Origin of the sequence: Spiroplasma chrysopicola DF-1 (genome assembly GCF_000400935.1) — a bacterium.
GTDB lineage: Bacteria > Bacillota_I > Bacilli_A > Mycoplasmatales > Mycoplasmataceae > Spiroplasma > Spiroplasma chrysopicola.
This window is the reverse complement of record NC_021280.1, coordinates 403,700-865,072: the sequence shown is the minus strand read 5'-3', so window position 1 is coordinate 865,072 and position 461,373 is coordinate 403,700. Positions and strand designations below refer to the sequence as shown.

General features: G+C 28.2%; 421 protein-coding genes, 20 tRNA genes, 3 rRNA genes, 1 other RNA gene, 3 pseudogenes and 2 riboswitches (2 of these 450 only partly in view). Of the genes and pseudogenes, 322 read left to right on the top strand and 126 right to left on the bottom strand.

What is annotated here, in order from left to right:
• Positions 1–431, bottom strand: partial view of a DUF1295 domain-containing protein gene (locus tag SCHRY_RS04035; protein WP_016339188.1) — the beginning only. The gene continues 439 nt to the left of window position 1, outside the view; the window shows 431 of its 870 coding nt (coding positions 1–431); the start codon lies at positions 429–431; the stop codon falls past the left edge of the window.
• Positions 432–686: 255 nt separating this feature from the next.
• Here SCHRY_RS04035 and SCHRY_RS04030 point away from each other — a divergent pair, with 255 nt between their 5' ends.
• From SCHRY_RS04030 to SCHRY_RS03990, 9 genes are all read left to right on the top strand, one after another.
• A complete protein-coding gene (locus SCHRY_RS04030; protein ID WP_016339187.1) occupies positions 687–1,172 on the top strand; it encodes an LSm family protein in 486 nt (161 codons plus the stop codon).
• Between the two features lie 15 nt (positions 1,173–1,187).
• Entirely contained in the window at positions 1,188–2,612 is a 1,425-nt protein-coding gene (gene nusA, locus SCHRY_RS04025) for a transcription termination factor NusA (RefSeq protein ID WP_016339186.1), read from the top strand.
• Between the two features lie 20 nt (positions 2,613–2,632).
• Positions 2,633–2,908, top strand: a complete 276-nt coding sequence (gene rnpM, locus SCHRY_RS04020; protein WP_016339185.1) for an RNase P modulator RnpM — start codon at positions 2,633–2,635, stop codon at positions 2,906–2,908.
• Complete coding sequence (locus SCHRY_RS04015; RefSeq protein WP_016339184.1) at positions 2,909–3,208, top strand: L7Ae/L30e/S12e/Gadd45 family ribosomal protein; 300 nt, start codon at positions 2,909–2,911, stop codon at positions 3,206–3,208.
• A 30-nt stretch (positions 3,209–3,238) separates the two neighbouring features.
• A complete protein-coding gene (gene infB / locus SCHRY_RS04010; RefSeq protein ID WP_016339183.1) occupies positions 3,239–5,110 on the top strand; it encodes a translation initiation factor IF-2 in 1,872 nt (623 codons plus the stop codon).
• 126 nt (positions 5,111–5,236) lie between these two features.
• Positions 5,237–5,551 (top strand): PadR family transcriptional regulator, encoded by a 315-nt coding sequence (locus tag SCHRY_RS04005; RefSeq protein ID WP_016339182.1) that lies wholly within the window; start codon positions 5,237–5,239, stop codon positions 5,549–5,551.
• Between the two features lie 46 nt (positions 5,552–5,597).
• Positions 5,598–6,335 carry an ABC transporter ATP-binding protein gene (locus SCHRY_RS04000; protein ID WP_016339181.1) on the top strand — a complete coding sequence of 246 codons (738 nt, stop codon included), beginning with the start codon at positions 5,598–5,600 and terminating at the stop codon, positions 6,333–6,335.
• Positions 6,328–7,206: an ABC transporter permease gene (locus SCHRY_RS03995; RefSeq protein WP_016339180.1), complete on the top strand. Its 879-nt coding sequence runs from the start codon at positions 6,328–6,330 to the stop codon at positions 7,204–7,206. The genes SCHRY_RS04000 and SCHRY_RS03995 overlap by 8 nt, the downstream gene beginning before the upstream one ends.
• Positions 7,194–8,045: an ABC transporter permease gene (locus SCHRY_RS03990; RefSeq protein ID WP_016339179.1), complete on the top strand. Its 852-nt coding sequence runs from the start codon at positions 7,194–7,196 to the stop codon at positions 8,043–8,045. Before SCHRY_RS03995 ends, SCHRY_RS03990 begins: the two co-directional genes overlap by 13 nt.
• Before the next feature lie 10 nt (positions 8,046–8,055).
• On the opposite strand, the gene SCHRY_RS05350 is transcribed toward SCHRY_RS03990, so the two are convergent.
• Both SCHRY_RS05350 and SCHRY_RS03980 read right to left on the bottom strand, forming a co-directional pair.
• Entirely contained in the window at positions 8,056–8,487 is a 432-nt protein-coding gene (locus SCHRY_RS05350) for an IS3 family transposase (protein ID WP_236607985.1), read from the bottom strand.
• 204 nt (positions 8,488–8,691) lie between these two features.
• Positions 8,692–9,534 (bottom strand): MurR/RpiR family transcriptional regulator, encoded by an 843-nt coding sequence (locus SCHRY_RS03980; RefSeq protein WP_016339178.1) that lies wholly within the window; start codon positions 9,532–9,534, stop codon positions 8,692–8,694.
• A gap of 227 nt (positions 9,535–9,761) precedes the next feature.
• Between SCHRY_RS03980 and SCHRY_RS03975 the strand changes: the two genes are divergently transcribed.
• Together SCHRY_RS03975 and SCHRY_RS03970 are read left to right on the top strand one after the other, a co-directional pair.
• Positions 9,762–10,007: a hypothetical protein gene (locus SCHRY_RS03975; RefSeq protein ID WP_016339177.1), complete on the top strand. Its 246-nt coding sequence runs from the start codon at positions 9,762–9,764 to the stop codon at positions 10,005–10,007.
• 45 nt (positions 10,008–10,052) lie between these two features.
• Positions 10,053–12,152, top strand: coding sequence for a PTS transporter subunit EIIC (locus SCHRY_RS03970; RefSeq protein ID WP_016339176.1), 2,100 nt, complete (start codon positions 10,053–10,055; stop codon positions 12,150–12,152).
• Between the two features lie 43 nt (positions 12,153–12,195).
• Here SCHRY_RS03970 and SCHRY_RS03965 read toward each other — a convergent pair whose 3' ends face one another.
• Positions 12,196–13,371, bottom strand: coding sequence for an IS3 family transposase (locus SCHRY_RS03965; protein ID WP_016338826.1), 1,176 nt, complete (start codon positions 13,369–13,371; stop codon positions 12,196–12,198).
• A gap of 214 nt (positions 13,372–13,585) precedes the next feature.
• Between SCHRY_RS03965 and rlmN the strand changes: the two genes are divergently transcribed.
• The 6 genes from rlmN (at position 13,586) to SCHRY_RS03935 (ending at position 18,613) form a co-directional block, all read left to right on the top strand.
• Positions 13,586–14,623, top strand: coding sequence for a 23S rRNA (adenine(2503)-C(2))-methyltransferase RlmN (gene rlmN / locus SCHRY_RS03960; RefSeq protein WP_016339175.1), 1,038 nt, complete (start codon positions 13,586–13,588; stop codon positions 14,621–14,623).
• A complete protein-coding gene (locus SCHRY_RS03955) occupies positions 14,623–15,384 on the top strand; it encodes a PP2C family protein-serine/threonine phosphatase (RefSeq protein WP_016339174.1) in 762 nt (253 codons plus the stop codon). Before rlmN ends, SCHRY_RS03955 begins: the two co-directional genes overlap by 1 nt.
• Positions 15,385–15,447: 63 nt before the next feature.
• Positions 15,448–16,452 (top strand): serine/threonine-protein kinase, encoded by a 1,005-nt coding sequence (locus SCHRY_RS03950; protein WP_016339173.1) that lies wholly within the window; start codon positions 15,448–15,450, stop codon positions 16,450–16,452.
• A gap of 1 nt (position 16,453) precedes the next feature.
• Positions 16,454–17,338, top strand: coding sequence for a ribosome small subunit-dependent GTPase A (gene rsgA / locus SCHRY_RS03945; protein WP_016339172.1), 885 nt, complete (start codon positions 16,454–16,456; stop codon positions 17,336–17,338).
• A 2-nt stretch (positions 17,339–17,340) separates the two neighbouring features.
• Positions 17,341–18,018, top strand: coding sequence for a ribulose-phosphate 3-epimerase (gene rpe, locus SCHRY_RS03940; protein ID WP_016339171.1), 678 nt, complete (start codon positions 17,341–17,343; stop codon positions 18,016–18,018).
• Positions 18,005–18,613 (top strand): thiamine diphosphokinase, encoded by a 609-nt coding sequence (locus tag SCHRY_RS03935; RefSeq protein ID WP_016339170.1) that lies wholly within the window; start codon positions 18,005–18,007, stop codon positions 18,611–18,613. The genes rpe and SCHRY_RS03935 overlap by 14 nt, the downstream gene beginning before the upstream one ends.
• 55 nt (positions 18,614–18,668) lie before the next feature.
• On the opposite strand, the gene SCHRY_RS03930 is transcribed toward SCHRY_RS03935, so the two are convergent.
• A tRNA-Leu gene (locus SCHRY_RS03930) sits at positions 18,669–18,753 on the bottom strand.
• Between the two features lie 100 nt (positions 18,754–18,853).
• Positions 18,854–19,051 carry a 50S ribosomal protein L28 gene (gene rpmB, locus SCHRY_RS03925; protein ID WP_016339169.1) on the bottom strand — a complete coding sequence of 66 codons (198 nt, stop codon included), beginning with the start codon at positions 19,049–19,051 and terminating at the stop codon, positions 18,854–18,856.
• Positions 19,052–19,209: 158 nt separating this feature from the next.
• Between rpmB and SCHRY_RS03920 the strand changes: the two genes are divergently transcribed.
• From SCHRY_RS03920 to nagB, 15 genes are all read left to right on the top strand, one after another.
• Positions 19,210–19,596 carry a DNA-3-methyladenine glycosylase gene (locus SCHRY_RS03920; RefSeq protein ID WP_016339168.1) on the top strand — a complete coding sequence of 129 codons (387 nt, stop codon included), beginning with the start codon at positions 19,210–19,212 and terminating at the stop codon, positions 19,594–19,596.
• Between the two features lie 293 nt (positions 19,597–19,889).
• Positions 19,890–20,219: an Asp23/Gls24 family envelope stress response protein gene (locus SCHRY_RS03915; protein ID WP_016339167.1), complete on the top strand. Its 330-nt coding sequence runs from the start codon at positions 19,890–19,892 to the stop codon at positions 20,217–20,219.
• Between the two features lie 126 nt (positions 20,220–20,345).
• Positions 20,346–21,965: a DAK2 domain-containing protein gene (locus tag SCHRY_RS03910; RefSeq protein ID WP_016339166.1), complete on the top strand. Its 1,620-nt coding sequence runs from the start codon at positions 20,346–20,348 to the stop codon at positions 21,963–21,965.
• Positions 21,966–22,052: 87 nt separating this feature from the next.
• Positions 22,053–22,128, top strand: a tRNA-Cys gene (locus SCHRY_RS03905).
• 27 nt (positions 22,129–22,155) lie between these two features.
• A tRNA-Arg gene (locus tag SCHRY_RS03900) sits at positions 22,156–22,232 on the top strand.
• Between the two features lie 12 nt (positions 22,233–22,244).
• Positions 22,245–22,321 (top strand) — tRNA-Pro (locus SCHRY_RS03895).
• Between the two features lie 18 nt (positions 22,322–22,339).
• Positions 22,340–22,415 (top strand) — tRNA-Ala (locus SCHRY_RS03890).
• Positions 22,416–22,459: 44 nt separating this feature from the next.
• A tRNA-Met gene (locus tag SCHRY_RS03885) sits at positions 22,460–22,536 on the top strand.
• Positions 22,537–22,539: 3 nt separating this feature from the next.
• Positions 22,540–22,616, top strand: a tRNA-Ile gene (locus tag SCHRY_RS03880).
• 36 nt (positions 22,617–22,652) lie between these two features.
• Positions 22,653–22,745, top strand: a tRNA-Ser gene (locus SCHRY_RS03875).
• 62 nt (positions 22,746–22,807) lie between these two features.
• Positions 22,808–22,883: transfer RNA gene (locus SCHRY_RS03870), tRNA-Met, on the top strand.
• A gap of 3 nt (positions 22,884–22,886) precedes the next feature.
• Positions 22,887–22,962, top strand: a tRNA-Asp gene (locus SCHRY_RS03865).
• Between the two features lie 5 nt (positions 22,963–22,967).
• A tRNA-Phe gene (locus SCHRY_RS03860) sits at positions 22,968–23,043 on the top strand.
• 97 nt (positions 23,044–23,140) lie between these two features.
• A complete protein-coding gene (locus tag SCHRY_RS03855; protein WP_016339165.1) occupies positions 23,141–23,854 on the top strand; it encodes a hypothetical protein in 714 nt (237 codons plus the stop codon).
• Positions 23,855–23,917: 63 nt separating this feature from the next.
• The gene (gene nagB / locus SCHRY_RS03850) at positions 23,918–24,649 is read left to right on the top strand and encodes a glucosamine-6-phosphate deaminase (RefSeq protein WP_016339164.1); all 732 of its coding nucleotides are present in this window, start codon (positions 23,918–23,920) and stop codon (positions 24,647–24,649) included.
• 63 nt (positions 24,650–24,712) lie between these two features.
• Here nagB and rpsD read toward each other — a convergent pair whose 3' ends face one another.
• Positions 24,713–25,327 carry a 30S ribosomal protein S4 gene (rpsD, locus tag SCHRY_RS03845; RefSeq protein ID WP_016339163.1) on the bottom strand — a complete coding sequence of 205 codons (615 nt, stop codon included), beginning with the start codon at positions 25,325–25,327 and terminating at the stop codon, positions 24,713–24,715.
• 284 nt (positions 25,328–25,611) lie between these two features.
• Here rpsD and SCHRY_RS03840 point away from each other — a divergent pair, with 284 nt between their 5' ends.
• From SCHRY_RS03840 to SCHRY_RS03820, 5 genes are read left to right on the top strand one after another with little or no spacing between them, the layout of a single operon-like run.
• Complete coding sequence (locus SCHRY_RS03840) at positions 25,612–27,360, top strand: septation ring formation regulator EzrA (RefSeq protein WP_016339162.1); 1,749 nt, start codon at positions 25,612–25,614, stop codon at positions 27,358–27,360.
• A gap of 6 nt (positions 27,361–27,366) precedes the next feature.
• Positions 27,367–28,563 carry a tRNA uracil 4-sulfurtransferase ThiI gene (gene thiI, locus SCHRY_RS03835; protein WP_016339161.1) on the top strand — a complete coding sequence of 399 codons (1,197 nt, stop codon included), beginning with the start codon at positions 27,367–27,369 and terminating at the stop codon, positions 28,561–28,563.
• A complete protein-coding gene (locus SCHRY_RS03830; protein ID WP_016339160.1) occupies positions 28,550–28,885 on the top strand; it encodes a hypothetical protein in 336 nt (111 codons plus the stop codon). Before thiI ends, SCHRY_RS03830 begins: the two co-directional genes overlap by 14 nt.
• 60 nt (positions 28,886–28,945) lie before the next feature.
• Complete coding sequence (locus tag SCHRY_RS03825; protein WP_016339159.1) at positions 28,946–31,993, top strand: DNA polymerase III subunit alpha; 3,048 nt, start codon at positions 28,946–28,948, stop codon at positions 31,991–31,993.
• Positions 31,993–32,664 carry a copper homeostasis protein CutC gene (locus SCHRY_RS03820; RefSeq protein ID WP_016339158.1) on the top strand — a complete coding sequence of 224 codons (672 nt, stop codon included), beginning with the start codon at positions 31,993–31,995 and terminating at the stop codon, positions 32,662–32,664. Before SCHRY_RS03825 ends, SCHRY_RS03820 begins: the two co-directional genes overlap by 1 nt.
• 4 nt (positions 32,665–32,668) lie before the next feature.
• On the opposite strand, the gene SCHRY_RS03815 is transcribed toward SCHRY_RS03820, so the two are convergent.
• Positions 32,669–33,400: an SDR family oxidoreductase gene (locus SCHRY_RS03815; protein WP_016339157.1), complete on the bottom strand. Its 732-nt coding sequence runs from the start codon at positions 33,398–33,400 to the stop codon at positions 32,669–32,671.
• Positions 33,401–33,595: 195 nt separating this feature from the next.
• Between SCHRY_RS03815 and SCHRY_RS03810 the strand changes: the two genes are divergently transcribed.
• Positions 33,596–34,570 (top strand): phosphotransacetylase, encoded by a 975-nt coding sequence (locus SCHRY_RS03810; RefSeq protein WP_016339156.1) that lies wholly within the window; start codon positions 33,596–33,598, stop codon positions 34,568–34,570.
• Positions 34,571–34,601: 31 nt separating this feature from the next.
• A complete protein-coding gene (locus SCHRY_RS03805; protein ID WP_041611887.1) occupies positions 34,602–35,792 on the top strand; it encodes an acetate kinase in 1,191 nt (396 codons plus the stop codon).
• Positions 35,793–35,812: 20 nt separating this feature from the next.
• Here the strand turns inward: SCHRY_RS03805 and SCHRY_RS03800 are convergent, their stop codons facing one another.
• Positions 35,813–36,367, bottom strand: a complete 555-nt coding sequence (locus SCHRY_RS03800) for a hypothetical protein (protein WP_016339154.1) — start codon at positions 36,365–36,367, stop codon at positions 35,813–35,815.
• 199 nt (positions 36,368–36,566) lie between these two features.
• Here SCHRY_RS03800 and SCHRY_RS03795 point away from each other — a divergent pair, with 199 nt between their 5' ends.
• Positions 36,567–37,466 (top strand): hypothetical protein, encoded by a 900-nt coding sequence (locus tag SCHRY_RS03795; protein WP_236607984.1) that lies wholly within the window; start codon positions 36,567–36,569, stop codon positions 37,464–37,466.
• A 16-nt stretch (positions 37,467–37,482) separates the two neighbouring features.
• Here SCHRY_RS03795 and trpS read toward each other — a convergent pair whose 3' ends face one another.
• The gene (gene trpS, locus SCHRY_RS03790) at positions 37,483–38,508 is read right to left on the bottom strand and encodes a tryptophan--tRNA ligase (protein WP_016339152.1); all 1,026 of its coding nucleotides are present in this window, start codon (positions 38,506–38,508) and stop codon (positions 37,483–37,485) included.
• Between the two features lie 206 nt (positions 38,509–38,714).
• On the opposite strand from trpS, the gene SCHRY_RS03785 reads away from it, so the two are divergent.
• The 11 genes and pseudogenes from SCHRY_RS03785 (at position 38,715) to eno (ending at position 50,927) form a co-directional block, all read left to right on the top strand.
• Positions 38,715–39,257, top strand: a complete 543-nt coding sequence (locus SCHRY_RS03785) for a hypothetical protein (protein WP_016339151.1) — start codon at positions 38,715–38,717, stop codon at positions 39,255–39,257.
• 30 nt (positions 39,258–39,287) lie between these two features.
• A complete protein-coding gene (locus SCHRY_RS03780) occupies positions 39,288–40,850 on the top strand; it encodes a PTS system protein (protein ID WP_016339150.1) in 1,563 nt (520 codons plus the stop codon).
• Positions 40,851–41,177: 327 nt separating this feature from the next.
• Complete coding sequence (locus SCHRY_RS05480; RefSeq protein ID WP_016339148.1) at positions 41,178–43,469, top strand: hypothetical protein; 2,292 nt, start codon at positions 41,178–41,180, stop codon at positions 43,467–43,469.
• Between the two features lie 249 nt (positions 43,470–43,718).
• Positions 43,719–44,630 (top strand): annotated as a pseudogene (locus tag SCHRY_RS03770) (Mbov_0399 family ICE element protein); the annotation flags it as partial.
• Positions 44,631–44,786: 156 nt separating this feature from the next.
• The gene (locus SCHRY_RS05630; protein ID WP_269077126.1) at positions 44,787–44,912 is read left to right on the top strand and encodes a hypothetical protein; all 126 of its coding nucleotides are present in this window, start codon (positions 44,787–44,789) and stop codon (positions 44,910–44,912) included.
• Between the two features lie 177 nt (positions 44,913–45,089).
• Complete coding sequence (locus SCHRY_RS05595) at positions 45,090–45,266, top strand: hypothetical protein (protein ID WP_236607983.1); 177 nt, start codon at positions 45,090–45,092, stop codon at positions 45,264–45,266.
• 65 nt (positions 45,267–45,331) lie between these two features.
• Positions 45,332–45,796 (top strand): UPF0236 family transposase-like protein, encoded by a 465-nt coding sequence (locus tag SCHRY_RS05590; RefSeq protein WP_016339146.1) that lies wholly within the window; start codon positions 45,332–45,334, stop codon positions 45,794–45,796.
• The gene (locus SCHRY_RS05585; RefSeq protein ID WP_016339145.1) at positions 45,774–46,019 is read left to right on the top strand and encodes a hypothetical protein; all 246 of its coding nucleotides are present in this window, start codon (positions 45,774–45,776) and stop codon (positions 46,017–46,019) included. The genes SCHRY_RS05590 and SCHRY_RS05585 overlap by 23 nt, the downstream gene beginning before the upstream one ends.
• Before the next feature lie 34 nt (positions 46,020–46,053).
• Positions 46,054–46,284, top strand: coding sequence for a hypothetical protein (locus SCHRY_RS05580; protein WP_016339144.1), 231 nt, complete (start codon positions 46,054–46,056; stop codon positions 46,282–46,284).
• A gap of 428 nt (positions 46,285–46,712) precedes the next feature.
• Complete coding sequence (gene mgtA / locus SCHRY_RS03760; RefSeq protein ID WP_016339143.1) at positions 46,713–49,415, top strand: magnesium-translocating P-type ATPase; 2,703 nt, start codon at positions 46,713–46,715, stop codon at positions 49,413–49,415.
• 135 nt (positions 49,416–49,550) lie between these two features.
• Positions 49,551–50,927 carry a phosphopyruvate hydratase gene (eno, locus tag SCHRY_RS03755; protein ID WP_016339142.1) on the top strand — a complete coding sequence of 459 codons (1,377 nt, stop codon included), beginning with the start codon at positions 49,551–49,553 and terminating at the stop codon, positions 50,925–50,927.
• A gap of 69 nt (positions 50,928–50,996) precedes the next feature.
• On the opposite strand, the gene SCHRY_RS03750 is transcribed toward eno, so the two are convergent.
• Together SCHRY_RS03750 and SCHRY_RS03745 are read right to left on the bottom strand one after the other, a co-directional pair.
• A complete protein-coding gene (locus tag SCHRY_RS03750) occupies positions 50,997–52,172 on the bottom strand; it encodes an IS3 family transposase (protein ID WP_016338826.1) in 1,176 nt (391 codons plus the stop codon).
• A gap of 101 nt (positions 52,173–52,273) precedes the next feature.
• Positions 52,274–53,014, bottom strand: coding sequence for an MIP/aquaporin family protein (locus SCHRY_RS03745; RefSeq protein WP_016339141.1), 741 nt, complete (start codon positions 53,012–53,014; stop codon positions 52,274–52,276).
• A 160-nt stretch (positions 53,015–53,174) separates the two neighbouring features.
• Between SCHRY_RS03745 and hpt the strand changes: the two genes are divergently transcribed.
• From hpt to SCHRY_RS03685, 12 genes are all read left to right on the top strand, one after another.
• On the top strand, positions 53,175–53,756 hold the full coding sequence (hpt, locus tag SCHRY_RS03740; protein WP_016339140.1) for a hypoxanthine phosphoribosyltransferase: 582 nt from the start codon (positions 53,175–53,177) through the stop codon (positions 53,754–53,756).
• A gap of 22 nt (positions 53,757–53,778) precedes the next feature.
• Positions 53,779–54,429 (top strand): ECF transporter S component, encoded by a 651-nt coding sequence (locus SCHRY_RS03735; protein ID WP_016339139.1) that lies wholly within the window; start codon positions 53,779–53,781, stop codon positions 54,427–54,429.
• Positions 54,430–54,481: 52 nt separating this feature from the next.
• Complete coding sequence (locus SCHRY_RS03730; protein WP_016339138.1) at positions 54,482–54,838, top strand: hypothetical protein; 357 nt, start codon at positions 54,482–54,484, stop codon at positions 54,836–54,838.
• A gap of 15 nt (positions 54,839–54,853) precedes the next feature.
• Positions 54,854–55,543 (top strand): SGNH/GDSL hydrolase family protein, encoded by a 690-nt coding sequence (locus SCHRY_RS03725; RefSeq protein WP_016339137.1) that lies wholly within the window; start codon positions 54,854–54,856, stop codon positions 55,541–55,543.
• Between the two features lie 13 nt (positions 55,544–55,556).
• The gene (coaE, locus tag SCHRY_RS03720) at positions 55,557–56,129 is read left to right on the top strand and encodes a dephospho-CoA kinase (protein ID WP_016339136.1); all 573 of its coding nucleotides are present in this window, start codon (positions 55,557–55,559) and stop codon (positions 56,127–56,129) included.
• A gap of 3 nt (positions 56,130–56,132) precedes the next feature.
• On the top strand, positions 56,133–56,849 hold the full coding sequence (locus SCHRY_RS03715) for an RsmE family RNA methyltransferase (RefSeq protein WP_016339135.1): 717 nt from the start codon (positions 56,133–56,135) through the stop codon (positions 56,847–56,849).
• A 15-nt stretch (positions 56,850–56,864) separates the two neighbouring features.
• A complete protein-coding gene (locus tag SCHRY_RS03710) occupies positions 56,865–57,443 on the top strand; it encodes a hypothetical protein (protein WP_016339134.1) in 579 nt (192 codons plus the stop codon).
• A gap of 30 nt (positions 57,444–57,473) precedes the next feature.
• Positions 57,474–58,469: a Gfo/Idh/MocA family protein gene (locus tag SCHRY_RS03705; RefSeq protein WP_016339133.1), complete on the top strand. Its 996-nt coding sequence runs from the start codon at positions 57,474–57,476 to the stop codon at positions 58,467–58,469.
• Positions 58,456–59,118 (top strand): deoxyribose-phosphate aldolase, encoded by a 663-nt coding sequence (deoC, locus tag SCHRY_RS03700; protein ID WP_016339132.1) that lies wholly within the window; start codon positions 58,456–58,458, stop codon positions 59,116–59,118. Before SCHRY_RS03705 ends, deoC begins: the two co-directional genes overlap by 14 nt.
• Before the next feature lie 15 nt (positions 59,119–59,133).
• Entirely contained in the window at positions 59,134–59,970 is an 837-nt protein-coding gene (locus tag SCHRY_RS03695; RefSeq protein ID WP_016339131.1) for an aldose epimerase family protein, read from the top strand.
• 198 nt (positions 59,971–60,168) lie between these two features.
• Complete coding sequence (locus SCHRY_RS03690; protein ID WP_016339130.1) at positions 60,169–60,441, top strand: HU family DNA-binding protein; 273 nt, start codon at positions 60,169–60,171, stop codon at positions 60,439–60,441.
• Positions 60,442–60,470: 29 nt separating this feature from the next.
• Complete coding sequence (locus tag SCHRY_RS03685) at positions 60,471–61,034, top strand: DnaD family protein (protein ID WP_016339129.1); 564 nt, start codon at positions 60,471–60,473, stop codon at positions 61,032–61,034.
• Here SCHRY_RS03685 and SCHRY_RS03680 read toward each other — a convergent pair.
• Entirely contained in the window at positions 61,020–61,550 is a 531-nt protein-coding gene (locus tag SCHRY_RS03680; RefSeq protein WP_016339128.1) for a Holliday junction resolvase RecU, read from the bottom strand. The two genes, SCHRY_RS03685 and SCHRY_RS03680, sit on opposite strands and share 15 nt — an antisense overlap.
• A 44-nt stretch (positions 61,551–61,594) precedes the next feature.
• Between SCHRY_RS03680 and SCHRY_RS03675 the strand changes: the two genes are divergently transcribed.
• The 18 genes from SCHRY_RS03675 (at position 61,595) to ribA (ending at position 82,576) form a co-directional block, all read left to right on the top strand.
• Positions 61,595–61,921 (top strand): DivIVA domain-containing protein, encoded by a 327-nt coding sequence (locus tag SCHRY_RS03675; RefSeq protein ID WP_016339127.1) that lies wholly within the window; start codon positions 61,595–61,597, stop codon positions 61,919–61,921.
• A 39-nt stretch (positions 61,922–61,960) separates the two neighbouring features.
• Entirely contained in the window at positions 61,961–62,803 is an 843-nt protein-coding gene (locus SCHRY_RS03670) for a Pr6Pr family membrane protein (RefSeq protein WP_016339126.1), read from the top strand.
• Between the two features lie 92 nt (positions 62,804–62,895).
• An RNA gene (gene rnpB / locus SCHRY_RS05340) (RNase P RNA component class B) lies at positions 62,896–63,266 on the top strand.
• A 92-nt stretch (positions 63,267–63,358) separates the two neighbouring features.
• On the top strand, positions 63,359–64,228 hold the full coding sequence (locus tag SCHRY_RS03665; RefSeq protein WP_016339125.1) for an ECF transporter S component: 870 nt from the start codon (positions 63,359–63,361) through the stop codon (positions 64,226–64,228).
• Between the two features lie 374 nt (positions 64,229–64,602).
• Positions 64,603–66,732 (top strand): hypothetical protein, encoded by a 2,130-nt coding sequence (locus tag SCHRY_RS03660; RefSeq protein ID WP_016339124.1) that lies wholly within the window; start codon positions 64,603–64,605, stop codon positions 66,730–66,732.
• Positions 66,733–66,754: 22 nt separating this feature from the next.
• Complete coding sequence (locus SCHRY_RS03655) at positions 66,755–67,270, top strand: hypothetical protein (RefSeq protein WP_016339123.1); 516 nt, start codon at positions 66,755–66,757, stop codon at positions 67,268–67,270.
• A gap of 314 nt (positions 67,271–67,584) precedes the next feature.
• Positions 67,585–69,654 carry a ligand-binding sensor domain-containing protein gene (locus SCHRY_RS03650; protein WP_016339122.1) on the top strand — a complete coding sequence of 690 codons (2,070 nt, stop codon included), beginning with the start codon at positions 67,585–67,587 and terminating at the stop codon, positions 69,652–69,654.
• Positions 69,655–70,000: 346 nt separating this feature from the next.
• Positions 70,001–70,282, top strand: a complete 282-nt coding sequence (locus SCHRY_RS05475) for a hypothetical protein (RefSeq protein ID WP_016339121.1) — start codon at positions 70,001–70,003, stop codon at positions 70,280–70,282.
• A 21-nt stretch (positions 70,283–70,303) separates the two neighbouring features.
• Positions 70,304–70,693 carry a hypothetical protein gene (locus SCHRY_RS05470; protein WP_016339120.1) on the top strand — a complete coding sequence of 130 codons (390 nt, stop codon included), beginning with the start codon at positions 70,304–70,306 and terminating at the stop codon, positions 70,691–70,693.
• Positions 70,694–70,785: 92 nt separating this feature from the next.
• Complete coding sequence (locus tag SCHRY_RS03635; RefSeq protein ID WP_016339119.1) at positions 70,786–71,727, top strand: alpha/beta fold hydrolase; 942 nt, start codon at positions 70,786–70,788, stop codon at positions 71,725–71,727.
• 228 nt (positions 71,728–71,955) lie between these two features.
• A complete protein-coding gene (locus SCHRY_RS03630) occupies positions 71,956–74,076 on the top strand; it encodes a hypothetical protein (RefSeq protein ID WP_016339117.1) in 2,121 nt (706 codons plus the stop codon).
• A gap of 303 nt (positions 74,077–74,379) precedes the next feature.
• Positions 74,380–74,580: a hypothetical protein gene (locus SCHRY_RS03625; RefSeq protein WP_016339116.1), complete on the top strand. Its 201-nt coding sequence runs from the start codon at positions 74,380–74,382 to the stop codon at positions 74,578–74,580.
• Positions 74,581–74,589: 9 nt separating this feature from the next.
• Positions 74,590–75,426, top strand: coding sequence for a MurR/RpiR family transcriptional regulator (locus SCHRY_RS03620; RefSeq protein ID WP_016339115.1), 837 nt, complete (start codon positions 74,590–74,592; stop codon positions 75,424–75,426).
• A gap of 110 nt (positions 75,427–75,536) precedes the next feature.
• Positions 75,537–77,258, top strand: a complete 1,722-nt coding sequence (locus SCHRY_RS03615; protein ID WP_016339114.1) for a PTS transporter subunit EIIC — start codon at positions 75,537–75,539, stop codon at positions 77,256–77,258.
• Between the two features lie 22 nt (positions 77,259–77,280).
• The gene (gene murQ / locus SCHRY_RS03610) at positions 77,281–78,186 is read left to right on the top strand and encodes an N-acetylmuramic acid 6-phosphate etherase (RefSeq protein ID WP_016339113.1); all 906 of its coding nucleotides are present in this window, start codon (positions 77,281–77,283) and stop codon (positions 78,184–78,186) included.
• A 59-nt stretch (positions 78,187–78,245) separates the two neighbouring features.
• On the top strand, positions 78,246–79,286 hold the full coding sequence (locus SCHRY_RS03605) for a MupG family TIM beta-alpha barrel fold protein (protein ID WP_016339112.1): 1,041 nt from the start codon (positions 78,246–78,248) through the stop codon (positions 79,284–79,286).
• 110 nt (positions 79,287–79,396) lie between these two features.
• The gene (locus SCHRY_RS03600; protein ID WP_016339111.1) at positions 79,397–81,931 is read left to right on the top strand and encodes a vitamin B12-dependent ribonucleotide reductase; all 2,535 of its coding nucleotides are present in this window, start codon (positions 79,397–79,399) and stop codon (positions 81,929–81,931) included.
• Positions 81,932–81,985: 54 nt separating this feature from the next.
• Positions 81,986–82,576 (top strand): GTP cyclohydrolase II, encoded by a 591-nt coding sequence (ribA, locus tag SCHRY_RS03595; protein WP_016339110.1) that lies wholly within the window; start codon positions 81,986–81,988, stop codon positions 82,574–82,576.
• Between the two features lie 13 nt (positions 82,577–82,589).
• On the opposite strand, the gene SCHRY_RS03590 is transcribed toward ribA, so the two are convergent.
• A complete protein-coding gene (locus SCHRY_RS03590; RefSeq protein ID WP_016339109.1) occupies positions 82,590–83,210 on the bottom strand; it encodes a hypothetical protein in 621 nt (206 codons plus the stop codon).
• A gap of 12 nt (positions 83,211–83,222) precedes the next feature.
• On the bottom strand, positions 83,223–83,705 hold the full coding sequence (locus SCHRY_RS03585) for a hypothetical protein (RefSeq protein ID WP_016339108.1): 483 nt from the start codon (positions 83,703–83,705) through the stop codon (positions 83,223–83,225).
• A 151-nt stretch (positions 83,706–83,856) separates the two neighbouring features.
• A riboswitch (cobalamin riboswitch) is annotated at positions 83,857–84,042 on the bottom strand.
• A 140-nt stretch (positions 84,043–84,182) separates the two neighbouring features.
• On the opposite strand from SCHRY_RS03585, the gene SCHRY_RS03580 reads away from it, so the two are divergent.
• From SCHRY_RS03580 to SCHRY_RS03555, 6 genes are all read left to right on the top strand, one after another.
• The gene (locus SCHRY_RS03580; RefSeq protein ID WP_016339107.1) at positions 84,183–85,028 is read left to right on the top strand and encodes a Cof-type HAD-IIB family hydrolase; all 846 of its coding nucleotides are present in this window, start codon (positions 84,183–84,185) and stop codon (positions 85,026–85,028) included.
• 114 nt (positions 85,029–85,142) lie between these two features.
• Positions 85,143–85,826: a hypothetical protein gene (locus SCHRY_RS03575; protein WP_016339106.1), complete on the top strand. Its 684-nt coding sequence runs from the start codon at positions 85,143–85,145 to the stop codon at positions 85,824–85,826.
• Positions 85,827–85,845: 19 nt separating this feature from the next.
• On the top strand, positions 85,846–86,493 hold the full coding sequence (locus SCHRY_RS03570) for an MBL fold metallo-hydrolase (protein ID WP_016339105.1): 648 nt from the start codon (positions 85,846–85,848) through the stop codon (positions 86,491–86,493).
• 29 nt (positions 86,494–86,522) lie between these two features.
• The gene (locus SCHRY_RS03565) at positions 86,523–87,692 is read left to right on the top strand and encodes a hypothetical protein (protein WP_016339104.1); all 1,170 of its coding nucleotides are present in this window, start codon (positions 86,523–86,525) and stop codon (positions 87,690–87,692) included.
• A 75-nt stretch (positions 87,693–87,767) separates the two neighbouring features.
• Positions 87,768–88,703 carry an RluA family pseudouridine synthase gene (locus SCHRY_RS03560; protein ID WP_016339103.1) on the top strand — a complete coding sequence of 312 codons (936 nt, stop codon included), beginning with the start codon at positions 87,768–87,770 and terminating at the stop codon, positions 88,701–88,703.
• A 26-nt stretch (positions 88,704–88,729) separates the two neighbouring features.
• On the top strand, positions 88,730–90,589 hold the full coding sequence (locus SCHRY_RS03555) for a hypothetical protein (RefSeq protein WP_016339102.1): 1,860 nt from the start codon (positions 88,730–88,732) through the stop codon (positions 90,587–90,589).
• A gap of 31 nt (positions 90,590–90,620) precedes the next feature.
• Here the strand turns inward: SCHRY_RS03555 and SCHRY_RS03550 are convergent, their stop codons facing one another.
• Positions 90,621–91,607: an NAD(P)/FAD-dependent oxidoreductase gene (locus SCHRY_RS03550; RefSeq protein ID WP_016339101.1), complete on the bottom strand. Its 987-nt coding sequence runs from the start codon at positions 91,605–91,607 to the stop codon at positions 90,621–90,623.
• Between the two features lie 109 nt (positions 91,608–91,716).
• On the opposite strand from SCHRY_RS03550, the gene tsaE reads away from it, so the two are divergent.
• The 14 genes from tsaE (at position 91,717) to lepA (ending at position 105,775) form a co-directional block, all read left to right on the top strand.
• Positions 91,717–92,184, top strand: coding sequence for a tRNA (adenosine(37)-N6)-threonylcarbamoyltransferase complex ATPase subunit type 1 TsaE (tsaE, locus tag SCHRY_RS03545; protein WP_016339100.1), 468 nt, complete (start codon positions 91,717–91,719; stop codon positions 92,182–92,184).
• The gene (tsaB, locus tag SCHRY_RS03540; RefSeq protein WP_016339099.1) at positions 92,177–92,767 is read left to right on the top strand and encodes a tRNA (adenosine(37)-N6)-threonylcarbamoyltransferase complex dimerization subunit type 1 TsaB; all 591 of its coding nucleotides are present in this window, start codon (positions 92,177–92,179) and stop codon (positions 92,765–92,767) included. Before tsaE ends, tsaB begins: the two co-directional genes overlap by 8 nt.
• The gene (locus SCHRY_RS03535; RefSeq protein WP_016339098.1) at positions 92,751–93,179 is read left to right on the top strand and encodes a GNAT family N-acetyltransferase; all 429 of its coding nucleotides are present in this window, start codon (positions 92,751–92,753) and stop codon (positions 93,177–93,179) included. The genes tsaB and SCHRY_RS03535 overlap by 17 nt, the downstream gene beginning before the upstream one ends.
• A 43-nt stretch (positions 93,180–93,222) precedes the next feature.
• Positions 93,223–93,939, top strand: a complete 717-nt coding sequence (locus SCHRY_RS03530) for a YebC/PmpR family DNA-binding transcriptional regulator (protein ID WP_016339097.1) — start codon at positions 93,223–93,225, stop codon at positions 93,937–93,939.
• 105 nt (positions 93,940–94,044) lie between these two features.
• The gene (locus SCHRY_RS03525; RefSeq protein ID WP_016339096.1) at positions 94,045–94,647 is read left to right on the top strand and encodes an FMN-dependent NADH-azoreductase; all 603 of its coding nucleotides are present in this window, start codon (positions 94,045–94,047) and stop codon (positions 94,645–94,647) included.
• Between the two features lie 91 nt (positions 94,648–94,738).
• On the top strand, positions 94,739–95,797 hold the full coding sequence (locus SCHRY_RS03520; RefSeq protein ID WP_016339095.1) for an alanine racemase: 1,059 nt from the start codon (positions 94,739–94,741) through the stop codon (positions 95,795–95,797).
• 281 nt (positions 95,798–96,078) lie between these two features.
• Positions 96,079–97,965, top strand: a complete 1,887-nt coding sequence (locus SCHRY_RS03515; protein ID WP_016339094.1) for a spiralin repeat-containing protein — start codon at positions 96,079–96,081, stop codon at positions 97,963–97,965.
• A gap of 249 nt (positions 97,966–98,214) precedes the next feature.
• The gene (locus SCHRY_RS03510) at positions 98,215–98,832 is read left to right on the top strand and encodes a hypothetical protein (protein ID WP_016339093.1); all 618 of its coding nucleotides are present in this window, start codon (positions 98,215–98,217) and stop codon (positions 98,830–98,832) included.
• Between the two features lie 232 nt (positions 98,833–99,064).
• Complete coding sequence (locus SCHRY_RS03505) at positions 99,065–101,086, top strand: DUF2779 domain-containing protein (RefSeq protein WP_016339092.1); 2,022 nt, start codon at positions 99,065–99,067, stop codon at positions 101,084–101,086.
• Between the two features lies 1 nt (position 101,087).
• On the top strand, positions 101,088–102,050 hold the full coding sequence (gene fmt, locus SCHRY_RS03500; RefSeq protein WP_016339091.1) for a methionyl-tRNA formyltransferase: 963 nt from the start codon (positions 101,088–101,090) through the stop codon (positions 102,048–102,050).
• Between the two features lie 15 nt (positions 102,051–102,065).
• On the top strand, positions 102,066–102,635 hold the full coding sequence (locus tag SCHRY_RS03495; protein WP_016339090.1) for an ECF transporter S component family protein: 570 nt from the start codon (positions 102,066–102,068) through the stop codon (positions 102,633–102,635).
• A gap of 24 nt (positions 102,636–102,659) precedes the next feature.
• Positions 102,660–103,469 (top strand): purine-nucleoside phosphorylase, encoded by an 810-nt coding sequence (locus tag SCHRY_RS03490; RefSeq protein WP_016339089.1) that lies wholly within the window; start codon positions 102,660–102,662, stop codon positions 103,467–103,469.
• 54 nt (positions 103,470–103,523) lie between these two features.
• Positions 103,524–103,829, top strand: a complete 306-nt coding sequence (locus SCHRY_RS03485) for a rhodanese-like domain-containing protein (protein WP_016339088.1) — start codon at positions 103,524–103,526, stop codon at positions 103,827–103,829.
• A 143-nt stretch (positions 103,830–103,972) separates the two neighbouring features.
• Positions 103,973–105,775, top strand: coding sequence for a translation elongation factor 4 (gene lepA, locus SCHRY_RS03480; protein WP_016339087.1), 1,803 nt, complete (start codon positions 103,973–103,975; stop codon positions 105,773–105,775).
• A 33-nt stretch (positions 105,776–105,808) separates the two neighbouring features.
• Here the strand turns inward: lepA and SCHRY_RS03475 are convergent, their stop codons facing one another.
• The 3 genes from SCHRY_RS03475 to SCHRY_RS03465 all read right to left on the bottom strand — a co-directional run bounded on the left by SCHRY_RS03475 (position 105,809) and on the right by SCHRY_RS03465 (position 110,130).
• Positions 105,809–107,821, bottom strand: coding sequence for a DUF262 domain-containing protein (locus tag SCHRY_RS03475; RefSeq protein ID WP_016339086.1), 2,013 nt, complete (start codon positions 107,819–107,821; stop codon positions 105,809–105,811).
• 76 nt (positions 107,822–107,897) lie between these two features.
• Positions 107,898–108,917 carry an IS30 family transposase gene (locus SCHRY_RS05290; protein ID WP_016339085.1) on the bottom strand — a complete coding sequence of 340 codons (1,020 nt, stop codon included), beginning with the start codon at positions 108,915–108,917 and terminating at the stop codon, positions 107,898–107,900.
• A 145-nt stretch (positions 108,918–109,062) separates the two neighbouring features.
• On the bottom strand, positions 109,063–110,130 hold the full coding sequence (locus SCHRY_RS03465) for an IS481 family transposase (RefSeq protein ID WP_016338484.1): 1,068 nt from the start codon (positions 110,128–110,130) through the stop codon (positions 109,063–109,065).
• Between the two features lie 191 nt (positions 110,131–110,321).
• Here SCHRY_RS03465 and SCHRY_RS03460 point away from each other — a divergent pair, with 191 nt between their 5' ends.
• Genes SCHRY_RS03460 through SCHRY_RS03450 form a run of 3 tightly spaced genes read left to right on the top strand, consistent with a single transcriptional unit; the run spans position 110,322 to position 113,908 of the window.
• Complete coding sequence (locus tag SCHRY_RS03460; protein ID WP_016339084.1) at positions 110,322–111,449, top strand: hypothetical protein; 1,128 nt, start codon at positions 110,322–110,324, stop codon at positions 111,447–111,449.
• The gene (locus SCHRY_RS03455) at positions 111,449–113,161 is read left to right on the top strand and encodes a hypothetical protein (RefSeq protein ID WP_016339083.1); all 1,713 of its coding nucleotides are present in this window, start codon (positions 111,449–111,451) and stop codon (positions 113,159–113,161) included. The genes SCHRY_RS03460 and SCHRY_RS03455 overlap by 1 nt, the downstream gene beginning before the upstream one ends.
• Before the next feature lie 15 nt (positions 113,162–113,176).
• Positions 113,177–113,908: an ABC transporter ATP-binding protein gene (locus SCHRY_RS03450; protein ID WP_016339082.1), complete on the top strand. Its 732-nt coding sequence runs from the start codon at positions 113,177–113,179 to the stop codon at positions 113,906–113,908.
• Positions 113,909–113,970: 62 nt separating this feature from the next.
• Here SCHRY_RS03450 and SCHRY_RS03445 read toward each other — a convergent pair whose 3' ends face one another.
• Entirely contained in the window at positions 113,971–114,765 is a 795-nt protein-coding gene (locus tag SCHRY_RS03445) for a TMEM164 family acyltransferase (RefSeq protein WP_016339081.1), read from the bottom strand.
• Between the two features lie 417 nt (positions 114,766–115,182).
• Between SCHRY_RS03445 and SCHRY_RS03440 the strand changes: the two genes are divergently transcribed.
• The 21 genes and pseudogenes from SCHRY_RS03440 to pheT all read left to right on the top strand — a co-directional run bounded on the left by SCHRY_RS03440 (position 115,183) and on the right by pheT (position 144,174).
• Positions 115,183–115,752 carry a hypothetical protein gene (locus tag SCHRY_RS03440; RefSeq protein ID WP_016339080.1) on the top strand — a complete coding sequence of 190 codons (570 nt, stop codon included), beginning with the start codon at positions 115,183–115,185 and terminating at the stop codon, positions 115,750–115,752.
• Positions 115,753–116,054: 302 nt separating this feature from the next.
• Positions 116,055–117,170 (top strand): hypothetical protein, encoded by a 1,116-nt coding sequence (locus SCHRY_RS03435; protein WP_016339079.1) that lies wholly within the window; start codon positions 116,055–116,057, stop codon positions 117,168–117,170.
• 192 nt (positions 117,171–117,362) lie between these two features.
• On the top strand, positions 117,363–118,475 hold the full coding sequence (locus SCHRY_RS03430) for a hypothetical protein (RefSeq protein WP_016339078.1): 1,113 nt from the start codon (positions 117,363–117,365) through the stop codon (positions 118,473–118,475).
• Positions 118,476–118,852: 377 nt separating this feature from the next.
• Positions 118,853–119,758 (top strand): ABC transporter ATP-binding protein, encoded by a 906-nt coding sequence (locus SCHRY_RS03425; RefSeq protein WP_016339077.1) that lies wholly within the window; start codon positions 118,853–118,855, stop codon positions 119,756–119,758.
• Complete coding sequence (locus tag SCHRY_RS03420) at positions 119,751–120,620, top strand: ABC transporter permease subunit (protein ID WP_016339076.1); 870 nt, start codon at positions 119,751–119,753, stop codon at positions 120,618–120,620. The genes SCHRY_RS03425 and SCHRY_RS03420 overlap by 8 nt, the downstream gene beginning before the upstream one ends.
• A gap of 89 nt (positions 120,621–120,709) precedes the next feature.
• The gene (locus SCHRY_RS03415) at positions 120,710–121,336 is read left to right on the top strand and encodes an N-6 DNA methylase (RefSeq protein WP_016339075.1); all 627 of its coding nucleotides are present in this window, start codon (positions 120,710–120,712) and stop codon (positions 121,334–121,336) included.
• A gap of 1 nt (position 121,337) precedes the next feature.
• Entirely contained in the window at positions 121,338–122,066 is a 729-nt protein-coding gene (locus SCHRY_RS03410; protein ID WP_016339074.1) for an EcoRI family type II restriction endonuclease, read from the top strand.
• Positions 122,067–122,882: 816 nt separating this feature from the next.
• Positions 122,883–123,131: a glycine radical domain-containing protein gene (locus SCHRY_RS03405; protein WP_016339073.1), complete on the top strand. Its 249-nt coding sequence runs from the start codon at positions 122,883–122,885 to the stop codon at positions 123,129–123,131.
• 41 nt (positions 123,132–123,172) lie between these two features.
• Positions 123,173–123,922 (top strand): pyruvate formate-lyase-activating protein, encoded by a 750-nt coding sequence (pflA, locus tag SCHRY_RS03400; protein ID WP_016339072.1) that lies wholly within the window; start codon positions 123,173–123,175, stop codon positions 123,920–123,922.
• Between the two features lie 24 nt (positions 123,923–123,946).
• The gene (adhE, locus tag SCHRY_RS03395; RefSeq protein WP_016339071.1) at positions 123,947–126,583 is read left to right on the top strand and encodes a bifunctional acetaldehyde-CoA/alcohol dehydrogenase; all 2,637 of its coding nucleotides are present in this window, start codon (positions 123,947–123,949) and stop codon (positions 126,581–126,583) included.
• Positions 126,584–126,601: 18 nt separating this feature from the next.
• Positions 126,602–128,632: pseudogene (pflB, locus tag SCHRY_RS03390) on the top strand (formate C-acetyltransferase); the annotation flags it as partial.
• A 152-nt stretch (positions 128,633–128,784) separates the two neighbouring features.
• The gene (locus SCHRY_RS03385; protein ID WP_016339069.1) at positions 128,785–129,960 is read left to right on the top strand and encodes an IS3 family transposase; all 1,176 of its coding nucleotides are present in this window, start codon (positions 128,785–128,787) and stop codon (positions 129,958–129,960) included.
• A 210-nt stretch (positions 129,961–130,170) separates the two neighbouring features.
• Positions 130,171–130,884 (top strand): hypothetical protein, encoded by a 714-nt coding sequence (locus SCHRY_RS03380; RefSeq protein ID WP_016339068.1) that lies wholly within the window; start codon positions 130,171–130,173, stop codon positions 130,882–130,884.
• Positions 130,885–130,957: 73 nt separating this feature from the next.
• Entirely contained in the window at positions 130,958–132,241 is a 1,284-nt protein-coding gene (locus tag SCHRY_RS03375; RefSeq protein WP_016339067.1) for a lipoprotein, read from the top strand.
• Positions 132,242–132,510: 269 nt separating this feature from the next.
• A complete protein-coding gene (locus tag SCHRY_RS03370) occupies positions 132,511–133,860 on the top strand; it encodes a hypothetical protein (RefSeq protein ID WP_041611881.1) in 1,350 nt (449 codons plus the stop codon).
• A gap of 47 nt (positions 133,861–133,907) precedes the next feature.
• On the top strand, positions 133,908–134,597 hold the full coding sequence (locus SCHRY_RS03365) for a M48 family metallopeptidase (protein WP_016339065.1): 690 nt from the start codon (positions 133,908–133,910) through the stop codon (positions 134,595–134,597).
• Positions 134,598–134,653: 56 nt separating this feature from the next.
• Positions 134,654–135,571 carry a hypothetical protein gene (locus tag SCHRY_RS03360; RefSeq protein ID WP_016339064.1) on the top strand — a complete coding sequence of 306 codons (918 nt, stop codon included), beginning with the start codon at positions 134,654–134,656 and terminating at the stop codon, positions 135,569–135,571.
• A 123-nt stretch (positions 135,572–135,694) separates the two neighbouring features.
• The gene (locus SCHRY_RS03355; protein ID WP_016339063.1) at positions 135,695–137,212 is read left to right on the top strand and encodes a bifunctional ADP-dependent NAD(P)H-hydrate dehydratase/NAD(P)H-hydrate epimerase; all 1,518 of its coding nucleotides are present in this window, start codon (positions 135,695–135,697) and stop codon (positions 137,210–137,212) included.
• A 15-nt stretch (positions 137,213–137,227) separates the two neighbouring features.
• Complete coding sequence (locus tag SCHRY_RS03350; protein WP_016339062.1) at positions 137,228–140,434, top strand: ABC transporter permease; 3,207 nt, start codon at positions 137,228–137,230, stop codon at positions 140,432–140,434.
• Positions 140,435–140,733: 299 nt separating this feature from the next.
• Positions 140,734–141,771 carry a phenylalanine--tRNA ligase subunit alpha gene (gene pheS, locus SCHRY_RS03345; protein WP_016339061.1) on the top strand — a complete coding sequence of 346 codons (1,038 nt, stop codon included), beginning with the start codon at positions 140,734–140,736 and terminating at the stop codon, positions 141,769–141,771.
• Positions 141,772–141,780: 9 nt separating this feature from the next.
• A complete protein-coding gene (gene pheT / locus SCHRY_RS03340) occupies positions 141,781–144,174 on the top strand; it encodes a phenylalanine--tRNA ligase subunit beta (protein ID WP_016339060.1) in 2,394 nt (797 codons plus the stop codon).
• Positions 144,175–144,203: 29 nt separating this feature from the next.
• On the opposite strand, the gene SCHRY_RS03335 is transcribed toward pheT, so the two are convergent.
• On the bottom strand, positions 144,204–145,025 hold the full coding sequence (locus SCHRY_RS03335; RefSeq protein ID WP_016339059.1) for a MurR/RpiR family transcriptional regulator: 822 nt from the start codon (positions 145,023–145,025) through the stop codon (positions 144,204–144,206).
• Positions 145,026–145,152: 127 nt separating this feature from the next.
• On the opposite strand from SCHRY_RS03335, the gene SCHRY_RS03330 reads away from it, so the two are divergent.
• From SCHRY_RS03330 to SCHRY_RS03265, 14 genes are all read left to right on the top strand, one after another.
• Positions 145,153–145,671: a YceD family protein gene (locus SCHRY_RS03330; RefSeq protein ID WP_016339058.1), complete on the top strand. Its 519-nt coding sequence runs from the start codon at positions 145,153–145,155 to the stop codon at positions 145,669–145,671.
• A gap of 1 nt (position 145,672) precedes the next feature.
• Entirely contained in the window at positions 145,673–145,849 is a 177-nt protein-coding gene (rpmF, locus tag SCHRY_RS03325; RefSeq protein WP_016339057.1) for a 50S ribosomal protein L32, read from the top strand.
• Between the two features lie 130 nt (positions 145,850–145,979).
• Positions 145,980–146,411, top strand: coding sequence for a division/cell wall cluster transcriptional repressor MraZ (gene mraZ / locus SCHRY_RS03320; RefSeq protein WP_016339056.1), 432 nt, complete (start codon positions 145,980–145,982; stop codon positions 146,409–146,411).
• A 6-nt stretch (positions 146,412–146,417) separates the two neighbouring features.
• Positions 146,418–147,356 (top strand): 16S rRNA (cytosine(1402)-N(4))-methyltransferase RsmH, encoded by a 939-nt coding sequence (rsmH, locus tag SCHRY_RS03315; protein ID WP_083932349.1) that lies wholly within the window; start codon positions 146,418–146,420, stop codon positions 147,354–147,356.
• Positions 147,357–147,386: 30 nt separating this feature from the next.
• Positions 147,387–148,706, top strand: coding sequence for a cell division protein FtsA (locus tag SCHRY_RS03310; protein WP_016339054.1), 1,320 nt, complete (start codon positions 147,387–147,389; stop codon positions 148,704–148,706).
• Between the two features lie 48 nt (positions 148,707–148,754).
• Positions 148,755–149,978, top strand: a complete 1,224-nt coding sequence (ftsZ, locus tag SCHRY_RS03305; protein ID WP_016339053.1) for a cell division protein FtsZ — start codon at positions 148,755–148,757, stop codon at positions 149,976–149,978.
• 6 nt (positions 149,979–149,984) lie between these two features.
• Positions 149,985–150,413 (top strand): cell division protein SepF, encoded by a 429-nt coding sequence (locus SCHRY_RS03300; RefSeq protein ID WP_016339052.1) that lies wholly within the window; start codon positions 149,985–149,987, stop codon positions 150,411–150,413.
• Positions 150,414–151,163: a hypothetical protein gene (locus SCHRY_RS03295; RefSeq protein ID WP_016339051.1), complete on the top strand. Its 750-nt coding sequence runs from the start codon at positions 150,414–150,416 to the stop codon at positions 151,161–151,163.
• 8 nt (positions 151,164–151,171) lie between these two features.
• Complete coding sequence (locus SCHRY_RS03290; RefSeq protein ID WP_016339050.1) at positions 151,172–151,573, top strand: hypothetical protein; 402 nt, start codon at positions 151,172–151,174, stop codon at positions 151,571–151,573.
• A 230-nt stretch (positions 151,574–151,803) separates the two neighbouring features.
• Positions 151,804–154,509, top strand: coding sequence for an isoleucine--tRNA ligase (gene ileS / locus SCHRY_RS03285; RefSeq protein WP_016339049.1), 2,706 nt, complete (start codon positions 151,804–151,806; stop codon positions 154,507–154,509).
• 43 nt (positions 154,510–154,552) lie between these two features.
• Positions 154,553–155,128, top strand: coding sequence for a signal peptidase II (gene lspA, locus SCHRY_RS03280; protein ID WP_016339048.1), 576 nt, complete (start codon positions 154,553–154,555; stop codon positions 155,126–155,128).
• Positions 155,128–156,042: an RluA family pseudouridine synthase gene (locus SCHRY_RS03275; RefSeq protein ID WP_016339047.1), complete on the top strand. Its 915-nt coding sequence runs from the start codon at positions 155,128–155,130 to the stop codon at positions 156,040–156,042. The genes lspA and SCHRY_RS03275 overlap by 1 nt, the downstream gene beginning before the upstream one ends.
• Before the next feature lie 8 nt (positions 156,043–156,050).
• Positions 156,051–157,421 carry a rhomboid family intramembrane serine protease gene (locus tag SCHRY_RS03270; protein WP_016339046.1) on the top strand — a complete coding sequence of 457 codons (1,371 nt, stop codon included), beginning with the start codon at positions 156,051–156,053 and terminating at the stop codon, positions 157,419–157,421.
• Positions 157,421–157,909: a deoxycytidylate deaminase gene (locus SCHRY_RS03265; RefSeq protein ID WP_016339045.1), complete on the top strand. Its 489-nt coding sequence runs from the start codon at positions 157,421–157,423 to the stop codon at positions 157,907–157,909. The genes SCHRY_RS03270 and SCHRY_RS03265 overlap by 1 nt, the downstream gene beginning before the upstream one ends.
• 10 nt (positions 157,910–157,919) lie before the next feature.
• On the opposite strand, the gene rnhC is transcribed toward SCHRY_RS03265, so the two are convergent.
• A complete protein-coding gene (rnhC, locus tag SCHRY_RS03260; RefSeq protein WP_016339044.1) occupies positions 157,920–158,804 on the bottom strand; it encodes a ribonuclease HIII in 885 nt (294 codons plus the stop codon).
• 145 nt (positions 158,805–158,949) lie between these two features.
• Between rnhC and SCHRY_RS03255 the strand changes: the two genes are divergently transcribed.
• The 17 genes from SCHRY_RS03255 to SCHRY_RS03175 all read left to right on the top strand — a co-directional run bounded on the left by SCHRY_RS03255 (position 158,950) and on the right by SCHRY_RS03175 (position 177,981).
• On the top strand, positions 158,950–159,297 hold the full coding sequence (locus tag SCHRY_RS03255; RefSeq protein WP_016339043.1) for a holo-ACP synthase: 348 nt from the start codon (positions 158,950–158,952) through the stop codon (positions 159,295–159,297).
• A gap of 60 nt (positions 159,298–159,357) precedes the next feature.
• Positions 159,358–160,272 carry a hypothetical protein gene (locus SCHRY_RS03250; protein ID WP_016339042.1) on the top strand — a complete coding sequence of 305 codons (915 nt, stop codon included), beginning with the start codon at positions 159,358–159,360 and terminating at the stop codon, positions 160,270–160,272.
• 271 nt (positions 160,273–160,543) lie between these two features.
• Complete coding sequence (gene rpsB / locus SCHRY_RS03245) at positions 160,544–161,662, top strand: 30S ribosomal protein S2 (RefSeq protein WP_016339041.1); 1,119 nt, start codon at positions 160,544–160,546, stop codon at positions 161,660–161,662.
• Between the two features lie 19 nt (positions 161,663–161,681).
• The gene (tsf, locus tag SCHRY_RS03240) at positions 161,682–162,572 is read left to right on the top strand and encodes a translation elongation factor Ts (RefSeq protein WP_016339040.1); all 891 of its coding nucleotides are present in this window, start codon (positions 161,682–161,684) and stop codon (positions 162,570–162,572) included.
• A gap of 20 nt (positions 162,573–162,592) precedes the next feature.
• Positions 162,593–163,207: a hypothetical protein gene (locus SCHRY_RS03235; protein ID WP_016339039.1), complete on the top strand. Its 615-nt coding sequence runs from the start codon at positions 162,593–162,595 to the stop codon at positions 163,205–163,207.
• Between the two features lie 176 nt (positions 163,208–163,383).
• Entirely contained in the window at positions 163,384–164,364 is a 981-nt protein-coding gene (pfkA, locus tag SCHRY_RS03230; RefSeq protein ID WP_016339038.1) for a 6-phosphofructokinase, read from the top strand.
• 53 nt (positions 164,365–164,417) lie between these two features.
• Positions 164,418–165,854, top strand: a complete 1,437-nt coding sequence (gene pyk / locus SCHRY_RS03225; RefSeq protein ID WP_016339037.1) for a pyruvate kinase — start codon at positions 164,418–164,420, stop codon at positions 165,852–165,854.
• Between the two features lie 238 nt (positions 165,855–166,092).
• Positions 166,093–168,012 carry a threonine--tRNA ligase gene (gene thrS / locus SCHRY_RS03220; protein WP_016339036.1) on the top strand — a complete coding sequence of 640 codons (1,920 nt, stop codon included), beginning with the start codon at positions 166,093–166,095 and terminating at the stop codon, positions 168,010–168,012.
• Positions 168,013–168,048: 36 nt separating this feature from the next.
• The gene (locus tag SCHRY_RS03215) at positions 168,049–168,912 is read left to right on the top strand and encodes an oxidoreductase (protein WP_016339035.1); all 864 of its coding nucleotides are present in this window, start codon (positions 168,049–168,051) and stop codon (positions 168,910–168,912) included.
• Positions 168,913–168,916: 4 nt separating this feature from the next.
• Positions 168,917–169,285: a hypothetical protein gene (locus tag SCHRY_RS03210; RefSeq protein WP_016339034.1), complete on the top strand. Its 369-nt coding sequence runs from the start codon at positions 168,917–168,919 to the stop codon at positions 169,283–169,285.
• A 130-nt stretch (positions 169,286–169,415) separates the two neighbouring features.
• A complete protein-coding gene (locus SCHRY_RS03205; RefSeq protein ID WP_016339033.1) occupies positions 169,416–170,207 on the top strand; it encodes a TMEM164 family acyltransferase in 792 nt (263 codons plus the stop codon).
• A 149-nt stretch (positions 170,208–170,356) separates the two neighbouring features.
• On the top strand, positions 170,357–171,517 hold the full coding sequence (locus SCHRY_RS03200) for an SIS domain-containing protein (RefSeq protein ID WP_016339032.1): 1,161 nt from the start codon (positions 170,357–170,359) through the stop codon (positions 171,515–171,517).
• A gap of 220 nt (positions 171,518–171,737) precedes the next feature.
• Complete coding sequence (locus tag SCHRY_RS03195) at positions 171,738–173,594, top strand: PTS transporter subunit EIIC (RefSeq protein ID WP_016339031.1); 1,857 nt, start codon at positions 171,738–171,740, stop codon at positions 173,592–173,594.
• An 18-nt stretch (positions 173,595–173,612) separates the two neighbouring features.
• A complete protein-coding gene (locus SCHRY_RS03190; RefSeq protein WP_016339030.1) occupies positions 173,613–173,873 on the top strand; it encodes a hypothetical protein in 261 nt (86 codons plus the stop codon).
• Between the two features lie 94 nt (positions 173,874–173,967).
• Entirely contained in the window at positions 173,968–174,720 is a 753-nt protein-coding gene (locus SCHRY_RS03185; RefSeq protein ID WP_016339029.1) for a DeoR/GlpR family DNA-binding transcription regulator, read from the top strand.
• Positions 174,721–174,731: 11 nt separating this feature from the next.
• Complete coding sequence (gene nagA / locus SCHRY_RS03180; protein ID WP_201763773.1) at positions 174,732–175,880, top strand: N-acetylglucosamine-6-phosphate deacetylase; 1,149 nt, start codon at positions 174,732–174,734, stop codon at positions 175,878–175,880.
• 199 nt (positions 175,881–176,079) lie between these two features.
• Positions 176,080–177,981: an ABC transporter ATP-binding protein gene (locus SCHRY_RS03175; protein ID WP_016339027.1), complete on the top strand. Its 1,902-nt coding sequence runs from the start codon at positions 176,080–176,082 to the stop codon at positions 177,979–177,981.
• A gap of 340 nt (positions 177,982–178,321) precedes the next feature.
• Here the strand turns inward: SCHRY_RS03175 and SCHRY_RS05285 are convergent, their stop codons facing one another.
• Positions 178,322–178,528 (bottom strand): hypothetical protein, encoded by a 207-nt coding sequence (locus tag SCHRY_RS05285; RefSeq protein ID WP_016339026.1) that lies wholly within the window; start codon positions 178,526–178,528, stop codon positions 178,322–178,324.
• A gap of 229 nt (positions 178,529–178,757) precedes the next feature.
• On the opposite strand from SCHRY_RS05285, the gene SCHRY_RS05420 reads away from it, so the two are divergent.
• From SCHRY_RS05420 to SCHRY_RS03160, 4 genes are all read left to right on the top strand, one after another.
• Positions 178,758–178,931 carry a hypothetical protein gene (locus tag SCHRY_RS05420; RefSeq protein WP_169336072.1) on the top strand — a complete coding sequence of 58 codons (174 nt, stop codon included), beginning with the start codon at positions 178,758–178,760 and terminating at the stop codon, positions 178,929–178,931.
• A 143-nt stretch (positions 178,932–179,074) separates the two neighbouring features.
• Positions 179,075–179,896, top strand: a complete 822-nt coding sequence (locus SCHRY_RS05465; protein WP_016339025.1) for a hypothetical protein — start codon at positions 179,075–179,077, stop codon at positions 179,894–179,896.
• Positions 179,856–181,151, top strand: coding sequence for a ligand-binding sensor domain-containing protein (locus SCHRY_RS05275; protein WP_016339024.1), 1,296 nt, complete (start codon positions 179,856–179,858; stop codon positions 181,149–181,151). Before SCHRY_RS05465 ends, SCHRY_RS05275 begins: the two co-directional genes overlap by 41 nt.
• Positions 181,152–181,972: 821 nt before the next feature.
• On the top strand, positions 181,973–182,641 hold the full coding sequence (locus SCHRY_RS03160) for a lipoprotein (RefSeq protein WP_016339023.1): 669 nt from the start codon (positions 181,973–181,975) through the stop codon (positions 182,639–182,641).
• Positions 182,642–182,785: 144 nt separating this feature from the next.
• Here SCHRY_RS03160 and SCHRY_RS03155 read toward each other — a convergent pair whose 3' ends face one another.
• The 3 genes from SCHRY_RS03155 to SCHRY_RS05270 form a co-directional block, all read right to left on the bottom strand.
• Entirely contained in the window at positions 182,786–183,001 is a 216-nt protein-coding gene (locus SCHRY_RS03155) for a hypothetical protein (protein ID WP_016339022.1), read from the bottom strand.
• Positions 183,002–183,064: 63 nt separating this feature from the next.
• Positions 183,065–183,571 (bottom strand): IS30 family transposase, encoded by a 507-nt coding sequence (locus SCHRY_RS05460; protein ID WP_201763779.1) that lies wholly within the window; start codon positions 183,569–183,571, stop codon positions 183,065–183,067.
• Entirely contained in the window at positions 183,572–184,051 is a 480-nt protein-coding gene (locus SCHRY_RS05270) for a helix-turn-helix domain-containing protein (RefSeq protein WP_051090937.1), read from the bottom strand.
• 321 nt (positions 184,052–184,372) lie between these two features.
• Between SCHRY_RS05270 and infC the strand changes: the two genes are divergently transcribed.
• From infC to SCHRY_RS03110, 8 genes are all read left to right on the top strand, one after another.
• Positions 184,373–184,903: a translation initiation factor IF-3 gene (infC, locus tag SCHRY_RS03140; protein ID WP_016339021.1), complete on the top strand. Its 531-nt coding sequence runs from the start codon at positions 184,373–184,375 to the stop codon at positions 184,901–184,903.
• A 42-nt stretch (positions 184,904–184,945) separates the two neighbouring features.
• Entirely contained in the window at positions 184,946–185,140 is a 195-nt protein-coding gene (gene rpmI / locus SCHRY_RS03135; RefSeq protein ID WP_016339020.1) for a 50S ribosomal protein L35, read from the top strand.
• Positions 185,141–185,164: 24 nt separating this feature from the next.
• Positions 185,165–185,524 (top strand): 50S ribosomal protein L20, encoded by a 360-nt coding sequence (rplT, locus tag SCHRY_RS03130; protein ID WP_016339019.1) that lies wholly within the window; start codon positions 185,165–185,167, stop codon positions 185,522–185,524.
• Between the two features lie 193 nt (positions 185,525–185,717).
• On the top strand, positions 185,718–186,014 hold the full coding sequence (locus tag SCHRY_RS03125; protein ID WP_016339018.1) for a hypothetical protein: 297 nt from the start codon (positions 185,718–185,720) through the stop codon (positions 186,012–186,014).
• Between the two features lie 112 nt (positions 186,015–186,126).
• A complete protein-coding gene (uvrC, locus tag SCHRY_RS03120; protein WP_016339017.1) occupies positions 186,127–187,896 on the top strand; it encodes an excinuclease ABC subunit UvrC in 1,770 nt (589 codons plus the stop codon).
• 104 nt (positions 187,897–188,000) lie between these two features.
• Positions 188,001–188,750 carry a DeoR/GlpR family DNA-binding transcription regulator gene (locus SCHRY_RS03115; protein WP_016339016.1) on the top strand — a complete coding sequence of 250 codons (750 nt, stop codon included), beginning with the start codon at positions 188,001–188,003 and terminating at the stop codon, positions 188,748–188,750.
• 87 nt (positions 188,751–188,837) lie between these two features.
• Entirely contained in the window at positions 188,838–188,960 is a 123-nt protein-coding gene (locus SCHRY_RS05625; RefSeq protein WP_016339015.1) for a hypothetical protein, read from the top strand.
• 128 nt (positions 188,961–189,088) lie between these two features.
• The gene (locus SCHRY_RS03110; RefSeq protein ID WP_016339014.1) at positions 189,089–189,868 is read left to right on the top strand and encodes a MurR/RpiR family transcriptional regulator; all 780 of its coding nucleotides are present in this window, start codon (positions 189,089–189,091) and stop codon (positions 189,866–189,868) included.
• A 29-nt stretch (positions 189,869–189,897) separates the two neighbouring features.
• Here the strand turns inward: SCHRY_RS03110 and SCHRY_RS03105 are convergent, their stop codons facing one another.
• Positions 189,898–190,536, bottom strand: a complete 639-nt coding sequence (locus tag SCHRY_RS03105) for a lipoprotein (protein WP_016339013.1) — start codon at positions 190,534–190,536, stop codon at positions 189,898–189,900.
• A gap of 504 nt (positions 190,537–191,040) precedes the next feature.
• On the opposite strand from SCHRY_RS03105, the gene SCHRY_RS03100 reads away from it, so the two are divergent.
• From SCHRY_RS03100 to SCHRY_RS03050, 11 genes are all read left to right on the top strand, one after another.
• Entirely contained in the window at positions 191,041–191,796 is a 756-nt protein-coding gene (locus tag SCHRY_RS03100) for a hypothetical protein (protein ID WP_016339012.1), read from the top strand.
• A gap of 175 nt (positions 191,797–191,971) precedes the next feature.
• Positions 191,972–193,303, top strand: a complete 1,332-nt coding sequence (locus tag SCHRY_RS03095; RefSeq protein ID WP_016339011.1) for a hemolysin family protein — start codon at positions 191,972–191,974, stop codon at positions 193,301–193,303.
• A gap of 225 nt (positions 193,304–193,528) precedes the next feature.
• Positions 193,529–195,598 (top strand): hypothetical protein, encoded by a 2,070-nt coding sequence (locus SCHRY_RS05455; protein WP_016339010.1) that lies wholly within the window; start codon positions 193,529–193,531, stop codon positions 195,596–195,598.
• 271 nt (positions 195,599–195,869) lie between these two features.
• Positions 195,870–197,831: an ABC transporter ATP-binding protein gene (locus SCHRY_RS03085; protein ID WP_016339009.1), complete on the top strand. Its 1,962-nt coding sequence runs from the start codon at positions 195,870–195,872 to the stop codon at positions 197,829–197,831.
• 78 nt (positions 197,832–197,909) lie between these two features.
• The gene (gene mgtA, locus SCHRY_RS03080; RefSeq protein WP_016339008.1) at positions 197,910–200,624 is read left to right on the top strand and encodes a magnesium-translocating P-type ATPase; all 2,715 of its coding nucleotides are present in this window, start codon (positions 197,910–197,912) and stop codon (positions 200,622–200,624) included.
• A gap of 80 nt (positions 200,625–200,704) precedes the next feature.
• A complete protein-coding gene (locus SCHRY_RS03075; RefSeq protein ID WP_016339007.1) occupies positions 200,705–202,762 on the top strand; it encodes a cysteine peptidase family C39 domain-containing protein in 2,058 nt (685 codons plus the stop codon).
• Positions 202,749–203,135 (top strand): hypothetical protein, encoded by a 387-nt coding sequence (locus SCHRY_RS03070; RefSeq protein WP_016339006.1) that lies wholly within the window; start codon positions 202,749–202,751, stop codon positions 203,133–203,135. Before SCHRY_RS03075 ends, SCHRY_RS03070 begins: the two co-directional genes overlap by 14 nt.
• Before the next feature lie 17 nt (positions 203,136–203,152).
• Positions 203,153–203,629 carry an rRNA maturation RNase YbeY gene (gene ybeY / locus SCHRY_RS03065; protein WP_016339005.1) on the top strand — a complete coding sequence of 159 codons (477 nt, stop codon included), beginning with the start codon at positions 203,153–203,155 and terminating at the stop codon, positions 203,627–203,629.
• A gap of 21 nt (positions 203,630–203,650) precedes the next feature.
• Positions 203,651–204,082 carry a diacylglycerol kinase family protein gene (locus SCHRY_RS03060; protein WP_016339004.1) on the top strand — a complete coding sequence of 144 codons (432 nt, stop codon included), beginning with the start codon at positions 203,651–203,653 and terminating at the stop codon, positions 204,080–204,082.
• A gap of 10 nt (positions 204,083–204,092) precedes the next feature.
• Positions 204,093–204,488, top strand: coding sequence for a cytidine deaminase (gene cdd / locus SCHRY_RS03055; RefSeq protein ID WP_016339003.1), 396 nt, complete (start codon positions 204,093–204,095; stop codon positions 204,486–204,488).
• Entirely contained in the window at positions 204,488–205,588 is a 1,101-nt protein-coding gene (locus SCHRY_RS03050; protein ID WP_016339002.1) for an alpha/beta hydrolase, read from the top strand. Before cdd ends, SCHRY_RS03050 begins: the two co-directional genes overlap by 1 nt.
• Here SCHRY_RS03050 and SCHRY_RS03045 read toward each other — a convergent pair.
• Positions 205,585–206,451, bottom strand: coding sequence for a hypothetical protein (locus SCHRY_RS03045; protein ID WP_016339001.1), 867 nt, complete (start codon positions 206,449–206,451; stop codon positions 205,585–205,587). The genes SCHRY_RS03050 and SCHRY_RS03045 overlap by 4 nt on opposite strands.
• 126 nt (positions 206,452–206,577) lie before the next feature.
• Between SCHRY_RS03045 and rbfA the strand changes: the two genes are divergently transcribed.
• Both rbfA and SCHRY_RS05660 read left to right on the top strand, forming a co-directional pair.
• Positions 206,578–206,919, top strand: coding sequence for a 30S ribosome-binding factor RbfA (gene rbfA, locus SCHRY_RS03040; RefSeq protein WP_016339000.1), 342 nt, complete (start codon positions 206,578–206,580; stop codon positions 206,917–206,919).
• A 436-nt stretch (positions 206,920–207,355) separates the two neighbouring features.
• Entirely contained in the window at positions 207,356–207,526 is a 171-nt protein-coding gene (locus tag SCHRY_RS05660; RefSeq protein WP_236607982.1) for an IS3 family transposase, read from the top strand.
• Between the two features lie 14 nt (positions 207,527–207,540).
• Here SCHRY_RS05660 and SCHRY_RS03030 read toward each other — a convergent pair whose 3' ends face one another.
• A complete protein-coding gene (locus SCHRY_RS03030; protein ID WP_016338999.1) occupies positions 207,541–208,404 on the bottom strand; it encodes a bifunctional 5,10-methylenetetrahydrofolate dehydrogenase/5,10-methenyltetrahydrofolate cyclohydrolase in 864 nt (287 codons plus the stop codon).
• A 115-nt stretch (positions 208,405–208,519) separates the two neighbouring features.
• Between SCHRY_RS03030 and SCHRY_RS03025 the strand changes: the two genes are divergently transcribed.
• The 18 genes from SCHRY_RS03025 (at position 208,520) to SCHRY_RS02935 (ending at position 223,492) form a co-directional block, all read left to right on the top strand.
• Positions 208,520–210,124 carry a formate--tetrahydrofolate ligase gene (locus tag SCHRY_RS03025; protein WP_016338998.1) on the top strand — a complete coding sequence of 535 codons (1,605 nt, stop codon included), beginning with the start codon at positions 208,520–208,522 and terminating at the stop codon, positions 210,122–210,124.
• Between the two features lie 13 nt (positions 210,125–210,137).
• Positions 210,138–211,484 carry a hypothetical protein gene (locus SCHRY_RS03020; protein WP_016338997.1) on the top strand — a complete coding sequence of 449 codons (1,347 nt, stop codon included), beginning with the start codon at positions 210,138–210,140 and terminating at the stop codon, positions 211,482–211,484.
• A 77-nt stretch (positions 211,485–211,561) separates the two neighbouring features.
• Positions 211,562–212,026, top strand: a complete 465-nt coding sequence (locus SCHRY_RS03015) for a hypothetical protein (RefSeq protein WP_016338996.1) — start codon at positions 211,562–211,564, stop codon at positions 212,024–212,026.
• Positions 212,027–212,116: 90 nt separating this feature from the next.
• Positions 212,117–213,268, top strand: coding sequence for a bifunctional phosphopantothenoylcysteine decarboxylase/phosphopantothenate--cysteine ligase CoaBC (gene coaBC / locus SCHRY_RS03010; protein ID WP_016338995.1), 1,152 nt, complete (start codon positions 212,117–212,119; stop codon positions 213,266–213,268).
• Positions 213,269–213,283: 15 nt separating this feature from the next.
• Positions 213,284–214,054, top strand: coding sequence for a type III pantothenate kinase (locus SCHRY_RS03005; RefSeq protein WP_016338994.1), 771 nt, complete (start codon positions 213,284–213,286; stop codon positions 214,052–214,054).
• Between the two features lie 537 nt (positions 214,055–214,591).
• The gene (gene truB, locus SCHRY_RS03000; protein ID WP_016338993.1) at positions 214,592–215,512 is read left to right on the top strand and encodes a tRNA pseudouridine(55) synthase TruB; all 921 of its coding nucleotides are present in this window, start codon (positions 214,592–214,594) and stop codon (positions 215,510–215,512) included.
• Positions 215,513–215,514: 2 nt separating this feature from the next.
• Positions 215,515–216,399 (top strand): riboflavin kinase, encoded by an 885-nt coding sequence (locus tag SCHRY_RS02995; RefSeq protein WP_016338992.1) that lies wholly within the window; start codon positions 215,515–215,517, stop codon positions 216,397–216,399.
• 98 nt (positions 216,400–216,497) lie between these two features.
• Positions 216,498–216,764, top strand: coding sequence for a 30S ribosomal protein S15 (rpsO, locus tag SCHRY_RS02990; RefSeq protein ID WP_016338991.1), 267 nt, complete (start codon positions 216,498–216,500; stop codon positions 216,762–216,764).
• Between the two features lie 509 nt (positions 216,765–217,273).
• A complete protein-coding gene (locus SCHRY_RS02980; protein ID WP_016338989.1) occupies positions 217,274–217,510 on the top strand; it encodes a DapH/DapD/GlmU-related protein in 237 nt (78 codons plus the stop codon).
• A 136-nt stretch (positions 217,511–217,646) separates the two neighbouring features.
• A complete protein-coding gene (locus SCHRY_RS02975) occupies positions 217,647–218,510 on the top strand; it encodes a TMEM164 family acyltransferase (protein WP_016338988.1) in 864 nt (287 codons plus the stop codon).
• 161 nt (positions 218,511–218,671) lie between these two features.
• Positions 218,672–219,079: a hypothetical protein gene (locus tag SCHRY_RS02970; protein WP_016338987.1), complete on the top strand. Its 408-nt coding sequence runs from the start codon at positions 218,672–218,674 to the stop codon at positions 219,077–219,079.
• A gap of 1,162 nt (positions 219,080–220,241) precedes the next feature.
• Positions 220,242–220,754, top strand: coding sequence for a hypothetical protein (locus SCHRY_RS02965; RefSeq protein WP_144060286.1), 513 nt, complete (start codon positions 220,242–220,244; stop codon positions 220,752–220,754).
• Positions 220,755–220,766: 12 nt separating this feature from the next.
• Positions 220,767–221,171, top strand: coding sequence for a hypothetical protein (locus SCHRY_RS02960; RefSeq protein WP_016338985.1), 405 nt, complete (start codon positions 220,767–220,769; stop codon positions 221,169–221,171).
• 19 nt (positions 221,172–221,190) lie between these two features.
• Positions 221,191–221,454 (top strand): hypothetical protein, encoded by a 264-nt coding sequence (locus SCHRY_RS02955; protein ID WP_016338984.1) that lies wholly within the window; start codon positions 221,191–221,193, stop codon positions 221,452–221,454.
• Between the two features lie 19 nt (positions 221,455–221,473).
• Entirely contained in the window at positions 221,474–221,917 is a 444-nt protein-coding gene (locus SCHRY_RS02950; protein WP_016338983.1) for a hypothetical protein, read from the top strand.
• 2 nt (positions 221,918–221,919) lie between these two features.
• Positions 221,920–222,351: a hypothetical protein gene (locus SCHRY_RS02945; RefSeq protein ID WP_016338982.1), complete on the top strand. Its 432-nt coding sequence runs from the start codon at positions 221,920–221,922 to the stop codon at positions 222,349–222,351.
• 162 nt (positions 222,352–222,513) lie between these two features.
• Positions 222,514–222,825 (top strand): hypothetical protein, encoded by a 312-nt coding sequence (locus SCHRY_RS02940; protein WP_016338981.1) that lies wholly within the window; start codon positions 222,514–222,516, stop codon positions 222,823–222,825.
• A 28-nt stretch (positions 222,826–222,853) separates the two neighbouring features.
• On the top strand, positions 222,854–223,492 hold the full coding sequence (locus SCHRY_RS02935) for a hypothetical protein (RefSeq protein WP_016338980.1): 639 nt from the start codon (positions 222,854–222,856) through the stop codon (positions 223,490–223,492).
• Here the strand turns inward: SCHRY_RS02935 and SCHRY_RS02930 are convergent.
• Positions 223,470–224,216 (bottom strand): hypothetical protein, encoded by a 747-nt coding sequence (locus SCHRY_RS02930; RefSeq protein WP_016338979.1) that lies wholly within the window; start codon positions 224,214–224,216, stop codon positions 223,470–223,472. The two genes, SCHRY_RS02935 and SCHRY_RS02930, sit on opposite strands and share 23 nt — an antisense overlap.
• A gap of 57 nt (positions 224,217–224,273) precedes the next feature.
• Between SCHRY_RS02930 and topA the strand changes: the two genes are divergently transcribed.
• The 12 genes from topA to SCHRY_RS05265 all read left to right on the top strand — a co-directional run bounded on the left by topA (position 224,274) and on the right by SCHRY_RS05265 (position 234,315).
• A complete protein-coding gene (gene topA, locus SCHRY_RS02925; protein WP_016338978.1) occupies positions 224,274–226,064 on the top strand; it encodes a type I DNA topoisomerase in 1,791 nt (596 codons plus the stop codon).
• Between the two features lie 129 nt (positions 226,065–226,193).
• A complete protein-coding gene (locus SCHRY_RS02920) occupies positions 226,194–226,571 on the top strand; it encodes a hypothetical protein (protein WP_016338976.1) in 378 nt (125 codons plus the stop codon).
• Complete coding sequence (locus SCHRY_RS02915) at positions 226,572–226,862, top strand: DNA adenine methylase (protein WP_016338975.1); 291 nt, start codon at positions 226,572–226,574, stop codon at positions 226,860–226,862.
• 109 nt (positions 226,863–226,971) lie between these two features.
• Positions 226,972–227,232 carry a hypothetical protein gene (locus SCHRY_RS02910; RefSeq protein WP_016338974.1) on the top strand — a complete coding sequence of 87 codons (261 nt, stop codon included), beginning with the start codon at positions 226,972–226,974 and terminating at the stop codon, positions 227,230–227,232.
• Between the two features lie 243 nt (positions 227,233–227,475).
• Positions 227,476–228,084: a hypothetical protein gene (locus tag SCHRY_RS02905; RefSeq protein WP_016338973.1), complete on the top strand. Its 609-nt coding sequence runs from the start codon at positions 227,476–227,478 to the stop codon at positions 228,082–228,084.
• 133 nt (positions 228,085–228,217) lie between these two features.
• A tRNA-Gly gene (locus SCHRY_RS02900) sits at positions 228,218–228,299 on the top strand.
• A 95-nt stretch (positions 228,300–228,394) separates the two neighbouring features.
• Complete coding sequence (locus SCHRY_RS02895; protein WP_016338972.1) at positions 228,395–228,856, top strand: hypothetical protein; 462 nt, start codon at positions 228,395–228,397, stop codon at positions 228,854–228,856.
• A 1-nt stretch (position 228,857) separates the two neighbouring features.
• The gene (locus SCHRY_RS02890; RefSeq protein ID WP_144060285.1) at positions 228,858–229,142 is read left to right on the top strand and encodes a hypothetical protein; all 285 of its coding nucleotides are present in this window, start codon (positions 228,858–228,860) and stop codon (positions 229,140–229,142) included.
• Complete coding sequence (locus tag SCHRY_RS02885; RefSeq protein WP_016338970.1) at positions 229,133–229,450, top strand: hypothetical protein; 318 nt, start codon at positions 229,133–229,135, stop codon at positions 229,448–229,450. The genes SCHRY_RS02890 and SCHRY_RS02885 overlap by 10 nt, the downstream gene beginning before the upstream one ends.
• A 104-nt stretch (positions 229,451–229,554) precedes the next feature.
• Positions 229,555–229,848 (top strand): hypothetical protein, encoded by a 294-nt coding sequence (locus tag SCHRY_RS02880; protein ID WP_016338969.1) that lies wholly within the window; start codon positions 229,555–229,557, stop codon positions 229,846–229,848.
• Positions 229,841–232,114, top strand: a complete 2,274-nt coding sequence (locus tag SCHRY_RS02875; RefSeq protein WP_016338968.1) for a type IV secretory system conjugative DNA transfer family protein — start codon at positions 229,841–229,843, stop codon at positions 232,112–232,114. Before SCHRY_RS02880 ends, SCHRY_RS02875 begins: the two co-directional genes overlap by 8 nt.
• A gap of 203 nt (positions 232,115–232,317) precedes the next feature.
• Positions 232,318–234,315, top strand: coding sequence for a lipoprotein (locus SCHRY_RS05265; protein ID WP_016338967.1), 1,998 nt, complete (start codon positions 232,318–232,320; stop codon positions 234,313–234,315).
• A gap of 156 nt (positions 234,316–234,471) precedes the next feature.
• Here the strand turns inward: SCHRY_RS05265 and SCHRY_RS05655 are convergent, their stop codons facing one another.
• On the bottom strand, positions 234,472–234,567 hold the full coding sequence (locus SCHRY_RS05655) for an IS3 family transposase (RefSeq protein ID WP_408020250.1): 96 nt from the start codon (positions 234,565–234,567) through the stop codon (positions 234,472–234,474).
• A gap of 212 nt (positions 234,568–234,779) precedes the next feature.
• On the opposite strand from SCHRY_RS05655, the gene SCHRY_RS02860 reads away from it, so the two are divergent.
• From SCHRY_RS02860 to hpf, 6 genes are all read left to right on the top strand, one after another.
• Positions 234,780–234,983 (top strand): hypothetical protein, encoded by a 204-nt coding sequence (locus SCHRY_RS02860; protein WP_016338966.1) that lies wholly within the window; start codon positions 234,780–234,782, stop codon positions 234,981–234,983.
• A gap of 252 nt (positions 234,984–235,235) precedes the next feature.
• Complete coding sequence (gene miaA, locus SCHRY_RS02855; protein WP_016338965.1) at positions 235,236–236,174, top strand: tRNA (adenosine(37)-N6)-dimethylallyltransferase MiaA; 939 nt, start codon at positions 235,236–235,238, stop codon at positions 236,172–236,174.
• A gap of 112 nt (positions 236,175–236,286) precedes the next feature.
• On the top strand, positions 236,287–236,910 hold the full coding sequence (locus SCHRY_RS02850; RefSeq protein WP_016338964.1) for a DnaJ domain-containing protein: 624 nt from the start codon (positions 236,287–236,289) through the stop codon (positions 236,908–236,910).
• Between the two features lie 18 nt (positions 236,911–236,928).
• Complete coding sequence (obgE, locus tag SCHRY_RS02845) at positions 236,929–238,230, top strand: GTPase ObgE (RefSeq protein ID WP_016338963.1); 1,302 nt, start codon at positions 236,929–236,931, stop codon at positions 238,228–238,230.
• A 1-nt stretch (position 238,231) separates the two neighbouring features.
• Positions 238,232–238,978, top strand: coding sequence for an NAD(+) synthase (nadE, locus tag SCHRY_RS02840; RefSeq protein ID WP_016338962.1), 747 nt, complete (start codon positions 238,232–238,234; stop codon positions 238,976–238,978).
• An 89-nt stretch (positions 238,979–239,067) separates the two neighbouring features.
• Entirely contained in the window at positions 239,068–239,442 is a 375-nt protein-coding gene (hpf, locus tag SCHRY_RS02835; protein WP_016338961.1) for a ribosome hibernation-promoting factor, HPF/YfiA family, read from the top strand.
• Positions 239,443–239,502: 60 nt separating this feature from the next.
• Here the strand turns inward: hpf and SCHRY_RS02830 are convergent, their stop codons facing one another.
• The gene (locus tag SCHRY_RS02830; RefSeq protein ID WP_016338960.1) at positions 239,503–239,925 is read right to left on the bottom strand and encodes a hypothetical protein; all 423 of its coding nucleotides are present in this window, start codon (positions 239,923–239,925) and stop codon (positions 239,503–239,505) included.
• Between the two features lie 55 nt (positions 239,926–239,980).
• The gene (locus SCHRY_RS02825; protein WP_041611943.1) at positions 239,981–240,394 is read right to left on the bottom strand and encodes a hypothetical protein; all 414 of its coding nucleotides are present in this window, start codon (positions 240,392–240,394) and stop codon (positions 239,981–239,983) included.
• 79 nt (positions 240,395–240,473) lie between these two features.
• On the opposite strand from SCHRY_RS02825, the gene SCHRY_RS02820 reads away from it, so the two are divergent.
• The 34 genes from SCHRY_RS02820 to SCHRY_RS02660 all read left to right on the top strand — a co-directional run bounded on the left by SCHRY_RS02820 (position 240,474) and on the right by SCHRY_RS02660 (position 281,894).
• Positions 240,474–241,025: a DJ-1 family glyoxalase III gene (locus SCHRY_RS02820; protein WP_016338958.1), complete on the top strand. Its 552-nt coding sequence runs from the start codon at positions 240,474–240,476 to the stop codon at positions 241,023–241,025.
• Between the two features lie 175 nt (positions 241,026–241,200).
• Positions 241,201–243,051 (top strand): lipoprotein, encoded by a 1,851-nt coding sequence (locus tag SCHRY_RS02815; RefSeq protein WP_016338957.1) that lies wholly within the window; start codon positions 241,201–241,203, stop codon positions 243,049–243,051.
• A 238-nt stretch (positions 243,052–243,289) separates the two neighbouring features.
• A complete protein-coding gene (locus SCHRY_RS02810; protein WP_016338956.1) occupies positions 243,290–245,116 on the top strand; it encodes a lipoprotein in 1,827 nt (608 codons plus the stop codon).
• Between the two features lie 107 nt (positions 245,117–245,223).
• Positions 245,224–246,213 carry a spiralin repeat-containing protein gene (locus tag SCHRY_RS02805; RefSeq protein WP_016338955.1) on the top strand — a complete coding sequence of 330 codons (990 nt, stop codon included), beginning with the start codon at positions 245,224–245,226 and terminating at the stop codon, positions 246,211–246,213.
• A gap of 106 nt (positions 246,214–246,319) precedes the next feature.
• Positions 246,320–247,345 (top strand): hypothetical protein, encoded by a 1,026-nt coding sequence (locus SCHRY_RS02800; RefSeq protein ID WP_016338954.1) that lies wholly within the window; start codon positions 246,320–246,322, stop codon positions 247,343–247,345.
• A gap of 29 nt (positions 247,346–247,374) precedes the next feature.
• Positions 247,375–250,104, top strand: coding sequence for a DEAD/DEAH box helicase family protein (locus SCHRY_RS02795; protein ID WP_016338953.1), 2,730 nt, complete (start codon positions 247,375–247,377; stop codon positions 250,102–250,104).
• 44 nt (positions 250,105–250,148) lie between these two features.
• The gene (locus tag SCHRY_RS02790; protein ID WP_016338952.1) at positions 250,149–250,928 is read left to right on the top strand and encodes a hypothetical protein; all 780 of its coding nucleotides are present in this window, start codon (positions 250,149–250,151) and stop codon (positions 250,926–250,928) included.
• Between the two features lie 65 nt (positions 250,929–250,993).
• Positions 250,994–251,563: a Holliday junction branch migration protein RuvA gene (gene ruvA, locus SCHRY_RS02785; RefSeq protein ID WP_016338951.1), complete on the top strand. Its 570-nt coding sequence runs from the start codon at positions 250,994–250,996 to the stop codon at positions 251,561–251,563.
• Positions 251,550–252,518: a Holliday junction branch migration DNA helicase RuvB gene (gene ruvB, locus SCHRY_RS02780; RefSeq protein ID WP_016338950.1), complete on the top strand. Its 969-nt coding sequence runs from the start codon at positions 251,550–251,552 to the stop codon at positions 252,516–252,518. The genes ruvA and ruvB overlap by 14 nt, the downstream gene beginning before the upstream one ends.
• Before the next feature lie 53 nt (positions 252,519–252,571).
• The gene (locus SCHRY_RS02775) at positions 252,572–252,862 is read left to right on the top strand and encodes a hypothetical protein (RefSeq protein ID WP_016338949.1); all 291 of its coding nucleotides are present in this window, start codon (positions 252,572–252,574) and stop codon (positions 252,860–252,862) included.
• A 64-nt stretch (positions 252,863–252,926) separates the two neighbouring features.
• Complete coding sequence (locus SCHRY_RS02770; RefSeq protein ID WP_016338948.1) at positions 252,927–256,052, top strand: protein translocase SecDF, variant type; 3,126 nt, start codon at positions 252,927–252,929, stop codon at positions 256,050–256,052.
• Positions 256,053–256,065: 13 nt separating this feature from the next.
• Positions 256,066–256,581 (top strand): adenine phosphoribosyltransferase, encoded by a 516-nt coding sequence (locus SCHRY_RS02765; RefSeq protein ID WP_016338947.1) that lies wholly within the window; start codon positions 256,066–256,068, stop codon positions 256,579–256,581.
• 58 nt (positions 256,582–256,639) lie between these two features.
• Positions 256,640–258,889, top strand: coding sequence for a RelA/SpoT family protein (locus SCHRY_RS02760; protein WP_016338946.1), 2,250 nt, complete (start codon positions 256,640–256,642; stop codon positions 258,887–258,889).
• 184 nt (positions 258,890–259,073) lie between these two features.
• Positions 259,074–260,294 carry a motility-associated protein Scm1 gene (gene scm1, locus SCHRY_RS02755; protein WP_016338945.1) on the top strand — a complete coding sequence of 407 codons (1,221 nt, stop codon included), beginning with the start codon at positions 259,074–259,076 and terminating at the stop codon, positions 260,292–260,294.
• Between the two features lie 129 nt (positions 260,295–260,423).
• Positions 260,424–263,168 carry an alanine--tRNA ligase gene (gene alaS / locus SCHRY_RS02750; protein ID WP_016338944.1) on the top strand — a complete coding sequence of 915 codons (2,745 nt, stop codon included), beginning with the start codon at positions 260,424–260,426 and terminating at the stop codon, positions 263,166–263,168.
• Entirely contained in the window at positions 263,168–263,599 is a 432-nt protein-coding gene (gene ruvX / locus SCHRY_RS02745) for a Holliday junction resolvase RuvX (protein WP_016338943.1), read from the top strand. The genes alaS and ruvX overlap by 1 nt, the downstream gene beginning before the upstream one ends.
• Before the next feature lie 84 nt (positions 263,600–263,683).
• Entirely contained in the window at positions 263,684–264,889 is a 1,206-nt protein-coding gene (locus SCHRY_RS02740) for a MalY/PatB family protein (protein ID WP_016338942.1), read from the top strand.
• On the top strand, positions 264,879–265,259 hold the full coding sequence (locus SCHRY_RS02735) for a RidA family protein (protein WP_016338941.1): 381 nt from the start codon (positions 264,879–264,881) through the stop codon (positions 265,257–265,259). Before SCHRY_RS02740 ends, SCHRY_RS02735 begins: the two co-directional genes overlap by 11 nt.
• Complete coding sequence (locus tag SCHRY_RS02730) at positions 265,259–266,605, top strand: CoA-disulfide reductase (RefSeq protein ID WP_016338940.1); 1,347 nt, start codon at positions 265,259–265,261, stop codon at positions 266,603–266,605. The genes SCHRY_RS02735 and SCHRY_RS02730 overlap by 1 nt, the downstream gene beginning before the upstream one ends.
• 30 nt (positions 266,606–266,635) lie before the next feature.
• Complete coding sequence (locus SCHRY_RS02725) at positions 266,636–268,198, top strand: dicarboxylate/amino acid:cation symporter (RefSeq protein WP_016338939.1); 1,563 nt, start codon at positions 266,636–266,638, stop codon at positions 268,196–268,198.
• A gap of 104 nt (positions 268,199–268,302) precedes the next feature.
• A complete protein-coding gene (locus SCHRY_RS02720; RefSeq protein ID WP_016338938.1) occupies positions 268,303–269,298 on the top strand; it encodes an IS3 family transposase in 996 nt (331 codons plus the stop codon).
• Positions 269,213–269,395 carry an IS3 family transposase gene (locus SCHRY_RS05570; protein WP_330217197.1) on the top strand — a complete coding sequence of 61 codons (183 nt, stop codon included), beginning with the start codon at positions 269,213–269,215 and terminating at the stop codon, positions 269,393–269,395. Before SCHRY_RS02720 ends, SCHRY_RS05570 begins: the two co-directional genes overlap by 86 nt.
• Before the next feature lie 246 nt (positions 269,396–269,641).
• Positions 269,642–271,483, top strand: coding sequence for a hypothetical protein (locus tag SCHRY_RS02715; RefSeq protein ID WP_016338937.1), 1,842 nt, complete (start codon positions 269,642–269,644; stop codon positions 271,481–271,483).
• A 39-nt stretch (positions 271,484–271,522) separates the two neighbouring features.
• The gene (locus tag SCHRY_RS02710) at positions 271,523–272,128 is read left to right on the top strand and encodes a hypothetical protein (RefSeq protein ID WP_016338936.1); all 606 of its coding nucleotides are present in this window, start codon (positions 271,523–271,525) and stop codon (positions 272,126–272,128) included.
• A 166-nt stretch (positions 272,129–272,294) separates the two neighbouring features.
• Positions 272,295–273,890, top strand: a complete 1,596-nt coding sequence (locus SCHRY_RS02705; RefSeq protein WP_016338935.1) for a hypothetical protein — start codon at positions 272,295–272,297, stop codon at positions 273,888–273,890.
• A gap of 66 nt (positions 273,891–273,956) precedes the next feature.
• Positions 273,957–274,388, top strand: coding sequence for a hypothetical protein (locus SCHRY_RS02700; RefSeq protein ID WP_016338934.1), 432 nt, complete (start codon positions 273,957–273,959; stop codon positions 274,386–274,388).
• 43 nt (positions 274,389–274,431) lie between these two features.
• Complete coding sequence (locus SCHRY_RS02695) at positions 274,432–275,097, top strand: hypothetical protein (protein WP_016338933.1); 666 nt, start codon at positions 274,432–274,434, stop codon at positions 275,095–275,097.
• Between the two features lie 12 nt (positions 275,098–275,109).
• The gene (locus SCHRY_RS02690; protein ID WP_016338932.1) at positions 275,110–275,490 is read left to right on the top strand and encodes a transcription antitermination protein NusB; all 381 of its coding nucleotides are present in this window, start codon (positions 275,110–275,112) and stop codon (positions 275,488–275,490) included.
• Positions 275,491–275,543: 53 nt separating this feature from the next.
• Complete coding sequence (xseA, locus tag SCHRY_RS02685) at positions 275,544–276,848, top strand: exodeoxyribonuclease VII large subunit (protein WP_016338931.1); 1,305 nt, start codon at positions 275,544–275,546, stop codon at positions 276,846–276,848.
• Positions 276,832–277,053, top strand: coding sequence for an exodeoxyribonuclease VII small subunit (gene xseB / locus SCHRY_RS02680; protein WP_016338930.1), 222 nt, complete (start codon positions 276,832–276,834; stop codon positions 277,051–277,053). Before xseA ends, xseB begins: the two co-directional genes overlap by 17 nt.
• 9 nt (positions 277,054–277,062) lie before the next feature.
• Entirely contained in the window at positions 277,063–277,731 is a 669-nt protein-coding gene (locus SCHRY_RS02675; RefSeq protein ID WP_016338929.1) for a hypothetical protein, read from the top strand.
• A gap of 12 nt (positions 277,732–277,743) precedes the next feature.
• The gene (locus SCHRY_RS02670; protein WP_016338928.1) at positions 277,744–279,549 is read left to right on the top strand and encodes a 1-deoxy-D-xylulose-5-phosphate synthase; all 1,806 of its coding nucleotides are present in this window, start codon (positions 277,744–277,746) and stop codon (positions 279,547–279,549) included.
• A 54-nt stretch (positions 279,550–279,603) separates the two neighbouring features.
• Positions 279,604–280,701 (top strand): M24 family metallopeptidase, encoded by a 1,098-nt coding sequence (locus SCHRY_RS02665; RefSeq protein WP_016338927.1) that lies wholly within the window; start codon positions 279,604–279,606, stop codon positions 280,699–280,701.
• A gap of 47 nt (positions 280,702–280,748) precedes the next feature.
• The gene (locus tag SCHRY_RS02660) at positions 280,749–281,894 is read left to right on the top strand and encodes a hypothetical protein (protein WP_236607980.1); all 1,146 of its coding nucleotides are present in this window, start codon (positions 280,749–280,751) and stop codon (positions 281,892–281,894) included.
• A 61-nt stretch (positions 281,895–281,955) separates the two neighbouring features.
• Here SCHRY_RS02660 and SCHRY_RS02655 read toward each other — a convergent pair whose 3' ends face one another.
• Positions 281,956–283,161: a hypothetical protein gene (locus SCHRY_RS02655; RefSeq protein WP_016338925.1), complete on the bottom strand. Its 1,206-nt coding sequence runs from the start codon at positions 283,159–283,161 to the stop codon at positions 281,956–281,958.
• Entirely contained in the window at positions 283,151–283,792 is a 642-nt protein-coding gene (locus tag SCHRY_RS02650; protein WP_016338924.1) for a hypothetical protein, read from the bottom strand. The genes SCHRY_RS02655 and SCHRY_RS02650 overlap by 11 nt, the downstream gene beginning before the upstream one ends.
• Before the next feature lie 342 nt (positions 283,793–284,134).
• On the opposite strand from SCHRY_RS02650, the gene SCHRY_RS02645 reads away from it, so the two are divergent.
• The 3 genes from SCHRY_RS02645 (at position 284,135) to SCHRY_RS05565 (ending at position 289,299) form a co-directional block, all read left to right on the top strand.
• Positions 284,135–284,857 (top strand): SDR family oxidoreductase, encoded by a 723-nt coding sequence (locus SCHRY_RS02645; RefSeq protein WP_016338923.1) that lies wholly within the window; start codon positions 284,135–284,137, stop codon positions 284,855–284,857.
• 56 nt (positions 284,858–284,913) lie between these two features.
• Positions 284,914–286,869 (top strand): transketolase, encoded by a 1,956-nt coding sequence (tkt, locus tag SCHRY_RS02640; RefSeq protein WP_016338922.1) that lies wholly within the window; start codon positions 284,914–284,916, stop codon positions 286,867–286,869.
• A 294-nt stretch (positions 286,870–287,163) separates the two neighbouring features.
• Positions 287,164–289,299 carry a PQQ-binding-like beta-propeller repeat protein gene (locus tag SCHRY_RS05565; protein WP_016338921.1) on the top strand — a complete coding sequence of 712 codons (2,136 nt, stop codon included), beginning with the start codon at positions 287,164–287,166 and terminating at the stop codon, positions 289,297–289,299.
• 16 nt (positions 289,300–289,315) lie between these two features.
• Here SCHRY_RS05565 and SCHRY_RS02630 read toward each other — a convergent pair whose 3' ends face one another.
• A complete protein-coding gene (locus SCHRY_RS02630; RefSeq protein WP_016338920.1) occupies positions 289,316–290,326 on the bottom strand; it encodes an energy-coupled thiamine transporter ThiT in 1,011 nt (336 codons plus the stop codon).
• An 81-nt stretch (positions 290,327–290,407) separates the two neighbouring features.
• Positions 290,408–290,509, bottom strand: a riboswitch (TPP riboswitch).
• Positions 290,510–290,635: 126 nt separating this feature from the next.
• On the opposite strand from SCHRY_RS02630, the gene SCHRY_RS02625 reads away from it, so the two are divergent.
• From SCHRY_RS02625 to typA, 5 genes are all read left to right on the top strand, one after another.
• The gene (locus SCHRY_RS02625; protein WP_016338919.1) at positions 290,636–291,325 is read left to right on the top strand and encodes a hypothetical protein; all 690 of its coding nucleotides are present in this window, start codon (positions 290,636–290,638) and stop codon (positions 291,323–291,325) included.
• 25 nt (positions 291,326–291,350) lie between these two features.
• Positions 291,351–292,445 (top strand): nicotinate-nucleotide adenylyltransferase, encoded by a 1,095-nt coding sequence (locus SCHRY_RS02620; RefSeq protein ID WP_016338918.1) that lies wholly within the window; start codon positions 291,351–291,353, stop codon positions 292,443–292,445.
• Positions 292,445–293,113, top strand: a complete 669-nt coding sequence (mtnN, locus tag SCHRY_RS02615) for a 5'-methylthioadenosine/S-adenosylhomocysteine nucleosidase (protein ID WP_016338917.1) — start codon at positions 292,445–292,447, stop codon at positions 293,111–293,113. Before SCHRY_RS02620 ends, mtnN begins: the two co-directional genes overlap by 1 nt.
• Before the next feature lie 75 nt (positions 293,114–293,188).
• Positions 293,189–296,434: an ABC transporter permease gene (locus tag SCHRY_RS02610; protein ID WP_016338916.1), complete on the top strand. Its 3,246-nt coding sequence runs from the start codon at positions 293,189–293,191 to the stop codon at positions 296,432–296,434.
• Between the two features lie 74 nt (positions 296,435–296,508).
• A complete protein-coding gene (gene typA, locus SCHRY_RS02605) occupies positions 296,509–298,344 on the top strand; it encodes a translational GTPase TypA (protein WP_016338915.1) in 1,836 nt (611 codons plus the stop codon).
• 30 nt (positions 298,345–298,374) lie between these two features.
• On the opposite strand, the gene plsY is transcribed toward typA, so the two are convergent.
• Positions 298,375–299,220, bottom strand: a complete 846-nt coding sequence (gene plsY, locus SCHRY_RS02600) for a glycerol-3-phosphate 1-O-acyltransferase PlsY (protein WP_016338914.1) — start codon at positions 299,218–299,220, stop codon at positions 298,375–298,377.
• A 127-nt stretch (positions 299,221–299,347) separates the two neighbouring features.
• On the opposite strand from plsY, the gene parE reads away from it, so the two are divergent.
• The 8 genes from parE (at position 299,348) to SCHRY_RS02560 (ending at position 310,184) form a co-directional block, all read left to right on the top strand.
• The gene (gene parE, locus SCHRY_RS02595) at positions 299,348–301,288 is read left to right on the top strand and encodes a DNA topoisomerase IV subunit B (RefSeq protein WP_016338913.1); all 1,941 of its coding nucleotides are present in this window, start codon (positions 299,348–299,350) and stop codon (positions 301,286–301,288) included.
• Between the two features lie 24 nt (positions 301,289–301,312).
• A complete protein-coding gene (gene parC, locus SCHRY_RS02590; RefSeq protein ID WP_016338912.1) occupies positions 301,313–304,660 on the top strand; it encodes a DNA topoisomerase IV subunit A in 3,348 nt (1,115 codons plus the stop codon).
• A 42-nt stretch (positions 304,661–304,702) separates the two neighbouring features.
• On the top strand, positions 304,703–305,506 hold the full coding sequence (locus tag SCHRY_RS02585) for an ATP-binding cassette domain-containing protein (protein WP_016338911.1): 804 nt from the start codon (positions 304,703–304,705) through the stop codon (positions 305,504–305,506).
• Positions 305,454–306,227, top strand: coding sequence for a hypothetical protein (locus SCHRY_RS02580; RefSeq protein WP_016338910.1), 774 nt, complete (start codon positions 305,454–305,456; stop codon positions 306,225–306,227). The genes SCHRY_RS02585 and SCHRY_RS02580 overlap by 53 nt, the downstream gene beginning before the upstream one ends.
• A gap of 69 nt (positions 306,228–306,296) precedes the next feature.
• Positions 306,297–306,521: a heavy-metal-associated domain-containing protein gene (locus SCHRY_RS02575; protein WP_016338909.1), complete on the top strand. Its 225-nt coding sequence runs from the start codon at positions 306,297–306,299 to the stop codon at positions 306,519–306,521.
• A 9-nt stretch (positions 306,522–306,530) separates the two neighbouring features.
• Positions 306,531–308,471, top strand: a complete 1,941-nt coding sequence (locus SCHRY_RS02570) for a heavy metal translocating P-type ATPase (protein WP_016338908.1) — start codon at positions 306,531–306,533, stop codon at positions 308,469–308,471.
• Between the two features lie 217 nt (positions 308,472–308,688).
• Positions 308,689–309,204, top strand: coding sequence for a hypothetical protein (locus SCHRY_RS02565; RefSeq protein ID WP_016338907.1), 516 nt, complete (start codon positions 308,689–308,691; stop codon positions 309,202–309,204).
• Positions 309,205–309,326: 122 nt separating this feature from the next.
• Positions 309,327–310,184 carry a lipoprotein gene (locus SCHRY_RS02560; protein ID WP_016338906.1) on the top strand — a complete coding sequence of 286 codons (858 nt, stop codon included), beginning with the start codon at positions 309,327–309,329 and terminating at the stop codon, positions 310,182–310,184.
• A gap of 109 nt (positions 310,185–310,293) precedes the next feature.
• On the opposite strand, the gene pnuC is transcribed toward SCHRY_RS02560, so the two are convergent.
• Complete coding sequence (gene pnuC, locus SCHRY_RS02555; RefSeq protein ID WP_016338905.1) at positions 310,294–311,214, bottom strand: nicotinamide riboside transporter PnuC; 921 nt, start codon at positions 311,212–311,214, stop codon at positions 310,294–310,296.
• A 233-nt stretch (positions 311,215–311,447) separates the two neighbouring features.
• Between pnuC and SCHRY_RS02550 the strand changes: the two genes are divergently transcribed.
• The 37 genes from SCHRY_RS02550 (at position 311,448) to SCHRY_RS05540 (ending at position 346,306) form a co-directional block, all read left to right on the top strand.
• Complete coding sequence (locus SCHRY_RS02550; RefSeq protein WP_016338904.1) at positions 311,448–312,317, top strand: formate/nitrite transporter family protein; 870 nt, start codon at positions 311,448–311,450, stop codon at positions 312,315–312,317.
• A 103-nt stretch (positions 312,318–312,420) separates the two neighbouring features.
• On the top strand, positions 312,421–312,570 hold the full coding sequence (rpmG, locus tag SCHRY_RS02545) for a 50S ribosomal protein L33 (RefSeq protein ID WP_016338903.1): 150 nt from the start codon (positions 312,421–312,423) through the stop codon (positions 312,568–312,570).
• 95 nt (positions 312,571–312,665) lie between these two features.
• Complete coding sequence (locus SCHRY_RS02540) at positions 312,666–313,061, top strand: hypothetical protein (protein ID WP_016338902.1); 396 nt, start codon at positions 312,666–312,668, stop codon at positions 313,059–313,061.
• Between the two features lie 75 nt (positions 313,062–313,136).
• The gene (locus SCHRY_RS02535) at positions 313,137–313,880 is read left to right on the top strand and encodes a TMEM164 family acyltransferase (protein WP_016338901.1); all 744 of its coding nucleotides are present in this window, start codon (positions 313,137–313,139) and stop codon (positions 313,878–313,880) included.
• A 63-nt stretch (positions 313,881–313,943) separates the two neighbouring features.
• On the top strand, positions 313,944–315,026 hold the full coding sequence (locus tag SCHRY_RS02530; RefSeq protein WP_016338900.1) for a TDT family transporter: 1,083 nt from the start codon (positions 313,944–313,946) through the stop codon (positions 315,024–315,026).
• Positions 315,027–315,184: 158 nt separating this feature from the next.
• Complete coding sequence (locus SCHRY_RS05415) at positions 315,185–315,343, top strand: hypothetical protein (protein ID WP_169336071.1); 159 nt, start codon at positions 315,185–315,187, stop codon at positions 315,341–315,343.
• 559 nt (positions 315,344–315,902) lie between these two features.
• Entirely contained in the window at positions 315,903–316,271 is a 369-nt protein-coding gene (locus SCHRY_RS02525) for a hypothetical protein (RefSeq protein WP_016338899.1), read from the top strand.
• Positions 316,272–316,452: 181 nt separating this feature from the next.
• Positions 316,453–317,235, top strand: a complete 783-nt coding sequence (locus SCHRY_RS02520; protein ID WP_016338898.1) for a TMEM164 family acyltransferase — start codon at positions 316,453–316,455, stop codon at positions 317,233–317,235.
• The gene (locus SCHRY_RS02515) at positions 317,236–318,366 is read left to right on the top strand and encodes a phosphatase PAP2 family protein (protein WP_016338897.1); all 1,131 of its coding nucleotides are present in this window, start codon (positions 317,236–317,238) and stop codon (positions 318,364–318,366) included.
• 246 nt (positions 318,367–318,612) lie between these two features.
• Complete coding sequence (locus SCHRY_RS02510) at positions 318,613–319,365, top strand: polysaccharide deacetylase family protein (protein ID WP_016338896.1); 753 nt, start codon at positions 318,613–318,615, stop codon at positions 319,363–319,365.
• Positions 319,366–319,725: a hypothetical protein gene (locus SCHRY_RS02505; protein WP_016338895.1), complete on the top strand. Its 360-nt coding sequence runs from the start codon at positions 319,366–319,368 to the stop codon at positions 319,723–319,725. It begins immediately after the preceding gene.
• A 96-nt stretch (positions 319,726–319,821) separates the two neighbouring features.
• Positions 319,822–320,613 carry a Pr6Pr family membrane protein gene (locus tag SCHRY_RS02500; protein ID WP_016338894.1) on the top strand — a complete coding sequence of 264 codons (792 nt, stop codon included), beginning with the start codon at positions 319,822–319,824 and terminating at the stop codon, positions 320,611–320,613.
• 95 nt (positions 320,614–320,708) lie between these two features.
• Positions 320,709–321,545, top strand: a complete 837-nt coding sequence (locus SCHRY_RS02495) for an SDR family oxidoreductase (protein WP_016338893.1) — start codon at positions 320,709–320,711, stop codon at positions 321,543–321,545.
• Between the two features lie 73 nt (positions 321,546–321,618).
• Complete coding sequence (locus SCHRY_RS02490; RefSeq protein ID WP_016338892.1) at positions 321,619–322,914, top strand: cryptochrome/photolyase family protein; 1,296 nt, start codon at positions 321,619–321,621, stop codon at positions 322,912–322,914.
• 794 nt (positions 322,915–323,708) lie between these two features.
• On the top strand, positions 323,709–325,340 hold the full coding sequence (locus tag SCHRY_RS02485; protein WP_016338891.1) for a lipoprotein: 1,632 nt from the start codon (positions 323,709–323,711) through the stop codon (positions 325,338–325,340).
• Positions 325,341–325,405: 65 nt separating this feature from the next.
• Entirely contained in the window at positions 325,406–327,202 is a 1,797-nt protein-coding gene (locus SCHRY_RS02480; RefSeq protein ID WP_016338890.1) for an ABC transporter permease, read from the top strand.
• A 23-nt stretch (positions 327,203–327,225) separates the two neighbouring features.
• A complete protein-coding gene (locus SCHRY_RS02475) occupies positions 327,226–328,221 on the top strand; it encodes an ABC transporter ATP-binding protein (protein WP_016338889.1) in 996 nt (331 codons plus the stop codon).
• A gap of 346 nt (positions 328,222–328,567) precedes the next feature.
• Positions 328,568–329,620 (top strand): ligand-binding sensor domain-containing protein, encoded by a 1,053-nt coding sequence (locus SCHRY_RS02465; RefSeq protein ID WP_016338888.1) that lies wholly within the window; start codon positions 328,568–328,570, stop codon positions 329,618–329,620.
• Positions 329,621–329,758: 138 nt separating this feature from the next.
• Positions 329,759–330,529 (top strand): hypothetical protein, encoded by a 771-nt coding sequence (locus tag SCHRY_RS02460; RefSeq protein WP_016338887.1) that lies wholly within the window; start codon positions 329,759–329,761, stop codon positions 330,527–330,529.
• Between the two features lie 100 nt (positions 330,530–330,629).
• On the top strand, positions 330,630–331,121 hold the full coding sequence (locus tag SCHRY_RS02455; RefSeq protein WP_016338886.1) for a hypothetical protein: 492 nt from the start codon (positions 330,630–330,632) through the stop codon (positions 331,119–331,121).
• Between the two features lie 14 nt (positions 331,122–331,135).
• Positions 331,136–331,939, top strand: coding sequence for a TlyA family RNA methyltransferase (locus tag SCHRY_RS02450; RefSeq protein ID WP_016338885.1), 804 nt, complete (start codon positions 331,136–331,138; stop codon positions 331,937–331,939).
• Positions 331,940–332,000: 61 nt separating this feature from the next.
• The gene (locus SCHRY_RS02445; protein ID WP_016338884.1) at positions 332,001–332,504 is read left to right on the top strand and encodes a thiol peroxidase; all 504 of its coding nucleotides are present in this window, start codon (positions 332,001–332,003) and stop codon (positions 332,502–332,504) included.
• A 268-nt stretch (positions 332,505–332,772) separates the two neighbouring features.
• The gene (locus SCHRY_RS02440) at positions 332,773–333,105 is read left to right on the top strand and encodes a hypothetical protein (protein WP_016338883.1); all 333 of its coding nucleotides are present in this window, start codon (positions 332,773–332,775) and stop codon (positions 333,103–333,105) included.
• 104 nt (positions 333,106–333,209) lie between these two features.
• Positions 333,210–333,533, top strand: a complete 324-nt coding sequence (locus tag SCHRY_RS02435) for a hypothetical protein (RefSeq protein WP_016338882.1) — start codon at positions 333,210–333,212, stop codon at positions 333,531–333,533.
• Between the two features lie 56 nt (positions 333,534–333,589).
• Positions 333,590–335,485, top strand: coding sequence for a PTS transporter subunit EIIC (locus SCHRY_RS02430; protein ID WP_016338881.1), 1,896 nt, complete (start codon positions 333,590–333,592; stop codon positions 335,483–335,485).
• Between the two features lie 90 nt (positions 335,486–335,575).
• Complete coding sequence (locus tag SCHRY_RS02425; RefSeq protein ID WP_041611870.1) at positions 335,576–335,878, top strand: hypothetical protein; 303 nt, start codon at positions 335,576–335,578, stop codon at positions 335,876–335,878.
• 469 nt (positions 335,879–336,347) lie between these two features.
• Complete coding sequence (locus tag SCHRY_RS02420; protein WP_016338879.1) at positions 336,348–337,409, top strand: glycosyl hydrolase family 18 protein; 1,062 nt, start codon at positions 336,348–336,350, stop codon at positions 337,407–337,409.
• Positions 337,410–337,731: 322 nt separating this feature from the next.
• Positions 337,732–338,046: a type IV secretory system conjugative DNA transfer family protein gene (locus SCHRY_RS05560; protein WP_236608003.1), complete on the top strand. Its 315-nt coding sequence runs from the start codon at positions 337,732–337,734 to the stop codon at positions 338,044–338,046.
• Positions 338,047–338,055: 9 nt separating this feature from the next.
• Positions 338,056–338,217 (top strand): TraM recognition domain-containing protein, encoded by a 162-nt coding sequence (locus SCHRY_RS05555; protein WP_330217199.1) that lies wholly within the window; start codon positions 338,056–338,058, stop codon positions 338,215–338,217.
• A 36-nt stretch (positions 338,218–338,253) separates the two neighbouring features.
• The gene (locus SCHRY_RS05550) at positions 338,254–338,493 is read left to right on the top strand and encodes a hypothetical protein (protein ID WP_016338876.1); all 240 of its coding nucleotides are present in this window, start codon (positions 338,254–338,256) and stop codon (positions 338,491–338,493) included.
• A 148-nt stretch (positions 338,494–338,641) separates the two neighbouring features.
• Positions 338,642–339,199, top strand: a complete 558-nt coding sequence (locus tag SCHRY_RS02405; protein WP_016338875.1) for a hypothetical protein — start codon at positions 338,642–338,644, stop codon at positions 339,197–339,199.
• Between the two features lie 223 nt (positions 339,200–339,422).
• Positions 339,423–339,611: a hypothetical protein gene (locus SCHRY_RS02400; protein WP_016338874.1), complete on the top strand. Its 189-nt coding sequence runs from the start codon at positions 339,423–339,425 to the stop codon at positions 339,609–339,611.
• Positions 339,612–340,028: 417 nt separating this feature from the next.
• Entirely contained in the window at positions 340,029–342,116 is a 2,088-nt protein-coding gene (locus SCHRY_RS02395) for a ligand-binding sensor domain-containing protein (RefSeq protein WP_016338873.1), read from the top strand.
• A 420-nt stretch (positions 342,117–342,536) separates the two neighbouring features.
• The gene (locus SCHRY_RS02390) at positions 342,537–343,244 is read left to right on the top strand and encodes a hypothetical protein (RefSeq protein WP_016338872.1); all 708 of its coding nucleotides are present in this window, start codon (positions 342,537–342,539) and stop codon (positions 343,242–343,244) included.
• A gap of 68 nt (positions 343,245–343,312) precedes the next feature.
• Positions 343,313–345,292 (top strand): lipoprotein, encoded by a 1,980-nt coding sequence (locus tag SCHRY_RS05260; RefSeq protein WP_016338871.1) that lies wholly within the window; start codon positions 343,313–343,315, stop codon positions 345,290–345,292.
• A 110-nt stretch (positions 345,293–345,402) separates the two neighbouring features.
• The gene (locus SCHRY_RS05545) at positions 345,403–345,762 is read left to right on the top strand and encodes a hypothetical protein (RefSeq protein ID WP_236608002.1); all 360 of its coding nucleotides are present in this window, start codon (positions 345,403–345,405) and stop codon (positions 345,760–345,762) included.
• A gap of 19 nt (positions 345,763–345,781) precedes the next feature.
• Positions 345,782–346,306 carry an IS3 family transposase gene (locus tag SCHRY_RS05540; RefSeq protein ID WP_236607990.1) on the top strand — a complete coding sequence of 175 codons (525 nt, stop codon included), beginning with the start codon at positions 345,782–345,784 and terminating at the stop codon, positions 346,304–346,306.
• Positions 346,307–346,337: 31 nt separating this feature from the next.
• Here the strand turns inward: SCHRY_RS05540 and SCHRY_RS02375 are convergent, their stop codons facing one another.
• Both SCHRY_RS02375 and pgsA read right to left on the bottom strand, forming a co-directional pair.
• Positions 346,338–347,144 (bottom strand): SDR family NAD(P)-dependent oxidoreductase, encoded by an 807-nt coding sequence (locus tag SCHRY_RS02375; protein WP_016338870.1) that lies wholly within the window; start codon positions 347,142–347,144, stop codon positions 346,338–346,340.
• A gap of 1 nt (position 347,145) precedes the next feature.
• Positions 347,146–347,847, bottom strand: a complete 702-nt coding sequence (pgsA, locus tag SCHRY_RS02370) for a CDP-diacylglycerol--glycerol-3-phosphate 3-phosphatidyltransferase (protein ID WP_016338869.1) — start codon at positions 347,845–347,847, stop codon at positions 347,146–347,148.
• Positions 347,848–347,944: 97 nt separating this feature from the next.
• Here pgsA and SCHRY_RS02365 point away from each other — a divergent pair, with 97 nt between their 5' ends.
• Positions 347,945–348,409, top strand: a complete 465-nt coding sequence (locus SCHRY_RS02365; RefSeq protein WP_016338868.1) for a CinA family protein — start codon at positions 347,945–347,947, stop codon at positions 348,407–348,409.
• Positions 348,410–348,461: 52 nt separating this feature from the next.
• Positions 348,462–349,499: a recombinase RecA gene (recA, locus tag SCHRY_RS02360; protein WP_016338867.1), complete on the top strand. Its 1,038-nt coding sequence runs from the start codon at positions 348,462–348,464 to the stop codon at positions 349,497–349,499.
• Positions 349,500–349,573: 74 nt separating this feature from the next.
• On the opposite strand, the gene SCHRY_RS02355 is transcribed toward recA, so the two are convergent.
• Entirely contained in the window at positions 349,574–350,758 is a 1,185-nt protein-coding gene (locus SCHRY_RS02355) for a DUF3137 domain-containing protein (RefSeq protein WP_016338866.1), read from the bottom strand.
• 479 nt (positions 350,759–351,237) lie between these two features.
• On the opposite strand from SCHRY_RS02355, the gene SCHRY_RS02350 reads away from it, so the two are divergent.
• From SCHRY_RS02350 to SCHRY_RS02335, 4 genes are read left to right on the top strand one after another with little or no spacing between them, the layout of a single operon-like run.
• On the top strand, positions 351,238–352,482 hold the full coding sequence (locus SCHRY_RS02350; protein WP_016338865.1) for a hypothetical protein: 1,245 nt from the start codon (positions 351,238–351,240) through the stop codon (positions 352,480–352,482).
• Positions 352,483–352,502: 20 nt separating this feature from the next.
• On the top strand, positions 352,503–353,093 hold the full coding sequence (locus tag SCHRY_RS02345; RefSeq protein ID WP_016338864.1) for a hypothetical protein: 591 nt from the start codon (positions 352,503–352,505) through the stop codon (positions 353,091–353,093).
• Positions 353,093–353,710: a hypothetical protein gene (locus tag SCHRY_RS02340; protein WP_016338863.1), complete on the top strand. Its 618-nt coding sequence runs from the start codon at positions 353,093–353,095 to the stop codon at positions 353,708–353,710. The genes SCHRY_RS02345 and SCHRY_RS02340 overlap by 1 nt, the downstream gene beginning before the upstream one ends.
• 5 nt (positions 353,711–353,715) lie before the next feature.
• A complete protein-coding gene (locus tag SCHRY_RS02335) occupies positions 353,716–354,231 on the top strand; it encodes a hypothetical protein (protein ID WP_016338862.1) in 516 nt (171 codons plus the stop codon).
• A 383-nt stretch (positions 354,232–354,614) separates the two neighbouring features.
• On the opposite strand, the gene SCHRY_RS02330 is transcribed toward SCHRY_RS02335, so the two are convergent.
• From SCHRY_RS02330 to SCHRY_RS02200, 29 genes and pseudogenes are all read right to left on the bottom strand, one after another.
• Entirely contained in the window at positions 354,615–355,283 is a 669-nt protein-coding gene (locus tag SCHRY_RS02330) for a hypothetical protein (protein WP_016338861.1), read from the bottom strand.
• A gap of 55 nt (positions 355,284–355,338) precedes the next feature.
• A complete protein-coding gene (locus tag SCHRY_RS02325) occupies positions 355,339–355,974 on the bottom strand; it encodes a CatB-related O-acetyltransferase (protein ID WP_016338860.1) in 636 nt (211 codons plus the stop codon).
• Position 355,975: 1 nt separating this feature from the next.
• The gene (gene dinB / locus SCHRY_RS02320; protein WP_016338859.1) at positions 355,976–357,229 is read right to left on the bottom strand and encodes a DNA polymerase IV; all 1,254 of its coding nucleotides are present in this window, start codon (positions 357,227–357,229) and stop codon (positions 355,976–355,978) included.
• Positions 357,230–357,242: 13 nt separating this feature from the next.
• Positions 357,243–358,028: a hypothetical protein gene (locus tag SCHRY_RS02315; RefSeq protein ID WP_016338858.1), complete on the bottom strand. Its 786-nt coding sequence runs from the start codon at positions 358,026–358,028 to the stop codon at positions 357,243–357,245.
• Positions 358,029–358,052: 24 nt separating this feature from the next.
• Positions 358,053–359,027: a hypothetical protein gene (locus tag SCHRY_RS02310; RefSeq protein WP_016338857.1), complete on the bottom strand. Its 975-nt coding sequence runs from the start codon at positions 359,025–359,027 to the stop codon at positions 358,053–358,055.
• 1,130 nt (positions 359,028–360,157) lie between these two features.
• Positions 360,158–360,481, bottom strand: coding sequence for a DUF3237 domain-containing protein (locus SCHRY_RS05370; protein ID WP_144060283.1), 324 nt, complete (start codon positions 360,479–360,481; stop codon positions 360,158–360,160).
• Positions 360,399–361,652, bottom strand: coding sequence for a hypothetical protein (locus SCHRY_RS05250; RefSeq protein ID WP_016338856.1), 1,254 nt, complete (start codon positions 361,650–361,652; stop codon positions 360,399–360,401). The genes SCHRY_RS05370 and SCHRY_RS05250 overlap by 83 nt, the downstream gene beginning before the upstream one ends.
• A complete protein-coding gene (locus tag SCHRY_RS05245) occupies positions 361,622–362,128 on the bottom strand; it encodes a hypothetical protein (RefSeq protein WP_016338855.1) in 507 nt (168 codons plus the stop codon). The genes SCHRY_RS05250 and SCHRY_RS05245 overlap by 31 nt, the downstream gene beginning before the upstream one ends.
• Before the next feature lie 205 nt (positions 362,129–362,333).
• Positions 362,334–363,455, bottom strand: a pseudogene (locus SCHRY_RS05650) (Mbov_0399 family ICE element protein); the annotation flags it as partial.
• A 144-nt stretch (positions 363,456–363,599) separates the two neighbouring features.
• Positions 363,600–364,826 (bottom strand): lipoprotein, encoded by a 1,227-nt coding sequence (locus SCHRY_RS02295; RefSeq protein WP_016338853.1) that lies wholly within the window; start codon positions 364,824–364,826, stop codon positions 363,600–363,602.
• 76 nt (positions 364,827–364,902) lie between these two features.
• Positions 364,903–365,610: a hypothetical protein gene (locus SCHRY_RS02290; RefSeq protein WP_016338852.1), complete on the bottom strand. Its 708-nt coding sequence runs from the start codon at positions 365,608–365,610 to the stop codon at positions 364,903–364,905.
• Between the two features lie 421 nt (positions 365,611–366,031).
• Positions 366,032–368,110 carry a ligand-binding sensor domain-containing protein gene (locus SCHRY_RS02285; RefSeq protein ID WP_016338851.1) on the bottom strand — a complete coding sequence of 693 codons (2,079 nt, stop codon included), beginning with the start codon at positions 368,108–368,110 and terminating at the stop codon, positions 366,032–366,034.
• Positions 368,111–368,501: 391 nt separating this feature from the next.
• Positions 368,502–370,043 carry a sulfite exporter TauE/SafE family protein gene (locus SCHRY_RS02280; protein WP_016338850.1) on the bottom strand — a complete coding sequence of 514 codons (1,542 nt, stop codon included), beginning with the start codon at positions 370,041–370,043 and terminating at the stop codon, positions 368,502–368,504.
• Positions 370,044–370,104: 61 nt separating this feature from the next.
• Entirely contained in the window at positions 370,105–370,320 is a 216-nt protein-coding gene (locus tag SCHRY_RS02275) for a YneF family protein (RefSeq protein ID WP_016338849.1), read from the bottom strand.
• A gap of 103 nt (positions 370,321–370,423) precedes the next feature.
• Positions 370,424–372,166, bottom strand: a complete 1,743-nt coding sequence (gene aspS, locus SCHRY_RS02270) for an aspartate--tRNA ligase (RefSeq protein ID WP_016338848.1) — start codon at positions 372,164–372,166, stop codon at positions 370,424–370,426.
• A 2-nt stretch (positions 372,167–372,168) separates the two neighbouring features.
• Positions 372,169–373,428 carry a histidine--tRNA ligase gene (gene hisS, locus SCHRY_RS02265; RefSeq protein WP_016338847.1) on the bottom strand — a complete coding sequence of 420 codons (1,260 nt, stop codon included), beginning with the start codon at positions 373,426–373,428 and terminating at the stop codon, positions 372,169–372,171.
• Positions 373,429–373,700: 272 nt separating this feature from the next.
• Positions 373,701–374,438, bottom strand: coding sequence for a hypothetical protein (locus tag SCHRY_RS02260; protein WP_016338846.1), 738 nt, complete (start codon positions 374,436–374,438; stop codon positions 373,701–373,703).
• Positions 374,439–374,932: 494 nt separating this feature from the next.
• Positions 374,933–377,032: a ligand-binding sensor domain-containing protein gene (locus tag SCHRY_RS05445; RefSeq protein ID WP_016338845.1), complete on the bottom strand. Its 2,100-nt coding sequence runs from the start codon at positions 377,030–377,032 to the stop codon at positions 374,933–374,935.
• A 147-nt stretch (positions 377,033–377,179) separates the two neighbouring features.
• Positions 377,180–377,839 (bottom strand): UPF0236 family transposase-like protein, encoded by a 660-nt coding sequence (locus tag SCHRY_RS02250; RefSeq protein ID WP_016338844.1) that lies wholly within the window; start codon positions 377,837–377,839, stop codon positions 377,180–377,182.
• A gap of 297 nt (positions 377,840–378,136) precedes the next feature.
• Positions 378,137–378,988, bottom strand: coding sequence for a hypothetical protein (locus tag SCHRY_RS05530; protein ID WP_016338843.1), 852 nt, complete (start codon positions 378,986–378,988; stop codon positions 378,137–378,139).
• Between the two features lie 151 nt (positions 378,989–379,139).
• The gene (locus SCHRY_RS05525) at positions 379,140–379,613 is read right to left on the bottom strand and encodes a hypothetical protein (RefSeq protein ID WP_016338842.1); all 474 of its coding nucleotides are present in this window, start codon (positions 379,611–379,613) and stop codon (positions 379,140–379,142) included.
• Between the two features lie 868 nt (positions 379,614–380,481).
• A complete protein-coding gene (locus SCHRY_RS02235) occupies positions 380,482–381,057 on the bottom strand; it encodes a hypothetical protein (protein WP_016338841.1) in 576 nt (191 codons plus the stop codon).
• 602 nt (positions 381,058–381,659) lie between these two features.
• Positions 381,660–382,625 carry an L-threonine 3-dehydrogenase gene (locus SCHRY_RS02230; protein ID WP_016338840.1) on the bottom strand — a complete coding sequence of 322 codons (966 nt, stop codon included), beginning with the start codon at positions 382,623–382,625 and terminating at the stop codon, positions 381,660–381,662.
• Positions 382,625–383,821: a glycine C-acetyltransferase gene (locus SCHRY_RS02225; protein ID WP_016338839.1), complete on the bottom strand. Its 1,197-nt coding sequence runs from the start codon at positions 383,819–383,821 to the stop codon at positions 382,625–382,627. The genes SCHRY_RS02230 and SCHRY_RS02225 overlap by 1 nt, the downstream gene beginning before the upstream one ends.
• 42 nt (positions 383,822–383,863) lie before the next feature.
• Positions 383,864–385,012 (bottom strand): sulfite exporter TauE/SafE family protein, encoded by a 1,149-nt coding sequence (locus SCHRY_RS02220; RefSeq protein ID WP_016338838.1) that lies wholly within the window; start codon positions 385,010–385,012, stop codon positions 383,864–383,866.
• A gap of 370 nt (positions 385,013–385,382) precedes the next feature.
• Positions 385,383–387,584, bottom strand: a complete 2,202-nt coding sequence (locus tag SCHRY_RS02215; protein ID WP_016338837.1) for a PTS fructose transporter subunit IIABC — start codon at positions 387,582–387,584, stop codon at positions 385,383–385,385.
• 146 nt (positions 387,585–387,730) lie between these two features.
• The gene (locus tag SCHRY_RS02210) at positions 387,731–389,599 is read right to left on the bottom strand and encodes a lipoprotein (protein WP_016338836.1); all 1,869 of its coding nucleotides are present in this window, start codon (positions 389,597–389,599) and stop codon (positions 387,731–387,733) included.
• 170 nt (positions 389,600–389,769) lie between these two features.
• Complete coding sequence (locus SCHRY_RS02205; protein WP_016338835.1) at positions 389,770–390,849, bottom strand: GTPase; 1,080 nt, start codon at positions 390,847–390,849, stop codon at positions 389,770–389,772.
• Positions 390,836–391,432, bottom strand: a complete 597-nt coding sequence (locus tag SCHRY_RS02200) for a YqeG family HAD IIIA-type phosphatase (protein ID WP_016338834.1) — start codon at positions 391,430–391,432, stop codon at positions 390,836–390,838. The genes SCHRY_RS02205 and SCHRY_RS02200 overlap by 14 nt, the downstream gene beginning before the upstream one ends.
• Positions 391,433–392,021: 589 nt before the next feature.
• Between SCHRY_RS02200 and ispG the strand changes: the two genes are divergently transcribed.
• Together ispG and SCHRY_RS05410 are read left to right on the top strand one after the other, a co-directional pair.
• The gene (ispG, locus tag SCHRY_RS02195) at positions 392,022–393,101 is read left to right on the top strand and encodes a flavodoxin-dependent (E)-4-hydroxy-3-methylbut-2-enyl-diphosphate synthase (protein ID WP_016338833.1); all 1,080 of its coding nucleotides are present in this window, start codon (positions 392,022–392,024) and stop codon (positions 393,099–393,101) included.
• 70 nt (positions 393,102–393,171) lie between these two features.
• On the top strand, positions 393,172–393,321 hold the full coding sequence (locus tag SCHRY_RS05410; RefSeq protein ID WP_169336067.1) for a hypothetical protein: 150 nt from the start codon (positions 393,172–393,174) through the stop codon (positions 393,319–393,321).
• Positions 393,322–393,347: 26 nt separating this feature from the next.
• On the opposite strand, the gene SCHRY_RS02190 is transcribed toward SCHRY_RS05410, so the two are convergent.
• The gene (locus tag SCHRY_RS02190; RefSeq protein WP_016338832.1) at positions 393,348–393,821 is read right to left on the bottom strand and encodes a protein-tyrosine phosphatase family protein; all 474 of its coding nucleotides are present in this window, start codon (positions 393,819–393,821) and stop codon (positions 393,348–393,350) included.
• Between the two features lie 9 nt (positions 393,822–393,830).
• The gene (locus SCHRY_RS02185) at positions 393,831–394,742 is read right to left on the bottom strand and encodes a deoxyribonuclease IV (protein ID WP_016338831.1); all 912 of its coding nucleotides are present in this window, start codon (positions 394,740–394,742) and stop codon (positions 393,831–393,833) included.
• Between the two features lie 99 nt (positions 394,743–394,841).
• On the opposite strand from SCHRY_RS02185, the gene SCHRY_RS02180 reads away from it, so the two are divergent.
• Positions 394,842–395,819 carry a hypothetical protein gene (locus SCHRY_RS02180; protein ID WP_016338830.1) on the top strand — a complete coding sequence of 326 codons (978 nt, stop codon included), beginning with the start codon at positions 394,842–394,844 and terminating at the stop codon, positions 395,817–395,819.
• A 29-nt stretch (positions 395,820–395,848) separates the two neighbouring features.
• Here SCHRY_RS02180 and SCHRY_RS02175 read toward each other — a convergent pair whose 3' ends face one another.
• The 19 genes from SCHRY_RS02175 to SCHRY_RS02085 all read right to left on the bottom strand — a co-directional run bounded on the left by SCHRY_RS02175 (position 395,849) and on the right by SCHRY_RS02085 (position 418,576).
• The gene (locus SCHRY_RS02175; RefSeq protein ID WP_016338829.1) at positions 395,849–397,117 is read right to left on the bottom strand and encodes a YitT family protein; all 1,269 of its coding nucleotides are present in this window, start codon (positions 397,115–397,117) and stop codon (positions 395,849–395,851) included.
• Positions 397,118–397,234: 117 nt separating this feature from the next.
• A complete protein-coding gene (fib, locus tag SCHRY_RS02170; RefSeq protein ID WP_016338828.1) occupies positions 397,235–398,773 on the bottom strand; it encodes a cytoskeletal motor fibril protein Fib in 1,539 nt (512 codons plus the stop codon).
• 383 nt (positions 398,774–399,156) lie between these two features.
• Positions 399,157–399,420 carry a hypothetical protein gene (locus SCHRY_RS02165; protein ID WP_016338827.1) on the bottom strand — a complete coding sequence of 88 codons (264 nt, stop codon included), beginning with the start codon at positions 399,418–399,420 and terminating at the stop codon, positions 399,157–399,159.
• A 100-nt stretch (positions 399,421–399,520) separates the two neighbouring features.
• Positions 399,521–400,696 carry an IS3 family transposase gene (locus SCHRY_RS02160; RefSeq protein ID WP_016338826.1) on the bottom strand — a complete coding sequence of 392 codons (1,176 nt, stop codon included), beginning with the start codon at positions 400,694–400,696 and terminating at the stop codon, positions 399,521–399,523.
• A gap of 117 nt (positions 400,697–400,813) precedes the next feature.
• Complete coding sequence (gene greA, locus SCHRY_RS02155; protein WP_016338825.1) at positions 400,814–401,287, bottom strand: transcription elongation factor GreA; 474 nt, start codon at positions 401,285–401,287, stop codon at positions 400,814–400,816.
• 97 nt (positions 401,288–401,384) lie between these two features.
• Positions 401,385–402,014: a uridine kinase gene (gene udk / locus SCHRY_RS02150; RefSeq protein WP_016338824.1), complete on the bottom strand. Its 630-nt coding sequence runs from the start codon at positions 402,012–402,014 to the stop codon at positions 401,385–401,387.
• 293 nt (positions 402,015–402,307) lie between these two features.
• A complete protein-coding gene (locus SCHRY_RS02145; protein ID WP_144060282.1) occupies positions 402,308–402,958 on the bottom strand; it encodes a hypothetical protein in 651 nt (216 codons plus the stop codon).
• Between the two features lie 70 nt (positions 402,959–403,028).
• Complete coding sequence (locus tag SCHRY_RS05220) at positions 403,029–404,048, bottom strand: spiralin lipoprotein (RefSeq protein ID WP_016338822.1); 1,020 nt, start codon at positions 404,046–404,048, stop codon at positions 403,029–403,031.
• Positions 404,049–404,247: 199 nt separating this feature from the next.
• Complete coding sequence (locus SCHRY_RS02135; protein ID WP_016338821.1) at positions 404,248–406,032, bottom strand: APC family permease; 1,785 nt, start codon at positions 406,030–406,032, stop codon at positions 404,248–404,250.
• 269 nt (positions 406,033–406,301) lie between these two features.
• Positions 406,302–406,604, bottom strand: coding sequence for a hypothetical protein (locus tag SCHRY_RS02130; RefSeq protein WP_016338820.1), 303 nt, complete (start codon positions 406,602–406,604; stop codon positions 406,302–406,304).
• Between the two features lie 17 nt (positions 406,605–406,621).
• Positions 406,622–407,179 carry an elongation factor P gene (gene efp / locus SCHRY_RS02125; RefSeq protein ID WP_016338819.1) on the bottom strand — a complete coding sequence of 186 codons (558 nt, stop codon included), beginning with the start codon at positions 407,177–407,179 and terminating at the stop codon, positions 406,622–406,624.
• Between the two features lie 73 nt (positions 407,180–407,252).
• Positions 407,253–408,392: a DNA recombination protein RmuC gene (rmuC, locus tag SCHRY_RS02120; RefSeq protein WP_016338818.1), complete on the bottom strand. Its 1,140-nt coding sequence runs from the start codon at positions 408,390–408,392 to the stop codon at positions 407,253–407,255.
• A 149-nt stretch (positions 408,393–408,541) separates the two neighbouring features.
• Positions 408,542–409,171 carry a hypothetical protein gene (locus SCHRY_RS02115; protein WP_016338817.1) on the bottom strand — a complete coding sequence of 210 codons (630 nt, stop codon included), beginning with the start codon at positions 409,169–409,171 and terminating at the stop codon, positions 408,542–408,544.
• The gene (locus SCHRY_RS02110; protein WP_016338816.1) at positions 409,171–411,351 is read right to left on the bottom strand and encodes an ABC transporter substrate-binding protein; all 2,181 of its coding nucleotides are present in this window, start codon (positions 411,349–411,351) and stop codon (positions 409,171–409,173) included. Before SCHRY_RS02110 ends, SCHRY_RS02115 begins: the two co-directional genes overlap by 1 nt.
• Positions 411,344–413,593 carry an ATP-binding cassette domain-containing protein gene (locus SCHRY_RS05635; protein WP_016338815.1) on the bottom strand — a complete coding sequence of 750 codons (2,250 nt, stop codon included), beginning with the start codon at positions 413,591–413,593 and terminating at the stop codon, positions 411,344–411,346. Before SCHRY_RS05635 ends, SCHRY_RS02110 begins: the two co-directional genes overlap by 8 nt.
• Before the next feature lie 16 nt (positions 413,594–413,609).
• Entirely contained in the window at positions 413,610–415,301 is a 1,692-nt protein-coding gene (gene oppD / locus SCHRY_RS02100) for an oligopeptide ABC transporter ATP-binding protein OppD (protein WP_016338814.1), read from the bottom strand.
• 15 nt (positions 415,302–415,316) lie between these two features.
• Entirely contained in the window at positions 415,317–416,306 is a 990-nt protein-coding gene (oppC, locus tag SCHRY_RS02095) for an oligopeptide ABC transporter permease OppC (protein ID WP_016338813.1), read from the bottom strand.
• Between the two features lie 16 nt (positions 416,307–416,322).
• Positions 416,323–417,579, bottom strand: coding sequence for an oligopeptide ABC transporter permease OppB (gene oppB, locus SCHRY_RS02090; RefSeq protein WP_016338812.1), 1,257 nt, complete (start codon positions 417,577–417,579; stop codon positions 416,323–416,325).
• Positions 417,580–417,787: 208 nt separating this feature from the next.
• A complete protein-coding gene (locus tag SCHRY_RS02085; protein ID WP_016338811.1) occupies positions 417,788–418,576 on the bottom strand; it encodes a hypothetical protein in 789 nt (262 codons plus the stop codon).
• Positions 418,577–418,789: 213 nt separating this feature from the next.
• On the opposite strand from SCHRY_RS02085, the gene SCHRY_RS02080 reads away from it, so the two are divergent.
• Complete coding sequence (locus SCHRY_RS02080) at positions 418,790–419,257, top strand: hypothetical protein (protein ID WP_016338810.1); 468 nt, start codon at positions 418,790–418,792, stop codon at positions 419,255–419,257.
• Here the strand turns inward: SCHRY_RS02080 and recD2 are convergent.
• From recD2 to SCHRY_RS02060, 4 genes are all read right to left on the bottom strand, one after another.
• A complete protein-coding gene (gene recD2, locus SCHRY_RS02075) occupies positions 419,247–421,400 on the bottom strand; it encodes an SF1B family DNA helicase RecD2 (protein ID WP_016338809.1) in 2,154 nt (717 codons plus the stop codon). The genes SCHRY_RS02080 and recD2 overlap by 11 nt on opposite strands.
• A 15-nt stretch (positions 421,401–421,415) precedes the next feature.
• Positions 421,416–422,549, bottom strand: a complete 1,134-nt coding sequence (gene mnmA / locus SCHRY_RS02070; protein ID WP_016338808.1) for a tRNA 2-thiouridine(34) synthase MnmA — start codon at positions 422,547–422,549, stop codon at positions 421,416–421,418.
• Positions 422,550–422,611: 62 nt separating this feature from the next.
• Positions 422,612–424,171, bottom strand: a complete 1,560-nt coding sequence (locus tag SCHRY_RS02065) for a hypothetical protein (protein ID WP_016338807.1) — start codon at positions 424,169–424,171, stop codon at positions 422,612–422,614.
• 154 nt (positions 424,172–424,325) lie between these two features.
• Positions 424,326–424,799: a hypothetical protein gene (locus SCHRY_RS02060; protein ID WP_016338806.1), complete on the bottom strand. Its 474-nt coding sequence runs from the start codon at positions 424,797–424,799 to the stop codon at positions 424,326–424,328.
• Between the two features lie 215 nt (positions 424,800–425,014).
• On the opposite strand from SCHRY_RS02060, the gene SCHRY_RS02055 reads away from it, so the two are divergent.
• Both SCHRY_RS02055 and SCHRY_RS02050 read left to right on the top strand, forming a co-directional pair.
• On the top strand, positions 425,015–425,818 hold the full coding sequence (locus SCHRY_RS02055) for a GNAT family N-acetyltransferase (RefSeq protein ID WP_016338805.1): 804 nt from the start codon (positions 425,015–425,017) through the stop codon (positions 425,816–425,818).
• Between the two features lie 110 nt (positions 425,819–425,928).
• A complete protein-coding gene (locus SCHRY_RS02050) occupies positions 425,929–427,104 on the top strand; it encodes an IS3 family transposase (protein ID WP_016338804.1) in 1,176 nt (391 codons plus the stop codon).
• A gap of 270 nt (positions 427,105–427,374) precedes the next feature.
• Here the strand turns inward: SCHRY_RS02050 and rrf are convergent.
• From rrf to rdgB, 6 genes are all read right to left on the bottom strand, one after another.
• Positions 427,375–427,481, bottom strand: a 5S ribosomal RNA gene (gene rrf / locus SCHRY_RS02045).
• 68 nt (positions 427,482–427,549) lie between these two features.
• Positions 427,550–430,463: ribosomal RNA gene (locus SCHRY_RS02040) — 23S ribosomal RNA — on the bottom strand.
• Positions 430,464–430,770: 307 nt separating this feature from the next.
• A 16S ribosomal RNA gene (locus tag SCHRY_RS02035) occupies positions 430,771–432,290 on the bottom strand.
• The 16S, 23S and 5S rRNA genes sit together here, the layout of an rRNA operon.
• Positions 432,291–432,744: 454 nt before the next feature.
• On the bottom strand, positions 432,745–433,092 hold the full coding sequence (locus SCHRY_RS02030) for a single-stranded DNA-binding protein (protein WP_236608000.1): 348 nt from the start codon (positions 433,090–433,092) through the stop codon (positions 432,745–432,747).
• Positions 433,093–433,162: 70 nt separating this feature from the next.
• Positions 433,163–433,684 (bottom strand): tRNA (cytidine(34)-2'-O)-methyltransferase, encoded by a 522-nt coding sequence (locus SCHRY_RS02025; protein ID WP_016338802.1) that lies wholly within the window; start codon positions 433,682–433,684, stop codon positions 433,163–433,165.
• Positions 433,663–434,277, bottom strand: a complete 615-nt coding sequence (gene rdgB / locus SCHRY_RS02020; protein ID WP_016338801.1) for an RdgB/HAM1 family non-canonical purine NTP pyrophosphatase — start codon at positions 434,275–434,277, stop codon at positions 433,663–433,665. The genes SCHRY_RS02025 and rdgB overlap by 22 nt, the downstream gene beginning before the upstream one ends.
• Before the next feature lie 66 nt (positions 434,278–434,343).
• On the opposite strand from rdgB, the gene SCHRY_RS02015 reads away from it, so the two are divergent.
• Positions 434,344–435,135: a phosphotransferase gene (locus SCHRY_RS02015; protein WP_016338800.1), complete on the top strand. Its 792-nt coding sequence runs from the start codon at positions 434,344–434,346 to the stop codon at positions 435,133–435,135.
• Here the strand turns inward: SCHRY_RS02015 and SCHRY_RS02010 are convergent.
• From SCHRY_RS02010 to SCHRY_RS01945, 14 genes are all read right to left on the bottom strand, one after another.
• Positions 435,132–435,647, bottom strand: a complete 516-nt coding sequence (locus SCHRY_RS02010; RefSeq protein ID WP_016338799.1) for a DxFTY motif-containing membrane protein — start codon at positions 435,645–435,647, stop codon at positions 435,132–435,134. The two genes, SCHRY_RS02015 and SCHRY_RS02010, sit on opposite strands and share 4 nt — an antisense overlap.
• Before the next feature lie 65 nt (positions 435,648–435,712).
• Positions 435,713–435,786 (bottom strand) — tRNA-Gly (locus SCHRY_RS02005).
• A 70-nt stretch (positions 435,787–435,856) separates the two neighbouring features.
• Positions 435,857–435,943: transfer RNA gene (locus SCHRY_RS02000), tRNA-Leu, on the bottom strand.
• 7 nt (positions 435,944–435,950) lie between these two features.
• Positions 435,951–436,026, bottom strand: a tRNA-Lys gene (locus SCHRY_RS01995).
• A 16-nt stretch (positions 436,027–436,042) separates the two neighbouring features.
• Positions 436,043–436,117 (bottom strand) — tRNA-Gln (locus tag SCHRY_RS01990).
• Between the two features lie 9 nt (positions 436,118–436,126).
• Positions 436,127–436,210 (bottom strand) — tRNA-Tyr (locus SCHRY_RS01985).
• A gap of 4 nt (positions 436,211–436,214) precedes the next feature.
• Positions 436,215–436,290, bottom strand: a tRNA-Thr gene (locus SCHRY_RS01980).
• A gap of 5 nt (positions 436,291–436,295) precedes the next feature.
• Positions 436,296–436,371: transfer RNA gene (locus SCHRY_RS01975), tRNA-Val, on the bottom strand.
• Positions 436,372–436,549: 178 nt separating this feature from the next.
• Positions 436,550–437,494: a hypothetical protein gene (locus SCHRY_RS01970; RefSeq protein ID WP_016338798.1), complete on the bottom strand. Its 945-nt coding sequence runs from the start codon at positions 437,492–437,494 to the stop codon at positions 436,550–436,552.
• A gap of 274 nt (positions 437,495–437,768) precedes the next feature.
• Positions 437,769–438,632 (bottom strand): ABC transporter permease, encoded by an 864-nt coding sequence (locus SCHRY_RS01965; RefSeq protein WP_016338797.1) that lies wholly within the window; start codon positions 438,630–438,632, stop codon positions 437,769–437,771.
• Complete coding sequence (locus SCHRY_RS01960) at positions 438,613–439,332, bottom strand: ATP-binding cassette domain-containing protein (protein WP_016338796.1); 720 nt, start codon at positions 439,330–439,332, stop codon at positions 438,613–438,615. Before SCHRY_RS01960 ends, SCHRY_RS01965 begins: the two co-directional genes overlap by 20 nt.
• A 108-nt stretch (positions 439,333–439,440) precedes the next feature.
• The gene (locus SCHRY_RS01955) at positions 439,441–440,475 is read right to left on the bottom strand and encodes an acyltransferase family protein (RefSeq protein ID WP_016338795.1); all 1,035 of its coding nucleotides are present in this window, start codon (positions 440,473–440,475) and stop codon (positions 439,441–439,443) included.
• A gap of 12 nt (positions 440,476–440,487) precedes the next feature.
• A complete protein-coding gene (locus SCHRY_RS01950; protein WP_016338794.1) occupies positions 440,488–443,262 on the bottom strand; it encodes a hypothetical protein in 2,775 nt (924 codons plus the stop codon).
• Positions 443,262–445,493: a glycoside hydrolase domain-containing protein gene (locus SCHRY_RS01945; RefSeq protein ID WP_016338793.1), complete on the bottom strand. Its 2,232-nt coding sequence runs from the start codon at positions 445,491–445,493 to the stop codon at positions 443,262–443,264. Before SCHRY_RS01945 ends, SCHRY_RS01950 begins: the two co-directional genes overlap by 1 nt.
• A 371-nt stretch (positions 445,494–445,864) precedes the next feature.
• On the opposite strand from SCHRY_RS01945, the gene SCHRY_RS01940 reads away from it, so the two are divergent.
• Together SCHRY_RS01940 and SCHRY_RS01935 are read left to right on the top strand one after the other, a co-directional pair.
• The gene (locus SCHRY_RS01940) at positions 445,865–446,590 is read left to right on the top strand and encodes a hypothetical protein (protein ID WP_016338792.1); all 726 of its coding nucleotides are present in this window, start codon (positions 445,865–445,867) and stop codon (positions 446,588–446,590) included.
• Positions 446,591–446,669: 79 nt separating this feature from the next.
• A complete protein-coding gene (locus SCHRY_RS01935; protein ID WP_016338791.1) occupies positions 446,670–447,632 on the top strand; it encodes a GMP reductase in 963 nt (320 codons plus the stop codon).
• Between the two features lie 33 nt (positions 447,633–447,665).
• Here the strand turns inward: SCHRY_RS01935 and rpsU are convergent, their stop codons facing one another.
• From rpsU to mreB, 4 genes are all read right to left on the bottom strand, one after another.
• Complete coding sequence (gene rpsU, locus SCHRY_RS01930; protein ID WP_016338790.1) at positions 447,666–447,830, bottom strand: 30S ribosomal protein S21; 165 nt, start codon at positions 447,828–447,830, stop codon at positions 447,666–447,668.
• Positions 447,831–447,928: 98 nt separating this feature from the next.
• The gene (locus tag SCHRY_RS01925) at positions 447,929–449,176 is read right to left on the bottom strand and encodes a replication-associated recombination protein A (RefSeq protein ID WP_016338789.1); all 1,248 of its coding nucleotides are present in this window, start codon (positions 449,174–449,176) and stop codon (positions 447,929–447,931) included.
• Positions 449,177–449,281: 105 nt separating this feature from the next.
• Complete coding sequence (locus SCHRY_RS01920) at positions 449,282–450,232, bottom strand: L-lactate dehydrogenase (RefSeq protein WP_016338788.1); 951 nt, start codon at positions 450,230–450,232, stop codon at positions 449,282–449,284.
• A 97-nt stretch (positions 450,233–450,329) separates the two neighbouring features.
• A complete protein-coding gene (gene mreB / locus SCHRY_RS01915) occupies positions 450,330–451,370 on the bottom strand; it encodes a rod shape-determining protein (RefSeq protein WP_016338787.1) in 1,041 nt (346 codons plus the stop codon).
• Positions 451,371–451,506: 136 nt separating this feature from the next.
• Here mreB and SCHRY_RS01910 point away from each other — a divergent pair, with 136 nt between their 5' ends.
• Entirely contained in the window at positions 451,507–452,505 is a 999-nt protein-coding gene (locus tag SCHRY_RS01910) for an Abi family protein (protein WP_016338786.1), read from the top strand.
• A gap of 33 nt (positions 452,506–452,538) precedes the next feature.
• Here the strand turns inward: SCHRY_RS01910 and lon are convergent, their stop codons facing one another.
• The 4 genes from lon to SCHRY_RS01890 all read right to left on the bottom strand — a co-directional run bounded on the left by lon (position 452,539) and on the right by SCHRY_RS01890 (position 457,448).
• Positions 452,539–454,860, bottom strand: coding sequence for an endopeptidase La (gene lon / locus SCHRY_RS01905; RefSeq protein ID WP_016338785.1), 2,322 nt, complete (start codon positions 454,858–454,860; stop codon positions 452,539–452,541).
• A 268-nt stretch (positions 454,861–455,128) separates the two neighbouring features.
• Positions 455,129–456,418, bottom strand: coding sequence for a trigger factor (gene tig, locus SCHRY_RS01900; protein ID WP_016338784.1), 1,290 nt, complete (start codon positions 456,416–456,418; stop codon positions 455,129–455,131).
• Between the two features lie 96 nt (positions 456,419–456,514).
• The gene (locus SCHRY_RS01895; RefSeq protein ID WP_016338783.1) at positions 456,515–457,270 is read right to left on the bottom strand and encodes a DUF3196 family protein; all 756 of its coding nucleotides are present in this window, start codon (positions 457,268–457,270) and stop codon (positions 456,515–456,517) included.
• 101 nt (positions 457,271–457,371) lie between these two features.
• A tRNA-Arg gene (locus tag SCHRY_RS01890) sits at positions 457,372–457,448 on the bottom strand.
• 120 nt (positions 457,449–457,568) lie between these two features.
• Here SCHRY_RS01890 and SCHRY_RS01885 point away from each other — a divergent pair.
• The gene (locus SCHRY_RS01885) at positions 457,569–458,636 is read left to right on the top strand and encodes an IS481 family transposase (protein WP_016338484.1); all 1,068 of its coding nucleotides are present in this window, start codon (positions 457,569–457,571) and stop codon (positions 458,634–458,636) included.
• Between the two features lie 52 nt (positions 458,637–458,688).
• On the opposite strand, the gene SCHRY_RS01880 is transcribed toward SCHRY_RS01885, so the two are convergent.
• Entirely contained in the window at positions 458,689–459,390 is a 702-nt protein-coding gene (locus tag SCHRY_RS01880; protein ID WP_016338782.1) for an ECF transporter S component, read from the bottom strand.
• Positions 459,391–459,521: 131 nt separating this feature from the next.
• Here SCHRY_RS01880 and SCHRY_RS01875 point away from each other — a divergent pair, with 131 nt between their 5' ends.
• Entirely contained in the window at positions 459,522–460,085 is a 564-nt protein-coding gene (locus SCHRY_RS01875; protein ID WP_016338781.1) for an inorganic diphosphatase, read from the top strand.
• 41 nt (positions 460,086–460,126) lie between these two features.
• On the opposite strand, the gene SCHRY_RS01870 is transcribed toward SCHRY_RS01875, so the two are convergent.
• Positions 460,127–460,726 (bottom strand): deoxynucleoside kinase, encoded by a 600-nt coding sequence (locus SCHRY_RS01870; RefSeq protein WP_016338780.1) that lies wholly within the window; start codon positions 460,724–460,726, stop codon positions 460,127–460,129.
• Positions 460,727–460,741: 15 nt separating this feature from the next.
• On the bottom strand, positions 460,742–461,373 hold the 3' portion of the coding sequence (locus SCHRY_RS01865; protein WP_016338779.1) for a pseudouridine synthase. It continues 118 nt past the right edge of the window; only the last 632 of its 750 coding nucleotides appear in the window; its start codon lies off the right edge, out of view; its stop codon occupies positions 460,742–460,744.

The window sequence follows — 461,373 nt, the reverse complement described above, 5'->3', positions numbered from 1 at the left end:
ATTCCCACAAAAATAAAAGTGTAATAGTTTGTACTATCAAAGTAACTTCCATCAATAAACAATACAAATGTTGTTGGTAAAACAATTATGAAAACTGAAATAGCTTGTAAAATTCAAAAACCTAAGAATTTTCAAAATGAATTACGCATTTTATCAAAACGATGGTCAACTTTAATTTTAATAATTCGAATTAATAAGTAAGTCCCTAGTCTAATTGCTCATAGTAAAACTAGTACATATAAAACGATTTGGAATAATGAAAAATTTTGTTTTCATCCCAAAATAATTGATGTTGTTAAAACAAAGGTTAAAGCATAAGTAATATCTGTAAAAGCATCACTTTTTAATAAGAAAGCAATTGCAAAAAAGACTAAGTTTAAACCTAAACTAATAATAAATGTATAGAGAATAAAAATATAATTAATTTCCATTTTAACTCCTTTTCAATAACGATTTAATCAATAAAATTAGTAATTGCTATATCTATATTATAACTTATCAGGTTTAATCCTTTAAAAATATTTTATAAAATAGTAATTATTTTAATACTAAATTTAAAGGTTAATAACCTGTTGCATTTTTAAATGATTTGTATTAGTATAAATATGTATTTAAAATAATACCGAAATAAAGAGCACAAATGTGCTCTTTATTTAATGCCAAGATATTTTAAAAGAGGTGAAAAAATGGATGAATTGTTAAAACACCAATCAGTAATTAAGGCTGCAATGGAAGAATATTTACAACAAAATAATTTAATGTTATTTTCGCTTAATTCTTTAGTTGAATTTGACACAAATATTTTACAAGTATTAGTTGAAGACCAAGCAGCAGTAATTGATTTAGATCGGTTAGTAAAAATTAGTGAAGATATTAATCAAATTATTGATCATTTAGACTTAATTCAAACCGAATATGTTGTTGAAGTTTCAACACCTGGAGCAGAACGCCCATTACGAAATTTTGAAGAACTTGCTGGGCGTTTAAATGAAGAAGTTCTTGTTGAATTTATTACTAATGTTGATAAATTACCATTAATTACCGGCCAATTAGTGGCGGTGGATTTACCAACACAAACATTAACAATCAAATATTTTAAAAAAGGTCAACCAAAAAAACTATCTTTTCGGTATGATAATGTCAAATTTGCCCGTTGTGCAGTTAAATTTTAAGAGAGGAAGAAAACAATGATAGATGGAGCAAAACTATTAACAACAATTGAAGAAATTGTTAGTGAAAAACAAATTCCCCGTGAATTAATTTTAGAATCAATTAAGGAAGGGTTTAAAAAAGCTTATGAAAAACATTTTGACCCAGAAGCAATAATTGAAGTAGAAATTGATCAACAAACTGGTCAAATTAAAGTAACAAAAGAATTAACAATTGTTAAAAAAGTTGAAGATGATTTATTAGAAATAGGCTTAAATGAAGCCAAAAAACGCTTTGGGGATAATGTGACAATTGGTGACAAAGTTTATGAAGATGTTGATTCAGCTGAATTTTCTCGTTTAGCAATTATACAAGTGGGTCAAATTATTAAACAGCAAATTAAAGAGGCAGAAAAAGACTCAATTTTTGAAGAGTATATTATTCAAAAAGGTCATTTAATGAATGGAATCGTTATTGCTGTGGAAGAAAAATTTGTTTTAGTAGAAGTGGAAAGAACTTTTGCTTATATTCCAGCCAAAAACTTAATTTTCTCAGATCATTACGAAGTTGGTGATCGCATTTTATTCTTAGCTGAAGATATTGTTAAGTCAAAAAATGCTGGTCAAATTACGGGGACAAGAACAAATAATGAGTTTTTATTCCGTCTATTAGAACGCGAAATCCCAGAAATCTTTGAAAAAACAATTGAAGTTAAAGCAATTGCCCGAGACCCTGGTCGCCGTAGTAAAATTGCTGTTTATAGTGAAAATAAAAACATTGACCCAATTGGAGCTTGTGTTGGAACAAAAGGAAACCGAATTAATAAAGTAACAGCTGAGTTGCAAAATGAAAAAATTGATATTTGTATTTATGATGAAAATGAACAACAATTTATTATTAATTCGCTTTCACCAGTTAAGGTAATTTCAATTACAACAACTCCAGAAAATAAAGAAGCTGATATTGTTGTTCCTGATGAGCAATTATCATTGGCAATTGGTAAAGGTGGTAGTGCTGCAAAATTAGTGGCAAAACTAACGAAATGAAAGTTAAATATTATCAGTTATTCAGAAGCATTAAATCGGAATTTAGAGATTTTATGAAATGGTAATATTAACTTAGGAGAATTAGAAGAACTAAAAATTCGCTTAAAAGATAAAGTCAAAGAAAAAGATAAAAATTATCAAGCGAAATTACAACAAGAAGCTGAACAATTTGAACCTGAACCATTTGAAATTATTGAAGAACAATTAGTGGAAGCAGAAGAAATTAAGGCCCTTCCTGAAGAAGGTTTTCATGTTGAAGATTTATCAAATGTTGAAGTACCACCAACAGTTGATTTAACTGAGGAAATTCAAACAATCGAAGATAATCTATCATATTTTGAGGATTCAGCAAAAAACGAAGATGAAGAAGATGAAATTAATTATGATGATTATGATGAATACTATGATGAAAAATAGTTAATAATTTGGAGGTTACAATGCAAAAACAAAAAACTACACCATTACGCAAATGTGTTGTTTCAAATCAAATGCTACCAAAAAAAGAGTTAATTCGTATTGTTAAAACACCAACGGGAGAAGTTAAGATTGATTTAACAGGCAAAGCAAATGGACGAGGAGCCTATTTACGACCAACAAAAGAAGTTTATTTACTGGCCAAAAAGAATCATGCTTTAGAACGCGCTTTGAAAGTAAAGTTAACGGATGAATTTTATCAGCAATTAGAACAAGAAGTTCTTGAAGGATGAGATTAAATGGACGAAAAGGGGTATAATTATCTTGGTCTTGCCATGAAAGCCAGAAAAATTAGTACCGGTAGTACTTTATTAGAACATATTAAGAAAAAGAAAGTTTTTTTAGTGTTATCAGTCAAAACAATGGGTCAAACGCAAGAAAAACGATTTTCCCAAAAGTGCTTTTTTTACCAAATCCCGTATTTTAATTTGTTAAATGAAACAACCTTATATGAAAAACTAGGGATAAATAATATCAAAGTTTTTGGCATCACTGATATTAATTTAGCGAAACAAATAATTGGATTGATCACAATGTAACAAAAAATATTAAGAGAAGGGGGTAATGGAATGAATAATAGAAATAATCAAAAAAATACTAGTAATCAAAAAAATAAGAAAATGCAAGCAAAAAACCAACGAAACCGAATTCAATCACAATTAAAAGTGGTAGAGGCTCACGTTAACGAGGGGGTTTTTGTTTATTCAGAAGCACTAACAATTGCTGATTTTGCTAAAAAAATTAATAAACCGGTTAGTGAAATTATTAAGTATTTTTTTATGAAAGGTATTATGCTCAACCAAAATACTTATCTTTCAGAAGAACAACTAGGGGAATTATGTTTAGAATTAGGGTTAGATTTTAAAAAAGAAAAATCAGTAACCCATGAAAATTTATTAGAAACTTTTGATATTAATGATCCTGCTGAAACATTAACAAAACGCCCACCAATTGTAACAATTATGGGCCATGTTGACCATGGTAAAACAACGTTATTAGATACAATTCGTAATTCAGATGTTGTTAGTGGTGAACACGGGGGAATTACCCAACATATTGGTGCTTATCAAATTAAAACAAAAAATAATGAGTTTATTACTTTTGTTGATACACCAGGACATGAGGCCTTTACCCAAATGCGTGCCCGTGGAAGTGCTGTAACTGATATTGTTATTTTAGTTGTGGCAGCTGATGATGGGGTAATGCCCCAAACCAAAGAAGCAATCGACCATGCCAAAGCGGCAGGCGTACCAATTATTGTCTTTATTAACAAAATGGATAAACCAGGGGCAAATCCTGATAATGTCATGATGCAGTTAGCACAAGAAGAATTAACAGCTGAAGAATGAGGGGGTTCTGTCCCTTATGTTAAAGGAAGTGCCAAACAGCGCCAAGGAATTGATGAATTATTAGATACAATTTTATTAATTGCTGATATTAGTGAACTTAAAGCAAATCCTAATCGTTTTGCGTTAGGGACAGTAATTGAATCGCATTTAGATAAAGGATTAGGACCAGTTGCTACACTATTAGTGCAATCAGGAACATTAAATATGAAAGATGCCTTAGTTGTTGGATATTGTTTTGGTTATGTGCGTGATTTAACCGATGAATCTGGGAAAAAAATTAAAAGTGCGGGGCCTTCTCAACCAGTGATGATTCATGGTTTAAGTGAAGTTCCGAATGCCGGTGATAAGTTTATGGTTTTCCAAGATGAAAAACTAGCCCGTGAGGTAGCTTCAAAACGAAAAACAACCGATACAATTAATAAACGTTTTAAAAATCAAGCTTTTTCATTGGAACGATTATCAGAACAAATTAAAGATGGACAATTAAAACAAATTAATATTATTTTAAAAGCAGATACGCAAGGAACAGTTGAGGCTGTAAAATCAAGTTTAATGAAAATTAACATCTCGGGGGTACGAATCAATATTATTCGCGCAACAGTGGGAGGAATTTCAGAAAGTGATGTCACATTAGGATTAGCGAGTCATGCCTTTATTATTGGATTTAATGTTCGACCAACCGCTCATGTTCGGAAAAAAGCAGAAGATGAAGGAGTTGAAATTCGTTTACATACAATTATTTATAAAGTAACGGAAGAAATTGAAGCTGCTGCCAAGGGAATGCTTGATCCAGAAGTTGTTGAAGAAGTGACTGGGCAAGCTGAAGTTCGCCAAACATTCCGCCACTCAGACATTGGGACAATTGCTGGTTGTCACGTGATTGATGGGGTTATTCCCCGTAAATCAAAAGTTCATATTTTACGTGATGGTGTTATTGTTTATCAAGGGGAGATTGCCTCATTAAAACATGGTAAAGATGATTTAAAAGAAGCCAAAAACGGGATGGATTGTGGGATTTTAATTAAAAATTATAATGATATTAAAGAAAATGATATTATTGAAGCCTATACGCAAAAAGAAGTGGCACAATAATTACTAATTAGGTTTTTCTATTTATAAAAACCTTTTTATTTTGTAAAAAAATGATTTCAGTAGTTGACTTTATGTACTAGTCTTGATAATATGCTATTGAAAATAATTAAAGGAATGGAGATAGTAATGGATGTTCAGTTAAAAAAGGGTGTTATTGAGCTGGTTATTCTAAAAATGCTTAATAAACAAGATATGTATGGCTATGAAATTAATAACCAAATAAATACCCGTCTTGAAATCAATAAATCAACCGTTTATGCTATTTTGCAAAAGTTAATTATTAATAATTATTGTGAGATTTTTATTGGTGAATTATCCGATGGTCCGATTCGAAAATATTATCGGTTAACCGAAAAGGGTAGAGCCTATTTAGAGAACCTTGAAGGGGAATGAAAAAAATTTATGCATAAAGTTCAAGATTTATTGAAATGTGATTATTAGACAGCATCTTTAATTATTTAAAAGTTAAATTGAAAGGGAAAAAGTTATGAGCGAAGTGATTTTGGATATTAAAAATATCTCAAAAAAATATAAGAATAAGTATGCTTTAAAAGATATAAATTTACAAATTAATGCCGGGGAAAGAATTGGATTAATTGGAGCCAATGGTAGTGGTAAATCGACTTTAAGTGAAATTATTGCCGGAATTCGTAAACCAACTAGTGGAGAAGTTATTAAAAAAGATGATTTAGTCATCGGAATTCAATTTCAAGACTCAAAATATCCCTCTGGGATTTCTTCATTAGATATGATCAAATATTATTGTGATACTTTTGATATTAAATATTCTAAAGAAGAAATCATGGCGTTATTAAAAACATATCAATTAGATTCATTTGCGAAAAAAAATATTTCAGGATTATCAGGGGGCCAGCAACAAAGATTAAATATTTTATTATCAGTTATTCACCGTCCTGATTTGGTAATTTTAGATGAAGTTTCAACAGGGTTAGATATTGAAGTAAAAGAAACTATTTTTGAATTTTTAGAAGCAAATATTGTTAAAAAAAATCGAGCAATGTTACTTGTTTCACATAATATGGAAGAAATTCAACGTTTTTGTGAACGAATAGTTTATCTTCATGATGGTGAAATCAAGGATGAAACAACTGTCAAAAAAGCTATTGCGGAATATGGTAGTGTTTTTAATTATACAAAAGCAAAATTTGATTACTATAAAAAAGGAATCAAACCAACTCCAGTAGGAGGAAAAAATAATGAATAATACTGAAATTAAAAAAGAGAGGGTTGTTGGAAAACGATTAGGCAAACAATTACATTTGCAATTACAAAAATCAGGTCCATTAGCTATAATTGTTGTTAAATATTATTTGAAAAATATTGAGAATGTCTTTTTTACTTTATTATTTCCAGTTATTTTATTATTTTTAGAAGGCTTTGCTTATAAAGCATTAGCAGCAGCAACACCTGGAATGAGTGAAAGAGAAATTATTGCTTCGTTAGTTAATGCAATGGTGATTATGGAAGTATTAGGAATTGGTTTATCCTTTTTACCCCCAGCCATTATTGATTTTAAAAATTCCGTTTTAATTAAGCGAATTGGGGCAACCGATTTAAGACCAGGTTTTTACATTTTAGTTAATGTCTTAATTACCTTTGTGATGGTTATTATTGCCATTTTTTGAACACTATTATTAGCTGGTTTAATGTTTGCATGAGTTAAAGACAGTAAAACCGGTGAACAATTTGGTTGATCAATTGCTTTTAATAATCATACACCGTTAATGATGGTCTTTTATCTGTTAACTTTCTTTATTGCCACAACAATAGGGTTAACTTTTGCTGCCATTTTTAAAACAATGCCTGGTTTACAGGCGTCAGTAACAATTTTAAGTAATCTATCATCATTTTTATTAGGGATCTTTATTCCAATTATCTTGTTAGATCAAATTGAAGTCCTAAAAATTCTTCGGTGATTAATTCCGTTTAAATATTCAATGACCCCAGGGATTGAACTATGATTAACCGGAAAAATTACGATTAACTGAGAATTCTATGTTAATATTTTTGTTTCCTTAGGATTAATTGGTTTATTTGGGACATTAGCGGGGGTGTTAACAAAATGACAACAATAAAACAAAATGTCAATATGATGACAGAAAATAAGAAAAAGGTAAAAACTCCTAACTTTAACGTTAAAATCTTACCACTTTTTAAATTAACTTTTAAAATGGTCTTTTTGGGAGGACCAGGAATATTATATGTAACAATTATGCCATTTTGTTTACTATTACTAGAGGGCTTAGTGTATATTAATTTACCTAATGTCTCACAAGCAGAAACATTTGGGAAATTACAACAAATTATTGGAGCAATGGCTTTAATGCCTGCCATTTCAGTTGGAGTCTTTGTTGTTCCCTTTACTTTAATTGAAATTAAAGATTCCGTTTTATTTAAACGGATTGGGGCCACAAGTGTTAAACCATATATGTTTATCTTTACTGTAATATCAGCTTCAGTTGTAATGACGACAATTGGTCTTTTTTGAACCTTTTTATGTGGGGGATTATTCTATGGTTGAAGTTATGGCTGAGAAGTTGCTTTTCCCCAATCATTTGGAATCTCACTATTATTTATGCTGATAGTTTTGATTTTATCAAGTGCAATTGGATTATTATTAGCTAGTTTCTTTACTAGCCGTGCCGTATTGGGAGCCTTTTCAGGGTTATTATTTACGCCCTCATTGTTCTTCACTGGAGCTTTAATTCCAATTGATTATATCTTAGCAGCCCCAGAGTTGAAATATTTGGTTTATATTTCACCATATTGGTACTGTGCTAAACCATTTTTAGATATTTTTACAACGGGTAATATTGTTATGACAACACAAAATATTATTAATCTTGCCGTTTCATGCAGTTTAATTGTCGTATGTATTGGTTTAACAACTTATCGTTGAAGATGAAGTGAATAAAAAAGATGCGCTATGTGAATATGTCAAGAAAAATAGACAATAAAAAAGTTACTTGAGGGAATGATTTTCTGTATTGAACAGGACTCATTCCTTTTAATTTGGCTTGAGACTTAAAATTGTTGTAAAAATAGATATATTTAGGTAAATTTTCAATAATTCATTTGGCTGTTCATTTTTTTCTTTTTATATGATATAAAAATTCTGTTTTCATATTACCAAATCATGATTCTGTATGGGCATTATCATAAGAGTTTCCACGTCTAGCCATTGAGATCTTAATCCCAAGATAATTGCATAATTTTTCATAATCAGAATTTGTATAATAAAAACCTTGATCGGATTGTAGAACTCAAGTTGATGGTTTTCCAGCTTTTACTCAAAAATTAATTATGTTTTTAAAAACAAATTCTTTTTCTAAATTATTACTGATTTGATAGTTCAAAATTTCAAAAGTTGAGTTTGGAATTTAAAATTTTTAATTGTTTTTGCTCAACCATTTTCTTTACAATATTTTAAAATATTAAGTTTTTCGTTCTTTGTAAATCATTTTGTTCCCATAATAAAAGAATACCTTTCAATAAAATTATGACACATAACTAACTTTTTATGTGTCTATTTTATTTTAGGTATTTAAGAAGCATCTTTTTTATTTTTTATCAATATTATTTCATTGCTCAGTTAGATCATTAGCCGCAATAATTTTATCATTTAAGCGCGGATTAATTTTTAAAATACTGTTAAAAATAATATCTGCAACTAACATTTGGACTATTTTGGATGATACCGCCGGAAAACGTTGTTTGTCTTCACTGTGAATTTCAAAAGAAATAAAATGTTTAAATGAATATAGTTGTTTTAAGTCTCGATTAGATGTAATGATTGCCATTACTAGATTTAATTTTTCCGCTAGGGCAATAACATTTTGTACTTCTTTTGTTCGCCCTGAACGGGAGAAAATAATTAATAAATCATCGGGGGTAATATTTTGAATCATAACCATTAAGGCATGAATATCCTCGGTACTAAAACTAGTGTAACCAATTAAATTTAAATTACTATTTAATACGCGACACGCTAAATAACTGCTACCAATTCCAAAGATAAAAATTCGTTTTTTAATAATCAAGTCATTAATTAAACCATCTAAAGCATTTAAATCAATGTTATCAACTGTTTCATGAATACTATAAGAATAATAAACCCTCATATTGTTTGCAATACTTTTTAAATTTAAACTATCATTTGTTTCATAATTTTGGTTTAAAAAATGGGCACGATTATAAATATGCATTTGTAACTTTTTAATATTTTGAAAACCAAGGTGTTTTGCTAGCCGAGTAATTGTTGATTCCGAAACATAATATTCTTTTGCTAGTTCTGTAATTGTTCTACTGATAAAAAACTCCGGATTTTCAATAATCTTGTTAACAACAGATAATTCTGCATCAGTTAAATTATCCACCTTAAAATTTAGTAATCTATTTGCCATAATTTTCCCTTCTCTAAGTTCGTTGATTTTTGAAAATAATTTTCAAAAAGGTCATATTTATTTTATAATATATTTGAAAAATAGCAATTTCTAGGAAATAATTTGTTAAAATTTTTTTTTTAATCAGGGGAACTTTTTTATAAATTTTTTAGGTTTATAATAAATCTATTAAATGATTAGTAAAATATTAATTATTTATCAAAATGACAGAGAGGGATATTAAAAATATGAAAGCTGAAACATTGACTTATTTATTGGTGTTTTTATTTTCGGTTGTAGTAGCAACGATTCTATTGTTATTGTGATTATTTTTGCGAAAAAAACTAGCTCAAAGCAATCAGTATTATCAAAAATCAAATTTAAGTCTTGATTTATGAACATATATTAAGAGAAATATTTTGATTTATGCTGCTTTTTTCTTTTATGTAATTGCCGTAACAGGATTAATTCTTTTGATATCCTCGCTAAATTAATAACTTTTACTAAAATTTTAAAAAGAGTTAGAAAGGAAAATAACAATGAAAAATACAACTGGCGCTATTAAAAAAGCGAAGCCTTTTATTTCACGCAGGTGATGAAAAAGTTCAAACCAAAAAACAATGGCAACATTGAGTAAATTAAGTAAAGCTTTTTTATTACCAATTGCCTTGTTACCAATTGCCGGAATTTTTCTTGGCGTTGGCGCGACAATTACTTCAAAAGTTGATGCAAATACTGGAATCTGATTTTTTGGTAATTTCCTAAACAAAATGGGTGATATCGCCTTTGGGAATTTACCAGTATTATTCTGTATTTCCGTGGCGATGGCTTATACCGAAGATGCTGGGGTTGCGGCCTTGACATCAGTGGTTGGATTCTTAGTTTTTAATGCCATTCAAATGTCACTATTAAGTGGAGCATTTTCTCATATTCAATACACTGTTGATATTAATGGCATTGCTAACCCAATTACAGGGCTAACAGTTAATGGTGATTCATTAGCCAATCCTGTTTTAATGGATGCAAATGCCTTATTGGAATGGATGAAACATAGTCCAATTTATTCAGAATTAGTTAAAGGTGATAATGTTGAAATTGTCATTAAAGGATCATCAGTAATTAATGATTCATATAATCTATTATTTTATACTGGTGATGTTTGAGCTGTTAAAGGAACACTATTGACAAGTAATTTAGGGGTTAATTCACTAAATACTGGAGTCTTTGCTGGAATTTTTGTTGGGGCGATTGCTGCTTTTGCATATAATCGTTTTCACAAAACACAACTTCCATCCGCAATTAGTTTCTTTAGTGGAACTAAATTAGTACCAATTATTACTTTTATTGCTGTAATCCCATTGGCATTCATTTTTATGATGTTATGACCATTAATTGGAACCGGATTAGCATGATTTGGAAATAACTCAGGAAAATTACCAGGAGGATTAGATTCATTAATTTTTGAAGTTTTTGAACGATCACTAGTTCCTTTTGGTCTTCACCATGTGTTTTACTCACCATTATGATGAACACAAGCGGGGGGGTCAATGCCTGACTTAATTCAAAATGTTTTAACTAATCCATTACAATACATTGATTTCTTAAAAGACTTACAAAATGCTGGGTTTATTGATTCAAACATAGATTTATCATCAATTACTGACCCAGGGTTAGTACAACCTTATATTGCGGCTTGAGTATCAAAATTAAATGCCGAAACAATTTCAGCTGTTGGGGACCAAACAATTATGTATAAAGTCCTAGCTGATGATAATATTACTTTCACAATGGTTCAACATATGGGATTAAACTTAGGTCGTTTCCAATCAGGAAAATTCCCGTTCATGATGTTTGGCTTACCAGCTGCCGCCGTGGCAATGTGATATAGTGTGCCAAAACAAAATCGTAAACAAGTAATGGGGATTTACTTCTCAGCAGCCTTTACATGTTTCTTGACAGGAATTACTGAACCAATTGAATTTACTTTCTTATTTGTTGCCCCTTGATTATTCTATGGGGTTCATATGCCATTATGTGCCATTTCATTTATGTTAATGGGCTTACTACATGTTCATACAACAATGACAGTATCAGGAGGAACAATTGACTTTATTGTTTTTGGAGTAGTACCGTTTATTGGAAATAAAGGAACTAATTTCTATTGAATCCTTGTTGTCGGAGCAGCTTATGCCCCAATTTACTTCTTTGCCTTCTTCTTTGCGATTAAATATGGAAAAATTAAATTGCCAGGTCGTGATGAAGGAGATATGAAATTATATTCAAAAGCTGATTTTAAAGCAAAAGGAGTGCAAACTCCTAACAATGATGATTTAACAACCGTTCGTGCTAGTGCTGATGAACAGAAGCGAGAAAAAGCTCGTAAAATTATTGAATTCTTAGGAGGACCGGATAACATTAAAGCGGTTGACTCATGTGCTTCACGGCTAAGAGTTACAGTTAGTGATAACAGCCTTGTTAATGCTGATGGTATTAAATCCTTAGGAGGATGTAATGGTGTCTTAATTCGGGGCGAATCAGTTCAATGTGTTTATGGGGGAGAGCAAGAAGTTCTAAAACCATATATGCGTGAATTACTACAAGAAATGCGGGTTAATAATCCAAATTTAAAAACAAAATAAGGAAAAAAGATTAATAAATGAATATGTCAAGAAAAATAGACAATTAAAAAGTTACTTGAAGGGATGATTTTCTGTATTGAACAGGACTCATTCCTTTTAATTTGGCTTGTGGTCTAAAATTATTGTAAAAATAGATATATTTAGGTAGATTTTCAATAATTCATTTGGCTGTTCGTTTTTTTCTTTTTATATGATATAAAAATTCAGTTTTCATAGTACCAAATCATGATTCTGTATGGGCATTATCATAAGAGTTTCCACGTCTGGACATTGAAATCGTAATTCCAAGATAATTGCATAATTTTTCATAATCAGAATTTGTATAATGAAAACCTTGATCTGATTGTAGAACTCAAGTTGATGGCTTTCCAGCTTTTACTCAAGAATTAATTATGTTTTTAAAGACAAATTCTTTTTCTAAATTATTACTGATTTGGTAGTCCAAAATTTCATTAGTATGAAAGTCTTTTACTATTGATAAAAAATAGGTTTTGTCGCTTGTTAATAAATATGTTATGTCTGTTCCTATTTTTTGATTAATATCTGTGGTTGAAAAATCTTGATTCATGATATTTTCATGTCTTTTGTTACCAGAAGATAATTTATAATTAAATTTTTTTATTCTAATAATTGATTTTAAATTCATATTTTTCATATATCTATAGACAATATGAGGTTTTAAATTTCAATTATATAGTTTATTAATAATTAGTGTTAACATATTATATCCATAAATTTTCTTAAAAGTTAGAAATAACGTTTTAACTATTTTTGCAATTGTATTATTCCATTTATTAAAAAGTTTCATTCCAGCATTAAATCATTTATAATAACCAGCTCTAGAAACATTTAAAATTTTGCATAAATATTTAATCTTGTATTTTTTCTTTAAGGACCAAATCGTTTGAAATTTCTTCTTTTTCGATTTGGGCAAGGACTTTTTTACATCTTGAATCATTTCAATATACTCAATTAATTCTTTTTTTGTCATTAATTCAAAATTAAGATTTTTTGGACGCCCTGGTCGACGAATTCCTTTAGATTGTAGACCATTTCCTGGTTCTAACGCTTTTTCTCCACTAATTTTAACTGCCTTTTTTCAACGAGATAAAGTTGGTGTTGAAATTTCAAATTTTTTAATTGTTTTTGCTCAACCATTTTCTTTGTAATATTTTAAAATATTAAGTTTTTCGTTTTTTGTAAATCATTTTGTTCCCATAATAAAAGAATACCTTTCAATAAAATTATGACACATAAGTAACTTTTTATGTGTCTATTTTATTTTAGGTATTCAAAATGTTAATCTTTTTCTTTTTTTTTACAAAGAGATAAAACCCTATTTTTAGTCATCATTTGATGAAAAATGTAATTGAAACAAATAGATAATGCCTTTTTATGATAAAATAAATAAAGTTAGGTGAGGTAGAAAAAATATGCAATCATTCTTTGATTTTACAAAAGAAAAGTTACAAATTAGTTTAGTGGAAAACGGTTTTAAGCGATATTTAGCTGATCAGTTATTTGACTGAGTTTATGTTAAAAACATTTTATCATTTGATGAGATGACAAACATTTCGAAAGGGGACCGTGAAAAATTAAAAGAATTTTATACCTTATCAGAATTAGAAATTGTTATTGAACAAGAATCAAAAGATGGAACGGTTAAATTTTTATTTGTATTAAAAGATGGTTTAAAAATTGAAACAGTTTTAATGCGCCAAAATTATGGTAATTCAGTTTGTGTAACAACCCAAGTTGGTTGTAATATGGCATGTACTTTTTGTGCATCAGGATTATTAAAAAAAACCCGTAATTTATCAACGGGAGAAATTGTGGCTCAAGTTATGATGGTTAATCGTTATTTACAGAAAGCCGAAGAACGTGTAAGCCACATTGTTGTGATGGGAATTGGTGAACCATTTGATAATTTTGAAAATGTGATTGACTTTGTAAAAGTAATTAATGATCCAAAAGGGTACCAAATTGGGGCTCGTCACATTACGATTTCAACTTGTGGGTTGGTACCAAAAATTAAGCAATTTGCGGATTTAAACTTACAAGTAAACTTAGCAATTTCATTACATGCTCCAAATAATACCATCCGTAATCAATTAATGCCAATTAATAAAGTATATCCATTGGAAAAATTAAGGGATGCAATTAATTACTATTTAGAAAAGACAAACCGTCGAATCACTTTTGAATATATTTTAATTAATAATGTTAATGATAGTCGGGAAAATGCTGTTGAATTAGCAAAATTAATTCGTGGAATAAATGCTTATGTTAATTTAATCCCATATAATGCTGTTACAGAAAATGATTATCAACGTAGTACAAGAATTGAAGAGTTCTTTACAACATTACAAAATAACCGCATTAATTGTATTGTTCGTCGTGAGTTTGGTCATGATATTGATGCTGCCTGTGGGCAATTACGTGCAAAAAATGAAGGAGTATTAAAAAAATAATGATAAATGTACGTTTTGGTTTTAAAACAAATATTGGGGCATATCGCAGTAGTAACCAAGATAATTTTGATTTTGCCACAAACAATTATAATAATCATTTGGCAATTGTCTGTGATGGTATGGGTGGTCACCAACATGGTGAAGTTGCCAGTAAAATAGCTGTTGAAGAAATGGTTCATTATTTTCACAATGTTAATTTTGATGCGATGTCAGATGAAGAAATCAACCAATGATTTCGTAATACAATTCTTGTGATTCAAAATGAGATGATTAATTATGCAAAAATTCATCCTGATACAAGTGATATGGGAACAACGGTTGTTGCTGCCTTAATTGCTAATCAAAAAGTTTATATTATTAATATTGGTGATTCTCGCTTGTATAAATTACATCATCATAAGATTTATCAAATTACAACAGACCAAAATATGGAAAATTCAGTTGAATATCGTGAACGCCAAGAACTAGAATTTCAAGGACAGTATAAAAAACAATATAATGTTCATACTTTTTGGAAAGTTTTAACAAGTGCCTTAGGGCCGACTAAAACATTAAAAATTGATACATACGTTATTGAAGATATTGCGGGAACATATTTATTAACAACAGACGGGATTCATGATTATGTTGATGACACTGATTTAGTTGATGTTTTATCTTCTTCAAATAAATTAAATGATAAAGTTAAAATTTTAATTGATCGTGCTCTAGAAAACTTATCAACTGATAACTTAACGGGGTTAATTTTTGAAATTGATTAAATCTTTGCTAATTTATTAAATTATAATGCTATGATATTGTTAAGGATATAACAGGGTGAAATAATGGGAAAAATAACAAGTGGTACGATTTTATATGAACGTTATCAAATAATTGATAAAATTGCTGACGGAGGAATGGCCGAAGTTTTCGAGGGCTATGATTTAATTTTAAAACGTTATGTGGCAATTAAAATGATGTCAGTTAGTTTATCAAAAAATAAAGAAGCTGTTGATCGTTTTAATAAAGAATATAATTCAATTGCCCAATTTTCTCATCCAAATGTTGTTAAAGTTTATGGAACTTTTGAAGCATTTGATCGCCAGTGTATTGTTTTAGAACTAGTACGGGGATATACGTTAAAAGATCGTTTGTTAACTTTAGGGCCATGTACAAATAAGGAACTAATTTATTTTTTTGATGCCATAAATCAAGCAATTATTGAAGCCCATAAAAATGACATTATTCACCGTGATATCAAACCAGAAAATATCCTAATTTCATATGATGGCAAAATTAAAGTTGCTGATTTTGGGGTTGCTATTTTAGAAAATAGTGAAGATAGTGAAAATGGTAAAATAATTGGGACAGCAAAATATATGGCCCCAGAAATTGTCCAATCTCGTCCAGCAACAAAAAAAAGTGACTTATATGCTTTAGGTATTATGTTATATGAATTAGCAGTTGGGGTAACTCCTTTTGTCGGTAAAAATCCAACATTAGTAGCTGTTAAGCATGTAAAAGAATTACCATTAGCACCAAAATTAATTAATAATAAAATTAATCAAGTGTTAGAAAATATTATTCTAAAAGCGATTGCGAAGGACCCTAGTGAACGGTTTGAAACAGTTGCTGAGTTTAATAGTGCATTAAAAGTAATTGATAGCCAGGACCATCAACATGATAAACCAATTAAATTAAAAAACTGGGTAACAATCAAAAATCATCGTAGTAAATTACAAGATCGTTATTTATCATTGCCAGTTTATTTTAGTAAAACATGAGTATTTTTAATTTTAGCGTTACTTTTATTGGCAATTAGTGTTTTATTAGTTGGAGTTTTTGTTTAAGATGGAAAAAACAGGTTTAATTGTTTCAGTGATTAGTGAGTTTTGCTATGTAAAAGAAGCTAATAACAATGTTATTTATGAATGTAAAAGTAAAGGTTTATTTCGCCATCATAATCAGCGTCCGCTTGTTGGTGATCATGTTGATTTTATTGTTCAAAATAATGAACAAGGGACAATTACAAAAATTCACCCTCGTAAAAACGAATTATATCGTCCAAAAATTGCCAATATAGATCAAACTGTGATAATTACATCTTTACAGAGCCCTAATTTTAGTAGTTATCTATTAAATAAGTTTTTAGCAATTATTGAATATAAGGGAATTACGCCAATTATTGTGTTTACAAAAAATGATTTACTTGCCCAAGATGATGATTTACATCATAAGTATTTAAAATGATATCCACAAATGGGCTATCAAACTTTTATTTTAAGTAATAATGTTCCTTCACCATCAGAATGAGATGCTTTTAAAGCGACCTTAATTAATAAGATTTCTGTTTTTACTGGTCAAACTGGGAGTGGTAAATCAACAACAATTAATACGTTACTTGAACAAAATTTAATTAAGACCCAAGAAATTTCTAAGGCATTAGGTCGTGGAAAACATACGACAACAAATAATAAAATGTATGAGATTAGCAATGGGATTGTGATTGATACCCCAGGTTTTTCATCCTTTGATTTACGGGAATTTACACCAGAACAATTAGCGATTTCGTATCATCTTTTTACCGAAAATAGCCGTTTTTGTAAATTTCGTCATTGTTTGCATCTAAATGAACCCCATTGTAAAATAAAAGAGTTAGTAACAACTGAAATAATTCCAACATTTTTTTACAATGATTATTGTAAAATTATGAGTGAATTAACAGAAAGGAAATAAATATGTCAAAATTTATTATTGCCCCTAGCATTTTAAGCGCTAATTTTTTAAATCTAGATCAAGAATTAATTTTAATTGAACAAGGTGGAGTTACTTGAATCCATTTTGATGTTATGGATGGTGATTTTGTGCCAAATTTAACGTTCGGCCCAAAAATTTTAAATGATATTACTAATAAACATAATTTATTTGTTGATTGTCATTTAATGGTCAAGATTAAAAATGGCAGTGTTGAAGATTATTTAAAGCCCTTTATTGAGGCAAAAGCAAATGCTATTACGCTTCATTATGAGGCTTTAACTACCGAACAAATTAATGAATTCTTAGCTTTGAAAACAAAATATGAGCTTAAATTTGGTTTAGCAATTAACCCCGCAACTAATGTTGAAAAAATTTTACCATTTTTACCGTTTTTAGATCTTATTCTTGTTATGACTGTTGAACCAGGCTTTGGTGGTCAGGCTTTTCTACCGGATGCCGCTGAAAAAATCGCCCATCTTCGAAAATTTATTGATAAAAATAAATTAAAAACTTTAATTTCTGTTGATGGAGGAATTAATAACCAAACAGCAAAAATTTGTCAAGATTTTGGTGTTGATATTTTAGTAGCAGGAAGTTATTTATTTGGGCACCCTGATTTATTAGAACGTTTAGAGGCTTTAACTGATGGGAAAAAGTAATGTTTTAATAGTTTGTACAGACAAAATGACTAATTTACAACCTTATCAGGACTATTTTAAAATTGGTGTTGAACAAGGGTGTTTAGCGCTACTTAAAAATTTCAATCAAATTGATTTGGCTTGCGCTGACTTTGATTCGGTCTCACAACCAGAATATGAACAAATTAAAGCTATTGCAACAGAACTTTACCATTATCCAGCCGAAAAAGACTATTTAGATGCTGAATTAGCTGTTCAAGCGGCAATTAAGCTTAATCCTCACCAAATCGTTCTTGTAGCAGATGGACCACGTTTTGACATGGATTTAGCTTGTTTATGACTAATTATTAATTATAATATTATCTTTTTAAACGAACATAACTATGTTTATCAATTAGAAATGGGAGAGAATGTTATCAACCCCCGAGAGGGTTTTCGTTATTTTTCAATAATTGCTTATGAACAAGCTGTTATTACAATTAAAGATTGTAAATATAATGTTACGGATTTTGTTTTATCATTGTTATCACCAAATGCTATTAGTAATGAATTACTTGGCCATCCAGGAACAGTTGTTGTTAATAGTGGTAAAGTGATTGTCATTTATTCAAAATAAAAAAAACTGCTAAAAGCAGTTTTATTTTCGTTTTTTTGAGAATAACTAAATTTAATGGTACCCGTAATCGGGGTCGAACCGATACGAATTTCTTCGGTAGATTTTGAGTCTACTGCGTCTGCCAATTCCGCCATACGGGCATAGAACTTATTCTCATATATACATAATAACTTATTTTCGAAAAAAAAGTAAGAATAATCAAAGATATTCTTACTTTTTTATTATCATCAATAAAATAAATTATTGTGCAATTTGACCTTTACGTTTTAATGTTTTTAAGGTTCTAGTTGCTACACGTAATGTTTTTACTTCACCGTCAACTACAATACGAACTTTTTGTAAGTTTACATTTCATTTACGACGTGAAGCATTCATAGCGTGTGAGCGTTTGTTTCCTGAAAGCGCTGCTTTACCTGTAATTTCACATTTTCTTGCCATAATATCACTCCTTTATAGTCATACTATAAAATAATAACGAAATTTTAAATTAATTGCAATGATTTCTTATCTTTTTTTAAAAATAGTTAATTTCATTGTTCTTTTTGTTTTGATCTTTTATGCTATAATAAATCACAATAGTAAAGGTGATGATAAATATGACAGAACCATGAAGAATCAAATGGCATTTAGATGCAAAAACTTTAGCAGTTCTAATTAATGATGCTGATAAAAACAAATTAGCCCCATGATATACATTTCTAAAAAATAAACAATGAAATATTATTAAAGTTCGTGTTGTTCTTCCAACCGAAAGTTTTATTAGCGTAATGAAGATTTTTTTCCCAGGAGAAATTATTAACCGCGACGAAGAAGGGATTTTTGTTCAAACTGGCAAGGGAATTTTAAAACTACTAGTTGTTCAAAAAAAGGGAACACCAATTATAACAAACTTTGCCAATCCGCAAATTGCTCAGGAATTACATTTAGGATCTTGATTTGATCAAAACGAATATGAAACAACATTTTTATTATCAAAATCTTAATTATAAAGGCCAAACCATTGGTTTTTAGTCTTTTAAGAGTAGTAAGCTAGAAAAAAATTTATCATAATCTGTATTTTTTTCCTTAAGATAGGGTAAAAATTTAAAAAATATAGTAAAATTATAACTAGAAGGAATATTGATTTAAAAATTAACATTAGTGGTAAATTTTCCTTGAAAACTTGATTTTATATTGATAATCAAGATAAATATTGAAATTTTTATATTATAAAATATTGCTTTCTAATATTTTATGGATATAATTAAATATGTTAATTTAATTAGTAGGTGATAAAATGGAAAAAAATAGTTTTGAATCAATTGCTAACATTGTTTATAGTGCTGTTATTACGGTACCTGGTGTAGCTGGTTTTGCAAGATTATCAGAAGATGACAGTGACGAAGAGAGTGCCACATTATTAATTACAGATTATTCACAATCAATTAAATTAAAGCAAGTTGAGGGTAAGTATGTTATTGATATTTTTTTAATTTTATTAGAAGGTTCTAATATTAGAGATGTTAGTCAAGAGGTACAAATCCGAATCAAATATGAATTGGAAAAACTTGATTCTTTCCCAACTGATTTTATAGTTAATGTTCATATTCAAGACTTACTAGTATAAAAATATAAAATATGAAAAATTATAAAAAATGAGATATTATTTAGATAAAGATTTATAAATAGAATATCACTTAAGAACGATCGAATTAATTTATGATAGATACAGAAATGTAAGGGTGATAACAAGATGGAATTTAATGCCAAATCTTTTAAGAATGCACTAATTAGTGGATATAATAACTTATACAATTTTTATCCAGAAATTGATAAGTTAAACGTTTTTCCTGTTCCCGACGGTGATACAGGAACTAATATGAATTTAACAATGACAAATGCTATTAAAGATATTAGAGATTTAGAAGGAGATTCAGTAAGTAAACTTGCTGATGCTTTTGCGCGTGGTTTAATAATGGGAGCACGAGGGAATTCAGGAGTTATTCTTTCTCAAATTTTTCGTGGTTTTGCTAATGGTTTAAAAGAAACAGACGAATTTTCAGCAGCAGCTGTTAAAACAGCAATGATTCAAGCGAAAGAAGTAGCTTATAAAGCAGTAATGAAACCAGTAGAGGGGACAATCTTAACGGTAATTCGTGAAACAGCAGAAAATGTTGAAAAAATTACTGAAGAGTTGACTGTACCAGCCTTATTTCGTAAAATTGTCGTTTTTTCAAATGAATCATTAAAAGGGACACCAGAATTATTACCAGTTTTAAAAGAAGTAGGTGTCGTTGATTCAGGAGGATTTGGTTTAGTTAAAGTTTTTGAAGGAATGACTGAATATTTAGAAACAGGTAAAGTAGTTGCCCAACGGAAAAAACATGCTGAAAATACTGGAAATAATGTCGCAATGAATCTAGAAAATGAAGAATTTGGTTATTGTACTGAAACAATTGTCATATTAAATGAATATTATGAAAAAAATATTGATGTTAACAATGTTCGTCAAACATTAGAAGATCAAGGTGGACAGTCAATTGTCGCTGTTGTTGATAAAGATATTTTAAAAGTGCACGTACATACATTAGTACCAGGGCTGATTTTAACATTTTTACAAAAACATGGTGAATTTAAAAATATTAAAGTTGAAAATATGACTTTACAAGCGGAAAAACATGTTAAAACAATTAAAGCTGACCGTGAACTTAAAAATAAAGAGGCAATTATTGCTGTTACACCAAGTGTTGGAATTGCTCGTTTCTTTAAAACTGATTTAAATATTCAAGCAACAGTTAATGGCGGACAATCAATGAACCCTTCAACTGATGATTATTTAAAAGCAATTGAAGAAGTTGATGCAGTTGATGTCTTTATTCTTCCAAATAATAGTAATGCCATTTTGGCAGCTCAACAGGCCGCAAAAGTTGAAAAAAAATCAAATGTTTATGTTATCCCAACTTCATCAGTTCAGGAAGGAATGGTGGCAACATTAGCTTTTGAGCAAGGAGAATTAGCGAAAAAGAATTATTCAACTTTAAAAGCAGCGTTAAAAAATGTGGCTAGTTTATCAGTTACCCAAGCGGCAAAAACAACATCAATTGATGGCGTTAAGATTACTAAAGGGGAATATTTAGGGGTTTTAAATAAAAAAATTGTTTGTTCACATCCAACATTAATCCAAACTCTTAAACAATTATTTGCCAAATCAATCACAAAAACTAGCGAAATTATTACAATTTTTACTGGTGAAGATGCTGAAACAAAAGATATCAACATGATTAAAAAGTTATTAGATGAAAGCTATGATGTTGAATATGAATTTGTAAATGGGGAACAACAATTATATCCGTTCTTAATAGCTGTTGAATAAAATTTCTTAAATAATATCATTATTTTTTAGCAAATTTTCTTGAAAAGTATTATAATTATGATAATATATAAAGGGTCTAAAACTCGTGGCACTATAGCCAAGTTGGCTAAGGCATGGGACTGCAACTCCCCGACCGTCGGTTCGAGTCCGACTAGTGCCTCCATTTAGATTATTACAATTTCACATTTATGCGCCCATAGATCAATTGGATAGATCGTTTGACTACGGATCAAAAGGTTGAGGGTTCGAATCCTTCTGGGCGCGCCATTTATTTTTTTTCGGAAAGTAGCTTAGCTTGGTAGAGCACTCGGTTTGGGACCGAGGGGTCGCAGGTTCGAATCCTGTCTTTCCGACCATTATTTTAGTAATTAATTGGGCCCGTAGCTCAGCTGGGAGAGCACCTGCCTTGCACGCAGGGGGTCGACGGTTCGATCCCGTTCGGGTCCACCATTTTATTAATAAAGTATTCTACAAAAAACAAAATATATTCAAATGGCGGGATAGCTCAGCTGGTTAGAGCGCTCGGCTCATACCCGGGAGGTCAAGAGTTCAAGTCTCTTTTCCGCTACCATATGGACCCTTAGCTCAGTTGGTTAGAGCATCCGGCTCATAACCGGATGGTCACTGGTTCAAGTCCAGTAGGGTCCACCAGTTTATAGTAGAATTCTTTATCAGAAACATTTTTTTGGAAGATTACCCAAGCCTGGTTGAAGGGATCGGTCTTGAAAACCGACAGGCGGTGAAAGCCGCGCGGGGGTTCGAATCCCTCATCTTCCGCCATTTATAAGAATTATTTGCATTTTAGCAGTAATTTATGTTAGTATTAACTTAGTAAATTTTATCGCGGGGTGGAGCAGTTGGTAGCTCGTCGGGCTCATAATCCGAAGGTCGTAGGTTCAAGTCCTGCCCCCGCAACCAAATGGTCTTGTAGTGAAGTGGTTATCATGCCTCTCTGTCACAGAGGAGATCGCGGGTTCAAGTCCCGTCAAGACCGCCATTAATGGTTCAGTAGCTCAGTTGGTAGAGCATTTGATTGAAGCTCAAAGTGTCGGCGGTTCAATTCCGTCCTGAACCACCATTGAATTTAGCTGAAAAAATAACTTTATACTCCAAACTAATTATTTATTAGTTTGGAGTTTTTTATATTTTTCGTTATAATTACTCTGGGTGATTTAATGTTTGCACGTTTTACAAAAGATTTATTATTTTATTATAAGCGCGAAGAATGAAAATATCAGTTAAATGAAGACAATGTTCGCTTTAAACCAAGATTTATTCTCTACCGCTATGAACGAAAAATGGGAAAAGAAAATTTTAATAATTTTAAGTTTTGAATTTTTAAGCGATGGATTATTAAAAATTTTGCTTATACCCAAGAATTTATTCATCGTTTTTACCGTTTATCTCGAAAACTGGGATTAACATTAAACCAAAAAGAAAAAGAGTTTATTTATAATGTCGAAGAAGTTAACTTTACCTTATGACGACCGTTAAAAGAATTACCAATTTATTATGAATTAGAACCAAAAGAAAAATGTCACTTTAAAAATAATGATGTTAATATTCATCAATTGACAAAAGATAATGAAATTAAGTTTATTTGTAAAGGAGTATTATTGATTACTAATAAGCGGATCATTATTGATGGGATTAAGGATAATTTTGAGACAAAAAAAGCCCTTGAATTTGATATTAATACAATTGAACAAGTTGAAGATTTAGATATTGGAATTAAAATTGTTGTTAATAATAAGTGTTATTTATTGAGAGAAAATAATAATACTTTAATTTTAGCCTTATTATATCGTAGTTTAGGGAAGAAAAAAGTTAATTTTAATTATAAAAAAATACCAGATAATTTAAATTTTTTAACAAAAAATAATAAATAGCAAATAACTAAAAAAACGGCTATAATTTAAAATGTACTTATTTAAAAAGAAAAGAGGAATAATATGAAAGTAATTATTGTTGATGATAAAGTAGCGATTGGTCAAACTGTTGGTCAAATGTTTGTTGATGCGGTAAAAAATAATCCAAAGGTAATTTTTGGGTTAGCAACTGGTTCTTCCCCAGAATTAACGTACCAATATTTGATTGAAGATTACCAAGCAAACCATACTGATTGAAGCAATGTGAAGACTTTTAACTTGGATGAATATATAGGGTTAGAGCCAACTCATTCTCAAAGTTATCGTTATTTTATGAATGAAAAATTATTTAACCACATTAATATTAAGAAAGAAAATACATATGTTCCTTCTGGTGTTGGTGATTATGTTGCGTTAGCAAAACAATATGATGAAAAAATTGCAATGGCTGGCGGAATTGATCTGCAATTATTAGGGGTTGGAACAAATGGTCACATTGGCTTCAATGAACCACCTGCTGATTTTGATTCTTTAACAGGAGTTGTTGATTTAGTTGAAGCAACATTCCAAGCTAATGCCCGTTTTTTTGATTCAATTAATGATGTACCAAAACAAGCAGTTTCAATGGGGATTAAATCAATTTTAAATGCCCGTAAAATTGTTTTAATTGCTGATGGGGAAGGGAAAGCTCAAGCAATTAAACATTTGGTTGAAGGAGAAATTAGTAACTTATGGCCTTGTACAGCCTTACAAACACATCAAGATGTTACAATTGTAATTGATCAAAAAGCAGCATCATTATTAACAAAACAATAAAATCAAAACTGATTGGGACAATAAAAAAAATAAGCAAATGCTTATTTTTTTTATTGTTTTAAATTATACTAAACGGTTATATCATTCAACAATTAACGCGTCGTTAATATTAACATTTAGTTCTTCACGTAATGGGAAACGAACATATGTTCCAGTGAATTTTGTTTTATCAAATTTAACAAAGTCTAATGTACTTACTTGGCTTTGTAAACTTTCTAAAATTTTAACATTCTTATGTGCAGCTTCTTTCAGTGTGATTACATCTCCTGGTTTACAGCTGTATGAAGGAATATTAACTTTTTTTCCATTAACTAAAATGTGTGAGTGATTAACTAATTGTCTTGCTCCAGCACGTGTTAATGCTAATCCCATTCGGTAAACTAAGTTATCCAAACGTGATTCTAAGGCAATTAAGAAGTTAGTCCCAGTAATTCCCTTCATTTTTTTTGATTTTGTATAAGTGTTACGGAATTGACGTTCTGTTAATCCATACATATATCTAACTTTTTGTTTTTCATTTAATTGTAAACCGTAGTTTGATAATTTACTACGACGTTGACCATGTTGACCTGGGGCTGTAGTTCTTTTTTTCCCTTTTGAAAATTCTTTATCATTTTCTAAGATACTAAACCCGTAACGACGTGACTTTTTAAAAGTACTTCCTAAATAACGTGACATAAAAAAACCTCCTATATATCAGCAAATTGACATACAAAAAGATTCATATATTTTGTTCTAAAAATGGAAGTCTATTTTGTTCGCCCTAACAGCTAGGGTTACTATCTAACTATAAAAAAATTAATAGACTAAGAACATTTTTATACAAAACTGCTGCTTCTCAGTGTTGTCTAAGTTATTTTATAATAACTGACTAGCAAATACAAGTTTTTTCTAATTTTTAATGTAATATTTTTAACAAATGCTATAATTCAATTGGATATAACTATTTAGGGGGTCGAATAATGATTTTAACAATTGTTAATAATTTTTGAAATAATCCAATTAAATTAACACTATTTATTTTATTTATTGTTTTAATTATTATTTTGACTGGGTTATTAGTACTATGAGGGAAAAAAATCACTTTAAAAAAATTGGAGATTAAAATCTTGCAAAAAATTGATATTTTAAAGCGACTACCATTAAAATATAAGATTTTTCGGGTATCAGAAATTGCGCGTAATAATAATGCTTATGCAAAAGACCTAGTAATTTGACGAACAAAATATGAAATAATATATGAAAAAAAACTGGTTAGCTGTTTAGAAGTTTTAAAAAAATTATACCTACCAACTAAAATTAATGGCCAAACAAAACAAAGTCATCCAAATTATAAAACATTACAACCGTTATATAAAGAATTAGCGTTATTAGAAGATGAAGGACGTAAATTGCTGGGGGAAATTGATAAGCAGTTGCAAATAGAACTATTACAACGCGATTATATTTTGGCCCATAAAATTATGTTTACAGCATTACAAGAAGATGCGGCAAAATTGCAAATGAATGTTTCATTAGATGAAAATAAATTTAATGATTTTCAACGTAATATTGAAAGTATGTTTAACGAATTTGAAGAATTTTTATCAGCGGGGGATTTTAGTCGTACCGATCAAATTCTATCGAATATTACAACATCATTAACAATTTTTGTTGAAATTTTGGATAACATTCCCCAAATTAAAATTCTCTTAACAAAAGTTGTTCCCAATAAATTATCATTGTTAAAAGATAAATATGTTCTTTTTAATAAAGATGAAAATAGTAAAGATATTTTAAAATATAGTTTTGATGAATTAACGACAAATATTGATGAAATTAAAATTTTAATTTCAAAACATATTGATAATTTACAGTATAAAAAAGCGACAAAAAAAACGATTGAAATTATTAATAGTATTAATGATTTTGATAATACAATTGAACATCAAAAAGCAATTATTTCATGCTTTAAAAAGTATTATAAAATTGTTATGGATTATATTAATAAAATTGAACGAAGTTTTAACATTGTTTCGCGCCAAATTGAAAGTTTACGGAGTTCATCAATTTTGACCCCAAAAGAAGATGGGATTTATCGCGAAGCAATGGCCAAAACCAAACAGTTAACCCATGATACAAATTATTTAGTTTTAGAAATTAATAAAAATGGGAAAGATTATGTTAAGTTTAATAACGAACTAGTAAAATTGCTAGAGAATGGGATTACGACCCATGAAGCAATTGCTGGGGTTGTTAAAATTATTGAAAAACGTAATTTTGCTGAAACAGAAATTCGTAAAACAATTCATTTACTAGAAGTTGTTTTATTACAAGCAGAAGTAAGATTAAATCAATTAGAATATAAAAAATTATTAGGAAAATATGAAAAGGTAATTAATGATTATCGCAAAAGTTTAGATAAAATTAAAAGCATTTCATTTGATGTAACTAAAAAAGAGGAAGTCCAAGAAGTAACCGCTAAATTAGATCGGTTAAAAACAGATGTTTTAAAATTATTTGAAAAAATAAAAAATAATATTTTATTAGATATATTAGCCCAAGAAGCATTAATATATGCCCAAAAATATAGCTTAACAAATGATGCCATAGAAAATCAATTAAAGAATGCCGAAATCTCTTACCGAAGCGGAGATTATGATAGTTCGTTATTTGTTTCACTAAAGGTTTTAACAGAAGCAAAAATAGGGAAATCAGGGAAAGGGAGTTAAAAAAGCATGAATTTTGACGTCATCTTAGTTCGCTATGGTGAATTAACAATTAAAGGAAAAAATCGTAATGATTTTATTAACGTTTTAGTTAAAAACATTAAAAATAGATTAGAAAAATATCAGGGATTTTATCAAATTGATAAACAATTTGATCGCTTATTTATAGAAATTTTAGAACCCTCATATGCTGAAGAAATTTTAGCTTTAATGCAACAGATTTATGGAATTTCATCGCTTTCGTTTGCTAAAAAATTAGCAAAAGATTTAGATGTTGTTGGGGCTATGGCTGTTGAAATCGTTAAATACTACAAGCCAAAAACTTTTAAGTTAGAAGCTCGTCGTAGTGATAAAACATTTCCCAAAAATTCAACAGAAATTAAACAATATTTGGCACCAATTATTTTAAAAAATACTGAGGTTAAAGTAGATGTCCATGATCCTGAAATGCAAATTGATATTGAAGTTCGCCGTGATTTTACCTATTTATTTATTAAAAGAATTAAAGCCCTTGGTGGTTTACCAGTTGGGGTATCAGGGAAAGGAATGGTAATGTTATCAGGGGGAATTGACTCCCCAGTTGCAGCTTATTTAATGATGAAACGTGGAATGGCGGTTGAATATTTACACTTTACAACACCACCCCATACTGGGCCTGAAGCATTAGAAAAGGTTAAAACATTAGTTCAAAAATTATTACCATATGCGGGGACAAAAACACAACGTTTACATGTTGTTAATTTTTCAATGTTACAACATGAGTTAATGCATATTCCTGATAGTTCATATCGAATTACAATTATGCGTCGGATGTTTTACCGAATTGCTAACATTATTGCACGCCATAATAAGAGTCAGGCGATAATTACGGGAGAATCATTAGGACAAGTTGCTTCCCAAACAATTGAAAGCATTAATGTTATTAATGCTGTTGCACAAATGGCTGTTTTACGTCCAGTGCTGTGTTATGACAAAAATGAAATTATTAGTATTTCTGAACAGATTGATACTTATACAACATCAATTTTGCCTTTTGAAGATTGTTGTAGTTTATTTGTCCCAAAAAACCCGGTCACAAAACCACGCTTACGTTCAGCTGAATTCCAAGAAAAAAATTTATTATGAGAAGATATAATAAATGTAATTATTGAGAAACATATTGTAACTTATGTCATTAAGGGAGATGAAATATATGAAGAAAATTAATTTCTCAAAAAAACAAAAACACTCTGAACAAGCACTAGATAAAATTATTGAGCAAAGTAAAACTAATTTATTAGAAGAAACAATAATTATTGATGATGATTATTCAATTGTCAAAGATTTTAAAGATGATAATATTAAAGTCATTAAAATGGCCAATAATAATTTTTATAATGAAAATGCAATTGATTTAGAGCAAGAACTACTAAAAGAAGCTCCTCAAAAAAAGAAAAACCGCTTTTTTAAGTATATCTTTTTTATGATTTTGGCAATCTTAATTATTACAATGATTACAATCATTATTATCAAATTTGGAGGTAAATAAAATCCTGTAAAGGATTTTTAAATTATTTTTGTTAAAATATGATTAGAAAGTGATGTGATAATGTTGATAACCCATTTAAATGTTCGGACAAGCTATAGCCTTTTATCTTCATTAATTACATTAGAAAATTACTTATCCTTTGCTAAAAACAATAATTTAAAAAACTTGGCAATTTGCGACAGTAATATGTTTGGGGTTTATGAATTTCATGCTTTATGCCAGAAAAATAATATTAAGCCAATTTTAGGATTAAATGTTAATTTAATTTATAATGACAAATCCTATAATTTAAATCTTTTTGCCGTAAATCAAAAAGGCTATTTTAATTTGGTTGAGATTTCTTCAACAATTCTGGCCAATAATGAAAAAATCAATAAAATTCAATTAGTTGATATTTTACAATATTTTAAAACAGGTCTTAAAATTATTGTTAATTATACTAGCGATAACTATGATTCACAATTATTTACTTTTCTACAAACACAGTTAGAAAATTCTAATAATTTATATTTAGGATTAAATAATAATAATTTAACATTGTTAGAAACTTTCCAAAAAATTATGCCCGCAGACCAAATTATTTGAAATAATAAAATTCAGTATTTTACTTCGGATAATTTTACCGCTTTTAAAATGATTGATGCAATTAAAACTCAAACATTATTTAAAGATAACCGTTTAAGCGATAATTATGCCTGAACGAAGGTTATTAAAGAATACACAGTTTATTTTGAAAATATTGTTAAATTTATCGCTGATATTGAACAATATTCGTTAGCAAAGGGAACAGTTGTTGATAATTTATTACAATTTCCAACCCCTGAAAACATTAGTGCGCGCGAATATTTAAAAGCCCTTTGTAAACAAGGATTAGAATTTAAAAAAGGAAAAGTGGTTTCGCAAAAATATCTTGATCGTTTATTATATGAATTAGATGTTATTAATAAAATGGGCTTTAATGATTATTTTTTAATTGTTTGAGATTATGTTGCTTTTGCGAAAAAAAATAATATTTATGTTGGACCAGGACGAGGAAGTGCCGCCGGGAGTTTAGTTAGTTACTTATTAGACATTACCGCAATTGATCCCTTGGAATATAATTTGTTGTTTGAACGTTTTTTAAATCCTGAACGAAATGGCTTGCCAGATATTGACATTGATTTTCAAGATGATAAACGGGAAATGGTAGTAGAATATTTGTTTGAGAAATATGGGGTTGATCATGTTGCCCATATTGTAACTTTTCAAACAATTGGGATGAAAATGGCCTTGCGAGATTTATCCCGAATTTTTGAAATCCCGTTGGATGAGGCTGATAAAATGAGTAAAGCAGTTAAAATTGAAGCAAACTTTGATTATGATTTAGCAATGCAAAGTAATAATGCTCTAAGTTTTTTTCAAAAAAAATATCCACAATTGTTTTTGTACTTAAAAGAATTAATTGGGTTACCCCGGCAAACGGGAACGCATGCGGCAGGGGTTATTTTAACTAATCAAAGGCTCCAAACAATTATTCCAATTAAAGAAGGTTATAATGGTATTTTTCAAACTCAATATTCAATGAATTATCTAGAAGATTTAGGTTTACTAAAAATGGATTTATTGGGATTGCGAAATTTAACGATTTTACATAATATTATTGACGAAGTAGCAACGGGATTAGGCCAACATGTTGCGATAGAAAAAATTCCCTTGAATGATTCAAAAACTTTTGCCTTATTAGCAACGGGTGATACAAAAGGAATTTTTCAGTTAGAATCGCCGGGAATGACTAAAGTTCTAATTGAAATGCAACCTGATAAATTAGAAGATATTGTTGCAACCTCTTCATTATATCGTCCAGGACCACAAGAAAATATTCCTTTGTTTATTCAACGTAAGAAAAAACAAGCACCAATTAATTATTTGGACCAGCGATTAGCAGATATTTTAGCTCCAACATATGGGATTATTGTCTATCAAGAGCAAGTAATGTTAATTGCACAATTAGTTGCTAATTTTAGTTTAGCAAAAGCAGATGTTTTACGCCGGGCAATGGGAAAAAAAGATGCAAAAATTATGAACCTAATGCAAACAGAATTTATGCAAGAAGCTGTTAAAAATAGTTACACTTTAATAACTGCGCAAGAAATTTGAAATTTAATTGCTAAGTTTGCCGAATATGGTTTTAATCGTAGTCATGCTGTGGCATATTCATTATTAGGATATCAAATGGCATATCTAAAAGCCAATTATCCATCCCAATTTTTAGCATCTTTATTAAGCAATGTTATTGGTGATGAAGTTAAAACCAATGATTATTTAGCGTTAGCTCGTCAAAATAATTTGAAAATTATTGCCCCCGCAATAAATTTCCCAGCTGATCGTTATCGAACAATGGGGGTAAATATTCACTTACCATTATTAGTAATTAAACAAATTGGATATGCCTTTTTTAATAAAATTTTATCGGAATTTAATAGTAATGGTCCATTTAAAGATATTTATGATTTATTTATTCGCTTGTACAAAAAAGGATTAAATCGTAAAACATATGAAATGCTAGTTTTTTCAGGGGCTTTAGATTGTTTTAAATTAAGTCGTACAACGATGTTTAATAATTATCAAACAATTGTTAATTATTTAGAATTAATTAAAGTTGAAGAACAACGGGAAAGTTTAATCGTTGATCAAAGCCTTGCTGAACAGCCAACATTAGTTAATGTTCGTGATGATGAAGTTTTTATAATTGAAAAAGAATATGAGTGCTTAGGATTTTATTTATCAAATCATCCTTTAAAGTATATTCGGGAAAAAGAAGGTTATCAAAATAAAACAACGTTAATTAAAAATTTGACATTAGCACAAGGAACAACAAATATATTAATAACGATTCGAAGAATTCGGGTTATTAGTGATAAGAATAATAGACAGATGGCTTTTTTAGATTGTTATGATGAAAGTAGTGAAATTAGTTTAACAGCTTTTGCCGGAACATATCAAGACCATCATGAAGCATTACTAGAAGGCAATATCTTATTGGTTAATATTCGATTAGGAACATATCAAGATAAAATTAATGGGATTATTAATCGAATCAAGCTAATTAGAAAGCAAGGTGAATTATAATGTTTTTAGAAGTAATTGGAACAAGTTTAGAGGATTGTGAAACAATTTCCTTAGCAGGAAATGTAAATCGCATTGAATTATGTGCTAATTTAGAACATGGCGGTTATACACCTGATTATGAAGTTATTAAGGAGTGTTGTGCCAAAGTTAATTTGCCAATCCGTGTCATAGTTCGTCATAGTGATAAAAATTTTTATTGCCCAGCGTGAGAGTATGAACAGATCAAAAAAGATATTGAGTTCATTAAAACGACGAACGCTGATGGGATTGTAATTGGAATTTTAACTGCCACGAATGAAATTGACATTGCGCGAATGCAAGAATTGATTAATTTATCCTATCCGTTAAATGTAACATTTCACCGGGCTTTTGATTTAATTAAAGATAAAAAACAAGCAATCATACAATTAAAGAACCTTGGTGTGAAAACAGTTTTAACCCAAGGGGGTGAAACACCAATTTTGGCAAACTTGACAACTTTTAAGGAAATCAAGGGTAATGGGGTTCAAATCCAAGGGGGAAGTGGGGTTAATTTAACTAATTTTCAAACAGTTTTACCAGTTGTTGATGCAATTCATGTTGGTAGTGCTGTTCGCTTTAACCAAAGTTGGAATGAGCCAATTGATTTAACCTTATTACAACAATTTAGAAACAAAAAATCTAACGATTAATTCGTTAGATTTTTTGTTTCGTATGAGATAATAAAATTTCTTTTAAAGCGATATGTTGAGGTAATTGATAAGTATAAAGAATAATTTCCGCCGCTTCTTGGGCTGTTAATCCTTGGTCAATAGTTGCCTTAACTTTTTGATAATCTTTTAAAATTGTTTCATTTTTAACTGAAGTTAATAAATTGGTATCAATAATTCCAGGGGCAAATAAAAGCACACGGACATTATCTGGTGCGACCTCCTTACGAACACTTTCAGATAATGCATGAACTCCAAACTTTGTGGCGTTATATATGCTTCTAGTTTCCGATGTATAACGTCCAGCAACGGATGAAATATTAATAATAGTTCCATGATGGACTTTTTTCATTTGTGGTAAAACGAGATTTATGCCATTAATTACTCCTTTTAAGTTTGTTTCAATCATTTCATATTGTTGATCTAAAGTTAAGTCTATAAAATAGTCTAAAGCCATAATCCCAGCGTTATTAATCAACAGATCTGCAGGTCCATAAACTGCCTCGGCTTGTTCAACAGCAGCTTTAAATTGCTGAAAGTTGTTAACATTACCTTGCGCACAAATTGTATTAGGCAAATGATAACTTTCTAAAATTTCTTTGCGACGGGCAATTAGTAATAAGGGATAACCGTGGGCACTAAAAAGTTTTGCACAAGCAGCCCCAATCCCTGATGAAGCTCCTGTAATAATAACTAAATGTTTTCGGTTTGATTGCATATTTTCCCTCCTTTATAATAATTATAGCGAAAACAAAGAAATAATTTTGGTAAAAATTTTTTTTGCCATTTGGTGAGATTTTAGCAAAAATTGCTAAAAATAGAATATAATTAAACCATTATAAATTAAATAGGTCACATAATGCCCGTATTATGAAATCGTTAAGCAAAAAAATGTAATGAAAGGATTTTATTTATGTTAGAAAACATTGTAGCAAAAATTAATGAACAAAATGAAACAATTCGAATTGTTTTTCCAGAAGGAAAATCAAAACGGATTCAAGAAATCTTACCAAAATTTGCAAATACAAAAATTATTCCCGTTTTAGTTTTTAAAACAAGAGCTGAAATTTCAACAGAAATTTTGGAAAATAAAAAGTTAGAAGTTGTTGTTGTTGAAGAACAAGATTTAGCGGCATTAGCAAATTATTTAGTTGAATTACGAAACGGAAAATTAACTTTGTCAGAAGCACAAAGGTTAGTTACAGAATGTAATTATTTAGCGGTTTTATGAGTTAAATTAGATAAAGCCCAAGGGATGGTTGGGGGAATCGAATATGATACAAAAGATATTCTTGGCCCAGCTTTAAAAATTATTAAACCAAAACCAGGAATTAAATTAGTATCATCATTCTTTTTAATGTTACGTGGGGAAGAAAAATATATTTTCACCGATGGATCATTAAATATTGATCCTTCCAGTGAAGAATTAGCAGATATTGCGGAATTAGGATATGAAGCAAGTCAAATCTTTAATTTTATTAATCCAAATTTAGTATTATTGTCATTTTCAACAAAAGGTTCAGGGAAAGGGCCATTAGTTGATAAAGTTCGTAATGCTTATCAATTAGTGTTGGAAAAAAATTTACCTTGTCAAATTGATGGGGAATTTCAATTTGATGCGGCATGAGATGATAATATTCGTAAGATTAAAGCACCAAATTCACCAATTACTCATCGTGCTGATATTTATGTTTTTCCATCATTAAATGCGGCAAATATTGGTTATAAAATTGCCCAACGAATGGGGGGTTATCAAGCAGTTGGCCCAATTATTATTGGTTTAGATAAGCCAGTTAATGACCTTTCACGAGGAGCAACGGGGGAAGAAATTTATTTTACCACTATTGTTACAGCATATATGTATATTTATAATCAAAATAAAAATTAATAAAAGTAATAGAAAGTAAGAGAAAACAACAATGATTTTAGTGATAAACGCTGGTAGCAGCTCAATGAAATTTCAACTTTATAAAATTAATGCTAATAATGATTTTGAAGTTATTTGCAAAGGTTTAGCCGAACGAATTTATTTGGATGGCCGTTTTACAATTAAATATAAAGGGGAAGAATTTGAAACCGAAGAACAATTGCCTGACCATAGTGCTACGGCAAAAGTCTTAATTAATAAACTAAAAGAGCACAAGGTAATTAATGATTTTTCTGATATTAAAGGAATCGGTCACCGTATTGTTCATGGTGGTGAGCGATTTACTCAATCAACAATTATTACTGATGAAGTTTTTATGGAAATTAAAAAAATGATTACCTTAGCGCCATTACATAATCCCCCAGCGATTGCAGCAATCAAAGCTTTTCGTAATATAATTGCTGTTCCAAATGTTGCGGTCTTTGATACATCATTTCATACAACAATTTCTGAAGAAAATTATTTATATTCAGTACCTTATGAATGATATACTGATCACCAAGTTCGCCGCTATGGTTTTCACGGGATTTCATATCGCTATATAACAAACCATTTAGCAAAAATCTTAGAAAAACCAGTTGAGGAAGTTAATGCTGTCATTTGTCATTTAGGAAATGGAGCATCAATGTGTGCTGTTAAAAAAGGAAAAAGTTTTGATACTTCAATGGGTTTAACACCATTGGAGGGTTTAATTATGGGAACAAGAAGTGGTGATATTGATCCATCAATTCATCAATATATTGCAACAGAAACGGGCCAAGATTTAGCAACAATTACCGATATTTTAAATAAAAAATCTGGTTTATTAGGAATCTCAGGGGTTTCTTCTGATTTGCGTGATGTTTTTGCATCAAGTAAAGAAAATCAACGTAGTCGCTTAGCTTTAAAAATGAGCAGTAAAAGAATTGCAAAGTATTTATTAGCTTATGCCAACGAACTTGATGGAGAAGTTGATGCGATTGTGTTTACAGCTGGAATTGGTGAAAATTCAGCGGCAATGCGCCAATTGGTTATTAATAATTTAAAAATCTTAAAAGTTGATTTAGACCCAATAGCAAATGAAAAGAAATATGATTCAGAAAAATTAATTTCTTCAACGCGTTCAATCTTACCAATTTATGCAATTCGTACAGATGAAGAAATTATGATTTGTACAGATACCTATAATTTAACAAAAAAATAAAATGTTGCTAATGCAACATTTTATTTTCGTGAAGTATAAACGTAGTAACCAATAAAGCCAGAAATTAAAGCTGCTGTAAAACTAATGGCAATAACTTCAAAGATTCCTGCTTGTATGTCAGTGAATGTTTGAATTGCAAAATTTAATTTCCAAACATTACCACTACGCATCACATTTGTATTTAAGTAACTACTATAGTTGGTTAAATCAAAAACAAGAGTAACATAGAATCCAACAATAATTGCTAAAAAGATTCATGTCACTGCTGTTAGGATAATATTTTCAATTGATATTTCTTTATCTTTAATCATAAAAATTAAATGTAAATTAATACCAATGAAGGCTAGAACTCCACTAATTGTTGCCATTAATAGGGTAATAACTTCCCCAACTTTTCAATTGACCACATAAGTTTGATTTATTAGTGAAAAATATTTGTCAGTCCAGGTGCTTAAATCTCATGTTGTATCTTTCATGATTAATGAATTTGTCATTGCAAATGAAATTGTTGCAAAAACTAGGAATAGAATTATTAAGAAAAAATTTAAATTTAAATTAATCCAAATTCGTCGCATATTTTACCTCCTTAGTAATTTATAGTTATTTTATCATTTATTTTTTTAATTTAAAATTTTTTCCGACATTTTTTCTAGTAAAAAGTTATTTTAGTAATAAATTTAATAGCCCTAAATAAATAATCTCATTTGGCAAGAAAGTTAATATATTTATGTTATAATTAATCACAAATACAATATATAAAGGATGATAATGCTGATGCGGAAAATAATACTATTTTTAATTACTTGTAGTTTTGCAATTTTGCCTGTTAGTTTAACAATTAGTTGTCAAACCGCCGTTAAACATTATTTCCCTCAGCAAGATCAAAGGTTAGAACCAGAAATTACTAATTTTTTAAGCAATAATTATCTTTTAGAAGTAGTTGATTATGATGAAGGACTATATAATTTTACTTTGAAACAGGGAACAGATAATAAAGTAACACCTGATTTTACTTCTTTTTCGTTAAAACATGAAGCTCATACGCGTAAACCAATTATTACATTTGATATTAACAATGAAACAAAGGTAAATAATTTTGAATTATCAAATAACCAAGTAATTTTAAAATTATATTTAGCAATTACTCCGAAATTATTACCATTACCACCATCTTTATATAAAGATGTTGAAATTTTCTCGTATATTGGAAAAACAACAACTAGTACTTATACAACAGGACAAACAACTTTATCTGTTTTTGATTTAAATGGAGAAGAAGAAAAGTGAGATTTATCTTTTATTTCCCTTAATTTAGATAGTCGAGTATTTTGAAATTATGAAATTAATAATGATTTAAAAAACTTTTTAATTGCTGAAATTCAAAATAATCCTGCATTTGAATTTAAAACTGCAGCTCGAGAAGAAGATATTATTAAAGACTGATTAACAGGAGTTTATAATGCCAGTTTTACTTTTAATTTAGTTAATATTACTAAAATTACTAATATTAATGATTTATATCAATATTTAACTGCCTTACCGTTTACTTTTGCGTTTGAAAATTTAGATACTAGTAAACCCCAAACTAATAAAAAAACTTTTACTTTGATTGTTAGAAGTGAGGGTACGGAAATTTATGAATGAAAAATTAGTGGAGAATATCTTGTTAAATAAAAATAGCACTTGCGTGCTATTTTCTTTTATAGTTTAAACCAATGGCATTATTAACTTTAATTATTTTTCTACTAGCAATTTCACGTGCTTTTTGAGCCCCTGTGGTAATTAAATCATCAATTGCTGGACTATTAATTAATTCATGATATTTTGCTTGCAGAGGATTTAAGGTTTCAATAATTGTTTGGGCAACAATTGTTTTAAATTGTCCATAATCATAATCTTTTAATTCATCAACTGCACTTTGAATTGGAATATTTTTTAAAGCGGAATAAATTACTAGTAAATTACTAATTCCTGGTTTCTTCTCGGGGTCAAAATAAATTTTCCCTTCTGAATCAGTTACAGCGCTTTTAATTTTTTTGATAATTTCATTTGGTGAATCTAATAAGGCAATAAATGATTTTGGGTTATTTGATGATTTACTCATTTTTTTGGTTGGGTCTTGTAAATCCATAATTTTATTCCCAATTGGGGGAATAAAACCATCAGGAATCTTAAATAAATTTGTTTGGTATTTATTATTCATTCGCTCAGCTAAATTTCTCGTTAATTCAATATGTTGTTTTTGATCAAGTCCCACAGGAACTAAATCGGCATCATATAATAAAATATCAGCAGCCATTAATGCCGGATAAGTTAATAATCCTGTTGGAATAAATTCGGTTCCATTTTCGGCTTTCATTTTATTTGCTTTATCTTTATATTGGGTCATTCGTGATAATTCACCAACAGTAGTATTACATAATAAAATATGACCTAATAGGGTGTGTTCCAGGACATCAGATTGAATAAAAATTGTTGATTTAACTGGATCAAGACCACAAGCATAATATAATGCCACCATACTTTTAATATTTTTGCGTAAATCCTCTTTGCTAATTGGAATTGTAATGGCATGTAGATTAGCGACAAAAATAATTAAATTATTATCTTCTTGTAAATTAATAAAATTTTTAATAGCACCAATATAATTTCCTAATGTTAAATTCCCAGTTGCTGTAATTCCTGATACGATTGTTGGGTGTTGTTTTTGTTCCATTTTTCCTCCTGAGGTCGTAATTTTTCACGATATATCATAACTATTATAACTAATATCAAAAAATTAATTAATATTTTTTTGATAATTTATGTTAGAATTATTTTAGACTATTCATTTATAGCCAAAATTGATAAAAACCAAGGATATAATAATAATTTAAAATAATTTAATTAGTTTAATCAATTAAATTAAAGGAGAAATATAAAATGAAAAAAATATTAACTTTTTTAATGCCTGCTGTTATCTCATTTAGTAGTGTTCCTGCATTGGCAAATGTAATAACAACAAATAATAGTGTTAAATCAGAAGAGGCAATATTAACTTTAAATTTTTCGGAAAAAAGATCATTTGAATATTCATCTGAAGTTAAAAATGGTAAAGTAAATGATGGAATAATTTCTTATGATCTTGCACCAATTATGACAAATTGAAATGAATTTGTGGCAAAATATCCAAAATTTACATTTTCAAATACAACAGTTAAAATGGATGCATATTTAGACAAAAAAGAAGATGATTTATCAAGACCTTTTAATACTAAAGATTTATCATTACCAAATGGTTATGATTTAAGTACATTAAAATTTGATGGTTTTAATGCCAAATTTGATTTATCTTTTAGCGCGTATGTAGATGCAAATAGTAAAAAATTATTATTAGCAGGTAATTATGTAGTTCAAAATGGAGTAAGTCAAATAGCTGTATTTTCTTATGATGTCCATTTTGAACAAATTGTTTTTTTTAGTTAGGAACTAAAAAAATATAAATTTGAAATAAATATGATAGATTATTCAAGAATCTATAAAGTACGTAAGCAAAAAAAAGGTAAAAATTATAATAGAGAAAAAAAACGAAAATTATATAGTAGTTTTATTAAAGTATCATTAATAGTGATTATTTTACTAGCAATTGTTTCCTTATTATCAGGAATTGGAAAATTAATAATTTATTTATCTTCAGTTTCAATTTTATTATCATTAGGAAATGGTTTAATGGCAATTGGTAATATTACTTTTAGTAATTTAGGAGTTATTTTCTTTTTAGTAGTAATTATTGCGATTACTAACAATATTAAAGCAATAATAACAGGTCTTTTTGTGTTATTATTTTTCTTTAGTTTTCAACAATTCTTTATTGAATATTCTTATGATGTTAAAAATATTCAATTTAAAAGTTTTCTATTTTTTTATACTAATTTAAACACCGCTAATTTATCAAGTATTTTTGGATTAATATATCTTAAATTACCATTAGTAGGGGGTCTTATCTTGGGGGTCTTATCTTCATATATTTTTAATAAATATCATGAATATCGATTACCAAAGAACATAGGATTTTTAAATGGAATCTCTTTTGTAACGCTAGTTTTAATTCCTATTATTATTGTTTTTGATTTTTTATATGTATTACTTTTTATTGGATTTAATGAAATTATTTTATTATTTAATAACATTCTAATAAGCAGTGATAATATTGGTAATTTAATTGGTGCTGGTTTAATTTCGATGCTTATAAAGTTTTTTGGCTTTGATCAAATTGAAAATGGGGGAGCTTTTTTACCACTGTATTCATATGATAGTTTTTTATCACACTTTATACATGCTGCAAATCAACACGGTTGAAAACTAAGTCAGTTTACCAATAACTGATATAATCAAAATAATGTAGTAAGTGAAGAATTAAATAGGGTATGAGAATATTTACAACATCTGTCATTTGGTAATAAAAAATTTAGTAATTTAACATGAATAAATTTACTATCAGTTGGTAATTTACCAATTGATGCAAAAGGGACATTAGCACCATTTACCGAATGATTTACTTCAGGTTCTATTAATGATATTTTAGCTGCTAATTATAATCAAACAAATGCTTTAACATTTTCTTTAGCATTTTCAATGGGGGTTGTATCAATTTTAACTGCTAAAAAAGAAAATCGATTGTCAACAATTAGCATTATTATTTTAATTATAGGGAGTACAATTTTAACGGGTAATTTATGACCATTAGAATTATTATTTTTGTTTGTGACACCATTCTTATATTGCCTTATGTATTTACCAATTAATTTATTTAATTGAGTAATTATGTTTGGTCTTGGGATGTATGCCCCACTTGATTATTCACAGGGATTAGTGTTGTTTTTAATTACTGGTTTTAAATATCATGGTTTATTTAGTAATTTACATTTAGTTGTCATTTTAAATATTTGTTGAATTACAGTTATTACACCAGTTGTTTGCCGCTATGTTAAATGAAATAATCTTTCGCTTGTTGGATATCAAGAAGAAATATTACCTCGTATTACAAAACGACAATATCATGAAATATTTAATCATTAATAAAATAAGGGCACTAGATTTATTCTAGTGTTTTTATTTGTTTTAGTTGATATTTTTTGTATAATAAAAAATGTATGATAAATATTTAAAATTTTATATTAATATTTTGACTGTGTATAAAGGAATAGTGTATAGTATGTTATTTTTATTACTTGGTGGGATAAGCTTATTCACAGCATCAATTCCATCACTATATCAATCTATCAACTTATTACAAAATAATAATTTTAATAATAAAGAAAATATCTCAGAATTAACTGGTGAGACAATTATTATTAATACTAAATTTTAAATGAAGGTAATGAATTTACAAGTGATATTATTCAAATGATTTTTGATAAAATTTCATCATCAAATGAAAAATATGAAATGTTGTCAAAAAATTTAATTGAAGAACCATTTAATTGAACATTTAGTCATGGCAATTTTGTAAAACCAAAGCCAGATCAATCTTTAAGGGACGGAATAAAAGAAAACTTGATTTTCTTTTATTTTTTTTGTAAAATATATAATAACAATTTTATATACAATAATACGGAGGAAATTAATATGGAAAATAAAGTTAAATTTTTTTATAATAACATGTGTTATGAGTGTAGACAAAGTTTTAAAAAAATAGTTAATGGATTTAAAGGTAATTTAAATAATTTAGTTTTGTTTTCTTGTTATATAGACAAAAAAAGAACTATTAATGATGATAATGGGGTTGTTCCATTGGCTTTTATTTCTTGTAAAAATGATTCATATGTTTTTTTTTCTAGAGATACTTTGTATAATGCTGATGGCTTAAGTAAAATTAAAATCATAAATAATAGTGTTAAATTATCAAAAGATACAATTGAAAATATTAAGAAAACTAATGAATTATTAGTTGTAAAAAAAGAACAAAATGGGCCAATTGTAACAAAACAAATTGATGAAAATGAATATTCTTTGCAAAAAAGTTTTAATCGACAACTGGCCGTGATAAATCATCAGCATTTATTACGTATGAGCAAAATTAAAAAGATGATTCTAAGTATTGGTTTGATCATTATTTTATTATTGATATCAGCTGGCGGAACTTTAGGATGATATTTTATTAATCTAGAAAATAGAACTGGTTCCAACGATTTACCAGTTAATAATAATCGGATTAATTTATCAGAACATTTTAAGAGTGTCCAACTGGGAAATATTAAAGATAATCGTGAAGAAACAATTTTAGCAGCCTCAAAGGAAAAAAATTCTAATTTAAAAGTTGATGACTTATATATTAAAGATATTACTATTATTTCGGCTACTGTTTTAGTAAAATCCTCAAGCAATTTATATTTATATGACTCCTCTGTACAAGTTTTTTTCATACCTAAATACAAAACATTATCAACAGATCTTAAAATAATTAACTTTCCGAATTTATTACCTGAGACTGAAGGTCCATATGAGCCATCAGTATTATTACAAATTGTCAAAAAGTTTAACAGTGATTTATTATTACACGAAATAAAAATTGGTAATATTCGTTTAAACACAGAAAAAATAATTTCGGCTGTTATAACTACTAATGAGAATAGTGCAATTTATTTGCCAAATTCTAAAGAAGAAATATATTTTACTAAAAATAATAAAAAATTATTATCAGAAATTTTAATAAATCGAAATATTGGAGATGTTATTAATAAAGAAGAAAAAAATATCTTAAATAAAGTTGGTGAGAAAAACACTTCATTGGATTTAGAGCAAATTGAAATTTTTAATGACTCAATTACAGAAAAATCATCTTTAATTAGAGTTAAAAAAGATAGTAAAGATTATATTTTTGATGATAAGAAAATTGAAGTTTTTTTTCGTATCTTTAATCCTAATATTGGTAAAATTAAAAGCGAAGTAACTACAATCAATGATGTGACTAACATTGCAAAAATGATTTATTTAAAAAATAATACTATTTTAGTTGCAGCAAATAATGGACTTTATTTGTTGAATTCTGATGGAACTCTTAAAAAAAAGTTATCTGATTGTAAGATTCAAAATAAACAATTTAATTTCTTAATGCAATTATCAGATAATACAATTTTAGCTTCATATATTCCTGATTATGGAGAAAATGAAAAAAATGTGATTTATCATTTGAATGAAGATGGCTCAGTTATTGAAATTATTAAAAATAATAGTAATATTTCTTTTTATTCATTTTTTCAAGTAAAAGATGATTTGGTTTTAGCGAATGATGAGTTTGGATATATTTATCATTTAAATTCATCTGGAAAAATGATTAGTGATGACCCAATTACAAAATTACCAGCTGGCCGAATAATATCTTTTATAAAATTAGAAGATGATAAACTTTTTGCTGTTGCTGATGAAAAACTTTTTATATTAAATATGAAGGGTGAATTAATAAAAGAACTAAGTTACGGATTTGTTGGTGTAACTGATGTTCTTAAATTACAAAATGGTATTATTTTATTAATAAGTGGAGGCGAATATATTCACCATTTGAATGAAGATGGCATGTACATAGATTCAGAACAAGTTTACAATGAAAAAATTTCTCATTTTGTTCAAAATGCAACTGGCAATATTTTTGGTGTAAAAAGTAAAAGTAATATTATTTATGAATTACATAATATATAAAATTAATTATTTTAATATATATTATTTTTTCTGATGAATTAATTAAAAAATAAGCACTTATTTTTTGAAAACATTTATTTTTGCTATATGTATAAGTTTAAAAAGTTATTATGTATTAAAGCACAATTTAAATAAAATTAAACATTTAAATCCAAATTTTTTGTAAAGTACCACAGACATTTAAGACGAGATACTCTTTTAAAAATTTTAACACAGCTTCAGTTGGTGTTAAAATTTTTATGTTCTTATGTCACTACATATTGAAAAGACTATAAAAGTAATGTTATTGTTCAAAGAATCCCACCTAATCCAGAACCAGAAAATTACCAAGATATTAGTGATAATATTGATGTTTTAAAATTAAATGAAGAAGAAGTTAATCCTATTCGTGATGCAATTATTGATAAAGTTAAAAGATACATTAACAAATTTACTGATAAAGCTGTTCTAGGAATTGATTATCAGATTAAAACCCCTGATGGTAAAGATATTACAGTTAACGCATCCGGGTTAGAACCTTTGCTAAATAATAAGGATAATCTACAATTTGTAACAGTTTCAGTTAATACTTTAGTTACTTCAACACTTTTAATTGGTAACGCGTTTTTGTCAATCCGTAATTCTTCAACTTATAATCCAGAAACTAGTTGTGATTTAAGTGCAATTCAGTTTAAAAATTATCAATATAATTTTTCTAAGTTTAGTGCTGAGCAATTAAGAAATTGAATTGATGAAGATGTTGAAAATTACATGGCTAGCTATAAAAATAATGGTATTGATTTAAACGAAGACTATGGAATTTCAGCAAATAAAATTCCTGATGAAAATCCCGAAACACATGCAAATACACCAGGAGATTTATCAGATGTCATTTTAAATGAATTTTTAAAGGTAGAAACTGCTGTTTCAACTTTAAAGCTATTTGTTTATTCAGCTTCAACAAGTGATAAAACAACTGGTTATTCAGAATATACATTAATAAATGATCCTGAGTCTGAAATTGTTCCGCCAGACCCTTCAACTCCGCCTGACCCAAATAATCTGGTTGTTAATTTCCAACATAAATATCTATCATGATTATTGCCAATAATTTTATTACCAATTGTAGGTTTAGGAATATTTCTAACTTGGTTTATTATCCGTCGACATAAAAAAAATTAGATAATTCTTAATTTTAAATCCTATTTATTAAATAGGATTTTTTTATTTTATGTTAAGATAAAAATGACTATTTACAGATAATTATAGATTACAGAATGTATCAAAGAAAATAAAATATTAGGATTCAATCAAATCAGAATAGGGGTAAAAAATATTATGTACCAAAATAGTATTAACTTTTCTTTGTATCAAAATGACTATTCCCAAAATATCTTTAAACAAATTAAAATGTTCGAAGATTTTGAAGAAGAAGTTAAAAATAAAACTAGAAAAGCTATTTAAGAGTACTATGAATAGTTAGATTTACATTTACGTAAAAAATACTCAAATAATAATAAAGGATATATTCTTTATGGTAAGCGTCCAGCCACTTTAATTATTGAATGAGGACCAGTTACTTATGAAAGAACAAGATTCCGATATTATGATCGAAAAGAGTATAAACATAAATATGCATTTTTGTTAGATGTTGAAATTGGCCGTAAACCTTATCAGCGACTACACTTTGACTTATATATTAAAATATTGAAAGAATTAGATAGTGGTAAACGCTACCGCGATATTTTAGATAAATATAAGTATTCAGAAATTTCATTAATGACAATTTCAAACATTAATCGAAGTATTAATTTGTAAGAGTATAATAATTTTTGTGCTAATTTTGATAAGAAAAAATTAAGTCCAAAGAAAAATATTTGTATGTGGGAGTTGATGATACGTACACCAATATTTTTAATTACAACAAAAAATTACGAAAGAAAGAAATTAGTAAAAGTACAATCCGGATGGCGTATGCCCATACCGGTTTTGATGAAAAAAAGTCAATTAATAATCGTAGATTTTTAAGAGATAAAAAATTATTTATGATTTTAAATGATAAAGGAAAAAATGAATTACACAATTATGATCAAAAATTGTATAAGTTTCTAAATGAAAACTATGAATTAAAAAATAAAAAACTTATTATTCTAGGGGATGGTGCATCATGAATTAAAACAATTGCATCTCAATTTCATTCTGATATTGTTTTAGATGAATTTCATTTAAAAAAATATTTACATCAATGTTTTAGTTTTCGTAGGTTTAAACTAAAAACAAAAGGTTATTTAAATTCAGTCGAAATTAAAAAGCGAGCAATATATTATGACTTTGGAAGCATTTATTAAGAATGGTGATGTAACTAATTTAATAAAATACATTGAAGATTTATTAACACCACTTTATCAAAATAAATTTGTGTTTTTAAGACATAAAAATGCTCAAATTCAAGAACTTTTAAAATATGTTAAAAATAACAAAGAAGGAATTAGTAATTATAGTAAAAAATACTATATTGGTTCACAAACTGAATCTCAAATTTCACATAATGTTAAATCTTTAAAGTCTTAGTGTTAAGGCATATAGTAAAAGAACATTTTCCAATATGTTAAGTATGAGAATAGCCAAAGTAAATGGATGAGATCCAATTGAAATTATTATCAATGACTATAATGATGAAATTAAAGCTAGAAAGAATTATTTTTTTCAAAATATTTGAGTAAAGAACAATATTGATGAAGAATATATTCCAAAGCAAGGTTCTGTACCAATTTTAAAATCAAAGAACAGAGCATTTGCCAGGGCAGTTCGACATACATTAACTAGTAAAAATTAACATATTAATTTAGCAATTTAATAAATTATTAACTAATTTATAAAACTAGTGCTTTTTTGTCTTGTAATTTTTACTAAAAATGGTTTAATAAATATAAGTAAATAAGACTATTCATCTTCTAAATGCTTATAATGCAAAAATAAGCATTTAAAAATATGCCTCAACAACCACATAATTTATTCCATCAATCTTTAAATTATGGTTGCAATAACCTCTAAATTTTGTTAAAATAAAAAAAGTGTTAAAGGAGGTGGTTTTATGGTAGTATCCGGTTATTCCGAAAGGAAATTATCAGACATTAATTTAATTAATTGATGTGATTCAGAGGTTACTGCGGTAAAACCACTTTTTTAGTTGTTGTAAACTAATATTTTTCTGTGGTTCCCTATAAAGTCTGATGAACATCAAGTACTAGAGGGAGATTAAATATGAGAAAAACTAATTTCTTTCATAAACATAAAAAGAAAAAGCATATTTATGCTTATGAAGAACAAATTCGAAAAAATGCCAAAGCTAGTCAAGAAGAACTATTAAATGAATTTAAAATTGCCAGTTATGGATTAAGCGAAAAAGAAGTGCAAGATCGTCAAGCCAAGTATGGTAAAAATGAAGTTAAGGAAAAAAAGTTTCCTTGGGGATGGGAATTTCTTAAAAGTTATTTTAGTCCGTTTAATATCATTTTGCTTTTAATTACTACCTACAGTTTATATAGTTACTTTTCAGAAGATGAACCTTCAATTTTTGATTTAGTAGCAGCTTGTATTGTTGGAGGAATGATTTTATTAAGTGGAACATTTACTTACATTCAAACAATTCGTGGTAATTTAATTGCAAAAAAATTAACAAAGTTTATTAGTAAAAAAACGATTGTCATTCGCGAACCATATTTAACAACAAATGAAATTAATCGTAATAATGAGTTTGAATTTATTAAATATGGAACAGAGATGAGCGCGAATGAATTAGTTCCAGGAGATTTAATTCATTTAGCAACTGGTGATGTTATCCCAGCTGATGTGCGAGTTATTTTAAGTAATAACTTATTAATTAATCAGTCAAGTTTAACAGGAGAATCTTTACCAGTTCAAAAACAAGATCTTTATCAGGAAACAAATAATTTTATTGATTTTGAAAATATTTGTCTAATGGGAACAACTGTTGTTTCAGGAAATGCTTTAGGAGTTGTTGTTGCTACGGGAGAGAATACTTATTTCTCATCAATTTCTGAAACAATTTCTGAACGCCGCCCGCAAACTAGTTTTGCCAAAGGAATTAAAAAAGTAACATTCTTATTAATTATTTTTATGTTAGTAATGGTGCCAATTGTTTTAGTTTTAAATGGATTAACAAAAAATGATTGAACAACTTCATTAGTTTTTGCGATTTCAATAGCGGTTGGGTTAACACCAGAAATGTTGCCAATGATTGTTACATCAAATTTAGCCCGTGGTTCAAAAAAATTAAGCCAGCAAAAAATTATTACTAAAAATCTTAGTGCAATTCAAAATTTAGGAGCAATTGATGTTTTATGTACCGATAAAACAGGGACAATTACAAATGACAATATTGAACTAGTTGATTATCGTACTTTAGATAATAAAAATAATGAACATTTGCTTAAACTATTATATTTAAATGCCTTTTATCAAACCGGAATTCGTAATCCATTAGATTCAGCTATTACAAATTATATTGATAAAAATAATTTAACTATTACAACTAATGCTTATCAAAAAATTCATGAAATTCCTTTTGATTTTCACCGTCGTCGCTTAACAATAATTGTTAAAACAGCTTACGATGAATCAATTGTCATTAGTAAAGGAGCTGTTGAAGAAATTCTAAGTACATGTAAGTATGTTGAATATCAAGGTAAAATAGTGCCATTAGATGATAGTATGATGCGTCAGATCAAAAGTACTGTTGATGATCAAAATTCACAAGGTTTACGTGTTTTAGGATTAGCATACAAAAATTTACAGGCTAAAACTGATGATTTTATTGATAGCGCTGAAGGAGAATTAATTTTCTGTGGATTTGCTAGTTTTCTAGATACACCAAAAGCATCAGCCGCGGGAATGATTAAATCATTAGCCCATTATGGAGTTGATTTGAAAATTTTAACAGGGGATAATGAACAAGTAACTCGCGCTATTTGTAAACGAATTAATTTAAAAATCAAAGGGGTAATTTCAGGAAGTGAAATTGAAAAAATGACCCCTGAACAGTTAGCAAAAATTGTTGAAAAAAATAACATTTTTGTTAAATTAACACCAATTCAAAAAGTTGAAGTTATTAAAGCTTTAAAAATGAATAACCATGTTGTTGGTTATATGGGGGATGGAATTAATGATGCCCCAGTTCTTCGCCAAAGTGATGTGGCAATTTCAGTTGATAATGCCACTGATATTGTTAAAGAAGCATCAGACTTAATTTTATTAGAAAAATCTTTAAATGTAATTGAAGAAGGAATCGTTGAAGGGCGAAAAGTCTTTGGTAATATTTTAAAATATATCAAAATTACCATTGCTTCGCAATTTGGTAATGTCTTTAGTGTTTTAGTTGCTTCAGCATGATTACCATTTACCCCAATGATGCCAGTTCAATTATTATTCCAAAATCTATTATATGATATTTCCCAATTTGCGATTGCCTTTGATCGGGTTGATAGTAGCTTTTTAGCAAAACCCCAGCGTTGAACCACAAAAGACTTTTTACCATTTGCCTTAATTAACGGCCCAGTATCATCAATTTTTGATATTGTGACCTTTGCTGTTTTATATATTGGCTATGATGTTAAAAATCATGTTGATGACCCATCAGCAATAGCAATGTTTAATGCCGGATGATTTATCGAAGGACTATTAACACAAATTTTAGTTGTTCAAATGTTCCGAACAGAAAAAATTCCATTTATTCAATCGCGTTCACCATGGCCAGTTAATGTCATGACCGGACTATTATGTGCAATAGGCTTTACAATACCATTTACAGTTTTAGGAGCAAATATGAGCATGGTTTCACCACCATATTCATTTATTGGAATTGTAATTGCCATAATTATAAGTTACTGTCTACTTAGTCAGTTAGTCAAAATGGGTTATATTAAAATCTTTAAAAAATGATTATAAAAGTTTAATTAAATTAAACTTTTTTATTTTTTTGACGAAGTTATTTAAAAAAATGCTTTTTTTAAATAACTTATTTACTATTTGAAAGACAAGGAATATAATAGATTTATTAGGTTAAAAAGGAGAAAAATAGAAATGTCAAAAATTGAAAATATTTATGCTCGTGAAGTCATAGATTCACGAGGAAATCCAACAGTCCAAGTTGAAGTTTGAACAGAATTTGGTGGGTATGGTTCTGCAATGGTTCCATCAGGAGCATCAACAGGAAGCCGTGAAGCTTTAGAATTACGTGATGGTGATAAAGCAAGATACTTTGGGAAAGGTGTTTTAAAAGCAGTTGAAAATGTTAACACAAAAATTGCTGATATTGTGATTGGAATGGAAGTTTGTGATCAAGTAGCCATTGACAATACAATGATTCAATTAGATGGAACTGATTTCAAAAAAAACTTAGGAGCAAATGCCATGCTAGGAGTTTCAATGGCTGTTGCAAAAGCGGCAGCTAATGAATTAGAAGTACCATTATATAAATATCTTGGGGGAGTTAATGCTAAAACATTACCAGTGCCAATGTTAAATATTATTAATGGTGGAGAACATGCTGATAGTGCAATTGATTTCCAAGAATTTATGATTATGCCAGTTGGAGCACCAACTTTTAAAGAAGCATTACGTTGATCAGCTGAAATTTTCCATACTTTAAAGAAAATTTTACATGATAAAGGTGATATTACTGCCGTTGGTGATGAAGGGGGATTTGCCCCAAACTTTGCTTGAGCATATAAAAACCAAACTTTAGAAGCATTTCAAGCTCAAACTCCAGCCGAAGTTGCCTTAGAATTAATTGTTGAAGCAATTAAAACAGCTGGATATCAACCAGGAGCTGAAGGAGTAATGATTGCAATGGATTGTGCTTCATCAGAATTATATTTTGAAGATAAAAAATATCATTTCAAGAAAATTGAAAAAGTGACTGGAAAAGAATGAGCAATTTCGACCGAAGAGATGGTTAAATATTTAGATAAATTAGTTGATAAATACCCAATTATTTCAATTGAAGATGGCTTAGCAGAAGCTGACTGAAAAGGATTTGAATTACAAGTACAAACAATGGGATCAAAAATCCAAATTGTTGGGGATGACTTATTTGTTACAAACCCAAAAATTACTGCTGAAGGAATTGCCCATAATGCAGCAAACTCAGTATTAATTAAATTAAACCAAATTGGAACTGTAACAGAAACAATTGATACAATTCAATTAGCACAAAAAGCAGGATGAACAGCTGTTGTTTCACACCGTTCAGGGGAAACAGAAGATACAACAATTGCTGACTTAGCTGTTGCATTAAATACAGGACAAATTAAAACAGGAAGTATGTCACGTAGTGACCGTATTGCAAAATATAACCGTTTATTAGTAATTGAAGATGAATTAGGAACTTCAGCAAAATATGATGGAATTAAAACATTCTATAATCTAAAAAAACATGTTGTTGAATTTAAAAAATAATTTTTAAACAATCAGTTATTTGTTAAAGAAAAGGGTTAGGTACTTGAATATGTCAAGAAAAATAGACAATTAAAAAGTTACTTGAAGGGATGATTTTCTGTATTGAACAGGACTCATTCCTTTTAATTTGGCTTGTGGTCTAAAATTATTGTAAAAATAGATATATTTAGGTAGATTTTCAATAATTCATTTGGCTGTTCGTTTTTTTCTTTTTATATGATATAAAAATTCAGTTTTCATAGTACCAAATCATGATTCTGTATGGGCATTATCATAAGAGTTTCCACGTCTGGACATTGAAATCGTAATTCCAAGATAATTGCATAATTTTTCATAATCAGAATTTGTATAATGAAAACCTTGATCTGATTGTAGAACTCAAGTTGATGGCTTTCCAGCTTTTACTCAAGAATTAATTATGTTTTTAAAGACAAATTCTTTTTCTAAATTATTACTGATTTGGTAGTCCAAAATTTCATTAGTATGAAAGTCTTTTACTATTGATAAAAAATAGGTTTTGTCGCTTGTTAATAAATATGTTATGTCTGTTCCTATTTTTTGATTAATATCTGTGGTTGAAAAATCTTGATTCATGATATTTTCATGTCTTTTGTTACCAGAAGATAATTTATAATTAAATTTTTTTATTCTAATAATTGATTTTAAATTCATATTTTTCATATATCTATAGACAATATGAGGTTTTAAATTTCAATTATATAGTTTATTAATAATTAGTGTTAACATATTATATCCATAAATTTTCTTAAAAGTTAGAAATAACGTTTTAACTATTTTTGCAATTGTATTATTCCATTTATTAAAAAGTTTCATTCCAGCATTAAATCATTTATAATAACCAGCTCTAGAAACATTTAAAATTTTGCATAAATATTTAATTTTGTATTTTTTCTTTAAGGACCAAATCGTTTGAAATTTCTTCTTTTTCGATTTGGGCAAGGACTTTTTTACATCTTGAATCATTTCAATATACTCAATTAATTCTTTTTTTGTCATTAATTCAAAATTAAGATTTTTTGGACGCCCTGGTCGACGAATTCCTTTAGATTGTAGACCATTTCCTGGTTCTAACGCTTTTTCTCCACTAATTTTAACTGCCTTTTTTCAACGAGATAAAGTTGGTGTTGAAATTTCAAATTTTTTAATTGTTTTTGCTCAACCATTTTCTTTGTAATATTTTAAAATATTAAGTTTTTCGTTTTTTGTAAATCATTTTGTTCCCATAATAAAAGAATACCTTTCAATAAAATTATGACACATAAGTAACTTTTTATGTGTCTATTTTATTTTAGGTATTCAACTAAGTACCTAACCCTTTTAATTTACTATAATGCTCAGAAAATTAAACTAACAATAATTCCTCCAGTAATTGGGGCTAAAACAGGGATTCAACTATAATTTCATTGTGCCTTATTTTTTTCTTTTAGCGGTAAAAAAGTATAAATAATTCGAGGAATAAGATCTCGAACCGGATTAATAGCATAACCAGTTGGTCCACCAATTCCTAAGCCAATGGCAAAAACAGTGAATCCAACAAATAACGGAGCTAAATTATGAATTGTTTTTGAATCTTGTTCTGATAAAACTAAAATTACTAATACTAATAAAGCAGCTCCAATCATTTCGGTAAAAAAATTCAGAAACTTATTTTGATAAGTAGGAATTGTGGAATGGATTGCTAAAACAAAATCAGGATTATCTGTAACAGTATCTTTAATATGCTTTCAATAAATTGTATCAACAATTAGTTGTGCAATTATTGCGCCAAGAATTTGGCCAATTAATATTGCTGGGAGTAAAAATCATCCATGTTCAATAAACCATGTTTGTTGAATGATAACAGCAATTGTAACAGCAGGGTTTAACTGTGCTGCGCCGTTTAATAAACTAGCGACTAAGACTCCTAAAAATGTTGCAAATCCTCACCCGGCTGTTATTGCTAGAAAACCTTGATTATTTCCCTTTGTTTTTTTTAAAAGAGTATTTGCGACAACGCCATTTCCTAATAAAACTAAAATAGCTGTTCCAAGTAGTTCAGTACTAAGTTGTATAAAAAATATTGACATGTTTCCCACCTTTTTATTTTAATATTAATATTTCCCTTGCTAATATCTTTATTATTATATCTTTTTCTTTTTAATAATTAATAAGTTTTTCGTAATTTCAATTAAAAAAATTTAATATTTTAGATATAATAAACACAATAGTTGATAAAAGAGGTAAAAAATGAAAATTCATCCATTAGTTAAAGAAGTTTTATATACACGTAAAGATATTACTGCTAAGTGTAAAGAATTAGCTCAAGTTGTTAATCAATATTATCAAGAAAATTCCCAGCACAATAAAGATAATACGGTTATCTGTTTAGGATTATTAAAAGGTTGCATTCCGTTTATGGCAATGTTGCTATTAGATTTAGAAATTGAAGTTGAAACAGAATATATGACAGTTTCATCCTATGGTGGGGGTGTGGCTGGTAATTTAAATCCAGAAATAATGTTTGATTTAGTAGCAGATGTCAATGATCGTGATGTTCTGCTTGTTGAAGATATCATTGATAGTGGTAAGACAATTAAGTTAGTCAAAGATTATTTACTTGGAAAAGGAGCACGGACTGTTAAAGTTGTTACTTTATTGGATAAAAAATCAGGTCGTAAAGTTGACTTAACAGTTGATTGATATGGTTTTGATGTACCAGCGGCTTTTTTAATCGGTTTTGGTTTAGATTATGAAGAACGTTTGCGTAATTTACCATACGTTGCAATTGCTAATGTTGAGAAAATCAAAACTTGAACTTGAGAAAAATAATATAAACGAAAGAGGGGCTATTATGCGCAAATTGACAACAAGAGTAATTACAATCAATAGCATTCTTATTGCAATTTTTTTACTATTTACTTTTGTTCCACAACTAGGGTATATTATGATTGGTCCTGTTGCTTTAACTTTAGTTCACATTCTATTTTTAATAGGAACGTATGCTTTATTTTTAACAGCTGGCGTTAATTTAATTATTGCCGGAACAATTTATGGTTTAATCTTTGGTTTGTCATCTTTTTTAAAGGTTCTAGTTTTTCCAGATATAACTGCTTTTATTTTTGTTAATCCATTATTTTCCGTTGTTCCACGTTTATTAATGGGGGTAATGGTTGGAACTTTAGCACAGTTGTTAAATTATTCAGCTGTAAAAAGAGAACAAAAAGCGCTTAATAGTCAGTTAGCAAAAATAACATGATTAACGCGCTATTCTTATAAAATTTATGATGTAATTGTGGCTGCAACAGCGACAATCTTAAATACTTTTTTTGTTTTATCATTTATGTATTTTTTAGGACCGCTAATATATACTAATCCTGATCAACAAAGTTTTTTTAAAGCTTTTACTTGAATTATTTTAGCAACAAATTTTTTGCCAGAATTAATATTAGCAATATTAATTTATCCCCCAGTTGCTTATGCTTTACGGAAATTATATTACTAAGATTTGTAAAAAAGTTAATTATTAACAACTATTTGGGAGGAGGATTAGGGTAATGCCAAACCAAAAAGAAGTAACATTTTTTAAAATTATTTTATTTATTTTATTTTTACCATTACTATATGTATGATATTTTTTATCTTGACCAGCTGGTTATTTTTATGCGAAATATCGTTCAGCCAAGCAACTAACTGATAAGTTAGAACAAGGACCTTATGAATGATTTATTATTATCTTATTATTAATCCTTTGAATTTTACTCTCGTGATTAATTACTATTTTTTTTATTTGCTACACTTTTGTTGGTTATTTAAAAGCTCACCAAAGCCTTGATAATATGGTCAAAGGATTATTTGGGTTGGCATGAATAATTAATTTTTTTGAAAAAATAATTAGTGTTAAAATAAAATAGAAAGAAGAAAAAATAATGAAACAGAAAAAAATAGCTATTTTAGGTGATTCCTTAACCTTTGGATATTTACCAATGGGACGTGGTCAAATGGCCCAAAGGGATAATTGGCCAGCAAAATTAAAAAACTTCTTACAAAAGTACTATCAAGACTATGAAATTACTTTAGTTATTAATGCTTGACCAGGGCGGACAATTGTTCCTCCACGGATTGATTTTGGTTTTCCCCAAGATAATGGCCAAGCGCAAGTAACAAAATTATATCAACAGGCTGGTAATTTTGATCTTTTTATCGTTTTTTTAGGAACCAATGACTTTTTTGGCGAAGATGCCTATCAAAAAATGACCGGTGAAAAAAATATAGATATTATTAAAACAATTGTTGATAATTTATCAAAGTTATTAAAACAAATGGCAAGTTTGGTAGGCAGCAGTGAGGGTAGTCAAAAATATCAGGAGTTAATTATTTGCCCTCCCAAAGTTGTTACCAAAACAGAAGGGGAATTATTAACAAATTTTCCAGCTATTTTTGAAGAACATTTTGCTAATGAACAAGTTGGGGTTGTTAATTTACAATTAACAGCAAATCCCCATCAAGAAGATTATCAAAACTATGATGGTATTCACTATACTGAACAAGAAACTAGCGCAGTTGCGCAAGCAATATTTAATAAAATTGTTGCTGATAATTTATTACAAATTAATTAGAAAGGGTTATGAAATGATTATTGGGGTATATGGACCAATTGGGGCTGGAAAATCAACTTTATGTCACTATCTTGCTGAGAATTATCATTATCATTATTTATCAGCTGATCAAATTGCGCAAACAATCATGGCTAGTAAAGCAACAATGGATTTTTTTGCTAAACATTATCCACAAGTAATTACTGAACAAAGTTATGATAAAACACAACTTCGTCAATTATTATTTATTAACCAAAATGCCAATGAAAAGATTCGTGATTTTTTATGACCCTTGGTGGGTAATAAAATTAAGGAAATAATTACTGCTAGGCAAAATCAAAATATTGTAATTGAGGCAGTAGCATTTAAGAATTTAAAGATAGTCCTTGATTATAAGATTTTTATTACTGCGCCACCGGAAATTTTGTTTAAAAGAGTTAAAGAGCGAAATACTACTTGAACAACAGAGGAAATTAATTCATTATTAGCAATTCAAGAAGAATTATTTACTAGAGAAAAATATGATTTTAAAATAATAAATAATACTTTTGAACAAGAACTATGCAATGAAATTGACCAGATAATGGTCAAGATGGGAAGGAAATAATTAATGCATCGCTTTTTTGCCCAAAATTTTGATGGTACTTTTTTTACCTTAGAACAAGATGATTTAAAACAAATCAAAACAGTTTTAAAATTTCGTCAAGGAGAACATTTAATTTGTATTTTTGATGGTCAACATTATGAAGCGGCTGTTAACTATGATAATAACTCTATTACAATTATGTTAGTTCAACCGCTATTATCAAAACATGAATCACCAGTTAAAATAACTTTAATTGCCGGCTTAATTCGGGGGCCAAAATGAGATTTTTTATTGCAGAAGGCAACAGAATTAGGCGTTAGTGTAATTGTTCCATTTAAGTTTGAACGTTCTGTGGTACAATTAAAGAATGAAAATAGCACTAACAAATTAGCCCGCTGACAAAAGATCTGTAAAGAAGCTAGTGAACAGTCTTACCGTAATGAAATTCCAACAGTTTTTCCAATTACGAATAAACTGGCGGAAATTAAGAAATTTTGTGGGAAAATTAATTTTGTTTGTTATGAAAATGCAAGTTTAGGAGCTCGACTACATGACGTATTATCAAAACCAGGCAAGACAATTACTTTTGTGATTGGGCCAGAAGGGGGCTTAACGCCTAAAGAAATTGATCAATTACAAAAGCTAGGTTTTGATAATGTTTCTTTAGGATCTCGTATTTTGCGGGCGGAAACAGCAAGTTTAGCAGTTTTAAGCGCCATTCTTTATCAAAAAGAGTTATAAAAGGAGCAGAAGAAGATGAAATCACTAAGTATTAAATCAATTGTTAGTATAGCTAATATTATTTTATATACAGCATTATTATTGGTATTTTTGGTTTTAGGAATTAATAAAATTAGCCTTGACCCAGCAACTACTTATAAAATTTGTTATGTTTTAGTTGGCTTTGGAATTGTTTTATTTGTTATTTATCATGTTGTTCGGATTCATGAATTAAATAAAACAACATTTCAATTAACAAAAAAACACTTGGTTTATATGCAAATTTTCTATATTGGCCAGTATATTATTTTTGGAATAACCTTATTTTATTTAATTTTGGCAAATACCAATATTTTAAATCAAACTGGAATTCTTATTTTTTGATATGTTTGATTTCCAATCGTGTTCGTTTTATCAATTGCTATTTCAATTTTAGAATCGATTGTTAGAGTAGAAGAAAAAATCTTTTTAGTTAAAAAAGCGTGAAAAGATTCAGCTGATTGAGAAGAAACACAATTAAAAACGAAAAATGATTCACCCTTTACTAGCGTTAAAAGTAAAAGCCCTAATGCAAATCCCTTTTTAGATGACACAGAGAGTAAAATAAAAGAATAAGAAATTACCAGGATTATTTGAGGTGATAAAATGTTAAGAATTGGCACAATTGGAACTGGGATGATCGTTAGTGAGTTTATTAATGCCTGCCGGGAAAATAAGGAAGTTGAATTTACTTGTCTTTATTCGCGTAGTTTAGATAAAGCAAAAATTTTCAGTTTAAAAAATAATTTACAAGTCCGAATGGTTGATAATTTTGAGGAAATGTTAGATTACATTGATATAATTTACATTGCCTCACCAAATGGGTTACATTATCAGCAAGCAAAGTATTTTTTACAACAACAAAAACATGTTTTACTGGAAAAACCAGCAACTTTTTTACAAAATGAAATTATTGATTTAAAAAATATTGCTTTAATGAATAATGTTATTTTAATGGAGGCCTTTAAACCAATTCATTTACCTGAGTTTCAAATTTTAAAAAAAACCGTTGATGAAATTAAACCATTTTTAGCTAATTTTAACTGGAGTAAATATTCGAGCCGGATGAAAGATGTCTTAAATGATGAATATCCATCAATTTTTGATGAAATATTAGGACGAGGTTCATTATATGATGCCTTAATTTATCCTGTTGAGTTAGCAGGGGCATTATTTGGCCCGATTAAAGAAGTTAAAGCCATGAGTCATAAGTTAAAAAATGGTGTTGATATCAATAATATTGTTTTATTACGTCATCAAAATAATATTTTTACAAGTATCGTTTGTTCAAAGGCAACAAATGGTAAAAATGATAGTGAAATTTTAAGTTATGATTATACAATTACTTTTAATAATTTAACTAGCCTTAATAACTTAGCTCTCCATAGCCGAGAGCAAGATGATTATCAATATTTAACAACATCATCTAGTAGTACTAATAAAATGGTATATGAATTAAATGCTTTTCTTAGTCTTATTAATACAAATAATTTTAAAGAAATGGAACGGTTACTAGATTTAACAATTAATGCAATCGCAGCATTGGAAGCTATTGACCGCAATCAAAATCAGCAAGGAGAATTTATTAATGAAATTAAATAAATATATTGACCATACCCTACTTAAACCAGAAGCAACCGCCAAAGAAATTAATATTTTATGTAAAGAGGCACTAAAATTTGATTTTGCTTCGGTTTGTATTAATCCAACATATGTTAAGTTAGCAGCAACATTATTAAAAAATAGTGATGTTAAAGTTTGCACTGTAATTGGTTTCCCATTAGGCGCAAATACAACCCCAACAAAAGTTTTTGAAATTACTAATGCGCTTGAAAATGGCGCCGATGAAATTGATATGGTAATGAATATCAGTGCTTTTAAATCACAAGACTTTAATACAGTGCGAACAGATATTGCTAATTGTAAAGCGGTGCTAAAAAATAACGTTTTAAAAGTTATTATTGAAACATGCTTATTAACAAAAGAAGAAATTGTCTTAGCTTCTCAAATAGTTTTACAAGCTGGAGCGGATTTTGTTAAAACCTCAACTGGCTTTAATAAAGGCGGAGCAACAGTTGAAGATGTTAAACTAATGGCTACAACGGTTGGTGACCAGATTAAAGTTAAAGCGGCTGGGGGAGTTCGCACAAAAGAAGATGCCCTGGAAATGATTGCGGCTGGTGCTAGTCGAATTGGAACAAGTGGTGGAGTTGCGATTGTTCAAAATCAACAGCACAATGATGGTTATTAGAAAGGGAACTATAAAATGTATCTTTTAGAAAATGGTGATTTGCAAGCTAAAATAGCACAAGAACCCTTTGAACTATTTTCGCTTACAAAAAATGGTAAGGAATATATTTATCAACAAAACAATAGTTGAAAAAAATCATGACCAATTTGTTTTCCCATTGTAGGGAAATTAATTGATGATCAATACTTATATCGTAATCAAGTCTATAAAATGACAGGCCATGGTTTTTTCCGTGCCATTACAAAATGACAATTGCTTGAACATAGTGCAACAAAATTAGTTGTTAAATATGATGGGGATGATTTTTTGGCAATTTATCCTTTTCGGTTCTGTTTAACAGTAACTTATGAATTAACAACCAATGGTTTAATTAATACTGTTAAAGTGACAAATCTGGGTAATGAAGATTTACCATATAATTTTGGATGACATCCCGCTTTTAAAGTTAATCCAATGATTGGAAAAATTACTTTTGATCATCCTGCCAAAGTATTAGAGATTCCTGGGGGGCAATTTTTAGGAAAAGAATTGTTTGGTGAAATTCTTACAGAGTTTGATATCAAGGGTCATGATTTTGATCAAGGACAGTGTTATGCGATTTTTGACCACAAATTAACAAAGGTTTGTGTTGAAGATGATATTCGTAAACTTGAAATTGGGACTAAAAACTACCCAAATTTACTATTTTGAAAAGTTGATAATGACGCTGAGTTTATTTGTGTTGAACCGTGAGATGGCCATCATGATGATTATAATTTTGCAAAAATTCCATTTAATGAAAAACCATGAATTAATCATTTAAAATCACAAGAAAATAAAAGTTATCAGTTAGTTATTACAGTTAAAAAATAACAATTTTGTTTTTTCTAAAGAAAATTATTTATATTTTTTTAAAAAAAAGTTAATACTTTTAATAAAACTCTTATAAAATAAGGGTTTTATTATGCGATATTTCGGACTTTTTTTCCCATTTTTATATACTTTTTCAATAAAATAGAGTAAAATAACGATAAACCTAATGAAATGGGTTTAATTAGAAGAGGTGTAAATATGTCAAAAAAAGAATTAGTAGAATTATTAGCAGGACAATTTAACAAAACTAAAGTTGAATCAGCTGAAATCGTAGATTTTGTGTTTGATAAAATTTCAGCAAATTTAGTAAAAGGGAACGAAGTTGCTATTGCTGGATTTGGAAAATTCTCAGTTACAGCACGTGCAGCAAGAGAAGGAAGAAACCCAGCTACTGGTGAAACAATTAAAATTGCAGCATCAAAAGCAGCTAAATTTAAACCAGCAAAACAATTAAAAGATGCTTTAAACTAGGATCATTTAATTAAATAAATAAATAATATATGTTAAATATTTTATTTAATAATGGTAGTATCAATAAGTGAAGATTTTTATTAAATCATTACAAGTTAATAAGTTTATCAGAAGAACAGTTAGTATTAATTATGTTAATAATGAACTGTTCTTCTTCTGATAAAAGGTTTATTACACCATTAGAAATCTCAAATCATTCAAATTTTACCGAAACGCAAGCTAAAGCAATGCTTGATGAGTTAAAACAGCAAGGTTTCATTAATATCACAATGAAAAAAGGGGCTCTTGAAATGGATTTATCCCCAATTTTTAAAAAAATTATGATTATTATTGAAAATAATGAAACAAATTTAGAAAAACAATTTTTGTATCAACAAGTTGATATATTATTACAAAACCCATTAACAAATGAAGAAAAAATTGTTTTAAATAATTATCTTAATAATGAAATTTCTGATTTTCAATTAACATTGATTCTAAATAACTATCAAGGTAAAAAACTTGTTTTCAAAGAATTATTGAAATTAATTGAAGGATATATTAAAACTAAACCAAAATCTTTAACTAAATATAATTGACTACTTGATAATTAAATGCTGGTAAAAATCTAGAATATACGGATAAGTGATAAATAGTTCATGACCATATTGTTCAAAATAAGTGATTGACATTTGTCTTGATTTTATTGTTCTTAGTCATTTTTTTATTTCTTCGCTATATAAAAGAAAAAAACGATGATAAAGATGAAAATAAACGACAATAAAACTAATTCCCCCATGATCAGTTACAGAAAATAATTGTTCAAGCTGGTGTTTTTTTAATAGAGCTAGGTTGAATTTTTCTTTAAAAGTTTCTTTTGCTTCAAATTCAACATACGTGCCCCGAAATAACCCATAGTAGTCACAAGTTGACTTTTCTTTAAAATAACCTTTTTCAATTATGGCCCCATTTTTTACTAAAGGAATAATGTTTACGGGCCTTTTATTAAATAATGCAATATTTTTGCTTTGATATTCATTGATGGTATAATTAATTAGTGTTTCAAGAAACATACCCCGATTGGCAGTTAGGTGAATAATTTCACTTCCTTTCCAATCTATTATTACCATTAGTATTTTATTTTTCCTTATCATTTAAAAGAGGTGAGTTAGTAATGAAAACAATTAAATTAAGAGCAGTTGATGTTGTCAATAAAGAGTTTCAAGTTGATTATCAGGGATATGATCCCCATGAAGTCGATGTTTTTTTAGATATGATTGCTGTTGATTATCAAATGTTTGAAGCAATTACTAATGATTTTAATAAGGAAATTAAATATCTTCGCCAACAAATTAATGATCTCCAAGATAAAAATGATGTTTTAAAAGCCCAACTAGATGAAACAAAAGCCCAAAAAGCACGTTTAGAAGAGGAAGGTTTTTCAAAAGCAGATTTAATAAAACGGATTCATAATTTAGAAGGTAAATTAAAAAATGACTAATTTTCAATATTTGGATTAATTTAGAAAGGAATATCCTTTATGTCATTAAAACAACGTAACTTATACATTAAAGATTGACGATTTTGATTTAAAATTGCCGCAATTTTTATTGGGCTATTTGCTATTTTAGGTGAATATATTAATGGAATGGTCAATATTTCAAATGTTTGAAAAATTCCGGATGGCTCAACAGATAAAGTTTATGTTTGAAAACTTTTTGATGCAAATGGCAATGCATATTGAGATTATGCGGGTTATACGGTCTTTTTCTTATCATTTTTTACAATTCAAACTAATATTTTAGTAGTATTATGATTTATTTTTGCCGCAATATGGCACACTAAAGAAGGTGTTCATAAATTTTTAAAACCATACTTTAGTTTAGCTGTTGCCGTTTATATTTCAATTACATGTATTGTTTATAACTTGGTTCTATTACCAGTTGGTTTAGCCAATAGTGGTAGTGGGAAAGGATCAGCTTTAAGCGTTTTTAGTTGAGTAATTCAAACCTTCTTACACTTTATTGTGCCAATGTTATGCATTATCTATGTGATTTTTTTCTTGAAAAAAGATAACTTAGTTTCAAATAAACAATTTATTAAAAAATACTATGGTTATTATGTTATTTATATTTTAGTTTATGGTGTATATGCTATTATCCGTGGGTTGTTAAGAGAATTTAGTGGTAAACTAGTTTCAACAGCATATCCGTACTTTTTTTTACAAGTAACGGTCCCAAAAATTTTAGGGTTACCAGGATATGCTTGATTTATTATAGTTGTTTTTGTCTTATTAGCAATGATTTTAGGGTTTGCAACATTATACAATTTTGCTTTTAACCGCTTAAACAAGAAGAAACAATTAACGCTAGCAAGTAAATAATTACTTTCACAAAAATCACTGTTATAAAACAGTGATTTTTCTTTTGGGAACAATTTTAAAATTGATTATTTAATAGTATAATAATAATGTTATGGCCGAACTAGTTGCTGCTATACCAAATAGTAGAGGAAACTCCACGCTCGCACAATCTGGGATGATTGTAGTGTTTGTGTTAATCGAAAAAATAAGATTAAGCATAAGAACTTTCTTATGACGGCTGAAAAGATTCCTAAGTTACAATGTAATATGGATATTTTCTGTAAAAGTGCCACAGAAACGGGGAACTAAAGAAATTTAGGGAGATGGAACGGGTAAACCCCACAAGCGAGAAACCTAAATATTGGTAAGGGACTTTTGTATTTTTAATTCAGAAGAAATACAAGAATTAAAAGGAAACTTTTAATAGATAAATAACTAGTATTTTTATTCGTGAGAATAAAAAAACAGAACGTGGGTTATGAAGTCATAACTTTTTTTTTTTTTTTTTCAAAAAAAAGGTTGACTGTTGTTATAAAATAAATTATAATTTTTATAAATAATTGGAGGAAAATATTAATGGAAAAAAAAGAAGCAGAAATTAAAGTAAAACGAGATTTGCTTTGAAACCGGGTTAAAGAATCAATTTTTAAAAAGGAATTGTATAATCAAAAAAGTTTAGTTTTTAAAATCACACTTGCTGGTGTTTTTCTAGCAATTGCTGTTGGTTTAAGTTTATTAGAAATTTTTGATATTCCAATGCCGTGAGGAGCGACATTTGGCATTCGTTTTTTTGACACCTTAGTTTTAATTTATTCAGTTGCTATTATTGGCTTATGGTTTGCGTTATTGGATGGAATTGCATTACCATGATTACATAATTTAGTTGACGGACACCATTCATGATTAGAAATGGCGTTCTTTATGTTATCAAATATATTAGTAATATTTATTACTTGATTTATTTATTATATTTTATTTAGTGCTTATCGTAAGGAGTTTGTTGAGGAAAATGTTGATGACCACAATATTCATAATCCGCACTTAACAAAATCATCACATGATCATCATCACCGAATTGTTAAAGTAAAATTTTGAAAAAAAATCTTAGCATTTAGTTTAATTGTGCCGTTATGTGCAATAGTTGAAGCTTTAGCAGTTTTATTTGTTGCCAAGATATTATTGAGCACAGGTGCTGCTGGATTTGAGGTGCATTCGGAAACAGTTGAACATATTAGTGGGGGCTTACCATTTGATAGTGGTCTTTATCATAATCATGGAGGAAGTAATGATTTATCTCCAATATTTGCTTCATGAAAAAATACGTTAATTTTTATCGGAATTTTCTTTGGAATCTTTGTTGGAAAGTATACAATTAGTGCAATTTTATTCATTGTTTTAGAACAACGAAGTCGCCAATTAATTGATCGTTATGGAATATATGTTTAATTAATAAACCCTAAAAGTAATGGCTGTAAGAGCCATTTTTTTATTTTAAATCAAAATTTTATTATAAAATAAAATATAATAAATTAAATAATATTAACCATAGCAATCGTATTAAAGGGTGAATGGTGGAAATTCAAGAGAAAGGGAAACTATTTATGAAATTACTATTAATCAAGTAGTAGTTAAAGTTGCACTGCTATATTTTTAATGCTAAAATCTAATACGTAATTATGCATTTTAATTTCTTTCCGTGATGCTATCAAATTTCAAAGAAGTGACGCTTTAAATAGATAACTTTAGTTTTACTTAAGTTAAATAGCAAGCCCCTAGAAAAATTTTTAATTAAGTATTTTTTAGAAAAGAGGTAAAAGTTAATGTATAAAAAAATTGTTTTATTAGGAATTTTATTAATTGTTATTTTAACTGGAATTATTTCAGTTCTACTTTTTACCCATCAAAATTGGAATAAACGTAATGTTTGGTTAATTGGTTGTCAAGCACAAAACAAAAAGCCTACCGATCGAACAGAATATCTGCATACTTTTTTTGGCTCACAATTTGAAAATTATGCACTTTATTCGCCTCAAACAGAAAGTAATAGTCTTGTTAATGCAAAGTTTTATGGTAATTTAGATAACTATAATAATTGTATTAAGCCAACCACAACTGCAACATTATGACAAAATGATTTTACTAATACCCAGTTAGTAATAAAAACAAATGCCATGGATATTTATAATTTATCAGCTCAAATTACAAATATAGAAGAATTAAAAGCGAAAAATTTGGAAGTACAATTTGGTTTTAATCGTTTTATTTATGCATCTAATTCAAACACTAATTCTGGTATTTTAAATCCGTATGGGATTAATGAAAAATTATTAGTCCCTGATGCAATTACAACAACAAGTGTTGAAACAATTGCTTATAGTAATAAGGTTTATATTTTATGAATTAAGTTAATTGCGCAAGAAGTAGTTCCGGTTGGGGATTATCAGATTAATATTGAATTGCAAGGTCAAATTGGTCAACCAACCGCAGCACCACTTATATTAAGCACAAATATGATTAATTTGATGGTTTCGGACTTAATAGTTCCAGAAAATGATGTAAAAGCAGATTTTGACATTTATTCATTTTTTGGTTGAACAGCAGCTTACTATAATAATTATGCTGTTCCCCCTGGGATTAAAGATCGGTTTGATAATCGTGAGTACATTGACTATAATTGATCAAGATATTGAGAACCAGAGTACCGTTATACCAATAATATTTTAGGGATGGAATATTTTCAAAATCCAATTTCATTAAATGAACGAGAAAATAAAGAATGACATAATAATTGATTAGATGGGAACAAGGTGCAGACTTTTTTGCCATGACGATATGATGAAAATCATCAATTATATATTGCTAGAGAAGATTGAGATAATTGAGATTATTATATGAATAAAATGGCTGATATTGGCTTCACCAAAGCTTTATTAGGGGGTTGGCAAGCGGGATGAAATACTAGTTGAAGAACAAATAAGGTTTGAAATGAAAAAACGCAAGATTATGAAGCAATTAGTATGAATATTTTTAATGATGAAGGTTATCAAAATAATGAGTGGTTTTTACAAGAATTATTAAAACATATTAAAAATGATGAACCAGCTTGAGTTGGAAAAGTTACGCCCTATGTTTATTTGGATGAATTACAACGGGGGGCAATTAGTGAATATTTAAATTTAATAAAAAAATATGATTTTAATCGCCAGTATATAAAATTAGCAGCTTGTGAATTTGATCGTGCTGTTGATTACAGTGATCCTGCCCTTTATGATGTTGATATTTTACATATTTTCTTTTTTGATATTTACAATTCTAATAATAGTAATTTTACTAATTTAGTTAAAATCCGTAATGAACAAAATTATCTTACGGGACAATACTTTTTAGATGCAGATAATACTTTTAATTTAATTCGTTCGGAACCAGGGGTTTCATCCTATTTACAATTAGCTTTATTAAAAGAAGGCGCCCCGCATTATATGCGCTATCTATTGAATGGTTGAGTTCAAAAAAATGCTTATTGAACATCAGATTATGTTGAAAATACTGGAATAGTTTATATTTCGGGAGATACAATGTATGCTTACCCTAGTGTTGCATATGATGATATTACAAACAATTTCCCAACCCCAGTTCAATTTAATCCATCAACGCGGTTAGACGCAATTGCGTGAGGAACTAAATTAAACAATAAATTAATGTATTTAAAAAAAATTAATAAAATTAGTTCAGAATTGTATCAAACTTTAACACAATATGTTGATCAACGTGTTAAACTAAGTAAAATTACCAGTCACACTAAGTTTGATTTTAATTATAGTAATACTAGTTTAAAATATAATGTTATTAATTCAAAATCTTTTATTTATCAATCAATTGCAAAAAGTGGGATTGATGAAATTACAGTTGTTAAAACAATTAGTAATTTAGTTGATTTGTATAGTAAATAATCTACAGAAAGGAAAGGATAATATGCCGTTTTATCTAATCATTGTTGAAATATTAATGTATGCTGCTTTAGCAATTTACATTATCTTAGTATGTTATCTTTTATTTGGGTATCTTAAAACTTGGCTTCAACCCGTAAAAGTTATTTCTTATTATTTTTTAGGGATTAACTTTGTTTTAATGTTAATTAATTTGGGAATTATTATTATAGCCTTTTTATCGCTTTTTAATTCAGAACTATTTGGGGATGGCTCGTTTGCTACCGAAAAAGTAATTTTAAATTTTGTTAGTTTTGCTATTAGTAGTTTTATTTTAACCCTATTAATTACAAGTTACTGCTTAATAACTTCCAATTATTTTAGTTTTTATCAAAAAAATGATCAAGTTTATTTATTTGGAAGTTTATTAAAAATAGAAAAAATGACAGTAGTTAAAAAAACAAATCAGGTTTTAATTTTAAAAAAAAGATTTTTTTATCAGATTTATTTTGCTCCTGCAAAAGTATATCAAAATTTGCAAAAGATTAAGCAATTACAATAAAATAATAAAATGATTTACTGCGTTACTTTTTACATAGTAAATATTTATTATGATTACTACCAATAACTGTTACCAATTTTAGGTGTAAAAATATTTATAATTTACTCTATTATTTGTTTCCATAAAAAATTAGATAATTAAAGTATTTAATCTTATTTAATAAATAGGATTTTTATCTTTAAAAATTTATCATAATTTACCAAATAATTTGAATAAAAAATGCTTATTAAGTTTTTTTTTTTTTTTCAAAGATTACTGTATAATTAAAAATAGTTATTTATTTTTTTATTGTATTATTTGGAGGTGAATTGAATATGGAAAACAAAGTGCAAGTTTTTTTTGATAGCATGTGTAATACTTGTCAGTATAAGTTTAAAAAAGTTATTAGCGTTGCTAAAAAGAATGCTTTAAAAGACTTAGATGATTTGCAAGTATTTCTTTGTACTGTTGATAAAAATCGAAGTATTGATGATGATAATGGCCTTGTTCCATTAGCTTTTATTTTTTGTAAAAAAGATTCTTATGTTTTCTTTTGAAAAGAAGATTTATATAATGGTGATGGTTCATCTAAAATTAAAATTGTTAATGATAGACTGATATTATCCCAAACAACAATTGATCGGATTAAAGAGCATAATGCTAATAATAATGAGTTAATAGTAGTTAAAAAGAAACAAACCCAAGATATTACTTCAAAACTTATTAGTGAAAATAATACTTCAATTGTAAAACATTTTAATCGGCAAATGGCAATTATGAATCGCCAAAATTTATTGCATATAATCAAAATTAAAAAAATGATTTTAAGTATTGTTTTGGTGATTATTTTATTATTTGCAACAACTGGTGGTGTTTTAGGATGATATTTTTCAAGTAGAAATAATATTTCTAATGGGCAGTTACCAAATTATAATTGACGGATAAATTTGGCTGAACATCTTAAGAATTCCCAATTGGAAGGTATTGCTGATAATCGCGAAGAAACAATTTTGACTGTCGCAAAGGATAAAAATCCGGATTTAAAAATTGAAGATTTATATCTTACAAATATTAGCGAAACATCAGCAACTATTCTTGTAAAATCATCAAGTAATATTTATGATTATAATTCGTCGGTTGAAGTTCATTATTTATCTAACTTAAAAACATTGGTAACTGATGTTAAAAAAGTAAATTTTCCAAAGACTGTCATAGAAGGTACACCAGAGGAACTATTAGATATTGTTGCAGGATCTTATGAAAATGATTATTTGGTTAGAAGCAATGTTATAATAAAAAAATCAGAAATGATTGATGGTATTTTACAAGCTGACTTAACTGTTATTAAAGATAGTGAGGTTTATTTAAACGATGATGTTTTAAAAATATATTTTAGTAACAGTAATCGTAAATTATTATCAGATGTTTTAACTGTGCATAATCTTGATGATATTTTAAATAAAAAAGAAAATACAATTATTACTGAAATTGGGGAAAAGAATTCAGAAGTAAATTTAAATGAAATTGAAGTAAAAGCGGATTCAATTTCTAATTCTGGTGCTTTAATTCAAGTAACGGGAAATAGTAAAGATTACATTTTAAATAGTGTCCCAATTCAAGTTAATTATCGAGTTTTTAATCCTAATATTGGTAAAGTAATAGAAAAAACTACAAATGCGACTCACTTTAATAATGCTACAATTGCTTATGGAATATTATATTTAGATAGTATAGATAAGATATTAATTGGAACAAATACTGGTTTATATTTACTTAATTCAGATGGAACAATTAATACAAAAATTAATGACGATATGGGGGATGATAATGATATCCTTGCAATTGGGAAATTAAATGATGATACTATTTTAGTATCAACGAAAAGGAGAACGGTTTGACATTTACATAAAGATGGTTCAACGATTGATAAAATTAATAACTCTTCTATAATTTATTCATTTTTAATTGTAGATGGTACCATTTTAGCTGGGGGATGAAATGGAACAATTTTCCAATTAAATCAAAAAGGGGAAATAATTAGAACAGTTAAAGAAGAACTAGAGTCAATGGCCATTGGAACACTAATAAACTTATCAAATAATACTATTTTAGCTGGAGGATGAAATGATAGTATTGGAGGGAAAATCTTTCAGTTAACAATGGCGGGAACTTTTATTAAAAAGGTTGGTGATTTTAAAAGAGGTATTTTTTCGATAATTGAATTGCATGATGGAACCATTTTAGCAACAAGTAAGTCTGAAAATTTTCAACTAAATGATGATGGTACTGTTAAAGAGCAAGTTCCCGGTTTTTGAGACTACGGTTTAGGAACAGTTCAACTTCCAAATGGAGATTTCTTTATGATATCTCGTAGTGCTTCAGTTTATAAATTAAGAACTGAATAGAAAATAATTATTTTTATTATTCTCCTTTATTTTTTAGTTAAATTTTGATGAATGTATTATTAAATTTTAGTTAAGTATTTTTGAATATTCGTATTATTTTAACTAAAATTATTTTGTAACAATAATAGGTACCAAGAATTGCATACATTCTTGATTATTAATAAATCAAATTTTACGATGATAATTAAAACATTTAATCCTATTTATTTAAATAGGATTTTTTTATTTTATGTTATTATAAAAATGACTATTTACAGAAAATTACAGACAATTATAGATTACAGAATATATCAAAGAAAATAAAATATTAGGATTCAATCAGATCAGAATAGGGGTAAAAAATATTATGTACCAAAATAGTATTAATTTTTCTTTGTATCAAAATGACTATTCACAAAATATTTTTAAACAAATTGAAATGTTTAAGAATTTTGAAGAAGAAGTTAAAAATAAAACTAGAAAAGCTATTCAAGAACATTATGAACAATTGGATTTACGTTTACGCCAAAAATATTCAAATAACAATAAAGGTTATATTCTTTACGGTAAACGTCCAGTCACTTTAATTACTGAATGAGCACCAGTTTTTTATGAAAGAACAAGATTCCGTTATTATAATCAAAAGTAGTATAAATATAAATATGTATTTTTGTTAGATATTGAAATTGATCGAAAATCATATCAATGTTTGCACTTTGATTTATATATTAAAATCTTAAAAGAATTAGATAGTGGTAAGCGTTACCGGGATATTTTAGATAAATATAAATATTCAGAAATTAGTTTAATGACAATTTCAAACATTAATCGAAGTATTAATTTACAAGAATATAATATTTTTTGTACTAATTTTGATAAGAAAAAAATTAAATTTAAAGGTAAATATCTATATGTTGGCACTGATGATATTTATACTAATATCTTTAACTATAATAAGAAATTACGGAAGAAAGAAATTGCTAAAAGTACAATCCGGATGGCATATGCCCATACAGGCTTTTATAAAAAAAATCAATCAATAATCGAAGAATTTGTTTAAATAAATTAGCTGGTTGTTGAGGAATATTTTTATAAATTGAATGATAAGCAAAACTGCGGTATAATAATCTCATTAAAAGGAGATAAGTTAAAATGGAATTTAAAGAATGAAAACAAATTTTACGTGATAAAACAGAATTACAAATGTATGAATGAAAGCCCAAAAATTTAAGTGCAGTTAAAGGGGTTATTCAATTGGTTCATGGTAGTTGTGAACATGCTTTGCGATATCAAGAATTTGCCGAATATTTAGTAGCACATCATTATATAGTAATAGCAAGTGATCACCGTGGTCATGGAAAAACAGCATTAGCAAAAGAGGATTTAGGATTTTTTGCAGAAGATAATGGGTGAGAAAAATTAATTGAAGACTTAAATGAAGTAACAACTTATATTAAAAAACATTATCCTGAATTACCAATTATGATGTTTGGACACTCAATGGGATCATTTATGGTTCGCCATTATGCAATGCTATATGGAGATAATTTGGCGGCTTTAGTTGTTTGTGGAACAGCCCATCATAAAAAAGGGTTATTAAAATTTTCAGCCCATTTAGCTGAAAAGCACCAAAAAAAATATGGTCCAAAAGCAAAAGACCAATTTATCTATAATTTATCATATGCCCCATTAAATAAAAAATTTCGTAAAGAGGGGAAAAGCGGGACAGAATGATTATCATCTGATTTAAAAGTTCAAGAAAAGTTTCAGCGCGACCCATTAGCGGGACAAATCTTTTCAACAAGTGCTTTTAAGGATATGTTTAACGGATTAATTTTTATTACCAATACAAAAAATATTGCTAAAACACCTAATAAATTGCCGCTATTATTTATTGCCGGAAAAGATGACCCTGTTGGAAACTTTGGGAAAAGTGTTAAAAAAACATTTAAATTATATAAAAAACACCATTGTAATGATGAAATAAAATTATATCCAGGTGCTCGTCATGAAATTTTAAATGAAAAAATTAAAAAAGAGGTAATGGATGATATTCTTAAATTCTATGATAAACATTTACCAGTTAAGAAATAGTTAATAAATTTAAATAATTAGAATAGGGTTAGTTTAATGTTAAACTTATTCTTTTTATATTTTGTTTATTTTTTAAAGATAGTTGTCCAAACGATTGAACAACCAAATAATTTATTCCATCTTATTCGAACTGACGAAACTTTATGTTTGCGAAAAAAATATTTTTTGCTATAATTATTATTACAAATAATTAAAAAGTTTGTAAATCGTTTTAGGAGAAAATTAAATATGAAAAATAAAATTGAATTAATTTACAATAAAATGTGCTATGATTGTCAATTTAAATTTAGAAACGTTATCGAATATGTTAAAGATAATCCAGAAAAGAATTTAAATGACTTAGATTTATTTAAATGTAAAGTTGATAAAACCCGTGATGTATTAGACGATAAAAACATTTTGCCTTTGGCATTAATTTTTTGTCGCCAGGACTCATATGTTTTTATCTGAAAAGATTCAATTTATAATGGTGATGGCACTACCAAAATACCAGTTATTAATAATACTATCTTATTATCACAACAAACAATTCATAAAATTAAGGGCTATAATTTAATTTCAAATAGTTTAACAACTACAAAAAAACAGCAAACATTAATTCCAAAAATAATTGAAAAAAATAATCACGCCTTAAAACAAAGTTTTAATCGCCAAATAATGGTAATTAATCGTCAACATTTTTTGCATATGTCAAAAATGAGAAAAACAATTATGCTACTTAGTTTAGTCTTTATTTTAATGTTTGGAGCAATGGGAGGGCTTTTAGGATGATATTTTTTATCAGGGCAAAACAATTCCGGATCAATAATTCCTCCAAATAAGCAACGAATTGATTTATCTGAGCATTTTGATAATTCTCAATTAGGAGTTATTGCTGATAATCGGGCTGAAACAATTTTAACGGTAGCAAAGGATAAAAATCCGGATTTAAAAATTGATAATTTACTAGTTAAAAATATAACTAGGGAAAATGCAATTATTTATGTAAAATCTTCAAGTAACATCTATAAAAATGATTCAACAATAATAGTTTCTTTTTTACCTCAAAAGATTTCTTTATTAACCCATGTCACAAAAAGAAATTTTTTTATCAATACTAATTCACCAACTCTAAAACAATTATTGAAAATTATTGAATTAGGAAATCCAAATTTAAAATTAGAATATGTCAATATTGAAGATATTATTACAGTTGAAAATAATCAAATTATCTTAAAAGGAAATTTAGTTTCGAAACGGGAAAGCAAATCAATTTATGTTTTTGGTGATTCGTTAGAATTATATTTTAGTAATACTGGTAGAAAAATGTTATCAAATGATTTAACTGAAATTAATTTAGGGGATATTAAAAATTATAAATCTAGTACCATTTTAGAAGCTGTTAAATTAAAAAATAGTAATGTTCTTACTGAACAAATTGAAGTTTTGCCAGGGGCTGTTCTTGATAAGGAAGCAAATATTAAAGTTAAAAGTGATAGTAAAGATTATTATATTGATAGTTATTTTATTAAAGTAGAGTTTCGAAGTTTTAATGATAAAATAGGCACAATAAAAGAAAAGTTAGAACAGAATTTTAGAGAAATTCCGAGTATAAAGACAGCATTTGAATTAGATTCTAAGTTAATATTATTATCAGGAGCAGTAACTTCTGAAAAAGGGGTATTATGAGGAACACATTTATTTAGTTTTGATGGTAAATATATTGACAGAATCTATCAGTATGAATGGACAAAAATTATAAGAACACCTGATAATGATAAGTTACTTGCCTTACGGTTTAATACTAGTTCTTTGACTTATTCCCGCTATTTAATAGATAGTAGTACTGGAAAAATATTAAAAGAAGTAAAAGATAACCCTAACAGCCCTGGGGCTAGTCCAATAGACATTATTTTTTTACAAAATGGAAATATTTTGGGGTTAAATCAGGCTAATGATGGAACCAAAACTTCTACATTATTTCAATTAAATCCCGATGGAACTTTTCAAAAAATCCTCCAAATTATTGATAACGCTTTTTTTGATAACTTATGGCAGTTGAAAAATGGAGCAATTTTTTTAGTAAGTAATTCTGGGAAAGAAATTGCTACATTAAATAGTGATTATAGTGTTCAAAAACGATTATGTTTTGATTATGGTAATGGTAAAGACTTTTCATTTTATGAATTTGAAAACTTGGGTATTATTTTAGCCGACAAACACAATAATATTTATCATTTATATTCAGATTTAAGTTTTAAAGAAAAAGGAAAGGGAAATTTTGGTGATATAACGGTTAGACTTAGATTAAAAAATGGAAAATTTGTTGGTTTCTCAACAGAAGGAATGTATACCCTAAATATTGATTAGCATTTTAATATTTAGATAATTCAAATTATCTAAATATTTTAAGATACTAAAATAATTAGTCTTTTAGATATTATTTTGAAAATATTTTAACAATTGAAGCAATTAAAAAAGTAGTTAATGGCCGATATTCTTAAATTCTATGATAAACATTTACCAGTTAAGAAATAAGTAATAAATTTTAAAAAAGCAAAGTTAAATATGCTAACTTTGTTTTTTATAACGCCAAATTTATATATTAAACTAAGTATCAAAATAGCAATAAATTAGTTATAATATAGTTATATTAATTGGAAGGTGAAAAAGATGTTTAGTTTTTCAACAAAGCAAAAATGAATTATTAGTTGATCATTATTTGGATTAGCAGTATTAGCAGGAATCGGGACAATATTTTATTTATTTGATTTTATCATTGTCGCGATTGTTCTTTTATCACTAGCAGGATTAGGCTTTTTTGGATTAATGATTTTATGGTTTATTTTTGAACGATATAATAAAAAACATTAGGGGGCAATTATGACAGAAAATGATATTATTCGGAAAATCAAGGAAATTAGTTTAAACAGTGATCATCGCTTTTCATTTATTGCAAAGTATATTATTCAAAATTTAGCTATTATCCCTGATATTACAATTACCGAAATGGCAGAATATACTTACACTTCTGTTGCAACAATCAATCGTTTTACCAAATACCTTGATTTAGATGGTTACAAAGAATTAATTCATGTTATTAAGTATTTTAATTTTAATTTAACGGGGGAAGAATTTCTCTTAAATGAACAAAATAATAATAGTTTTATGATTAAGGGATACCACAATACTGTTAAAACTTTACATGATACTTTTCGTTTAGTAATTAAGCAAAAAGCGAGTTTTGAAGAAATAATTACCTTAATTAAAAAAAGCCACAAAATTATTGTTTTTGCCGTGGGGGGAACATATAACGTTGCCAAGGATTTTCAAGAAAAATTATTACGGCTAGGATTTAATATTTTTGTTGTCAACGATTTTCATAGTGGTTATTTTCTAGCAAAACAATTATCACCCGATGATTTAGCAATTTTTATTAGTTATTCAGGTGAAACTTTAGATTTAATTAAATTAGCAAAAGTTTGTCATGATAATAAAACCCCTATTACTGTTATTTGTAAGAATGCCAATAACAGTTTAGCAGCAATTGCTAATTATGCTATTACCATTTCAAGTAATGAATCAATTGAACGATTAATTTCAACAACAAGTCGTTTTGCATTATTATTTGCATTAGATATGCTTTACTCAAGTTTATTAACAACCGATATGGAAAAATACCACCATATTTTAGAAAATACCATTATTAATAAATTTTAAATAGGAAATTTTACAATTTTTGATGTGAAATTACAGAACAACTGTTTTTAATTGTGAATTAAGGGCAGTTGTTTTATGATAATAATGGATATATCAGGAGGAATAGAAAAATGGCAAAAAATCCAAAACAAACCGCACAAGATCTTGTCGTTGTAATTGGGCCTGAGAATGTTGTTTCATTTACAAATTGTTTAACAAGACTACGCTTAAACATCAAACCTGGCGTTAACGTAGATTTAGAAAAATTAAAAACAGTAACAAATGTAATGGGAATTTTAACACCCTCAGCAACTGAATTACAAATCGTTTTAGGACCTGGTTTTGTTGGTACAGTTACTCAAGAATTTGGGAAACTAGTTAATGCCCAACAAACTAGTCCAGTTGATGGTGCTGAACAAAGTGTTGACTTTGTTAGTGCTGCTGACGTTGCAAAACAAGTTAAAGGAGCAATTAAAGGGAAATCAAATTGATTACAAAACTTCTTTACGAAGTTTTCACGAATTTTTTCGCCAATGATTATTGGTTTCATTGGAGCTGGGATTCTAGCTGGAATTGCTGGAATTATGCAATCAGCTTTTGGGGGCGATATTACAACTGCTTCACCAGCTGTTCAATCATGATTCAATGCACTAAACTTATTATTAAATATTTGAAAAAATGCCTTTATTATTATTGTTGGTTGAAGAACAGCCGAAGTTTTTGGAGGTAGTGGAGTATTAGGAGCAATGGTTGCTTCAATTTATTCTCCAGTTTTTGGTTCAGAATTAATTAAATTAATTATGAATACTGATCCAAATAATATTACTTTTTTAGGAATTCCAATTCATAATCCAGCAAGTAACTGATTAACAGTTGGTTTCCGTCCCGAAATGAATGAGAGTGGCCAATGAGTATTTGGTTATGCTTCAGGAAACATTTTAGGAGCGTTATTAACAGCAGCAGCCTCAATTTGAATTGAACGTGGGGTTCGTAAGTTTATGCCGGGGGTTCTTGATACAATTGGAACACCAACAATAGTCTTATTTGCTTTATTAATTTTAAATATCTTTGTATTAATTCCAGTTTCGGGATACTTATACATGGGAGTGGCATGATTCTTTCTTCATCTCCATACAAATCCATTTGGGGCCTTCGTCTTAGCCGCAATCTTCTTAACTGCGGTAGCGTTTGGAATTCACCAAGGATTTGTTCCAATTTATGCAATGATGATTCAACAAACTGGTGTTAATGGATTATTCCCAATTTTAGCAATGGCTGGAATGGCTCAGTTTGGTACTGGAATTGCTTTATGATTATTAGCTGATAAAGGTAGTTTATTACGTCGTCAAATCCAAGGATCATTAATTCCGGCGTTCTTTGGAATTGGGGAACCAATGATTTATGGAGTAACTTTACCTCGTGTTCGTCCATTCATTACTTCATCAATTGGTGCTGGTTTTGCTGGATTCTTTATTGGTGCAATGTCAATGTGAGGAAACATTACTTTTGGTCTTAACGCTATGTTTGGTCCATCAGGAATTTTAGCAGCCTTTATGATGACTACTGATTCAGGAAATATTGTTTTAGCAGTAATGCTATATTTAATTGGTTGTGGAATTGCCATTGCTGGGGGACTATTAGTAACCTTATTTGGATATTCACGAATTGTTAAAATTGGTGGCAAAGACATGAAAGATTTATACAAAAAAAATGGTAAATATAAACTTTGACAACAAATGTTATGAACAGCAGCTTTTTGCACAGTAGTTGGGATTTTTGTGTATTGAACAGTATCATATTATCAATTACCAAAAGCTGAGCGCTTAAAAATTGCTAAAACAAAAGTAGAATAGAAGTTAAATGAAGGAGTTATTTATGAAAAAAATTGATTTGTCAAAAATTGATACTGAGCAAAGAAATTTAAATAGTATGGATATTGACCAAAAAAGTACATTAGAAATTTTAACAATAATTAATAATGAAGATGGTAAAATTGCTGATGCTATTAAGAGTGAATTACCAACAATTACAACTGTTGTTGATTTAATTTTTCCTCGCTTTCAACAAAATGGTCGAGTTATTTATATTGGAGCCGGAACATCAGGGCGCATTGGGGTCTTAGATGCTTCAGAAATGCCTCCAACTTATGGTGTTAGTGATCAACTTATTATTGGCATTATGGCTGGTGGGGATTATGCTATTCGTAATGCTGTTGAAGGAGCCGAAGATGATGAACTTCAAGTGGTTACGGATTTAAAAGCAATTAACTTAGGGCCATTAGATACCGTAATTGGGATTGCCGCTTCAGGACGAACACCATATGTTTTAGCTGGTTTAGAATATGCTAAAACAGTTGGGGCTTTAGCAGTTGGAATGTGTATGACAAAAAACTCAGAAATGAGTCAAGTTGCCGACCAAACAATTGCTGTTGTTACCGGACCAGAAGTTGTGACCGGAAGTACAAGAATGAAAGCCGGAACAGCAACAAAGTTAGTATGTAATATGATTTCGACGACATTAATGATTAAATGAGGAAAAGTTTACCAAAATTTAATGGTTGATTTAAAAGCTTCAAATGAGAAGTTAAAAGTACGAACAGCACGGATTATTAAAGAAATCACTGGGGCAGATGATAAAAAAATCAATGCCGTATTAGTGGAAGCTAATTATTCATGTAAACATGCAATAGTGATGATTTTCTGTAATGTTAACTACGAGGAGAGTATTACTTTACTAGCTACTGCTAATAACAGTATTGATGCAGTATTAAAAAATCAATAATTTGAAGGTAAAAGACATCTCCTTTGAGATGTCTTTTATTCCTATAACAGGAGGTCAGCATGCTAGGAGTTTCAATTTATACAACCGGGGAAATGAGTTTGGCCGAAAACCAAGTTTATTTAAAAACAGCGCAGGGGGCCGGTTTTAATTATGTTTTTTGTAGTGGCCATTTGGTGGAAAGGCAAAACGAAACTGAATTAGCAACTTTAATTAGTTATGCCCAAAAATTAGGGATGTATGTTTGTCTTGATTTAAGTAAAAAATACTTTGATCAAGCTAAAATTATGACTTGAAAGCCAGATGCTATTCGGTTAGATTTTGGTTTTAGTCTTGATGAAGTTATTACAATAATTGACACATTACCATTTGATATTCAAATCAATGGTAGTGATAATAGTTTAGAAGATATTATTGAAATTATTAAATTACGTGGTAGTAGTCGTTTATCAGTTTCTTATAACTTTTATCCAAAACCATATACTGGGATGGATGAAGGAACATTAATTTATCGCAATCGAATTATCAAAGAATATGGGATTAAAACAAATGCTTTTATTGCATCTCAAACTCATCCGCGTAAACCAGTTTTTCAAGGATTACCAACAGTTGAAAAAATGCGCTTTTTAGAACCATATGTTCAGTTACAATGATACAAAAAACACAATATTGATACTTGTATTATTGGTGATTTAAATGTTAGTGAAGAAGAATTAAAATTTTTAACAAAAATTAACAAATCGGATGATATTACGATAAAATTAGATTATGCTAATCTGCCAAAAGAGATTATCGCAAAATTAAAAAATCAGCGTTATCATCTGCGCGAAGATAGCAATTCTTATGTTTTAAGGTTTTTAGAAAGCCGGGGATTAGAACAAAATAATAGCCCAGTCGTACCATTTCAGAATGAAATTAGCGGCGAAGTTAAACCATATACATTATTAATTGATAATGAGAAGTATCACCGTTATAATGGGGAGATTTATCTCACAAAATTACCAATTAAAATTGATGAAAAAACTAATTACCTTGCAAACCTGGAAAAAGAAGGGATTTTAATTAAATTATTAAAACCTGGCCAACCAATTGCTTTTGTATAATAACAAAAGCATTTTTTTACCAAAAAAGAAAAGTGTTTCAAATTAAAAACTATGAAAAACTTTGGTATACTTAATTATGTCCACTAATTTGACAAAAAGGAGAGTTTAAAATGTACGCAAAAGAATTAATAGCAAGTTTAAATCAAGATATTCGTGAACATTTCCCATATCTAAAAGAAATTGAGGATAGTTATCAAATGGTTTTTGATGGAGTTTCAAGAATGGTTGTTTTAGACCGCTATGCTCAAAAAGATAATACTTTAAAAACATTAAAAAAGAACGATTTAGTGTTAACAGTTATTAAAGATGATGGCTGATTCCCAACGCGCGGAATTGGAAACATTGTTGAAGTTGATCGAATTAATGGAACTTGTGGTATTAAAATTGAGGAAGAATACGTTCATAGTATCGATAAAGACTTATTAATTAATAATAGTAATAATATAATTCGTAAAAATTTACACATGGTTGAAAAACCTTTAGAAATCTTTTATGAACAAATTGCTTGAAGAGTTGCCAACGCTTTAAGTAACCAAGAGCAAAACCATCAATCACATTTAGAAAGTTTTTACAATGAGTTAAAGGACTTAAATATTGTTCCAGCTGGCCGAGTTTTATATGGGGCTGGAAGTAATAGTGATGTTACATTCTTTAACTGTTTTGTAATGCCCTTTATTAAAGATTCACGGGAAGGAATTTCAATTCACCGAAAAGAAGTAATGGAAATTATGTCTCATGGGGGTGGAGTTGGAACGAATGGATCGACTTTACGCCCACGTGGAACAGTTGCAAAAACAGTTGGTGGCCGTTCATCGGGAGCAGTATCATGGTTAAATGACTTATCGACTTTGACCCATTTAGTTGAACAAGGAGGGTCACGAAGAGGGGCCCAAATGATTATGATGGCTGACTGACACCCTGATATTGTTGAATTTATTATTTCAAAAATGCAAAATCCAAAAATTTTACGTTGATTAAAAGAAAATGGTAATGATAAACTAATTCGTGATGAAGCTAGTCGTAAAATTAAGTTTTCACCACTAACAAGTCTTGATCGTACACTGTATGAATATGCTGTTAATAAAGAAGCGGATATTAATGATAGTGCCGTTGTTCGTGAAGCGCGTATTAAATTAGATGAAGGGGGAACATGAGAAGTAAATAACCCCGCCTTTTTATCAGGGGCTAACATCTCAGTGACAATTACCCATAAATTTATGCAAGCAGTTGAAAACAATGAAGATTGAGAATTACAATTCCCGGACTTGGATAATTACACAAAAGAGGAAAAAGTTTTTTATGATGAAAACTGGTCAAAAATTGGGGATATCAATGAATGGAAAGCTTTAGGATATAAAGTTAAAACATACTATAAAATGAAGGCTCGGGATTTATGAGATTTAATTAATTTCTGTGCTAATTATTCAGCCGAACCAGGAATTTTCTTTATTGATACGGCAAATGATATGACAAATGCGAAAGCTTACGATATGAAAGTTGTTGCCACAAACCCTTGTGGTGAACAACCATTAGCACCATATTCAGTATGTAACTTAGCGGCAATTAATTTAGCAAACTTTGTTGATAAAACAACAAAAGAAATTTTATATGACAAATTAAGCCAAACAGTTCGTACTTGTGTCAGAATGCAAGATAATGTTATTGATGCAACACCATATTTCCTAGAAGCAAATCAAAAACAAGCGTTAGGAGAACGTCGTGTTGGATTAGGAGTAATGGGGTTACATGACTTACTAATTTACCATGGCGTTCGTTATGGTAGTGTTGAAGGTAATCAAATTGTTGATAAAATTTTTGAATTAATGGCAACAGAAGCTTATCGTGCTTCAATTGAATTAGCAAAAGAAAAAGGGTCATTCCCATTCTTAGTTAGTCCCGAACGTTTCATTAATACTGGATATATGAAAAAAATGCCAGAAGATATTCGTCAAGATATTTTAAAATATGGTATTCGTAATTCACACTTATTAACAATTGCGCCAACAGGTTCAACAGGAACAATGGTTGGAGTATCAACAGGATTAGAACCATACTTTGGCTTTAAATTCTATCGTTCAGGACGATTAGGAAAAAATATTGAAGTAAATGCTAAAATTGTTGATGAATGATTAAAATATAATCCCGGCTATAGTGCGACAAGCTTACCAGATATTTTTGTAGCCGCAATGGATTTAGCTCCTGAAGACCATGCTGATACGCAATGTATTATTCAACGTTGAGTTGACTCATCAATTTCAAAAACTGTTAATGCCCCTCGTGGTTACTCAGTTAAAGATGTTGAAAAAATTTATACCCGTTTATATAAAGGAGGGGCAAAAGGAGGAACTGTTTATGTTGATGGTTCTCGTGATGCGCAAGTTTTATCATTAACAACTGATGAACAACATCCAGCGTTAGAACAATTAAATTTTGATCAATTAGGTGTTGAAGTTGATAACCGTAGTGGTCAACAAGATGATGAAAAATTACATACTGTTGGAAAAATGCGTGGAATTAACCAAGACCGTAAAATTGGTGCTGAGGTTGGTGACGTTTGCCCAATTTGTAAAGAAGGAACAATGATTGATGCTGGAGGATGTGTTACATGTAATAACTGTAATGTCCAGTTAAAATGTGGTTTATAAAATAAATCAAAATTACGAGATATAATGATGAACTAATTGTAAGGAATGATATTTATGGGCGAAAATAGCTTAACTAATGTTGTCAGCACAAAGTTGCCAACAAAATATGGAACTTTTACCTTAAAATTATTTAGCGATCAAAATGGTCGCGAGATAATTAAAGCTATTATTAAAGAACCACTGAATGTAAACCAACCAGTTTTGGTCCGTTTACATTCAGAGTGTTTTACTGGTGATGTCTTAGGATCATTACGTTGTGATTGTGGTGAACAGTTAGCAACTGCTTTACAAGCAATTAATGCTAATACGGGTGTTGTCTTATATTTACCCCAAGAAGGACGGGGGATTGGCTTGGTTAATAAACTGAAAGCTTACAATCTCCAAGATGAAGGTTATGATACTGTTCAAGCAAATGAGCAATTAGGTTTTGCCCCTGATTTAAGACATTATGATAGTGCTAGTGCAACTTTAATGTTATTAGGGATAAATGAAGTTAATTTATTAACAAATAATCCTGATAAAGTTCAACAGTTAATTGCGAATGGAATTAATGTTACAGTTAGAACCCCATTAGTTGTTGGTAAAAATCAAACTAATGAAAAATACTTTCAAACCAAAAAAGATAAAATGGGACATTTATTATAAAACAAAAAAAGAATTAACTTAATGTTAATTCTTTTTTTGCCAGTTTATTTTTTTGCCAAACGTTTATTTCGCTATTAATAATAAAACGGTTATTAAAAATAAATGGTCATTTTTGTGCTAGTTGTTCCATTAGTTTATATACGGCGGGAAACAACAGTGCTGTGATAATAATATTTCCGGTCCCATGAATCGCATCAAAGACTAATCCATTAATTCAATAAGTTAAACCAACACTGAAATTAAATAAAAAAACAGTTTGAAGGGCATAAAGGCTACCAAATAAATATCCAAATAAACCGTTGATAATAATCATTGTTCACCATCACTTACTAATTAAGGGTTTTAATCAAAGGATAATTACCGCATATAAATTGAAAATAACAAAATACATTAAACTTCAATCCGCAATTCCAAAGGTTATCATATTTAAAGTACAATAAACATTAACGATACCAAATCCAATTTCAAGGCTAAAGAAAAAAATACTAAACATTAAAATAAAGGTAACAAATTCAATATTTGGTAAAAAAGCAAAAGCAGCTTTTAAAGCTAATCCAAGGGCACTAAAAACAGCAATTATTGTAATTTTCATTGTTAATTTAATTGAACTTGTTCAAAAAATATCTTTTTTCATTTTCTTAATCCTTTAATTAACTGCCGTTAAGATAAAACGAAAAACATTAATATCTTCTAAAATAATATCAGTTGCTCCTTTTTGACAACTATTATTGTTACCATTACAAATTGGATTAATGTTTTGGGCATCTTTATCATTACTATCACCACTGCGAAGGTCAAAGTACTCTGAATTAATATCAGTTTTAATGTTGCCAATGCGAATAATAAAAATACCAATTCCAGGTGATACTGAATAACCAAAATCTTTTGTGTCTTTTTCAATCACATCTGCTAATGTTGTTACATTATTAAAAATTAAGGTTTTATTAAAAGCCTCTTTTCCATTATGATTAGTTGCCCGAATCTCAACATTTTTATAAGCTACACTGTTATTTTTATGGACTTGATCATAATATTTTGGAATATAAATGATATTTAAAATAATTGCGCCAAGAATTACGATTGCTAGACTTAAAAACATTAAATATTTTTTTCATGAAAAATTTTTCATAAGATACTCCTTTCCTAATATTTAGGTTAAAAAAATAAAAAAGGACCAAGAAAATCAGGGCCCTTTGTTTTTATTTATGAGTTAAAAAAAGATATTATCACAATAAAATCTTAACGTTGCTCATAAATATCACACCCCCAGGGATATTTACTTTTTATTTCTTTTATCAGTAGGTCTTCTGGCTTGGAATCACTTTACTTATTGCCTCTTCCCAAGAAAATTCTCAGTGAGTTTATGCAATGTTCATCATCCTTACAGATGCTGGGGCAGCTTGAGCTTTTAACTCAATTCCCTTTAAAATAGTCTGAGACTATTAACTAATAAAACAATTTGAAAGCAGATGCTTTCTTATAATTAATTATAACCGAGTTTTAAAATTTCTAGAAAATTAATTTTCAATATTTTTATGGGCTAATTTTAGATATAATAAAAGCAATAATTAATAATAGAATAGTTTTTATAAAGGAGTATAAAAATATGAATACAAAAATTAAACTTGTTGCTGTTGATTTAGATGGGACATCACTAAATTCAAAAGGATTATTATCACCACGAACTGTTAATACTTTTCAAAAGTTAAATCAATTAGGAATTAAATTAGTTATCGCCTCGGGACGACCGCTTTATCAAATTAATCATTTAGTTGAAAAAGTTGGCTTAAAAGATGAAAATGACTATTCAATTGCCTTAAATGGGGCTGTGGTTGGAAATAACTTTAATGGTGAAGTACTATATGAAGATCATTTACCAACTAATTTTGTGGACAAACTGGTTGCTGATGCTAAAGAATTAGGGATTTCAACAATTATTATGTTTGAAAATCAGCAATCAACTTTTAATTTTTTACAAATTTATTGTCAAAACTTTAATGATGAAATAACTGCCCATTATTTTGCTAATTTTAAATCAAAATCACCAACAGAAGTAGTATTAGTAGAATATCAAGGGGAAGATAATTTAAAAATTGGAAAATTATTTATGGCTGGACCAATTGCTGCAATTGCTGCAATTGCTAGGGTTTGAGAAGGACGCTTAGAAATTTCCCATGAAGTAAAAACCGACCATGCAATTGTTGAAATTACAAAAAAAGGAACAAATAAAGCGTGGGGATTAAAACAGTTATGCAAATTAAGTAATATTAAGGCCATTGAAGTAATGGCTTTCGGAAATGAACAAAATGATGTTGAAATGTTAAAATGAGCGGGAATTGGAATAGCAGTGGCTAACGCTGGGGACCATATTAAAAAACATGCGAATATAACATGTTTATCAAATGATGAAGATGGAGTAGCTGAGGCGCTTGAAAAATATTTCAAATTCTAAAATCAGGCCTAGAATATACTAATCACACAAAATAGTGCTATAATCATATTGCATAGATATTTTTATCTAGATATATCAAAATTATAGGCAACATAAAAAAGGGGTTATTTATTGATGGAAAAAACATATATAGTAAAAGTTTTAGCAAAAAAAGATGTTAAAATTAATTATCAAAAAATTTTAAAATTAACAAATGAACAATTACAGGCACAAGGTATGACAGAGCCAAAAGTAACCTTACGTTTTAAATGATATCGCCCAAGCATTGAAGTATTTGATAGTATTTATACTTCAGCTGTTTGAGGGACAAAAGTTGGTTTTAAGCATGAAGATGATTTTTTTCCGGGAGTAAAGTTAGAAGATGTTGTATCTTTTAAAGCATTATATAAAGCAGTGATGAATAGTTTTACAAAAGTAAGCAATGCTGTAGAAGAAGACAGTGATTCACAAGGAGAAGCAACAGATTATATTAATTTATTATTAAGTTTATTATCTGAAATTATTAAAGCTGGTTTTATTCGTCCACAATTTTATCATGAAAATTTAGATAATCCTCATATTTTAAGTTTTATCTCTTGAATTTTAGCCGGAGCTTGTGCTGGTGTTGGCCGTTGATTTGGTTATATATTTTTAAATAAGGAATTAGGAATTACCTTTGTAGAACGTCTTTATTTATACTATCAAGAATTAACAAATGATAATAGTTTTGAAAGTATTAGTACCTATATGGAAATAATTGATGATTTTGTAATGTATTTAGAAGATAGCTCATATTTAGTTGATGAATTTAGCGAATAATAGAAGGGAATAATAAAAAATGGCAAAAATGAAAAATTTTATTGATCAAACATATGATAATCAAAATGTTTATTTAATTATTAATGATGCTAATGAAGCAATTATGATTGATGCTTCTAATGCGGCAAAAGAAGCTGTCGAATATTTAGCAGAGCGTAATATTAATTTAAAAGCATTATTTATTAGTCATGGTCATATTGATCATTTTGATGGGTTAGATTTTGTTTTAGCAAAATATCCAGATATTAAAATTTATTTACAACGTAGTGATGAAAAATTATTAGCCCAGAAACGTATTGATGATATTACTGGTGACATTATTGGCCCAGTTATTAATTATCCTCTTGTTAATTTAGAATTATTAGATGGTAATGTTACAACAAATGATATTGGTTATGAAGTTGAAGTTTTTAGTGCTCCGGGTCATACAAAAGGAACCCAGTTATTGCGAATTAAAAAACTAAATCTTATTACAACAGGATTTAGTTTGTTACCAGATTGTAATGCCCCAGGTTATACGGGAAAATTATGTAACAATCAATATTTTGTTAAAGAACTAGTTAAAATGACCAATTTGGAACCACAATGACATGTTTTACCAGGCCATAATAAAAGTTTTACAATTCAAGCAGCCCTTGCGGCTGGTAAAATTAGCCCTGACCATTAATTTTAAAAATTATTAGGAGGAATTAGCCAGTGTTTACTTGAAATCCCAAGACCCATTTTTACTTACGATTAGTTTCATTGATTTGCTTAGTGTTATTTTTAATTTTTGATTGTTATTGAGCAATTTTTCATCCAATGCCAAAATTTGCTAATTTAGGATATGGAGATCGTGCTTCGGTTTATTTTGCTTATTTTACAACGCAAACAAATTATTTAGTAGCGTTTTATTTTTTAATTTATTTATTTGAAAATAAATTTAAAAATACTAAACCACACTATATTATTCGTTTGGCAGTTACAACCTATATTACAATTACTATGCTTGTTTTTTGAATTGGTATTTTTAGTCAAGCCTCAGAACCAAATCAGTATGACTTATGACGATGAATTGCGACGGTTATTTTACATTTAGTAATGCCTGTTGCAATGATTACAAGTTATGTTTTAACCGCTGGGGATGAAAACTATGATGGTTTAAAACATCATTATTTATATTTATGACTAATTATGCTTTACATGTTATTGTATTTTACTTTTACAATTATTCGAGGAACGTTACGACAATGAGATGGTAAAGAACCAATTTCATGATTTCCTTATGGCTTTTTGGATTATACGAAAGAATTTGGCGAAGAATTACTAGTTATTTCCCTTGTTGTTATTTTTACAGTAGCAATCTTATTACAATATTTCTATATTTGAATTAACAACTTACTATATAATCGTTATCATAAACCAGTAAATCCTCAACCAAAAACAAATTGTGATAAACGCTGTTATCAACCAGCTCGTTCGGCAAAAATTGGGGGAGCAATTGCAATTGCAATTGCTGTTGGGAACCTTGTCATTTGTGCATTAATAATTTTTGCTAATTTAGAAGACTTTGAATATCTGCATTTAAGTTTTACTAATAAATTAACGCTAGTTGCCTTTTTTGCAATTTCTGTAATAATGTTGGTGGCGATGATTATTTGTTATGTTTTCATCTTACGGGGACGACAAATGGCCCGAATCGCTGCGGGATTATTAATGATGAGTTTAATGTTTTTTACTTGAATTTGATTAATTGGTCCAATTTTATGTTTAGCAACTGCCATTATGATTTTTAATAGTAAGGAAATTTTTATTGGGGATTATCCGCCTGTTGCAAAACAAAAACAATCAAAAAAAATAAAACAACATCAGAAAAATTTAAGTTAACTGTTAACTTCTTAAATTTTTCTTTCTTTTTGTTTAATAACTTAGTAGAATTATAGTAGATTTAGTAGGAGCATTATGAGTAGTCAAATTATAGAATTAACAGTAAAGCACAATGATGCTGGCCAAACATTATTTAATTTTTTAAAAAAAATGTTGCCAACAACAAGTTTGTCGGTTATTTATAAATTATTTCGTAACAAAAAAATCAAAGTAAATAATAAAAGTGTGAAAGATCGTAAATATCTTTTAGCTGTTAATGATAAAATTTTAATTTTTGATAAAAATATTGAAGTTATTCACCGATCAACTGTTAAATTACAGGGAGACGGTAATAAGAGTACTTTAAAAATTGTTTATGAAGATGAAAACTTATTAATTGTTGATAAACCCCATGGTGTTGAAATGCATTCAACGCTCCATAATAGTTTAGACCAAGAGGTTCGTAATTATCTAATCAATACCAACCAATATGATCCTGACTATGAGCAGTCATTTTTAATTTCACATATTCATCGGTTAGATAAATTTACCCGAGGCTTAGTAATTTATGCCAAAAACAAACCAACGCTAGACATTTTATTAACAAAAATTAATGATAAAAAATATATTGTTAAAAAATATTTAGCTCACTGTGAAGGTATTTTTCCCGCTGACTTAACAACAATTACTGGGCATCTTTATAAAGATGAAGTAAGAAAACGGATGGTTTTCAGCCCCAAAAAAGTTGAGCAAAGCCAAGAATGTCAAACAAGCTTTAAAATAATACAAACGGCAGGGTATTCTACGTGATTAGAAGTTACCTTGGCAACTGGGCGGAAACATCAAATCAGAGCAACATTAAGTTATTTAAAGCATCCTGTTGTAAATGATCAAAAATATGGTGCAAAAAGGGTTAACCCTAATTTTATGATTGCCCTATATGCCTATCAAATTGAATTTCATCATTTTTCAGGTAATTTAGCATATTTAAATGAAAAGATTATTAAAGTTGATGAAAATATTATAAAATAAGAAAGAATAGAAAAAAGGAGAACATTATGTTGTCAACACAAAAAGGGATTTTTGCAATTTTAATTGGAGCATTAACTTCTTTAATTGGGACAATTTTCCAATTTATTTTAATGTATTTACTAATTTCAAGTTATGGCTCACAGTTTAACGGATTTGTGAAGAATACCATTGCAATTGTTGCTTTTTTAGGAAGTGTTGAGGGAGCATTAGGCTCTTTAACTGTTATTTTTTTATTAAAACCCTTATTACAAAAGGATTACATTCGCGCTAATGAAATTTTAAATACAACAAAGCATCAATATCGAATTGCTGGAATTATTGGGATATTTTTATTATTAGGAATTTCATTAGCATATAGTAGTTACACATATATTTTTGAAAAAGATTTTTTAGTAACCGTTAATGGCGTGTCTGAAAAATATGCCCTATGGAAAATGATGATAATTGTTGTTTTAATTGGTTCTAAAAATTTAATTGGGTTATTTTGAACAGCTTGTTATGAAAATTTAATGCAAGCTGATCAAAATAACCATATTCGTCGTCTAGTAATGATGATTTGTGATTTAGTTGCATATTCAATTATTTTCTATGCAATTTCGGTAACAATTGACCCACTCTTTATTTTTTTAATTTTCCTAATGTATTCCTTAATGAAGGGAGTCTTAGTTTATCTGTTTGTAAAATTAAATTATCCATGAATTAGAATTATGAAACAAAAAGATAATATGCAACTAGTTAAAAAAAGTAATATTATTGTTTTTAAAAATATTGGGGAAACTTTAATTATTAATTTAGATGCTATTATTGTAGCGATATTGTTAGGCTTGAATATTTCTTCAAGTTTGTCATTGTATATGACAATTGCGGTTGGGGTTCGTAGTATTATGTTAATTCTAATTAATTCCTTCCGTGAGTTTTTTGCCGCTTGAACAGTAAAGAATGGCCGGATTAATTGGGATACTTATATTAAGTTTGAAACATATGCTTTTATGATTGGTGCCTTCTTATTTATTAACCAGTTCATTTTATCCCCATATTTTGTGACAGCATTATATGCTCCCCAAATTGGTGGTGATTTTTCGGGGTGAACAGCCCAAGAAATAGCTATTTTTAATGATATTTTTTATTATCCAACTTTTTCGTTATTAATTGCGATTTCTTCTGTTTTTATTATTTTAGGAGAACCGGCAAATGTCTTAATTTATGCGAAAGGAAACTACCAAAAAGTGGCAATGCCGATTTTTTACCTAGGAATTGCTAATGTTGTTATTTCTGTTATTGTTGCGATTGTTTCGCGGTTTGCCTTTAATGATTATAAAAGTGCTTTATACGGAATTTTAATAATTACTTGTATAGTAACTTTTATCCGCTTTGTTTACTTATGAATTTATAATTGAATGTATCTAACTTATAATAGTAATTTTAAAGGAGTCCTTCGTAATTGAATGATTCTATTAATTCCAATTATTATTGCGATTTTAGTGAACTATTTATTTATAAATGTTTCCTATAATCCTAATAATATTTATGATGATAAATTTAATTATCAGTGGGGATGAAATATTTTATTATCAATATTTTTTGGGTTAATTGTTAGTTCAATTATGTTAATTTTGCTAAATTCAATTTTATGAGCGCCTCGATCTGTCAAAGGGATTATTTTACGATTACCAATTATTCACCGAATTTGAATGAAAAAACAAGAAAAAGCTCGTAAAATTCGTAAATCAAAATTTGAAGATGATTTTATTAACTTAACCGAGCCAACAGATCCATACCAAGAAATGTGAGAACGCGAAGAAGTTTTAGTCAAAAGTCATATTACTAATCTTGAGATTGATGTCGGACCAAGTGGGGAAGAAGAAATTTATGTCTTAAAAGGTTAAAAAAGGAATTATAATAATTCCTTTTTTTATATTATGTTAAATCAGCACCTAAATAACCAGGATGATATTTTTCACCATGAATTATTTTTGTAATATTATATAAGGCATTGATGCTTTCACCAAAACCAGTTGCCATATTATAGTATTTTCCTTCATATGTCGCAATATTACCAGCGGCAAAAATGCGCGGATGGGAAGTTTGACCACTGGGGCTAATGATAATTTTATTTGTTCGTGTAAATGTTAATGGTCATTGACTAATAATTGAAGGCATAATTTTTGCTCCATATTGAACTAAGTAATAATCAGCACGAAGAGGGATTAAACTATTATCCGCATTATGAATAAGATTCATTTCAGTGATTAAATCACCATTAGTTGTGATTGCTTCAATATGATAGTTTTTATATTCTTTGATTTGATTTTGTTTTAACTTTTCAACGCTACTATCTTTTGCTCGATAGTGTTCGCGCCGATGAACAATTGTGACATGGGGGGTAATTTTTTCTTCAACAAAATGGTTAGCTCAATCAAGAGCTGAATCACCACCACCTAATATGGCAATTGTTTTATTGTGATACTGGGTGGGGTTAGTAATTTGATAAGTTAGATTCTGATAGGTAAAACTACTATCAAGTTGTTCTAATTTAATTGGGGTAAAAACCCCATTTCCAGTTGTAATTAGAATAGTTTTGACTTTAATCACAGTATTATTTGTTAATTTAACGGCAAAGCCATCATTAATTTCAGTTAGTTCCACGACTTTTGTTTCTAATAAAAGGGTAATCTTACCACAGTATTTTTCGGTTTTTGCTAACAAGTTATTAACAAAATCTTGACCTGTAATTTTATCAATACCAGGAAGATCATAAATTGCCTTGTCGGGAAATAGTTCGGCAGGCTGTCCCCCGGGGACAGAATTGCCTTCAATAATATATCCAGATAAGCCCATTAATCCAGCACAACTTCATGCATATAATCCAACTGGACCAGCGCCTATAATTAGTAAATCTTTCATTTATAAATAAACCTTTCATTGTATTTTTATATTATTATTACATATTTTTCAAAAAAAGTAAGGGTTATTTTATTTTCTCGGTATAATTAAAAAAGAAAGTAGGAAGTAAATGCAAATTAAGATAAATAGTTTAAAAGACAGTGAAAATCTCGCCCAAATTCTGGCGCAATTTGCTGGTCCAAACCAAGCAATTTTATTTAATGGACCTTTAGCAGCTGGTAAGACAACAATTACAAAATTACTTTTAACTGCCCTTGGTTATAAGGGATTAGTGACTTCACCAACTTTTGTCATTATGAATCAATATCAATGTCCAAATGAATTAATTGTTAATCATTTTGACTTTTACCGTTTATTAGATAAAATTTCTCCGGAAGAAGCAGAAATGTATTTGGATGCTGCTAATGATTGTTATAATATTATTGAATGACCAGCACCGATTAAACAATATTTACCATTAACATGAGTCATTACAGAACTTACGATTGAAGTACTATCAACTGGGCGATTAATTAATATTAGCACAACAAACCCCGAGTTATTAGCAAAATTAGAAGAGGAATTTTATCATGAATAGTTTATTTATTGATACAACAGGAAAATATTTAACCTTAATTTTAGAATCAAATAATATTGTTCTTGGTCATTATCATCTTGATGGGGAACGAAAACACACAGAATTAACTGTTCCAACAATCAAAAAGTTACTTGATGAACAACACTTAAAGTTAAAAGACCTTACAGCCCTATATTTAACTATGGGGCCAGGAAGTTACACGGGAATTCGCGTTCCAATCACAATCGCAAAGATTCTGAAAACAATTAATCCTGATTTCAAAGTTTATACAATTAATAGTCTATTATACCAAGCTGGTTTAGATAATTGTATTTCAATGATTGATGCGAAAGGTGGTCAATTTTATTTTGCGATTTATCAGAATGGCCAAGAAATTATTCCAATCCAGTTGTTAACATTAGAAAATTGTCGGGAAATTAGTCAACAGTTTTCAGGTTATGAAATCCGTGAAGATTTGCTTGAATTTGATTATTTAAATAATTATTTAAATTTAAAACCTTATTTTATCCTTAATGAAACAGTAGATGATTTAATACCATTATATTTCAAAAAAGCGGTTGAAAGTAATGAAACTAACCGTTAGACCAATTAACAACAGCGATGGTGTTTTGATTTTTTTGCTAGAAAAAGAGAACTATCGTGAACAGTATTATAAATATCGTAATTTAATTTTAATGATAAATGATCAAAATTATTATTGTCTAAAACTGCTTTTCAATGATAAAGTAATTGGTTATGCTTTGTTATTAAAAAGTGGTCCGGATTTGGAATTAATTAGGTTAACAATTAAAAAATCAGAACAGCATCAAGGCTATGGGAAATGATTTTTACAATATCTTTTAACTACACTTGAATTTGAAAAAATGTTTTTAGAAGTAAATACAATAAACATAATTGCCCAAAAGTTATATCAAGATAATGGTTTTTACATAATTCGGACAATTGATAATTATTATGGGCAAAGTAATGCGATTGTTATGGAATATAAAAAATAAACTTTAAGGTATAATAAGTAAGGAAGAAAAAGGAGAAAAAACAATGGGAAGAGCATTTGAAGTTCGTAAACAATCAATGGCCGCAACATCGGCTAAAAAAGCTGTATTATATAATCGAATGGCCCGAGAAATTTATTTAGCGGCTCGTGAGGGAAGTCCTGATCCAACCGCTAATTTAGCTTTGCGTAATGCAATTGATAAAGCTAAATCAAAACAAGTACCAAAAGATGTTATCGAACGGGCAATTAAAAAGGCCAGTGGTAATGATAATGATAATTACCAAGCAATTCGCTATGAAGGATACGGTCCTGGGGGTAGTGCAATTATTGTTGAAACATTAACAAATAATGTTAATCGTGCAGTAGCAGAAGTTCGTAATTGTTTTACTAAAACAGGAGGTAAGCTTGGTGTATCAGGGGCTGTCACACATCTATTTGATCATTTAGCTTTATTTGCTTTTACAAAGCATAGTGTTGATGAAGTATTTGAACAATTATTATTGGCAGATTGTGATGTTAATGATGTTGTTAATGAAGAAGACCAAGTTGTTGTCTATGCTCCTGCAACTGCTTTTAATGTTGTTAAAACAGTATTAGATGGTATGGGAATTAGTGATTTTGCAATAGCTGAAATTACAATGCTAGCGCAAGAAGAAATTATTTTAGCTGGGGAAGAAAAAGAACGTTTTGAAAAATTATTAAATATGCTTGATGAGTGTGATGATGTCCAAGAAGTCTATCATAATGTTAAACTAGATTAAGTTTTAATCTAGTTTTTAATTTTGCTAAAAATTAAATTTTATCTAATCGAATATTTGGCAAGGTGGTAAAATATTAATATCACTATGAGAAAGGATGCAATAGCAATGAGCAAAAAAATTCTTGTTATAAATGGGACAGTTAGTCCAGAAAAAACTTCATATTCAATCGCATTAACAAAACGCTTTATTAAACATTATCAAACTTTAAATCCCCAAGACGAGTTTATTTATTTAGATTTAAATAAAACAGCAATGGCATTAAAAACTTTAACAGTTGATAACTTTGGAACTTTTTTTAATGCAGAAGATACTGATTTTTACGTTGATCAATTAAAAAGTGTTGATAAAGTAATTATCAGTTGCCCAATGAATAATTTTAATGTTAGTGGTTTAGTTAAAAATTATTTTGACCATATTTTAGTAGCAGATAAAACATTTTCATATAAATACTCAAAAAAAGGAGATGCAATTGGGTTATTACCACATTTAAAAGTACAAATTTTGACAACTCAAGGAGCTCCTTATGGGTGATATCTATGAGGAAATCATACGGAATACTTAAGAGGAACATGAGAATTTGTTGGCGCACAAGTTAATGAACCAATTCTAATTGCAGGAACAAAAGTTAGTCCAATGAAGGAATTAACTCCTGAACAATTAGTGGATCAGTATGATGAACAAATTCAAAAAGCAGTTAAAACATTTTAAAGGTTAGGTTTTAATTTAATACCAGGCAGTTACAAGGCAACCATATTAATTATTAACATCAATTAATAACTATTAACATGGGAGGGAAAAAATGTATCCAAAAATTACATGAGATTTATCAAAAATTCGTCGTAATTGCCGCGAATTGTTAAAAGAAACAGCTAACCGTAATTTAGACTTAGTTAGTGTTGTAAATTTAGCGGCTGGTCATGAAGAAATCGTGTGAGCCTTGGCAATCCAAGGAATCAAAACAATTGGTGATTCACGCGTTTTAAATTTAAAAAAATATCAAGATATTCCAATTAAAAAAATGCTTTTACGGGCACCAATGCTAAAAGAATTAAAATATTTAGTTGAATATGCTGACTGTACTTTTATTTCGGATTTACAAACAATGCGAAATTTAAACCAAGAAGCAATTCGACAAAATAAGCATGTGGAGATTATTTTAATGATTAATGAAAAGGAATTACATACAGCTTTTGACAGTGAGTATCATTTTATTGAGGAATTAACAGAAATTACTACTTTTTCAAATTTAATTTTAGCGGGGTTAGGAACAAATCTTAGCCAATATGATGAACCAGAAATTGTTATTAATAAACTAAATAATTTAGCTCATTTTAAAAGAATTCTTGAAGAAAAGATGGGGATTAACATTTCATTGATTAGTTGTGGGGGCTCAAATCATATTAGTATTTGAGATAGTGAAAATCTTGATAGGGCTAATAATCAAATTCGCAGTGGTGCTGGAATTTTAATGGGTGTGGGATTAAATCATGAACCAATTCCATTTTTAGAACAAGAAACAAGTTGATTAGAAGCTCAAATTATTGAAGTTTATCCATCAACTTTATCAACTAAAATTACAGTTACTGGTGGTGATCATCAACTTCTTGCAGGAGATAGCAACCCAAATCATAAACAGGCTGTTATTGCTCTAGGCCACCAAGATTGTTATAGTAATGATTTAATTGCCACTGACGATAATATTAAAATTTTACGCCAAGGACCAGATTATACTATTCTGGATGTAACTAATAGCGAAAAAGATTATCAAGTTGGAGATGTCATTAAATTTAATTTGACCTACTTAGCAAATCTAGCGCTAATGAATAGTGAATATGTTGTTAAAGAGTATTTAATTTAAAATGATAATATAAGACTTACTGTTCAAGATATAGAAATACTAATATATAAAAATATTACGCAAAGTTGCTCATTATAATTTAATTTTAAAGAGTAACTTTTTTTTTTTTTTTTGGGCAATATTAGTTAGTTAAAGGTAGACAAAGGGTAAACATCCTTAAATTACCAATATTTATCATTTTTTTTTTTTTTTTTCAAAAACTAAAAAATTCGCTAGATATGGATTTTTTCAAATTATATACTTGAAGTAGCTTATTTTAAGCAAAGAAAGGATAATAAATAGTGAAAAAATTACTAGCAATATTAGGAGCCTTTGGTCTTACCGCGACGGGTGCAACAAGTGTTATCGCTTGTAAAACACCCAACAATGACAATAATCCAGCAGTTGAAAAAGAAGATATTTCAAAAACTGTTGTAAATGATCCAAAAACAATTTTAGATTATGATAAGACATATGGAGATTTAAATAAAGATGAAACAATTCTTAAAAGTGTAATCGATGCAATTAATGTTGGTTTATCAAAAAAATTAAAATCAACTGTTACGGTAGCTGATTTTAATTTAAAAAATGATAAAGATGAAAAAGATAAACAAGTAGCTGGAAAAGTATTATTTACAGTTACTGCAAAATCTGATTCAAAATTAATTACAGGAACTTTTAATTTTACTAATACTTTAACTGAAGCACAAACAGGTCAAAAAGATATTACTGACATTAAAGTAGTTGATTCCCAAAGAGAAGCAAAGTCTGATCAAAAATATGGTGATTTAAATAAAGATAAAACAATTATTGATAGTGTAATAGCTGCAATTAATGAAGATGGTGAAGTAACAGTTACAACTGCTGATTTTGATTTGACAAATAATCAAGATGAAAATGCAAATCAAGTGCCTGGGGAAGTATTATTTACAGTTACTGCAAAAGCTACATCAGAATTAATTACAGGAGAATTTACTTTTAAAGTTACTTTAACTGAACCAGAAGTTTTGCAAAAAGATATTACTGATATTAAAGTAGTTGATTCCCAAAGAGAAGCAAAGTCTGATCAAAAATATGGTGATTTAAATAAAGATAAAACAATTATTGATAGTGTAATAGCTGCAATTAATGAAGATGGTGAAGTAACAGTTACAACTGCTGATTTTGATTTGACAAATAATCAAGATGAAAATGCAAATCAAGTGCCTGGGGAAGTATTATTTACAGTTACTGCAAAAGCTACATCAGAATTAATTACAGGAGAATTTACTTTTAAAGTTACTTTAACTGAACCAGAAGTTTTGCAAAAAGATATTACTGACATTAAAGTAGTTGATTCCCAAAGAGAAGCAAAGTCTGATCAAAAATATGGTGATTTAAATAAAGATAAAACAATTATTGATAGTGTAATAGCTGCAATTAATGAAGATGGTGAAGTAACAGTTACAACTGCTGATTTTGATTTGACAAATAATCAAGATGAAAATGCAAATCAAGTGCCTGGGGAAGTATTATTTACAGTTACTGCAAAAGCTACATCAGAATTAATTACAGGAGAATTTACTTTTAAAGTTACTTTAACTGAACCAGAAGTTTTGCAAAAAGATATTACTGACATTAAAGTAGTTGATTCCCAAAGAGAAGCAAAGTCTGATCAAAAATATGGTGATTTAAATAAAGATAAAACAATTATTGATAGTGTAATAGCTGCAATTAATGAAGATGGTGAAGTAACAGTTACAACTGCTGATTTTGATTTGACAAATAATCAAGATGAAAATGCAAATCAAGTGCCTGGGGAAGTATTATTTACAGTTACTGCAAAAGCTACATCAGAATTAATTACAGGAGAATTTACTTTTAAAGTTACTTTAACTGAACCAGAAGTTTTGCAAAAAGATATTACTGACATTAAAGTAGTTGATTCCCAAAGAGAAGCAAAGTCTGATCAAAAATATGGTGATTTAAATAAAGATAAAACAATTATTGATAGTGTAATAGCTGCAATTAATGAAGATGGTGAAGTAACAGTTACAACTGCTGATTTTGATTTGACAAATAATCAAGATGAAAATGCAAATCAAGTGCCTGGGGAAGTATTATTTACAGTTACTGCAAAAGCTACATCAGAATTAATTACAGGAGAATTTACTTTTAAAGTTACTTTAACTGAAATTGCTAATATTTAACATATTTAGTATTTTATAAAATATTTGTATTAACTTAATATATATTATATAAATTAGTCTTACTTAATAATAATATAATGTTTAAATTGGGCCTTTAACAGATACTAAAATAAATATATAGTATCTGTTTTTTTATATTTAAGATAGTTACCATATTTTTCAATTCTTGCCAATTTTTTAGTTGAAATACTGGCAAGATTAGTGCATAATGTAAGAAAGATATAGGAAATATAAAAAGGAGTTTTAATAATGTCAGATTTTTTAGGTGGCGGAGCAACAATGAATATTATTTTAATTATCATTGTCTTAGCGGTAATTATTTTTGCAATTGTTTCCTCAATTATGGGTCGTAAAGCCCAAAAATTAGAACGTGAAAAGCGAAAAAAACAGGTAAAAGATAAAATTAAAGAATATATTAAAGAAACCGACAATCGTAAAAACTTACGCCTAGAATATGAGAAAGTTATTGCGCGTAAAGGGAAAGAATATAAATATCGTGATCTTTTTGATGTTATTGTTGATATTTATGAAGCAAAAACTAATTCTTTTTTAGAACAAAAAGCTTTTGAAATTGAAGGAATTTCAAAAAAAGTTGGGAAAAAGCAATATGAAACAACTTGAATTGTTAATCAAGAAATTGATTTGGTAGAAGCAAAAAAAAGAATTGACATTATTGAGAAAAAAGTTAAATTAACAAAAGAACAACAAAAAGAGCAAAAAATTAATTCTAAAAAAGAATTTCAACGTCAACGGGAAGAAATGGCCAAAAAAAGAGCAGAAGAAAGAAAAATGCGCAAAGAAGGAACATTGCCTTCTGAGCCAATTGCTCCCCGACCAAAAGCTGAAAAGTTTTCACCACGTAAATAAAATAGGTAATTTTAATAAATGAACCTTTTAAAAGTTCATTTATTTTTTTGAAAATTAGAGTAATCAAGTTATTTACCTGTTAATTTCGGGCAAAAATAATAATCAACAAACTCTTTGTTTTTAGGATAAACCCTTTAAATTAAAACAATTTTTTATAAATGAACTCACAATGAGTTCATTTTTTTCTTGAAAAATATGATAAGATAAAACAAGAGCAAGGGGATTAGCACCAATGGCAAGCAAGTTAACACTAAAAAAAGAAGATTACAAAAGATTTAAAAAATGCTTTAAAATTGCCTGAACTTTAGCTAAACGTGAAAATTTGGCGGCTGTTCGAAATTGAGTTCTTAGCAAAGAATTATCAGTTTTTTTTGACTTAAAAGATAATATTAATGGGGCTAAAATTAGTGATGATGATTTTTTAACCGAAGATAATAATAACGAAGATGATGATTCGCTACTGTTTGACCCCAATCTTTATGATTTAACCTTAGAAACTTTTTGACCATCAGCTGGTCAAAGCGATGATAATGAAACTAAAAAACTTCTTGCCATTGATAAAATTCAAGAAACAAAAATTACAGATAATCCCATCCCGTTTTACCCCGGAGAAACTTTAGCTGATGGGGAAGAAATTGGCCAAAAAGCCCGCGAGTTTTTTATGCGCGATGGTAACTATTTTAATCTTGATTTATATAGTAAAAAAATTGCATTTGCTAAAACCCAAGAAGTTTTAGCGAATGACCGTTATCAAATTTACTTTGAACCATCGTTTCAATTTAATGATTGTATTACAAAATGTGATATTTTAAAAAAATTATCAGATGGAACCTATCATTTAATTGAGGTTAAAGCATCAACTGGCTGTAAATTTGATAAAAATGAACAGGCCTTCATTATGAAAGATGTCAAGGATGAATATGCATATGATGTTGCTTACCAGTATTATATTTTAACTGGTTTAGGATTAAAAGTTAGTCGTGTCTCAATGATGCTAATAAATTCTGCTTATTATCGTGAGGGAGATCTTGATTATGATCAGTTGTTTTTATTCCAAGATGTTTATAAACATGCAACAAAAAAATTACCTGCGCTAACACTTTTAGAATTTTGCCAGCAAATGCTAACGGGAGAATTTAATTCTCGCGTTCAAAAAAATAATCGTCCAATTGAACTAGATTTAGCAACAATTAAAAAATATTTTAACGAAGATGAAAAGAACATCAAAAAGATGTTAGCAGCTGAGCAATGTTTTAATTTTAAAGGAGATTCATACGGTTATTGTGCCCATATGACATCCTTTTTGCCAGAACATCATAGTGTTTTTGAATTAGTTCAAGGCCGAACAAAAAAAACGCTGCTAAAATATGATGAAGGGATTGATTTATTACAAGATATTCATTTACCATTTACTTTTAAAATGGAACAGGAAAAGCAAAAATCAATTACTTTTAGTGAAGCCCAAGTTCGCCAAATTAAAGCTGTTCAAAATTTGGCGCCCATTATTGATCCAAGTAAAATTACTGAAGTAACAAAAGTTTTTGGGGAATATCAATATCCAATTTATATGTATGATTTTGAAACTATGAAATCAGCTGTCCCTCGTTTTGATCATAGTTATTCATATCAACAAATCCCGTTTCAGTATTCAGTTCATATTATTAAAGATGACAATTATGACTATAATAATGAAACAACAATGCAACATTTCGCTTATTTAGCCGATGGTGAAGAGGATCCACGCTTAGGATTAGCAAAGCAACTCGTAACTGATTTATCAGTAGCTGGTCATGGGGTATATGTTGCTTACTACAAAAGTTTTGAATGTAAAGTGTTATGAGAATTGGCGCAATTTGTTAGTTTATTAGTTTCACGTAGTCAAGACTCGGTAGAAAAAATAGAATTAGAGTTATTACAACAAAAATTATTAAGAATTCGTAGTCATACAATTGATTTAATGGATTTTTTTAAAGATTTTATGATTTATCAAAAAGAGTTTTATGGATCAAAGTCAATTAAAAAAACCCAGCCAGCTTTTGATAATAATTTCAGTTACCAAGCTTTAAAAATTCGCAAAGGAGATATGGCTAGTGAAACCTTTCGTCGCCGTGCTGAAAATAACATTTCTTTACCGTTATGATTAAAATATTTTCGTGAGCCAATGTTAGAATACTGTAATCGGGATACATTAGCAATGGTTGTTATTTTTCAACATGTTGCTAAATTATTACAACAACTTAGAAAAGAGGAATAGAATGAAGAAAAAAATTATTTTTATGGGTACACCAACCTTTGCTTTAGGTGTTTTACAAGGATTACAAACTTTAGGATCTGAGCTTAGTTTGATTGCCATCATAACACAACCTGATCGTAAGATTGGGCGCAAACAAGAAATTCAGTTTTCTCCTGTTAAACAATTTGCTTTAAAACATGATATTCCAGTCTATCAACCAGAAAAGATTGGTGATTTAACCGAAACAATCACTAACCTTGCCCCAGATATTTTATTAACCTGTGCTTATGGTCAATTTATTCCGGAAAAAATTTTAGCTATTCCAAAAATTAATGCCTTAAATATTCATGCTTCGTTGTTACCAAAATTACGGGGAGGAGCACCAATTCATAAAGCAATTATTGATGGTGAAACGGAAACTGGTGTTAGTTTAATGCAAATGATTAAAAAAATGGATGCGGGAGTAGTTTATTATCAAGAAAAAATAGCAATTAGTTTAACTGACACAGCAAGTAGTCTCCATGACAAATTAATGGTGTTAGGAGAAAAGATTATTGCTGAGCAATTATTAAAAGTAATCAATGGTGAATTAATTGGGGTTCTCCAAGATGAAAGGAAAGTCACTTTTGGTTATAATATTTCTCGCAGTGAAGAACAAATTAACTGAAATAAACCAACGCTAACAATTTATAATCAAATTCGGGGATTATATAGTTGACCAATTGCCTATACTACTTTGCAAGGAATTAATTATAAAATTTATCATAGTATGATGAGTTCAGAACCATTAAATCCAGCGGATAGTAAGGTTGCTCCGGGGATAATTATGGCAATTGAAAAAACAGGAATTAAAGTTAAAACTGCTGATGGTTATTTAATAATTACCGAATTACAACGCGCTGGTAAAAAACCACAATTAGCAGAAAAATATTATTATAATATTAATGAAAATAAAGAATTGCAAATTGGTTATCAATTTCAATAAAGGGAGTGCATAATAATGTATCGTTTGAAATCGCTCAAATATTTAGTTACAACTGGTGTAATCACGGGTCTTTTAATCGCTTTGGCATATGTTACCCAGTTTATTCGGATTGGATCAACCCAAAGTATTCTCCAATTAGCTGATGGTTTATTTCTTAGTCTAATTATTTTAATTCCTGGACCAATGATGTTAATCAGTGGTATTATTTATGTTGGAGTAATTGATTTACTTACTGGTTCTTTTGTTTATATTCCTATTTCAATGGCGATTCGAATGCTAATGTTTTTCATCACCGCCTTTGGCTATAAAATTTTAACACGCTATGTTGCTTTTTTCCTAAGTAGTTTAATGACATATTTATATGTTATTCCCGCGTACTTCTTATTTGGGCCAGCTGTTGGGGTTGTGGAAGTAATTAACGATAGTATTCAAATTGGTGTTTCAATTGTGTTGGCGATAATAATTTCGTTAGGCTTAGAAAAAGTAAATCGCCGCTATCAACAACGGTTATGAAATGATGAAGAGTTTCTGATTTATAAAAAAATAAAACCAAAGGTTTCCCAAGATTTAATAATAGAAAAATAAGAATTAAAGAAAGGATAAGATATTATGCAAAAAGTTAATCAAGTTAGTGCATATTTAGCAAAAGAAATTAATGGGCCAATTGATATTGCAATTATTCTTGGTTCTGGGTTAGCCAATCTTGTTAATGATATGACAATTATTAAAGAAATTTCTTTTACCGAAATTCCTCATTTTACAGCATCAACTGTTGTTGGTCATGAATCAAAACTTGTTTATGGAACATTGATGGGAAAAAGAGTATTAGCCTTGAAAGGGCGTTTTCATTATTATGAAGGTCATGACATTGATCAAGTTGTTTTACCAATCAGGGTGTTAGCAAAATTAAAAGTTAAAAATCTAATTTTAACAAATGCTTGTGGAGGAATTAGCGATTATTTATTACCTGGAACTTTAATGTTGATTCGAGACCAAATTAGTTTGTTTTGTCCAAGTCCATTACGGGGTGAGAATTATGATGAATTTGGTCCCCGTTTTCCTGATATGACAAATATCTATCATCCAGAATTATTGGCTAAAGCTCAAGAAGTGGCCGCAAAATTGACCATTGCCGTCCAAACGGGGGTTTATGGTTACTTTCCTGGCCCAATGTATGAAACACCAGCAGAAATTGGGGCGTATCAACGCTTAGGCTGCGATGCTGTTGGAATGAGTACAGTTCCCGAAGCAATTGTGGCTAAACATGCCGGGATGAAGATTTTAGGCCTTAGTTTGATTACCAATAAAGCCGCTGGGATTGGGGGTAATTTAAGTCATGAAGAAGTGCTAATGATTGCCCAACAAGCGGAAGTTCGCACAATTACCTTTTTAAAAGAAATAATTAAAACAGTATTTTAATAGCTATCATTTTAGTATAATAAGAATAGCAGTTATTTCAGAAAGGAAATTGAAATGGATTCAACAGTTAAACAAATTAGTTGAAAAGAAGTGCCTAACTATGTGCAAGCAGGCTACCAATTAATTGATGTTCGTGAGCCAGGGGAATTAACAATGTTAGCAAAACATCCGTTGGCGCAAAATATTCCAATGGTGGGGCTAGTTTTTAATCCTGAAGATTTTTTTCCAGATAAAACAACAAAACTAATGATTACTTGTCATAGTGGGGGACGTTCTCAACAAGTGTGTAATGTCTTAACTCGCAATGGTTATCATAATGTTGTTGATGTTGCTGGGGGAATGAGTAGTTACCAAGGTTAAAATAACAACAAAACTCACCAATGATTGGTGAGTTTTTATTATGGTAAGAAAAATAGCAATCGTATTTGATTTCATAGCAAAATCAGAATTATTCCTTTATAATTAGTAATTGAAGAAGTAAAAAAAGGAGAATTAATCGGATAATGGAAAAGTCAAAAATCAGGAATTTTTGTATTATTGCCCATATTGATCATGGTAAATCAACATTAGCTGACCGCATTTTGGAAACAACAGGAACGGTTGAAAAACGTGAAATGCAAGAACAGTTATTAGATTCAATGGCTTTAGAACGTGAGCGGGGAATTACCATTAAATTAAATTCTGTGCAGTTAAAATACCATGCCAAAGATGGGCAAGATTACATTTTTCATTTAATTGATACTCCTGGGCATGTTGATTTTACTTATGAAGTCTCACGTAGTTTAGCGGCTTGTGAAGGGGCAATTTTAGTTGTTGATGCTTCACAAGGAATTGAAGCGCAAACCTTAGCGAATGTTTACTTAGCAATTGATAATAATTTAGAAATTATTCCCGTTATTAATAAAGTTGATTTACCTTCAGCTGATCCTGAACGGGTAAAAGAACAAATTGAAAAATTAATTGGGATTCCTTGTGATGATGCCCCATTAATCAGTGCCAAAACAGGTCTTAATATTGATCAAGTTTTAGAAGCAATCGTTAATAAAGTTCCAGCACCATTAACTGCTGATGATAATAATCCCTTACAAGCGCTAATTTTTGATTCTTATTATGATAAATACCGGGGTGTTACTGTTTCAATTCGGATTATGCAGGGAAAAGTTAAAATTGGTGATCAAATCAAATTAATGAATAGTGAAGCTGCTTATCATGTGACAGAATTAGGGGTTAAAACACCAAAAGAAGTTAAAAAAGAGGAATTAACAGCTGGTGAAGTAGGCTGGTTAGCGGCAAGTATTAAAACAATTAAGGATGTTAATGTTGGAGATACAATTACGTTAGTTGATAATCCTGCTGGTAAACCATTAGCGGGGTATAAAAAATTAAATCCAATGGTATATTGTGGAATTTATCCGATTGATTCAGCGCGTTATAAAGACTTAAAAGAAGCGTTAGAAAAAATCCAATTATCAGATGCATCATTAGTTTATGAACCAGAAACATCACAAGCATTAGGGTTTGGGTTTCGCTGTGGTTTTCTAGGATTATTACATATGGATGTGATTCAAGAACGTTTAGAACGTGAATATAATTTAGAATTAATTGCGACAGCGCCATCGGTAATTTACAATGTTTATTTAACAAATCAAGAAATGATTAAAATTGATAATCCTAGTGAATTACCAGAAGTACAACGGATTGCCCGAATTGAAGAACCATATGTTAAAACAACAATTATGACTCCCGATAATTTTATTGGGGCATTAATGGAATTATGTCAAAATAAAAGGGGAACTTATGTTAACCTAGAATATATTGATGATACGCGACGAATTTTAACCTATGAAATGCCGTTAAATGAGATTGTTTTTGATTTCTTTGATCGCTTAAAATCAATTAGTAAAGGTTACGCTTCTTTTGATTATGAGTTTCTTGGATATCGACCAAATAAATTAGTTAAAATGGATATTTTATTAAATGGGGATATCATTGATGCTTTATCAACAATTGTCCACCGTGATTTTGCGTTTCATCGTGGAAAAGCTTTATGTAGCAAGTTAAAAGAAATTATTCCCCGTCAGAACTTTGAAGTACCAATTCAAGCGGCAATTAATCAAAAGATTATTGCTCGTGAAGATATTAAAGCGATGCGTAAAAATGTTTTAGCTAAATGTTATGGGGGAGATATTACCCGCAAGAAAAAACTATTAGAAAAACAAAAAGAAGGTAAAAAAAGAATGAAAGCCATTGGTTCAGTGGAAGTACCACAAGAAGCATTTATGGCGGTTTTGAAGCTGGATGATTAAAGAAAAAACTTTAAGACTACTTATAGAGTAATCTTAAAGTTTTTTTAATGAATTTTCAAAAATTATTTTCATATTATTCCATCTTGTTTTTAGGAAATTTTTATATTTTTTACTAAAATTATCAAAGTTTTCTTTTTCATTATAAAATGAGAAATCTACATTATTTACTAAAAAAATTGACTTTTCTAAATATTCAGCATTTGTCTTTTCTTTTAATTCTGGTTTTTTTTCTAAAAGTTTCTTTATTTCTTCTTTTATATTTGCCCATTTTTCATTTGACTTTAAAATATTAATTTCTTTAGTAACTAATGCAAAATTGGCAATTGAATTAATAGGTAAACCTTTATTTTGTTTTTTAAATTCACTTATTGTATTCATTAAATAATTACCTGAAACAATATGGTCAAATTCATATTTTTGTGAACTATTAGCCTCTAAAAATGAATAAGCATTTGAATAAATTAATGATAATATTACCTTGTCTTTTTCTGTTGGATTTTTTTTAACTATGTCATCATTTGATAAAGAAGATTCAAAATAATAGTTAGCTGATGTAACAACATCTTCTATTGCAATGTCTCTCATATAATATCCAGGCTGTTGCATGATTGATACTAATCTATTATCTCCACTTCCTTGCCAGTCATTTCCCAAAATATCAATTATATATTTTTTGATTAAATTTTTTTTATATTTGTTTTTTATTATTTTTCAGTCTTTATTTTTAATTTCACTAATTTTAACACTGTATATTCCTTGGCTATTAAATTTAGGAGTTTCATTATTAATTTCAAAACCATAAAGGGAGTAAAATACATCAGTAATAATAGAAGCAAGTTGAGTAACTGTATGAGGTCTAAAATAATCATGTTTTTGTTTATTATTTTTAAAATTACTTATTACTTTTAAACTATCTCTTACAATATTAATAGCTTCAAAGATGTTTTCTGTAAAAGCATTTAGCATTTCACCTTTATTTCAATTTTCTAATCTTTTTTCTATAACAGCATTTAAATTTGATATATTATGTATTTTATTTCCAACACAAGCATTAAAAATTATAAAACCTGCTTCATTTATTGAATTATCTTTTTTCGATGGTTTAAATAATTCAGGGTATTTTGATTCTAATAATCTTGCAAATCCGTAAATATATTCGTATAAATTTAAATTTCTCCCTTTTTTTATACTGTTTAAATCAATATCTCTATTAATTTGTCCGCTTGTCGTTGTATCATCATTTGAATTATCATTTTTTTCAACATCATCATAGTCAGCCTCATATTTTTTTATGATATTGTCTATAATATCTGTATTTAAGCATTTAACTTTATTATTTGATCATGTAGCTCCAGCAATATCATATTTATTTAGTTTTATACCCCCTGTATTAACTTGTTCAAAAATAAAAGGTAAAGCACCTGGATTACCAGAACAAGTAATTACTGGAACTTTTATATTATTTAATTTAGAAACTTGTCTAGTAAAGTTTAAGATAGGTTCTTTTAAAGCAGCATTTAATTTTTCTGTTAATTCAGTGTCTGCATTTAAAAAACTTAATTTACTTTTTAAATAATTTACAATTTCTGCAATTTGAATATGTTCAAAATTTTCTTTTGATAGATTAATTAAATAATCCTTAATATACCTTAATAGTTCATCATAAACTTTTGATTTGTTAGTTGAAATATTTGCATTATTCATTAATTCATTAATTTCATTATCCGGATCAATATCTTCATGTCGTATAAATTTATTTGGATTTGTAATAAATAGTTTAATTGTTGATAGTCTTTGATAACCATCAACTATATCAAAACTACCATCATTTTTTTCGTAAAAAATAAAAGTTCCAAAAGGATAGCCCATTTTTAAACTATCTAAAAATCTTTCTTGATTTTCTTTTTTTCAAACTCTACTGCGCTGATATCTTGGTACAACTATTTTTGATTTTAAATTTTTTTCTTCAAATGATTTATCAATTAGATCATCAATTATTTTACTAAGAGGTTTCGCTTCAACTTCATATTTAATTTTTTCTTCCATTTTTATCACCACATTTATTAGATCATAAATATTTTAAAACATCAATATTTTCTATTTTAAAAAAATTTTTCACAATTTAAATTATGTAGATTATCATAATAAGTGCAAGATAAGTGCAAGTTTTTAATAAATCAAAATATGGACTAAACATTTGAAATACTTCAACTGGTGTTTTAAAGTTTAGTTTTTTTCTTGGTCTATTATTTAGGAGAATAATGTTTTCTTTATCATACTTTTCACTATATTTATTTAAGTTTTTATGCTTGGGATATCTTTGTCTAAATAGTTTATTTTCATGTTCAATAGTTCCTTTCTTTCAAGGAGAACTTGGTGCTGTAAAATAAATTGGAATTCCAGTATCTTGTTCAAATTCTTTTCACATTGCAAATTCTGAGCCATTATCTAAAGTTAAAGATTTGGCATATTTTAGAATTGTTGAATTTTTAAAGAAATTAATTAAATTTTTATTTATGCTGCTTGATGCTTTATCATCAAGATGGCAAATATAATTCAAATTTGTTAATCTTTCCGTAATAGTTAATTTATAACTTTTATTGTTTTTCCCAACAATTAAATCAGCTTCAAAATGACCAAAGTCAAATTTATCGCGTTTAATTTCTCAAATATGTCTTTTATCATTGGTAAACTTTGGTTTTGTGTGAGTTTTATAATGGCGTAAGGTAGTTTGCGCTAATGAAAATGCTTTAATTTTGATATAACGATAAATTGTTGAAATACTTTTTCCTAAGGAAATATCAGAATAGTTAAAACCGAAATTCCCTTTTTCAAAATTAGTTAGTTGTTTAAAACGGCCAATAATTTGTTCGGGGGATCATAAATTTTTTAATCCGTAATTAATATATTTTCGCTGATTAAAAGAAAGTTTTTTCTTGTTGCCACATTTTCTACGTTGTTTTTTATAATCTAATATTGCTTGTTTTGCAGTATACTTATTTAATTTACAACATTTTAATTCTCTTGAAATTGTAGATTCATGTTTATTTAATCTTCTGGCACATTCACGATTTTTTAATCCTTGAATTTTATAACTTTCTAATAAAGCTCGTTCATTTGTGATAAAATGTTTATAATTCATATGTTTTTACTTTCTATTTAGTGATAAAAGTATAACATATGAATTTTTCATTTTTCAGAACTTGCACTTATTATGATAATCTACACAGTGTGGTTTATATAGGAATTATTAATTTATGTAAGGTACCATAGACATTTAAGACCAGTTAGTCTTTTAAAAATTTTAACACAGCTTCAGCAGGTGTTAAAAGATTTATGCTCTTATGTCGTCGAATATTGTTATAATAATTTAGAAAGATTTTAATTTGTTTTTCAATATCATCAATTTCCTTAAGATATCTTGGTAAATATTCAAAAAACTTATTTCAGTTACGATGAAATCTTTCAATTTTCCCATTTGACTGTGGGGAACGCACTGGAGTTGTCTGATGAGCAACTCCTTTTTTATTTACTGCTTTTGTAAATTCACTTTTTCGATGAGCATAATTTGAACGATGATTATATACATATTCAGTTCCATTGTCTGTTCGAATTCTCTTAATGTTAATGCCAATATTTTTAAATTCAAAATAAGCTTTTTCAAATAGTTTAGCAGCAATATCTTGTGTTTTATGCGCAGAAACATAAGCCACTGCATAACGTGATTTTTCATCAATGTAATCAAAAATATACAAATCTTTTTTGTAACCTGTCATATTTTTAGTTAATATTTTAACATCATGTTGAACATGTCCTAATTCGGGCATTTCATAACGTTGATATATTTTCTTTATATTTTTACGCTTAGAATAATTATTAAATGTTTTATCTCATTTTATTAATGTTTTAATGTTATGTTTAATTGGCATATTTTGGTAGGTAAAATAATTTGCTAATGTTAAATTATAAAACTCATATATCCCTGTGCCATATTTTTCTCGGTATGTTTTAATCATCTTAGCAATTTTTCTTTTATATATTTTACTATAATGATAATGAATAGTTTTTGGTCGTGTTGAAGTCTTTTTAAATCATTCAAAATCATAAGAATTTAATAAAAATTCTTTAATTTTATTTGATCATGTATAAAATGTTTGTTTGCCTTTATAAAATAATTTAATTAACTGGTTTAATGAGTGACTTTTTAAATAGTATTTATGGCATAAATTAAAATAATTTGACAAATGATGATAGATATAATTTGTTTCTTTAGTTGGTTCAACACGCCCATACCACTTTTTAAAACCACGATGTAATTTATATAATTCATTTTCAGTAATAATACTTGTTATCATTTTTAATCCTCCTAAATTTATTCTAAAGAATTTAGTGGTCTTAAATGTGTGTGGTTTTTACAGGAATTATTAATTTAATTGTTGCTTTTTGAAATTTTAAAATCTATAATTATTTTATGTATTAACCAAACTCTTGTATTAAAAATATATCAAAATATTAATTATAAATTAAGAAAGTAGGATAAAAAAATATGAAACATTTATTAAACATTTTTAGTGTTGTTGCTTTAGTAACTTCAACTGCTAGTGCAACACTAATAAAGGACTATAATTTTAGCGAAAATACATTACTAAATCTATCTTCAACAATTGATTTAGAAAATGTTGATTTAAATGGAGGAGAAATTAATTTGTATAAAATCAAGGATAAATTTGATGATGAAGCAATAGTAACAAAAACAATTTTAATGGGTTTATTACCTCTTAATAAAGGTAACGATGCTGAATTAAAAAAAGTGATTGCAAATTCAACAAAAAATTTTGATAATTGGATAGTTGATTTACCAGAATTACCAGAATTAGAGCATGTGATAAATAATGTATCAATGACATTATTATATGTTGGAAGTGACTATGAATTTGAGAATTATTTAACAATTAATGACTTAATTTTAACGAATTATTCTTTAAATGAAAAACAAGATTTAAATAATGTAATTAAAGAAAATATATTTAATGATCTTAAAGTTTTATCAGAAACAAGTTTAACTGATGAAATTCTTAAAGCAAACAGCAAATATGGGGTTAAAAGAGAGGACTTTGAAATTTCGGAAATTTGATATGATTATGCAATTATTTCGGCCACAGAAACGTCAAATTATAAAGGAAATGTAACGATTACTTATAATGATGTGTATGAACAAGTTGGTCACATGGAAAGTAGAGTTGTAAAATCTAATGTATATAATTCACATGCTGAGGATACAGAAGTTAAAACATTAGACGTTGATGTTGCTTTGGGGAAAGAAGCCTTCCTAAAAAAATATTCAACTATGTCATATGTAATAACAGGATATACTGATAATAATGGTCGTGGTGAAGAAGGTGGAAGAAGAGAACTTAATAGTATTACAGGTGAAAATGTTACATATAAAGAATTAAATTTAAGATCCAATTCAGATAATAATGTTATATTTACTAGAGACTATAGCTCAACGAACTGAAATAAAGCTCATGGAGAAATTTCAGTTCGTTGAATTTCCGAGAAGCAAATCCAGATTCAATTAGTAGTACACACAGAAGCATGGGCCACAGCATGAAATGCATATTGATCACGTGTAGAAGCACAAACAATAATTTCAGAAATTAAATTCTTTTAATGAAAAAACAAGTATTCCAAGAAATTTTAACTTTTAAAATTTTACGCTTTCTATTAACAAGATGAATTAAGTCAAAATCATTCTGAATTATTTTTGCAATTATGTGTGCTATTAATATTATTATTTTGTGATCATTATCGGCTAAATTAGTAACTTTTTCTGATAATAGCTTAGTATTATTAATAATTTTTACAAATGCCACTGGAATTTGTTTTATCGCGATTTTTAACATTTATTCTTTGATTCAGATTTATATTAAAGACCAAGAAAATGGGATTTATAGTTTAGAAAAACGAATGGGAGTTTCAAAAAATAATTACTTTTTTACGAGACTATTTGCTAATAAAATTATTATCTTATTTTGATTTTTATTTAGTGTTTTATTATTTCTATTTTTTGTCGGAATATTTACCAAGAGTGAATCAGGGTTCTTTTTTAGTAAAGTTTTACCAGGATTATTTACTCAAATTATTTTTGACTTAGTATTTTCTGGGATTGTTTTAATATTAGTTGCAACAAAAAATATTAAATTATCTTCTAGTTTCGCTGGGGCTTTAACAGTTATTTTCATGATTTTCCCTTTTTTAGGAATGATTCAGTTTACAATTTTTGCTGATAGTCCATCAAGTTATCGTTCTTTTAACCTTCAATATGTTGATTATACTCATATGTATGATTTAGAACAAATTCAAGAAAAATATCCAAATGGAGTTTTAGATAATTTATATAAAGATTTTAAAACTAACAGCATTAAACCACTTAAATTAATCAGTAATAACTGTGATGCTAATCAAGAGACTAAGCAGGATTGCATAGCATATTTTGATAAAATAGATTTTCAAATGGCATATGACCAAGGAGTCTTTTTAGATCTTGAAAATATTGTTAATAATAATGTTTTTACTGAAACGCAAGATAAAACATATAAGTATGTGACAGAGTTAACAGAAGATTTTAAAAATACTTTTTCTTATCAATTTTTTGCAGCAGTAAATAATAGTATTAAAAATCAAGGTGATTTTAGTAAAAGTTGGTTTAATGGTAAAAATATTAGTAATTATAATAGTCCTGGTCAATTGGGAGACGCGCTTGCAAATTTACCACACGTCCAATTAGATGGTGTTAATAAAAATGAATTATTAGAAATAACAAATTTATTAAACAGTTATTATTCAAATTATTTTACAATTAAAGATACAAGGGAAAAAACTAATCCTAATGATAAAGGATTATACTGACTAGCTCTTTCACAAGAAAAAATAAGTTTTAGTACAAAACATAATTTGGGAACAAAAATGATGATTTATATGTTAAGTCAGTTATTTAATGTAAAGCAAAAGCCAATTTGACAGTCAACTGTTGATATTAATTTACAAACAATTGAGGATTTAAAAAAATATAATTTTAAACTTAAATTTATGTTAAATCCGTTTACAAATTTAATCTTAACATCATTATATACTGCTAATAATGATTATTTAGCTGATAATAAAATTCATAATTATGACTTTATGCTTCCTGGTTTTCGAACAGTTAAATTTAATTTTGTTCCCGTTGATTCTCAAGGAGAAAATATTATCTATAAAATAACTGGATATCAAGACACAGAACGGCCATTTAACATTGCAATTATTTATCTTATCTGGTCAATTACGGGCATTGCCTTAATGGGGGCTGGCTATGGGATATTTTTACGAAAAACAAAAATATAGAAAGGGTTTAATTTTATGAAATTTGAAATAAAAAATTATAGTAAACTTTTCAAAAATGGAGCTGGAATTAACGAACTTTCAATGGAATTTAACAGTGGTGATATTGTTGGACTAATTGGAGATAATGGGGCAGGAAAATCAACTTTCATTAAATGCATTTTCCGGGAATATGAAAAAGATACAGGAGAAATTTATTTGGATGGAGAAAACATGCAAATAAAAGATTTACGGAAGTTTTCTTTATTTCCAGATCAAAGTATTTATCCGAGTGGAATTTCAATTTATGATTTTATGTATTATACAGCTAGTTTATCGGGAATAAAAAATAAAGAAATTAAGGAAATTGTTTTAAAAGCCCTACAGGCTGTTAATCTTTTAGAATACAAGAATAAAACTTTTAAAAATCTTTCAGCCGGGATGCAGAAAAGAGCTTTATTAGCTAATGCTTTAATTACTAAGCCAAAAGTCCTATTTCTTGATGAACCAACTGCCAATCTTGATGTTAAAACAAGAGTACAATTTTTAGATTTGCTTAAAAGTTTGGCTGAACAAGGAATGGCTATTATTATTACTACCCATTTAATTGATGAGCTGGCCCAAATTATTAATCGTCTTGTTATTATTGAAAAAGGGGAGAAGGTTTTTGAGGACGTTATTAATAAAACTACTGATATTCGAAAAATCTATCAAGATGTAACAATAAGTAGTAGCGAAAAAATTAATTTGTCAGTATTTACAAGTAATTAATTATTAATGTTTATTAAAAAGGTATTTAAAAATAGGCTAATTGCTTGCTTTTAAATACCTTTTTATTGTTTTTGTTTTATTTTTCTTGATTGTCTAACGATTTTTTTGCTGATTTTTTCAAATCAACTATCATTAATTTTTTGTTTTAATTCTAATGAATAAATTGGTTTAAAATACCAAACTATTAAATAGTATATTGTAAATAACAGTGGCCATATTCATGAAATAACAAATAAGAAATAATAAATCTCTTTTTGTTGCCCGATAAATATTTCAGCTACCGCTTTATAACCAAAAGAAGTTCCAAATCCTAAGTTGTACACTTCAATTCCAAGACCGATAATTGTCGTATAAACAATACTTCTTTGGATAAATGTTTTATCAAAGCGGGTTTTAGTATAACCGTAAGTATATAAGAATAAATAAGAAAAGAAAATTGTAATATGCCCAAACATATCTTGTCAGTATCAATAATTTGTAAAACTCATATTACTTAAGTTTGCTGGAAAAAATACTGTTGCACAAGGGCCAATTAATCCTAATGGCAAAGTACAATCCATAAATAACTTATTTGGTTTAATCAATAAGATCATGATTGTAACTGCCGAGAAATTACAAAACTCTAATCAAAAATAATTTTGTCAATGTTGTCAGGCATGTTGTTTATCATCAAGATATAAATGATTTAAATAAAATCAAATTTCAGTAATCAATACTAAAAAAAATAGAAAATAGCGAAAGCTCAGATCATATTTCTTATTTTCCCTGATTTTTAAATAAAAATTAGGGAAAATATATAATGTCAGAGGTAACAAAAATAATCCAAAAATAGCGAAAATATATGCTGCTGTTTCCATTCAATGTTCTCCTTTTTTTCTTTCCGTTTAATAGTATCATTATTTTTTTATTAAAAGCAACAAAAATCGTATTTTCAGACAAGAATAAGGCAAGCAAAATTAGTTTTTATTTAATGGAAAATAACAAATAATAAGGGCTCTAAAGAAAATATTACAAATAAAAAGTTGAGTTACTATACTAACGGGGTAATTAAAAGATTAAAAAAATCAAAAAAACCAGATTACATTGTTAAAAACTTTATCCTATTCAAACTAAAATAAATAGCTAAGTTTTAAAAAACTAGGTTTAAGTGTAAAATTAAGATAGTAATGTAACTAAATTATTTACATCTTAGATAATAAAAATTAATTTATACAGAAATAATACTTATTAAAATAGGTAGGGTTTTGGGTGGGAATAATCTATTAGGAGGTAATATGAAAAAGTTAATTACAATGCTAGCGATATTAGGGCTTTCAAATTTGAGTGGGGCTTTTTTTGTTGAACACCTAGAAAATACTAAAAGTCAATTATCTAATATAAATTTGAATTGAGATAGTCAATTAAATGCATATAGTATTATATCATGTGATTATAATCGGTTTGATGTCTGACCAGGATATATTGAAGAAGTTGATTTATCAAATTTACTAACGTTATTTAATGATTTACAGAAAATTCATTTTGAAACAGGTAAAATTATTAGTGGCTATAATTTACCAGAGTTTGCTTTTATTAGCGATAATAAAGAACTTGTAGGATTAGGGCAATTTGATATGGAAGCTGCTATAAGTATTTTGGATTTAGTAAATGCCGATAATGTTGAGTTTATTTCGGCGTCATTAAAAGTAATTAATCTTGCGGAACCTATTTATAAAATTAATCTTCGATATTCAATTTGTGGAGTTAAACAATTAATGAAATTAACAGAAATATCAAATCAATATTTACCTTCTAAACAAAATAATTTATTAACAAATATTCATTTTTCTTATTTTTTATTATAATTAAATTTATAATTAAATTAAGTTTAATTACTATAGAATTTATATAAAGGTACAAAAACAATTATTTTTTATTTTATTGTATACTTCTGCTTTTAGTTTATAAGAACAAACGAGAAAAATTAACTTCACAAAAAAAGATAACAAAAATTCAAGTATAATAAATTCAATAAATAATTTAGTTAAATAACTTCAAAACAATTGCTTTTTATTTTAAGTATTCTATAATATTAATATTATTAACCATAACCGCATGTTTTTCCAAATGAATTAAAATAAAAACTTAAGAAAGCGAGATATAAAATATGAAACACTTATTAAATATTTTTAGTGTGTTTATTTTGTCAACAACTAGTATTAGTACAACATTAGTAAAAGATTATACTTATAAAGAAAGTAATACTATTTTACAACAAGAAGATACAATTGATTTAGAAAACTTAAACTTAATGGGAGGAGAAATTAATTTATATAAAATCAAAGATAAATTAGAAGATCAACAGTTAGTTGTAAAAACAATTTTAATGAGTCTATTGCCTGTAAATACGGGGAATACATATGAATTGCAAAAAGTTATAGCAAATGTAAATCAAAATATTAATAATTGAATTATTGATTTACCACAATTACCAATGAATACAGGCATGATTACTGAAGGAACATTATTAATGTTATATATTGGGAATGATTATCAGTTTAAAAACTTTTTAACAATCAATAATTTAGTTTTAAAAAATGTTTCATCAGAATCAAAACATGATTTGGATCAAGCAATTAAAAACAAAAATCTTGGTGATATTTCTGATTTAACAATATATGGAATTACTGACAAAGTAATAGAAGTTAATGCTGAATATGATATTACTATTGCAGATTTTGAAATTACAGATTTTTCATATGGTTCAGCTACTTTAATTGCAAGAAAAAATTCTAATTATACAGGAACTACGATAGTTTTTTACCGTTATATTTTTAAGGAAATTAAAAATATGGTAAGTAAAGTTGCTCGGGCAGATGCTTATAATTCAATACAATGAGATGAAGATTATCAGTATTTAAATCTAGATATTAGCCTTGGTAAAGACACTTTTTTAAAAAAATATTCAAAAATGTCATATTCAGTAACTGGGTATAATTGAGATAATAATGGTGGTACTTGAAATTTAAATAGTTCTAATGGTGAAAATGTTAATTACAAAGATTTATCTTTAAATTCAAATGACAATATTTTATTATTTAATCGTGAATATCATAATGTTAATTGAATGATAAGTTTAGCGAAATTAGAAACAAGATGAGTTTCTAATTATGAGTTAGAAATCAAGTTATTTGTTCAAGTTAAAGCTTATGCAACTGCATGAAATGCCTATTGAGCTAAGTCTGAAGCCCAAGTAACAATATCAGAAATTAATTTTTTCTAATATATACTTTTATTAATTTAATTAAAAATATTACTTAAAATTTGCTTATACTATATATTGACAAAATAAAGATTAAATAAAAAAATATTGCTTTTTATTTTTATAATTCTATAATAAAGATAGTATCAAATATAACTATATGTATTTCCAAATGAATTCCAATAATAATTTAAGAAAGTGAGATGTAAAAAAATGAAACACTTATTAAATATTTTTAGTGTGCTTACTTTAGCAACAAGTAGTACTAGCGCAATTTTATCAAAAGACTTTAATGTTGAAGAGCAAAAATTATCTTCACGAGCTTCAACAATTGATTTATCAGCTATTGAGTTAAAAACAGGAGATATTAATTTATTTAAAATTAAGGATAAATTAGATGATGAAGAACTAGTAACAAGAACTATTTTAATGGGATTATTACCTTATAATAAAGACAATGACGCTGAACTAAAAGTCATTATTGCTAGTGTTACTCGTAATTTTGATAATTGAATCATTGATTTACCAGAATTACCAGTAATTGAACAAGTTGTAACAGACACATCGATGACATTATTATATATTGGTTCAGATTATGCATTTGAAAATTATTTAACAATTGATAATTTAATTTTAAGTAATCATTCCCTAATAGAAAAAAAAGATTTGAATACAGTTATTCAAAAAACAAGTTTTGATAATTTAATAACTATATCTGAAACTCTTATTATTGATGAAATTATTAAAGAAAATACTAAATATGGAGTTAAACGCCAAGATTTTAAAATTACAGAAATTAATTATTCTTATGCAATAGCAAGTGCTACTGAAGAATCTAATTATAAAGGTAATGTAGCGATTACTTATAAAAATATTTTCAAAGGATTAGGTGAATTAGAAAGTAAAGTTGTTAGATCAGATGCATATAATTCAGTACGAGAAGATAGTGATAGTAAAGTTTTAAATGTAGATATTTCCCTGGGTCGCGATGTTTTTTTGAAAAAATATTCAAAAATGAGTTATAAAGTAACAGGTTATAATTGAAATAACCATGATGGCACAGAAGAATTTGATAGTAGTAAAGCAAGAAAAATTGATTACAAAGATTTATCATTATTTTCAAATGATAATGTCTTATTATTTAATCGTGGACATCATAATGTTAATCAAATGAAAAGTTGAGCGCAATTATATACAAGATGAGTTTCTGAATATAAATTAGAGATTAAATTAACTGTGAATACTTGAGCTTATGCAACAGCGTGAAATGCCCAATGAGCAAGAGTGGAATCTCAAATAAAAATTTCTGAACTTAATTTTTTCTAATTAATTTTTAAAAATATAAAACCAATAATATTTAAATAATAAAAGTATTAATTAGCAAATTAATACTTTTATTATTCTAATTAAAAATATTATTTAATGGTAGAATTAATTTTCCATTTTATTTTATAAAATTTTTTAAGCTTTATAAAAATTATTTTTAAATAAATAAATTATTAGCATTTTGCTTATTCTTATATTATAATTTTATCAGTATCAAAATTACCATGTTATAACTAATTATTTTAGAAATTAATTACAACTACAATTTATGAATAAATTAATTAAAAATAAAATATATTAAATTAATTAAACAAAATAACAATTTAATCTTAAATTGTTATTTTAAAATTAAATATTTAAGGAGGTAAAAAATAGAAATGAATGTTATTGAACTGAGAAATTTAACAAAAACATTTACTTTTGGTACAGGGGCATTTGATATTAATATTGACGTAAAAGCGGGAGAAGTATATGGTTTTATTGGACCAAATGGAGCAGGAAAAACAACAGTAATTAGACAAATGGTTGGTTTTATTAAGTCAGACAGTGGGGCAGGCAAAATTTTGGGTTATGATGTTTGAGAAAAAAGTAGTATTATTATGAAAAATTTAGGTTATTTATCTGGAGAAGTAACTCTACCAGATTCTATGACTGGAATTGCTTATTTAAAATTACTATCTGAAATTCGTGGCAATATTGATTGGCATTATGTTCAAAAATTAGTGCACTATTTTGAATTAAATGCTGATACAAAAATAAAAAAAATGTCAAAAGGAATGAAACAAAAAGTTGCTATTATTGCTGCTGTGATGCATAAGCCAAAGATTCTAGTGTTAGATGAGCCAACAACTGGCCTTGATCCATTGATGCAACAAAAATTTAATAGATTAATCCAAAATGTAAAGAATGAAGGAACAGCTGTTTTTATGAGCTCACATATTTTTGGGGAAATTGATAATCTTTGCGATAAAGTTGGAGTAATTAAAAAAGGTAAAATAATTTCAGAAATTTTAATGGATGATGTAAAAAATAATTTTGAAAAAAAATATGAAATTAAATTCGCATCTTCAGATAATTATACTGATTTTATTAAAGCAGAATGAAATATTTTGGAGCAAAATAATGTTACAAAAGTAGTTATTATTAACGTTCATAATGACAATGTTAATGACTTTTTAAAAATAGTATCTGATTATAAAGTTGACTATTTTAAAGAGTTACCATTTAATTTGGAGGAATTTGTTATGAGTTATTATAAAGAGGAGAGCTTATTTGATGATTAATTTTAAATTTGTTAAGTCACAATTAAAGAGTATTAAAACTCCTTTAATCATTTTTTCAATTCTATTATTTACTTTTTTAATTCCAGCTTTTTTCTACAGTTATTTGGCACCGTACAGTATGATTGAAAAGACAGGAGGTTCATCAAGCACGGGTTCTAAGGGTGGAGCAGCACAAGTTTTAGAATATTTTTATTTTGGAGTCCCGGGGTCTGTTTTATATATAGCACTAAGTATAATCTTAATTCACCGTTTATTTAGTAGGGAAGTTGAGAAAGGATATTTTGGTTCTTGGCTAACAACCCCAATGTCACGGCGTACTATATTAAATTCGAAGTTATTTACAATTTTAAGTTCAATTTTTGTTATTCAGATTGCTTTTATAATTATTCAATTTCTTTTTTTAGGAATTTTAACAAAAGATTTAATGTCTGATCATATTGGATCTCTATTATTATTTAATTTTGCTTTTATGATTTTAATTTTATTTTGAATATCTATTAATTGAGTAATTATTATCTATTTTAATAAGTCAACAACTGGTATTTCTATTGCAGTTGCGATTTTAGGTTTTTTTAGTATTTGTTCAGGTATTGCTCTTCTTTCAGTTCTGCCAGGATTTGAGCAATTAAAGTATTTAAAATATTTTTCAATTCAATCCTTACTTAATTCACCATTTCATTTTGATAAACCACCAAGAGATGTTGAATTACCCCCCGAATTTATTGGTGTTGTCACTGGAAAAATTCTTAGTGGTCCAAAAGCGATAGATTATGCATGGCAAATTCCAGTAATGTTGGTTACAACAATTGGATTTTATGTCTTAGGAGAGTGGATTATTTGTCGTAAAGATTTTTTCTTATAAAAAGTATTTTAAAAAGTTTGGTGAAAACCTTGCTTTTTTTTTTTTTTTTTAAAATAAGAATATATTTTGAAAAAAGAAGGAGGGAAAAAATGTACCGTGTTGACCGGAACAATTTTTACACAAATGAAAAAAAGGCCAGTATTTATACCCCCGAACATGTTTCTGATTTTTTATATAAAATCTTAAAACCAGCAATTAAATCAGGTGTTATTTTTGATCCTTGTGTGGGAGCAGGATCATTATTAAAACCATGAAAAGAACAAGGGTGAGAAACAATTGGGGTTGATATTGAACCAAATGGGGAATGAGAAATTGATTATTTAATTAATTATTTGGAATTAACAAAAAATGATTTAAACAATATTGCCCCTGTGTTAATAATAATGAATCCCCCATTTAATATTGACCAAAAAACTAGTAAATATATCAAAGAACATTATGAAGGACGACCACTATTACCAGAAATTTGATTGCAAAAAGCAATTGAATTATTTGGGAAAGATACCCCAATTGTAATGTTTACCCCATATGGCTTTCGTTTAAATCAAACTGTTGTTAGTAAACGCTGGCAAAAATTTTTACACCATACTTACCCAGAAATTAGTTCGATTATTTCCCTACCAAAAAATATCTTTAAAAATGTCTTATTTCATTCTGAAATCTTAATTTTTAATATTAAAGGTTTAAAACCACACTATTTTTTAGGGCAAGAGTAAAATGGCTTCTTCAAAGCAATTACAGTTAAATGCAAATCAGCATATATCAAAATATAGTAAAAGTAAATCAGATGACAAAGACATTTATCTTAGCATTAATGAAGTAATTATCTATTTAAAAAAACGTTTTACTTCTGAAGTTGGTGAAAAAGGGGATGATAAGAAATACTATATTTCTTTTACCAAAGCTCTATCAATTGATTTTATGCTAAAAATGATTAAAAGTAAAACTAAGCGCAGAGAATATTATCACGATTATAATGATCGAACAATCAAACCTGAAGGTGGTTTTATACTATTACGATCAAATCACGACCCTGATTTCTGTCGAATTATATTAATTTCAGAATTAAAGCGGCAAGGGACAAATGATCAGCGCCTCCAAGAAGGAAAGAAAAAACAAGCGAAAGGGAATGCGATTGAACGGTTAGGAAAGAATTTGATTGGTATTCGCGCGATGATGATGCATGAAAAAATTACCCCCTTTATTTGTTTTGGTTGAGGGTGCGATTTTAACCATGAAGATACTTATATTGATTCAAAGTTGTTTATGATGAATGAATTTTATAAAATCAATACTATCTATGTCTTTAAAAAAGATGGTGGATCAGACTATAACTATTTTGCTCCTGTGTCAATGTTTTTTCGTGAAGAACGTTGGACAATTGAAGAAATGTATGAATATATGAAAGAAATTGCCGAAACAGCTTTTCGTTATTATACGCAATAAAATGAAATTAATTTCAAGTATTAAATTTTTTTAAAATTTAATTGCTAAAAATGGGATTTAATACTCTTTTTTTTATTTCCTTTATATAATAAAGTCATAAAGGAGGTGAGTAAAAATTATTCCAAATTTTAAGAAATCTCTATTACATTTTAATTTACTGACTTTTTCCAGCTTCTTTTCAAAACCTAAAGAAGTTAAATCATTTTATTAACATAGTCCCAATATTACATAGTCAATTTATTAATTCTTATTATTTAGCAAAATATATTTAAAAACAGAACCTTTTCAAAACATAATATTAATAACAAAAAAGTTGTTTAATTTTGAATAACTTTTTTGTTATTATTTATTATTTTTATAATTATTATAATTATCATTAAATGTCAAAAATAAGCAAAATAGTTTATTACTATTAATTTGTATCAAATATCATAAAATATATAGAAGTAATTATTTATATAGAAATATTCTCTAAAATTAATAAAAATTTTAATATTTTTATTAATTTTAGAGAATATTTATTGTATAATCAATTTAAGTAGATAAGTCTACAATTAATGTATCTGTGAAAAACTCGATAATATGATATCTGTTATGTTATTAACATTGGATAAACTAATTTAACTATTCTAATTATTAATTATATAAAATAATAATCGCTTTTGACTTATTAAAGTTATTTTTAACTATATTAAACCAAAAACTGCTCAGTATAGTTTTCAGTTAGTTCTTGCTTGTTAAAATATTATCTTGTTTTTGAAAAAAGATATTTAGATTATCCTTTATGTTAGATAAAGGACTTGTTTGGAGGTTATTATGAAAGAAAAAAGTTCAATGTCACAAATTGACAATTTAGTAAATGTTTTAGATGGATATATGAGTAATGGTGGGCATCATTTAAATGTTAATGTTTTAAACCGTGAAGTTCTAAGAGATGCTCAACAACACCCAGAAAATTATCCACAGCTAACAATTAGAGTTTCAGGTTATGCTGTTAATTTTGTTAAATTAACAAAAGAACAACAAGAAGACGTTATTTCAAGAACTTTTCATGCCGGAATGTAATTGTTTATTAATTAAGATAAATAGAAGCAAAATTATAAGCAATGCAAGAAAAAGTTGGTTATTATAGTAGCATGGAATCTTTTGGGGCAGTTGATGGGCCTGGTGTTAGATTAGTTTATTTTTTACAGGGATGTCCATTACGCTGTCTTTACTGCCATAATCCGGAAACCCAACCTGTTAATAAAGAAAAACAAATTTCAATCGCAGAAATTTTAACAAAGTATGAAAATAACAAAGCTTTTTACGAGCAAGGGGGGATCACGATTTCTGGTGGTGAACCTTTGATGCAAATTGATTTTGTTATTGCCTTATTTAAAGAATGTAAAAAACGTAATATTCATACGACAGTTGATACATCAGTATGTACTTTTAGCGAAAATCCGATTATTTTAAACAAGTGAAAAGAATTAGTTACTGTTTGTGATTTATTTATTTGTGATTTAAAAGAATTTGATTCCCAAAAACATAAAACTTTAACTGGGTTGGGAAATGAAAATATTATTGCCGGAATAAAATGACTAGATGCTAATGGGGCAAAAATGTGAATTCGTACTGTCTTAGTTCCAGGTTTTACTGATCACCATGATAATTTGGTCCAAATTGGCCAATTTTTAAAAACACTTAAAAATTGTGAGAAATTTGAACTTTTACCGTATCATAATATGATGATATTTAAATATAAACAACTAAATTTAGATTTTAAATTAAATGGTATTGAGCCTCCTTCCAAAGAATATTGTAAGGAATGCTTGAATATTATTTTAAGTGCGAAGAATTCATTATCTTATTAAAAAGAATTAATCAAGGAGGGAAAAATGAATAACGAAAAAATAACTAAATTAATTGAAAAAGTCCAAGCAGCCCAAAGTCAATTTGCTACTTTTAGCCAAGGACAAGTTGATAAAATTTTTACCGCAGTGGCAATTGCTGCTAACAAAGCACGAATTGAATTAGCAATTGATGCTGTAAATGAAACAAATATGGGGGTTATTGAAGATAAGATTATTAAAAATCATTATGCTGCTGAATATATTCATCAAAAATATTTGCATACCCAAACAGTTGGGGTTGTTAATGAAAATCTGGGATTAGGTTTTCAAACAGTTTATGAACCAGTTGGGGTAATTGGAGCAATTATTCCAACAACAAATCCAACAGCAACGGTAATTTTTAAAATTATGTTAGCCTTAAAAACTCGTAATGGAATTATTATTTCACCACACCCAGGAGCTAAAAATTGTACAATTAAAACTGCCAAAATTTTATTAGCAGCAGCTGTTAAAGCCGGAGCTCCTAATAATATTATTGGTTGAATTGATGATGCGAAAGTTGAAGATACAATTGCTTTAATGCAAGAAGCTAATTTAATTTTAGCAACGGGTGGTCCAGGAATGGTTAAATCTGCTTATTCATCTGGTAAACCAGCGATTGGCGTAGGGGCTGGGAATTGTCCAGCTATTATTTCAAGTTTAGCAGATTTAGATATGGCGACTTCTTCGATCATTCAGTCAAATATGTTTGACAATGGAGTTGTTTGTGCAACGGAAAACTCAGTAATTGTTCTTGACAGTGTTTATGATCAAGTTTGTCAATATTTTACTGCTAAGAATGGTTATATTGTTACTAAAAAAGAAGATTTAGATAAAATTAGGGCGGTAATGTTTAAAAAAGATAACTATGGAATTTTAAATGCTGCTTTGGTTGGAAAAAGCCCGCTCCAAATCGCTGAAGTTGCTGGGATAACAATTCCCCACCAGACAAAATTAATTTTATGTGAAGCGAATAAAACTACCCATGATGAACCGCTTGCCCATGAAAAACTATCGACCTATGTTGCCTTATATCGTGCAAAAGATTTTAATAGTGCGATTAAAATGGCAAGTGATTTATTATTAATGGGACCAGGTCATACCGCTAGTTTATGAACAGACGAAATTAGAGGAAAACAAGAAATAGCTAAATTCCGTGATGAGTTAAACGCTGGACGATTATTAGTTAATATGCCAGCCTCTTTAGGTGCTGTTGGGGATATGTTTAACTTTTATTTAGCCCCATCCTTTACGCTTGGTTGTGGTAGCTGAGGAGGTAATTCTACCTCCGAAAATATTCAGCCAAAACATTTACTGAATACAAAAGTTTTAGCCTTAAGGAGAGAAAATATGGAATGAATTCGTTTACCTGAAAAAATTTATCATAAATTTGGGTGTTTACCGTTTGCCTTAGAAGATTTAAAAAATTGGCAAGCAAAAAAAGTCTTTATTGTTACTGATCCAGTTATTAATAAACTATATAGTCACAAAATAACAACAGTGTTGGAAAACTTAAAAATTAATTATGATATTTTTGATAGTGTTGAACCAAACCCAACTTTTGCAACAACAAAAAGGGGAGCAGCCGCAATGGCTATTTCACAACCTGATGTTGTTATTGCGATTGGGGGAGGTAGTGCAATGGATGCCGCCAAAATCATCCTATTATTGCATCAAGATCCTAATTTAAACTTTGAAAACTTAGCAATGACATTTAATGATATTCGAAAAAGAATCGTTAAATTCCCAATTATTAACAATCAGGTCAAACTAGTATGTATTCCGACAACAGCGGGAACGGGCTCAGAAGTAACACCATTCTCGGTTATTACTGATGAAAAAACACACATTAAATATCCATTGGCTGATTATGCATTAACACCAAACATTGCGATTATAGATCCAGAATTAACGTTAACTTTACCAAAACAAGCAACAAATGCCCCAGCGCTAGATGCTTTAACTCATTTATTTGAAGCTTATGTTTCGGTTTTAGCAACAACATATACTGATCCATATTGTTTGCAAGGAATTAAAACCATTTTTGATTTTCTTCCTGATGCCTACCACCATGGAAGCGATGATATTGCCGCACGCTGTGCAATTGCTGATGCGGCAACCCAAGCTGGAATGGCTTTTGCCAATGCTTTTTTAGGACTTGTTCACTCAATGAGTCATAAAATTGGGGGTAAATTTAATGTTATTCATGGTTGTGCCAATGCCATTTTGTTACCATATGTCATTCGCTATAATAGTGCTGTCATCCTTGATGGGGGTAAACAAACTTACTTCTCACAGTATAAGGTGGCAAATGCTTTAGAACGTTATGCTACTATTGCCCGTAATTGTGAAGTTAAGGGTAAAACCCCGAGTGAATTAGTTGATAATTTAATTATTAAAATTCAAAATTTAGTTAAAAATGTTGAAATGCCATTATCATTTAAAGAATACTTTGCTCAATATAATTTAAAAGTTAGCGAAGATGAGTTTTTAGCCGCGGTTGATCCAATGGCCCAAGATGCTTTTGATGATCAATGTACGCCAGCAAATCCACGTATTCCGTTAATTAAGGACATTAAAGCAATTTATTTAGATGCCTACTATGGCAAACCAGTAAAATCATTACAAAGTAAAAATGATTAGAACAGGAGGGTTAAAAAGATGACTCCAAAATGATTTCCTCAATGAGAAGGTTTTAATAAAGGGGAATGAACATCAGAAATCGATGTCCGAAACTTTATTCAAAAAAATTATCGCCCCTATGAAGGTGATGACCAATTTTTAACTTTGGCTAGTGAAGCAACAAATAAACTTTGAGCGCAAATTCGTGATTTAACAGCGCAAGAAATTAAAAAAGGTGGAGTACTAGATGCCGATACCGCAGTTGCCGCTTCAATTACTGCCCATGATGCCGGTTATTTAGACAAAAAATTAGAAGTAATTGTTGGTTTACAAACTGACAAACCATTTAAAAGAGCAATTATGCCTAATGGTGGAATTCGCGTTGTTAAAGCTGCTAATGAATCGTATGGTTATAGTGTTGATCCAAAATTAGTGGAAATTTTTGAAAAATATCGTAAGTCACATAATCAAGCTGTTTTTGATGCTTATACTGATGAAATTAAAGCTTGTCGTAAATCAAGCATTATTACGGGATTACCAGACTCTTATGGTCGTGGCCGTATTATTGGTGATTATCGTCGTTTAGCATTATATGGGGCGGATTTCTTAATTGCCCAGAAAGAAATTGATAAAAAGAATACTTCAAAAGTGATTACAGAAGAAGTAATTCGTTTACGTGAAGAAATAACTGAACAAATTCGTGCCCTTAATGATATTAAATTAATGGCCCAAAAATATGGTTTTGATGTTTCTCAACCAGCCCAAAATGCACGAGAAGCTTTTCAATGAACATATTTTGCCTATTTAGCAGCAATTAAAGAAAATAATGGGGCGGCAATGAGTTTTGGGCGAACAGCAGGATTTTTAGATATTTATATTGAACGTGATTTTGTGAAAGGAATCTTAACCGAACAAGAAGCCCAAGAATTAGTTGACCATATGATTATGAAATTAAGAATCGTTAAATTTATGCGTGCTCCAGAATATAACCAGTTATTTTCTGGCGATCCTGTTTGAGCGACAGAAAGTATTGGGGGAATGGGCCTTGATGGTCGTTCATTAGTAACCAAAAATGCTTATCGTTATATTCATACTTTATCAACAATGGGACCTTCACCAGAACCAAACTTAACAATTTTATGGTCAAAAAATTTACCAAGTAATTTTAAAAAGTTTTGTGCCAAATATTCGATTAAATATTCATCAATGCAATATGAAAATGATGATATTATGCGAATAAATAATGGTGATGATTATGCAATTGCTTGTTGTGTTTCACCATTAACAATTGGAAAAGAAATGCAGTTTTTTGGAGCGCGTTGTAACTTAGTGAAAACACTGTTATATGCAATTAATGGGGGAATTGATGAGATTAGTAAAGTTCAAATTTCACCCCGCTTTGAACCTTGTGCAGGTGATGAAGAAACTCCACTAAACTTTAGCGAAGTTTGATATAAATTTGAACAGATGGCGGATTGATTAAGTGGGGTTTATTGTGACGCTTTAAATATCATTCATTATATGCATGATAAATATTTCTATGAACGTAGCCAACTATGTTTTATGGATAGTGATGTTAAACGGTTATTTGCAACTGGTGTTGCTGGATTAGCGGTTGTTACGGATTCTTTATCAGCAATCAAACATGCGAAAGTTTATCCAATTAAAGATGAAAATAATATTGTGGTTGATTATCGTATTGAAGGAGAATATCCTTGTTATGGAAATAATGATGATCGTGTTGATCAAATTGCCGTTGATGTTGTTAAAATGTTTATGACTAAAGTTCGTCGCCAACAACATTATCGCAATTCATTTCCATCAATGTCTGTCTTAACAATTACTTCAAACGTTGTTTATGGTAAAGCAACTGGAAATAGTCCAGATGGACGTCGCGCTGGTGTACCATTTTCACCAGGGGCTAATCCAATGAATGGTCGCGATAATACTGGAGCTGTAAATTCATTATTATCAGTTTCCAAATTACCATTTAGACATGCTGAAGACGGGATTTCTAATACATTTTCAATTATTCCTAATGCATTAGGAAAAGATGGCGAATTAGCAATTGAATTAGATGGCGATCCAAAATGTTGTGTCATTTAAATAATCTGAATAGTAAATTTTAAAAAAATAACTTTTAAAATTGAATACCTAAAATAAAATAGACACATAAAAAGTTACTTATGTGTCATAATTTTATTGAAAGGTATTCTTTTATTATGGGAACAAAATGATTTACAAAAAACGAAAAACTTAATATTTTAAAATATTACAAAGAAAATGGTTGAGCAAAAACAATTAAAAAATTTGAAATTTCAACACCAACTTTATCTCGTTGAAAAAAGGCAGTTAAAATTAGTGGAGAAAAAGCGTTAGAACCAGGAAATGGTCTACAATCTAAAGGAATTCGCCGACCAGGGCGTCCAAAAAATCTTAATTTTGAATTAATGACAAAAAAAGAATTAATTGAGTATATTGAAATGATTCAAGATGTAAAAAAGTCCTTGCCCAAATCGAAAAAGAAGAAATTTCAAACGATTTGGTCCTTAAAGAAAAAATACAAGATTAAATATTTATGCAAAATTTTAAATGTTTCTAGAGCTGGTTATTATAAATGATTTAATGCTGGAATGAAACTTTTTAATAAATGGAATAATACAATTGCAAAAATAGTTAAAACGTTATTTCTAACTTTTAAGAAAATTTATGGATATAATATGTTAACACTAATTATTAATAAACTATATAATTGAAATTTAAAACCTCATATTGTCTATAGATATATTAAAAATATGAATTTAAAATCAATTATTAGAATAAAAAAATTTAATTATAAATTATCTTCTGGTAACAAAAGACATGAAAATATCATGAATCAAGATTTTTCAACCACAGATATTAATCAAAAAATAGGAACAGACATAACATATTTATTAACAAGCGACAAAACCTATTTTTTATCAATAGTAAAAGACTTTCATACTAATGAAATTTTGGACTACCAAATCAGTAATAATTTAGAAAAAGAATTTGTCTTTAGAAACATAATTAATTCTTGAGTAAAAGCTGGAAAGCCATCAACTTGAGTTCTACAATCAGATCAAGGTTTTCATTATACAAATTCTGATTATGAAAAATTATGCAATTATCTTGGAATTACGATTTCAATGTCCAGACGTGGAAACTCTTATGATAATGCCCATACAGAATCATGATTTGGTACTATGAAAACTGAATTTTTATATCATATAAAAAGAAAAAAACGAACAGCCAAATGAATTATTGAAAATCTACCTAAATATATCTATTTTTACAATAATTTTAGACCACAAGCCAAATTAAAAGGAATGAGTCCTGTTCAATACAGAAAATCATCCCTTCAAGTAACTTTTTAATTGTCTATTTTTCTTGACATATTCAAATAAGTTATTTTTTATTTTCTTATTAGCAATGACTTAGGTTTATTAGGCCAAAAGCCTAAGAGCAAATAACCAAAATTTACCAAAAATTTCTTAATTTGATCAAGTTTAACGAAATTCAAAAGAGAAATAAATTTAAAGTATTATATAATTTAATAAATATAAAAGGTAAATCGGTGGGGATTTATGAAAACACTTAAAATTAAAAACTATTCACTACTTTTTATTAGCGTTGTTACTATTTTTATTGTTTTAAATAATTTGATGTTATTATTATTTAATTATTTTTTTACAATTAATGATTTTGTTTATAGTCTTTTTAATATCAGTTATATTTTAATAATTTTTTTATTGTTTGTTATTTATATGGGATTATTAATTCAACTACAGAAAAATATTAAAGATAAAAATAGTTGGCATAAATATAACTATATTTTAATATGAAAAAAAACTTTTGCTAATAACGGAATTTTAATTTTTCTTTGATTACTTAACATTTTTGTTATTTTTTATAAACTTTTTGTTAATTTTACCCCTAGTTTTTTAGTAAAACTAGCTTTTTATAATTTATTAAAAACTTTTAATGAATTATATTATTTTTTAGTTTTTCTTTATGCGGCATTTATTCTTTTTTTCTTAATAACAATTAGTATTATTTATAGTATTAAATTTTATTTTAAAATAATTGCTAATATTTCATTATTAAATAGTTTTGATGAATTAGTACTTGAATATTTTAGTTATTTATTTGTAATCGAAAATCCCACCCAAAATCATTCTTTTTATACTGAAACTTATTTAATTCCGTTTAATTTTAAAAGTAATAATTTAGACTCTGATTTACGGGAATCAATTCTCTTAAATCTGTTTAAAAAGGGGAATGCCCCATCGTGCTTTTAAAGGAAAATGAGTAGAGAACATTAAAGCAAACTATTTATAGAATGATGAATTTAAATTAAAGGAGTGAAATAAAATGAAAAAATTAATAAGTTTATTAGGAGCTGTTGGATTAACAGCAACTAGTGCAACTACAGTGGTGGCATGTCAAACAAAAAATCCAGCAAAGGAAACATTCAATATCAAAGATAGCTATAGAATTACCCCAAATGGCTTTTCATTAGCTGAACAACTACAAAAAGATGGGAATAACATTGATAAATTACAAATTAAATTTTTACCAGGTTTAACTAAAGCGACAATTCGTTATATGGGAATAACAACTAAATCAGATTTTGTTTCTAAAACAGTAAATATTGATTTTGTAACAAATGATTTGAGCAAGATTATTACAAAAAAATCAATTTCAATTGCGGGAATTGATAAGAAATTTTATAACAAAGATGAAAATAACGAACCTACTTCAATTGACAAAGATGTTATTTTAAAAGCAATTAATTTATTAAATCAAACCAATTTAACAATGGATGACCTTGATTTAGTTTATGATCCAGTCACTTTATCAATCAAGTTAACTGGGAAAGGCAAATTTGAGGAAACAGTTGAACTTACTGATGAAGCAATGTCATGAACTGATCTGTTAGAACAAAATGATTTAAATGAAATATATTTACCAAAAGGATCAATTGAGGCTTTTCATAGTGAACCAGATAATCCGGCAATTATCTTGTATACTATTTTTCCTATTGTAATGGAATTCTTGGGTGCTCGTAATCCATTATTAGAATTATATCAACAAAAAATTACCGATTTGGGTTATAGTATTATGGGTTTCATAAAACCTGAGGAATCAACTATTCTTGCACCAATTTTAGAAGCGAAATTTACAAATAATAAAGGTTCAATTACTTTAGGAGGAACACTGAATAAGAAAGAAACATCAACAACAATCTTTTCAAAAGGTTCAGTGAAATTTAATTTCACAGTCATTGATGATGGAGATGATAAATATGTTACTAACACGCATAGGCCTCTTGAAACTTGAAATCCAAATGCAGATCCAAAGAAAGAACCTAATAAAATTATTGAAACATTAAGTGATCATTATGATGAAAGCAGTCAAGCAAAATTAGTATATGATTTAGTATCAAAATATTATGGAAAAGATTTTGCAACAAAATACCAAGATGTTTTGTTAGAAGATTTTTGAGTAACAGATTTTACGCCAACAAGTGCAATTTTGACCCCAAAACCAGGCTCAATGATTTTTAGAAATCACGATAAGTTAAGTGTAATAGTAAATAGTTATGTCCCAAAAAATCCAATTTATTTCTATTGGATTGAAGTTAATTTTGCTTAAGACTAAATAGTGATAAGCATTCAATAATAATTAGACGAAAAATCCTATTTAATAAATAGGATTTTTCTTATTTTTAGGGAAAAGCTGAAAAGGGATTACTTTTTTATTATTGATAAGGTTTTAAAAAAAGCCAAAGAGAAATATCTCATTTTATTTTAACAATTAGATAATATATTAGAGTTTTTTTAGAAAATAATGTATAATATCTTTGTAAAATAGGGTTACTATTAATTAGGCAAAGCATATCAATGCAAAAGATGGGTGAAAAGATGAAACAATTACGTGCGTGATCATTAACATTATTAATAATGGGAGGTATTTTTAGTACCTTTATTTTTGGGTTACTAATTATTTTAATTAATAGTATTAAAAGCGGTGATATTTTATTATTATCACAAATTATTTTTAATGGTTTAGCAACAGCAGTTTATAAAATGTCAGGTAATAATTTTGAACTCTTTGAAAATATTAAGGCAAAACCAGAAATAGTTGGTGGTATTTTAATTGCCATTTCAGCTGTAGTGGTTTTATTGTATTTAGTTCCAGTGTGTTTACGAAAAATTAATGGGTTTAAAAAATTTGGAGTGGCATGAAGTTTTATTGTAGGGGCATTAACATTAGCTTTAACTGCAACACTAATTATTTTTGCTGCAAAACCAATTAACACTATTCCACCAAGTTTTAACTTAGGATTCGAATTAAACGCATGAATTATAATTTTATTTCTTGGTCCAGCGTTTACTTTTTTTGGGTCATGATTTGCAATTGGTTATTTAATAGCCGCTAAAGCAAATACTGGGTTAAATGAAGATCAAAAAAATCGCTTAAAAGCAATTAATTTAACAACTGGGAAAATTGGGGCTTCAGGAATTGCTCCTCGCAAAGAATCAGTTTCACAACAAGATATTGAAAAACGTCGATCAGAAATGGACAATTTCCAACAAAGTCCTAATAGAGTTTTACAACGTGATGATTTAAAAAGCAAAGTTGAACGTTTAAAAGAAAAAATGTATCAAAGTACCAAGTTTACAGAAGAGGGGTCAGCCCAAATTGTTGATGAGGGTTATGAAAAAATGAATAATAGTCGTTGAAAAAACCCTCAAGCATCGCAAGGGCCAGCTAAACCTGTTATTAGTGTTGGACCAAGTGGGCAATATTTACGAACAGTTGATGAAACAAAAGGAATTATTGATGAATCAAAACGTGGTGTTGCAATTGAACAACGTGGTGATTTTGTCCAAAAAGGTGATATTATTAAGCATCATGATTCATATAAACCTAATTTTGCTAATAATAGTAATGTTAAACCAAAACCGGAAAAATATAAAGGACCAATTATTATTCCACGTTCAAAACAAAGCCAACCAATTGATACTCATTCACTAGAAGAAAAAATTCGCCAAGTACCATTACCAACAGGGAAACAACGCGTTAATCCAAATGCAAAAGTTGATAATTCTTATGATGGGAAAGTATTTTTAGGTGATATTGAGAAAATTTATTCAGCGGGACAAAAATATCGTCAAGATATTACCAAAAATCCAGCTGCTAATAATAACAATCAAAATGGATCAGATAACTTTGATCCATATAGCGATGATTATCAGAAACCACAATAAGTGGTTTTTATTTGTCAATTACTAATTAATTGGGGAGGTTATTTTTTATGGCAATGGCAAAGTATTTGTCTTATCAAGGGACAACAATTCCATATTATTTAACAATTAAAAAACAAAAAAATATTGTTTTAAATGTTTCTAGTGGTGAAATTAAAATTTCCGCGCCTGCTCATGCCCATGATTGAGAAATTGAAATGCTACTATATAAAAATATTAAGAAAATTTTAAATGTTGTTAATGATCATAATAATTATCGCAAAATTTATTGAAATCAAGCGGGTATTGGTTATTTAGTGTTGTTTGATCAAAAATATCCCTTGCAATTAAGATCTGACAATGTTTATAGTAAAATTATTGACCGAGAAGTTTTTTTAATTAAAACAGCGGGTAGTGAGGAAGAAAATATTAAACGGATTCACACGTTCTTAAAACAAAAATTTTACTATAAATTTGAACAACTACTTAATAAATGAGCGAAAATAATGAATTTAGAATATAAAAATTTAACTGTTAAATCAATGAAACGTAAATGAGGGGTTTGCTATCCCGAAAGCAAAAAAATTGTTTTAAATATCAAATTAATTCATTTTGATCCAAGTGTTTTAGAATATGTTATTGTCCATGAACTAGCGCATCTAGTTCATCATAATCATTCGAAAGCTTTTTGACATCATGTTGAGCAATATTTCCCAACTTACCGCGAAAAAATGAATATTTTAAAAAGACCAGGAATTTAAATTGTAAATATAGGCTATAATAATATAAAGCGAAAAACCACAAAGGAGCTGCTAAAATGGATCAAACATCAACGATAGCAACACAAAAAATTAAACAAAAAATTAACTATAAACAAAATATTATTGAATTATCAAAAAACTGAAGATTTTGGACGAAATTATTAATTGGGTTCTTACCAATTTTATCAATGATTATCTTCTCATCTTTTCAAGTTGCAAAAATCTTATGATTTCGAGCTAATCATGTTTTCCCGAGTTTTTGAGTTGCAAAATATAGTACAACATTAGCCGAATTAGAAAGTTGATCTGTCTTTCAAAGTGTTTTTCAGGTCTATTTTCGTAATATTTTTCTATACACATCTTATTCAACAATTATATTTTCAGCGTTTTTCTTAAATTCAGCTTTTAATACTAAGCATGAAGGAGATGGTAAATATGATAATAGCTATTTTGGTTTATGAACCCTAGTTATTATGGGATTTACAATTTTTTTCTATAACTTATCATTATTTATTACAAAAGATTATCAAACATGAACATGAAACCACTGAATAAGTATGTTTTTACAACATTCATTAGTGCCAATTGTCGGAGTAATTTATTTTTTATTATTTTATCAGCATAAGACAACTTTTAGTTATAATCGCAATAAAATGCTGATCTGATGAGGTTATTCTGGGGCAGCTATTCTTGGTTATTATTTTATTTTTACAGTTTTAGGTTATATTTTGAAAGCTAGTGGTGCCTGAAAATTGTTTCCTGATATGTCTTATTCAGGATATTTCCCCTATGATTTTATGGAATTTACAAATCAAAATGCAACATATACTGGGGGAGTGGTGCCGATGGCGGTTCAAACCTTTTTAATTTATTTTGCATTCATTCTTATTATTAGTGGATTATATTTTGGTTTTTATTTTGCAATTGTTAAACGTGTCAAATATCAAAATAATTTATTAAAAAATCATAGTTAAAAAAATAGTTTTGTAAAATTACTATTTTTTTATTTTTTTAGTTTAGTTCCAAACAGAAAAGGAATAAAATAATAATATAACCTTGATATGATAATCCGTGAGGATAATAAGGAGACAAAAGATATGATTTACGTTGGAACAAAAGAACAATTTTATGGCCTTGAACAAATTATTATGGACAATTATAAATTTTCTAGTCTTAATTTAATAGCCAAAGCAGCAACAAGTTTATTACCCTTTTTATCGTCAAAACCTCGAAAATATCTTATTTTTGTTGGATGAGGTAATAATGGGGCACAAGGACTAGCGCTAGCTCAACTAATTGTTAAAAAAAACCTCGGAAATAATGTTAAAGTTGTTTTTTGTGCTCCAAAATTAGATTTTGTTGCCCGCCAAACTGCGGCTAATAAACATTTGACTAATTTAATTATCCAGCAACAAAAGATTGATATTTGTTATTTAGATAATAGCGAATACCACGAATGATTAATAGAGTGTGAAGAAATTATTGATTGTATTTTTGGCCTTAGTTTTGAGGGTGACATGCCCGAAAATTCGCAGGAATTAATTACTGATATTAATAAAAGTAGCAAACCAATTTTGGCTTGTGATATTCCCAGTGGAATTGTTAATGATAAAGAAAACATTCCAACTGTTGCTATTAAAGCAACTCGCACTGTTACATTTTTTATTTATAAAACAGCTTTTATTAACTATCAAATTATACCATTTTTGGGAAAAGTTTATTTAACTAGCCTTGATTTTGACCAGGAAAAGATTAATGAATTTTGTAGTGAGATAATTGATAATAAAATTTTTGTTGTCAATGATGTTAAGATAGAGCCCAGACCACTTGTTACAAATAAGGGAAATTATGGCAAAATAATGTTATTTGGTTCAAATAATGATTATTTAAATGCAGGAACAATCGCTGCTAATATGGCAATTCAAGCTGGGGCAGGGCATTTAACTTGAGTTATTCCCCAAGAATTACGGAATTATTTAGTTAATACTGTTCTGGAAATGACTTATTGTGACGCTAGCGATCGATCAAAAATTCTTGATTTATTAGAAAAAGTAATAAATGTCGTTATTTTTGGACCTGGAACTGGTCGTACCGAACGAACTTTAAATTTATTAAAACTAGTTTTAGATAATTATGAAGGTAGAATTGTCATTGATGCGGATGGAATTAATGTTTTAACTCCAGAGTTATTACGAAAACTAAAAAACCGCGCTATTATTACTCCCCATCCCCAAGAATTTGCGCGTTTAATTAATAAACGCTTAGAAATAGTTTTATCAGAGCGTGTTGCATTAGCAAAAGAATTAGCAAACAAATATAAGATTATTGTCATTCTAAAAGGATATCAAACAATTATTACGGATGGGGATTTAACATATATTAATTCAACAGGAAATCCTTATATGGCAACACCAGGGATGGGGGATGCTTTAACGGGTTTAATTGCCAGTCTTTGTGGCCAAGGTTATAGTAATTTAATGGCTAGTTACCTAGGAGTTTATTTACATGGTTTTTGTGGTGATTTAGTTGCCCAAACCAAAAAACCAGTTTTAGCAACGGATGTTGTTAATAAAATTGGAAATGTAATTGCCCAAATAATAAACAGTAGTTATTAATGAAGGGAAATAATAATGCGTCAAATTTTAAAAAGTTATTTAAAAGCGTATTTCAAAAATTGAATTGAATCAATTGGACTAGTTTTATTTATTGTTATTATTGTTGCAACTGTTGCTGGAGTTTTATCAGGGGCCCTTCAATTTAAAATTATTTATAATAATATTGCTAATAGTTCACAAGAATGAGATTATTATTTTACTGGTCGAAGCCCATATAAACCAAAATTTATTCAGGATTATTATCTAAATAATATTTTTGTTAATCAAGATGGTAATAGTGAAACGGTAACTGATAGCGGTGAAAGTATTATTGATAAAAATAGTCAATGATGAAAAAGTGTTAAAACATCTTGTGCGAAAAATAGTAACCCAGCTAATCAAACTACTTGTGAAGATCTAGCGATCACTAAAAAACTAAATGATGTTTATCAAAATCAAGGAATAGCACCTCAAGAGGGTTTAACACCAAGCGCTTTAACTTATTTAGCAAAGTTTAATTATAATCGTTGAAATGAATTATTAATCCGTATTTTGAAAGCTCCACGTTTGGAATGAGGTTTTGCTATTTCGAATGAAATAATTGCTAAAAATAGTAAGGATAATAATTTGACTTTAAATTTTGTTCCAACCCCATTAACTGATTTAACTAATAAACAAGTTGCAAATTTTAATCAACTTCATCTTTTTTCAGGTGAATTACCAGGGGAAGATAATACAATAGCAGTTAGTAGTTTATTTGCCAAGCAGCATAACTTAAACATTGGTAGTGAAATTAGTTTAGGTGATAATGCCCCAAGTTTTACTATTAGTGGCATTGGAAATACTTTAGATACAATGTTAGAACTAAAACCTTTGGGGTCAGCGCATCCGAATGCTAGTGGTTTAAATAATTTTGGGGTAATATATTTACCCCAAAGCAAAATTTATCAACTATTAGGAAGCTCTTGATTTTATGATAATGAAAAAACGTTAGATTATGTTTTATCAACTCAACAAAAGGTAATGATTAAACTAAATAATTCTGGTCAACAAACTCTTTTAGCGTTAAAAAAAGCTTTAGGGCAAGTTTTTGTTAATCCATCTGGAACTTTGCTATCTTTTAGCGAAAGTAATCTTGCTGTGCAAATGCAAAATATTAATTTACAAATTATTCTTTATACTGTGCTGGGGAGCGTTTTATTAGGATTAGGATTTATTTTCATTAACTATGCGATGAAAAAAGAAATGAATAAAACTCGTCGCCAAATTGGCATTTTTAAAGCATTTGGCTATCGAACTTCTGAATTAGCCTGAGTTTTTACAGTCAAATTTTTTATCACGATGTTATTAGGAGCTCTTGTTGGTTATGCGATTAGTATTCCAATTCAAGTTTATGTAAACAAATTATATACTGTTGGTCTTTTAATTCCTTTTGATCTAATTTACATTGCATGATGATTCCTTGTCTTGTTATTTGTAGGAATGCCAGTTTTATTTACAGTGATATCATTTGCTTTAATCTTAATGTACTTAAAACAAGCCAGTTTAGATTTAATTAATTTAGCTTCTAAAAAGCATATTACCTTTTTTACAACTTTTTTAAAAACAATTACAATTAAAACTCCTTTTCTTTTTCGATTACAACTATCTTTTATGATGCGAACCTTTAGTAAGTGATTGATAGTAATGGTAATTTTCTTTATTTCTTCATTACTTTTTATTTTACAATTTAATGCTAGTGATATTTTTAAACAATTAATAGCTCGTACCAATTTAATTTATCAAAATAGTGTAGATCATAAATTTGATTTTGGGACAAAATTAACTGCTAGTGAAGTTAAAAATATTGGGGGACAGGAAACTTTAAAGTTATTAAATGTTGATAATTTTCGCTTAATACCAACATTAAATCCCGAAGAAACAGCACAAGCATCATTACAAACTTTTCATAGTTTAGTTCAAAGTATTGTTGGACAAAGGGAATGTAAGGATTTGGCAAAGTTTCTTTTATACCAACCAATTTATCAGTCTATTTATTTTAATGATTTATTGGCTGTCATCAAATTTGCGAAAAGTTGTGATAACGTTGAAAGTTTTCCAGGGTGATTGACTAATATTGAGAAATTATCATCTCAATTAGATCAAACAAAAGTTAAAACAATTATTAGCTTTAATCAATTAATGTATAATCCAAATACGGAGACACTAGGAATTACATTGCTGGTTTCTCCAAGTGAAAATGAGCAAACTGTGATTGATGATATTACGATCAAGGGTTTATCTCAAACTCTAGCAAATGATTTTTATTATTTACCAGGGATTTCTCAAAATGTTATTAGCGAGGTTATTGACTTTTCATCGGGAAGAACTAATATTCCAGCTATTATTTCTAAAAAAATGGCGAAATTAGCTAATTTAAATTTAAATGATCATTACCAATTTGTTGTCAAAAATACAATTGGTTCTTTTCCAATTACAATAATTGTTAAAGGTATTATTAATGATGATACAATTCGACATAATATTTTTATCAGTGAACAAGCAATTCAAAACTATTATCGTGATTGACAAGGAGCTATTATTCCAACTTTTTATAATAATCTTTTGTCAAAAAATGAGTTAATTAAAGAAAAAATTAATATTAAAGAAGTTTTAATGCAAAAACAAAGTTTTAAAGTAACAGTTCAAAATTTAACGCTTAATCTTTTTAATCAACGCTTAGATGTAACAATTAAAGAACTGTTGTTAAATAACTTTGATGGTGATAACATTGCTACTTTTACTAACCTTAATAATGTAACGATGATTAATTTGGAACGATTATTATTGGCCGCGGGGATGGAATTATTTAATAATTCATTATTAATTTTGCAAGTCTTAAATGGGATTATTATTTTTATTATTTTAGCAGTTGTAATTACTTCAGTAATTGATGAAGCAAGTGATGTTATTCTAACAATGCGGGCATTAGGTTATCGTACGCGTGACATTAATTTTATTGTTATTGGCAATTACATTTTAGGGATATTCTTTGTCTTTATTGCAGCTTATTTGCTGTCGTTATTAATTTGGCATTTTGTTCTCGCAATGGTTTTTACAAATTATAAATTGGTAATTAATTTACCATTAAATTGAAAAACCCCGGTTTTAACAGGAACTATTATTGTTCTAATTTTAGGTTTTGCCTGAATATTAGCAATGAACTTAATTAAAAAACGAAAATTACAGGAATTAACAATTTAAAATAATTTCATAATTTCAAAAAATCAGTTATAATATCAGTAAGTAAGTTAAATATTTAAAACGATGATTTAGGAATAGTAGTTAAAATGTTATCTTTCAGCGAGGTTATAGATGGTGAGAGTAACTAAGATAATATTAATGAATTCACCTAAGGAGTGCTGCTAATCCCAGCCGGATTATCTTTGTAATTCGTTAAACTAATTAAGACTAGGAAACTAGTGTAAAAGGATGGTACCGTGAAACATTCACTCCTTGTTTATTTTTTAAATAGACAAGGTTTTTTATTTAAGGAGGAAATTATGGAAAAGCAATTAAATGATTTATTAACGCAAGCAAAAAATGCTATCACAGCATCAACAACCCTTGAACAACTTAATAACTTACAAGTTCAATATTTAGGTAAAAAATCAGTTTTAAACGAATTTTTAAAGGGCATGAAAGATCTACCCCATGAAGAACGCTTGTTAGTTGGTCAGTTAGCAAATAAAATTAAAGGGGAACTAACCGCTCTTTGACAAGCCACTCGGAAGGAATTAGAACTTATAGAATTAACAACAAAGTTAAATGCCGAAAAAATCGATGTTACTTTACCTGGTTTTTTTATCAATTCAGCTGGAAGGCATCCTTTAATGTTAGTGATTGAAGAAATTACTAATATTTTTAATGGTTTAGGTTATGATGTTATTTTTGGTCCAGAAGTTGAAAGTGATGAGTTTAATTTTCAAAAATTAAACCTGCCAAAGGATCACCCGGCCCGTGATATGCAAGATACCTTTTATATTACTGAATCAACATTATTACGGACACATTGTACGAATATGACAGCCCGAATGTTATCACAAATGCAAAATGCTCAGGAAGTAATTGCTGTGATTTCTGCTGGTAATACTTATCGCCGTGATGATGATGATGCAACTCATTCACACCAGTTTATGCAAATTGATGGTTTTTTAGTTGCTCCAAATATTAGCTTTGCTAATTTAAAATGAACAATTCAATACTTTTGTGAAAGAATGTTTGGTGAAAATGCCAAAACAAGATTAAGACCAAGCTTTTTCCCATTTACTGAGCCATCAGTTGAAGTTGATGTTACTTGCATTCGTTGTAGTGGGCAAGGATGTTCAATTTGTAAACAAACTGGCTGAATTGAAATTATGGGGGCAGGAATGATTAATCCATCTGTTTATGAAGCATGTGGACAATCAAAAGATTTAACTGGATTTGCCTTTGGGATTGGAATTGAACGAATTGCAATGCTAAAATATGGTATTGATGATATTCGCCGTTTTTACACTAATAATATTAAATTTTTAGAACAGTTTAGAAATTTTAACTAGGAGGAAATTATGATAATAACACGAAATTGATTAGAAAAATATCTTGATTTAAATAATATTAGTAATGGGGAAATTGTTGAAGCATTAAATAAACTTGGTTTTGAAGTGGATAGTATTGTTGATTATAATAAAAATTCTAATGTTGTTGCCGGGAGAATTCAAGTTGTCAACAAAATTCCAAATACGCACTTAAACTTTTGTTTAGTTGATACAAAACAAGATTTAGTTGATCCAATTGTTTGCGGAGCCGCTAATCCTGTTGAAGAAGGATATGTTGCGGTTGCTCGCCCGGGAGCAAAATTAGCAAATGGAATGGAAATTCAGATCCGCGAAGTACAAGGATATAGTTCAGAAGGAATGATGTGCTCTTTTAGTGAGTTAGGAATTAATGATAAATATTTAACCGAATTAGAACAAGATGAAATTGTAATGTTAAAATTATCAGCAGAAGAAGGCTATAATTTAATTGGAAAAGAAGATATTTTAACTGATTGAGGTTTTACTGATGTTGCTTTTGAAGTTGATTTAACTTTAAATCGCAGTGATTGTTTAAGTGCTTATGAGTTAGCCCGTGAATTGGCCGCTTTTTTTGCACAACCATTATTACCATTATTGATAGAAACAACAGAACAATTACCAAAATATGACCAAGATTTAAAAGTTATAATTGATACGCCAGAAATTATCAAAGGTTCTGTTGTTAATGTTAAATTACAAGGTCTTGATCAATCATTGGCTTTAGCAAAACGAGTTTGATTAAAAATTAATCAATATTGTTCAGATGTAACAAAACCGCTTGAGGATTTACAAATTCAAGCAACAATTGAAACAGGTCAACCAATTATAGTTTATGACTATCATAAAATTAAAACAGGCTTACGAATTACAACAGATTATGAAAACGCTGAGTTTAATATTACAAAAGGGGATTTAGTTATTCTAGATGGTAATGATTTTGTTGAACTAGTTGGAATTAGAGTTAATCCGGCTTACTTGGTTTGCCCAACAACTAGCGAAGTGACAATTATGGCATTAAAAGTTAATCATTTATTAATGCGTCGCCAACAACGTAAAGTAGGCATTAGTAATATTAATTTACAACGCTATTTAAAACCATTAAGTAGCTCAACTGTTAATTTTGGTTTAGGTCGGTTTTTAATGCTATTAGAAGAACATCGTTTTTTAGCCGAATTATCAACGATTAATTATGTTAAAGAATACAGTGAAAAACCAGTTTCATTAGCAATAACTTTACCAGAAATTAATGCTTTAATTGGTCATCAGTTTAGTAAAGAACAAATAAAAAGTCTTTTGACACCATTAGGATTTAGTGTTGAGTCAACGGGAGAAAGAGAATTTCAGATTATTAGTCCAGCGACAAGAACAGATATTCACCAAAAAGCTGATTTAATTGAAGAAATCACCCGATTATATGGTTATGATGAGATTATTGCCAAACCACCAATTGTGCCAAACTTGGCCAAAAAAAGACTTGCGTGGGAAAAAACAATTAAAAATTTTGAAAATTTCTTACTAAATCAAGGTTTTTACCAAGCCAAAACCTATTCTTTGGTTCCACAAAAAGAAATAGAGCAATTTAATTTTTTTAATTACAAGAAACCCTATCAATTATTATCACCATTGTCACAAGAACATGAGATGATGCGCGTTAGTTTATTAAATAGCTTATTAGAAGCTGTAGTTTATAATAATACCCGTAATAATAGCAATGTTAAATTATTTACTGTTGAAAAAGTTTATGTTAATGAAGGTGATAGTTATTATCACGGTGCTTTTGTGGCTCAAAATGAAATTATTAATAATTTAGTAACAAAAGAAAAAATCGATAATTCTTTCTATTATATGAAAGGTTTATTTGAAGGATTTTGTGCAAAAGAAGGGCTTGATTTAAGAACCTTAGACTATCACATTGCTCCAGCAAGTACAATTTATCACCCATATCAAACGAGTTTAATTTATTATCATAATCGATTATTAGGAATTATTGGGGCAATTCATCCTCAATTTCAAAAAGAACATAATTTAAATCCAACCTATTTTTGTGAATTTCAGTTTGATGTTATTTTTAAGGCAAATCATCAAGTTGTTAAGTTTCAAGAAGTTTCAAAATTTACCTCATCATCACGTGATATTTCAATTTTATTAAAAAGTGATCAGCAATATGGTTTAATCAAAAATCAAATTATTATGGGGGTTAATTATTTAACTGATATAGTGGTAATTGATAAATATCTTGATCCTCAAACCATGAATGATGAAGTTGCTTTAACAATTAGCTTTACATTTAATAATCTTGATCACCAATTAACAGAACAAGAAATCAACCTTGAATTTGATAAAATTAAACAACACTTAGCAAAACTAAAAATTGTAATTCGTTAAATTAAAACCCTTTTATTTGTAAAAGGGTTTTAATTATTTTTTTGGGCTTCTCATTTTTGATATAAAGTCAAATGGTATTTGGCAACTAATAATTCAAATAAAAAATTAATTGTCATTAAATTGCTAGCATAAGAAGTAAAATTAGCGTTATTATCAGCAAGTTCTTTTTTTGTTAAAGTTATTTTTTGGATGAAATTATTATTCTTAATTTTATTTGAATTAGTAAATAATAGAATTTTAATTTTTTTTTCATGAGCTAATTGGTAAAGCTCGCGTCATGGTAATTTAATTAATTGTTCGTGATATAAATAAATAATAAATAGGTCATTTTCTTGTGTCGTGGCAAGGAGTTGTTGAAAAATACTAAAATAATTTATTAAAATCGTATGATATCTTAATAAATTTAAATAAAAATTAAAGTTTTTTAAAAAAATATTACTATCACTAGGACCATAAATAATAATTTGTGAACTGTTATGAATTCAATTAATTGCAATTTCAAAGTTGTCAATTTCAATATTTAAATAAGTTTGTTCTAATTCAAAGGCATAATGATGATATATTTTGGTGATAATGTCAATGGGGTTATTTTGTTTATTTTCTAATTGCTCAGAAGTATAGCGCTGGGCTAATTGATATTGCCCAGATAATCAGATGATAAAGCCATTATAATTTTTAAAACCTAGTTTACGAACTAAACGACTTAAAGATGAAGGGCTAATATATAGTTTTAAAGCTAATTTATTAATTGATAATTTTAAGGTTTCTTTAATGTTTTCATTTAATTTGGCAACTAATTGTATTTCTAAATTTGTTAACTTATGACCCTCAGTATATTTAATAAGTTGCATTTTATCACTTCCAAAATTTTACTGATTACGGTATGCTATATTTATAGCATAAAAAGTAATAAAAAGCGAAATTTATTGCGAGGAATTCTTGTTATAATATTAAAAATAAAGTAAACTGGAGGATCCAATGATTTATAAAAAAGCTGATTTTATTAATAACCCAGTCATTAATTTTACCGAAAATTTAACAACAATTGAGAATCTATCTAATTATTCACCAAATATTCGGGAAGGAAAAAATTTAATAGTTGTGGGGGTCATTAAATATAATGCTGAATTAGATATAATTGAAGTTAAAGCAAAAATCAGTGGTGAATTATTGATTGAAGATTCACGCACATTAAAGTTATTTTTATATCCAATTAAGTTAGATTGAAATGACTACTATAGTTTTAATTTTTATCAAAAAACTGATATTAATTACTTAAAAGAACAAAATTTTGATATAATAAAATATGCATGAGATGAAATAATTATTAATATTCCTATTAATTTATCTGAAAATAGTGATACAATAATTAGTGGTGATTCATCTTGACAGGTTTTATCGGAAGAAGACTTTGAGAGCTACTTGGCAAAACAAGAAGATTCACGATGAAATAAATTGCAAGAATTATGGGAGCAAAAAATAAAGGAGGGGAAATAAAGTGGCAGTACCATTTAGAAAGACGTCGAAACAGGCAAAAAGAAAGCGTCGTACACATTTTAAATTAGCTGGAGCAACATTAATTTCATGTAAAAATTGTGGAGCAACAATCAAACCACACAGAGTTTGTCGTGAATGTGGATATTATAAAAATAAAGAAGTTGTCAGAGTTGACTAAAAAAAGCTTTTCCTTTAAATAGGAAAGGCTTTTTTTGTTTATTATGATGATTTAAAACTTTTTGATGAAAAGTGTTGCATTATGGGGAAGAATGTCATATAATTTGTATGAAAGTGGGGGAAAGTGGGAAATGGCACTACTAGGAACATACAATCATACCTTAGATGACAAAGGGCGTTTAACGATTCCCTCAAAATTACGAGAGCAATTTAAAGCTAATAAAGTCTTTATTTCTCTTGGTTTTGATGGTTGTATTGATGTGCGCAGTGAAGATGAATGACTAAAATGAATAGCCAAAGTTGCTTCAACTGGGCAAGCTACTCCTGAAGGACGAGCATTGGCAAGAAAAGTAATGTCAATGTCGGATGAAGCTACTTTCGATAATGCCGGAAGAATAAAATTAACGGTAATTTTGCAAGAAAAAGCGCAAATTAGTAAAGATGTTGTTATTATTGGAAATAACGATCATTTGGAATTATGAGACCCAATTGTGTGAGAAAAATATATTGATGGTGCTCCAGCAATGGAAGACGCTGCCAAGAATTTTGAAGAAAAAATTTAATTAACAATGGATAAACATTATCCCGTTTTATTAAATGAAGCACTTGAGGGCCTAATGATTAAACCAAATGGGGTTTATGTGGACTGCACATTAGGACGTGCTGGTCACAGTACCGCAATTTTAAGCCAATTAACAACTGGCAAATTATATTGTTTTGAACAAGATGATGAGGGCATTAATGCTGCTAAAAAACAATTGGTGGCATTAAATAAACCTAATTTTGAAATCATTAATGCAAATTTTATGCATTTACAAGCGGAATTAATGGTACGAAATATTCAAACAGTTAATGGAATTCTTTATGATTTAGGAGTTTCATCACCACAGTTTGATAGTGATTATCGCGGGTTTAGTTATCGTTATGATAGTGAACTTGATATGCGGATGAATCAAAAACAAAGTTTAACAGCCAAGACAGTTGTTAATACCTATTCTGTTAATGATTTAGCTCGTATTTTCCGTGAATATGGTGAAGAACAATTTAGTTGAAAAATTGCACAAAATATTGTTGCTGTTCGAGCAAAACAAGAAATTACAACAACATTTCAATTGGTTGATATTATTAAACAATCATTGCCACAAAAAGTGTTAAAAAAAGCGAAACATCCTGCTAAGCAAGTGTTTCAGGCGATTCGAATTGAAGTTAATCAAGAATTAGAAGTGTTAAAAAAATCGTTAGAACAAGCGGTTGAAATGTTAGCAGTCACAGGGCGACTAGTTATTATTTCATTTCATTCCTTAGAGGATCGGATTGTTAAACAGTTTTTTCAAAAATTAACAACAGACCCCGCCGCGGTAGTCTATCAAAATTTACCAGTAGTTTCAAATTACCAAAGTAGTTTTAAAATTATTACGAAAAAGGTTATTATTCCCACGAGTAAAGAGCTAGATGAAAATCATCGTAGCGCCAGTGCCAAAATGCGAATATTAGAACGGGTGAACTAATATGCATTAATAGAAAGGAAGGTAGAGGATATGGATTACAAACTAAAAGAAGTTTATGCCGTCTTAGAAATTAAAGAGTATAGTTTTAGTTTTATGGTTGGAATTTATAGTAATTCAAATATTAAAGTCCTTTACAAAAAACATTTAGAGTATCGTTTTTGTGAAAATGGCAAAATTATGGATGAAAAAAATATGGCCAAAGAATTAAGTATTGTAATTAAAGATGCTAATCGTCAGTTAGGACTTGATCTGCAACGTGTTGCTGTTTCAATTCCATCACACAATTTAAAAATTAAAACTTCAACCAAAATGCTAAATCTAACAACAAATCGATTAATAACAAAAAATGATATTGATGCTTTGATTGGTCTAGCAAAAGAAGTACCATTATTAGATGATGAAACAACCTTTTTCATTCGACCATACCGCTACATCCTAAATGAACAAAAGGCGGTAATGGCGCCACCAATTGACTTTCCTGCTCATAAAGTTAGCATCAAAGCAATTGTCTATGTAACAAAAAAACAAATCATACAAGGAATCTTTAATGTTTTGAAGTATGCAAAGGTAGAAGTAATGGGTATCCTACCAGAATCGTTTAGTCTTGCTTGAAATATCGCTTCACCATTAGATCTCCAAAATGGGATTACAATTGTGGATTGAGATTATGATAGCATCAAAGCACATATCTTTGTCCGTGAGACATTATGTGAACAAATTATTATTCCGGGTGGAATTAAAAAAATAATAATGCGTTTACGTCAAGTGATGAATTGTGATTATAAACAAGCAAGCAAATATCTATATAAAATAATTAATTTAAATAATAAATCAAAAGATAATCTGGTTATTTATAGTAAATACTTACCAGAACAACAAACACAATTAAACTTTACCCACCATGATTTAACAATAATTGTTAATCGGGTATTAGAAGAAGAAATCGAACATTTAAACCAAAAATTAGCCACAACGCTAAAAAAATATGACTACCCCCTAGTTGTTGTTGGGGATATTCTAAAAATTAGTGGGTTTAAAGAACAACTATTAGTAATGAATAAAAACTATAATTTAAGTGTTTATTTACCTGAAACAATCGGAGCGCGTGAAGCATGATGTACCGGGTTATTAGGGAACATTTATTATCAACATTTAGCTAATAAAGTTAGTGGAACAAGTTTACAAGCTGTTGATCAACGTTTTGTAACATATCTGGCTCCAACAGCAAAACAGCCAGAAGTAGGACAAAATGCAACAGCAAATCAAGGAACATATTTAAGGCCATTACCAGTTAACCAATTTGGTGAACAAGGACAATATCAACAAAATTTGTACCAAAACCTTAAATAAAATAGTACAATATATTTAAATAAGAATATAAAGCGGAGGAATTAAACGATGGACAATTTTGACAATTATGAACAAGTCGCTTCAATTAAGGTAATTGGCGTTGGAGGCGGTGGAAACAATGCTGTTAATAGAATGATTGAAGCTGGTGTACAAGGTGTTGAGTTTATTGTTGCAAATACAGATGCCCAAATTATTAGTGTTTCAAAATCAAAGAACAAAATTGTTTTAGGAAAAGAAACATCAAAAGGATTAGGAGCTGGAGCCAACCCAGATGTTGGCCGTCAAGCTGCAATTGAATCAACCGATGAAATTAGAGAAGCATTAAAAGATGCTGATATGGTTTTTGTTGCCGCTGGAATGGGGGGAGGAACTGGGACAGGAGCTGCCCCAATCATCGCTAAAATCGCCAAAGAAGCAGGAGCTTTAACAGTTGGAATTATTACAACACCATTTTCATTTGAAGGTCGTGCCCGTAATAGTTATGCCATTCAAGGGACAGAAGAGTTACGAAAATATGTTGACTCGCTAATTATTATTTCAAATGACCGTTTATTAGAAGTAATTGGGGGAGTACCACTAAAAGATTCATTTAAAGAAGCAGACAATATTTTACGCCAAGGGGTACAAACAATTACTGATTTAATTGCCGTACCGTCGTTAATTAACTTAGACTTTGCTGATATTAAAACCGTAATGCGTAATAAGGGAAATGCCTTATTTGGGATTGGAATTGGTTCAGGAAAAGACAAAGCAATTGAAGCGGCTAATAAAGCAATTATCTCACCATTATTAGAAGCCTCAATCCGTGGGGCAAAAGACGCAATTATTAACGTTACTGGAGGAAATACTTTAACATTAAATGATGCTAATGATGCTGTTGATATTGTTAAACAAGCAATTGGTGGGGAAGTTAACATTATTTTTGGAACAGCTGTTAATGAACATTTAGATGATGAAATGATTGTCACTGTTATTGCAACTGGCTTTGATGATGATCACCAAGCCTATAATTATAATGAATATCCGCAAGAAACCGGTAGTGAAGAAGAATATGAAGGATCAAACAATAATCATACAGATGAGGAAGTTGATAGTGAAAATATTCGTAAACGACCAAGCTATTTCAATAATTTACAACAAAATGCTGAACGGGAAACAGCAAATGCTAATCGCCGGATTAATGCCTGACGTGAGCATGTTAATCCAGAACAAGATGACCAAAATGATGATGACGATGATGATTTACCACCATTTGTTCGCAGAAGTTGATAATTAATTATGGGAATTTTTTCAAAAAAGAAAAGTAATAACTTAGATTTTTCCCAACAAAAAATAGATTTTTCAGAACAAACATCATCTGTTGATCACCAACAAGAAGAGCAAACAAATCCTAATCTTACTTCAACCCCACTCCAAAAAGTTAGTTTTACTGAACCAGGGTTGAATATTGAACAAACTCCAGTAGTAACAAAAGACGGCGAAAATGATCAAATCAAAACAACCGGATATACGGCGAAGGACTTTAATGATGCTCCTAAAATTGCGGATTTATTGCTAAAACATGGCCAAATTATTGTTCATTTAGAGCATTTACCAAAAGAAGAACGGATTCGCTTACTTGATTTTATTAGTGGGGTAATGTATAGTTTTGCTGGAACAGCTCGACGTTTAGAAAATCAGACATATGAATTTGTCTTAGGAGATTAGGTGGACGATAAAGCATATTTATCCCAACATTATCAAAATGATTTAGCTTTTATTAATAAGTTAAAAGGATGATGTGAACAAGCAAAGCGCGGTCAAATTGTAACAACAGATTTTATTACCTTAGCCCAATTAAATATCTTACGTGGTGTTTTTAAAAAAGCACAAATTAAGGACTATACAATACATTGTCCTTTTTTAAATAGTTATCGTGTAACAGTAACGGTTAATAGCACAGTTAATAACACCCAGTTATTAGTTGCAACCCAACCAAAAGATAGTCTTTTCAAGCATAATGTCCTGGTTGGTTATTTTTTAAATCACCTCCAACTTGACCAAAAAATCCTTGGCGATTTGTACCTTAGCGAAGACAAAATCTATTTAAGTGTGTTAACAAAAAATAGTCCCATTTTTTTATCTGGTCCATTAGAATGCCAAAATCGTTGATTAGAATTTACATTAGCGCCTGGTCCGGTGGAAATGATTATTAAATTTAAAACCTTTAGCAAGGTGACCCAAAGTTTACGCTTAGATGCGATTGTTAGTGCTATTTGTAATTTATCTCGCACCATGGCTCAAACAATGATTAAAAAAGAAATGGTTTATGTCGACTTTTCAGTCAACAATCGTAGGACTTTTAACATTAATTATGGTATGATATTATCGATAAAAAAATATGGACGATTTTTAATTCAAGATATTAATCAATTGAAAAATGATAATTTTCGAATTGAAATTGCCAAATATGAGTAGGTGAGAAAATGAGTCAACTGGAGCAACTAGAAAAAATTCTTGCCCAACAAAAACAGCAATTAACAGAATTGCAGCAAGAAAATGACAATTTAAAAAAATATATAGCTGAAGTTCAATCGTTAGAAGAAGTTTCACGCTATAATATTGAAAAATCCCATGAAGCTTTTGAAGTTGCCAGTCATAATGCCGGGCGGATTATTATGAAAGCCGTTGACTTCTCATATGCCTTTAAAGAGGAAATTGCCAATTTATTAGATGAAATTGATGAAAATCGGGCAAATCCCCAAGCGGTTTTACAAGCAATTGATGATTTTCTTGAACGGAATAAAAAAATTTATGCCTTTGCAATTAATGATGGGACACGAATTTCAGAAATGATTAAAAAAGAAATTATTAACAAAATTAAATAAAATAGGATATGATTAAAGTAGAAAAATAAACCACGGTTTAACAAAGATTTTATTCCAGCAAGATTAGGGTGATGCGAGCTAATTATAAAAATTGTTAAATTATCAGTTATTTTTAACAACTTAACATGAAAAGAAAAGATAAATATTTTACAAAATATTTATGAAGTAAGATGGTACCGTGTTTTTAACACTCTTATATCACTTACTTTTTTATTAGGAAAGGAAAAAACATGAACTACAAAGATACCTTATTGACTCCAAATACTGCATTTGAAATGAAAGCTAACTTGCCAACAAAAGAACCATTATTGCAAGAAAAATGACGAACATTAAATGTTGCTCAATTAAGTAATACGAAAAACCGTGACAAACGACAGTTTTTATTGCATGATGGGCCTCCATATGCTAATGGTAATTTGCATGTTGGCCATGCTTTAAATAAAATTTTAAAAGATTTTATTGTCCGCTATCATAATTTAAAAGGAAACTACAGTCCTTTTATTTGCGGATGAGATACTCATGGGCTACCAATTGAAACAGCGGTTGTAAATCAAGGCGTTGATCGCAAAGCAATTTCGCCCGTTGAATTTCGCGAAATTTGTGCCCAATATGCACAGGGTCAAATTACCAATCAAATTAATCAGTTAAATAAACTAGGGTTATTAACTGATTTTGATGATAAATATGTCACATTAACGTTAGATTATGAATTGGGACAGCTAGAACTATTTAAAAAAATGGTTGTTGATGGTTTAATTTATCGTGATTTAAAACCGATTTATTGATCATGTTCAAGTGAGTCAGCTTTAGCAGAAGCAGAAATTGAATACGAAGAATTAGCATCACCTTCAATTTATGTTACTTTTGATGTTTTAACAAGTAAAGAATTGCCAGTAGGAACGAAAATAGTGATTTGAACAACAACGCCATGAACAATTCCGATGAATCAATTATTAGCTGTTGGGGCGGAAATTGAGTATGTTCTTGTGACAGTTGGTGAACAATCATATTTAGTTGCCAAAAATTTATTAGAATTTTTAACAACAACTTTAGGATGAGAAAGTGTAACAGTTGTTAAAACTTGCTGAGGAAATGATCTCGTGGACACAATAACAGCCCATCCATTATATCAACGCGAAACAGCTGTTGTTTTAGGCCATCATGTCACAACTGAAACCGGAACAGGAATTGTTCATATTGCCTCTGGGTTTGGTGAAGATGACTATTTAATTGCCCGCCAAAATAATATTAAAGTTTATGCACCATTAAATAACGAAGGAAAATATACAAAAGCCATTAATGATGACCAATTAGTTGGATTATTTTATGAAGATGCTAATAAGATAATTGGGGAACGCTTAGCAGCTAATAATCAATTATTAAAATTAAAGTTTATTAAGCATAAACATCCGGTTGATTGACGAACAAAGAAACCAGTAATTTATCGGGCAACAGATCAGTGATTTGTAGCGATTAATAAAATTAAACCAGCATTATTATCAGAAATTAGTCAGGTTAATTGGTTCCCAGAATGGGGTGAAAAACGGATTGCCAATATGATTGCTAACCGTCAAGATTGATGTATTTCGCGTCAACGTCTTTGAGGAGTACCAATTATTGTTTTTTATGATGAAAATAATGCCCCCCAAATTAATGCTGAAATTATTGACCATGTTATTAATCTTTTTAAAGTTAATCAAACAACAAATATTTGATTTTCATGATCAGCTGATGAATTATTACCAGCAAGTTATCAAAATAAAAACTTTAAAAAAGAGCAAGATATTATGGATGTTTGATTTGATAGTGGTTCAAGTAATTTAACTGTGATTAAAAACCGTGGTTATAATCATCCAGTTGAATTGTATTTAGAAGGAGTTGATCAGTTCCGAGGATGATTTAATTCATCTTTAATTACTTCGGTTATTGCAACGGGTCATGCACCTTATCGTAATGTTGTGGCCCATGGTTTTGTTAATGATGAAAAGGGCCGTAAGATGAGTAAGTCACTGGGTAATATTATTAGTCCTTTAGAAATTGCCGAACAATATGGGGCTGATGTTTTAAGAATGTGAGTAGCTTCAGTTGATTATCAAGATGATGTTAAAATTGGCCCTGATATTATTAAACAAAGTGCCGAAGCTTATCGAAAAATTCGTAATACTTTACGTTTTATGTTAGCAAATTTAGCGGACTTTGATATTAACCAAGATTTTAGTCCAAATTTAAGTGAAGTTGATAACTATGTCTTACATTTAACAAAAGAATTTCAAGAAAAGGTAATTAAAGGATATGAAAGTTTTAATTTTAATACTGTCTTTACGTTAATTAATAATTTTGTTATTACAACCTTATCAAAATTCTATTTAGATTTTATTAAAGATATTTTATATATTGAAAAAGTTAATGCGCCGCGCCGTCGTGCAGTACAAACAACTTTATACCAAATTTATCGTGTTTTAATTGATGTTTTAAAACCAATTATTCCCCATACCACAGAAGAAACCCATCAGTTTATTAATTATCCTGATAAAGCTCCATCAATTCATTTAGAAGATAATTATGATTTAAATTGTGAAGTTAGCCCTGAAATTATTTATCGCTGAAATAAAGTTTTAAAATTACGTGATGATATTAATAAAGAATTAGAAGTTTGTCGTGAACAAAAAATTATTAATAAGTCATTAGAATGCCAAGTAACAATTGCCTTGAAACCAGAATATCAAGAATTAGCGAATATTATTGATTTACACCAAATTTTTATTGTTAGTGCAGTTAGCTTTACTGATGATCACACTAATTTAAATGAATATGAAACAAGTTATTTACAAGTTCAACCAAAAAACGGGTCAAAATGTGCTCGTTGTTGAATGATTGTTGATAAATTAGCTGCAAATAATGAAATTTGTTTGCGTTGTTTTGATATCTTAAATTAAGAAATTATGAGATAATAATTAATAAATAAAAGGAGAAGAAAAAATGCCAGCACGCTCAAAACAGTTTTTTAATGATGTTAAGGAACATTTTAAATTAAGAGAATATCTTTGAAAGTATAAACTCATTGTTTGTTTGCCAATTTTTTGTGGCTTATTAACTTTAGATATTATTTCAAAACAATTGGCTTTTAATTTATTACCCTATAATGTTCAAGTTCCGTTTTTAGATGGTTTTATTAATTTTCAGTTAATTATTAATAAGGGAATTGCCTTTGGGGCTAATGCTGATAATTTAGCCGGAACAATCGTTGGCGCTGTTTTAATTACTGTTTTAGCGTTACTATTATTTCTATATGCTAATCAAAAAGTTATTATAGTTGGTTTAGTAATGATTGTTACTGGTGGCTTTGGTAATTTGGTTGACCGAATGTGAAATAATGGTGGTGTTGTTGATTTTCTGGCCTGAGTGTTATTTCCTCCCTATAGTATATTTAATTTAGCTGATATGTGAGTAACATTTGGAGTTGTTGTCATTGTAATTGGAGTTATTATCAGTATTATCAAATATTATCGTGAATATCATAAAGAGGGAATTGCCCACCCAGAAAGAGAAGAATAATGAAGATTATTAGTACTAGTCAAATGCGCCTTGATAAATATTTAACCGAATATTTTGTCACATCCGCTGAACCATTATCACGAACTAAAATTCAAACTTTAATTCGAACAGGTTTTATTAGCGTTAATAATCAACAAGTTAGTAGTAATTACCAATTACAAATCAATGATGAAATTGAAGTTAATACCCCAGAAATATCAGCTAACCAAGAATTGGTTGGCCAAGTAATGGATTTAAAAATTATGTATCAAGATGATGATTTAATGATAATTGATAAACCAAATGGTTTGGTTGTTCATCCTGCCCCAGGACATTATGAAAATACCTTGGTAAATGGCTTATTAGGATTAGATGTTAATTGGTCAACAGTTAGTGGGGAATTACGTCCGGGAATTGTTCATCGCATTGATCGTCAAACAACAGGGTTATTAGTAGTCGCAAAAAACGATTTTACTCATCAGCATTTGCAAAAACAAATTCAAAATAAAACCTTGCATCGTCGTTATCGCGCTTTAGTTCATGGTGTAATTAGTGAAAATAGGGCTAAAATTAATGCTCCAATTGGTCGCAGCTCCTTTGATCGTAAAAAAATGGCTGTGACGGGACAAAATTCAAAGCCAGCTGTGACAAATATACTTGTAATTGAACGCTTTAGCGATTATACTTATATAGAGTGTGAGTTAGAAACAGGAAGAACTCATCAAATTAGAGTTCATTTGCAATATATTAATCATCCTGTTTATGGAGATCCAACTTATGGTTATTTAAGTGATAAAAAAGAACCATTTGGGCAATATTTACATGCATATGAATTAGAGTTAGTTCATCCTCGCACTGGTAAAATAATTAAAATTACTAGTGAATTACCATTAGAGTTTAGCGAAAAACTGGCAAGTTTACGAGAGAAAGAGTAGGTGATAATATGGCAAATTTTGATAAGGATAAGTTATCATTAGTAGAATATTTTTTAAAGCAGGAAAAATATACTGTTTATAAAAATAAAGCGCGCAGTAATAATAATGTTTATCTTTACAAAATCGATAATAAGCAGTTTCAAATTATTCGGATTATAGATAATTTTGAAAAAGATTTAAATGAATTTATTATTGATGATGAAGTTGTGGTAAGTTTGAAAGGTTTTTTATCAAAAAAACAACAACGGGCAAAATTAAACGTATTATCAGTTGTTTTAACCGAAGATCGTTCTCAGATTATTAAAAAAGAAGATGGGGATGTTATTTTAGCGGTTGATAAAACAAATTATGCAGCGAAACTACAAGAATTTTATCCCAAAGCAAATATTTTAACTGAGAATATTGAAAATTCAAATGTGGGGGCATTATCACCAGAGGAATTAATGGATAAAATTAATGACCCTGATAGTAATATTACCAAGCATTTAAAAGAACTAAGCCAAAAACTAAGTTACAATAATTTGGTTATTACCTGAATTATTTCTTTTGTTTTATTAGTTTTTCCACTATTTATTATGTTATTTGGCGCTAATTTACTAGGAATAAGTAATCAAACACCATCATCAATTCTCCAATTATTATTTGGAGGGATTAACCGTGATTTATTAGTTTGATCAAATCAATGATGGCGTTTATGAACTTTTTGAATTTATGATGCGGATATCTTTACAACAATTATTAATGTTTTTCTATTATTCTTAATTGCGCGTTTTACCGAAGCAATTTTAGGACGTTGACGAATGGTGGTTATTTTAATTTTTGGGATTCCGTTAGTCGGATTATTCTTATCATCAACAATGCCAAACTTTATTTTTGCCGGGTCATCAATTATTTTAAGTTTATTATGAGGGGGGCTATTTACTTATAACTATGGTAAAGATAATTTGGCAGAACTAGTTTCAAATAAAAGAACAATAATTGTTCCAATTTGATTAATTGTTTTTCCAATTTTTACTGGCCAATTTATGGCTTTATTAATAGTTTTAGTTGCCTTTTTTATTGGTAGTGCGATTTCATTTTTATTTGATGTTAATTTGAAACAAAAAAATGGTTGAACAATGTTAATTTATCCATTAATTATTTTATTTGGAGCAATTATTACGATTTTAGTTTGTTTCTTAATTCGTCCTTATGTTCCCCCATATAGCCCTGAAACAATATACACTTTAATTAAATATTGACAATTAGGGTTAATTGATAAAGGAACAATTGAAAATATGCTACGCAATTATTATCAGTTACCAAAAGAAAAATGACCAGAAATATTGTCAGAACAAACTAATGCATTATATCAGTTATGACAAGGAGTTAAATTCTAATGGCAACAATTCAGCAGCAAAAACGGGAAAATTATTTAAGTTGAGATAATTTTTTTCTTAGTGTCGCTCATGTTTGTGCAATGCGCAGTAAAGATCCAAATACCCAAGTTGGTAGTTGCATTGTTAATAATATTAATCAAATTATTGCAACAGGCTATAATGGCTTGCCCCGTGGTTTAAATGATGATGAATTCCCTTGAAGTCGTGAAGGACAATATTTAGAAACAAAGTATCCGTATGTTGCACATGCTGAATTAAATGCAATTCTAAGTGCTAAAACAAACTTAGATAATTGTCGAATTTATACGACTTTATTTCCTTGCTCAGGATGTGCTAAATTAATTATTCAAGCCGGTATTAAAGAAGTAATTTATGATAATGATAAATATGATAAAACCGAAGATAATCAGGCTGTTAAAAAAATGTTTGCCCTTGCAAACATTAATTGTCGAATGATATCGCCCGTTGAAGTTATTGTTAAATATTAGCAATAACTTTTTATTTTGGTTCTACATTAAAGTGATCTTTGATAAATTGTCGATATTGCTCGGGGGGGAAAATTTTTTTGTATTTTTTTCCTAATTGTTTTGTTGTTGCACTAGCTCCTAATGGTAACGCAATGTTAAATTTACTTTCCAATTTTTTAATCTCGGTTAAAAAAGTTGCCCGTGCAAGAATTGCACTGCAAGCAATTGCCAAAATTTGTTCTTCACCATGGGTTAAAAAGTTAACGTTTTCTTTAATAACTTGTTTTTGGTCTTGCAAATATTCAAAGTATTTTTTTGGATTAACAAACTGATCAATATAAATAGTTTGGCGCTGATTTAATTTTGTTATTAAGTTTATTAAGGCCTGATTATGACCTTGGGCTTTAATAATGTGAGAATTATTATATTTATTGAATAAAGCATTATATGTTTCGTTGTTAATAATAACAATACTATAACTAACAAGTGCTTTAATTTGTGGCGCTAATGTTAGAATAACATTATCGCGTAATTTTTTACTATCTTTAATTGGCAAGGCACTTAATGCTTTTACACTTGCACTACTAAATGAAGTTGCACAAACAACTAGGGGCCCAAATAGATCTCCAACACCAACCTCATCATTTCCAATAATATTTGGTGTATTATAAGCAATAGGTTGATTTTGAGGGGGGCTATTTCTTGCATTTATCGGAAAAAAGTACGCTGCGGCTTTTATCGCCTTGGGGCCTTGTCACAAAACAGTGTTTGTTTGGTAAATTGTAATTGTTATTCCGTCTTTTTGAAAAACATTTTTTTTATTTTGATCACGTTGAGGGACTTCGTATTTGGTATAGTAGGCAATAATTTGGTTAATTATATTTAAATCGACATTTTTGAAACTAATATTTTCCATTAAAAAGCCCCCTTTATTATTTTAATTATAACGAAAAATTTTATTAAACAATAAAATTTAAAATATATTTGGTTTATTTTCAAAAATAGGTTAAAATATTTTTGTATCAAAATAGTTAATATAATACTGAATTGGGGTTATTTAAGTGATTAAAAATGTAGGAATTGATATTGTCAAAAATAATCGAATAAAACCAAGTCCTGAATTTGTTAAAAAGCTTTTATCACCAGTTGAGTATCAATATTATTCCCAAATTAATAACTTAAATCGTCAAATTGAGTATTTAGCTGGTCGCTGGGCTGCTAAAGAGGCAATTTTTAAAGCAATTAATAGTGAAAAGATTGTTTTAAACGAAATTAGTATAATCTTAAGTAATAATAAAAAAATAGATGTTAAGGGAGTTCAACTTGAACAAAATGAGCAGTTAAATGTTTCAATTAGTCATGACCAAGAATATAGTGTTGCTGTTGTAATTTTAAGTGAAAATAATTAAATTGCCTTGGAGTTATAACATATTTTTAAATCATACTGCCGATAATAAGGGAGGGTATTAATGTTTAACCGTTGAGAAAATAATTTTATTCACTTTTTGGATTACTATAATTTTTCAAATAATTTTGCAAATTCCCAAAAAGATTCTTTCCAATTTATTTTATTGGTTTCAGTTTTTGCTAGCCTTTATATGATTTCAATTTTTGCAATAGGGTACTTATTATATTTTTGTAATCGACCTAACCAAAAAATAAATTATAAAATCATTAAAATCGCAACAATTATTTTCGCTTTTGTAATATTTTTCTTAGGAGATGTTCTTTGAAAGAGTTTTTATATTGAAACAAAAACTTTTAATATTAAATATTTTTTAGTTACAATTTCTTGTTTTAATTATTTTCAATTATCAATTGGTTTATCGCTAATATTGGGTAATTGAAAAATAGTTAATAATTTACTAAGAATAGGTTATTTTTTACCAATCGTTATTTTGGGCGCTTCGATTTTAAATAATTTTAATATTTTAAATGAAGTTTTTAATCCCATTTATTTCATTATCTTACTAATAATTATTTTAAATGATTTATTTATTTTTATTCCTGTCGGAATTTTAGTGTCAAAACTATTTGGTCCAAAAAAACTTTTAAAATTCTGGTTTTTAATTATCATGTTTTTTAGTATTAATATCTTATCAAAATTTTCTCTTGCAATTCCGTATTTTGAAAATATTAAAAATCGACCTTTTTCAAAATTAATTACTTCTATTTTATTTATTATTATTCCAACCCAAATTTTGATTACTATTATTGTTTTTGTTGAAATTTTAAAAATAATGCACGTTTTAAATCAAAAGATGGTAGTGGAACTGGACAAAAATTCTTTCCTTATTATGCTTAATCAGACATTAAATTTTGCTAACCTTAATTTTTCCCCTAAATCCCTTGCGGAGGGTTATCAATTACATTTAAGAAATTAAAATGTAACTCTTTTGAAAAACAAACTTTAATTTTAAACATTTTTTTATAAAAAAACAAAAAAACAGCCAAATTTATTATTTTTTAAAAGCACTATTTTACTAAATAGTGCTTTCTTTTTTAAAATTATGTTATAATTCATATGTTGTATTTACTTAATTTATGGTTATACAGACACATTTATGAATTCATTTGTCGAGTGCTTTATTTTTAATATAAAGTGGTAAATGTTAGAAGTAGATGGAAGCAGAAACGAAAAGGAGAAAACTGAAAATGGCAAAAGAATTAACAAGAGAAATGCTTTGGGAAGCCGGAGCACAATTTGGTCATCAAACAAAAAGATGAAATCCAAAAATGAAACCATATATTTATGGAGAAAAAAATAAGGTTCATATTATTGACCTACAACAAACATTATGAAGACTTGAAGATGTTAAAAAATTAATGGCAACATTAGCAACAAAAAAAGGTAAAATCCTTTTTGTTGGAACAAAAAAACAAGCAAAATGAATTGTCAAAGATGCAGCAGAACGTAGTGAAAACTTCTATGTTAATCAACGTTGATTAGGAGGTACATTAACTAACTTAAAAACAATCCACTTACGTGTTAAACGCTTATGAAATATTGAACGTCAGGAAAAAAATGGCGAATTAAAATTATTACCAAAAAAAGAACAAATTCTAATTAAAAAAGAAAAAGAAAAATTAGAAAAATTCCTAGGTGGAATCAAAGGAATGAAAGAATTACCACAAGCATTATTTGTCGTAGATCCAAAAGAAGAATACATTGCTGTAAAGGAAGCACAAAAATTAAGAATCCCTGTTATTGCAATTTGTGATACTAACGTTGATCCTGATGGTATTGATTATATCATTCCGGCTAATGATGATACAACAAGAGCAATTGCGATTATTACTCATCATATTGCTGATTTATATGGTGATGCTATGGGCTTAAAAATGTCAGAACCACAATTTAAACCAAGTGAATTTGTTCGCCGTGAAGGTGATGATAATCGTCCAGAACGTCGTGAATTTGGAAAAAGAGATTTTAATCGTCCAGAACGTCGTGAACAATCAGGACCAAGACCAGTTGTTGCCCCAGTCGTTGAAAAACCAGTTACTGATACAGCACCAGTCGTTGAAAAACCAGTTAAGACGCCAGTCCCAACTCCTGTTGAAAAAGCTCCAGTAATTGAAGAAACTAACTCAGCTTTTGCAAGTATTGGAGTTATTGACAATGATCTTGAAAAAAGTTTAACAAAATTAAAAGTTGATCAATTAGAAAAAATTGCCAGCGAATTTGGTTTAAAAAAAGCTAAAAAAGCTGAAATGATTGAACAATTAACAGCATTATTACAAATTAGTAATAATCAAATCGTAAAAAAATAATTTAAGGAGGGTTTTAGAAATGGTAGTTACTGCACAATTAGTTAAAGAATTACGTACTGCAACCGGAGCAGGAATGCTTGATTGTAAAAAAGCATTAGAAGAAACAAACGGAAATATTGATGAAGCAATCAAATGATTACGTGAAAAAGGAATCACAAAAGCAGCAAAAAAATCTGATCGTATTGCCGCTGAAGGATTAGTTGGAATGACAATGAAAGGAAATAAAGTTGTTGTTTTTGAAGTAAATTCAGAAACAGACTTTGTTGCAAAAAACCAACAATTTTTAACTTTATTAGATCAAATTGGAGCAACTTTAGTAAACAGTAATGTTAGTACTGTTGAAGAAGTATTGCAATTAGATGTTAATGGCCAAACATTAGATGCCTTAATTACAAATGCAATTGCCACAATTGGAGAAAAAATTACTTTACGTCGTTTTACAATTTTAGAAGTAAATGATAATCAATCAATTGGTGCGTATGTTCACTCAAATAAACGAATTGTTGCCGCATTATTATTTGATGGGGTAATTAGTGAAGAAGCTGGAAAACAATTAGCAATGCATGTTTCAGCAATGCGTCCTCAATTTGTCTCACGCGAAGAAATGAGCCAAGACTTTTTAGCAAGTGAAAAAGCAATTTTAACAGCGGAAGCTAAAAACGATCCAAAAAATGTTGGAAAACCAGATAACATTTTAGAAAAAATGGTTGAAGGTCGTTTAAACAAACAATTAGCAGAAATTTCATTACTTGATCAAGCTTTTGTTATTAATCCTGATCAAAAAGTTAGTGACTTTTTAAAAGCTAATAATGTTAGTGTTAAAAAAATGATTCGTTATGAAGTTGGGGAAGGAATTGAAAAAGAGCAAGTAGATTTTGCTCAAGAAGTTATGGCCCAAGTTCGTAAATAATTTTAAAAGGAGATGAGAGAATGTTTAATCTTTATGCAGATTTAGATTCAGTCAAAAGTCTAATTATTGCCTTAGCAATGGCCGCTTTCTTATTAGTGGCTGTTGGTGCTTCAATTTTAGGTTATTTAATTAGTTTTAAAAAACATGAGTTTAAAGAAGTCTTTATAAACAAAAAAGTATTAATTAGTGTCTTTTCAATATTAGGGGCTAATATCCCTGTGGTTGTTACTGGTTTTATTCTTCAATTTGTTGTTGAAAATATTCCAAGTTATGTGGTGATTATCTTAATTGTTTTAGGTTTTGCTTTAACAGTTGGGGTTGGAATTTATATCTTTTTATTCTTACACACAATGGCAATTGGTATTGGTGACAAAGAAATTACTTTCTTAGGGGAAAGAATTCTAATTCGTAAAATCAGCAATGTAAGACAAAATAAGAAGTTAAATCAAATTACAATTAATTATATTGAAGGAACTCGAAGCAAGAAAAAATGTCGCTACTCTTTAGCATCACAAGCTGGCCAATTTATTTTAAATAATGTTGGGTTGTTGAATCAAGAAGTTGAAGTTGACCCAGTTGAATCAAATTCAACACCAAAAAGAAGCAAAGATGAATCATCAAAATCATCAAAATAAAAAAACTTACTAATAAATTAGTAAGTTTTTTTATTATTGTAATTGTTTTTTTTATTAATAATCTAATTCCGTTACTAAAGTTAATAGTACTATAATCAATTAATCAGAGAATTATTATTTTTTTTCTAAAAGTAAGTTATAATAATTAGGTAAATTAATTAAAGGAGAAAGAATATATGATAAAACGGATTGGAATTCTTACTTCTGGTGGTGATTCACAGGGAATGAACGCCGCTATTAGTGGAGTAGTAAAAACTGCAATTGCTAAAGGTTTAGAAGTATATGCAGTAAAAGACGGTTATTTAGGATTAGTTAATGACTGAATTGAACCAGTTGGGGTTAATTTTGCTGATTCAATTATTAATCGTGGTGGAACAGTGTTAGGAACAGCGCGTTTACCTGAATTTAAAGAAGTTGAAGTTCGTCAAAAGGCTGTTGCCAATTTAAAAGCAAAAGGAATTGATGCATTAGTTGTTATTGGGGGTGATGGTAGTTACCAAGGCGCCCAAAAACTAACCGAAATGGGCATCAATTGTGTTGCTTTACCAGGAACAATTGATAATGATATTACTTCAACAGACTATACAATTGGTTTTGATACGGCAATTAATATTGTTGTTGAAGCCCTTGATCGCATTCGTGATACAATTCAATCTCATAATCGTTGTGCAATTGTTGAAGTAATGGGACATTCATGTGGTGATATTGCCTTATATGCTGGAATTGCCGCCGGAGCTGACATTATTTCAATAAATGAATCAGCTTTAACAGAAGCAGAAATTGCTTCAAAAGTTAAAGAAATGCATGATAAAAATAAACGTAGTGTAATTGTTGTTGTTAGTGAACTAATTTACCCTGATTTAAAAAAATTAGCCCGTTTAGTCGAAACAACTAGTGGTTATGTAACTCGTGAAGCTGTTTTAGCACATATTCAAAGGGGAGGAACTCCAACGGCGATGGAACGCTATCGCGCTTTCCAAATGGCAAAATTTGCGGTTGAACAAATTTTAGCCGGAATTGGGGGAATTGCTGTTGGTAATGTTGGGGATGAAATTGTCGCTCGCCCAATTATGGAAGCATTAAGCATTCCCCGCATCTCACGCAAAGATATTTTGGCTGATTTTACTAATTTAAATGATAATATCTATAAAAAATAATGAAATTAGGATAAAATAAAAGAGTAGAAAGTTAAGAGGAGAATACAAAACTAATGGACAAAATAAACTTAAAAGATAAAATGAAAAGAACTAAAATTATTACAACAATTGGACCAAGTACTCATTCAGAGGAAGGGATTTTAAAATTGTTTGACTTTGGAATGAATACAATTCGTTTAAACTTTTCACATGGTGATTATGAAGAGCAAGGGGCACGTATTGTTTGAACAAAAGAAATTATTAAAAAAATTGGGAAACCAATCTCAATTATGCTTGATACAAAAGGGCCTGAAATTCGTGTTGGAAAAATGAAAGATGGTAAACAAGAAATTGTTAAAGGATCAAAAGTAACAATTTATTCATTACCAGCAGAATATGCTAGTCGTGAAGGAACAGCATTAGAAATGACAGTTTCATATGATATGTCACAAGACTTAAAAACTGGGGATGTTGTTTTAGTTGATGATGGAAAATTGCAATTAAATGTAACTGATGTGCAACCAGGGATTATTACAACTGAAGCATTTAATCATCACGTTGTAAAAACAAATAAAAGAATTAACTTACCAGGAGTAGCTTTTACATTACCATTCTTAGCTGAAAAAGATATGGCAGATATTAAATATGGGGCTGAACAAGGAGTTGACTATATTGCTGCTTCTTTTGTAAATACAAAAGAAAATGTTTTAGAAATTCGCCAATTATTAAAAGAAGCAAATGCTGAACATATTCAAATTATTGCTAAAATTGAATCACAAATTGGAATTAATAATATTGATGATATTATTGCCGCTGCTGATGGAATTATGGTTGCACGGGGAGATTTAGGATTAGAAATCCCATACTATGATGTACCATATTGAGAAAAAATTATTATTAGAAAATGTCGGGAAGCTGGCAAAGTTGTTATTGTGGCAACGCAAATGTTAGAATCAATGACTGATAATCCACATCCAACAAGAGCTGAAGTTACTGACGTTTACTTTGCAACAGAACTAGGTGCTGATGCAACAATGTTATCAGGAGAATCAGCTAATGGGGATTACCCATTTATTACTGTTGACACAATGGCAACAATTAATAAGAGAGCTGAAATAGAGTTTTACTCAAAATTATATTATGAAAAACAATTAGAAAATGCTTGTAAAACAACTTCAGGACCACGTGCTGAAATTGCTAAAAAATTAGCTGAAAAATGTAAGAATGGTGAATATGAATATGCAGTTGTGTTATCAAATACTGGAACATTATTAAAAACTGTTTCAAAATTTCGTCCAAATGTTGTAATTTTAGGAGTTTCTCCAACCCCAGAATTATATACTGCTTTTGGAGTATGACATTCAATTTTTATGAACAAAGTTGATAACTATAATGAATTTAAAGATAACGATCATGCAATTATTGAAGTTGCGAAAAAATGAGGAGCAAAAGTTGGATCAAAAATCTTATTTGCTCGTAGTGATGTATTAAAAGAATTAATAGTTGAATAATTAAACTACCTGACCACAAATTATTAAGCACTTTTTCCCAGCAAGTTAAGGATGATGGAAGCTTAATAAAAATCTTAATAATTTACTACCAGGAAACTAGTTTACGTTTAAGCTCATTTCGTTATAATGAGTGAAAGATAAATTAAGGTAACTTAATTTAATAAGGATGGTACCGCGAAAAAATCGCTCCTAATCATTAGAATAGGAGCGATTTTTTGCTTAGAAAGGAATGAGAACAATGATTAAAATAATTTTACCCGATGGGCAAGAAAAAAAATTTCAAGCCCCCCTTAGTGTTGAACAATTAGCAAGTAGTATTGCTATTAGTTTAGGAAAAGCAACTTGAGGAGCTATTATTGATGGAAAATGGTATCAACGTGATGAAATTATCACAACAGGAGGGAAATTAGAATTAATAACAGAAAAATCGGCAAATGCTGTACAATTAATTAATAGTAGTGCTAGTTTATTGTTAGCACATACCTTACAAGAAATGTATCCCGAAATAAAAATTGCCCAAAGTGAATTAACAGCAGAAGGTTTCTATCTTGATTTTGACCTTACTCCTAGCATTAAAGAAGGGGATTTAGTTAAAATTGAAGAACAATTTAAGCAAAATCTTGCTAGTCATTTGCAAGGGCAAAAATTGTGTGAACCAATAGCGTTAGGATTAAAACGTTATCAAGATAATCCTTATTTACACGAATTACTACAAAATGTTAACCAGGCTAAAATTTGTTCATATCAAATTGGTGATAATTTTTATTACCAACCTTTTGATTTTGTTAATTTTAAACTAATTAAAGCTTTTAAAATTATGGGCTTAGCTGGAGCTTATTGACAAAATAATGCTAAAAATAAAATGTTGCAAAGAATAAGTGCTATTAGTCACTTTTCGATTAGCCAATTTGATGAAATGTTAAAAGAATTAAATGACCGTAAAGAACGTGATCATCGTAAAATTGGGAAAGATTTAGAGATTTTTACATTTGATAATTTAATTGGTCCAGGATTACCAATTTGATTACCAAATGGAATGGCTTTAAAAAAAATCATTCAAGAGTATATTCGTGAAAAAGAATGGGAATATGATTTTGTTGAAGTTGAAACTCCTGTTATAGGAACTGATGAAATGTATAAAATATCAGGACACTGAGATCATTATCAAGAAAATATGTTTCCTGTTATGGAACGTGATAATGAGGCAAGTGTTTTAAGACCAATGGCCTGTCCTCATCATATTGCTGTTTTTAATTACAAACAACGTAGTTATCGTGAGTTACCATTACGGATTGCTGAACATGCCATTTTACACCGTTTTGAATCTTCAGGAAGTTTAACGGGGTTAGAACGAGTACGAATGATGACTTTAACTGATTCCCATATTTTTGTTCGTAATAGCCAAATTAAGAATGAATTTAAACGCTGCTTTAAATTAATTAACGAAGTTTTAGCAACTTTTAATATTAAAGTAGATTATTATTCATTATCATTACGTGATCCAAATAATAAAGAAAAATATTATGATGATGATCAAATGTGAGAAAATGCGGAAAAAATGTTGCAAGAAGCTCTAGATGAACTAGCAATCCCATATGTGCCAATGCTTGGGGAAGCAGCTTTTTATGGGCCAAAGTTAGATATCCAAATTAAAACAGTCTTGAACCATGAAATTACTGTTTCAACTTTACAATTTGATTTTTTACTACCAAAAAAATTTAACTTATCATATATTAATTCAAAAGGAGAAACTTCAAGTCCAACAATCATTCACCGTGGGTTAATTGGAACGTATGAACGTTTTATCGCTATTTTATTAGAGCAAACTAACGGGGTTTTACCATTATGGCTAGCGCCAACGCAAATTGCGATTATTCCAGTTGCTTTAAAAGCAAGTCATTTAGAATATAGTCAAAAGTTGCAACAACAATTTAAACAATTAAAAATCCGAACAATTGTTGATCAACGTGATGAACGGTTAAGTTATAAAATTCGCGACGCCCAAACTTCAAAAATCCCTTATCAATTAGTAATTGGGGATAAAGAAGTTGAGGAGAATGTTATTACTTATCGTCAGTATGGAAATCAAGAACAAATTACACTCCCATTTGATCAATTTATTATCCAATTAAATGATTTAATTATTAATAAAAAGTAGTAATTAAAATAAAAAAATGGAAAGAAGGAAATAAAAATGGCTAAACAACAAAAAGTTGCAATTGTGACAGGAGCTTCATCAGGGATTGGGAAAGTAATTGCAATTGAACTAAGTAAACAAGGTTATTTAGTATACGGTTTAGCTCGTCGCCTTGAACGAATGGAACAGGAATTAAAACCATTTGGAATTATTCCAGTCCAAGTTGATGTAACTGATGATAATAGCATTGTTAAAGCAATTACAAATATTATCACAAAAAGTAGTCGTATTGATGTGTTAGTCAATAATGCTGGGTATGGTTTATATGGGACAATTGAAGACACCAACTTAGCAGAAGCCCGTCAGCAATTTGAAGTTAATCTTTTTGCCTTAGCACGAGTAACACAACTAGTATTACCCCAGATGCGCGCTCAAAAAAGTGGCTATATTTTTAACCTTTCATCAATTATGGGAGTTATTTCTCATCCTGTTGGAGGTTGATATGCTGCTAGTAAATTTGCTGTTGAAGGGTTAAGCAATTCATTACGATTAGAAACAAGAAAATTTGGGATTAATGTTGTTGTAATTGAGCCAGGAGCAATTAAGTCAGAATGATCACATTTAGCGGCTGAAACCCTAGCGAAAACCGCCCAAACTTCAGCTTATCAAGAAGAAATTAATTTAGCATTAGGAATGTTACCAGGACCAGATTTTGGTCATGACCCAATTGTGATTGCAAAATTAATTACAAAAGCCCTTCGTAAACGTCATCCCAAAGCCCGTTACCATGGGGGATATTTAGCAGGGCGAACATTATGAGCTAAACGCCATTTAAGTGATAAACATTTTGATAACATTATGATGCGCTCATTGGCAAAACTAGCAAGAAAACAAGCCAAGAAAAAAGTAAAAAGAGGTTAGAATAATGAATATTTTTGAAATAGATTATTTACAATTATGTTTTTCCGAATTGGATCCAAAACTAAGCAAAGAATCATTAACAGATATCATTTTATCTCCCAATCAAATCGTTGTTGATAATTTACGGGTAAATTACCAAAATACTAGTGATTTTGAAAAAAGTTGAGATTCGTTTAAGCTTAAAATAACAGAAAAAGAGACTAAAAAATCAGTTAGTCAAGAACTAATCAAAGTTGATTTTGCTAATAATCCTAAAGTAAAAGTGCTATGTAAATTAAAACCAGCTGGAAAAATGATTATTCGTTGTACAGCAAGTATTACAGAAAATATTAATGGTGATAACATTAGTTATAATATTAATATTTTAAAGTAAAATAAGACTATTTTTGTTAAAACAAACCACTATTGTGGTTTGTTTTATTTTTGAAATTTAATTGCAAAATATTCCGAACTAAATATAATTAATAAAGATGTTTTATTTTAAATAAAGGAGAGGTTTAAAAATGATAACATTTTCATGAATTTTAGCAATTATTCTGTCATTTTTTTTATGGGCTAGTCTATGAATGTTTCCAAAATTTTATAAAAAAACAGCCAACCATTGATACTTAAGAGTGGTTATGGCAATTTGGATTTTAATAGTTGAAGGACAACGTTTTTATGCCATGTTAAATAATGGAGGATGACAGCATTTTCCAAATTATTTTTCGTTATATTCTTGTTCAATTGTCGCATGGGTATCTGTTATTATATTATTTTTTCCGCACAAAATCTTTTTAGAATGTTTTTTCCCATTAGCAATTTTTGGACCAATTTTAACTTTATTTTTTCCAACTTATTTAGTACCATTAACTGATTTTTATTATTATATTTTCTTTTTTGGACATACATTTAGTTTATTTGCCTTTTTATATGTCTATTTATATGGCTTAAGTGATTTTAAAGTTAAAAAAGATACGGTTAAAAATGTTATTGTTAAATCAATTTTAACCGGTTTGATTATGTTACTGGCCGTGGAATTATTTAATCAATATTTTGACACAAATTATATTATTGGCGATATTGCCGGGGCTTTAGGGTTAGGAGACTGAGCACGACCATGACAATTTGTTATTACATTTGTTCTGGGTCTATTAATGATCATAATTGGAGATGTGATACTATACTTTTCAAAACCAATTTATGCTTATAAAAGCCAAGTTAAATTACATGATACATATTGAGAAATTTGAATGCATAAAATTAAAACAAAATTAAAAAAACCAAAAAAACAGAAAGCAAAGGATAAAGAGTAATTGTATTTTATTAACAGTAATATTTAAAAACCTTCTTTGAAAAATGACAAAGAAGGTTTTCTTTATAATTTAATTTATATAAAATTATCATATTTTATAAAAAATAATCATTGATTAAGATATAATGAAACAAAGAAAGGAAGAAGATAATGATTTTTGGATTAAACCAACAAGACCTTAAAACAATGGGGTCAATTTATACAGCGCAAGAAATTTTTCAACAACCGAAGGTATGAGCAGAAATTATTGAGTTAGTAACAAAAGAAGAAAAAAAAATTAAAGCTTTTTTGAAGCTTTTTAATCTTAAAAAAACAAAAATTATTTTTACAGGTTCAGGATCAAGTGAATTTGCGGGTGTGATTTTGGCTGATTATCTAAAATTACAAGGATATCATGCCGTTAGTAATGCCGCAACTGATATAGTCTCAAATCCAGCAGTTTATTTTAATAACAGTGAAGAACCAATTATTTTGATTTCATTTGCTCGTTCTGGAAACTCTCCTGAATCAATAGGAGCCATTACTATGGCTGAACAAATTGTTCCAAACTTATTTCAAATTATTATTACTTGTAATAGAGAGGGCCAATTGTATCAAAAAAATCAAAACAATAAAAAAACATTGAGTTTATTATTACCACCAGCAACAAATGATCAATCATTTGCGATGACATCAAGTTTTACTAGCATGCTTTTAACAGCATTCTTAATTTTTAACCAAGATGATAGTAGTTTAAAAATTGAATTAAATGATTTAATTACTAAAACTGAAGAATTTTTAACCCAAAATTATCGCCAAATTGTTGCTTTAGCCACAGTACCAGCAGAACGGGTTGTTTTTTTAGGAACAAATATTTTAAAAGGGTTTGCGCAAGAAGCAAGTTTAAAATTATTAGAATTAACAAATGGGAAAATAGTAAGTACTTTTAATACTGCTTTAGGTTTCCGCCACGGTCCTAAAGCAATCATCACGCCAAAAACAACTGTATTATTTTTCTTAAGCCAAGACAAATATACTCGCCAATATGATTTTGATCTTTTAAAAGAACTCTTTCATGATAATATTGCCGGGGAAATCATTGTTTTTGACAGTATAATTGATGAAGAAATTATGCCTTATTGTAATAAATATCTTCCTTGGCCATTACAAACTAGCAACGATGTTATTAGTGGATTACAAGCAATTGTGTGAGCGCAAATTTATGCTTTATTTATTGCGCTTCGATTTGAAATTACCCCTGATAACCCTTGTCCAACTGGTCAAATCAATCGCGTTGTTAAAGGAGTAAAAATTTATCCGTGAAAAAAATAGCTATGTATGTAGTTATTTTTTTAGGTAAAAAGATTTTATGAATTATCATAATTTATAATTTATTATCATAATTTATATTTATTGTATTATAATGGGGATAGCATCTATAAATTATTAATTAGATGTTAAGAAGTTTTACAATAAAATAAGTCCGACACAAAAAGTGTCAAAATTATTTATTTCCAAGTAAGTATTATTAAATAATAGAAAGGAAAATAACATGACAGAATTACTTTTGAACAGGAAGGATAAGCGCCCTGTTAAAAAACCTCGAGCTAATTCTTCTGCAAAAAATTTCTTTCATCATGCTGGTGTTAGTTTACAGCGACTAGGAAAATCATTAATGTTTCCAATTGCTGTTTTACCAATTGCTGCTTTAATGAATCGGATTGGTTCATTAATGAGTGATCCAACAATTGGGATTGTTGAAAACTCAGCAGTATGATGAATTGGCCAATTTATTATGGCCCCCGGAGCCGCTGTCTTTAATAATATTGCAATCATTTTTGCGATTGGTGTGGCTTTTGGTTTAGCAAAAGATTTTCGGGGGGAAGCTGCCCTTTGTGGGGGAATTGCTTATTTTATTTTAGCCTTGATGACACAGGAAGGAATGATTGCCTCTTTATTTTATAATAACGTTTTAACGTATGATGGTTTTAAGAATGCAACAAATCATGCTGATGAACTAATTTCCTGAAAGTTTAGTCAGCTTTTATATGTTCCAAAACCATTTCAAGACCCAAGGGCAGGGGCTAATCCAGGAGATTTAATTAATTCGGGAATTTATGTTTTAAATACTGGAGTTATTGGAGGAATCACATGTGGAGCCTTAGTTGCCTATTTTTATAATCGTTTTAAAGATATTCAATTGCCCCAGGCCCTAGCCTTTTTTGGTGGTCGCCGCTTTATTCCAATGATTACTGTTGTAACAACATTTGGTCTAGCCTTTATTTTTGCGGCCATTTGACCTTGAATTCAATATGCGTTAATTATTATCGGTCAGGGTATTTCATCCTCAACGGCTTCAGCGGCTGGTGGGGCATGGGTTTATGCCTTTATTAACCGGTTATTACAACCATTTGGTGCTCATCATATTATTAATACTTTTTTATGATTTCAATTACCAATTGAGGGGTCATTATTACCAGGAATTAGTGAAGTTCCAGGAGGAATTAATTTAGGAAATGGGCGTTGAATTGTTTTTGGTGATATTACTGCTTTTAACGCTGGAGTTATTGGTTCAGGAATTTTCCAAGCTGGATTTTTCCCAACTTTCTTTGGTGGGATTCCTGCCACGGGGTTAGCAATGATTATGATTGCTGATAAAAATAAACGACGTGAAACAGCAACTTTTATTGCCGGAACAGCGTTAGTGGCCTTTTTAACTGGAATTGATGAACCACTTGTCTTTATTTGAATTTTCTTATCACCATTATTACTCTTTATTCACGCTTTCTTAACTGCTTGCTTTGCCGCCTTAGTTGTTGGGATGGGAATTAGATTAGGATTTGGTTTTTCGGCCGGATTAATTGACTATTTAATTTCGGTACCCAAATCTTGAACAATGTCATTACAAAATGCTAGTTCAGGAGCAAAAACTTTAGCTAATCCATTATGAATTTTCCCAATTTCAGCTGTAATGGGAGTTATTTATTACTTTATTTGATACTATGTAATCAAAAAAATGAATATTCCAACCCCAGGTCGTACAATTGGCCCAGTCAAAGCAGAACATAATTTGAAAACAAATATTGCGGCCGAAAATGCCGAAGATTTAAAAGTTATTGCCAAAGCTGGTAAAGGTAAACATAATAAACGAGCAAGTTTAAAAGAAAAATATGATAATATGGCTGGGGAAATTGTTCGCCTAGTTGGCAAGGATAATTTCAAAGTAATTGAAAATTGTGCAACAAGATTACGGTTGGTTGTTAAAGACAATAAGTTAGACATCGATGAACAATTAAAAGCGGCGGGAGTGTATCAAGTTATTCGGATTGGTCAAGAAGGTCTTCAACTGGTGATTGGTACTGATGTTGAGCATGTTACTGATCGAATTCGTGAAATCGTTAAATTGTAAACTCGTTTTAAAACAGCAATGTTAATTTTTACAGTAGATTTAACAAATACCGTCCTTTTATATTCATATATTGGTCTTGGTGTTTTCGGTACGCTCTTGCTTATTTTTATTGGCTTGCACATTTGATGAAATCGTTACCAAGAAAAGAAAAGCCATATTGAGCATGTTGGCTCAAATTCAATTTTTCGATTTATTAAATTAAATATTTTTGCCATTTTTGCGGCAATTTGAGGTTGTGGATTATTTAGTGCCGTGATGGCTTTAATTAGTTTACGATAATTGATAAAAAGAATAGATATTATTATTTATTCTTTTTTAGGTTATAATTTATTTGTTACCCACCGGGGTGTTTTGTTACCAAAAGGAGAAAGTTATGCATAAAATTGAGCGCCAAAAAATATTATTAGATTTTTTAAAACAAAAAACATTTTATAATATGAATGATGTCAAAGATTATATGAATTCCCACCATGTTCCTTATATTACTTTACGCCGCGATTTAAAAGAATTAGAAGAACAGGGAATTATTAATTTATCATATGGGGGAATTAATGTTTTAAACAATATTAATCAAAATGAAGAAACACGCCAGACAAAGGCTAATTTAAATACTAATCTTAAAAATACTTTAGCAAAAACAGCCCAGCAGTTAGTCAAAGAAAATGATGTTATTTTTGTTGGGGCGGGAACAACTTGTGAAGCCTTTGTTAAATTAATTACAAAAGAAGTTAAAGTGATTACAAATTCATGGTATGTTTATAAACTAGCCCGTGAAAATTGTTATATTAATGAAGTAATTTTGCTAGGGGGAAAATATCGCGATCAATCAGGAGCTTTTATTGGTAGTTTTACCGAAAAAACTTTAAAAATTGAAAATTTTTCAAAAAGCTTTATTTCTGTTAATGCAATTGATTTTAATGGCAATTTGTATAATAATAATGAACAGGAGTCACATTTAGAAACATTAGCCTTAAATTCGGCCCATGCAAAGGTTATTTTAGCTGATAGTACAAAATTCAATGTAATTGGCTATGATAATTTTTATCACGCCAAAGATGTTGACTGAATTATCACTGATCAAACTGTTGCAATTGTGGAAGAATTACAACCAAAAATAAAATATTAGAGGAGAAAAGAATGATGATATTAAAAAATGCTAAAATAGTTTTATTAGATGAAATTATTGATTTGGGATGAATTGAAGTAGAAGGACAAAAAATAAAAACAATTAATCAGGGGGTAACCGAACTTGATGGTTTAGATTGTAGTAATTTAACAATTATGCCTGGTTATATTGATTGCCATGTTCATGGTGGTTATGGTTATAATTTTGAACAAGGAACAATTGATAGTTTTGTTAATTTTGCTAAAAATGTTACAAAAGAAGGAATTACTCGTTATTGTCAAGGGACAGTAACAGGAGCAGTTAGCAATTTAGAAAAAATTTTAACAGTTTATGCCGAATTTATGGCAAAACATAATAATGGTCCCCAAGCACGCCAAATTGGTGCCCATTTAGAAGGACCATTTATTTCTCCAGTTTTTAAAGGAGCCCATGAAGAAACATTATTATTAAAACCAGATGTTGATGTTATGAAAAAATTAGTGGGGGCATCAAATGATAATATTCGGATTGTAACTTATGCCCCAGAATTGCAAGATGGTAGTTTTACGAAATATTTATTAGAACAAAAAATTGTTCCATCAATGGGGCACTCAGCTGCGACTTTTAAAGATGTTGAACAAGAAGTTAGCATTGGGGCAAATCATTTTACCCATTTACATAATGGGATGAGTCGTTATGATCATCGTAATCCCGGAATGATTAATGCGGGGTTATATTTTGACGAAATTCTTTGTGAACTAATTACGGATGGGATTCATAATGATTTAAATGTTGTCAAAGAGGTTTATAAAATCAAAGGGGCTGATCATATTTGTATTATTACCGATGCAATGACAGCAAAAGGAATGCCAGATGGCCCTTATAAATTAGGGGGCTTAGATGTTGTTAAAAAAGGACAAACTGTAACATTATTAAATGGGGTTTTAGCAGGGTCAGCTGCGACTTATGACTATTGTGTAAAAAATATGTATAAGGTAACCAATTGTTCATTAATTGAATTAACTAAAATGACAAGTATTAATGTTGCGAAACAATTTGGTCTTTTTGCCGAAACAGGATCAATTACTGTTGGCAAATATGCTGATTTTACAATTGTTGATGGGCAATTAAATGTTAAAGCAACAATTGTGGAAGGTCAAATTGTCTACGATAATTTATAGTTAATATTAATGTTTTAAGATTTTTATAATAAAAATCCTAAAACATTTTTTTATTTTATTGCTATTTATTTTCCTTGCTGTTGAAAAAACTATTTGCTATAATTAACTTAACATTATAGCATTAAAATATTATCATCGCTCTGTTGATATTTTTTATTGGCAATTTTAGCCGGGAAAAGCAAAGAAAGGAGGCGATTGAATGCGCAAAGATAATATTGATATTAATCAGATTGAAAAAGATCTTGATCAACATCTTGAAGTTGAAGAAACAACTTCTTATAAAAAACAGTCACCATTAGAAATGATGAAAAACATCAAAAACCCAAAAATTGGTTTTTTTACATTAGTTTCAATTTATTATAAAAGATATTTATTAAGAGCTTTCACAATAGTTTTTGCTATTATTGTTTCTTCTTTTGCCTTAGTGTCAATTACTTTTCTAATTGGCCAATTAATGAAAGAAGTTGCTCATGTTTTTGGTGATGGACAGTTAAACCCTTCAACGGGACTTGAATGATATTATTGATTAATTATTATTGCGGGGGTATTATTAATTTCCGTTATTACAACTTATCTGCGGGAAAGAGTTGGCGGAATGTTTGGCCGCCAAATCGAAATTGATATTCGTAATGCTGTTTTAAATAATTTAGTTAATTTAAATATTGGCTATTATTCTGACAAAAAAATTGGAGAAACAATGACAAAATTAATTAATGATACACAAATTATTGGTGATGAATGTCAATTAACACCAACCAACTTAATTAGTATCCCAATTATTTTTATTGGTAGTGCAGTAACATTAGTGATTATTGATTGACAATTAGCCTTAATTACACTTGGGGCAACAGCAGTTTTTATGACCCTAGTTTCAGTGACATTTCGTTCACAAGCATTAGAAACTGAAGTTGTTCGTAAAAAAATTACTGAAGTAAATGGGGATGTAACAGACCGAATTGGAGCGGTAGCCTTAATAAAGGCTAGTGGAACCGAAGAATATGAAAAGGTTCGTTTTGAAAAAATTCATGATAGTTATTATAATGCCAATAAAAAATTAAACCGAATTCAAGCCGGAATGATGACAATTATTTTAACTTGTGCTTCAGGATTAACTGTGCTTGTTGTTGTATGTGCAATTTTATTATATGGAACTGGTGGGGAAGCAACTAATGCTTCAAAAATTATGCTAATTTTACCATCATTTATTGCGGGAGTTAACACTTTATGTTGACCAATCTGAACTTTAACAGGTCTAATTCCTGGAATGGCCCGTGCTACAGCTTCAACACGACGAGTAACGGCTTTAATTAAAGTTTCAACAACAATTGAACCAAATTTATCAGCGCCAAAAATTGATAAAATAACTGGGGATATTATACTTGAAGATATTGTTTTTGCCTATCCAGAAAAACCAAACACTGTTATTTTGCCAAAAACTAATTTAACTTTTAAGCAAGGAAAAAACTATGCTTTTGTGGGGGCCACAGGAAGTGGTAAATCAACAATTAGTAAATTATTATTAAGATTTTATGATCCAACGGAAGGAAAAATTTTAATTAATAATCAAGATTTAAAAAGTTTGAATTTACCAAGTTATTTAAGTCATGTTGGTTATGTTGAGCAAGAGCCAAAAATCTTATATGGTGATGTGTTATACAACGTTAAATATGGGAACTTTAATGCGACAGATGAAGAGGTAATCGCAGCTTGTAAAAAAGCAAATCTTCATAAACTAGTAATGAGCTGAAAAGATGGCTATAATACCATTTTAGGAGAACGAGGGTTTATGATGTCAGGAGGACAAAAACAACGATTAGTTATTGCCCGAATGATTTTAAAAGACCCTGAAATTTTAATTTTAGATGAAGCTACAAGTGCTTTAGATAATATTGTTGAAAAAGAAATTCAAAAAGAATTGGAAAAAATTATGGTTGGTAAAACAACGATTTCTATTGCCCACCGTTTATCAACAATTAAAAATGCTGATCAAATCTTTGTCTTAGAACCTGGTGTTGGGATTGTTCAAAAAGGGAAATTTAAAGACTTAATTGCAAAACCGGGAAGATTTAAAGACTTATATGAAGCTGGCCATCATGATTAAAATGGGGAAATATAGGACTTATTATTCAATTTTTAAAAATAATTATTAAATTTTTTAATTTTAAGGTTATCTTTTGCAAAGAAAAGTTAATTTGTAAGGTACCATAGACATTTAAGACCAGTTAATTTTTTAAATCTTTTAACACAACTTTAGTTGGTGTTAAAAGATTTATACTCTTATGTCGTCGAATATTGTTCTAATAATTTAGAAAGAGTTTAATTTGTTTTCGAATATCATCAATTTCCTTAAGATATCTTGATAAATATTCAAAAAACTTATTTCAGTTACAATGAAAGATTTCAATTTTCCCATTTGACTGTGGGGAATGTACTGGAGTTGTTTAATGGACAACTCCTTTTTTATTTACCGCTTTTGTAAATTCACTTTTTCGATGAGGATAATTTGAACGATGATTATATACATATTCAGTTTTATTATCTGTTCGAATTCTCTTAATGTTAATACCAATATTTTTAAATTCAAAATAAGCTTTTTCAAATAGTTTAGTAGCAATGTCTTGTATTTTATGTTCATAAACATAAACCATGCCTTAGAACTTTTACTAAATAATGAAGATTAACCCCAATTTTTGACAGTTTCGATTAATACCTTAGTTACATCAACAATTTTAATTGGAAATGCTAACTTATCAGTGCATAATTTAATAATTTATAATTCAAAAGAAATATATGACTTAAGTGAAATTTAGTTTAAAAATTATCAATATGATTTTTCTAAGTTTAAGATTGTAAAAGTAAGAAACTGAATTTATCAAGATGTGAAAAAGGGATTTGCAACTTTGAAACTATTTGTTTATTCATTCTAAACAAGTGATAAAACAAGGGGGGTATTCTGAATATACTTTATTAATAAATGATCCTGAGTCTGAAATTGTCCTACCAGAGCCATCAAATTATTCCCCTGAGCCAAATGTTCCTGATGCTGATTAGCATACTAAATATTTATCATAATTTACCAAGTAATTTAACTAAAAAATGTTTATCAAGCTTTTTTTTTTTTTTTTTCAAAAAATACTGTATAATTAAAAATAGATATTTATTTTTTTATTGTATCATTTGGAGGTGAATTGAATATGGAAAACAAAGTGCAACATTTTTTTGATAGCATGTGTAATAGTTGTCAGTATAAATTTAAAAAAGTTATTAGCGTTGCTAAAAGAAATGCATTAAAAGACTTAGATGATTTACAAGTATTTCTTTGTACTGTTGATAAAACTCGAAATATTGATGAAGATAATGGGATAGTTCCGTTAGCATTTATTTTCTGTAAAAATGATTCGTATGCATTCTTTTGAAAAGATAATTTATATAATGGTGATGGTTCAAGTAAATTAAAAATAATAAATGACACAATCATCTTAGCGCAAGCAACAATTGAGCGAATAAAAGAAAATACAACAAATGATAAAGCAGTGACTGTTGTAAAAAAAGAAGAAACAAGGGCCATCGCTTCAAAAATGATTCATCAAAATAATAGTTCTTTAAAAGAACATTTTAGTCGTCAAATGTTAATTATGAACCGTCAACAATTACTTCATATGTCAAAGATTAGAAAAATGATTTTAATTTTAGGATTATCTTTTATCTTGGTTTTAGGAATCGTTGGTGGAACATTGGGTTGGTATTTTGCAGGTAATAATACTGCTAATCAACAATTTCCAAATTATACATGAAGAATTAATTTAAATGAAAATTTAATTAACAAAGAATTAGAGGCAATTGATGATAATCGCGTTGAAACAATTTTGGCGGCGACAAAAGAAAAAAATCAAGATTTAGTAATAGAAGATTTATTAGTTAAAAATATAACTAGAAATGAAGCAACAATTTATGTAAAATCATCAAGTAATATATATGAATATAATTCATTTGCAAAAGTTAGTTTTTTTTGCTAAAAGAATTACTTTAGCAACTGATGTTTTAAAAACTAATTTTCCTGTTAGTTTAGATATTGCTAATGAGGATGAAATTAAAAAAGAAGTAAAAGCAAAAAATGGCGCTTTATTAGAAGAATATGTAAAAGTTAAAAATATTGTAAGTGATGGCCAATTTGTAACAGCAGACTTAGTTAGTTGGGAAAATAATGGTAATAGTTTCTATTTAGAAAATGATAGTTTGCCACTCTATTTTAGTAAAACAGGTAAAAAATTATTATCGGAAGTAATAACTGAAAATAATATTGGCGATATAAAAATAAATAATTCTGATAATATTTTAGCAGCAGTGCAAACAAAAAACCTTGATGTTATTAAAGAAGAAATTATTGTTGTTGAAAATTCAATTACTGATCGCCAAGCAGTACTTAAAGTAAAAGAAAATAGTGAAAAATATATTGCTAATACCGAAGTAACAGTTCAATATCGTATTTTTAATCCAAATGTTGGAACCTATAAAAGAGTTGCTGAAGGGATTGGAAATAAGGAAACTGCAATGATTGAAACAACAGAGGGATTAATAATGGCCGCATCAGATACTACACTTTATCAATTAGATTCAGATGCAAATAATATTCGTAAAGTAGAGTTAAATCGAAAATTAGAGGGGGGAATACGCTCCTTAATTCAAACACGAGAAGGCCCAATCTTTTTGGGAACAAGTAAAGGTGTAATTTATTATTTGGATAAGGATGGAAATATTAAAGAACAACTAACACAATCAGAAGAGATTAATGGGGGAATTACTTTCATGTCTCAACTTAGTACGGGAACTATTTTATTAATTACAACAACTGGATATATTTATCAATTACGCCCAGATGGAAAAAAAATTACAGAAATTTCTCGTTTGCCAGACGAAGGTTCATATTCTTATGCTTCGTTAGTTGAATCGAAGATTGGGGACATGGTTTTAGTTCAGTCAGGTGCAGGAATTTATCAACTACATATAGATGGAACATTTATTAAAAAGGTCGTCAATGGACTAAGAAGTTTACTCCATATTACGAAATTAAAAAATGGAATAATCTTAGGATTTGTAAATGTCACTAATGGAAATCCTAAAGTTTTTCAAATTGATATGTATGGTAATGCAATTGCAGAAGTTCCGAAACCTAATCTTTGAAGTGCTGTTTATACATCTGTTGTTACAACAAAAGGAAGATTATTTGTTGGAACATGAGGTGGAATAATTTTTGAATTAAATACAATTTAAATTATTTAAAAATATTTATTTAGTGTTTTATCATATAGCATTAATTTTACTGAAAATATAAAGTTTTTAATTTAAATATTGAATGACTAATTGTCTAAATTTTAATCCTATTTATTAAATAGGATTTTTTCATTATCTGTTAAGATAAAAATGACTATTTATAGACAATTATGAAACTAGGCAGGGTGGTGTGCCGATATTAAAATCAAAAAATAAAGGCACAGCTAAAATGGTTAGAAATATTTTAAATATTAAAAATTAAATAAACTAGAGTTTTAAGAACATTAAAAATTATTAGCTAATTGATAAAATTAGTGCTTTTTGTATTTTAATTTTTAAGAAAGATGGATTAATAATTATAAGTAAATAAGATTATTCATCTTCTAAATACTTATAATGCTAAAATAAACATTTAAAAATATGTCTCAACAACCACGTAATTTATTCCATCTTTTACAAATAAAAAAGGAAAGTGATTTCCCTTTTTTATTTTAATATTTTATAATAATTAATTAATTTTACAGCACTATTTAATTGTTAATAGCAAAATACTTTTTGAAATATTCATAAATATTCAAAATTTTTTTTAACTAATAAATTCGGGCAAGAAAGAGGTACAAAAAATAAATTGTATAGTATAATGTTATTACCTCAAAGGTAACATATTGTAATTAATTTAGATAGTTATTGAACAATATTTTTTTAAATATTTGTGGGCTTTTAATATAAAAATTAATACCTACCTTACCTATGATTGAAAAGTTTATAAAACTATTTTATTTTACCAAGTATAAAACTGACCAGAAAGAGGATTATTAAATATGAAAAAAATTTTAGCAATTTTAGGAGCAGTAAGTTTAACTGCAACAGGTTCATCTGCAGTAGTAGCATGTAACAGTAACAAAGCAGCAACTGTTGATTTAAAAGCAATCGATTCAAAAGCAGTAGAATTAAAAACAGCCCAAGATGTTTTCTCAGTTAAAAACATGGCTTATTATGCTCAAGAATTATCAGCATCAATAATTGCAAAAGGATCAAATGTTATATTTAAATGATTAAATTCATCAGAAGATACAATTGCTATTGTTGTTGATAAAGCTGAAGAATTAACAGCAAAAAAATTAGCATATAATGGTTTAGGTGCAGAAGGTGGACAAGGATCAATTCTTGATTTTGTTGACAATGCAATTAATATAGCATTTACTACCGACTTATTTAAAGGAAATTCATTTGTTGGTGAAAATAAAGCGTATAGTTTATTTACATCTGGAATTGAAAATAATGATAAAGTATATGAAAATGGAACAGTATTTAACATTACATTCAAAAGTAGTGCAAAAGGAATAGAAGAGGGTATTATTAAAGCTGAAGCGGAAGCAACAACTTGAAAAGAAGCATCAATTAAAGTTCAACTTGTTGTTGATGCATCTCAATTTCCAAAAGCAGAAAAAAAGTTAAATAAGACTTTAAAAAGTATTAGATTATTCTAATACTTTTTATTTTTTAATTAAGTTTATAGTTACTTTATTCTAATTGAGAAAAGTAAGGAACAAAAATAGTAATAAAAATATTGTAAGGTACCATACACATTTAAGACTAGTTAGTCTTTTAAAAATTCCTTAATTTTTTTTAGATTATTTATAAAAGGTTTGTTTTCCTTTAGAAAATAATTTAATTAATTGATTTAAAAAATGACTTTTAAGATAGTATTTATAGCATAAATTGAAATAATTTGACAATTTATAGTAAATATAATTTGTTTCCTTTGCTGTTTCAACACGGCCATATCATTTTTTAAATCTTCGATGTAATTTATATAATTGATTTTCTGTAATAATACTTGTTATCATTTTTAATCCCCCTAAATTTATTCTAAAGAATTTAGTGGTCTTAAATGTGTGTAGATTGTCAACTTAAGTGCAAGTTTTTAATAAATCAAAATATGGACTAAACATTTGAAATACTTCAACTGGTGTTTTAAAGTTTAGTTTTTTTCTTGGTCTATTATTTAGGAGAATAATGCTTTCTTTATCATACTTTTCATTGTAGTTATTTAGGTTTTTGTGTTTTGGATATCTTTGTCTAAATAGTTTGTTTTCATGTTCAATAGTGCCTTTTTTTCAAGGAGAACTTGGGTTTGTAAAATAAACTGGAATTCCAATAGCATGTTCAAGTTCTTTTCACATTGAGAATTCTGTTCCATTATCTAAAGTTAAAGATTTAACATATTTTAAAATTGCTGGATTTTTAAAAAAATTAATTAAAATATTATTTACCTTACTTGCTGTTTTTGTATCAAGATGACAAATATAATTTAAATTTGCTAATCGTTCAGTAATTGTTAATTTAAAACTTTTATTATTTTTTCCAACTATTAAATCAGCTTCAAAATGACCAAAATCATAGCGATTTCTTTTAATTTATGAAAGATGTTTTCTATTATTGGTAATCTTAGATTTTGTGTAGTTTTTATATTGGTGTAGGGTTGTTTGTGGTAATGAAAATGCTTTAATTTTGATATAATGATAAATTGTTGAAATACTTTTTCCTAATGATGTATCTGAATATTTAAAGCCAAAACTTTCTTTTTCAAAATTAGTTAGTTGTTTAAAACAACCAACAATTTGTTCTGGTGATCATAAATGTTTTAAACCATAGTTAATATATTTTCTTTGATTAAAATTTAGTCTCTTCTTATTACCACATTTAGTGCGTTGATATTTATAATTTAAGATTACATTTTTGGCACTATATTTATTAGTTTTACAACGTTGCAATTCTCGTGAAATTGTTGGTTCATGTTTATTTAATCGTTTTGCACATTCCCGGTTAGTTAATCCTTGGATTTTATAACTTTCTAATAATGTTCGTTCATTTGTGGTAAAATGTTTATAATTCATATTTGTTACTACTTTCTATTTTGACGTAAAAAGTATAACATATGAATTTTTTATTTCTTAGAACTTGCACTTATTATGATAATCTACAAGTGTGTGGTTTTTACAGAAAAAGATAAATTTTGATTGACTAATTAATATAATTGCTTATAATTAATAATGTAAAAGATGACAAGTAGCAGTGCTCACCTAAGCCCTTTATTGTGGTAACTAGGTCTACTAAAGTTTAAAATTAATCTTACTTAATAAGATCATTTATTTTAATAACTTTAAAATGTGCTACTTTAGCGCATTTTTTATTTAATTACAAAATGGAGGTAGTAAATGAGCCAAATAACTAAAAACAATAAAAACATTGACCAGGTAAATTATGATATTAGAGCACGGGAAGTTTTAATTATTCTTGATGATGGTAGCAGAATGGGGCCATTATCACGCAATGAAGCAATTGCTTTTGCTGAAACTAAAGGATTAGATTTATTAATTGTTTCAGCAAATAGTAATCCCCCAGTCGCAAAATTAGTTGACTATGGAAAATATAAATACGAGCAAAAGAAAAAAGAAAAAGAAAATAAAAAAAATCAACATGTAACTGAAAATAAAGAAATTCGGTTACGAACAGGGATTGGTGATCATGACTTAGGTTTTAAAGCTAAAAAAGTCCGTCAATTCTTGGAAGAAGGTTGCCGTGTTAAAATCTCATTAAAATTCCGTGGTCGGGAAGTAGCTCGTCCTGAATTTGGCCATGAAACTTTGAAAAAGTTTTATGCTTTAATTGAAGATTTGGCTAAAATTGATAAAGAGCCGCATTTAAATGGTTTGTTTTTAGATATGTATGTTGTACCAAAAAAATAGGTAATTAAATGATTGAAATGAAATGCAGAAAGGAAAAAAATTATGCCAAAGATGAAAACAAAAAAATCATTAGCAAAACGTGTTAAAGTAACAGGGACAGGAAAATGAAAAATTGCTAGTGCTTATACATCACATTTAGCGCAAAATAAATCAACAAAACAAAAGCGCCATCTACGTAAAGCTAGTTTAATGGATAAAACAGACCAAAGTAGATTAAAAAACTTATTGCAAAAGTAATTTTAAAAAGGGAGGATAGAAAAAATGGCAAGAGTAAAAGGTGGACCAGCCACAAGAAAAAGACGTAAAAGAATTATTAAACAAGCAAGTGGATATTTTGGAACAAAGTCAACACATTATAAAAAAGCAAAAGAACAATTAATGAAATCATTAAGTTATGCTTATCGTGATCGTAAACAACGTAAAAGAGATTTCCGTTCATTATGAATTCAAAGAATTAACGCTGCTGTTCGTGAACATGATATGTCATATTCACGATTTATGAATGGTTTAAATAAGGCTCATATTGAAGTTAACCGTAAAATGTTATCAGAAATCGCAATTAATAATCCAAGTGAATTTAAATTATTAATTGAAGAATCAAAAAAAGCTTTAAAAAACTAATCTAAAACTACTTTTTAAAATAATAAAAAGTAGTTTTTTTCTTTTTATTAAAGATAGTTATGTTATACTAAAGATAGTATGTTTTTTAAAATTATTAATTATATATCTCTAAATATCTCTAACATTAGTTTTATTGAATAATATTTTAAATATAATATACAAATTCTTGTCGAATTAATGAAGGAGAAAATATATGAACAGAGAATTTAATCAACCAAATTTCATTACAAATGATTTTTCAGTAGTAGCTGAAAAAGGGACTAACTTTAAAACTATTACTTCTAAAGAAGGAGATACACATGATTTATTTGAATTCTGAGTTTTAGACAATGGTCAAGAAGTACATTGTATCGCTTGAGATGCAACTGCTCACAGTTTAAAAACAGCATTTGAAAACCCAATTACAGAAATCAAATTAACTTACAAAGAACGTCAAAACAAATTTACTAATGCTGTTGATTACAGTATTAGAAATTACGAAGTTAAATAATTCTTCAAAAAAACAAAAAGCATTTTCTAAAATGTTTTTTTTATTGCCTTTTTTTCCCAAATAAAATGTTATGATATTCTTAAGAAAATATTTACTAAGGGTGAAAGTAATAATGGCAATTTCATTGAAAGAACAAGTTAATCAGTTACCAAGTAAACCAGGATGTTATCTTTTTTACAATGAAAAAAATCAAATTTTATATGTTGGAAAAGCAAAAAATCTAAAAAATCGGGTTAGTTCTTATTTTAATAAAGTCTATAATTACAAAACAACAAAACTAGTGCAAGAAATTACCCGTTTAGAAACTATTATTACCGTGACAGAAAAAGAAGCCTTAATTTTAGAACATAATTTAATTAAGCAGCATAAGCCAAAATATAATATTTTATTGAATGATGATAAACATTATCCGTATATTATCATTACGAAAGAAAAAGACCCCCAGTATTTATATTTGCGAAAAATCCCTAAAAAATATAGTTATGCCTTTGGCCCTTTTCCCGATGGCAGTCATGCTCGCGAAATTATGAAAGTATTAGAACGATTATATCCCTTACGTCGCTGCCAGGGTCATTTAGGCAAACCATGCCTTTATTACCATATTAAACAATGCTCTGGGGCTTGTTTTCAAGATGTTCCAGCCCAATACTATCTTGATATGATTAAAAGGGTCCGTCATTTTTTTAGTGGTAAAAATGATGATACAAAAGATTTATTAACAATTAAAATGCACCAAGCCGCTCAAAATTTGCAATTTGAAGAAGCCAATAAACTAAAATTATTAATTCGTCGCTTAGACTGATCAATTTCTGATCAAAATGTCGAATTTTTGGCAAAAAAAGATAATCTTGATGTAATAGGAATTTATTATCAAGATGATTACTTAGTAATAACAATATTATTCTATCGCCAAGGGAAATTGAGCTATAAAGATAGCGAATTTTTAGTTTGCCAAAAAGACCAATTCCAAGAAACAGTTCGCCTTTATTTACAAGAACTTTACCAAAAAATAGCTTTACCACCAAAAATTTTCATTAATGAAATGATTGAACCAACAGAATTAGAATTATTATATGGCTCACATTTCTTTTATCCAAAAACTAAAAAAGAAAAGATTATGATGAATTTAGCAAATAATAATAGTCAAGAAACTTATCAACAAATAATTAAACGCCAAGCGTTAGAACAACAAACTCCCGAAGTTTTAAGCAAATTGCAAAATCTCTTACAATTACCAGAAATACCATATTTAATTGAAATGATTGATATTGCAAATATCCAAGATGAATATGTAACAGGAGCTGTTATTACCTATAAAAATGGTAAGCCGTCGCGCAATGATTATCGAAAATATCATATTGATATTCCTCAGCAAGATGATAGTGCCCGGATTGCTAATGTTATGGCTCGTCGGTATCAAAAACTTTTAGCAACAAATGGGGCCCTGCCAAATTTAATTATAATCGATGGAGGTCTTCAACAAGTTAATGCTTGTCGAAAAGAATTAAAAGCGTTACAGTTAGCAATTCCAGTAATTGGATTAGTTAAAAACAAGCAACACCGCACTGATCATTTATTAGATTTAAATCAAAAAGCAGTTTATTTACCAAAAGATGATAAATTATTTTTGTTTTTAACAAAAATGCAAGATGATGTCCATCGTTTTGCGATTACCAACTTTCGTAAGCGCCAAAGTCGAGGTTTGATTAGCAGTATTTTAGAACAAGTACCCGGGCTGGGACCACAAAAAATAAAAAAACTACAAGCCAATTTCCCAACAATTAAAGATATTATTGCTGCTTCACCTGAGCAGTTAAATGAAATCATTAAAAATAAAAGTACGGTAAATGTTTTGCAAAATACATTACAAACTATTAAATAATTTTATTTTTGTTATAATAAAACTATGTTTATGTTTGTATCATTGATAAAACTAAACATATTTATTGGACCATGAAAATTATTAAACAAAGGAGACATATATAAATGCATCGGTTTGCACGGAAAAAACTATTTTTGTCGTATCTATGTACAAAAAATTTTCATAATATGCAAGACATCTTAGAGTATGCAAAAAAGAATGGAATCTCTTCAACAACAACTCGCCGTGATTTAAAACAAATCGAACAAGAGGGAATTATAGAATTATTTTATGGTGGTGTTAATTTTATAGGTTTAAAAAACCAAATTAAGGATAAAGAAGAACTTGTTACAAATTTTGATAAAAAAATAATTATTGCCCAAAAAGCTGAAACTTATTTACAACAAAATGATTTTATTTTTGTTGGTAGTGGATCAACATGCGAATTATTTGTTAGTCGTATTTCAAGACCTGTGAAAGTAATAACAAATTCTTATCGAATTCTAAATTTGTTAGAACAAAATCCAAATATTAACTACATAATTTTAGTTGGAGGCAAATGAAATAAAAACAGAGCAAGTTTTTATGGATCATTTTGTGAAGAAAGCCTAGGTTTAATCAACTTTACAAAAGTATTTTTCTCAGCTAGTCATGTTGACCATAAGGGAAATATTTATAAAACTAATGAAGAAGAAGCTCGTGTAGAATTAGCAGCTCTAGCAAAAGTTCAGACAAAAATTGCCTTAATTGATAGTACTAAAATTGGTAAACAAGGTTTTTATCAGTTTTATCATCTTGACAATTTAACTTCTCTGATAACAGATAATCCAGATTCCATTAAAAAGAAAACTTTAGCAAAAATAAATATTATTTAAAAACATTGGCATTAATTGGTTCAATGTTTTTTTAATAAAGGATAAAGATTTTTCAATCGGTAAATATTTGACGAAAGGAGGTTATGAGTGGAAAGAAATAGTATCCAAATAATATGTAACCAAATTGAAAATTTTGCTTTTGAAGATTTATTCATTATTTTAACAAAAATTGAAGAAGTAGTTAAAGAACGAACTGTCATGTATGATTAGTAAAATATTTTAATAATCTCTCAATTTTTTTTCATTCCATTTAGTATCAAACTTTAATATAATTCGAGTAATGATTATTACGGATGTTTTACCACGAAGATATTAAATGGGATGGATAGGTGGGTATAGTGGATAAAAAAATAATTCATGAGAAATTAGAAGAAATAGTTGTTCGCAATGATGAAAGTGTTAGAACAATTATTGCTAAAGCAATTTTAGAATTAACAAAAATTAAGACAAATATCATTATTAATGATATTGCAAATGCATCATTTACAAGTATTTCTTCTGTAACAAAATTTTGCAAATCATTAGGTTTTACAGGATGAAAAGAATTTTATATTTTATTTCGTTCTGAAGGCGAAAATGAGCAAAATAAATATAATCAAGAAATGACCTTGACAGACGAAAAGATAAAAAATTTATTAGCCAAACATAAGATTTTAGTATCGGAAGTACTATCTTCCAATCAAACGGCAATTGTTGAATTACGTGATCTTTTTGCTAGCGTTGCAAAAATATATATTATTGGTGAACAAAATTATTATGCTTTATTGTTAAACTTTTATCATCAATTAATAATTTCAAGTTATGATTCATATTTAACTTGTCTAAATTTTATTGCGAAAAAGTTTTTTGAACGCTTGCAACCAGATGATTTGATTATTTTATTTGTCTTAGATCATAATTCAAATTATTTGATAAATTTAATCAAATTAAAAATTGAAGAATTCTCTTTTAAAAATATTAAAATAATTACAAAAGCAAATACTGTTGATAAGATAAAAGATATTATTACAACAACACCAATTTTAATTAATGACAAACAAAAAATTTATACCCACCAAACAATTTATGAAAGTTTACTTATTATTTTAAATTCAATGATAAATATTATTGAAGATTAAAAAAATACTCATATTATAATGAGTATTTTTTAATTTTTTCAATTTTCAAGAACCATATGATCAATAAACTTATCAAAGTATTTTTCCGGTTCAGACCCTTCTTCTCATGTTCCAAAGCTATCAAATTCAAAGCCCATATAATGACCTTGTTTAATATATAAGAAGAAAGGGGTTGCATTACTTCCAAATAATGATTGGACAGTAATTGTTTTATCGATTTGCCCATTAATTAAATTATTATTTCGTTCTTGGGTTACTACTCAATCCGCAATTTTGTTAAAACCTTTTTGGTCTCATATTCCTGAATGTTCTTTCGCATCCGCAATATATAAGTATGAATTTGTTAAATCATCAATTACTTTTTGATCATTTTTAGAATCATAATATTTATCTAAAGCATATTGGTTCCCATAATTACCAGCTAAATAGTCTTTAAAAACTTGTGTTCCTTGGCCATTATTATATAATTCTTTAATTGTTGTTGCTTTTGTTACAGTACAATAAGGACAGTCATTTGCCGAAACAAACATCACAAAAGTATCTTCTTTACTTACTTTTGTCATAAATTCAGTATAGTATTTCATATTATTTTGTGAACAAGCAACAACCGTAGTTGCTGTTGTGGTCATAAAGGTTGTTGCTGTCAATAATGTTAATATTTTTTTCATAAAACCTTTGGCCTCCTGTACTAGTTTTACTCATAAATATACTATACCGTATTTTTGTTAATTTTTAAAGATTTTTATTAAATATATTTCAAAAAAGAAACCAGAATATACCATTTTTTTCTAAACCTAGCTTTTTTGGCCAAATAACCGTTAAATTTATTTTTTTGAAATGATATTATTACGCTATGAAAAATTTAAAATAATTATTGAGGCTTTTAAATATGGGTGGAGAAAAAACAAGTAAGATGTCAGATAGGTTTAATTGGGGCAGTTAATTGCCAATTTATTTTCGAATGATATCTGCTTTATTTAAATTAATTTAAAAACTAATTTAAGCTTTTAACCAAATTAATAAAGTATTTTAACAAAGTTACTTATTATCATTTAAGAAGTAATTGGGTGGGGCCAAAAGGTTGGGAAAAAGTTATTACTTTATTATTTTAAAAAATCTATTTTTAACCAAAGTATCTTCCGAAGTTTTATGTATACAGGAGATTTTAAATTATGAAAAAAGAACTACATTTTTTAACACGCCACAGTGCGAAAATAAAATATGGATTATTTGTTATTTTGGCCTTGGTTCCATTATTTTGTGTTCTTCTTGATTTATTTTTTTCAACAATAATAGTTGATAGCCAATATGGTGAAGAAACTCGTAATTTTGATTATTCAATTATTAACCAATCGATTTATTTGTCAGTTTGAATAGTAATAGCAACATCATGTTATGGCTTTTTAAATTGAATTAATTGTCATACTAAAACAATGCCACCTTGAATAACTGGGAAAAATAATTTAACACGTATTGCCTCTTTAAATTTAATAAGTTTTTTAGTTTTTACTTTAACCTTAACAATTAATCCCCAAAGTGTTGTTGGTTTTAATACTTGGTATAAAATTATTAAATCAGTTTTTGAACATATGCTAATTCCAATTATTATTTTGACATATTATTTTTTATTTACAACCGAAAAAATTAGCACAAAACAATATTGTCAAAAATATTGTTGGTATAATTTACCATTATTACTTGCCTATATCACTTATGTTATTTTACGATGAATTATGTTAGTAAAGTATTTTCCATCTGAAAAAGGTGAGGCGTTTACTCCAATGCCCTATGACCAAATTGACCCCGCGAAGGTTGGCTATCCGATATTCTTTTTAGCTATCTTTGCGTTATTATTAATTGCAGTATTATTAGCAATTTTATTGAATTATTTAAGTAATCTTCGTAGTACGAAAGGGAAGAAAATTTAGATTATGTTTTATTCTTTTTTTTGGTTTTCTTAAGCCTAAAAGTAGTATTTAAAATAGAATTATCAAATTCTATTTTTTTATGTTTTTATTGCTTTTCTGAATTTACCGGGAAGACTTGCAAAAAAAATAAAAATCAAGTATATTATTAATTAAATACAAAAGGAGTTGTAAATAAATGATTGACACCACCACCATTTTTGTGGTTTTGTTACCTCTAATGATTATTTTGTTGATTTTATCAGCCTTTTTTTCCGCTTCTGAGACAGCAATTACTTCAATTAATGTAATTCGTTTAAAACAAATGGCGCGGGGAAAATTACAAATTAATAGTTCAAAAGCAAAAAAACGCAGTATTAAAAAAGCAAAACGGGTATATAAGTTTGTTAAAGATTATGATCGTACTTTGGCAACAATTTTAATTATTAATACCTTAGTAAATACTGCTTTAGCAACAGTTGGGTCCTTATTTTTTACTAATATTATTAATAGTGCTGAAACAGCAACTTGAGTCGCAACAGTTGTGATTGGGGTTTTAGTTTTAATTTTTGGGGAATTAGTCCCTAAAACAATTGTTAAACGATTCCCAGAAAAGTTCTCAATTTTTGCTGCTTATATTTTAACCTTTTGAAAAATTCTGGTTTATCCGTTTACGTGATTTTTAGTATTAAAAAAACACCACGCGGGAGTATCAACAACAGAAAATGAATTGTTAGAATTAATCTCAACAATTGAATCAGAAGGGGTATTGGAGAAAAACGAAAAAAAATTAATTGAATCAGCAATTGTTTTTGATGAAAAAAATGTTGGCTCGGTTATGCGCCAAAAAAATAAAGTAAAATGAATTTATTCAGATATTCCATGACGGGAATTACAAACTTTTTATAAAGAAGAGCGTTATACCCGGATGCCAGTTTTAGATCGTAAAACTGATCTAGTAATTGGTCTTCTAAATATTAAGGATGTTTTTATTGCCTTAATTGATCATGAAACCCTTGATTTTAAAAAATTATCAACTGAACCAATCTTTTTATCACGTTATTTAAAACTTGATGATGCCTTAGAAATTATGCAACAAGAACAAATCCATATGGCAATTGTTAGTTCGAGTAAAGATAGTAATGATTTTTTAGGAGTTGTTACAATGGAAGATATTTTAGAAGAACTAGTTGGTGAAATTTATGATGAAGATGATGAAACTGGATCGGTCAAGGAAATTGGCCATCATATGTTTTGAATTCATGGTAATATGCGCGTCCCGAAAGTTTTTCAAAAATATCTACAAATTGCCGCACCCCCTGATACGCATGACAAAACATTATACCAATGATTTGTCAGTCAGACAAATTATGATATTAAAAACCCTAATCCAAGTACTAATGAATTTATTTATCATAATTACGCCTTTCGGATTAATAATAAAAAAACCCGTCGCGGTAATGTCAAAGGAATTATGTTTGAAATTGAATCATTAACTGATTTAAAACCTGATGATGATTTAGAAGATTAGTAATTTCAGCAAAAAATGCAATGAAATGAGATTAAATTAAAAAAAATAGTGAGCTAAACTAGTTTAGCTCACTATTTTTTTCTTTTAGATAAAATTTACCAACAATTACCAAAAAAAAATTACAAATAAGGCTGATTTAGAATTTTTTTGTTTTTTTAAAAGCAAAAGATATAAGATTAATATTATTTAGAATTTTTTTATTGTAACAATTGGGGGTAACTAAATATGGAAAATAAGGAAAAAATTTTTTATGATAGTATGTGCAATAATTGTCAGGAAAAATTTAAAAAAGTTATTATTGCAGCGAAAAAGAATCCGTTAAAGGATTTAAAAGATTTAGAATTATTAGGTTGTGATGTTGATAAAAATGGTAGTCTTACTAACGATAATGGTTTAGTCCCCTTGGCTTTTATTTTTTGTAAAAATGATTCTTATGTTTTCTTTTGAAAAGAGGACTTATATAATGGCGATGGTTCACCAAAAATAAAAATTAGTAATAACAGAATCAAATTATCACAAGCAACTATTGAACAAATTAAACAAAACAATAGTACGAAAAATAATCAGCTACTTGTTACTAGCAAAGAAGAAACGCATATGATTGCTCAGCAATTAATAAAAAATAATAATCAAATAATGCAACGTAGTTTTAAGCGGCAAATTTTGCTTCTTAATCATCGTCATTTTTTACATATGTCAAAAATGAAAAAAATGATCATCAGTATTACTTTAGTCTTAATTTTATTATTAGCAGCAACTGGTGGAACTTTAGGATGATATTTTAGTTACTTAGAAAATAAGATTGTTAATGGTCAACTCCCAAATAATAATTGGCGAATGAACTTAAATGAACATTTAAAAAATAAAGACTTGGGAGATATTACTGATAATTGTGAAGAAACAATTTTAACAGCGGTTAAAGAAAAAAATTCTGAAGTACAAATTGAAGACTTATATGTTATAAACATTACTAAAATTTCGGCAACAGTTGGGGTAAAATCTTCCAGTAATTTGTATGACCCAAATTCTACAGTTAATATTAATTATATTGCTGGGTTAATTACTTTAGCAACAGATGTTAAAAAAAGAAGTTTTCCAAATAGTTCAGCTAATGAAGATCCAAACAAATTAATGCAAATAATTGCCAGTGCTAATAGTACATTAAGAGTTGAAGAAGTTAAAATTGCAAATGTCCTTCTTATTAATGACACTATAACAGCGGATTTAATTGTTAGACCTGGCAGCCAGATTTATTTAAAAGATGATATTTTAAAACTATATTTTACAAAAAATAACCGCCAACTATTATCCGATGTTTTAACAACCGAAAATATTGGCGATGTCGTTGACAATAACAAGATGACAATATTAAATAAAATTAAGGAAGTTAATCAAGAAGTAGATATTGCTCAAATTGAAATAGTTCTTAATTCTATTAGTGATCAAAAGGCTTTAGTTCAAGTAAAAAAAGATAGTACAAGTTATATTTTAAATGATGAAAAAATAGCAGTGAATTTTCGAATTTTTAATTCTAAAATTGGTTCAATAAAACAAGTTATTAATAATAATGTTAGCTCTATTATTTCAATGGCTCAAAGAAAAGATAACGGCAAAATTCTTGCTAGTGATTTTTGAGGAACATTGTATCAGTTAGATTCTGATGGTAAAAATGAAAAGGAATTATATAGGGACTCTCTCCAAAATCATTACAAATTATTAATATTGTCAAATGGTAAAATTCTTGCTGGTGGAGATAAGGGTTATAATTATAATTATGAAGGGGTTATTCGTCAAGTAATTCTTGATAAAGATAATGTTACTTTTAATGAAGTTTCGCAGGAATTTGATGGCAGTATTACTGCTTTAACGCAACTTTTTAATGGAACAATTTTAGCAGCAACAGCTGGGGAATCAATTTATCAGTTGGATTCTAATGGCAAGATAATCAAACAATTAGTTGATGGGGGATTTAGTGGAGGTATTGATTCTATAATTCAGTTAGCTGATGGAAGAGTTTTAGCGGCAACAAGAGAACAGTGAATATATCAGTTGGATTCTAATGGTTATAATTTTACAAAACTTACAACTATTCCTCTTAATGGGATTTCAGGAATAGTTCAACTTAATAATGGCATAATTCTTATTGCTGATAATAAAGGAATTTATCAAATGAATCCTGATGGGACAATTAAAGGACAAGTAGAATTTGCCAAATCAGATTCAATTTTTAATTTTGGAAATAATATCACTTGAGTAGCAAAAAGTGATGGTATTTACGAACTAAATACTGGCTAAATTTAGATTTATTAATATTAAAAATAGTTAGGTAAAATAATAATTTAAGATAAATAAATTATTTTTTTGAACTAAAGAGCAACAGTTAAATTTAAATAACTGTTTTTTATTTTAAATAACTAAAAGGACTTCTATACTATTAAAATCATTATAATTTTAATTTGTAACTAAATTATTATTTAATTATAGCATTTGTAAAAATAATTAGGTTTTTTTATAATTTACGGTAAAATAAACATAGCATAAAACAATAATAACAAGGAGGAAAATAATGAGCACAACCAAAGCACAAGCAAGTACTAATAGTCACGAAGAAACTCTTGCTGCTAATACTCATGAAAAAGATAAAAAACCTTCAAAAATGGGTTTTTTTAAATTATTATCAATTTATTATAAGCAATACTGATTTCGATGATTATTGCTAATTATTTTTGTTATGTTAACAGCCGGGATCACTGTGGCGTTGCCAAAACTAACAAATATTGTTATGACTGAATTGCAAACGGGACTTTTGGCGCGAACAAGTTTAACAGATCCAGCAATGCCATGAATGACCTTAATTTATTGAGCAATTGGTTTCGCAGGCTCATTTATTGTGTCAGGAATCTTTTTATATTTACAAAACTGAGTAGGAGGTTCAATTTCACGAAAAATTGAAATTGATATTCGGTTAAAAGTTTTAAATAAGTTAATTGATTTAGATATGAATTATTACCATGATAAAAAAATGGGAGATATTTTAACAAGACTAATTTCTGATACGCAAATTTTAGGAGATCAAGCTTACCAAGTTCCCCAAAACTTTTTAAATGCTTTTTTTACATTTTTTGGTGCAATAGCGATTATGTTTACGTTAGATAACCGAATTTTACAATATACTATCGATAGTAGTGGACAAATAATTCCTCAAATTGATGAAAATGGTAATTATGTTTTTAAAGATGGAACAGGAACAGTTGCTGAATTATCAGGGATTATTCTAGGAGTTTCATTTGGAATTCTCTTGTTAACAGCCTTTTGTTTTACCTTTATTCGTCGTTTAATGTATAAACAACGTCAAGTTGTTTCAAATGTAAATGGGGATGTCAATGATCGTTTAAATGCGATACGTTTAATTAAATCTAGTGGAACTAGTCAATATGAAAAAGAACGTTTTACTGATATTCATAAAAACTACTATAAAGTAAGTATGCAAGCAATTCGAGCCCAGTCATTATTGATTGCCTTTGTTATTACTACTTTAACAAGTATGAATACAATTGCTTTAATTGTTGGGATTGTTTTTGTTAATCAACAAAAATTAGATCCAACCGTAATGTTATCAATTTCGATGAGTATTAACTCGTTAATTTTCCCAATTATTCAAGTTGTTCGTTTACTAGGTAATTTAGCACAAGCTTCAACATCATCAATGCGGGTAGCCGATATTTTTGAACAAACTTCAAAAATTGATGTCCATGAAGATCGCCAAGGTTTAAGTGATATTTCAGGTAATATTGTTTTTGAAAATGTTTATTTTAAATATGACAACGATGATGAAAAAGAACCTTATATTTTAGAGAACTTTAACTTTAAATTTACGCAAGGAAAATCATATGCCTTTGTTGGAGAAACTGGCGTTGGTAAATCAACAATTGCAAAGTTACTATTACGTTATTATGACCCTTCTAAAGGAACTATTTATGTTAATAATGATAAAAATTTAAAAGAAATTAATTTAAAATCATATTTAGACCATGTTGGTTATGTTGAACAAGAACCACAATTATTATATGGGACATTTTATGACAATATTGGTTATGGGGCCATGAATGTTAGCAAAGCTGATATTGAAGTAGCGGCTAAAAAAGCTGAGTTATATGATTTTATCTCATCATTGCCGGAAGGCTTTGATACAGTCTTAGGAGAACGTGGGTTTATTTTATCAGGGGGACAAAAACAACGATTAGTAATTGCCCGAATGTTCTTACGTAATCCTGAAATTTTAATTTTAGATGAAGCAACTAGTGCTTTAGATAATATCGTCGAAAAAGAAATTCAAGTTGAATTAGACAAATTAATGAAAGGACGCACAACAATTGTTATTGCCCATCGTTTAAGTACCATTAAAAATGTTGATCAAATTTTAGTGTTAGAAAAAGGGAAAGGCGTTTGTCAAACTGGAACCTTTGAAGAATTGAAAAAAGTTGATGGCCGCTTCAAAAAACTATATGAAGCGGGTTTAATGAATTAATTTATACCAAAAAAGATTTAGTTTCTTAAATCTTTTTTTATTTTTTAATGTTATGATATATTACATAGGAGAAAAGAAATGAAAAAAGTTAGTGCAAAAAGTTTAAATGATCATGATTTTTTTCTTCAATATCAATCCATTGCTAATGATAATGAAGAAAATTTACTTAATAGTCTAAAAATTCCTCAACTTGGTTATGATGATGAACAAGCAAATAATTTATTAAAAACAAAAACTTTTGCTCAAATCCGCCCAGAAAAATTTAGTTTTTTAAAAGAGATTTTTTTAACTTTTATTAATCCTTTTAATTTATTATTAATTTTTATTTTAGTTTTTCAAATTGTGAATTATATTATGACGAAATTTACTGACTCATTAGCTTTAGCTAGTGCCGTAATTATTCTAATTATGATGTTATTAAGTGCGATAATTTCAATCGTCCAAAACTATAAAGCTTTTCGAACATCAAAAGAATTGCAACAATTAGTTAAAAAAACAGCATTTATAATTCGCAATGGTGCCACAAAAATGGCTTTAATTAATGAACAAAATATTGCTAATTTGGTAACAAAAGTCCAAAAGATTGAAGCGCAAAAAATTGTTCCGGGGGATTTAATTTATTTATCAACAGGAGATATTGTTCCTTGTGATGTGCGGATTTTATATACCAAAAATTTATTAGTAAACCAATCAGTTCTAAATGGTGAATCAACACCCGCTTATAAAACAATTCTAAATAATAGTACAAACAAAGCCTTATTTGATATCTCTAACTTTTGTTTTATGGGTAGCAGTATCGTTGGGGGTAGTGCAATTGGTGTTGTCGTTAATACTGGGGCTGCAACTTATTTAGGGGCAATTAACACGGAATTACAAACAATTAAAGTTGAAACTAATTTTAATATTGGAATCAAAAAAGTTACCCGTTTAATTATTATAATGATTTTAGTGATGGTACCACTAGTATTAGTCTTAAATGGTGTGCGAACAGGGCAGTGGTTAAATGCAGTAGTTTTTGCGGTATCAGTCGCAGTTGGCTTAACGCCCGAATCATTGCCAATGATTGTCGCAGCTAATTTAACTAAAGGAAGTAAACGCTTAGCAAAACAAAAAGTTGTTATTAAGCAATTAGATGCGGTCCAAAATTTAGGGGCAATTGATGTCTTATGTACTGATAAAACTGGAACCCTAACGGAAGATGAAATTAAACTAGTTAATTACTATAATGTTAATAAAATTAATAATCCACAAGTTTTAAAATATGGTTATTTAAATAGTTATTTTCAAACTGGGATGCGTAATCAAATTGATAATGCCATTTTAGATTATAAAAGAGTTAATTATACTAGTGATTTAAAAGATAAGTATCAAATGTTAGATGAAATTCCTTTTGATTTTACTCGTCGTAAAATGTCAGTGTTATTAAATAATGTTGCTAAACAAGAACATACTTTAATTAGTAAAGGAGCGGTCGAAGAAATTTTAGCGGTTTGTAATTATCTTGATAATGATGGTGATATTTTATCGTTAGATCAAACCCAAAAGTTAAAAATAATAGAAGATTTACTATTGTTAAATCAAGCTGGTTTACGAGTAATTGCGATTGCTTATAAAAATACAACAAATTCGGCGGTGACAATTGCTGATGAGCAAGACTTAGTTTTTTTAGGGTTTTTATGTTTTACCGATGTTGTAAAAAAAGATGTTGAAGATACCTTAAAATTATTAAAAAAATATGGGGTGACAATGAAAATCTTAACTGGTGATTCCCCACAAGTAACAACTTCAGTTTGTACGCAAATTGGCTTAAAAGTTGATGGAACATTATTAGGAGAAGAAGTAGATGAATTATCCCCAGAACAATTAAAACATGCTGTTGAAACAACAACAATTTTTGCCAAATTAACCCCTTTACAAAAAGCAAAAGTAATTGATGTTTTAAAAAGTAATAAACATAAAGTTGGTTATATGGGCGATGGAATTAATGATGCGTTAGCGCTGCGAAAAAGTGATGTGGCGATTTCTGTTAATAATGCTACTGATATTGCTAAAGAAGCTTCCGATATTATTTTGTTAGAAAAATCACTGGCAGTTTTAGAACATGGAATTTTAGAAGGTCGTAATATTTTTGGAAATATTATTAAATATTTAAAAGTAACAATTGGGGCAAATTTTGGCTTGATGTTATCATTACTAATTGCTTCAGCTTGATTAGCATTTTCTCCAATGGCGCCAATTCAAATTTTATTTCAAAATTTATTATATGACTTTTCGCAAGTAGCGGTTGTTTTTGATAAAGTTGATCCTGATTTTTCCCAAAAACCGCGGAATTGAGATACGAAAGGGATACTTTCATTTACTTTTTGAAATGGTCCGTCAGTAACTTTTATTAGTGTTTTAAACTTTATTGTGATGGGCATCATTTTAACATCATTAGGAACAATGGGGCAAATTGATTATAATAACCCAGAAAATGTTAATTTAATTTATCAATTTCAAACAACAATGTTTACCGAAGGGGCAGTTTTACATATTTTAATGATATTTTTTATGCGAACAGATAAACTAAATCTATTTAAAAATCGCCCACCATTAGTTTTAGCATTACCGTTATTAGCAATTATCATCTTTGTTTTTGCTTTGCCATTTCTTCCCGTTGTGGGAAGTTGGATTCAATTAGCACCTCCACCAGTAATTTGGTATGCTTATTTAGCTGGTGGCGTCCTCTTATTTGCCGCGATTAGTATGGTTATTAAAATTATTTATATGAAAATTTATAAATTTTGATTATAAAACAGTTGCAAAACTGTTTTTTTATTAAAAGGAATTGCTCAGCTTCTGTGTTAAATAGTTAACAGAAAGGCTGGGGGGAAATGATTTATCCTTTTTTAAAACAAGAAAGTATTAATGACTGTGGTTTTGCCTGTTTAGGAATGTTAATTGAATATTATCATCAACAAAAAATTAGTTTATTAGATTTAAAAATGCAATATTATCATCCCGAAACAGCTTTAAGTATTTTTGATTTAGGGCAATTAGCAAATAAGTATCAACTAACTTTAACCCCATATCAAATTACTAGTCAAGAATTTGTTGAATTAAAAATAAACCAGCCCCTTATTGTGTATGTTAAAAATGAGGATGGGGATTTTCATTATATTATTATTTATGGGAAAAAAGGCCATAAATATTTAATGGCCGATCCTAGTACTGATAAAGTTAAATGAATTAGTAGGGATAATTTTTTAACAATTTTTCAGGGCATTATTTTATTTACTAAACAAGCAAATAAATGAGTTTCTAATCGAACATCATTTTTTACGTTGTTTGTTTTTCTAAAACCATATCGTAAAACTCTTTGTGCAATTTTTGCTTTAACTTTGCTCTTAAATTTATCCTTAATTTTTAGTAAAAGCTTTTTAAAAGTTTATTTTGACCAACTTACTAATGCTGTTAATAATGATCTGGGTATTATTTTTATTACGTTTATTATTATTTTAGTCTTTCGGTTATTTGTTAATTACTTTACTACGCTTTTAAACAATTATTTAAATCAACAAATTACCAAAAAACTGCTCGGCCAATTTATTAGTAATTTTAATCAATTATCGTATCAAGAAGTCACTAAAATTAGTCGCAGTAATTGAATAAAGTTACAAGAAGATCTGGCATTGTTAGCAACGTTTCTGGGTAGTCATCTGTCCCAACTATTAGTTACTTTTTTAATGTTTTTAATAAGTTTTTTTATTTTACTAATTATGAACAGCACAATTTTGGTTATTGTTTTAATTGAAAATATTTTATCTTTTTTAATGATGTTAGTATTTTTACATGTCCATAAGTATCATTATCAACTTTATTATAATCAAGGGGTAAAACTACAAAATGAAACCCTTGCCTTATATGATAGTTTTTTGTCTCAACGGGGTAGTAATTTAACAGGATATTTAAGTTATCAATGAGAACAACAATTAAACGCTTTTTTAACTAAAAACTTTAAACTCCAACAAGTTATTTTAGGACAAAATTTACTACAAAACTTTTTAAGTCAAATAATTAGTTATATTATTTTTTATTTTTCCTTTAACTTAATTTTTCATGCGGTTTTTAGTATTGGTGATTTATTATTTTATTCGGCGTTGGCGATTTATATGAATGATTTTATTATTAGTAATTCCGCTTTAATCGTTCAAAAAACAAAATTTTATGATGCTTTTATTCGAACGCGATCTTTTATCTTTAAACAAGCCCCAGAAGAAAGCGAAATTATTAGTTTACCTACTATTACAACTTTTAATTTAGTTGAATTATCTTATACAAATGATGCAGAAATGTTATTTAAAAATGTAAATTTAACTTTTTCTGGTCATCTCTTTCTTAAAGGTCGTAGTGGCATTGGTAAAACAACCTTATTGCTTTTATTAAGTAAAATGTTGTTAACCCAGCAGGGAGAAATTCGAATAAATAATAATTATAATTTGACGTTACTATCCCCAACCTTAATATCAACAAAAATTTATAGTCTTGTGCAGCAGCAATATTTATTTGCTGGAACGGTTTATGATAATATTACTAATTTTAATCAAGGTTGCAATTATCAAATTTTTAATTACGAAGAAATTCAAACAATTTTTCACCGTAATCAAATTAAATTAACAACATTCATTAACGCTAATGAATCTAGTCTTTCTAAAGGGCAAATTCAAATTATTAATTTTATTAAAATGCTAGGACAAGATCGTGATGTTTACTTAATTGATGAAGGGCTAAGCAATGTTGATAATGTTTCAAAAAAGATTTTAATCCAATTCTTACTTAAGTTAAAAAACAATAAAATTATTATTTATGCCGGTCATGATTTAATAATTGAACAATGCTTTAAGCAAATCGTTGATTTAGAAACGGAGTTTAATAGAAATGATAAAAGGTAAAGTTACTTTTTTAAGTCTTATTTTACTAACAATAACAATTTTTTTAATGTTATTTCTTAATTTAAATCAAGTTAAGGGCTTTGAGGGAGGCTATATTATCAAAAATGTTAATCCCCTTGATAATACTGAGTTTGAATTTCAGTTTATCCCAGCAAATAAAGCAAACGTTAACTTTAGTACTAAAAAAGGAATTCTTTATTTTCAGTATAATGAAACGTGGTTAAAAACAAACATTGATTTAAAACGAACAGCAACAGGAAGTTATTCGTTATCATCATGAGATGCATCCTATCAATTTCCGCTTTTTTTACCGGCAAAACTTGAATTACCCCCTAAAACAATGCTAAAATATTTAATAGATATTTTATTTTAAAAAAAGAGGGTGAATGGATGGTAGATATCTTTGACATTACTAACGAAACAGCGATTGATCTGGAAAAATATTTGCCTGATTTTGAAGCAATTTTTGCTCATGTTAAAACCGTCTTAGACATTACAGAACCGTTAGAATTATCATTAACGTTTGTTAATCCTACTACACAAGTAGAACTTAATCAACAATATCGTAATAAAGACTATGTTGCTGATGTGTTAACTTTTCCTCTTGAAGATGATAGTACAATAGATTTTGGTAAAATACTTGGGATTAGAGTTTTAGGCGATATTTTTATTTGTCCACAAAAAGCAATTGAACAGGCAGAAACTTATCAACATTCTTTGCGTCGTGAATTAGCTTTTTTATTTACTCATGGAATACTCCATATTTTAGGATATGATCATATTGCTTCAGCTGATGAAGAAATTATGTTTGGTTTACAACGAAAAATTTTAGATGATTTACAAATCACTCGAAATTTAATACAATAGAAACAGGAAATGAGGATTAACATGGCAGAAAATAGAAATTCAAATAAAAAAAAGGTTTTTTTTAAACTTCGGAACAAATTTTCAAATGCTTTTCGAGGGATTTATACTGCAATCAAAGAAGAATCAAGTTTAATTATTCACTTAATTGTTTCAGTTTTAATCATAGGTTTAGGGATTTGATTGCAAAAAGAAGTACCCAATGAGTTTGGTTATGTTCAATGAGCAATTTTATTATTAACAATTGGAATTGTAATTGGGTTTGAATTAATTAATACAATGGTTGAAAATTTTGTTGATTTATTATCCTTTGAATATAATATTAAGGCTAAAAAAATTAAAGATATTTGTGCCGCGGCAACTTTAATTAACTCTATTTTGGCGATTGCGATTGGTCTATTAATCTTGTTGCCCCCCTTAGTAGATGTAATTAAAATTTATTTAAAAATTAGTTAGGAGAATTATCATGGCAAATTATTTTGAAAAATTAGTACAGTTAAAAGAAAATGCATATGTTCCTTATTCAAATTTTCATGTAAGTGCAATTTGTTTATTACAAGATGGTCGTGAAGTTGCTGGAGTAAATATTGAAAATAGTGCATACCCAGTTGGGATTTGTGCTGAACGAACAGCAATTTCGCAAGTATATACCTTGGGATATCATAAAGAAGATATTGTTAAATTATTTCTCTATACTGAGAGCCAAAAAATGTCTTCTCCTTGTGGAATGTGTCGTCAGTTTATGATTGAGACTTTGCCCTTGGCAACACCAGTTGAAATATATAATTGTCATGGTAAACAACAAATAGTGACCGTTGCGGATTTATTACCATTTGCCTTTAATCAAGCGAGTTTAAAATAATGATGAAAAAACCAAAAATTCTGCCAAAGTTAAAATTTAATAATTCAAAAACAAAACAATATAATAATATTCCAGGGTTTTATAAAATAGTGCCTCCAGATCAAATCGAAGAATATTTAGCAGCAAATAAAATATATATTAAAATGTTTTATGCAATTCAAGATCGTCGAATGTTATTAACTCATAGCACATGGTGAAAACGAGGTTATGATTTAGAAGGGTATTGTAAAAAATATTTGGTTGATTTAACGACACGATTAAAAATTAAAGAAATGATGCCGACACCAAGGGAATTAGCAATAAAATGGGATATCCACGAATATGATGTTCCAGGTTATCAAGATGTGATGTTAAAAACTATTACAATTAAATCCTGAGTTAAAAATGACAATAATGATAAATGGGTTGTTGTTGCACATGGTTTAAATTCCCATAAATTCCGTAGTATTTTCTTTGGTTTGATTTATTTACGCCAGGGTTATAATATTATTGTTTTTGATCAACGTAACCATGGCCAATCAACAGGGGCGATTACTACGATGAGTAATTTTGAAAAACATGATTTAGAATGTATTGTTAATTTTGTAAAAACTTTACCAGTAATAAAAATTAACGAAATTAATTTTCATGGTTGATCAATGGGGACTTTTGTTATTGTTGAATATTTAAAAATGATTAGTGGTAAAAACGAACCAGTTGGCTGGGTGGTATTAGATTCAACAGTTAATCGTTTAAGCGAATTATATTATTACTATATGAATAATTTAAAAATTAATTATTATGAACATTATTATGCGATTAAATTATATGCGGAACAGCAACGTGGTTATGATCCAGAAGAAATTAATCCTGGTGAAAATTTAGATTTAGTGGCATCAATCCCATTTTTATATATTTTAAATCAAAAGGACCACGCAACGCCTTATCAAATGGGCAATCAGGCTTTTTATAATAAAAAAAGATTTGAAAAACCAGCCCTTAGTCGTAAAATCTTATTTAATTGTGATCATGTGCGGGGAATTCACTATGATCCTGTTAATTATTTAAATGAAATTAATTTGTTTATTACAAATTGTAGTAACAAAAAAGAAAGCAACTAACTACTTTCTTTTTTCTTTTTTGTTTTAATTTTAATTATGATTTTTTCATATCAGAGCACTTTATTTTGATTTTTTAAAAAAACTTTATACATTGCATTATTTAATCAGGTTAATAAAAGTTGAAGGCCTCCAAAAATAATGAAGAAGATAAAACCGATTAAGAAAACCATTCCGGTTGGCGAAACATTTTTAATAAAAGGATCATAAATATCTAAAAAAGGATAGGGGAAAGCTCATACTGTTTCATAATCAAGTAATCAAATTTTTGCTCGAATTAAGACATAAATTCAATAGAATAAGGGATAACTACATGAAAGTCATAAATCTTTGATTCAAAATTCTTTTTTTAAACTGATAGTTGTTGTACCAAAAGAAATAAAAACATAGATAAAAAATAAAATTGGCAAGATAAAATGGGTTACAGTTGTACAAGCCTTTTGAGCGGTAGTAAAGTCGCCTAAATTTAATTGATTAGTACGAAAACCAGTAATGATACCAATTCAAAAAATAATAAACATAATAATATCTCAATTAAGAATTGCTAATTTAACATTAACCCCAAAGAATCATGTTTTATTTTCTTTATGATGATTAAAAATGCTAAGAATTAGTCAAACAATTGTAATAATATTAACTTGTACGGAATAAAAACTCATTAATAAATCAAAATTTTGAAAATGAGCATGATTTTGAAAAAATTTGTTTTGAACAACTATTGATGAGAACGGTTTTATATATCAATATTCAACAAAAACATCCATGTAAAAACCATAAATTAAAAATCCTAAAGATAATCCGGCAGTAAATATTTTAAAATATCATAGATAATCTTTATATCATATTTTATTTAAATGTTTTTTCATTGTTGCCTCTTTCAAATTATCAATATTTTTTTAATAGTACACTAAATAAAGTTTTTATTCAAGACCTATCATTACTAACACTTTTAAGTATAATTAAACTATATAACAAATGAAAAGAGGATTTATATGAAAAATTCAGTTAAAGTTGAAAGAATGCAATCAATTATTGTCCGTGAAATAACATTAATTATGCAACGCGAAATTAAAGAACCGCTAATTAACCAAATTATTATTCATGATGTTAAATTAACAAGTGACCTAGGTTATGCTAAAGTTTATTATTCATTGTTATTAGAACAAAAACAAGAAGAAGTTGAATCCGTTCTTGAAAGTTATCGTAAAGAAATTCGTAGTAAACTATCTAAAAAATTAGATATTTATAAATGTCCAGAATTAGAATTTATCTATGATAATACTTTAGCAAATGCTAATCGAATTAATGATATTTTAGATAAAATTAAGCAATAATTAATAAAAAAGTTACTTAGTAATGAATGAATACCTAAAATAAGATAGAGACATAAAAAGTTAGTTATGTGTCATAAATTTATTAAAAGGTATTTTTTTATTATGGGAACAAAATGATTTGCAAAGAACGAAAAACTTAATATTTTAAAATATTGCAAAGAAAATGGTTGAGCAAAAACAATTAAAAATTTTAAATTCCAACCCCAACTTTTGAAATTTTGGACTACCAAATCAGTAATAATTTAGAAAAAGAATTTCTTTTTAAAAACATAATTAGTTTTTGAGTAAAAGTTGGAAAACCATCAACTTGAGTTCTACAATCCGATCAAGGTTTTTATTATACAAATTCTGATTATGAAAAATTATGCAATTATCTTGGGATTAAGATCTCAATGGTTAGACGTGGAAACTCTTATGATAATGCCCATACAGAATCATGATTTGGTACTATGAAAACTGAATTTTTATATCATATAAAAAGAAAAAACAATCAGCCAAATGAATTATTAAAAATTTACCTAAATATATCTATTTTTACAACAATTTTAAGTCTCAAGCCAAATTAAAAGGAATGAATCCTGTTCAATACAGAAAATCATTCCCTTAAGTAACTTTTTTATTTTATAAATGAGATTGATATAATAAAATTAAGTTTTGCAATAAAGCCGCAATTGTCATTGGCCCAACTCCACCAGGAACAGGAGTGATTTGCTTAACATAGTCAATCACATTTGCAAAATCTACATCACCACATAATTTATTATTTTGGTCATAATTGGTACCAACATCAATAATAATAACATCTTTTTTCAACATTTCTTTGGTGATAAAATTTGCTTTTCCTATTGCAACTATCAAGATGTCAGCTTGTTTTGTTAATGTTGCTAAATTTTTTGTTTTTGAATGACAAACAGTAATTGTCCCATTAGCATTTAAAACTAAATTTGCAATTGGCTTTCCCACAATATTACTACGCCCAACAATAACAACATGCTTACCTGTTAAGTCAATTTTATTGTATTCAAGCAAATTCATGATTCCTTTTGGTGTTGCTGGTAAGACGATTTCATTTGGTGAGGCATTACTCAATAACATTTTTCCAAGAATTGTTGGTGAAAAACCATCAACATCTTTTTCAATCGCAATTGTTTCGGTAATTAGTAAGGAATTAATTTGTGGTGGTAAGGGGAGTTGAACTAGGATTCCATCAACACTATTATCATTATTTAACTGTTTAATTTGGTTTACTAAAATTTCTTCACTAATATCTGAGGGCTGCTTAATAATTTCACAAATAATGCCAACTTTTTCACAAGCTATTTTTTTGTTTTTGATATATGTTGTACTAGCTGCTAAATCGCCAACTTGAATAATAACCAATTTTGGTTCCCGATAACCTTTATTTTTTCTTGCATTAATTTCTCCTTTTATTTCCTCTTTAATTTGTGCACTAATTTGTTTCCCATCAATTATTTTGTTAACCATTATTACATTTCTCCTTTAGTATGATAAAATATTGCTATAATTATTATAACAATTTAATGTTTATAAAATATTTTTTTTGTTAATTTAATAATAAAAAGAGAGGATTTAGCCTGTTATGAAAGATATTAAAGCAATTGCAAGAAAACTTGGTCTAACAACAGAGCAATTAATTTTCTATGGTAATCATATTGCAAAAGTTAAAGCAGAGGTTTTTACCAGTCTTCCTCGCAAAGGAAAATTAATTTTAGTAACGGCAATTAATCCAACAAAAGCCGGAGAAGGTAAAACAACTTCTGCGATTGGGATTGCTGATTTAATGAATCATTTAAATTATTCAGTAGTTTTAGCTTTACGTGAGCCATCATTAGGACCTGTTTTTGGTTTAAAAGGAGCAGCCACTGGGGGTGGAGAATGTATTATTGTTCCTGAACCAGAAATTAATTTACATTTTACCGGAGATTTCCATGCTATTACTAGTGCCAATAATTTAGTTTCAGCAGTTATTGACAATATCTTATATTGAAATAATTCGTTAGCAATTGATCCTAATAAAATCATTTGACAACGTTGTCTGGATATCAATGATCGCGCTTTGCGTAATGTAACATTAAATTTAGGACATAACATTGTTCGTTCTGAGCACTTTCAAATTACCGCGGCAAGTGAAATTATGGCAATTTTATCTTTGAGCAAAAATTTAGCAGATTTAGAAGAACGTTTAAATGATACAATTGTTGCTTATAATTTCCAGCAAGAACCAATCTATTTAAAAGAATTAAAAATATCGGGATCTATTATGGCATTATTAAAAGACGCAATTCGCCCTAATCTAGTTCAAACAAAATACCATACCCCAGCTTTTGTTCATTGTGGGCCATTTGCTAATATTTCTCATGGAACAAATTCATTAATTGCAACTGATTTAGCACTAAAATTAGCTGACTATGTTGTTACTGAAACTGGGTTTGGCAGTGATTTAGGATTTGAAAAATTTAATGATATTATTAATTTGCAACAAGAATATACCCCTGCTTGTACTGTCTTAGTTGTGACAATTCGGGCTTTAAAACTTCATGGTGGAATGTCAGAAGAGAAGCTAGATTTAGTTGATTTAATTACTTTACAAAAAGGCTTTGACCATTTAAATAAGCACATAAATATTATTAAACAATATAATTTACCATTTGTAGTGTGTATTAATAAATTTTCCCAAGATGATGCTAGCGAATTGAAATGTTTAGAAGAATGATTAGTTGCTCAAACTGTCAGTTATGCTATTAATACAACTTATCAAAATGGAGTTAACGCCGATAGTGATTTGGTTAATAAAATAATTGCAAAAACAAGAGAGGACCAAGAATATCAGCCTTTATTTAATCCACAAACAACAACAGTTACTGCTAAAATTCTAACAATTTGTCAAAAGATTTATGGGGTGGAAAAGGTTATTTTTTCTGAAATGGCTGAAAAAAAACTTAATAAATATAATGCCAGTGATTTTCGTCATTGACCGGTTTGTATGGCTAAAAATCATCAAACAATTAGTGGTAATAATGATGGTAATGATAATGCAATTTCGGTTCGGGATGTTAAAATAAATTCAGGAGCAAAGTATTTTATTATTTATTTATCTGATATTATTACATTACCAGGTTTAAATAGAACCCCAAATGCTAATAATATTAGTTTAATCGATGATAAAATAATTAATATTAAATAGGACAGGGAACACAATGAAAGCTAAAAAAGCAAAGTTTTTAGAATTGAATAGTATTGTCAAAAAACACTTTGATTTACAAATTAATTTTCGACACAAAATTAAAGCTATTTTTGAACATTATCGTGAAGTTTTTAATGCGTTAGGTTATGAAACTGTTGCTTTAGGTGAATATGGCTGTAAAACAATGACAAAATATGGCAAGTTGGAGTTAGAAATTGCAGTAATTAAGCATTTTCCCCAGGAAAAAACTGGTCTTCGCGATAAGATGTTTCAAGATATTGGCAAAGAAGTTAAACGCTTTAGTGGCTGTGACCCATTTCAAAAAAATACTCAAAATGAAGGATATTTAGAGTATAAAATTGACGATGAAATTATTTTAACAATTCGAATTATTCCGTTTGTTTATAAAAAAAATAGTAATGATGAGTTAGTCTATGTTTTCTGACGAAATGGGATTGAAAAAAAAGATAATGTTATTAGTGTTGTAAAGGCTTTTAATAAGGCAAATAAAATTTCCAATAATTTGTTACGATCATTGGTAAAAATGATTAAATATGTTGTTGGCAGTGAGTTTGGTTATTATTACATTATTTATATTATGGTTTTACGATGATTTTATGAATATTTTGTCAAACAATATGATAAATATTTACAAAAAGTAACCTCTGATGTTGATTTAGATGAAAAAACATTAGCAAAATATCGTAGTACTACTTTTCAAAAAAATTGATTTATTAATAATATTGATGGGGAAGAATTAATTTTCTATATTCTTGAACGCTATTGAATGTCTGAAACTTATTATTTTCGGGAATTAGAATTTATTGAAGAAGAAATTTTCGAATCAATTTCTCGTTATAGTTGGTATACTAATAGTTGTTTTTTAACTCCATATGATTATTTTATTGATTTTAAAATATTTAATTTAAAAAATTATAATGATTTAAATTATATTCAAAATGAGTTAAAAAAATCTGAGTTATCCCGAATTCACTATGACTTTTGTCGTAACCATGATTTAAGTTTATATGTGACACCAATTAAGGTTGCCGGACCAGTTGGGTTTATCAATTATGCGATTAATTTTAAAAAGAAGGCAACAGAATTGTTTAAAAAATTACCAGCTGAAAAAAGACGGGATGCAATTAGTGTTAATCAACGCGAAATTATGGAAGAATTAAATCTAATTGCCCATAAGTGATTAGCAACTTATCGTAATAAATCAACTTATATTAAAACCTATTTTGATTATAAATATCCAATTATTTCAGCCTCAAATTACTATATGCGCTTACAAGCAATGCTTTCAGCTGTTGAAAATTTAAAAAATGATGACTATATTATTGGTTATGATAATTAATAATCTTTTTAAAAATTAATTTATAATTAAAAAACTATGCTATAATATTACAGCAAGAAAAATTATGAGGTGAAAAAGTGGAAGTAAAATATTATAATGGTAGTAAGTTCTACAATTCAGTAATAAAAGAACTAACTTTAATTACTGACAATGAGCATATTACTTCAAATGTTAATCCAATTTTTAGTTTAAAAGTTAAAGTCTATTATTTAAATAAAAATGTTAATAATGATTTAGCAACAAAAGATAAAATGATTGCGGAATTAATTCAAGAGAAAACCTCAGGATTAGAGCGAACAATTATTGGGATTGTTAAAGAGTTTGCCGATTTGCACTATAACGTTTATAAAAAAGAAGCAGATTTGCATTACATGTATTTAAAGTTTTTAAAAGAAGTAAAAATTATTACATTAGAAAATTATGGCTCAAGATTAAATTATGTTCGAACATTTTACTATCGTTATTTAGAATGAATGGCTTGAACAGAACAATTAAATTATGTTCGAACAGATGCAAAGAAGATGTTACGTTCGAATGGATAAAAAATATATTTAGTAAAATATATTTTTTATTTTATTGAAATAGGATATTATTAGTTTTAGATAAGAAATAGGTTAAGGGAGTTAACGACTGTGGCTAAAATAATTTTAATTCTAACAAGTAGTATTGCTGCCCCAAAAGGTTTAGCACTATATCAAAAATTAAAAGTTCTCCATGATGTTAAATTAGTGTTAACACCAGATGTTAAGTATTTTTTACCAGAATCACCACCAGATGCTTTTAGCGAGTTATTTACTCAACAATACTATGATAAAAATAGTAAGTCACTTCACATTGATTTAGCTTCGCAAGCTGATTTATTAGTTTGTTATTCAGCAAGTCATAATTTTATTGCCAAAATTACTACTGGAATTACTGATAATTTGGCTAGTTTAGTTTATAGCGCTAGTGATTGTTATAAAATGCTGTTTCCGGCAATGAATAATGTCATGTATCAATCAGCAGCTAACCAACGTAATCTTAAACAACTAATTGCAGATGGTGTCGGAGTTTTTCCACCCAAAGTGGGGCTGTTAGCTTGTAAAACCGTTGGAATTGGCCGGGCATGAGAATGAGAAGATGTCGATCAAACAATTAGTAAATATTTAACTTATCTAGATAAGTTAAAAGGGAAAAAGGTATTACTAAATTTTGGCCGAACAAAGACATATCTTGATGATATTCGTTATTTAACAAATAATTCTTCTGGTTTAATGGGTGATGCCTTACATCAAATATTAACTTGGAGTCGCTGTGGGCTAACAACCGTTGTTGGGGATACAGATTTTCCTCTATATTATGATCATATTAAAGTTAATACTAATCAGGAAATGCTAGGGGAAATGGAAAACTACTTTGCTCAGCAAGATATCGTCATTTGCTGTGCTGCTTTAAATGATTATCAAATTAAAGAACCTTTTAAAGGTAAAATTGCAAAACGACAAAACCCATCTTTAAAATTGACATTAGATAAAAATATTGATGTTCTTGCCCAGCTGGGGTTAAAAAAGACCCACCAATTTTTAGTTGGTTTTAGTGCTCAAAATGATTTTGATTTAAATTATGCTCGTCAGAAATTAATTGATAAAAACCTTGATTTATTAATTATTAATCAAACAAGTAGTATGCAACAAAGTGATAATGAAATTATCTTTTTAACAAAAACTGAGGTTGAAAAAATTAATAAGGCCTCAAAACTAACAATTGCAGGGCAAATTATTCAAAAGATTATTAGTCAATGCTAGAAATGAGGATTTAAAATGGAAGTATTAGTTGATATTGGTAATACGGCAATTAAATTTGCAATTAGTGATAATAAAAACCTTATCCCGTTTTTAATTATTCCTAGTCAAAACATTTTAACAGAAAAATATTTATTTGATAAATTAGAAATGGGAATAATAGCAATTGGCAAAAAACTAAAAGATATTCGTTTATTATGTTTATCATCAGTTCGTCCAATGTGAGATAACTTATTTCGTCAGTTAGCACAAGATATGCAATGAGCATTTTATCAAGTTAAAACAAATTTAACTGTTCCAGAAAGTTTTTTAGCTGTTCCAAATCCGCGAAATGTTGGGGCGGATATTTTAGTTGGCGCTTATGCTGCCGTTCAAAATTATCAAAAAGATAATTGTATTATTGTTAATATGGGAACAGCAACAACAATCACTTTAGTAAAACAAAAACAATTAATTGGTACGATTATTATGCCAGGGTTAGAAACGTCAGCTATTGCATTATTTAATAGTGCCCAACTATTACAAGAATTTGAATATACTTTAGAAACAGATAAGTACATTGGTCAAAATACCAAAGAAGCTATTAATTTGGGACTTGTTAATGGCCATGGTTATGCCGTTAAAAGTTTAGTTGAACATATTCAACAACAAATCCCTGGTTTAACTGTAATTTTAACTGGTGGAAATAGTAAATACTTTCAAACTTTTTTTCCAACATATTGCAGTGATGAAACCCTAATTTTCAAAGGTTTATTAGCATTATTAATTGATAATAAAGTTATTAAATAAAATAAAACAGTACTATAAAAGTACTGTTTTATTTTGAGATATTTTGTATAAAAGGCCAGTTAAGTATTATACACTTATTAGTTCGTTTCTTTATTATTAAATCAATAAAGATTACTTAATCTTTCCTTCTGAATACTATATTTGATTTATCCATATTGTCTTACTTAAGACTTTGTAATTATATTACAAATTTTTTAAACTTGCAAATGATTTCTTTTTTTTGTAAAAAAAAATCAGTCAGAGTAAATTAACAGCCTTTAAAACTCTGACTGATTAAGGTCGTATGAAAAACAAACTTTAATTTTAAATTATTTTTATAAAATATTGCTATTCGCAATTATTTTTTGCACATAAGGAAAGGCTAGAACAATTTGCAATTATTAGAATGTATTTATTTTTCATACTTTATTATCATAAACCAACTAAATTCAATTAGCAATAAGTTTAAAAGAATTCATAAATGTTATGGTTTTAGTAGTGAAACCATTGGAAGAAATGTTATAATTAAAGGCAGTTAGGGAATAAGGAGAGACTAGGATGCGCACAACAATTTTAAATGATGGTATTTTATTAATTGATAAGCCAGTTGGTAAAACTAGTAACCAAGTTATTCAAATTATTAAGAAAAAATTAGGAATTAATAAAATTGGCCATGCTGGGACCCTTGATCCATTAGCGACAGGGTTATTAGTAGTATTATTAAATAATGGGACGAAAATAAGTGATTATTTATTAACAGCTGATAAAGGCTATGATGTAACAATGAAATTATTTATTAAAACTGATTCTGGGGACATAACTGGGAAAATTATCGAGGAAATTACACCATTTAAAATGAAAAGAAAAATTATTAAAAAAGCTTTTGAAAGTTTTAATGGTTTTATTTATGAGCAATATCCACCAAAATATTCGGCGATAAAAGTAAGTGGTAAAAAATTATATGAATATGCCCGTGCTGAGCAAGAGGTTCAAATTACACCACGAACAGTGACAATTCAATCAATTAAATTTAAAAGTTATAATCATGTAACACAAACAATTCAATTTAGTGTGATTTGTTCAAAGGGAACATATGTTCGTAGTTTAGTTGAAGATATTGCTTATAAAATGGGGATTCTGGCAACCGTTCAACAATTAACTCGTGTACAATCAGGAAATTTTAAGTTAGCAGATGCTGTTAAAGTTGAAGATGTTAGCCACAATGATATTATTTCTATGTATGATGCCTTGTTTATTAATAAGCAACCATTATTAATGTATCATTATGATGAAGAAATTCGTCAAGGAAAACCAATTGTAATTATTAATCATAGTGATCCAAACATTTTTATTATTGATAAGCATAAAAATGTTTTAGCAATTTATAAACATATTGGTAAGCATGTATACGCTTGTCAACGAGGATTATGATCAAATGAACAAGGCCCTACGTTAATAAGTAAAGGGGAAAAGTACTAATAATGAAAATCTTAAATTGAACAGAACCTAATTTAGCAGAAGAAAAAGTAGCATGTTTAGGGTTTTTTGATGGGATTCATCCAGGCCATTTGAAATTATTAGAAAAAGTTGGAACAATTAAAACATCAACAAATAATAAAAGTCTTTTTTTTACCCTTTCAAAACGAATAACAGATTTTTTTAATAATAACCAAACAGCAATTATTTCAAATAAAGCAAAACAAGATATTATTGCCCAAATCGGCTTTGATTATTATTTAAGTGTTCTTGTAAGTGAAGAGTTTTTGGCTTTATCATGATTTGATTTTCTTGATATTTTAAAAGAACGATTTAATGTTGTAAAAGTTGTTGTTGGATCAGATTTTTGTTTTGGTAAAGATCGTTTGGGAGATGTTGATAAGTTAATTTCCTATTTTGGCGCTGATAATGTAACTATAGTATCACGTGACCTTAATTATTCTTCATCAACAATTCGCAAATTATTACAAGAACATCAAATTATTGCTGCCAATAAAATGCTTTTTCAAAAATATCAAGTTACTGGTGTTGTTGAAAAAGGGGACCAGCAAGGGAGACTGATTAATTTTCCGACAGCTAATCATTATCTTCAAAATAAGTTATTAATTCCATATGGTGTCTATGTTTCCACTGTTATTTATCAAGATAAGCAATATCAGGGTATGACTTGTTATTGAAACAAAAATGGTCAAGAACGAGTTGAGACATATTTGTTAAATTTTGATGGTGATTTGTATTGCCAAGAATTAACAATCATATTTGAAGATTATTTGCGTTATAATATCAAAGTAAACAGTTTAGCTGAATTGAAAATAACGCTGGAAGAAGATTTAAAAAATACTATTGATTTTTTTCAAAATAAAGCATAAAATGTTACTTAGGTTGTTATTACATTGTTTTTAAAGTTACCTTCTTTTATTTACTTTGTTTTAACATAATAAACCACCAACTAGAAGGGAAAAATAAAATGATTTCAAAAACAAAAAAAGAAGAATTAATTGCTAAACATGCACGCGGTAAAAATGATACTGGATCAGCAGAAGTGCAAATTGCCTTACTAACAGAAGACATTGCAAATTTAACAACTCATTTACAAAGACACCGTAAAGATATTGTTTCACGTCGTAGCTTGTTAAAAAAAGTTTCACAACGTAAACATTTATTAGCATATTTAACAAAAAAAGACTTTGCTCGTTACAAAGCAATTATTGAACAATTAGGACTTCGTAAATAGTAAAAAGGATAGTATCCAATCGAATGTTTCTTTTAACTAAAAATATATTAAATAAAAATCTCTTGGATTATTATTTAATATATTTAGTTAGGAGAAACATTTTTAAATTATAATATAAAATAAAGATATGAATAATATGATACTGTTAAATCTAATTGAATAAGGAAGCTTAGAAAATGACCAATATTTTTATACGAGATAAAAAGAGTGAATTAATTTTACCAACAGATAACGAAATCGCAAAAATAACTAAGGAAATTAATAATACACAAAAGCAATTACAAATTTTGAATTATAAATGTATTATTTCTAAAAAAGTTAAAATTATTTTCAAAAGTAATTAATAAACCATTACCAGAGGGTTTTTCATTTTTAACTTTAATTCATTTAGATTACGGTAAGACTTTAGAAATAGGTAAAAATAGTTTTATTAATTTTGGTTGATTTTTTTGAACTAGGGTGGAATAATAATTGGTGATAATGTTTTAATTGGACCTAATTGTAATATTATGACAACTAATCATCCTATTGATAAAACTCTTTGAGAAGGAACAATTTCAAAAGAGATTATTATTGAAAATAATGTTTGATTAGGAGTAAATGTATCAGTAATATCCGGGGTTATAATTGGCGAGAATTCAATTATAGGCCCGGGGATTGTTGCTACTAAAAGTATATCAAAAAATATTATTGTTGCTGTTATCCCTGCAAGGGTCATCAAAGAAATTTGATTATGTTTTATCTAATTATTTTAATAATCTTTAAAAAATGTCATAATTTCTTTTTAGAAGACTAAAAAATTTTTTTGAATTTTTGTAAAAATCAGATATAATTTAAAAGTTAGAATATTTATCAGTAATATATATTAAAGGAAGAAAAACTATGTTATTAACAATTAATCCTTTTGAATTTAATTCGCCAGATAGTCCAATATTATGAGAATTATATAGTTGGCAACACATTATTCCATTAATAATGTGTTTAGGAATTACTTTTTCATTATATGTTTTTCCGAAGAGTTATGCATATTTATCAAAGACTAATTATTTTTTATATTCGCTTGTTGGCTTTCAAATTATCTTTATGATTTACCTAAGAGTAATGCAAGCAATTAATTTAAAAGCATATCAAGAAGCTGGAATCAATTGAACAGGGATTTTACCATTTGATTTTTGCGCCTTAACACAAATCTTTTCAATTATCACTGTATTTTGAAAGAATAATAAGTTTTTTAGTTTAACTATTTTTTACCCACTTTTTGCTTCATGATTAAGTATTTTTATTCCAGAAGGGCAAGTTCAAACTAATCCAATCACTTCAATTCATTTTTGAGAATTCTTTGTTGCTCATTTCTTAAGTTTTTATATTTATTTTTATAGTTACTTATATGGAAAACGCCAATTTGATCGTAAATGAATCAAATTATCAGCGCTTAGTTTATTAATTTATGCCTTATTAATGTATATTGTTAATACATCATTTGGCACTAGTTTTATCTACATGGGCAAAGAAATTACCCCAGGTCCAGTTGATTTTCGTCTATGGTTAGGAACTAATTTTGGTAGTTTTGTTAATACGATGTTTACGATTTTTGTAATGGGATGAGGGGGAATGACGTTATCATACTGATTATTACGTGGTTTAAAACCACTCTATCAAGACAATGGTCAATCAAAATTACATGCTTCTTGGATTTATGTCTTAATTAATAAAATTAAAGTGAAAAAAATAAACCAGCATCAGTAAAAAAAATAAAAAAGTAAAGGAATAAAACTTTACTTTTTTCATTTTTAAAAATATTCCTATTTTTGTAATCAAATCCTTTTCTAAAATAACCCTCATAAGGGGTTTAAAAATGAGAAAAAATAAGGTATAATTAATAAAATTAATCAGAGAGGATATATTTTATGACAAATTTTAGTAAAAAATTATCAGAACCAGAAATTAGAATGATTTGAGACAATACCCAGCAAGGTGGGGGAAGAAATAATTTATTGTTTCGTCGTGATATTGCTGGGGCTTTTATCAAAATTGGCGAGTTAAATCAAGAAAGTGAATTTGGTTGAGTAATTGATTTATTAGTACCACTAGATAAGGGGGGTAAATTAGAAGTTAATAATTGTTTAGCAATGCATTGAAAAAATGCTAAAGCTCGTCGTGGCACTTTAAATGATTGAAAAGCGGCTATTGAGGGAAAAGTACAAAGTGAAAATAAAAGGGAATTTCAAAAACCTACTAATATTAAAACTAATAAGATCATAAAAGCATCTGGTATGAAAGTACATGAAGTTTCACCAATTTGAAATAAATATTAATGGTTAGTTGTAACCATTTTTTTATTTGCTATTAATTGTCCAAAATATTTAATTTCCTAGTAATATTGAAAATTATCAGCCAAAATTTTATAATTAATATATAAAAATATTAATAATGTATGATAACCCTTTCTCAAAGATTGTTTAAATTACTAGTTAAGGGAGCAAAACCAAGAAAAAGTTATTATTTAATATTAGTGAGTACTCTATTTTTTCAAAGTACTAGTTTAAAGATGATCCCAATATAATCCAATTAGTTTAACAAGTAATAAGTATGGATTTAATTCAATTATTATTAGCGCTAGTGGTCTTAAATGTGTGTGGTTTTTATACATCAGTGCTTTGACCGAATAAAAAAAGTGGTTGTTCGGAAACCCATATTTTATAAGCATTTTAGAAGACTGAAATTATTCAGTCTTTTTTACTGCTTAAATTGTATATACACTAAATTCTTGGGATTAGCTAAAGCACTTAATTATCGATATGTTCCTATTGATAATCTCCTTTCTAGTCTTTCTGATTGAGTCCATTTAGAATCTTGCTAATAATAATATGGTTAGTCCCAAGAATTTAGTGTATATACGTTGAAGGGAAGTGCAACAGGAACATTACTTTTTTAATATTTTATATGATCAATAAATAATTTAAAGAAGAAAGATACTCAAAACTAAGACTAATTTTATTCTTTAAATCGCATATATACATAATTCTTGGGATTAGTTAAAAATGAGGCATTTGATACATATCTATTATTGTTTTATTTTAATCAATTTTTAATCAACTTTTAAATCAAAATCAGGCTAGTCTCAAGAATTATGTATATATGTGTTAAGAAAGGAAGGATACAAGGAACATTACTTTTTAACTATATCAAAACAAAATTAAATATAACTATATACATGTGTCAAAAAGTCAAATACAAACTATATTAAAAATTAACATTATTTTATTAAAACAATATTTTATGCGCCCAATTTCAAAATTAAACATATCAAGCTTTAAAAATTAGTACGAAAGGAGTGTCTAATTATGAAAAGTGTTTTTTATTGCGTAAATTTTGATTTTTTTATTAATTTGGCACATCAGTGATTAAAACAAAGATTAGAAATTGATTAAAAAAACAGTGAGTGGCTGTTGCTGAAAAAATCAGTGATTCCAATCAATGACAACAACTAGGGAGGAAGTAGTAACAATGAAAATTAATAATTCACCGATAGGAACTTATGAAAACTTATTTTATGACGAAACTGGAAGACGTAAAAAAGCATGAAATTTAAAATATTCTGATGAGTTTATTATGAAATGTTTAAAAGAAATATATATAGATGGTTTAAGCGCTACTGATATATCAAGAAAATATGAAATTCCGATTGGTACAGTTTGGCGTTTCGTTAATCTTTATAAATATCGTGGTAGTTATAGATATGATCGTGAAGGAGGAATTTGTGATCAGTTAGAACCATTACTTAAACCTTATTTTAGAATGCCTTTAAATGTTAGTTTACAAAATTATAATAAAGCAGAACAAATAAGAATGCTACATTCAAAAGGATTATCATATGCAAACATAGCAAAAGAATTAAATTTGTCATCAACAAGAGTTGTTGACTATTATGTGAAAAAACTTAATTTACCAAGACGAATAATAGTTTTTGGTCCAAATCATATGTGATAAGGAAAATAAATAATGGCAAAAAATATTTACAATCTATACATACTAAATTCTGAAATTTATCATCGTTTAGAAAATAAGCAGGGTAAATTAATAGGTTATTTCATAAATAATCCATCTGTTAGTTTAGAAGTATTTTATGTAAAAGCTAATTGAGTTTTTAATGACGAAGGATTTGCTAACTGTTTAACGGTTGGTATTAGTAATACAGATCTGTATCCAATATTTTTAAAAACAGATTTACAGAATTTGAAAGATTACAAACCAGGTAGTGAAATTATTAAAAATTTTATTTTTTCAAATAGTAAAAAACAAAATACAATTGATGAATTTCATCAGATGTATCAAAAAAAGAATAATTCAGTTAATAATGCCAATATAGATACTAAACAATTAATAAAAGATTTAGAAAATCTTTAATTAGAAGGGAATAAACATTATGACAATTGAAGAATTTAATAATAAATATAAACGAAAATATGAAATTAAAATAAAAAATCATATTAGTCTAGGATTTAAATTAGATTTATTTGATTTAAAAAATAGAATAACTATTTGTGAATGTTTTTTTATAAAAAAACCAATAATTTCAAATTGAGGCATTTATTTAAAAATTATGAAAGATTATATTAATGTTATTGATACAGTTATTACTGATAAAAATTTTGATAAAAATAATATTTATAACAAAGAAAAATTTTAATAGAAAGGAACATTCTAATTTGGAACAAATTAAAAAACAAGTTTTTTTAAATAAACGTTATTTAGTTAAATGAACTGAAAAGAAAACAGCTTTTGCAGTTCAATCGCCAGTTAATCCGAAAGCTGTTATTTGGTGATCAAGAGAATGATTTCAAATCAGCAAAAAATGGCCATGTGGAAGTGAAAATACATGTTTAGGAGTTGGTGAAAATAATCCAGGGCATATTTATTGTCCGACAGGGTATTTTGCGACAGCCTGCGTTTTTAACAGAGATTATGAACAAATAGTATATGGAGAAAAAGGAGTTGAAGAAATTATTTCGATAAATGGTAAAAAACTTTTTGAAGCATTTGAAGAAATGAAAAGAAATAATTCAAAACAATACTTACAGCAAGCAATGGAATTACAAAATACATTAGCTAACAAAAGTGATACTTATTTAAATATAGGAAGGTTTAATTAATTATGAGTAAAATACTTAAAGAAAATATTGATGGTAAAAAATTAAAACAAATAATTAGTAATGACAGTTACCGTAATGAAATTTTAGAACGACTTAGATATGCTGAAGTAATTAGGAAAGAAACCAGACAAAATTCAGAAGGAACAAATTTCATTAATTTAATAAATATTTTACATAATACATTAGATCAACTACAAGAATGGTCTATTGAAAAATATGGAGTAAATAAGGAAGAAGTAAAATTAACTCAAAAAGATTTTTTTAAAGCATGTCCTTATACTAATACTGAAAAAATAGAAAACAAGGATATTTGTAAGAATTGTAAATCCCCAAGCGAATTTGATGGTGAGGAAGATATTCATAATCATATGTATGAGTGAATAGTTACGTCAGATGGTTTAGGAAAAATAGATCAATTACCAGAAGGAGAATAAAGTTATGAAGAAATCTGAAATTTGTAATTTTTGTAATAAAAAAATAAGACATGGTAATACAGTTAATAAATTTAATATGATAATGCATTATTTATGCTATAAAAAAATACAAAAGTGAAAGATATCTTTAAGTTGCTAATTAATAGAAAGACTGTACATTAAATGGAAAATTTAAAAAAAGAAAATAAAAAACAACAATTTTGTGAGTTATGCATTGAAGCTGGGGCAAAAATAATACCTTTAGCTTTTAGAAAATTTGACGCGTTAAATATGTTTCTATGCTCTGAATGTTATTTGGATTTATTAAATTGTCCAATGGAAGATGTTATTGGACAATGTGAAATATGCAACAAACAAATAATAAATATTTTTTTATTAAGGACAATTATTTATGTTGCATTGAATGCAAAAATAGTTAAAACATTTTTCTTAGCAAAACAGAACTTTAAAAATTTAAAAATATTTAAATATTAATTACTAAAATAGAAAGAATGTATATTAAATGGCAAATTTAAAAAAAGAAAATATAAATATGACTAAAAGAAATTTTTTAAAATTAAATAAAATGAGAAAAATAACAAAGTATAATTCAAGAGACATTAAGAACTCAGAATTTTTTAGAAATTTGGGATCAACAATTTCAGTTTCAATATTTATCTCTTCAGAGTATAAAATATTTCTTTTAAAACTAATTTTTGAGAATTATGACTACTGGTCAAATATAAAAATATTTTTAAAGAAATTAAAAATACAACAACAAAAAATTTTAAAAAATAAAGAACTTATCTTAATAAGTAATTATAATAATCAAAAAATATTAAGTATGTTTTCTTTTATTAGAGATGTTATAGAGTTAAATTTATTTAAAAATTCTAGTTTTTTTGAAAATTTGGAATCAGTAATTTCAAAATCAATCCTTATTCATTCTGGCTATAAACCTTTTATATTAAAATTAATTTCTGAAAATAAAAAATATTGATCAAATAATCAAATATTTCTGGAAGAACTAGAAAAATCATATAAAAAAATTATAAGAAATGAAGAATGAATTTTAGCAAGTGACTATAATAAAGATGAAATTTTAAATATGTATATTTTTATAAAAACATTAGTAGAATTTAATCTATTTGAAATCTATTAATTATTTTTCAATCTTTGTTAAATATACAATTAAACAATATAACAGCAAATCAAGGCCATGTTTTAATTATTCCTTGTAATCTATGTAATTGTTCATTTGTATCTTTATTTATTTCTATATCTTTTAATACTAATCGATTTTTATTGAAATAAACTTTATCCAAAATATATGAAACATTTTTAAGAGAATATGTTTTATATACTGTATCTTTTATTTTTTTGTCTACAATTGATTCTTCAAATAAAATAAATGCTGTGTGATTATGCTCCGTTCTTGTTAAAAGTGGAAATGGATAATATAGAGTTCCTCCAAAGTTATTGTTTTTATCTAATGGATTTGAAAATGTATTAATTCTATTTGTTCTTGTAGGTTTTCCTGGTGCAATTTCTAAGTATTTAGATTTACTTCAAGGTTTGATAATAGGCACTAAATCCCCAATTTTTGAATAGATATCTATTGTTATTTCATTTTCACTATATTCATTTTTTCATAAACTAAAAAAATTAATAAATTCAGCTTGTAAATCAAGTAAAAAACTTTTTGGACTATTTGAATTTCCATATCCATCAGATAATCTAATTTCTTCAAGTGTCTCATCAATAATGATTTTAGTAATTTCATGAATTGAAATAAATCTTAACTCAGCATAAATTAAACGAATTATAAAATCTTGTTTAGAAATATTATTTTCAAATAAAATCCTATTATTCTTGTTTTTAAACATAATTTATCATCCTTTTAAAAATTATATCAATATTTTATATAGAAAGTAGGTGCTAAATTGAAATATTTAGTAGTGTTAGAATCACCTAACAAAATTAATAAAGTAAAATCTTATCTAGAAAAAGTATTTCCTCAACATAGTTTTCTTGTAAAGGCCTCAATGGGTCATATTACAGAATTAGTAATAAAAAATGAAAAGTATCCATTGGGAATAGAATTAGATACTATGACTCCAATATTTAATGTTGTCGAAAACAAAAAAGATACTATAAAGCAATTAACTCAATTTGCTAATGAAGTTGATAAAGTTATTTTAGCAACTGACCCTGATCGAGAAGGAGAAGCTATTGCATGGCATTTGCAAGAGCAATTAAAATGTCAAAATAAAACAATTAGATTAACTTTTAATGAAATCACAGAAAAAGCAATTGAAAATGCTTTTAGTAATCCCGGGCAATTAGATTATCAATTAGTTAATGCTCAACAATCGCGCCAAATGATTGATCGTATTATGGGCTTTAAGTTATCAAATTTACTCCAAAAAGCAGAAAATTTAAAATCTGCTGGGAGAGTTCAATCAGTAGCTTTAAAGTTAATTGTAGATACTGAGTTAGAAAGAAAAGAACACAATAAGTTAGAGTACTGAACTATTAAACAAGAATATAAAGATAAAAACGAAATTGAATTATATTTAGATCAAGATGGTAAAGAAATTGTGAAAGATAAAGTTCTTAATTCACAAGAAAAAGCAGAACAAGCTTTATCTAAAATTACTAATAATCTAGTTGTAAAGGAAATCATTGAAACCGAATTCAACAAAAATATTTATAACGCATATACAACATCAAGTATTTTACAAGATGCAAATATAGATCTAAATTATTCTAGTGAAAAAACAACAACTCTATTGCAACATTTATTCGAAAATGGATATATTACTTATCCACGAACAGACTCTACAAGACTTAACGATGATTTTGTAGTAGCAGTCCATAAATTTATTGCAACAAATTATGGCCAAGAATATGTTGGTCAATATAAGCCCGGTAAGACTAAAGATAATGTGCAAGATGCACATGAAGCAATTCGGCCAACAAATATTAATTTAACACTAGAAAAAGCTAAAAAAGAAATTGCTAATTACGATGAATATAAATTATATGAATTAATTTATAACAATACCTTATATGCTTTAATGGCAAATGAAACTGGTGTTAAATATAAAGTATTATTTTCTAATAACGGATATACTTTTAAATTAAATTTTAAAAAATATCACTTTACTAGTTATTATGATTTACAAGAAATTGCTTTAGATAATTTTAATTATCATTTTAAAGTTGGAGAAATAATAACTTTAGATTCAAAATGATTAGCTGAACAAAATTTTACAAAACCTAGTTCAAGATATACAGAACATTCATTAATTAAAAAACTTGAAATTAAAGGTGTCGGAAGGCCTTCAACATATGCCACAATTATGAAAACCTTAATTAACCGTGAATATATTAAATTTGATAAGAAAAGCATTTATCCTACTGAAGATGGTATTAAAGCCCATAATTTATTGCAAAAATATTTTTCAAATATTATTAATGAAAAATATACAGCTGATATGGAAAAGGTATTAGACAGAATTGCAGATGGAGAAATTAATCATATTGAATTTCTAAAATTATTTTATAATAACTTTATTTTAGATTTTAATAATGCAACTAACATGATATTTAAAGATTCAGTTAAATGCGATAAATGTAATATTGGTTATATTATTCAGCGCAAAAGTTACAAAGGTAATTATTTTAAAGCATGTAATAACTTTCCTGCTTGCAAAAATATCGTAAGTTAGAATAGGAGATAATTATGCCAAATAATGACTGAGTTGAATTAAAAGAGTTATCAACTGAATATTGCCAGCAAAGTTGACTATGCACTAGAAAAATAAAGTTTTATTCAAAAAAATTAAAGAAAGGACTTTGTGATAATCATTATGATCAGTTATGTAAAGTATCCAAAATCAAAAAATAAAAGAAATTTTGATAGTTGGCCAATGTTAAAAGAACAGTTAGAAAGTGGTAAAACAACTTTAATTACAAAATGTTGAGGTTATATTATTGGTGCATATGAAAGTTTAATGTTAGCATCTAATGAATTTCATAACCAAGATTTAAATGATAGACTAAATGAAATATTTTGTTTAGAAATTGAAAAAATTAATAGTATCAAAAATATTATCAATATTAAAAAAATAGCTAAGTTAGAGGTTATTAGCCAAAGCACCTATAAATATCAAAAGTGTTTAGATCAAATTGAAGAATATCCAAAAGAAATGGAAATTTATAAAAAGAGTCAATAAATGAAATTTATTAGTCCATTAATTTGGCCGGGTGGAAAAGCTAAACATTTTGATAAAATAAAATCATTTTTACCGGGTAATTTTGATATGTTCATTGATCTATTTTGTGGGGGTGCCTCAGTTGGTTTAAATGTTTTAGACCAAAATTTATGTAATCAAGTAATTTTTAATGACTTACATACTGAATTAATTTCTTTTTGACAAGAAGGAATCCATTTAATAGAGTTAAATTATTTAAAGACACTTGCATATCCTATATGTCATGTTAGAGCAATTAAAATTATTATTTAGTTTTGATTCTGAAGATATTAAAAATATCATGCTTAAAAAATTGCATCGAACTATTAGACAAGTTGATCAAGAAGTCCAAGCGCGAATTAAAAAGGAGAGTAATTAAAATATGGAAAATTTAAATAATAAACTTGATCACAGACATTATTGATGGGTAAAAAATACTTTATTTCGCCTCTATACTAAAGAGCAAATTTTAGATGCTTTTAATAAAATAAATAATGCGGTTGAAAAAGCAAAAAAGGGCCAAGAAATTTCGCCCTGAACAAATGATACTGAGTTAGATCGAAAACATTATTGATGAATTAGAAGTACTTTGTTTAAACATTATGAATATGAAATTTTAATGAAAATAATAAAAAATATCTAGAAAATTTGTTTTTTTAAGAGTTATAATATAAATATAAAAATATATTGTGACATAAAAATATACTAATTAATTATATTTAAAGTATTAACATAATAAAATATATCTCTAAAACATTAATTTTTAACTTATATAAAATAATATTTTTTAGTTTTTATTAAATAAAATTATTTTATTATTTACTATTAATTATTTATTAAATAATGGTAGGGAATTGGGTGGGTTATCAGAAAGGACTTTTATATTATGAAAGCATTACTAAGTATTATTGCTGGGGCTGGAATTTTATCAACAAGTTTTAGCTCAATCACATACCTTACTTATGAAAAAAATCTGAATCAAAATATTGATTCTGAATCTAGAGAATCTATTTTTTATTTTAATGATAGTACTAAAAATGACTGAATAGTAGAAGCAAAAGCAACTCCTTGAGGAGCTGGCACTAGTGCATCTGATCATACATGAGACTGAAAAACTATAAATTTAGGGCAGAGTAAACCAGAGTATCAATTACTTAAATTTTTAGGTTCAGCTAATTCAGAAGTTAAATGGGGCAGTGCCTATTGAAACTATGATATTGGTCAATCAATACCTTTAGAATTTAAAAAAGAAAATAATTATAAAATAACTAGTACAGATGATGCAAAAAAATTTACTACAATACTTAAATATAAAGATGAGAAATGATCTCTTTTAGCCAACATAGATGCATGGGTTTATTTAGGATATACTTGATATAAAGAAAATAGTAATTATTATCTACAAGTTGCTAGTTATCAATTTGTGGCTGCATATAATTCATATACAAGTGTCTATGGAACAGCAAATATGTCAAAAGGTATTATATTAAGTTAGTATAGTAATATTTATGATACTTTTATATATAGTAAAAAATTATTGATGAATTATAAATACTTTGTTTAAGCGCTACAAATATGAAATTTTATTAGTGATGTTAAAAAAATAGTTTTTATGATAATATTATTATGATCAATTGATGGAATTGGTAGACATAGCTGATTACCAATCAGCTGTTGAAAAACGTGCGGGTTCAAGTCCCGTATTGATCACAGAAAGGCTAACTATATGTTAGTTTTTTTGTTTTTAAAAATTATTTTAATGATATAATGCAGTATATAATTTAAATTCTAAGGAGAATTAAATAATGAAATCACATATTTTTCCACAATCTTTATTAAAAAAAATATTTTTAAAATACCTAAACAATAAAAATTTTGGAATTGCTAAAATTGATTTATCTACGGGTGAATATAATTTTGAAATTATTAATTCTGATAATGATTTAAATATTTATGTTAATGATAACGATAATTTTTATCTTAATTTAGATATAAAACAAATAAAAAAATATGAAGAGGATTGAAATTTAATTGAACAGCCATATATTGAAAAAGTTTCAACTTCAGCCAAAAAAATAATTGAAAATAGTATTAATCTTTCTAATGATTCATTATCCAAAAAGCTAAACTATTTATTAAAAGATAAGTATAAAATAATATATAATTTTATTAGGCTATGTATTTTTCGCTCTTATTCAAAAGGCTCAAAGATTAAAATAGCAGAAGTATGTTCTAACACTAGTAAAATTAATAAAAAAAATTGATAATATGGATAATTTAAGAGTTAGAATGGTCCTTGCTCTTGATATTAATCAAATTAATAAAGAACGTGAAAATTTTTATAAAAAATTTGAAATTACTGATGAAAATATTGAGGATTTTAATTATTTTGCTTTACAACTTGTAACTAATATTGATTTTTTTATTATTCCTGATCCACCTGTGTATAGTATAGGAAAAGATTTTTTTGCGATACCAGATCCAAATCTTGGTATGGTATGTATTCTTAGAAAAAATTGTAGTTTAATTTTTGAAAAAAACAAATGCGTATAGAAAAAAATATAAATATTGAAAAATATAATTCTATTTTTGATACTAATTTTTTGTTATATAAAAGTTCTGACAATTTGAATATTTCAGAAATACCTTTAATAGTTTATTTTAATTTAACCTTAGAATGATTATTAAATGTAGGCACAGAAAGAGGATATTTGCATTTTATAGGAAAAGAAGCCGATTGTATAAAATTAATTAGTGATGGTTTAGCAAATTTTATAAATCAAAGAAAAGAAAATGAAGACAAAGTATCATCAGAATTACCAGTATTAATTATTGGCCCTAAAAAATATAAAATAATATAGTATAATATCTTTGTAGATGACCAAATGACACATGCTACGATTTTTATCGTATGCATGTGTTTTTTATTTGGTAAAGAACAAAATCAAAAGGAAAGGATATTAATATGACTTATCAAACAACAATGTCGGCATTGATGTTTTTATCAATAGTTTTAGTAATTTATGAAATTATTATTTTTGTTAAGTGAAATAAGTACTGTCAAAAAATATGATCAAAATATTTTCAAAAATGAGTTAATAGTAAACCTGAATTAAAACAAGAAATTAAAAAGTTAGATGAAAAACAAATTTGCAAAGCTAAAAGAGAAATAAAAATTAGATTAATTTTTAATTTTATAGTATTAGCAATTGCAATAATTGGAGTTATAGTTTTTGGAGTGCTAAGTTTTAATGGATAATCAAGAAAAAAAGAAATTTTGAAATAAACCTAGAAAAGAATCTTTAATTAACTCTATTATTATATTTCCGTTTGTTTTAGGAATTGGGGTTGTGATAATTCCATTTTTGAAAGTATGAAAAATGGAAGGGTTTAAATTACTTAAATATTTTGATTTTTTATGATTGTTTATTAAAGAAAATCCGGTTTTTATAACTTTGCTATGCGTAATTCTAACTGCCATTTTTTGAACTATAACTTTTATTATTATTTTAATTAAAAAAGAATTGGGAAAAGTTTATATTAAAGAAGTAGATTCAACTGAATATGGTGCGGCAAAGTGAATAGTTAATGAACTAAAAGAAAAGGGAAAAATAGAATCTTTCAATGAACTATATCCTAATCATAGTCTTATAAATTCTGAGCAACCTGGTTGAGCAACAAGATTTATTAAAAACAAAAATGAGCTAGTTTTTAACATTCGAGATAATACGCATGCTGTTTGTTTAGGAGCGACAAATTCCGGAAAGTCTCAAAAAATCGTAATGCCCTCAGCAATCTATAATGCAAATTTGGCTTTTGAAAAACAACCATGTATGGTTTTTACTGATCCAAAAGGAGAGTTATATCAAAATCTTTCTAAACCATTACAGGAAAAGGGATATGAAGTATTGACCTTAAATTTACGTGATGCTAAATTATCATCATCTTGAAACCCGCTAGCTATTGCATTCAAATACTATTTTGATTCAGTTACATTGCATGAGCAAATTAAAAGAGTTAATTTCAATAACTTAGAAGAGATAAAAGAAAAATTGAAAGACATTAAGTGTTATGATCATGAAGAAAGTTTTTGTTATGAATGTTTAAATTCACTAGAAGAAAAAGGGCAAATAGCTATTTTTGAAAAGATGTGATTTAGAAAAGTAAGTAAAGCAGAACTGCTATGCGAAACAATGAAACGAGAATTAAAATCTTTTGCTATTGAAGAAATTAATGATCTAGTTTTAACAATTTGGCCATTAAAAGGGAGCGATAACGACCATTTTTCTACAATGGCCGGAAGCATTACTAAATGCTTGATGTTAGGAATGCTAGAAATATTGGATAAAGACCCTAATGAATTGACACTAGAAATGTTTAATTTACCAACTATTGGAATTTTAGTTGCTGACCGCCAAAAAATGAAACAATGACATAATTCCTTATCTTTAAAATCAATGGCCCGAATAGTAGGGTCAAATGCTTTGAAAACAGGAGATAAAGAACTGGGTTCTATTCTTTCAACTTTAGATCGGGGCTTACAAATTTATCAAGATATCGGAATTCAGACTATTGTCTGTAAAAATGATATTAATTTATTTACATTTACTGATAAACCAAAAGCGTTATTTTTAATAGTACCTGATGAAAAAACTAACCGCCATATTCTGGCCAGTTTATTTGTTTCTCAACTGTACAAAGCAAATGTTTTAGTTGCAAATTCACAATCTAATAAACGTTTGCCAAGAGATATCCAATTTTATTTAGATGAATTTGGGAATATGCCAATGATTCCAAACTTTCAAGGATTTGTAACGGTTGCTCGAAGTCGAGGAATGTTTTTCTTACTTATTCTACAAGATTTTTTACAATTAGATCAAAAATATGGAAAAGAAAACGGGGGAATTATTCGTTCCAACTGTAACTTGAACATTTATATTCAAACAAATGATACACAAACAGCAGAAATGTACTCAAAAATGCTAGGTGATCAAACAGTAGAAGTTATCAGTTATACAACTTCTCGCGACCCAAAAACAAAAAAAATTATTAAAAATCCCCCACAAACTAGATTAGAAGGAATGCCATTAATTAAAGCCGGGAATTTGATGAAACTAAAAAACCCTTATGGAATCATATTTAGTTCTAAAGAAAATCCAGGACTTGTGTATATGGAATCAGCTTGAAAATTCGCGAAGGAGTTTAATTTAGGAAAAGAACGGAAAGAAAAAGAAATCAATACTGTTGATTTCTTGAATGACTACTTTTTTAATTTATTTTCATATGTTCCCGGTAAAAATAATATTGATGTTGATATTTTGGTTAAACAAGAAACAGAAAGAGAAATTTCACAAAGTAAAGAAAAGGTTGAATTACCAAATATTACAAGTTTATTAGCTAAAGCACCAAGTGAAAGAACTCCGGAAGAACGTGAGATTGTTGCCAAATATCGCAACATTCAAACCAAAATAAATAAAGAAGAAAATAAGAATTTAATAAATAAAAATAAACAAGATTTGAAATAAATCTTGTTTATATGTGTAAAATAATTAAAAATTTAATAACTTTTAAACAATCTAATTTATCAAACTTTTTCATTTTTTTTTTTTTTTTAAATAACTTTAACAAAATAAAAATATTTTATCTCTTTTTATTTATAATAATTATATCTCACAAAGGCAACATAAGTTTGTTTGAGATAATTTACGGAAAAAAGGAGAAAAAGAAAATGAAAAAATTATTAAGTATTTTAGGAACCATTGCCATTACTGCTTCTGGAACAACTTCAGTAGTTGCATGTGGAACTAAAAATGCCGCAAGTGCAATTGATACATTTAATATTAAAGATAGCTACCAAACTGTTCCAAATGGATTTGCATTAAAAAAACTATTAGCAAAAGATGGAAACAATGTTGATAAACTAAGAATCCAATTTTTACCAGGTTTAAATGAAGCAACAATTCGTTATATGGGACCAACAACAAAATCAGCATTTATTTCAAAAACAGTTAAAATTCATCCAACAACGAAAAATATTAGTCAAATTATTACAAAAACTTCATTACCAATTAGTGGTGTCGATGATGCTTATAAAGATAAAGTTTCACCATTAGAATTAATTAATTTATTAAACCAAACTAATTTAACAACAAATGATGTAAAAGTTAATGTTGATTCAGAAAAACACATTGTAACTTTAACTGGAATAAAAGAAGGGGACTTTAAAGGTGAAGTTGAAATTAATGATGAAGCTTTTGATTGAACTGATTTTGCCAGTTTAACTAACATCAATGATGTTTACTTACCTTATGAAATTGCTGATAAGTTTATCAACAGTGATAATAGCACTATGGCTATTTTAACAACTATTTTCCCTATTGTAATGGAATTCGTGGGTGCTCGTAATCCATTATTTGAATTTTACCAAGGAAAAATTATTCAGTTAGCCTCCTTGACTATAGGTGATTTAGAACCAGGACAATCAATTATTAATAATCCAGTTTTAACAGCAAAAATTAATAAAAACTATGAAGGTTCATTAGTTTTTGGAGCAGATGATATTACGGACCGTAGAAATAACTTTAAAATTTTTATGAAAGGAACAATCCAATTTAATTTTAAAATCTTAAATGATATAAATCCTAACTTTATGACTAAAACACATGGTAAAGGGGCAGATTGACAAACAGCGAAAAAATATGATATTCATGAATACTTATCTGGTAACTATAATGAAGAAAATAAAAATCAATTAGTTTTTGACTTAGTTGAAAAATATTATGGTAAAGATTTTCTTGACAAATATCATGATGTATTATTAGAAGATTTTTGAATTACTGACTTAACAGCAACAAGTGCTATTTTAAAACCAAAACCTGGATCAATGTTATTTAGAAATCATGATGAAAATGGTCTTATTGCCGCCCAATACCTTACAAATCCAGTCTTTTCATATAAAATAATAGTTCATTTTAACATTACTAATGGTGACATAAATGATATTCTTAAATTAGAAACAACAAATTTAGGTCAATTATACAGTGAAGAAAAATTAACTAAAGAAGAATTGGGTACTATTTTTATTAAAAAAAATAATCTTAAAGAAGATTCACTAAGTGACTGAGGTTTATTTAAAATAACTGATATTACTGATAATAGTTTTATGATTAAAAGTCAGTTAGAAGTATTCAAAGGAAAAATTAAAATTGATTATGCATGAGAACAACAAAGAAGTTTAAGCAATATTATAACAAAAACAAATTTAGGAGAAATCGATTTAGCAACTTTACAAAATTTTAATCAAGATATTATTATAGATAAAGTTATTAGTTTAAATCCAACTGTTAATAAAACGTCAATTAAAGTAGTTGATAAATCAATAGATGATAATGATAATGTCACAATAGAAATAGTTCCTTTTAATGGTGATTTTGGTAATGATGATTATGATCAAATCTATTCTGGTTCAGTCAATGTTACTTTCAAAGCAATTAATCGCCAAGATCTTGCAAAATTAATTCCAGCTAACTTTGATTTAAAAAAAATTGTAGCAGCTAATTCAGAAAGTATTATTAGTGCAATTAATGCCCAATTTAAATTATCTCTAGAACATTTCACCAATGTTATTGTTAAAATAAGTGATGACAAAAAATCGGCAACAATTGCTGCAAGAGGATTTATATCACAATATTTTGGAACAGCAACTGTTAAATTTACAACAGCATAAATTTAAAAACAATACTAAAAAAATAAGTTCATATGTGAATACCTAAAATAAAATAGACACATAAAAAGTTAGTTATGTGTCATAATTTTATTGAAAGGTATTCTTTTATTATGGGAACAAAATGATTTGGAATGGCAAGGGTTTTTTGAACAAATTTTATATAGAGTAACGATTTTTATATTCAATTGGTGTTAAATAATTTAATTTGCTGTGAATTCGCACATTATTATATCAATTAACATAGTCAAATAATTCTAATTTAAATTACTCAACATTTTTAAATTTTCTGTTTTTAATTAATTCTGTTTTTAAAATTTTATAAGTTGATTCAGAAATAGCATTATCATAAGGACAGCCTTTTTTACTTAAAGATCTTGTAATATTAAAAGTTGAAATTAATTTTTCAATTAAATTATTTTTAAACTCATTACCTCGATCTGTATGGAATACTTGAATTTTATTTAATGGTATTAGATCCAAAAAAATGAACAAAACATTTTGTTCAAGGTAAACCGGTTATTAGCAGTAACGATAATGTTTTTGAAAATTTACCAATCTTACCTTTAGATGAAGAATTAGGGATTAAATTAGTAATTGCTGATTCTTATGGGAACTTACATAATTATATTATTGGTAAAATTGTCTTACCAAAAGAATTATTTTTCTAATATAATTAATTATCAAAAAATATGTTAAAATGTAATTGTCCGTAAGGACAGTTTTCTACGTTTGTTATAACGTTAAGGTGTGTTTGGGGTTATTAACCGCTATATAAATCAATAACTCTACACCCAAGCACTTAAAGCGGTTCAGGGTTATTTTAATGATAAAATAAAAGACTAAGTTTTACTTAGTCTTTTTCAATTGTCTAGTAATTTTTTTAAAAAAAGTTATAGTTATAGTAAAGGAGTTTAACGAAAATGAAAGAAGTTAAAGTAATTTTAATTATTGGTCCAACCGCTAGTGGTAAAACTGATTTATCAATTAAATTAGCGCAAACTTTTAATGGAGAATGTTTGAATGCGGATGCCACTCAAATGTTTAATGGGTTAGATATTGCAACTAATAAAATTACTCTTGAAGAGCAGCAAGGGGTTAAACATCATTTTCTTTCCTTTTTAGATTTAACAGCTAATTATTCAATTAGTGATTTTCAAAAAGCCGGGCGAGCAACAATTAATGAAATAGTTGCCCGTAATAAACTGCCAATTGTTGTTGGTGGAAGTGGTTTATATATTAATGCTCTTTTAAAAAATTATCAATTTTCTTCTCAAGGTCGTAACTTAGCTAATTTAACAAAATATGAGCATTATTCTAATCAAGCATTGTGAGAAATGTTAGCAGTCGTTGATAAAGAAGAAAGTAAAAAAGTCCATTACAATAATCGTAAACGAATTCTGCGAGCTTTAGAATATTATGACCAAAATCAAATCCCAAAATCAGTAAATGACCATGATCAAAATATTTGATATATTAAACCTTATATTATTGGATTGTTACCAGATAAAGATGAATTGCATACTCGAATTGCCGAACGTGTATTAGCTTTAACCGCGCGAGGATTATTTGCAGAAGTAGCCCAAGCTTATCAACAATGTCATCAATCATTAGAATATCAAAGCATGCATATTATAGGTTGTCGAGAAATTGTTAGTTTTTTAAAAGAAGATATTAGCGAGCAGGACGCAATCATGGCAATGATTAAAGCCAATAAAATTTACGCCAAAAAACAAATTACATGATTTAAGCATCAATTAAGTGATGTTAACTGATATCAATTTTCCTATTCTAATTTTGATGCAGTTAGCCAAAAAATTATTGAGGATTTAAAAGAAAGTGATTATTTAAGAGAAAACTAATTGCTTAAGTAAAAGATATTTTAATAATTTTTGAGTTTAGATAAAAAAGTTATTAAAATTAAGATATAATTAATGATAGTTTACTTAAGTTTTTATAAAATAAGGAGTTATTATGTACGAAAAGGATTATTACAAAATTTTAAATGTAGCTCAAACAGCTACTAAGGATGAAATTAAGGATGCCTTTCGTCAACTAGCAAAAAAGTACCATCCTGATATTTCAGTTGAAAAAAATGCCGAAGTTAAATTTCGCAAAATTTCAGAAGCATATGAAATTTTATCAGATGATAATAAAAGATTTGAATATGATCAGTTAAATTTTGTTGAAGATTATCAAGTTGATTATGCTAGTGAAGGTCAGATTTTTAATAGTGGTTATTTGCTTAAAAAAATCCCTAAAAAAATGAAAAAGGGTCCTTTATTAACTGGTAAAGTAAAAGCAAAATTAACAAGCTTATTATTTAATTCAGCAATTTCAATCAATTTATTTATTGAAGAAAATTGTTCAAGTTGTAGTGGTAAAGGCTATGTTATTTTTAATAAGAAAAAATATCTTTGTGATAATTGCCAAGGTTTAGCAAGATTTGAAGTTGAAAAAACAGTCCAATTTAATGTAACAAATTTTAAAGAAACAAAACAAATTATTATTTTGAAAGAACAAGGTAATGATGGCTATAATGGGGGACCAAAAGGGGATATAAAACTAAAGTTAATCCTAAAAAGAAATAAAAGTTAAAGGAATGGTGAATTGAACGTGAAATTTATCGATGTAGCAAAGATTAAATTAAAAGCTGGTGATGGTGGAAACGGAGCAGTTGCTTTTCATCGTGAATTGTATGTCCCAAAAGGTGGTCCATCTGGGGGTGATGGTGGCCATGGTGGTGACATTATTTTTGTTGGTGATGAGGGGATGAATACTCTATTAGATTTAAAATATCAGCGTGAAATTAAAGCTGAAGATGGTAATAAAGGGGATATTAAAAATATGCATGGTCGTAATGCCCCAGATAAATACATTCATGTTCCACTAGGAACTTTAATATATAATAATGCTAGTGGTGAAATAATTTGTGATATTGTTAAAAATAATCAAGAAGTTATTATTGCAAAAGGTGGCAAAGGTGGGCGTGGCAATGCCCGTTTTGCTAGTAGTAAAAATAAGGCCCCAACAATTTTTGAAGCTGGTGAATTGGGGCAGGAATTAGAAATTCGTTGTGAATTAAAAGTCTTAGCAGATGTTGGCTTAGTTGGATTACCAAATGCTGGAAAATCAACATTATTATCAAAGATTTCAAAAGCAAAACCACAAATTGCTGATTATCCTTTTACAACTTTAACCCCTCAATTAGGTGTAGCTCAAGACAGTAAAGGGCGAACATTTGTTGTTTCTGATTTACCAGGTTTAATTCCTGGTGCCGCCGAAGGGAAGGGTTTAGGTTTTGCCTTTTTACGTCATATTGAGCGATGCAAAATAATTGTCCATGTTCTTGATATGTCGGGAAATTATGGTACGGAAGATGTTTATCAAAACTATTTAAATATTCGTTCAGAATTAGAACATTATAATATTAATCTAGCTCATCGTCCCGAAATTATTGTTGCAAATAAAATGGATATTGATTTATCAGCCCTTAATTTAAGTGATTTTAAAACTAAGTTACCAACAGCTGAAATCATCGAAATTAGTGGATTGTTTTCGCAACATTTAGATGAACTATTGTTAAAAATTGGGGATAAATTAGCAACTGTTAGCGATAGCCAAGCTTTATGAGAAATTAATCAAGTTGAGCAAAATCCAGCTGATTATAAAGTTTATGAATTTGAAGAAACAGAAATTGATGTTCAAGTTATTAATTTAGGTAATGGTCTATGAGAAGTAACTGGGCAAGATGTTCATAAAGCATATCAAAAAAATCCAATTAGTACTTATGATAATCTGCTAGTTTTTAATAAAAAATTGCAAAGTTTAAAAGTGTTTGATATGCTAAGAGAAAAGGGCATCAAAGATGGTGATTTGGTAAAAATCTTTGAATATGAATTAGAATGGAACGGATAAGATGACAACAATTGAACAATATGAAGAATATTTAGTATCTTGAATTAAAGCCGAAGTTAATTCGGCCCAATGTGTGGGAGTAATTGTCGGTTTATCGGGAGGAATTGATTCGGCTGTCGTGGCGCTTCTAGCAAAAAAAACTTTTCCGGATAATTATTTAACTGTAATTATGCCATGCCAGTCTGATCCAATTGATGAACAATTTGCCCAACAGTTGGTTGAAAAGCATACCTTAAATAGTTTAACAATTGATCTTAGCGAAACTTATCAAACATTATTAAAAAATTTACCTTTGAATCAGCATCAATTAGCAGCTGCTAATATTAAACCACGCTTACGAATGACAACTTTATATAGTTTAGCACAAGCCAATAAATATTTAGTGTTAGGAACAGATAATGCCGATGAATGGCATGTTGGCTATTTCACAAAATATGGTGATGGGGGAGTTGATTTAGTACCATTAGTTCATTTATTAAAACAAGATGTTCAAGCATTAGCCAAACTATTAGGAGTTAATAAAGCAATTATTGAGCGATTACCAACGGCAGGATTATGAGAAAATCAAACAGATGAAGCAGAAATGGGTTTTTCATACCAACAGTTAGATGCTTTTTTACTTGGGGAACCAGTTCCAGAAAATGTTAAAACACGGATTGATTACTTGCATAATATTTCTGAACATAAGCGTAACTTAGCTAAATCCCCACCAAAACCGTTTCGTCATTTACCAAATTATCATAAATAATTAAATAATTATTGCAAAAATCACGATAATATCTTTTTCATCCTTGTTATTTTAGGTTTATAATTAAACTATAGAAAAGAGGAATAGGTATGGAATATATTATTCGTAGTAAAAATATTAGTGTTACTGAGGCAATGGATATTCATCTCAGAACAACATTAGATAAAATTCAAAAATATGAAATTATGAAAAATAATAAACTAGTACATGTTGACCTCGAATATACAAAAAGTGGTGAAAATGATATTAAAGTATCAATTGATTTGACTGGGAAAAATAATTTTTTAACTGCTACAAGCAAAAATAAAGATTTTTATAAAGCAGTTGATTTAGTGTTAAAAAAATTAGAAGAGCAGCTAAAAAAAATCAAAGATAAAATCACGACAAATCATACAAAAAGAACTTCTTTTGCAAAGGTAATTGATGAGGAAGAATATAGTGATGTTGAGTTAGATGAAGAATAGTAAAAACTAAATTATGGCCGAAAAAAACTTTATTTAAATTAAATAAAGTTTTTTTATTTTTTATGCAGCTGGTGTTGCGGCATTTTTTGTTCGAATTTTAATTACGCCTAAACCTTCTAATAATCAAATTAAAGCACCAATAATTGTTACTAATTCAGCAACAAAGATTAATCATGTTGAAATTTGACTAACAGAGGTAATAAGTGCTCCGATAATTCCAATTACAGCAAATACTAAGAATAAGATTCCCACAATTAATTTTGATCATTTATGGCGTACAAATGTTGTTACAAATAAATATAAAAATGATGATATTAAAATGATTGATCCTCTATCATTACCATATAATTGAATATTTGCTCCATCAACTCCAAATGAATTTAGAATTGCCATAATAAATAGTCATAATCCAGCAATTCAAACCATTATTTTTTGAAAAGTAATATTAATGGTAAATGTTCAACCGTTTTTACTTTTTGCCATTTCTTCTTTTCCTTTCTCATTATTTAAGATTATTATAACTCTTTTTTATTCAAAACTAAATAATTCTTAAAATATCATTTTCTTTGATATTTAAAAATTTAATCATACCAGGGGCTAAACAATAAATAAAATAGCTGTCCTTGAAATAATGGCTAATTTTTTGGGGTCCAAAATTTTCAATTTCCTTGATAACTTGAAAGTTTTTGTTACAAAAAATAACATCAACATGATAAAACATACCAAAACTATTAAAAGCATGTACTTTACGTAATAAGTAACCATCTTTCATTGTAATGTTTTTTGGTTGAATTAGACTTGTTACTTTATCCTTTAAATTGTGGATTACTTTAATTGACAAATCTTGGGGAACACTGTTTATTGTTAAGGTTTTTGTGTCTTTTAAGGCATAATGGGGGTTCTTGGCAGTTTTTTTATTTAGTTTTGAAAAGATATTTGGAAAAAGTCGCATTTTAATCACCTAATTTTTATTCCTTCTTAACAATTATATAAAAATATAATATAATTACTAGTGAAAAGAGGTGTATAATATGAAATTTGCCTTGTTCTTGGCACCAGGGTTTGAAGAGGGAGAAGCGATTATTACAACAGATGTGTTACGTCGTGGTCAAATTAAAGTTGATTTAGTAAGTATTACAGATCAATTAGAAGTAACTTCATCCCATCAGGTTGTAATTAAAGCTGACCAATTGGTGACAGAGGTTAAATATGAAGATTATGATGGTTTTATTTTACCAGGGGGTAAAATAGGGGTTGATAATCTTGCTAAAAATAGTCAAATTAAAGAATGATTATTAAAAGCTAATCATGATGAAAAAACAATTGCGGCAGTTTGTGCGGCCCCCCAAATTTTAGGCCATTTAGGAATTTTAGATAACCGTGAAGCAACAAGTTATCCTGGTTGCACAGAAGGAATGGAAAATTCGATTTACAATGATGAAATGGCAGCAATTACTGATGGCCATATCATTACTGGTGCATCAGTTGGTTCAACAATGAACTTTGCTTTAGCCATTGCCGATCGTGTTTTGGGTCCGGAAAAAGTTTTTGCTCTACAAAATGAATTAGTTATTCGCGATTAAAAAAGTAATTTTATTACTTTTTTTTTTTTTTTTTTACGATATAATTACTTTATCTCAAAAAGGCAATATAATGATTTTATCGTTTAGGACTTAATTTAGTATTGTTTTGGGATATTTTTTGAATTTTTAAGGGTTTATGGATATTAAAAATATGACGAAAAGGAGCTAAAAAATTATGAAAAAACTATTAACTATTTTAAGTACTTTAACTATTAGTATGACAGGAGTAACATCAGTTGTTGCTTGTAGTGCTAACACTGAGCAACCATCAGATCAACTATCACCAGAAAAAGTAAAGGATTTTTTAAAATTATACCAAAATGAAGTAAATCCGTTTACTTTAAGTCGTGATGATGGCAATCAAAAAAATCGTTTAGTAAAAGATATTACTCAACAATTACACTTAACTTCTGAATATGAAGTTAGCGTTTTAGAAGATGGTTATTTATTGCCAAATCTTGAAGCATTGAACAGAGCAGAAGTGGCAACAATTCTGAATGGTGTAGCAAAGATAAGCGTAAAATACCAAGGGAAAGAATTTTGAAATGACAAAATTTTTTGATTAACAAATGAGTTTAGCAGTATTAAAACTAAATTAACTAAATTAGACAGTTTTACTGAATCAGCAAATGGTTTTATTGTTACTGGGGAAAAAGCACCAAGCGATATTACTACTGAGATTTTAGAAACACAGTTAAAAAAACAATTTCAAAATGTTTTTAAATTTAGTGTGCATGAAATAACAGCCACTCCTAGTTTGAATTCAACTGCAGGTGAAACTGAAAATGAAACATTGATTAATTATGGAAAAACAACAATTGAAGTAACAACATCAAATGATATTGCTGTTTTTAGTGGTGAAATTAATTGAGTAACTGAGCCAATTAATACTGTGGCTGGTTTTGCCTTGGATTTAATGGGCAAAGGACATAGTTCAAATAATGGCTTTGATTTTAAATTACCAATTCCAGGTTTACCAATGGAAGTATCATTAGCAAAATTATATACATTTGCTGGGTTAATTAACACAATGATAGGAAATAGTATTAATCTGGTTAATTTAGATCACATTGGAACTGATCAATTTGATAATGAGTGAAAAAACTTTTTAACTACTTTTGATAGTTTATTGGCATCATTAATCGGAAGTTCAATTATTAGTTTACCAATTACTCTTGATGTCAGTGGAATATTAAAAGTTAATGGAACAGTTGGGGATTTATTAACAAATATGGCCCCAAGTTTAATAGCATTATTACAATGATTTATTAGTAATGATTTTAAATCAAATAATGCCATTATGGAATTATTACAATATTTATTAAGTGATGTTAATCCAAAAGTAAAAGCTGGTTTAGTTGCAACTTATGGCGAAAAAAGTCCAATGATAAATAAAACAAATACAAATTTAGATAGTTTATTAGGTCAAGCATTAGCGGGATATAAAAAAGATTTGCCTTTTAGTATTAAAATTCTTGGCAAAGAGCTAAATGATGAAATTGTTTTTGGCAATAATGGTAATATTATTTCACCAAAACTAGATTTAGCACCAACAACCTTAGTTATGAGTATTTTAAATGAATTTAGTAATATATCAACAGGGGGATTTGATTTAATTAATCAGAAAGTTATTAATAAAGATCACTTAAAAGGTTTATGACATCTTATTTTAACCTTTATTCCAGAAATTAATCTTACTTTAAAAGATGCAATGACTCCATTATGAAATGCTGCTTTACCATCACTAGGACTTGATGCTAATCAGTTAGAACAATTAAATGTTGAATTATTGCAAGGTCGTTTAAAAGTAATGTTTAAAAATCAAAATGATCAATGAGAAGAATTTCAAGATGTCTTTAAAGATGGTGATACACCAAACTTAAAACAAATTCTAGAAGCAAAAGATATGAAATTACAATTTACTAATTTACAGTTTAAATTAACATCAAAAGTTGATTCAAATGCCTCATTTACAACAAACAATGATTTAACATTTGAAATGTTATTATCAGATAAAACAAAATAAAGTTTATAAGAATTTTTAGATAATAGAAAAGCGTGTTAAAACTCTGATTTATTTCATAAAAGTTCTTTTTTTATTTAAAAAAGATAATAAATTTTTTCTTTTTTTAAGATATAATGTACCTATCTCAAAAAGCAACAATTATGATTTTATCGTTTTGGACCTATTTAATTATTATTGTATTGAGATATTTTTCAGTTTTTACTATTGTAAAAGCGTTGCAAAAAGGAGATACGAAAATATGAAAAAATTATTAACTATTTTAAGTGCGTTAACTATTAGTATGACAGGAGTAACGTCAGTTATTGCATGTCATGCTAACACGCAACAACCCTCTGATCAAATAACACCAGACCAAGTAAAGGAATTTTTAAACTCACAAAATGAAGAAAATCCATTTATTTTAAGTCGTGATGAGGGTAATCAAAAAAATCGTTTAGTAAAAGATATTACGCAACAGTTACATTTAACTTCTGATTATGAGATTATTGTTTTAGATAAAGATTATCAAACTCCAAATTTACAGGGATATGAGAAAGCGGAAATCGCAACAATTAATAACGGGGTTGCGACTCTTAGCGTTAAATACCAAGGCAAAGAATTTTGAAATGACAAGATTTTTTGATTAACTAATGAACTTGGTACAGTTAAAACTAATTTAACAACATTAGCTAGTTTTACTGATGAAAATAATGGTTTTGAAGTTCCGGGGCAATTTGTTCCAGCGGATATTAAGGAAAAAGAATTGGAAGCTGCTTTGAAACAAAAATTTCAAAATCGTTTTAATTTTACTGTTTCATCAATTTCATCAAAACCAAGTATCAAAGAAACAACAAGTAAGGTAGAAGAAGACAGTATTATTAATTATGGAAAAACGACAATTAAAGTAAAAACATCAGATGATGTTGCTGTTTTTAGTGGTGAAATTAATTGAGTAACTGAACCAATTAATACTGTGGCTGCTTTTGCGATGGATTTAATGGGGAAAGGGCATAGTCTAAATAATGGTTTTGATTTTAAATTGCCAATTCCAGGCCTACCATTTGAAGTATCATTGGGAACTTTATACGAATTTGCTAGTTTAATTAACACAATGTTAGGTTCTAGCATTAATTTAGTTAATTTAGATAACATTGGAACTGATAAATTTGATGATCAATGAAAAAACTTTTTAACTAGTTTAGATGGAATGTTAGAAGGTTTAATAGGTAATTCATTTATTAATCTTCCAATTAACCTTGATTTAGGAAAAATTACAGCTAATGGAACAGTGGGGGAATTATTAACAAATATAGCTCCAAGTTTAATAGCGCTATTACAATGAATTATTAGTAATGATTTTAAATCAAATAATGTTATTATGGAATTATTACAATATTTATTAGGAAATGTTAATCCAAAAGTAAAAGCTGGTTTAGCCAGAACTTATGGTGAAAGTAGTAATTTTTATAAAAAAGCAAATACTAATTTAGATGCTTTAATTGGCCAAGCTTTAGTAGGATACAAAAAAAATCCACCATTCATTGTTGCTTTGAGTACTGTTCCAGTTATTGAACAAGTGGTTTTTGGATTTTTAATGAATTTAAAACCAACAACTTTAATTATGAGTATTTTAAACGAATTTAGTACTTTATCAGAAAATGGTTTTGACTTAATTAATCAAAACGTTATTAATAAAAATCATTTAAAAGGTGTATCAACTTTAGTCATGGGTTTTATTCCAGATGATATGATTTTTACTTTAAAAGATTTTATGGCACCATTATGAAATGCTGCTTTACCATCATTAGGGGTTGAGGCTAATCAGTTAAATCAGGTAGATGTTGAATTATTGCAAGGGCGCTTAAAAGTAAAGTTTAAAAATCAAAGCGGACAATGAGAAGAGTTTAAAGATGTCTTTAATGGTGATGAGGAACCTAATTTAGACCAAATTCTTAATGCGACAGATATGAAACTACAATTTACTAATTTACAGTTTAAATTAACTTCAAAAGTGGATCCAAATGCATCATATACAACAAACAATGATTTAACATTTGAAATGTTATTATCTGATAAAAAAGTTTAAAAATTAAAAAAATACTTATTTATAAGTATTTTTTTATTTTACAATGTTTTAGTTAATAGTATAATAATTACTATAGGTTCTAATTTAAAATGAAGGGAAAATGAATAATGAAGAAACTTTTAACAATGATGACTGTTTTATCAGCAGTAATTACAACAACAACTCCTGTTTTAGGATGTGGGGTCTTTGCTAATTACCAAAAAAATTTGTTAGATACCTTCCAAATTAAAGCCAATCAAACCGGGGCTGAAATTTTTACGAATTTACATACTTATATGCAAGTTCGCTATAGTTTGGTTGAGGATAAAAGTGCAACTAAAATTGCTAATTATGCGATTTGATATGATGAGGATGAAATAAGTAATAATGATGAAATAAAAGTTGGTGTTGGAGATATTATTACTATTAAAATTTTCTTAAATAAATTTGATTCAACAATTCAAAATGATCAGCAGAAATTAATTAATGCTGGGTATAACTTGAATACAGAATATGTAATTGATATTACGGTAAAAGAGATTAATAAGCAAGATATTAAAAATGTACATGTACCAGATTTAGAAACGATTGCTGAACTAGAAGCTAATTATCAAGCACTAAATCAAAATGAAAACATTTTAAATGTTGTTATTAGTACCATTAATAAAACCTTAAATCTTGTTGTTTCACAAAAAGACTTTTATTTAACAAATGATTATGAAGATAAAGAACTTCTCCAAACTGTTGGGACAGTTGTGACTTTTACTGTTCATGCTGAATCTAATAGTTACTTAATTCAAGGTGATTTTATATTTACCAATACATTAAGCGCTAAAAAAGATCTTAGTTTAGTCACAATTAAACCATGTCAATTCCCAGCGGATGTAACTGCAACATATGATAATTTAAACCAAAATGAAAAAATAATTGCAATGATAATAAAAGTAGTGGGCACTAAATTTAACGTATTAGTGACAATACACGATTTTCAATTAACAAATGATAAGCCTGATGATGCTAATCAAGTTGTTGGGACAAATGTTATTATGATAGTCTCAGCCGTGCCAACTAGTCTGATTTTGGATAATAGCTTTCAATTTAAAATTGAATTAAAATAATGCTAATGGGAAAATAAAACCCGGAATAATTTGCCAAATTAAGATAAGGTAGTTTATAATTATGATAATAGAAAAGTAATTACAAACAAGAAGGAAAAATGAATTTATGGCAAAGCAAGCAAACCAAAGTAGCTGAGTACAAAAATCAAAAGATGAAATTAATAACGTTTTAGCAAAATTTAATAAAAGTAAGGTTATTTTTAAAGCCCCAACGAAAAAAAGACAAATTGTTGTCCGTTGAATGCTGTTTATCGGACCATTATTAACATTAGTTGCAATTTTTATTTTTGCAATGTTTTATATTAAAAAAACTCCAGGGGTATATTATGTTATTCCAGTACTAACAATTATCTTAGGATTAGTTTTTGATGGCTTTATTATTTTTTATTTAATTAAGTGAACAAAAATTATGCGTTTGCAAAAAAATATTTTAGATATTTTAGATTTTAAAAAGTTATATGACTGAGGTTTACAAGAAACTTTTGAGGATAAAATAGATGTAATCAATATTAGTAGTAGTTATAATTTGCCACCAAGCAAAGTAATTAATCTTGAAAATGATACAAAAGTTGATCAAGTTTTAAATTTGAAACATTCTAATTGTGAAATATCGTTAGGGACAATTACCCATAAAACAAAGAAAAAAACTAGTTCAAATTATGCTGAACCTATTTTTTATCGTGTCCCAATTTTAACCTTAAAACCACTGAAGAAATCGGTTATTGATAATGTCACAATTCAATTAGTTGACCTTAATAATGACTTTTTCCGACCAGCCCAAACAATTAAAACTGGTAATTCAGCTTTTGATGATATTTTTGTTGTTGGTAGCAACCAAAAAGATCTTAGTCGGGTTTTACCACCTTCTGTCCAAGCAAAGCTAATTTCCGAAGAGCAAACATCAGTGGCAATTCCTGTCATGATTTTTGAAGATGGTATTTTAACTTTGATTTTTCAAAGTTACTTAGTTGAGGGTTGAAATGACCATAAAATGGTGATTAATGATGTTGAATTTTTTAGTGATTGAGAACATGTAACTAATGATATTATTACAAAAATGCAAATTGATTTAAACTGATTAAAAGATAGTCTAAATTGAGCAAATCAGTTTGACATTATTGATGTTAAATAAATTAGTGTCTGATAATTACAAGAAAGGGGATGAACTATATTAGCAAATTATTTACCAATCATATTGCCCAAGAATTAATTACTGAATTTAATGCAGAAATGCGTAATGCCCAAGAAGTATTATTGATTTTCCCCTTTATTTCAAAAAGTATTATCAATAAAATTGAAAGGTCAATTAAATATTGTCAAACTCATAATATTATTATTCGGATTATTACTACAACATTTGATGATTTAGCCCAATTTAATGATTTCAATGAATTAGAACGCTTAGTTACTACTTATAATAATATTTTAATTCATGTTGAAGATAATTTTGAAAAACGAAGTGAACGAATTCATATTAAGGCATCAATTTTTTCGCGCCCCAATCATCAATCCTCAGCGATTATTGGTTCTTCTAATTTAACTTACCGCGGAATGGTTGCGGGTCGCGAATGAAATGTTAAACTAACGGCACCAGCAAACGAAGATGTCATTACAAAAATGATTAATGAGTTTAATTATTTATGAGAAAATAATTTAATTAATTTTAATGATTCAACTCTTCGCCAAGAATTATTAGCAAAAATTACTCGTAATCAAGAGCAACAAATTATTGGTATGTTTGGCAAACAAGAAACAGAATTTGATACCATTAAAAAATATTTGTATGACTATCAACAAAAAATTATTAATCATTTGGAATATCGCCGGGAAAGAGGAAAAAACAAACATTTAGTCATAATGGCAACGGGGACTGGTAAAACTGTTATTGGGGCTTTTGACTATTTGAATCAATGTCATCGTCATAATCGGCCATTAAAGATTTTATTTTTAGCCCATCAGCGAGAAATTGTTGAACAAGCGTTAAAAACTTTTCGGACAGTTTTACAAGATAATAGCTTTGGTGTTTTAATGTACGAAGGAAAAGTGCCAGACAAGCAAGAATATTTATTTGCAACAATTCAAACAATGCTAAATAATTTAGATCAATTTGGGTCAAATCATTTTGATTATATTATTTTTGATGAGGCACACCATATTGCGGCTACAAGTTTTGAAAAGGTTTTTAATCATTTTCAACCACAAGAAATCTTAGGTTTAACTGCAACCCCAGAACGCACTGATGGCAAGTCAATTAAAGAATATTTTGATGATGAATATGCTTACGAATTACGAGTATGAAGTGCTATTAATCAAGGCTTATTAGCAGCTTTTGATTATTACTGTATTGATGATATTTCCACAGATTTACAAGGGGTTGATTTATCTTCTGATAGTCAAGTTTTTCAGAAATTAAATACCCCAGCGCGCAATGATTTATTATTTAGCACAATTGAAAAATATCTGGGGGTTTATGCCCATCCAACAGCTTTAATTTTTTGTGTTACAACTGAACATGCTAAAATTATTGCAACTTTTTTACAAGCTAAAAACCTTCGGGCCGCTTATCTAACCAGCGAGGTTAGTGACCAGCGCGCAATGATTTTACATCAATTTAAAACTGGTCGCATTAATTATTTATGTGTTGTTAATATGTTTAATGAAGGTATTGATGTTCCAGAAATTGATACAATTATTCTCCTTCGTCCAACTAATTCACGAACTGTTTATTTGCAACAATTAGGGCGTGGATTACGAAAAACTGTGCGAAAAGGAAAATTAGAAGTTTACGATTTAATTAGTAATATTGATAGTAAATATGATTTAACGATTGGGATTAAAAATTTATATGATCCTAACCTAACAACAATAAAATCTTTACCCCAGCAAGCTGGTTTGCCATATAATTGTACAATTACTTTAGAAAAAAAGGCCCAAGAGTTAATTCTTAATAATTTAAAAAAATGATATCAGCATAAAAACCGTTTACAACCTCAAATCCAAGAATATTATCAAAAATATCATGATGAAGGCTTATATAAACTGCTTGCTGATTCCGAAATGTCAATTTATCAATTTTATAATCATATTGATGATTTATATCTTCGGATTGCTAATAATTGGCGTAAATATAGTCCTGGTCAAAATGATTTACAACGTAATCAAAATTTATTAAAACAATTTTTATTTTTAGATAGTTATGAGATTGTTAATTATTTTTATTTACGGTTAGCCCAACAATTATCACCTAACGATATTAATTTAGAATATGATAATTTATTAGTAACATCATTATTATATGAAGTAACCAGTCATCCTGTTTTTGAAAAGTTATTATCAAATTATCTAAATGAAGTTGATTTAGTACAAACAATTATTAATAATAATCAAATGATTGTGCGAGAGTTGTTACTAATTTTAAAATATAAGTTAGAACATGAAACTTTGATTAAAACCGAATTAAGAAGCACTAATTTATTATTAAAACAATGTACTTTTACTGTAAAACAAGTTCTAGCGATTATTGGCCGAACAAATTTTTTATTACCCCGCGGGCCATTACGAATTATTGCTTTTCAAGCTGGATATTTAACTTTTGATAATTATTACCAAGTTATTTTAGCGGATGAAGATGGGCAAGGTTATGGAAAACTGACAAGTTATGATGAACAAAAGCAAAAATTTTATTGATCTCTTCCAGAAAAAATGACAATTAACCATAAAATTGTTAAAGATATGGAAAATAATAAAATTAAAAAGTATTTATTTTTACAAAATAAAATTAATTTAAGTTATCCAAATTTAAAATTAAAGTTATATCGTTATATTGGGACCGGAATTTTTGAGCAATTATTAGATAGTAAATATTTAACTGGTCAATTTGCGGTAATTTAAGGTTAATTTGATATAATTAAAAAAACTAGAAATGAACAAGAAAGATGCAAGAAGAAAGAAAAGACGATTTGTTAATTAAATATGATCAAGCAAAAATTGCCGCGATAATAAAACAATGGCAATTTCCAATTTTGGCCCTTGATTTTGAAGCTTATCATTTTAAAAAGGATTATAAGGATTATGATCATTTAAAAGAATGTAACGCTAAACCTTTTTTGGTTGGGGTTAATATTATTTTTAGCCCAACAATCTTATTAAATAATTCTTTGGATGAATTAATTGAATATCAATATCATTTAAATTGAAATTTAAATGATAAAAAACTGCATAGTTTTAAATCATTTGCGCTGTTTCTTGTCAAACTAGTTCGTAAACATAATATTAGAACATTGTTAGTGCTTGGCAAAGAGTTAGAACAAGAGTTAATTGCTATAATGTCAAAACGTTGACCGCGCTGATTTCGATTGAAAAAATTAACAATAATTGATATTTATGATTTATATGCTAATCAAACCTTATTTCAATTATATCTTAGTGAAGATTCAACACCCCTGAAGGTTAAACAAATTGAGCAGTTTTTACGGTTTGATGATTTATATCAAATTATGTTACGTCCGGTGAATAATGATCGCCATTACTGAGATAATATTTGACGGCGTTTAGATGGTTTTTATTCTTATGATAAAAAAAATCTTTATCAAAATTTACACAAATATCAAGATGAACACTTAAAAGAAATTGTTGATAAAAATTATAATGATTTATTAAAAATGACAAGTTTGTTAAAAACTTTTATCAGTTATGGGAAGAAAAGACAAGAATAAGTCTTTTTTTATTTAAAGGAAATTAATCATATCCCTGATAATTATTATCTGAAAGGAGTAAGATAATGTTTAATTATTTAACAGGAATTGTCCAAAATGTTTCTAACCAAAAAGTATGGCTAGATGTTAATAATCAAGGTTATGAAATTATGATTATTACTTATAAACCCCTTAAAATTGCAAAGGATAAATCTTATCAATTTTACACAACATTAGTTAATAATGATTATGTTAATTACCAATGATATGGATTTTTAACTTTAGAGACTCGAAAACTATTTTTAGATTTATTAATGATTCCTTCAATTGGGGTCAAAACAGCTTGTTTAGTTTTACAACAATTAAGTGTTGAGCAACTTTTAGGAATTATCAAAAAAGGAACGATTGAGGAATTATGCCAATTAAAAGGGTTAAAAAATCATAGTGCTCGGCTAATTATGACAACATTACAAAAGATTTATTTTCGTAAAAATTATAATAATCTTCAAAATAGTATAATTGATTGCTTAAAAAAACTAGGTTATTCTTTACCAGCAATTTATCGTGCACTAAATTTAGTTCCTGAACAGAATAATTTGGAACAATATTTAGCTGCTGTGTTAAAACAAATTAGTGTGAATAATGGGCAAAGTTAGTTTTCGTCCAACCTCTTGAGAGGAATATATCGGGCAAGAAGATCTTAAAAATAATTTAAAAATTACGATTACTGCTAGTCAATTAGAAAACCGCGCCATTGATCATATTTTGCTTTCTGGCCCAGCTGGTGTTGGCAAAACTAGTTTAGCTTATTTAATAGGAGTGGTGTTAAAAACGAAAACCCATATTTTACATGGTCCAAACCTCCAAAAACCCAGTGATTTAATTTGTGTTTTAACCCTATTAAAAGATTTTGAGGTTGTTTTTATTGATGAAATTCATGCGATAAGTAAAGAAGTAAGTGAATTATTATATCCTGTCTTGGAAGATAATACTTTAAATTTAATTATTGGCAAAGATTATAATAGTAAAAATATTAATATTACTTTACCAAAGTTTACCTTAATAGGGGCAACAACAAATCTTTATCATTTGTCACACCCTTTAATTCAACGTTTTCCAATTAATTTGACAATGAGCAATTATAATTTGTCTGATTTGCAACAAATAATTTTTAATTGTGCCGCACAACAAGCAATTAGATTAGGTATGCCAGAAGCATATTTTATTGCGCAACATAGCCGGTTTAATCCCCGCATTGCAATTAATTTGTTCAAAAGAATTTATGATTATGCCTTAACAACAGGCAGTAAAATAATCACAATTGCTTTGATTAAAGTTGTTTTTAAAAATTTACAAATTTATCTTGGGGGGATTAGTAAATTAGAAATTAATTATTTATGGATTATTAACAATACTTTTAGTAATAAGCCAACTGGGATTGAACTGATCGCCCAAGTTTTAAATGAGCCAGTTTTAAATATTACTAATAGTGTTGAACCGCTATTATTAAAACTAGGGTTTTTACAAAAAACAAACCGTGGCCGCGTAATAACCACAAAAGGGCAGGAATTTTTACAAAAAATAAATTTTAAAAAATTCGAAAATAGTTAATTTTTAAAAGAAGTTAGTTTATAATATAAAATGAAATAATAAAAGGTGATTATATGGAAGAAAATAAACAACTTAATGATCGTCAACTTAGTAAGTATTTGCAAAAAATGATTAGTTTAAAAACAATTGAACTAAAACTAATTAATTCAAATATTAGCGAGCTTGATGTAACTAATTATTTATTACAAGTAATATTACCTGATCGAAAAATTATTGATGTTAGTGAAGGCGCATTTTATATTTTTAATATCAAAATTAACCGGATTATTGAATTTATGAATAACCAAAAAGTGATGGAAAAAAATATTTCTTTAGAAGAATTTGAAGATATGTTTAAGAAATAATTTTAATTATAGTGTACAATATAAATAGCAAAATCAAAAAAGAAAGAATTGTGGTGTTAAAATAGTGCAACAGGTAGAACGTACAAAAAAAACTAAGAAAAACTCAACTGATAAGAAAAAAATTAATAAATTAATTGCCCGAATTTCAATTTTAGTTTTATTTGTTATTGCTATTATTGTTGGTGCTTTTTTTTCAGCCGATAATTTCCGTTATAAGTATCAAACAGGAATAGCTTATTCTGGTGGCTACCAAGTTCAAGTTGATGTCTATGATCATTCAGTAACTAATCCTGATCCTAATACTCCAAATGGGGATAGTGAAAAAGGGTTAGAATTATTAAAAGCAAAGTTAGACCCTTTAAACAATTCTAATTTATATTTACAAACATTAGGAAAACATAGTGTTGAAGTCATGATTGGTAAAAATAATTTTACTAATTTTAATGATTTAATTAATAATATTCAACGGTTAGGAGCAATTTATTTAACTGATAGTAAAGGAACAGATTTATTGGTTAAAGATAATGAAAGAACACCATTAAGTGATGTTATTTCTGGTTCAACAACAGGAGTTGACCAAACTCGTAATCCCGTTATTACTTTGCAAATCAAAGACCAAGTTAAGTGAAATGAAATTATTAATTCATTAACACCAGAAGAAGGTAGTGCTCAACCATTATATATTTGAACAGATATTGGCCAATTTATCGATGATTTACGTCGTGATAGTGATAATATTGAAATTATTCGTACTGCTTTTAATCAGTTAAATTTATCTTCAAATAACGATGTTTATCGAATTTTTAATTTTGAATATTATGATGCTGGAACATCAATGACAAAACGCGATAATTTGTTAACAACTTCGTTATTTGGGGCAAATTTAGTTGAAGTTATGAAGAGTGAAAAATTTGCTTTCGTTGATGTGAAACAAAATGATTTAATTATTGATCCCAACGATAAAACAGCAATTTCAAATATTTATATTGATCCAATTCGTCCCAAATTAAAACAAATTATTGATTATTCAACAAAATTAACAGATAAATATAAAAAATATTTAATTAACTGAGATTCAATTGTTAAAGGGGTTGGTGCAGGGGCTAACTCAAATACAATTCAGACAACAACTGCGACAGAAGCAAAACAAATTAGTAATTTAATTAATGGTGGTTTAAGTGGTTATGCCTTTTTAATTTCGGGATACCGTGAAATTGATCCAGTTGTAACACAACCGATCTTTATTGCTTCAATGGTAATTCTTGCTGTTTTAACACTAGCAATCTTTGTTTATTTAATAGTTTACTATCGTTTATTTGGCTTTATTGGTGTTTTGACCCTAGCCTTTACCATTATCTTAACGTTATATTTTTCATCATTACTAGGAGTTCAAATTTCTCCTGAAAGTATTTCAGCCTTAATTATTGCCTTTGGTATTGGGTTAGAAGGAAATCTCCTATTTTATTCTCGTTATAAGCGCGAGCGTTATGAAAATGGGGTTCCCTATGAGCCAGCTGTTAAAATTGCTAATAAACAAACAATTGCCTTATTTGTTGATGCGGTTGTCGTTTTAATTATTTTAGGATTATCATTATTCTGAGTTGGAACAAACAATATTAAATCATTTGCAACAATTTTATTAGTTAATCTAATTATTGCAGTTGTAATGGTCTTTGCTGTGGCCCGGTTATTATACTGAATTGTTATTAAATTACGTTGACAAGAAAAATTTAAGTGATTAGATATTCCCCAATATGCATTTAAGAAATTAATTTCAAAAAACAAAAAAACAGGGCATGCTAATCATAGCGATGATAAATTATTAGCAACAGCAACAGCAACAGTAGTTGATGTTGGAACACCGGAAAATCTTGGCGATGATAGCACAGATACACCAATTATTGATAGTCGTAAAAAAGCCAAAGACGCAATAAAACTAAAAGATCGCTTTTATCACTTTTCAAAATGAACACCAATTATTGGCTTAATTTTAGTACTTGCCGCAATTATTATTGGTTTAACAGGTGTTGCTAATTTTGATAGTTCAATTAAAAAAGGAACAGAAATTACAATTGGAAGCGAATATTGGCAAGACCATAATAATGAAGAACAAGCGAAGACAGACTTAGCTAAACATCTTAATAACATTATCAGCGAACATAAAATAAAAACAAAATTTACTTATAATTTATATACAATTAAACGCTTAAATGGTACAAAAGTTTTAGTTGTAAGCACAAATATTACTGGTTCTAATTATGCGCGGGCATTATTGGCTTCAATTGCCTCATATTATGGAGCGTCAGCGGAAGATAATGGGATTAACATGTATCAAACTAATCCAATTATGGAAGTAAAAGCGTTAATTATTACGGTAATTAGTTTTGCAATTGGAATCTTATGTATTTTTGTTTATACGTTATTCCGTTTAGATTGAGCACAGTTTGTTGGAATTGTTTTAGGAAGTTTATTTGCTTTAGCAATTACAGTTTCAATTGCGATTATTTTCCAAATTTTAATTACTTTTGAAATGTTGATCGCCTTCATTGCTATTTTTGGTTTTGCAATGGCAATCGGGACAATTATTATGGCTCGAGCAAAACAAAATAAACGAACAGTTAATAATGTTGAATATGAAAAATTCTTTAATTATATGTCAAAACATCATAACACAGTTAAAAAAATACGTAATTCACCAAAACAGTATGTGAAAGATGAAATTAAAGCATTACGTTTAGCAAATCCTGAATTGAAATATAGTGAATTTAAACACACTTTTAAAGTTGAAATAAAAGCAATTAAAGCGCAAGCTGTTGAAATTAAAAAGAAAAATAAAAAAGAAATAAAAGCAATTAATAAAGAGTTCCATCAATATGATTTATCAAACAATTTTTTACAAAAAATTGCTAATATTACAATTAAACAAATGTTTAAACATTGTTTAACTTTATTAATTATTTTAGGATCATTATTATTAGTATTAGCGGCCTTTTCAGGAAGTTTATTTGGCTTTAACTTAGTAATTTTCTTAGGAATTTTCTTTGGAATGTTTGCAACATTGTTAATTGGAATTCCAATTTGAGTATCATTAGAAAAATATCGTGCCTTAAATAAAATTCGGGTAAAAAATTACCTAGATTCAAAACGAGTTGAAATTGATGAACAAATTGTTAAAGGCATAAATGATTAAGGAGAGCATCAAAATGATTGATTTAAAAAAATATATTGTCAATGTTCCTGATTTTCCTACACCTGGCATTAGTTTTAAAGATATTACGCCATTGTTAAATGATGTGGAAGCTTTTCACTATGTAATTGAGGAATTTAGTCAGCTTGTAAAGCAATTAAAACCAACAGTTATTTTGTCTCCCGAAGCACGTGGCTTTCTTTTTGGACCTGCTGTTAGTTTTAATAGTAAAGTTGGTTTTGTTCCTGTTCGCAAGCCAGGAAAATTACCCCGCACTGTTGTTCGAAAAAACTATAGTTTAGAATATGGGGAAAATATGCTAGAAATGCATCTTGATGCAATCAAACCAAATGATCGTGTTTTAATTATTGATGATGTTCTTGCAACCGGAGGTACTGTTAAAGCAATTTGTGACTTAGTTGAAGAACAAGGCGCAACGGTTGTTGGTTTAGGATTTTTAATTAATTTAACTTCCTTGCCAAAAGACCCAGGCCTATTAAAATATTCAACAATATCATTAGTTGAATATTAACCTAAATAAGTATATAATTATAAACGCTATTATTATGTAAGTAAAAGAGGTGTTTATAGTGGATCAGAATATAAAATTTGAAGATGTCTTAACACAAATTAAACTCTATATTAAAGATGAAAAGAGTTTAAATGAAATTGTAAAAGCTTACGAATTTGCCGAAGAAAAACATCGCGGCCAAATTCGCAAAAGTGGGGCACCTTATATTATTCACCCATTATGAACAACCTTTTTTTTGGCCCAATGAAAAATGGGGCCAAAAACTTTAATTGCCGGATTATTACATGATGTCTTTGAAGATACTCCAGCGACTTATGATGAAATGCAAAAACTTTTTGGTCTTGAAATCACTAATTTAGTTGAGGCAGTAACAAAAGTTAGTTATTTTGCCAAAGAAAATCGTACCCAAATTAAGGCCCAATATTTACGAAAACTTTATTTATCAATGTCAAAAGATATTCGGGTAATTATTATTAAATTAGCTGATCGTTTACATAATTTACGAACAATTAATTTTTTATCTCCTGAACGCCAACAAATTATTGCCAAAGAAAGTTTAGAAATTTATTCAGCGATTGCCCATCGATTAGGGATGAAAGCAGTAAAATCAGAAATTGAGGATTTATCATTTAAAATTTTAAACCCTCAAGAATATAATAAAATTATTACTTTATTAGAAACAAGTAATAAAGAACGCGAAAATACAATTAATAAAAAAATTGAGGAATTAAAAGATATTTTAATTAATCAGAAAAAAATGGATGTCAAGATTTATGGCCGTAGTAAATCAATTTACTCAATTCATCGAAAAATGAATCAGTTTGGAAAAAATTTTGATGATATTCATGATATCTTAGCTGTGCGAATTATTACTAATTCAGTTGATGACTGTTATAAAGTATTGGGTTTTGTTCATCAACAATATACACCATTAAATAACCGTTTTAAAGACTATATTGCGACTCCGAAACATAATTTATATCAATCTTTGCATACCACAATTGCCGCTGAAGATGGTTCAATTTTTGAAGTTCAAATTAGGACAGAAGAAATGGATGAAATTGCTGAACAAGGGGTAGCTGCGCACTGACGTTATAAAGAAGGAGAAAATTATGATGTCCAGAAAAAACAAAAAGACATTGATGATCGTCTTGATATTTTTAAACGAATTTTAGATCTTGAGAATTTAACAGCCCATGAACGAGATGAAATTCAGCAAGAAGTTTATAAGCCTGACCAAGTGCTGGAAGAAATTATTCAAAATGATATTTTTGCTTCATTGGTTTATGTTTTAACTCCAAACGGAAAAGTTGTGACATTGCCATTTGGATCAACTGTGTTAGATTTTGCCTATAAAATCCACTCCGAAATTGGGGAAAAAACAATTGGGGCCAAAATTAATGGTCTATTTTCACCAATTGCAACAGTCTTAAAATCGGGAGATGTTGTTGATATTAAGACATCAGTGACCCAAAAACCAAATCATTCATGATTAGTAATTGCCAAAACTTCATCGGCTGTTCAAAAAATTCGGAAATATTTAAAAAAAGAATTAGTTGAAACAAGTGGGGATTTAAAAACGCAAAACTTGGAAAAAATTAAAACCGCCAAAGCCCAGATTGAAGAATATATTGGTAAAAAAGATTTAAAATATAAATTAGTTGATGCTGAAACACAATTGGAACGGCTACGCGAAATTGATTATACAAATATTGAAGATTTCTTATTAGATGTAGCCAATGATGAATATACAATTGAAGAAGCGGTTAATTTAATTTATTATGATCCCGATACAAATCAAAATCAAAAGATTTTGAAAAAGTTACAAGATAAAAAATATAAAAAAGCGCAATTAAAAGATGACATTATTGTCCAAGGAATTACAAGTATTAAAGTTATTATTTCACAATGTTGTTTACCAATTCCTTATGAAGATATCGTTGGTTATGTTTCTAAGTCAGAAGGAATTAAAGTGCACCTAAAAGAATGCCATAATATTCAGAGTGAAGATAAACAAGAACGCCAGGTTGATGTTATTTGAAATGAACTTGTTTGTAAAAATAAACAATATGATTGTGGAATCCGAATTGAAGCAATTGATCGCCCAGCCTTGCTAGCTGATATTACTAAAGTATTGAGTCATTTAAATGCTTCAATTCAGATGATTAATGCAAATACAAGTAGTGATTTAATGACAATTTCAATTAAATTAATTATTAAAGTTGCTAATGTTGATCGCTTACGTCAAATTCGTTCTTCATTATTATCAATCCCAGATATTAAAACTGTTGAAAGAATTTTAATGTAGTTTTTTATCAATAAAATGTGATATTATTTTAATGTAGTTTTTTATCAATAAAATGTGATATTATTTTAATGTAGTTTTTTATCAATAAAATGTGATATTATTTTAATGTAGTTTTAATTAATATTCTTTAAAAAGTTGTTATAATAAACAGTGGAACTTTAAAAATAGATTTTTGGAGGAAGTTATGTCTATAAAAACGTGAATTAAATTTAGTACTGTTTGAGCAGTAACATTGTTAACAATTTTGTTAGCAGTTGTCTTTATTCCTGTTTTAAATGGTCAAGTTGGTGATATTAAAGCCGCTGCCATTACTGCCTTGAGTATTCCAGGATTAGCAAATAATCCGTTAGCAGATATTAACAATAATAGTGCATATTCATTACTTAATTTTTTATTATCATATTCATCATTTGAAGGGATTTTTAGTTTACCAGGTTTAGGTTTATTTAAATTTTGATCATTGTTATTATACATTTTTTTACCAATTTTTACGTTAATTGGTGGTGGATTAGCAATTTTTGTTATCACATTATCAATTATTAATAATCAAGCAAAATGAAAAAATGAACGACTAATTAAGATAACATTATTAGGTAAAAGGATCACTGGTATTATTACCTTCTTCTTATTATTTTTAGGATTATTTTTAATAGCAATTCAGGATAATTCCGCTTTTAGTAATAGTCAAAAATTAGCATGATATAATTTACCTACTGATGCTGGGGTTGTTACTTTTGCCAATGGAACAACTTTTCACCCAACAATTTTCTCAATTGTTGGACTGGTTATTAATCAATTTGGATTAAATCATTTTTTTAGTAATCAGGCCGCTGTTTTACAGGTAGGAATGTTAATTTTAATCTTTTTAACACCAATCTTTTTTGTAATTTACCTTGTTAGTTTAATTATAAACCAAGCGGTACGTGTAGTTACGCCGCAAACATTATCTTATGGTGGAGCAAGTAGTTTTGGACAATGATTAGGCTTTGTTAATATTACTTCAAAACGAGAATTACGAACACGCTTAGGAAGCAACATTGGGATGATTTTATTGTTCTTTGGCTTTATTGCCGTAATGGTTTTCCCAACGTTTATTCCTTTAAATGGCTTTCAAACAGCAAACTATGTTATTATTGGAATTGCGTTAGTCTTAATTTTTGCCAGTTTTTTACCATTGTATTTTATGCTATATCGATTAAAGAATTTACGTCGTTTTTCGTATAATTTATTAATGTTTATTCAAATGCTAGTATGATTAATTATTGGAGTTGTTTGACAGTTAGTATTAATTATTGCCTTCCAAAAATACTTTGAATACCCAGCATATATTTCAATTATTACAACTTTTATCTTTTCATTAATTTTGGTGATATCATTTTTATTACTTGTCCGTGGTCACCGTTAAAAACTGTCAAACAGTTTTTTTTTTTTTTTTAAGTTCGGGTGATATAACAAAATTAACCCTTTTTTTCAGGACTGATTATGCTATAATTCTTATGATTATTTTATTTAATAAACAAAGAAAGGGCTCTATATGAAAAAAATAACATCAAATCAAATTCGGGCTATGTGAATCGAATTTTTTAAAAGTAAAAACCATTTTGAATTAGCACCATGTTCATTAATTCCAATTGATGATGATTCATTATTATGAATTAATTCTGGTGTCGCAACTTTAAAACCATATTTTGATGGTCGCAAAACCCCTCCAGCACCGCGCTTAGTTAATTCACAAAAATCAATTCGAACAAATGATATTGAAAATGTTGGCTATACTGCTCGCCATCATACTTTATTTGAAATGTTAGGAAATTTTTCAATTGGGGATTATTTCAAATCTGAAGCAATTGCTTTTGCATGAGAATTTTTAACAAGTAAAGAATGAATTGGATTTGATCCTGAAAAACTATATATTACAGTTTATAAAGAAGATAAAGAAGCATACGATATTTGACATAATACAATTGGGATTCCAGATGAAAAAATAATTTTAGGAGATAAAGACACTAACTTTTGAGAAATCGGAGCTGGACCATGTGGGCCAAATACAGAAATTTTTTATGATCGTGGCGAAAAATATGACCCATTAAACTTAGGAATTAAATTATTACAAGAAGATATTGAAAATGATCGTTATTTAGAAGTTTGAAATATTGTTTTTTCTCAGTTTAATAATAATGGCTTTGGTGAATATAGTGAATTACCACGTAAAAATATTGATACGGGGGCTGGATTAGAACGAATTGTCTCAATTGTGCAAGAAACACCAACTAATTTTGAAACTGATTTATTTATGCCCCTTATTAATAAGGTTGAAGAATTATTAAACCACCGTTATCAATATGATATTAATAACTTTTTTGTTTCTAAAGATGAACAAACTAAAATTAATACTGCTTTTAAAGTTATTGCCGACCATATTCGTGCCGTTACTTTTGCGATTGCTGATGGGGCTTTTCCTGGTAATAAAGATCGTGGCTATGTTATTCGCCGTTTAATTCGTCGGGCAAGTTTGTATGGGAAAAAATTAGGTTTAAATCATGCATTTTTATATTTACTTGTTGATGTTGTTATTGAAATTATGGGTGATTTTTATCATTATTTAATCCCAAAAGCTGAAGTTATTGAAAAAGCTATTTTTGATGAAGAAGAAAAATTCTTAAAAACGTTAGAACAAGGTAGCAAACTATTTAATGAATTGAAAGATAAATACCATCAGATTTCAAAAGAACATGCTTTTCGTTTGTTCGAAAGTTATGGCTTTCCAATTGAATTAATTGAAGAAGAGGCAAAAGAAGCCAATATTAGTGTTGATGTTAAAGGTTTTTATGAATTACTAGATAAAGCCCGAACATTATCACGCACTAATCGTAAAGATGTTAAAGCAATGCAATTACAGTTAGAAATTTTTACAACGTTAGATGTTGATAGTACTTTTGTTGGTTATGAGCAAGATGAAGTTGAAGGGGCAAAAGTTGTTTTTATGTTTGCCAATGACTTTGTTGTTGACGAATTAACTGATTGTGAAGGTTATATCATTCTTGATCAAACCCCATTTTATGCGGAAAAGGGGGGGCAAGCTAGTGATAGTGGTTTAATGACAAATGATAACACCACAATTCAAGTATTAAATGTTCAACAAGGTCCAAATAAACAACATCTTCATTATGTGAGAGTAACGGGAACAGTAAAATTAAATGATTTAGTTAATGCGACAATTGACCGTGATAAAAGATTTTACACTCGGAAAAATCATTCAGGAACACATTTACTACACGCTGCTTTACGAGAAGTGTTAGGTAACCACGCAATGCAAATTGGGTCATATAATGATGAGGAACGGTTAAGAATTGATATTAGTCATAACCAACCAATTACTTCAAATGATTTACAGTTAGTCGAACAATCAGTTCAAACTGCAATTTTAGCAAAGATTCCTTGTGAAGTTATTTATACTGATTTAAAAACAGCCCTTGATGAGTTTCATGCTTTAGCATTTTTCACTGAGAAATATGATGCAACAGTCCGAATTATTAAATTTGGGCAGTACTCTTGTGAATTATGTGGGGGAACGCATGTCGCTAATTCTGCTGAAGTTGAAGACTTATTGGTAACTGGTGTTGAATCTAAAGGGGCAGGAACATTCCGTGTCCATGCGATTACTTCCCATAAGACAATTGCGGCTTATGTTAATGACCAATTTCAAAAAGAAATCCAAAGTTTAAGTAGTTATTTTGATAAATACAATCAAGAAAAAAATCTAGTTAATGATAAACAATTAGTGGCCCTTGCGGAAAAAATTAATAATTTAGCTGCTAATAAAAATAGTTTTAATGATTTAAAAAATTTAGCTGCTCTTTATAAAGAACAATTTAAACAATGACAAAAAGAACTTGAAGATTTAAAAATCAAAACTGTTTTGACAAAATATCATGCTTTACCAATGACAACAATTGGGGATATAAATCTCCTAATTTATCAAACTCCTGAAGAATTATCAATCCCGGCTTTAAAAATGTTAAGTGATGATTACAAAGCTCGTTTTACAAAAATTATTGTTTGTTTAATTGATTGCAATAATCCAAAGCAAGCAAAACTTGTTGTTGGGGTTAGTCACGATTTGACTGAGCAATATCAAGCAAATAAAATTGTTAAAAATCTTTGTCAATTATTAGAAGGCAATGGGGGAGGTAATGCTAGTTTAGCACAATGTGGCTTTAAAAATGTTACTGCTCTAGAGGAATTTTTAGTTGACCCAATGGCGGTGTTTGAAAAATAATGGCATTTTATTTAGCACTAGATATTGGTACTAAAACAATTGGTTTAGCATCAAGTCACGGAGTGATTGCCAGTGGTCGGGGAACATATTATTTTGGGGAGGAAGATTTTCAGAAAGCGGCAAATGATATTTATCAGATGATTATTAATGAAAACGTCACTGATTTAATTGTTGGATATCCAAAAAATATGAATAATACAATTGGTCCCCGGGCTGTAATGGTTGATGATTTTTTAGCAATTTTAAAATCACTGTTAAATGCAGAAACTAACATTCATCTTGTTGATGAACGGTTAACAACAAGAATATCAAATCAAATTATGTTAGAGGCAAATTTATCACGCCAAAAACGAAAAACAAAAAAAGATAGTCTTGCGGCGCAATTAATTTTAGAAACATTTTTGCAACAGCAAGAAAATAGTGAAAAGTAAATTATTTTACTTTTTTTTAATATTTTTAGAATTTTTTTTCCATAATTAATGATAAGATTATCTATAGAAAGGAAGTTTATAATAATGCATTTTCATTCATGTCGAAAAATTGACCAAAAACGTTGAAATCACAATGAAATTATTACCAAGTATAATATTAGTCCAGAAGATGCAATTGGCTTATGAATTGCTGATTCTGATTTGCCACTACCACGAAAAATAGTTCGGGGTATTGTAAAAAGGGCAAAGTATCCTTATTATGGATATCAAATCTTACGCAAAGATTTTGCTGAAAATTTATTATTATGACATCAAAAAACAAAAGATGTCGAACTTTCTTTATCAAATTTCTTTTTCACACCAAGTACAGTTTTTACTGTTGCCACGATTATTGAAGCCTTGACAACATTTAAAGATAAAATTTTAATTTGTACGCCAATTTATGAACCATTATTTCACACAATTGAGGTTTTAGACCGTAAACCAGTTGTAGTTCCGTTAATTGTTGAACAAAATCAGATTACGTTTGATTTTGTTGCGTTACGAGCAAAAATTAAGGCAGAAAAACCAAGGGCTTTTGTTGTCTGTTCACCACTTAATCCTGGGGGACGGATTTGAACAAAAGAAGAAATGAGTGAAATTGTTAAAATTTGTAAAGAAAATAGTATAATATTAATTTCAGATGAAATTCATGGGGATATAATTTTATATCAAAATCAGTTTATTTCATTTTTAAAATTTTGGGAAGAATATGATAACATTATTGTTGCTAGTTCAATTAATAAAACGTTTAATTTAGCTGGGATTCATAATGGTTGAGGAATTGTAAAATCACCAGCTGATCAAGCTAAAATAGCTACTATTCTTGATCAACGTCATATTTCATCTTCGCCAAATATTTTTGCCCAAGCGGCATGTATTAGTTGTTTTAAATATGGTCAAAAGTATTTACAAACATCAAAAAAAATCTATCAACAAAATCTTGAGTATATTATTAAAAACTTTAAAGAACAATGCCCAGAATTAGTACCAATAATTCCAGAAGGGACATTCTTATGTTGTGTTAATTTTGCAAATACCGGGATTTCTCGTCTCGAAATGGTGAATTTATTAATTAAAGACATTAAAGTTTTACCGCAATTTGCCGATGATTTTGTTGATTCATGCCATTCCTTCTTCCGATTGAATTTAGCAATTAAACCAAGAGTAATGGTTGATGTTTGTCAACGAATTATTAAAATAGTAAATCAGTTTAAAAAAACAGAAGGAGAAATTATCAATGAAAAATAAAATGATCAATTCAGATTTAGCCCCAGCCGCAATTGGGCCATATTCACATGCGGTTTTAGCAACAAATGGGACGCTTTATATTTCAGGACAATTACCAATTGACCCTAATACGGGCAATTTTGCAGGTGATGATATTGTTTCACAAACCGAGCAAGCATTACAAAATGTTTTAGTAATTTTACAAGAAGCTAATATGACAAAAGAAAATGTTTGCAAAACAACAGTATATTTAAAAGATATGAATGATTTCACCAAAATGAATGAAGTATATGCAAACTTTTTTGGTGATGTTAAACCGGCTCGTGCGGCTTTTGAAGTTGGTAAATTACCAAAAGACGCAAAAGTAGAAGTTGAGGTTGTTGCCTGCTAATGAAAACAATTATTATTGGTGGGGCAGCCCTTGGAATGGGGGTTGCTGCACGATTAAAACGAAATGACCCAACAATGGAAATTGTTGTTTATCAAAAGCATGATTATGTTTCATTAGGGGCTTGTGGTCTACCTTATTTTGTTGCTGATAATTTTCAAGATCCTGATAAATTAATTGCTCGACAAATTAGTCAATTTGAAGAAATAGGGATTATTATTCGTCAGAATAGTCAAGTTATAAAACTTGATTCAAAAAATAAGATGATTACATTTCTTGATGAAAATCAAGTTGAAAAGACTGATTTTTATGATGAAGTGGTAATTGCAACGGGAGCTCGACCAATTGTTCCTAACATTATAAATGTTAAGCATCCAAAAGTGTTTACCTTAACAACGCTAGAAGATGGAGTCCGTTTTAAAAAAGCTTTAGCTACTGACCAAACAATTCAAAAAGTTGTTGTTATTGGGGCTGGCTTCATTGGGTTAGAAATGTGTGAAACCCTAAGACATTTGCAAAAAGATGTAACATTAATTGAAATGGCAAGTAATGTTGTTGCCAAACAATATGATGAAGAAATTAGTGCTTTGATTAAAGCGGAATTAATTAGAAATGATGTTGAAGTATTATTAGAACAACAAGTAACAGAAGTTTTAGTTAATGATAAACAATTAGTTGGCGTTAAATTGGCAAGTGGTAATCTTGTTTCTTGTGATGCAATATTATTAAGTGTTGGTTTTATTCCAAATACTAGTTTTTTACAAGAAACAGGCTTAAAAATGCTAGCGAATCAAGCAATTGTTGTTAATGAACAAGGTCAAACAAATCTTGATCATGTGTGAAGTGGTGGTGATTGTGCTACTTCAAAAAATTATTTAACAGGAGAAGACATTTACAGCCCCTTAGCGACTGTTGCATCAAAAATGGCTCGGGTAATTGCCGATAATATTTGTGGTAAACCAGCAAAATTTGTAGGATCTTTACAAACAGCAATTATTCGTGTTTTTGGGGTAGAAGCCGTGCGAACAGGTTTAACAACAGTTGAAGCAGTATCAAAAGGCTATGATATTAAAAACGTTATGATAAAGGATAAAGATCGTACGCATTATGTCCCTAATCAAGCAGATCTAACGTTAAAACTAATTTATGATCAAAAAAATCAGATAATATTAGGAGCCCAGATGGTTGGGAGCAACCAAGCTGTTTTACGAATTTATGGCTTAGTTGCAATTATATGGAATAAAGTTAAAGTTGATAGTATTTTAGAACAACTTGACTTACCATATGCACCACCTTTTTCAAGGACAACTGATATTATTCATATTGCAATATCAAAATTATTAAAATAAAATAATATGGAAAAGGAGAAATAACAAAAAATGACAATTAATTTATTAGCTGATAATGCAGGGTCTAGTATTCTAAATGACTTTTTAGCGTTAGGATCATGGCAAACACTTGTTGCTGTAGTTGTTTTTTATGCAGTTATCATTCCATTTTTTATTCTAATTAATCGTTATAAAGTTAAATTTATTTATAGAATTTTAATGGGATTAGGAATTGGTTTAGTTTTCGGGATTGTTATCCAAGCAATCATTGGCTTTCCCCAAACAGCTGAAGGCTTAAAAGAACATACTTGAGTAATGCAATTTAATATTTGAGCAAACTTATTAAAAGAAATCTTTATTAATGGAATTTTATTATTAACAGTTCCAGTTGTATTTTTAGCAATTTTTCGAATAACTGCTAAACCAGGACAAAAAGGGATTGGTCGAATTACTCTAAAAGGAATTGGATTATTACTATTAAATGTAACTTTTGCATTTATTATAACTTTCTGATTAGGGATTTTATTTAAAGTTGGTGCTGGAATGGACCTTGATTCACAAGTTGAAGGAAATGATCCAAATGGTACCCATGAAACAAAACCATTACCACAAATTATTTGAGATTATATGCCAAAAAACTTTATGGGGGCCTTAGCCTTAGGAGTTATTATTCCTGTCATGGTTTTAGGAGCAATAACAGGACATTCTGTTAAGATGTTAAATAAACGTAAACCTGAACAAATGGCACGGATTCGTAATGCAATGGATACAGGATGAGATTTAGTTATTTCAATGTTAATGACATTTATGAAAATTATGCCAATTGCTGTTATTTCAATGATTACAACAGCGATTACTTCACGACCAATTGGAGCCTTAGCAACAATTGGAAAAGTAATTGGATTAGGATACTTATCATTATTAATTTCTGTCGCATTCTTAACATTGATGTTATTCTTATTTGGTTTCCGTTTGAAAGGATGATGAAAAGCAGCTTGAAAACCATTGGTACAAGCTTTTGCAACCCAATCTTCAAATGCAACATTACCTGTTGCCATGGAAACATTAAAAGATGATATGAAAGTTGATGATAAAGTTGTTTCAACAATTGCGCCACTTTCAACATCATTAGGTCTTATGGCCTGTGCCGGAGTCCAAGCGGGCTTAGTTACTAGTTTTTTATGAACTGGTAGTGATAAAATTGCGAGTGGCTTTAGTGGTGGCTTAGCAGTCTTCTTTATTATGTCTTTAATTATTTGTTTAATTGCTTCATTAGGAATTGCTGGAATTCCCGGAACAGCAGCAGTTGTTACCAGTGGGGTTTTAGGTGGCTTAGGATATGCTTCAATGTTTGGGCCAGTTTATGCTATTATTGGGGCGTTAGATGGTTTATTTGATATGGGACGAACAGCTGTCAATGTTGTCGCCGGAGTTGCCGTCGCCTCCATGACCGCGAAGACGGAAGGATTGATTGGTGATGATAGTGAAATTTTATCGGCTAAGCAGTTAGCAAAACAAAAAGAAATTTTATCAAATCGAATTAAAAAAGATAATTTAAAAGAGACAAAACAATTAGCTTTAAAAGAAAAAATGGCAGCTAAAAAAGCTAGCTAGTTAAGCTAAATAAAAAATTAACATAATTATGAATACCTAAAATAAATTAGACACATAAAAAGTTACTTATGTGTCATAATTTTATTGAAAGGTATTCTTTTATTATGGGAACAAAATGATTTACAAAAAACGAAAAACTTAATATTTTAAAATATTACAAAGAAAATGGTTGAGCAAAAACAATTAAAAAATTTGAAATTTCAACACCAACTTTATCTCGTTGAAAAAAGGCAGTTAAAATTAGTGGAGAAAAAGCGTTAGAACCAGGAAATGGTCTACAATCTAAAGGAATTCGCCGACCAGGGCGTCCAAAAAATCTTAATTTTGAATTAATGACAAAAAAAGAATTAATTGAGTATATTGAAATGATTCAAGATGTAAAAAAGTCCTTGCCCAAATCGAAAAAGAAGAAATTTCAAACGATTTGGTCCTTAAAGAAAAAATACAAAATTAAATATTTATGCAAAATTTTAAATGTTTCTAGAGCTGGTTATTATAAATGATTTAATGCTGGAATGAAACTTTTTAATAAATGGAATAATACAATTGCAAAAATAGTTAAAACGTTATTTCTAACTTTTAAGAAAATTTATGGATATAATATGTTAACACTAATTATTAATAAACTATATAATTGAAATTTAAAACCTCATATTGTCTATAGATATATGAAAAATATGAATTTAAAATCAATTATTAGAATAAAAAAATTTAATTATAAATTATCTTCTGGTAACAAAAGACATGAAAATATCATGAATCAAGATTTTTCAACCACAGATATTAATCAAAAAATAGGAACAGACATAATATATTTATTAACAAGCGATAAAACCTATTTTTTATCAATAGTAAAAGACTTTCATACTAATGAAATTTTGGACTACCAAATCAGTAATAATTTAGAAAAAGAATTTGTCTTTAAAAACATAATTAATTCTTGAGTAAAAGCTGGAAAGCCATCAACTTGAGTTCTACAATCAGATCAAGGTTTTCATTATACAAATTCTGATTATGAAAAATTATGCAATTATCTTGGAATTACGATTTCAATGTCCAGACGTGGAAACTCTTATGAGAATTATTGAAAATCTACCTAAATATATCTATTTTTACAATAATTTTAGACCACAAGCCAAATTAAAAGGAATGAGTCCTGTTCAATACAGAAAATCATTCCTTCAAGTAACTTTTTAATTGTCTATTTTTCTTGACATATTCATTATGTTAATTTTTTATTATGTGAAGTTATCGCGATAAGTAATTGGTAAATATTGGAATATCTTGATAAAATAGTTAAAAAACATTTATTTTATTAATTTTTTAGGAGGTAATTTTTACATTTTTATCTCATTTTTCTTGGTAGTTAATTGTATCATTTTTTTAAAAAAAATGATACAATTAACTTAGAAATTTTATTTATAACAAATAGGGGTAAACCAAATGAAAAAAAATGTTGCAATGATAAGCAAAACAGATGATATTAAGTTAGCAGAATTAAACAAACAATTTGCCTTGCCAGATCAAGTTGATGAAATGTCAAAAATTTTAATTAAAAGCTGAAAATCCTCACAAGAATATCAAAATTTAATGAAAGCAACAGACAAAATTTCAGGAAAAACAACAAATCTATCACAAAAATACCAAGCGGAATATCTAAAATTTGTTAATAATCTCTTGGGGGAAAAACTAACAATTCCTAAGACTAAAACAGCGCCAGCAAAAGCTTTGCGCAAAACACGAAAGCCCGAAAAAGTATTGCCCGCAAATGTTACATCCCAAGTTAAGAAAGTTAACCCAACCCCAGTATCATTAATTACTAATACTAGTTCAACGGAAAGTAATGCTTTTATGTTTAACCAAAAAATCAAATTAAACGCTAAGAATAAAGGATTAAGTCAAACACAATTAGAATTATTAAAGAGCCGTACTAATGGTAAAAAGAAAAATAGTTCAGGATATTTTAAAAGTTTAAATTTTTTATCATCAGATGAAAAATCACCAAAAAACGAGATATCATCATCTACTTTTAATGAGGCATCGCGAACAAATTTCTTTAATGAAATGTTAGAAAATGATTCTAATAATAGTTCTGAAAATAAAGAACTAGTTTTATTTAATGAACGAATTAAATTACGATCAAAAACATTTGGTTTAAGTAAAACACAAGTTGAACTATTAAAACGTCGTGATGGTGTTAAGCCACAATATAATAATGCTCGTTTTGAAAGAACTAACCTAAAGGCAAAACAACAAGTTGAAAATAATCAAGAACAAGAGCAAGAAAATTTTAATAAAATTAGTGTTGTTAGTCAAAACTTCAATTTATCACCAGGACAATTAAAATTAATTGCTGGTCGTGATTTATCCCCACAACAGTGAAAAGAATTCATTGGTTCATCGCAAAAAAAACGAGCAGAACCAGCCCCACGCCGTAAACGAGTTACAACGCAAGAGATTTTAGCAAAACAAAAGCAAATTAGTGGGAGAGCTTTTAAAAATACTCTTGGAAAAAAACGGATTTTTGACGGCAAGGTTATTTCAAATTATATTGCTGAATCAACGGCAATTAAAACAGTTATTAAATCAAATCCTGATAACACAAAATTACATGATAATGAACTTTTAGCAATTAAATCTTTGGTAATTTCAAATGAAGAAAAACTTAAAAAAGACCAACACCAAAAAGCAATGTCATCATTGAATAGGAATGATATTAAAGCAGAACCTCCGGTTATGGTGCAAGAAAATAAAATTATCGAAGAAGAATATATTTCAATTGTTGATCCAAAAAAACGACCAAATTTAAAGAAATTAAAATATGGTGAAACAAGTAATAATCTTAGAAAAGACCAAGACCAAAATAATATAAAACAGTTAGCAAAATCCAGCTTAGAAAAAACAAAAAAAAATAGTAAAAATGATAATAATGAAGAAATCTTTTTACAAAAAGAATTACCAGACTATCAAATCGACTATTTTAATTTAGAAAAACGACCAGATTTAGAAAAGGATTTAACAAGTAATATTTATACTTATGAAGGTTATCATCCAAAAGAAATTCGCGAAATTGAACGCCAATATCTCAAAGAGGTTAATAAACAGGAACATAAACAAAAATTAATAGCTAAGAATTTGAAAAAAACTGCTCGTCACGAAAAACATTTAAAAAATAAAAGTGTTAAACCAAAACCGTTACCTAAAATTTTAATTGATAAATATCAAAAGGAAGGAAAAAAGGTTGTTAATGGGATTTTAATTGATGAATCAACACAAAAAAAATAACTCAACTATTAAACAAGTTATGATTAATGAGGTGAGATAATGAGCACGAAACAAAATGAGATGGAAATCCAAAAATTAATTAATAAGTACTTTGATGAAGTGATTACCTCAAGTGGAATTGATGCAACAAAACGACCAGATGTTGCCTTACAATGAGCGAAAGAAAAAGAACTGTGGTCAAAAGAACAAGATGCTGAATTACAGCGCCAATTACTACTTCAACTTGAGCAAGCAAAATTAACTGGAACAAATCAATCTTTAATAAAAAAGCACTTAAAATTAAAAGATTTACAGCAAATTAGACTCCAAGAACTAAAGTTGCGGGAAGAGTATTTAGCAACTTTAAATCAAAAGCAAAAATTGCCGCGAATTACAAAAAAGGATTTAAATGCTGATGTTAAAATTAACCAAGATTCTGAACAATTGAACCAAGAAACAATGGCTTTAAAAAAGAAAAACGCAGTTGATGATCAATCATATGGCACAATGTTTATGCAACAAATTGCCCGGACATTAATGGATGAATATGAAATGTATCACCAACCCCCGGTTGTTAAGCTTCCAAAAGTTAAGAAAGTGAAAAAACCACGTAAACTATTTACTAAAAAAATAGTTTATAAAAAAGGACCGCGGTCAAAATGATAATAATCACTTTGATTATTATTTTTTTATCCCTATTTTTAAGGGTAAATAAAATAAATATAATATTATAGATAATTTATAAAAAAAATCAACATTTTAGTAAAAACTATTTAAAAAATGTAAGAAATTTTATATAATGTAATAGTAAATAAAAAAAGAGGGTAAAAAAATGGCAAAAGAAAAAAATAGTAATCAATTATTAACAGAAAATATTAATTATGGTAATATTATTGATCCTAATCGTGATCCTGGTGAGTTAGTAGATAAAAAATTAACTCCCACAACGATTAAAGCCTTATTAGGAAAACTTGATAAAAATAGTCAAGAATTTAAAACTTTACAAAAAAGATACCATGATGAAGTTGCTGGTACTAAAAAACCAGGTGTAATTCGCTTGAATAATGCTTCACATTGAGAAAAAGCCCGTACTAAGAGCCAATTTATTAATCGTGATTATCAAAATGACTATAAAGAAAAAACCGAAGCTAAACTTGGTTTATTAGTAAAAAAGCCAGGAAAAAATCTTAAAACTATTTCAACAGTTAGTGCTAATGAAACTATTAAATTATTAGAAAAAACTGCTAAAGTAAAGGAAAATTTAAATCCAAAACCAGTAAAAATAAAATCTGTTGTTAAGCCAAAAACTGACAAGAAAACCTTAGAAACTAATTTAATTAAGCCACCAGTTCAAGCGGAAAAAGACCTTAATACTGAATTAGCAAGACAAGGAAAACAAGAGGTTAATAGTAACTATAACGAAATGTGAAAAACTAACTTTACTAGCAAAAATAAAGGGGAAGTGAAAAAGGAAAATGACGAAATTCAACGTCAATATCGTCCTGTTCTTGCCACACAATTATCACAAATTAAACGTAATGGTTTATCAATTGTTGATTTTATTATTGAACCAGATGATAAAATTGAAATTGAAAAAAAAGAGGATGAAATTTTAGTCCATTTAATAAAAGACCATAAAATTGAAATTGAATTTGATGAGTTTTTTGCTAAACCAGAAGTAATTGAAAAACCAACACCAGTTAAAGTAATTCGTAAAGAACAAAAACGCTTAACATTAGAAGAACACATGTTAAAACGACTAGAAAGTAAAGCAAAAGTAGATCAACTAGAATTGTTAGAATTACAACAGTTAAAAAATCTTCGTCAAATTTTAGGGATTAAGGAAGGTGATTTTGAAACACAACGTGAAATGACAAGATCACTACAAACAGAATTAATTGCGGAAATCTCAGAAATGGAATTACCAGATGCTGAAATTTATAAGCAAACAGATTACAACTATGTTTTTGATGCTGAGAAGCGACCAAATGTTACAAAAAACAAAAAAGAAACATTTGAACAACAAATTTTAAATTATTTATTAACAGTACAAGAACAATATGAACAAGGTTATAATCGCCAAATTTCACAAGAGTTAGCTGATTTTAATCAAGCAATTAATCAAACAAAATCATTGCTGTTTAATTCTGATATTATTGAAAACCATAAACGTGCCAACACCCTATTGCGATTATATGTTAAATTATTAAACCGCAAACAACAATTAGAATTATTGATTTTAAATCGCCATTTATTAAAAAATACAGAATTTAGAGCTGATATGGAAGGCTTTGTTCGTTCACAAAAAGAGTTTCAAAAGTTATTAATTCTGCAAGAAACAATTAAAGATACTCGTCAACAATTAATTGAATTATTACGTGAACAAACTCAATTAGCAAATAAATTTCGACAAGAAAACAAAAAATAGTTTATAATATTAATAAATAACACGAAGTTATTTTTATTAAAAACAATCAGTAAATGAGGGATTATTTTGCCAAAATTAGAACTTAAAAGTCGACATGTTTACCGTCTTAAAGATGAATCATTAATTTGTATTGATCGTAGTCATAAAAAAAGGTTATTTTTTAATTCACGTAATGAAAATAGTAACTATTTGTATTACCGAATATATTTTGAAGACCAAGTGGCAGATATTGCAAATCGTAAAGAATATGTTTTATTAAAAAATATTAAGTTAAATAATAAATCTTTATATTTATTTACTAATGAATTGTACCTCTTAGATTTAAACGAAACTCCTGAACCGTTAATTATTGACGAAGTTCATATTCGCTTAAATGATCATCTTCTTTCATATTCAAAAGAGTTAACACAACAATATAATAAAAACTTGCTTGAGCAATTAATTAATAATGAAGAAGAAGAATATCGCCAAAAACGTACGAAACGTAAAAACCGTTAAGAAGAAACAAATGTTTCTTTTTTACTTTAAGGAGAACTAAGCCATGACTAAATATCGTTGAAAAAAAGAAGTAAATCAGAGTCGCCAAGCGTTAAAATTAGCGCCATTAACCTGAAAACTTGAATTAAAACCGGAAAATTATAAGGATTTAGATAAAGTCGTTAAAAAATACTTAAAAAACGTTAATTACTATTGATATTTTAAAAATGTGGCGTTTTATGATGAAAAAACAAAATTAACATATTATTTGCCCCGCATTCTCTTAACACGAAAACATTTATATGTTTTTAAAGCCAAAATAATCTCGCTGGAGGGGGAATTTGTTTTAACAAATCCTGTTTGAAGTAACGGCAACCAAAATATTTCTTCCCCAATTGTAACCCAACAATTTGTTATTAATCAGGTGTTAGAACTTTTACAGCAAAAACAATTTTTAGCAACTTGTGTTATTAATTTACAATTATTAAAATACTCTGAGCAAACATCCTTTCAAGACTTAACAAAATATAGTAATATTCATATTTTAAATACCCAAGAATTAACAGGAAGTGATATAATTAAGCATATCGAAAAATATGATGAACTTAGTTCAGATTATTTAGCTGATGAAACAATTTTTTCTTTACATAAGATTTTAACAATCCATAGTAATAAGAAAAATCATCAGATTAAAAAACATTGATTATATTGTTTATATCATTTAATTTAAAGGAGAATTATCGTGTCAAAACGAAAAGAGCGCTTAAACGCTATTAACTTATTATATCGTCATTTTGTCTTAAATCATGATCTTACTATTACCCGTCAGGAAGCGTTTGATTTTTCACAAAGTATTACAACTATTGAAGAAAGTAATAATTTTGATCAACTATTAGAACATTTTGATGAGATTATCATTTTAATTAATCAAAATTTAGCTGAAGATTGAAATTTTGAAAGACTAAGTAATTTTCATAAGGCAACGTTAGTTTATAGTACATATGAAATTAAATATTTAAAGGTTGCCCGGGCAATTATTATTAATGAAGCATTAGAAATATTAAAAAAATATGGTGAATTAACAGAACTTAATTATATTAATAAAGTTCTTGATCAAATTTAAGGTTAAATTTCCCATTAAATTATCCTAAGTTAATTGTAGAAAAGAGGGAAAGAATGGCTAGTGTTAAAACATATACTGTTAGTGAAATTAATAAATATTTGAAAACCATGTTAGAACAAGATAATAATTTAATTAATATTGCAATTCAAGGTGAAGTTTCAAATCTAACGCGCCATAGTACTGGTCATCTTTATTTTACAATTAAAGATAAAGATTCTCAACTAAAAGCAATTATGTTTAATTTTAATGCCAAAAATTTAAAATTTAGTTTAAAAGAAGGTTTAAAAGTAGTTGCGATTGGGACAATTAAGTTATATGAACCCTATGGCACTTATAGTTTACAAGTAAATGTCTTAACTTTAGATGGTGTTGGTGAACTATACCAACAATATGAAGAATTGAAAGTTCGTTTAGAACAACAAGGGTGATTTGCCCAGTCCCTAAAACAGCCAATTCCTCGATTTCCAAAAAATATTGGTGTTATTACTGCCCCAACTGGAGCGGCAATTCGGGATATTATTACCACAATTCATCGCCGTTATCCGCAAGTTAATATTTATCTATTTCCTTGTTTAGTCCAAGGAAAAGAGGCAAAATATGATATTGCTAATAAAATTAAGTTAGCTAATAATTTTGATGTTAGATTAGATGTATTAATAGTTGGCCGTGGTGGGGGAAGCATTGAAGATTTGTGAAGTTTTAATGAATTAGCAGTTGTTGAAGCAATTTATCAGTCACCAATACCAATAATTTCAGCGATTGGGCATGAAATTGATTTTACCTTGGCAGATTTTGTCAGTGATTTACGGGCGCCAACCCCAACTGCTGCTGCTGAATTAGCAACTCCGAATCAACAAGAATTATATCGTTATTTACTACAACAACAAAAAACTTTAATTAGTATTATTAAAAACAATGTTGATAAAATCGCCCAGCAAGTACTTACATATAAAAATAATCAAGTCTTAAAAAACCCTTTGCAAATTTATGAACAAAAATTGAATAGTTATCAATTAATTGAAAATAAATTTGTTCATTTAAAAGAAACTTTTTTTAGTCATAATTTAAATCAAATTAAAAATTTTGAAACTAAAATAATAACTTTAATAGTAAATCTTTTAAAACAAAAAAACTATGATAAAAATAACTTAATTGCGAAATTAGATTTATTAAGCCCCTTAAAAACTCTTACCCGCGGTTATAGTATTACTTATTTGGAAACATCAAAAAAAATTATTTTTACAACAAATGCCGTTAAAAATAATGATAAAATTATCACAAGAGTTAATGATGGAATTATTTTTGCCACAGTTGATAAAGTTGGGAAGGAAGAAAAAACGAATGGAACAAAAAAATAAATCATTTGAAGAAATTTTAGATGAGTTAAAAACAGTAGTTAGTGAACTTGAAAATAATCAATTACCATTAGATTTAGCAATTGCTAATTTTGAAAAGGGGATTAATTTAACAAAGCAAGCTGAACAACAATTACAAGATATTAAAAGCAAAGTAACAAAAATTGTGCAAGATAACAAAATTAGTGACTTTTCAGTGACTGAATAGGAGTTAAAGATGGCCCAAATTTTTGAACGTAAAGGATGACTTAAAAAAAATAATCTAAAAATTTTGCACCGGTTAAATAAATTACAATTAAACTGAATTATTTCGCGTCATTTTAAACCTTTTGACAAAAAAGATTTAATTATTAAAAATTTTGTTTATTTACTTCGATTAGCAAATTTAAATGAACAAGACTATTTTGATAGTATTATGTTAATTAAATTATTATTGATTTACTATCATCTTCAGCATGTTAAAAATAGTAAAGTCCAAGCACAAGGAGAACAAATTTTAAAGGTATTACAAGATTTAGGTCAAAAAGTAATTAATAATAAATTTGAATTTAATTGAGAAGCAAAGATTTTTGAGCAAAATAACTTAAATGATAAGACAGAACGTTATTATAATTTTCACCAACTATATTCTATTATTGCCCAAATTTATGTTCAACCATTTTTACAACAAGAAAATTATCAATTATTTTATAACTATGGCTATTTAGTAACTTTTTTAATTAATTTAACAGTTATGAAAAAAATTTTTAAAGATTATGAAAATGTTGATCTTTACAAAATTAAGTTAAATGTTATTTGAGAATATCAATATGCTATCGCCAAAATTACACCATTATATTTTAATCAATTTATTCAACGCAATAATTACTTTTTAAAAAAATACTAAGGAGTCCAAATAATGAAGCTAGCAGATTATTCAAATTTTAAAGATTTAAAAAACCTCAAAACCAAAGCGTTAATTGAATTAGCTGCTGACCTTCGCCAAGAAATTATTGAAACAGTTACAAAAAATGGGGGTCATCTAGCTAGTAATTTAGGAGTTGTTGAATTAACAATTAGTTTATTACAGAATTTTGATTTAGATAATAATGATATTATTATTTTTGATACTGGCCATCAAACCTATACCTATAAAATTTTAACTGATCGTAAAACAACATTTAGCACAATTCGTTTACGCAATGGCTTAGCTGCTTTTCAACATCCCCAAGAGAGTAAATATGATTTTTTAGCTAACGGTCATGCTGGAACAGGATTATCAATTGCGATGGGGTATAGTTATAATCCCAAGTATAATAATATTATTTGTGTCCTTGGTGATGCTGCTTTTACTAATGGTTTAACTTTAGAAGCTTTGACCCATTTAGGAACAATTAATAACAAAATTATTATTGTTTTAAATGATAATGGGATGAGTATTTCAAAAAATATTAATATTTTACATACTACTGTCAGCAAAGTTCGTCGCGGTTGATTTTATCGATGGAGTGTTAAAATTGCGAAAGTAACGAAGTATATCCCACCCTTTACAATTTTTTGATTGGGATATTTATTAGTCGAAAAAATAATTCACGCCTTTGTGATTCCAAGTATTTTTGCTGGATTTAAATTAGATTATATTGGTCGCATTAATGGTCATAATTTTAAGGAATTAAAAAAAGGACTACAAGCGGCAAAGAAAACCTCTGGGTCAGTTGTAGTTCATGTTAACACCAAAAAAGGATATGGGTTTGGATTGGAACAAGAAGTCCAAGAGCGATATCATTCTTATAGTTTAGTAAGCCAGCATGATCACGAATGAAGTTATTATGTTGCCCAACAATTGGAAAAAAGTTTTCATCAAGCATCAGAAAAGTTTTATTTAATTTCAGCCGCGATGCAGTCATCGTTATATCTTGAAGAATTTATGGATAATAATAAGAACTACTGTATTGATGTAGGTTTAGCTGAAGAGCACGCTGTGGCACTGGCATCAGGATTAAGCCTTGATGGGCAAAAAGTTGTGGTAAGTATTTATTCAACTTTTTTACAACGTTGTTATGATCAAGTTTTACATGATATTATTCGTAATCATTTACCAGTTATTTTTTTAGTTGATCGCGCCAGTTTATCACCAGGTGATGGAGATAGTCATCATGGGATTTATGATGTTGGTTTTTTAAATAGCATGGGAGATTTAGCGATAATTGCCCAACCAGCAACTGATCAAGAATTTAAGCATTTATTTGTTTTAGCCCTTAATAATAACAGAAATCCGTTTTTTATTCGCTATCCAAAATCAGGGATAACTTTTAGTTCCCCTGAGACTTTTGTTCCCTTTGCGATTGGCAGTTGAGAATATCAAATTAAAACCCCGCAAGCAGACTATTTGATTATTACTTATGGGAACAATATTATTAAAGCCCAAACAGCAATTACAACAAGCCAAGGGGATAACATTGACTTGGTAAATGCTCGTTTCATTAATCCCATTGATGAAACGATGTTAGCAACAATTTTTGCCCATCAATATAAAAAAATTATTATTTTTGAAGAGGTTTTAGCGCAAACAGGATTGTATAGTAAAATTGCTAGTTGTTTTCCAAATAATCAGCAGTTTAATCTAGTTCATTATGGTTTTACCAATGGTTTAACTAATGATTATCCTGCTGATATTACAACAATTATTAAAAATTTGATTGGGAAAAAAGAAAAACAGCAATAATGCTGTTAAAATTAATTTGTTAAATATTGATTAATTTAAAGGAGCCACAAAAAGATGAAAACTTATCTTAATAAGGAAATTGATAAAACTAAAATATTATTGGCGAAATTAGTGGAAAATAACCTAGATGGGATTTTATTTCATTCACCAGAAAATCGTTTTTGATTGTCAGAATTTATGTCATCAGAGGGGTATTTACTATTTGCTAAAACCCAAACAACATTATTTTTAGATGGTCGTTATATTACTGATGGCCAAGCAAAAGCGAAAAATGTTACAAATGTTGCTGAAATGATTACTAATAATCCCGGAGGATTTTTACAAATGCTAAAAGAGAAACTAATAGCTAATAATATAAAGAACCTTGGCTTTGAAAGTAATTTTTTAACTTATCAACATTATCAAGGTTTACAAAAACAACTTGCCCCAATTACTTTAGTTCCAATTGATTTTTCGGAATTAAGAGCAGTTAAAACAAACAAGGAGATTAGTGCTTTAGCGCAAGCTTGTGCAATTGGGGATTTAGCTATTGAAAATGTTTTAGCAGTTATTAAACCTGGCATGACAGAACGCGAAGTTGAACAAGTGATTATTAATACTTTTATTAGGGAAGGGGCCGAAAAACCAAGTTTTGATACAATCGTTGCTTCTGGGGAACGAGGAGCATTACCACATGGTCGAGCCACAGAACGAGTAATTCAAAATAATGATTTAGTTACAATTGATTTTGGTTGCATTTATAATGGGTTTTGTTCGGATACAACCCGGACAATTGGGGTTGGCCAACCTAGTGCAAAACTGCAAGAAATTTTTCAGATTGTTTATGAAGCGCAAGATGCGGCCATTAAGGCAATTAAACCAGGGGTTTTGACTTCAGCAATTGATCAAATTGCTCGCGATTATATTAAGAGTAAAGGATATGGTGAATTTTTTACTCATTCAACAGGTCATGGAGTTGGAATTGAAATTCATGAATTTCCCCGTGTTTCTCCTTTTTGCCAAGTACCATTAGAACCAGGGATGATTATTACCGTTGAACCGGGGATTTATATTCCTAATCTTGGTGGAGTACGGATTGAAGACGATATTTTAGTAACAGAAACTGGCTATGAATTATTAACAAAATCTGATAGAAAATTGATTTTAAAATAATGTTTAAAAATAAGTGAAAAATTAGTCTTCTCATCGTCAGTTTGTTGATGCTCTTAGTAATTGTTTTGTCGCTAATTATCTTAGGAACAACTGGCAAAATGATTAATACGGAATTAGCAAGCCAGTGGAATCAAGCGTTGCTATTTCCCAACAATGATAAAATCGCTCCGGTTGAATATTTATTATCACCATTTTATTTATTACAATTTTCATTAGCAAATCTTTGAACAATGAAGTTTGCAGTAACTCCCCAAACTGTTAGTGATATGATTTTGATTGGCTATCAAATTGGTTATATTTTATTAATTATTGTTGTTCCAATTTTAGGAACAGCAGTTGCTATTTTAATCTTAGTGATAATTTTTCATTCAAATGATAAAAGAGAACTAGTTCAAGAAGCGAAAGAAGAAAAAACATCGCCAGAGGAAATTTTATTAGCAGAAATTAAGCAAAATATGAATGATATTCAAGAGTTTTTAGTTAAACTCCATTATGATGTTAAAGCTTTAAAGAAATTTACAGGTTTAATAACACCAAAAAGTGCAAAACAATCAGTGGCAACAAAAACACATCAAACATTTTTAACGGTAAAAAACGATGATTTAGATGGAATTTTGAAAAAACAAGAACAATTAATATCTGATCAAAATCAGTCACCAGGGGAAAATATTTTACCAAAACTTTCTACCGAACAAGAAGTAGTTAATCGCCCAGTTAGTTTAGTAGAACCAAAAGAATATATTTTGCCAAAACGGGAAGAAAATTTTGTTAATAACTTTCCAACGCAAGAATTTTTATCAACAAGTTTGCCCCAAACCGAAAAAAAATTATCGTTAAGTGCAATATTTGATCGTAAGAAAGTCGAGAAGGTCTTAAATGAACTAGATGAGAACGATAATACAGGAACAGTTGAAATTCAAGAAATTAATTTTAGAGATGAAGTTAGAACAACTGAAGTTGTCAAAGAAAAAGTTGGTTTTGATTTAAATAATTATAATTATAATGAAAAAACCGAAATCAATGATCAAACTGGGGAAGGACTTTATCAACCAGGTGATATGTTATTTTATCAAAATGAAGAATATAAAATTATCCAAGTAGTTGCTAAAAACATTGCTAAAACAGGTCAATTTTTTGAGTTAACTTTACAAAGTAATAAAGACGGGAATATTATTACAATTTATCGTAAATAATTTTTAATAGAACGTTAAAAAAACTCATTCATAATTGAATGAGTTTTTATCTTAAATTAAATTAACTTCGTATTTTTTGCTTTGTTAGAAATAATGGCAAACTAATAATTGCAATACCAACGAAAACACTATAAATTATTAAAATTATTAGATTATTAGCATTAAAAGTAATTAATAGCGGTAAACAAATAGCACTAATTAATAAACTGATAATAGCATTACCAAAAACGTGTTGTACCATCATCGCTAGATTAAAGTTATGAGCGGGAACTATTTGGCTAATTTCAGTTTTTTGTTTACGTTGCATGATTCCAAGGCTAAATCCTAAGCCAAAAAAACCACAACCAAGTCCTAAAATTAAATATAGTCAAGCAAAAAAGTTGCTTGTAAACAAAGTAGTTATTAAGAAAGTACTAAAAAGCAATGCTAGGCTAATGAAACTAATAATAGTTATTAGTAACCGATAACTGTTATTATTAATCTTAAGGGTATAACCTAATAAATAAGCACTTTTTCGAATAAAATATAAGACCCCAATTACAATAATTAAAGTCGGCGTTATTGGGAAAACTAAAATTGGTAAAACATAACCAAAAAATTCAATTATCCCGTTTAAAAAACTGCTTGTAAATAAATATTTTTGGAAATCCTTATTTTTTAAAAGTTCTTTGAAATTAGTATCTTTTAAATTAAAGGTAATATTTTCACCTTTAATATCTTGATTAGTTAAAACTAAAATTAAATTAATTAACCCAAGAACTCCTAAATAACTTCCAAGAATAATGTTTTGCATTTGATCTTTTGTTAAGAACATAATAAGAAAGGGGATTAAAATTAATAACACCAACCCCAGGTTAAAAATCAGATTGGGATTAAATTTAATTTCATTTTTAATTGTATAACTACGAGTTATTTCCATAGTAAAGGGAACTAACCCGGCGGTAAAAATCCCTATTAAGATTAAATTAATAATAAATAAAGCTAAATAATTATTAGGATTAAAAGCATTAATAATCATTAGGGTTATTAAAAAGATAAATAAGAAACAACTATTTATTTGCAAGACTTTTTGATTACCAATTTTTGTTTTTAACCGCATTCAAAGTGGGGTTATAAAAAACATCATTAATGGTACTAGTAAAAAAAGTCACATTCAGTTTAATCCAAGGTTAAAATAAATTATTGTTGGGAATAACGAAAAAATTGTGCCCACAAGAGCTCCTTGCCAAAAAAGGGTTATTTTTCAAGGAATCATTTTATTCTTCATATGGTACTCCTTTCTGTTTTAAAATATTTTTATTATTTTGTTTGCGTTGATACAAATTAACTCTCTTAACAGTTAAAAAGAATTTATTAAAAATAAAAGGTCATTTATTTTGATATAACATTAAAACGCGTCAAAAAAGCGGATATAAGGTAAAGGGTAAAATTAAATATAAAGTAAATAAAATATCATCTTTTAAGGTATTTTTTAAGAATAATACATTTGCCGTTGAAACATTATAGATTAAAAGTCATACTAAATAATTAGTTAATCGCATTCCTAAAATTAATACTGGCATTAAGATAATTAAGATTCATCATCATCGAATCAAATATTTTCGTAAGATAAAAATTAAAATCCCATAAAGATTAAATAACAACATGATGAAAACCATTTCAATCATGGCTTCTGCTAACAAAAATTGTAGCATACTACTGATGTTAATAATGCCAAGGGCAATATTATAACGAAAAACAATTGTTGTGATAATAACCATAAAGGGTAAAAAATTAAAGCCTGGAAGGAACCGAAAAACTAAGTTTAAGACAAAAGTAAAACTACTTAATAAAGCGATTATAGCTATTTCAAAAATGAGTTTAAAAGTAACACCACAATTTGAATTTTTTTCGATCATCAATATCTGTCGCACTTTTTTAATCAAAGTGCAACATTGAGACTATCAGGGAAAAACAATTTATTGTGGCAGAAATTATATGTTGATTTAAAAAAGTTTTTTTCATTTTTTGCTCTCCATTTTTTTTATGATAAATATAAAATTGTTATTAATTATTAAAATTTTTCCTTGTTTTTCCTAACTAAGTTATAAAACATCATCTCGACTTTTAAATAAGTATTTTTTCATTTGTTTACCCTCTTTTCGGAATAATTAAGTTAAATTATTAATGTTATTTTATCAAATTTTTTAAGGTTTGTTTCATCTTTTACGGTATAATTGAAATGCATGGGAGGAAACATTATGAAAAAACCACTAGTAATCATCACAGGAGCATCATCAGGAATTGGCAAAGCAACTGCCATTGCTTTTAGTAAGGAAGGTTATCCGTTACTGTTAATTGCTCGGCGTAAAGAATTGTTAGAACAATTGCAATTACCAGAAGCAATTTGTGCACAAGTTGATGTGACTGATTTTGAAAGTTTAAACAAAGCAATTAAAGCGGCCGAAGCACAATATGGACCCGCCGATTTATTAATTAATAATGCTGGAATAATGCCATTAGATAAAATTTATGATCAACCATTAACTGATCAATATAATTTAGTTGATATTAATATTAAGGGTGTTTTAAATGGCATTCATGCTGTTGTTAATGGGATGAAAGAACGTCGGCACGGAACAATTATTAATGTTTCATCAGTCGCTGGCCGTTATACTTTTGCTAATCATAGTGTTTATTGTGGAACAAAATATGCTGTTCACGCTATTAGTGAAGAAATTCGCAAAGAATTAGGACCATTTAATGTCCGAGTTAGTGTTTTAGCCCCAGCTATTGTTGATACCAATTTATTAACTTCTGTCAAAAATGCTGATATTTTGGCAAGTTATCAAGCAACTAAAAAAGCAATTGATAACGGTCTAAAAGCTGAAGATTTAGCGGCAATGATGTTATATCTTTATCAATTACCACAACGCATTGCGATCAAAGAATTAGTGACATCAGCAACAAATGACTTGTGCTAATTCACTAATAATTATTAATTTTCAATCAGGTTATGATAATTTCAAAGGAGAAAAAAATGAAAAAAGCAATTGATACAATTAAAATACTAGGAGTTGAAGCAATTAATAAAGCAAATTCAGGACATCCCGGGATTGTTTTAGGAGCAGCACCAATGGCTTATACGCTATTTACAAAGCATTTACGAGTTAATCCAAGTGTTGATAAATGAATTAATCGTGATCGCTTTATTTTATCAGCTGGACATGGGACTGGCTTATTATACCCATTATTACATTTATCAGGATTTGATTTAACAATTGATGATTTAAAAGCTTTTCGTCAAGTTGATTCAATTACCCCAGGCCATCCTGAGTCACATTTAACACCGGGAGTTGATGTAACAACAGGGCCATTAGGGCAAGGATTTGCAATGGCGGTTGGAAGTGCCTTAGCAGAGACCTTTTTAGCAGCAAAGTATAATCAAGATAAATATCCCTTGTTTGATCACTATACTTATGTATTATGTGGAGATGGGGATTTGCAAGAAGGCGTAACCCAAGAGGCATTATCTTTAGCGGGGCATTGAAAGTTAAATAAATTAATTGTTTTATTTGATTCAAATGATGTTCAGTTAGATAATATGACATCTGTTGCCCAAAGTGAAAATATTGCTGATCGTTTTGTTGCTGCTAACTGAAACTATTTAAAAGTTAAGGATGGTAATGATATCCAAGCAATTGATGAAGCAATTAATCAAGCAAAATTAAGTGATAAACCAACTTTAATTGAAGTTAAAACAATTATTGGACAAGGGGCAACAAAACAAGGAACACCAAATGTCCATGGGTCCCCATTAGGTCATGATATTGAAACATTTAAATCCAGATTAGAATGAACAGAAAAAGACTTTGCTGTTCCGACTGAAGTTTATGATGATTTTGAAAAAAATGTTAAAGAACGTGGTGAAACCGCTTACGAAATATGAATTAAGCTTTATCAAGAATTTTGCCAAGAATTTCCAGAAATCGGCGCTGAAATTGACCGCGCAATTCATGGTGATTTTACAATTAACTTAAAAGATTTTACCGATTTAATTCCAACTCAGCCACAAGCAACTCGTATTAGTAGTGGGACAATTGTTGACCGAATTTCACAATTATGCCCAAATTGAATTGGGGGTAGTGCCGATTTAACTGGTAGCACAAAAGCAAAGGGAGCGGATGGAAATTATAGTCATGACCATTTAACTGGGCGAAACATTAATTATGGAGTTCGTGAATTTGCAATGGGAGCTATCAATAATGGAATTTATGCTCATGGGGGATTATTGCCATTTGCTGGTGGTTTCTTTGTTTTTGCTGATTATATGAAACCAGCAATCCGCATGAGTTCATTAATGGAATTGCCAGTGATTTACATTATGTCTCATGATTCGATTGCTGTTGGAGAAGATGGCCCAACCCATCAACCAATTGAACAGTTAGCCATGTTAAGAGCGCAACCGAATTTAAATGTTTATCGTCCAGCTGATTTTAAAGAAACATTAGGGTCATATTATCAAGCGTTTCAGACAAAACATACGCCAAGTTCGATTTTAATTACCCGCCAAAATTTACCAGAATTAAGTGAAACTAGTGCTGAAAAAGTTAATCTAGGAGCATATAAAGTTTATGGAAAAGATACAAATAATAATATTGTAATTTTAGCAACCGGAAGTGAAGTGCATTTAGCAATTGCTGTTGCGCAAAAACTGGAGCAAGAAGAAAAATTACAAGTAAAAGTTGTTTCAATGCCATCATGAGAGTTATTTGAACAACAGCCAGCTGCTTATCGTGAAAGTTTAATTGAACCAACAGCTTTTAAAGTATCAATTGAATTAGGATCAACATTTGGTTGAGAACGTTATACTTCAAATAATGGTTTAAATATTGCAATTGATACTTTTGGAAAATCAGGACCATTCCAAGATGTTTTTAATTACTTTGGAATTGGTGTCGATAATATTACCAAAAAAATTATTGATAGATTATAAAATAAAAATTAATTATGGTAATGTTTCTTTTAACTACAATATTTTAATAAAAATCTTGCTAGGTTATTATTAAAATAAACAGTTAGAAGAAACATTTTTATATATTTAAAAGTGAAAAAAATATGAGTTTTGCATGTATTTATTATTTATTTTTTAATAATATTAATTTTCCCAACATTTATCAAAAAATATCTAAATAAGAATGTTTTTTCTATTTTTTTTTTTTTTTTCAAGGAATACTTTATAATTACAGATAGTTATTTTTTTATTGTATCATTTGGAGGTGAATTAAATATGGAAAACAAAGTGCAAGTTTTTTTTGATAGCATGTGTAATAGTTGTCAGTATAAGTTTAAAAAAGTTATTAACGTTGCTAAAAAGAATGCATTAAAAGACTTATACGATTTGCAAGTATTTCTTTGCACTGTTGATAAAAATCGAAGTATTAATGAAGATAATGGGGTTGTTCCATTAGCTTTTATTTTTTGCAAACAAGATTCTTATGTTTTCTTTTGAAAAGAGGATTTATATAATGGTGATGGTTCATCTAAAATTAAAATTTTTAATAATAGACTGATATTATCCCAAGCAACAATTGATCGGATTAAAGAGCATAATGCTAATAATAATGAGTTAACAGTAGTTAAAAAGAAACAAACCCAAGATATTACTTCAAAACTTATTAGTGAAAATAATACTTCAATTGTAAAGCATTTTAATCGGCAAATGGTAATTATGAATCGCCAAAATTTATTACATTCGCTAAAAACTAGAAAAATGATTTTAAGTATTGTTTTGGTAATTATTTTATTGTTTGCAACAACGGGTGGAGTATTGGGTTGATATTTTAGTCGTTTAGAAAATAAAATAATTAACGTTCAAAATCCTAATTATAATTGACGAATTAATTTGAATGAGCATTTAAAAGATAGAGACTTAGGGGGAATTGACAATAATGTTGAAGAAACTATTTTAGCTGCGGTTAAAGTAAAGAACTCTGTAGTTCAAATTGAAGACTTGTATGTTAAAAATGCTACTAAAATTTCAGCAACAGTTGGGGTTAAATCATCAAGTAGTTTATATGATCCTAATTCTTCTGTTGATGTTCATTTTGTGGCAAGGTATGTAACATTGGCAACTGATGTAAAGCAACGAAGTTTTCCAGATGTGAATCTTGACGAAAAGCCAGAAAGAGAAGAATTAATGGCCATAATTTTTGAGGCAAATAAGGAATTAAGAACAGGACAGGTCAAAATTAAAAACATTCAAGGAGCTAATGAAATTGTCACAGCAGATTTAACTGTTCTTAAAAGTAGTGACCGATATTTGCCAACTGATACTTTAAAATTATATTTTAGTAGTGATAATCGGAAACTATTAGCAGAAGTTTTAACTAATCAAGAATTAGGGGATATTATAAATAAGAAGCCAGAAACTATTATAGATAAAATTAGAGAATTAAATCCAGAAGTCTATGTTGATGAAATTGAATTTGTTGCAGATTCTATTACTAGTAAGCAAGCGTTAATTAAAGTCAAAATGGACAGTACAGATTATATTGTAAATAATGATGTAATTAAAGTTAATTATCGTGTTTTTAATCCAAATATTGGAACGATTAAAGGAAAAGTAAAACAACCAGCTGATAAAAAATTTGATAATAACGTGGAATCTATTGTACAAATTAAAAATGATGTAATATTAGCAGCAACATGAGGCAGCACTATTTATCAATTGAATTCTAATGGGACTATTATAGAACAAGTAGAACAACCAGCTGATAAAAAATTTGATGACTTTCTTACAGCACTTGTTAAAATTTCGGATAATATTATTTTAGCCGCAAGTCTTAAATCAATTTATCAATTGAATTCTAATGGGACTATTATAGAACAAGTAGAACAACCAGCTGATAAAAAATTTGATGACTTTCTTACAGCACTTGTTAAAATTTCGGATAATATTATTTTGGTGGGAACAGCAAAGGGCTCAATTTATCAGTTAAATCCAGATGGAACAATCATAGTACAAGTAGTTAATAAAGGATTTGATGACCGGATTTCCTCGCTTGTTAAACTTTCGAATGGCACTATTTTAGCTAGTAGTGGGAATTCAATTTATCAGTTGAATGAGGATGGGACAATTAAAACAAAAGTAGAACAACCAGAAGGGAAAAAGTTTGATAATTATCTTGAATCGTTTGTTCAACTTTCGGATGATACTATTTTGGTTGCAGATAAGAATTCAATTTATCAGTTGAATGAGGATGGGACAATTAAAATAAAAGTAGAACAACCAGAAGGGAAAAAGTTTGATACTTATCTTCAATCGCTTGTTCAACTTTCGGATGATACTATTTTAGCCGGGACATGATCATTTGCTGATTTACCTGGTTCATTAGCATCAATTTATCAGTTGAATTGAGAATAAAATTAGGTATAACAATTTATAGAGTCTTTAAATAACGTTCCCAAAAAACAGGAGCTAAAGCTCGCAGTGATAGGGGAATAACAACTTGCGATATGGGATAGGAAAAAATAAATAAATGAATAAAGTTATAAATTAAACTATATAGTCAATTACTATATCCTGGTCAAACTGAATCTGGAAAAGCAGTTGTTCAAATAAAATAACCCCCAATTACTTGCCATAAATAAATGATTAAAAAAATAGTAATACATAGAATAAAGTAGTTAACATAGGTAATATAATTTTTATCTTTTTTAACCGCAAAGCGCATTACCCCGGCTAGGGCTGGAGTTGTCATTGGCAAAAAATAATCTAATAAATATGACCATGGGGAAATAATATAACCTGCTTGAATAAAAAGCAATGACATTAAAGCACTAATAGCTCCTGTTATTCAACCAGCTAAACTAGAATGTAGAAAAGCAATGATAATTAAAGGAATATATTTTAAAGCTAATCCTCCTCCAAATGGGAGATTAGGTAAAAAGTAACTTTCAACATATCCTAGAGCGATTGTAAAACTAGCAAAAAGGGCAATTAAAACATAATCAAATGTTTGTCATTTTCAAAATCCTAATTTAATTTGGAGGTGTTTTCAAAATGATTGGTTAGTTATTTCCCATTTAATTTCTGAACGATAGCGTAAATAAATCACACAATTAAAGCTTAAATTAATTAGATTTAAACCTATTATATTTAGCATCACAAACTGCATTTTATAATTCAGATATTCATCTTTTGTACATAGCCAGCTACTAATTGTATATAAAACATTAAAAATTAAACCAAGGGTAGTAAAGGCAATTAAAAATTTTTTCAAATTACCAACAGTTTCCAAAGTAAGACTAGGAAAGATTGTAATTAATTGTTCATAATTGAACGCAACAAAAATAATGAAAAAGCTTAAAAATAATCCTAGTGAAATAAAAACTAGACTTTTATTAGCAATTAAAATCTTTTTTCACTGTGTTTCTTTTGTTATTGTCATAAAAAAAATCTCCTTACATTAAATTAACTATAATTAACATATGAGATTCAAATTAAATAAAATATCTATTTTTTCGCGATATATGCAATAATTTGAACTTCCTCCGCTAGTATCAACTAGATCAGGTTCTAAGAGTATTTCTCAAACTTATCATTTCAAGATAAGTTACCTCTGTCAATTACCATTTTATCATACCATTATTTCTTAATAAAATTAAGAATATTTAAGTTAATTAATGCTTTGCGCTAAAAAATTTGATAAAATAATCGCATAAGAATTTAAAACTTTTAGATGAGGAAAAATATTGTGATGAAAAACTGATTCAAACGAAAAAAACTTAAAGAGAGTGAAATTACAAGTTTAAAAATAGCTCACTCATATGATGACGAAATTGAAGCAGTTAGTGGTTTTCATTTTAATTATGATGAACCAAGTGATAATAATCCAACTACCGTTGTAAGAACTACTGATGTGATTGGTGAGGTAGTTCCAAAAAAAGGCAAACCAGAAAATATCTCAAATATTTTACAACAGGCTCGTAATAAGATTAATGTCATTAAAAGTGAATCAAATATGAATGAGCATGAAAATCTATTAGAACGCTTAGAGCAACTAAAAAACTTGCGTGATAATGCAACAGCACAGCCAAATGAGTTTCAGCAAATGCTAAATCAAATTAAAGAACGTAATTTTAATGATAGAATGGACTATATTATGTCAAGAATTAATGCCTCACACCGTGATGATCATAAGTATAAAAATAACAAAATTATTGAAAAACAACTTGATGAGGAAGAAGTAATTATTAATGCTAATGGGGAAAAGGTTTTTGCTCCAAAAACATTGCTTGAAAAATCAAAACCTGGGGGAAAGACAAAAAAAGATCCTAAAAAAAGGGATGATGAAATGACGATTACTTTATCAATTGATCAATTACAAAAAATTGTGCGTGATACTGTTGAAGATGTTTTAGTAGAATTAGGGATTAAACAAAAATAAGTTAAAACAGAAAGGATTTTGGAGAATGAAAGTAGCTTTATTTGGTGGGAGTTTTGACCCTTTTCATACTGACCATTTGCAAATTATTAAATTAGTTAAAAGAACATTACCGGTTAATGAAATCTGAATAATTCCAACTAACCAAAATCCTTTTAAAACAAGAAAATTATCGCCAATTGCTGATCGTTTAGCAATGATCAATTTAGCAGTTAGTGATATTCCGTATGTCAAAATTAATAATATTGAATTAAAAAATAACCAACCAAGTACTACTTATGAAACAGTTGTTGAATTAAAAGCAAGTTATCCTGATATTGAATTTTATTTTATTATTGGTTCTGATCAGTTACCGAAATTAGGGGAATGAAATAATATTAACGAATTAATTAAAATTCAAACATTTATTATTTTACAGCGTTTGGAAGAAGTTTCTCCGAAATTACTACAAAAGTATCAAGCTATTACCATTCCTTTTATAAATAATAACTTTTTAGCGGCAACAGATTTAAGGGCAGGTAAAAATTTAGCATTACAAATTCCAGTTATTAATGATTATATTAATGAACATTTATTATATTTACCAGAACGATTAAAATCACAAATGGATGAAAAACGTTACCAACATTGTTTAAATGTTGGTCAAACCGCCCAACATTTAGCTAATATCTATGATTTAAATCCCCAGCAAGCTTTAATTGCTGGGACATGGCATGATGTCACAAAACAATGGTCAAATGAAAAACAGGAAGCCTATTTATTAAAATATGCCCCGGAATTAGTTAGTGAACCAATCCCAACATGGCATGGTTATAGTGCATATTATTATTTAAAACATGAATTACTATTTAACGATGAAGAAATTTTATCAGCAATCAAATGACATACTGTTGGTCATCAATCAATGACAAAATTGGAAATGGTTACTTTTATTGCTGATAAAATTTCAAAAGAACGTCAATATGATGGGGTTGAATATTATCGTGAATTATCAACAATTAATTTAGAAAAAACATTTCAGGAATTAATTATTATGCAATATCAATGCGCAGTTGCCAAGCATGGTCTTCTGGCGATTGGTAAGAATATTATTAAAACAATTTCAAAGTGAGGAAAATCTTAATGAAATTAGTAATTAGTGCAATGGCCGAAGAACTTGGCGAAACATTGGCAAGTTTAGAACCACAATTAATTCACAATAATAATGGTTTAAAAGTTTATCAAAAAGATGATTGATTATTTGCTATTACAAAGATTGGGCAGGTTAATGCAACAATTGCTTTAACAACAATTATTAAAACTTTTGAAATTAGTAAAATTTTTAATTTGGGAACAGCAGGGAGTTTAATCCCAACTGTTAAAATTCAAGATGTTGTTATTATTGAAAAAGCTTATTATACTTTTGCTGATGCAACAGTTTTTGGTTATCAATTAGGTCAAATCCCCCAAGAACCATTTGGTTATCAAAGTGATCAAACTTTAATGACTTGTTTACAAAAGATTGTTCCTGATGTTAAAGTGGGATTATTAGGAACAAGTGATGTTTTTATTAATAGTCCTAACCACTTGGCACATTTACAAGCAATGCCAATCGAAATTACTGTCAGTGATATGGAAGGAACAGCTTTTTTTCAAACAGCTTATAGTTTTAATATCCCAATTGTTGCTGTTAAAATTATTAGTGATCAAGTTTTTACCCCAACTAATTCTAAAGTTGAGTTTAAAAATAATCTATTATTAGCAAGTAAAAAAATTAAAAATATTATTGATAATTTAATGTTATCTTGTTAACTTTTTATTATAATTTAATTAGTAAACTATAAAAAACTTTTTAATCTTAATAAATATGTTTTTCTTGGGAAGAGGGTGAATTTTATCAATAAGTTAATTAAAAATTCATTACAGTATATTTCAAAGAAACTATTAAACTATTTATCAATCTTTTTTTTGTTAATTTTATCAGTTGGGGTTTTTGCTGGGATGTTTAATTATAATACTCAGTTAGATGTCTTATATACAAACGCAGTCCAAAATTCAATTCGTTATGATACACATGTCAATTTAAATAAAATGGATTTAAATAGTCGTAGCTACAATGATTTAGCAAGTGATTGAATTGGTTTTTCTAACTTTGATGAAAAAACAATGATTTCAGATTGAATAGAGTTTATTGATAAAACAAATAATAATAACCAAGTTTGTTTTGACTCCGAAAAAGGAATTGCTGACCAATTATGAACTTTTATTAGTCAACATAACCTAACTTTTAAACCTGATAAATCATTATCACAGTTTGTTGATGAATTCAAGGGAGTAAATTGCAATTATTTAATTTATAGTTTAAAAAATATTTTAGCAACTAGTTTAGATTCTCAAACAAAAAAATCATTAAATTGAGAAATGATGGTTGATAATAGTGCGGATTTAACAATCAATGAGACAACATATCATCTAATTAACGCTTTTCATCATAGCATAAATCAATTGTGAAGTAATGATAACTTGAACCGAGTTGATATTAGTAATAGTAATAAAACAGCTATTAGTATTAGTGATGGCGAAGTTTTTGTTAATAGTTATTTTATGAGTAAAACTGGCTTAAGCAATAATGCTTTAATTGATTTAGGGGTGAAAGAAGATCAAGCAAATCAATTTAAAATTGTCGGTAATGGTTATCGTTATAGTGATTTAATGCTAGAAGCGTTTCGAACAATTAATGGTAATTATAATGGCTCATCTTCTACTAATTTTGCGCTGGTTTATATGACCGACAATGACTTTAAAAATATTTTTGAATATAATCCGGCATTAATAAATAATTATCAAGCTTATATTCGTTTTGGTAATAATGATAATTTTAATAATAGTTTTAAAGAGCTAAATACTTTAATAACTAGCTATTTTTCAACAACTTGAAATCAAACAATTGCTAAATATGATGATTTTGGTGAACCCGGACAGCAAGAAATTTTAATCATGATTGATTATATTATTTTTGCGGTAGTTTGTTTTGCCGCAAGCTTGGTTATTTTAACGATTATGTACTTTTTTATTAAGCGTGATATTGCTGCTCAACAACAAACACTAGGGATTTTAAAATCTCTTGGTTATAGCACTTGGCAATTAGCTTTTAGTATTATTATTCCAATTGTTTTAACAATTATTTTAGGTTCAATTTTAGGTTATATTTTTGCCTTTGGGTTTGCCAGTTATTTTATTATTTTATACAAACCATTTGCCTTATTACCATTTAGTGTTTTTTATAACAATTGAATTATTTTTGGGGTTTTTATTGTTGCTATACCGTTAATTTTTATAATGATTTTAATGTTAATTACCATTAATTTATTAAATAAAAATCCGTTAACGTTAATTAATAATCAAAAACAATTTAATAGTCTTAAAATTGGAAAAAAATTTAGAACAATTCGTAAAAAACCATTATTTTACTTACCATTTGGCGTCAAAATTGCGACTTCTTTTGCCCAAAAATCAATTACGAAATGGATTACAACCTTATTAACTTTCTTATTTGGAACCTTAGTTTTATTTTTTGAGTTTAATGCAATTGATTTGTTTAACAAATATGTTGCTAGTGTTCGAACACCATATACCGAAAAAACAACTCAAGTAATTGATATTCCTTTTCAATTTTCATATCAACTAGCAAATGATAAATTAGAAATAAATCCTGATCCAAGTAGTTTTAATTATAATTGAATTCCATCTTCAGAAATCTTCCCAGCAACATTGGTAGAGGATAATTTTGATTGTTCATGAGAATGAGCAAATACATATATGCCAATTAGTTTTACTGATCAAAACGACCAAGAGGGTAAGAGTAGACCATTGGCGGAAATAATTAAAATTATTTCTCAACCAATGATGAATAAGTGTCTTAATGGGGATTATTTAAAACAAGTAATTAACAGTAAGGCTTTTGATGGGTTATTAAAAATAATTGAACAAGCAACAACACCAGAGATGTTTGCCAAAATTAAGTCTTATTTACAAAATGCCAAATTACAGTCATCAATCCCAAATTTAAGTTTTGGAAAATTTATTTATGATTCTAATGATGAGTTACCATTATTATCAACCCCAATTGAACCATTACAATTAGAAGATAATAGTAAAATTCGCCAAGCTACTGTTATTGGGTTAGATCAAGAAACTAACTTTGCCGATTATTATAATTTTGCTGACAATACTAGTTATGTCAATGATATTTTTAAGTTATTACCCAATTCAACGGCAATTCCAATCGTTGTTTCTAAAAAAATATGATATAGTAATGAATTACCCCTTGATAGGGCATTTGAATGAAAAGTTAAAACTTCACCAAAAGATTATCAAACAACGTTATTACAAGTTGTTGGCTATACAAATAATGATACTACAACCAATAATATTTATATGGATAGTAAAATTCTTCGGCAATTATTAGGAATTGACCGTATTCCTGATCAACCTGATAAAAGTACTTTTGGTCACAATCGGTTGATTTCCCAACGGACAGAAGGTTTTCAACCAGAGCATTATTTAACAATTTATTCAAAAAATGGTTTGAAACCAGAAAATTATATTTACTTTACCCCAATAGCAAATAAGGTCCAAAATGATTCGGTAATATATGCAACGGCAATTTTAAACAATGCAAATAGTTTAATGCCCCTTGATTTATTACAAACTTCATTGGAAAATGTCTTTAAAAATGCCACCTTGTTAATTCAAATTACAGCCTTCTTTACCTTTATTATTATAGCCTTTATTTTGATTGTCTTAATTAATATTGTAGTTGAGGAAAATAAAGGAATTATGGCAACATTAAAAGGAATGGGTTATAGCAATTTTAAAATTATGAATTATGTTTTATCATGATATTTAATTGCATTTGCGATTGGGCTAGGACTGCCGTTCTTAATTTCGTTCTATGCTTGGCAATTACTAACGAGTTTTATCTTTTCCTTGACGGGATTATTATTTGAATTAGTCTTTTCATGACAAAGTATTGTGATTGTTATTCTAGCCTTATTTATTCTTACGAGTGCAATTACTATGATTGTTTTAATTCGTCTACGCCGCGAACGGTTAGTTGATTTAACAAAATAAGATTAATTAATTCGTTATCTTTTTTCAAAAATATCAAGTATAATTAATTAGTTATGATAATTGAGGAGAAAAAAATGGAACATAAAAAAATTATTAATATTGCCGTGATTGCCCATGTTGATGCTGGAAAATCAACATTAGTTGATGCTTTATTACAACAAAGTGGAGTTTTTCATGAGAATGCTCAAATTGTTGACTTGATAATGGATAGCGATGCCTTAGAAAAAGAACGGGGAATTACAATTTATGCAAAAAACTGTGCAATTAACTATCGTAATTATAAAATCAATATTGTTGATACCCCTGGCCATGCTGATTTTTCATCAGAAATTGAGCGAATTATTAAAACAGTTGATACAGTAATCTTATTAGTTGATTCAAGTGAAGGGCCAATGCCACAAACGCGTTTTGTACTGCAAAAATCGTTAGAATTAGGGTTACGTCCAATTTTATTAATTAATAAAATTGATAAAAAAGATCAAAGGGCAGCTGAAGTTGTTAATGAAGCGTTAGAATTATTTATGAATTTAGGAGCAACTGACGAACAATTAGACTTCCCAGTTTTATATGGAATTGCTAAACAAGGAATTGTGCAAAAAGAATTAACCGATCAAGGAGAAAACTTAATTCCGTTATTTGAAACAATTATTAATCATGTTACGCCGTATCCTGATTTAACTAGTGAACCGTTAAGAATGCAAGTTAGTTCCTTAGCTTTTGATGAATATATCGGTCGGTTAGGAATTGGGCGCTTATTTGCTGGCACAATTAGTGATGGTCAAGAAGTGGCAATTGTTAAAAATGATGGACAATTAGCAAAAGGGAAAATTACTGGCGTGTTTATTTATGAAGGATTAAAACGAATTAAAAAAGAAACAGCTGTTGCTGGTGATATTGTTATTATTGCTGGAATTAGTGATATTTCGATTGGGGATACAATTTGTGATAAAAATAATGTTGTCGCAATGGAACCAATTACAATTGAAGAACCAACATTAGCAATGAACTTTTTAGTTAATAAATCACCATTTGCTGGAAAAGAAGGAAAGTTTGTTACAACACGTAATATTAAAGAACGTTTAGAAAAAGAATTAGAAGTTAACGTGGGATTACGTGTCCAACCTTTAAGTGAATCAAGTGTTGATGGTTTCCGTGTTTCAGGACGAGGGGAATTACATTTATCGATTTTATTAGAAAATCTTCGTCGAGAAGGTTTTGAACTAGCTGTTTCAAAACCAGAGGTTCTTCTTCGCCGTGATGATAGTAATGTTTTATTAGAACCAATGGAAGAAGTGATTATTACTGTTCCCGATGAATATTCAGGAACAGTAATTGGAAAATTAAATTTACGTAAAGGAACAATGTTAAATATGGATATGGTTGGAACCCATACTAAAATTACATATAGTATTCCAACCCGTGGATTAATTGGGTATCAACGTGAATTTATTAATGCGACCCATGGCGAAGGAATCTTAGTTCGTAAGTTTAGTGGTTATGAACAATATAAAGGCGAAATCCCTAGTCGTGGTAATGGGGTATTAATTGCGAATGAATTCGGGATAACTGCTGCATATGCTTTAGGGGCATTAGAAGAACGGGGAAGTTTATTTGTTAACCCAGGAACAAAAGTCTATGAAGGAATGATTGTTGGAATTCATAGTCGTAGTAATGATTTAGTAGTTAATCCATGTAAAAATAAAAAGTTAACTAACACTAGATCAGCTGGAAATGATGATGCAATTCGTTTATCACCACCAATCATTATGAATTTAGAAGAATCATTAGAATTTATTGAAAATGACGAACTAGTTGAAATTACGCCATTAAGTATTCGTTTACGTAAGAAATGATTAAATGCTAGTGAACGAAAACAATATGAAAAACAAGAGCAAACACCAGTTGAATAAAAAAAATAAAACTTAGGATAATCCTAAGTTTTATTTTTTTGAAACAATTTCTGGTTCTTTGTTATTTGTTTGATTTGCGACTTTTTTTGGTTTCTTGTCCCCACGGCTAATTTCCCCGCTGGCTAAAGATGATTTTTTCTTGAAATCAAATGTTGGTTCTGTTCCTTTTAATAAACGGGCAATATTTTGATGGTGGCGAGCAATTGATAAAATTGCTCCTAAAACAATAACAATATTAATTAATGCTAAACTATCATAGTAGTTATTATAATTATTAGCAAGGTGGTGAAATTGGTTAAATCAAATAATTTTTGAATCAGCTAATAAGCTTCCATCAAAATTAATAACATTAATACCACTAATTTGTGGTATCCAGCATAAACAAGCTACTAAAAATACTGCTAGAATTGACGAAACCGAAACCCGTTTTCAAATAAAAATTGTAATTCATCAAGTTCCTGCGGCAATTAAGAACAAATAAGGGTTTGCCATTAATAATAATCCCCCAAATGAAGCAACTGTTTTGCCTCCTTTAAAACGGTAATAAATTGGATAACAATGTCCAATTAAAACAAAGAAAGCAGGAATATAATAACTAGTTGCCTCAAAATTAACATCATTAATATTAATGCAACTAATTCCAAAGACAATAAACATTGTCACAATTACTTTTCCCATGTCTAAGAAAGTTACTGCTAATCCTCATTTTTTTCCTAAAACGCGGGTTGTATTTGTTGCCCCCGCATTTTTTGAATAATAATCTCGGACATCAACTTTATACATTAATTTACTAATTAAAATTGATCAACTAAAAGAACCAATTAAATAAGCGATAATTGACCCAATAATTGTGCCAATAATACCAAAAATATCCATTTTCTTCACCTCTATTTTTAAATCTTCTTAAGTATACTATAATAATAAATTAATTTAAAATATTTGTAAATATTACAGTTATAATATAATATTATTAAAGAAAAAGATAAAAAAGGAAGTTCTATAGATGAGTGAGCAAACAAAAAAAACAAATTATGATGAATCTTCAATTCAGATTTTAGAAGGTTTAGCTGCTGTTCGTAAGCGCCCAGGGATGTATATTGGTTCAACTGATATTCGTGGCTTACATCATTTAGTTTGAGAAATCGTTGATAACTCAATTGATGAAGCCTTAGCTGGTTTTTGTAATGAAATTAATGTCATAATTCATAAGGATAATTCAATTACTGTTCAAGATAATGGGCGGGGAGTCCCAATTGGTAAACATAGTTCGGGAAAATCAACCCCAGAAGTAATTTTTTCGATTTTACATGCTGGTGGTAAATTTGGCGGTGATGGTTATAAAACTGCTGGAGGCTTACATGGGGTAGGTTCTTCAGTTGTTAATGCGTTATCAGTTAACTTTAATGTTGTGATTTATCGTGATAAAAAAATTAGTGAAATTAAATTTGAACATGGGGGAAAACTAAGCCAAAAATTAACAACAGTTGGAACAACAACGAAAACAGGAACAAAAGTTCATTTTGTTCCCGATCCAGAGATTTTTAAAGTAATTGATTTTTCTTTTTCAACAATTTCTGAACGAATTCGTGAATCAGCCTTTTTAAATAGTGGGTTAAAAATAACATTACACGATGAACGTACCCAAAAAGATGTTGAATATCTTTTCAATAACGGTTTAGAAGAATTTATTACCTTTATGAATGAAGGTAAAAAAACAATTACGCCAATTATGTTATTAAAAGGTAATGAAAAAAATATTGATGTTGAAATTGCAATTCAATATTCAACAGAATTTAATGAAAACCTCTTGAGTTTTGCCAATAATGTTAAAACAAGTGAAGGTGGTTCACATGTCGTTGGATTCCGTAGTGGTTTAACAAGGGTAATTAATGACTATGCCCGTAAAGAAGAAGGGTTATTAAAAGAAAAAGATAAAAACTTAGATTCAACTGATACGCGAGAAGGTTTAACAGCAATTATTTCAGTCAAAGTCCCAGAAAATTTAATTCAATATGAAGGACAAACAAAGGGAAAATTAGGAACTGTTGATGCCAAAAGTGCAGTTGAAAGCATTGTTACTAGTCAATTTAGTTTTTGAATGACCGAAAATAAAACTAGTGCTTATGGAATTATTGAAAAAGCCTTATTGGCTCGTAATGCTCGTGAAGAAGCCCGTAAGGCGCGTGAAGCTGCTCGTGGTAATAAGAAAAAAAATTCGGAGCGTTTATTGACAGGAAAATTAACACCAGCCCAAAGTAAAAATAAATTAGATAATGAATTATTTTTAGTTGAAGGGGATTCAGCTGGGGGTAGTGCGAAATTAGGACGAGACCGAAAATTCCAAGCAATTTTACCATTACGAGGAAAAGTTATTAATGCCGAAAAATCAAAACTAGAAGATTTATTAAAAAATGAAGAAATTAATGTGATGATTAATGCCATTGGAGCAGGGGTTGGAACTGAATTTGACCTTGATGATGCCAATTATGGTAAGATCATTATTATGACCGATGCTGATACGGATGGGGCTCATATTCAAACACTATTATTAACATTCTTTTATCGTTATATGAAAGATTTAATTGAAAACAATCGTGTTTATATTGCTTTACCACCATTATTTAAAATTTTTAATACTAAAACAAAGCAAATTGATTATGCTTGAGATGAGAACGAATTAAAAGCAAAACTAAAAACAATTAAAGATAAATTTGAATTACAACGTTATAAAGGATTAGGAGAAATGAATGCCGAGCAATTATGAGAAACAACAATGGACCCAACCACACGCCAATTAATTGCCGTAACAATTGATGATGCTTTATTAGCTGATAAAAAAGTTGTAACCTTGATGGGTGATGACGCCAAAAAACGAAAAGAATGAATTGATGAAAATGTTAAATTTACTTTAGAAGATGATTTTCCAACAATTATTCAACAGTAAAAGAAAAGAAAGGAGACCACCATTGTGAGTGATAATGTTAAACCAGAAAATTTAATTTATACTTTAAATGATATTATGGAAGACCGCTTTGGTCGTTATGCCAAATACATTATTCAAGATCGAGCTTTGCCTGATGTTCGTGATGGTTTAAAACCGGTTCAACGTCGGATTCTTTTTGCGATGAATGAATTAAATTTAACTTTTAATTCTAGCTATAAAAAATCAGCGCGGATTGTTGGGGAAGTAATTGGGAAGTATCACCCGCATGGCGATACTTCTGTTTATGATGCTATGGTTCGTTTATCACAAGATTGAAAAGTGCGTTATCCATTAATTGATATGCATGGGAACAATGGTTCAATTGATGGGGACCCAGCAGCAGCGATGCGTTATACTGAGACAAGATTAAGTGAAGTTGCTAGTTATTTATTACAAGATTTAGAAAAAGCAACCGTTGCTTTTATCCCAAACTTTGATGATTCTGAACAAGAGCCAGTTGTTTTACCAGCGTTATTCCCAAACCTATTAATTAATGGGGCGACAGGAATTGCGGCAGGATATGCGACAAATATCCCTCCACATAATTTACCAGAAATTATTGATGCAACAATTTTCTATTTATCAAAACCAACTTGTCGTTTATCAGAGTTATTAAAATTTATTAAGGGTCCTGATTTTCCAACCGGGGGAATTGTCCAAGGAAAACAAGGAATCATTGATGCTTATCAAACGGGAAAAGGAAAAATTATCATTCGTAGTAAAATTACAAATGAAAATAATAATTTAGTTATTACCGAAATCCCTTATGAAGTTGTTAAACAAGACTTGGTTAAGAAAATTGATGATATTAAATATAATGAACCAGGATTAAATATTAAAGAAGTTCGGGATGAAACAGATCGAACAGGATTACGAATTGTTATTGAATTAAGTAAACAAGCAAATTATGAAACAGTGCGAAAATATTTATTAAAAAATACTAATTTACAAGTTTCATATAATTTTAATATTGTTGGAATTGCTAATAAGCAACCAAAATTACTAGGATTAAAAGAAATCCTTGGTTACTATGTTGCTCACCAACAAGAGATTGTTACAAACCGTTCAAAATTTGAACTAGCAAAAGCAAATAAACGATTAGAAATTGTTGATGGTTTAATTAAAACAGTTAGCATTTTAGACGAAGTAATTGCTGTCATTCGTCATTCTAAAGATCGCCAAGATGCCATTAAAAATTTAGTGGCAAAGTTTTCATTTACACAATTACAAGCTGAAGCAATTGTTCAGTTACGTTTATACCGTTTAACATCAACAGATATTTTACAATTACAAGCTGAACAAAAAGAATTAAAAAATTTAATTAAAGAATTAGAAGCAATTTTAAGTGATATTAATAAATTAAATAGTGTTATTGTTGATCAATTAACATTAATCAAAACAAAGTTTAATACTCTTCGTCGCACTTTAATTGAAGAAGAGATTGAAACAATTGAAATTGAAAAAACCGAAACAATTATTGAAAAAGATTTAAATATTTGAGTATCATATGATGGTTATATTAAAGCATTAGAGAATAATCAACTAGCACGTTTAGCAAATGAAGATTTTAAACGTAAGCCAAATGATATTTGAATTGCTGATTTGCAAGCTAATACATTAGACAAATTATTATTAATAACTTCAAAAGGAAATTATGTTATTATTCCGATTTATAAAATTAAGGTTTCAAAAATTAAAGATATTGGTGAACATGTTAATACAATTTCAGAATTACCTGGAGAAGAAAAAATTATTGGCTGTTACTTATTAAATGACTTTAATAAACCTGATATTTATATTATGTTAGCCACAAAAAATGGGATGATTAAAAAAACAGCCGTTATTGATTTTATGGCAACGCGAATTAGTAAAGCAATTCGTGCCATTAACTTAAAAGGTGATGATGAAGTTGTTAACACCCAATTAGTGACAAAACAACCATATATTATTATTGCAACAGCAAATGGCTTTGCTGTTAAATATAAAGCTAGTGAAATCCCGACTTTAGGGTTACGAACAGGTGGGGTTAAGGCGATTAATTTAAAAGATGATATTGTCGTTAATGCTGGATATTGTAAAGATGACTCAATTTTCTTGTTGACCGATCAGGGAACTGCAAAACGATTAGCAACAACTGAATTAGCGTTATCAGCTCGACCAATCAAAGGGACTCGTCTTTTTAAACAAAATAAAAAATATCCCGAATTAGTTAAATGATTATTTATTGCAAAAAATAAAGATACATTAAATGTTCTAAATGCTAATGATGAAATTAATGTTTTTAAAGTTGATAAATTGCCTGTTTCAGGGTTAGCGTTACCAGCTGGTGAATTTGAGCTAAAAAACATTATCAATGCAGTAATTCCAACATTTTATGATTTAAAACAAATCCCCTCGGTTGTTAGTCCGACTGTAAATCATAGTGAGCCAAAGCATCCTAGCCAAGTTAGGGTTAAAAAAGCGATTGTAGCAAATCAAAAGCAAAGTAAATCATCAATAACACCAGGAAAAAGTCCAATTGCAACGCCAAATAAAGTAGTAAGCGAAAAAGAAGCAATCAAAGAGCAATCACCTGTTAGTAAAAATGATGATGAAGTTGACCTTAACCCGCAACAAAAGATAATGATAGATTTAAACGATTCTGTTAAAAAAGACGATAAAATAACTAGTAATAATGTTTCACCAATACCAGTAGTTGAAAAAGAAAAACCAGAAGTAAAAATTAAAGATTCGGTTGTCACAGTTAATCATATTGATAGTCATGATGATATTATTGTAAAAAAACAAACTGGCACAACGACAGTTGAAAAATTATTAGCTAAAAAAGAAGAAAAAAAACAGCAGCTAAAATCTGCGAAAACTATTTCACCAACACCTGAAGTTGTTAAAGAATCAGAAATAAAAGAGGATAACAAAGATGTTAGTTCAACTGAATTTAAGTTAAAATCATTTGGAAAAGTAACAACAACGGTTGGGAAATTATTAGCTAAAAAAGAAGAAGAAAAACAGCAGCTAAAATCTGCGAAAACTATTTCACCAACACCTGAAACTGTTAAAGAACCAGAAATAAAAGAGGATAACAAAGATGTTAGTTCAACTAAATTTAAGTTAAAATCATTTGGAAAAGTAACAACGACAGTTGAAAAGTTAGTTACTAAAAAGACAATAAACTCTAAATCACCAGGACCGGAAAAATTAATTAAAGTTGATTTTACCAATAAAAAACCAACTAGCAAAAAAGTTGATAAAACGCAATTTAAAAATGATTTGGCAATTGGTGAAACAAAAGAATTGCAAATTACCCTTGATGATTTATTAAAAGAGAAAAAATAGCTAAATTTTGGTTATAATTACTTTATTAAGGAAGGTGTCAAAATGCAACAAGAAAATAAGTATTTAGTCAAAGCAACAAATATTTCAAAAATTTATAATCATCAACCTGTTTTATCAGATATTAATTTAGAGGTAAAAAAAGGTGATCGAATTGGAATTGTTGGTCCTAATGGGAGTGGGAAAACCACTTTATGTGAAATTTTAGCACAGTTACGTCGTCCTTCCAGCGGTCAAGCATTAAAAGAATATGGGGTTCGCATTGGAATGCAGTTGCAAGAGTCAAAATATCCAAAAGGGACAACGGCTTATGATATTTTAAATCTCTATTTAAAAACTTATAAACTATATTTAGAACCAGAAATAATTTTAAATTATTTAACAACTCTAAATGTTAAAGAATTGATGAATAAAGACATTTCAAAATTATCTGGTGGGCAACAACAACGGATTAATATTTTATTAGCGTTAATTATTAACCCTGATTTAATTATTCTTGATGAATTAGCAACTGGATTAGACTTGGAAAGTAAAGAACGAATTTACGAACTTCTATCGCAATTTCTTGGCAATCAAGAAAAAGGTTTAATTATTATTTCCCATAATATGGATGAAATTCAAAATTTTTGTGACACCTTAATTTTTATGATGAATGGTGTTATTCAAAAAATTAGTAATGTCCAAGAAATTGTTCGCGAATTTGGGACAGTTGAAAAATTTGTGAAAGAAAAATTTAAAGAATATCAAATTCAACCAACTAATATTAGTAATAATAATTTAAATCAGGAGGTGTCAAATGATAAATGAGCCAAACAGTGAAAAAAATACGTTGATAAAAACAAAAAATAGTTTATTAGTTAGTGAAAATATTAATATTTTAGCGTTATATCGTTTTTTTATTAACTATTTAAAACGTCAGAAAGTTGTTGCGATTTTTACTTTAATTATCATTCCTTTAGCAATTCTTTTTCAAAGTTTTTTTAATGGAATAAGAGGATTTTATGATTTAAAATTAGGGATTACCTTTATTGCGATTGGTAGCGCCATTTCAATTTATGTTATTGTTGGATTTTTATTAGATTTAAAAATGTCAGTGATTTATAAACGAATAGGTCTATTAGGAATCAAACCATTTGGTTTCATTTTAATATCATTATTTTATTGTTTAACACTTGTTATTATTACTGATCTGTTAGTTTTAATTACAAGCCTTATTATTACCGCTAGTTTAAAATTAAATTTTGCCAGTGTTTTTTCAATAATTACTTTATTAGGTTTTCTTTTATCAATTTTCTCAACGATTTTTGTTACTTGTTTAATTTTGATTTTTGTTGTTTTAGTTCATTCACGTTCGATGCAAACTTTAATTTCAACAATTTTTAGTTTAATTTTTGTTGGGGGAGCCTTTATAATGGTTGTTTTTATTCCAATGGCTTTTGCCAGTAGTTACGCGACAGTTATTACGAGTCCATTAGGATTAGGAATTTATTTTAGTATTATTGGGGGATTAATATTATTATCAGCGCTTAGCATATGAATTAATTTACGAATTTTTAAATGAGATAATTAAGAGGTCTATTGACCTCTTTTTAATTTTTAAATTAGTGCTAAAATTATCTTAACAAAGGAGATGGCAATTATGATAACATTAAAACTTTATGTTCCCGAATTAAATTGTAGTAGTTGTGCTAATGCAATTGAAAAAAAATTACAAAAAATTTCTGCAATTAAATTACTAATAGGGATTGCAACAAAAACAATTACCATTACTTTTAATCCCAGTGAAATTAGTAAGGATGAGATTTTGGCAAAAATGAAAAAAACCGGATTTGATTATGATGAATTATCATCAGAAATGGCCTAAGTTAAACTAATGGTTGGCCAAAAAAAACACAAATGATCAAAACGCCAAATTAGAAATACCTATGAATTAGTTCTGGCAATTTGTTGTAATTTACCATTATTATTAGCAATGATTCCAGGACTAAGCATTTTACATAATCAATGACTACAATTAGGGTTAACATCAGTAATCTTATTTTACTGTGGACGCAATTATTATCTTAACATGTATCGAGAAATTTTTAAGTGACACTCAATTGGAATGAATACCTTAATTGGCTTAGGAACCTTAATTGCTTACGGTTATAGTATTTATATTATTGCTAGTGCTAGTTCTTATATGCTGTTATTTGAAGTTGCTGGAACGATTATCACAATGATGTTAATTGGAAATTTAATTAATACTAGCGTGCAACAAAAAGTAACAGCCGGAATTAAAGATGTTGTTTCCTTGCAAGCACAAAGCGCAAATCTTGTTGATAAAGACAATAATATTATAATAGTTAATACGCGTCTTGTTAAGATTGATGACTTATTAGTAGTTAGAAAAGGAGAGAAAGTACCAGTTGATGGGGCTATCACCTCGGGAGTTGGTTATCTTAATGAAGCAATGTTAACGGGGGAAAGCGCAATTATGACCAAAAAAGTTGGTGATCATGTTATTGGGGGAACAATTAACATGGGGGAACCTTTTTATTTCAAAGCTCAGAAAGTTGGTTCAGAAACGGTCTTAGCTAATATTTTACAAAAAGTTGATGAAATCCAAAGTCAAAAACCAAGAATGCAACGGATTGCTGATCGTATTGCGAAATGATTTACCCCCTTTATTTTATTAATAGCTCTTACTACTTTTTTAGCCCAGTATTATTATTTTAATTCAACAAATTTACCAAAGGCAATTAACATTGCTATTACAGTGATTGTTATTAGCTGTCCATGTGCCTTAGGCTTGGCAACACCCTTAGCAGTAGCTGTTGGTTTTGGTAAAGCTATTAAAGAGGGCATTATTTTTAATAATACTAGTGCTTTTGAAAAAATTAATAAAATTGATGCAATTGCGTTTGATAAAACAGGGACAATTACAACGGGTGTCTTAACAGTTGAAAAAATTATTGGGGCGACAGAAAATTATCGTTTTATTTATCAATTAGAAAAACTATCAGCCCATCCAATTGCCAAAAGCATTATCGCCTTTTTTGACCAAAAGAGTTTTCCTGATATTAAGTTTACAAATTTCACTGAGCAACCTGGAAGGGGTTTAACAGGAGAATATCAAAATAATCATTATCAATTACTGTCATACTCAGATGCTGTTGCAATGAAATATACTAATGTTATTAAAAACGAGGTAGCCTTATTAACGCAACCTAACGCAACGTTAGTTGCGTTAACAATTAACAAAACAATCACTAATGTAATTGTTTTAACCGATCAAATTCGTAGTGATGCCCAATCAACAATCACTAAATTTAAAAAACAAGGAATTGAATTACATATGATTAGTGGTGATAATCTAGCAAGTGTTAAAATAACAGCTGATATTTTAGGTATTCCAAATTATCATGGCCAAGTAGACCCAATGTTAAAAGCCCAAATAGTTAAAACAATTCAAGGAAATGGCAAAGTGACTGCTTATGTTGGGGATGGGATTAACGACTTAGTAGCGTTACAACAAGCAGATTTTGCAATTGCAATGGGAGAAGAAAATGCTGGTGCTGTTAATGGTAGTGACATCACGATAATTCGACCAAGTATTTTCAATATTTACAAAGCTTTTGTTGTAACAAAATTAACAAGAAAGATTATTTGAACAAACTTTTTTTGGGCTTTTAGTTATAATTTAATTACGATTCCCTTAGCAATGGTTGGAATTATTCCTCCAATTTTGGGAGCTGTTGTGATGGGCTTTAGTCAATTAGTAGTATTATTAAATTCATTAGTATTTAATCAAATCAAGTTAAAATTTAAGTAGAATTAACAATTTTCCAAAAATCTGATAAATATCAGATTTTTTATATATTATTTTGATAAATATGATATATTTAAATAGATATTATTACAATATCATTTGTAGCAAAAAAAACGGTTAGATATCAAATAATTATTTTAATATTTTTTAGGGCTTATATTAACATAACAAAGTAATGGGTTTGAAATTTTTATTTTTACAATAGTTTGTGAGGAAGAAAATGTTTTATTACAAATCCTTGTATCAACGACTTAGAAGCTATTATTTATGAATAATATTAATCATTAGTATCGCAATATTAGCAGTTGTAATTCCTGTTATTTTTAATTCTGCCTGAAATGACTATAGCATTAATTCAAATGTTACTGAATATGAAAAAGTGATTTTATTAAAAATAATCTTTGCAAATTATATTATTCCAATTGTTATTTTTGCACTTTTAACCTTGTATATCGCTGTAGAAGTAAGAACATCATTTAGTTCAAAACGACTTAATTATCATGAACGGCAGGATTTAACAAATCGTTGAGGAAGAAGTAAAAATACGATTATTACTTTTTTAATTCAACAAACTTCAATTATTATTTATATCATTTTTTCAATTTTGATAGTATTGGCAATAGATATTGGCTTAATTAATACTGATAATAAAGATATTATTGTAAAATTATTTTTTCAATTAATGGGATTCAAGATTTTATATGACTTATTTTTATATCCAATTTTATTTAGATAGATATATCTTTAATTATAACAATACTAATAAAACTTATGATTAATCTAACAAAGAGACTATCAATAAAATTGTTGATGAAATATTTACAATTATAAAACAATAAAAAAAGGAGAAATATGACAATGAAAAAATTATTAACTATTTTAGGGGTAATTGGGTTAACAGCAACAACTACTACTACAGTAGTTGCTTGTGGCACACCTAATCAAGCACCTGTTAAAAAACAACAGTTTGACAATGATACTATTAATAATTTATTAAGTGATATGAAATATGAAATTAAAGATGGTTTTACCCATTTAGTAAGTGAAAAAGCAGATTTGGATATACAAATTAATGAAACTGACCAATTTATGTTTATAGATAATTTATTACATAACTATATGAATGGATCACACTTTTATGATGGATGAGTTGATGTTATGTCAGCAATTGCATTATCATGACAGAAATTACCTTCAGAAAATGACTTAATTAACAACACAAAATGAGAATTTGAAAATCAGAAATGAGACTATACTAATTTTTATTATATATTAAGAGATTCTATTGAAATTCCATCACTTGACGGGATGTTACCTAAAATTTCTATTTCATGAATTATTGGGGTTGATGATGAAGCTGGATATTATTCAAACTTAGCTAATTTAGGATTACAAACTTATTTTGGGCATGAATTTAACCATGCAAAAGCCGAAAAAGCTTATAAAATTCCTAAAAATGTTATTTTAAATCGTGAGTGATTTGATACAAAAATTATTTCCTGAATTGTAGAAAACTTCAATCGTAATAACCAAGACCCAGAAACATTCACAGAATTCTTAAAAAATTATTATACAAAATTTCAAGTAAAAAAATGAGACCCATCAAACTCAGCAGCCCAATTTGCTTCATTAGGAGTTTCTGTTAAATATGAAGGTTTACAAAATGATGAATTATATACTTCAATAAGTCTATGATTAATTCAAGAAGATAATTAAAAATAATGGATGAAAAAAAGTAAGAATTACTCTTACTTTTTTTCATGCAAGTTAGTAAATTAAAGTTAAAATCATCATAAAGAAAAAACTTTTATTAAAACATTAGTTCTTATATTGTAAAAACTAATTTTGATTTTGTTTTATTATTTCATGCCATTAAACCAATCACCGAGTTGCCAATAAAAAATATTGTTTGAATTAAAATATTAATATTAATTATCACTGGTTGGTGGGCAATTAAACTAGTTAACCCGGAAAACATTGAAAATTGTAAAACATTTAAAATAATTCATAAAATTCATTGTTCTTTGATTCGTAAGAACATTAATAAACAAGCAATAATCGCAAAACTATTTGCTAAACTATCAAAAAGGTGAGGCAACAATTGATTTACATAAGCATATTCTGATTGGACAATTGCATAATGAAAAGCTGGGATTTCATAGTACCATGGCACTGCCAATACTGCACAAGCTCCTAAAACAAATGGCGCAACAATTCATCATGTAGTTTTTTTTGCCTGAACAGATGTTGTTTGCCCAAAAACAAGAGTACGTTGCCAACAATACCATCCTAAAAACTGAAAGGGAATATAAAAGAAAAGATTTAGTTGAGCTGTTCCTGTATAACCAAAATCAAATGCAAACAATCCAAAAATAATTGCATTTATTAAACCCCAAAAATAAGTACTCATTTTACCTAAACTAATTAAAAAGACATTTAAGATTCCAGTAAAACTAGCAAAACCACTTAAACAATATAATAATGCATCAACTAATTTTGGTATATTTCCTAAGTAAACTTTTGGAGTACTTAATACATTTGTAATTGTAAAAAAAGAAGGGCTAGTTGTACTATTAATTAAATGGTTAAAATCAAAAAAAGACAAAAATGTTACAACTCCACCAACAATAATTAATAAAACTTTGTAAATTTTGGGTAACTCTTTAATATCTTGAATAATTGTTTTTACACCTAAAAAATTAATTGGCCTAGTAATGGTAAATCATTGTTTATTTTTATGTTGCATTTTTTTATACCTTTTCTCTTTTTAATTTTATGATGGTATTTAATACTTTCAAGTCTTTCACTAAACTATAATCAAATTCTATCATTTTTTAATCACTATTGATAAATAATAATTATTTAAAAAAACAAGTTTTTCTAAAATTTTATTAAATTATGTATTTTTTTAAAATAGGTGTAGAATAAAATTGTGTAAAACAATTAAATATTAAATTATGAAAGGGAAAATATATAAATATGAGTAATACACAAGAAACGAAAGGGGAACAGCCCTCAAATAAATTAGTTATTGAATCTGATCATTTTAGTAATGAGCAGACTTTTACTGAAATATATAAATATACTTTAAAGAAGGCCAAAAATTCATTTTTTAAAACATTCTTAATGGGATTAGCTGCTGGATTATTTATTGGTTTTGGTTACATCGCCTCAATTATGGCAACAAGAGGAGATTGAAGTAACTTACCAGCAGGACTTAAAAGCTTTGTTTTTGGAATTACTTTTACCGTTGCAATTGTTATGATTATTTTTCTTGGTGGTGAATTATTTACTTCCAATTCAATGATTTGTTTAGCCGTGGTAAAACGTCAAGTTTCAATTCATCGCTTTGTTCTAAACTTAACATTTGTTTTATTAGGAAATATTTTGGGTTGTGCCATCTTAGCAATTATTACCTATTTTGCTGGATTTTTAAAAAACGCAGATTTTTTAAATAACGTCGCCGGAATGGTTGAATCAAAACTTGACCATATTTGATATGAAAACTTTGCTAGTGCAATTTTATGTAATTTTTTAGTCGCCGGATCAGTGTATGCTGCTCATTCAACTAAAAATACTGCAGGAAAATTCTTTCTAGTTGTTATTATCATTATGGCATTTGCAATTTCAGGATTTTCACACGTTGTTGCTAATTCCTATTTATGAGCAATTCAACCATTTTTAGGTATTTATGGTAATAGTAACGGTGGTTGAGAAAACTTCTTAAAATTTGGTTACAATTTACAACTACCAACTTTAATTGGAAACTTCTTAAGTGGGGGAATCTTTTTACCATTTTTATATTACTTTATTTTTCGAAAAGACATTCCAGCCAAAATTACATTATAATATTTTGTAAAAAATAACAAAAAGATTAGATAAATCATAATATTTTTGTTATGATATATTTGTTGCAAATATTCTAAAAGAAATAAGCAGAGAGGGTGTTAAAATGCGTGAAGGAGTAATTTTACGTTGCGATAATTGTAAAGAAGAAAACTACATTGCAAAGCGTGACAAGAAAAAACAACAAGAAAAACTTGAAGTTAAAAAACATTGTTCAAAATGTAATTTACATACAGTACATAAAGAAAAAAAATAACTCTTTTAATGAAAGAGTTATTTTTTATGTTATAGTTAAGGTGGAACTAAAAAGGGTTGTTGGTTACTTTGAACTAACAAGAAAGGAAACAATAAATGTCAACTTTAAAACTTGATACCAAAGGACAAACTTTATTAAAGTTTTTATTAAACTTAAAATTAAATTTTGTAGCAATTTCAAGAATTTTAAAAACAAGAACAGATGTTACATTTGAACAAAAAAATTTATTACTAAATATAATTAAAGATCAGCAAAATTCAAAATTAATTGGTAAAGAAAGAGTAAATATTAAAAGAAATAAGAACAAAGTTAGTTATGCAACTAAAGAAGACAAAAAAGTTAATATTATGGCGCAAACAATTGAAAGGGTAAATAATTTGCGCAATGCAAGTAGTAATTATAATAAAATGGGTCAAGGTCAAGTTAGTTGAATTAACCCATATTACAATTTTAAAAATTTACAAAAAGGAATATCTTTAAGAACTCATTAAAAAAGTAAAAATTATTTTGCTTTTTTTTTTTTTTTTGCTAGAATCTTATTTATATTGTTGTAATAGGAGGATCAAATGGCAATATTTTCACAAATCCTAGCAATTATCATATCTATATTACTTCTGATTAGTTTACATGCATTTCCTAACTTTTATGCCAAAAAAAATATTCGCCATAGTGTTAGAATTATTATTTTTATTTGAATGAGCTATGTGCAAATTCAAGTTTGCTATCAACATATTTTAAATAATAACTATCAAATATCTGGTTGATTTTATTTAGAATTATGTACTTTATCTGGTTGAATAACAATAATTTTAATGGTATGACCAAATAAATTAATATTACAATGTTTTTTCCCATTTGCTATTTTTGGTCCAGTTTTAACCTTAGTTGTCCCAAATAATTATCCGCTTATCAGTGAATTAGCATTTTATCGTTTTTACTTTGGTCATACAGCAATTTTGTTTGGTTTTTTCTATATTTATTGGTATGGTTTTACTGATTATCAATTTTCAAAAGAAGCCATCTTAAAAACTTTTTTAACGGGAATAATTATTATTCTCGCTGTTGAATTATTTAATCAATACTTTAATACTAATTATATTATTGGTGATATTGAAGGAGCATTAGGGATAGAATTAGCGCGACCATTCTTATTTTTACTAACGCTTGGCGGAATAGGACCAGTTTTAATCTTTTTATCATATTTACCAATTTATTTTTTTAAACCAATTTATGATTTAAAAAATGATCAATTTTACCATCAAACCTGAATCCAACTGTTACAACAAAAAATTATTTTGAAAATAAAATAACAATAATTTGTATGCTAAAATAATACTATTAGACTAAGAATAAAAGAAAATAGGAATATTACAATGCAAGAATTTTTTACCAGATTTTATCGTAATACTTCAAAACGACCATTAGCTTTATCAGGTGCTGCATTAGGAACAGCAACGATGGGAAATGCCTGAGGAATGTTTAACCAAACTGATCTTGTTTTTTCTTTTGGATTAAGCTGATTAAAATATATTACAATTAGTTTTGCAATGTTAGTTGTAATTTTAATGTTATTTAAATATTTTTTTGCCCCCAAGGACTTTATTACTGATTTTAAACATCCAACATTAAGTAACTTTATTCCTACGATTTTAATGACATGTTTTGTGATAAGTGGGTTTTATGGTCAAGTTAATTTACCAATGCTTCAGTTAATTATTTGATTAAGTTGTATTATTCTGCATTTAATTTACATTATTTGTTTTACAATTTATCATGTAATTAATTTTTCTTGAAAAAATTATTTAGCTTCATGGTTTGTTCCTCCAATTGGAATAGTTGTTGCTTGTGTAATGTCAAAAGAGGTTGGAGCAAATATCAGTTTAGAATTTAGCCAAGGGATACATCAATTATCACAATTTTGTTGATATTTAGGTTTAGGATATTATGTCATTATGTTACCATTGATGATTTATAAATATACTTTTACAACTCATCTTGAGCATAATAATTTACCAGCTTATGGAATTATGGCGGCACCACCAAACCTATTATTAGCTGGTTATCTTTCAACCTTTAGCTATATGGATATTGCTTCACAACATAATCTTATTATTTATGCTCTCGCACCATTAGCAATATTTTTTACAATTTGTGTTTATATTTCAATGTTTAAAACTTTTCGTAGGAAATTTATCCCATTATTTGCTTGCTATACATTTCCCTTAGCAATTGGAATGGTAGCAATGATCAAACTAAGTACATGAATTATTATTATCTTTCCGAATGCAACACAGTTAGCAGCAATAATTAAAATATGAGCTTTAATTTCTACAATAGTTGGAACAGGAGTTATTTTATTTGTTGTTGGAGGGCTAATTATTTTTAGTATTTACCATGTCTATTATCATCATGATAATAAAGTTGTTAAATCAAAATTTTTAAAATATTTTATTTAGTTAATAATTAAATTACCAAAATGATATAATGAAAACTAGCTTATTAAAATAATGTTTTAGGAGAAAATATTCCTTTAATTGGGTCAATTATCTATGCAATTAGGACTGGTATTAAACAAAGTGATATTGATCGTGGTTTATTGCGTAAAGAAATCACAGTGGCTTATACAATTTTTGTCTTTGCTTTTTTAATTTATTTATATGGAATTCTATATTTATTAACACCATGGTTTGGTTATTGAATTAATAAAACAGGTTTAAATAAGGCAAAGAAAAAACTAGCTGAAATGGAAAACGAAATTAAAGAGCAAAAATAAAATAGTAACTATTTACTATTATCAATTAATTGGTTTCGGTCTATTTTTAAATATCTTTTTTCTTTATTCGCCTTAAAAAATAGCTAATTACATAAAATCCGATTTATATTATAATATTAAATATGGAGGATATGAAGGATATGAAGGATATGAAGGATCATTCTATGAATTGAATGCTGAATAGCATTAGTTAATAATTGTTTAATTTTTTTCTGGGATTATTTTTAATAAAATAAAGTTGTGTTCATCTTAATTATCATTATAATTATTTTGGTTTTTATGTTTTGGATATCGTTCAAAGTATTTAATTAGTAATTTAATAATATTATTAGATAATTTGCAAACTTAGTGTTTTTTGTATTGGTTTTTTAATTTTTGAAAACTTATTTTATTAAAATAACCCTTCAAAAATATGATTCAACAACTACATAATTTATTCCATCTTATTCCATCCTTATAATATCTAAATTTTGTTTTTGTTCTAAAATAAGTTAAGATATAAATATAGGTATAAAAGTAAGATAACTATGCCTTGAAAATATTAGAAAGGATTATCAAAATGCAACCAAAAAAAACAAAAGAACCAGATAATTTATGTAAAGCGGGATGTATTGTTACAATCGTATTTGCCGCAATTTTAATAGTTACTTTTATAGCCAAAGGTGCTAATGCCTTAGTTCAAGCTCATATTGTATCTAACGTTTACTATTCAACTAATGCAATAGTTTTGGGAATTATATGGTTTTGTTTTGCCTTAGCCCAAATTGCTTCAATCCTTTTAGCAGTTTTTGTTCTAAATGGTAAAGCTAGTAATCATATTGCAGCTGGAGTGGTATCAATCATTTTTACTGGAATTATTGGAGGGATTTTAATTTTAGTAGGTAAATATGAAATAACAGCAATTGAGCCAGTAATTAATGTTGAATAATTATTAGTTAATAAAAAAACTGTTTAGACAGTTTTTTTTATTTTTGTGGTTCTGTAAAAAAAGAGTTTATACATCAAAAGATTTTTTTGCTATAATAAATAGTGTATTAAATTAGATAACATATTTTGAAAAATAGATTAAAGTGTAATAACTCAAACAAAGGGGGGGATAAGATTAAAAAATGATAATATTTTCTTGAATTTTAGCTATATTTTTATCAATTTTATGAATTTTATCATTATGAATTTTTCCCCAGTTTTATCTTAAAACGACAAAATTTCTATATTTAAGAATAGGATTAGCAGTTTGATTGTTAATTGTTGAAATTAATCAATTTTGAGAAATGTTACATGGGGATGGTTGAAAACATTTCGTCAATTATTTTACTTTGTATTCATGTACAATTGTTGCTTGAGTCGCTTTAACTATGGTAATTTATCCAAACCGCATTTTTTTGGATTGTTTTTTCCCGTTAGGAGTAATGGGACCAAGTTTAACATTAATCTTTCCAAGTCGACAGCCAACAATTTTAGAATGAGATTTTTATGTCTTTTATTTTGGCCATACAATAACATTATTTGCCTTTCTATATTTTTATTTATTTGGCGTAACAAATTATCATTTTTCGCGTCAATCAATTCAATATAGTTTTATTACTGGAGTTATTATTATTTTAGCAGTTGAATTGTTTAATCAATATTTTGACACAAATTATATTGTTGGTGATATTGCTTGGGCAATTGGATTAAAAAATTTAACACGCCCATGGCAATTTATCATTTCGCTCATACTAGGAATTCCAATTATTAGTCTTGGTCTTCTAATTACTTATTTATTCAAACCAATTTATCAATATCAAACGAAAGAAAAGATGCATTTAACATGATGGGAAGTTTTAGTTAAACAAATTAAAAAAAGAATAACAATAAAAAGACAAATTAGGAGAAAGAAGTCAGGTGATTAAATGACCAAGAAAAATATTACCTTTTTTACCCAAAAAAATCCCACTCGTTATTTTTTTGTTATCCCATTGGGTTTAATAATTATTGCCAGCGTTGGGATATTAATTGCAACCGGATGATTTTGAATTGATTTTTTAATTGCTGATGAATTAGCCCAAGGTCTAACAACTGAATTTGGTAAATACTGAGCGCGGTTTTATGAGCAGTTAGGAAATACCGAATTATTTGTTGTGCTAATAATTTATTTAACAATTTTATTAGAGACATGATTTTTAACCAAAATTAAACAACACACAATAAAATTTAAAAAACATTATTGGGTTGTTAATAGCTATTATTTTACTATTATTTTCATTTGACTGGCAATTAATTTGATTAATATCTTAGTTATCCCTAATCAAGACACAGGTTTTGGCCCTGGAATTGACTATTTTTTAATTGCCAGTAATAAATATCAATTAACCGGCATGATTTTAGCCTTTACTTATCAAACAGTATTCTTAGGAATAGGATTGTATTATATTCGTTATCGGTTAGTTAAAACAAATCGTTTATTAACAGAACAATATTGAGTAAAAGCAATTAAAGCGATTTCATTTTTAGCAATAACTTACGTTATTATTGTAATTCTAAAAATGACAACTCATCGCTGATACTATTATAATGCCGTTTTTGGGGATTTAATTAAAGATCGTCCAGATTTATTAGAACATTATCTCAATTCTAACTTTAAATATGGTTATAACAGTGGTGGAGGTTATATTGATAATATTCCATGGGAATATCAATATCCATGATGGAAACCATCCCTTCCCTTAGCTAATAATCCGCAAATGCCTGCTTTTAAAATGCCTTGAAAATATGCTTTTCCTAGTGGTCATATTAATGCAACATACTTTTCTGGTTCAGTTATTCTGCTATTCTTAAAAAATCATAATAATCAAAAAATTAATTGAAAAGTTAAGGGATTATTTATTTTCTGATTAGGACATATTTTATTAATGAATTTTGCCCTGATTGTTTTACGCTTTCATTGAATTTCAGATACAGCTTTTACTTTTGTTTTTTCAGGAGCAATGATTTTTATCATTCATTATCTTGTTAATCAAATTTTTCAAAAAAACATATTATAAAATATGTTTTTTTCTTAATATTTATTTATAATAGTTTTGTCTCAAAAGACAACATAAGTTAAAATTATCAAAAATAGTTTTATTTTCCAAGTTTGAGATATTTATACAAAAATACTAAGGAGCAAATATGAAAACATATTACAACTGTGAAGTAGAAAAAATATTAACAATAAATTTACCATTAAAATCAAATAATAACTTATTTATTTTAAGTTCTAATTAATAGCAGATCATAACTTTCTTGCCATGTTAAAGAAAAAAATAACTATTATTAATATTATTATTTGAGTTTTCCTTGTTCTAACTGTTATTATTTTTAATATTTTTATTAACCAACATAACTATGAAGTCAATCGAATTAATACAAAAGAAAAAGTTGTTATGTTAACATTTGATGACGGACCAGGTTTAGCAGATGAAAAAATTTTGGATATTTTAAAATCCGAAAAGGTTAAAGCAACATTTTTCCAAACAGGGGTCAATTTAGCCCTTTACAATCGTGAAACAGAAATTAAAGAAATTTTGAACCGAATGATTAAAGAAGGCCATGCCTTGGGTAACCATTCTTATAGTCATCAAAAATATCTTTTTAAACAAAAACTTTTAATTGATGAATTACAAAAAACTAATAGTTTAATTAAAAATATTTATCAAGCAAATAACCAGGTGATTAAGGATGCTGACATTCCAATCCGAATGCCTTATTTGCAACATTATCAAGGATTAAACTACGTCCAACAAAAATTAAAAATTCCATTTTGAATTAGAGGTTATTTAGGAACAGACTATGAAGAAGGTAAAACTGGTAAAAAAACAATTCTAAAACAGTATAAAACCCATTTAAAACCAGGAATAATTTATGTTGCTCATAGTCGTGATTATGCCCAATTTTGATTACGTGATTTAATCATTTGATTAAAAAACCAAGGATATCAATTTGCCTCATTTAATAAAGCTGATCCAAGTTATTATCTAAATTATGGAGAGTTGGTGAATTAAATGTGAAGTTGATATGAAATTCTTGATACGATCATCATTTTAATTGTCTTAACTTTTGGTGTAACTAATACTATTTTTGTCCAAATTAAATGACAACAAAATAAAGGGGCAATTAATAGTAAAGGTCAGAAAATTATTTTGTTAAGTACTATTAGTTTAGTTTATTTTTTAACTATTGTTTTAATAACTTATTTTACTGTTTACAATGTTACAATTGACAATTCCTGATTAATTTTTAATATCATTCAAATTACAACGATGGTACTAATTTTATTATTAGTACCAGCATTATGAATGGTTTACTTATATAAACCTAAAAAAATGAAACGGGATAAGCCAAAGGATAAATTTGTTTCTTAAAATAGCAATGATATAATTGTTGTTGTAGTAGAATAAAAAAACTACTACAACAACAATTTTTAAAATAAAAATAAAAGAAGGAGCAAATAGTTATAAATGACTTTAAAAATAAAATTAATTTGAAAACAAATTTATAAACTATTTTTTGCAATCCTGGGAATTTCAATTTTAGCATGAGCTTTTATAAATGGAATTCTTGATAAAGACAATATTATTAATAAATATAATAGTGATTATACCGTTTATGTAACTGATTTTTTTACAACATTTACTTGTTTGTCAAATTTAGGAATTCTCTTTTGGTTTATCTTTAGCGGGATTCGTCATCGCTATGAAAATAAAACAAAAATTCAATCATATCCTGTTGCGTTAGCCGGGGCAGTATATATCACAATTACTTTTATTATTTATAATTTTTTATTACTACCAACTGACCCATTGCCAACAAGTGCTTTAGGATGAATTACAACGGTGGTTGATCATATGATTAACCCAGTTGCTTTTGTTATCTATGTTATTTTTTTAATGGAAAATAAAACCAAAGTAAACTTAAAACAATTCTTTTCAAAATATTTTTGAAAATATATCATTGTTTTAATTGGCTATTGTCTATATGCAATGATTCGTGGTGAATTACGACGTATGTCAGGAGACCATTTTACCTGAACAGATGGTAATGGTGTTTTACATAATCGTTGGTTCCCATATTTCTTTTTAAACATTCACCAATCAAGTTATGGCATTCCCGGGTATGTTTGATTTATCATAGCCTTTCTTGCCATTTTAGGAATTTTAATTGGAACAATGTTTTTATACAACTATAGTAATAATAAAATTATTAAAACAAAATATTATCAAAGCTTGCAAAAAATAGCAATTAATAAATAGAAGTTACCTTTTGGTAACTTTTTTATTAAAAAATATTATATGCTATAATTTGAAGGAACAGATTTGGAATCAAAACTTAGGAAAAGGAGAAAACAATGAAAACAATAGTTATTACAGGTTCGACTTCAGGAATTGGAAAAGCAACAGCATTATATTTTGCAAAACAAGGTTACCACGTTATTGCAACAGCTCGTAATCCCGAAAAAGATAATTTAGCAAATCTAAATAAAAATATTAAAATGTACCAAATGGATGTTAGTGATCTTAACAGTATTAACCAAGCAGTTAATAAGATTAGCAAAGAAAATAAAAAAATAGATATTTTATTAAATAATGCTGGATATGGTTTATTAGCGCCATTTGAATTAACTTCAGAGCAAGATATTAAAGCAATTTTTAACACTAATGTTTTTGGTTTAATGGAAGTAACAAGGTTTTTTTTACCTATTTTTAAAAAACAACAGGCAGGCACAATTGTTAGTGTTTCATCAATTGGGGGATTAGTCACAATGCCATTAAATTCAATTTATCATGCGACAAAATATGCTGTTGAAGGATTCACAGAAGGCTTAAGCTATGAACTGGCTGATTTTAATATTAAAGTTAAATTAATTGAACCAGGAGGGGTCAAAACTAATTTTTTTAATGCCGCAACAGTAAAAGAAGATCAAAGCAATTTTCCTGAATATAATCCCATTATTACAAAAGTCCGGGAAACTTTTAGTGTTGGAATGACTGAACAAGAATCAACTTATTCAACACCATTAGAAGTAGCCCAAGCCATTTTTGCAGCTGCTAATGATAATAATCCTAATAAAATTCATTACGTGGTCGGTAAAGGGGCCCAGGAAACTTACCAAGCAAAAAAACAGCTGAATGATGAAGAGTTTATTGCCTTAATAAATAATCGCTTTGGAATTAGCAAAAAATAAAATTCAGTTTTTTATTGTTTTATCAATAATCTTTTAAGAGATATAATATAAATATAGAAAGTAGTTGTTAATAATGAACATTTTTATTTTTCACCGTGATTTTAGAATTGAAGATAATTTTGGTCTTGCCCAATTAGCAAGCGAAGAAAAAGAAATTTATTTATTATTTATTTTTACAAAAGTTCAAACAAAAGATAATAATTATTTTTCACCCCGCAGTTTTGCCGCCTTAGTTTATTGTTTGAAGCAATTACAACAAAAAATTCATATTAATATTCTTCAAAGTGAAACAGAAACAGCCGCTATTAAAATTTTAATAGACGAAGGGCAAAAGATTAATAAAATTTATACTAATCGCGATTATTCTCCATTTGCAATTAACCGTAGTAAGCAAATGCGCGAATTAGCAAAACAATATAATTTTATTTACCGTGAATTTAATGATTATTCACTAGTTGCACCAGAAACAATAAAAACTAGTCAAAATTCGTATTACACTGTTTTTACACCATTTTGAAATAAATTAAAATTAACATTTAGTAATATTGCTATCGCCACGTATAAGGTAAGCCCATTTTTAGGGCAAAAGTTAAAAACTTCTGATTTATTATTTGATATTACAAGTTTACCAGCAAATAATTTTAATTTACCCTTAACCCCTGAGCAAGTTAAAAAAGCGATTGATAGTTTGGAACAAGAATACCAAAACCAAAGAGATTTGTTATATCTAATAAATGGAACAGCAAATATTAGTACTGCTTTAAAATTTGGGGTTGTTTCAATGCGGCAATGTTATCTTTGAAGCATTGAAAAATTTGGTAATTTTGATAATCCATTTGCTCGGCAATTAGCATGAAGAGATTTTTATTATCAAGCAACATTCAATGCTCAACTTTATCAACAATGAACTTTTAGTGAAAATTGAAATAAAAACATGACAATTAAGTGAACAAATAACCCCGATTGATTTGAAAAATGAAAAAATGGCAAAACAGGTTTTGCTTTAGTTGATGCGGGGATGAAACAATTAAAAGCAACTGGTTTAATGCATAATCGGGCGCGAATGGTTTGTGCTTCTTTTTTAGTCAAAAACTTACAAATTGACTGACGAAAGGGAGAACAATATTTTGCTCAGCAGTTAATTGATTATGATCCAATTATTAATCAATGTTCATGGCAATGAGTAGCCGGGACAGGTTTTGATGCTCAACCTTTTTTTCGGATTTTTAATCCAGAATTACAACAAAAAAAATTTGATCCGCAATTTATTTATTGTGACAAATTTTTAAATAATCATGAACAAATTGAAAAAATTATTGATTATAAAACTTCAACAAAAAAGGCTTTAGAAATTTACCATGTCAAATAATTAATTAAAATAGGTAAATTTTTTAATATGTGTAAAATGCTTAAAATTGTGAGGTAATTCTATCAGGAACTTATACTGAATATAATAAAGACCAAATTATAAGAGATTTAATTATAAAATATTTTGGTGAAGAATTTGCTAATCAATATAGTGATGTTTTAAATGAAGATTTTTGAATTCGTGAATTTGATGAAGGAACAAAAACTGCCACATTAGAAGTTAAGCCAAGATCAATGTTATTTGTAAATCATGATGTTGCAACATCTACATGGGTAGAAGCCGGATATCAAATTCCAGGAATCTATGCTTACCAGATAAAGATTAGCTTTGAAAACTAATTAATAAAACCAAGAATCATTATTCTCGGTTTTTTATTCATTTCAAAAAAGTTTAAAAATAATTAAAACTTATCAAATACATTTTGGAGCCTATTTCTCCAAATTATACTCAAAAAATTATTATAATAAAAGATAGACATAAAAAGCAAGAACTTCTAGCCTTTACATTTTAAATAATAAAAAAATAATGTAAAGAATTAAATCTTATTTACTAAATAGGATTTTCATATTACATATTAAAATTAAAAATTATTTTTGAACATTTTCAGTTGTTCTTATTTCCTAAAGAAATTTTTAAAATTATTTAATAATAGGATTTAAAATAATTTAGTAATTTTTTCAAAATAGCACTTGAAAAAAAAAAAAAAAAAAGCCTTATAATGAAAGATAGCCCTAAAAAATAAAGGGTAATATTGCAAAATACCATTTTTATTTAGCAATTTTAGGAGGAAAAAAATGAAAAAATTACTAAGTCTTTTAGGAACAGTTGCCATAGGTGGAACAGGTGTAACAACAGTTGTTAGTTGTTCTGCTAATGTATCAGATAATGATACTAATGAGAATAACAATAATGATCAAGATATATTACTTGCGATTGCAAAAGAAATAAAAACTCTATTAAATGATAAATTATTTAAAAATTATATTGATAGTGGTGATGATGTTAATTTACCCATTATCTATGAAAAAGTAGATAACATTAATGACTCATACGAGTTGAATAATACAAAACCAGATGATAAAAACATTTTAAATTATTTATCTGATGTAGTTACTAAAGTAATCACAGAAGTAAATCAAATAATTAAAAAAGAATATTCAAATTACTATCAAAATAGTAATCCAATTGAATATAATTCTAATGATCTAAAAGCAACTATTAAATACGTTGATTTAGAAAATTTAATGAGTGATTTAAATATCAATATTCCAGAAATTCAAAATACAAAAATGGTTGGAATTGAACTAAACCTTTCATATAAAGTAAATTTAAAAGAACTTAATAAAAGTGACTCACTTTATAAATCATCAAATGTAACAAATAATATTGATGCTGCTACATTACTAAACAATAAAATCTATTTATTTTTACAAACTGAATTAAATAAATTTATGACTGAAAATGCTGAAATAGATTTAAATAAGACAGAAGAATTTAAAAAAATTTATAATTCATTTGATATCTCATCATTAACAAGTTTAGGTGATGCGATTAAAAATAAATTTCAAAATTTTATTAAAGATTCTGACCTACAAAAATATAAAATTAAATTTAATTCAACAGAATTTTTAGCAAATACAAAATCCTTTTTTGATAATAACGATAATTTTTCAAAATGAGCTAATAATAATGGAGCAATAAATTCAAATTGAACCATTTCAATTATTAATCAGTATCTTGCAAATTCTATGCCATATCTTTTTTTTGGTACAGGAGATAGTAGTAATTTAGAAAATCTGACAGCTGATACTTTTGTAAATAAATATTTAGAAAATAACATTCCAGGTTTTAACATTGAAGATGGTCAATTTATAACATTATTAACTTTTAATTTAGATTTAAGTTTTATTAATTTATACGGGATGAATTTATCAGGATTAATGTCAACTAGGGTTGAAGAAAGTAACCAAGTTTTTGAAGGGAAAATTACTTTATCAAAAGAAGCTTTAAATCAAAAATTACAAAATTATGGAAAAATAATTGTTGAATTTTATAAAAATTATAGTGCTCATCTAGAAAAGTATAAAACTTCATTGAAAGTAAGTACTGAAATTTTTGAAAAATTAAAAACTAGCGAAGATAAAAGTGCAAAGTTTTTATTTAAAACTTTAAAAGATGATTTTATTAATAACCCAATTTTTAAAAATTTAGAAGATATTAATATATTTGATATTAATAATAACAAGTCAACTGGAACTTATGTTTTGCAGGAAGATGGTTCACTCTACCTTGGATATAAAAGAGATTCCAATGACAGGAGATTTGGTTGAACATTGAACTTTACTTTTGGTTCAAATCAAAATATTAGATACACAAGTAACTTTTATTTTCCGGAAAGTAGTTTAACTATTATTAGTACTAATTAATATTAATTTATATAGATAAAAAATATTATTTTGGTTAAATTTAATAGAAAAAAGGAATAGATAACATGAATATAACAAATGTTAAAAAATTGAAATCCAAACATAAAATAAGATTAGCAATAATCTTATTTTCAATGTTTAAAGTCTATAAATCTTTTGTAATGTGAATTATATTTGGTTTATCTCTTGCCTTATTTGGGGCATTGTCTATTTTATTATTTATTACATCAAAAGATATTTATACTTTTTCTGTTAATTTTCAATATGGTGTATTTATTTTTTGTAATATTTTTTTACTATTTTTTATCATGATGACTGTAATTAAAATTTTTGGTCGAGAAATTGAAGATGGTACTTATTTATTGTTAATTTCTAAACCTTATTCTCGAACTTTAATTTTCTTTTTAAAACTAGTTTCTTTATGAATTTTAATTGTTTTATTTTTAGCGGGGATTACAATTTTTTCGCTAATAATTGGATTAATAACTAATCAAATTGTTAATAAGCCAATATTATTATTAAAGTTTAATGAACTAGCAGGAAAACTATTTACTTATTGTTTATTTATTTCTTTTTTTGCTGCCAGCGGTATTTTATTTGCTGTTACTTTTATGTCAACGCAAGGCGTTATGTTAATTGTAGTTTGTTTTTGTAGTTTATTTCTATTAGGAGGATTACCATATTCATTAATCATGACCCTAGGGAATACTACTGAATTATCTTTCAGTAATGGTACAGTGCAAAACTATACAGTTCAACAAATTAATAGTACGATTAAATTTAACGATTATTTAAAAACAGGTAAAATAAAATATCCAAATACAACAAATGCCATTTATGATTTCTATATGAATAAAACACCGCAAGAAATTGATGATATTATTAAAGAAAAAGATAGTGAGCAATCAAAAGTTGAACGCTTAAAATTTTTTCAATCATTAAGCTTAACAGAAAAGAAAGAAATTACTTTTCAAACAACAATGTTAACAAAATGAGAAGGAAAATATCGTGAATCTCCCTCAAGCGAATTAGTTCCAATTAAAAATATTATTTCTAATAATGGAGAAAATTATCCAATTATGCAAATAACATTATCAACAAATTACATGTTTAAACCTTTTAAAAAATTAAATCTTGAAAATATTTACCAAAAAGAAATTTATGATTTAGTCAACGAAACAAAGACCTATACAACTTGAGAACAATTATATCAATTGCGAAATTTAGAAGCTGCATCACTATTATATTTTGATCCGATTAACTCTACGTTTAAAATTAATAATGGAGAAAAGATGGCCATTAATAATGATGCCGGATTTAAAATTCCTGATGTTTTTCTTGATTTATATCAAAAACAAAAAATGGGAAGTACAAGTTATCATTACGATGGTGGTAATAATTTTAATAATGATTTTTTAACATTTTTTGATAATCCAACTTTATATGTTGTTAAAGAACTAGAAAATAATATTTTAAAAAAAGTTGCTGATTATAAGTTAATACAAACTGCTCCAATAAAACAAAATAATAATTGGTTAAAATATCAACGTTTAATGAAAACATATAGTTTAATTTCAAAAATAAATATTATTGAACATTGGAACCAAATGTGAACTTCTTTTATTAAAGAAGAACCATTATGATTTGAACCACTAGCAAATAGTAAAATCGATTTTGAAGTTCAACAAAATAAATTAATGAGCTATAAAAGTTCTGAAATTAAATTAAATGAAAATGGGACAATTAATCTTAGTCAAAAACCTTTTTTAAATATTTACATAATAATTATTGTTTATGGATCATTATCATTTTTATTTCTTGGTGGAGCTGAAGTAGTTTTAAAAAGAAAAATTATTTTATAAACTATTGTAAAGGGGATTATATTATGAATAAATTAATTTTACAAACTAAAAAAAGTAATAATGATAATGATTACGCTATTTATGTTAAACAGTTTAAACAATTTTTTAAAGCAATGATAATTGGGCCTTTTAATTTTAAAGTTACATCCGGGAAAATGCATGCCATTATTGGTGCTTCTGGAAGTGGAAAAACAGTTTTTATCAAATCTTTAATTGGGGGATATGCTAAACATTATGGAATTATTAAAATTTTGGGCAAAGATATCAAAGACCTTGAAGTGAAAAAAAAGATTGGTTATGTCCCAGAATTCATTACTTTTCCCGAAAAAATATCAGCCTATAATTTTTTAAAATTTATGGGGTTTTCAAATGGTGTTTATGGCCAAGAATTAAAACATAGAATTAGAACCCTAATGATGTCACTTGGTTTATGAGAACATCGAAATAAAGATGTTAATTCTTTTTCGTCAGGAATGAAAAAAAGGGTAATGATTATTCAAGGAATTGTCCATAATCCTGACATTCTGATTTTAGATGAGCCTGAAGCTGGATTAGATATTGCCAATCGAAAAAAAGTGATAAAGTATTTAAAATTTTTAACCCTCAAAGGGAAGACAGTATTTTTTTCTTCACACTTATTAGATGAAATTAAAGACTATATTGATGAATATACCTTTGTAATTAATGGTCGCCAAATTCAAACAGGCACATTAGATCATTTAGATATCAATAAAACTTATTATATTGTTGTTGATAATAATAAGAAATTCTTACAGTTTTTTGCAGCCAATAATGTTAAAAATTGATATGACAAAGATACTAAGCGGATTAATTTTGTTATTCAAAATCCCCTCCATTTACAATTTGTAACAAAGTTTGCTGAACAGCAGGAAATAAAGATTTTCAAAATTGGTCAAACTGAATTTTCTTTTGACTTTTTAATTAAAAAAGATAATTTAATTAAGTTAGAACAAAAACAATTAGCGATAAAACAAAATAGTAAGAATGAATCTGATTAGAGCGGAGAGATATAAATTATGAAAGCCAATGCCATCAAAGTATTATATAAAAAATTGTGTACCACTTCTCAAATTAAATTTAATAAATTAGTGATAGAAATTAATAAAAATAATAAAATTAATTTAAGAGATACTAAATTTTTATTATGCAAAATTAAAAAAAAATCGCTTTTTACAATTAGACAAAGGTGTAAAACCGTTAGCTTTCATTAAATGTAAAAAAGATTCTTATGTCTTCCTCCATAATTATAATTTATATTTTAAAGATGGAAATCTAAAGTTACCAATTTCCAATAATAAAATTACTTTATCAGCACAAACAATCAAAAATATTGAATCCAAAAATATGCAAAATAAAACTGTGAGCCCACAGTTAGAAAAGAAAACTGCTGCATTAAAACCAACCGCGCTCGTAAACATTCCAACCGCAATTGATAAAAATAACATCCTTCAAATTAAACAAATTAGTTGACAATTAAATGCACATTATTCAAAAAAAATTAATAAATTAAAAAGTATAATAATAATTCTTTTTTTACTAATTGCCTTTTTTCTTTCTGGAGCGGGAGGAATTTTAGGATGATACTTTTTAAATAATTCTAGTATCGCCGAAAAACCAAATAATAGTTTTAATCCGAATATTGGCACAATCAAAGCTCATGGCGCTAATTTAGCAAGTTGTGTTACATCTTTAGTACAATTATCAAATTTGAATATTTTAGTTGGGACAAATAATGGTGATATTTTTTTCCTAGATGATAATGGAAACATTAATGATAAAAAAACTCCATTCAATTCAGCAATTACTGCAATGGTCCAATTCAGTAACAACCGTTTGTTTGGGGCTGTTAATAAAAAAAATTATGAATTAACTTGAGATGGGGAAATAAAAAAACCATTAAATAACGAAAATAATGAAGAGTTCTCTTTAAATGTTACTGCAATTACAGAAATATCAAATAACCATATTTTAGCCGGCACTGAAGATGGAACAATTTATGAACTAAACTATGATGGAAAAATTACTAAAAAAATAATTGACCACCAACTAAAATCATTAGTAAGGTCCATAATAGAAAACAATGATTATATTTTAGTTGTAACGGCTAATGGAATAATTTATAAATTAAATAAAAATTGAGAAATAGTTGATATATTACCATATTACTTACCATTTACAAGTTTAATAACATTAGCATCAGAAAATAACATTATGTTAGGAGGAACTGATAAAGGGTCAATTTACCAAATAAATTTAAAGAATAACGCGAATATAAAAGTTAAACAACCAAATAATGAAACAATTACTGGAGCTATCTTAGCAATTGTTCAAATTAAGAATGGCGATATTTTTATAGGGTCTGGAATTGGCGATGTCTTTATTTTAAATAGTAAATAACTTTTATTTATTATTTATCAAAAAAAAAAAAAAAAATGGGGTTATTCACCCCTTAATCCTATAAAATTTGTATTTTAGTTGTAAAATTGCTATAATATTTTCATATAAAATTTTTTAAAATAAAAGAGGAGTATAAAAATGGCAACTTCATCAAAACAAAACAACTTTAAAGAGCAAAATTATCAAGATGCTAATTTAAAAACACCAGCTCACTTATTAGACAAAAAAATTACAGCTGTTACGTTAGAAAAATTAATTCGTCATAATAATGCTAATTTAAAGGGAGATATGGTTAAAAAACTGATGGCCAACTATTCAGTTGATCAAAAACGTGAACAATATAGTGCTTTATTACGCAATGATTTGTCAAAAACTAATAAAAAAGGAGATAATTTTGTTAATAAAAAATATGACACAATTCTAAGTACTCCTGAAAAACAATTAATGGAAAAGCCAAAAATTACCAAACCAGCAGTTAAAGTAGCAGTTACTAAACCGATTGTTCAAGAGCAACCAGTTGTTAAAGTAACACCAAAAATAACAAAACCAAAAAAAGTTACTCCAGTAATTAATAAACCAGTAAAACCAAAAGTTATTAATGCTAAACCAGTTGAAATTAAAGCTGATCTACGTCCAACCTTTAACGTTGAACAAAAGTTAGAACCTGTTGTTAAAAAAGAACCAATTGTTAAACCAACACCAGTTGTTGAAAAATTTAATAAAGCCACTTTTTTAAACACTTTAGCTGAAAAAGAATGGTCAGGAAGAATTGATCCAACAACAGGACCAGAATATTACCCAACAAAGCGAAGATCAAATAAATTCACAGATTTTATTAAAAGATTATTTGGGGTCTTTAAACTTCATAATTTATTTAATAATAAACATAAGTGAAATAGAAATAAATAAGACTTGCAAGAGTCTTTTTTTCTTGTTCGATAACTTTGGAGTCAGCTGTTTTTAGACCTTAATTTCTGGTATAATTACTATAAATACTAGGGGTGAAAGTATGGAAAAAGATTATATCAAATATTATAACTGGGCCAATAATAAATGAGCAAAAAAATGGCGAATTACTAGCAGTACTCGTCGCGAGTTATTTCGTCTCAAAGCAAAAATTCATTATATCCCATTATGACATCCAACTGAGGTTGAAGTTGATCTTGATAATCAACAATTAGTTGTACCAAAGAACTTAGTTAGTTTAATTACATCCCTCCAATTACCAAAAACCGATTATTATATGTTTAAATATAATAACATTAACAATTTACTATTAACATGTCATTATATTGTCATTAACTATACGAAAATTGTCGAAAATAAATTGCTAAATAATGAAATTGATCTACGTTGATCAACAACTTATGGGGCTTATTTCTTTAAAAAAATTACTAACCACTTAATTCAACAAGATATTGCTATTGAAACTTATCGAACAGCGCGAATTAAAAAACAACAGAATTTTTACCGTGCTAAAAATAAAAAACTATTTTATTAAAAGGAGAAAAAAATGTGAAAGTTCGTCTAGACCAATTGATGTTAACTAGAAACCTAGCAGAATCACGTGAAAAAGCAAAAGCCATGATTTTAGCTAATAATGTTTTAGTCAATAATGTTCCAGCATTAAAAGCAGGAGAATTAGTCCCTCTTGACTGTGAAATTAAATTACGCGGATTAGAGATGAAATATGTTTCACGAGCAGGGGATAAATTAGATAAAGCCTTAACAGCCTTTAAAATTGATGTAACAAACTTAGTTTGTTTAGACATTGGTTCTTCAACTGGGGGATTTACCGATTGTTTGTTGCAACATAATGCCAAATTAGTTTTTGCCGTTGATGTTGGCACAAATCAACTAGTCTGAAAACTGCGGCAACATTCCCAAGTTATTAGTCTCGAAAAAACAAACTTTCGTTATGCAACTCCTAGTTTATTTTCTGAGCCAATTGAATTTGCTTGCTGTGATGTTTCTTTTATTTCATTAGATAAAATTTTGCCGCCCTTAAAAGATATTTTACAACCTAACCATTTTTCAGTAGTTTTAATTAAACCACAATTTGAAACAACAATTGAAAAAGTTAATCAAGGCAAGATTTCTGATCCAACTGTTCATTTTGAAACAATTACTAAAATTATTAACTTGGCTTTAACAAATGATTTTAGTGTTTTACAATTAGATTATTCCCCAATTCTTGGCAATAAAAAAGCAAACATTGAATTTATTGCGTTACTGCAACGAACAGTTAATCCGGTCAATCATATTTCTAACGAAATGATTAAAAATGTTATTAATACTGCCTGAAAAAAATTAAAATAACCGCTTAAAGTGGTCATTTTGTATTATAATATTTACATTAAGATAAGAAATGAGGTAAAAAATGGCTAAAGGCACATTAGTAGGAAACGTTTTTGAAAAAATTAGTAACAACCATATTAAAGTTGGTGATAAACTATCTTTTATCGCTGAAACAACCAATTTAGAAGACTTTGATTTAAATACTATTGAGAACAAATACAAAGTTATTTCCACAATCCCAAGTATAGATACTAGTGTTTGTTTATTACAAACAACCCAATTTAACAAAACAATCTTAGAAAAATATCCTGACATTCAATTAATTACCATTTCACGTGATCTTCCATTTGCTTTAAATCGTGGTTGTGAAAGCTTTCTTCACCCTCAACATTTATTGTTAAGTGATGCAAACTATCGTGATTTTGGAAACAAAACAAAACTATACTTTGATTTTATTAATTTATTAATTCGAAGTGTCCTTGTCTTAGATCATGAAAATAAAGTAATTTATTTACAAATTGTTTCCCCAGTAACATCAGAACCAAATTATCAAGAAGTATATGATTTCTTGGCAACAATAAAGTAGTAAAAACAGTAAAAATATAGTGATAAGAACAAAAATAGTATTGTTCTTATCATTTTTGTGCTTTATGATTTTATAATTTTTCAAAATAAACCAAAATAAACTTTAAAAAGTCAGAATTTTAAAAATTCTAATTGTTTTTAAGACAAAAAAAAGTTAGATTTTAATTGTAATCAAGATTTATAATAATTTTAATGTTAAAAATGTTTTGGACCAAATAACAAAATAACGATAAAAATTATTTTTGTATTACAAGGAAAGGAAATATCTTATGAAACCGGAAGAAAAAAATAAAGATCTAACAAAAAGCAAAATTCCAATGCCTGATACAGTATTAGTAGGTTGCGAACAACATGCCAAAGAATGCGAAAAATGTAACAACCTCCAAGATGGCCAAGTAGCAATTACTAAATGCCCATTTTGTGAACAGCAAATGTATTTTTGCCGAACAAAACCCTGTAAATATAAATTACATTGTGTAACACCAAATTGTATTAAATCAAGTCATTCATTTATTTTTATTTCACAACATAATCATGAAGTTTTACCTCCAACTTCAAAAGGGCCAAAAAAAGGTCAAATGATTAAGTACAGTCAAAAATAATTTTCTAGAAAATTATTCTTTAAAAAATTAAATTTATTTAATTTTTTTGTTATAATTTTTTTATAAATAGTTAAAAATATATCATTAAGAAAAAAAGGAAAGCTATGTTAAAAATATTTTATTCAATGACCAATTTAACCCCAACAAATACTTCACTTAATAGTGGTGATTTAGATTCACAAACATTAATGATTATATGAGGTTCAGTCGTTGCAGTAAGCATATTTTTTATTGTGCTTTTTTTACTATTACATTTTTTTTGATGAAGAAAAAAAATTCGCAACAATCGTGCTGGTTCACTTGTTGCAACTAAAGAACGGGGAATTGTGACAGAAATTAAAGGAAATATTTTTTTAATTTTATCATCATTGTTTGCCATTGCTTTAGTTGTCGGAATAATCACCGTGATTCAGATTGCAATGCAATAAAATATTTACAACTATTTTATAATTAATATTTATTCTATAAGAAAGGAAAAAAATCTATGCAATATTTACAAAAATTGGGTAAAGCATTACAGTTTCCAATTGTTGTATTACCAGTTGCAGCCTTATTAGTACGGATAGGGGTATTAATGACCGATAGTAGTTTGAATTCTGCGTTAACACAAACAGGATCACTTGCTGGGATTTGATATGTTGGGGCAATTTTTAATGCAGTAGGATCTGCTGCCTTAAATAACCTTGCACCTTTATTCGCCATTGGGTTAGGATTTGGAATGGCAAAAGACTTCCGAGGAGAAGCAGCGTTAGTTGCCTTCTTTGGATGAGCTGTAATCACAGGATTAATGGCAATCATTCCACAACTATACTATAGCAATGTTATGAAAAGCTATGAACCAATTGGTAACTTTAATGGGGAAGCAAAATGGACAGAAATGCATTCACAAATTCTATATGTTTTTGATTTTAATTCAAAAGCAGCGGATGGAACTTATGGAGCAAAATACAATATTGATATGGGAGTCTTCGGAGGTATATTAGCTGGATCTTGTGTTGCGCTAATTTATAACCGCTACCAAGATGTTAAATTACCAGCCGCTTTAGGATTCTTCTCAGGACGTCGTTTTGTCCCAATGGTTACAGTCTTCTTCTTTTTATTAGGAGGATTTGTTATTGCTGCTGTATGACCATGATTACAACTTGCGTTGCAATACTTAGGATATGGTTTAGGCGCAATCCCACCCCTTGGGGCATTCTTCTACGGAATATTTAACCGTTTATTAATTCCATTTGGATTACACCAAGTATTAAATACTTATTTATGATTCCAACAACCAATTGTTGGACACTTAATGTCAATGAATGGTGTTCCATTATGACAAATTACAGATGGAGTATTACAATGAGCAGTTTATCATGTTGAAAATGGTATACCAATTATTGATGGTTGAAATAGTACTGGAATTGTTGAAACCATGAATGGTGATATTAATGCCTTTTTAGGGCAATTATATGCTGATGCTAAATTTGGTTTAGCTGGAGGAAGTGGAATCTTCCAAACAGGATTCTTCCCAATGATGATGTTTGGGTTACCAGCCGCTTGTGCTGCAATGATTTTATCAGTTGAAGATAAAGGAAAACGTGCTGAAGTAGCCGGAATCTTAGGATCATCAGCTGGAATCTCATTCTTAACAGGGGTTACAGAACCAATTGAATTCTCATTTATCTTCTTAGCACCAATCTTATTAGGACTACATGCCTTAATTACTGGAGTATTTGCAGCAATTACTGTTGGATTTGGAATTCGTGCCGGATTTGGATTCTCAGCTGGATTTGTTGACTGAGCTGTCTCAATCAAAACATCATGAGATATGTCAACAATTTCAGGAACATTACAAAACCCAGTTTACAAAGTCTTAGGAAATCCGTTAATGATTCTGCCAATTGGTATTGCAGAAGGAGCAGTATACTTCTTCTCATTTAAATGATTAATTAAAAAACTAAACTTAGCAACTCCAGGGCGTGAAGAACAAGCCGCTGTAATTGCTAAAAAATTGGGGAAAACAGTTGAAAAACATGCAAATAAAAAGAAAAAAGAAGAAAATATTCAATTAGCTACTAGTGCTGGGCCTGTTATGGCAAGTGCCTCAACAACTATCGCAACAAGATTTGACTTGAAAAAAGATCCAGAAGGAGCAGCAAAAATGGCCAAAGTAATCTATGATGCAATTGGTCATGATAACCTAGAAAAAGTTGATAACTGTATGACACGTTTACGTTTAACAGTAAAAGATAACACGATTATTGATCAACAAAAAATTAAAGATACAGGTGTTGCTGGTTTAGTTCTAGTTTCAAAAAACAAAGGAATCCAAATTATTGTTGGAGTTTATGTTGAATCCGTGGCAAAAGAACTTTCAAAAATTTCAGGGAAATAATTTTAAAAAATTAAATTACCACTTTATTTGTTTAAAAACCGATAAAATTATCGGTTTTTTCTTTATTATTTTTAAAAAAACCAAAACAAGTTGAATTTTAATTACTATTTTCTCTTAAATTTGTTATTAATAATTTTTGAATATATTGTCAAAAAAGAATTAGCAACAGATTTAAAAGTAACAATACTAGAAAAAATTAATGATAATTCTGATTCTACTATTCGTGAAAATCTTAAAAATAAAAATCTTATCATGTCAGACATTGCAATTGTAAATATTACAGAAACAAAAGCTACAATCATGCCAATTAAAGATAGCCAATTTTATTTACCAAATGATAAAGGAATTGAAATAGAATTTGAGTTAAAGAAAGATTTAAATGATTTGATTTAATTAAAAACTTTAGGTGAACTTGCAAACAATCAACCGCAAACAATCCTGGATGCCATTAAAGTAACAAACAAAGGCGTTGATATCAATCAAATCGAACTAGACGGAACTGTTAGTGAAACAGAAGCAAATATCAAAACAAAAGAAGATAGTACTAACTACAAACCTGACAGCACAGTAACAGTATCATTTACAATTAAAGAACCAGAAAATACTAAAAAAGATATAGATAAAATTTTACTAGAAACAGAATTAGAAGAAGTTAGTGATATTAATAAAGAATTTATTATTAAAACAATTTAATTTTTCAGTTACAATAATTATTTTTAAATAAAATAGCATTTAAAACGCTATGTTATTTTTTTTAAAAATAAGTTACAATTAATTTAGCATTAAAAATGCTACTTATCAAAATAATAACGTCTATATAAATTTATCAAGCATTTATTTTACTATGAAAGGGATAAAATTTATGAAAACATTATTATCATTAACTGGAGTTTTTGCTTTTGGAGCAACTCCAATTGGAACTTTACTAAATAATACAAATAATATTAATGAAACAGAAAAATCAGTTCTAGTTGGTTACTGACATAATTTTGATAATGCACAATCAGCACAATGAACACAGGAATTTGCAAAATACATTAACTTAACAGATGTCCCAACAGAATATAACTTTGTTAATATCTCATTTATGCGTTCAGAACAAGTTGGGGTATTGCCTGATTTTACACCATTAGTTGCAAGTCACCCAGAAATGACGCAAGAACAAAAAAATGCTTTTTTTGTTAAAGAAATTGATATATTACATTCTCGTGGGCAAAAAGTTATTTTATCCTTAGGAGGAGCAGATGCTCATGTGGATTTAAAAACAGCTGATACTCAAAACTTTATTGATAAAATTATTGAATTAACTGATAAATACGATTTTGATGGATTAGACATTGATTTAGAACAAGCGGCCATCAATGCTAGTGATAACGAAATAGTTATTCCAAATGCTTTAAAATATGTTAAAAACTATTATCAAGCACAAGGAAAACATTTTTACATCACAATGGCCCCAGAATTTCCATACTTAAAAACTAATGCGGCTTTTGGTGATTACATTAAATATTTGGAATCACTTGAAGGATATTACGACTGAATCAATCCGCAGTTTTATAATCAAGCTGGTGATGGGGTTAATGTTCAAGATGAAGATCGTGCTGAATTAAACTTAAACTTATATTGACTAGCACAAAATAATGTTGAATATAAAGCAGAATTCTTATATTTAATTAGCAAATATATTGTTGAAGGAAAAGATAACTTCTATCAAATTGATGCTGATAAATTAGTGATGGGATTACCTTCAAATATTGATGCTGCTAATAACGGTCAGGTTCAAACTGGCGACATTGCAAAAGCAACAAATTACTTAAAAGCTAAAAACATTTTTGTCAAAGGATTAATGACTTGATCAGTAAACTGAGATAAAAATACTAACTACTGATTTAGAGATATTTACTTAAATGAATTTTACCAATAAACTTATTAAATTAATAATAAAAGTAAACTATTATGAATAACTAAAATAAAATAGACACATAACTAACTTTTTATGTGTCTATTTTATTTTAGTTATTCATTTATTATTTTATTACTATTATATTTACTCCATTATTTTGATTAATAGTTAATGCCCAAATAAAAAAGTGGTTGTTGGGAAACCCATATTTTATAAACATTTTAGAATACTGAATAATTTCAGTTTTTTTACTGCTTAAATCGTATATATACATAATTCTTGGGATTAGCTATGACATAAAATTATCAGTATGTTCCTAATGATATCCTTATCTTTAAAGCCAATGGCCCAAATAGTGGGTTTAAATGCCCTGAAAACAGGAAATAACGAACTGGGTTCTATTCTTTCAAATTTAGATCGTGACTTACAGATTTATCATGATATCGGAATTAAGAAAATTGCCTGTAAAAATGACATTAATCTATTTAATTTTACTGATAAACCAAAAGCATTATTTTTAATCATTCCTGACGAAAAAACTAATCACCACATTCTTGCCAGTTTATTTGCTTTGCAACTATACAAAGCAAATGTTTTAGTTGCAAATTCCCAACCTAACAAACGTTTGCCAAGAGATATCCAATTCTATTTAGATTAATTTGAGAACATACCTATGATTCCAAACTTTCAAGGATTTGTGACCGTCGCTCGAAGCCGAGACATGTTTTTCTTACTTATTTTACAAGATTTCTTACAATTAGATCAAACATATGGGCAAGAAAATCGGGGAATTATTCATTATAACTGTAACTTGAGTATTTATATTTAAATAAACGATACACAAACTGCAGACATACATTCAAAAATGTTAGGTAATCAAATAGTAAATATTGATAGTTTAATCAAAAATGAAACCGAAAGAGAAATTTTACAAAACAAGGCAAAAGTAGACTTACCAAATGTTACAAGTTTACTAACTAAATCACCAAGTGAAAGAATAAAAGAAGAACGTGAAATTGTTGAAAAGTACCATAATATCCAAATCAAAATAAATAAAGAAAAAAACAAAAATTTAATTAATAAAAATATACAAGATTTGAAATAAATCTTGTTTTTATGTGTAAAATAAAATTAGTAGTAAAATAAATTACAAGATATAAGAATAATAAAAATTTATATTAATAGTTAGACCAGATATTATTTATAAATAATAGGTAGGGCTTTGGGTGGGTTAGAGAAAAGGATTTGTTATAATGAAAAATTTAATATCTTTATTTGGATCATTAGCATTCATAAGCAGTGCAATTATTCCATTAGCAACTAATGAACAAAATTATCCTAAAGAAAATATTGTAGATATTTCAAAGAAAAATATATCATATTTAGAATCAATAGATGATATATCTTTTGATTTAAGTCCTGGTCAAATTGATGGATTTAAATTACCAAATATGTTAAATTTATTTAAAGAATTACAAAAAATTCATTTTGATACAGGTAAAAAAGTATCATTATATGGGATGCCTTCTTATGGTTTTTTATGAGACAATGATAAAGAATATGACCCTGGATATCTAGAATCTCCAGCTATTTATAGCATTTCAAATTTAATTAATGAAAAAAATGTTGAGTTTATTGGTGTATCATTAATTATAAGTGCAACTAATTTACGTAATTTTACAGGAATTTTACAATATAAAGTTGATAAAATTAATCTTAAGGTTAAATTATTTGATCATACAAGAGATTATTTACCCATTAAAGAACAAAATTTTAAAACAATTTTAGGTATAGATTATTCACTATCTTAGAAAGTTATATATAAAAATGATTAAGCAATTTGAATATTAATCTTCGGCTGTCCGAGAAAGAAGCCATAAAAGTGCATACACTTCTTATCCTGCTTCTGAAATTACTACGTAATTTTTAAAGAAATGGGGTATAATGTTACATTAGATGACCAATGACACATCCTATGATTTTTATCGTATGCATGTGTTTTTTATTTACAGAAAGTACAGAGGAAATTAATATATGATAGATCAATTAAAGAATACAAATCAAAATTTAATACCAGACTATGATTCTTTTTTAATCAAAAAAGAAAGAATTCTAAAAACTATGGAAGCAAAAGAAGTTCTTTTAATAACCGGAACAGTTAAAATAATGAAACCAAAATATTTGGTAAGATTATCAGAAAAAGAAGTATTTTTTTATCCATAAAATTCAATCTTTTTAAAACAATTGGCAAATCCCTAATGAAAAACCCAAAACACATACAAATACACTAGGGGATTTATCAGATACCATTTTAAATGAATTTTTAAATATAAAAAATGGAGTTGCAACTTTAAAACTATTTGTTCATTCTGGTTCAACAAGTGATAAAACAATTGGTTATTCTGAATCTGAAATAGTAACACCAGATCACCCCCCCTGAATCAAATGCTCCTGATGTTAAATATTAACTTAATAAATAAGATTTTTATATTTTTCAATAAAACTAAAATTTATTATAATTTACCAAGTAATTTAACTAAAAAACGTTTTTCAAGTTTTTTTTTTTTTTTTTCAAAAAATACTGTATAATTAATAATAGTTATTTATTTTTTTATTGTATCATTTGGAGGTGAATTAAATATGGAAAACAAAGTGCAGGTTTTTTATGACAGTATGTGTAATAGTTGTCAGTATAAGTTTAAGAAAGTTATTAGCGTTGCTAAAAAGAATGCATTAAAAGACTTAGATGATTTGCAAGTATTTCTTTGTACTGTTGATAAAAATCAAAGTATTGAAGATGATAATGACCTTGTTCCACTAGCTTTTATTTTTTGCAAAAAAGATTCTTATGTTTTCTTTTGAAAAGAGGATTTATATAATGGTGATGGCTCATCTAAAATTAAAATTGTTAATGATAGACTGATATTATCCCAAGCAACAATTGATCGGATTAAAGAGCATAATACTAATAATAATGAGTTAACAGTAGTTAAAAAGAAACAAACTCAAGATATTACTTCAAAACTTATTAGTGAAAATAGTACTTCAATTGTAAAGCATTTTAATCGGCAAATGGCAATTATGAATCGCCAAAATTTATTACATATGACCAAGATTAAAAAAATGATTTTAAGTATTGGTTTGGTAATTATTTTATTATTGGCAACCCTTGGCGGGTCTTTAGGATGATATTTTTCAACTAGAAATAATATTTCTAATGGACAATTACCTAATTATAATTGACGAATTAATTTGAATGAGCATTTAAAAGATAGAGACTTAGGGGGAATTGACAATAATGTTGAAGAAACTATTTTAGCTGCGGTTAAAGTAAAGAACTCTGTAGTTCAAATTGAAGACTTGTATGTTAAAGATGTTACCGAAATTTCAGCAACAGTGGGGGTTAAATCATCAAGTAGTTTATATGATCCTAATTCTTCTGTTGAGGTTAATTTTGAAGCGACGTTTGTAACATTGGCAACTGATGTAAAGCAACGAAGTTTTCCAAATGTGAATCTTGGCGAAAACCCAGACCCAGAAGAATTAATGACCATAGTTAAGAAGGCAAATAATGATTTAAGAACAGATGAGGTAGAGATTAAAAAAAACATTCAAAAAAGTAATAAAACTGTCACAGCAGAATTAACTGTGCTTAAAAGTAGTGACCGATATTTACCAAATGATACTTTAAAATTATATTTTAGTAGTGATAATAGAAAACTATTATCAGAGGTTTTAACTAATAAAGAATTAGGAGATATTATAAATAAAGAACCAGAAACTATTATCAATAAAATTGGAAAGTTAAATCCGAAAGTCCATGTTAATGAAATTGAACTTGTTTCAGATTCTATTACTAGTGAGCAAGCTTTAATTAAAGTTAAAATGGACAGTACAGATTATATTGTAAATAATGATGTAATTAAAGTTAATTATCGTGTTTTTAATCCAAATATTGGAACCTTCAAAAAGACAGTAACTAATTTGTCTGGTAATATTAATAGTTTAATTTTGTTGGCCAATGAGAAGGATATTTTAGTAGGGACAACTCATGGATTATATCTTTTATATCCGAATGGAACATTTAATAAAAAAATTGTGGATGATAGAATTCCTGATGATTTCAAAGTATACTCAATGTTAAAACAAAAAAATGGTAATATTTTGGTAGGAACTAATAATCATACAGTTTATCAGTTATTTCCTGATGGATCATTTATGGGGGTAGTAACAAATACATTTGATGTTTATTCAATGGTAGAGTCTAGTCCTGGCTTAATTTTAGCTGGAGGATATGACGGAGAAATTTATCAATTAGATTCAAAAGGAAAAAGTATTAGTGAAGAACCAGTAACGGAATTAGAGGGCACTGTTCATTCATTAATTTTATTATCAAATAGCAAAGTTTTAGCAGCAACAGATGGACCTGAAGGGGCGGGTATAATAGGGGCGGGTATAATATATGAATTATACATGAATGGCAAACAAAAAGAAAAAAAAGAAAAATTAAGTTATAGCCCCAGAAACATATTTGAATTACAAGATGGAACAATTTTACTTGGGATGTGGCACTGGGGGGAAATTTATCAGTTAAATAATAACGGAACAATAAAAGCGACAGTTGATATAAAAAAATACAATGCTCTTTTATCTTTTGTTCAAACTACATCAGGTGATCTTTTTGGTGGAACAAATGATGGAAGTATTTTTCAATTAAATAATGCATAAACCTAAAACATTTTAAATATTTGCCACCATAAAAAATTAGATAATTAAAGCATTTAATCCTATTTAATAAATAGGATTTTTTATTTTATATTAAGATAAAAATGATTATTTACAGATAATTATAGATTACAGAATATATCAAAAAAAATAACATATTAGAGTTTTAAGAGTATTAAAAATTATTAACTAATTGATAAAATTAGTGTTTTTTTGTATTATATTTTTTTCGAAAAATGTTTTAATAAATATAAGCAAATAAGATTTTTCATCTTCTAAATGCTTATAATGCTATAATAAACATTTAAAAATTGCCCCACAACTACATAATTTATTCCATCCATAGTTAATTAAAAATTTGCAAAAATAATTTTAAAAAGTATAATAATAACTAAGTTTAAAATATTAACTAGGAGGACTACTATGAACATCAGTAAAATTAAACAACAGTCTTGCTGGTTTGTTGGCATTATTTTAGCGCTATTTATTTTAAATAATATTTTAACTGCAGTTTTTAACATTTTTCTAAATAATATAGCCTTATTTTACTGAACCTATAATTTGCTATATAGCATAATAATTTTTATTATTTTTATTTCGTATATGAGTTTATTAATTCAATTATATAAAGATATTAAAAGATACAATTTTTTAACATCACCAAGGGTTAAAATTGAATGAAAAAATATTATTGCCAATAATAGTATATTAATAATTTTATGAATAACTAATCTTTTTATTTTTTTCATAAAATTATTTGATCACAAACATTCTTTACTTAGTATTATTTTGGGAGCAGAGGATAGTATTTATTTTGGTCTATATTACTTTTTTGCCTTTTTATACTCAAGTTTTATCATTTTTTTAATTACAACTATTATTATTACTATTTCTTTTAAAAAATACTTAAAAATAATTAAAACTATTTCAAACATTAATCCTTTTGATGATTTTGTTGAAAAATATCTTGAGTATCTGGTTGTCATTGAATCACAAAATACTGTTATCATTTATTTTTCTAATACTTTTTTAAAAACAGTTGTTTTAAAATTTCGAAACTTAATTTTCCGTTCTCGTTGGTCACTTTATTTAAATACTTTTAAAAAAGGAGTAGCACCACCAATAGTTTAAAAATTTACTAAAATAAATCTTAAAACAGCAGAAAAACTAATTTTAAAGAAAAAAAGGAGAAAAAGAAAATGAAAAAATTATTAAGTATTTTAGGAACCATTGCCATTACTGCTTCTGGAGCAAGTTCAGTAGTTGCATGTGGAACTAAAAATGCCACAAGTGCAATTGATACATTCAATATTAAAGATAGCTACCAAACTGTTCCAAATGGGTTTGCATTAAAAAAACTATTAGCAAAAGATGGAAACAATGTTGATAAACTAAGAATCCAATTTTTACCAGGTTTAAATGAAGCAACAATTCGTTATATGGGACCAACAACAAAATCAGCATTTATTTCAAAAAAAGTTAAAATTGAAGGATTAACTAATAATATTAGTCAAATTATTACAAAAACTTCATTACCAATTAGTGGTGTCGATAATGCTTATAAAGATAAAGTTTCACCATTAGAATTAATTAATTTATTAAACCAAACTAATTTAACAACAAATGATGTAAAAGTTAATGTTGATTCAGAAAAACACATTGTAACTTTAACTGGAATAAAAGAAGGGGACTTTAAAGGTGAAGTTGAAATTAATGATGAAGCTTTTGATTGAACTGATTTTGCCAGTTTAACTAACATCAATGATGTTTACTTACCTTATGAACTTGCTGATAAGTTTATCAACAGTGATAATAGCACTATGGCTATTTTAACAACTATTTTCCCTATTTTATTAGAATTTATTGGGAACCTTAATCCATTATTTGAATTTTACCAACAAAAAATTACCGATTTAGGGATTGCTATCCTATTTGAATCTGCAAAACAAACAGAATCAATTATTAATAATCCAGTTTTAACAGCAAAAATTAATAAAAACTATGAAGGTTCATTAGTTTTTGGAGCAGATATTACGGACCTTAAAAATAACTTTAAAACTTTTATGACAGGAACAATCCAATTTAATTTTAAAATCTTAAATGATATAAATCCTAACTTTATGACTAAAACACATGGTAAAGGGGCAGATTGACAAACAGGGAAAGAATATGATATTCATGAATACTTATCTGGTAACTATAATGAAGAAAATAAAAATCAATTAGTTTTTGACTTAGTTGAAAAATATTATGGTAAAGATTTTCTTGACAAATATCATGATGTATTATTAGAAGATTTTTGAATTACTGACTTAACAGCAACAAGTGCTATTTTAAAACCAAAACCTGGATCAATGTTATTTAGAAATCATGATGAAAAAGGTCTTATTGTCGCCCAAGAGCTTACAAATCCAGTCTTTTCATATAAAATAATAGTTCATTTTAACATTACTAATGGTGACATAAATGATATTCTTAAATTAGAAACAACAAATTTAGGTCAATTATACAGTGAAGAAAAATTAACTAAAGAAGAATTGGGTACTATTTTTATTAAAAAAAATAATCTTAAAGAAGATTCACTAAGTGACTGAGGTTTATTTAAAATAACTGATATTACTGATAATAGTTTTATGATTAAAAGTCAGTTAGAAGTATTCAAAGGAAAAATTAAAATTGATTATGCATGAGAACAAAAAAGAAGTTTAAGCAATATTATAACAAAAACAAATTTAGGAGAAATCGATTTAGCAACTTTACAAAATTTTAATCAAGATATTATAGATAAAGTTATTAGTTTAAATCCAACTGTTAATAAAACGTCAATTAAAGTAGCTAAAAAATCAATAGATGATAATGATAATGCCACAATAGAAATAGTTCCTTTTAATGATGGTTATGATCAAATCTATTCTGGTTCAGTCAATGTTACTTTCAAAGCAATTAATCGCCAAGATATTGCAAAATTAATTCCACCTAACTCTGATTTAGGAAAAATTGTAGCAGCTAATTCAGCAAGTATTATTAATGCAATTAATGTCCAATTTAAATTATCTCTAAAACTTTCCACCGATGTTAGTGTTAAAATAAGTGATGACAAAAAATCGGCAACAATTGATGCAACAGGATTTATATCACAATATTTTGGAACAACAACTGTTAAATTTACAACAGCATAAATTTAAAAACAATACTAAAAAAATAAGTTCATATGTGAATACCTAAAATAAATTAGACACATAAAAAGTTACTTATGTGTCATAATTTTATTAAAAGGTATTCTTTTATTATGGGAACAAAATGATTTACAAAAAACGAAAAACTTAATATTTTAAAATATTACAAAGAAAATGGTTGAGCAAAAACAATTAAAAAATTTGAAATTTCAACACCAACTTTATCTCGTTGAAAAAAGGCAGTTAAAATTAGTGGAGAAAAAGCGTTAGAACCAGGAAATGGTCTACAATCTAAAGGAATTCGTCGACCAGGGCGTCCAAAAAATCTTAATTTTGAATTAATGACAAAAAAAGAATTAATTGAGTATATTGAAATGATTCAAGATGTAAAAAAGTCCTTGCCCAAATCGAAAAAGAAGAAATTTCAAACGATTTGGTCCTTAAAGAAAAAATACAAGATTAAATTCTGGTAACAAAAGACATGAAAATATCATGAATCAAGATTTTTCAACCACAGATATTAATCAAAAAATAGGAACAGACATAACATATTTATTAACAAGCGACAAAACCTATTTTTTATCAATAGTAAAAGACTTTCATACTAATGAAATTTTGGACTACCAAATCAGTAATAATTTAGAAAAAGAATTTGTCTTTAAAAACATAATTAATTCTTGAGTAAAAGCTGGAAAGCCATCAACTTGAGTTCTACAATCAGATCAAGGTTTTCATTATACAAATTCTGATTATGAAAAATTATGCAATTATCTTGGAATTACGATTTCAATGTCCAGACGTGGAAACTCTTATGATAATGCCCATACAGAATCATGATTTGGTACTATGAAAACTGAATTTTTATATCATATAAAAAGAAAAAAACGAACAGCCAAATGAATTATTGAAAATCTACCTAAATATATCTATTTTTACAATAATTTTAGACCACAAGCCAAATTAAAAGGAATGAGTCCTGTTCAATACAGAAAATCATCCCTTCAAGTAACTTTTTAATTGTCTATTTTTCTTGACATATTCAATGAACTTATTTTTCTTTTCGTTTCCTTTGATAGTTATAAACTGATGTTAAAACTCAACTCTGGGGAACATATTTTGTTAATTTTTTAACAAATTTATTTGTTGCTCCTGTGATAAGATAATTTTTTTTCTTAACTTTTAAAGCTTTGGTTAAACTTTTATGAGCATATTTTTGCGTTGACATTACTTTTACTGTTGAATGATAATTAGCATCACTTTGATTACTACTACGATTTCAAAAATCAGTTTTTAATGGTCCGGGACAAACTGTAATAACACGAACTGGTGATTTTGTTTTTTTCAGTTCCGTATTAACAGCAACGCCTAAACTTCAAACATAGGCTTTAGCCGCATAATAACTAGCAAAAACTGGGCCAGGAGTAAATGCAGCTAAACTACCAACATTAATAATTCGTCCAACACCATTTTCGGCAAAACGTTGTACGAATAGCTTTGTTAAAATATGTAAAGCTTTAATATCTAAATCAATCATATTTAATTCTTGTTCTAAATCAGAATCTTTAAAATAACCTCAGACACCATATCCAGCATTATTAATTAAACATGTCACATTTTCGTTTTTTGTTTCTTGCGCTAATTGATAAACATTAGCTGTTTTACTTAAATCTAAATTTAATAATTTTACTTTTTGATCAGGATATTTTTTAGCTAATTTTCCAACTGGTTCACAATTACGAGCAACAGCTATAACGTGATAGCCTTTTTCAAATAGTTCTTGGCAATAAGCATATCCTAACCCTTTACTTGCTCCTGTTACAATTGCTCATTGATTAGCAATTTTTTGTTTTGCCATTTTAGTTATTTTCCTTTTGTTCCGGTAATTTTGGCTTATTGTTAACAGTTGTAATATCAAATAACATTTTACGATTTAAATAAATATAATTTCCTGCTGAATACAATGATAATAGCGTTGCTAAATACATTGGAATCAGAATCACTTGATTAATTCAACCAAATTCATCTCATTGACCATGACCATGAATTTGGCCATTAAACATTTGAAAACCAACAAAAAATAACATTGACATTTCAAACATTTCAACGGCTGCCTTAACTTTTCCTCATCAATTTGCTGCCATTACAACTTTTTTGCTAGCTAAAATTTGGCGGACAACATCAATAATTAAATCACGCCCTAATAAAAGCACAACAATTCAAACGGGCAAAATATTAGCACATGCGAAAACAATTAAAACAGTATTTGTTAATAGTTTATCTGCAATTGAATCAAAAAATTTCCCAAAAGTAGTTACTTGATTATAGTGACGAGCAATATAGCCGTCTAAAAAATCAGTTAAACTAGCAATAATAAAAATAATACCTGCCACTAAATATGCATAAGGTAACGTATAGGTAACACTATCATTAACCTTAATAACAATCACATCGGTCCATCCAGCATATAAGGCATTTGAAAATGGATATAATAACATTAAAACAATTATTACTGGTACTAAAAATAACCTAATTAAAGTGATACGATTAGCTCAATTCATTGAATTTTTCCTCTTTTCTGTACTTTTTATTTTACTTTTACTATTATATTATATAATTAAAAAAAATAAAGAAAAGCGATTTAAGGAGATAAAATAAATGGAAAAAGAAATTGTCGCATTATTATTAAAACACAATTTGACATTAGCTAGTTATGAATCAATTACTGGGGGATTATTTGCAAATACAATTACGAATGTCCCAAATGCTAGTAAAGTATTCCCTGGGGGACTTATAACGTATAGTAATCATGTTAAAACCAAAAATGGCAAAGTTAGTAAGAAAATAATCCAAAAATATGGTGTTGTGTCATCACAAGTCGCAACGGCAATGGCTGAAAAATGTCAAAACCAATTTAAAACTGATATTGCTGTTAGTTTTACTGGTAATGCTGGGCCAACGGCTCTTGATAACTTACCAATTGGTCTTGTTTTTATTGGGATTAAATATCATTCAACCTTATTAGTTGAAAAATTACTATTAAACTCTCATCTTGATAGAATTACAATTAAAAAACTTGCTGTTGAAAAAGCATTGAGTATCTTATTAGAAATAATTAAATAATTAAATGAAATTAAAATAAAATTAGGTAATTAAAATTAGAAAGGAGAATATAATGGGAACAATAAAAGAACCAACCACTAATATTGAAAAAAATTCAGAAGCGGAAAAAGATCAAATATTAGTGAATGCTTTAAAAGAAATTGAAAAAATATATGGTAAAGGTGCTGTAATGCGTTTAGGTGATAAAACTAATTTAGCAATTGAAGCCGTTTCAACGGGTAGTTTACTGTTGGATAATGCGATTGGAATTGGAGGTTATCCAAAAGGACGAATTATTGAAATTTTTGGTCCTGAATCTTCCGGAAAAACAACACTTTCCTTACATGCCATTGCGGAAGTACAAAAAAATCAAGGTCGCGCCGCTTTTATTGATGCTGAACATGCTTTAGATCCGAATTATGCTAAAAAATTAGGGGTTGATATTAATAATTTAATTATTGCCCAACCCGATAGTGGCGAACAAGCACTTGATATTTTAGAAACCCTAGTTAAATCTAATGTTATTGATATTGTTGTAATTGACTCAGTGGCAGCTTTAGTTCCCAAAGTGGAATTAGAAGGAGAAATGAATGATATTACAATTGGAGCCCAAGCCCGATTAATGAGTAAAGGGCTGCGAAAACTAAATGGAATTATCTCCAAAACTAATTGTATTGTCATTTTTATTAATCAAATTCGTGAAAAAGTTGGGATTTTATTTGGCAATCCCGAAACAACATCTGGAGGTCGCGCATTACGATTCTATGCTTCTGTACGGTTAGATGTTCGTCGCGTAGAAACTTTAACAAATTCAGGAACAGCAATTGCTAATAAGGTTAAAATTAAAGTCGTTAAAAACAAAGTTGCCCCACCATTTAAAGTTGCCTTAATTGAAATTAATTATAATGAAGGAATTGATTCATTAGCAGAATTAATTGATTTAGGAGTAACATATGATGTTCTTGATAAATCAGGAGTTTGATATTCATACAATAATAATCGCTTAGGACAAGGGAAAGAAAAAGTTAAAGAATTTTTATCTTTAAACCCTGATGTTAGAATCACAATTAAAGATAAAATTTTAACAATAATTAAAAAAAATGAAAAATAACTATTGTTCTTCTCACGATAGGGGAGTCAATAGTTATCAGTAGGGGAGTTTAGGCTTAATTATAGATATTGTTTTTAAACAATATCAAAGCTTTTTAAATAATTTAAACTTTTTTCTAAATGAAATAAATCTATTTCAATTTTTGTAATTAAATCATCAATACATGTTTCAATGTTTGTTTTACTATTAATTAATGGTTTTCAAATTTGATTTAAATGGTGATTTTTTTTACTATATGAATATTTATCCAACAACAATGTATAAGAATCATTTACAAAAGACATTGATAAAGCCTCTTGATATTGACGAGAATAATCAATTAAATTAGCCATTGCTTTTGGACTTAATATTTTACGAAGTTCAAGGGGATTTGTCGTATTAGTATCAAAAATGTTATTAAATTCATTCCCTTCAAAATTAATTTCCTTATTTCGTAAAACAAATTTTTTAAATTTATTTTGGTAGGGGACAATGTTCGCCTCGATATCAAAACTAACTGGTAATTTAGCACTAAAAAAGAAGTAATTTTCTGATCGCTTCATTTCAACTAATAACATTAATGTGACAAAATTAAAAGAATTACTAATTGTATTACTTTTACCTTTTTGATTATTATTTTTACCATAACTAGCTAAAATAATAATTATAATATAGGCTAAAATAATTAACGTTTTTAAAAAGATCATTGTCTTACGAACAGTAATAATTCCTAATGAAAATTTTATTTTATTAATAGAACCATTAATTACTTTATTATCCATTTTTTCTTTTAAACTGCTTACCCGAATTAAACTTTCTTGTAAAAGATTATTTTTCCGCGGATTTTTACTAAAACTAGTAAAATTAGGAAGCGGTAAAACTTTAAATTCATTATTAACAATTTCTAATTCAACTTGGCCCTTAAAATAACTTGCAATTGCAATTTGGTAATATTCATTATAGTTTAATCGATTTAAAAATAAAGCAATATTAATGGCACGCGCACTAATAATTGCAATAGTAACAATTAAAACAGTAAAAGTAGTCCCTCCAACTGCTAATAAAATAACTGCTAATAGAAAAGCAATATTAAAAGGCAATAAAATACCCCCAACTATCATAAATACAACGGATAATATTATCATTATTGTCAGGGCAAGTTTTAGTTTTCTAGAACTAGCAGCAAATGACTTTTTCTTACGATAACTTTTATTTATATCCTCATAATGTAAAGCTTTAATTCTATCTTTAACTTCCTGTGATAAGGTTATTTTTTCCATATAATAACTCCTTTAATCATATAATATCATTTTCTATCAAGAGAAAAGTTAAAAACTATTGTTATTTTATTTTTTTCTTTTCACGGTAAAATACTTTGCATTTTTAAAAAAAATTTTTACAATATTTTTAAAAATAAGATATAATGTTTTTGTAGTTGAAAAGCTAAAATGAATGGAAAAAAATTATTTGTTTATTTATATAAATAACTATTTATATAACATTTTTTTGCTAGTAAACTACAAACGAAAAATGACTTATTTTATTTATTTCCAAATAATAAAAAATTCTAACGGTCCAAAACGATACAAACATTTTATTATTAGAACTTAACTTTTAAATAAAATATGTTATATAATATGTTGCCTTTGTGCACTTTACACTTTGTGTGTAAAGTGCTTTTTAAATTTTGACAAAAAATAAGGAATTATTTACCTAACTTGGTTTATAATTAATAGAGAATAGAAGAGGTAAAATTTTTATGAGTGATCAAATTGAAAAAAAATTATTTGGCGAGTTAAAAGGGTCAGAACGAGCAATGTTTGATGCCTTACTAAAAAGTTACTATTTAGATGATGATCAGTTAGACTACTTGCACCGCTACTATAAACCAATTTTTACTATTGGTGATGAAGAAAACTGTATTTGTTTAAGTAATAAAAAATACTTTGAATGTTGTAAATCAAAAGTTTTAGCAACAAATGCTCAACGTGATAATTATGTTTCGATTTTAGAAGTAATTAGTAAACCAGAATTAAAGGAAAAATATCTTAACCAAGAAAAAGGCTATTTTAAAGCAGCAGTCTTACAACAAAACCAGGCAACTTGTATTATTAAAGATTGTCAAAATCCCGCGATTAAAATTGCTTTATATCATCAATTACCAACAAAACCGCAGTTATTTTTAGATCATTATAATGAAAAACACTATTTTAAAAATATTAATACTAATTTTTTAGATCTTGTTAACCCAGATGAAACTCCCTATACTTTTAACGTTATTTGTCATGAACATCATGATAAATTATTGATTAATAATAAATTAGCTGATCAAATCAAAGCATTATTAATAAATTACTATGATAATTTGATTGATCATCATGTTGCATATCAAACTTTTTTACAATATTATCAACTACTTTCAGTTGCCGAACAAGTAATCATGACATTAAAATTAAAAAAAATTATTAAACTGCATTATTTTTATGATTTAGAATTAATGCGTATTACAAGTGACTTGAATAATGATAAAAATAGCTATATTATTAAAGAAATTCCATTAACAAAAAAAATCAGTGTTTTGCAATGTAATGATATTCTATTAGCACAATTAACACCAATTACTTTCCAAGCAATTAATTCACCAAATAATCCATTTTTACCAAATAAGATTTTATATGCAAATATTGTTCATTCTGAAAAACATAGTAGCATTCAATTTGTTTATCATAAAAATAATCGTATTTATAATACCTATTTTGAAGAATGAACTGAAAAAATTAAAACATCAAAACAATGAGAAAATTTTATTTCTAGTTTAATAATTAATTTATCAAATCATTTGCTTCTTGACCAAAAATATTATGAAAAATTAAATGAAAAACAAAAACAGATGTTAAATATTTATTATTACAATCGTTTTGAACAACCACGTAATTCTGGCCAAGAAATGATGTTACAAACATTTATTAATAATTTTCATAATGGGATTAATATTATTAAATAAGAAAGGACTAGAAATATAATATGACAACATGAGGATGAATTTTATTAGCTATTTTAATAGTAATCTTAATAATTTTTATTATAATCTGATGAATCTTTTATAATCGTAAACAAGAAATGATTTTCAATATTTTTAAACGTTTAGAAGTTGAAAATCAAGAATATTTAAATAATAAATACTTAAAAAATACTTTACAAGAAATTGATGTTAAACTTAAATTAAATCCTAACGAACATGCCTACAGTGATGAAATTATTAATGTTTATTTAACAAAAAAACAAAAACAAAGTAAATTATCATCAAAATTTTTTATTCCTTTTGAAAAGGGGATTAATGTAGGGTATGACAATGGTAAAAAAAACATTGAAAATAACTTGATCCCATTTCAACTTGGTCATTTAGTAGTTACTAATCACCGGCTTTTAATTATTAATGAAGATATAACTACCACTTGAGATTTAAATTTAATTAAAAACATTGAATTATCAATTTTTCAAATTAAAAATGAAATCAAACAAGGAATTTATTTATTTATGGAGGACAAGTGTTATATTATGATCATAAATAATTTAGATCTGGCATATTTAATTTACAGGATGTGAAAAAAATAATGAACATTAAGTGAATAATTATTATTGCTTTTGGCAGTTTACTATTAATAACAATACTAATACTAGCAATTTTGGCCTTTTTTCAGCAACAACGAATTAAGCAATACCAAAAAATCAAAACCAATTATCAAAAGGAAATTAACTTGGTAAAAACAAATTTTAACAATAATTTTAAACCAATCAGCATTAAATATGAATTACCATATAATGAAATTTGTTATCTGCACCAAAAAATTAAAGGCACTATTCTTTCTCAAAAACAAATTAAAAAGAATTTCTTTTTATTTGAATTAAAAGACTATCAACAATTTTCGCTTACAAATTTAAATGGTTTTTTAAATTTTCGATCACATAAAGAAAATCCAGATTATTATGGGGACATTTATTTAACAAATCAAAGAGTTTTAATTGATGAAGTAAATAAAGCTATTACGATTTGACTAACTGACATTATTACTGTATTACCAACAATTTTAAATATTAATAATACTTTTCAACCAGGACTGTTATTAATTGCAAAACAAAAATTAGTCTATTGTTTTTGAACAGATGATGTTAAAATGGGGCTAAGAATTAATGAGTTATTACAACAAAAGAGGGGACAGAAAGGGGACTAACAACAATGGAAATGCATATAATTTTAATTTTTACCTTAGTTTTAGCAATTTGCCTCTATGGATTTCATATTATCTTCTTACTACATTATCAAAACCAAAAAAAAATTATTAATTTTAAAAAAGAATATAAATGAAAAGGAATGATAATCTTTATTTTCACAGGAATATACGGTATTTTAACCCCTATTATTATTTTTATAGCAATAAATTACTTTTTATTATTATTTGTGCCTAACATTAGTCCAATTTGATCTTATTTATACGTTATAATTGGTCTAATAAACTATGCTTTAATTTTAATTTATTTAATTATAGAAACTTTAACAATTAATAGCCTTTGAATCAAAGTAACTGAAGCTGAAATTATTTTTTTAGATGAAACGGTTAACTTTCAACAAGTAATTGGACTAGATATTACTGGTGTTTTAAAAAAATTTTGCTTCATGATTGAAGGAGATAAGGAAAAAAAGACCATTATTGGTAAAAAAGCTTTCAACTTTTTAAAAGATATTGATAATTAAAAAATTATAATAAAAACAGTATTGTAAAATACTGTTTTTATTTGATAATTCAGAAAAGAAAATATTACACTATGTTTAATAATGAGGAAAAAATTTGTAATTATTTTAAATATTAAATAAAAGAAAAGTAAAGAGATATTTTAAAACTAAAAAGGGGAGAGATAGTAATGAAGCTTTTATTTATTTAATATAATATTTTCTTTAAAAGTTAAAATTTTAGGAAAAATTTATTTTCCATACCTTAATATTACATCAAATAAAAAATAATACAATAATTATTATTTATTTTTTAAAAAATAAAATATTTTTCCAATATAATATATTATATTAGTCTATATTATAGAATAATCATATGAAATAATAACTTAAACCATACCATTTAATTATTTCTTAGTGTTTTTCCCGTTCTTTTTTAACGCAGCATCAACAGCCTTTGCAATCATTTCTTCTACTTCTGTCTTTGTTAAAATAATTGCTTTTTCGTCAGGGGTTTTATTAACATTTAATTGAGTATTATCAACACTTTTTTGTTTCGATGCAGCTGAAACGACTTTTTTTTGCTGGTTTTTACTCTGTGATTCTTTTTGTGATTGTTCTGTACTAAAATCATTAGTTTTATTATTAATATTAGGTGAGGTGATTTGGTCAATTATATTTGAATAGCTTTCTAATTGTGGATCTAATATAATTTTAGAACTTGGAGTAGGGGTAGTTAATTCTTGGTTTAGCCCAATGTTAGCTCTTAACTTTGCCATTTTTGATTTAATATCTGTTTCTGATACCCCTTCTGTCATTTTTTCTTCTTCATCTAACCCTAAATTATGTTTTATCGCATTATTCTTTTTCTTAGCATTTGCTAATAAAAACTGAATAGTTCCCTTTTCTGGTTTTTGTTTATTAGGTTCAGGAGTTTGACTACTAGTTGGATTTAACATTCTTGACATTTTTTCTTTAATTTTTGATTCATTAGCTGAGGCTATTGCCTTTTTATTATTTAAAGGACAAACATGTATTTTTAAGTGCACAGAGCAAAATGTTGGTGTCTTAGCCATAATAATTCTCCTTTTTTTCTAATTTGATTATATCAAAGTTACAAATAAAAAACATTTAAAAAGAACTATTTAAACAAATTAAATCAATTTTATTATTAATTTCTTCTTTTGTTCAATTTCATCATTGCATCTTTTCTAATTCAATAATTTTTGCACGATCAAAACGATACTTAATAATTTTTGCGGGGTTACCTGCAACAATTGCATATGGAGGAACATTTTTTGTTACAACACTTTTAGTTCCAATTACAGACCCATTACCAATTTTTATTCCCGGCATAATAGTTACCTGATAGCCAATTCAAACATCATTACCAATAATTGTGTCACCACGATTAGGTAATTGTGCTAGCATTTGATTTTTTAATTCTTCATCATTTACATATAAATAAAATGGGTAACTTGAAATAGCATTATAATTATGACTGGCTCCATTCATCATAAAAATTGTTTCTTTAGCAATTGAACAAAATTTACCAATAACTAAATTATCATTAAAAAAATTAGGGAAATGATAACGTACATTTTTATTTTGAAATTCATTTGCTTCTTGTTCATTATCACAATGATAATATGTATAGTCCCCTATTAAAATATTTTTATTAGTAATGTAATTTTTAATTAAATAAATGCCTTCAATATTTGTTGGTTTTTTTATTTTTTCATCTGGTAATATTATTTTCCCCTTCATACTATTGTCTCCTTTTTTTCTTTGTATCATCCAAAGTTCGACTATCAGATTGAATATACTTTGTTTGTTCTTGTAAAATATATTTCATTTCTTCTAATCTTTCTCCTGTCATTAATAAATCCTTTTGGTATTTTTTATTTAAACTATTTATTAATTTATTAGTTTCCGATAAAGGTCTTGCTGTTTCAAAATTATTAATACTCAGTTGTTCTTTCAAATCATATTTACTAATAATCCCTTTAATTCCAACTCCAATTAAGCGAATTCCTTCACCATTTCATAATTTTTCAAAAAGACTAATTGCAATTGAATAAACTTTATCATCTTCACAGGTATATGTTGATAATTTTATTTGCTTTGAATGACGTTGATGATTACTATATTTTAATGTAACATATATAACATTGCCAATTAAAGTTCGCTTACGTACTCGCTGACAAACATGCTTTGCTAATAAAAATATTTTCTCTTTGATTTCTTCATAATCACTTAAATCATATTCAAGAGTTGTTTCATTAGCAACTGATTTTAAACGATTATTATCATAATTTAATTCATCGCTTCCTTTTCCTTGGGCTTTAGAAATTAAGTTATGCACATTACTTCCGAGTATTTTTTCTAAAAAATCTACATCTCCATAATGTGCCAAGTCACCTATTGTATAAATTTCTAATTTTTCTAATTGAGTTGCGGTCTGTTTACCAATGCCAAATAATTTTGTTACCGCCAAAGGAAAAATTATTTTTGGAACATCTTCCTTTTTAATTAAAGTTATTCCCATTGGTTTTTTAAAATCACTACCAATTTTAGCTAATGACTTATTATATGAAATCCCAATACTATTTGGTAAACCTAATTCTTTAAAAACCCTTTTTTGCATATCATACGCTAAATTTTTGACACTCTGATATTTACGATAAATATCAGTCACATCAATATAACACTCATCAATTGAAGCTACCTCAATTTTAGTCGTGTAGTTTTCACAAATAAAATCAAAAAGCTTTTGGGCAAAATTTACATACAAATTAAAATTATGATCAACAACAATTAAATCTTTACATAATTCTTTTGCCTTGTATAAAGGCATTGCACTATTAATTCCAAATTTACGAGCCTGATAATTAGCTGTTGAAACAATTGCCCGGCGTGATGGTGAAGAAACAACAAGTGGTTTACCACGAAATTCCGGAGTGATTGCTTCATGACAACTAGCAAAAAAACTATTCATATCAATATGAAAAATAACTTTCATCTTCTCTCCTCTTTTATAAACCAAATGGCCCTGTATATTTATAATTATATTTAAAGAAAAAATTATATCCAACTAAGTATGTAAAACGATTACTACGTGCATATAATCGGGCATTAAGTCAATCCCCAAAAAAATCTGGGAATTCTTCTCGCACAAAATTTTTCATTTTACTTTCATAAAGATTTTCTAAGTTTTCTTTCAGCTTTGGACTCATTGCAAGGGAAACTAAATATAATCCTCCCATTAAAATTGGGAACAAACTAATTAATTGATACTTATTAATAATATTTATTATTTCATTTTCTAAAATACTTGGTTTAACATTAACAATTATTACAAAAATAATATTTAGTAAAATAAAAAAATAAAATAGAAGTAAAAATAATTTTGGCGCTTGAAATAATCAAAACCTAATTGATTTTATTGTTGAATTTTTTTTAAATAATTCTGATCCAAAAAAAACTTTTCCTAAAACATAATCTATTCCTAATCCAGTTAAAGACAAATTGACATTATTAATTGATAAATCATTAATTAAAAGAATTTTATTTTGATAAATTTTATCAATTGAATAATTTTTAAGATTATATTTTAATTCTAAACTTGTGATATTATTTTGAATTAAATATTTTTCGGCAATTTCGATAGCTTGCATTTTATTATTAGAACTATTATTTTGAAATGGGGTTGGCATAATCATATTACGATACATTAATCAAATATAAAAAATAAAAATAAGATGAAATAAAAATAAGACTGCAATTAAAATAAATGTAAAATTATTACTACCTAAAAACATTATCTTTCCCCCTACTAATATTTTTTATGATTCGTCATTATTATCTTCTACTAATTCAATTTTCCCAGAGTTAACTTGTTGTAAACGTTCTTTTACAACCTGACCAAGGGCCCCAATGCCATTTGTGCTGTTTAGTTTCATTTTTAAAAGCATTTCTCGTTCCTTATTACTTGGATCGTTAGCTGCTTTTAATAATCGTAATCGTTGAGCTGTTGTTAGATTATTTGGGTCTAAAACATCTTCGTCGTTAATAAAAATAGCTTCTTTTTTACTAGCAGCAATATTATTTCGAACACGATTTAAATACGAATTAACCGAAAGATTCTCTTGGGGTTCATCCAAAGGTAAATCTAATTGATCATAATCATTATCTTCGCTTGTCTCACTTTCAGAAATTTTAAAATTATTATTACATTTAATTTCGTTTGCTTGTTCATTATCTAAATCAAATGGCTTTAATTCAACAGTTTCATCTTCTTTAACTGGCAAAGTATTTTTATTATCATGATTATTATATCCCTGAAAAGGAATATTGAAATCTCATACTCGTGGAGTAGCATCAAGAACAATTTCTGGTTTTTTAACTAAATCATCTAATGAATCTGGAATAAAAAAACTATATTTTCTTTTTCCTGTCACTAATGGTTCTTGGGCACGTTCTCTTAAAGCTGACATTTTCTCTTGAACGGCATTATTTTTAATATTATTTCAACGATTCTGTAATTCATTTGTATTAAATAAAGGTTGAGATTCATCATTTGAAAATTTATTATCATTATTAATATTTATATCATCCAATAGTTCTAATTCTTTATCTTGATCAAATTTTTGCCCTAAACTTTCTATTGATTCGGGTGTTTTTTTTCTTTCAACTTTAATCCAATAATCATCAATATCTAATTTATTTTTTTCAATTGAAGTAGGCCTTTTGGCAGGATCAATATATGATGAATCATTTTCATCTTCTTCTCAATAATTAAATTGCTTTTTATCTTCCATTTATAATCCCTACTTCCTATTTTTATTTATGATTTAATTATACTACGATTTAAAAAAGAAAAAAAGTATTCAAATTAAGAGGATGGAATAAATTATGTGGTTGTTGAGAAATATTTTTAAATGTCTATATTATTAAAATAAACATTTAGATGATGAATACATCCATTTATCTTTGATAAATATACTTAAAAATTTGTTTTACTATATGACTTAAATACTTAATATTATTTAAAATTTGGGATTCAACTTGGCAGCCTATAAATCCTCAAAAATAATAAGCCTTTTATCTCTTAATTTATAATTGAGATTTAAAAAGTTATATAATTTTTGATCATAATCCTTTAATTCATTTTCATATTTTTAATTTAAAATCATATATAAGTTTTTATCTTTTAATACTTTTCGGTTATTGATTAATCGTTTTCATTAAAACAGGTGTGGGTATAACAATATGATTGTACTTTTACTAATTTGTTATTATTATAGTTAGAAGTATTACTGTATGTATCCTCAACAGCCGCGGCATTTAAATATTTACATTTATACTTTATTTTTTTCTTATCAAAATTATATATCAAATCTTACAAATTAATACTCCAATTAATGTTTAAAATTGTTATTAGTGAAATTTCTGAATAATTATATTTATCTAAAATATCCTGGTAGGGTTTTCCACTATCTAATTCTTTTAAGATTTTAAAATATAAATCAAGATGTAAACGCTGATAAGGTTTTCGTCCTATTTCTACATCTAATAAAAATAAATATTTATATTTATACTACTTTTGATTATAATAACGGAATCTTGTTCTTTCATATGTAACTGGTCCGCACTCAGTAGTTAAGGTAGTTGATTTTTTTCATAAAGAATATATCCCTTATTATTATTTAAATATTTTTTCCGTAAACGTAAATTTAATTATTCATATTGATCTTGAATAGTTTTTCGAGCTCTATTTTTAAGTTCCTTGTCCAAATCTTCAAACATTTTAATTTGTTTAAAAATATTTTGTGAATAGTTATTTTTGATCTTAACATAAAATAAAAATCCTATTTATTAAATAGGATTAAATACATAAATTAATTATTGAAAATAAAAAAGATAGTCAAAAATAATTAACTATCTAATTTTATTCATCATTCAACTGATATATATTTCCAGTTGAATTAGCCATCAAAATTGTACCATTTGATAATTGCACCAACGATCTTACAGTACTATCAAATCAATGATCAACTATTTGTGCTTTAACTGTCCCATCTGGATTTAACTGATAAATTGAATTATAACTACTAGCTAAAATAGTACCATCTTTTAATTGCACCAACGATCTTACAATACTATCTAATCCATGATCAACTATTTGTGCTTTAACTGTTCCATCTGGATTTAACTGATAAATTGAGCCCTTGAACGTTCCAGCCGAAATGGTCAGTGATAAAGCAGTTATCAACTTTAACTAACGAATAAACCCCACTATCAAATTTTTGGTTATTTGGTTGTTCTACTTTATGATCAATTGTGCCATCCTCCTTCAACTGATAAATTTCACTAATGTTATTAGTAAAAGCGGCGGCAGCTAAAATGATATCCTCTGATGACTGTAATAATCCCATAACATTGGTAACAAATCCATGATCAACTACTCGTGTTTTAACTGTTCCAGCTGGATTTAATTGATACATTGAGCCGTAGGATGTTCCAGCTAAAATTGTGCCATTAGATAACTGCACCAACGAGAGCACAGAATTACCATCAAATCCATGATCAACTACTCGTGTTTTAACTGTTCCGATATTTGGATTAAAAATTCGATAATTAACTAAAATTGGTTTTTCACCAACAATATATTTCTTACTATTCTCTTTAACTCTAACTGATGCCTCTTTCTCTGCAATTGAATTCTTAACTATTTCAATTTCAGTCAGATCAACATCTTTATTTTTATCTTTAATCGCACTTAAAATTGTTTCTTCTTTATTGTTTATAATATCTCCTAATTCAGGTTTTGTTAAAACTTCTGACAATAATTTTTGATTACTTTTAATAAAATATAGTTTTACAGTATCATTTGACAAATAAACTTTGCTACCTTTAATAACAGTTAAATCAGCTGTAACAATGCCATTACCTTCAAAAACATTTTCAATTTTAACTTCCCCTACTTCTAAATTATCATTAGCATTGGCAACTATATCCATTAATTGGTTAGGATCAACAGTAAGATTAATATTTGGAAAACTACGCTGTTTGACATCTGTTGCTAAAGTTTTTAATTCTGCAATATAATTAACATTAACTGAAGAATCAGGATTATATAAATTACTTCAAGATTTAACCCCCACTGTTGCCGAAATTTTAGTAGCATTTTTAATATACAAGTCTTCAATTTGGACTACAGAGTTTTTTGCTTTAACCGCAACTAGAATTGTTTCTTTACGATTATCATCAATAGGTCCTAAGTCTGTTTTTGTTAACTTTTCATTCAAATTAATTCTTCAATTATAATTTGGTAAATGAGCTATCTTATTTTCTAAACGAGTAAAATATCATCCTAAAGTTCCACCAGTTGCTGCTAATAATAAAATTAAGACTAAAGTAATACTGATAATCATTTTTTTCATTTTTGACACATATGTAAAAAATGTTGACGCGTTAAACTAGCCAATTTTCGGTTGAACTTATGTTCAAAATCCATATTATACTTTTCAAGAATTTGCGTAGCAATGGCCTGAGTTTCTTCTTTTTTTACAACTACTAATTGGTTTTTACCCATACTACCTTCTTTAATACGATCAATTGTTGCTTGTGATAATGTAATCGTATTATTTACTACTTTAACTTTACTTGAACCATCACCATTATATAAAGCATCTTTCCAAAAGAATGCATATGAATCATTTTTACAGAAAATAAATGCTAACGGCACTACCCCATTATCTTCATCAATATTTCGAGTTTTATCAACATGACAAAGGAACAATTCTAGATCATCTAAATGTTTTAAAACATTCTTTTTTGCAATACTAATAACTTTTTTAAACTTTTTTTGACAATTGTTACACATATTATCATAAAAATCTTTTACCTTATTTTCCATATTTAGTTCACCTCCAAATGATACAATAAAAAACTTAATTCAAAGATTTTTTTTGATAAATTATGGTAATTTTTTATTTTTCTTTAAAAATATAAAATTCTATTTATTTAAATAGGATTAAATGCATTAATTATCTAGTTTTTTTACGATAGTGAATAGCAAATCAGGTTAGAAATAATCCCAAACATTAAATTAATAATAAAATTATTGGTAATAATCATAATAAATATTTAGTGCAAGAATTAACATCAGGAGCATTTGGAACTGGAGGATTTGGTGGATCTGGCGGAACAATTTTATATTTGCATATGTTTCTGGATTTTCATTAGGGATTTTATTTGCTGAAATTCCATAGTCTTCATTTAAATCAATATCATTATATTTATAGATAGTCATGTAATCTTTAACATCTTGATAAATTCAGTTTCTTAATTGTTCAGCATTAAACTTAGAAAAATTATATTGATAATTTTTAAACTGAATCGCACTTAGATCATAGCTAGTTTCTGAATTATAAGTTGCTGAATTACACACTGACAAAGTCTCATTACCAATTAAAATTGTTGATGTAACTAAAGTGTTAACTGAAACTGTTAAAAATTGTGGATTATCTTTTGGATTATCTTTATCATTTAGTAATGATCTTAAACCGAATGAGTAAATTATAATATCTTTACCATTAGGAGTTTTAATCTGATAATCACTATGAATTGTTGTCCAAAATTCGACTGCTTGATTATTGTCAACAATATCTAAAAAACAGGGATATTTATTTTGATATTCAGGGCCAATAATAGCATATTTTTGAACTGTAGTTTTGCCTGACATTTCTATGGTATAATGCCAAATTCCACTATCTGATCAATACTGTATAGAAGTATTTGAAAAAATTTCAGTCTTTCTTTGTCTATCATCTGGTTTTTCAAAGGCTTTAAATGCATTTTCATCAATTCCTTCCCAGTAAACATTGTCTATTACTTCACATTAAAAAGTTTGATTTATTCCTTTTCCAAAAATCAAAGCCTTCAACAATAAAACCTAAACCATATTTATTTTTCTTTGGGTCTATTACTTCCCCTTTATTCTTTAATGGGTCTAAAAGAAAAAAGAACAGTTGATTTTTGTTTAACCTAAATAATTTGGGTTTTAGTACCAGTATCTGGATTGATTTATTTATCATATTTAGGATTAGATTGACCATTTTCCAAATTTGGTGTAATTAATTCTCTTGTTTCTCGTTATGTTCAGGGTATCAAGCATACCATTTTAGTTTTAAATTTGAAATTAATGTTTTAATAATAATTTCAATATTATATATAATCTCATACTATAAAGACTGCTGTATATGTTTTAAATTTCTGTCCTTTAATTTCCATACAAAAAATGCACCTCTTATAAAAAGTTTAGCAAAGCTATTTTTACTTTACTTACTTTTTGGGATGCACTCTTATAACTTATTTTTTACTAATACCTAATTTGCAGTACCAAACTTAACTTCAATTTTATACATATAGAGATTTTCATCATCTAAATCTTTGGGAACAAGAGTAAGGGCATCTTTATCGTGATTATTAAATAACATCGATCCAGGTTTTGGTGTTAAAATAACACTTGTTGCAGTTAAGTCAGTAATTCAAAAATCTTCATTTAAAACAGAGCTATACTTATTAGCAAAATCTGTACCAAAATATTTAGTGACTAAATCGCCCACAATTTCTTCAATATTATCATTATTATAATGTTTTAATAGAACTTCTTCAACTATATTTTCTTTTGCACTAGCAAATTCTTCTAATGGTTTGTGAGTTGAAGTAACGTAGTCTCGTTCGTCATCTAAAGCATTAAATTTAATTATTATTTGTTCTTTATTGAATGAACTATTTATAGGTGGGTTTAACACAAATGTACCATGATAGTCATTATCAAATGTAATTGTTACTATTGAATCTGGTGAAAAATATCAACTCATGCCCCATGTTTTCATACTTTTTTTGAAAAATTCCATTAATAAATTACGAGTTCCAGCAAATTCAAACACAAATGGCATAATTAACGAAATTCCATAAAGATTTTGCTTATGAGGATTTTCTATTATTTTTTGATTGTATAAATCAATTAATTTATGTGAGATATAAATATCACCTAAATTTTGAAATGGTATTAAATCACTTCAATTCATAAGTTCATTAATAATTTTGACTTCACCTTCGAAAGAATCATTTTTTGCTTCTAAATTAACTTCATTTATATTTCCTTCACTATCTTTTTCTAAATTAATTATAACTTCATTTATCGTTAAATTTGTTTGATTTAATAAATTAATAGCCCTTAAAATATCTGTTTCATTTTGCTTTTCTTTTTCAAAGCCACTAATTGCTAATGATCTTTTAGTAATAATCTTACTAATATCTTTCGTTGTTGGATTAATTTTAACTGTTTTTGTAACAAATGGTTGTGTGGTTGGAAGTCCCATATAACGTAAAGTTGCTTGTTCTAGTTCTGCTGAAAAAGTAATATTATAGTCATCAACATTAACTCCATCTTTTTTCATTTCCTCTTTTAAACTAAAAGCATTTGGTATAACTGAATATGCCTCACGGAAATAACCACTTTTTTTTGTTGTATTACATGCTACAACTGTTGTAGTCGCACTAGCTGTTATCCCTACTGCGGCTAATATACTTAATAATTTTTTCATTTTCTTTTTCTCCTTTTATTCTTTAAAATTAGTTTTTCTGCTGTTTTGCTGTTTTAAGATTTATTTTAGTAAATTTTTAAACTATTGGTGGTGCTACTCCTTTTTTAAAAGTATTTAAATAAAGTGACCAACGCGAACGGAAAATTAAGTTTCGAGATTTTAAAACAGCTGTTTTTTGAAAAGTATTAGAAAAATAAATGATAACAGTATTTTGTGATTCAATGACAACCAGATACTCAAGATATTTTTCAACAAAATCATCAAAAGGATTAATGTTTGAAATAGTTTTAATTATTTTTAAGTATTTTTTAAAAGAAATAGTAATAATAATAGTTGCAATTAAAAAAATGATAAAACTTGAGTATAAAAAGGCAAAAAAGTAATATAGACCAAAATAAATACTATCCTCTGCTCTCAAAACAATATTAAGCAAAGAATGTTTGTAATCAAATAATTTTATGAAAAAAATAAAAAGATTAGTTATTCATAAAATTATTAATATAGTATTATTGGCAATAATATTTTTTCATTCAATTTTAACCTTTGGTGATGTTAAAAAAATGTATCTTTTAATATCTTTATATAATTGAATTAATAAACTCATATACGAAATAAAAATAATAAAAATTATTATGCTATATAGCAAATTATAGGTTCAGTAAAATAAGGCTATATTATTTAGAAAAACGTTAAAAACTGCAGTTAAAATATTATTTAAAATAAATAGCGTCAAAATAATGCCAACAAACCAACAATACTGTTGTTTAATTTTACTGATGTTCATAGTAGTCCTCCTAGTTAGAATTCTAAACTTAGTTATTATTATACTTTTTAAAATTATTTTTGCAAATTTTTAATTAACGGTGATGGAATAAATTATGTAGTTGTTGGGACATATTTTAAATGCTTATTATAGCATTATAAGCATTTAGAAGATGAAAAATCTTATTTACTTATATTTATTAAAACATTTTTCGAAAAAAATATAATACAAAAAAGCACTAATTTTATCAATTAGTTAATAATTTTTAATACTCTTAAAACTCTAATATGTTATTTTTTTTGATATATTCTGTAATCTATAATTGTCTATAAATAGGCATTTTTATCTTAACATAAAATAAAAAATCCTATTTAAATAAATAGGATTAAATGCTTTAATTATCTAATTTTTTATGGTGGCAAATATTTAAAATGTTTTAGATTTATGCATTATTTAATTGAACAATACTTCCCCCATAAGTTCCTGCAAAAATGTCGCCAGCTGGAGTAGTTTGCACAAAACATACAAGAACAGAATCATCATTTATATTTACTTTCTCTTTTATTGTTCCATCATCATTTAACTGATAAATTAAATTTTGTATATAACTCCCAAGTAAAATTGTTCCATCTTTTAATTCTATTAAACTCGAAGGTGAACTCACAGTATTTTGTATTATGTGATCTTTTAGGCCATTCACATACAATTTATAAATAGTTCCATCATCTGCATTAGTTACTAATAAAACTGTACCATTTGATAATTTAATCATTCCTTTCGGAGCGCCTAAGTCTTCTGAAATTGGTTCCTGACTAATATTATTTCCTTGCGAATCTAATTGATAAATTTTACCATCATAAGTTGCAGCTAAAATTAAGCCAGGGCTAGACTCTACCATTGAATGAACATCAAATGTATTTGTTACTTCTCCCTTAAATGATCCATCAGGAAATAACTGATAAACATTATTATTATTAGTTCCAACCAAAATATTACCATTTTTTTGTTTTAACATTGAGTGTACTGTGAAATCATCAGGAATTCTATCATCCACAATTTTTTTATTAAATGTTCCATTCGGATATAAAAGATATAATCCGTGAGTTGCACCTACTAAAATAGTATCATTATAGTTCAAATAAATTAAACTTTGGATACGACCTCCTTGAATTTCCGACCAATTACTTACTTCCTTTTTGACAGTTCCAATATTTGGATTAAAAACGCGATAATATAATTTAATTTTTTCATCATTAATAATATAATCCTTACTGTCCATTTTAACTTTAATTAAAGCTTGTTCACTAGTAATAGAATCTGAAACAACTTCAATTTCTTTGATATTAACTGCTGGATTTAAATCTTTAATTTTATTTAAAATAGTATTTTCATCTTTATTAATAACATCACCAATATTTACATTAGTCAAAACTTCTGATAATAATTTACGATTACTGTCACTAAAATATAGTTTTAAAACATCATTGTTTAAATAAATTTTACTATCTTTAATCACAGTTAAGTCAGCTTGTAAAACGTCTCCAAGTGGCTGTAAATTTCCTATTACAACATCACTTCTAACCAAATCACCATTTTCATAAGCTCCTTGAACAATATCTAATAGTTCCTCTGGTGTACCTTCTATGACAGTCTTTGGAAAATTTACTTTTTTAACATCAGTTACCAATGTTTTTAAGTCTGCTAAATAATTAACTTTCACCGAAGAATTATAATCATAAACATTACTTGATGATTTTACAATAACAGTCGCTGTTGTTTCGGTAATATTTGTAAGATATAAATCTTCAATTTTTAAATCCGGATTTTTATCTTTTGCGACAGTCAAAATTGTTTCTTCGCGATTATCAACAATACCACCCAATTGGGAATTTTTAAGATGTTCCGCTAAATTTATCCGCCAATTATAATTTGGTAACTGTTGATTAGAAACATTATTTTTAGTTGAAAAATATCATCCTAAAGTTCCACCAAGTGTTGCTAATAATAAAATTAACACTAAACCAATACTTAAAATCATTTTTTTAACCTTGGTCATATGTAATAAATTTTGGCGATTTATAATTGCCATTTGGCGATTAAAATGATGTTGTATTGAAACATTATTTTCTTTAATAAGTTTTGTCGCAATTGCTTGAGTTTGTTCTTTTTTTACAACTGCTAATTGGTTTTTGTCCTTATTACCTTCTTTAATCAAATTAATTGTATCTTGTGATAAAGTAATCGTATTATTTACTACTTTAATTTTACTTGAACCATCACCATTATAAAAAGCATCTTTTCAAAAGAAAACATACGAATCATTTTTACAAAAAATAAAAGCTACTGGAACAACCCCATTATCTTCATTAATACTTCGATTTTTATCAACATGACAAAGAAATAGTTCTAGATCATTTAAGTCTTTTGAAACATTCTTTTTAACAACGCTAATAACTTTTTTAAATTGATACTGACAACTATTACACATGCTAGCAAAAAAACGCTGCACTTTGTTTTCCATATTCAATTCACCTCCAAAAAATACAATAAAAGAATAAATAACTATTTTTAATTATACAGTATTCCTTGAAAAAAAAAAAAAAAAACTTAATAAGTATTTTTTAGACAAATTATTTGGTAAATTATGATAAATTTTAGTTTTATTGAAAAATATAAAAATCTTATTTATTAATAAATAAAATTTAAATAATTCTCTATTTTTTACGACAGCAAATAATAAGCCAGGTTAGAAATATTTTCAAACCTAACATTGGTAATAATTATGATAGTTTTTTATGTTAATATTTAACATCAGGAGCATTTATTAAAATATATTAAGAATAATTTAAATAATTAGAATTATACTTTTTTTAATTTAATTTTAAAATAATAATCTTAATTAATAAAATGGTCTACCTTTTTTTATTTTGTAACAAAACTGTTTCTTTCCAAAAATCAAAAAATAACATACCACTAGTATAAATACTAATCGTAATCACAATTCACTTAAATCAAATCAAAAATTCACTGTCACTTAATCCTAGTCCAATTTTAATCCCAATAAAAACTAATAAAAAGGCACTAATAACACCAAATACTCCCCCAACTGCCATTGCCCCCGCAATTTTAGGTGAATAATTTTTATCTTTTATAAATTTTGTTGCTCCAACTGGAATTAGAAAGGCACAAGCTCCCATCATTACCGGAAACGCCACAGTGATATCCATCCCCATCATAGCAATAACAGCCATTGCCGGAGCATAAAATCCAATTCCTAATGACATTAATATTCCTAACCCAACATAAATAATTGCTGTTACTGGTAATTTTCATCATGTTCCTGGTTGCAATAATGTTGTTGAGTTACCATTTAGACTAGTTAAAACATCAACTCCTGGTTGCGATAAAATCATTAAAATAGCAATAACTAATAAACAACCACCAATTACTAATTTCATAATGCGAGCATTAATTTTATTAGCAATTGCTGCTCCTAAATAAGCTCCTAATATTGAAGCGACGATTAAAACAATTAAAGTTGTAATATCAACCTTAACAGCTGTCATAAATATTATTGCTTCAAAAATAACAGGTATTGTGCAACCAACATTTAGAATTCCTGGTAATTTTTTACTATCTTTGGATATTTTAAAATTATTTAACATTACTACTGAAATAGCAAATGATCCAATTCCTAATGTATCAAAAAAATTAGCAACAAAACCAGTAAAGGCACTTTTTCAATAGCTAGTTTCACGATCAACGACTAACATTTTGGCACTATCTTTAACCAATAAAACCGTATAAATAGTGCCAATTACTAATAGTAAAAAAATTAAAATAAAAGCCCCTAGGTAACTAATATTAATTCAATTAAAGCCCCATCCTTGATTTAATGAATGTGGTAAATAAAATAAGAATGTTGTTAAAAAACCAATTAAAACTAAAATTGGAATTGTAACAAAAGTTAATATATAATTTTTTTTAGTAATTGCAGGACTAAGATTTTTTATTTTAGTTTTTTGAAGATTAATATTAACAAAGTAAAGATTGTAATTTTGCTTATCTTTTGTCGCGGGTTTGGTATTTTGTAAGTTTTTTAACTCATCTTGATATTGTTTCTTTAAAGTTCTTGTTGCTGGGTTATGTTGTAAACTACCTAATTTCGCATAATGATCTTGATTTTCTATAATTAAACTATCAAGTTGTTGATCTAGAGTCTTTCTTTTTGTCTGATATTCCTTAATGATCATTTCTTTTCTTCGCAGAAAATCAGTTTTTAATAGTTCATTATTAATAAATTTTTGTTTTAAAGTTTTAAGACCCAAGCGCTTTTGCTGTCCTAATTCTTTTTTAATTATAATAATTTCATTTTGTTTCTCTTCTGTTTTGGTAATTAATTTATTTTGAATTTCAATTAATTGATATCAATCAATTTGCTGTCCTTGTTCCATACTGTCAACCTTATTCCTTATATATTATATTCTTAATAAAAAAGTATTTTTAACAAATACTTTATTTCGCTTTTTTCATTGAATTCATTACTTTTTTAATATCTGCTTCTGAAGGTTTACGTCCCATTTGCATATACATTGCACGAATTTGCTTTTCTGTAATTGGTGGGTTATCACGTAGTTGTTTTTGCACAATTTTTTTTGTAATAATAAACCCTAGAACTCCTCCTAAAACAAGAGCTCCAATTCCAATTATTAATCCTGCTCATCATGGCATTTTCTTTCACCTACCTTTTATTTAATAAAAACTATTTTTCTTATTAATTTTAACATATTTTAATAATAAATCGTGATTTCCCTGAAATTAATTCAATTTTATCTTATTTTTGATATTTAATCCCTAATTCTGCTAACTGCTCATCGCTCACTAAACTTGGTGAGTTAGTCATTGGATCAAGTCCAGAAGCATTTTTAGGAAAGGCAATAACATCGCGAATTGAATCACTATTTGTTAATAACATTATAATGCGGTCTAATCCCAAAGCTAAACCACCATGTGGAGGAACTCCATAATTAAAAGCATTTAAGAATCAACCAAATTTATCGTTAATTTCTTCTTCACTTAAAGATAAAGCTTTAAACATTCGCTCTTGGATATCATTGCGATGGATTCGAATGCTTCCCCCACCAATTTCATACCCATTTAAGACAATATCATATGCATCAGCACGAGCATTAGGTTGATCAGTATCAAATGTTGCTAGATAATCTTCAGTTGGTGCGGTAAAAGGATGATGCGCAGCTTCAAAACGTTGATTTTCAGTTGATCATTCAAATAATGGTCAATTAATTATTCATAAAAAGTTAAATTGGTTTTGATTAGCTAAATTAAAGTCTTTCGCTAAGTGTACGCGGACTGCGCCTAATGCTTGACAAACAATTTGGTAATCACCACTAACAAAAAAATAAGTACCTGGTTCTTTTTTATTGAATACTTCTTGTAAACCTTTCTTTTCTGTTAAACTAACAAATTTATTAATTGAACCTTCTCATTCATGTTTTAGATTTAGCCGTAATCATCCTAATCCTTTTGCCTTATTTTGTTGAGAAATTCTTGTTAATTCTTCAATTTGCTTTTTATCAACTTGTTCAGGAATAAAAATTGCTTTAATTGTTCCCTTGTTTTTTAACACATCTTGAAAAATTTTAAATTCTGTTGCATTAAAAATATCATTTACTGTTGTTAATTTTAAATCATAGCGAGTATCTGGTTTATCGCTACCATATTGATCAATTGCTTGATCATAATCCATTCGGATAAATGGCGTTAAAATTTCAATATCTAAAGATTCTTTCATTACATAACAAAATAAACCTTCAATCATACTAATAATATCTTCTTTATCAACAAAACTCATTTCTAAATCTAACTGCGTAAATTCTGGTTGACGGTCACTGCGTAAATCTTCATCCCGGAAACATTTCGCCACTTGAAAATAACGATCAAATCCGCTTAACATTAATAACTGTTTAAATAATTGAGGTGATTGGGGTAAAGCATAAAAACTATGTGGATGTTGTCGTGAAGGAACTAAAAAGTCTCGGGCTCCTTCTGGGGTTGATTTATTTAAAATTGGTGTTTCTACATCAATAAAGTTTTTTTCTTGTAAATAATTTCGAATTAAATGAATAACTTTATTACGTAAAAACAATTTTTGCTGCATAATCGGACGGCGTAAATCTAAATAGCGATAGGTCATTCTTACATCTTCTAAGGCATCTGTTTTATCATCAATAATTAGTGGCGTTGTTTGCGCTTTTGAAATAACTTCTAAATTTGTTAAGTTAATTTCAATATCTCCTGTTGGCAATTGTGAATTTTTACTTTTTCGTTCAACAACTGTTCCAGTAATTATAATCACGTCTTCACTACGTAAACTATTTGCTAATTCATAATTAACAAAATCATGATTAACAATAATTTGAGTTATACCATAACGATCACGCAAATCAATAAATTGCATACCCCCTAAACGACGATTGCGCGCTACTCACCCTGATATTTTTACTTCTTGGCCAACGTGATCAATTTTTAACTCACCACAAGTATGTGTTCTTTTCATTTTTATGCTTTTCCTTTCATTAAAACATTAATAATTTTTTCAAATTTAACTTCATGTTCTTTCCCAGATGTTTGATTTTTAATTTTAACAACATTTTTTTTCAATTCTTCATCACCAATAATAATAACATTTTTTGCTTTTAACCGCTCAGAAGACTTAAATTGCGCTTTAACACCGCGATTTAAATAATCAGTATCAGCACATAGTCCATTACTACGTAATAATAGTAATAATGAACTAGCAAAATAACGGGCATGTTCTGACAAAACAATAACATAGACATCTAATTCATCATCAGTTGCTAACTTAATCCCATTTTTAGCAAGAGTTAATAAAATTCGTTCTAATCCCATTGCAAAACCAACAGCCGGATAATTTAATTGTTGGTCAAATTCATTAATTAGATGATCATAGCGACCCCCACCTAATAATGTTAATTCTTTACCCGCTTCATCTAATGTTGTCATTTCAAAAACAAGGGAAGTATAATAATCTAGACCACGAACTAATTTATGATCAAGTTCAAAAGGAATTGCTAATTTACTTAAGACATTTTGAATATTATTAAAATAAGCCGCTTCTTCAGGTGATAAATAGTCATGGATTTTTGGGGCTAAGATAAATTTATCATGATCAATTTTACAATCTAATACTCGTAAGGGATTATTAACAATTCTTGTTAAACAATCATCACATAATTTTTCACTACTTAAAAATTCTTTTAAAGCCGCTATATATTTAGGGTAATTATCAGAATCAGTTAGACAATTTAATTTTAATGTTACTTGTTCTAACCCTATTAGTTTTAAAAGATTATATCCTAAAAGGATTACTTCAACATCTAATAAATATGATTTTACGCCAACAACTTCTGTACCAAATTGATTAAATTGACGTAAACGACCATGTTGAGGACGTTCATAACGAAACATACTACCAATATAAAATAATTTTAAAGGTAATTCATATTTACCATATAATTTATTTTCAATAATACTGCGCACTGTTGGAACAGTTCCTTCTGGTCGTAACACAAATTCTCGTTCTTTTTTATCTAATAATTCAAACATTTCTTTACTAACAATATCGGTTTCGGCTCCAATTGAACGAATAAATAAATCTTTACCTTCAAAAATTGGCGTTCTAATTTCATGAAAATTATATTGGCTTGCAATATTTCGTAAAATTAATTCTAAAGCTGTTAATTCTTTGGCATTTTCATAATAAATATCTTCGGTTCCCCGTGGACGTTGTAATTTCATCTTTTTTCCTCCTTTAAAATAAAAACTAAAAGATTAATAGGAACGATTATCTCGCGGTGCCATCCCATTTCATTTTCTTTTAGTTAATGCGCTTATTTACTCTTATTATTTAGTTGTAACCGAAATTTGTCAAAATAACTATTTTAAATAATAAGTTTCACCAAATCTTATCTCTCTAAAAAATAAAATAATTAAAATTATTTCAGTTTTACATCTTTATTATATCGTAATTAATAAAAAAAGAATAAAAAAACATACTATTTTTAGGATGTTTATTTTTTATCATAATATTTATTTCATGTTGGTTCTTCAACTGGTTGGTCATTATTGCCGAAATTAGGTCTTTTCGCAAAGTCTATTTCTTCTTCATTAAGATTATCATTTTCGTTTTCTTCTGACAATAAAACATTTTCTGGCCGATTACGATTTTGCAGTGATTGAATTTGCATTCGAATCCGTGACATTGATAATTTACCATCTTTAAATTCAATCATCCATTGAATTGGTAATTCATTTAAATCAATGGCATCAAAATCTCTTGTTAACATTAGAATTAAACTAACAAATTTACCAAATCCTTCTTCCCCTTTTCATTGGTTTGTCTCAATTGTATTATGAATTAGATTATTATCAACAATATCAAAACTTGATGAATGATGTTCAGTAATGCGATCAGCTCATTCTGATTCAGCAATCAAATAGAAACCTGTTACTAAATTACAATTTAATAAATGAATATCATTTTTAAATAACGAAATATTAAACTTATCGGCATAAATTGCACTAATACTAATTATAAAATCATCTAATGGAACAACATCACTCAATCATTTAAAAATTCCTTGCATATAACGGAAAATAAACTTAATTTTGCTTGAAGAGTAAACGATTGTTTTTCAACTACCATAATCAAATTGATATTCAGCATTAGCTTTCACATTTCTAATATTTTCTTCCGGTTCTAAGGCAATAAATTCTGGAATTTTCAGAACCATCATATCTTTTTTCATCTAGGAATCCCCTTTGTTGTATTTAATAAAAAATATACTTAACATTGTAATTATAACACAACTTTATTAATTAATAAATTCTAATTTCTTAAAGGATGTGCCTTTATTTTTTGATTTTAATATTGGCACACCACCCTGCCAAGGTTAATAAGATTGAAGAATATCATTTTTATTTTTTGTTCAAATATTTTGAAAAAAATAATTCTTTCTAGCTTTAAGTTCATCATTATAATCATTTATGATAATTTCAATTTATTAATCTGATAATTCTAATCTAATAGAAATTAAATTGCATTTTTTTATTATCTGATTTTAAATAATTAATAATATTTTTTTGATTCAATTGTTGCATACAATGCAAAATTGGCTTAAAAACTGCACGGGTAAAAATTAAAATATTCAAAGTTTTTAAATATTTTTAAAATAAAAATTTCTATTCATAATCATACCTATAAAGATTAACTTTAAATTATAATGTTGGAAATTTTTATTAATTATTCTGTTTTTAATTTATAAATTATAGCTTCATTAGTTCCAGTAAAAAGTGCTTGATTTTTTAATTGTAATAAAGTATAAAATGTTGCTCCCCGACTTGGATATTCTGGTGGTTGTTGAACTTTTCCTTTGATTGTTCCATCATCATTTAAATGAACAATTGCTCGTTCATTGGTTCCAACTAAAATTGTTCCATCTTGTAATTGAATTAGTGAAAATACAGTACCAGGAAAAAATTGATTAATAACTTTATCTAAAATATTACCATTAGTATCAAAAAAATAGACTGTTCCATTTGTTTTGATCACTACAACTCTTTTATCGTGTAACTGAATTATTGATCTAAATCCTCCAACATTATTAGTTCATAAATCTTCTTGGAATTGACCATTTTCATTAATTTTATAAATATTACCATCAATACTTCCCCCTAAAATAGATCCATCTTTTAATTGGGTCATTGAATAAATATCTTGTTTATTTTTAACAACATTTTTAACTGAACCATAAGGATAAATTTCATATATTAGTTGTCCATTAGTAGCAACTAAAGTATTACCACTATCTAGTTTTAGGATTGAACGAACATCATCGGCTTTAAAATTTGGGTCATCAATTTTATTTTTAATTGTGCCATTAATATTTAATCGATAAAGTGACCCTGCATATGTTCCAGCTAAAATTGTGTCATCTGATATTTGCTGTAATACCCGAACACCTCCATCAAATTTTTGATCATTGGGTTGGTTAATTTCATAATCAACTACTCCAATATTTGGATTAAAAACACGATAATATACAATAACTTCAGTACTTCTAATATAATCTTGACTTTCTTCTTTCACTTTTATTGTAGCACTAACTTTATTAATTGTATTATTTGGAATTTCAATTTGTGAAATATCAATATTTTCATTTGCTCTTTGTACAGATTTTAAAATTGTCACTGAATCAATATTTTTAATATCACCTAGATTAAAGTTTGTTAAAACTTCAGATAACATTTTACGGTTACTATTACTAAAATATAGTTTTAATGATTCTCCTGGTAAATAAACTTCACTTCCTGATTTTACAACTAAATCAGCTTCTATAATAATTTGATTAGTATTTTGAAATGTTTCATGAATATTTTCAATTATTACTTCATTTTTTCTTAATTTTTGATTACCTTTTTTAACAATATTTAATAATTCATTTTCATTTGAATCTTTATCAATAATTGTATTAGAAAAATTCAATTTTTTTGTATGAGTTTCTAATGTCTTTAATTGCGCAAAAAAATAAACTTTAACAGAAGAACTATAATCATAAATATTACTTGATGATTTAACATATACTGTTGCTGAATCATCAGTAATATCTTTGACTAATAAATCTGTAATTTGCAATAAAGAATTTTTATTTTGGGCTGTAACTAAAATTGTATCCCCCTTATTATCAGAAATTTTTCCTAATTGTGTATTTGCAAAATGTTCATTTAAATTTATTCTTCAGGGAATATTAGGTAATTCTGAATCACCAATTTTATTTTCTAATCTTGTAAAATATCAACCCAATACTCCACCAGCCGCACCTAAAATTAGGGCAAAACTTAATCCTAAAATTAAAATTAACTTTCTAATTTTTGACATATATAAAAGATGCTGACGATTCATAATTAACATTTGTCGGCTAAAATGATTTTTTAACGAATTATTATTTTCATTAATAAGTTTTGAAGCAATGGCGTGAGTTTCTTCTTTTTTTACAACAGCCACTGCTTTATCATTTGTTGTATTTTCTTTTATTCGCTCAATTGTTGCTTGCGCTAAGATGATTGTGTTATTTATTAATTTTAATTTAATTGAACCATCACCATTATATAAATCCTCTTTTCAAAAGAAAACATAAGAATCTTTTTTACAAAAAATGAAAGCTAATGGAACAAGGCCATTATCATCTTCAATACTTCGATTTTTATCAACATTACAAAGAAATACTTGCAAATCATCTAAGTCTTTTAAAGCATTTCTTTTAGCAACGCTAATAACTTTTTTAAACTTATCCTGACAACTATTGCACATACTATCAAAAAAAACCTGCACTTTGTTTTTCATATTCAATTCCCCTCCAAAATAATTTTATACAAATAATATTAATTATACTTAAAATAAAATAATAAATCAACCACTTTTTTATTCGTTCGAATAAATTAGCTAATAATTTTTTATTAAATTTTGAATGAATATATTAGTTTTTAGTACTTAAAATACCTCGAACTGCTCTGATGAAACCCTTAGTTTTGACCTCAGAATTGGTAATGCTACCTTGATAAGGCTCATAAAATTGAGCAATGTCATTTTCGCTTTTTGTTCAAGTATTTCGGAAAAAATAATTTCTTCTAGCTTTAAGTTCATAATTTTAGAGCAAAAAGTATTATATTCTTGTAAATTAATACTTCGATTAATGTTTGAAATTGTCATTAAACTAATTTCTGAATATTTATATTTGTCTAAAATATCCCGGTAGCGTTTACAACTATCAAGTTCTTTTAATATTTTAATATATAAATCAAAGTGCAAACATTGATATGATTTTCGATCAATTTCAATATCTAACAAAAATACATATTTGTGTTTATACAATTTTCGATCATAGTAACGGATTCTTGTTCTTTCGTAAGTAACTGGTCCTCATTCAGTAATTAAAGTAGCAGGACGCTTACTATAAAGAATATAACCTTTATTGTTATTTGAATATTTTTGGCGCAAACGTGAATCTAATTGTTCATAATGTTCTTGAATAGCTTTTCTAGTTTTATTTTTAACTTCTTCTTCAAAATTCTTAAACATTTCAATTTGTTTAAAAATATTTTGTGAATAGTCATTTTGATACAAAGAAAAATTAATACTATTTTGGTACATAATATTTTTTACCCCTATTCTGATCTGATTGAATCCTAATATTTTATTTTCTTTGATACATTCTGTAATCTATAATTGTCTGTAATTTTCTGTAAATAGTCATTTTTATCTTAACATAAAATAAAAATCCTATTTAATAAATAGGATTAAATGTTTTAATTGTTATTTTAAAATAACAATTAATGATAAATAATAATTAAATACCTTAATAAACAAATTTAAATTTGTTTTTACTAAAAATTATGCAAATACAATTTTATATTTAGAAAAATAGTTAAAAATAATTTCTATCAAGTTTTATTGATTATTCAAATAATAAATGTCTCTTTTATTTCCTGCAGCTAAAATAGTACCATCTTTTAATTGCACAAGCGATTTAAGATAATGATTATTATCTATTTTAGCTTTGATTGTCCCATCTGGATTTAACTGATAAATTGATTCCCGATATGTTCCGGCCAAAATAATACCAGTATCAAGTTGAACCAATGACAATACTTCTCCATCAAAATTTTCATCTGGTTGTTCTACTACTGATTTAATTGTCCCAATATTTGGATTAAAAACACGATAATTAACTGTAACTGACTCAGAATTAATTATATAGTTAACACTATCAGTTCTAACTTTAATTAATGCTTGTTCACTAGTAATTGAATCTGCAACAAATTCAATTTCATTAACATAAACTTCTGGATTTAACTCTCCAATTTTATTTATAATAGTTTCTGGTTCCTTATTTAAAATATCACCTAATTCTTGATTAGTTAAAACTTCTGATAATAGTTTCCGATTATTACTACTAAAATATAATTTTAAAGTATCAGTTACTAAATAAATTTTACTTCCTTCAATAACAGTTAAAACAGCTGTGACAGTTCCATTAGTTTCTTGAATATTTTTAATTTGTACCTCATCTGTTCTTAAATCATTATTTACATCTACGCCCGTAACTATGGCCTTTAATTTTTCTGGGTCTGGCTTTTCACCAAGATTCACATTTGGAAAACTTCGTTGCTTTACATCAGTTGCCAATGTTACATACCTTGCCCCAAAATGAACATCAACAGAAGAATTAGGATCATATAAACTACTTGATGATTTAACCCTAACTGTTGCTGAAATTTTAGTAGCATTTTTAACATACAAGTCTTCAATTTGAACTACAGAGTTATTTACTTTAACCGCAGCTAAAATAGTTTCTTCAACATTATCCGAAGTTTCCCCTAAGTCTCTATCTTTTAAATGTTCATTTAAATTAATTCGTCAATTATAATTAGGATTTTGACCATTAATTATTTTATTTTCTAATCTCGTAAAATATCAACCCCATAATTGCCATTTGCCGATTAAAATGTTTTACAATTGAAGTATTATTTTCACTAATAAGTTTTGAAGTAATATCTTGGGTTTGTTTCTTTTTAACTACTATTAACTCATTATTATTAGCATTATGCTCTTTAATCCGATCAATTATTGCTTGGGATAATATCAGTCTATCATTAACAATTTTAATTTTAGATGAACCATCACCATTATATAAATCTTCTTTTCAAAAGAAAACATAAGAATCTTTTTTACAAAAAATAAAAGCTAATGGAACAAGGCCATTATCATCTTCAATACTTCGATTTTTATCAACAGTACAAAGAAATACTTGCAAATCATCTAAGTCTTTTAAAGCATTCTTTTTAGCAACGCTAATAACTTTTTTAAACTTATACTGACAACTATTGCACATGCTATCAAAAAAAACTTGCACTTTGTTTTCCATATTCAATTCACCTCCAAATGATACAATAAAAAAATAAATAACTATCTTTAATTATACAGTATTCCTTGAAAAAAAAAAAAAAAAAGCTTAATAAGTATTTTTTAGACAAATTATTTGGTAAATTATGATAAGTTTTAGTTTTATTGAAAAATATAAAAATCTTATTTATTAATAAATAAAATTTAAGTAATTATCTATTTTTTTTACGACGCAAATAATAAGCCATGTTAGTAATATTCCTAAAGCTAAAATTGGGAACAAAATAGTTCTTTATGTTAATATTTAACATCAAGAGCATTTGGCTCCGGGGAATGATTTGATGGCTCTGGTAAGACAATTTCAAACTCAGGATCATTTATTAATAAAGTATATTTAGAATAACCACTTGTTTTATCACTTGTTTAGATTGAATAAACAAATAGTTTTAAAGTTGCAGCTGCATTTTTTATATTTAAAAATTCATTTAAAATGGTATCTGATAAATCACCTGTTGTATTTGTATGTGTTTGTGGATTTTCATCAGGTATTTGCCAATTGTTTTAAAAAAACTGAACTTTATGGATAAAAAAATACTGCTTTTTCTGATAATCTTACCAAATATTTTGGTTTCATTATTTTAACTATTCCGGTTATTAAAGAAATTTCTTTTGCTTCCATAGTTTTTAGAATTCTTTCTTTTTTGATTAAAAAAGAATCATAGTCTGGTATTAAATTTTGATTTGTATTCTTTAATTAATCTATCATATATTAATTTCCTCTGTACTTTCTGTAAATAAAAAACACATGCATACAATAAAAATCTTAGCATGTGTCATTTGTTCATCTACACAATTATTATACTATGAAGATATTTTATAAATATTAATTTTTATAAAAATAATGTGAAACCTGAACCAGTAGTAATTGTATGGTCTGCTGTTGAAAATGAAAGTCTTAATTCAGCAAGTACAGCCAATGCTACTTGCATATAATATGAACCATTTTCATAATAATAAGTGAATCCAACGCGAGCTGAACCTTCATATTGTGCTGCAAATGCTTTTATATATTGGTTATTAAAATTATAAGTTGCAGCTGATGCAGCTTGTTGTTTACTAGTTATTTTTCAATTTTGTAAATTGTTTGTAAAAGTGTTTGAAGGAATATTTGAAAGTGTTCCCCCAGTATCATAATAATAACTTCAACCTCAACGAAGTGTATCTGTTGCAGAAGAAGATCATTTAATTTCCTTTACTTCTTTTGGATTAAAATCAACTTTAAATGTCCATCATTCATGATTCTGAGTTGCTGAACTACTACCAGCGTGAGTTGATAACGCTTTTGCAAAATCAATTTCATATTTATTCGAATATTCTGCATTGAATATTTCAGTATTATTTAATAAAGGTGTTATTCCAGCCGTAGTTAATCCTACTACTCCAAATAAAGATATTAAATTTTTCATAAATAAATATCCTTCCTTTCAAGCCCACCCAAAACCCTACCAATAATTAATAATTATTTGATAGTTAATAATAAGATAGTTTATATGTAAATAAATGATTTTTTTAATTTATATAATTTATTTTAAAATTAATATATATTATAATGTTATTACTTTAGAATTATTTTTATTATCAAAATAGTATTATAACAATTACATTATAACTCTTAAAAAAATAGAAATTTAATTAATTATAAAAATATTAACAAAATTTTAGAAATTATTAAATTATTTTTAATAAAGTCTCATATTCTAATGACAAAATAAAATATTTTTTATCTTTCAATAGTTATTTACCAAATAAAAAAACACATGCATACGATAAAAATCGTAGCATATGTCATTTGATCATCTACCTTAATATTATATTCTGAATGTTTACAACTTATAAGCATTAAAAAAATTTATAACAAATACCCCTTCATAAACTGCTAAATACTCTTGATTATTAAAAGTTTTAATTAAACCATAAAAGTTATAAAATTTTATCTTAGTATTTTTAAAATGTTATTTTAAAAAATAAAATTCCATTTTATTTAAAATGGAATTTTATTCGGAAATACTTAAATTTTTCCCTCGGATTTAAACTTTTCCGTTAATTTAGAAATCATTTCTTGTGTCATTTTATCTAAATCAAATTTTGGACAAAAATCTCATTCTTCTTTTGCACAAGTATCATCAATACTATTTGGTCATGACTCAGCAATTGCTTGACGAACTGGATCAACATTATAAGTCATTTCAAAATTAGGAATATATTTTTTAATTGATTCAGCAATTTCTTCGGGAGCAAAAGACATTGCCGTAATATTAAAGGAATTACGATGCACTAATTTTGTTGGATCAGCATTCATCAACTTTACTACTGCTTCAATTGCGTCATCCATATACATCATATCCATTTTTGTTCCTTGTGCAATATAACATTCATATTTTCCTGTTAATATTGCTTGATAATAAATATCAACAGCATAATCAGTTGTTCCCCCACCTGGTTCAACTTTATACGAAATTAATCCGGGAAACCTTACAGAACGTGAGTCAACACCATATTTTAGATAATAATAATTTTCCAATAATTCTCCCGCCACTTTTGTTACTCCATACATGGTTGTTGGATGCATTACAGTATCTTGGGGCGTATTATCAGGGTTAGCATCAGGGCCATATGCAGCAATTGATGAAGGAGCAAAGAATTTTAGTTTTAATTCTTTTGCTATTTCAAGAGCATTCATCAAACCTGTCATATTTAAATCTCAAGCAAATTTTGGATTTTTTTCGGCCGTAGCTGATAACAGAGCTGCTAAATGAACAATCGTATCTACTTGATATTTTTTTGCTAATTCCATAAACTTATCATAATCTTTGACATCCAACTTTTCAAATATTCCTTCTTCACAAATTGCATTATTTTTAAGATGTCTTACGTCGGTTGCAATAACATTATTTAATCCTAAATCATTTCTTAAACGAACAACAAGTTCAGAACCAATTTGGCCTAATGCTCCAGTAACTAAAACTTTTTTCATTATTTGTTTTCCTCCTTATTTATTTTTAATTTTTGATATTCACTTGTAATAATTTGATAAACACGATCTAATTCCTCTTTTGTATGTAGAGAGGAGATCATTAATCTAATTCGGGCTTTTCCTTTTGGAACAGTAGGATAGATAATTGGGGATACTAAAATATTATGTTCAAATAACACCTTAGTTAAATCTGTTGCAATTGTTTCTTCCTGAACCATGAAAGGTGTTATTGGTGTCTTAGTTGTTCCGATTGAATACCCATTTGCAATAAATTTATTTTGTAGATATCTTGTATTATCTCAAAGTGCTTGAATTCGATGATTACTTTTTTCTAATTCATCTAAAATTTTAATTCCAGCATAGCAAAAACTGGCTGGTAATGATGAAGAAAATAAAAATACTCTTGATCGTTGTTTTAAATATTCAATTAAGCTAGCTTTCCCACAAATAAAGCCTCCGACTAAGCCAAACGCTTTTGATAAAGTACCAATTTCAATATCAATTTTTCCTTCTAAACCAAAGTGAGCAATAGTTCCTTCGCCATTGTTTCCTAACACTCCTTCGCCATGGGCATCATCTGCTATTGTATAAGCGTGATATTTTTTTGCTAACCGATTAATTTCAGGAAGCGGAGCAATATCACCGTCCATTGAAAAGACAGCATCTGTAATAATAAAAATATTACCTTTAACTTTATCAGCGTTTTTGGCTAAAATCCGATGTAAGTCTTCCATATCACAGTGTTTATATACTTCCCGACTGGCTTTTGATAATCTAATTCCATCAATTATTGAGGCATGATTTAATTCATCCGAAATAATTAAGTCTTCTTCGGTTGTAATTGTTGGAATTAAACCCGTATTGGCTTGAAATCCACTTTGCACCACAATGGTACTTTCGACTTTTTTAAATTTCGCTAAACGTTGTTCAAATTCTTCATGAATTGAATAACTACCCGAAATTGTTCGGACAGCTCCGGGACCTACACCAAATAAATCAATCCCCTCTTTAACTGCTTTAACCGTAATAGCATCATTAGCAAAACCCAAATAATTATTTGAGCACATGTTCAAAAATTGCTGATCGTTTATTTTTACTACATCACTCTGAGCTGTAGCTAAAATTTTAATAACATTATAAACTTTATTTGTTTTTGCTAAATTTAATTCTTCTTGTAATCGTGAATATAAATTCATGATTTTATCACCTCTTCTTTCTTAAGAACAATTCATAATATTCTAAATATTAGTTTTTTTATTTCGTTTTACAATTAAGTAATATTCAGTAAGCATTGAAATTGATACATAGAAAATAACAGCAATTGCCAATCATTTTAGAACACTATTAAACATTTGTTCATTCATTCCGGCCCCCATTTGTAAGCCGACAAATACCAGTAAAAAGGCAGCAACGACACCAAAAATTGATCAAATCATAATGAGATTTGCACTTAATTGTAAATATTTTTTTCTTTTAATAAAACTATAAGCTGCTGGTAACATACATAATGATGAACCGCAAGCCATAATTGGAAAGACAACTTGTTGGTCAAGTCCTAAAAAAGATAGCGAAGCCATTGCTGGAGCATATAAACCAATCCCAAACGATTGAATCATCCCTAAAAAGAAAAAGATAATTATTGCGACAATAATTCGTCATGGTTTATCAATTAATGATGTTTTATCACCAATATTTGATGTATTAATTACATTAACTTGGGGATGGGTTAAAATCATTAATATTGCGACAAAAAAAAGCGTTATCCCCATCACAATTTTGACTATTTTAGGGTCTTTAATTTTTGAAACAAATAATGACCCAATGAAGGTTCCAACGATAACAGCAACTACTAAAACAAATAATGTTACAGTATTTACTTTAATTGACCCAACAAATAAAGCTGATTCAATTAGTGCACTGACTCCTAATGCAACATTTAAAGTTCCCGGTAATTTTGAATCATCTTTAATAGATTTCGTTGCTTTTAATAAGCCCGTTATTACCCCAAATGATCCAACCCCAATTGTATCTGTAAAACCACCAGTAAAGCCTATTGCTCCAACGATATATTTATTTTGATTAGAATCATTGTATTTAACTCTTAACGTGATTCAAAAATATAGGATGCAAAAAACAATTGCTGAAATTAATAAAAAAATAACAATAATAAAGGCAATTAATTCTTCACTTGATCAACTAAATTTTTTACCTTTATTTTTTCAAGGATAAAAAACTAAATAATTAATTAATAAACTACATGTCACCACTATTAAAGCAATACCAAATAACATCATTCAAAAAGTAAGTCTTTTTTTATAGTCACTTTTTGAAATAAATTCAATATTTTCATTCTTTGCGGGATTTAATTCAATATTTTCTAATTCCATTTCCTTTTTTCTCCTTTCTTGCTAATTATTAAATATAAAGGGTTTAAAAATATAAATAGTTTCATGATCTAAATTTAATTGCGAAAATTTTTAATTACATTTTATTAATATAGCTAAAATTTAAAGACCTTAAAGATAATCTAGATTTTTTCTTAAGAAATTATTATTTTAAGCTGTTGAATAATTTAGATAAAGGGTTTTTCTACTTTTATTATATGCTTTGAATCCAATAAATCAATAAATTTTATAATTATTTTAAAATAAATAATTTTTTACTAATTTTGAAAAAAATTATAATAATGAATTGTATTCGCTATTTAAAAAGAGTTTTTATTTTTAAATAAAAACTCTTTTTAAAAAATATCCAGGATTAATTTTTATTACCAATTCAGTTATAATAACAAAATTTTAAATAATGGTTCGGAAAAACAATTTTTTTAAAATCTGTCATTGAATCTTTTTTAGAATCTTTACTTCTATTTTGACGGTGATTTTTGCGCTGAAACATTTCTTTAAAATCTTCGCGTGTTAGTTTTCCTTTGCTCTGAACTTCAACTAAAATGCGGAAGATAATAATATGAACTACCACTCCAATTGCAATAGCTAATAAATATCATAAAATTCCAATATAACTCATTGATCAAGTTGTAACTCCACCAAATAAGGCAATAATTGGTCCTCCTCATGCGCCAACTCATCCAGAAACTTGGAATAACCCTGCACACATGGCGGCCACTCCAGATCCAATAATATTAGGGATAATTGCAGCTCAAGTATATTTAACAGCAAACGGAATTGCCCCTTCTGAAATTCCCATAAATCCTAAAATTGAAGCATTAATTGCTAATTCTTTATCAGCTCGAAATCTTTTGCGGAAAATTAAGGCTGTTATTCCACAACCTAATGGGGCGATTGCAAACGATGCTGCGGCTGCTCCCATTGATTTTCCTCCATCAATAAAAATTAAAGCCGTAGCCGAAAAGGAAGCAATTTTGTTAATTGGTCCGCCCATATCAATTCCCGCTAAAATTCCGAGTACTAATCCGACTAATGCCATTCCAACCCCAGAATTTTCTAAGCGATTTAAACCATCATAAAGATAGCCAATTGCTAAACCAAAAATATTACCAATCACAAACATTCATAAGGCTCCAAAAATAACAGAGACAAAAACAGGAATAATAATAATTGGCATAATTGGTTTAATATAACGATGAATTCGTCATTTTGTGTTAATTCATTTTACAAGATATCCAACTGAAAAACCAAAAATTAGTGCGGCAAAAATCCCTAATCCCTGCATTAAATTTGCTTTTTCAGCAAAAATTGCATAATGCAATCACATGTCCGGAGTACATCCTAAGAAAGTTAAAACAAAAGCAGGAGTTATCGCGGCGCGGCCGGCAATTGAATTAGCAATATAGGCACCCATAATAGGCATCATAACAGTAAATCCAATCCCAGCAAATTTATTTAATAAATACATTGCTCCAATTCCTCAACCGCTAATGATTTTGTCTGATACAACTTCGTGACCATTAATTATTTCGGTAACATTCTTTTGGAGATACTCAACTTTGTTGTAATCTCATGTTCCACTATAGTCTAATCATGTTCCTCAAATAATTTTTCCAATCCCGGTAACAATTGCAAATAAAATACCGGCAAAAACAATAAAGGGAATCATAAAAGAGACCCCACTCATAATATGATTAATTCAGGCCTTTTTATTTTTAACAGCAAAAATATTTTGTTCTCCTTCATTTTTGCTTAACACTTTTCCTTTTGACAAAGTATTTAATAATTCAGCTTGGGGATTATGAATTACTTGTTTTGTTCCAACTTTATAAACTTTTTTGCCAATAAAGCGATCCATTTCAACGGAAATATCAGTTGCTAAAATAACTCCATCGGCATTTGCAATTTCTTCAGTTGTTAAAGGATACTCTTGACCTTTTTGCCCTTGAGTTTCACAACTTAAGTTTCAATTTAATTCTGTTGCTGCTGCTAATAACGCATCACGAGCCATATAGGTATGTACAACTCCTGTTGCGCAAGCAGAAACCCCAACAAGATTAATAGTTTTATTATCTTTTTTAATAGTTTGATGTTCAACAAATTGATCTTCATCTTGTTGTGACAATATTTTGGCAATTACTGCTTTATCATTTTCTGTTTCCAACAAGTGGCGAAAATCAGGTTTTAATAATTTTTTGGCAATACCACTTAAAATATCTAAGTAATTACCAGTTCCTTCTGGAATTATTAACATAATAATAAACTTTGTATCTTTACTATCTAGGGCATTCCATAAAATTTTATTTTTCAAGCGAATATAAAAAATGGCGGGTGCTTTTACTTCGGGAATTCTCGCATGGGGAATCGCAAAACCATCTTCAAAAGCTGTTGAAGAAATTTTTTCACGGTTCTTAAAGCCGGTCACAAGTTTTTGATAGTTTTCTACTAAACCATATTCTTGGGCAATTTTAGCATATTTGTTAAATAATGTATCTAAATCTTTAACATCATCAACATTAAGAAATATGTAATTCTCGTTAATAATATTTTCCATGTTTATTTTCCTTTCTAAGGAAATGTTATGTGAAAACAATTATAAAAACAAGTAAAAAAATTAAAAAAATAATTAATTTTATGGAAAAACTTTACAAAAAAATTATTAGGAAAACCTAATATTTTTTTACTCAAATAAAGTTAAAACTATAAATCAGAAAAAACAAAATCAAATGATAAATTATCTGATGTAGTTACAGAAATATTTTCATCAATAGTTGAAGTTAATTCAAATTGTAAATTACTTAAATGAACTTTAAAATCTTTAGCTGCCATAAATTGACTTAAATCAGGTGTGCCCCCCCTAAACATATCTTTTAACTCTTCTCAAAGATCATCCTTATTTTTTAACATTATTTTTGCATTACCTTGTAATAATTTTGTTGTAACTTTATCAAATATATTTGAATTTATCGCAGGTAAAATCACATTACCCAATTCTTTAATTTTTGGTTCTAAAAGCTTTTCAATTGCTAATCCAACAATAGCATTTAAACTATTATCACCAACATTGAGGTCAATTTTATTTAAGTTTAACCCTCCATCTAAATTACTAAGCGCATTTAAAAACCTTATTATTAGTAAAGTTGGTTTTAGCGCGTCTTTCTCATTGGAAAATAATAGTTTAGGATCAGTAAGATACTCTTCCCCAACTTTAATACTCAAATTTAAATCTTTTTTATACCCAACTAATAATTCATAAATTAAAGCATCTAAATTAGTTTTAGTACTTTTATAAAATAAACTATCTTCCCCTCAGTTATCGCCAATTCCCTTTTTGACATTTTTATCAACAGAAGATAATAAATATTGCATTAATTCTAAAATAACATTATGACTTTCAAATTCATTACTTAATAATCAATGTAATAAGGAAATTAAACTTGGGGCTATATTTGTTAATAAATCACGAACTGTTCCATCAATCACAATTTCAGCTGGTCCTGCTGGTACTGGTAATAAATCACTTATATTCTTATTAAAAACATCTTGTACTGATTTATCTTTTGATAATAATGTATTAGATGTATTAATAATAAAATCTAAGAACTCTGTTCAATTCTTATCAAATTCATTAGTCCCAATTGACTTATAAACTTTATCAACTTCATCATCTTTCGCTAATAATTGTTTTAAACCTGGCAAAACTTCTGTCACTAATTTGCCAAATGTTTTAATACCAAGGCCGGGAATTGGAAATGGTAATGGTAAATCAATATTAGTAATATTTGAACTTGTTCCTTTTTTATTTAAAATGCTATTAGCATTAACAATATCGGTAATTGATTCTGATACTCAATTAATTGTTCCATCATAAATAGTTGTTTTTGATTTTTCTGTAGTTACTCAACATTCAAGATTGATTGTCCCATAATTAATTACTTTATCATCTAAAGTTCTATTTTTTGGAGCACGTAAACTTGGTAATAAATTAATTTTATTAACTTTGAAATTTAAAGTTTTATTAAACCTTGCTTTAAAGGAATTTACAATATCGTTTGCATTAATATCACTAATTTTTTTCGTAACTTTCCCTGTTTGTTTTACTACCATACCTCCTAATTCACCTTGCATTGTCTTAAACTGTTCTAGACTCTCTTGAACAATTCCATTCTGCAAAGTAGTTCAAAATATTTTATCTTTATAAACTTCTTTATTATTAATTTTAATAACAATCATTGCGACACCAGGTTCAACCTTAACTTTTTCATTTTGATCATTAATTTTTTTAAGATTAGATTCATGATAATCTTGGTCCAAAACTTCAATATTACTATTGCTCCCTAAATTTAAGATCATTTTTAAATCTTTTATTAAACGATTTTTGTTGTTGCCTTCTTCTCGGCTTAATTTAAAGGGTTTATCTTTAGTATATTCTTGTAAAACTTCTTTTATTTTTTGACTAACTTCTTTCTTATTATCAGTCACATGTCCTTTACCACTACATGCTACAACAGAACTTGCCCCTGTTGTAGTAATTGTTAATACACTCAAAATTGTTAATAATTTTTTCATGTTACTACTCTCCTTTTTTCCATAAATTGTCTCAAACAAACTTATGTTGCCTTTGTGAGATATAATTATTATAAATAAAAAGAGATAAAATATTTTTATTTTGTTAAAGTTATTTTTAAAAAAAAAAAAAAAAATGAAAAAGTTTGATAAATTAGATTGTTTAAAAGTTATTAAATAAATCCTATTTTTAATCAAACTGCCACATTTTCATTTGTCTCAATCATAATTTCTTGGCCAACGAAGCCTTCAAAAGTAATTCATCCTAAACCAGAAATAAATAATGAATATAATTTTGAAGACTTAATTTTAAATCGTGTTGCTTTTCAGTTTTGATAATCTGCTAAATTTAAATTATCATATTGGGCATGGTTAATAAAATAATTATTTTTATTACTTAATTTTGTTCGATGCAACTCAATCTTATTATTTTTATAAAAATGAAAATTACTTTTCGACCCAGCCAAATATGTAAAACTAGCTAATCCTTGATAAAAGATTGTTTGTTCATTATTAAGCTGAAAAGTAACAGGGCGAATTAACTGATTAACTATTAATTCTTTTTGATTTTTTTTGGCTAAATAATGAATGATATTATGTTCATTCTTAACCCCCGGGGTATCATAAATTTTATTTTTAGTTCCTAAATTAACTTCAATTGTTGCAAGTGTTGTCGCAAAACTATTGGCAACAGTAATTTTTTGTTGTTGGTTTGTTAATTTAATCAAACTATTTAATAAAGTACTTTTACCAGTATTAGATGTCCCAACAAAATAAACAGGACCTTGTTGATTGCTAATTAAATGATATAGTTTATCAAGCTGATAATTTTTAATTGCACTAACTAATAAAATTTTTGTAATTTTATTATATAACGGACTATCAACAAAAATTGATTTAACATAGTTAATGATTTTTTTAGGGTTTGTTAATTTTATTACTAAATCAATTTTATTAATGATAATAATAACATTATTATTAACAATTAATTTTTCTAATTCAAGATTGCGTGAACCGTATAAATCATAAATATCTAACAAATAACAATATGTATTATTTTTATCATAGGTTGTAACAATTTGTTTTAAAAAATCAATTTCAGCAACATCATAATCAATTAATTCATTATAATTTGTTAAACGAAAACAACGATAACAATAATTTTGTTCTAAGTCTTTAACATAACCAATTTGATCAGAATACTCACTTTGCATTGTAATTCCACAACCATGGCAAGTTTTATAAGATGTCATAATCAATTCCATATTCTCCTTCATCAAAAAATCCTTTATGTAAAATATTACGTTGGGCCAAACGTTTATAAACTAAACGATCTAATAAACGCACTAACCGATTTGACTCATCAACTCCGGCAACTGGTACAACTAAAATACTTTCAATGTGGGCACGATTAGCAAAAAAAACGTCAGTAATTAATTGATCACCAACCATAATAATTTCATTTGATTGGACGTTAAACTTTTTACTAATCACACGAAAATACTTTAATAACGGTTTCTTGGCATTTCAATAATAATGTTCAATCCCAGCTTTATTAGCAAAACTTTCAACCCGTTTTTTAGCATTATTTGATAGTAAGACAAAATGCATTCCTAATTTTTGTACCCGTTGAATTAAGTTTAAATTATCAGTATTTGGAATTCGGCGGTAAAATGGGGTTAAAGTATTATCTAAATCACAAATAAAAACCTTAATACCATGTTTTTTTAGTGATTCAAGGTTAATTTTATTCACGTTTTGGACATAAATTGATGGCTTAAAATAATTTAATAATAAATTTCGATTTTTCTTTTTCTTAAAAATTTGTTTGGCCATGCTTTTATCACCTCTAGGTATTTATTATAACTTATTTTCTTCATAAAAACAAAAACAACCCGGGTGAGGTTGTTTTTATCGGGTATCCAAGAAGCATAAGACAAAACTTTAATACAAAGTATGGTCATATTAAGGTCATATTAATTAGGGCTAAACTTGTTCAAATATTATTATAAATAAATGTACAAATCTTACACTTCTCTAGACATTTATTATTATATATTTCAATTACTAAAATACAATAAATAATGATTAAAATTTTCAATTTTTTACTCTAATTGGAACAATTTTGGAACAATTTTGGAAAATATTTGGAACAAATTTTATAATACTGATAAATTCTTTAGCTTCCTATACGGATACCATTGAAATTAATGAATAATTATTGATCTTAAATTAAAAGAAATAAAAATTTTAACAAAAATTACTTTAACCTTGATTATTCTTGATTGACAATGTAAGATATTAACAACAAAAACAAGAAAAATAATGACTTTAATAAAAACCTTTAAAATAAAGGTTTTAAAAGTCCCCTACCGGTATCTTTAAGTCCCCTACCGCCTATTTTAAATGTTTAGAAAGGAAAATTATGACAAATCGCATTAACACTCGCCCAGTTATGGTTGGCAATATTCAAATTGGTGGCCAAAATAAAGTAGTTATTCAATCAATGACTAATACAAAAACCCATGATATTGAAGGAACATTAGCTCAAATTAATGCCCTTTATCAAGAAGGATGTGATCTTGTCCGAGTTGCTGTCTTAGGAAAAGATGATGCTAATGCCTTAAAAGAACTAGTTGAACGTGCTCCTTGCCCGCTTGTTGCGGACATTCACTTTAATTATGAGTTTGCGTTAATTGCCGCTGATGCAGGTATTAGCAAAATTCGGATTAATCCAGGAAATATTGGAAATATTGAAAATACTAAAAAAGTTGTTTTAAAATGCCAAGAGAAAAAAATCCCAATTCGAATTGGGATTAATTCAGGTAGTTTACCACTTGATTTAGTTAATAAATATGGTTGAACAACCAAAGCAATGATTGAAAGTGCACGACGTCATATTGAAATCTTAGAAAATTTAGATTTTTATGATATTGTCTTATCCTTAAAAGCAACCGAACCATTAATGGCAATTGAAGCTTATTCTTTAGCCAGCCAAGAATGAAACTACCCGATTCATTTAGGAATTACCGAAGCTGGTAGTTTACACACTGGAACAATTAAATCTTGTGCTGGGCTATCTCCTTTACTACTCCAAGGAATCGGTGATACAATTCGGATTAGCCTCTCAACTGACCCAATTGCAGAAGTTGAAGTATGCAAAAGACTCTTAAATGCCTTAGATTTATATCAAAACGTTGTTGATGTCATTGCTTGTCCAACTTGTGGTCGTTTAGAATATGAATTATTTACAGTTGTTAAAGAAATTGAGGAATATACAAAAAATATGAAATTTCCATTAAAAATTGCAATTCTAGGATGTGTTGTTAATGGCCCTGGCGAAGCTAAACAAGCTGATGTTGGTATTGCCGGGGGTAAAAATGGTGGCATTATTTTTAAAAAAGGAAAAATATTTAAAACTTGTCAGCAAGATGAATTAGTTCCAGAACTAAAAAAACTAATTGATGAAGAATATCAACAATGATTAAAAAATAACGTCCGTTAATTTAACTATCAACCTAAATATGTTATAATCATAAAGTAATTATATGTTAGAAAATATTGAGGTGGGTAAAATGGCAGTATGTTGTCCAACAAAAAATCATGATTGTTCATCATGTCGAACATGTAGTAAACCAAAAGTTGGTTGCCGTTCATGTTTAATCTGTATTTCATGTACAGACTGTGTTAATAAAAAATGTGAATGTTGTAAAGCAACAAGATAAAAAAACTGATTTTACAATCAGTTTTTTTAATTAGAAATTAAATGGGTGTATGGAAACTCACTCATTAAGAAATCAAATCAACCAGGATTAGGATCAATGTAAGGATATAGTCGTTCAAACCCTTCTAAGGCTGCATCAAAATCTTCGGTATTTAAATATCCTTTAGCAACAAGATACATAAAAACAATTGTGGCACTGCGATTAATCCCTCAAATACAATGAACATAAATATCTTTATTGCGAATATTATTATCAATAATTTTTAAAACCTGAATAATACTGTTAATATCAATTGCTTGAAATGTTGGGTAATCTTTAAAATTAAAATAAACATGTTTTTTATCAGTTCAAAAATGATCATTACTATCTGTTTTTTCAGCCATTTTGATTCGTTGTTCCTGGTAAATTTCTTCCGCACATGAAATAACAATTTCAGCACTTGTTGGAATACTATGACGATCGCCTAAATAAAGGTGGTCTAAAATTTTTTTTGCTGACATTGTTCCTCCTTATTTTACTATTACTTTATTCAAATTATGAAACGGATCAGTAAAACTTTTTGCATTTATCATTGCAATTTCAGCTTTATATGGTGGGGTAGCATTTGCTTTATCCCCAACATATGGTGTTTCCAAAACTTTAATTTTACCATCTAATAAAGGATGATAAATAATTTTAATTAACGTTTCAAAGCCTAAAAACCCATAACCAATGTTTTCATGGCGATCTTTATGATTATTAATTGGATTTTTACTATCATTAATATGCAAACATAATAAATTATCTAAACCTATTTTATTATTAAATTCCGCTAAAATTTCTTCTAAATCATTTTCAAAATCATAACCTGCATCATGCATGTGACAAGTATCTCAGCATACGCCTAATTTTTCTGAAAAATTAACATTATCAATGATATATTTTAATTCATCAAAATTAATGCCTAATTCAGTACCTTTACCAGCCATTGTTTCTAAGGCAATTTTAACTGTTTGTACTTTTGTTAAAACTAAATTTAAACCTTTGACAATTTGATCTAAACCAACTTGTCGTTCCGCACCAACTGCGCTACCAGGATGTAGGACAATTATCTTAACCCCTATTTCTTCTGCACGTTTAATTTCTTTTTTCAAAAATTCAACAGCAATATCAAAAGTACTAAGATTTATACTATTACCTAAATTAATAATGTATGGCGCATGGATAATTACATTATCAAGACTTAAATTATTACTTTTTAACTGTTCGTGAAATTCTTCAATAAAAAAATTACTAGTATCAACTCGAATTGTATTTTGTGGAGGGCCAGTATAAATCATCATGGCATTTGCATCATTAGCAATTGTATCCTTTAAGGCGCCTAGCAAATAATTTCCTGGTTTATTCATACTAACATGACTACCAATTATTAAGTTTTTCATTATCTTTTTCCTTTCTGGTGCTTTATTTCTTTGCTCTTTTATAATATCATATATATAATTAATTAATAGAAAAAAATTGTTTTAAGAAAGGAAAAAATAATGATTAATACTGAACAAAAAAAAGATTTAAAACTAATGGTCAATAATATTTATGATGATATTCATTTTAATAAAATACACCATATCATAAGTTGAAAATGATTCAATTTGTTAACATATTTTGGATTAATGGTTTTTTTGGTGGGGACAATTACTTGTACAATTTTTGCCTTTAACCCCAAATTTAATAATCTTAATCAAAACATGTTTTTAATTTTAACAATCATTTTTCTAATTTTATTATTTTTAAATTTAGGGTTAATTTTTTTGGTCCATAAAAAACAACACCAAATTATTAAAATTATCAAAGAAAATTTTAATAATCAAAAATTATTGCCATTTTACCAAACCCTTATTAATAATCAAATAATAAAAATTAATAAAATAGACTATCAATGAACAATTAACCCCAATAATAATTATTACTATGTTAATCAAACTTTTAATGATTTAATTATTGATGGTGAATATGAAAACTTATCTTTTAATTTGGGCACAGTTAGTGTTAATACATCAGCTGTGTTAGATAATTTGCAACCTAATTTACAACTACAACCCCAAAATTTAAATTATTATCGTTGTTTTTTCTTAACAATTAACTTGGGTCAAAAAACAAATCATCATTTTGAAATAACTCATAAAAATCATTATCAAAAAAAGAATTTAACTTTTGCTAATTTTTTCAACTATGATCAACACAATAAAGTATTAACAGCCCAATTTCAAGCAGATATCTTAGCTTTAATGCAAACAACAAAATTAATTCCAAACATTAAATTGGTAAATAATATTTTATCACTCCATTTAGTAACAATTAATAGCAATAATGGCAATGATAATTATGATAGTTTATTTAATTTCCCCATTAGCTTAAATCCAACAACAACTTATCATAATATATTAAATACATTTGAACATGATTATCAAATTCTAATTAAAAGTTTAGCGTGAATTGAAATAGCAAAAAAAATTAGTTAATAAATTCTTTAATTTATTAACTAACTTTTTTAATAATTAGAAACAGAATAGTCAGCTATCACACGATCTAATTTATGCGATAGAATTTTAGCATCTGGGTCAGCAACAACAATTGCCGCTTTAACTCATTTATAATCTAATAACGAAGTTGAAACTATAATAATTTCATTATTAATTGTTTTACCATCATAATGATCTTTTGAAGCAATGCGAACAATATCATTAGGATATTTTACAAATTGTAATCCTGTTACAACATCATCACCACGAGAAGTAATAACCATTAAACTGCGGTATTTAAATTTTGGGAAAATAATATCAGTTACTACTGATTGAGTTATTACAAATAAGTATGATCCAAATAATGCTGGACCAAAGAAATATTTAACTTTATAAATGGCAAAGGCAGAATTTGTTAAACCGTTAACTCGGTCAATATTATTAGATCCAACAATTTTACCAATTTCATCAATTTTATCTTGTCAGTCATTGCCAAAGTAAACCCGAGTAATTTCGGTTGAGGACATTAAAATAGTATGAATTGCTAAAACTATTAAAATAATAAAGTAGTTAACAACACGATTATAATTAGCAATTGATTTTTTATATTTTGTTGAATAATAAGCTAACACAAAATCAATTCCAGCCGTTGATGACCCACCCTTATAAACAATTCCAAAAGAAATTCCATTTAAAACTCCCGCAACAGTGGCAAAAACAAACAACCAAATTTGATACATTCCCTGGGAATTATGGAACGTATTTATATCATTATAGTTAACAATTAGATTAAATTCTGTCGGATTAATTACTGGAATAAAGGCAAAGGCAAAGTGAAATCCGTTTTGAAATAAAACATAAATAATTGTTCGAATTGAAAAACGTCAACCTACTTTTAAAACTCCAAAAATAAATAATGGGACATTCATCGTTAAGAAAAAGACTCAATACATTGTTGTTTGTAAAGATAATTCTGACTGGTTAGGTCAAATTGCAATTGAAATTCCCCGAGCAATGGCCCCAATTCCGGTTGGGGTAATTCCATTACTTGTTGTTGGGGCAATAAAATAGTCATAACTAATCATTGATAAAAAAGCAGCTGATAAAATAAAAGCATAATCGCGAAATAAACGTGATTTAAAATATTGTTTAATTCCAACATTAAAATCATTTAAACTAATGCGATCTCGATTCCGTGTTTTTCGTTTCTCAGCAATTAAATCCTTTGTCCGTGCCGCTCTAATTTTGAGCTCTTCATTGTTAGCAAAGTCATCTTTATTTTTTTCGTTTTTTCCCATCACTATCTCCATTTTTATAGTTTTTTTTTTTTTTTTGTAAATATAATATTTAGTATAGTATAACACTAAAATAAAATAAAAAAACAACAAATTGTTGTTTTTTTATTTTATAATTAATTATTCACTTTTTAAACGAATTGTAACTTTAAATGATCCAACTTTAACTGGGTCGTAATCGTTTCTTGTAATATCAACAACTGTGTAATCTCTTTGGAATTTTTGATTCATTTGTCCAAATTTAACTCCACGGTTTGCTCCTCTTCCTGATGGAATAAATACAGGAATTTTACGATAGTCTAATGCTGGTACACCCATATAAATTACAATTTGTTGGTATGGTGAATCCACATCTTTTAATGCTTCATTTAAATATTTTACAAATTCATTTGCTACTAATTGTGAACCAAATGCTTTATCTTCCACAAACTCATGTGATTGATTATGAGTAATGTAGAATGAAATTCTTGCGTCACAAGATACTAATAAATATTTTTCTGGAACTGTTGCGCCATTATATGTATATGATGATTTATCTTGACATTTTTCAGCAATTGCAGCAGCAATTTCGTTTGCAACTGTTTCAACTTTGTATAGTTTTTCAGTATTTAAGTCATATTTTGCTGATTTATTTCATAATAATTCATCATCGTTAACACGAACTTGTTCTAAGAATAATAATTTACGTAATCATTTTTTAGGAGCATTTTTTCATTCATCTTCTCCTAAAATTACTTTACTTGGACCTTCTTCATCTTTAATTTTTGATTTCATTACTTGAATAACATCTAAAGCTACTGGTGATTTTTCTTGTTTATCAACTAACATTAATGATGGACCAAATCCAGATAAAATTTTATGTGTATTTGATTTGAATAATTTAATTCATTCATCATGTTTAATTTCAAACAATTCGTTAATTGTATCTAAATCATCATTTGATGATTGTGATAAATCAATAACATATTTTGAACTTAATAAGTTGAATAATCTTCTTAATAAGTATTTTAATGTATTAACTGTTTCATACATTTTAAATTTATGAATTGGATCATTATCTCATGGTGATAATGCGTTATTGTAAATAATTTTTAATGCTAAATAGTTAACACTTGATTTTTTAGCAACTTGAGCAAGCGCTCCAGCTTCAGTATCAATTACGTCAATTGTATGACCGTATTTATCAACCATTTCTTTGAATTGTTTTGAATTATAAATTAACATATCAGCAGTTCCTGTAACTCCTTCAGTTAATCCTAATTTAAAGTCTTTAACAACTTTAGCAAACTCTCCATCAAATTGGAATGATTCTGGTTCATTAACAATTTGTCCATATTTAATATCTTTGAACACTGTTAAATCAGCATCACGATAAATGAATTTTGTTGATATTGTTGTATCAGCAGTATCATGTTTATCATTTGTTGACAATGCTAAGTCAACGTTTAAAATTGTTTGCAATCCTGGATATTTTTCTAATAAATAAGTTACTGCCATTGCAGCATTAGATTTACCATATCCGATAGTTGCTATAATGAAAGTTTTCCCATGGTATTTAACATGTTGGATAACACAGTTTTTTCATCAGTATTTTTTTACTGTTTTAATATTGTGTTTATCTTTCATTGTGAAGTAAGCAGTTGAAATAACTCCTATCATTCTTTACACCTCTATTTTCCTTTAATATATCTAATATCATATATTATGTCCGTGCAAATTCTATTTATCATTTTTGTAAATAGAAAATACAACTAAGATAATTATATCTCATTTATACTTTTTTTCAATCAAAAATTATTAAATTATATAATATTACTTTATTTTTATTTAAAATAAAAATAATTTTTTTTTTATAATTTAAAATAAAATATAATTTTATTTTTAAAATAATTTAAAAAAGAAAAAAAATACTGTTTTTAATGATTAAAAAACCTTCTTTTCTAACCTTTTTAAAACCAAAAATAAGAATTAGTAAAAAAAAATTATATTATTAAAAATAATATAATTTTTTTTCATTTTATAAAATATAATCATAATTTATTTTATACAAATAAAATATTTAAATGGCTATCATTTAAGTGATTATTTTTATCCGACCATGTTAAATTTGCACCATTTGGGGTTTTATAGCTTCCTTCAATACTATTCATCTGTTTAATTCCTACATATGCCGAAACTCCTGAAGACACCAAATTTGTTAAGCTACTAGTACAAGCTGTAATAATTGCAGCAATTCCAGCAAGAACAGCCCCCGATAACATTCCAGCTTTTAGTGTTTTCATTTCGGTAATTGATAATTTTACCATCTTAATTCCTCCTATTATTATATTTTAAAAAAAAGGAATATTTCCTTTTAAAATAAAAGAAAAGAGTTAATTTTATGAATATGTCAAGAAAAATAGACAATTAAAAAGTTACTTGAAGGGATGATTTTCTGTATTGAACAGGACTCATTCCTTTTAATTTGGCTTGTGGTCTAAAATTATTGTAAAAATAGATATATTTAGGTAGATTTTCAATAATTCATTTGGCTGTTCGTTTTTTTCTTTTTATATGATATAAAAATTCAGTTTTCATAGTACCAAATCATGATTCTGTATGGGCATTATCATAAGAGTTTCCACGTCTGGACATTGAAATCGTAATTCCAAGATAATTGCATAATTTTTCATAATCAGAATTTGTATAATGAAAACCTTGATCTGATTGTAGAACTCAAGTTGATGGCTTTCCAGCTTTTACTCAAGAATTAATTATGTTTTTAAAGACAAATTCTTTTTCTAAATTATTACTGATTTGGTAGTCCAAAATTTCATTAGTATGAAAGTCTTTTACTATTGATAAAAAATAGGTTTTGTCGCTTGTTAATAAATATGTTATGTCTGTTCCTATTTTTTGATTAATATCTGTGGTTGAAAAATCTTGATTCATGATATTTTCATGTCTTTTGTTACCAGAAGATAATTTATAATTAAATTTTTTTATTCTAATAATTGATTTTAAATTCATATTTTTCATATATCTATAGACAATATGAGGTTTTAAATTTCAATTATATAGTTTATTAATAATTAGTGTTAACATATTATATCCATAAATTTTCTTAAAAGTTAGAAATAACGTTTTAACTATTTTTGCAATTGTATTATTCCATTTATTAAAAAGTTTCATTCCAGCATTAAATCATTTATAATAACCAGCTCTAGAAACATTTAAAATTTTGCATAAATATTTAATCTTGTATTTTTTCTTTAAGGACCAAATCGTTTGAAATTTCTTCTTTTTCGATTTGGGCAAGGACTTTTTTACATCTTGAATCATTTCAATATACTCAATTAATTCTTTTTTTGTCATTAATTCAAAATTAAGATTTTTTGGACGCCCTGGTCGACGAATTCCTTTAGATTGTAGACCATTTCCTGGTTCTAACGCTTTTTCTCCACTAATTTTAACTGCCTTTTTTCAACGAGATAAAGTTGGTGTTGAAATTTCAAATTTTTTAATTGTTTTTGCTCAACCATTTTCTTTGTAATATTTTAAAATATTAAGTTTTTCGTTTTTTGTAAATCATTTTGTTCCCATAATAAAAGAATACCTTTCAATAAAATTATGACACATAAGTAACTTTTTATGTGTCTATTTTATTTTAGGTATTCATTACATTAACTCTTTTCTTGATCTAAATTAAGAAATATTATTTTATGCTACTGAAACAATAGTTACTTTATAAGGTGTTTGAATTCCTTTAATTTCAACAGTTTCTCCAACTTTTTTGCCTATAATTGCTTTAGCAATTGGAGATTCATTTGAAATTGTATTTTCAAATGGATTTGCTTCAACAGCTCCAACAATTTTAATTTCAAAATCTTTTTTTAATAATAAATTTGTAAAAGTAACTTTACTTCCTAATTTAATAACTCCGGCTTTTGATTTAACTTCTTTAATTTCTTTAGCTTTTGTTAATAAACCTTCGATTTGCTTAATTCGTCCTTCAACTTCAGCTTGACGATTTCGTGCAGCATCATAGTCAGCATTTTCTGACAAGTCCCCTTGGGCACGAGCTTCCTTTAATTCTTCAATTACTTGTGGACGAACAGTATTAATTAAATTATCTAATTCTGCTTGTAAATCTTTGATTCCCTCTTTTGTTAATAAAATTTCTTCATTTGGCATCATAAAATCACTCCTCTAATTACTTTATTGCTTATTTAACACTTGATTATTATAACATTATTCTTTAAAAAAATACTATCTTTTGTACCAATAAACATTATCTTTTTAACAAACTTTTGACTTTTGTGGCAATCATATCAATGGCGATTTCATTTCCTTCATAATAAGGAACAATAATATCAGCATATTTAATACTTGGTTCAACAAAATATTCATACATTGGTTTAACAGTTGCTAAATACTGATGAATAATATCCTGGACAGTTCGTCCCCGTTCCTCAATATCACGAGTTAAACGCCGAATAAAACGAATATCATCTTCTGTTTTAATAAATATTTTAATATTAGATAATTTGCGAATTTCTTCAATTGCTAAGGCCAAAATCCCATCTAAAATAATCACATCTCCTGCTTTAACAAGTTCGGTTTCTTTTAAGCGATTATTTTGCGTAAAATCATAAATTGGTCGTAAAACATCCATTCCTTGTTTTAAACTAGTTAAATGTGAAATTAATAAATCTAAATCTATAGCATTGGGATGATCAAAATTAATTTTTTTCCGTTCGACTAAACTCAGATTATCTAATGACTTATAATAACTATCCATTGCTAAATAAACAATTCTTTGATTTTTTAAAATATGGGCAATTTTTTTGGCAACTGTTGTTTTACCACTTGCTGTTCCCCCAGCAATTGCTAAAATTTGAACTTCTTTCTGATCTAACATCTTTTCCCCCTTGATATCTTCCATAAATTATTTTAGCATATCATGGTAAATAATAAAAATATATAATATAAAAATATTTTATAAACATAATAATAACAGTAAATTTTAATTACACAACATTTTAGAAGTAAAAGATATACGAAATAATTATCCAATTTACATATGTGAAATAAATAAAAAAAGGTTTTAAATTTAAAAATGCTTTCATTTCAATATGAAGCGAAAGCATTTTTTACTTAAAATCCCAGTTATTTAAAACTGTGAACTTGTTATTAAATTAAAATTTTTTAATGCTAAACAATTTTTGGAAGTATTACATTAATAGGAGTTTGTGTTTTTCCTCAAATTTTTTGGTTATTTGACTCAGCTGTAATTATTATTCAAACTGGATAAGCATCACCAACTAAATCAATAGTATCTGGTAAAATTGTTTCTGCTTGCTCATCTGTGTAGATAGCATAAGTTAAATCATTTATGCTTACATTAGGTGTTGGATCAAGAGCGTTAACTGCATCAACAACTTTGGGGTTTAATGCTGCACGAACTTCTGCTTCTGTTACTGCGTTACCATCTTCTGCAGGAACAGTTAATGGAGCAGCAATAGTATCAACTGTACTAATATCTGATCTTGTATCTTGTGTAAAAACTACATCCTTAGCATTTGATACATTTTTAAGATAACCACTATCATCAAGTGATCTAACTATAACATAAACTGTTCGATTAGCAGCGATAGATGATGTAAAATCAAGTGTATCTATTATTGCTCCATGATCATCACGAGAAACAGTAAAATCATAGTCAACATTCAATTTTGCTTTGGGTTGAATTTGTTCAATTGCTGTTTGAACATTATTTTTTAATGCATTTTTAATTTCTTGCGCTGTTACGTGTTTTGGATCATTTGGCCAAATTGATGGAGCAGCAATAACTCCAAGAGTCATAAGATCTTTTCTTTGTTCTTTTGGAAGCACTACTTCAATAGGGTCTGATGTCCCTCTAAGAATTTCACTACTATTTTGTTGCTGTTATTTCAACATAAACTGTTCGATCAACAGGGTCATTTGTTGTTATATCAACCTCTTTATAAGGTGTTTCTAAGGCATCAGCAAAAATATCAAATTTATAATCTGTTGTGGTTGCAGTAGATACAACAGTTTTAACTGCAGTTAAAACATTATCTTTTAAACTATTCATAACATGTGTTTTTGGAACTGCCTCTACACTATCACTTCTTACAACTTCTACTGGTTCAATCTCAATTTCTTTTAATCCTAAATCATATTTAAATCTTGGTAAAGTAACCTTAATGAAATTTGTTGCTTTCTCAAGAAGTGCATTATCAGTTTTTGCTGTAATTTTAACAAAAACAGGTTGTGATTCAGTAGTTAAATCAATTGGATTTGTTTCTACACCTTGATCATCACTAGAAACTTTATAAGTAAAATCTGTACCATCAGCTGCTAAAGCAACACTATTAACTGCTGCTAAAACAGTATCTTTTAAAGCATCCTTAACTTCATCCATTGTAACTTTACTTGGGTCTTCAGCTACTTCAACTGGTGCTGGTGCAATTACTGTAACCTTTGAAAGATCTCCCTTAACAAAGTCTGGTACAGCTGGTAAAGTAACCTTAATGTACCCTGTTTCACCGATAAGAACAGGGTCTGTTTTTGTAGTAGTTGCGGCTTTAACTTTTACATAAACATTTTTACTGTTTTCTGAAACATCAACAGGAGCATATTCTCCACCACTTCCATCATTATAAACACCAAAAGTATAATCACTTTCAGTTGCAGTGCTTACAAGTTTTTGAACTTCGATTAAAACACTATTTTTTAAAGCTTTTTTAACATCCGCTTCTTTTACAGTTGTATAGTCATTTGCTTTAAAGGCTGTTGGCGCTTCAAAACTTTTTATTTTTGATAAATCGTTTGCTTTCGTTGTGTCACTCGATTTACTACATGCAACTACTGCTGTTGAACCAGTTGCTGTTAAACCGACCGCACCTAAAATTGCTAATAAACGCTTCATAATAATTGTTCCTTCCTTACTAATGTTAAATACTTTTATTTAACATTAACTCCATAATATACCAAAAATAGAAAAAAATCAAGAATTCAATAAGAAACTTAAGAAAAAAATTATTCTAATTTGGAAATTTTGAATAATTTTTTACTAATTTTAATCCCAAAGAGAAAAAATAAAAACAGGTTAATTAAAACCTGTTTCTCTAGTCATCATTTTCTCCATTTTCTTGCTCTTTTTTTTCTAAATTTTCATAGATGCCATTAATGTTATCAAGTAATGCCTTGGCCGTTTGATAATTCTCATTTGGTGGTTCTTGTCCATTTGATAATGCTTTATTTCGTTTTAAATATTCAATAACTTCATTACGTAGATCTTTTGTGACATATTTTAAATCATCACTAATCACAAACTCACTATCTAATTTTGCTTGTAAAGCTGGATTTGTTTGCATTCTTTGTAGATATTTTCGACGATAATACGTAAAGTATCAAATTGTTGCAAATGAAACTGAACTGATAATAAAGACTAATTCAATAATTGCCCCCGTTAATTTACTTTGAAAATCATCTTGGGAACTTGTAATAACACCATTAACTAAACTATAATAATGTCATCCAAAAACAAATCCTAAAACTAATAACACAACCGGAAAAACAATTCATTCTCAAATTTTGATTTTAATTTTTTTCTGAAATCCTAATTTTAAAGTCACGGCAATTACCATTGCATAAATAAAAATTACTATCGCAGAAGCAGCTTCTGTTAATGAGGAAATATTAAATGGTTGTTTATACGCAAGAATATCATTAATTGTTGGAAACATCCCATGTTTTAATGATAATGAAATTCCCTTAATTAAATCCGGGATTGCTAATCAAACAAAAATCATTAATACAGTGATGCATAAATTTAAAATTGATGCTCGAACTGGTAAACCATCTTTATTCAGTTTACGAAATCGATCAGGTAAATAACCTTCTGTTGCCATAGGTTGGATTGACGTTCCACCATATAGGGCATTTTGCATTGCGACATTTACTTTGAGGGCAAAGGAGGAAATAATCATTATAATTGGCCCTCCATATAAAATTACTTTATTATTAAAACTATTTCATGTCCCCATATTCATATTTTGGACAAAACTGTTAAAAGCAGCAAAGAAAATAATTGAAATAACAATATAAAAAATTGTGCTAATAAACATAATTAGAGTAATTCCACGCCCAATATTTTTTTCAGGATTAATAATATTTTTCCCCGCAGTTGAAAAAGTTTCAAACCCAGCAAAAAAGAAGAAACATGAATTAAACGCTTTTACAAAACCCGGCAAGGAAAAATGGCTATTCTCACCTCAATAAGATAAATTCTCTGGACCTTTTTGAAAAGCTAATGCTAAACCCGCAATAATTAAAAAACCAGCTGTTGCTCATTTAACAATCCCTGTCCCATTTGCCAATTTTCGATATAATTTCATTCCGCCAAAAATAATTGCCGAAGCTGACATGTAAATTAGAATTCCAATTAAATCTAATCATAAATCACCAAATGCACCTCAGTTGGCAGCATACCAGGGTAATACATAATGCCCTTTGCTAACCTCTTGGGCAACAAAATCAACGCCAAATGCACCGCGAATTAGCATCATAACTTGGATTGTAATTAAAAATGGTAATGAAACATATTGCATAAAAGCAACAAAAATTCCTCAAAATTTCCCAAATGATGTTCGAACATAAATGTAAGCAGCACCATTATTATTAGATTGATGAATTTTTGCCATTTTAGCAAAAGCTCAAGCACAAATTCCCGCCACTAATCCTTCCACAGCGAAAACTCACACAACATGCATTCCAATTGGATCAGAGTCTGATGTAACATTTGACAAAACAGCAAAATTACCAATAAACCCAACTGAAACGGTATAGTTGAAACCTAGTCAGACAAAATCAGCTAAACTAAATTTTTTTGTTTGCTTTTTTTCTCGCATAAAATAATATCGCTTCCTCTCTATTTAAACCCAATAATAAATTAAAATATTATATCCCTTTACCAAGTTATTTTTAAATAAAAAAATATCATAAAATAATATGTTTTTTATTATATCCCCAAAGTTATTAAAAATCAATTAATTTAATAAAAATAATAAAATTAATCTTGTTATCATTACAAAAACAAAAACAGTTTTTCGGATTAATAATCCGAAAAACTGTTTTTATGTTGTTAAGTAAATAATTTCTAATTAAAATAAAGTTTTAGTTAGTGATGAAAAGTAATACTAATATTTTTTGGTTTTAATTTTAAAGCATAATTAATCTCATTAATAACTACTTCATTAATTTCTTGTGTTAAGGCAGTAAGATTTTCTTCGCTAATTACACGCCCACTAATAAAGATATGTAATAAAAAATTATCATCAAATAAACAAGATTTAATTTCATCAATAAAAAAACGGTTTGCTATATCACGTAAAGCATACGAAACTAATTTTTTTACGGCTAATAAACTAACTAATAATTCTCCCCGATAATTTTTTTCAATCAATAAATTATTACTTTCCATAGTATTTTTCTCCTTACTTATGCTCGTCCTGAGTATTTTCCATCAGCAGTTGATACAGTAATTATTTCATTTTCTTTAATAAACAAAGGAACTAAAAGTTCTCAACCTGTTTCTAAGACAGCTTTTTTCATTGCTCCTGATGTTGTATCCCCTTTAATTGCCGCTTCGGCTTCAACAATTTGTAAATCAATTTTATCTGGTAAAACAATCCCAATTACTTCACCTTCAAACTTACTAACTGATACCATTACCCCTTCTTTTAAAAAGTTTTTTTCTCAAATTAATCGTTCTGAAGGAATTTCTAATTGTTCATATGTTGCAGTATCCATAAAAATTGCATTTGATCCATCATCATATAAAAATTGCATTTCAACTTTATCAATCATTGCTTTACTTACTTTATCTCCACCAGTAAAAGTAATCATTGTTGTTGAACCTGTTCGTAAATTTTTTACTTTTGCTTTAACATGGGCTTGACCACGACCAGATTTTGAATGCTGGGCTTCCAGAACAACATAAATATTACCTTCATATTCAAAAGTTATTCCGGGGCGAAAATCATTTACACTAATCATAATATTCCTCTTTCTAAAATTTAATATCACTTTAATTATAAACTAAACTAATTATATCTCAATAGTTATATACTTATTCTAAATTATTATCAAAAATCTTTTCATATTCTTTATTAATTTTTTTATGCGTAATTTCTAACTCATCAATTGAACCATTTAAATCTTTATAATTTTTTAGAAAACCTTTTCAACGCCCTTCTCAACGATCAAATTCCCCTTTAATATTAATTAAATTTTTACGAATCACTTCAATACTTTTATTAAAAGCAATTTCACGTGAGTGTTTTTCAATGATAAATAAAATGGCTGATAAAGTGGTTGGTGATGTAATTCATACTTTTTGTTTAAAGGCATAGGAAATTAATTCATCAGGAAATTGCGCATAAACAAAAGAAAAAACATTTTCGGAAGGAATAAACATAATTGCACTTGAAATACTATTTTCCGGATTAATATATTTTGCTACTTCATTAACGCGGACTTTTAAATCATTTTTAAAAGCGATTAAATAACGGTCCTGATTTGTTTTTTCGGTTTCTTCTAAATATTTATTGTAATTTGTGAATGAAAACTTAGCATCAATCGCAATATCTTCCTTTTCACCTTGCGTTTTTAAAACCGCATCAACTAGCCCTCCATTTGGTAATTTATATTGCCGCTGCCAAATATTTTGATTTTCCCCATACATATCAGCTAAAATTTTTTCTAAAGAATACTCTCCCAAGTTTCCTCGCTTTTTACTATTGTTTAAAAAAATATCATTTAAACTACGAACTTTTTTTTCAACTTCCTCTAAAGTATTAGTTGATTTTGCTAAAACTGTTAAATTATTTAAAACATCAGTTAATGATTTGGCTACTGATTGACCTTGTGTATTTAAAACATTTTTTAAATCACTATCTTGCTTATCAGCAGTTAATTTAAAATTACCAAGTTCTTGCGCTAATAACGCCAAATTTTCTTTAAATTTTTGATCATTATTAATTGATTGACCAATTAAAGCAGCTAATTCTTGTTTTTGATACTGTAATTGTTCTTGTAAATTGCGAACTTGCTGTTCTAATAAATCTTTTGATGCTTGAATATCTTTTTGCAAAACCATTGAATCATTATTATTTAAATTTTTTTGTTTTGATTTTATTAAATATAACACTAAGAATAATAGTAAGACAAATAAAATTATTCCTAATAAAATATATGCTACAACTGTCATATCTTTTTTTCCTTTCTAGGATGTAATTGATGATTAGCCTCTTTGATTAAAGCATTTTTTTTGATAAACTGCAATAACAATTAAAGGTTAATTTAACAAGAAAAAAACTAAAGACCACAAAAACTGGCTTTAGTCTTATAACATTTCCCTTACAATTTAATTGTTAAAGTTCCTTTATAACGATCTGATGTATCGACAGCACTAATAGTAACTGCTGTTGGTGTTTTTGTAAAAATAACATGGCGATTATTAAAAAAAATTGTTTTATTTTTTAATTCAAAATAATGTTGTAACTCCTTTTCTGGTAATGCTTTCAAGTCATTAAGATCATAGATCAGTTTTATATCTTCTAAACTAGCTACTTCTTCTTTGTACAAAGTTGTAAAAATTCTGGGTGTTTTATCCAAAAAATGTTTGGCTTCGCGACCAGCTGTAATTTCTAACTCCACTCGGTCAGTTTTAGCAATTCTTTCTGTTAAAGATAAATCCTTTCAGTCAGTAATAACCCCATTGCTATAATAAGTAAAAACTAATTCATTATCATTAGGAGTTCCCCGAAAATCATCTGTTTCTAAAGCGCGATAAATTGCGTCTTCAAACATAAACTCTGTTACTGTTTGTTTAGGATTAATAATCGGTACTAATGCTAATTCTGTTTTAATAGCAGAAAGAGTTATTTTTGTTTGGTCATGAGCTTCTGCTTTTTGGCAACTAACAACAAGACTACTAGTTGAAAAAATACTAATTGTATTAAAAGTTAATAATAGCTTTCTCATCATTAATAGTCCTCCCTAAAAGCCCCATAGTCTTTTTGAATAATTTCTAACTGTTCTTGGTAACGCATTTCGGTAAATTTTCGCTCATTTGCATTTAGTAAAAAGCGATTCATTTGTAACCCTCAGTGTTTATATTTCGAACTTCCATAACCAACTGTAATTGCTGTTCGTGGCATTGAATATGAAATTTTTACTTGATATGATCCATTTGGAACATACAATGGTAAAAAGAGATAATCTTGATAAATTGAATTGAATTCTGCTTTTGCAAATGATTCATAACGAGCATCCAATTGATTTTTGGCTGTGCGAGTAATTTCATCACTTTTAGCAACTAAATTATTATAATCTTTAAATGAATTATAAAAATCTTCGGTGGCAGTTGTTTGTAAATTTTTTCAATATTGATTTGATAACTGCTTTTCAGCATCTTGATACTTGGGTGCATAATGATTATTCATTTTAAGCCCATCAAAAATTCGCGCTGTGCCAGAAGTGGCTTGCAAATCACCTTCAATAATCATTGTTTGTAAATAAGTACTTGGGTCAGCAAAATCTGGTGATCATCCTAAAATTGCTAAGTCTCAGTCCCCTTTTCGTTGACGAGTATTATAATCATTATCATCAACGCTAACATCAGCTTGAATCTTAATATGGGAGCTATGAACATTAAAAGTGTCAATCATATTTTCAATAAACTTATTAATTGTTAAACTAGTTACTCCGTTCATTAATAATTTTAAAGTCACGGTATTTGGTAAATTATTAGCTGTTAACCAATTACCAATTTCAGCATCTAATTGATTAATATCAGGTACTAACAAGGGATTTTGAAATAAGGCATCACTACCATCACGCATTTCTAAGCGCGCAGCATCAACATCCCCACCTAACAAGCGATTTGCATATTCCTCTTCAACATATTGGGCATAATCTTTCCCCTCGTTATTAATGAAATTACGAGCTGTATAAACATTTCGTAAAAACGATGATGTTTCAGTTGTATCATATGATTCAGAATAAAATTTGACAAATTTACTACGGTTTAATTGTGTTGATAAATATTCACGAATTGCTTTTGATTGTAAAGCTTTTGAAGCAATGACGGCTTCTTGTTTCAAAGCAGAATTTGGATTAACAACGTTAGCATTACTATAGTTATATTGCATAATAAAAGTAGTTGGGTCAGGGTTTAAAATACTCGACGCCCCTGAAAAGATTGGGCTAGCTGGGTCAGGGCCAACATATTTATTTCAACCACTAATATCCGTTGAAGCAACAACAAATTCCGTCACATCTCCCGATTCAAATAAAATTCTTTCCCGTGAATCATCTTTTGTTGGTAAATATGTATAAACTAATTTGTTAATATATGCCAATTTGTGATGACGGTAACTTGGGTTTTTTTCTAGCACAATTTCTAAGGCTGGATCATATTTTTTTGGTAAATAAGCCCCTGAATATCAAATATTGTGATAGTTTGTCCCATAACTATATCCCTGTGATAAAGCAACTTCTGGTAACGGCGCAAAAGCTAAATAAGTCATTAGGGTGTCAAAATAATAAGCTGATTTTGCTAAATGAAAAGTAATTTCCGTATTATCGGCATTAACAGTCATACCTAATTTTTCTCAAATCTTATCATGAATATAATCTTCACCATTATATTCACTACTTCCAAAATAATTTCAAATTTCATTTGCCCCGGCAATAAAAGTTCGTCATAATCCTCCTGTTTCAGACAGGTTTTTCGGAAATAAAACAAACTTAGCGGTATTAATTAAATCAGTCGCTTGCACATTACGTAAGTAATTACCTTCGTAATCAAATCACTTTGCTTCTGGCGAAATTTTGTATGTTCATACAGTAAAATCTTCATTTGTTTGTCCAACTAAATGACTACTTTTATCGGCTTGAACTGCTAAATCACCAAAACTACGGTTATATTTATCAGTAGCAACTAACGTTCCGACTAAATCGGCTAAAACTTTATTATCATCAACCTTATTTGTACTAGCAGTTGATCAACTTTGCACCGGCTTTTTAAAAATTGAACGAAAAACGGTTGGGTCAACTGTTCGATTAGCTAAATATTCCATTGTAATCGCACATGATACAACACTAGGAGCAACAGTGATTAATGCCGTGATTGAGGCTAAAGCCGCTAATTTCTTCTTAAACATTATTAACGCCTCCTTTGCTATTTGCTTTATCTTGTCCTTTTAATTGTTGTTTAATTGTGACAATTTCCCGTTTATTCCCATAAACAAAGTGATTAGGAGTAACTTCATGAAATTCTGGTAACGCATAATGATAATCATAATGCTCAATTTCAGGATCATAAATGTAATGTTCGCGATTCTTTTCCAAATTCGGATTTGGTAACGGAATCGCTGATAATAAGGCCCTTGTATAAGGATGCAGTGGGTTAATAAACAACTCTTCCGCTGGGGCCAATTCAACTAGTTGACCATGATAAATTACGGCAATTCGATCAGCAATAAAGCGAACAACTGATAAATCATGAGCGACGAAAATGTAGGTTAAATTAATTTGACTTTGAAATTTTTTTAATAAATTTAAAATTTGGGCACGAATTGAAACATCTAAAGCTGAAATTGGTTCATCGGCAATAATAAATTCTGGTTTCATAATTAATGCTCGCGCAATTCCAATTCGTTGGCGTTGCCCCCCTGAAAATTCATGAGAATAACGTGATAAGTGTTCAGGTAACAACCCTACTTCTTTAATCATATTTAAAATTAAAAATCGTTTAACATCTAAATCTTTAACTTCTTTTAAGGTCATAGTCGCTTCATTTTCAGCTAAATTTGCATTATAGAATTCTAAATATAAGTTACGTGCCTCATCATTTTTATATATCTCCGGAAATGCCTCAAGTCCTTCACCAATAATTTCTTCAACCGAAATTCGGTCATTTAAAGAAGCTGAGGGGTCTTGAAAAACCATTTGAATTTTTTTCTTGTTTTGACGGTTTTCTGCTTGACTAGGAGTTTTAAATAATGGACTTTTCGTAATAATATCATCAAAGATTGGTAATTCTAATAAATCTAACAATTGTTTTACTTCGTTGAATTGTTCGACTGATAATTGTGGTTTATTCATTAGTTGATTGTATAAGTTAATAATTGTTAAATCACAATAAACTTGATACTTCTTAAAATATATCAGTTCTTTTACTACCCTAGTAAGGCGGAATAAATCATTGCCAAATGGTGCTAAATATTCAGCTAATTTTTTCCCGACTTCATTCACAGTTAGATTATTTAAAGTTTTTTTAACATCACCATTGTTAGTATTAGTAAGAACTATTAATAATTCATCAATTAAGTTTGGGTTAATATTTAAATTAGCTAAAACCCCTACTTTTTGTCTTAACTGGGAAAGTTCTGTTTTCTTTGTAGCTGTGTTTAGCCCATTTTTTTCTTGTTGGTCTAAAAGAACATTTAAATCTTTTGCTCGGACAAAATAACGTTTGTGATAATTTTTAATAATTTTTTGACGTTCCCTCTGTGGAGCCAATAAAAGATACAACTGTTTATTGTTTTGCTTTAAGATTTGATGCTTTTTTAAATATTCATGACGTTGTTCTAAGACTGAACGAATAGTTTCAAAAACCTCTTCAAAATATTTTTTAATTTCCCCGGCACTAGATGTTGATGATAAATCATTATGCAATTTAACGATTATTTCTAATAGAGTATAAAGTTGCTGCGCAGATAAAATTAACTCTTGGCACAATTTACTATTTGCTTTTAATAAATTTGTTAATGCCGTTTCTAAAGCTAAATCTAAATCTGGAATATATTCATTTAACTTATCAACAAAACGAATTAAAGCTTGGTATTTCTTTAAAATAATTGTTAACAGATAAATATTATTTTCAATTTGTTCTTGTAAAATTCGAAAATGTTTTCCTGCTTTATCATGAGCAAAGATTGTTTGATAAGTTCCTTTTGCTTCGGCAATACTTTGATAATCCTTATTTAAATATGGTGTTAATTGTTTTGTTGTTGGATTATAACGAACATTTTCAAAGTATTGATAGTATCTTATTTTTAACTCATTAATATATCCTTCCAAATTTTTTAATAATAGCGTATTATTTGCTGTGATTAAACGAACACGTTCTTGAATAAATAAGGTATTTTTTAATAAATTTGGTGCTTTGCCACGAATAATTTTATTATTCATGTACACGGCCCCCTCTTTAATTTGTTCAATCCCAGCAATTGCTCGCCCAATTGTTGTTTTACCACTTCCTGATTCCCCAACAATACTAAAAATTTCTCCCCGATAAATGTCAAAGCTGGCACCTTTAACGGCATTAACTCGTTTTTGCTTTTGGCGAAATTGTACAACTACATCTCGTACTCGCAACATAATGTCTTCATTTTTTTGCATTTATCGTTTTCCTCCTTTAATCATTTTGAATAATATTGTCTAAATCTTTTAATTGTTTTGGGCGGGCCACTTTTGGGGCTCGAGAATCTAATAGTCATGTTTTTGCATAATGACTTGGGGTCACTTCAAACATTGGGGGTTCAATTAAATAATCAATTTTCATCGCATATTTATTCCGTGGTGCAAATGGATCACCAACTACTTTTGTATAAAGTGATGGCGGTGACCCAGGAATTGAATATAATTCTTCTCCTTTTGCACCAAATTGGGGTAATGATGATAATAAAGCTCAAGTATATGGGTGACGAGAATCAAAAAATAATTCATCAACTTTCCCATACTCAATAATTTGTCCAGCATACATTACCGCGACACGATCAGCAATTGTGGCAACAACTCCTAAATCATGGGTAATAAAAATAATCGTAAACTTATATTCTTTTTGCAATTCTTTAATTAAATCCAAAATTTGGGCTTGAATTGTAACATCTAAGGCTGTTGTTGGTTCATCACAAATTAAAATTTTTGGCTGGCAAGCTAAAGCAATTGCAATAACAACTCGCTGGCGCATTCCTCCTGAATACATTCCAGGAATATCATGATAACGTTTTTTGGCATTTTTAATTCCAACTTTTTCTAGTAATAAAATTGCTTCTTGTTTCGCTTGAGCACGATTTAATTTTCGGTGTTTACGAATTACCTCCGAAATTTGAAATCCTACAGATAATAAAGGGTTTAAGGATGTCATTGGATCTTGAAAAATTGTGGCAATTGTTTGTCCCCGTAATTTAGTAATTTGTTTAGCAAGTCTTTTTTTATTAATAAAATCAAAACTCTTAATTGGTTCTCATTGTTCTAATAAATCATTAAAATTTTGGGTCGCAAGTTCTTGACCGTTAAACATCTCAATATTAAATTGTTGGACTTTTTCTAAAAAAGGTGTTGTAAATTGTTTTTTCGCAAAATAACGTGAGATTCGTTGCTGATGACTTGCCTTAATCTTCTGATTATTTTCAAGATAGTTTTTTAAAATTTTTAAATTACTCTTTAAAAAGATCCGATCTTTTAAATTTAATCGTAAGACCTTTTTAATTTCTGCTTCTGCTAAAGCAATTTTTTGTTGCAAGCGTTTGATTGCTTGATCATATTTTTCTTGATCTGTTAAAATTATTTTAAAATTAGTAAATTTATCTAACTCCACTTCGCAGGCAGTAATTATTTTGGCAAGTTTATGAGAAGCTTTAAAATCTATTTTTGCCTTTAATTCTTTAATTGTTGTTGTTAATTGCAAAATCTTTGCATCAAGATTAGCAATTGTCATTTTATTAAAATCAGTAATTTGATGATTTAAACTTTTAATTAAGCGACGATTATATTTTAAAATAGTTTTAATTAAATTATTTTCCAAAGAAATTTTGCTAAACTCAACTAAATCAACTGGCTTACGAAAATATGTATTTTGATCAGCTAAACTATTTTGTGATGGATAATAAATAATCTCTCCACTATTAATTCAACCATTTTTTTCTAACATATTAGTAAAAGTTTTTGTCATAACTGACTTTCCACTACCTGATTCCCCAACAATTGCTAATGTTTCTCCATCATAAATGTCAAAAGAAATATTACGAATCGCCGTTAGAATATTTGCTCTGGTTTTAAAATTAATTACTAAATCTTTAATTGAAATGATTACTTCGTTTGACATATATTATAACTCCTTTTATTTATAATGATTTTTGGGGTCTAGCACATCGGCAAAGACTTTACCAAATAAGAAAAATAGCATTGATGTTCCAGCAATAAAGACAATTGGAATAATTAATAGGTGGGGGAAATCTTGTCATTTACTTGAGGCTAATACTTCATTTAAAATAAACCCTAATGTTGTATTTTCTCGTCCTTCAATAAATCCAAAGTTAAAGTAATTTAATGTTGAATCAATTGCAATTGACATTGGAACGGCAAAAGAAATTGTTTGAATAATTATTGGCAGAATTTTTGGCAAAATGTTTTTTGAAATAATACGGTGACCACGTGTTCCTAACATTTTTGAAGCCATGTTATATTCAGTATTACGAACTAAGATAATTTGTACCCGAATAACTTCTGCTAAAGCAATCCAACTGGTAATAGAAACGGCAAAAATAATTACAATCATGGATTTCCCTAACGCAAAAATAATTATTAACCATAAAATTAACGTTGGCACTAAATTTAAAAATCTTGTAATTTCAATAAATCAAATATCTGTTTTACGATAAAATCCTCAAATTGATCCAATTAAAATTCCTAAGACAATTTGTATTGTTGCAATTACTAAAGTAAATAATAGTGTTGTTCGCATTCCAATTCAAATTTTAATTCAATAGTTTTCCCCTGACATTCCTAACCCAAAAATATATTGTCATGTTGGGGCCATTGGTCGTTCCTGATTCGGAAATGGTAAATCTTCTGGCAATGGACGGGCAATATTACCAATTGGGACAATTGTTGTTAATAAAATTATTAATGCTAAGAAAAAAGCACAAATAATAAATGTTTTACTTGTAATTAATAATCTTCCGACAACTTTTCAATAGCTATATGATTTAGTTGATAGTTTTTCCACCGCTTCTTCTTGGGGACCAACAATTTCAAATAAACTTTCATCTAAATTATTGATATCATAGTCATTAAATTCAAATCAATCATTACCAACAAAATTTTTCATTTTTTCTTTCCCTTTCTTATTTCGTTAATTTAATCCGTGGGTCTAAAACAGCCATCATAATATCAGCTAATAAACTAGTTGCAATTCCAGCTGTCGCGGTTAATAAAATATAACCCATTACAACAAAGGAATCTTTCGCCGCAACCCCAGCGACAATAAAGCGACTCATTCCCGGAATTCCCCAGTTCTGTTCGGCAAAGATACTTGCTCCAAAAATAGTTGTAACAAATGCTGTTGGGAAAACACGGAAAATTCTAATCCCGGCATTACGGAAAATATGAATGTAGAAAACATAACTATCTGACATTCCTTTTGATAAAGCAAATTTTGTATAATCTGCTGTCATTTCATCAATTACATAACGACGAGTTGTTAAGACAATTGGCGGTGCAATCATTAAGAAAATTGCGACAACTGGTCAAAACTTAGTGCTAAAGCCCCCAGAACTAAATAATCCATGAGCTCTAAAAACATAAATTGAAATTAAATAAATTCCAATCACAATAATAACTGGTGGAATTGCTAATAATGTAATAACTGCACTATTAATACCATTATCAACTGATTTTTCTTTATGTTTAGCTGAAATAATTCCTAAAGGAACACCGATAAAGTATGCTAATAAAACCGTAACTGAACCAAAAGCAAAAGAATATGGGATTGCCCGAGCAAACGCTGTTGATACTAATTCTCCTGGTTGACCAACCGCTGCTGAGAAAATAGTTCCTAAATAAAATCAAGTTTCATAACTATCCCCTGTTAAATGACCTGTAACAGAATCATAATATGTATTAACTAATAATGTTTTTTTAATAAATGGCGTAACATTACGTAAATATGTTCCTAATTGACTTCAGATTGATCCATATACTCCAAAAATTTTCATTCGTTCTGTCAATAAAGCATTGTATTCAGGTGATCCTGGAATAATTTTTAATTTAGCAAGATCAATATCTGAAACATAAGTATCATCTGGAGTTACTAATCTTAATAAAATAAAAATTGCACAAATTGCCAAAATTAAAGTTATCAACGAAAAGAAAATTCTTTTTAATGAGTATCCTAGCAATGGGAACTTATTAAAAAACTCTTTACTATTTAGTCAATAAAGATTTAAATGATATTTCAAATTAACTAATAATGAGAATTTTTTCTCACTTTGAAAATCATCCACAACAATATCTGCAAATTTATCTTTAATTATTTCTGTGTTACTTTCTAATAAAGAAGTTTCCTTCCTTTCATGCTTGTCACTATCCTGAAAATTAGCCATATAATTTTCGACCTCCTTTGTTAAAATATCTAGTTCCTGTATTGATTTCTTGCATAATTAACTTATAATTCAAAGTTTAATATTAAAATATAATATTAATTAAATATATCATAGTTTAAAAATAATTGCAATTTTAACAACTATTTTCTAAAAAAAGTTTATTAATTGAATAATAGTGGAAATAAATAAAAAAGCAAATTAATCTTACTTAATTTCCTTCTTTTTTTAAATAATCATTTTGTTCTAACGTTCTAAAAGCTGCTTTTATTAAATGTCGTTTTTCAGCTGTATTTACCGAAAAATAAACTTTATTATTAGTTGTCGGCGTTTTTTGCTCTTCTTTTTTATCTGTTTTTATTAAAACTGAAATTACCATATCCTCACGGTCATTTTTTAAAAAGAAATTATATTGTTCTTGTAATGTTTCTTCAGCAATTTGATTTTCAGTGATTAATTTCCCACTAAAATCATAAACACTATTAATATAATAGTCTTTTTCAGTGATGGGAGGTATTTTTTTTTCATCAAGCAAACCTTTATATAGTTCCAAACATTCTGGTAGTTTTGATTTTTTTGAAATTTCTAGATTAGTTGGATCAATATGGTACTCTTCAACCAATTTTAAAATATAGATAAAATTAACTAAATGTTTGTGAATTTCTTTAAAAATAAATTTAATTAACTGATATTCCCGAAAAGAAATAAAATAATTTTGACTATCTTCATTACCATTTTCATCATTTAAAACAAATCCCATTTTTGCTTGTAAATAACTCTTAAATAAAATGCTATTATTATCAACCTTTGTTTTTTTAATTAGTTTACGAAAACTATTATTATCGCGCTTAATTAAGCGCGATAAGTTTTTTTTATAGTTTTTAATTTGAACATTATAAGAAATTAATCCTAATAAAATTGTGGTAATAAAAGATAAAATCGCAACAATTCCTTCTCAATAATTAGCAATAAATATTCAAAAATCTTCAAAAGCAATCATTTAATTTTCCTCATTTCCAAAATAGTATGCTTAGTTTGTTATGATAATAAATTCATAACTTCTATTGTTAAAATCTTAGCATAGAGCCAAATAATAGTCAATTTCTCTAAACATTAAAATATTTATTCAAAAATTATTAAAAAAGACAAGAAAATGCTCTTTTTATTATAAAATTTAACTACAATAATAAAAAAATTAAAGGAATAAGAAAAAATGGCAAAAACAAAAAATAAACTAAAAGGATTAAGATCAACCGAAAAAAAAGCGCATGCCCAAGAAGTGGCTGCCACAATTAAGGAAGTTAATACTAATAAAAATGAAAAATTGCAGAATTATCAAAAATGAAAAAAACTGCAATATTGACACTATTTAATTATATTAAGTCTTTGCACAATTATTATTGGTTTTAGCTTTATTATTGGCCTTGTTTTCCTAAAAGATATCAAAAAAATTGAATGAGTTTTAGTTGGTTTTGGCGTAATTTTATTAGTCTTATGATTTATCCTTGGCTGACAAAAAAACCGCCAAGCAGCCCAATATTTTAACGATTCACGGCGCCGTTATCAACCAACACTAACTGAGGAAGAAGCAACGATTAAAAAAGCGCGAAAAATTATTTTAGCAACAGCAATCATTGTCTTAACAACAAGTCTTATTATGTTGCTAATAACTAGCCTTTAAAATCTTTAATAACTTCACCGAGCGTTGTTTTACGCTTTTTAAGAACATTATTAACAGCATAATGTAAAGCTTGTTGTTCGCCTAATAAAAATAATTGGTTCTTAGCACGGGTAATTCCGGTGTAAACTAGGTTACGATTTAACATAATTCAAAAAGCTTTTGTAATGACAAAAATAACGTATTCATATTCACTACCTTGTAGCTTATGAACACTACAAGCATAAGCTAAAGTAATATCATAATACAGTTCTGGACTATATTTAATTAATTGCTCATCAAACTGAATAATTAAAATATTATTTAAATCTTTATCTTGTTTAATATCTACTATTATTCCAACATCGCCATTATATACTTCTAATTCAGGGCGATTTTTTAATTGCATCACTTTATCATTTACCCGAAATTCTTGATAACCAATTTTACAATGTTTTTGACCATAATCAGGATTAATTTTATTTTGCAGATAATTGTTAAGGGTATTAATGCCGAGGGTCCCATTATACATTGGGGCAATTATTTGAATTTGATCATATTGCCCTTGATGTTGCTTGACTAAATTTTGATATAACTCCCCAACTGTGTTTAAAATTTCATTTGAATTACTACTGTTGATAAATTTAACATCTTGTTTATTATCAAAATGATATTCAAAATAATCTTGCTGAATTGCATAACTTAATTCTAAAATATCATTTCCTTCTTGTTGACGATAGACTTCTGTTAAAGGAACAACATTAAAAATGTCAGTACCAATAATGTCACGTAAAACATCGCCACAAGCAACTGATGGTAATTGATTAACATCCCCAATTAAAATAAGTTTCTTAAGATTTAAACTTGCCTTTGCAATGGCTGATAATAATAATGTATCAACCATACTTACTTCATCTAAAATTAAAATATCAATTTCAAGTGGATTATTCTCATTATGGAAAAATTGATTTGTTAAGGGATCATATTTTAATAATTTATGAATTGTTACTGCTTTTTGTTTTGTTTTATCACGCAAGCGTTTAGCGGCTTTCCCGGTTGGCGCCGCTAAAATAATTTTATTATTTTTAAAACTTTTTTTTAAAATACTAACAATTCCATCAACAACAGTTGTTTTACCAGTTCCAGGACCCCCAACAATTAATAAAAAATTACTTAAAACTGCTTCTTTAATTGCTTTAACTTGCTGCAAATTATAACTAATTTGTTTTTGCGCCTCAACTTGCTGAAAAATAGTATTAACCTCATCAACACTAATTGCAGCATTAGTATTTAAACTATTTAATAAAGCGGCAATATTAAGTTCACTATGATAAATTTCAGCGACATAAATTTTTTCATTTTTAAAAATTAATAAATTTAAATTTTTAACATATTTTAATCCAGCTAAAATAATTTCTTTTGTCACTGTAACAAAATTCTTTTGTAATATTTTTGTTAACTGTTCTAATTCTAAATAAGTATCTCCGGTGCTATTACAAAATTCTTTGGCATAATACCAAGCATAATAGCCAATTCGAATATAATCGGTTGGGTTAGAATTAAACGTTAAAAAGATTTTATCAATGGCTTTAAAACTAATATTATCTTTTAACAATAATGAATAAGGGTCTTTTTGTAAAATTGCCATAATTTGATCAACATCATATTTTGTTTTTAATAGTGACAAAATTTGTAATGATAAATTATTTTGACTAAATAAGTGATTAATTTCATCTTCTTGGGTCATTTTACTAAACGTTGTTTGAATAATTTTAACTTGATTTGGCGTTAAACCCTTAATATCATTTAATGTTGCTAAATTATTTTTAATCTTATTAATGACATCTTCTTGAAAATGATTAATAATCACCTCAGCTGTTTTGGCCCCAATTGTTGGAAATAAATCACTTGATAGATAACGAATTAAATCATCTTTTGTTTGGGGCATGATTTTTTTAATTTGTTGGACTTCAAAATTTTGGCCATAACGAGGATTATTTTTTACTTCCCCTGTTAATTCATACAGTTGATCTTGGTGCATTTCCATTAAAAAACCTTTAATAAAAATATGATGATTACGATCATGTTCTAATTGAAACTTACAAATTCGATAACCATTAGCTGATTCAAATACAATTAACTTTAAATAACCTTTAATTACTGTCATAATTTCCCCTTTTATTTACAAATATCATAATTTTGTGTCATCTAAATAAGCAGCTTCAATTACACCCCCGCCAAGACAAACTTCACCTTGATAAAAGACAGCTGATTGACCAGGTGTAATAGCTTTTACTTTTTCAACAAAGCGCACTAAACAACTTGTTGGTGATAAAATTTCGACGCTAACGGGAATATCTTTTTGACGATAACGAAATTTAGCTGTACAAGTAAAATTATTTGTTTGTAGTTTATTAATTCAATTTGTATCATTAACTAAACAACTGTTTGAATACAGTCATTGTTCTTCCGAACTATTTGCCACATATAAAATGTTTTTAGCGACATTTTTTCCAACAACAAAATAAGCTTGCGCCATTCCTCCTAAATTAAGACCACGACGTTGACCAATTGTGTAATACATTACCCCAGAATGATGACCTAAAATTTTATTTGTTTCAATATCAACAATATCACCGACTTGGTTTGGAATGTAATTTTCTAAGAATTTTTTAAAATCACGTTCACCAATAAAACAAATCCCAGTTGAATCCTTTTTAGTAGCAGTTGGTAATCCTAATTGTTCAGCAATAGTACGAACTGCTGGTTTTGTTAAATCTCCTAAGGGAAATAATGTTTTTGCGAGCTGAGTTTGGGAAAGTTGACATAAAAAATAACTTTGATCTTTTGTAGCATCAACTCCTCTTAATAATTGGTATTCTTGTAAAGTTTCATTATAGGTAACACGAGCATAATGCCCCATTGCAATATAATCACCATGATATTGTTCTAAAGCTGTTTTTAAGAAGAAATCAAACTTAATATATTTATTACATAAAATATCTGGATTTGGTGTTCGTCCTTTTTTATACTCAGCAATAAAATGAGTAAAAACATAATCCCAATATTCTTTAATAAAATCAACACGATGAATTGGAATCCCTAGTTTTTGACTAACTGCTTTCGCATCTTGATAATCAACTTCTTGGGGGCAAATAATATCATTAATTTGTTGATTACCTAAAATATCATTATTTAAATTACTATCTCAATTGCGCATAAATAAGGCTTCAACTTGGTAACCTGCTTGTTGTAATAAATACAAAGCAACAGAAGAATCGACTCCCCCTGATAAGCCCACAATAACTTTTTTCATATTAATCCCCTTTTTTGTTTAAGGTAATTTAAACATCTTTTGTAAAGAAATGCAATCTTTTCTTACATGCTCTTTTTAGAAAAATAAGTTTTTATCCCAAAACTAAAACAGATTTGACTAATGATTAAACAACCGACTAGCGCAATTTCACTAAATAAAAATTCAATCTTAATTGCTGAAATTAATAATACATATTGATAAATCAGAATAAATAATAAATAAACGACAAATACACCATTAATGATTAAGACATATCCTAATCAGATTCGGTGGTCTTGAACAAATAAAATTGGTAAAATAACGAATAGTAAAGATAGAGCAATGACAATAAGATTAAAAACCTTGGCTGAATTAAAATATGAATTTGGGTTAAAACCTAGTTTTATTGGACCTAATAAATCTTCCATTACGGGGAAAAAATTAAAGCCCCTCGTTGGGATAATATTAGCAAGTAAAATTAAACTTAAAATCCCACAAAACCCTACTAAAGTGAAAATACGGCCAATAAAAAATAGCGGATTTTTTCATTTAATAATTTTATGTTTTGAAACTCTTTTAATTTTTTGTGTTCCATTATTACGAACCTTCACCATATAATTATAACCAAACGAAGGATTGGTATTATGTAATTGTTGGTTATTTTTATCATTAATATTAACTTTATTATCTTTTTTATTTTGTTTTTGCTGTTTTTTAACCCCTATTTCGTCTTCAGATAGACTAAATAAACTAGCATAAAAATTATTAATTTGATTGACATCACTTTCCCCATCAGAGGTTAATTCCCGATATTTATTATTTGCTAGATTTTCTTGGTTTGGTAACTCTCCAATTGCTTTTGCAAAAGATTGTTCAGGGGTCACAACTTTTAAATTTGGTCGTTTGTTAATATCAATTTCAAATTTATCATTATTATACTGATATTTTTCCATGATATCGTTAGTATTTTGACTTTTTAAACTATCATTATTGCGAAAATATGGAAAAAGCTTTGCTAAATTATGATGGGTTTTCGGTGTTATTATTGAAGAACCTGTTGATTTTTTAAAAATATTTGGGGATGAAACGATTTTTTCCTCCACTTTTGTAAACTGATCAACTAAATTAGGAACTGGTGCTAAATAATCTTTTTCGGCAATAACAGGTTGAATTTTCGTTTTTTTAATATGTCCAGCATTTTTTGCTTCTGGGTTTGAAATAGGTCTTAATAGATCTTGATTTACTTTTTTTAAATTGTTATTAGAAGAATTCAAACTTGATTTTTCCCCAGCAACAATTTTTTTAGCAATTAATCGGGCTTGGTTATAAATATTATTTTTATCATTTTTTTTAGCATCCCCAATTGTTTTAGCTACAGATAAGTTATTATTTATAACTGATTTTTGGTTATTATCTTTAATTTCTTTATTATTAAACTTTTCAAAGCGCGCTGGCGTTTCTTTATTTGCTTTAATTGGAACAGCTTTCGACTTTAATGGGGTTTTTGTTTGGACAAAAAAGTGGTGATTCATATTATGAACATTAATTTGCTCAGGAATCAACACTACTTCTTCTGCTTTAGTGATATTAACTTGTTTTTTAAATGGTTTTACATCTAAAATTTTAATTTCATTACTTTTCATCTAGCTCACCTTTGATTATAAAGAACTTACTTTTTAATATTATACCAGAAAATAAAGGCTTTTAACAGTCCCCTCCCAACAGGGTTATGCCCTTTTAATTCAGGCCTTTATTTAAAAAAAAAAAAAAAAACTAGCATAAAATCCTAGTTCTTTATTAGCGTGAAACTTGATCCAATAATTTTTCTCATTTTTGAGATTCTTTTTCTCAAGATTCTTTTGATAAAATGCTTTTTCTAGCACGCATTGCATTTTTAACACGAGCAATATTTGACATTTTAATTTGTTTTTTAGTTCTTTCCTCATATAAAGCATTATTCTTAATAATTTCTTGTTTTTGTTGTTCTTCTAACTTAGCTATTTTTTCAACATCAACCTTATCAAGTTCTGCTTTTTTCGCTGCAAGTTTTTTTTCGCGTTCTTTTGCAGCTACAATTCTAGCTTCTCATTTTTTTGCTTCAAGAATACATGCTTCATTATTTTTCTTAATTCATTCTTCATGTAATTGCTTTTCGCGAATTGCTTGAACCTCATCTTTTGTCTGTAAATCACTACCCTCATTAATAATTTGATTAATTAAATCTGATATATTTGCAGTTGGTGCTTGAGCGACTGTTTTTTTTACCGCCATTCTAAAAACTCCTTTTACTTTCTTAATTATTTTTCATATGTTATTCTTGCTTAGAACAAATTAATTATATCAAAAAAAGAAAAAATGTGTATAAAAACTCTTAATAAACTATCAATAATTAAAAAAATCAAGGTTTTAAGTTTTTTTTACTTTCAATTGAACCAGTAGGCAAAAGATCGGAAAAATGATAAAATAATAACATAGGAGGAAGACAAATGCTTAACTTTAATAACAAAAAAATTAACCAATTAATTGCCAATTTCATTACTTATATGACAGACCCTAAACATGATAACGGAAAGCAAAAAATTAATGTTGATCAAGACCTACAAATCCATCATATTGATTCCTTAGCATCAAAAAGCAATTTAAATATTGTGATAAGCTCATACATTTTGACACCCGTTCAACAAGAACAAGCCAAAAAAATTATTAAACAATACCATGAGGCAAATGAATCTTTTACATGATGTACAATCACTGAAGATAATCAGCAACTTGACCGCGATTTTTACCAACAACAGGGTTTAGAACACTTTGAAACAGCCCAAGTAATGCTTTTGGATTTAAATAATTTTAATATGACTAATGATTTAGCAGAAAATATCACATTTCAAACAATAAATAGTCCTGAAGATGTTAAAAAAGTTAAAAATGTTATTCATAATGCTTTTGATTTGGCCCTAATTGATTTAGCGAAATATCAAAGCCTTTTTGAAATTAATCAAGATGAAAAAATTAGCTATTTTACAATTTTAACGCAAGATAACCAACCAGCAACTACCGGGAATTTATACTTGGAATCAGAGTTAGCAATTGTTGATGATATTGCTACCCATCAAAACTTTCAAAAACAAGGTTTTGCCAAAGCAATGTTAATTCATTTATTGAATTATGCTAAAACAAAAGGTTATCAAACAGTCGGATTAATTGCGACACCAGATGGTTTTCCTTTATATAAAAAATTAGGTTTTGTTGAACAAGAAGTCTATATTAATGTTTATACAATGAATTACTAATTTTAAAAATTAACATAATAAAAAAATAACCAAGCTGAATACCTAAAATAAAATAGACACATAAAAAGTTACTTATGTGTCATAATTTTATTGAAAGGTATTCTTTTATTATGGGAACAAAATGATTTACAAAAAACGAAAAACTTAATATTTTAAAATATTACAAAGAAAATGGTTGAGCAAAAACAATTAAAAAATTTGAAATTTCAACACCAACTTTATCTCGTTGAAAAAAGGCAGTTAAAATTAGTGGAGAAAAAGCGTTAGAACCAGGAAATGGTCTACAATCTAAAGGAATTCGCCGACCAGGGCGTCCAAAAAATCTTAATTTTGAATTAATGACAAAAAAAGAATTAATTGAGTATATTGAAATGATTCAAGATGTAAAAAAGTCCTTGCCCAAATCGAAAAAGAAGAAATTTCAAACGATTTGGTCCTTAAAGAAAAAATACAAGATTAAATATTTATGCAAAATTTTAAATGTTTCTAGAGCTGGTTATTATAAATGATTTAATGCTGGAATGAAACTTTTTAATAAATGGAATAATACAATTGCAAAAATAGTTAAAACGTTATTTCTAACTTTTAAGAAAATTTATGGATATAATATGTTAACACTAATTATTAATAAACTATATAATTGAAATTTAAAACCTCATATTGTCTATAGATATATGAAAAATATGAATTTAAAATCAATTATTAGAATAAAAAAATTTAATTATAAATTATCTTCTGGTAACAAAAGACATGAAAATATCATGAATCAAGATTTTTCAACCACAGATATTAATCAAAAAATAGGAACAGACATAACATATTTATTAACAAGCGACAAAACCTATTTTTTATCAATAGTAAAAGACTTTCATACTAATGAAATTTTGGACTACCAAATCAGTAATAATTTAGAAAAAGAATTTGTCTTTAAAAACATAATTAATTCTTGAGTAAAAGCTGGAAAGCCATCAACTTGAGTTCTACAATCAGATCAAGGTTTTCATTATACAAATTCTGATTATGAAAAATTATGCAATTATCTTGGAATTACGATTTCAATGTCCAGATGTGGAAACTCTTATGATAATGCCCATACAGAATCATGATTTGGTACTATGAAAACTGAATTTTTATATCATATAAAAAGAAAAAAACGAACAGCCAAATGAATTATTGAAAATCTACCTAAATATATCTATTTTTACAATAATTTTAGACCACAAGCCAAATTAAAAGGAATGAGTCCTGTTCAATACAGAAAATCATCCCTTCAAGTAACTTTTTAATTGTCTATTTTTCTTGACATATTCAGCTAGGTTATTTTTTTATTACTATTCACTTCATAAATACACTTTGACATCAGCTGGTTTTCCACAACCGCAAGCCCCATCATGGGTTCCTGCTGCTGCTAATTCCATCTTTGCTTTAAAAAATTCCGAATACCCCTCAGCTAGTGATTGATTTGCTAAAGGTCCTTTTTCAATTGATAATAATACTGTTTTACCTAATTCTATAATATAAAAAAGGATTCTTATTTACAAGAATCCTTTTTACTAACCTGGCACTGCCCTATTTTCACCTTGCGGCTATCGTCGGCGTAATAGTGCTTAACTTCTGTGTTCGGGATGGGAACAGGTGTGACCACTATGCCATAAGCACCAGATTATGCTGAGTGGGATTATCCTCTCAAAACTAGATAATAAACAATCTTTTATTTTGTAAATGGGTTCTTCATTGAAGTCCTCGACCTATTAGTATTGGTTAGCTGAACACGTCACCGTGCTTACACACCCAACCTATCAACCTCGTCGTCTTCAAGGGGTCTTACTCCACGAAGGATGGGAAGTCTCATCTTAAAGTATGCTTCTCGCTTAGATGCCTTCAGCGATTATCATTTCCACACATAGCTACCCAGCTGTGCCACTGGCGTGACAACTGGAGCACCAGCGGTGCGTCCATCCCGGTCCTCTCGTACTAGGGACAGATCTCTTCAAACTTCCTACGCCCACAACAGATAGGGACCAAACTGTCTCACGACGTTCTGAACCCAGCTCGCGTACCGCTTTAATGGGCGAACAGCCCAACCCTTGGAACCAACTTCAGCTCCAGGATGCGATGAGCCGACATCGAGGTGCCAAACCTCCCCGTCGATGTGAACTCTTGGGGGAGATCAGCCTGTTATCCCCAGGGTAACTTTTATCCGTTGAGCGACGGCCCTTCCACGCGGGACCGCCGGATCACTAAGCCCAGCTTTCGCTCCTGTTCGACTTGTAAGTCTCACAGTCAAGCACCCTTCTACCTTTGCGCTCTATGTATGATTTCCGACCATACTGAGGGTACCTTTGGGCGCCTCCGTTACATTTTAGGAGGCGACCGCCCCAGTCAAACTACCCACCTGACACTGTCTCTGATCTGGCTAACAGATCTAGGTTAGGATTCCGACATAGCAAGGGTGGTATTCCAAGGATGACTCCACAACAACTAGCGTTGCTGCTTCAAAGTCTCCCACCTATCCTATACATACTATGTCAAAACCCAATATCAAGCTATAGTAAAGCTCCATGGGGTCTTTCCGTCTAGTTGCGGGTAACCTGCATCTTCACAGGTACTAAAATTTCACCGAGTCTGCAGCCGAGACAGCGAAGGGATCATTACGCCTTTCGTGCGGGTCAGAACTTACCTGACAAGGAATTTCGCTACCTTAGGACCGTTATAGTTACGGCCGCCGTTCACTGGGGCTTCGGTTCAAAGCTTCGCTAATGCTAACTAATCCCCTTAACCTTCCAGCACTGGGCAGGCGTCACCCCCTATACGTCGTCTTACGACTTTGCAGAGAGCTGTGTTTTTGCTAAACAGTTGTCCCTTCCTCTTCACTGCGGCTCATATTGCTATGAGCACCCCTTCTCGCTAACTTACGGGGCTATTTTGCAGAGTTCCTTAGCTACAGTTATCTCGCTTGCCTTAGGATTCTCTCCTTGACCACGTGTGTTCGTTCTAGGTACAGGCACCTTATAGATTAACGCTAGAAGCTTTTCTTGGAAGCATGGAGTCATATACTTCGTTACTAGGCGAACCGTTCACTCCCCATCACACTTCAAGGTTATGCAAGGCGGATTTGCCAACCTTACCCTCTTTGTGCTTAGCCCGGAATCCAATAACCGGGATATACTATCCTTCTCCGTCACTCCATCACTCTATATGGTGGTACAGGAATATCAACCTGTTGTCCATCGACTACGCCTTTCGGCCTCGCCTTAGGTCCTGACTAACCCTGGGTGGACGAACCTTGCCCAGGAAACCTTGGTCAAACGGCATGAGGGATTCTCACCCTCAAACGTTACTCATGCCGGCATTCTCACTTCTAACCAGTCCAGCAGTCCTCACGGTCTACCTTCATCCCTGTTAGAACGCTCCCCTACCGCCCTGTATATTACTATACAAAACCCATAGCTTCGGTATTATGCTTAGCCCCGGTACATTTTCGGCGCAAAGTTACTCGACTAGTGAGCTGTTACGCACTCTTTAAAGGGTGGCTGCTTCTAAGCCAACCTCCTAGCTGTCTAAGCGACTTCACATCCTTACACACTTAGCATAAATTTTGGGACCTTAGCTGATGATCTGGGCTGTTTCCCTTACGTGCATGGACCTTATCACCCATGTACTGACTGCCGAGTATACAAAATTGGCATTCGGAGTTTAATTGCATTCAGTACCCCTAGGTGGGGCCATCATACATTTAGTGCTCTACCTCCAATTTGCTCATCTCGACGCTAGCCCTAAAGCTATATCGGGGAGAACCAGCTATCTCCAGGTTCGATTGGAATTTCACCCCTAGCCACAAGTCATCCGCGGTCTTTTCAACGAACGTCGGTTCGGTCCTCCATTAAGTTTTACCTCAACTTCAACCTGCTCATGGCTAGATCACCTGGTTTCGGGTCTATGACAACATACTAAACGCCCTATTAAGGCTCGCTTTCACTACGGCTCCGTGTCTTCCACTTAACCTTGCATGCTATCATAACTCGCCGGCTCATTCTACAAAAGGCACGCCGTCACCCATTAACGGGCTCCGACTTCTTGTAGGCATATGGTTTCAGGTACTTTTTCACTCCCCTCCCGGGGTGCTTTTCACCTTTCCCTCACGGTACTGGTTCACTATCGGTGAATAGGTAGTATTTAGCCTTACGCGGTGGTCCGCGTTGATTCCGACAAGATTTCACGTGTCTCGCCGTACTCAGGATTCCACTTCGAGTCCTGTTCATTTCGTATACGGGGCTATCACCCTCTGTGGCATGGTTTCCCAACCATTTCTACTATAAACAAGTTTTGTAACTCTACTAATGTGGTCCTACAACCCCAACATAAGTTGGTTTGGGCTGTTCCCCTTTCGCTCGCCGCTACTAAGAGAATCGCTTTCGCTTTCTTTTCCTCTAGGTACTAAGATGTTTCAATTCCCTAGGTATACCTTCTCTATAACTATTTATTCATTATAGGATGATGAGAGATTAATCTCACCGGGTTTCCCCATTCGGACATGTCCGGATCAAAGCTTACTTCCAGCTCCCCGAACCTTATCGCAGGTAGTCACGTCCTTCATCGTCTCCTATTCCCAAGGCATTCACCATACGCCCTTTGTAACTTCAAAGTTTGATCATTGCTTAATTAATTAAATTAATCAAGGTTTTTATAATTTTTTTGAGAATCATTTACAAAATATAACTGTGAAATTTTAGTTATTAATTTAAAAATTACTTTAATAACAGAAAATTTGAATTATTTTGCTATTTCATTAAAAATGAAATAACTAGATGTCTATTATCCAGTTTTCAAAGAACAATTTTTAATCAAAATTTAACTACTTGTTCAATTTCGATTAATTCAGAGAAACTAATCTCTGAAAACTAAACATAACTTCATTATAGCCGTATTTACTATAAAGTATAACTCCATAGAAAGGAGGTGATCCATCCGCACCTTCCGGTACGGATACCTTGTTACGACTTCACCCTAATCATCAATCCTACCTTGGGCGGCTCCCTCCTTACGGTTAGGATACCGACTTCTGGTATTATCAACTCTCATGGTGTGACGGGCGGTGTGTACAAGACCCGAGAACGTATTCACCGCGACATTGCTGATTCGCGATTACTAGCGATTCCAACTTCATGAGGGCGAGTTGCAGCCCTCAATCCGAACTGAGACCGGTTTTTTCAGATTAGCTCCCCCTTGCGAGATCGCAACTGTTTGTACCGGCCATTGTATCACGTGTGTAGCCCAAGACATAAGGGGCATGATGATTTGACGTCATCCCCACCTTCCTCTAGTTTGCACTAGCAGTCCCGTTAGAGTATCTCAACTTAATGGAGTAACTAACGGCAAGGGTTGCGTTCGTTGCTGGACTTAACCAAACACCTCACGGCACGAACTGACGACAACCATGCACCACCTGTCTCAATGTTAACCTCTACTGTATCTCTACAGCTTCGCACTGGATGTCAAGCCTTGGTAAGGTTCTTCGCGTTGCTTCGAATTAAACCACATGATCCACCGCTTGTGCGGGTCCCCGTCAATTCCTTTGAGTTTCACTCTTGCGAGCATACTACTCAGGCGGAGTACTTAATGCGTTAGCTGCAGCACCGAACTTAGTCCGACACTTAGTACTCATCGTTTACGGCGTGGACTACTAGGGTATCTAATCCTATTTGCTCCCCACGCTTTCGTGCCTAAACGTCAGTAATAGGCCGGTTGATCGCCTTCGCCACTGGTGTTCCTCCATATATCTACGCATTTCACCGCTACACATGGAATTCCATCAACCTCTCCTACACTCTAGCCTAACAGTTTTCAAGGCGACCTGGAGTTGAGCTCCAGGTTTTAACCCCAAACTTGCTAAACCGTCTGCGCACGCTTTACGCCCAATAAATCCGGATAACGCTTGCCACCTATGTATTACCGCGGCTGCTGGCACATAGTTAGCCGTGGCTTTCTGGTAAGGTACCGTCAAATAAGTATCATTTCCTATACTTACTGTTCTTCCCTTACAACAGACCTTTACAATCCGAAGACCGTCTTCAGTCACGCGGCATTGCTCCATCAGGCTTTCGCCCATTGTGAAAAATTCCCTACTGCTGCCTCCCGTAGGAGTTCGGGCCGTGTCTCAGTCCCGATGTGGCCGATCAACCTCTCAGTTCGGCTACGTATCATTGCCTTGGTAGGCCATTACCCCACCAACTAGCTAATACGCCGCACCCTCATCCATTAGTGATCCAAACGGACCTTTTAACATCCTCTGATGCCAGAAAATGTCGTATGCGGTATTAGCAGTCGTTTCCAACTGTTATCCCCCGCTAATGGGTAGATTAGATACGTGTTACTCACCCGTTCGCCACTGGGTGCAAGCACCCCGTTCGACTTGCATGTATTAGGCATGCCGCCAGCGTTCATCCTGAGCCAGGATCAAACTCTCATTAAAAAATTGTATATTTGTCCTAGCTATAATGACGGATACTCATTGATTTAAAATGATTATCTTTTGTTGTTATGTTTAGTTTTCAAAGATCGTTTTATATTTAGTGCGAATAAAACACCTTACAAATCATACAAAATTCTAAACCTAATGTCAACAAATATTGTAATTTTTTTAAAATATTTATTGTTTTTTTAAAATTATGAACTGAATGTGTAAATTAAGGTCTTACGACTCTGTTCTATCTTTGCACATCTATAAGTATATAAAATCTTATTTAATTTGCAAGCATTTTTAACATTTTTTTTGTTTTTTTTTACAAAATTTTTAGAAAAAACCACAATTACCAATTCGCAAACAATAATAACCATATTTAGGGGTAAAATAAAAAAATAAATAAGAAAAAACCATTAAAATAATGGTTTTTTGTACTAAGATTAGGAATTGTAATAATTAACTTTTAATTTAAACAGTTTAAATATGTCACCTTGTCAGCAATTATTTCATTATAATAAATATCATCATCATAATTATTGGAACGATAAGACTGCACACGTCCTTTCACAATAATCATGGCTTTATCTTGCAAACTGATATCTAAATCATCAATATTATTAGTTCATACTTTAATATTAACTAGATCATTATCATAATGCCCATCGCGATTTTTAAATGGTCTTTGTACTTTTAATAAAAACTTCATTAATTTACGTTCTGACTCTTTTTTGTCATAAACAATCTCATAACTACCCTCAACTTGTCCGACCAACATTACTTGGTTCATTTCATCATCCTTTCTCTTTCCCACCTTAATACTTTCTTATTATAAAAATAACTAAATTTAAAATCGGAAAAAGATTTATTTATTACATAATGAACTATTCTAAATAGTCTGTTCCCTTTTGAATTTCAACTTGTGATAAATCAGGATAATCTAGTTGCCGCATCACTTCATAAGCAACAATCCCAACGGTATTAGCAATGTTTAAGCTACGAACATGCTCACTCATTGGAATTCGAAAACAACGTTCTAAATTGGCTTTTAAAATGGTTGTTGGAATCCCCGTTGATTCACGCCCAAATAAAATAAAAATAGGGTCAGAGCAATTAGCAAAATCAACTTTACTATGAGGAAATTTAGCATAACGTGTTGCACAATATAATTTTACCATTGGGTTTAAACTGACAAAATGATCTCAATCATTGTATAATTGATAATCAGCGTACTCAATATAATTAGCACTACTACGCGTTACAAAGCGGCTATCAAAAATAAACCCCAGCGGTTCAATGATATGTAATTTAGCATTTACCGCCACGCAAGTTCGAATAATTGCCCCAACATTCTGGGCAATTTCTGGTTCAAATAAAACAATATTTAATCTTTTGGTACTTGTCATCCTTCTTCCTCCTTTTTTCATCATTCTTTAAATTGGTTAACTGCCTTTGCACGATGAGAATAGTGATTTTTTTCCGTTAAAGTTAACTGCGCATAGGTTTTATTTAATTCTTGTACTTTAAAAATTGGATCATAACCAAAGTTATTTTCACCAATGGGGATTAATGTTATTTCCCCTTTCGTAATTCCGGTAAAACTACCTTTTTTTCCGTTTAAAGGATTAAAATATACCAAAGTACAAACTGCTTGCGCTGAGCGATCAACTAAATTTTCACATTTATCAATTAACATTTGATTGATTAAATTATTATCTGTGATTGGTAAAGCCCAGCGTTTTGTAAAAATACCAGGAAAATTATTTAACCCAATAATTTCTAAACCTGAATCATCCGCTAAAACCGGCTTATTAATTTTATGAGCTAAATAAGCGGCCTTTTGATATGCATTTTCAAAAAAACTTGTTCCTTCTTCTGGAATGTCAATTTTTGTTGGTAAATCTAATAGTGATTTAACAGTTACATTCATTTCAGCAAAAATAGCTGTAAATTCCCACACCTTATTTTTGTTATTTGTTGCAATTCAAATTTCGTGCATTGTACTCCCCTTTTTAATTCTTTTACAAATATATTGTATAATAATTTAAATAAAGGAATGAAAAAAATGAAATATAAATGTTGAAAAAAACTCGCTTTAGGAATTACCAATCAAAATTATTTAACCAATAATAATTTATTTGTTCGTTATAGTTTACCAGATACCGCTTTCTATTTAGATCACCAAAATGAAATTAAAGTTTTAGAAGCATTAAAAACAACACCTTGAACAATCCCAATTGTTGATTATGGTTTTGAAGAAAATAATTTTTATCTTGTTAGTCACTATTTAACAAATAGTACAACAATTGATGCAAATAATTTAACACCCAGTTTATTAAAAGAAGCAAGTACGCTATTAAAAAACCTCTGAGCAATCAAAATTGACAATGACGTTGTTTTTAATCCCAAACAATTCTTAAATAACTTTAAAGTCAAAATTAAAACCCCATTAGTTGACTTAACTGGCTATGAAAAAACAATTGACTACCAAAAATTAGCAACACCAACAAAAGACCTTGTGCTTTGTCATAACGATTTAAATCCTGGGAACTTTTTAATTAGCAAAAATAAAATGTACCTAATTGATTTTGAATATGCCATGTATAATGATCGCTTATTTGATATTGGCTCTTTTATTTCCGAAACCTTAACAAAGCAAGAAGATATTAACCTTTGATTAACTTTTTTTGACCTTAGTCCTCAAGAAAAAGAAAAACTAGCAGCATGAATTAATTATCAAAATATCTTATGAATCTACTGAGCTACTTACATGTACCAAGAACGACAAAATCCCATTTTTTATGACATTATCTTAGCTAAATATCAAAAACTAAAACAAGAAGGTCAGCGTTTCTAACCTTCTTGTTTATTATTTTTCGCCTTTTTTTTTAAATTAATAACCCCACTAATATTGCGAATTCAAACCGATAAAAAGGTTCCAAAAAAGGCAGACACAAGTAAAAACCCAAAAGCAACTAAGCAACGATATAAAATATTATCTCAAGTTCATCAATAACCAGTTAAATATAAGCCATATAATGTTCAAGACAAAATTGTTGTATAAATAAATTGATCAGCTTGATGGCCTTTTAAAATAAACCCTAATAAAGTTAATAAAAAGACCCCAATTATATAAGCTAAACCAAAACCAATGCCAACCCCAACTTCATAATGGTGAACAAATTTAAGATCTGGGGATGATAATAAAAATAAAACTAAAAATGGTGCAACACCTTCAATGATTAAAAACAAGAAACTTTTTCAGAAAACTGTTCGTGTTGCTTGAAAATCTAATTCATGTTGAACAACCGGGGAAATATTATTATTTTCACTACTTTCAACCTTATTTTTATTATCAATTACTTTCATTTTTTCACCTCAACTTTTTGTTAATTTTAACATAAAAAAAATTGTTCTTACAACAATTAAAATAATGGAGCGGGTGAAGGGAATCGAACCCTCACAGTCAGCTTGGAAGGCTGAAGTTCTACCATTAAACTACACCCGCATATAAACTAATATCCAACTAAATATATACCATTTGATATTAGTGATGTCAATCATTTTTTTTAAAAAAATGGTACCCGAGACCGGACTTGAACCGGTACAGTCAAACAACCGACGGATTTTAAGTCCGTTGCGTCTACCTATTCCGCCACTCGGGCATATAAATGGTCTCCTGTGCAGGACTTGAACCTACGACCTACTGGTTAAAAGCCAGCAGCTCTACCAACTGAGCTAACAGGAGATAATATTTTAAATAATGGCTGGGCTAGCTGGATTCGAACCAGCGCATGAAGGAGTCAAAGTCCTTTGCCTTACCGCTTGGCGATAGCCCAACATAATAATGGTGGAGGGAGAGGGATTCGAACCCCCGAACCCGAAGGAGCTGAGTTACAGTCAGATGTGTTTGGCCACTTCACTACCCCTCCAAAATGGTGCTGGCTAGAAGACTTGAACTCCCAACCTACTGATTACAAGTCAGTTGCTCTACCAGTTGAGCTAAGCCAGCAATAATGGTCGGGTGTAACGGACTTGAACCGCTGACCACCTGCTTGTAAGGCAGGCGCTCTCCCAACTGAGCTAACACCCGATGACACAATGCTGTTTTGTATTGTGTTAAAACCTTTATTATTTTATATAAAACCATTATTTTTGTCAATTATTTTCTAATTCTTTTCAAAAATATTTTAAAAATTTTAATTTTAAGGAAAGAAAAAGCAAACTTTCATATTAAATAATACTATGAATTATTTTGCTTAAATCTTTGTTTAGTTATGTTGTTGCATTTGCGCAGCACGTTGGTACTGTGGAATTGAAATTAGATAATCATCTTCGCTTCGTCATAATCCTTTTATTACCGATGTAATTAAGTAGATCATAAACAATGTTCCAATTAACATAAAACTGAAATTTAAAATATTCAAGAAGACTTGGAAACCATTTTGACGGTTTGAGAAAATACGACCAAATGCTTCAATTAATTTTAAAATTGCTAAAATAATTTGAATTACTAATAAAATTGTTGCAAAAACAGTATATACTGTTGAAACAAAACGATATCATTTTCCTAAACTTGTTTGGGCAATCATATGATCAACAGTTTTAGGATTATAAAAGAATGGCACAAAAACTAAACTAAAACTAGCCACAACTGCTAAGATAGTTATCACAGCAATAAAAGTATTTTTAGCACTTGCTGTTGCAAAACCAGAATTATTTGTCATTCCCATAAAAGTAGCAATTGCAATAATAGTTCCAATTGCTCCTAACATTCAACCTGTTCCTAAATAACGAACAATTGTAACACGGGCATTTTTTGTTGCTTTTACATCAGTATTTGGTAATCATGTTAAGGCAAATGGCGCAATAACGCCTCCTAATGACAATGATAAAACTGCTAAACTTCATTTATTTGCGGATAATTCAGCATCGGTCCCACTTGTTGCATAGCGAATTAAACCAATGTTGCAAATTAATGTTGTTGTTAAAGTAAAAACAATAATAATTAAAAATAGTAACCGATAAGTTCCTAAATCTTCTCATGAATTCATAAATAAAGTTTGAAAAGTATTAAGATCTCCTGTTATTTGACCATTCATGTAATTACTTCAAAAATAAAAATAATAACCTGCTAAAAATAAAACTCCAATGATTCCAAATAAACTTGATAAAACAATTCAAATTCTTGTAAAGCCAAATCCTAACGTTCTCATTAAATTAATCACTTCCTTTTTTTTAAATGATAAGGTAAATTATATCTGAAAAATAATTTTTAGCAACCTCTTCATTATTGTTGTCTGTAAAAACCACACACACATTTAATCCTACTAAATTTATTCTAAAGAATTTAGTGATATTAAATGTCTATGGTACATTACATTTCGAAAACAAGGAACAATATGGTAACAAAATTATTGGTAATATCAAACAAAATTAACAATTAAAACAGTTGATGAATTTAAATAATATTTTAAAATAAGATTTTCGTTATTTTTTAGCAGCTCAACGAAATGTTTTAGTTGATAATCCCAATAAAGCAAAAATAAGGATTAAAGAAATTAAAATGGGCTGTCAAACAGCTGTATAATCATAACCCCTAGTATAATTACTGTGATTATAAATTGCTTCAAAACTATCCATTGGGGCATTACCATATGCACCATATAGGAAAACATAAACTGGATGTTTAAAAGGGATAAAATAGGTAATATAACGGGTAACATCACTTTTAATAATCATTGCTGGGGATAATAAAATTCCGGCCATAAAAACTGAAATGAAAAATACTCCAACCACTAACCCTTGGACTAAACCATCATTCGAGGTAATTCCCCCAATAAAAGTAGATAAAGCAATCGAAACTAATGAAATTAAAATAATACCGAAAATAATGTATCCCCACCCCATTGATTTAAATGATGAAAGATATTCTTGTCCCCCTAGTGGTAAAGAAATTAAAAATAATAAAACTAATCCTGATAGGGAAATGATAAAATAGAAAAATCATAGGCTTAAAATAAAAGCTATTTTACTAATTCCTGAATTTTCAATCCGTTTTAAAAAGACTGAATTTTTTCATTCAACAATTGAAGACGATAATAAAATTAACATCGTAGTTAATGGTAATAAGGTATAGCTAAGAAGATTTACTTGCTTGATTAACAGATTAATCTCATCATTACCCGGAACAAAAACAATTGAATTAAAAATAAATTTAAACATTACTAAAAATATGATCGGTAAAATATAGGTAAATAAAAATCCTTTTGGAGTTTTAATAAAACTCTTATTTAAAATATATAAAACAGCCGCAAAACTATTAGTTGTTGCTTTAAAATCGATCTTTTTCATTAATTAAATCTCCTTTAAAATAACTCATCATCAGGTTTCGGACTGATCCCCATTTTTTAATAATATAATCAATTGGTTTATCTAAAAATATTGTTCCAACTTCAATAATTATTAACCGATTTGCTAATAATTCAATTTCTTCTGAATTATGTGAGATTATTAATAAGGTTTTATCTTTCTCACTAAAAAACTGTTTAAAAAAGTCAATAATTTTATATTGAATATTCATATCTAAACCAGTTGATAGTTCATCTAAAATTAATAGTTCTGGGTTAGCAATAATACTTAATAGTGCATTAAAACGTTGTTTTTGACCCCCAGATAATTTTTTTAAAGGCTGTTTTAAAAAATCTTTAATTTCAAAAATATCTATTAATTCATCTAAGTTATACATATTATTTTTTAAAATGCGATTAAATGTTAAAACATCATTCGCCGAAATCCCTGGTGGTCAATCCCCTTGTTGATACTGAATTCCAATTGCCCGGCGTAATTGCTTACCTTTAAAATTATATTTAATTTCACCCTGTGATTTTGATGTTGAACCAGAGATTATTTCAACTAAAGTTGATTTTCCAGCCCCATTCGCCCCAACAATTGCAATGCGATCATTTTGTTTTATTGTTAAATTAATATTTTTTAAAATTTGTCGTTTCCTAACATTTTTTGATAAATTCTTAATCTCAACAATTGTTTCCATTGTATCTATACCTCTTCTAAATTTATAATACAATTATAATTTAAAGAAATAAATTAGTCAATTTCTTAATTTTGAGAGATAGAATAAATTATGTGTTTATTATTTTAACTAACCTTTTTGCAAAAACTTATTATCCCATCTATAAACTAAACCTGTAATTTGTTTTCCAAGAGTTCGATTGTATAAATAGCCAACCCCACTTCAAAAAATAAAACCAATTGGAATTAAAATTAAACCAACAATATTACGTGTTGCAAATGGCCCTGTTCAGTATTTTGTTAATCAATAAATTTGTAACTTATGTAATAAATAAACTACTAATGTTGTTTCGGCAATAACATCAATTGTATAGCAGCTAAATGGCATTGCCGAAAATAATCCAAATAAAGCAATTGAAAATAAAGTTGTTCAAACAAGACTAAAAGCTGAACAAATTTTTTCAAAATCACTTTTACCAGTTGTAAAACTATAATATGATAAAAAATAACAAATTGGAACTAATAAAATATAAATGCTTAATTTTCATCATTTATGCTTAGCATAATCTGCTAACTTATAAATTTTTAATAACGTTCCAATTTGAAATCAGATGAACAATTTAACAAAGCTCATATCAGTGAAATAACCGGCATAACTCATTTTTGGCATAAAACTTAAATTAAAACTATTATTAATTTTTGTTAATACATTTGTTAAAACAATAATTGTTGTAAATACAATAAATAATGTTACAATTCAATATTTACCATTTTTATTTGTTTGATAAAAATGTGCAATAAAAGGAGCCAAAACATAAATAATAATAATTGAATAATAATATCAACTATCATCAAAGGTTGCTTGAATAAAATTTTGAAAAGCTAACTGGGGAGGTAATGAATAATTCATTGCCCCTAACCCATGAATTAATAATAATGGTAAACCATAAAGCAAAATTTGTAAATATTTGCTTCGTAAAGTATTACCATTAATTAAAAAATAACCGGTTAATAATGCAAATAAGGTATTATTGTTAAATAAAATTGGATAAATTGCAGTAGTTAAAGCTGTGTTTTTATACAAGAATGATGAAATTGTGTGCTGACTGATCACAAATAAAACAGCAACAATTTTTAATAAATTTAAATTTGAATATTGTTTCATATTTTCTTCTTTCTATTTTATTGCTAAAGGAAATTTAACTGGTAAATAATTAGTAATTCCCTTTAATTCTTGACTATTTTTAGCGGCCACAACTTTAAAATACAACGTAATTCAAGATATACTCATATCAACTGTTGTTACAATATCCCCTGCACTTCGTGAATTATAAATTTCAAATGTAAAATCTTCTTCACTAACTGCTGGGTCCAAAAATTTAACAGCCGCAAAAACATTGCCTTTGATTGCATCATAAATTTCTTGATATGTAACTGCTTGCGTATTAACAGCTTGGATTCCTTGTGATAAAGCTTCAATTGCTGTTAAGTTAATTAAATCTGTTTTTTCCTTAATCGCTGGGGGAAATGCCACGGCAATAATTTGACTTTGATCTTTTATTCATGTGCTATCTGCCCCAGCACGGATAACTACAAAAACTGTTGTTGCCATCCTCATATCAATTAATGTAATTGGCTCACTTGCTATTTCATCCCGATAAATTTCATAACTAAAATCTGCTGATGTTACATTGCTACTGATTGCTTGGATCTCCGCTAAAACACTCTGATCTAAAACTGCCGTTATTTCATTATGTTTAACTCCGCTAGGAATATTTGTTATAATTCCTTCTTTCGGAGCTTCAATTGTGGCAATACTACTAATTGTTAATTTCCCCTGGACTGCTAAAGGAAATTTCACTAATAAATAATTACTAATTCCTTCTCAGTGTGTTGAAGTTGTGGCAGCAGTGAGTTTAACAAAAATATTAACATATGATTTACTCATATCAACAGTTGTTACAATATCTGTAGCATTACGAGAGTTATAAATTTGGTATGTATAATCTGCCTTAATTGTTTGGGGATTGAATTCAATTAAAGTTGCTAAAATTAAAGGGCTAATAGCCGCAAAAATTTCTTGGTATGTAACAGCGCTTGGATTAGAAGCACTAATCCCATTCTCGGGTTGATTTAAATTTATAATATCTACTAGATTTGTTTTAATCCCAATGGCAGCGGGAAAATAAACTTCTAAAAAGTCACTTTTACCAGTTAATTGATTGCTTGTTGGTTTCGCAAAAACTTTTAAATATAATCTAACTCCACTTTCAACCATATTAACAGTTGTCACAATATCTTTTTCATCTAAAGTATTATATATTTCATACGTATAATCACTAGTAACAGCATCATAATTTATTTTTTGTATCTCATTTAAAAGATGCTGTTTTAATCCTAAAATGATTTCATCATGATTAACAACGCTAACATCTTTTGCTATGATTCCTTCCGGTAATGGTGATAATATAATTAATTTTGCTAAATTAGTCTTTTCGCTTGTCGCATGCAATAATTTGACAGCAATATAATTTGTTTTACCCATAATTACTGAACTATTGTTGTTAGCTTTAATTTGAACATAAATCTTTACTTCCTTTGACAGATCAAGAATTGTAATTGGGGTTGTTGTTTCTAAACTAGGATAAATTTCAATACTATAATCACTAGTACTTATTTTATGATATAACTGTAAAACAATTGGATTAATAAGATATTGCAAATTATTAATAATTTTAGCATGAGAAACTTGTTTTGGATCATTTACAATAATTGGTACTTCTTGGTCAGGAAGAACATTAATAATTGATAAATCAATTTTTGTACTACCAATGGCTGGAAAAATAATTGTTAAATAATTTGTTTTTCCTTGTAAAATTACGCTATGACTATCGGCACTTATAATCAAATATAAAATTATTGACTTATCGCTCATATTAATAGTATTAATTTCTGTATTAGCATCTTTTTTTTGATAAACGGTCAGAGTAAAATCTGCTTGGCTAATACCTTGATTCTTTTCTTGTAATAAAGTTACGATAATTGGTGATAATGTGTTTTTAATCTCATCTTGCGTTACTTTTGTTGCATTTAAAGCTGCCACTTGTTTTGAAACCGGGGGTAAAGCATTTACTAAGGTTAAATCAACTGTCGTATTAAAAACTTGATACTGTAACTGTTGTGATTGATTAATCACCGTTTTAGCATCTTTGTTACTAACAGCAATAACGCTAATAAAATCACCATCCTCAATTGTTGATAAATTAATTAATTTATCTTCTTTATAGTATTCGAGTAATATTTCTTTTGTATTAAAGGTTCCCGTTTCATCAAACTGTAGTAAATATTTAATTACTGTTGCACTAAAAATTGTTTCTCATTTTTGTTGATCAGCCCCCAAATATACCTCTGAAGAGTTTGGCTTACTAATCTTTGCTAAATCAAAAGGAACTAAGACATTTGGATTTTGGTTAAAATTAGTTTTATTAAAGAATGGTGAAACTAAATTAGGGATTAATGAAACAATAATTAAAAAAATAAAAAGATATTTATAACTAAAAAAATGATGAATTTTAATTAAAAAAGTCTGAAATTTAAAATTAGTTTTGGCAAAGTATTTTGTTAAAACTACCATAGCACTTAGAAATAAAATGGGTGCAAAAAACATTGCAAAAATTAAACTAAATTTTAAAGTTCATCAATAACCTAAACTAAAAGAAGCAAAGGAATTGATACTACCATAAATAATGACATAAATAAAACCAGGAATCGAAACATAGCCGGTTTTAAAATTATTGTTTATTATTTGAAAAATTTGAAAACCTGTAATTTTAGTGTGGTTATTTTGCATCATCACAGTGTTAACACTAGCAAATATCACAAAAAAACCGCAAATAAAGAATGATAATAATAGCAAACTAAAGCCAGTAATAAATCTTTTATTTTTTCACATTAATATAAATCTCCTATTGCTTTTAAAAACTGAATCATTTCTCTTGTTGTAACCTTATTACTTGTTTTTTCAGAATAAAAATCTTGCACAAATTTATAATATTGATCAAATCAAATTGGTATTCCTTGAGTTGGATTTTTTGGTCAAATCAAATTATCTAATAACGCTGTAATTTTAAGATTATTGGCCGGATCTTTTTTTAATTGATTAATTTTTCATACTTGCTGAACTGCATATTTCATTAATTCTCATCGTACTGAAGAAACAAATTGGTAACTATCGGATTGTGCTGGATAAATCATAAAATTTTGACCAACTGGCATTCCATAAACACTTTCCTCTTGATTCAATGAACCATAAGCAAATTCATCCGGATTAGTATATAATGCCTTTTCACCCTTACCAGATCATGTTAATCAGTAATTAAAAGCTCATTTTTCATAACCATCTAACCCTAAGGCATAACTAAAAATTGGACCTCATAAATTTTCGCCATAATCAAATAAAATATTACTTGATGGATAGGTATATTGTGTTGTATACATTTCTGTTGATAAACCATTTTTACGGCGTGAATTTGCTAGTTCATTTGTTTTTTGGAGTAAAGTTGATATTGGTAAATTATCCCCAAATAAATTTGATTGAATTTTATAACCTTCTAAAACTAAATCATCAATTGTATATTCATTTTTAACATTACCATATAAAGCATCAACTCAAGCGGGATTATTTCAATCAGTTGCTCACTTTCATCCTGCATAGTATTGAAATTTAAAAATACTATGATCAGGGTCAACAACTTTGAACAGATCATAATAATACTTAAAACCATTAGCTGATAATTCATCAAAAATAATGTAAATTTTTCCTTCTCAATGGTGAGCTTTTATATTATTAGCAAATGCCTGCAAAAATTGAAGTTGGGCATCACGACCACGGTTTGAATAATAATATAGTTTATCCCAAAATAATTTCTTCGAACCATCTTTTTTTAACGCATAATGCGGAAAAGTTCCTGATGGATTTGCTTGAGTATCATCAAAATTATTACCAAAAGCATTCGCTCACAGTTTAGTAAAACCTAAACTTTGGGCATATTCAAAATAAGTATTAAAATTACTAAAATCAAATTGTCATGTACTATTAATACTTTGGTCACAATATGTCGAAAATGGTGAACAATTGTCATCAGTTTGGTATCAATTAACTAAACCATTATTTGTTCCCCCACGATAATAATTAACTTGATCCGCATTATAAAACTGATCAACATTACCTGTAACGTATGTTTGGCCTGCTGCTCGTAAATCTAATAATTCTTTTTCAACATATTTTTTATGTTCAGTTGATAAAAAATCTAATCCCCGCACAACCGCATTTGTATTAAGTAAGATATTATTTTCCTTTTTTGCATCAACATTAATAAACATATTCTTTTTTTCACCATATACAGCAGAAGAAGCAAATGGTGAATAAGATCCCCCTGTTGCAAACGTATTATCGTTCACCAATAATTGTGAAGCAACTTCAACTGTTAACTGATTTGTTGTTAATAAAACATCATCGGCATAAATTTCAACATCAAAATTATAATTACCCGGTTTAGTTGTATCAAAACTTTTAAAAGTCAATCACAGCGGTTGTACTCTTTGTACTGGTAAAATTCCTAAATTATCATATCGTAAAGAATCAGGTGCTCGTTGAGGTTGTTTAGTTGGAATTGTTACTCATTGCGATTGCTTAGAAGTTTCGTTTTGCGAATAAGTAAAGCCCAAAAATTTCGCATTCGCTGCAAGATCAGCATTATCTTTATTAATAATTTTGTAGGTCACATTTTTTAAAGCTTTATTTTTATTAACTACAATCAGTTGAGCATAATTAGTTTCATCTCGCCACATTTTAACTTTTGTCTGATTATTAAAATATGTTAATTGCTGATGATAATTACCATAAAATTGTCAATTATTATCCGGACTCCATAAGCCATTTTGAACAGTACTTTTTTCCACATTATACATTGAATATAAATGATACGGATCACCAAAAAAAGTATGAATTGGCTGTGATTCATCTGCTTGTAAATTTTGAGGGCTGACATAACCTGTTTGAAAATTATCATTTCGTTCACTTGCTGTGATTAATGTTGCTAGCTTAAAAAAGCAACTTGTCACTTGAGTAGGTAAAAAAATAACTGTTGTTACAGCAGCCAAGATTAATACTTGTTTTCTCATAAAATAAACTCCTAAAATCATATGCTAATAAATAAAATAGCAAAAAAATATTATCATAAGCAAAAACTATTTTCAATTAACAATAAGGAATTATGCAAATAAATCAGTTGGTTGGTGGAAAATATTGCAAAGTAAATAATTAACAATATTCTTTTTCTGATTTGGTTAAAAAATATTATTTCTATATTTTTCTTTTTAACATTTATAGGCGTAATTTAAAAGGAAAGCCACAGTATTATAATTTTCTAATAATCCCTGTTTATTTAATTTTTTTTGCTTGAAAATTTGATTTTAAGAAAATAATATTTTAGCTGTTAAATAAATGATACAATAATGGCAGATTATTAAATTTCTGAAAGGAACAATTAAATATGAAAAATAGAAAGGTCCTAAAACCTCAGGCTTTTGATCTTGAGCAGCCCGCAAATCCTTCTAGTCCTGCTTTCACATGTAAAGGAAAAACAATAAGAAAATATTTTCAATTTCATTTTGCTTTTCAAATTAAATTAAACCAAATTATAATAATGGCTTTTCTATTAGCCTTAAACATTTTATTTCAATATTTAAGTAACATTATGGTTATTACAATTTATCCTTTTGATATTATTTTAGTGTATATTCCTTTTTTTATCATTGGTTATCTTTTTGGTTTTTTAAAAACGCTTTTTTTTATTTTAGCTTTTCTGATTATTTCTTTTTTAACATGGCCACCTTATTTAGCAGTTTGAGAAACATTTATTTTAAATACTATTTTTCTAAATTTTATTTTTGCCTTCCCATGTTTAATCTTTTCATCTTATAGCGTTCAAGATAATTTACAGCAACCAACAACAATAACTAAAATAAAATATTTTAGCCATGTTATTTTAATCATGTTAATATCATGAATTATTACATCGCTTGGTTTAAGTATTTTTGTAATTAAAGTTGGAAATCCCAATGACTATATTCATAACAATAATAGTTTGTTTCAAGGTTTTAATGGTGGTATTTTTGCTTTTGCTTTTAGTTACCAATTAATTCGTCATCTAATTAATACCATTCTTTATTTATCAATTTTTTGACATCTCTATCGTATTATAGATAAATATCGTTAGTAAAAATAATTATATAATTTATGATTAAATAATTTTTTGCTTTTAATTTTATGATAAAGTTAAATAGTGAGGTGAAAAAATGAAAGCATTTGATTATGAGGATATTCAGTTAATTCCAGAATTATGTATTGTCCAATCACGTAGTGAATGTAATACAAAAGTAAAATTAGGAAAACATACTTTTAATTTACCAGTTGTTCCTTCCAATATGGCAACTGTTGTTAATGAAGAATTATGTCAAAAATTAGCGGGAAAAAATTATTTTTATATTATGCATCGATTTAATGTCGATCAAGTTAAATTTGTTCGTAATATGAAAGGAAAAAATCTAATTACTTCCATTTCAGTTGGGGTTAAACCAGAAGATTATCAATTGGTCTCAACATTAAAAGCGGAAAATTTAATTCCTGATTACATTACAATTGATATTGCCCATGGTCATGCTTTTAGCGTTCGGGATATGATTGATCATATTCGTAAAGAAATGGGAAAAGACGTTTTTATTATTGCCGGAAACGTTGGAACACCTAAAGCTGTTCGTGATTTAGAGCAATGAGGAGCTGACGCAACTAAAGTTGGGATTGGCCCTGGAAAAGTTTGTATTACAAAACTAAAAACAGGTTTTGGAACTGGGGGATGACAATTATCAGCTGTCAAATGATGTAGTAAAGGAAGTTCAAAACCAATTATTGCTGATGGTGGAATTCGCGTTAATGGTGATATTGCTAAATCAATCAGAATGGGAGCAACTTTCTGTATGGTGGGAAGTTTATTCGCTGCGCACCAAGAATCACCGGGAAGCCAGGTTGAAGAAAATGGAATCCAATATAAAGAATATTTTGGTTCAGCTAGTGAATACAATAAAAGTGAAAAACGCTATGTTGAAGGAAAAAAAGAATTAATTGAAATTCGTGGAAGTATATTTGAAACATTACAAGAAATGACTGAAGATTTACAATCATCAATTTCTTACGCTGGGGGAACAGATGTTGAAGCCATTAAAAAAGTTGATTATGTAATTTTAAAAGATAGTAACTTTTAAAAAAAAAAAAAAAACCTTTTCAAAAGGTTTTTTTTATCGAAAACTACGTGATTGTTCTTGTTTGTAGCGTCTTTTTTCTTTCTTGCTCATTCAGTGTTCACGTTTACGTGCTTCTTTACGTTTAACTGAAGAAACTTTATTAAAGCGTTTTAATGCTTTATCTAATGGTTCTCCTGATTTTACAACAACAGTTGCCATCTTTTCACTCCTAAAATCTATTTTTAAATTTAACAACTTAATATTATCATATATTTTTTTTAAAACCAATTATTTTAATTTTTATTGTAAAATAATAATTATTTTTTCTTCTTGGTAAAAATTTCATAAAGGTCATTAATTCGTTTTTCATAAATGCTATGTTTCTTTGGAACATAATATTTAACCCCTTCCATTTCTGGAGGTAAATATGTTTGTTCAACATAATCATTAGGAAAATCATGGGGATATTTATAACCCTTGCCAGCCCCTAATTTTTTGGCTGATTTATAATGGGTATCTTTTAAATGTAATGGGATTTTAAACTCTTTGCCACTCAGAACATCCTCATAAGCTTGATCGGTTGCTAAATAAGCACTATTTGACTTTTCACTTAAGGCCATTTCAACAATTGCTAACCCTAAAGGAATCCGTCCTTCTGGTAATCCAATTTGGCGAAAAGCATCAATTGCTGCTTTAACATGAATCGCAATCGCCGGATTGGCTAAGCCAATATCTTCATATGCCATAATTAACATTCGGCGCATTAATGCTTCATGGTCTCCACTTGCTAATAGGCGGGCAAAATAATAAAGAGCGGCATCAACATCACTGCCTCGGATTGACTTTTGTAAAGCCGACTTTAAATCATGATGTTCATCACCATCAGCATTATTTAATAAGTTAGCATTCGGAATAATATTTTTTAAAATTTTAGGGGTAATTTCAATCCCATCATATAAATTTAAACATAATTCTAAAATATTTAACGCTAAGCGCAAATCACCACTCGTTGCCTTGGCAATAATATTAATACTATCAGAGCCAATTTTTAAATTTTGTAAAAGCGGATGCTTAGTAATTAAACGTTGCAATCCATCAGCCATTTCTTGGGCACTAATCCGTTCTAATTTAATAATATTAGCTCGGGAGCGAATCGCGGGATTAATGACAAAAAAGGGATTTTCTGTTGTACAAGCAAACATTAAAATATTACCTTGTTCTAAATATTTTAATAGAATATCTTGTTTATCCCTGTTCATCCGATGGATTTCTTCTAAAATAACAATAAAACGATCATTCTTACTTGCTGTTGTTAAAATTTTTTCTAAATCTTGTTTTTTATCAATTTCGGCATTAAAAAACGCATAAGGGATTTTTAAATCATTTGCCAACGCCAATGCTAAACTACTCTTGCCAATTCCTGGTTCCCCATAAAAAATTAATGATGAGACATAATTTTTCGCAACCATTCGGCGAATTAAGCCATTTTCATGTAACAAATGTTCTTGACCAATAATGTCTTCAATTGTTGTTGGTTTTAATAAATATGCCAAAGGCTGTTGCATTTTTTCACCTCTTTTGTAATAATAGCATATCATAACGGCTATGATTCTACTACATTTTACTCACCAAGAAATAAAAAAACATATACTAATGTATATGTTTGTAATTTATTTAATTGCTGCTCGCGCATGGTTAACAACTTCAGTTAGCTGTTGACATGAAGCATCAAAACCAGCTTGTTCTTTTGCTGTTAAGTTTCAATTAATAATATGTGATCATCCATTATTATTAATAATTGCTGGTACCCCCGTATAGATTCCTTTGTGTCCAAAGTCTCCATCTAAGTATGCCCCAACCATCATTGCTTTGTTTTCATCACAAACAACAGCTCGAACAATATCAGCTAACACAATTCCAATTCCATAGAATGTTGCTCTTTTTTTCTCAATAATTTTATAAGCCATATGAATTGCATCATGAGTAATTTCATCTAACTGTGCTTCGGTAATTTTTCCTTCGGCAACATACTGTGCAATCGGTTTTCCCATTACTGAGGCTGTACTTCAAATTGGGGTTGATGAATCACCATGTTCTCCCATTAAGACAGCAGAAACTTCTTTTGCTCCTACATTTAATTTTTCAGCCACTAAGCGACGTAAACGTGCTGAGTCTAAGCTTGTTCCTGACCCAATAATACTATGTTTATCAAAACCAGTTACTTCATAATACACTGTTGTTAAAATATCAACTGGATTCGCGGCAACAACTGTAATTCCACTAAATCCTGATTTTTTAATTTCTAAGGCAATACTTTTCATAATTTTGGCATTATCAGCCACCATATCAATTCTTGTTTCCCCTGGTTTTTGTGGACGACCAGCTGTAATAACAATTACATCAGCATCATGACAGTCACTATATGTACCAACACGAATACTTGCAAATGAATGTGGTAAAAAAGCATTTCCATCCGCTAAATCTAATGCTTGCCCTTCAGCGACATCAACATTAACGTCAATTAAAACATATTCTTGGGCAATTCCTTGGTTAATCGCTGAATACACAAAAGATGTTCCAACAGCTCCCGTCCCAACTAAAACTACTTTACGATTTTTCATACTAATATCTCTCCATTACTATCTCTTTACTCTACTTTTCTCCGCCTTTTATTCTACACTAAATATCATAAAAATTAAAATAAGAAAAATTCTCATTTTAATAATTTAATTCTTGTTGTTTTGTGTGTTCACGGCGTAACAATTCAAAAATATCTGATTCAAATTTAATTGTTCCGTTAATTACGGCTAATAATGGTTGTTCCCCAATTTTGGCTGGTAATTGTAATGTATCTTCAAAATACTTATCAATTCCGCGAATTAAGGCTCCCCCACCACAAATTGTCATCCCATTACGGAAAATGTCTCCCGCTAATTCTGGTGGTGTTTCTTCTAACACTTGGACAACTAAATCAATAATTCTTGAAACAGGGACTTTCAGAACTTCACGAATTTCCTCTGGCCCAACTTCAATTTCACGAGGTAACCCAGAAACAATATCACGACCATAAATTTTGATTTTTCGTTCATCAGAATATTTTGCTAATGAACCAATTTCAATCTTGATTATTTCAGCCGTTTTAATTCCAATTTCCAAACCATATTGACTACGAATATATTTTAAAATTTCTTCATTAAATAAATTGCCAGCTACTTTAACTGATTTTGATAAAACTAAATCTCCTGATGATAAAACAGCAACATCAGTGGTTCCTCCCCCACTATCAATTACTAAATTACCAACTGGTTTATAAATATCAACTCCGCCACCAAGGGCAGCCATTTTAACCTCTTCTTCGACAAATACTTTATCTGCGCCTAAATTAGTCGCAATTCTTTTTAAAGCATTTTTTTCTAGCTCAGTAACAGTTGATGGACATGCTAATAACATAATTGAACCTTTTAATTGTTTTGCAATACGTAAACGATTAAAAATATATCTTAATTGTGCTTCCGTAGCACGAATATCAGTAATAACTCCATCTTCCATTGGGCGAACAATTCTAATTGCCTTGTTACCCTTTCCAATCATTTTATAAGCCTCGTTTCCGACTGCAATAATATGGTTATCTTTAATTCGGTATGCAACAATTGATGGTTCATTATAAACAACACCAGTTCCTGCTACATAAACTAAGGTATACGATGTCCCTAAATCCATTGAAATGAAATTAGGTTTTTTTGTACTAAATACTGCCATGCGCCAATTCCTCCTTAACTTTTATTATATCGTTTTTCAAGGTTAAAACAATATTAAAATAAAGAAATTATTAAGTTATTGTTTTGGTAAGTAATTAATTATCAGTTATAATAATTATGAGCAAGGAGTAATGTCAATGAGCAAAAAGCATTTAATTAATAATCATGCCATTAATGGTGAAGAATTTATCGATATTAATCAGCAAATTACTTTTTTGGAACAAAGAGGATTTAAAATTACAAATAAAAATGAATTAGCCCATATTATTACCAATTATGGTTACTTCCGATTATTCCATACTTTTATTCCCCAATTTTTAGATAACAATAACCGGCTAATTGCCCCCTTAACAGAAAAAGATATTTTAGCAATTTATTATTTTGATCGTAATTTAGCAACTTTATACTACCAATTTTTTGGTTATTTTGAACATAAATTACGTTCAAATATCATTATCCAAGGGAATATTGAATGTCCAAATATTTTGAAACAATTTGATTATTTTTACCCTAATCCAAATGCCCAAGATAATATTATTCGAATTATTGAAAAACATATCTATTTAGGCGCAACCTACTTAAAACCTTACCATCAAGTGAAATTATATCCCCTTTTTATTATTATAAATTTTATTGACTTAAATGAGGCAATTAAAATGATGCATATCTTTAAGGATAAAACAACAATTTTAAAAAACTTTTATTTTGATAATGAAAAAGACTTTTTATTTGTTTGCAACAATATTATGCGCTTATTTCGTAATGCTACTGCCCATTATGATCGCATGTATCGTTTCTTTATCAATCTTGACGAAGAAGAAACTCAACAATTAAATAACATTTTATTAGGAATTATTAAAAACCCTGACCACTATCAAACTGTCATGAATCATGTCATCAATAATAACTATAATACTTTTATCTTAACAATTTTTCTTGTATATTTACTAAGCCGTAGTCAAGCAAAACATTTTATCTACCAGTTAAATCAGTTATTAACAAAAGGGGTTGAAGAAAAAATTCCAAATTTCAATTTTATAAATGATATGTTAACTAATCAAGATGCAATGAATTGACCAGCAAATTGATTAGAAATCCTAAAATATATTACTATTCATAAAACATATGTTTCATAAAAAAACATTGCTATATAGCAATGTTTTTTTATGTTATTCTAATTTACCAAAAACATTTTTAAAGACTTCATCATATGTCGAAACTGGAATAATTTTTAAAGCTTCCTGAACTTCTTTTGGAATATCATCAATATCTTTGACATTTTTACTTGGAATTAAAATTGTTTTTAAACCACTACGGTTGGCAGAGATTGATTTTTCACGTAATCCCCCAATTGGTAAGACTTGACCACGTAACGTAATTTCTCCGGTCATTCCGATATCTTGTGAAACAGGACGATTACTTAACGCACTAATGATAGCTGTTGTTAAAGTAATTCCTGCAGATGGACCATCTTTAGGTACCGCTCCTTCCGGAACGTGAATATGGATATCATGATTTTCAAAGAATTTTGAATCTAAACCAAACTTATCAGCATTGGCTTTGACATAGTCAAGGGCAATTGATGCTGATTCTTTCATCACATCTCCTAGTTTCCCGGTTAAAACAAAGTTTCCTTTTCCATTAAAACTATTTACCTCAATTGGTAAAATATCCCCACCAAATTGGGTATAAGCTAAACCAGTTACAACTCCAACTTGTGATTCTTGTTCTTTTTCAGTGTGTTCAAAACGACGTTTACCTAATAATTCATTAACCGTTTCAGCTGTTACCGTTAGATTTGTCATTTCTTTATTTAAGAATTTAACAATAAATTTACGAGCAATTGCATTTAAGTCTCGTTCTAATTGTCTAACTCCAGCTTCACGTGTATAATGTTTAATTACTTCATTAATTGCTTCATCAGTTATTGTTAACTGACCATCAGCTAAACCATTATTGCTTAATACTTTTGGTACTAAGTAATCTTTGGCAATATGTGATTTTTCTAATTCAGTATATGAAGATAATTGAATAATTTCCATTCGGTCAATTAATGCTTCCGGAATATTATCATAATAGTTTGCTGTTGCAATAAACATTACATTGCTTAAATCATAACTTTCTTCTAAATAGTGATCAGAAAAAGCGGCATTTTGTTCTGGATCTAATACCTCTAACATGGCACTAGCGGGGTCACCACGATAATCTGATGACATTTTATCGATTTCATCTAATAAAAATAATGGATTAGTTGATTTTGCTCGTTTCATTGATTGAATAATTCGACCAGGCATTGCCCCTATATAGGTTTTACGGTGTCCCCGAATTTCTGACTCATCTTTTACTCCACCTAACGCAACTTTAACAAAATTACGACCAGTTGCTTCAGCGATTGATTTTGCTAAACTAGTTTTTCCAACCCCTGGGGGCCCAACTAAACAAATAATTTGGCCTTTTAATGAATTAGTCATTGATTTAACAGCTAAATATTCAACAATTCTTTCTTTAACTTTTTCTAAACCAAAGTGGTATTTATCTAAAATTTCTTTCGCAAATTTTAAATCATTTTTCTCATCAGTTTTTTCTCATCATGGTACTTGCATCATTCAATCAATATATGTACGAATAATATTTGATTCACTAGATGCTTGTGGTAATGATTCATAACGAGCAATTTCTTGCTCAATTCGTTCCTTAATGTTTTTTGGGAATGGTTCTTTTTCTAAACGTTCTTTGTAAATTTTCATGTCATCAGCGGCATCATCAAATTCACCAAGTTCATCTTTAATTGCTTTTAATTTTTCCCGTAAATAATACTCGCGTTGTTGTTCATCAACACGTTCTTTAATTTTTTTTGTAATTTTATTATCAATGTCATTAACTTGTTGCTTGTTAACTAAATGATCAAAAATAATTTGTAAACGTTTTTCAACATCTAATTGTTCTAAAATTTCTTGTTTTTTAGCAACGGGAATAAAAGGTAAAAACTGCGCAATTGTATCGACAACTTCATTACCATCAACTGAATCACCAATTTGATCTAATAAATCTTCTGGTAAGATATCTTGTAATTCCATTAATTCTTTAATATTTGCTGTGATTTTTTCAGCAATTTTATCATCTGATTTAACAAAAGATTTTAAAATATCAATATCAGCCGCATAATATTCACCTTCGCGTAATTCTAAAATTTTAACGCGATCAACTGCTTTAAAATTAACAGTTAAACTACCATCTTCTCAAACCTTACGAATTTTTAATTCGGCTAAAACACCAATCCGATAAATTTCTGATAATTTTGGATCATCTTCTAATGGTTTTTTTTGGCTAACTAAAACAATATGGTTATCAAATTCTTTATTTGCCTTATTAACAGCCAAAACTGACTTATCACGGCCAACTTCTAGGACTTGTTCAAACCCTGGAAAAATATAACTTCCCCTTGTAATTAATACTGGCACATCCTTTAATTGTGTTGTTTTTGATTCCATTTCAAAATACCTCCTCTTGTTAAATATTCATTTATATTAAACTAATTCTATCCTATTTTTAATTAGTTTAATACTTTCTGAACTACACTTGAATTATAACAAAAAAATTAGCACTTGCAATATTAAAGTGCTAATTTTTTAAATATTTTTTGTTGTTTTTTTATTCTATCAAAATATTATTATTTTGCAATTACTTTATTTCCAAACTTAAAAAAATAACTAAAAAGAAAAAACTATTAAAATTCTCTTTTAATAGTTTTAATCAAAACTATTTACCATTTTTTTCGTATAAAAAGGCAAAAACTTTATCATGAATTAATTGTTCTTTTACTTGTTCTTCTGAAATTAATTTGGCTTCTTTTAAAGTTTTTCCATCAATTCCAAATTGTTTTCCTAATTTTTCATATTGTTCATCAATTTCGGTTGGATTAATATCAAATTTTTCTTTATTTAAAACCGCATCAACAATAACACCATTTTCTAAACGATTTTTAGCATCTTTGAATAATTCTTCATAAATATCTTCTTCAGTTAAACCTGAACGTTCTTTGTATGTTTTTATATCCATTTGTTGTGCTGTTAATTTTTGTTTAAATTCATTTTTTAATTGGTTAGCTTCTTTTTTAATAATTGATTCTGGAATTAAAATATTTGAATCTTTGACAATTTCGCGAAATAGTAAACCAATAAAACGGTCATATTCTTGTTTTTGTAATTGTTCTTTAATGTTATTTTCAACATGTTCACGTAATTTTGCTAAAGTATCAATTCCTTTTAAATTAATATCTTTTGCTAAATCATCATTTAATTCTGGTAATTCTTTTGATTTTACTTCTTTAATTTTTAATTTAAATACTGCTGGTTGTCCTTTTAATTCTTCAATATGATAATCGGCAGGGAATGTTACTTGCAGATCACGTTCTTCACCACTTTTAAAACCAATCATCCCATCTTCAAAACCTGGAATAAATTGCCCACTACCAATTTCTAAAGTAAAATCAGTTGCTTTACCACCTTTAAATGGTTCATTATTAACAAAACCTTCAAAATCAAAGATTACTGTATCACCTTTTTCAATTCCACTATCTTTTGGTTTATGAATCGCAAAGCGATCACGTAATTGGTCAATACTACGATCAATATCTTCTTTTTTAGCACCAACTTTTTCTTTTTTAATATTATCAAACCCTGTATAACGATTAATTGTGATTTCTGGTTTTAAATCAAAGTCTAACTCCAAAATGTATTCTTCTTTACTTAATTTTTTAACAGTTGGAACTGGTGATGAAAATGGTTGAACATCTGATTTTTGGTTAAACGCAAATTCATAAGCTTTATTTACAACTAAACGGTGCGCACTGTTTAAAATTTTTGCTTCTGTTAAATGTTTTTTAATTAAATCAGCCGGAACTTTTCCTTTCCGAAAACCTGGGATTTCTAATTCATTAGCGGCTTTTTGTTCAGCTTTTTTTACATAGTCTGTTCATTCTTTACCATCAATTGTTACAGTTCATTTTCCAATCCCTTTTGCAAGGATTTTTTCTGCTTTAAATTTCATATAACTACCTACCTTCTTTTACACATTTACAATTATAACAAAAAGTCTAATTTATATAAATTAATTTTCGTTTTTTTAAAACATTTGGTTATAATCCTAAAAATCAATTTGGCTAAGAACACTAACATGATCAGCCACTAATTGGGGGTTAACACCAAAACGACTGGCTAATTGTTGATATGCATAATCAACGCCAAGCATCTTATTGGCTTGAGTAATAATCGCAATCGTTAAAACAGGAATCTCAAGCGTTGCTAATGAATCAGGGAAGCGATATAGATAATAAGCTTCTAATAAGTTTAAACATAAGTGGTATAAACTAGGGTTGTCATTATAAACTATTTCATCAAATAATTTTATCATCGTTTGATGATTATCATCATCATAAGTCCATTTTAATTTATCAGGGGTAGTTGTGAAAGTCATCTTTTTTTTAACAACTTTGATTGGGGTTGTAATTTCTTGTTCTTGCAACAGAAATAATACGCGAACTTTAATTGGATCAGCAATGGCTGGATTAACTAATAGTTCTGTAATTATTGGTAAAAAATTTCGTAAATTTTGGGCTTGTAAAATTGGGACAACCATTAAAAATTCATCAACTGACAATAAGGGTTGAGTTAAAACTGCGGTAATTTTAGCTGGCGTTCAAGGGTTATCAAGGTCTTTATCATATTTTATTTGGCTAGTAATCACCTTCGCCAAAGTTTTTAATTCTTTTTCAACCAGGTTAGGAACATAGGGCATTGCTAATTCATCCTTGATTTTTTCTTGGGCGTTCTGATATTGTCCTTGCGCAATTAAATTTTTAATTGTTGATAATAATTCATCATAGTAATTATCTTGTCCCATCACCATTCCCCTTTTCTTGTTGTTATTATTATAATTAATATTTAACCAAAATAAAACCTTATTTATTTTTTCTAAATAAGGTTTTGTTTTTTTCAATTTAATGGCGCCCACGGAGAGATTCGAACTCACGACCCTACGCTTAGAAGGCGCATGCTCTATCCTACTGAGCTACGTGGGCATATCTTAAATATCATAACATATCCCAGATAATTTTCAATATCATTTCCTTTTATTTATGTAAAAACCACACACATTTAAGACCACTAAATTCTTTAGAATAAATTTAGGAGGATTAAAAATGATAACAAGTATTATTACTGAAAATGAATTATATAAATTACATCGTGGTTTTAAAAAGTGGTATGGGCGTGTTGAACCAACTAAAGAAACAAATTATATCTATCATCATTTGTCAAATTATTTTAATTTATGCCATAAATACTATTTAAAAAGTCACTCATTAAACCAGTTAATTAAATTATTTTATAAAGGCAAACAAACATTTTATACATGATCAAATAAAATTAAAGAATTTTTATTAAATTCTTATGATTTTGAATGATTTAAAAAGACTTCAACACGACCAAAAACTATTCATTATCATTATAGTAAAATATATAAAAGAAAAATTGCTAAGATGATTAAAACATACCGAGAAAAATATGGCACAGGGATATATGAGTTTTATAATTTAACATTAGCAAATTATTTTACCTACCAAAATATGCCAATTAAACATAACATTAAAACATTAATAAAATGAGATAAAACATTTAATAATTATTCTAAGCGTAAAAATATAAAGAAAATATATCAACGTTATGAAATGCCCGAATTAGGACATGTTCAACATGATGTTAAAATATTAACTAAAAATATGACAGGTTACAAAAAAGATTTGTATATTTTTGATTACATTGATGAAAAATCACGTTATGCAGTGGCTTATGTTTCTGCGCATAAAACACAAGATATTGCTGCTAAACTATTTGAAAAAGCTTATTTTGAATTTAAAAATATTGGCATTAACATTAAGAGAATTCGAACAGACAATGGAACTGAATATGTATATAATCATCGTTCAAATTATGCTCATCGAAAAAGTGAATTTACAAAAGCAGTAAATAAAAAAGGAGTTGCTCATCAGACAACTCCAGTGCGTTCCCCACAGTCAAATGGGAAAATTGAAAGATTTCATCGTAACTGAAATAAGTTTTTTGAATATTTACCAAGATATCTTAAGGAAATTGATGATATTGAAAAACAAATTAAAATCTTTCTAAATTATTATAACAATATTCGACGACATAAGAGCATAAATCTTTTAACACCTGCTGAAGCTGTGTTAAAATTTTTAAAAGACTAACTGGTCTTAAATGTCTATGGTACCTTACAATTTCCTTTTATTTACGAGAATTTTAACAGTATAATTCTTCGGAAAAATCAAGGATTGAATAAACTGGAAATCGTTTTGGCGCTTGATTAAATTGACGATGGTGATATTGCTGGGCAATAATAACAACAGCCCGATAAATCATTACAAAAAAAACTCCATTTATCCCAAATTTAATTAAATTAAATGGCACTAAAATTGGAATCAAAATTCCCTTAAATCAAGTAATTACTTCAGGGGGGTAATTCATAAAAGCCCCATACATTGGTAAGATAAATAATCAGTTAAAAAAGGCCATTATAAAACTAACCCCAACTGTTGCTAAACCTAAGGCACAACTTAACGATAAATACTCAAGTTTTTTGCTATTTTTTTGGTTAGCGATGATTTTATTAAACAGGAATGTTAATCCTCAAAACAAAATAATAAAAACAAGATCAGCTAGCATTAGGGCAAAAACATCAATCGGCAAATCCCCCAAATATAGGATTCGTAATCACGAAACAACAATTGTAATAAATAAGGTATAAAACAATCCAATAATTTTTAAAGCCATTAAAAAAATAAAATCTGTTAATTCGATTTTTAAAAATGGGGCAGCCGGAAAAATTGATAAGTTAATTAGTTTACTGATTCATGATAATAAAACATATAACGCCACAATAATGGCTAAACTAACAATTTTTCTACTATTAATTTTAAAAATTTGCTGATATTTTTGGCGCATTATTTTAGCTCCTTTTTTGATTTTTATTAATTATAACTGATTTTTTTCGAAAGATAAATGGCAATTTCGTAATATAATTTAATTATATATGTTATATTAATATTTAGAATTAAAAAGAAAGAAGGAAAAAAATGAAAAAAGATAACATCGTACCCGTTATTATTGAAATTCCCAAGGGTAGCGCCAACAAATATGAATATGATAGTAAAACTGGTCGTATCTTCTTAGATCGTGTCTTATATGGGGCTAATTTTTATCCAGGTGAGTATGGATTTATTGAAAATACATTAGACTGAGATGGTGACCCATTAGATGTCATTTCATTAATTACTTATCCAACTGTCCCAGGTTGTCAAATTAATATTCGTGTTTTAGGAACAATTAATATGATTGATAATGGTGAAATTGATACTAAACTAATTGGTGTTGTTAATGATGATCCGCGTTTTAAACATATAAAAACATTAGATGACATTCCTCAGCATCTAAAGGATGAAATTGAAAACTTCTTTTTACAATATAAAGCCTTGCAAAAAAAAGAAGTACACATTAATGGTTGAAGTGGTTTAGACCAAGCTTTAAAAGAAATCAAGGAATGCCAAGAACGTTATTTAGAATATAAAACAATTTTAGAAACAGAAGGTAAAGAAAAAGTAATGGCTATTTGAAAAGAAAAAGGACTTGGTCAAGCTTAATTTGAATAAAATAAAAGGATTTATTATACTAATAAATCCTTTTATTTTATTTCCTTTTCAATTAAACTAACAATTTCTTCTGGGGTTTTCTTATTGGCATTAATAATTAAAACATTGAATTTATCTTTAATTTTTTGATATCATTCTTCATATTTTTGGTTTAGTAAAATTCAGTATGCCTTATCAACTGCTTGCTCACTGGCACGCCCTCTTTTTTTAATCCGTTCAATCGCAATGCTCGGATCAACTTGTAAATAAACAACTAAATCTGGTTTAATTTGGTCATCTAAATATAAGCTTTCTAATACAACAATATTATAAAATTCCATATAGACTTTATAATCAACTTCATTCATATAACCTAGTTCATAAAGAACATCAACAAAAATTGCATCTTCTAAAATACTACGATCAAAAATAATATTTGGGGTAATTTTGGCCTGTTTTAACTGTTTACTACGAGCCATTACCATATATACTTGCATTTTAAAGGCCATTGCTTTTGGGTCTTGATAATATGCATCTAGATAAGGATTTTCTTCAACTGGTTCATCCATGACAAGATAATTATGTTTTGCTCCTAGCATTTGGCTAATTGTTGATTTACCAACTCCAACAACACCCGCTAACGTAATTTTCATTTATTTAATCCTCCACTAATTGTTTTTCGGTTTTGCTATCACACCTAACCCAAAAAAGCGTTTAACTTCTTTTGGTTTTAAATGCCTTCATTCCCCAGGACGAAGTGTTTCATCTAATTCTAAAAAGGCAATTGCAACGCGTTTTAATTTTAAAACTTCTTTGCCAACCGCACTTAGCATCCTTTTAACTTGATGTTTTTTTCCTTCATGAATTGTCAAACTAACAACAGCATTATTTGTTTTGTCAGCATAGTTTAATAATTTTACCGTTGCCGGACTAGAAATTATTCCTGGTTCAATTTCCACCCCACGCGCTAATTGTTGTAATTCTGTTTTGCTAATGGCCCCATTAATTAAAACATGGTATGTTTTATCAACAACATGGCTAGGATGAGTAATAATATTAGCAAAATCACCATCATTTGTTAATAACAATAACCCACTAGTATCATAGTCTAAACGACCAACTGGATAAATTCGTTGGGAAATCCCTTGAATATAGCTTAATACTGTCCGACGATGCTGGGGATCAGACATTGTTGACACACAATTTCGTGGTTTATTTAACATAATATAAACTTTTTCACGGTTAATATTTTGCAATGGTTTATTATTAATTGCAATTTTATCGTATGGTCCAACTTTTA